Raw genomic sequence first — 455,000 nt, forward strand, 5'->3', positions numbered from 1 at the left:
CCCTTCTGCACGCAGGCTATCGCGCAGCGCAGTCGCGGCTTCGGTCCAGTCGGCTTCCAGCTTGCGGTGATATAGCAGCGAGATCACGATCTGGTTGCTGAGGGTGGAGAGATAATCGATCTGGAACAGTTTAAAACGCAGCGCGCGATTATCGCGGATCGCGGCGATCAACTTTGGCATCAGCGTGTTGATCAACTGGCTGGCCGCCGGAAACTGATCGACGCGGATACGCTGTTTAGTCTCTTGATCGAAGATGATGTGATAAAGATCGTCACCGTCGTGCCAGATGCGGAATTCGGCGCGCATACGATAGTGGCTGACCGGCGAGCGGAACACCTCCACGTCGGGCGCTGCGTAGGGGGCCATCATCGCCTGTAAGCGGCTGACTTTTTCCGCCAGTTGCGCGTCGTATTGTTCAATCGGGAGTTGTTCGGGTGTCATCTTCAATCCTGGTGTTAAGCCTGCCTGCCGGGCGATTGTAGGCATTCACCTGCTGATGTCCAGTCCCGGACAGTGCAGGAAGGCTGGCAGTCTGGATTTCCGGCCTTCTTAAACGTAGACTGCGGCTGCCGGCCTCCTTGAGTTAAAAGGGAATCCAGTGTGAATCTGGAGCTGACGCGCAGCGGTAAAAGAATGTCGTGGTGATCGCAATTGCAGACACTGTCCTCGCGGATGGGAAGTCTTCACCACTTATGATTCCCAGCCCGAAGACCTGCCGGTGTGACGTCGCAACTTCTGAGATCATCGCGTGCTATCGATCCCGGACCTGCGGCATCCTGCTTCGTCTTTTGGATGCTATAACAATGAAAACAACACACGCTTCGCTGTTTGCCTTTAGTGCAACGGCGTTGTCGCTCTGGGCGCAATCTGGCTACGCGCAGCAGAATGATGATACGCAAATCGTTACCGCCAACCGGTTTTTGCAGCCGGTTTCCTCCGTTCTCGCGCCGACGACAGTCGTGACCCGCGACGATATCGATCGCTGGCAGGCGAAAAGCCTGACGGACGTCATGCGTCGCCTGCCTGGCGTGGACATTGCGCAGAACGGTGGCCTCGGCCAGCTGAGCTCGCTGTTTGTGCGCGGCACCAACTCCAGCCACGTACTTATACTCATCGACGGTATCCGGCTAAACCAGGCGGGTGTGTCCGGATCGTCTGATTTAAGCCAGATTCCGCTTTCTCTGGTCCAGCGCATCGAATATGTGCGCGGTGCGCGCTCGGCGGTGTATGGTTCCGATGCGATTGGCGGCGTGGTGAACATCATCACCGGTCGTGATAAGCCGGGCACGACGCTGAGCGCGGGCGTGGGCTCGAAAGGCTATCAAAACTATGAAGGTTCTACCCAGCAGCAGCTGGGGGCAGCCACGACGCTGACCATGGCGGGCAACTACACCTATACGCGCGGCTATGATGTGGTGGCGAACCTGCCGGATGTGTATGGCGATCCGGCGCAGAAAGATCGCGATGGCTTCATGAACAAGACACTGTATGGCGCGCTGGAGCATCAGTTCAGTGACGGGTTGAGCGGCTTTGTCCGCGGCTACGGTTTTGACAACCGTACGGCCTACGACGGCACCTACAGCTACGATAACAGTTTCAACATCAATGGATTAAACGATACCCGTCAGCTCTACAGCCAGACCTGGGACAGCGGCCTGCGTTACAGCAACGACATTTATTCGACGCAGCTGATCGCCAGCTACAGCCGCAGCAAAGACTATAACTATGATCCGCGTACAGGCCGCTACGGCCCGTCGACCACGCTGGATGACAGCAAGCAGTACAATGTGCAGTGGGGCAATACGTTGCAGGTGGCGCAGGGCAGCGTAAGCGCGGGCGTGGACTGGCAGAAACAGACCACGGAACCCGGCACCGCTTACGTGGCTGACAGCACCGAACTGCGTAACACCGGCATTTATGCCACCACCCAGCAGCAGCTGGGCAGCGTAACGCTGGAAGGCGCGGTACGCGGGGACGACAACAGCCAGTTTGGCTGGCACGGCACCTGGCAGGGCGGGGCGTCATGGGCGTTTGTTGATGGCTATAGCGTGTTTGCCAATTACGCGACGGCGTATAAAGCGCCTCGTCTCGGCCAGTTGTATGGTTCTTATGGCAACAGCGACCTGAAGCCGGAAGAGAGTAAACAGTGGGAAGCGGGCTTCTCTGGCCTGACCGGGCCGGTAAACTGGCGCGTATCCGGTTATCGTAACGATATCGATAATCTGATTGATAGCGATCCCACCACGTATATCTATTACAACATCGATAAAGCGCGCATTAAGGGCGTAGAAGCCACGGCGTCGTTCGATACCGGTCCGCTTAGCCATCAGATTTCTTACGACTATGTCGATGCGCGCGATGCTGAAACCGATCAACCGCTGGTGCGCCGTGCGAAGCAGCAGGTGAAATACCAGCTCGACTGGACGATTTATGAGTTTGACTGGTCACTGACCTATCATTATCTCGGCGATCGCTATGATACGGATTACAACCACTCCTTTACCCCGCAGCGCGTCAAACTGGGCGGTGTAAGTTTATGGGATCTGGCAGTTTCGTATCCGGTCACATCACAGCTCACCGTTCGTGGTAGAATTGCCAACCTGTTCGATAAAGACTACGAGACAGTGTATGGCTATCAAACTCCAGGAACGGAGTACTATCTCAGCGCCAGCTACAGCTTCTGATCTGCGCCCCACCGTGCTGGTGTTTGACTCCGGCGTCGGTGGGCTCTCCGTCTATGATGAGGTCCGGCAACTGCTGCCGGGCCTGCACTATCTCTATGCCTTCGATAATGCCGGCTTCCCTTACGGTGAAAAAAGCGAAGAGTTCATTGTTGAGCGGGTCGTGGCGGTGGTGGAGGCTATCGTACAGCGCGTGCCGCTGGCATTAGTGGTCATCGCCTGTAACTCCGCCAGTACCGTCTCCCTGCCAGCGTTGCGTCAGCGTTTTGAATTCCCGGTCGTTGGCGTCGTGCCGGCAATTAAACCGGCGGCCCGTCTGACGCGTAACGGCGTGGTCGGCCTGCTGGCCACGCGCGGCACGGTGAAACGACCTTACACCCATGAGCTGGTGGCGCAGTTTGCGCGCGAATGTAAAATCGAAATGCTGGGGTCGGCGGAACTGGTCGAACTGGCGGAAGCCAAACTGCACGGAGAAACGGTGTCGCTGGACGATGTGCGTCGCGCAGTACAACCGTGGCTGCGTATGAAAGAGCCGCCGGATACCGTGGTGCTGGGTTGTACCCATTTCCCGCTGTTACGTGAAGAGCTGCAGCAGGTGTTGCCTGATGGCACCCGGCTGGTGGATTCGGGCGCAGCCATTGCACGGCGCACCGCCTGGTTGTTAGAGCACGAAGCGCCTCAGGCGCGTTCCAGCGGACAGAATGTGGCATTTTGTACGCGTATGGATGACGAAGTGGTGCAATTATCACCGGTTTTGCAGCGTTATGGCTTCCCGCTGCTGGAAAAACTGGCGATTTGACGGGCTTTCGCCGAAAAAAACAGCACTCGAAAATTAATTTGCATTTAGCCCTTGTCAGCCCGAAAGAACTCCCTATAATGCGCCTCCACTGACACGGCACAACGGCTTACGAAGCGCCCTGTTAGTGAGGTGGCCCTTAACGGCAACCTTCAGAAAAGCAAAAATAAATGCTTGACTGAGAAAGCGGAAAGCGTAATATACGCATCCCGCGCCGCTTGAGAAATCGCGGCACCGCTCTTTAACAATTTATCAGACAATCTGTGTGGGCACTCGCAGGATTGATATCAGCGTCTCCGGACGTAAAAAATATCAAGTCTTTGCTGAGTGAACACGTAATTCATTACGAAGTTTAATTCACAGAGCATCGCTGCACTGGTTGCAGCAAATCAAACTTTAAATTGAAGAGTTTGATCATGGCTCAGATTGAACGCTGGCGGCAGGCCTAACACATGCAAGTCGAACGGCAGCACAGAAGAGCTTGCTCTTTGGGTGGCGAGTGGCGGACGGGTGAGTAATGTCTGGGAAACTGCCCGATGGAGGGGGATAACTACTGGAAACGGTAGCTAATACCGCATAACGTCGCGAGACCAAAGTGGGGGACCTTCGGGCCTCACACCATCGGATGTGCCCAGATGGGATTAGCTAGTAGGTGGGGTAATGGCTCACCTAGGCGACGATCCCTAGCTGGTCTGAGAGGATGACCAGCCACACTGGAACTGAGACACGGTCCAGACTCCTACGGGAGGCAGCAGTGGGGAATATTGCACAATGGGCGCAAGCCTGATGCAGCCATGCCGCGTGTATGAAGAAGGCCTTCGGGTTGTAAAGTACTTTCAGCGGGGAGGAAGGCGGTGAGGTTAATAACCTTGCCGATTGACGTTACCCGCAGAAGAAGCACCGGCTAACTCCGTGCCAGCAGCCGCGGTAATACGGAGGGTGCAAGCGTTAATCGGAATTACTGGGCGTAAAGCGCACGCAGGCGGTCTGTTAAGTCAGATGTGAAATCCCCGGGCTTAACCTGGGAACTGCATTTGAAACTGGCAGGCTTGAGTCTCGTAGAGGGGGGTAGAATTCCAGGTGTAGCGGTGAAATGCGTAGAGATCTGGAGGAATACCGGTGGCGAAGGCGGCCCCCTGGACGAAGACTGACGCTCAGGTGCGAAAGCGTGGGGAGCAAACAGGATTAGATACCCTGGTAGTCCACGCCGTAAACGATGTCGACTTGGAGGTTGTGCCCTTGAGGCGTGGCTTCCGGAGCTAACGCGTTAAGTCGACCGCCTGGGGAGTACGGCCGCAAGGTTAAAACTCAAATGAATTGACGGGGGCCCGCACAAGCGGTGGAGCATGTGGTTTAATTCGATGCAACGCGAAGAACCTTACCTGGCCTTGACATCCAGAGAACTTAGCAGAGATGCTTTGGTGCCTTCGGGAACTCTGAGACAGGTGCTGCATGGCTGTCGTCAGCTCGTGTTGTGAAATGTTGGGTTAAGTCCCGCAACGAGCGCAACCCTTATCCTTTGTTGCCAGCGGCTCGGCCGGGAACTCAAAGGAGACTGCCGGTGATAAACCGGAGGAAGGTGGGGATGACGTCAAGTCATCATGGCCCTTACGGCCAGGGCTACACACGTGCTACAATGGCGCATACAAAGAGAAGCGACCTCGCGAGAGCAAGCGGACCTCATAAAGTGCGTCGTAGTCCGGATTGGAGTCTGCAACTCGACTCCATGAAGTCGGAATCGCTAGTAATCGTAGATCAGAATGCTACGGTGAATACGTTCCCGGGCCTTGTACACACCGCCCGTCACACCATGGGAGTGGGTTGCAAAAGAAGTAGGTAGCTTAACCTTCGGGAGGGCGCTTACCACTTTGTGATTCATGACTGGGGTGAAGTCGTAACAAGGTAACCGTAGGGGAACCTGCGGTTGGATCACCTCCTTACCTGAAGATACTTTCCCGCGAAGTGCTCACACAGATTGTCTGATAGAAAAGTAACGAGCAGAAAAAACCTCTACAGGCTTGTAGCTCAGGTGGTTAGAGCGCACCCCTGATAAGGGTGAGGTCGGTGGTTCAAGTCCACTCAGGCCTACCAGATTTCTTCTCATGCCGCGTTATGTTTCCGGCTCGCATAGTTCACTATGCTTCGCGAAAACATGCCTTGCCTGAGACGAAATCACATTTCCCGTGTGAGAAACGTGACTCCTGGTGAGTGGTAGTAGATGGTCTCTGCAGTGACTGTATGGGGCTATAGCTCAGCTGGGAGAGCGCCTGCCTTGCACGCAGGAGGTCAGCGGTTCGATCCCGCTTAGCTCCACCATTACAGTACTGAAACTTACTTCAGAGTATACCGGCGACGGTGTGCTGCGAAGTATTTGCTCTTTAACAATCCGGAACAAGCTGAAAATTTGAAACGACGCGTCGGTTCATTTCTCCGTAATAAGAAATGAATCACGATGCGTTCGGGTCTCTCAAATGCTTACAACAGACAGCGTTGCAAAACGCCTGTGGGTTGTGAGGTTAAGCGACTAAGCGTACACGGTGGATGCCCTGGCAGTCAGAGGCGATGAAGGACGTGCTAATCTGCGAAAAGCGACGGTAAGGTGATATGAACCGCTACAGCCGTCGATGTCCGAATGGGGAAACCCGGTGCACTCTGTGCATCATCGTTTGATGAATACATAGTCAAACGAGGCGAACCGGGGGAACTGAAACATCTAAGTACCCCGAGGAAAAGAAATCAACCGAGATTCCCCCAGTAGCGGCGAGCGAACGGGGAGCAGCCCAGGACCTGAATCAGCTTGTGCATCAGTGGAAGCGTCTGGAAAGTCGCGCGATACCGGGTGACAGCCCCGTACACGAAGATGCATGAGCTGTGAGTCCGACGAGTAGGGCGGGACACGTGGTATCCTGTCTGAATATGGGGGGACCATCCTCCAAGGCTAAATACTCCTGACTGACCGATAGTGAACCAGTACCGTGAGGGAAAGGCGAAAAGAACCCCGGCGAGGGGAGTGAAACAGAACCTGAAACCGTGTACGTACAAGCAGTGGGAGCACCTTCGGGTGTGACTGCGTACCTTTTGTATAATGGGTCAGCGACTTATATTCTGTAGCAAGGTTAACCGCATAGGGGAGCCGAAGGGAAACCGAGTCTTAACCGGGCGTTAAGTTGCAGGGTATAGACCCGAAACCCGGTGATCTAGCCATGGGCAGGTTGAAGGTTGGGTAACACTAACTGGAGGACCGAACCGACTAATGTTGAAAAATTAGCGGATGACTTGTGGCTGGGGGTGAAAGGCCAATCAAACCGGGAGATAGCTGGTTCTCCCCGAAAGCTATTTAGGTAGCGCCTCGTGAACTCATCTCCGGGGGTAGAGCACTGTTTCGGCTAGGGGGCCATCCCGGCTTACCAACCCGATGCAAACTGCGAATACCGGAGAATGTTATCACGGGAGACACACGGCGGGTGCTAACGTCCGTCGTGAAGAGGGAAACAACCCAGACCGCCAGCTAAGGTCCCAAAGTCATGGTTAAGTGGGAAACGATGTGGGAAGGCACAGACAGCCAGGATGTTGGCTTAGAAGCAGCCATCATTTAAAGAAAGCGTAATAGCTCACTGGTCGAGTCGGCCTGCGCGGAAGATGTAACGGGGCTAAACCATGCACCGAAGCTGCGGCAGCGACACTATGTGTTGTTGGGTAGGGGAGCGTTCTGTAAGCCGCTGAAGGTGTGCTGTGAGGCACGCTGGAGGTATCAGAAGTGCGAATGCTGACATAAGTAACGATAAAGCGGGTGAAAAGCCCGCTCGCCGGAAGACCAAGGGTTCCTGTCCAACGTTAATCGGGGCAGGGTGAGTCGACCCCTAAGGCGAGGCTGAAAAGCGTAGTCGATGGGAAACAGGTTAATATTCCTGTACTTGGTGTTACTGCGAAGGGGGGACGGAGAAGGCTAGGTTATCCGGGCGACGGTTGTCCCGGTTTAAGCGTGCAGGTGTGAAGACCAGGCAAATCCGGTCTTCTTTAACACTGAGGCGTGACGACGAGCCGCCACGGCGGTGAAGTAACTGATGCCCTGCTTCCAGGAAAAGCCTCTAAGCTCCAGGTAACACGAAATCGTACCCCAAACCGACACAGGTGGTCAGGTAGAGAATACCAAGGCGCTTGAGAGAACTCGGGTGAAGGAACTAGGCAAAATGGTGCCGTAACTTCGGGAGAAGGCACGCTGGCGCGTAGGTGAAGGGACTTGCTCCCGGAGCCGAGGCCAGTCGAAGATACCAGCTGGCTGCAACTGTTTATTAAAAACACAGCACTGTGCAAACACGAAAGTGGACGTATACGGTGTGACGCCTGCCCGGTGCCGGAAGGTTAATTGATGGGGTTATCCGCAAGGAGAAGCTCTTGATCGAAGCCCCGGTAAACGGCGGCCGTAACTATAACGGTCCTAAGGTAGCGAAATTCCTTGTCGGGTAAGTTCCGACCTGCACGAATGGCGTAATGATGGCCAGGCTGTCTCCACCCGAGACTCAGTGAAATTGAAATCGCTGTGAAGATGCAGTGTACCCGCGGCAAGACGGAAAGACCCCGTGAACCTTTACTATAGCTTGACACTGAACATTGAGCCTTGATGTGTAGGATAGGTGGGAGGCTTTGAAGCGCGGACGCCAGTCTGCGTGGAGCCAACCTTGAAATACCACCCTTTAATGTTTGATGTTCTAACGTAGGCCCGTTACCCGGGCTGCGGACAGTGTCTGGTGGGTAGTTTGACTGGGGCGGTCTCCTCCCAAAGCGTAACGGAGGAGCACGAAGGTTGGCTAATCCTGGTCGGACATCAGGAGGTTAGTGCAATGGCATAAGCCAGCTTGACTGCGAGAGTGACGGCTCGAGCAGGTGCGAAAGCAGGTCATAGTGATCCGGTGGTTCTGAATGGAAGGGCCATCGCTCAACGGATAAAAGGTACTCCGGGGATAACAGGCTGATACCGCCCAAGAGTTCATATCGACGGCGGTGTTTGGCACCTCGATGTCGGCTCATCACATCCTGGGGCTGAAGTAGGTCCCAAGGGTACGGCTGTTCGCCGTTTAAAGTGGTACGCGAGCTGGGTTTAGAACGTCGTGAGACAGTTCGGTCCCTATCTGCCGTGGGCGCTGGAGAATTGAGGGGGGTTGCTCCTAGTACGAGAGGACCGGAGTGAACGCACCGCTGGTGTTCGGGTTGTCATGCCAATGGCACTGCCCGGTAGCTAAGTGCGGAAGAGATAAGTGCTGAAAGCATCTAAGCACGAAACTTGCCCCGAGATGAGTTCTCCCTGACCCTTTAAGGGTCCTGAAGGGACGTTGAAGACGACGACGTTGATAGGCCGGGTGTGTAAGCGCAGCGATGCGTTGAGCTAACCGGTACTAATGACCCGTGAGGCTTAACCTTACAACGCCAGAGGCGTTTTGGTCTGAGAGACCGGAGAATTTTCAGCTTGTGACGGATAAAGAATCAGCTTTGTTCTGCGGACGCGAGTCCGGAGGATTTTGCGCTGAGGCGAGGCGGCAAGCGAAGGAAAGGAAGGAGCATACACGAGTATGTGACTGACTTTGCGAGGGCGGCCAACGCGGCATCAGCGCGAAAGACGCGGGACAGGGCACAAAGAATTTGCCTGGCGGCAACAGCGCGGTGGTCCCACCTGACCCCATGCCGAACTCAGAAGTGAAACGCCGTAGCGCCGATGGTAGTGTGGGGCCTCCCCATGCGAGAGTAGGGAACTGCCAGGCATCAATTTAAGACCCCTAATCGGGTCGTGACCTTCCCGGTGACGCGGAAAGGGCGAAACACCTGAAATCAGCGACGGTCTGATATCAGTACAGAATCGGTGGAGCGGTAGTTCAGTTGGTTAGAATACCTGCCTGTCACGCAGGGGGTCGCGGGTTCGAGCCCCGTCCGTTCCGCCACCCTAATTAGGGGCGTAGTTCAATTGGTAGAGCACCGGTCTCCAAAACCGGGTGTTGGGGGTTCGAGTCCCTCCGCCCCTGCCAGAAAATAATCCTTTGCTTCGGCAAAGGATTTTTTTTTGCCTGAAATCCGGCACAGGCAAGAGCCTGAGTTTCATTTCTTCCACTCAAACTCCCTCAATTATTGCTTCAGTGAGTCAGGACCGGATATTTAAGCAGCTGACGAATGTGTGCCTGTTGATCGCTATTCTGCAGCCATACCGCATATAACGGTCGCACTGCGACAGGTGTGTCTGGAATAACCATCAAATCACTGTAAATGCCGTGCCAGAAATCAGGTAAAAAAGCGCAGGCTCCCGTGGTATGCAGCAATTCGCGGGTCACATGTGCTGAAGTGGTAGTTAATACCGGTACGTCATCACTGGAAAGATAACTTTCATGCTGATGGAAATCCGCGCCCCACTCGAGTTTGATGTAATCATATTTTTCACGCTTTTCAGTTTTGCGTGCGCGAAAGAGCGCGAGTGAAATATGACCGATCTGCTGACTGGTGAGTTCATCCATTTTTGGCGCTTCGGTGGTGATCAGCAAATCGAGCTGACGCTCATGTAACTGCTTGACCAGCAAATGCCGCTGAGCAATACGTGCTTCCAGATGCAGGCTCTCCCGGTTCTCGTATAGCGTCTGCAGCCAGGGCGTAAGATACGCTTCCCAGAGCGATGCACTGGCACCGATTGATAGCTCATGGTGCTGCTGGGTATGCGAAACCTCCTTCTTTGCCATCAGCCAGGTACTCATCAGGCTCTCAGCGTAGGGCAATAAGCGCTCGCCTGCTGAAGTCAGCCGGATATTATTGCGGTGACGGGTAAAAAGATTAACGCCCAGCTGATTTTCCAGCTGACGGATGCGAAAACTAACGGCAGATTGCGTGAGGTAAAGCGCTTCAGCAGCACGCCCGAAATGACGCGTTCTGCTCACTTCGAGGAAAGTTTTCAGTAATTCCGTATCCACAGCATTCTCCCAAAAAATGTTTGTCGTACTGATTTAAATGTTTTGTTTTACACTCTGTCAAGCCTATCTAATACTCCGCGCCATAAATAGCACGGCCATATGAGAATCAGGAGCGTGTAAGATGGCGGACAGCTTCGCAACAACTAATCGTTTCTTTGATAACAAACATTACCCTCGTGGTTTTTCGCGTCATGGTGACTTCACCATTAAAGAAGCTCAGCTTCTGGAACGCCACGGATACGCTTTCAACGAACTGGATCTCGCTAAGCGCGATCCGGAGACCGAAGAAGAGCGTCTGTTTATTGAAGTCTGTCGTGGTCTGCGTGAGCCGCAGACTGAGGCTGAACGTGTCTGGTCAAAATACACTGCACGTATCAAGCGTCCGAAACGTTTTCATACCTTGTCCGGCGGTAAACCGCAGATGGACACGGTGGAAGACTTCAGCGATAGCGACGATTAACATGACGGGGCTGATTTCAGCCCCGTTGTCATTCCAGGCTTTTATGCAGGTAAATCAGTAAACGATCGATACTGCGATATCCCACCGCCTCCTGCAGATGCTGACGCGTAATCTGCCGTTCATCCGCTAAATCTGCGATGGTTCTCGCCACCTTTAAGATGCGCTGCCATGCACGCACCGATAATCCCAGTGCATTCAGGATCTCCTCCAGCCATTCCGCGTCCTGCTGCTGTAACACACAATCACGGGCGATCTCCGGATTCGACAACTGCGCATTCACTTTGCCCGCGCGTGCCATCTGTATCGCCCGGGCGGCCAGTACGCGGGCGCGCACCTGCGCGCTGGTTTCGCTGTGCTGCTGCTTCTGGCTGAGCGAGCCGCCCGGTAGCAGCGGAATCTCCAGCGACAGATCGAAGCGATCCAGAAACGGGCCAGACAGCCGGCTGAGATAGCGCAGCACCTGCTGCGGCGTGCAGCGATTATGATTCCCCTGATAATGGCCCGTCGGGCTGGGATTCATTGCACCAATCAGCTGAAAGCGTGCAGGGAAAGTGACTTTGGCGCGGGAACGGGAAATGGCGATTTCTCCGGACTCAATCGGCTCGCGTAACGCATCCAGTGCTTTGCGCTCAAACTCGGGCAGTTCATCAAGAAACAGCACCCCGTTGTGCGCCAGCGAAATTTCGCCCGGCCGCGGTAGTGATCCTCCGCCGACCAGCGCATACAACGATGCGCTGTGATGAGGCGCTCTGAACGGCCGTTTACGCCACTGATGATGTAGCGTACCGCTGCTGACCAGGCTGGCAATTGCGGCGCACTCCAGCGCTTCCTGGTCGTCCAGCGGAGGCATAATGCCGGGCAATCGGGTTGCCAGCATGGTCTTACCGGTGCCGGGCGGGCCCAGCAGCAACAGGTTATGGCCACCGGCGGCGGTAATTTCCAGCGCGCGCCGTCCCTGCTGCTGGCCAATAATATCGCTCAGGTCCTGCTGCTCGTGCGGCACCGTTTCAGGCTGGTAGTGGGCGACCGTCAGCGCCGTCTGGTTATGCAGGAAAGCGCAGATCTCCACCAGATGCTTGCCCACCAGCGTTTCACCCTGTTGTATCAGGCCGACATCCTGTTGATTCTGCTCCGCTAAGACCATCTGACGCCCGGCCTGCAGTGCCGCCATGGCAGCAGGAATCGCGGCCTGAACGCCACACAGCGCGCCGTTTAGCGCCAGCTCACCCAGGAACTCATAATGGGCCAGCTTATCGCCTGGCAGCTGCTCTGAGGCCGCGAGAATGGCGATAGCGATCGGCAGGTCGTAGCGCCCACCCTCTTTAGGTAAATCTGCTGGCGCGAGATTAATGGTGACGCGCTTCGCCGGAAAGGTGAAACCGCTATTGATAATGGCGCTGCGCACGCGTTCGCGGGCTTCTTTGACGGTGGTTTCCGGCAGACCTACCAGCGTCAATGCTGGCAGACCATTGCTGATATGCACTTCAATCGTCACCAGTGGAGCCTGCACTCCGAGCGCCGCGCGTGTTAATACTTTCGATAAAGACATAACCGCTCCTTGTTGCCTTTATCCTTGCTGAAAAAAATCTACACGGCGATCGCTGAAACTATCATCCCGAAGCGGTATTCAGGAAAATCGCTGCGCTTTTCATCCTGTTCATTAATTTTCGCAGCCAGATCGCAAAAGCAAAATAACGGTTGCGTCGCGGGCGTAATGAATAATTATCACAAATGCGAATAACCTTTTACTTACAAAGCGATAACGCGCGTCAGCTGCGCGCGTCATAAAATTTTCCGATGAAAATTATTGTAAATCCCCTGCTAACTATGGTAACTCTGTAGGTATTACTTCGAACTAACGAAAAAACAGACGACACATGAAAGCCCTTCTACAAGTGATTAGCCTAGTCGTGATTAGCGTGGTGGTGATTATTAACCCACCGTGCGGGGCTACGCTTGGAGAAAGAAAGGCTTAAAAATCAAGCCTGGAATTCGAAAAACCCCCGCACCGTAAGGTCCGGGGGTTTTTTTTCGACCAGACGAAATATCAGCGAATCAGCGAGGAACAGATTATGAGCAGTAGCATAAAATTCTGTTGTTCCAGCAGGAATACAGGAGAATAACCATGACAGGTGCACAGTGGGTAGTTCAGGCTTTACGCGCGCAGGGTGTCGACACAGTGTTTGGTTATCCTGGCGGAGCAATCATGCCAGTGTACGATGCGCTCTACGATGGCGGCGTGGAACATCTACTGTGTCGTCATGAACAAGGTGCGGTGATGGCAGCGATCGGTTATGCGCGTGCGACCGGCAAAACCGGGGTTTGCATTGCGACTTCCGGACCGGGCGCCACCAACCTGATCACCGGGCTGGCCGATGCGATGATGGATTCCGTTCCGGTCGTCGCCATCACCGGGCAGGTCTCTTCAGCGTTTATCGGTACCGACGCCTTTCAGGAGATCGATGTTCTTGGCCTGTCATTAGCCTGCACTAAACACAGCTTCCTCGTTGAATCGCTGGATGATTTACCTTCGGTGATGGCGGAAGCTTTCGCCATCGCGCAGTCCGGCCGTCCGGGGCCGGTGCTGGTCGACATTCCCAAAGATATTCAGATTGCCAGCGGTGACCTGACGCCGCACCTGCTGCCGGTTGAAGAGGCACTGAGCCACTCACCGCACCACATTGCCGAAGCGCGCGCGCTGATGGCGCAGGCGCAAAAACCGATGCTGTATATCGGCGGCGGTGTCGGCATGGCGCAGGCCGTCCCGGCGCTGCGGGCTATGGCGCAGGAGACCGGCATCCCGATGGTCTCTACGCTGAAAGGGCTGGGCAGCGCCGAAGCCAGCAGCGATCTCTATCTTGGTATGCTCGGCATGCACGGCACCAAAGCGGCCAACCTGGCGGTGCAATCCTGTGATTTGCTGATTGCCGTCGGCGCACGCTTCGACGACCGCGTCACCGGTAAGCTGGATACCTTCGCGCCGCACGCCAGCGTCATTCATATCGATATCGATCCGGCGGAATTAAACAAACTGCGTCGCGCTCACGTTTCACTGCAGGGCGACCTCAACCAGGTGTTGCCGGCGCTGAGCATGCCGCTGCAGATCGACGGCTGGCGTACTGAAGTTAAAGCGATGAACGCGGAGTTCGCGTGGCGTTACGACCATCCCGGCGAGGCGATCTACGCGCCGCTGCTGCTGAAGCAGTTGTCAGATCGTAAACCTGACAGCGCGGTGGTAACCACCGACGTTGGCCAGCACCAGATGTGGGCGGCGCAGCACATGCGCTTCAGCGCGCCGGAAAACTTTATCACCTCCAGCGGTCTGGGCACCATGGGCTTTGGGCTGCCGGCTGCGGTGGGCGCGCAGGTTGCCCGTCCGGATGACACCGTTATCTGCGTGTCCGGTGACGGCTCAATCATGATGAATATTCAGGAGCTGGGCACCATCAAGCGTAAGCAGCTGCCGGTAAAAATCCTGCTGCTGGATAACCAGCGTCTTGGCATGGTTCGCCAGTGGCAGCAGCTGTTCTTTGATGGTCGCTACAGCGAAACCATCCTCACCGATAACCCCGATTTCCTCACGCTGGCCAGCGCCTTTGATATTCCGGGCCAGCGCATTAGCCGTAAAGATCAGGTCGACGCCGCGATTGATGCTCTGCTGAACAGTGAAGGTCCTTACTTCCTGCATGTTGCGATTGATGAGCATGAAAACGTCTGGCCACTGGTACCGCCGGGTGCCAGCAACGCAAACATGATGGAGAAAACCGTATGAACCAGCATCAATTGTCTATCGAAGCCCGCTTTCGCCCTGAAATATTGGAGCGCATTTTGCGCGTCGTGCGTCACCGTGGCTTCCAGGTCTGCGCGATGAATATGGCGTCCGCCGTCAATGCGGAGAACATTAATATCGAAATGACCGTTGCCAGCCAGCGCTCTGTCGATTTACTGTCTTCGCAGTTAAGCAAACTTATGGATGTCGCCTGTGTCGAGATCCAGCAACAGACAACACAACAAATCCGCGCCTAGTCGCCAAAGGAAATAACAATGAGTACGAAGAAAGCAGACTTTATCTGGTTCAATGGAGAGATGGTTAAGTGGGAAGACGCCAAGGTTAGCGTTATGTCTCACGCACTGCATTACGGCACCTCTGTGTTCGAAGGCGTTCGCTGCTACGACTCACACAAAGGTCCGGTGGTGTTCCGTCACCGTGAACACATGCAGCGTCTGCACGACTCCGCCAAAATTTACCGTTTCCCGATCAAAGCCAGCGTGGATGAGTTGATGGAAGCGTGCCGCGAAGTCATCCGCGTCAATAAACTGAAGAGTGCCTACATTCGTCCGCTGGCCTTTGTCGGCGACGTGGGCCTCGGCGTTAACCCGCCAGACGGCTTCACCACCGATGTGATCATCGCTGCGTTCCCGTGGGGGGCTTACCTGGGCGCCGAAGCGCTGGAGCAGGGCATTAACGCCATGGTTTCTTCCTGGAATCGCGTGGCGCCAAATACCCTGCCAACCGCGGCGAAAGCAGGCGGTAACTATCTCTCTTCCCTGCTGGTTGGCAGCGAAGCGCGCCGCCACGGCTATCAGGAAGGTATCGCGCTGGATACCCAGGGTTATATCTCCGAAGGTGCTGGCGAAAACCTGTTTGAAGTGAAAGACGGCATCCTGTTCACCCCGCCGTTCACCTCTTCAGCGCTGCCGGGCATCACCCGTGACGCAATCATCAAGCTGGCGAAGGATCTCGGTATCGAAGTGCGCGAGCAGGTGCTGTCACGCGAATCGCTGTACCTGGCGGATGAAGTGTTCATGTCCGGTACTGCCGCAGAGATCACGCCGGTACGCAGCGTGGACGGCATCCAGGTGGGTGAGGGCAAACGTGGCCCGGTGACCACCAAAATCCAGCAGGCGTTCTTTGGCCTGTTCACCGGCGAAACCGAAGACAAGTACGGCTGGCTGGATCAGGTGAATCCATAACAAGACAGTAACGCGGGTGCAGCAGCGCCCGCGTCATTTTTCAGACTGGAGTAAATAGAGCATGCCTAAGTACCGTTCCGCCACCACCACCCATGGTCGTAACATGGCGGGTGCCCGTGCCCTGTGGCGCGCCACCGGAATGACCGACGACGATTTCGGTAAGCCGATTATCGCCGTGGTTAACTCCTTCACCCAATTCGTACCGGGCCACGTGCACCTGCGCGATCTTGGCAAACTGGTTGCTGAGCAAATCGAAGCCGCGGGTGGTGTAGCCAAAGAGTTCAACACCATCGCGGTGGATGACGGTATCGCCATGGGTCATGGCGGCATGCTGTATTCACTGCCTTCACGCGAGCTGATTGCCGACTCCGTGGAATATATGGTGAACGCCCACTGCGCCGACGCCATGGTGTGTATCTCCAACTGTGACAAAATCACCCCCGGCATGCTGATGGCCTCGCTGCGCCTCAACATTCCGGTGATCTTTGTCTCCGGCGGTCCAATGGAAGCCGGTAAAACCAAGCTGTCAGACAAAATCATCAAGCTGGATCTGGTGGACGCGATGATTCAGGGGGCGAACCCGAACGTCAGCGATGCCGACAGCGAGCAGATTGAGCGTTCCGCCTGCCCGACCTGCGGCTCGTGCTCCGGCATGTTCACCGCCAACTCCATGAACTGTCTGACCGAAGCGCTGGGCCTGTCGCAGCCGGGCAACGGCTCGCTGCTGGCAACCCACGCCGATCGTAAAGACCTGTTCATCAACGCCGGCAAGCGCATCGTTAACCTGACCAAACAGTATTACGAGCAGGATGATGCGCGCGTGCTGCCGCGTAACATCGCCAGCAAAGCTGCGTTCGAAAACGCCATGACGCTGGATATCGCCATGGGCGGTTCCACCAATACCGTGCTGCACCTGCTGGCCGCCGCGCAGGAAGGCGAGATCGATTTCAACATTTCCGACATCGATCGCCTGTCACGTAAAGTGCCGCACCTGTGCAAAGTGGCGCCGAGCACACAGAAATATCATATGGAAGATGTGCACCGCGCGGGCGGGGTAATCGGTATTCTTGGCGAGCTGGATCGTGCCGGCCTGCTGCACACCGACGTGCGCAACGTGCTGGGCCTCAATCTGCGCGAAACCCTCGATCAGTACGACATCATGCTGACCAAAGACGAAGCGGTGAAGAAGATGTTCCGCGCCGGCCCGGCGGGCATCCGTACTACCCAGGCGTTCTCACAGGATTGCCGCTGGGATACGCTGGATGACGATCGTCAGGAAGGCTGTATCCGCACGCGCGAACACGCATTCTCTCAGGATGGCGGTCTGGCAGTGCTGTACGGCAACATGGCGGAAGATGGCTGCATCGTGAAAACCGCCGGCGTCGACAAAGAGATCCTCACCTTTAAAGGTCCGGCAAAAGTGTATGAAAGCCAGGACGATGCGGTGGAAGCGATTCTCGGCGGCAAAGTGGTCGCCGGTGACGTGGTGGTAATCCGCTACGAAGGGCCGAAAGGCGGTCCGGGCATGCAGGAAATGCTCTATCCGACCACTTATCTGAAATCGATGGGCCTTGGCAAAAGCTGTGCGCTGATCACTGACGGACGCTTCTCGGGCGGCACCTCGGGCCTCTCCATTGGCCACGCATCGCCGGAAGCGGCGAACGGCGGCACCATCGCGCTGGTTAAAGATGGCGACATCATTGAAATCGATATCCCGAATCGCGGCATTAAGCTGGCGGTACCGGATAACGAACTGCATGCCCGTCGTGAAGAAGAGGAAGCGCGTGGCGAAGCGGCTTATACGCCGCACGGTCGCGTGCGTCAGGTCTCCTTCGCACTGCGTGCTTATGCATCGCTCGCCACCAGCGCTGACAAGGGCGCGGTGCGCGATAAGTCTAAGCTGGGAGGCTAATCTCTGATGGCTGAGTCTCAACCGCTTTCCGCGTCGCCCAATGGCGCGGAGTATCTGCGCGCGGTGCTGCGTGCGCCTGTGTACGAAATTGCCCAGGTGACGCCGCTGCAAAAAATGGAAAAAATTTCGTCGCGTCTTGGCAACACCATTCTGGTGAAGCGCGAAGATCGCCAGCCGGTGCACAGCTTCAAGCTGCGTGGTGCTTACGCCATGATCGCCGGCCTGACGGAAGAGCAGAAAGCGCGCGGCGTGGTTACTGCTTCGGCGGGCAACCACGCGCAGGGCGTGGCGCTCTCGGCCAGCACGCTCGGCATCAAGTCACTGATTGTGATGCCAGTGGCGACGGCGGACATCAAGGTTGATGCAGTGCGCGCGTTTGGCGGTGAGGCTTACCTGTTTGGCGCCAACTTTGACGAGGCAAAAGCCAAAGCGATTGAGCTGGCGGAGCAGCAGGGTTACACCTTCGTGCCGCCGTTTGATCATCCGGCGGTGATTGCCGGACAGGGCACGCTGGCGATGGAGCTGTTGCAGCAGGATGCGCATCTCGATCGCGTGTTTGTGCCGGTAGGCGGCGGCGGCTTAGCGGCGGGTGTGGCGGTACTGATTAAACAGCTGATGCCGCAAATCAAGGTTATCGCGGTTGAGTCGCAGGATTCTGCCTGCCTGAAGGCGGCGCTTGATGCCGGCGAGCCGGTGGATTTGCCGCGCGTCGGGCTGTTTGCCGAAGGCGTGGCGGTCAAGCGTATCGGCAGCGAAACCTTCCGCCTGTGTAAAGAATACCTCGACGACATCATCACCGTGGACAGCGATGCCATCTGCGCGGCGATGAAGGATCTGTTCGAGGATGTGCGTGCGGTGGCGGAGCCTTCCGGCGCGCTGGCGCTGGCGGGCATGAAGAAGTACATCCAGCAGCACGACATCAAAGGCGAGCGGCTGGCGCACGTGCTGTCGGGCGCCAACGTTAACTTCCACGGTCTGCGCTATGTCTCCGAGCGCTGTGAACTGGGTGAACAGCGTGAAGCGCTGCTGGCGGTGACCATCCCTGAGCAGCAGGGCAGCTTCCTGCGTTTCTGCCAGACGCTGGGCGGCCGCGCGGTAACCGAGTTCAACTACCGTTATGCCGATGCCGACAACGCCTGCATCTTTGTTGGCGTGCGTTTAACGCGCGGCCTTGAGGAGCGCAGCGAGATCATCAGCCAGCTGGCTGAAGGCGGCTATCAGGTGGTGGATTTGTCGGATGATGAGATGGCGAAGCTGCACGTGCGCTACATGGTGGGCGGACGCCCGTCAAAACCGCTGCGTGAACGGCTGTTCAGCTTCGAATTCCCGGAAGCGCCGGGCGCGCTGCTGAAGTTCCTGCAGACGCTGGGCGCGCACTGGAATATTTCGCTGTTCCACTATCGCAGCCACGGCACCGATTTTGGTCGCGTGCTGGCGGCGTTCGAGATCAACGACAAAGAGCCGGATTTCGACACTCACCTCAACGCACTCGGCTATGAGTGGCACGACGAGGCCAGCAATCCGGCATTTCGCTTCTTCCTCGCCGGCTAAACTACAGCAGGTGCCAGAAAGCATTGATCAGCGGCTCTCCGAGCCGCTTTTTTTGTACGCATACGCCGAGCTCCAGCGGCGCCACCGACTCGACATTCTCCAGCGTCAGCACGCGATTGCGCACCGGTTCCGGACTGTTTTCCAGCACCACATCCGGCAGCAGCGCGATGCCGCAGCCGAGCGCCACCATCGACACAATCGCCTCATGGCCAGACACCGTGGCGTAAATCTGCGGGTTGGCAATGCGGTGGCGGCGAAACCATAAATCAATACCGCGCCGCGCCGGCCCCTGATCCGGCAGGATAAAGGGAATCTGCGACCAGTCCGGCTGTTCCTGCGTCGCCTGGCTGCGCACCGGGCAGGGCAGCGCCGGGGCGATCAGCACCAGCGGGATCAAACCCAGTGGTGTAAAATCGATACTGGCGGGCAGCGACTCCGGCCGGCCGGCGATGGCCAGATCTGCTTCGCCAGACTGCACCATTTCAATGGCATCGGCGGCGTCGCCGGTGGTGAGTTTAATTTCCACCTGCGGATGCTCCGCGCGAAAGCGGTCGAGAATCGGCGGCAGATGGCTGTAGGCGGCGGTTACTGAGCAGAACAGGCGCAGCTCGCCGCTCAGCGACGGGCCGTTCAGGTCCATGACATGGCGCAGCTGCTGATACTGCAGCAGGGTCTGCTGGGCGAACTGACGCAGCCGCTCGCCGGCTTCGGTCAGCGTCACGGTGCGGTTGTCGCGCAGGAACAGCGCGTGTCCGACATCCTCTTCCAGCCGCTGGATCTGGCGTGATAATGTCGACGGGCTGACGTGCATGGCGCGCGCGGTGCGGCCAAAGTGGCAGCTTTCCGCCAGGTGAAGAAACAGTTTCAGGTCTCGTAAATCCATGCGCGTTTTGCCCTCAGCGTGATGTTGCAAATTCTGCAATGTGACGTTGTTAATATATCAATTTAAGCAACAGATTTCCTGTCATATGATGGGGTCATTCGCGGCGCTAAATCCGGCGCCGTTACTGAACAAAAGCAAACACAACATCTGAGCGGAGTACCCATGGCTAACTACTTCAACACATTGAATCTGCGCAATCAGTTAGCGCAGTTAGGCAAATGTCGCTTCATGTCGCGCGATGAATTCGCGGATGGCGCTAGCTTCCTGAAAGGTAAGAAAGTGGTCATCGTCGGCTGCGGCGCGCAGGGCCTGAACCAGGGTCTGAACATGCGTGACTCTGGCCTTGATGTGTCTTACGCACTGCGCGCTGAAGCCATCGCTGAGAAGCGTGCGTCGTTCCGTAAAGCCACCGAAAACGGTTTTAAAGTGGGTACTTACGAAGAGCTGATCCCGCAGGCGGATCTGGTAGTTAACCTGACGCCAGACAAGCAGCACTCTGCCGTTGTGCAGGCCGTTCAGCCGCTGATGAAAGACGGTGCCGCGCTGGGTTACTCTCACGGTTTCAACATCGTCGAAGTGGGCGAGACCATCCGTAAAGACATCACCGTGGTGATGGTGGCACCGAAGTGCCCGGGTACCGAAGTGCGTGAAGAGTACAAACGTGGCTTCGGCGTTCCAACGCTGATCGCTGTTCACCCGGAAAACGATCCAAAAGGCGAAGGCATGGCGATTGCCAAAGCCTGGGCTGCAGCCACCGGCGGCGACCGTGCAGGCGTGCTGGAATCGTCCTTCGTGGCAGAAGTCAAATCAGACCTGATGGGCGAGCAGACCATTCTTTGCGGTATGCTGCAGGCCGGTTCACTGTTGTGCTTCGACAAGCTGGTGGCTGAAGGTCACGACGCGGCTTACACCGAAAAACTGATTCAGTTCGGCTGGGAAACCATCACCGAATCGCTGAAGTTTGGCGGCATCACGCTGATGATGGATCGTCTGTCTAATCCGGCAAAAATCCGCGCTTACGCGCTGTCTGAGCAGCTGAAAACCATCATGGCACCGCTGTTCCAGAAGCATATGGATGACATCATCTCGGGTGAATTCTCTTCCGGTATGATGGCTGACTGGGCGAACGACGACAAAAACCTGCTGACCTGGCGTGAAGAGACCGGTAAAACCGCGTTCGAAAACGCCCCGCAGTTCGAAGGCAAAATCGACGAGCAGGAGTACTACGACAAAGGCGTGGTTATGGTCGCGATGGTGAAAGCGGGCGTTGAGCTGGCATTCGAAACCATGGTTGACGCGGGCATCATTGAAGAGTCGGCTTACTATGAATCGCTGCACGAGCTGCCGCTGATTGCCAACACCATCGCCCGTAAGCGTCTGTATGAAATGAACGTGGTAATTTCCGATACCGCAGAATACGGTAACTACCTGTTCTCCTTCGCAGCCGTTCCGCTGCTGAAAGAGTTCATGACCACGCTGCAGCCTGGCGATCTGGGTAAAGCGGTGGAAGGCACGCAGGTGGATAACGCGCAGCTGCGCGACGTGAACGAAGCGATCTGCCAGCATCCAATCGAAGCCGTTGGCCGTAAACTGCGTGGCTATATGACCGACATGAAACGCATCGCCGTCGCCGGCTAAGGCACGCGAGACACAGTTTTCAGCCTAATCAAACCCCGGCTTGCCGGGGTTTTTTTATGTCTTATGTTTGAGTGCAGAAGAGTTTCTCTCACTATTTCCCTCACCCTAGCCCTCTCCCGCTGGCGGGAGAGGGAACCGTTCGGTGCGGGCTGATGTTTCTACACTTATCTATCAACATCGCGCGGACGCTCCCTCTCCCGTTTACGGGAGAGGGCCGGGGTGAGGGCCGGGGTGAAGGCCAGGGTGAGGGACACACCGCACCATCCCCACACCGCCAATAAAAAACCCGGCCGGAGCCGGGTTCTGTCAACACGCAATCAATCACACCGCTTCATACAGCGTCTGATGGCGCGTCTCTTTACAGGCAATCAGCGCGATCAGCGTCAGCACCGCCATGGAGGCCAGATAGAAGCCCACTGCCTGCAAGCCGTAGTTCGCATTCAGCCAGGTCGCAATATAAGGCGCCACCGAGGCGCCAAGAATCGACGACAGGTTGTAAGAGAACGACGCGCCGGTATAGCGTACTTCGGTCGGGAACAGTTCTGGCAGCAGCGCGCCCATCGGGCCGAATGTCAGACCCATAATACTCAGGCCGAGCAGCAGGAAGCCCATCACCAGAATCTGCGAGCCGGAGCCGAGCAGCAGCGGGAACATCAGCGCAAAAGCGATGATCATCAGCGTAATGGTGATCATCGTTTTGCGACGGCCAAAACGGTCCGCCAGCAGGCCGGCAATCGGCACCATCACGCCAAAACCGATGACCGCCACCATCAGCATCCACAGGAAGCTGTTGCGCGAATAACCGAGGCCGACCGGCGCCGGCGCGGTGCCGTAGCTCATCGAATACACCGTCATAATGTAGAACAGCGTATAGGTCGCCAGCATGATAAACGTGCCGAGAATGGTCGCGGTCATATGCTTGCTCAGCAGCGTACCGATAGGGATCCGCACCTGTTTCTTCTCTTTCTGCACTTTGGCAAACACCGGGCTCTCATGCAGCGATACGCGCACATACAGGCCGATAATCACCAGCACCGCAGAGAGCACAAACGGCACGCGCCAGCCCCAGTTCATGAACTGCTCATCGGTCAGCAGCCACGAGAGCAGCAGGAACGTGCCGTTGGCAAAGAAGAAGCCAATCGGTGCGCCCAACTGCGGGAACGAGCCGTACAGCGCACGTTTCTTCGCCGGGGCGTTCTCGGTGGCCAGCAGCGCTGCGCCGCCCCATTCGCCGCCCAGTCCCAGGCCCTGACCAAAACGCGCCAGCGCCAGCAGCAGCGGTGCCGCCACGCCAATGGTCTGATAACCCGGCAGCAGGCCGATCACTACGGTAGAAACGCCCATGGTCAGCAGCGAGGCAACCAGCGTCGCTTTACGGCCCACGCGGTCGCCAAAGTGACCAAACAGCGCGGAGCCAATAGGGCGCGCAACAAAAGCGATAGCGAAGGTCGCCAGCGATTGCAGCGTGGCAACCGTAGCGTCACCCTGCGGGAAGAAGATATGCGGAAAAACAATTACCGCGGCGGTGGCATAGATATAGAAATCGAAGAATTCGATCGCAGTGCCGACCAGCGAGGCAACTACCACTTTACTGCGTGAGTTAACCGGTGTGCCGTCGTGTGGTTGGTCGGGTGTTTCGGAGATGGAGGCTTGCATAACTGTTTCTTAATTGTAAATGTAAACAAAGAATCTTACGCACCTGTTTTGCCGCATTCAATGACGAAAAACCGCGTCACACCGGGCTTTGGCGGCGAAAAAGAGGATAATTTCTGAGTTACGGCAATCGGCGGCGGATGGGAAGGGGAAGTGCGGCTTTTCTGGCGTGATTCTCTGCAAAAGGGCCAAATAAAAGTGACCCTCCAGCGTTTCCTGCTGGTTTTTGCTGCTTTAGTAGCCAGCAGGAAACATTTTTTGCTGTTGCGGCAAATGTAACTGAATTGTCGCGTTACGCCGGGTGATGCGGCTGCGACATCTCGGGATCATCCTTGTATTTTGCGGTGGCGATCCACGCGGCGCAGAACAGCGTCAGACGCGCGAAAAAGTAGAAGAAGGCCATCAGCCCCAGCACCGATCCAAAGGCGGCACCGGAGGGCGACGTCGCCAGCTTCGGCAGCGTCAGCGTCATGACAAACTTGATCACCTCAAACCCAATCGCCGCCAGCAGCGTACCGCGCAGCAGCGCTTTTTTGCGTGGCTTGTGGCGCGGCAGAATCCAGAAAATCCACAGGAACAGCAAATAGTTGGCGAAGATGGAGATCGACAGCGCGATGATGGTCATCGCCGGCCGCAGCCACTCGATATCGCCCAGCCCCAGCGCATTCACGATCGCCGCCTGCGCTGCGCCGGCAATCGAGGTCAGCGACAGCGTAATCACCAGCGCCAGCATCAGACCCAGCAGCGAAACCAGGTCGCGCAGATATTTCTTCCACCACTTTTCCTGGTCATCCGGCGTGCGTTCCCATACGTCACGCGACTGGGCGCGCACCGCTTCGCGCAGGTTACCCATCCAGTTAATGCCGGAGTAGAGCGCCAGCAGCAAACCGGTCAGGCCGACGGTCGCGCGCTGCTGAATCGCGGTATTCACGGTATTTTTCAGCGTGGTGGCCAGCGTCGGGTCGCTGATGCTGTTAACGATTTTGTTGATCAACTCAGAAAGCAGGTCCTGATTGGACGCCAGCACAAAGCCGACCGCCGCAAAGGAGACCATCAAAATCGGTATCAGCGAAAGAAATGAAAAATAGGTGATAGCCGCACCAAACTGGCTGCCGAGGCGATCGTTAAAGCGCTCCAGCGCGCGCAAAAAGTGCGCCACTGCCGGGATCGCCTGAAACCAGGCGGCAAAGCGTGAGACGCGCCTGATCGAGCCATCCACCGTTTTGTTCCCAGTTTTGATATCAATCAGCGGCTTAGCTTCAGCCGCTGAGGCTTTTGTGGTTTTGTCCGTCATAGACCTTCTGCATCCTGTTCACAGCGAAAATAAAATTATAGCCTGCCCGTTCAGGTCACGTATTCCTGCAGCACCTGACTCAGCCACTCCATAAACACCCGCACGCGGCGCGCCACGTTGCGACGGTGAGGATAGAGCAGGGAAATCGGCATCGGTTTGGCCGGGAAGTGGTGCAGCACTTCGACCAGCTGGCCGGATTCCAGCAGCGGCTGCACGCCAATCGCCGGTACCTGAATAATGCCCAGCCCGGCAATACAGGCGGCGCGATAGGTCTCAGTGCTGTTAACCGTCACCACGCCGCCGGTTTGCACGTAATGACACTGTTTGCCATCAAAGTACTCAAAGCCCGGCGAGGGCTGCCCCAGCTGTTGGGTATAGTGCACCATGGCGTGCTGGCCGAGATCGTCCAGCCGTACCGGCATGCCGAAGCGGGAAAGGTAGCCAGGGCTGGCGCAGTTGATCAAGGCGTATGAGCCAATTTTCCGCGCAATCAGGCCGGAATCTTTAAGTTCGCCAACGCGCAACACGCAATCAAAGCCTTCGCGAATCACATCAACCTGGCGATCGCTGCTGCTCAGCTCAATCTCCACGCCCGGATAGTGCTGCAAAAACTCCGGCAGGCGCGGCAGGATAAAGCCGGTCGCCATCGCCACCGACATATCGACGCGCAGCTTACCGCTCAGCGTGGCAGGATCGTGCTGGAACAGGCTGTCCATATCATCCAGCATCGACAGCAAATCCAGGCAGCGATCGTAATACACCAGCCCATCCTGGGTAAGATGCACACGGCGCGTGGTGCGATGCAGCAGGCGTGTGCCCATCTGATTTTCCAGCGCCTGCAGCTGGCGGGAAACGCTGCCCTTGGGTAAACCCAGACTCTCAGCCGCGCGGGTAAAACTGCCCATTTCTGCCACCCGCACAAACACCTGCATAGCGTGAATTTTATCCATGTTGTTCACCGATTGTTGTTGTTAGTGAAACAGTGCTGTGTATTCCCCTGCGTTTATAGATCAATTATTCGCGAATATCCTTAATCCGTGTTCAATTTTCCAACCGGAGCGAAACATGTCTCATAAAATTGCATTGATTACCGGCGGTAACCGCGGTCTGGGCAAGAATGGCGCGCTAAAACTGGCGGCTAAGGGCGTCGATATTCTGTTTACCTGGCGCGGTCATGCTGAAGAAGCGCAGGCGGTCGTGAAGGAGATTGAGGCGCTGGGCGCGCGTGCGGTGGCGCTGCAGCTGGATGTGGGCGACAGTAAACAGTTTGATGACTTTGCGGCGCGGGTTAAAGCAACGCTGAACGAGACCTGGCAGCGCGATAGCTTTGATTATTTAGTGAACAACGCTGGCCACGGTCATTACAAGCTTCTGGCCGAAACCAGTGAAGATGAGTTTGATGCGCTGGTGAATGTACATTTTAAAGGGCCGTATTTCCTGACGCAGAAACTGCTGCCGCTGATCGCCGATGGTGGACGCATCCTGAACATTTCCAGCGGTCTGACGCGCATGACGCTGCCGGGTTCAGGTACTTACGCCGCCATGAAAGGGGCGATGGAAGTGCTGACGCGCTATCAGGCGAAAGAGCTGGGCGAGCGCCGCATTCGCGTCAACATTCTGGCACCGGGGGCGATTGAAACCGACTTTGGCGGCGGTCGCGTGCGCGACACGAAAGATCTGAACGCGCATATCGCTTCAGTGACCGCGCTGGGCCGCGTTGGTCTGCCGGATGACATCGGTGATGCCATTAGCGCGATCCTGAGCGACGAAACCGGCTGGATTACCGCCCAGCGTATCGAGGCCTCCGGCGGTCAGGCACTGTAAAAACATCGCGCTGCGACCGAATCGTGTCAACGAACGGAGCAGCGCCCGTTTTACACCTCAATCGTGCCATCAATCAGGGTGAGGGTTTGCCCGCCGATCCAGATTGTCTCACCGGCAAAACGCACCACAATGCGACCGGCACGCTGGATGGCGCTGCCCTGACGCGCGCAATAATCCTGCCGCTGGCCCTGCGCCGCCAGATAGCGTGCCAGACAGGCGTTGGCGCTGCCGGTGACCGGATCTTCGACCAGGCTACCGTTCTCGACCAGCAGCGCGCGCACCTCGTACTGCGCCTCTGCATCCTGCGGCAGCGGGCCAAACAGGGCGATGCCGTTCACGCCCGCATGCTGCTGCAGCCGCAGTAAATCGTCCGCCTGGGTGACCACCTCCAGCACCGCCTGCGCGCTGCTCATCGGAATCAACAGCCAGCGAATCCCCATATCCGCCACGGCTGGCGTCTGGCTGAGATCGAACGCGTCACTGTGCAGCGCTTTGCTCATCAGCGCATCGCTGAACGGCGTCAGGCTGGCGTCCGGCGCGGCAAAGGCCAGCGTACCGTCAGCGCCAATCTGTACCTCAACCAGGCCCACGCCGCACTCCTGCACAATCTTACCCGCTGTTTTCAGGGGCCAGCCAGCTTCCAGCAAGGCATGCGCGGTGCCAAGCGTGGGATGTCCGGCAAACGGCAGCTCGCCGCCGGGCGTAAAAATGCGCACACGATAGTCGGCTGTGGCATCCTGTGGTGGCAGCACGAAGGTGGTTTCCGACAGATTGGTCCAGCGTGCGATGGCCGCCAGCTGTGCGTCGCTCAGACCCCGGGCATCCATAATCACCGCCAGCGGATTGCCGCTGAACGCGCCTGTGGAGAACACATCCACTTGTTTAAACGCCACCTGCATGTTCGCTCCTTTCCTCATTGAGGTTGTCTGAAATCCGGATTTACATCCTGCTGATTGCTTAAGGCGTCTAACAGGACTATGAATAGATTAACAATTCTGCCAGCGGAGTCCGCTATGTTAAAAATTCTGGGCCGTAACTCGTCAATCAACGTTCGTAAAGTGCTGTGGCTCTGTTCAGAGCTGGATATTGCCTGGGAGCACGAGCCGTGGGGCGAAGACCCGCAGTCGTTGCACTCACCGCAGTTTATGGCGCTCAATCCCAACGCCATGGTGCCGGTGATCATCGAAGATGACTTCGTGATGTGGGAGTCCAACGCGATTCTGCGCTATCTCGCCAACAGCAACGGCGGTGAATGGCTCTACCCGGATAATCCGCGCGCGCGTGCGCCGGTCGATCAGTGGATGGACTGGCAGGCCACCGAGCTCAACACCTCATGGCGCTATGCTTTTATGTCGCTGGTGCGCAATTCGCCAGCCCATCAGGATCCGCGCCTGCTGGCTGCCGCCATCAAGGGCTGGAGCCACACCATGGGTATTCTTAATCAGCAGCTGGAAAAAACCGGGCGCTACGTCGCGGGCCGTAACTTTACCCTGGCCGATATTCCGGTTGGCCTGGCGGTGAACCGCTGGTTTGAAACCCCGCTCGACCATCCGGACTTCCCTGCCGTGCAAACCTATTATGAGCGCCTGACGGAACGCGAGGGTTACACTACCTGGGGCCGCAACGGTAAGCCCTGATCCTGACCCGGCGCGATACCGGTGATTTCACAGGCCAGCGCGCCGGTGCGTTTCAGTGCCCAGGTGTAACGCTCATCAAACGGATAGCAACAGGAGAGACGCAGCGCATGGCGATAGCGATCGCTCAGTGAATAGAGCGCGCCCGGCGTGACGCAAATCTGCTCCTGCAACAGGCGATGGAACATCTCCACCGTGTCAACCTTGCCCGGCAGCTCGACCCAAAATACAAAGCCGCCGCGCGGCAGGGTAGCGCGCGTGCCCTGCGGGAAGTGACGGGCAATGATGCCGCGCGCCGCATCCAGATTGGCGGCATAGCGACGCCGCAGCGAACGCAGATGGTGATCATAACCGCCACTGGCGAGGAATTCGGCCAGCGTTTCGCTCAGCAGTTTCGATTCGGTCATCGACGATACCGCTTTCAGCCGCGCAATCACCGGATGGAAGCGGCCGGCAGCCGTCCAGCCCACGCGAAAATCGGGCGCGACGGTTTTGGTGAAGCTGGTGCAGTAAATCACCCAGCCGTCGCGGTCAAAGGCTTTGACCGGTGGCGACAGCGGCCAGTCAAACTGCAATTCGTCATACAGCCCATCTTCCAGCAGTGGAACGTTGTAAGTATTCACTAACTTCGCGAGACGCTTTTTATTTTCCAGCGGCATCACGTAGCCCAGCGGATTCTGCGCGCCCGGCATGGCGATCAGCGCCTGAATGCGCTGCTCCTGCAGCAGCATCTCCAGCGCGTCCAGCGACAGGCCGTTTTGCGGATCGGTGGGGATTTCCAGCGCCTTCAGCCCGAGTGAGGCCAGCAGCGGGAACAAAAAGAAGTAGGTCGGCGATTCCAGCCCGACGCAGTCGCCCGGCTTCGTCACCGCACGCAGCGCCAGCTGCAGCGCCTCCATGCAGCCGTGGGTCAGGGTGATGTCCGCGACAGTCAGATTCAGGCCGGTGTGCAGGCTACGGCGCGCAATCTCCTCCCGTAAGCGCTCACTACCCGGCGGAAGCGCGTAGCGACCAATGATGTCATTATCGCGGCGAATAAGGGAGGCGGTAATGCGTCCCAGTTTCGCCGCCGGAAACAGTTCGCTATCCTGCGGGCAGGCCAGCGAAATATTGGTGTAGTCGGGGTGATTCTGCGCGGCGAACACCTGCTCGATCAGTTCCAGTTTTTGCGTGCTGGGGTCATTAACGCTGGCGCTCATTGGCCTGAGCGGTCGCGTCACCGCGGGCAGCACGCCACGCACGTAGTAGCCCGACTGCGGACGGGCTTCTATCAGGCCGCGATCTTCAAGGATATGCCAGGCACTTAGCACGGTATTGATGCTGACCTGGTGCGACTGTGCCACGCGCCGGATAGCCGGCAGGCGCTTACCCGGCTTCAGCGTGCCCTGATGGATAGATTCGGCAAAACTGTCCGCCAGCTGCTGGTACAGCGTCTGGCCGGATGAGAGAGGAAGGGACACAAAAGCCTCCACGCGCAATAGGTACAATTTAAAATTGCCTTAACTGTATCCATCACAATAGTGATTTTGTGTCTCTGTTGCCATCGTAATATGCGCATTAGCATGGTGTTTCGTTGATTCTCAGGGAAACGTACCATGCTCGATCCATCCTTCTTTAGCTACGTTACGGTGATGTCGATTACACCGGGTCCGAACAATCTGTTACTGGCCACGTCCGGCGTCAATTTTGGCTTCCGGCGCACGCTGCCGATGCTGTTTGGCATCCTGCTCGGCTGTGCGTTACAGATGCTGCTGGCGAGCGTGGCGCTGGAGCTGCTATTGCACTGGATGGCGTCTGTGCGGTTGCCGCTGACGGTGGTGGGATGCAGCTATTTGCTGTGGCTGTCGTGGAAAATCTTCCGCGCCGGTGCGCCGCAGCTGCGCGAACGTCCGCGTCCGATGACCCTGCTGGGCGGCGTGTGTTTCCAGGCGGTGAATCCCAAAGCCTGGCTGATGGTCACCAACGTGGCGCTGATGTATGCCAACAGCAACGGTGTGCTGGCGGTGCTGCTCGGCTTTGCCGCCCTCAACCTGCCGTGCATTTTAATCTGGGCAGCGCTGGGCGACCGGCTGCGCCATCACCTGCAGATTGCGTGGAAACGTCAGGCGTTCAACACGCTAATGGCGCTGTCGCTGGTGGCAACCACCGGCTGGATGCTGTATGACGCGCTGCTATTGAGCTGATGCTACGGCGTTAGATGGCGCGGTAAGCAGGGGCACCATATGGGGGGCTGGTCAGTTAACGAAGCCGTACGACGCACCCTGATGTAGCGGCGCGATTTATCGCGCAATGTGCAATGTATTGTGCCGCTAACAAACGCGCGCTTCCTGGTGAATAAATCCCAGGCTGAACCGTCAGGGATTGCGTCATCCAAAGGGCGACACCGTAATCAAAAAAAGAGGCCGCGATTGCGGCCTCAGTCAGGTCTGTATTTACCGGTGAAGGGACAGGCGTCGCCGCTTATTTGCCCACCACATGGGCGGTTTCACGACCTTCGTCGTTCGCGGCTTCCGGCGTGATGACCGGTGCGTAATCCAGCTGCAGCACGCGACTGGTTTCGGCCAGCACCTTCTCGGTCAGCGCCACGTCGCCGTTCAGCTTGCGGCCCCACGACGGGATTACCGCGCGGATTTTAGTTTGCCACTCGGGCGAGCGCATCTGCTCCGGGAACACTTTCGCCATCAGCTCCAGCATAATCGGTGCTGCGGTGGAGGCGCCCGGTGACGCGCCCAGCAGCGCAGAGATCGAGCCGTCGGCCGAGGTGACCACTTCGGTACCGAGACGCAGCACGCCGCCCTCTTTCTCATCATTTTTGATGATTTGCACGCGCTGACCGGCCGTGACCAGCTTCCAGTCTTCCTGTTTTGCCTGCGGCACATAAGCGCGCAGCGCTTCCATACGATCGTCATCGCTCTGCAGCACCTGATCGACCAGATATTTCACCAGATCGAAGCTTTTCAGCCCAACCTGCATCATCGGCAGCAGGTTACTGCTGTTCATCGCGCCGAACATATCCAGTAGCGAGCCCTGCTTGAGGAATTTAGTGGAGAAGGTCGCAAACGGGCCAAACAGCAGCACCTGCTTGCCATCCAGTACGCGGGTATCAACGTGCGGGACCGACATCGGCGGTGCGCCCACGCTGGCTTTGCCGTACACCTTCGCCATGTGCTGCGCCACCACGTCCGGGTTTTCCGTGACGAGGAACGAGCCGCCCACCGGGAAACCGGCGTAGCCTTTTACTTCCGGGATGCCGGTTTTTTGCAGCAGCGGCAGCGCCGCACCGCCGGCACCGATAAACAGCTGGCGCGCGGTCAGCACCCGCGACTCACCGCTGGCGAGGTTGTGCAGGCTTACCTGCCAGCGCCCATCGCTCAGGCGCTTGATATCGCGTACTTCCTGACGCAGACGCAGGCGGAAATTCTCTTTCTTCTCCAGCGCGGCAATCAGCTGGCGCGTCACTTCACCGAAGTTAACGTCGGTGCCCATGTCGGTCCAGGTGGCCGCCACTTTCTGCTTGCGGTCACGCCCGTTCATCACCAGCGGAATCCACTCAGCGATCTGGTCACGATCTTCGGAATAGTTCATACCGCGGAACAGGGTGCTTTTATGCAGTGCCTGGAAGCGCTTGCGCAGGAAAGCCACGTTGGCCTCGCCCCAGACAAAACTCATGTGCGGCGTGCTGTGAATAAAGCTTTGTGGATTACTCAGGTTGCCTTTCTGTACGTGATACGCCCAGAACTGGCGGGAAATCTGGAAGGATTCGTTAATAGCCACCGCTTTGGCAATGTCGATGCTGCCATCCGCTCTTTCGGGCGTATAGTTCAGCTCGGCCAGCGCCGCGTGGCCGGTGCCGGCATTGTTCCAGCCGTTAGAGGATTCGACCGCGACATCATCCAGCCGCTCGACCATCTCAATCGACCAGTCTGGCTCGAGATCCTGCAGCCAGGTGCCTAAGGTAGCACTCATCACGCCTGCGCCGATCAGCAGGACATCTACGTCTTTTCGTTCCTGAAGGTGTGTGCTTTCCATGCCAGCGGCGGCTAGCGCCAGATTTACCGCAGTGTTGCTCATGAGGCGACATCTCCTCTCTGTTGCCCTGAAGCTCAACAGGTTCGCAGGCGAAACAGCCACGCTTTTTGCAAGCGCGTTGCGCTATTTCTCAAAGGTTAAGACTCAGGTTTAAGCCATAGGTGTGATAACGGTTAACTGCACGTTATGCATATGCATTCGAATATAACATTCTCGTATCGGAATTAAACGTTTGTTTATTTTTTAAATGCAGAAATGATTCAGCATAAGAATTAATCAGCCCGACGGCGCTGTCATAAGGGATTTTTATCCCCTAATCAGGCGGTTATAGTAACGTAGTTGTTGCGGCAGTGTGAGGGAAATGGAGAGGGTTGATTTCACACGGTGAGCTGGATCACAAATTAACGCATTGAAAAAGATAGGTTTTAGCGAAATTGATTTTTTATGCGGATTTTATGTTGCCTGATGTTTCGCCAGCTCGTGTAAAAATAATGTTACATTTATGTGGCTTTTTATTTGGGCACCGTGTCAGGTGCCCGTCAGAAGAAAAATGCATCACGTACACCGTTCAGCGCAGCTGGAACCAGCGGCGCCAGACGAAGCGGATAATGAAAAACTCAACGGTACCCAGCAGCAAAAACCAGACGCAGAACACCATGGTGTACAGCTGATTCACATCCTGCAGATGCAGAGCCTGCTGCAGCTGTTTTGCCAGCGCCACGCCAAACGAAGGGGCGGGCAGCAGTAGCGCCGAAAGAAAGCCCAGCAGCAGAATGCCGCCCGGGATGATCAGCGTTTCAAATGGGTTTTTCATCGCATCATTCCAAAATCAGTTAGCGCGGGCATTAGCGCATAAAACCGCGGCGCGGTGCAATCCCCGCAGCAGCGTACGCTAAGAAATTTCTTCTATTCCATCTACTTAGCTGCAGAAATAGCGGCAGTTAAGAGTTATAGCCTTTGCTATACTTAAACCCATGATTTTGTTGTCTTTTTTTTGGCGGGTTGGCGTGCTAGACTGCGCGCACTTTTTCATTACTGAACCCGATATGCGGACAAAGTGCAGGCTTAATCGTCTTATTTCACCGCATTGACTGAAAACCATGACATTTATCGCAACCCTGATTCTGGCCTTTGGTATGTCGATGGACGCTTTCGCTGCAGCACTGGGCAAAGGCGCGTCGCTGTATCGTCCGGGTTTCAAAGAAGCATTACGCACAGGGCTGATTTTTGGCGTCATTGAAATGCTGACGCCGCTGGTGGGGTGGGCCATCGGGCTGGCCGCCAGCCACTACATTATGGCGTGGGATCACTGGGTGGCATTTGGTCTGCTGGGCATTCTTGGCGGACGAATGATCATGGAAGGCTTCCGTCAGACGGCCGACGAGCCGTGCGAAGCGCCGCAGCGCCACGGCTTTATGGTACTGGCGCTGACGGCGGTAGCGACCAGCCTCGATGCGCTGGCGGTGGGAGTTGGCCTCGCGTTCCTGCAGGTTAATATTGTGCTCACCGCGCTCACCATCGGTGCGGCTACCACCATCATGGCGACCACCGGTGTGCTGGTCGGCCGCTTTATCGGTCCGGTAATGGGCAAATGGGCGGAAGTGCTGGGCGGCGTGGTACTGATCAGCATTGGCTGCACCATCCTGATTGAGCACTTAGGGCTGTTCCGTTAACGACTTGCACGATGGGGTGGGCGCGTTATTGTGATCTGGTTCAAAAATAATTGCGTGAAAAATGCGCGGGCGTTATAATTTTCGCGTAATTCTTCAACAATTTTTGTATCAGGTGCACCATGAAACGTTTTTTCCGCTCCGTGTTTCGCTCTTATGTTGAGACCTTCAAACACGTACCGCCGGGTGCCTTAAACTAAGCGCTCCGCCAGAAACCCTCGATAATCGCGGTCAGGGATCGACCTGTGGTTATCACCCGGCGCCGTTCCCCTCTGCGCACCTCTGTCACCAAAACTCACAAACATTAATTACTTTACCCTCAGGTCATACCGCTTTTCCGTCTGGCTTTTGATAACCTGCGCGCAAATTCTCTATAACATTGAGGCCATCATGCAGCTGTGCAGTTTTTCTCTTATTGACCAGGCAAGAAAAAGTTATGGCATCGTGCAACCCGACGGCGTGATCGATCTCGGTGCGCGGCTGGGCGACAGCTGTCCGGATTTGAAAACCCTGCTGCAGCGCGGTGGCCTGAGTGACCTGCAGGGGTACCTGAGCGAGCCGGTGGACTATGCCTTCAGCGCGATTCGCTTCCTGCCGGTGGTGGAAAACCCAGGCAAAGTCTTCTGCGTTGGTATGAACTATGCCGACAAGCGCCAGGAGTTTGCCGCCACGCTCGACGCACCGACGCTGTTCGTGCGCTTTGCCGATTCGCTGGCAGCACACGAGCAGCCCCTGCTTAAACCGGCGACCACGGCTGAATTTGATTACGAAGGCGAGCTGGCGGTGATCATCGGCAAGGCGGCTTATCAGGTAAAAGCCGCCGATGCGCTACAGCATGTGGCGGGCTACAGCTGCTTTATGGATGCCACGGTGCGCGACATGCAGTTCACCTGGTTTACCGCAGGCAAAAACTGGCAGCAAACCGGCGGCTTTGGCCCGTGGATGACCACCGCCGACGACATCCCGGACCCGCAGCAGCTGGCGATCAAAACCTGGCTGAATCAGCGCGAAGTGCAGAACGATACCACGGCCAGCATGGTGCATCCGGTGGCGAAGATCATTGAATACATCTCGGCGTTTAGTCCGCTGTCACCGGGCGATGTCATCATCACCGGCTCACCAGGCGGCGTGGGGAAAAAGCGTACGCCACCGCTGTTTATGTTCCCTGGCGATGAGATCGAAGTGGAAATTGAGAAGATTGGTCGTCTGCGCCACCGCATCGTCTGACGCATTATTGCGCGGTGGCGAAATTTGCGCTGCCACCGCGCTACCGTTTAAATAAATATTCAACAATACGAAATGTCCCGAATTTATATTTAAATGGCGCAAATTTAGTTATCAGGTTAAATAATTATTGTTAAGTTAATTTTCCTGCGATGTATTGCGTAAATATTTTTGTGATCGCCAACTAATTCCCTCGTTTTGCTATGGTTAAAATTAAAAGCAGCGGCGTATTATCGTCCACTGCCGATTCCGGCATGGAAATAAGGGATGATAATGAAAACCATCAGTCGCGAGATCATTAACGATCTCATTGACCGCGTGGGCGGTCGGGAAAATATTCTGTCACTTTCGCACTGTATTACCCGCCTGCGCTTTGTGCTGCAGGATGTCGACAAAGCCGATCCGGTGGCCATCCGCGCCACGCCCGGCGTTAAAGGATGCTTTAACTCTGCCGGACAGTTTCAGGTAATTATTGGAACCGAAGTTGACACTTATTATAAAGCGTTAGTAGAGGCACTAAATATTAGTGAGACCTCTAAAGAGCAGATTAAATCTGAGGCGCGCAGCCAGATGAAATGGCACGAGGCATTATTATCCCATTTTGCTGAGATATTTTTCCCGTTATTACCGGCTTTAATTAGCGGCGGTTTAATTCTCGGTTTCCGTAACGTGCTGGGCGATATTGCCGTGGCGGATGATAAAACCCTGGTGCAGCTCTATCCCGGTGTGAAAGGGCTGTACGATTTCCTCTGGCTGATCGGTGAAGCGATCTTCTTCTATTTGCCGGTGGGGATTTGCTGGTCGGTGGTGCGCAAGCTGGGCGGTACGCCAATCCTGGGGATTGTGCTGGGCATTACGCTGGTTTCACCGCAGCTGATGAATGCGTATCTGATTGGCAGCCAGGTGCCGGAAGTGTGGAACTTCGGCTGGTTCAGCATTGATCGGGTCGGCTATCAGGCGCAGGTGATCCCGGCGCTGCTGGCCGGGCTGGCGCTGGCGAAAATCGAACTGGCGTTAAAACGTATCGTGCCCGCCTATCTGACGCTGGTGGTGGTGCCTGTGTGTGCGCTGCTGCTGTCGGTTTTCCTCGCCCACAGCCTGATTGGTCCGTTTGGCCGTCTGATCGGCGACGGCATCGCCTTCGCGGTGCGTCATCTGATGACCGGCAGCTTCGCGCCGATTGGTGCCGCGCTGTTTGGCTTCCTGTATGCGCCGATGGTGATCACCGGCGTGCATCAGACCACGCTGGCGGTTGATCTGCAGATGATTCAGAGCATGGGCGGCACGCCGGTGTGGCCGCTGATTGCGCTGTCCAATATTGCACAGGGTGCTGCGGTGGTCGGCATCATTATCGCTAACAAAGATCGTGCTGAACGCGACCTCACCGTGCCGGCCGCTATTTCGGCGTGGCTCGGCGTAACGGAGCCGGCGATGTACGGCGTCAACCTCAAGTACCGCTACCCCATGCTGTGCGCCATGATTGGCTCTGCGCTGGCGGCGCTGCTGTGCGGCCTCAACGGCGTGATGGCCAACGGCATCGGCGTGGGCGGCTTGCCGGGCATCCTCTCGATTCAGCCACAGTACTGGACGGTTTACTCGCTGGCGATTCTGGTGGCGATTCTGGTTCCGCTGCTGCTGACCATCATCATCACCAAACGAAAAGCGGCAACCGCCATCATCAGCCAGGCCGAGGTGCAACATGAACAGGCACGCTGAATATCCCTGGTGGCGCCAGGCGGTGATCTACCAAATCTATCCTAAAAGTTTTCAGGACAGCGGGGCGCGCGGCACCGGCGATCTCAACGGCGTGATCCAGCGGCTGGATTATCTGCAGCAGCTGGGCGTCGATGCGCTGTGGCTGACGCCGATCTATGTGTCGCCGCAGATCGATAACGGTTACGACGTGGCGGATTACACCGCCATCGATCCCGCCTATGGCACCATGGCCGACTTTGACCACCTGCTGGCGGAGACGCACCGGCGCGGTATGCGCATGGTGCTGGATATGGTGTTCAACCACACCTCGACCGAGCACGCCTGGTTTAAGCGTGCCGAAGCCGGTGAACAGCCGTACGTCGATTTCTATATCTGGCGCGACGGGGTGCCCGGCACGCCACCCAACAACTGGCAGTCTAAGTTTGGCGGCAGCGCCTGGGCGTGGAACGAACGGCGTCAGCAATACTATCTGCATCTGTACGCGCCGGAACAGGCCGATCTCAACTGGGAAAACCCGGCGGTGCGCGAGGCGTTAAAGCAGGTGTGCCACTTCTGGGCGGATCGAGGCGTCGATGGATTGCGGCTTGATGTGATCAACCTGGTGTCGAAGCACCAGGATTTTAGCGACGATCTGCCCGGCCATGACGGGCGGCGGTTCTATACCGATGGCCCGCGCATCCATGACTACCTGCAGGAGTTCAACCGCGATGTGTTCACGCCGCGCGGGCTGATGACGGTGGGAGAAATGTCCTCGACCACGCTGGCCAACTGCCAGCGCTATGCTTCGCTGGCGCAAAACGAGCTGTCGATGACCTTTAACTTCCATCATCTCAAGGTGGATTATCCCCAGGGCGACAAATGGACGCTGGCGGCCCCGGACTTCGTTCAGCTCAAGGCAATTTTTGCGGAGTGGCAGCGCGGGATGCACGACGTGGCGTGGAATGCGCTGTTCTGGTGTAACCACGATCAGCCGCGTATCGTCACGCGCTTTGGTGATGAAGGTGCGCTGCGCATCGCCTCGGCAAAATGCTTTGCGATGCTGCTGCACGGCATGCAGGGCACGCCCTATATCTATCAGGGCGAAGAGCTGGGGATGACCAACCCTCATTTTACCTGCATTGAGCAGTATCAGGACATCGAGAGCCACAACATCCACGCTGCGTGGCTGGCGCAGGGCAAGCCGGAGGCGGCAATCCTGGCGATTCTGGCCAGCAAATCGCGCGATAACAGCCGCTCGCCGATGCTGTGGGACAGCAGCGCCAATGCCGGCTTCACGCGGGGTGAGCCGTGGATAGGCGTGGCGGATAACTCTACACTGATCAACGCGGCTAACGCGCTGCTCGACAGCAACTCGGTGTTCTATGGCTACCAAACGCTGATTCGGCTGCGTAAGCGTTACGCTATCTTCACCGAGGGCGATTATCAGGATCTGGCACCGGAAGCGTCACACATCTGGTGTTATCGTCGCAATTCGCCGCGTGAAAGCCTGCTGGTGGTGGCGAACCTGAGTCACAGCGCGCAGCCACTGCTGCTGCCGGAAGTTGAAGGCAACTGGCAGGTACTGATGAGTAATTACAGTGAGGCATCGCCGCCTGGGGCATTGACGCACCTGCGGCCTTTTGAAGCGGTGTATTACTACCAGTCGTAACGGAGAAAACCGGCGGCGCGTTACAGCCGTAAGCAGAACGCGCCGCCAGCACTCACTTCAGCATGCCACATTCCGCCACGGCGAGATAATCGGTATACAGCTGCGGCGAACCGGAAAAGGACGCCAGCTGCTTCCACTCTTCATACATCTGTTTGGTATCCCGGTGCGTGCGCGCAAAGTCAGCCGCGCTGGCGGTGGCGATATCAGGCTGCGGATAAAACACATTCAGCGCCGCTTCACTCTCAATCTCCATCATCACCACATAGCCGTCCAGCCGGTTGCCGCTGTGGCCTTTCAGCAGATGAAACTTCCAGCCGGGATAATCAACGATACGCGCGGCATTCTGCGCGATGAATTGCTCAAATTCCTGCGGCTGCACGCCCGGTCGCAGCGCCAGATAGTGAGTACCGAGAATGCGCGCGGTGCCGCTGCGGGCATCAAAGCGCGGGCCACCCGGCAGCGTACTGTGAGGATTCTCTGCCAGCAGATCGAAATGGGTGAAAATTGTCGGGCGCCGCGCGAAGGTCGCCAGCTGGCGCCACTCGCTGAGCAGCGCGTCCGCGTCAGGATGCAGATGCCAGAAGTGCTCTGCCTCGGCGGTAAGTTCACCGTCATCCTGCATAAAGCGCGCGCGCTGTGCCGCATCTTTCATTTCAAACAGCATCAGGTATTGATCGACGCGCTCGCCGCGCAGACCGCGAAACAGCGTCCAGCGCCAGCCGGGATAGCAGGGGAGATGCACGCCTTTTTCGCGCACGAAGGTTTCAAACTGTTCAGCGGTGACGCCCGCTTCGGTGTCGATGGCGATATAAAAAAAGCTATAAACAGACTGGGACATAACAGGCTCCAGGCACGCCGTCGCGTGCCGTTGAGAGGTAAGGGCGGTTTAGTCGAACTGGGTATTGATGATGGCTTCTACCAGCACGCGGCCGGCGGGGGTGAGCGTGACGTAGCGGCCATTGCTGTGCACTAACTCGCGCTGCTGCAACTCACGCAGCGCACGGGCGATGGTCGGCTGGGCAAACAGGCTGACGCCAAACTTCTGCTGAAACAGCACATCGTCGAGCGGAATCAGCGTTGACAGCGCCATCTTGCAGCCGTTGATGGCCTGCTGATCCGGCGACATACCGCGCACCGAGGCGATCGGCAGCTCACCGTTATCCAGTGCGCGCTGATAATCGGCGTAGTCGGTCAGGTTAATCAGCTCCGCGCCGGCACATTTGGAGCTGCCGCCAAGGCCAATCGCCACTTCCGGTGCCTGCTGGTCGAGATCGGTAATGATCGCTTTCCACTTCTCCGGCGGTGCGCTGCGATGGTGGAAATACATGGTGGGATGTTCAAGGTAATCGCCATCCAGCCACTGCTCGGCCAGCGCGCGCATCTGATACTGCTGACCCAGGCTGGGCATCGCCGCATTCTTACGCTGCCAGGCATTTTCTCCCTCCGCCGATACGCCGGTGCGGCTCTCGGCGAACGGCTTCATGTGCAGCTTGGTGAACACCAGATGCGACAGGTCAAGCGCGCGCGCCTGCTGCAGATCGTCACGCACGTCGTCCACCGTTTGTCCCAGCAGGCCATACATCAGGTCGACGCTGACCAGGGCGAAGCCCAGCTCGCGCGCATCACGAATCACCTTGTAGCAGGCATCCGCGCTGTGCAGGCGACCACAGCCTTTGATCAGGCGGTCTGAGAATGACTGCGCGCCAAACGACAGTTTGCTGAAGCCCAGTTCGCGCAGCTGCGCGAGGAATTCGCGCGTCAGCGTGCCGGGCTCGCCTTCGAAGCGCAGCGTGGCTTCGCGGAAGTTGAAATGGTTGCGGTAAAAATCCATTAAGCGCCGCAGCTCATCCGGTGGCAGCAGCGAGGGCGTGCCGCCGAACAGGTTGAACTCACCCACCGGCACTTCACCCAGTGTCGGCAACTGCGCCAGCCACAGTTTCGCCTCCTGAATATTGCGATCGACGATATCGCGGAACAGCTCAGGCGCGCGCGGCGACTGCGGATTTACAATCACCGTAGGAAACTGGCAAAAGTGGCACTTGTAGCGGCAGGTAGGGATATACGCCCACAGATGAATTTGCGGCGCATGGCTCAGGCTGTGCTGCATGGCGCGGAAAAAATTCGGCAGCGGGAAATCGTCGATATCACCGGGAAATACATGGCAACCAAAAGGATCATGCACAACGTATTCCAGCAAATCGGCGTTTTCCGGCCGGCTAAGCACCTCGCATATGGCCGGGCGAGGATAGTGACGATCGATATCCTGCAGGGATTGCAGCCAGGCAGCACGCATCAGAACACCCCGCCGTTTGCAAAGTAGTTATGCGCCTCACCGGATTCGCGATCTTCGCAGTAATACCAGACAAAGCGGGCGAAATCATTTTCCGTCACCCGGGCAAAGCAGGCCGGCAGCGGCGGTGGCTCGCCAATCTCTGCGCCGACGGCACGACGCAGCGCGGCAAACAGCTCATGGCGGAATTCAAAATAGAGGCGAAACGCCGGGGTTTTGTAGCTGTGAATCGGCAGGAAATCGGTCACGCTCATCTCCTGCATCATGCTGTGAATGCGGGCGAACAGGCGTTCAGCCACCTCTGGCGTGAAGAAATCAATCACCGCGGCATCGTCGCGCAGCAGCGACGGATTCAGCAACACCGGCAGCACCAGATTTTTTGGCACGTAATCTTTAATCGAGTAGTGCCACGCCTGCTGCGCCTGCTCTGCGCTGACATCGGTGAACGGCGTCAGCGCGGTGAGCGTGGGTCGCACATCCTTCATGATGATGGTGCCGTTATGGCCGTAGGCCACGCCTTCAATCACTTCGTGCAGCAGGTTATCCACCCGGCGGCTGTTGATCTGCACGCGGGAATTGGGCGCATACACCGGTTTGCCGCCAGCGGCGATCACCTTGATGCCAAAATCCCAGTCGTCTGACAGATGTTCAACAAACTCACCGTTTTTCAGCTGGTAAAAAATCTCGATGCCGCCCACTTCGTCGTACAGCTGCTTTTCGACGCCAAAGCCTTTGCCGTCCGGAAAGCCGCCAAACAGGGAGAAGGAAGCGTGGCGGCAGCGCAGCGTTTTATCAATCTCCGCATACAGCCGCGGGCGCTCGTGGAAATCCGCGGTTTCGTAGTAGTAGTTACAGGTGCCCAGATCGCCGTTTTGCGCAATCATGGTGCCGACCAGTTCGTCGATCCACAGTGCATCAACGGTGCAGTCCGCATCGGCCGAAAGGATGTAGTGCTTGCGCTGAAAGCCGCTGGCCTCGTCGCGCAGACCGGCGCGCTGTGAGGCGAAATCCATGCCTTTTTTCCGCGCCGAAGAGACGCCCTGCACCGTCTCCTGCAGCTGATGAATTGTCAGCTGCGGATGCTGCGCGGCAAAGGCTTCAATCAGCGCGACCGAGTTATCTGTGGAATTATTATCCACCATGATCACTTCCAGATTATCAAAATTAAACAATCCGCCGGGTGAACGCTGCTGCAATATTGATTCCAGCACCGCGTTAATACGTGCTGCCTCGTTATAAACCGGCAGCACGACAGAAATAAAACAACGGTTATCCATAGTCACTCCTTAACTACACATTAAATATCTGCCGGAAGATGTGATCCGACAGCAGGGATTTTCCTTTCTGATAATTGCGCGTGGCGATGGCGTCACGGCGCGCGTCATCCCGTAATAAAGCACTGACGCGCTGAATAAAATCGGCATCCGGCAGGCCATCATGGCTGGCGGAAATCGCCATCAGTTCGCCTTCAAAACCGTACTGGCCATACACCTCGTGATAATATTCATAGCGGGTGGCGATATAACAGCGCTGATGGCTGATCGCCTCGCCAATCGGATTACCGTAGCTGTCGTAATCCCATGCGGTTAAAAACGACACCACATCGCAGGCGTGATAAAGATCCTGAATGGTGGTGGCCTGTGGATTACGCTCCATAAAGTCGTGATTTAACGCGCCAAAAAAGATGACGTAACGCTCCAGCTGGAACCGGCTAATTAATTGCTTTAATGCGTGATAATGCACGCTGTCTTCCAGCGGATCGCCGGCGACCATTAAATAAACGCGCTGTGGCTGATGCTGTGCGATAAGTTCACTGTTCAGCGCATGCAACAGGTGAATATCCCGATCGAGTCGCTTAGCCGGAATAATTCGCGTGGTGCGGGCAATCACCTTGTCCTGCGCCAGCAACCCAAACTGGCGGCGTAAATCTTTGCGCGGATGGCTCGGGTCAAAAGGATAGGTATTACGCATCACCTCAATTTCGACCTGATGTTCGCACCAGGCCGCCAGCTGTGAGGCTAGCGCCTGGTTCAGCGTGACGTAGGTAATATGCGGCGAGGGCTGCGGCCTGACGGCATGTGGCCAGGGCGCGCTGCCGTAACGCGATGAAGTGGATTCGCTGTTCCACATCAGGTCATGGTCGCGCCACAACACAAACCGGCCGAGCTGTTTTGCGGCTCCGTATTGCGCTATCGCCAGATAGAGCGCGCGGGTAAAAATAATATTATCCGGCAGCGTCCCGTTCTCAATGATTAAATAATTGATATCCAGCGCCTGCCATTTTGCGCACAGCGCGTTTGCCACCGCCTGTGCCATCTTTTCCGTCTGCTGCACCAGGATTTTCTCTGCGGCGGCATCCAGCGTCTGGCTATGATTAATCAGTACGTCATGAATATATTGCAGAAAGGCCGGGTTATAACCTTCCACCTGACGAATTTCATCGTGCCGGACTAATGTAAAATGATGCTTCAGCGAATTAATCTCATTTTCGGAATAGGGACGTCCGAAGTTTCCCTTATCAATTTTTATGTCGTAGCCGATATCAAGAAAGGAGGTGATTCCCTGCTCGCGTAAACGAACGGCAATTTTAGTGGCTTCTACTGTAATACCCGATAATGCCACGGCATCAAAAGAGATAAAAAGGGCCTTGCGTTGTAAATCCATTTGGTCACCACGCTCATACCTGAACATTAATAGTGACTGAACGGTAAGTTAAATTATCCGGTCAAACTTTGATCCAATCCACAAAAGTTTACTGTGGCTAATTAATTCACCTTCGTTAATGCATTAATGGATAATAATGCACTGAGGATGGTGATACATAATATTCGTCTTTGAGTTTTGTCTTAAAATAATAACTATTACCGACGTGTTTAGCGGTATATTTTCCTTATTTCGGGCTTAATAGTGCTGGATAGTGATTGCCATCATGCAGTTTAATTTATCTGATCAGACCCGGACTCAGGCGATAACGCGGCGGCTGGAATAGGTGTGGCGGGCGGATGAAGCAAGGGTGCGCATAACCTGCGCACCCGGAGAAGAGCATTAAGCAGAAACCCTGGTGTTACACCCCATCGGTGATCGGTTTTCTGACCAGCAGCAGGTAAGCCAGCGCGCCGACCACCGTGACGCCCGCACATATCATCAGCGCGAGGCTGAACGATTTGGTGGTATCCAGCACCCAGCCGGTAATTACTGGCGCAAAAGAGGCGAAAACGAAGCTGGCAAAGTTCTGGATACTGCCCACTGACGCCGTCATGCGCGCCGTGACGTTAGCATGGATCAGGCCCCAGCATGAGGTACCGGCAAAGTGAATGCAGAACAGCGCCATACCAATCAGCGTTACCGCGCTGGTGGTGTCAGTGGCGCGCGTCACAAAGGTGGTAAAGGCCGCAGAGAGCAGCATGCCGCTGACAATCGACACTTTACGTACTTTCACCGCGTCGAAACCGCGACGCACCAGCGCATCCACCACGTAACCGTTGAGCAGCATGCCCGCCGCGCCGAACAGGAAAGGAATGGCGGCCAGCAGGCCGGTGCTTTTCAGGTCCAGATGATAGGTCGACTGCAGATAGCCCGGCAGCCAGGCGATGTACAGCCACGCGGTATAGTTGATGCCGCTGAAGCCAATCATCATGCCCCACATGGTGCGCAGCTTAAACAGCCCACGCCACTCGGCGAAACTCAGCGGCTCTTTGCGTGATGCCACGCTGCCCGCCTGCAGATAGTGAATCTCTTCGCCGCTCAGTTTGTTGTTATCCCGGTCGCGATAGGTGAGATACCAGCCAATGGCGAGAAACATACCCAGCACGCCGATGGTGACAAACATGCCGCGCCAGCCCATCACCAGCATCATCGCCGCCAGAATCGGCGGTGCCACCGAGAGACCAATCATCGACGCCGCGTTAAACATCCCCATCGGCATACCGCGATCTTTGATGTTGAACCAGTCGTTGATTACCTTCACGCCGCACGGGTTCATCGGCGCTTCGCCAATGCCCAGCCCGATGCGCACCAGCACAAATTGCGTGAAGTTATGCACCAGCCCGGCCGCCGCCTGGAACAGTGACCAGAAGAACATACCGATGGCCAGCATAATGCGCGGGCCTTTGCGATCGAGCAGCGCGCCGCACGGCAGCTGGGCTAAACCGTAGGCCAGCGAAAACGCCGACAGCAGCACGCCAATCTCGGTGGCCGATAAGCCCAGCTCCTCGCGGATGGTCATGTTGGCCACCGACAGCGAGCTGCGGTCAAGGTAGTTGATGATGGCGGCGAACAGCAGCAACAGCATGGCGGTGATTTGAATCTTACGGATGCGCGGAGAGCGCACCACATCGGCGCGCGCCGGTACATAATCCTGCCCGGCGTGCTCCGGTGCTGGCGCGGTGGTGCCGCCGCGCGTTGATGTATTTTCCATTGCAACCTCCCAGGTTCGGGTACTTATCGTTATCAGTCTTGGGGTTCCTGCGGCAGCGAAACGGGCTGCCCTAAGGGGCTGCCTTCGAGACTAGAAGTAAACCGCGGGAGATGTTGCAAACATGTTTCTGATTCGTGCGGGCGCTTATGCTTTGTGGTTTTTAATCGGTTTTTAATTGTACTGCCGGATAGAGCGAATCATCGAGTGTTTGGCGGTTCTGAGATGCGCATGCAGCGCGCACAGCGCGTCCACATCCTGGCGGCTGATGAGCGCGGTAAGAATCGCCATATGCTCCTCCAGCGCGACGATATTGCGTTGTTTCAGGTCGCTTTCATCCCACTGATAATGCGAGTGAAAAATCACAGAGATAATTTCCAGTGACTGGTTGAAAAACGGGTTGTTGGCGGCGGAGAGAATCAGCGTATGCATCTCTTTATCCAGCGCGGCAAACTGGCGGTAGTTGCTGGCGATGGTGTCGCGCAGCGCGCGATGACGATCCAGCAGATCGCGCGCCTGCACCCAGCGTTCATCACCGGCGGCGAGGTTAAGAAAGCGGGTCAGCGCGTGCGTCTCCAGCATTTCGCGCAGTTCAAACAGCTTTTCGGCGTACTCCTGATCGAATTTCTTCATTCGCCAGTGGCCGCGTTTAACCGGTTCCAGCAGGTTATAGCGCATAAAGCGCAGCAGGAACTCGCGCACCACCACCGGGCTGACCCGCACCTGCTGCGCCAGCTGCAGCTCGGTGAAACTGTCGCCTGGCATCAGCAAGCGCTGGTTAATCAGGTTAAAAAACGTCTGCTCAAACTGCACCGCCTGTTGGTCGATCGGTGGGCTGAGTACGCTAAACCCATCCTCCTCGCAGGGATCGCGCACGATCACGTAGGTCTCAGCCACTTTTTCCAGCACGCCGCGCTGATGCAGATGCTGCAGCGTGTGGCGCACCGTGGTGCGGCTGATATTAAACATCTCGGCCAGCGCCGCCTGCGGAGGCAACGGCGAGCGCACATGGCGGCGGGCAATGGCTTCCAGCATTTGATTGATGACGTTCTGGCGCAGATTCTGGCTTCGGCTCATACGGCCCTCCGGTTTTTTATGCATTAAAAACCACACAAAGCCCAAAAAAATCGCGCTGACTCACACTTCGCACAGCGCAACCTCCCGCCGCGGTCGATTTTCGCCATAACTGCGTGAACAGCCCAGGAGGAAACGATGACGAACATGAAAACGCTGGTGGTCGCCGAACCGCGCAGCATGGTGTGGCAGCAGCGCAGCGTACCGACGCCTGCCGCGCACGAAGTCCTGATTAAACCGATTGCCGCCGGCATTTGCGGCACCGATATACACGCCTGGGCCGGCAATCAGCCATTTTTCTCCTATCCGCGCGTGCTCGGTCATGAGCTGTGCGGTGAAGTGGTGGCGCTGGGCGCGGCGGCGCAGGGTTTTCAGCCAGGGCAGCGCGTGGCGCTGATTCCTTACGTGGCCTGTCAGCGTTGCGATGCCTGCTTAAGCGGCAAAACCAACTGCTGTGAACAGATTTCAGTAATTGGCGTGCATCAGGACGGGGGTTTTTGCGAGTTTCTCAGCGTGCCGGACACTAATTTGCTGGCGGTTGACGATGTGGCGCCCGAAGCAGCGGCACTGATCGAGCCCTTTGCCATCAGCGCCCATGCGGTGCGACGCGCGGCGCTGGTCGCCGATGAGCAGGTGCTGGTGGTCGGAGCCGGACCGATTGGCCTGGGCGTCGCGGCGATTGCCGCCGCAGCCGGTGCAAAGGTGGTGGTGGCCGATACCAGCGCTCAGCGGCGCGCGCACGTTGCGCAGCAGTTGCAGCTGGCGACGATCGATCCGCTGGCGGAGGATTTTACGGCCGCGCTGCGTGCAGAGTTTGGCGGGCGGCTGGCCGCGAAAGTGATTGACGCCACCGGCAGTCCGGCGGCGATGAACAGCGCCGTGCAGCTGATTCGTCACGGCGGCACCATCGTGTTTGTTGGCCTGCACAAAGGCGATCTGGTGATCCCCGACACCGAGTTTCACAAAAAGGAGACCACGCTGCTGGGCAGCCGCAACGCCACGCGGGAAGACTTCGACAAGGTGCGCGCCCTGATGGCCAGCGGTCAGCTGCGGGCCGATATGATGCTCAACCGCCATTACGACTTCTCGACGCTGGCCGAGACTTTTGAGCCCGGGGTGATCAACAATCCTGAGCTGATCAAAGGCGTCATCCATTTCGCCCGCTAGAGAGCGTGTCAGGCGCGCAGCGTGGCAAAAAAATGTTGCCGTACCGCCTCGGCGTCGACGCCCAGACACAACCGCTGGGCGCGCAGGCCGGCGAACGGATCGTCGCGCGAGGCGAGAGTACTCACGCGCTGCAGCGTCTGGCCGCGGCTGATGCCTTCGGTCACCACGCGCACCGGCGCTGTCGTCACGCTGAACGCCTGCGGCAGCGCCAGCCATGACAGCGTCAGGGTATCGTGCAGCGCCATGCCATCAAATCCTTCTTTTTGCAGGCTGTAAGCCAGATAAGGCCGGCAGATGGCACTCAACACCGGCTGATTCAGCTGGCGCACTTCCTCTCCGCTGATCAGCACCTTGTGCGTCACATCCAGCGGCAGCATCACCACCGGCAGCGCCGAGGCCAGCACCTGATCGGCGGCATGCGGATCTTTCCAGATATTGAACTCGGCGAACGGCGTCACGTTACCGGCGTGGCCGTCGGTGCCAAACGCGCCGCCCATGATCACCAGCTCCTTCACCAGCGGAATGATGTCTGGCGCCTGGTTGATGGCACAGGCGATGTTGGTCAGCGGCCCGATTGCCACCAGGGTAATCGCGTGCGGCTGCGCGCGTACGCTGTCGATGATGAACTGCACCGCGCTGTCGGCGGCATCGCTATAGGGGTTATCGAAGGCATCGCCGAGACCGTCTGCGCCGTGCAGGGTGGCCGGTGCGGAAGGGGCCAGCGCCAGCGGACGCGCACAGCCACGATACACCGGTGCGCTGATGTTCATCTTTGCACAGAACAGCCGGGTATTTTTTACCGCCTGGCCAACCGCGACATTACCAAACACCGTGGTGATGCCCAGCAGCCGCTGCGTGCGCGCCGCATACGCCAGCGCAAAGGCGTCATCCACGCCGATATCAGTATCAAAAATCAGGGTACGCATCGGAATCTCCTTGCTGATGATGTCTGCCACGGTAAAACATAATCGTCCCCGACGATACGCTGACGGCAGGTGAATATTGTCACCTCCGCCGCGCCAGCGTATTATCGTGCCTCTAAGGTGATGGCGTGCCACCTTACCCAACCGCCCTCTGGTTACAGACGGCTGATGACGCCTGACAACTTGCTTATCCCTGCGCGGGAGACGGCGGTGTGTCAGGTGTAGTTTCTGTCCTGCCGCGGCCCTGCGCGTATCTCAATTCAGGAGCTCCAGACTATGCTGAAGTCGCTGTTCGCGGTCATGATCGGTGGTGCCATCGGTTGCACGCTGCGCTGGCTTATCTCTTTGCGTTTCAATACGTTATTCCCCAACCTGCCGCCAGGTACGCTGATCGTTAATCTGGTCGGTGGCTTTATTATTGGCGCGGCGATGGCGTGGTTTGTGCGCAATCCGCACATCGATCCCGTATGGAAACTGCTGATCGTCACCGGCCTGTGCGGCGGGCTGACGACGTTTTCGACCTTTTCGGCCGAGATCGTGGTGTTGCTACAATCAGGAAAATACCTGTGGGCAATGTCGAGCGTGATGGTGCATGTCATCGGTTCATTGCTGATGACCTTTGCCGGTTTCGCCGTGGTGAACCTGCTGGGCTAAACGACACGCTTGAAATCACCCTTAAGAGGGGGATACTGATCAGGATGCTGTGCGGGTGGCGCACAGCCTCTGTCACCGCTTTATCCGGACGATTAAGGAGCTGTTGATGTCTGCAAACCCGAAATTCCTTAACCTGGTGCTGTTAAACGGTGAATCGGCGCATAAGCTGCAGGCGGCGCGTGCCGCCGGGTTCGATCAGGTTGAAATGTGGCGGGAAGAGGTTACTGAGCACACGGCGGCGCTGGCCGCGCAGCTGCACCTGGGCTTTACCAATCTGCAGGTGCTGCGTGACTTTACCGGCGCGCCGGACAGCGAACGGCTGCAAAAGCGCGCCGAACTGCGTGATTTCATTCGCGTCGCGCAATCGCTGGGCTGCGATACCATTCAGGCGCCGGCGACCACGCGCGAAGACTGCGTTGCGGAGCGCATTGATGAGGATCTGCGCTGGCTGGCCTCGGAAGCCGCGCGCTATAACATGCGCATCATGTATGAACCGATGGCGTGGTGCAGCGTCGACAATACGCTGCCGCTGGCGTGGCAGCGTTTGCAGCGGCTGGATCAGCCCAATATCGGGCTGGTGGTTGATCTGTTCCACATCTGCGCACGCGGTGGCGATGCCTCTCAGCTCGACGGCATTCCGGCCGATCGCATTTATGAAGTGCAGCTGTGCGATATGGCGCAGATGCCGCCGCAGGAAAAGCAGGCGCTGAGCGACTATGCGCGCCATCAGCGCTTACTGCCCGGCGACGGCATCATTGAAGTGGAACGCTTTGTCGATAAGCTGAAAAGTGCAGGCTATCGCGGTCCGGTGGGCATCGAAGTGTTTAACGATCGCCTCAAAGCACAGCCGCCGGAAGCGGCCGCGCGTCAGGCGTGGCAGGCGCTGCAGCGCTACTGGCCTTAATCCTGCAGGCACTGGGCGATGTAGGCCGCTGCCTGCATCGCGCCTTGGCTGGAAATGGTGTGACCGGTGGCGGGTTCATACTGTGCGGTGACCGCGACGCCCGCGCTCTGCAGGCGCTGCGCGGCGGAGACGGTTTCGCTGAACGGGATGACCTCATCGGCTTTGCCGTGAATCAGCAGCGCGGAGGCATGCGGCGGCGGCGTGAGCGCCTCGTCAAAGGCCAGGCGACCGGAGAAGGCCACCACACCAGCCAGCGGATAGCGTCCGGAGGCCAGCGCATCCAGCGCCATGATCGAGCCCTGCGAGAATCCCACCAGAATCACCTTTTGCCACGCGCCGGCCATCGCGTGCTGCGCCATCAGCTGCTGCAGCGTGGCGTCAAAGGCGTCGCGCGCAGCCCGTACGCGTGCCGGACGGTTTTCCGGCGTGATGCCGGTCAGGCTGAACCACTGATAGCCCATGGCGTGCTCAAAGGGAAAGGGCGCATCGGGCGCGGCAAATGCCACGTCGGGCAGCAGCGCTGACCAGTGTTGCCCCAGCACCGCCAAATCCGCGCCATTACTGCCGACGCCATGTAAAAACACCACTAACGCTTTTGCCATTGCCCTGCTCCTTAAAAACCGTAGTCCGCCAAATCCGGTCCCGCTGGCACGATGCCGTTGGGATTCAGCGCTTTAATCGAATAATAGCCCTGTTTGATGTGGTCGATGTTCACCGTTTGCCGCACGCCGGAGACCGCCAGCACACTCTTCAGATAACGATCGAGCAGCGGGTAATCGCGCAGGCGGCGCAGGTTGCATTTGAACAGGCCGTGATAGGCGACGTCAAAGCGTATCAGGGTCACGAACAGGCGGATATCGGCTTCGGTCAGTCGTTCACCCAGCAGAAAAGTGCGGCCATCTTTCAGCCGTTGCTCCAGCTCATCCAGCTGCTCAAATACTTCATTAAACGCCTGCTGATAGCTCACCTGGGTGGTGGCGAAACCGGTGCGATAAACGCCGTTATTAAGTCGCGGATAGATCGTTGCGTTCAGTGCGTCGATCTCCTGGCGCAGATCCTCAGGGTAGAGATCGAGCCGGTTGTCTGCCAGATCGCCAAAGCCGCTGTTGAACATGCGCAGAATATCCGCCGACTCATTGTTAACGATGGTCTGTGTTTTTTTATCCCACAGCACCGGCACGGTCGCGCGCCCGGTAAAGTCGGCGTCGGCGCGGGTATACAGCTGGTGGAGATACTCAGCGTTGTTCAGCGGGTCGCGATCGGCACCGGGATAATCGCCGAAGCGCCAGCCCTGCGCGCCAAGCTGCGGCTCAACCACCGACACGCTGACAATCTGCTCCAGCCCTTTCAGGCTGCGCGCAATGAGCGTGCGCGAGGCCCATGGGCAGATCAGCGCGACGTACAGATGATAGCGATCCGGTTCGGCGGCAAATTCGCTGCTGCCATCGGCGCTAATCCAGTGACGAAAGCTGGAAGTCTGGCGTACAAAGCCACCCTGTTTATCGGTGGCCTGAACCGGATGCCACTCTGCGCTCCACTTACCGTTTACCAACATCGCTCTGCTCCTCTGAAGTGATGTCAGCAGCTTACCGTGCTGCCGTTATGCTGATAATCCGGGCAAAATGGCTTTGATTGTTTCCATAATGGAAGGAATCAGCCGGGCGGATGCAGGCGGAAGTGCTCGGCCAGAAAGTCGATCAGCAGGCGGGTTTTCTGCGCCAGGTGGCGCGCGGGCGGATACAGAGCAAACAGGCCCATGGCTGGCGGCGCAAAGTCCTCCAGCAGCGTGACGATTTCGCCCCGCTGCAGCGCCGGTGCAGCGATAAAACCGGGCAGACGTGCAATGCCGAGGCCGGCCAGCGCAGCCTGCAGGCAGGCTTCGGTATTGGAGAAGCACAGGCGGCCGCGAATCGGCATGCTGACGCTGTCGCCGCACGGCGTAACGAACGGCCAGTGCCACGGATCGCGAAAGTTGGTGTCGCTGATGCACTGATGCGTCGCCAGATCGCGCCAGTGCTGCGGCGTGCCGTGCTGCAGCAGATAGCCGGGCGCGGCGGCGAGGCGAATTGGCACCTCGCCCAGACGGCGCGCAATCAGGCTGCTGTCGTCCAGCTTGCCGATGCGGATCGCCATATCGAAGCCTTCATCGACGATATTCACGGCGCGGTCGGAGAAGTTGACGTCCAGCTCAATCAGCGGATAGTGACGCGCGAACGCCACCAGCACGCTGGCCAGCACCGCGGTGCCGAAGGTGCCGGGTGCGCTAATCTTCAGGCGGCCGGTGGGCGAGCGGGCATTTTCCTGCACCGTGGCATCCAGCGCGTCGAACGCCTCCAGCAGGGTTTTCACCCGCTCGTAATAGGCGCGGCCGATCTCGGTGGGCGACAGTGCCCGTGTGCTGCGCTTGAACAGCTGCACGCCAAGTTGCTGCTCCAGACGCGACACCAGCTTTGACGCCTGGCCGCTGCTGGTGCCGAGCCGGGCGGCGGCACCAGCAAAACTGCCGACTTCGAGTACGGCGACAAACATGCGATCACAATCAAGACGATCCATGGCATTTCCTGCAAGGGAAAAGGGTGAGTATACACAGGCGAAGTGAAAAATCGTGGCACGGGCCGCGACAGCAATGTACGCAGCATGGCGCAACGATCCGCTTTACATTCAGTGCGCCGCACCTTTCGCACGGCGGCAAAACCTGCTGAACTAGGCATTCGCCTTAAGCTGGCCGGGAGCCACCAATGCCTTTGCTTCACCTGTCATCGCTGGCGGAGATCACCGCTGCCGAATGGGATGCGCTGTTACCTGACAATCAACCTTTTTTGCGTCACGCCTTCCTGCTCGCGCTGGAAGAGAGTGGCAGCGTGCGCGCGGAAAACGGCTGGCAGCCGGATCATCTGCTGTGGCGCGAAGACGGCAGGCTGCGGGCGGCGCTGCCGGGATACCGTAAACGCAACTCGTGGGGCGAATATGTGTTCGATCACGCGTGGGCCGATGCCTGCCAGCGTGCCGGTATCGCCTATTACCCCAAATGGCTCGGCGCCATTCCGTTCAGCCCGGTGACCGGTGCGCGTCTGCTGGGCGACGAGACGGCGATTATCCCGATGCTGGAGGCGCTACCCGATGCGTTGCAGCGGCACGGCTTAAGCGGGGCGCATATCAACTTCACCACGCCGCACGCCAACGCGCTGCTGGCAACCCAGCCGGACTGGCTGGCGCGCCTCGGCGTGCAGTATCACTGGCACAATCGCGGCTACCGCGATTTTCACGACTTTCTCGACACGCTGATGTCGCGCAAACGCAAGCAGCTACGCAAAGAGCGCGAACAGGTGGCCAGCAGCGGCTTTGCGTTTAACTGGTATCGCGGCGATGAGCTGCGTGAAGCTCAGTGGGATTTTGTGTATACCTGCTACGCCAACACCTACGCGGTGCGCGGCCAGCGTCCCTATCTGACGCGCTCCTTCTTCAGCCTGCTGGCGGAGCGGATGCCGCAGGCGATTCGCGTGGTGATCGCCACGCTACAGCAGCAGCCCGCCGCCATGGCCTTCTGTCTGGTGGATGACGACACGCTGTATGGCCGCTACTGGGGCTGTCTGGCGGAGTTTGACCGGCTGCACTTCGAGACCTGTTTCTACCAGGGCATGGATTTCGCCATCGCCGAAGGGCTGCAGCGCTTTGATGCCGGTGCGCAGGGCGAGCACAAGCTGGTGCGCGGCTTTGAACCGCAACTCACCCATTCCTGGCACTATCTGTGCCATCCGGGGCTGCGTGATGCGGTCGGGGATTTTCTGCAGCAGGAGCGGGCAGGAGTACGCGCCTGGGCACAGGAAGCGCGCGACGCCCTGCCTTACCGGCGCGGCGATTAATCGACGCCGACAAATCCGCCGGTCTGATGCTGCCACAGGCGCGCGTACAGCCCGCCGTGCGCCAGCAGTTCGCGATGGTTACCCATCTCAACAATGCCGCCATTTTCCAGCACCACCAGCCGGTCCATTTTCGCGATGGTCGACAGGCGATGGGCGATGGCGATCACCGTTTTGCCCTGCATCAGCGTCTCCAGGCTCTCCTGAATCGCCGCTTCCACTTCAGAGTCGAGCGCCGACGTGGCTTCATCCATGATCAGAACCGGCGCATCTTTCAGCAGCACGCGGGCGATGGCAATACGCTGGCGCTGGCCGCCAGAGAGTTTGACGCCGCGCTCGCCGACGTGCGCATCCAGCCCGGTACGGCCCTGCGGATCGGAGAGCAGCGGGATAAACTCGTCGGCGCGGGCGCGCACAATCGCCGCCTGCAGCTCGGCTTCGCTGGCATCCGGACGACCGTACAGCAGGTTTTCGCGAATCGAGCGGTGCAGCAGCGACGTATCCTGGGTGATCATGCCAATCTGACTGCGCAGGCTCGCCTGTGTGACCTGCGCGATGTCCTGATCGTCAATCAGGATGCGCCCGCCGTTGATGTCATACAGCCGCAGCAGCAGGTTCACCAGCGTCGATTTACCGGCGCCGGACGGGCCAATCAGACCGATTTTCTCGCCAGGCTTGATGTTGAGATTCAGGCGGTTAATCACCTGGCGGCCGCCGCCGTAGTCAAAACGCACATCCTCAAAGCGGATCTGGCCACGCATCACCTGCATCTTTTTCGCCTGCGGCGCATCCTGCACGCTGAGCGGTTGCGCAATGGTGTTCAGGCCATCCTGCACCATGCCGATGTTTTCGAAGATGCCGTTCACCACCCACATGATCCAGCCGGACATGTTCACCAGGCGAATCACCAGCCCGGTGGCCAGCGCGATGGCGCCTACGCTGATCAGCGACTGGCTCCACAGCCACAGCGCGAGGCCGGAGGTGCTGACAATCAGCAGGCCATTGAGCGTCGACAGCGTGATATCCATGCTGGTCACCATGCGGCTGGCATGCTGGGTTTTGTCGGTCTGTTCCTGAATGGCGTCGCGCGCGTAGCGTTTTTCCAGATCGTTATGGGCAAACAGTTTCAGGGTAGCGATGTTGGTATAACCGTCAACGATGGTGCCCATCAGCTTCGAGCGCGCCTCGGATGACACCACCGAGCGCTGCTTGACGCGCGGCACAAAGAAGCGCAGCGACAAACTGTACGCCACAATCCAGACGATCAGCGGAATCATCAGGCGCCAGTCGGCTTCCGCGAACAGCACCAGTGAGGTCACGGCATAAATCACCACGTGCCAGATGGCATCCACCAGCTGAACCGCCGAGTCACGCAGCGAGTTACCGGTTTGCATGATGCGCTGGGCGATACGGCCGGCAAAATCGTTCTGGAAGAAATTGAGGCTCTGCCGCAGCACATAGTTGTGATGCTGCCAGCGAATCATGCTGGTCATGCTGGGGTTAATGCTTTGATGCACCAGCATATCGTGCAGCGCGATCACCACCGGCCGCAGAATCAGCGCCACCGCCGCCATCCACAGCAGAATCGGCCAGTTATCGCTGAACAGCGTAGCGGGCGTGGTGTGATTGACCAGATCGATAATACGGCTGAGATAGCTGAACAGCGCCACTTCGATCAGCGCCTGCGCCAGTCCGACAATCAGCAGCGCGACAAAACCTGGCCACACCTGACGCAGATAATAGAGGTAAAACGGCCACACTCTGGCGGGTGGGGAATCGGTGGGGGCATCCTGAAAAATATTGATAAAACGTTCAAAACGACGATACAACATAAGGCCACTCTTTCCGATCGGTGAGAGTTAACAGCTTAGTGCAACTGAACAGGGATTATCGACATGGATTTGCAGATTCGCGGACGCGAACCGGGCGATGCCGCCGCCTATCAACGTTTATACAGTCATCCCGAGGTGTATCGCTGGACCACGCAGCTGCCGTTTCCCAGCGTCGCCACCTGGCAGAAAAAATTCGAGCGTATGGACAGCGAAGGCTATATCGGTTTTGTGGCGGAAATCGACGGGCAGATGGTGGGCGAGCTGACGCTGTTTACCGAACAGCGGCCGCGTACGCGTCACAGCATTAGTTTTGGTATTGGCGTCGATCCGGCGTTTAGCGGTCGCGGCATCGGTGAGCGGCTGATCCGCACCGGTATCGACTATGCCTTTAACTGGCTGGGCGTAATACGCGTTGAGCTGGAAGTGTTTCACGACAACCAGCGCGCGCTGCGTCTGTATCAGCGCCTGGGCTTTGAGCAGGAAGGCGTGAAGCGCAAAGCCTGCCTGCGCGAGGGCGAGTACCACGACATTATCGTCATGGCGATACTGCGCGAGTGATGGTTGCGTCGGCCTGGAACCAGGGTGCCCGGTAACCAGGTCGCCATAAATGGCGCCCCTACAGTGTTCACAGAATATCTGTAGGGTGCGCATTCATGCGCACCAGGCAACTCAGCTCGCCACAATCGCGCCCCGGCAGAGTCTGTCGGCTACTGGCTGCGCTCGACATACTTTTGCATATTTTCTTTGGTCACCAGCTCGAACGGGATCCACACGTGTGAAGCCACTTTCTCGCCTTTAATCAGCTTCTGCGCCACGTCTACCGAGGTTTTACCCTGACCGATGGCGTCCTGAAACACTGTCACCTGCATCTTATCCTGCGCCAGAGCCTTCAGGCCGTCCGGCGTGGCGTCGATGCCGCCCACCAGAATCTTTTTATTGCTCTTTGCCAGCGCCATTGCCGCGCCAATCGCCATCTCATCGTTATTGGCCGCGACGATATCGATCGCTTCACCGTTGCCAATCCAGTTGAGCATCAGGTCCATGCCTTCGTTGCGCGCATAGTTTGCTGGCTGCTTCTGTACCACTTTCATGCCCGGGTATTTCGCCACCACCTGCTCGACATCTTTGGTGCGCTGCAGCGCGCCGGCATCGGTCAGGTTGCCGATCATGATCGCCACGTTACCTTTATAATTCGCCAGTTTAGCCAGCGCCTCCATTTGCAGCGTGCCGGATTCGCGTTCGTCCGAACCAACAAACACCACGCCGGGCGGCAGGGTTTTATCGCCTGGCGTGCGGTTGACGTACACCAGCGGAATTTTCGCCTGCTGCGCCAGTCGGGTCAGCTGTGGTGTGCTGGCAGAATCCACCGGATCGACGATGATGGCATCCACGCCTGCGCTGATAAAACTTTGCACCTGGTCGGTCTGGCGGCCGACGTCGCCGCGCGCATCTTCAAACTGGGCATCCAGCCCGCGCGCTTTGGCTTCTTTATCAATGGCATGACGAATAATGGTAAGGAAGTTCTGGTCAAAATAGGCCATCGACACGCCGATCTTCTCCGCCAGCGCGGAAGCAGAACTGGTCAGCAGGCCAAGTAACAGTATCGCCTTGAGGGTTTTCATCGCAGACTCCAGAGTAAGCTGTTTATTAGAATAAATTTTTCATTGGTGTTGAAAATGGCTCAATGAAATCATTTTCAGCCTACGAGCCGGCAGCAGAGCTGGCAATCTGCTGCGTGGTAATTTGCTGTGCAGCGCACAATTTGCCCGACGCGCATGGATGCTTTGCCTGCTCATAGTGATCGCGCAAACTCTTTTCTCAGCGCTGGCGCACATTCCGCGGCGAAAGCCAGCACGGATTAAAGATTTTGTGCGCTATCGCACCCGGCTTTGTGTCAGCGACCAAAACCCGCGCCGTTTCGCCGCGCGGATTCCTTCATTCGCACAATGACCAGAGCAACACTGGCTTCCTATAGTTGCTGAACAGGGAAATCTGCGCGGTATTCCTGAACATCATCGCTTCGGGGCAGGATGCTCCTCCATCAAGGAATTCAGCCTATGTTGCAACGCAAAAACCGCAGCCAGAACAGCCATGTGCGTATCTGGATCCTTTGCCTGATTCTGTTCCTGTCAGTGGTCGCTTATGCCGATCGCTCGATCCTGTCGATCTCCGGCTCAGCGATCAAACAGGAGTTTGGCCTGTCGGCGATCCAGCTCGGCCTGATCCTTTCGGCCTTCAGCTGGGCGTATGTCATCGGCCAGATCCCCGGCGGATTGATTCTCGATCGCTTCGGCACCAAAAAGGTCTACGGCGTGACGCTGGCGCTGTGGTCGGTTTCGACCCTGCTAATGGGGTTTGTCGGTGAGTTTTCCAGTGGCATGACCATGGCGCTGACGCTGATGTTTGCGCTGCGCTTCGCGCTGGGCCTGATTGAGGCGCCGAGCTTTCCCGCCAACGCGCGCGCAGTCATTATGTGGTTCCCGGGCGCAGAGCGCGGACGCGCATCGTCGCTGTTTGCCTCGGCACAATACTTTGCCGTGGCGATATTCTCACCGCTCTCCGGCTGGCTGGTGTCGCGTTATGGCTGGGAATGGCCATTCTTTGTGCTCGGCGGCATCGGCGTGCTGGCGGTGTTTGTCTGGGCGGGCTATATGCGCAGCCCGCGTCAGCATCCGCACGTTTCCGCCAGCGAGTTGCATTACATTGAACAGGGCGGCGCGCTGGTGGATATCGACGCTGCGCAAACGCTGCGCGCACGGCCACCGGTCAGCAAAGCGATGTTCAAAACATTGCTTACCAACCGCATGCTGTGGTGCGCCTACCTCGGCCAGTATTGCACCATCGCGCTTAGCTACTTCTTCATTACCTGGTTCCCGATCTATCTGGTGCAGGCGCGCGGCATGAACATTCTGGATGCCGGTTTCGCCACCATTGCACCGGCGCTGTTTGGCTTTCTGGGCGGCATCAGCGGTGGCTACATCTCAGATAAGCTGCTGGCGCGCGGCTGGAGCCTGTCGTGGGCGCGCAAAACGCCGTACATCGTTGGCATGCTGATGGCCGCCTCGCTGATTCTGGCGGCGGTGATCCCTTCCAACGCCGGCATTATCGCCATCATGTCGTTTGCCTTCTTCGGCAAAGGCGTGGCGGCGGGCGCAGGCACCTGGACCGTGGTTAGCGATACGGCACCCAAAGAGGCGGTTGGCCTCGCCGGCGCGATCTTCAACGGCATCGGTAACATGGCGGGTTTTATCACGCCGCTGTTATTTGGCGTGATCGTTGGCCTGACCGGCAGCTACAGCATTGGCCTGGTGTTCGTCGGCGCGCACTGTGTCGTCGCGGCACTGCTTTTCCTGCTGGTGATGGGCCCGATTGAACGCGTAGGCGATCGGCACAACGCTGCCGCTGCAACCGAAGAGAAAACGGCGCAAAAGGCTGGCATTAAAGTGGCTTAATGCACCGCGCGGTAGCGGCGCAATTTATTGCGCTATGCATAAACGTTCCTGCCTGACCCGACCAGTTACGCCGCCCTGAAGATTTTTTGCTCAGCTGCCGATATCACTTCTTACCATCCACTGATATTAAGGAGCGATATCGTGATAAAGCTGATTACCGTTGACGAGCTGCGGCCAGGCATGTTTATCCACAAGCTTGAGGTCTGGTGGATCAAGGACAAACGCATTCGCAACCAGATGCTGATCACCGATAAGCGTCAGATCGCCCTGATCCGTAACGAGGGGATCCAGCAGGTATGGATCGATCCCGAGCGGTCGGTGCGCGCGCCTGCTACGCCGCAGCCGAAAAAAGACATTCCGCAAACGCCGTTTTTCCGCGAGATGGATCAGGCGCAGTGCATCTTCAATCAGGGCAAGCCGCAGGTGCTGGCGATGTTCAACGAGGCGCGCATGGGGCAGGGCCTCGATCTTGCCTTTACCCTTGAGCTGGTCGATGAAATTGCCGGATCGATTACCCGCGAGCCAACCGCGCTGCTCAGCGTGGCGCGGCTGAAAAATCATGATGATTACACTTACCTGCACTCCATGGCGGTGTGCGGTCTGATGATTTCGCTGGGCAAGAAAATGGGGCTGGATGAGCCGCAGCTGCGTCGCGTGGGCATGGGCGGATTGCTGCATGACGTCGGTAAAGCCGCAGTGCCGCTGACCATCCTCAACAAGCCGGATAAGCTCACCGACGAAGAGTTTACGATTATGCGCCAGCATCCGATCGTCGGTGCGCAAATGCTGATGGAAGCCCATGCGGATGAAGATTTGCTGGATATTGCGCTGCATCACCATGAAAAATTCGATGGCAGCGGCTATCCGCATCGGCTGCAGGGCGAAGAGATCTCGCTCTACGCACGCATGGCGGCGGTGTGTGACGTCTACGACGCGGTGACCTCCGATCGCCCGTATCGCAAAGGCTGGACGCCGGCGGAAGCGATGCACAATATGCTCAGCTGGCGCGGCCACTTTGACAGTGCGCTGCTGCACGCGTTTGTGCGCACCATCGGTATTTATCCGGTGGGCTCGCTGGTACGGCTGGCCTCCGGGCGCGTGGCGCTGGTGGTGCAGGCCGGAGAAAAATCGCTGCTGAAGCCCAAAGTGCATGTGTTCTGGTCGCTGCATTCGCAGCGCGAGGTCAAACCGGAAGCGCTGGACCTCGGCGACAGCTTCTGCACCGATACCATCACCGGCGCTGAGGACAGCGGCTTGTGGCACAACGTTGACCTGAATCGCATCTGGTCGCTGGAAAGCGCCTGATCCGCCCGCGTTTTTATACTTTCTTTACGCCCGCTCTGCGCCTTTTTACCCCTTCTTTATGCCGCGCCGCGCATGCTTGCTGCACTACCAAATCCTCTGGAGGTTGCTGTGAGTGTGGGCGTGATAGCCGGCATCGTGCTGGTATTTTTATTACTGGGCTACCTGATTTATGCCCTGCTTAATGCGGAGGCATTCTGATGGCGGCGAATGCGTTTTTACTGATTGCGTGCTATCTGCTGGTGCTGATGGTGCTGGCGCAGCCGCTGGGCCGCTTGCTGGCGCTGATGGTGGCGGATAAACCCCTGCTGGCGCGCAGCGAACGCGTGCTGTGGCGTCTGGCCGGCGTTGACGGCGCGGCGATGCGCTGGCCGCACTATCTGCTGGCCATCCTGCTGTTTAACGCGCTCGGCTTTGTGCTGCTGCTGGCGATGCTGATGGGGCAGGGCGCGCTGCCGCTCAATCCTCAGCATCTGCCTGGCCTGAGCTGGGATCTGGCGCTCAATACGGCGATCAGTTTTGTCACCAACACCAACTGGCAGGCGTACGCGGGCGAGAGCACGCTGAGTTACTTCAGCCAGATGGCGGGCTTAACGGTGCAAAACTTCCTTTCGGCGGCAACCGGTATTGCGGTGGCGTTTGCGCTGATGCGCGGTTTTGCCAACCGTTCGCTGGAAACGCTCGGCAACGCCTGGCGTGACCTGACGCGCATCACCGTCTACGTGCTGCTGCCGATTAGCCTGCTGATGGCACTGTTTTTTGTCAGCCAGGGCAGTATTCAAAACTTTGAACCCTATCATGCCTTCACCACGCTGGAAGGCGCGCAGCAAACGCTGCCGCTCGGGCCGGTAGCCTCGCAGGAAGCGATCAAAATGCTCGGCACCAACGGCGGCGGTTTCTTCAACGCCAACTCGGCGCATCCGTTCGAAAACCCCACGGCGCTGACCAACTTTGTGCAGATGCTGAGCATCTTCCTGATCCCGGCCGCGCTGTGCTTTGCCTTTGGTCAGCAGCTGGGCGATCGCCGTCAGGGCCATATGCTGCTGTGGGCCATGAGCATCATGTTTGTGCTGGCGGTGGTCGCGGTGATGTGGGCTGAGCTGCGCGGCAATCCGCACTTTCTGGCCCTGGGCGCCGATAGCGCGATCAACATGGAAGGCAAGGAGACACGCTTCGGCATTCTCAACTCCAGCCTGTTTGCGGTGATCACCACTGCGGCGTCGTGCGGTGCGGTAAACGCCATGCATGACTCCTTCACTGCGCTGGGCGGCATGGTGCCGATGTGGCTGATGCAGCTGGGCGAAGTGGTGTTCGGCGGCGTCGGTGCCGGCTTGTACGGCATGCTGCTGTTCGTGCTGCTTGGGGTGTTTATCGCCGGTCTGATGATTGGCCGTACGCCGGAGTACATGGGCAAAAAGATCGATGTGTGGGAGATGAAAATGACCGCGCTGGCGATTCTGGTGACGCCGACGCTGGTGCTGCTGGGTACTGCGCTGGCGATGATGACCGAAGCCGGACGCGCCGGTATGGCCAACCCTGGCATTCACGGCTTCAGTGAGGTGCTGTATGCGGTATCGTCGGCGGCCAACAACAACGGCAGCGCCTTCGCCGGTCTCAGCGCCAACACCCCGTTCTGGAACCTGCTGCTGGGCTTCTGCATGCTGGTCGGCCGCTTCGGCATCATCGTTCCGGTGCTGGCCATTGCCGGTTCGCTGGCGGCGAAGAAAATTCAGCCGGTGGGCAACGGCACGCTGCCGACTCACGGCCCGCTGTTTATCGCACTGCTGGTGGGCACCGTGCTGCTGGTGGGTGCGCTGACCTTCGTTCCCGCGCTGGCGCTTGGCCCGGTGGCGGAACATCTGCAACTTATTCAGGGATAACGGAATCATGAGTCGTCAACAACTGGCGCTGTTTGATGCGGCGCTGACGCGCACCGCGATGCTGGATGCGGTGAAAAAACTCGATCCGCGCGTACAGTTTCGCAACCCGGTGATGTTTCTGGTGTGGATCGGCAGCGTGCTCACCTCGCTGCTGGCCATCGGTATGGCGGCGGGGCAGCTGAACGGCAGCGCCGGCTTTACCGCGGCGGTCGCCATCTGGCTGTGGTTTACCGTGCTGTTCGCTAACTTCGCCGAAGCGCTGGCGGAAGGGCGCAGCAAGGCGCAGGCCAACAGCCTGAAAGGGGTGAACAAGCACAGCGATGCGAAGAAACTGGCGGAACCGTTTCACGGTGCGCAGTGGCGGCCGGTAGCGGCCGATACGCTGCGCAAAGGCGATGTGGTGCTGGTGGAAGCCGGTGACATCATCCCGTGCGACGGTGAAGTGCTGGAGGGCGGCGCGTCAGTGGATGAGAGCGCCATCACCGGCGAATCGGCACCGGTGATTCGTGAATCCGGCGGGGATTTTGCCTCGGTGACCGGCGGGACGCGCATCCTGTCGGACTGGCTGGTGATTCAGTGCAGCGTCAATCCGGGCGAAACCTTCCTCGACCGCATGATCGCCATGGTGGAAGGCGCGAAACGCCGCAAAACGCCCAACGAAATCGCCCTGACCATTCTGCTGGTGTCGCTGACCATTGTGTTCCTGCTGGCGACCGCCACGCTGTGGCCGTTTTCCGCCTGGGGCGGCACGCCGGTTAGCGTGACGGTGCTGGTGGCGCTGCTGGTGTGCCTGATTCCCACCACTATCGGCGGACTGCTGTCGGCGATTGGCGTGGCGGGCATGAGCCGTATGCTGGGGGCCAACGTGATCGCCACCAGCGGGCGCGCCGTGGAGGCCGCCGGTGACGTGGATGTGCTGATGCTGGACAAAACCGGCACCATCACGCTCGGTAACCGCCAGGCGACGCAGTTCCTGCCCGCGCCGGGCGTCAGCGAGCAGCAGCTGGCCGACGCGGCGCAGCTGGCATCGCTGGCCGATGAGACGCCGGAAGGGCGCAGCATCGTGGTGCTGGCGAAGCAGAAATTTAACCTGCGCGAACGCGATCTCAGCAGCATGGGCGCCAGCTTTATCCCGTTCTCCGCACAGACGCGCATGAGCGGCGTCAACGTACAGGATCGCCTGATCCGCAAAGGCGCTGTCGACGCGGTACGCCGTCATATCGAAGCCAGCCACGGCAGCTTCCCGGCTGAGGTTAATGCCCGGGTAGAAGAGGTGGCGCGCGCCGGCGGTACGCCGCTGGTGGTGGCCGAAGGCGCGCAGGTGCTGGGCGTGGTGGCGTTGAAGGACATCGTTAAAGGCGGCATTAAGGAACGTTTCGCCGAGTTGCGCAAGATGGGCATCAAAACGGTGATGATCACCGGTGATAACCCGTTAACCGCCGCGGCGATTGCGGCGGAAGCCGGTGTCGATGACTTCCTGTCGGAAGCGACGCCGGAAGCCAAGCTGGCGCTGATTCGCCAGTATCAGGCGGAAGGGCGCCTGGTGGCGATGACCGGCGACGGCACCAACGATGCGCCCGCGCTGGCGCAGGCCGACGTGGCGGTGGCGATGAACTCCGGTACCCAGGCGGCGAAAGAGGCGGGCAACATGGTCGATCTTGACTCGAACCCGACCAAACTGCTGGAAGTAGTGCACATCGGCAAACAGATGCTGATGACGCGCGGTTCGCTTACCACCTTCAGTATCGCCAACGATGTGGCGAAATACTTCGCCATCATCCCGGCGGCGTTTGCCGTGACCTATCCGCAGCTCAATATGCTGAACGTGATGGCGCTGCATTCACCGGCCTCGGCGATTCTGTCGGCGGTGATCTTCAACGCGCTGGTGATTGTGTTTTTGATTCCGCTGGCGCTGAAAGGCGTGAGCTATCGGCCGATGAGCGCGGCAGCGCTGCTGCGGCGCAATCTGTGGATTTATGGCGCAGGCGGTTTAGTGGTGCCGTTTATTGGCATTAAAGCGATCGACCTGCTGCTGACGCTGTCGGGCCTGGTGTAAGGAGAAGAGAAATGAGTCAGTTACGTCCGGCTATAGTATTGTTAGTGCTGCTTACCCTGCTGACCGGCGCGGTCTATCCGCTGCTGACCACCGGCCTGGCGCAGTGGTGGTTTCCGTCGCAGGCCAACGGTTCGCTGATTGAGCGCGACGGCGCGGTGCGCGGCTCAGAGCAGATCGGTCAGGCGTTCAGCCAGCCGGGGCACTTCTGGGGCCGTCCATCGGCCACCAGCGACGTGCCGTACAACGCGCAGGCGTCAGGCGGCAGCAACCTTGCCGCCAGTAATCCGGCGCTGGATAAAGCGGTGGCGGAGCGGGTCGCTGCGCTGCGCGCTGCCAATCCGCAGGCGCCGGCAGCGGTGCCGGTGGAGCTGGTAACCGCTTCAGGCAGCGGCCTGGATCCGGACATCTCCCCTGAAGCGGCGCTGTGGCAGGCACCGCGCGTTGCGGCAGCGCGCAACATGACGCTGAAAGACGTCGAGGCGCTGATTGCGCGCAACACCGAGCGCCCGCTGCTGCCGTTTATCGGCGAAGAAACGGTGAACGTGCTGCGGCTGAATATGGCGCTGGATGATTTGCAAGGATAGTTTCAAACCGCGCGAAGAATCGCGCCGCTACAAAAATGTGCACATACCGTAGCGGCGCAATTTATTGCGCAATGCCGCATTGGTGCACGCGATAAAAATGGACCTCGCATGAACGACGAATTACCGCGCCCCGATCCCGATGCCCTGCTGCTCAATCACAGCGACAGCCATCGCGGTAAACTGAAAATCTACTTCGGCGCCTGTGCGGGCGTAGGGAAAACCTACGCCATGCTGCAGGAGGCGCAGCGCCTGCGTGCGCAGGGGCTGGACGTGCTGGCTGGCGTGGTCGAAACCCACGGCCGTGAAGAGACCGCCGCGCTGCTGCAGGGACTGGCGGTGCTGGCGCGGCGCGCCACTGGTCGGTCGCGCCATGCGGAATTCGACCTCGACGCCGCGCTGGCGCGCCATCCGGCGGTGATCCTGATGGATGAACTGGCGCACACCAACGTACAGGGCTCGCGCCATCCCAAGCGCTGGCAGGACATTGAAGAGCTGCTGGATGCCGGTATCGACGTGATTACCACCGTCAACGTGCAGCATCTGGAGAGCCTGAATGACGTGGTAGGCGGCGTCACCGGCATTCAGGTGCGCGAAACCGTACCCGATCCCTTTTTCGACAGCGCCGATGAAGTGGTGCTGGTGGATCTGCCGCCGGACGATCTGCGTCAGCGGCTGAAAGAGGGCAAAGTGTACGTCGGCGACCGCGCCGAGCGCGCCATCGAAAATTTCTTCCGCAAAGGCAACCTGTTCGCGCTGCGTGAACTGGCGCTGCGCCGCACGGCCGACCGGGTAGACGATCAGATGCGCGCCTGGCGCGATCAGCAGGGGCGCGACAAAGTGTGGCACACGCGCGACGCGATTCTGCTGTGCATCGGTGACGACACCGGCAGTGAAAAGCTGGTACGCACCGCCGCCCGTCTCGCTGCCCGTCTCGGCAGTGAGTGGCATGCGGTGTATGTGGAAACGCCGCGCCTCAACCGACTGCCGGAAGCGCAGAGGCGCGCCATTCTGCGCACGCTGCAGCTGGCGCAGGAGCTGGGCGCGGAGACCGCCACGCTGTCCGATCCGGACGAGGCGCGTGCGGTGCTGCGCTATGCGCGCGAGCACAATCTCGGCAAAATCGTCACCGGCCGCCAGCCGCAGCGGCGCTGGCGACGCGACAGCTTTGCCCAGCGTCTCGGCGAGCTGGGGCCGGAGCTCGACCTGCTAGTGGTGGCGCTGGATGAGCCGGTGCGCGATGTGCCAGCGGCCCTGAGCGGCCAGCGTGCCAGCGGCGAGAAATGGCGGCTGCACCTGCGTGGGTGTCTGATGGCGATCGCGCTGTGCGTGCTGGTGACGCTGATCGGCCGCTGGTGGCTGGTGGAATTTGATACCGCCAACGCGGTGATGATCTATCTGCTGGCGGTGGTGCTGGTGGCGCTGCGCTTTGGCCGCTGGCCGTCGGTGTTCGCCACGGTAATCAATATTCTGGCCTTCGACCTGGTGTTTGTGGCCCCCACCGGCACGGTGGCGGTATCGGATCTGCAATATCTGGTGACCTTTGCGGTGATGCTGGCGGTCGGGGTGATTGTCGGCAATCTCACCGCCGGCGTGCGCTATCAGGCGCGGGTGGCGCGCTACCGTGAACAGCGCGCGCGTCATCTGTATGAGATGGCGAAGTCGCTCGGCAGCGCGCTGACGCCGCAGGATATCGCTGCTACCAGCCAGCGCGTTATTGAGGTGACGCTGCAGGCGCGCAGCCAGCTGCTGTTGCCCGACGAACAGGGTGAGCTGCAGTCGGCGGGTGAAAGCACCATCGGGACGCCGCCCGACCTCGGCATTGCTAAATGGAGCTACAGCAAAGGGCAACCGGCCGGTGCCGGCACCGATACGTTACCGGCGGTGCCGTACCAGATTCTGCCGCTGAAAAGCGGGGCGCACTGCCGCGGCCTGCTGGTGGTTGAGCCGGACAACCTGCGCCAGCTGATGATTCCCGAACAGCAGCGGCTGGTGGAGACCTTTACGGTGCTGATTGCCAACGCGCTGGAACGCATGGCGCTGTCGCACAGCGAAGCCGCGTCACGGCTGGCCGCCGAGCGCGAGCAGCTGCGTAATGCGCTGCTGTCGGCGCTGTCCCACGATCTGCGCACGCCGCTGACGGTGCTGTTTGGCCAGGCAGAGATGCTGATGCTGGACCTCGCCAGCGAGCAGTCGAAATACGTCGGCCAGGCCAATCAGATCCGCGAACAGACGCTGAGCACCATCCGGCTGGTGAGTAACATGCTGGATATGGCGCGCATTCAGTCCGGCGGGCTCAACCTGCGCGAAGAGTGGGTGGCGCTGGACGAGGTGATTGGCGGCGCGCTAAGCAGCATGGGACCGTCGCTGAAAGGGCACGACTTTACGCTGGATTTACCGCCGGAGCTGGTGCTGATCAAAGGCGACAGCGCGATGCTGGAGCGGGTGTTTACTAACCTGATCGAAAACAGCCTGAAGTATGCCGGCAATGCCGCGCAGCACGGCATTCGCGCCTGGCGCGATAAAGCGCGGCTGGAGATCGCCGTCTGGGATAACGGACCGGGCATTGCGCCAGAGAATCTGACGCGCATTTTTGACAAGTTTGCCCGCGGCGACAAGGAGTCGGCCGTGCCGGGCGTCGGGCTGGGGCTGGCCATCAGCAAAACCATTATTGAGTCGCATCGCGGACGCATCTGGGCGGAAAACCGGCCGCAGGGCGGGGCGGTGTTTCGCCTGTCGCTGCCGCTGCCGGCCGCGCCTGAAATTTCTGAAGAAGCACTGAAATAACTTCACATAAGTTCGGTTATACTCGATGGCTTGTCTGTTGATAAATGGGAACTTATGGAACGTTTTACCGAAAACCTGATGTATGCATCGCGCTGGCTGCTGGCACCGGTTTACATTGGACTTTCGCTGGGGCTGCTGGCGCTGACGGTTAAATTTTTTCAGGAAATTTTTCACCTGCTGCCCAACATTCTCAGCATCGCGGAAAACGATCTGATTCTGCTGCTGCTGTCGCTGGTGGACATGACGCTGGTCGGTGGCCTGCTGGTCATGGTGATGCTGTCCGGCTATGAGAACTTTGTCTCCAAGCTGGATATTGATGAAAGCAAAGAGAAGCTAAGCTGGCTCGGCAAGATGGATTCCGGCTCGCTGAAAAACAAAGTGGCAGCTTCGATTGTGGCGATCTCATCGATTCACCTGCTGCGTATTTTTATGGATGCGCGCAACGTCGCCAACGAAAAGCTGATGTGGTACGTGATCATCCACCTGACCTTCGTGCTGTCGGCCTTTGTGATGGGCTGGCTGGATAATATGTCGAAGATTGAAAAGAAATCGTGACTCTTCACGCACGAGCTAACCCATTGCACCAGGTGCGCATCAATGCGCACCCTGTAAAAAACCCGCAGTGCCCCGTAGGGTCGCCATTCATGGCGACCTGGCCAGTTGTACCAGGTGCGCATGAATGCGCACCCTACAAAAACCGCAGTGTCCCGTAGGGTCGCCATTCATGGCGACCTGGCCAGTTGCAGCAGGTGCGCATGAAGGTACGACCGGGCACATGGGTAACAGATCAGACCGGGCACACAGGTAACACTTTTTGTGGTCAGTCGATCCGGATAATACGCTTTTCTGCCCGGTCATAATACGCAAGGATGAGCCTGTCGAAGAGGATGACGTCAATGCCGTCGTCCACTTCCAGGAACCGCACGTATTCCCCCCGTAACGCCGCGCTCAGGAAGGTTCGCCCGTTCAGCCTCAGGTCGCCTTTTTCACCGACTTTGTACAGCTTCGCCCCCTCCGGATAGCCCACCTCCGGCACTTTTCCGTCCCATCTTCGCGGTGAAGGCGTCCATATTTTCGCGGGCGGCTGCTGCCCGTGCGCCTCATGCGGCTTTTCCTGATTGAACTCGTTCCGCCATCCGCTGCACCACGCCTGCTGCTCCGGCAGCGAGCCAAAGACGTCGTGGTGGCTCATGGCGACCTTCAGCGACCGGTGCATCCGCTCGTGGCGGGCGTTCTGCCCCGGACAGCCCGGCGCGGTTCTTTCCGGCTGTATCCCCAGCTTTATCAGCCACACGCTCAGCTGCGTCAGCGCGAGAATGCCCGGCGCAACGAAGGGCGAGCCGTTGTCGGTGCGGATAACGTCGGGCAGCCCGCCTTCCAGGAAGGCCCTTTCCATGCAGCCGCGCACGAACACCGTGGTCTCCGACGTGCCCGGCTCGCAGGACAGCAGGTAGCGGCTGTGGTTATCGGTAAGCGTGAAGGGGCGGCACCAGCTGCCGTCTTTCAGGCGGAAGCGCCCTTTAAAATCAGCGCTCCAGACGTGGTTATTCCTCACGGGCGTCGTGAGGCTGCGCAGGTTGCCCGGCGTTCGCTTGCGCGGCGTCCGCGGCTGAACCATTCCCGCCGCCTTCAGCAGGTCGCCGATAGTGCTGGCGGCAGGGACGCTGAAGTCAGCGCCGTTGCTGAGGAACCAGTGGCGGATTTTTTTTGGCCCCCAGTCGGGGTGCTGCTGGCGGAACTGAACGAGGCGCGCGGTGATGTCGGGGGCGATTTTATCGGGCTGGAGATGGCGGGCGCGGGAGAGATTTTCAAGCGAGGAGAGCTCGCCGGGGTTAAAGCGGCTGAGCCACTTGTAGCCGGTTTTGCGGCTGATGCCGTGGCGGTGACACAGCTGCGTCATGGATTCCCCGCCTGCCTGGCAGGCGAGGATGAATTCAAGGCGTTGCATGGTAACAGTCTCAGTCCAGGGCATAGTGAGTCTCCTCTGCTATGCCGTTTATAACTGTTACCCATGTGCCCGGTCTAAAGTGTTACCTATGTGGCCGGTTTGTACCTGAATGCGCACCCTACAAAAACCCGAATGGCGACCTGGCCCCTTACCGCACCGGCTGCGTGCCGGTCAGCTGCGGCATCACGTCCCTGATCATCGCGAAAAAATGCTGCAGGCGGGCCGGATAATAACTGGCCCACGGGTAGGTCAGCCACACCGGCAGCGGCGGCGCCTGCCAGTCGGGCACCAGCTGTACCAGCGCGCCACTGGCTAAATCCTCCTGCACCACCCATGACGACACAATCGCGGCGCCCATGCCCGCCAGCGCGGCTTTGCGCACCGCGTACAGGCTATCGCTGGCGAGGCGCGGGGCAATCGCCAGGTTGATCGGCTGGCCGTCGCTGAGACGCTGCAGCGCAATTTCGTTACGATAAAAACTGGTCAGCGCCAGCCACGGCAGCTGCGTCAGCTGGGTAACCTCTTTCACCGGCGCATGAGCCGCCAGCAGCGCCGGTGCCGCAACGACAAAGCGCGGCACTTCCGCCAGCAGCACTGCCACCACCGACGGATCGGTGGGCGCGCCGACCTGAATGGCGCAGTCAACGTTTTCACTGACAAAGTCCGGCGTGCGGTCATTGAGCATCCACTCCACTGCCAGGCGCGGATAGCGCTGCAGATAATCCATCAGCGGCGCAATCAACTGATCCTGACCAAACGCATGCGGCGCACGCACGCGCAGCGTGCCGATCGGGTCGTCATTCGCGCCGGTTAACTCATCTTCCAGCGCGTGCCAGGTGGCCACCAGCTGCCGTGCCTGGGCATAGCAGCGCTCTCCGTCGTCGGTGAGTTTCAGCGCATGGGTGGTGCGTAAAATCAGTTTCAGGCCTAGCCGCTGCTCCAGCGCCTGCAGACGGCGACTCACGGTGGGTTGGGTGGTGCCGAGCTGCGCCGCGGCCGCCGACAGCGAGCCGCTTTCAACAATGCGGATAAACGTCTGCATCAGTTCGATGCGGTCAACGCTGGTGAGTGTGCTCATACGTACCATGCATAACAGTTCTGTGTCATAGCAGTCTACCGCGTATGGCCGCAACGCGCTTTAATAAGCGCATCATCACGGGGGAAAACCACTATGTCTGCCATGTCTCAATCTTCTGCCATGCCTGCTGAAAAGCTGCCGGCACCGCTGGTGTTTACGCTGGCGGCCGGTGCCGGTCTCAGCGTGGCATCGATTTACTACAGCCAGCCGATGCTGGATATCATCAGTAAACAGTTCAATGTGGGCATCGGCAGCGTTGGTATGGTGCCGATGCTAACCCAGGCCGGTTACGCGCTGGGGATTCTGCTGCTGGCCCCGCTCGGTGACCGCCACGATCGCCGCACCATCATTCTGGTAAAAGGCTTGCTGCTGGTCGCCGCGCTGCTGCTGTGCGGCTTTTCCGGCGGCATCAATGCGTTGCTGATTGCCAGCTTTGTTACCGGATTAACCGCTACCGTGGCGCAGGACATAGTGCCGGCGTCGGCGGCGCTGGCACCGGAGCGCAGCCGTGGCAAAACCGTCGGCACGGTGATGACCGGGCTGCTGGTCGGCATTCTGCTGTCGCGCGTGGTGAGCGGCGTGGTGGCGGAGTATCTGGGCTGGCGCACCATGTACATGATGGCGGCGGCGGCGGTGCTGCTGAGCAGTCTGGCGCTGTGGCGCGCGCTGCCACGCTTTACGCCGGGCACCACGGTGAGCTATCCGCGTCTGCTGCTGTCGCTGGCGCATCTGTGGCAGCATCACCAGACGCTGCGCCGCGCGGCGCTGGCGCAGGGCCTGCTGTCGGTAAGTTTTAGCGCCTTCTGGTCTACCCTGGCGCTGATGCTGAGCGATCGCTTCCATCTCGACAGCGCCGTGGCAGGGGCCTTCGGTCTGGCCGGTGCCGCCGGGGCGCTGGCCGCGCCGCTGGCGGGCAGTTTTGCCGACCGCATCGGCCCGGCGCGTGTCACCCAGTATGGCGCCACGCTGGTGATGGTGTCGTTTGCCCTGATGTTCCTGCTGCCGGTGCTGCCGGTGCCGGCGCAGCTTGGCCTGATTATCCTCAGCACCATCGGCTTTGACCTTGGCGTGCAGGCCACGCTGGTAGCGCATCAGACGCTGGTCTACAGCCTGGCGCCGGAAGCGCGCAGCCGCCTCAATGCGCTGATGTTCACCGTGGTGTTTATCGGTATGGCGACCGGCGCGGCGCTCGGCAGCCTGGCGCTGGCCCATTTCGGCTGGAATGGCGTGGTCAGCCTTGCGACGGCTGCCGCTGTGCTTGCGCTGCTGATTCGTCTCGCCAGTCGCCATCTGCAAAACTAATTCACGATCCTGTGCCAGGCTTAAAGGAGAATGTTATTTAAAAACGGAGCGTTATGAACTTCCTGGCCTGGACCGCCCTTACTGGCGGTCTGCTACTTTTGATGTCACTGGCTTCCGGCTGGATTCACCGGGGGCCGGTGACGTCGTTTGGTCTCTACCTGTTCGCGGGCATTCTGTGCGGCCCGTGGATGCTTAATCTGCTGCAAATCGACATTATCGGCCACGCCGAGCTCGCCGCCCATATCACCGAAATCACCATGGCCGCCTCGCTGTTTATCACCGGGCTCAAGCTGCGTCTGCCGATGAGCGCGCACGCGTGGCGCGTCGGGCTGCGGCTGGCTTTTCCGGCGATGCTGCTGACCGTCGGCGGCATGGCCTGCCTGATTCACTGGATTACCGGCTTTGGCTGGCCGCTGTCGCTGGCGTTTGGCGCCATTGTTGCCCCGACCGACCCGGTGCTTGCCAGCCTGATCTCCGTTAACGATGCGCGCGATGACGATGCGCTGCGCGTGGCGCTCTCCAGCGAGGCCGGCATGAACGATGGTTCAGCGCTGCCGCTGCTGATGCTGGCGCTGCTGCTGATGCATCCGGGCGCCTTCAGTCTGGAGCTGCTGGGCGGCTGGGCAGCGCGCGATGTGGTGTGGGCGATTGGCGGCGGGCTGGCGATTGGTTATCTGCTTGGCCGGCTGATCGGCCAGCTGGCGACCCATCTGCGTAGCGCGCATCACGACGTGGCGCCCAATGATTTCCTCGCGCTGGCGCTGATCGCCCTGAGCTACGCGGCGGCGCAGTCGGTGGATGCGTCTGGCTTCCTTGCCACTTTTGCAGCAGGCGTTGGCTTACGCCGCGCCGAGCTGCGCGTGACTAAACGCTTTCCACTGGAAGATTTACCGGAAGAGAAGCGCTACCTGCCGGCAGAGGTGCTGGTCAATCCTAACCAGCGACTGAAGCAGGGGGGCGGCAGCCCGGTGAAATCGGTCGGCCTGGTGGTCGGCGATGCGCTGTCGTTTGGTGATACTATCGAACGCCTGCTGGCGGCAGCGATGATGGTGGTGCTGGGCATTACGCTGGCGCATCACTGGAATCTCACCGGCATCGGCCTGGCGCTGCTGCTGTTTGTGGTGGTGCGACCGCTGGCGGTATGGCTGACCACCTGGCGCTGCGAGATGCCGTTTATGCGGCGGATGCTGATTGGCTGGCTGGGGATTCGCGGCATCGGCAGTATCAATTATATTGCTTATGCCTGGGTGCACGGCCTGCAGGGCCCGCAGGCGGAACAGATGATGGACATGGCGCTGACGCTGGTGGTGTGCAGCATTGTGCTGCACGGCATCACGGTGACGCCGCTACTGAACTGGCGTGCTGCCCGGCAGGCGGCACGCGCGCAGCAAGACGAAACGTGATTTTCTGGAAATAACGGGAGCTTATTATGAAAGCATTGCTTATCGCCCTGGTAGGGCTGTCGCTGTCTGCCAGCGCGCTGGCGGATGATACGGATGCCGACGCGCAGGAGAATATCTACGCCAGCCAGCTGTGCCACATTGTTAGCGGGGAGCAGAAAACCGGTGACATGCAGAGCTACACTGAGAAAATGAAGTCACAGCTGGCGGCCAGCCAGTCACCGTCGGCCATGAACAAACCCTCCTTCAACGAGGAAACCGCGCAGGAAGTGGTTAACGGCTGGCTGGAACTGGGTGAAGAAGAGCGGGCGAAGCTGCGCCACGATCAGCAGCAGTGTGAGCAGACGGTGATGACCCAATTCCAGCAGCAGGATTAATTTTCCCTTCTCTTCATGAATACGCGCCTTTTCTGGCGCGTTTTTTTATGGCTTTTTTGTACGAAATGCGTACATTATCGCCAGATTGAAACAGGACCTGCATCACATAATGAGACGCCGCCTCCGGGCTGGCGCATTTTCCATACCGGCTACTGGGCAAGATGATTACACGGCGTCGTTTTCTGTTGGCTAGCGGAGCAACCGTACTCTCCATGACGGCGGGCAAACTGTTTGCCCGGGATGACATTATTCCGCTCTGGCCGGACGACCCACCGGGTGGCGGCGGTCCGTCTGGCCTGCTGAAAGTCAGCGCTAACGGTTCATGGACCAATATCGTTTCTCCCGCCATTCAGCGCTTTCGTCCGGAGAATCCCAACGGCGAAGCGGTGATCGTTGCGGCTGGTGGCGGCTACCGTTTTATCGGCATGGGGCGCGAAGCCTGGCCGGTCGCGCGCTGGCTTAATGCCAACGGGTATACTGCCTACGTGCTGAGCTACCGACTGCCGGGTGAAAAGTGGCAGGCCGGCAGACTGGCGCCGCTGCAGGATGCGCAGCGCGCGATTCGCATGGTGCGCGCCATGGAAAACAAGGTGCATCTGCTGGGCTTTTCGGCTGGCGGCCATCTGCTCGGCATGGCGGCAGCGCGGCCTGACTTCGTCACCTATTCACCGCAGGATTCGCTGGATGACATCCGGCCAACCGCAGACAGCGTCGGGCTGATTTACCCGGTTATCACCCTTGAAGCGCCGTATCAGCACACCCGTACTCACCAGATGATCGTGGGCAATGACGCCACGCCGACCCAGGAAGCCAACTGGTCAGTACAAAATTACGTCACCCGTGCCTACCCGCCAACCTTCCTGGCGCAGGCGGAGGACGATCATACCTCCAACCCTCATAACACCGAGCTGATGCGCGACGCCTGCCGCCGGATGCGCGTGCCGGTTGAGCTGATTGAACTGAGCAGCGGCGGCCACGGCTTTGGCCTCGGTAAAGCCGGCACCCCCGCCGCGCTGTGGGACCAGGCGTATGTCCGCTGGCTGGATAAGCTGGGTTAACTTCTTTACTGGCGCATCAATCCAGGAGTGCTTGCAACGGCGCTGCAGTAACCCTCCGCACGAACCGTAGCGGCGCAATTTATTGCGCAAAAACAGCGGTGCAGCGGTCGGATTAGCGCGATAAATCGCGCCGCTACAATGTGTGCAGGATGATGGTGCAGAAATAAAATGCCGCACGAATCGTAGCGGCGCAATTTATTGCGCAAAAAACAGCGGCGCAGCGGTCGGATTAGCGCGATAAATCGCGCCGCTACGATGCGGTGCGCTCAGCGACCATGGCGATTGAATCAGCCCGTGCCGTCACGTCAGATTAAAATACCGGTCCGGCTGGCTCGCTGCCGGCAGCGGGAAATCGTTGTTCATCGCTTTCAGATTGCGTTCGATATTCACGCATAGCGCGTCCAGCGGCAGGTGATTGGGCGCGGTGCCGAACGGATCTTCCAGCTCCTCCGCCAGCGACTCCAGCGACAAAAAGGTATACGAAATAAACACCGACACCAGCGGCGTCATCAGGTGCAAATCCGCCACCAGCGCGAACGGCAGCAGGGTGCAGAACAGATACACCGTGCGGTGCAGAATCAGGCTGTAGGCGAAGGGAATCGGTGTGCTGGCCAGCCGGTCGCAGCCACCCAGATACGCCGACAAATGGTTAAGGTTGTCATCAATACTCTGCCAGACGATATCCGTCACTAATCCCTCATCACGCCGCTGCGCCAGCCATTCGCCCATGCATAACATGATTTGCGAGGTCGGCATCGGATGGCCGAGCACCGCGGCGTGCCACACGGGCGGTAGCAACCGCTGCAGATCGGCCTGGGCATCGGTTTTACGCAGCCGGTGTTTCAGGCTCCAGCTAAATGCCAGCTGCAGCCCGATAAACTCCTGCACCTGTTCCGCACGCAGTCCGCGCAGCGTTTTCACCTGGCGCAGCAGCGAGCGCTGAGTGATGTGCATATTGCCCCACAGCGTGCGCGCCTCGATAAAGCGTGCGTAGCTGGCGTTATTGCGAAAGCCAAGAAAGATGGCGATCGACACGCCAATCAGGCTGAACGGTGCGGTGGTCAGGTGAATGCCGAGCGTGGAATACCAGGGATAACCCAGAATGGCGATCACTGACATCAGCAGGTTAAGCGACAGGCGGAACGCAATGCGAGACAGCACTGAGCCGTGCCAGTCAAACAACCGGAGAAACCAGTGTTGATGAGGACGTACGATCATTTTGCGATGGTGTTTTTTATGATTTTGTCGCCACAGATTACGCCCGTCGCAGGCGCAGAATCAACGCCGGTGATCCGCTGTTTTACCAGCAAAAACGCTGCGCTTTGGCTAATTAATCTATTTAAATCAAGCTTCTAAAAACGCTTTGAACAAGTTGTAAAATTCTTTGCGTTATCTCTTTGTCCGCGCTTCCTCTAAAGTTTATTCCAGCAGCACAACACACAAATTTAAAACCACTTTAGAGGAAACTATCATGTCTAAACTCGACCTGCTTGACCCACAGAACTCAACCCTGATCTTCATCGACCACCAGCCACAGATGGCGTTTGGTGTCGCCAATATTGACCGCCAGCAGCTCAAAAATAACACCGTCGCCCTGGCGAAAGCGGGGAAAATTTTCGACGTGCCGGTGATTTACACCTCGGTAGAAACGGAAAGCTTCAGCGGCTACATCTGGCCAGAACTGCTGGCGGTGCACCCGGAATCGAAGCCGATTGAGCGTACCTCCATGAACTCCTGGGAAGACGCGAAATTTGTCGAGGCGGTAGAGAAAACCGGCCGTAAAAAACTGATCATCTCGGCGCTGTGGACCGAAGTGTGCCTGACTTTCCCGGCCCTGATGGCGCTGAAAGCCGGTTATGAAGTGTATGTGGTGACCGATACCTCCGGCGGCACCAGTGTTGATGCGCACGAACGTTCCGTGCAGCGCATGGTGCAGGCGGGTGCGGTGCCGGTGACCTGGCAGCAGGTACTGCTGGAGTACCAGCGCGACTGGTCACGCAAAGAGACCTACGATGCAGTGATGGATCTTGTGCGTGAGCACAGCGGTGCCTACGGCATGGGCGTCGACTACGCCTACACCATGGTGCACAAAGCGCCGCAGCGTCAGGGCTGATTCAGCGGTGATGCGGCAGGCGGATTTTTAATGCGTCGATAAACAGTCGCAGCGCCATCGACTGATGCCGGTTCGGCGGGAACCACAGCGCGATTCCCGCCGACTGAATGCGCCAGTCGGCCAGCAGCTCCACTAATTTCCCCTGCTGCAGTGCCTCGCTAACGTACAGTGAAGGCACGAACGCAATCCCTGAACCGTTGATGGCCGCGCGCGCCATCAGCGCGTTATTGTCTAACGTCAGCGTACCCGGCACGTCAATCTCCAGACTTTCTTCCGCACTCTGATACTCCCAGCGATAGCGTTTGCCCCCGGGCAGGCGATGACGAATACACTGCTGCTGCAGTAAATCCTGCGGCTGACGCACCGGCGCGTGCGCCGCCAGATAGTCGGGCGAGGCCACGGTAACGAAGGTCAGCGGGCCGCCGAGCGCAATAGCCACCATATCCTGCGGCACATCTTCAATCAGACGGATGCCGGCATCAAACCCGGCGGCGGTGATATCTACCAGCGCGCCCTGGGCGGATAAATCAAGCTGAATACCAGGATAGCGCGCGCTGAACTCGGGCACCACCTGATCCAGTAGCAGGCCAATCACCACATCGCTGGCGCTGATGCGCAGCGTACCGTACTGCTGCTGGCGGCTCAGGCTGACGTCGTGCAGCACCTCATCCATCTGATTGAGCAGCGGCGCGAGGCGCTGTAATAGCTGCTCACCGGCGTCGGTCAGCGACACGCTGCGTGTGGTGCGCTGAAACAGCTGCACGCCGAGGTTATGCTCCAGCGTTTTCACCAGGTGGCTGAGCGAAGAGCGCTTCAGGCCAAGCAGCTCGGCGGCGCGCCGAAAGCTGCGCTGCTCGCCCAGCGTTTTGATCGCCTGCAGTTCGTGCCAGGAGGGGCGTTTCATTGGTGGTATTTCCTCACCAGGTCATGTGCGATTGGGGAGATTATGACCACCAGTAAAGCGATCTATCATCAGGTTTTCAACATGAGGAGCGCAAAATGAAAACCTGGTTAATTACCGGTGCCAGCAGCGGACTGGGCCGACTGATGAGTGAACGTTTACTTGAGCGTGGCGATCGCGTGGTGGCAACGGTGCGCCGCGAGCAGGCACTGGCCGATTTGCAGCAGCAATATGGTGATCGGCTGCTGGTGATGCGGCTGGATCTGGCCGAAACGGCCAGTATCACACCGGCCATCGCCACCGCCTTTGCCCGCGTCGGACGTATTGATGTGGTGGTAAGCAACGCCGCTTACGGTCTGTTTGGCGCGGCGGAAGAGCTCAGCGACGCGCAGATTGCACGCCAGATCGCCACCAATCTCACCGGATCGATCCAGCTGATTCGCGCTGTCATCCCGCATTTGCGCCAGCAGGGCGGTGGCCGCATTGCGCAGATCTCGTCCGAGGGCGGTCAGGTGGCGTATCCCAATTTCAGCCTGTATCACGCCAGCAAATGGGGCATTGAAGGTTTTGTCGAAGCGGTGCGCCAGGAAGTCGCCAGCTTTGGCATCGAGCTGCTGCTGGTGGAGCCGGGCCCGACCGTCACCAACTTCGCCAGCGGGCTGGATATCGCCGCGCCGCTCGACGCCTATCGTGACAACGCATCCGGTCAGTTGCGTCGGGCGATTGAAGCGGGTGACTTTGCTATATTGGGTGATGCCGGAAAATGCGTGGCGGCCACGCTGGCGACGCTGGATCAGGAAACGATGCCGCTGCGGCTGGCGCTCGGCAGCACGGCCTATCAGCACATCGAAGCCGCGCTGGAAGCCCGGCTGGCAGAGCTGCGCGCGCAGAAAGCGCTGGCGTTTGGCGCGGATGCGTAAGGCTGTTGCTGCGGCAAAATCCTGACCGGAAAACCGGCATCAGAACAGCAGGCTGTGCGCCGTGGCGCGCAGCGCAATGCCGAGCAAAATGCCGGGCACGGCGAAGCGGAACAGGCGCGGAAAACGGCTGGAGAGCCCGAGGAAAATGCCGATGCCGGGCAGGTCGAAGGTCTGAATCAGCAGGCCTGCCGAGGCGTTGATGTTGTGCGCACTGTACTGCCCCTGTTCGACCAGACCGGCAACCACGCCGTAATAGGCGGTGCCGCCGGCCAGGCATTTGGTCAGCGCGGGCAGCACATACACCTCGGCGATATGCAGTTTGTGTAACAGCGGTGCCAGCAGCTGCGTCAGCAGCTCAATGGCGCCGGCACTTTTCAGGATGCCCACCACCGACAGCGAAAGGATCAGCATCGGCAGCGAACCGAGCGCGAGGCGAATGGCGTCGGCACCCGAGGTGTTGATGATGGCGATCAGCCCCGGCTTCGCGTCGCTGTTCTCCACGCCCTGGTCTTCATCGCGTAGCGCGACATCGGAAAGTTTGCGGGCAAAAAAGTGATAGGTTGAGGCGGCCGCCAGCACGCCGCCGCTGACAGAGAACAGCAGCGCGGCGCTCCAGTTGAGCCCGTCAGGAATCAGCGGATAAAAGGCGTTGGCCTGGCCCATCGCAAACAGCATCGCCAGCGTGGCCGCCATGTGGCGGTCTGACGTGCCGCGCTTCTCCATGATCGCCAGCGCGGCGAGCGGTGCGGCAAAACTGACAAAATTTAACTGGATGAGTGCGAACAGCGCCAGGCCGGTAATCCCCAGCGGCTTCAGTAACGGCGTGGCGTGGCGCACGACAAAATCCAGCACGCCTTTCACTTCGAGGTATTTCATGATGAATAGCATCACCACCATGATGGGAATCAGGGTGTAAAGCGCGACGTCGACCGCGGCTTTGCCCGACTCCATAATTATGCTGATGATATTCACGTGCTGACGTCGTCCCGTTACCGCAAAACGCTGGCCACCGGGCCAGCAAAGCAAAAATCATAGCGGGTATGCGCGCTGTTGAGTAGTCAGCAAACAAAAAAGCCCCCAGGCGGGGGCTGTGATGATGGCGCTGAGGCGGTGTTAGCGCATGGTGACGAACTCTTCCGCCGCCGTCGGGTGAATTGCCACGGTGTTGTCGAAGTCTTTTTTGGTGGCACCCATCTTCAGCGCCACCGCAAAGCCCTGCAGCATCTCATCCATGCCGTTGCCGATACCGTGAATACCCACAATCTTCTCTTCCGGCCCCACGCATACCAGCTTCATGCGGCACGGCTGACGGTGCTGGGTCACGGCGGTATACATGGCGGTGAACGACGATTTGTACACTTTCACCTGGTCGTCGCCATACTGCTCACGCGCCTGCGGCTCAGTCAGACCGACGGTGCCAATCGGCGGATGGCTGAACACCACGGTGGGAACGTTGCTGTAGTCGAGATGCTCGTCCGGCTTGTTATTAAACAGGCGTTCGGACAGGCGACGGCCTGCCGCCACGGCCACCGGCGTCAGCTCGACCGCACCGGTGTTATCACCTACCGCATAGATGCCTTTGACGTTGGTGTTCTGGAACTTGTCGACCTGAATGTAGCCTTTGTCATTCAGCGCCACACCGGTCACTGCCAGGTTGAGGTTATCGGTGGCGGGCTCGCGGCCAATCGCCCACACCAGGCAATCCACCGTCTGCTGCTGGCCGTTTTCCAGCTGCAGCGTCAGGCTGCCGTCAGCATTCCTGATCACCGCTTTCGGGATTGATTCGGTGTGCAGCGTCGGACCTTCCGCCTGCATCACTTCCACCAGCGTCTCAACAATCAGCGGGTCGAAGCTGCGCAGCGGCGCATGCTGACGCACAAACAGGTGAGTTTCTGCGCCCAGCGCATTCACCACGCCGGCCAGCTCTACCGCAATATAGCCTGCGCCTACCACCGCAACGCGTTTTGGCAGCGCCTCCAGTTCAAAGAAGCCGTCGGAATCGATGCCGTACTCTGCGCCCGGCACCTGTGGATGGCTGGGACGACCGCCAGTGGCGATCAGGATATGGTCGGCGGTAATGGTCTCGCCGTTCACTTCCACCGTGTGGGCATCGACAAAGCGCGCGAACCCTTTGATCACTTCTACCTGGTTTTTACCCAGCACATTGTCGTACGAGGTGTGGATACGGTCGATGTAGGCGCTGCGGTTTTTCACCAGCGTTGACCAGTCAAAGCGATTAACGGTGGTATCAAAGCCGTAATCCGGACCGTACAGGTGAATTGCTTCAGCGATTTGCGCCGCATGCCACATCACTTTCTTCGGTACACAGCCGACGTTGACGCAGGTGCCGCCCAGCTCTTTCGCTTCGATCAGCGCGCACTTCTGGCCATACATCGCCGCACGGTTAATGGAGGCGATACCGCCGCTGCCGCCGCCAATGGCGAGGTAATCAAAATGTCTGGTCATCCGTTGTGTCCATCTGTTGGAGGAAAACTGGCATAGAGTGTAACGCCGCTTCAGTTACCGGCGCAAAGTTTGCACCTATGTATGTAATAGGGTTGAATGCCGGCAAGGGGTTGGCTTAAAGGAACTTATCATGCACCTGACATTTCTTGGTACCGGCGCGGGCGCGCCCAGCCTGCAGCGTAACGTCACCGCCATTGCGCTGACGCTGTCGAAACGCGGCGAGACCTGGCTGTTCGACTGTGGCGAAGCGACGCAGCATCAGTTTATGCGATCGGCGCTTAAGCCCGGCAAGCTGGAAAAAATCTTTATTACCCATTTGCATGGCGATCACATCTTTGGCCTGCCAGGGCTGCTCACCAGCCGTTCGATGGCGGGCCTGACCGAGCCGATGACGCTGTACGGTCCGAAAGGATTGCGCCAGTTTGTCGAGACCGCGCTCAGCCTGAGTGGCTCTTATACCGGCTATCCGCTGGAGATTGTCGAGATCGAAGCCGGTCCGGTGCTGGATAACGGTGAGTTTCGCGTCACTGCTTATGCGCTAAACCACGTGGTCGAGTGCTATGGCTACCGCATCGAACAGCATGATAAGCCGGGCTTCCTAGACGCACCGCGCCTGAAGGCGGAAGGCGTGCCGCGCGGCCCGTGGTATCAGGATCTGAAACAGGGCAAACGCATCACGCTGGAAGATGGCCGCGAGATCAACGGCGCCGACTATCTTGGCCCGGCCACCAAAGGCAAAGTGCTGGCGATCTTCGGCGATACCGGCCCTACCGAGGTGGCGTTGCAGCTGGCGGCGAACGCCGATGTGATGGTGCATGAAACCACGCTGGAAGCGGCGATGGCGGAAAAAGCCAACGGGCGCGGCCACTCCACGACAGTGCAGGCGGCCAGCGTGGCACAGCGCGCTGGTGCAAAACGCATGATCGCTACGCACTTTAGCTCGCGCTATTTATCGCAGGATCGGGAAAGGCTGCTGGCTGAGTGCCAGTCGGTGTTTCCGGCCACCGAACTGGCGCATGATTTTGCGATATTTGAGGTGTAGCGCTTATTCCGGCACGATTTGCGTCACGCTGTAGTGACCGGTGCTGGCGGGCACCAGCTTCTGGTGCAGCCACGGCAGCAGCTCTTCCATCTGCGCTTTCAGCTTCCACGGCGGGTTGATGACAATCATCCCGGACGCGGTCATGCCGCGCTGATCGCTGTCCGGACGTACTGCCAGCTCGATCTGCAGAATATTGCGGATGCCGGTGGCTTCCAGATCCTTCAGCATGTGCTTGATCTGCTGGCGCAACACCACCGGATACCACAGCGCATAGACACCGGTGGCGAAACGTTTGTGACCTTCCTGAATGCCTTTCACCACATCCTGATAATCGCTTTTCATTTCGTACGGCGGGTCGATAAGGATCAGGCCGCGACGGGTCGGTGGCGGCAGTTTGGCCTTCAGCTGCTGATAACCATCCGCGCGTTCAACGCGGGCGCGCGCATCTTTACTGAACTCACTGCGCAGCAGCGGGTAATCGGTCGGATGCAGTTCGGTGAGCTGCAGCTTATCCTCGTCGCGCAGCAGATGGCGGGCGATCAGCGGCGAGCCAGGGTAATAGCGCAGCGTGCCGGTTGGGTTAAGGTTGCGAATCGCCGCCAGATAGGGCTTCAGCAGCGCCGGTGCGTCCGGCTGCTGCCAGATACGCGCAATGCCTTCCAGATATTCGCCGGTACGTTCGGCGTGCTCACCGCTCAGCTGGTAACGTCCGGCACCGGCGTGGGTGTCCAGATAGAGGAAAGGTTTCTCCTTCTCCATCAGGGCGGTGAGGATCAGGCTTTCAACGGTGTGTTTCAGCACGTCGGCGTGGTTGCCGGCATGAAAACTGTGGCGATAACTCAGCATAAAAAAGAGGGGTCCGCGGTTGGATCAATGAAGTCGAATAGATCGTGTGTGGCGCGATTATAGCCGCGCCGCATAAAAATTGCTGACGTTTTACCATCCGCTTAAGTTTTCAGCGCCCGGGTCGCTTTAGCGGAATGCGACCGGTCTGGTAGAGAACTAATTTCACTTAGGGATAATTCGACTCTCGAAATTTTACCGCAGATTAAGTAAGTTAGTAGCCGAAAACGAAGCGGTCGCGAGCGAAATGCCAGGAATGCGTCTCTGGCAAGGAAACTTTTCGGCCATGGCCGTATAATTTTTTGCTTCAAGCATCCTTAATAACTCCTGGTGACAATAATGAAAAAAATGACTGGTATCGCGGTGGCAAGCCTGCTGGCACTGGCCGGCTGCGCGAAACAACAGCCTGTTCATAGCCTGGTAACGCCGCCCGCCGCCGACGCTCAGCCGATGGCTGAATCCGCTGCACGGCCTGACGGCCAGCCGTTTGTAACCGAAGCGCCAGCCCAGCCGGCCGCTGCCTCGTTCGCTGACGATCGCGCCAGCAACATTCAGCAGTGCCGTAAAGAGCTGGATGCGATGCGCCTCTACAGCCAGGCGTCTTACGACAGCTACCAGGCGGAATTCCAGAAAATTGGCGCGCAGACCAACAAATATCTGCAGATTAAAGATTCGATTGGCGCGGATATTAACGATTTAGTCATGCCGCGCTATCAGTTCCAGATCCGTGAACTGTGCTTCCGCATTAAAACCCGTCTGTCACAGCTGATTATTCGCCAGGCCGGTTAACAATAACGGCGTAAGCCGACCCCTTTTTTAACAGCGCGACAACCTCGCGCGGTGGATGGCTTCATCTCAATTAACATATTGAGATGAGGCCTTTTGTTTTCTTAGCGGCAAGGAGCCGCGACTGGAGGTTTTGATGACACAGCGTCATCTGCTGGCGGTGCTGATTAGCGCGGCCTTACTGCTACCCGGACAGGCCGCGTCAGCGGCTGATGATGACATGCTGCGCGCGTTCAGCGAAGCCGCGCGCACCCTGCCGCCGGCACCGGCAGCAAAACCACAGCCACCTGCAAAACCGGCCGCTAAACCGGCGACGAAAACCGTCAGCAAGGCAGAGAAAAAAGCCGCAACAGCGTCCGATCACAGTGCGGAACTGACGCGTCTGCGCGCCCGCGTGGCGGAGCTGGAAAAGCTGTCTGCGGCACCTGCGGTGAAAGCGGACGATGCGTTAAAGGCGCAGCTGGCTGCCAGCGACAAAAAGCTGGCAGCGCTCAGCGCGGAGAAGAAGCAGCAGGAGAAAAACATCGCCACGCTGCAGCAGGCGCTGAAAGAGGCACAGCAGCAGCAAAGCGCCGGCAGCGCCCAGCTGACGAAACAGCTCAGCGACGCGCGCGCAGCGGCCACCCAGAGCGTCGACGCGCTTAAAGCGCTGAAAGCCGAAAACGAGAAAGCGCTGGCGGCGTTGCAGGCTGAGAGCAAAAAACAGCTCAGCGCCCAGCAGGCGGCAAGCGACAAAAAGCTGGCAGCGCTCAGCGCGGAGAAGCAGCAGCAGGAGAAAAACATTGCCACGCTGCAGCAGGCGCTGAAAGAGGCTCAGCAGCAGCAAAGCACCGGCAGCGCCCAACTGATGAAGCAGCTCAGTGACGCGCGCGCGGCGGCCACCCAGAGCGTCGACGCGCTTAAAGCGCTGAAAGCCGAAAACGAGAAAGCGCTGGCGGCGTTGCAGGCTGAGAGCAAAAAACAGCTCAGCGCCCAGCAGGCCGCAAGTGACAAAAAGCTGGCGGCCTTACAGGCAGAAAATGACAAGGCGCTGGCGGCGTTGCAGGCTGAGAGCAAAAAGCAGCTCAGCGCCCAGCAGGCGGCAAGTGACAAAAAGCTGGCGGCCTTACAGGCAGAAAACGAGAAGGCGCTGGCGGCGCTGCAGGCTGAGAGTAAAAAGCAGCTCAGCGCACAACAGGCTGAAAGCGCCCAAAAACTGGCCGCGCAGCAGACTGCAAGCGACAAACAGCTGAAAGCGTTACAGTCTCAGCAGACGGAAAGCGAGAAGAAGCTCACCGCCCTGCAGACGCAGCAGGCCGAGCGCGAAAAACAACTCGCCGCGCTGGATAGCGAAAAACAGCAGCAGGCGCACAACCTGGCGCAGCTGACGCGGGAACTGGAGGCGGCGAAGCAGCAACCGGCCGCCGCGCCAAAAATTTCTGCCCCGAAAAGCGATGCCGAACGCGATGGTTACACGCTGGGTCAGTTCATCGCCAGCAATGCGGTGGTGCAGTTGCAGATGGTCAAAGACATCGGCCTCAGCATCAGTATGGATCAGCTGATTGCCGGCTTAACCACCCAGCTGCAAAGCGGTGATTCGCTGCTTGATGGCGAAGAGATGGCGCGCCGTTACGCCACCATGCAGGCCTCCATTGGCAAAGGACTGAACGCACTGATTGAAAAAGGTTACGCGCAGCTGGACAAGAAAGTGGCGAAGCGTAAAGCGCTGAAGAAAGATCTCGGCATGCAGTGGTTTGCGGTGAAAAGCGTGAAAGGCAAACTGCTGCCGGACCAGCAGGCGGCGGTCAGCGTCCGGGTCACCACCCTGAGCGGCAAGGTAATCAATGATTTTTCGCACGATCAGGTGCCGTTCAACGACAGCCTGCCGCCACTGTTGCAGGAAGGCATGTCGCTGACCGGTAAAGGCGGCGCAGTGGAAGGCTGGGCGCTGGCGAAAGATATTTACGAGCGCGAGCCGCTGCCACCGTGGGTCGCGCCGTATGATGTGATCCATTATCAGCTGACCATCAAATAACCTCTGGCCCGCCGTCTGGCGGGCTTTTTTTTCAACATTGCGCGATGAATCGCGCCGCTTCCGATACGTGCACTTATTGTAGCGGCGCGATTCATCGCGCGTTTTTCTGTCTGCCCTTGCGGGTGGCATTGATTTTCCCCTCGTCTGGCCGCATGTTAGTAAAATTGCGTCGCGCCCCTGCGCGCGGCCCCACTCCATGATGAAAGGACTGCGCTTATGACCAATCCGTTACTCACGCCTTTTACGCTACCGCCTTTTTCCGCCATCAAACCTGAGCACGTGGTTCCCGCTGTAACTGAAGCGCTGAACGACTGTCGCGCAGCGGTGGAGCGCGTAGTGGCGCAGGGCGCGCCTTACACCTGGGAAAATTTAGTCCAGCCGCTGGCAGAAGTGGACGATCGCCTGGGCCGCATCTTCTCGCCGGTCAGCCACCTCAACTCGGTAAAAAACAGCCCGGAACTGCGCGAAGCCTATGAGCAGACGCTGCCGCTGCTGTCCGAATACAGCACCTGGGTGGGCCAGCACGAAGGCCTGTATCAGGCGTATCGCAACCTGCGTGAGGGCGAGAGCTACGCACAGCTGGATACCGCGCAGAAGAAAGCGGTGGATAACAGCCTGCGCGACTTTGAGCTGTCCGGTATCGGCCTCGATAAACAGAAACAGAAACGCTATGGCGAGATCGCCGCGCGCCTCTCCGAACTGGGATCGGCTTACAGCAACAACGTGCTGGACGCCACCATGGGCTGGAGCAAACTGATCACCGACGAAGCCGAGCTGGCGGGCATGCCGGAGAGCGCACTGGCCGCAGCCAAAGCGCAGGCGGAAGCCAAACAGCAGGAAGGCTGGCTGCTGACGCTGGATATCCCGAGCTATCTGCCGGTGATGACCTACTGTGACAACGCCGCGCTGCGTGAAGAGATGTATCGCGCCTATTCCACCCGTGCCTCCGATCAGGGCCCGAACGCCGGTAAATGGGACAATGGCCCAATCATGGCGGAAGAGCTGGCACTGCGCCACGAGCTGGCCGAGCTGCTGGGCTTTGACTCGTTCGCCGACAAATCGCTGGCGACCAAAATGGCGGAAAGCCCGTCTCAGGTGATCGACTTCCTGAACGATCTCGCTAAACGCGCGCGTCCGCAGGGTGAAAAAGAGCTGGCGCAGCTGCGTGCCTTTGCCAAAAAAGAGTTTGGCGTGGATGACATGAATCCGTGGGATCTCACCTATTACGGCGAGAAGCAGAAGCAGCATCTGTACACCATCAGCGACGAACAGCTGCGTCCGTACTTCCCGGAATCACGCGCGGTGAACGGTCTGTTTGAAGTGGTGAAGCGTATTTATGGCATCACCGCCAAAGAGCGTACCGATGTGGATGTTTACCATCCGGACGTGCGTTTCTTCGACCTGTTCGACGAAAGCGGCGAGCTGCGTGGCAGCTTCTACCTCGACCTTTACGCGCGCGAGCACAAGCGCGGCGGCGCGTGGATGGATGACTGCGTCGGGCAGATGCGTAAAGCCGACGGCAGCCTGCAGAAGCCGGTGGCGTACCTGACCTGTAACTTCAACCGTCCGGTCCAGGGCAAACCGGCGCTGTTCACTCACGATGAAGTGACCACGCTGTTCCATGAGTTCGGCCACGGTCTGCACCACATGCTGACGCGCATCGAAGCGCCGGGCGTGTCCGGCATCAACGGCGTGCCGTGGGATGCGGTCGAGTTGCCGAGCCAGTTTATGGAAAACTGGTGCTGGGAGCCGGAAGCGCTGGCGTTTATCTCTGGCCATTACGAAACCGGTGAGCCGCTGCCGAAAGCGCTGCTGGATAAAATGCTGGCGGCGAAGAACTATCAGGCGGCGCTGTTCATTCTGCGTCAGCTGGAGTTCGGCCTGTTCGATTTCCGTCTGCATACCGAGTTTGATCCGGCGCAGGGCGCGCAAATCCTCGAAACCCTGCGTGAAGTGAAAAAGCAGGTTGCCGTGGTGCCGAGCCCGGAGTGGGGCCGCTTCCCGCACGCTTTCAGCCACGTGTTTGCCGGTGGCTACGCGGCGGGTTACTACAGCTATCTGTGGGCCGACGTGCTGGCTGCCGATGCGTATTCGCGCTTCGAAGAAGAGGGCATCTTCAACCGTCAGACCGGTCAGTCGTTCCTCGACAACATCCTGACGCGCGGCGGTTCCGAAGAGCCGATGGAGCTGTTCAAACGCTTCCGCGGTCGTGAACCGCAGCTGGATGCGATGCTGGAACACTACGGAATTCAGGGATAAGCCTGCTTGTGAAGATCGGTTTAGTGGATGAAACAGGCGCCGGAGACGGCGCCTTATTACATTTGGCGCAGCGCTGGGGGCTGGAGCAGGATGACAGCGCCACGCTGGCGCTGGTGCTGACAGCGCAGCATCTGGAGCTGCGGAAAGTGGACGAGCCGAAGCTCGGCGGCATCTTTGTCGATTTCGTTTCCGGCGCGATGGCGCACCGGCGCAAATTTGGCGGCGGACGCGGCGAAGCGGTGGCGAAAGCGGTGGGCATCAAAGGGGATTACCTGCCCGACGTGGTGGACGCGACGGCGGGGCTGGGGCGTGATGCCTTTGTGCTGGCCGCGCTGGGCTGTCGCGTGCGCATGCTGGAGCGCCATCCGGTGGTCGCGGCGCTGCTGGAAGATGGTTTGCGGCGTGGCTATGAAGATGCGGAGATCGGCGGCTGGCTGCGCGAGCGCCTTACGCTGCTGCATGTGGTCAGTCAGCAGGCGCTGAGTGATATCACGCCGGCACCGGACGTGGTGTATCTCGATCCGATGTATCCGCACCGGCAGAAAAGCGCGCTGGTGAAGAAGGAAATGCGGGTGTTTCAGTCGCTGGTGGGGCCGGACGAGGATGCCGATGCGTTGCTCGAACCGGCGCGCCGTCTGGCGAAGAAGCGCATCGTGGTGAAGCGCCCGGATTACGCACCGCCGCTGGCCGGCGTCGCCACCCAATCAGCGGTGGTGACCAAAAGCCACCGTTTCGATATTTATCCGCCGTTGGTTCAGGCGGTGCGGCAATAAAACAGGTCGGCATCAATGCCGACCCTACAGCGTTTATGTTCATTGCAGGTTCGCCATTGATGGCGACCGAATCCGGTCCCGGCGACCCCACGCCTCGCGGTTATTCCTCTTCCTCATCGCGCAGCGGCACAATCAGCATATCGATATGCACGGTATTAATCAGCTGGCGCGCTGATGACATCAGCTTGCTCCAGAAATCCTGATGATGGCCGCACACCACCAAATCGACATCGTATTTTTTAATCGCGTCCACCAGCACCTGGCCGAGATCGCCGCTGCCGCTCAGGGTTTCGCTAATCGGATAACCGGCGTTGGTGGAAAGCTCGCGCAGCGCGGTGTGTGTCTCTTCCGAAATACGCTTCTGCATATCGCCGAGGTTGACGTCAATCAGCCCGGTGTAGAGATCTGAATAGTTCACATCAACGTGAATCAGCGAGATTTTTGCATCATAAGGACGGGCCAGTGATACCGCTTTATCAACCAGTAACTGGCTTTCCGGGGAAAGGTCTACTGCAATCAGGATGTGTTTATAAGCCATGATAAAACTCCTTTCTCAAGATTCTGGGGCAACCCGAATTTCTGCCGTTCGGCTGGCGTAATCCTTTGCGCGTAACGGCGATGAAGCGCCACCAACCACAATGTCAGCCACGCAGGCGAATAATTGTTATATCCCGAGTATAGCCAGAGTGGGTAGCAAATGCTGCAAACCGAAGCCCGGCTGTGAGTCAGATCATGGGTTATCGCTTTTTTCGCTCGCGCTGAACGAAAATCATCGCTGGAAAAAATTTAAACAGATCTCCTACACTGAAAATGAGGGCCACTCCCGTCCGGGTAGCGCGCTCAGGTCCGCATAACAACAATGCAATTCGATTCATCTGTGGCTGGCTTATTTCCCGTGGGGCGTCTGCAGCTTTTCCCCGCTGCACGTAACGTCATTGCGGCTCCAGCCGGGAGGGGAACATGATCAGCACTATCGCGCTTTTTTGGGCTCTGTGTGTGGTTTGTCTGGTGAATATGGCACGTTACTTCTCATCGTTGCGCTCACTGCTGGCGGTGCTGCGCGGGTGCGATCCGTTGCTGTATCAGTATGTTGATGGTGCCGGTTTCTTTACGTCCCACGGTCAGCCGAGCAAGCAGGTGCGGCTGGTGCGCTATATCTGGGAGAAACGCTATCGCGATCATCACGACGATGAATTTATTCGTCGCTGCGAGCGGGTACGCGGTCAGTTTGTTCTGACCAGCGGGCTGTGTTTTCTGGTGGTGGTGAGCCTGATCGCCTTAGCGATTTGGCACTGAGAGGGGGAGCGGGTTCTGTCGCGGCGCGCTGTGTTGTATTCGCAACGCACCACGACAGAACCCTGCAACGCTGAAGCGTTAAATCAGCTTCAGCGCAATCCAGTACAGCGAGCCAGACAGCAAAATACACACTGGCAGGGTGAATACCCAGGCCATTGCGATATTTTTGATGGTGCGGCTTTGCAGCCCACCGCCATCCACCAGCATGGTACCGGCAACCGACGATGACAGAATGTGCGTGGTCGAAACCGGCATCCCGGTGTAGCTGGCGATACCAATCGACACCGCCGCCGTTACCTGGGCCGACATGCCCTGCGCATACGTCATGCCTTTTTTACCGATCTTCTCGCCGATGGTGGTCGCCACGCGGCGCCAGCCAATCATGGTACCGATGCCGAGCGCCAGCGCGACCGCCACGATAATCCATACCGGCGCATACTCGATGGTGCCGAGCAGATCGCCTTTCAGCTTATTGAGGAAGCGCTTATCGTCGGCGCTGGTCTCCGGCAGCTTAGCGGCTTTGTCCGCGGTGTCGGAGATGCACAGCAGCAGACGACGCATCTGACCGCGCTGGTCAGGTGTGAGATCGCTGTAGCTCTGCAGATTACCCAGCAGACCCTGCGCACGGTTAATCGCATCGAGCGCACGGGAGCTATCACAATGGAACTCCTGCGGGCCGCCGAGCGACTCTTCCGGCGTCGGCACCGCCGGTGGCGCCATCTGCACGATGTGCGTCAGCGACTGGCCGTGCTGCTGGTAATACTGCTCCAGATGATTCACCGCATCGCGCGTACGGGTGATGTCATAACCGGAGGCATTCATATTCACCACAAAGCCCGCCGGCGCGACGCCAATCAGCACCAGCATGATCAGGCCGATGCCTTTCTGACCGTCGTTGGCACCGTGCGAATAGCTCACGCCAATGGCGGAGACAATCAGCGCGATACGTGTCCAGAACGGCGGCTTTTTCTTGCCGTCGATCTTCTCGCGGTCAGCGGGCGTCATGTGGATGCGAGCCCGTTTTTTGGTGCTGCTCCAGTAGCGACGCAGCAGGAAAATCAGGCCACCCGCAATGATCAGACCAACAATCGGCGACAGAATCAGGGAGAGGAAAATATTGATGACTTTCGGCAGATTCAGCGCATCCACCACCGATGTGCCGGTCATCAGCGCATTGGTGAGACCAATACCGATGATAGCGCCGATCAGCGTGTGTGAACTGGACGCCGGTAAGCCGAGATACCAGGTACCGAGGTTCCAGATAATCGCCGCCAGCAGCATGGAGAACACCATGGCGAGCCCATGCGCCGAACCGACATTCAACAGCAAATCGGTTGGCAGCATATGCACGATGGCATAGGCCACGCTCAAACCGCCGAGCAGCACACCTAAGAAGTTGAACACACCGGCCATCACAACCGCCAGTTGCGCCCGCATCGCACGGGTGTAAATGACTGTAGCGACCGCGTTGGCAGTGTCGTGAAAGCCGTTGATTGCTTCGTAAAACAACACAAACAGCAGAGCAAGAACCAATAACAGGCCGGTGCTTAGGTCAAGACCAGCAAACAGATGTAGCATAAACGTTACGCCATTTTGGAGGACATGAACGCGGCGCATTATCTGCGACAACGTGCGCTATGGGAAAGAAAAATATAGCTCTTTTTTGTCTTAAATTTGTCATCCGGCAGGTAATTAATGGCAAAAAGACCGCAAAATGAGCAAGTTACAATATGACACATTTACGGCAATTTTTTGTCGCTGGCGCGAAAAGCCGCAGATCTCTACAATCAGCGCCTTTCAATCAGGTGGGTTAAGGCAGTGGAAAAGTTTGACGTTATCATTATTGGTGCAGGCGCGGCCGGCATGTTCTGCGCGGCGCAGGCCGGGCAATTAGGCCGTCGCGTGCTGCTGCTGGATAACGGCAAGAAGGCGGGGCGCAAAATTCTGATGTCCGGCGGCGGCCGCTGCAACTTCACTAATCTGTACACCGAACCGGCGGCGTATCTGTCGCATAATCCGCACTTCTGCAAATCGGCGCTGGCGCGCTACACCCAGTGGGATTTCATCGATCTGGTTAATCGTCACGGCATCGCCTGGCACGAGAAAACTCTCGGCCAGCTGTTCTGCGATAATTCGGCGCAGCAGATTGTTGATCTGCTGCTGAAGGAGTGTGAAGCCGGCCAGGTGACGCTGCGACTGCGCAGCGAAGTGCTGAACGTGGCGCGCGACGACGACGGTTACACGCTGCAGCTGAATGGCTCGGCGGTTCGCGCGGATAAGCTGGTGATCGCCAGCGGTGGTCTGTCGATGCCGGGACTGGGGGCAACACCGTTCGGTTATAAAGTGGCGGAGCAGTTTGGCCTGCGCGTCCATCCGACGCGCGCCGCGCTGGTGCCATTTACGCTGCATAAGCCGCTGCTGGAGCAGCTGAACACGCTTTCCGGCGTGGCGCTGCCGACTACCATCACCGCTCAGGACGGCACGCTGTTTAAAGAGGCGATGCTGTTTACCCACCGCGGCCTCTCCGGTCCGGCGGTGCTGCAGATCTCCAGCTACTGGCAGCCGGGCGAGTTTGTCACTGTCAACCTGTCGCCGGAGACCGCGCTGGACGATTTTATCGACGTGCAGCGCGCGGCGCATCCCAACCTCAGCCTGAAAAACAGCCTGGCGAAGATCCTGCCGAAGCGGCTGGTGGAAGTGCTGCAGGAGCTGCAGCAGATTCCCGACGTGACGCTGAAGCAGCTTAACAGCAAGCAGCAGAGCGAGCTGGTGACCACGCTGCACCAGTGGCGCGTGCAGCCAAACGGCACCGAAGGCTATCGCACCGCCGAGGTGACGCTGGGCGGCGTGGATACCACGCAGCTGTCGTCTAAGACCATGGAAGCACGTGATGTGCCGGGGCTCTATTTCATTGGCGAAGTGGTGGACGTGACGGGCTGGCTCGGCGGCTACAATTTCCAGTGGGCGTGGAGCTCGGCGTGGGCGTGCGCGCAGGCGGTTTAATTTTTTAATAGTCGAGTGGTTTTTCCCTCACCCTAACCCTTATGTCTTGATCTTCTCCGCTTCAGTAGAGAAGATCCCCGACTGCTCATCGGGAGGTTACCGGTGAGCATCGCCTGGTCCTGGTGCCCCTGAGCCCGCGGGAGAGGGAACTGGCCGGCGCTGGCTTCATCGCTGCATCGGCTGGGCGGATCGGCGCAGATCATTTATGCCGGCGAGATCGACGATCTGTGCGGGCAGATCGAGCGCGCCTGCCAAAGCGCTGAAGATCAGGAGGTCATCCGCGAAGGGCTTCTCCTGCTGGAAGAGAAACTGGACACGCTGAACCAGTCGGTAGTGCATTATTTGCAGGCGTCGTGATGGCGCGGTGCGGTCATTGAAATTGCGCGATATATCGCGCCGCTACGGTTTGTGTGACGGGATAATGCAGATATCCGTTCCATGTGATGCCGCTGATAACCGCACGGGGGTAGCGGCGAAATTTATTGCGCAATGGCGTTTATCTAATAAAACATTTTCATCTTCACGCCGGTGCGCATGAAGGTACGACCGGGCACATGGGTAACAGATCAGACCGGGCACACAGGTAACACTTTTTGTGGTCAGTCGATCCGGATAATACGCTTTTCTGCCCGGTCATAATACGCAAGGATGAGCCTGTCGAAGAGGATGACGTCAATGCCGTCGTCCACTTCCAGGAACCGCACGTATTCCCCCCGTAACGCCGCGCTCAGGAAGGTTCGCCCGTTCAGCCTCAGGTCGCCTTTTTCACCGACTTTGTACAGCTTCGCCCCCTCCGGATAGCCCACCTCCGGCACTTTTCCGTCCCATCTTCGCGGTGAAGGCGTCCATATTTTCGCGGGCGGCTGCTGCCCGTGCGCCTCATGCGGCTTTTCCTGATTGAACTCGTTCCGCCATCCGCTGCACCACGCCTGCTGCTCCGGCAGCGAGCCAAAGACGTCGTGGTGGCTCATGGCGACCTTCAGCGACCGGTGCATCCGCTCGTGGCGGGCGTTCTGCCCCGGACAGCCCGGCGCGGTTCTTTCCGGCTGTATCCCCAGCTTTATCAGCCACACGCTCAGCTGCGTCAGCGCGAGAATGCCCGGCGCAACGAAGGGCGAGCCGTTGTCGGTGCGGATAACGTCGGGCAGCCCGCCTTCCAGGAAGGCCCTTTCCATGCAGCCGCGCACGAACACCGTGGTCTCCGACGTGCCCGGCTCGCAGGACAGCAGGTAGCGGCTGTGGTTATCGGTAAGCGTGAAGGGGCGGCACCAGCTGCCGTCTTTCAGGCGGAAGCGCCCTTTAAAATCAGCGCTCCAGACGTGGTTATTCCTCACGGGCGTCGTGAGGCTGCGCAGGTTGCCCGGCGTTCGCTTGCGCGGCGTCCGCGGCTGAACCATTCCCGCCGCCTTCAGCAGGTCGCCGATAGTGCTGGCGGCAGGGACGCTGAAGTCAGCGCCGTTGCTGAGGAACCAGTGGCGGATTTTTTTTGGCCCCCAGTCGGGGTGCTGCTGGCGGAACTGAACGAGGCGCGCGGTGATGTCGGGGGCGATTTTATCGGGCTGGAGATGGCGGGCGCGGGAGAGATTTTCAAGCGAGGAGAGCTCGCCGGGGTTAAAGCGGCTGAGCCACTTGTAGCCGGTTTTGCGGCTGATGCCGTGGCGGTGACACAGCTGCGTCATGGATTCCCCGCCTGCCTGGCAGGCGAGGATGAATTCAAGGCGTTGCATGGTAACAGTCTCAGTCCAGGGCATAGTGAGTCTCCTCTGCTATGCCGTTTATAACTGTTACCCATGTGCCCGGTCTAAAGTGTTACCTATGTGGCCGGTTTGTACCTCAATGCGCACCCTACGATGCTGTACAACCTGCTTACAGACGTGCATGAATGTATCCACCGATTCACACCGGTGCGCATGAATGCGCACCCTACGATGCTGTGCAACCTTGCCACAGATGCGCATGAATGCGCCTGACGACAAAACATGTCCCGCATCGTTGTAGGGGCGCCATTTATGGCGACCAAACCATCCATCGCCAGCCATTCACCACCGCTTCCCTTATTATTAATTTAAAACGCCATTTTCACTCCGCTCAGTACATTCCAGTCGCTCACGCCGGGGCGATCCAGCCGCTGCTGCACCTGCAACTGCGTGCCGACCTCCACGTTTTCATGCAGCTGCCAGCGGACGTAACCACCCAGCTGGGCGCTGTGACGGGCGCGCTCAATCGGCAATCCACGCATATCGCCGGCATCCAGCGTATTCTGCCTGCCGCTGTGCCAGACATAACGCGCCTCCAGCCCCAGCTTCACTGACGACAGCGGCTGATAATCATACTTAACCCCGCCAGCCAGGCTGAACTGCGGCGCCAGCTGATAGTTCACCTGTGCCCCCTGTTGCTCGGTGAAATCCGCAACATGCAGCCACTGCACACCGGCTGCGGCCAGCGGCATCAGGCTATGCGCATCCTGCAGCCAGCGCCAGCCCGCTTCTGCGCCGATATTGCCGCTAACGGCACTGATCCGCGCCACTTCACCCTGGGTTTCATGGCGTAAGGTGCCGCGATAATGCGTCAGCCCCAGCGGTATCTCCAGCTGCCAACCCTCAGGCGGCTGAATGCCGATCAGCGCATTAATACCCTGGGTTTGCATACGCAGCTGGCTGCGCCCGGCCGCCGTATTCGACAGCATAGTCGCTACGCCTTTGTGCACGCCCGCACTGAAGGCCAGCGGGCTCTGTTCCGCTTCAGGCGTCCAGCGCGCACCCAGCATCCAGCCCTGATAGCGGCTGGTGGCATCGCTATCGCCCTGCGCACTGCGATAACGCTCGCCGCCGCTATAGCCATACACAAACAGGTTGTGATGATCATCCATGCTCATCTGTTGGGCAGCGAAGTGGAAGCGGGTTTGCATGGCGTCGTTGAGGGCATACAGCATGTTGGGCAGGGCGAGGTAGGTCGGGATTTGTGGCGCAGGTGTGAGCTGTGGCGGTTCCGGCTCAGGCGGCGGTGGCGGCGGCAATATGACAGTTTCGCCTTTACCGGGGTCGGGTATCGGAGCCACGATGCCAGGATTATTAATATTCGGCAATCCTTCATCTTTCTCCCCGGTCAGGACCATGGTCTGTAACCGGTAATACCACAAATGATGGCTGTTATTGCCGGCCAGCACATTGGATCGCACCAGGCCCGAGGTTGCCGGATTGATCTCATCAAACCACGAGCCGCGGGCGATCATTTTCCCAAGCTGTTTAATCCCTTCGCCAGTCTGGCGGCTGACCTGGGCAAGCAGCGGCAGCTCAGGGATTTCCTGGGTTGTCTGGCCAGACGAAGGCTCTGGCAGAAACGGAATATTCGCAGCGTTAACGTTATTTTTTTGTAATGGTGAAAATGCAGGGTAGCGCTCATCAGCGAATGCAGGAAGGCTATAACAGAACGTACTGATCACCAGCGTCAGCGGGGTAAGTTTCATATTCTCTTCCATGGATGAAAATAGCGAGAATCGCAAACCTAAAGCGACCGACTAACGTGGCAATTAAGTTTTGTCTGGTTTTTTTTCAGAAAAGCATAAAAAAGCCCGGTAAGACATGTCCCGGGCTGATGCGTGATGAGAGCCGTGATTAAAAACTGATTTTCACACCGGCCTGCAGATTCCAGTCGCTGATGCCTTCCTGCGTCAGGCGCTGCTGGCCCTGAAGCTGGGTGTTGAGCTCCAGATTATCCAGCACCTGCCAGCCGGCGTAACCGCTGTACTGCAGGCTGTTGCCGCCGCGTCCGGTGGCGAAGTGCGCCGCCTGCAGGCCGTCACCAATCGCTACCCGATCGCGCTGGCTGATGCGCTGCACGTAGCGCGTTTCCGCGCCCAGCTTCAGCTTCTCGTTGAGGCGGAAGTCGTATTTTACGCCGCCGGAGAGCTGCCACTGCAGCGGATTCCGGTAGCTGACCTGTGCGCCATCGCTGTCGGTGAAATCATTGATATCGAGCCACTGCGCATTCACGCCGGCCACCGGCGTTAGCGCATGCGCGCCGGACTGCCAGCGCCAGCCGCTGTCGAGCCCGAGGTTCGCGCCGCGCGCTTTCAGCTGCGTCACGTTACCGCGCAGGTCAGTGCTGACGCTGCCGCGATACTGCATCACGCCTGCTGGCACGGCCAGCTGCAGGCCCTGATCCGGCTGCCAGCTCAGTAGCGCACTGGCGCCCAGCGTATCAATGCGGGCGTGACTGTTGCCGTCGCGCGCTTCCGGCGTGATGCTCAGGTTGCCTTTATTGACGCCGACGCTCAGCGCCAGCGCGGACTGCAGCGGGAAGCGGCTGCCAATCATCCAGCCCTGATAGCGGCTGTGGAAATCGTAGCCGTAATCCATAAAGCCGCCCGCGCTGTGATAGCGGTCGTCACCGGTGTAGCCGGACACAAACAGATCCGGACGCCCCTCTGCGCCCGCCTGCTGCGCGCTGCTGCTGAACAGCGCTTGCAGGTTGTGTGTCACGCTGTGGAAGGCGGCGGGCAGCGAGATGTAGGCCGGCACCTGCGGAATCACCGCCGCGCGCACCTTGCCCGGCTCCGGTTTTGGCTCTGGCTGCGGCACCTGCGGATTTTCCGGTTCCGGCTGTGGTTCTGGATCGGGTTGCGGTTCAGGCTCCGGCTGCGGTTCAGGCTCCGGCTCCGGCAGATAAGGTTCGCGGTTATCCCCTTCCGCCAGCAGAATGTTTTGCAGGCGGTAATCCCAGAACTGATCCCCTTCGCCCGCCACCAGACGCTCATCGCCACTGGCGCGGCCCGGTGCGAAGGCGTACAGACCGTAAGCCCAGGCGCCGCGCGCCACATAGCTGCCAGCCAGCTGGACGCTGTCGGCGTGCGCCTGGCCGCCGACCTGCACCAGCGACACACCTTCATTGTTATCCGCTGCGCCGTTGTGGTTGCGATCGCTATCGATCCAGCTGGCCTGGGGTTTTACCGTCAGCCACAGCGGCGCATCGTCCGGCTGTTGCAGATCGCCATCGATTAGCAGGCGATCGCTGGCGTCCTGGCGGAACGCGGAGTTCAGCACCAGCGCCGTGTCGCGCCCGTGGTGCAGATCGCCAAGGCGCATGGTCGACCAGCTGTCTGGCGCATTGTTCCAGCCCGGTGCCAGCGTGACGTTATCGGCGAGGCTGGCGTGATTGATGACGCCGCCGCCGGAGAGCAGCGTGCCGGCGGCCATGTTCAGCGGCGTATGCAGCCGGCCGCTCACTTCCAGCTCGCCCTGCTGCACCTTAACGCCCTGCTGGTTGCTGACGTCACCGCTCAGCGTCAGCCGCCCGTCACCGCTTTTAATCACGCTGCCCTGGCCACTGATATTGGCGCTGATGGTGGAAGCCAGCTCGCCCAGCGTGCTGACGTACTGCGCGATATCGGCAATCAGGCTGGAAGCGGTGCCGCTCAGGTTGATGTCGCCGGCCAGCGTGGATCGGCCCAGCACGTTAAGCGTGGCCTTGTCGGCCAGCGTGATATCGCCGGTAACGTGAGCGTGCTCAGCGACGGTTAGCGCGGCGTCCTGCGCCACCTGCAGCTGGTTGATGTGATACGTTTTGTCCTGCCAGTCATTGGCAAAGAACACTTTCCCGGCATGCTCAACCTGCTCGCCGCTCAGCGTCAGCACACCGTCGGCCACCGCCAGCTGATTAAGCTGCGCGCCGCCCGCCAGCTGCCAGCGCTGATGGGTGGTCACGTTGAGGTTATCGCGTGAGTCCGCTTCACCCAGCTCGCCGAGGAACAGGCGGTTATCGCCGGTGAGATCGAGATGCGCCAGCGTCTGGCTGCGATTAACGATGCGCGCGCCGCTGTCGTTGTGCAGGATATCGTCGAAGGTCAAATCGTGGCCGTTAACGTCCAGCGTACCGCCGCGATAGCCGAAGCGGATGTTGTCAGTGCTTAACTGATCGGCGCTGTTGAGCACTACGGTCGGGCGGCCGCTGAAAAGGGTGACGGTGGAGAACGCCTGTTTGCGCCCCTGCGCGTCGGCCTGCTGGTCGAGGATGACCGTGCCGTCGCCGACGTTAAGCGCGCCGGGATTGATGCCGCTGGCGTTAACGTGCAGCGTACCGGCGCCGATTTTGTGCAACGCATCGTCCTGCAGGCCGTTAACCTGCCACAGTACGGTTTTGTCTTTGTCGACCTCAACGCCGCCGCCGACCCAACTGAAGTTGCTGTTGCCTGCGGCGCGCAGGGTGTAGTCGTTAGAGAAACGCAGCAAGCCTGCGCCGAGGTTGACCGACTGCGCTAGCTCAATGATGCCGCCGTCGCCGTTAAAGCGCAGATCTTTGGTGGCATCGAGCTGTTCATTGCTGGCGCTGGCGGGTGCGGTTTCTGCCTGAGCCTGATTAAGCCCGTGCCATTGCCAGCTTTTGCCATCCTGCATAATGCTATCACCGCGCCATTCGAGGGTGCCGGCGCCACTGTCTTCAACATCGGCATCCCTGACGGAATCCAGCATCTCCTGAACATATGTTCCATTAATTAATTCACTGGCAAAGTGATAGTTGTAGGTGGTGCCGCCGCCATAGCCGCCAGAGTGAACTGCGAACTGTACCCAGCGTTTCTCGATATTATCCCAGGCGAAGAGCGGACTAGCGCTATCACCTCCACGAGTGCCAATGCTTAACAGAGAGAATGCCGGATGATTAGGAGCAAAAATTCTCCATTTTATGAATTTAGAAAATATATTCGTGATAGCTTCGGGCTTGAATGTCCCACCTGTGTTATAGACATAGGCACCCTCAATGGGTATCAATTTACCGCTTTCGGGATCGTCAATTTGCTGATAACCCGCCCCCACGCGGGCAAATGCAGTATAGCGACTGGGGTTAGCATTAAACTCTTCACCGCCGATGTAAGGCGTAGGCGCGCTTTCGACAATCACCTTGTGCATGCGCGGTAAGTTAAAATCGCGCGAGGGATCATTATTTATGGCAATACTACGGTAAGTTGGCGAAAATTTTGCCTTATTCCCTAAGTTCACCAATCTGTGGGACTGCATATGTTTGACGCCTGTGACAAACGAGGGCGAGATAAATGAGCTGAAACCCTTATCACTGACCATACTGAAGTCCGGCATGGGGACATTCATTAAATAGCCTTCAAAGGTGCCATCTTTGCGGTAGATGGGAATGTCGGTGGCGCCGACAGCATATTTACCCCGGTTCTCGGCAAAATCGCGGTATTCCTGCACGTCAATGTCATAGCGCAGGATCCCGGCATAAGGCGAACTGCTAAGGCACAAGGCACCCATCAGCAGTGCCAGCTGGCTTTTTCTCATGATTTTCTTCCCTGAATAATGAAGCAAATGAAGTGGGCTACTTTATAAGCGCATCGGCGTTATTCACGGTTAAGCCTCGTCTCAATCTGCCGGAGAAAAGCCTGAAAATGGCGTGCGGCATGGCGCGGCGAATCTGTTAAGATCGCGGCGTTTTCTTTTTCAGCTGGTCAATAAACCCATGTTAAAAATCAAATTCCTGCTGCCGCTGTTGCTGGTTGTCAGTGCGCTGGTCTGGTGGCTGATGCCTCATTACAGCGATGAGGATAAGGCTTACTACATCGCGACCTTTTGTACGCTGATCCATGACGGGCGCGATAACAGCGCGCAGGCGATGCAGCAGATTATTGAAGGCGGTAATTCGGATTACGCGCTGCAGAAGATTCATTTCCAGTCCGGGCTGGCGGAGCATCTGCAAACGGTGTGGCAGGATTTGTCGCCGCAACAGCAGCAGCAGGCGCGGCAGGACGCGTTTGTCTGCCGCCAGTTGATGTCAGATAAGCTGCTGCCGGGCCAGCCGGTGCGCTGAGAAATAACAGGGTTTCACCGGCCGGACAGGCACGGTGCGGCGGAACATCAGCGCGATAAATCGCGCCGCTACAATCTGTGCGGTCGACAGGCACCGAAATGATATTTCGCACGTACCGTAGCGGCGCAATTTATTGCGCGATGCCTGAATGGGCACGGTGCAACTCAACATCAGCGCGATAAATCGCGCCGCTACAATCTGTGCGGTCGACAGGCACCGAAATGACATTTCGCACGTACCGTAGCGGCGCAATTTATTGCGCGATGCCTGAATGGACACGGTGCAACTCAACATCAGCGCGATAAATCGCGCCGCTACAATCTGTGCGGTCGACAGGCACCGAAATGATATTTCGCACGTACCGTAGCGGCGCAATTTATTGCGCGATGCCCGGATGGGCACGGTGCACCTGCACATCAGCGCAATAAATCGCGCCGCTTCTACTCACGCGGTTATAAATATTTTCCCGAAATATCAGACGTGATTAACGCACCGCGCAGCTAATACGCGCTGGAAACTTCCCATTATTTTCGCTTACCGGATTAACAACCTGTTTTTCCTGCTCGCTGCGATTAAACCCGACCTTGCGACACAGCGCGCAGGGATCGTCACTGTTACGCAACAGGGCTTCGGCAGCATCGCTCAGCTGGCGTTTGCGGCAGAACAGCGGCGTGCAGCCCATCACCTGTTTAAATGAGCGGGTAAAGGATTGCTGACTTTCGAAATGGTATTTAACCGCCAGACTGATAATCGGTGTGCGGCTGAATTTCAGCTCATTCACGCAACAAATCAGTTTCTTTTTGCGAATATAACGCGCCAGCGTTTCGTTATGGTAACGGGCAAACAGTTTCTGTAAATACCATTTGGAATAGCCAGATTTCAGTGCAATATCATCAATGCTCAAACGTTGATCCAGGTTGGCCATAATCCATTCGGTCACCGAATCAATCACCCCTTGGTTGTATTTTTGCTGCATCATTATGGTCCTCCAATAACTCGACACAGTGTAATTAAATTAAACTTTTTAAGCACTGGCGTAACGTAAAGTTTTATCAGGAAATGGCTTTTTTATTAATTGTCATCAAGACTGGTCTTGTTTATCGTGAAATTAATCACCGACATGTTGTGATGATGTTGAATAGTTGCCGTAATTACGGCCGTTATTATTAACGCAAATGAGTTATCGCTTTGCGCGGCTTAACAGTTAAAGGTGTGCCGGGCGGCGGCACGGCGCATCAATATCCACCGGCGGTTTTCGTGCCAGACTGAGGGTTTTTCCCCTGTACAGAAGAGGTCACATGACGTTTCGTTTTCGATTAAAACCGTTACTGAGCGTAGCGCTGGCGTCAGCGATGCTGTGCGGCACGCTCAGCGCGCAGGCCGCTGAGGCCGTGTATGGCGAGCAGCTGGAGGGATTTCACTATCCGCATCCGCTGCAGCATTTTGCCTTCTCCTCCCAGCAGCAGTCGCTCAGCATGGGCTATATGGACGTGAAGCCAGCGCAGCAGGCCAATGGTCAGACAGTGGTGCTGATGCACGGTAAAAACTTCTGCGCTGCCACCTGGGAAGACACCATCAACGCGCTGAGCCAGCAGGGCTATCGCGTGATTGCGCCGGATCAGATTGGTTTCTGCACCTCCACCAAACCCGCCCGCTATCAGTACAGCTTCCAGCAGCTGGCGCAAAACACCCATCAGCTGTTAGCGCAGCTCGGCGTTGAGAAAGCGGTGATCGTTGGCCACTCGACCGGCGGTATGCTGGCGACGCGTTACGCACTGATGTATCCGCAGCAGACGCAGAAGCTGGTGCTGGTCAATCCGATTGGCCTTGAGGACTGGAAGGCGAAGGGCGCGCCGTGGCGCTCGGTGGATCAATGGTATCAGCGCGAGCTGAAGCTCGACGCGGCGGGCATTAAGAAATATGAGCAGCACACCTATTACAGCGGCCAGTGGAAGCCGGAATATGACAAATGGGTGCAGATGCTGGCCGGGCTGAATAAAGGACCGGGGCATGAGAAAGTGGCGTGGAACTCGGCGCTGATCTACGACATGATTTTCACCCAGCCGGTCTATTACGAGTTTAAAGACCTGAAGGTGCCGACCACGCTGATGATCGGCACGGCCGATACCACAGCGATCGGCAGCGATATCGCTTCACCGGCGGTGAAAGCGCAGCTCGGCCATTACAATGTGCTGGGCAAACAGGTGGCACAGCTGATTCCCGGCGCGCGACTGATTGAGTTCCCCGGCATGGGGCACGCGCCGCAGATGGAAGCGCCAGCGAAGTTTAATCAGACGCTGATTGACGACCTGGCGCATTAAGGAGCGGCTATCTGCGCGGCTGCCTTTTCTGGTACTTGGCGGCGTACATGCGTGCGTCGCTGCTTTCCAGCAGCTGCTCCAGCGATTGCGGCTGCTGCGGATCAAATTCCACGATGCCCGACGAAAACTGCAGCGTGTAGCGCCGCTCCAGATCCTGCATCTGTTTATGCAGATAGTGGGCGAAGCGCGCCAGCGTCGCTTCCGCCTCGTCCTGACGAATGCCGTTCAGCAGCACCACAAACTCATCGCCGCCGAGCCGGGCAAAGATATCGGCATGGCGAAAACTCACCTTCATGGCATCGGCAAAGTCCATCAGCGCGCGGTCGCCCTCGCGGTGACCATGCCGGTCGTTGATGGCCTTGAAGCCGTCGAGATCGAGAAACGTCAGGCTGGCGGGCAGCTGTTTTAGCTGGCACTCATTCAGCGCCATCTGACCCAGCGTCATAAAGCCGCGCCGGTTGGTGATTTGCGTTAGCTCATCGGACGTCGCGGTCTGAAACGCCACCAGCTCGGCTTCGGCCATGGCCGCCAGATCGCGCAGCGCGTGCAGATCCTCCGCGTTGAACTGGCGCGCGTGATTATCGATGATGCACAGCGTACCGACTTTGGCACCGGACGGCGTGCGCAGCGGATAGCCCGCGTAGAAACGCACCGGATTGTCTGCATCGGTAACCAGCGGATTATCGCTGAAGCGCGTGTCGGCCAGCGCGTCCTCGACCACCATCACCTCATCCTGCAGGATGGTATGACCGCAAAAAGAGATGCTACGCGCGGTGGTTGGCCGATCAAAACCGTCACTGGATTTAAACCATTGATAGTCATTCTCCAGCAGACTGACCATCGCGACCGGAACGTCAAACAGACGTCGGGCAAGGCGGGTTAAACGGTCAAAACGCTCTTCTGTGGGTGTATGCAGAATGTTGAGCGCACGTAACTGGGTCAGACGCTGTGATTCGTCCTCAGGCAGTGCAGGTGCTTTCATCGCGTAACTCTTGTTAATGATGGATGTGTTACAGCAAACCGGATGTCGTGCCCGCGCAGGGGCAGAGAGCACTAAACAACCGCGGTAATGCGCGATTGTTTAGCGTAACGAGAGGATCAGAGCACTTTTTGCTCGGCAAGATCAAGGGCGAAATAGCTGAAAATGAGATCGGCACCGGCACGTTTTATGGCACCTAAGCTCTCCAGCACTACGTTGCGTTCATCGATGGCGCCCGCCTGAGCGGCAAATTTGATCATCGCGTACTCACCGCTCACCTGGTAAGCCGCCAGCGGCAGCGTGGTGCGCTCGCGGATATCACGCAGGATATCGAGGTAAGCGCCTGCCGGTTTGACCATCAGCGAATCTGCACCTTCCGCTTCATCAATCAGCGACTCGCGAATCGCTTCACGGCGGTTCATCGGGTTCATCTGATAGGTTTTGCGGTCGCCTTTCAGCGCGGTACCCGCCGCTTCACGGAACGGACCGTAGAACGACGAGGCGAATTTGGTGGAGTAGGACATGATAGCGGTATCGGTAAAACCGGCCGCGTCCAGCGCCTGGCGAATCGCTTTCACCTGGCCATCCATTGCTGCTGACGGCGCGATGAAGTCGGCACCGGCCTGCGCAGCAACCACCGCCTGTTTGCCGAGGTTAATCAGCGTCTGGTCGTTGTCGACGCCGTGATCGCACAGCACGCCGCAGTGGCCGTGACTGGTGTATTCACAGAAGCAGGTATCGGACATGACAATCATTTCCGGCACCGTGTCTTTGCAGATGCGCGACATGCGCGCCACCAGGCCGTTTTCGTTCCACGCATCGCTGCCGGTGGCATCGGTGTGGTGTGAAATACCGAAGGTCATGACCGAACGGATACCGGCTTTGGCGATGCGTTCGATTTCGTACGCCAGACGTTTTTCCGGAATGCGCATCACGCCCGGCATGGCGTTGATTGGCACGTAATCATCCACGCCTTCTTCAACGAAGATCGGCAGGGCCAGATCGTTCAGGCTGAGGTGGGATTCCTGGAACAGTTCGCGCATCGACGCGCTTTTGCGCAGTCTTCTTGGGCGCTGAATGAGATTGAAATCAGACATGCTCGGTTAACTTATGCTGGTGAAAAAAGTGGCGACAGTTTACCCCTTTTCGCCGGGTAGCATGAAGGATTGTGTGCGGTGCGGGCCGGGCGTTGTTGCCGGTCGGCATGAATGCCGACCCTACAGCGCACCCGGCAACCGCCGAATCCCAACCCGCCGTTACCCGTAGGGTGCGCATTTATACGCACCAGGCAGCCGCAGCATCCTAACCCGCAGCACACTCGTAGGGGGCGCATTCATGCGCACCTGGAAGCATCACCGCAGCACACACATTCTCACGCACCCGGCAACCGCAGAAACAAAACTCCCGCCGGGTGGCGGGAGTGAAAGGGCAGATTACTCGTTGATGTCCGGGTGCTGCTGCACCAGGTTTTTCCGCTTCGCCTCAAGGCGGGCGATCTCTTCATCAATATCTTCAATCTTCTGCTCGATGTTGTCGTGATGCTCCTGCAGGATCTCACGCGCTTCTTCGAGGTCCGATGCCGCCGGTGTCGCGCCGCGCAGCGGTTTGTTGGCGGTCTCTTTCATGTACAGACCGGTCACCAGACCGACCACCGCCACCACCATCAGGTAGTAAGCCGGCATATACAGATTGTTGCTGGCTTCCACCGCCCAGGCGGTCACGGTTGGCGTCAGACCGGCAATCAGAATCGAGATGTTGAAGGCGCTGGCCAGCGCACTGTAGCGAATGTGCGTCGGGAACATCGCCGGCAGCGACGAGGCCATCACGCCGGTGAAGGCGTTGAGGATCACCGCCAGCAGCAGCAGACCGGCAAAAATCAGCCCCAGTACGTTACTGTTGATCAGCATAAAGGCCGGAATCGCACAGAAGAACAGGGCGATACTGCCGACGATCACGAACGGACGGCGGCCGAAGCGGTCGCTCAGCATGCCCATCACCGGCTGCACAAACAGCATCCCCATCATGATGGCGATGATAATCAGCACGCCGTGATCTTCCGAGTAGTGCAGGTTATGCGACAGATAGCTCGGCATGTAGGTCAGCAGCATGTAATAGGTCACGTTGGTGGCAAGCACCAGACCGATACAGGCCAGCAGGCTTTTCCAGTGTTTGCTGGCAATCTCTTTAAACGACACTTTCGGGCCGTCGCGCAGACCTTCGCGGTCGCCTTGCTCCAGCTTCTCGACATGCTGCTGGAACGCTGGCGTCTCTTCCAGTGCGTGACGCAGATACAGGCCGATAATGCCCAGCGGCAGCGCGAGGAAGAACGGAATACGCCAGCCCCAGTCGAGGAATTTCTGCTCGCCAATCACCGTTGAGATCAGCACCACTACGCCCGCGCCCAGCACGAAGCCGGCAATCGAACCAAAGTCCAGCCAGCTTCCCATGAAGCCGCGCTTACGGTCCGGCGAATATTCGGCGACGAAGATCGACGCACCGGTATATTCCCCGCCCACCGAGAAGCCCTGCGCCATTTTTGCCAGCAGCAGCAGTATCGGTGCCCAGATGCCAATCGAGGCGTAAGAAGGGATCAGGCCGATACAGAAGGTACTGATCGACATGATGACAATGGTGATCGACAGGATTTTCTGGCGACCGTATTTATCGCCCAGCATGCCGAAGAACAGGCCGCCCAGCGGACGGATCAGGAACGGCACCGAGAAGGTCCCGAGTGCGGCAATCATCTGCACGCCAGGCGAGGCGTCCGGGAAGAACACTTTACCCAGCGCGTAGGCCACAAAGCCATAAACACCGAAATCGAACCATTCCATCGCGTTACCGAGTGACGCGGCGGTAATGGCCTTACGTAAACGAGCGTCATCGATAATCGTGACGTCATCCAGCCCAATAGGTTTTACACGCTTCCTACGTAATTTCATGAGGTTACCCTGTATTGGAATTCAAAAAGTCCTCAACGCTGCGGACTCGGTGGAGCGTTCAGTCCGCGGCGTTGAGAAAATTAAAGCATAGCCGTGAAAGTGGTTTTTTCCCTGGCCTGCCAAAGCAATTATTACTCAGGTAATTATTGCATCCCGCGACAGAGTATACCGTTTAAATGTGATATTTGTCATGTTTCCGCCAATAACTGGCTATTTTTTGGCTAAAACTATGGCCGTTTTGGTCCGCAATCGCGGCAAAAAAATTGTCTGAATCGCGACGCAGGCCGCAGCGCAGATGCGCGGGCGAGCGAAAATATCTATACTTGCGCCAGTTTCTCTGCCGGAGATCGGGCGCCGCATGGCACGCTTTGTTTTATTTGCAAAAAGTCTCTGTTTTGACGTTGACCAGCAGGTCCTCTTTCCGGTGCAGTCGCCCGCGCACCGCGTGGCACTGACGCCGCTGCAAACCGCCATTCTGCGGCGCGTGATTGATGCGAATGGCAAACTGGTGCGCAACCAGACCCTGCATGCGCTGTTCCAGCGCGTCCCCAGCGACACACCATTCGCCGAACGCCTGACGGCCACCATTGCCGCCATCAATCAGCAGGCGCAGCTGGCACACGCGCCGGGGCCGCTGGTGCATCAGGTGCCGCTGATTGGCTGCGTGCTGGCCGATCAGGTCGATGTGGCGCCGCTGAGCGATGAGCCGGTGGCTGCGCCAGCGGCAGCGGTGGTCAGTCCGCAACCTGCGCCCGCGCCGGCCAGCGTCAAGAAAAAGCGGCCTGTGCTGCGCTGGGTAATCGTTGCGCTGCTGCTGGTGAATGTCGCGCTGGCGCTGCTGGCACGCCAGATGTTCGCGCCGGTGCAGCACGATGCGCTGGATTTCCGGCCGCTGCTGCGCATCCAGAACAGCCAGATTTATGTTGCCGCTCACCTGAAAGACGATTCGTGGGTGGTGCAGGACGCGCTGCGGCGCTATCGGCAGTGGCAGCCGCGCCTGCCGGATGGCTCAGCGCCGCCGATGGTGTATATCAACCCGGTGCGCACCCGACTCTTTTCCAGCACCTTCCTGTGCGCCAAACCGATCGCGCAGAAGGACAACGAATGTATTTCATGGATGGTATCAGCGCAGGAGATACCCGATGCGTAAAGCGATAACCACCACGGCAGTGGTGCTGGCCTTTGTGCTGCCGTGGGCGCTGGCGCTGCTGCTGCGGCCGGCAGAACCGGTACCGGAGTGGTGTGAAGTGCCGTATCGTATTGATCATGAAGGCGCGCCGGCTGGTGCGATTGATGCCACCATTCGCACCCGCTTTAAGGCGGACGGCAGCGGCAGCTCAACGCTGACCGGCACCGTCACGGTACGCGATCGCCACTATCGCCTGCATCGCGTATCCGATACCACCTGGCGCCGCCAGGGCGATTTCATGCTCAGCACCACGCGCAACGTACGTATCCTGGCAGACGACACCGTACCGCCCGCGCTGGCGGCACAGATCGTGTTTTCGCCAGCGCGCGAGGGCAATAACGATTATTACCAGATGTACCAGCTGCCCAATGGCGACCAGATGATTAATTATGCCGGGCTGCCGCGCCTGTACTGCCACAGCTAACCCCGGTGCTGTCGACGCGCCGGGGGCTTAAAGCAGCGAGCGCAGCGGCGCGCCGTGCAGCCAGCCAGCAATATCTTCCACCGCCTCGCTGAAGTAGGTGCGGTAATTGGTATCGGCAACATAGCCCAGATGCGGCGTTGCCAGCACGTTCGGCAACTGACGCAGCGGATGATCGGCCGGTAGCGGCTCCTGTTCAAAGACATCCAGCCCGGCGCCCGCCAGCTGACCAGACTGCAGCGCGCTGATCATCGCCTGCTGATCGACAATCCCGGCGCGCGAGGTGTTAATCAGTAGCGCGCCCGGCTTCATGTACGCCAGCGCCGCGCCGTCCAGCAGATGACGGGTGCGCTCACTCAGCACCAGATGAATCGATACCACATCGCTCGCCCTGAGCAGCGCCGGCAGCGAAGCCATCTTCTCTGCGCCGCACGCCGCTGCGCGTGCTTCGCTCAGGTTCTGGCTCCAGGCGCACACGCGCATGCCAAAGGCGCGCGCCACGTTAGCCATCTCACCGCCAATCTTGCCCAGCCCAAGCAGGCCGAGGGTTTTGCCGTGCAGCGCCATGCCCAGCGTATGCTGCCACGCACCGTTGCTGCGCAGCGCCTGGCTCTCCGCCGGGATATGGCGTGCCAGACCGAGCAGCAGCCCCCAGCTCAGCTCCAGCGGCGCCGCGCTGCTACTGGCGGTGCCGCACACCGCAATCAGCCGTTCGGCACAGGCGTGCAGATCAATTGAGGCATTGCGCATGCCGGAGGTGACAATCAGCTTCAGATTGGGCAGGCGGCCTATCAGCCGGGCGCTGAGTGGCGTGCGTTCGCGCATCACCACCAGAATGTCGGCGTGCGCGATGTGAGCGACCAGTTCATCTTCGTCGGCGTAGTGGCGGTGCAGCGCGGTAGTTTGTACCTGCGGTTGCAGCGATGCCCAGTCGGCCAGCGACAGGGCAACATTTTGATAATCATCAAGAATGATGCAGTTCAGGCTCATGGTGGTCCTCAACGGGAAGCGGTTGGCGCCCCTGCTGATTAAGCCAGGCGCGAAGCTGGTTATTGTCCATCGGACGGGCGTAATAATAGCCCTGAATAAATACCACGCCACGCTGCTGCAGATACTGAAATTGCAACGCGGTTTCTACCCCTTCACCCAGTACCTCGAGCTGCAGCTTGTGGCACAGATTGATGATGGCATCCAGCACCGGGGTTTCGATCTCCAGTCCTTCAATGGCGTTGATAAAGCCGCGGTCAATCTTCAGGTAATCGAGCGGGAAGGTCATCAGATAGGAGAGCGCGCAGTGGCCGGTGCCGAAGTCGTCAATCGCCACCTTCATGCCGTGTGACTGCAGATAGCGCAGCTTGCGCGACACCGCGTCGCCGTCCTCGATCAGGCTGCGCTCGGTAAGCTCCAGCGTGATCAGCATCTGTTTGTCACGGATGTTGCGGGCAAAACGCATCATGTCCTGTACAAAATCAGGGTGTTGCAGATGCTCAGCCGCGAGGTTAAAGCCAATATGGAAGCCCGGTTCAACCTGCCAGCTCTGGATATCTTCCGCCATCATCGCCAGCAAATGCTGGGTCAGCGGCACGATCATGCCTTCCGCTTCGGCATGGCTGATGAAGATGTCCGGGCGGATCATTTCGCCGTTGGGCCGCTGCCAGCGCATCAGCGCTTCCGCACCGGTGCAGCGCTGAATCCCGGTGCTGTACACCGGCTGATAGTGCACCGTGAACTCACGGTTGCGTATCGCCCGGCGAATTTCATCCGCCCATGAGAGGCGGCGGCGCAGCCAGTTGGCGGTCAGCACCATCAGCAAAATCGAAAAGATGGCGGCCATTGGCAGGAAAATAAGCAGCGCCTGACGCCAGGCTTTGATCAGCTCGGCGGCGGGTACCGTCACGCTGACGCTGATTGGATAGCGGCTGGACTCCGCCTGATAGTTGGCGCTGCTGAGGTACAGCAGCTCTGGCTGGTCGTCCGGACCGCTGGCGATGGGGCTGCCGCCGTTGAAGCGCAGGCTCATCTGATAACGGTTCGACTCACCGATGGCGCGCATGAAGTCCATCAGATACTGGCCATCAATCACCGCCCAGAAACCGCTGCTGTCCGGCAGGTGACGCACGAAAATCACCGCTGGGCGATCCGGTACGCCGGAGGTGCCGCGAATCGACAGGCTCCACCAGGCTTTGCCGGTCACCGGCGGCGACTGCATCATCATCCCGGCCAGCGTGTCGTGCTGCAGCCCGTAAGCCGACGAGCAGGTGATTTCGCTGCCCTGCAGGGTGCCAATCGAGCGGAAATAGGCGTTAAGGGTGCCGGCGCGCTGCAAATCTTCATCAATATCGTCGCAGCGACGATTCTGGTACTGACGCAGGCGGGTCACCATGTCCCAGGCGCTGTCGCTCATCTTTTCTGCCTGCGTCAGCAGGGCATTGGCGGTGGCAATTTGCTGCTGGCTGACCGTATGGCGCGCCTCAATGGCTGTGCAAAATATGCCCAGCACCAGCGGTAATAACCCGGCACAGACAATCAACAGCCAGCCAAAATCGCGTTGTCGTTTTTGCAGAGGCACCAGACTTTCCTCGGTCGGTTTAAGCAGCATTCAGGAAGCGCGTTACGGCGTCAGCAGCATAACACTTTCCCGCGGCCGTGCATGTTAGCGTTTTGATTTTCCACCAATCTGATACAAGTCAATTATGGTTTGCGCTTTGCGTTTATTGACAATGTTTTGCCGTTACTGGCATTTCCCGGCAGGAAAATACCTGTGGCACGAGATGAGTAAGAGTGTTGCGCCAGACTCATCAGGCATGGCGATGCGCGCTGACGCCATACGGCGGCGACGTCACGGCGCAGGGACGCTGCCAGACGATCGGCAAATACGCATCGTCTGGCATCGTGGCGTGGTAAGACGTTACGGGCGCGGCGCGGGCCGGTTATTTTTGACGCGCAGGCGCGGTTTGGGGCGGCCATTACCCAGCATTATCGCCAGCCGGCTGCCGCCCGGCGTGGTTTCCATCAGGATTTTGGTGACGCTGGTCAGCGGCACCGACAGCAGCATCCCGACCGGACCGAGCAGCCAGCCCCAGAAAATCAGCGACAGAAACACCACCAGCGTTGACAGTCCCAGCCCACGTCCCATCAGGCGCGGTTCCAGCATATTGCCAAACACCATGTGAATGGCACTGAACAGCGCCGCCACCAGCACGGCGTCATACACATCATTCAGCACCAGCGCCTGAATAAACGGCGGCACACCGGCGATAATCGGGCCGATATTGGGGATAAAATTGAGGATAAAGGCGACAACGCCCCAGAACAGCGCAAATTTGACGTCCAGCAGCATCAGCACCAGCCACACCGCCAGTCCGGTAATCAGGCTGACCAGCGTTTTCAGTGCCAGATAGTGCGTGACGCCCTTCAGCGCTTTGTGCAATCCGGCGATGCGGATCTGCGGATTCATCATCGCATTGCGCAGTTTGTACGGCAGATGGTGCACCTCAAACAGCATGAACACCACGGTCAGAATCAACAGCACCACATTGGTCATGGCACCCGAGAACTGCGCCAGCAGCGTGGTGGCCATGTTCATAATCACATTGGGATCGAGCCGTGCCGCCAGTGCGCTGGTGGAGATATTGATATGAAACTGCGCGGCGAAATGCTGCAGCACCGTCAGCTTCTGTTCCAGCAGGCTGCGGATTTGCGGATAGGTATCGCTGAACTCGCTTACCGAACTGGCCAGCACCCCGACCAGCAGCAGCATCACAATGAAGATCACCGTGATCACCAGCGAGATCGCCACGCCGCGCCGCAGACCCCGGCGCATCAGCAGGGTCACCAGCGGATTAAGCACAATCGCCAGGAAGCTGGCGAGTAAGAAGGGCACCAGAATATCCGACGCAGCACGAATGCCCGCCAGAATAATCACTAACATCGCCAGCTTGACCAGGATGTTCTGGCCAATTTTCTCCTGTGGCTTTTCGTTCATTCCCTCTCCTGAATGGTGGTTCGCTGTGGAAAGTGTAGTTGAACGCCAGTAAGTAATTGTTTGTTTAGGAGTAAGCGAAGCGAACCCGATAAGCGCCGCCCGAGATACCGCCGCTAATCGACGGTGCGCACGGCGAGAAAAGGCGTATAGTGTAGCTTCAGCTATAAAAATTCCGTCAAACACGAGCGCAATCACTCATGCCTGACCAGCCCGCCGCGGCCGACTACAGCCGCTTTCGTCTGAATTTACAGATTCTCTCTATCGTGAAGTTCAACTTCGCCACCTATCTGACCATTGGCCTGCCGCTGGCGGTGCTACCGGGCTTTGTCCATGACGGCCTGGGCTACAGCGCTTTCTGGGCCGGCGTGGTGATCAGCCTGCAATATGTCGCCACGCTGCTGAGCCGTCCGCATGCCGGTCGCTATGCCGACAGCTGGGGACCCAAAAAGGTGGTGGTGCTTGGGCTGTTTGGCAGCCTGGTGAGCGGGCTGTGTATTTTGCTGTCGGCGCTGATAGAGGAGCAGGAGGTGCTCAGCCTCGCGCTGCTGTGCCTCGGGCGCGTGCTGCTGGGCGTCGGGCAGAGTTTCTGCGGCACCGGCACCTCGCTGTGGGGCGTGGCGAAAGTCGGCTCGCTGCATATTGGCCGGGTGATCTCCTGGAACGGCATTGTCACCTATGGCGCAATGGCGATTGGCGCACCGCTTGGGGTGATGATCTTTCGCAGCGGCGGCCTGCTGCTGCTCTCCAGCGTGATTATCGCCATCAGCGTGCTGGCGATTGCGCTGGCGCTGCCCCGTGCGCCGGTGAAAGGCAGCAAGGCCAAACCGCTGCCGTTCCGCGCGGTGCTCGGTAAGGTGTACGGTTTTGGCCTGCTGCTGGCGATGGGCTCGGCGGGCTTTGGCGTGATCGCCACCTTTATCACCCTGTTTTATCAGGAGCAGGGCTGGGACGGTGCCGCCTTCGCGCTGACGCTGTTCAGCGCTGCGTTCGTCGGCATGCGCCTGCTGTTTCCCAACGCCATTAATAAGCTCGGCGGACTGCGCGTCGCCAGCCTGTGTTTTGCCGTCGAGGCGATTGGCCTGCTGCTGGTGGCGGGCGCGTTCGATCCGTGGATGGCGAAGTTCGGCGCTTTTCTCACCGGCGCCGGTTTCTCGCTGGTGTTCCCGGCGATTGGCGTGGTCGCAGTCAAAGTGGTGCCGCAGCAGAACCAGGGCAGCGCGCTGGCCACTTACACCGCGTTTATGGATCTGTCGCTCGGCATCACCGGTCCGATCGCGGGTTTTATCATGAGCTTCGCCGGTGTACAGCTGTTCTACCTGCTGACTGCGCTGCTGGTGGGATTTGCGCTGCTTTGTACCCTGCGGATGATCAAGCGTCAGGCTGGATTGCCAGCCGAGGATGCTGCGTCCAGGTCGCCATAAATGGCGCCCCTACAGCATGACAGAGCACGCATTGATGCGCACCGTGTAATCACGCATGGGGTGGGGAAACAGGTGAAAAAAAGGCCTCCGACTGAGGCCAACACTAACAAAAGTGTGTCGCTAAGACACAGATAAGGGTTCGTTTCACATCGTATTGCCTGCAGATACTGCAAAGAAAACATTTATTTCGTTTTGATTGAATTATGAAATAACGGATATTGGATCTGCCTCGCAAAAATTTCATATTTCGTTTCATCCAGCCACGCTGCGGCGCTGACCCTCTCGCTGACTGCTCGTCCTGCTAATCTCCCTGCTGCTGATTACGGGCGCAGGCAGCATAGGCATTGTCATCAGGCCCGCACTTTGCGCCAGTCCGCTAACGCTGGCGGAAAAATGCGATCCAGGCCGCTAAAAGTAAATTTTCCAAAAAGAACTATTTGAAAAATTTATTTCACTGTAATAGCTTCATAGCACGCTTTCCGTATTGCCTGATCGGGCGCGACCCAGACTGACCCGCGGCCTGCAGGGACCTTACACATCAAAGAGGCAACGACATGACTATCGTAGGAAACTTTATCGGCGGCAAAATCACGCACAGCGCCAGCAACGAAACCATTCCGGTCTACGATCCGGCGACCGGCAAAGTGATCCGCGAACTGACGCAAAGCACGGCGGCAGAAGTGGCGCAGGCCATCGAGGTCGCCCATGCGGCGTTTCCGGAATGGTCAAAAACGGCGCCGCTGCGTCGTGCCCGCGTCATGTTCAACTTCAAAGCGCTGATGGAAAAACATCGCGATGAACTGGCGGCACTGATTGTTTCTGAGCACGGTAAAGTCTGGTCCGATGCACTGGGTGAGCTGACGCGCGGCATCGAAGTGATCGAATTTGCCTGCGGCATTCCGCACCTGATCAAAGGGGAAAACTCACCGAACGTCGGTTCCGGCGTTGACAGCTATTCGCTGATGCAGCCGGTGGGTGTGGTTGCGGGCATTACGCCGTTCAACTTCCCGGCGATGGTGCCGCTGTGGATGTTCCCCATCGCGCTGGCGTGCGGTAATACCTTTGTGCTGAAGCCGCCGGCGCTCGATCCTTCTGCCTCGGTACGCATGGCTGAACTGCTGAAAGAAGCGGGGCTGCCGGATGGCGTGTTCAACGTGGTGCACTCCTCAAACGAAGACGCCGAGCAGCTGTATAAAGATCCGCGCATCGCGGCGGTCAGCTTCGTCGGCTCGTCCGGCGTGGCCGAGCACATCTACAAAACCGCCAGCGCGCATGGCAAACGCGTGCAGGCCTTCGGCGCCGCGAAAAACCACGCCATTGTGATGCCGGATGCCGATCTGGATGCCACCGTGAACGCCATCATGGGCGGTGCTTTCGGTTCTGCCGGGGAACGCTGCATGGCGCTGCCGGTGGTGGTGGCGGTTGGCGACGATACAGCCGATAAACTGATTTCGCGCCTGACGCCGCTGATCAAAGCGCTGCGCGTGGGGCCAGGCATGCAGCAGGGTGCCGAAGAGAATGAAATGGGGCCGGTGGTATCCGCTGCGCACCAGAAGAAAGTGCTGGGCTACATCGACAAAGGTGAGCAGGAAGGCGCGACGCTGGTGGTTGACGGACGCGGCGTGAAAGTCGCGGGCCATGAAGAGGGCTACTACGTTGGCGGTACGTTGTTCGATAACGTCACGCCGGAGATGGTGATTTGGCGCGAAGAGATTTTCGGACCGGTGCTGAGCATCATGCGCGCCAGCGACTTCGACAGCGCGCTCCAGCTGGTAAATAGCCACGAATTTGGTAACGGCAGCGCCATCTTCACCAGCAACGGCCACACCGCCCGTGAATTTGTGCACAACGTGGAAGCGGGCATGGTGGGTGTCAATGTGCCGGTACCGGTGCCGATGGCGTTCCACAGCTTTGGCGGCTGGAAGCGTTCAGTGTTTGGTGCGCTCAACGTGCACGGTCCGGACGGGGTGCGTTTCTACACCCGCATGAAAACGGCAACCGTGCGCTGGCCGAGCGGTCAGCAGACCGTTTCTGAATTCAGCATGCCAACGCTGGGTTAATGTCGCGCAACAGGAGAAACAGGATGTCACTGATTTCAAAAGTGCAGCAGCCGGACAGCCACGGGCGTATCCAGCACGTGACGCCCGAGAGCGCCGGCTGGGAATACGTGGGCTTTGACGCTTATCTGCTGAAAAAGGGCCAGACGCTGCGGTTAAGCAGCGGCGAGAGAGAGCTGTGCCTGGTGCTGGTGGCCGGTCTGGCGTCGGTGAAAACCCGCGATGCAGAATTCCCTGGCATCGGTAAGCGCCTGTCGCCGTTTGAGCGCACGCCGCCTTACTCGGTTTACGTGCCGCATCATGATGAGGTTGAAGTCACTGCCGACAGCGATCTGGAACTGGCGGTGTGCAGTGCGCCGGGCAGTGGCAATCTGCCGGCGCGGCTGATTGCACCGCAGGATGTTGGCGTGGAGCACCGTGGCAAAGGGCGCAACCAGCGCCTGGTGCATAACATCCTTCCGGATAATCAACCGGCCGACAGCCTGCTGGTGGTGGAAGTGTATACCGACGAGGGCGCGACCAGTTCGTACCCCAGCCACAAGCACGATGAGAAGGACAGCCCGGACGAAACCTATCTGGAAGAGACCTATTATCACCGTTTCGATCCTGAGCCCGGTTTCGCCATGCAGCGCGTGTACACCGACGACCGTTCGCTCGACGAGTGTATGGCCCCGTATAACCGCGATGTGGTGACGGTGCCGCGCGGGTATCATCCGGTGGCGACGCTGGCCGGTTACGATAACTATTATCTGAACGTGATGGCCGGGCCGGTACGGCTGTGGAAATTTACCTGGGAGAAGGATCACGCCTGGGTGAACAGCGAGCAGTATCCGCGCCGTTAATCAGGTGTCCGCGCGGTCGCCGGAAATGCGCACCAGGTTAAACGGCGCACGCAAGCATATAAACGTGCACAGCCGTAGGGTGCGCATTGATGCGCACCAGGTTAAACGACACACGCATTCACTGATGCGCACAGATAAAAAAAGGCAGCCAGATGGCTGCCTTTTTTCTATTCGGTACCTGAGGTTTATTCGCTGCTGCTGTTATTCAGTGCCAGCGACACCGCCAGGGTTTGCGCCAGGCACAGCGAGGCCACCTGCGAGCGGAAGCCATCCACCTGCGCTTCGCGCACCACAAAACAGACATCGCTGAACGCCGCCAGTGGGCTCACCTGGCTGTCGGTGATGGCGATTTGATGCGCGCCACGTTTAGCGCCCAGCTCCACCAGTTCCACCGCTTCACGCGCATACGGCGAGTAGCTGATGGCGATGACCACGTCTTTCGGATTCACCATGCTGAGCTGTTCAGTGAACATGCCGCCCAGGCCATCAATCAGAAAAGCGCGACGCTCCAGATGGCGCAGCGCATACACCAGATACGAGGCCACGCTGAACGAGCGGCGCAGACCGATGATGTAGATGTTCTCCGCCTCGTTGAGCATTTTCACCGCTTTGTTCAGCTGGTCGGGATTCACCTGCATCGCCAGCTGCTGCAGCGCCTGGCTGTTGACCATGGTAAAGACGTTGAGGATCTCCACCGGGCTCTCCGGTGAGCTGGCGCTGTCGTCGGTGGCCGTCTGGCGGAACAGGCGCGCCCGTTCGGTATAGTTCACGGTCTCTTCCATCAGGTGCTGACGAAAGACCTGTTTCATTTCGTTGAAGCCGCTAAAGCCGAACGCGTTGGCGAAGCGGATCAGCGTGGAGGGCGGAACATCCGCCTGCTGGGCGATAGAGGCGACGGTATCAAACGCGATGCTGTTGCTGTTATCAAGGATATAACGAGCCACCTGCTTCAGGCGTTTACTCAGCGTCTCGTAGCGACGACGGATATCGTCCTGTAACAAGGTTAATTGCGTTGGGTTATTGGTCATTACTTCGGCCCGTCAGAAAAGGAAATATGGCTGGATAATGAGCGCTATAGTACCAGATGGATGGAAAATTTCATTTGTTTGACGCTATCGTGAAGGCTATTTCATCGGTTTATGAATTGCCTCACAAAACTCAGGGGGTTGAGGGCTTTCCCTCACCCTAACCCTCTCCCGCAGGCGGGAGAGGGGACAGTCCGGAGCGGTCTGATCGGTCTGCCAGGCCTGGCACAATGCTTAACGACCTGCCTGAACGGCTCCCTCTCCCGGTGGGAGAGGGCTGGGGTGAGGGCATCCGCGCGCAACTCACTAAAAAGCGGCCCGTCAGGCCGCTTCTCAGTACATCCTCTTCAAATCCGTCAGCCGCGCGCGGCGCGCCAGTAGCCAATCAGGCGCAGATAATTGCCTTTCACGGTCTCAATCAGCGCTTTATCATCCAGCTCACCGTTCAGCCACTGGCGTGACGGCTGGCCAAAAATGGTGCGACCCACGGCAAAACCTTTCACCCACGTCGCCTGCGCGGCGGCGGCGAAGCCGGCTTTCAGCTTCTCTTCCGGCGCATCAAGGCCGAGTAACAGAATGCCGCGACAGTGCGGATCCTGCTGCTCAATCAGCTCGCCGATCGCCTGCCAGCTCTCCGCCGTCAGCGGTGGTAGCTTCCACCAGTCCGGCTGCACGCCCAGGCTATAGAAGTGGCTCAGCATGTCGTAATAGTAGGACTCGTTACGGTCCGGGTTGCTCTCCGGCAGAATCACTTCCAGCAGCAGCTCGTGCCCGCTTTTGTTACAGCTGCGCCACACGTCAAGAACCAGCTCGTCCTGCTCTTTACGCAGTTCAGCACTGTCATGGGGATGATAAAACACCAGGCACTTGACGACGTGTTCGGCCGGCCAGTCCACCAGCTGAGAGCCAATATTGCCGTGCTCAAGACGCAGTGGTCGTGAGCTCGGCAGCTCAATGGGCCGCCCAATCCACCAGTGCTTGCCGGTGATGGCGTTGAGCGCTTTCTGGCCGTATGTGGTATCCGCCAGGATGCCACTCTTCTCATTGAGACCGGCTTCGTTAGCCGCCTCCTGTGCCGCCTGCAGCAGCAGCAGTTTCAGTTGCGGAATGCGCTCCTCGCTGACACCCGCTTCGCGCGCCATATCGGCCAGCTGTTTACGGTGGTCAAAGGCGAACACATTCAGCTCCGGCCACTGCTGCTTACGCGTGGTAACGCGATGCAGATGATTGAGGCGCGCGTCCAGATCCGGGCGTTTCACCGCGTTATCGCGGCTGAGGAAATCGTCCAGCTCTTCTTTCGTTGGCATCGCCGGTGCACAGCCGTGACGGGATACCACCAGTGCGCCACAGGCGTTAGCGTAGCGGCACGCCTGCTCCCAGCTCTCATCGTTGAGCCAGCCGCGCAGCAGGCCCGACATAAACGCATCGCCGGCGCCCAGTACGTTGAGCACCTCAACGCGCACGCCGCTGTGCAGGCGCGTCTGTTCCCAGCTATCAGGAATCTCGCCCTCAAACACCACACAACCCAGCGGCCCGCGTTTGCAGACCAACGTGGCACTGCTGGCCTTACGCACATTTTTCAGCGCGGTCAGCGTATCGGTACTGCCACCGGCGATATGGAACTCTTCTTCCGTTCCGACGATCAGATCGAAATAGTGCACCACTTCCTGTAGCTGCTGCGTCACCTGGCCGGACTCAATGAAACGCGTTTCACCGTCACCCAGTGAGGTCAGACCCCATAGCACCGGGCGATAATCGATATCCAGCGCGGTACGCAGACCGTTGCGCCGGGCGATATCCAGCGCTTTCAGCACCGCCGCCCGCGTGTCCGGATGCGACAGGTGGGTGCCGGTTATCGCCACGGCGCGGGACGAGGTAATGAACTCTTCGCGAATGTCCTCGGGAACCAGCCCCATATCCGCACAGTTGTCGCGATAGAAAATCAGCGGAAAGGTCTCTTCGTCTTTGATGCCGAGAATCACCAGCCCGGTCAGGCGCTGCTTATCGGTGATCAGCCCGTCAGTATTACAGCCCACGCGCTGCAGCTCTTCACGCAGGAAGCGGCCATTGTGTTCGTCACCGACGCGCGCCAGCATCGCCGACTTCAGCCCCTGGATCGCGGTGCCATAGGCTACGTTGCCGGAAGAGCCGCCGAGGTATTTGTTAAAGCTGGTCATATCTTCCAGGCGCGAGCCAATTTGCTGGCCGTAAAGATCGACGGCGATGCGTCCAATACAAATCACATCAAGCCGCTTCTGTTGTGTACTCATACTGATGGTTTCCTTCTGTGATAAGCAGACACGGCGGGCGCTGCCGCCCACTATCAAGCGCAATGCTTCCGGGGTCTCAGGGTGCCTGACTGGCTATGTGGGCAGTATGAGGAATGAAAATTCCAAATACAATATGAAATGAAACATCCATCGCGATTTTGTGAGCCAGGTAAAACTCTGGTGCCGCTACCTTTCCCGCCCTTTACGGCTTGCCCGTTTCGCGGGTGCTCTGCCTTGTGAGCCAGCTCGCAGGAAATGATGACGGATGAGAGGAAGCTGCTGACGTGAAATGAAATTTCGTTATGATGACTGAGGCATAGCAGGCTGTTTCACTTTGCTGTCATCCCGTCCCGTCATCGCTCGCGTTTCAGCGCCGAATTTGATCTTCATCGCAAAATGAAATGTTTCTTCTGTAATCAGGTTTAATGGAAAAAACATTTGTTTATAATCGCCACACGTTTCACTTAGCGTCGGGCGCGTTTTCACCGCCGACCCGAACCGCGTCGTACCCCCTGAGCGGGTACCACATGTAAAGGAAGAAGCATATGGGCACTATCAGACTGACTACCGCACAGGCGCTGGTGAAATTTCTGGATAACCAGTACCTGAACGTTGACGGCGTTGAAACCAAATTCGTGCACGGCATCTTTGCTATTTTCGGCCACGGCAATGTGCTCGGCCTCGGCCAGGCACTGGAGCAGGACAGCGGCGATTTACAGGTGTATCAGGGCCGTAACGAGCAGGGTATGGCGCACGCTGCCATCGGTTTTGCCCGGCAGTCGCTGCGCCGTCAAATCATTGCCTGTACCTCTTCCGTCGGACCGGGTGCCGCCAACATGATTACCGCGGCAGCCACGGCAACAGCCAACCGGATTCCACTGCTGCTGCTGCCGGGCGATGTGTTCGCCACGCGCCAGCCGGACCCGGTGCTGCAGCAAATCGAGCAGAGTCACGATCTCAGCATCAGCACCAACGATGCCTTCCGCGCAGTGAGTAAATACTGGGACCGCGTGAGCCGTCCGGAGCAGCTGATGACCGCCTGTATTAATGCGCTGCGCGTGCTGACCGATCCGGCGGAAACCGGGGCGGTAACGCTGGCGCTGCCGCAGGATGTGCAGGGCGAAGCCTGGGATTTCCCGGAATACTTCTTCCAGAAACGCGTGCATTTGCTTGACCGGCGTCTGCCGACGGCGGCCCAGCTGGACGCGGCGCTGGCATTGATTGCGCGTAAGCACAAGCCGCTGATTGTAGTGGGTGGCGGCGTGAAATACTCCGATGCCGGTCAGGCGCTGCTGAGCTTTGCCGAGCGTTTCAATATTCCGTTTGCCGAAACGCAGGCCGGCAAAGGCACCATCGTTTCCGACCATCCGCTGAACGTGGGCGGCGTGGGTGAAACCGGCTGTCTGGCGGCGAACCTGCTGGCTAAAGAGGCCGATCTGGTGATCGGTATTGGTACGCGCTATACCGATTTCACCACGGCTTCAAAATGGATTTTCCAGCATCCGGAAATCAGCTACCTCAACATTAACGTCAACAACTTCGACAGCTACAAGCTGGATGGCGTGCAGCTGCTGGCGGATGCACGCGAAGGATTAACCGCGCTGGAAGCCGGACTGAACGGCTTTGAGAATCACTGGGGTGGCCAGATTGAACAGGCGCAGAGCAAGCTGCTGAAAGAGACGCAGCGCGTGTACGCCGCCACTTTCAACACCGATGACTTTATTCCGGAAATCGCTGACCACATCGATCGCACCGCGCTGTTCGCCGAGTTTGAGCGTTTGACAAAGTCGGTGCTGACGCAGAGCAGCGTGCTGGGCACCTTAAACGAACAGCTGCCAAAGGATGCGGTGATTGTCGCCGCCGCCGGCAGTCTGCCGGGTGACCTGCAGCGCGTATGGCGCACCAAAGATTACAACGCGTATCACGTTGAGTACGGCTACTCGTGCATGGGTTACGAAGTGAATGCCGCGCTGGGCGTGAAGCTGGCACAGCCGCAGCGCGAAGTCTACGCCATGGTGGGTGACGGCTCATTCATGATGCTGCACTCCGAACTGGTCACCTCGATTCAGGAAGGGGCGAAAATCAACGTCATCCTGCTGGATAACATGACCAATGGCTGCATCAACAACCTGCAGATGGAACACGGCATGGACAGTTTCAACACCGAGTTCCGCTTCCGTAATCCGCAGGGCGGCAAGCTGGATGGCGGCTTAGTGCCGGTTGATTTCGCGGCGATAGCCGCCGGCTACGGCTGTAAAACCTACCGTGTCACCACGCTGGAGCAGCTGAAAGCGGCGCTGGAAGATGCGCAGCAGCAGACGGTTTCGACCCTGATTGACATCAAAGTGCTGCCGAAAACCATGGTGCACAAATACTTCAGCTGGTGGCACGTCGGCGTGGCGCAGGCTTCCACCTCAGAGCGGACGCAGCAGGTGGCCGACAAGCTCAATCAGCATATTCAACAGGCGCGTAAGTACTAACCCTTTTCAGGCCGGCGCTGCCCGGCCCGTTTTACCCTACTTATCCGACTCTACAGGTGTAATTATGACGCTCAAACTCGGTGTAATCGGTACCGGCGCAATTGGTCAGGAACATATTCGTCGCTGCAACAACGTGCTGCAGGGCGCAAAAGTGGTGGCGGTTTCAGACATCAATGTGGAAGGTGCACGCGCGGCGCTGCAGCGGCTGAATATCCAGGCCGAAGTGTATCAGGATGGTCATCAGGTGATTAACTCGCCGGAAGTGGATGCCGTGCTGGTGACCTCGTGGGACCCGACGCATGAAGAGTTCACGCTGGCCGCGATTGCCGCCGGGAAACCGGTGTTCTGCGAGAAGCCGCTGGCGCTGAGCGCGGAGGGCTGCCGTCGCATTGTCGACGCCGAGATCGCGCACGGCAAACGTCTGGTGCAGGTAGGCTTTATGCGCCCGTATGATGCCGGCTATCGCGCGCTGAAAAAGGTGATCACCGACGGTGACATCGGCGAGCCGCTGATGCTGCACTGCGCCCACCGTAATCAGAGCGTCGGCGAGAATTACACCACCGACATGGCCATCACCAACACCCTGATTCACGAGCTGGATGTCCTGCGCTGGTTGACCGAGGACGATTACAAGAGCGTGCAGGTGGTGTTCCCGCGCACGACCTCAAAGTCACACGCGAAGCTGAAAGATCCGCAGATCGTGCTGTTTGAAACGCAGAAGGGCATCCGCATCGATGTGGAGATCTTTGTGAACTGCGCGTACGGCTATGACATTCAGTGTGAAGTGGTGGGCGAAGAGGGCATCGCCAGACTGCCGGAGCCATCGGCCATTCAGATGCGCAAAGATGCCCGCCTTGGCAACGCGCTGCTGACCGACTGGAAAGATCGCTTTATCGACGCCTACGACGTTGAGCTGCAGGCGTTTATCAATGATGTGAAAGCAGGCCAGCTGAGCGGGCCTTCCGCCTGGGATGGCTTTGCCGCCTCGGTGGCTGCCGATGCCTGCCTGAAGGCGCAAACAAGCGGCGCGATTGAGCCCGTTGCCATGCCGCCACGTCCGGCGTTTTACCAGAAATAATCAGGCGCGTGCGCTAAACCTATCCACGGCAGCGGATTACCGCTGCCTCTCTGTATCAGGGAGCTTAAAATGAACCAAGAGAACGTCAAACTGGCGATTGCGCCGATTGGCTGGACCAACGACGACATGCCGGAACTCGGCAGCGAAAATACTTTCCAGCAAACGGTCAGCGAGATGGCGCTGGCGGGTTTCACCGGTAGCGAAGTGGGCAGCAAGTATCCGCGCGATCCGGCGGTGCTGAAGCCGATGCTGGATATCCGCGGTATGCAGATTTGTAACGCCTGGTTTAGTACCTTTTTTGCCAACGGTGACAAAGCGAAAACCATCGATCAGTTCATCAATCACATGAATTTCCTGCACGCCATGGGCGCGCGCGTGATTGGCTGCTCGGAACAGAGCAAAAGCATTCAGGGCACGTCGCTGCCGGTGCTGGAGCAGAAGCCGGTTTTCACGGACGAAGAGTGGCGCCTGACGGCAGAAGGTTACAACGAACTGGCGGCGATCGCAGCGCAGAAAGGGATGCGCGTGACGCTGCATCATCACATGGGCACCGGCATTCAGACGCCAGCCGAGATCGACCGTTTTATGGCAATGACCAACGATAACGTCGGTCTGCTGTACGACACCGGCCACATTTACTACTCCGAAGGATCACAGCAGGTGATGCTGGATGTGCTGACCCAACATCTGCCGCGTATTTTCCACGTGCATCTGAAAGATGTACGTGACAGCGTGGTCGCAGAGGTGCGCGCAAACTCGCTGTCGTTCCTCGACGGAGTGAAGAAAGGCACCTTCACCGTACCAGGCGATGGCGTGATCGATTTCAAACCGGTATTCAAAATCCTTGATGATTACGGCTACAAAGGCTGGATGGTCGTCGAAGCGGAACAGGATCCGGCCATCGCTAACCCATTCGAATATGCAGTGAAAGCCCGTAAATATATTCGTGACAATGCCGGGCTGTAAGTTTGCGTGTTAATTAGCGCAATGAATTGCGCCGCTACGGTAAATTCGGCAGTGACTTTCGTCATTATCGACCGCACACACTGTAGCGGCGCGATTTATCGCGCTATGTATCAATTGCCCTTCTGCAATCGACTCATTTCATTGTCTTTATTCACTGTGTAACTTCCTGAATCCAGTGAGAACATCACGCCACCATCCTGCGTCCGCTGAATTTTCATCAGTAAATTTTTATCCAGACAATTAGCAGGGGGTTGCATTTGCTTAAAGCAAATGCGGTCCTTTTTTTCTAATGGCTGATATCCCTCACCTAATGCATAAAAATAATAGGTAATAGAGCCATTTTCATTAAAGGCTTTAATATTGTATTTTAATGTTATTTGCTGCTGGTGACTCAACCACCACCTTATTTTTTCATCGTCAGAATAAGGCAGGTGATCGACGATAATTGATGCAGAATAGTAATCCTGGTGAACGTCAATGACGTTAACTTCCCTGAAATTCAGGTAGCAATATATGCCACTGGCTAATGCAATAAGCAGAATTAATCCTGCCCATGTCTTCCTGTTCATTAACGGCCGCCTTCAATATCTATCACAGCATCCATGTTCGTCAGAAAAGGACGAAAGCCAAATTTATCATAACGTTGTAAGGTGAACCATATCTTAAAAAACTGAAATTGTCTGAATTTATGCTTGTGAATATCATGCGTATCCAGACCGAAATGATCCTGTCCGCTGAAGCGCATTTTTGCCCTCCAGCGCGCACCATTAACGTCAAGACTCAATATGTCAATTTTGGTAGCATAAACATCATGAACAGTAATGCCTAAACCATTTATTTTATCCATAATTAATGAATCGAACTTTGGCAGGATCGAGTTATTAATGGCAGAATTAATATCACCTATATTTTTCAATGGCAGGCCTTTGATACCATAATCAATATTAACATTGAGCGTATCAATTATGGCTTTGTGTGTACTGTTTATGCTTCTGTCGTTCATAATTTTGTCCCGATATGCCATATCCAGCGACAAATCCCGAAACGGCAGGCCGCTGGAGCGCATAAAATGCTCCAGCATCTTATTTATCAGGAAACGTTGCGGGCCAACAAGCGCGAAAGGTAATGACGTGGTTTGCATCTCAGCAAACAGCAGCCTGGCGCACTCCAGCGGTGAAAGCTTTTCGCCAGGTTTCGCATAAGCACCAGCAAAGCGCGACTGGGGATTATGGAAGGGATGCAGCCGCGTCATACTCCACGGGTCGACCACATTGGAAATGTGGGTGAGGCCGAATTCGTTTTTCATCCGGCGTTCACAGATATCGCCGTAGCGCATATCGTCAGCGCCATAGTCATTAAACATGCGCTGTGTGGTGAAGATATTGAGCGGAAAAGTGGCTAAAGCCATGCGTGATGCTCCCTGTCACTGACGAGTCCGTTAATCCAGTCGCGGATTATTTAGTCAGTAAGCGGAGCGGTGAGAATTGATCTGGTGCAGTGTCTTGTGTGAATAACCTCTCGCCGACACAAAAAGAGAAAAAACAAAAACCCCGCGCGGTGGCGGGGTTGAGGACAATGCTTAAGGCGATTACGAAGCCAGCGACAGCGCCGGTTTCTGGCCGTTTTCTGCCAGCCAGTCGCGGATGCGCGCCTGTTCGGCTTCGCTCAGCCACATACCCTGCTTGGTACGGCGCCAGATGGCGTCGTCCAGCTCGCGCACCCACTCGTGTTTCACCAGGTAACGCAGTTCGGCTTCATAGAATTCGTGGCCAAAGTTTTCACCCAGATCTTCACGGCTCTTCGCGCCTTCCAGCAGCACTTCAGTACGGCTGCCGTAGGTGCGGGCAAAGTGACGCGCCATGCCTTCGCTGATGAACGGATAGTGACGGCGCAGACTGGCAGCGTAATCTTCACGCGTACCGGAGAAATCACCGCCTGGCAGCACGGCGTTTTTGGTCCACGCCGGACCGGCATCAGGGTAGTATTTCGCCAGTTTCTCCAGCGCATGCTCCGCCAGCTTGCGATAGGTGGTCAGCTTGCCGCCGAACACGGAAAGCAGCGGTGCCTGGCCATTGTCGTCGTGCACGTCCAGCGTGTAATCACGGGTGATCGCCTGCGGTGAATCGGATTCATCATCGCACAGCGGACGCACGCCGGAGTAGGTCCAGACGATGTCGTCACTGGTCAGTTGCTTTTTAAAGTGCGCGTTATACACCTTCAGCAGGTAGCTGATTTCATTGTCATCGATTTTGACATTTTTCGGATCGCCTTTGTATTCGACGTCGGTGGTACCGATGATTGAAAACTCATCCATCCACGGAATCACAAACACGATACGGTTATCTTCGTTCTGCAGAATGTAAGCCTGCTTTTCGGTGTGCACGCGCGGCACCACGATATGGCTACCTTTGATCAGGCGAATACCGTACGGCGATTTCAGCTTCAGGCCATCGTCAAAGAACTGCTTCACCCAGGGGCCGGCGGCGTTAACCAGCCCTTTGGCGCGCCAGGTGTAGGTTTTGCCGGTATCGACGTCTTCCGCTTCCACCATCCATAGGCCGGCTTCACGCCAGGCGCGGGTAACGCGGGTGCGGGTGCGTACTTCGCCGCCCTGTTTCACCACTTCCTGCGCGTTAAGCACCACCATGCGCGCATCGTCTACCCAGCAGTCGGAATATTCGAAACCGCGCGTAATTTCAGGCTTCAGGGCCGATTCCGCGCCAAAACGCAGACCTTTACTGCCTGGCAGCGTAGTGCGCTTACCGAGGCGATCGTACATAAACAGGCCCATGCGGATCATCCACGCCGGACGCAGATGCGGGCGGTGTGGCAGACGGAAACGCATCGGGAAGGCGATGTGTGGCGCCATTTTCAGCAGCACTTCACGTTCGGCCAGCGCTTCGCCCACCAGACGGAATTCGTAATGTTCCAGATAGCGCAGGCCACCGTGAATCAGCTTGGAACTGGCAGAGGAGGTTGCACAGGCCAAATCCCGCGCCTCCAGCATCAGCACTGACAGGCCGCGTCCTGCAGCATCCACTGCAATGCCGGCACCGTTGATGCCGCCGCCGATCACGATCAGGTCTTTGGTTTCCACGTCATCTCCTCCGATGTTCGGAATAGTTCTAAAATGTTCGTTTTCGAGCGTAATAATAATCGGAAACCAACATTGACGCCAGCGCTTAACTCAATAAAAACATTCTTGCGTGATATAGCTAACATTTCGGCAGGAAAAAAATCACATATCCACAGGATTTGTCAGGTTATAGCGGCGGCTTATCAGGGTAAACTAACGCCAATTGATGACGAGGTAATGAGAGACCCATGGAAACCTTCGAGTGTATTAACGTCCTGCAGGCTAACGAGCATCTGGCACAGGGAGCGCAACTGGTAGACATCCGCGATCCGCAAAGTTTCGCCATGGGCCACGCCACTGGTGCCCAACATCTGACCAATGACAACCTGGCGACGTTCATTGCCGGCGCCCGGCACGACCAGCCGGTGCTGGTGATGTGCTATCACGGTAACAGCAGTAAAGGCGCGGCGCAGTTCCTGTTAAGCCAGGGCTTTAGCGACGTCTACAGCATCGACGGCGGTTTTGATGCCTGGCGCGCGGCGTTTCCGACGCAGGTCGCCACCGGCAGCCTCTGATTGACCGATTAAAGGAAGGAGAGCACCGCATGATGCGCATCACCCAGTTTAACCAGCCGCGCATGGCGCAGGCGTTTGTGGATTACATGGCGACGCGTGGCGTCACGCTACGCATTGAGCGCGAAAGTCACTGTGTCATTGTGCTGGATGACGACAGCAAGCTGGAGATGGTCGAAAACGAACTCGCGCAGTTCGTGCGCGATCCCAACCATCCACGCTATCAGGCGGCGAGCTGGCACAGCGGTACCACCGACAGCGGTCTGCGTTATGAGCGTGGCAATATCTGGGCAAACATTCGCGAACGCGCGGGCCCGCTCACGCTGACCATCATGATCGCCTGCGTGGCGGTGTTTATCCTGATGCAGATTGTCGGCGACGATGTGGTACTCGGCTGGCTGGCCTGGCCGGCGGATTCCTCCCAGTATTTTCAGGTGTGGCGCTGGTTCAGCCACGCGCTGTTGCACTTCTCGCTGCTGCACATTCTGTTCAACCTGATGTGGTGGTGGTATCTCGGCGGTGCGGTAGAGAAGCGCCTCGGCAGCGGCAAGCTGTTCGTTATCATGCTGATTTCAGCGCTGCTGAGCGGCTGGATGCAGGCGAAATTCAGCGGCGTGCTGTTTGGCGGGCTGTCCGGCGTGGTCTATGCGCTGATGGGCTACTGCTGGCTGCGCGGCGAGCGCGATCCCGAAAGTGGCATTTATCTCGAGCGCGGCCTGATTGGCTTCGCTATTGTATGGCTGGTGATTGGCTGGTACGGCGCCTTTGGCCTGTCGATCGCGAACGCTGCGCACGTCACCGGTTTGCTGGTGGGGCTGGCAATGGCGTTCGTTGATACGCGCAAACGCGCACGTCGCTAGCAGCAGGATAAAAAGAACACGGCCTTGAGCCGAGGAGAGAGATGTGAAGCAGACGCAACGTCATGACGCCATTATCGATCTGGTCCGGCGTCAGGGGTATGTCAGTACGGAAGAGCTGGTGGATCACTTTGAGGTCAGCCCGCAGACTATCCGGCGCGATCTGAACGATCTGGCCGATCAAAACAAAATTCAGCGTCATCACGGCGGCGCAGCGCTGCCTTCCAGCTCGGAAAACACCGCGTGGCAGGATCGCAAAATGATGTGGTCGGCGGAAAAGGCACGCATCGCCGAGCGTGTGGCGAGCCAGATCCCGGACGGTGCCACGCTGTTTATTGATATCGGCACCACGCCGGAAGCGGTGGCGCATGCGCTGCTCAACCACAACAATCTGCGTATTGTCACCAACAACCTCAACGTGGCGATTTTGCTGATGGGCAAGCCGGATTTCCGCGTGATCATCGCCGGCGGCGAAGTGCGCACGCGCGACGGTGGTATCATGGGGGAAGCCACGCTCGATTTTATCTCTCAGTTCCGGCTCGATTACGGCATTCTCGGCATCAGCGGTATTGATATGGACGGTTCGCTGCTGGAGTTCGACTATCACGAAGTGCGCACCAAACGCGCCATTATCGAGAACTCGCGCTGCGTGATGCTGGTGGTAGATCATTCGAAGTTTGGCCGTAACGCCATGGTTAACCTTGGCAACATGAGCCTGATTGATTACCTGTATACCGATCAAACCCCGCCGTTAAGCGTACTGAAGGTGATTGAACAGCACGAAGTCCATCTGGAGCTGTGCTGATTTCCCAGGTGCGCATCAATGCGCACCCTGTGAGGCACCTGGCCATCGTTACCGAACCGCACCCTTAGCGCATTGTGCCGTATTGTAGGGTCGCCATTGATGGCGACCAGGCCGCAGCGGCACGCCTTTTTTCACTGCATCTTCATTTCCCTGTCGCTTTTTTCAGCGTCCCCGGCTTAACTTACTCTTTCAGATTTGCGCTTGCCCGTGTTTACCGTTTCGGATGCAAAGGGATGCACTATGTCGCCGCTAAAATTCAATAAAACCCGCTTTGACGCCGCGCTGACCCGCCAGTGGCAGCAGCTCGGACTGACTTCCGCCCGGCAGATGACGCCGCATCAGTGGTGGCAGGCGCTCAGCCGGGCGCTGATGGAACTGCTCGCCGCACAGCCGCCCGTGCCGCCGAAAAGCGCTCAGCGCCACGTTAATTATCTCTCGATGGAGTTTCTGCCCGGCCGGCTGACCGGCAATAACCTGCTCAATCTCGGCTGGTATAACGAGGTGGCCGCCGCGCTGGCAGAGCACCAGGTTGAGCTGAATGAACTGCTGGAGGAGGAGGTCGATCCGGCGCTGGGCAACGGCGGTCTGGGACGGCTCGCGGCCTGCTACATGGATGCGATGGCGACGGTCGGCCAGCCGGCGATGGGGCACGGCCTCAACTATCAGTACGGCCTGTTTCGTCAGTCGTTCGTGGCCGGACAGCAGCACGAAGCGCCGGATGACTGGCAGCGCGATCGCTATCCGTGGTTCCGCCACAACGCGGCGCTGGATGTGCCGGTGGGGCTGGGCGGTAAGGTCAAAAAGCGCGACGACGGCAGCGTCGAGTGGCGTCCGGCACAGCAGCTAATCGGCCAGGCCTGGGATCTGCCGGTAATCGGCTATCGCAACGGCATCACTCTGCCGCTGCGCCTGTGGCAAGCCACCAGCGCGCAGCCGTTTGACCTGACGCTGTTTAACGCCGGGAAGTTCCTGCAGGCGGAGCAGCCGGGCATTGAAGCCGACAAGCTGACCAAAGTGCTCTATCCCAATGACAACCATGCGGCAGGTAAACGTCTGCGGCTGATGCAGCAGTATTTCCAGTGCGCCTGCGCGGTGAGCGACATACTGCGTCGTCACCGGCTGGCGGGCCGTGCGCTGCATACGCTGCCGGATTTCGAAGTGATTCAGCTCAACGATACCCATCCCACCATCGCTATTCCGGAGCTGCTGCGTCTGCTGCTGGATGAGCATGGCCTGAGCTGGGACGACGCCTGGCACATTACCAGCCGCACCTTTGCCTATACCAACCATACGCTGATGCCGGAGGCGCTGGAGCGCTGGCCGGCGAGCCTGCTGCGCGAACTGCTGCCGCGCCATCTGCAAATCATCAAACAGATCAATCGCCAGCTGAAGCAGCAGGTCAAACAGCGCTGGCCGAACGACAGTGCCCTCTGGCACAAGCTGGCGGTGGTGAGCGACGGTGAAGTGCGCATGGCCAATCTGTGCGTGGTGAGCTGTTTCGCCGTCAACGGTGTGGCAGCGCTGCACTCGCAGCTGGTGGTTAACGATCTGTTCCCGGAATATCACCAGCTGTGGCCACACAAGTTTCATAACGTCACCAACGGCATTACGCCGCGCCGCTGGCTGAAGCAGTGCAACCCCCTGCTGTCCGCACTGATTGACGACAGCCTGCAGGTGGAGTGGGCCAACGATCTCGACGCGCTGGAATGGCTGGCGCCGCTGGCGAAGAAGAAAAGCTTTCGCCAGCAGTTCCGCACCATCAAGCAGCAAAACAAACTGCGGCTGACGGTGTACATCAAACGCGTGACCGGCATCGATATCAATCCGGACGCGCTATTTGATGTGCAGATCAAGCGCCTGCACGAATACAAACGCCAGCATCTCAGTCTGCTGCACATCCTGCACTGCTATCGCCAGCTGCGCGATAACCCGGACAATCCCGACTTCGTGCCGCGCGTCTTTCTGTTTGGCGCCAAGGCGGCGCCCGGCTATTTGCTGGCAAAAAACATTATCTGTGCCATCAATAAAGTCGCGGAGGTGATCAACAACGACCCGCTGGTGGGCGATCGCCTGAAGGTGGTGTTTGTGCCGGATTACCGGATTACTGCCGCCGAATTGATGATTCCGGCAGCCGATCTCTCGGAGCAGATCTCCACGGCCGGTTACGAAGCCTCCGGTACCGGCAACATGAAGCTGGCGCTCAACGGCGCGCTGACCATTGGCACGCTGGACGGGGCTAACGTGGAGATTGCCGAGGCGGTCGGTGAGAAAAATATCTTTATCTTTGGCAACACGGTGGATGAGGTAAAAGCACTGAAGGCCGACGGTTACAGTCCGAAGAAACTGCGTAAGCACGATCGCTATCTCGACGGTTTGCTGAAGGAGCTGGAAAAGGGCAAATTCAGCGACGGCGACCGGCAGGCATTTGCGCCGCTGCTGGAGAGCCTGAGCAAACAGGGCGATCCGTGGCTGGTACTGGCCGATTTCGCCGCTTACATCGCGGCACAGCAGCGCGTCGAAGCGCTGTGGCGCGATCCGGAAGCGTGGACCAAAGCGGCGATTCTCAACACGGCGCATACCGGCCGCTTCAGTGCCGATCGTTCGATTCGCGATTATCAACAGCGTATCTGGCAGGCGGCGCGCTGAGCCGCCGGAAAATGACGCTGCATGCGTAATGTGCGCACGGCAACGAAGGAGACAACATGGCCATGAAGAAACTGGATCAGGCTGCACGGGATGCCGGTATCGCACTGAGTTTTATCAACAATAAAGGTGAGTCACAGACCATCAGCGACGACACCAAACGCGCGCTGCTGGCGCTGATGGACGCCCCGACGGGCAACGCGCCACCGCTGCCGCCGGTGCTGGTGTTCACGCCGCCCGGGCAGCCTGAACTGACGCCGCAGGGCAGCGACGACTACCGCTGGCAGCTGGTGAGCGAGCAGGGGCAGCACTATGACGGCACGCTGAGCGCGGGAGAAAGCCTGGCGCTGCCGGCAGAACTGCCCGAGGGCTACCATCAGCTCACGCTGAGCACTTCACGCCAGCAGTGGCAGACGCGCATTATCATCGCACCGGCGCGCTGTTATCTGCCGCCAGCGCTGGCGCAGGGGGAGAAGCGCTGGGGCGCGCTGGTGCAGCTCTACACGCTGCGCTCGGGGCGTAACTGGGGCATCGGCGACTTTGGCGATCTGATGCAGATGCTGGAGCAGGTCGCCGCTCACGGCGGCGATTTCATCGGTCTCAACCCGCTGCATGCGCTCTATCCGGCGCAGCCGGATCATGTCAGCCCATACAGCCCGAGCTCGCGCCGCTGGCTCAACGTGCTGTACATCGACATCAATCAAATCGACGAATTCACCCACAGTGACGCCGCCCAGCGCTGGTGGCACAGCGCGCCAACGCGCAAAGCGCTAAAACAGGCGCGCAGCGCGGCGTTTGTCGATTACCGCGCGGTGACGGCGCTCAAGCTGACTGCGCTGCGTTTTGCCTGGCAGCACGCACAGCCGCAGCTGACCCGGCAGCCAGCGTTTCAGCAGTTTCTGGCTGAAGGCGGCGATGCGCTGCGCTATCAGGCGGCGTTTGACGCCATCGTGGCGGCGCGCAGCCAGCAGCATCCCGATGAGTGGGGCTGGGAAAAGTGGCCGTCAGGCTGGCAGCAGGCGCAGCAGCCGGAGGTGCAGCAGTGGTGCGCGCAGCATGAGGACGACATTCTGTTCTGGAGCTGGCTGCAGTGGCTGGCGCAGCAGCAGTTCGCCGCCTGCTGGCAGCGTAGCAAGCAACTGGGGATGGCGGTCGGGTTATATCGCGATTTGGCGGTTGGCGTGGCACAGCACAGCGCGGAAACCTGGCAGGATCCGCAGCTGTATAAGCTGGGCGCATCGGTGGGGGCACCGCCGGATCCGCTTGGCCCGCTCGGGCAGAACTGGGCGCTGCCGCCGCTCGATCCACATGTACTGCGCGCGCGGGGCTATCAGCCGTTTATCGATCTGCTGCGCGCCAATATGCGCGATTGCGGGGCGCTGCGTATCGATCACGTTATGGCGCTACTGCGTTTGTGGTGGATTCCCTATGGCGAAGGTGCCGATAAAGGCGCGTATGTCGCCTATCCGGTGCACGACCTGCTGGCGATCCTTGCGCTGGAGAGTCAGCGTCAGCGCTGTATGGTGATCGGTGAAGATCTCGGCACCGTACCGCAGGAGATCGTCAGCCTGCTGCGCGATCGCGGCATTTTTTCGTGGAAGGTGCTGATGTTCGAGTGCGGGGAGGAGGGGCAGTTCCGGCCACCGGCAGCCTATCCGCGCCAGTCGATTGCCAGCGCCAGTACCCATGATTTACCGACGCTGAGCGGATTCTGGCATGCCGCCGATCTGCAATTGCGCAATCAGCTGGGATTGTTCGCCAGACGCAGCATGCTGAACGCGGCCATCGCCGAACGCGATGGGCAGAGAAAAGCGCTGCTGAAGGCGATGAGCGAGGCGCAGGCGATTGACGCACGCAGCAAAAACAGTGCGGGTCAGCGGCTGACGCCCGCGCTGAATCAGGGCGTGCACCGCTTTCTGGCGTTTACCGACAGCGCCCTGCTGGGGCTGCAGCCGGAGGACTGGCTGGGAATGGAGGCGCCGGTCAACGTGCCGGGCACGGTAGCCGAATACCCCAACTGGCGGCGCAAACTGCGCGTACCATTGGAGAAGTTGTTTCGTTACCGGAAAGTGCAGCGGCTGCTGGCGATCGTCAATGAAGGGCGTAAGAAGCAGTAAAACACGCGGCAGCCGGGGTGGCTGCCGCAGCTTCTATCAGTAGTAGGAGTGCTCGCCGCGCTGATGCTCGGTGAGATCGCGCACGCCTTTCAGTTCCGGGAAGGCGGCCAGCAGCTCTTTCTCGATGCCGTCTTTCAGCGTCACGTCAATCATCGAGCAACCGTTACAGCCGCCGCCGAATTGCAGAATGGCATAGCCCTCGTCGGTGATCTCCATCAGCGAGACGCGCCCGCCGTGGCTGGCCAGCTGCGGGTTGATCTGCGCCTGCAGCAGATACTCCACGCGCTCAACCATCGGTGCATCGTCCGACACTTTACGCATCTTGGCGTTCGGCGCTTTCAGCGTCAGCTGTGAACCGAGGTTATCGGTCACGAAGTCGATCTCCGCATCTTCGAGGTACGGCGCGCTCAGCTCATCGACATACGCAGACAGCTTGTCGAACTTCAGTTCGGTATCGGTGGCTTCGACCGCGTCCGGCGGGCAGTAGGAGACGCCGCACTCGGCGGTTGGCGTACCCGGGTTAATAACGAATACGCGAATCTGGGTGCCATCTTCCTGTTTTGACAGCAGTTTTGCGAAGTGCTCTTGCGCAGTATCAGTAATACGGATCATGGCGATTGCTCAATAGTTGACTAAAATACCTGGTTATAATACGCCCAACGCCGACGCTCTACAAGGTACGGCACAGGCATCCTATGTGTACGCTGGCCGCACCCTGCGCCAGTAATAAGCGGCTGATTTCCCCCACCGTGCTGCCGGTGGTCACCACATCATCGATAAGCAGGATGTGGCGTCCGCGCACCGCCATTTCAAGGCGAAACGCGCCACGCAGATTGCTTTTCCGGGCGCGGGCGCTGAGCGCATGCTGCACCGCACCGTGACGCACCCGGCGCAGCCCTTCGCGGTATTCACAGCCGAGCCAGCGCGCCAGCGGTTTAGCCAGCAGCGCGGCCTGGTTATAACCGCGCTGCCAGGCGCGGCGGCGATGCAGCGGCACGCTCAGCACCAGATCGATACGCGGCAACGGCTGCTGGCGGCGCTTTGTTAATAATTTTAACAAAAGCAGCCGCGCCAGCATCACCCTGAGTGCGGTTGCGCGCGAGAATTTGAGCTGCTGCACCCATTCGCTCAGCGGCGGCACATAATCACTCACGCAAGTGAGAGCGTGCCACGGCGGCGGCCGGCGCAGACAGCGTCCGCACGGCTGATCGCCACTGGCCGGCAGTCCGCAGCAGGGACAGAGCGCCGGCAGCGCCGGTAGCTGACGCAGACATACGCTGCACAGGCCGTGCCGGGCGATACGCAGCGGCAGACGGCATAGCCAACACAGGGCCGGGATTGCTAGCATAGCGACCTCCTTTTCACTTTTCGGGAGTGTAACCGATGAGTTCGCTTTACTGGCACACCACAGGCACAGGCGATCGCGATCTTGTGCTGCTGCACGGCTGGGGACTGAACGCCGAAGTGTGGCAACACATTGTTCCGCGACTCAGCCCGCATTTTCGTCTGCACCTGGTGGACCTGCCGGGATTTGGTCGCAGCCAGGGATTTGGGCCGCTGAGCCTGGCGCAGATGGCGCAGCAGCTATTACCGCAGTTGCCAGCGCGCGCCGTGCTGCTCGGCTGGTCGCTGGGCGGTTTAGTGGCCAGCCAGCTGGCGCTGAGCCAGCCCGATCGCGTGGCGGCATTGATTAGCGTGGCGTCGTCGCCATGCTTTACCGCCCGGGATGAATGGCCCGGCATTCAGCCTGAGACGCTGGCGACGTTCCAGCAGCAATTGAGCAGCGATTTCCAGCGCACCGTGGAGCGTTTTCTCGCGCTGCAAACCATGGGGACGGAAAATGCGCGTCAGGATGCGCGCCAGCTGAAAGAGGTAGTGCTGTCGCAGCCGATGCCGTCGGTAGCGGTACTGGAAGGGGGATTGAACATTCTGCGCCACGATGATTTGCGCAGCGCACTGGATGGGCTGACGCTGCCGTTCCTGCGTATCTATGGCGCGCTGGATGGCCTGGTGCCGCGCCGCATTGCGCCGCAGCTGGATGCGCGCTGGCCGCATTCGCAGTCGGTTGTCATCGCGAAGGCCGCGCACGCGCCGTTTATTTCGCACCCGGAGGCGTTCTGCCAGCAGGTGCAGCAGTTCATCCACGCAGCCACATAAACTGCCAGGCGGCCAGCACCAGCGGCTGGCTGCCATCCACGCGCTGCCCGCTGATCACATCCTGAAAAGGGCGCGCCTGCGGCAGCGTGGTGCTGATTTCGCGGCTGCTGAGATTGAACACGCACAGTAACCCTTCGTCGCTGTCCGCCGCGTGACGGCGCAGCAGCAGCACCGCGTTGTCGCTCTCCAGTAGCGTCATCCGATTGTCCGGATGGAACGCCGGCTGCCGGGTGCGCAGCTGAATCAGCGCGCTGAGCCGCTCAAACACCTGCTGACGCAGCGGGTTGCCGCCGCTGATTTGCTGTTCGATATCGCGCAGGCTGTACTTCTCACGGTTGATGGCGCGGTTGTGCCCGGCAGCGCGCACGCCCTCGTTGTCATTGCGCGAGCCGAGAATACTTTGAATATAGATGGCGGGCACGCCGGGAAAGGCCAGCAGAATCGCGTGTGCCAGCAGGAAGCGACGCAGGCGCGTCTCGTCATCGTCGGTCTGGTGATTGAGCGCATCCAGATACGTTACGTTGATTTCATACGGGCTGGTGCTGCCGTCCGGGTTGTTTTTATAGGACACCAGCGCGCCCTCCAGCGCCAGTTCACGCACCAGCGCCACAATCTCCACTTCCGACAAAATGCCGCGTGCCGGATTGAGGCCAATGCCGTCGTGCGAGGCGAGAAAATTAAAGAAGGTGGTGCCGCCATTCCCGGGCTCAAGTGTGCTGGCCCACTGGCGCAGCGCGCGCGCCGAGCCGGAGTGAATGGCGTGCAGCACCAGCGGTGGCAGCGAAAACTGGTAAACCATCTGCGCTTCGTCGTGGCCGTTGCCGAAATAGCTGATGTTATCCTGATGCGGCACGTTGGTTTCGGTCACGATCACCGTACCTGGCGCGACTTCGTTGGCGATGGCGCGAAACAGCTTCACCAGCTGATGGGTTTTGGTCAGATGGATACAGCGTGTGCCCGGCGTTTTCCACATGTAGCCCACCGCGTCCAGCCGCACGTAATCCGCGCCTTTGTTGAGATAATCCAGCAGCACGTCCACCATGCGGATCAGCACCTGCGGATTGGCGAAGTTGAGATCGATTTGGTCGGCGCTGAAGGTGGTCCAGATAAAGCGCGTGTCGCCGTTAGCGAGGGTAAACGGCGTCAGCAGCGGTGAGGTGCGCGGGCGCGTCACGGCGCTGAGATCGGTGGCAGGCGGCATGCTGATAAAGAAGTCGTCCCAGCCGGCATCCTGCGCCAGAAAGTGGCGAAACCACGCGCTGTGCGCCGACATGTGGTTACAGACGAAATCGAACATCAGCCGGGTTTCGCTGTGCAGCGCCGTGATGTGCTGCCAGTCACCGCAAATCGGGTTCACTTTGTGGTAATCGATAACCGAGAAGCCATCGTCGGACGAGTAGGGGAAAAATGGCAGCAGATGCACCAGGCTGAAGGTGGACTGCAGATGCTGCTGATAAAAGCGCGTAAAGCTGGCGAGCGTGGGCTGCTCGGGTTCGCGGAACTGGTCGGCGTAACTGATCAGCACCACGTCTTTTTCATCCCAGTGCGCTTTACGCGGCAGCTTTACCGTGTCGCGCGCCGCGCGGATGTGCGAAAGCAGGCGCTCGCGCGCCGCGACGGGGAAGCTACCTTCATAAATCTCATCGAGCAGGAAGTTGATAATGTCCATCGGATCGCCGGATTACGCGGAAGGCCATTTTTTCACACGGTTTTTTCAGCGTAGTCCGCCAGGACAATTTATCAACCTCCTGTACTCGTGCGCTGCTTAGCGTTTCTTCCCAAACGCGGCCGCCAGCGCATCGCCCATCGCACTGTTACCGACGCTGGCGCTGGCAGGTTTGCCGCGGCCTTTGGCACCGGCGGCTGGCCGCGCGGCCTCTTTGCCTGCGCCACGGTTGCCGCCGCTGCGCGCGTTGCTCTCACCCGGCTGCTCATCCAGACGCATGGTCAGCGCGATACGCTTACGCTGCAGATCGACTTCCATCACCTTCACTTTGACGATATCGCCGGCTTTCACCACCTGATGCGGATCGTCTACGAATTTGTCCGACAGCGAAGAGATGTGCACCAGGCCGTCCTGATGCACGCCGATATCGACAAACGCGCCGAAGTTGGTCACGTTGGTCACCGCACCTTCCAGCACCATGCCCGGCAGCAGGTCGTTGAGCGTCTCCACGCCTTCGGCAAACTGCGCGGTTTTGAACTCCGGACGCGGATCGCGGCCCGGTTTCTCCAGCTCTTTGATGATATCGGTGACGGTCGGCAGCCCGAAACGCTCATCGGTGAAGTCGCGCGCATTCAGGTCGCGCAGGCTGCCCGGATTGCCCATCAGTTCATTCAGCGCCTGTTCCGTAGCGGCGAGAATGCGCTCCACCAGCGGATAGGCTTCCGGATGCACCGTTGAGGCATCCAGCGGATTATCGCCGTGGTTGATGCGCAGGAAGCCGGCGCACTGTTCAAAGGCTTTCGGCCCAAGGCGGCTCACTTTCAGCAGCTGCTGGCGGTTCTGGAAACGGCCGTTTTCGTCACGCCAGCTGACTATGTTCTGCGCCATCATGCGCGTCAGGCCGGCGACGCGCGTCAGCAGCGCCACCGAAGCGGTATTCAGATCGACGCCCACGGCGTTCACACAATCTTCCACCACCGCATCGAGTTTTTTCGCCAGCTGGCTCTGGCTGACATCGTGCTGATACTGGCCGACGCCAATCGATTTCGGGTCAATTTTGACCAGCTCTGCCAGCGGATCCTGCAGACGACGGGCGATAGACACCGCACCGCGCAGCGAAACGTCGAGATCGGGGAACTCCTGCGCCGCCAGTTCGGAAGCGGAATAGACGGATGCTCCGGCCTCACTGACAATCACTTTTTGCGCTTTGATTTGCGGGAACTGCTTCTGTACGTCGAGGAAGAAACGCTCGGTTTCACGTGAAGCGGTGCCGTTGCCGATCGCCACCAGTTCAACCTGATGTTTCGCGCACAGTGCCGCCACCGAGGTCGCGGCTTTGGCCGCCTGGCCGGTATGCGGATAGATGGTATCGGTCGCGACCAGCTTGCCGGTGGCATCGACCACCGCCACTTTGACCCCGGTGCGCAGGCCAGGATCGAGGCCCATGGTGGCGCGCATGCCGGCGGGTGCCGCCATCAGCAGATCGTGCAGATTACGGGCAAACACGTTGATCGCTTCGTCTTCTGCCCGTTCGCGGATGGTGCCCATCAGTTCGGTTTCGAGGTGCAGCAGGACCTTGATGCGCCAGGTCCAGCTGACCACGGCTTTGCGCCAGCTGTCGGCCGGTGCGTTGTTCAGGCGCAGGCCAAGGTGGTCGGCGATCAGCGTTTCACCGTAGCTTTCGCGCGGCGCTTCATCAAACTGCGGATCGGCGTTGAGCGACAGCTGTAAAATGCCTTCGTTACGGCCACGGAACATGGCCAGCGCGCGGTGCGACGGCACGCTGCTCAGCGCTTCGTGATGATCGAAGTAGTCGCGGAATTTAGCGCCTTCTTCCTCTTTGCCTTCCACCACGCGTGCAACCAGATGGGCGTTCTTCCACAGGTAATCACGCACTTTCGCCAGCAGCGTGGCGTCTTCGGCGAAGCGCTCCATCAGGATATAGCGTGCGCCATCCAGCGCGGCACGCACATCGGCAACGCCTTTGTCCGCGTCGACATAACGCGCTGCCAGCTGCTCGGGGTCCTGAGACGCATCGTTCCACAGCGTCTCAGCCAGCGGTTCCAGCCCGGCTTCGATAGCGATCTGCCCGCGCGTGCGGCGCTTCTGCTTATAAGGCAGATAGAGATCTTCCAGCTCGGTTTTGTTCAGCGTGCCGTTGATAGCAGTGGCTAATTCCGGCGTCAGTTTGCCCTGGTCATCAATGGATTTCAGAATCGACTGGCGGCGTTCCTCCAGCTCACGCAGATAGCCGAGACGGCTCTCCAGCGTACGCAGCTGGGTATCATCCAGCCCGCCGGTCACTTCCTTACGGTAACGTGCGATAAACGGCACGGTGTTCCCTTCGTCCAGCAAGCGAATGGCGGCGTCAACCTGGTCGGCGCGTGCCTTCAGCTCACCTGCGATAATCTGGCTCAGCGAATCTTTCATCATCAGTAACGGTCTTGCTTACACAGGGTTAGAAATAGGGGACAGTTATACGGACTGAGGCCGCAAATTGCCAGCCGCTGACCGGTGAATCCGTCTTTTTCTGAATGCAGCGCGCAACTCAGAGAAACTTAGCCACCTATGTGTTAAACCCCAGCGCAATGGCGTGCCGGTTGCAGCCAGGCTCGCCCCGTCTCTGCCCTATAATCCGCGGCAAACCACGGAAGGAGGGTGAAGCAATGATCAAATTACTGCTGCTGCTGGCCGGACGCGAGCTGCTGGTGCGTTATCGTCTGCTGATTTATGGCCTGGCGCTGTGCGGTGTGCTGCTGGCAGGCATGATTGTGGCGGACGTGCTGGTCGATGGGCATATCAATCTGTCGCTACAGGTGCTGGCGCTCTTACTGTCGCTGTCGCTGCTGTTTAACCTGCTGAGCGGCGAGGTGTCGCTGCAGCGATGGCTCAATCTGCTGTTTTCCCTGATTTTTGTCGGCACGCTGCTGGCCGGCGCGCTGTGGCACGGGGACGAAAGGCAGCTGAAGAAACTGCTGCTGACGGTGATGGAAATCTGCCTGTTGTTTAACGGCCTGTTTCGCTGCCTGAGCGCGGCGCTGATTCAGCGTCAGCGCTGGGTGCGACATTTTATGCTGGGCTGCGGCGAGATGGTGCTGAGCGTGGTGCTGTTTTTCAATGACAACCTGCATACCTGCCTGTTGCTGGGCAGCTGGCTGGTACTGTTGCTGCTGTCGTTCAGCCTGACGGTATGGCGCGTCTGGCGCCAGTGGCAGCGCCTGCCGGCGGGTCAGTCCGTTACGCTGCTGCCGTGGTTTTGTCGCGGCCATCGTCATATCGCGCGGCTCCGGCCGTGGCAGCAGGCCCGCTTTCCGCCGGTCGCCGCGGCATTTCCTCTCTGTGTCCACGTCTGGCAGGCGCAGTCAGAAGCCAGTCAACAGCCGAAGCGCTATGTGATTGACCGTTACATCGGCGTGATTAACGGTGAAGGGCACTTTTGTACCGGCCACGCGGCACTGAGCTTTGGCGAGCGCGGCTACATCAGCCTTTATCCGCAGCAGGAGATCGATCCGCAACCGCACGAGCTGCCGCGTCTGCTGCTGGCCGGACAGATTAACGATCGCCCCGGCCGTTTTCTCCCCTCGCTGGCGGCAGAGATTGCCGACTGGCGCAGCCCGGATTTAACCTTCAGTTTTCAGCACTACAACGGGCAGGCGCTCGCCAGCTACTGGCAGGCCAACCGTGGTGACAGCCTGTATAATCTGACGGCAAAAAACTGTTCGACCACCGTGGTGGATGCGCTGGACGTGGCGTTTGAAGGCTATTACGGCCAGCGGCTGCAGCAGGTGTTTGCGCTGCTGCTGCTGCCGGCATTCTGGGGCGCCTGCGTGCTGCGCGAACGGGCAGAAATCATGACCTGGACGCCCGGCCTGGTCGCCGATTATGTGCGCCTGATGAAAAAGACGCTAGGTGCCTGTCCGGGCAGGTAAGGCTTTGTGATAGCCTCTGTGCAGTGAACAGGGCTGTAACCACGAGTGAAGCGATGAAAACCCAACTGATTACCCGCGAAGGCTATAACAAGCTGCGTGCTGAGCACGACCATCTGTGGAATGAGAAGCGGCCGGAAATCACCCGCATTGTCTCCTGGGCCGCCAGCCTGGGCGATCGCTCTGAAAACGCCGATTACACCTATAACAAGCGCCTGCTGCGCCAGATCGATCGGCGCGTGCGCTATCTGCGTAAATGCCTCGCCGAGCTGAAAATTGTTGATTATGCGCCGCAGCAGGAGGGCAAAGTGTTCTTCGGTGCCTGGGTGGAAGTAGAGAATGAGCAGGGCGACGTGAAGCGTTTTCGCATCGTCGGACCGGACGAGATCTATGGCGATACGGTGAAAGAGTACATCTCCATCGACTCGCCGATGGCGCGCGCGCTGATCAAAAAAGAGGTGGATGACGAGGTGACGGTAAACACGCCGGAAGGACAGAAGGTATGGTTTGTGAACCGCATTGAGTACGTGACGGAAAGTGAGGAAAAAAGAGGCGGAGAGTAATGGCCTGGTGAAACAAGCCGGGGCGCAACTTATTCTCCGCTGGCGAAAGGGCTGGCAGTATAAGAGGGGGAAGCGCCGCAGCCTTGCCGCGCCAGATAAGCGTTATTTGCCCGGCGTGGTCGCCGTGGTCGTTGAGGTGCTGCTGCCGCCGTGATCGCCGCCGCCCATGGTGGCCAGCGCGACGCCGAGCAGGGCACCCACCGCACCGATGCCGATAGCATCGGAATTACCTTTGGCCGTGGTCGACGCCTGCGCGCCGGCGGCTTCGCCCGCTGGCGTAGCGGCCTGAACCTGTGTGAGGCTGGTGAGTACCAGAGCGCTCAGCAGAACAACGGTTTTTTTCATCTTTCTTCTCCACATGAACTCAGTAAGCAGGTACCGATGCAGTGTCGGAGATCATTTGCGCAGAGGAAAGGGGAGTTTACTGACTGATTTAAATCACTTTATTTAATAATGGCCTTATTTTGCGCGCGCACTGGCACTGTTCCGAGCGTGGATACGCAGTCAGCGGCGAAAACGCGCTATTTTATGCTGCTGAGCGCGGCCGCTGGCTTATCCTGCAGGCGAAACTTAAGCCAAATGGCGCGCCCCGCCTGACGGCGGAAGCGGGACGGCCCGGCTGGACCACTCGCCGGCAGAAAACGCCGCTGATTTTCAGACAAGCGCTAAACGGCGTCAAAATCAGTCAGAAAAGCGCGAGCGGAGCCGCAGTTCGCGGTTAAAATTAAAGATAAGCTGCTGTTTAATATGCTTTGTAACAATTTCGGCTAGAATATAAACCATTAATGACTGTCACAGACAGGCATCTTTTTTACACAATATCGGCTCAGGCAATGGCGCCATTGGGAGTTGAACATGCAAGAGAACTACAAAATTCTGGTCGTCGATGATGATATGCGTCTGCGCGCACTGCTCGAACGCTATCTCACCGAACAGGGCTTTCAGGTGCGCAGCGTCGCCAACGCCGAGCAGATGGATCGTCTGCTGACCCGCGAATCATTCCATTTAATGGTGCTCGATTTAATGCTGCCGGGCGAAGATGGCCTGTCAATTTGCCGTCGTCTGCGTAGCCAGAGTAACCCGATGCCGATCATTATGGTCACCGCGAAAGGTGAAGAGGTCGATCGTATCGTGGGGCTGGAAATCGGCGCCGATGACTACATTCCAAAACCGTTCAACCCGCGTGAGCTGCTGGCGCGAATTCGTGCTGTGCTGCGTCGTCAGGCCAATGAGCTGCCGGGCGCGCCGTCGCAGGAAGAAGCGGTCATCGCCTTCGGTAAGTTCAAACTGAACCTCGGCACGCGTGAAATGTTCCGTGAAGATGAGCCGATGCCGCTGACCAGCGGAGAGTTCGCCGTGCTGAAAGCGCTGGTGAGCCATCCGCGTGAGCCGCTGTCGCGCGATAAGCTGATGAACCTGGCGCGCGGGCGTGAGTACAGTGCGATGGAGCGTTCTATCGACGTGCAGATCTCTCGTCTGCGCCGCATGGTCGAAGAAGATCCGGCGCATCCGCGCTACATCCAGACCGTCTGGGGCCTTGGCTACGTGTTCGTTCCGGACGGCAGTAAAGCATGAGGCGATTGCGCTTCTCACCCCGCAGTTCGTTTGCCCGCACCCTGTTGTTGATCGTTACCTTGCTGTTCGTCAGCCTGGTAACGACCTACCTGGTGGTGCTCAATTTCGCCATTCTTCCCAGCCTGCAGCAGTTCAACAAAGTCCTCGCCTACGAAGTGCGTATGCTGATGACCGATCGGCTGCAGCTGGAGGATGGTACGCAGCTGGAAGTGCCGCCGGCCTTCCGGCGCGAAATTTATCGTGAGCTGGGCATCTCGTTGTACACCAACGCGGCGGCGGAAGAGAGCGGGCTGCGCTGGGCGCAGCATTATGAATTCCTCAGTGAACAGATGGCGCAGCAGCTGGGCGGGCCGACCGACGTGCGGGTTGAGGTTAACAAAAACTCGCCAGTGGTCTGGCTGAAAACCTGGCTGTCGCCGGATATCTGGGTGCGCGTACCGCTGACCGAAATCCATCAGGGCGACTTCTCGCCGCTGTTCCGCTATACCCTGGCGATAATGCTGCTGGCGATTGGCGGCGCCTGGCTGTTTATCCGTATACAAAACCGACCCTTAGTCGATCTCGAACACGCTGCGTTGCAGGTGGGGAAAGGCATTATTCCGCCACCGCTGCGCGAATACGGTGCTTCGGAAGTGCGTTCGGTGACGCGTGCTTTCAACCAGATGGCGGCGGGCGTGAAGCAGCTGGCCGATGACCGTACGCTGCTGATGGCCGGCGTCAGCCATGATTTACGCACGCCGCTGACGCGCATCCGTCTCGCCACCGAGATGATGGGCGAGGAAGATGGCTACCTGGCCGAGTCGATCAACAAAGATATCGAAGAGTGCAACGCCATCATCGAGCAGTTCATCGATTACCTGCGCACCGGGCAGGAGATGCAAACCGAGCGCGCCGATCTGAATAGCGTGCTGGGCGAAGTGGTGGCGGCGGAGAGCGGCTACGAACGCGAGATTGAGAATGCGGTGATGGACGCGGAGCTGATGCTGGATATTAACCCGCTGTCGATTAAACGCGCGGTGGCGAATCTGGTGGTTAACGCGGCGCGCTACGGGAACGGCTGGATCAAGGTCAGCAGCGGTCAGGAATTGAATCGTGCGTGGTTCCAGGTGGAGGATGATGGTCCGGGCATTAAGCCGGATCAGTTACAGCATCTGTTCCAGCCGTTTGTGCGTGGCGACAGTGCGCGCAGCACCAGCGGCACCGGTCTGGGCCTGGCAATTGTGCAGCGTATTATCGATGCGCATGACGGATCGCTGGAGATTGGCGAGAGTGAACGCGGCGGATTACGTATCCGTGCGTGGTTACCGATTCCGGAAAACAGTGCCACGACGGCAGTAAGCAGTAACGTTAGTTAAATTTCCGCACCAACCGTAGCGGCGCAATCTATTGCGCATCCATCAGCGATATTACCGCTGCAGGCATGCGCGATAAATCGCGCCGCGACGAAATGTGCCATCGCTAAGCCGCCGTTGTGGCGGCTGGGCTACTTCACAGCTGCGGGCCGGCCTGCACCAGCGCCTTACCGGCATCGTTATCGGTGTACTTCTCGAAATTGGTGATAAAGCGCTGCGCCAGTGCTTCGGCAGCCTGCTGCCAGGCGGCGGCGTCAGGCCAGCTGCGGCGCGGATCGAGAATGGCATCGTCCACCTGTGCCAGCGTGGTGGGCACCTGCAGATTGAACACCGGCAGCGTCACGGTCTCCGCTTCATCCAGCTCACCGGCCAGAATCGCGTTGATGATAGCGCGCGTGTCTTTCAGCGAAATGCGCTTGCCGCTGCCGTTCCAGCCGGTATTCACCAGATAGGCCTGCGCGCCGGACGCCTCCATACGTTTCACCAGCACATCCGAGTACTGCGTTGGATGCAGCGTCAGGAACGCCGCGCCAAAACAGGCGGAGAAGGTTGGGGTGGGCTGCGTCACACCGCGCTCGGTGCCGGCCAGCTTGGCGGTAAAGCCGGACAGGAAGTGGTACTGGGTTTGCTCCGGCGTCAGACGCGAAACCGGTGGCAGTACGCCAAACGCATCGGCGGTCAGGAAGATGACCTTCTTCGCGTGGCCCGCTTTCGACACCGGCTGCACGATGTTTTCGATGTGCTCGATTGGGTAAGACACGCGGGTGTTTTCCGTCTTGCTGGCGTCGGCGTAATCGACCGTGCCGTCAGCGCGCACCACCACGTTCTCCAGCAGCGCATCGCGGCGAATCGCGCGGTAAATCTCCGGCTCAGCCTGCTCTGACAGATTGATGGTTTTGGCGTAGCAGCCGCCTTCGAAGTTAAAGACGCCGTCGTCGTCCCAGCCGTGTTCATCGTCGCCGATCAACTGACGATCCGGATCGGTAGAGAGCGTGGTTTTACCAGTACCGGACAGGCCAAAGAACACCGCCACGTCGCCCGCTTTGCCGACGTTGGCCGAGCAGTGCATCGAGGCGATACCCTTCAATGGCAGCAGATAGTTCATGATGGCGAACAGGCCTTTTTTCATCTCGCCGCCGTACCAGGTACCGCCGATCAGCTGCATGCGTTCGGTCAGGTTAAAGGCGACAAAATTCTCGGAATGCAGCCCCTGCGCCTGCCAGTCCGGATTGGTGCACTGCGCTGCGTTCATCACCACGAAATCCGGCGTAAACTCAGCCAGTTCGGCTTCAGTCGGACGGATAAACATGTTTTTGACGAAATGCGCCTGCCACGCCACTTCCATCACGAAACGCACGCTGAGGCGGGTATCCGGGTTGGCGCCGCAGAAGGCGTCAATCACAAACAGGCGCTTGCCGGAAAGCTGTTGCGTGCAGCGATCTTTCAGCGCCTGCCAGGTTTCCTGTGACAGCGGCTGGTTGTCGTTCTTGCCGTTGCCAACATCGTTCCACCACAGCGTGTCACGCGTGGTGTCATCACGCACGATGTATTTATCTTTCGGCGAACGTCCGGTGAAGATGCCGGTATCCACGGCAATGGCACCGCTCTGCGTCAGGGTGCCGCGCGCGTAACCTTCCAGCTCCGGGCGGGTTTCTTCCTGAAATAACGTGGCGTAATCAGGGTTGTACACCACCTCGGTGGTGCCGCTAATTCCGAGCGTTTCGAGGTCTTGCGATGTCAGGCCGTTAACGCGCATGTGACTGCTCCTTAAATCGGTACTTCATGGCATTTTTTATGAGGGTTTCTGCGTCCTGCTGCGCATAGCCGCACAGGGCAGATCGCGCGCAGTGTACACGTCTGAGCGAGGTGGAAAAGTGAAGAGAGTTAAAAATGCGAGCTGGAACGTGACAAGTAGAGAAATCTGCCACTTATGAAACTAAAGTTAGCGTAAATTAGTTAATTTCCGTGAAAAATCATAGCGCTACGCCGGCGGAAAATACGGGCGGCGTCACCGCCCGTTTGCTGATTAATGCAGTTGATCGCTATTGCCGGAGGGAGCGTTACGGATAGCAGCAATATCCACGGCGTCGTACACGTAGTGTGTGCCGCAGTAGTCGCAGTGCATATCGATTTTGCCGTCTTCGGCCAGAATCTCATCCACTTCCTCTGGCGGCAGCGTTTTCAGCACTTCACCGCAGCGTTCGCGCGAGCAGGTGCATTTGAAGCTGACCGGCGCCGGATCGTAAACCGTGGCTTCTTCCTGATGATAGAGACGCCACAGTACGTCAGTCGCGGGCAGCTCAATCAGCTCTTCGGTCTTCACGGTTTCGGTTAACGTGGCCAGATGGTTGAAGTCATCCAGGTTGGGCTCCTGCGCGGGCAGCACCTGCAGCAGAATACCGGCTGCGCCTTTCTCGCTGGTGCGAATGAACAGGCGGGTTGGCAGCTGCTCAGAACGCATGAAGTAATCTTCCAGACAGCCCGCCAGCGTATCGGCTTCCAGGCCAACCACGCCCTGATAGCGCTCGCCTTTCTCAGGCGAAATGGTGATCACCAGATAACCGTTACCCACCATCTGCTTCAGGCTGCTGCCGGCGGCGATCTCCGCATCCTCTTTCAGCCGCGCCACGCCGCGCAGCTCCTGGCGATTATTCCCGTTGATCACCGCCATGCTCAGCGGGCCATCGCCCTGCAGCTGCACGGTGATGTCGCCGTCAAATTTCAGCGTAGCGGTGAGCAGGCTGGTGGCAACCAGCAGTTCGCCCAGCAGCGTTTTGACCGGCTCGGCGTAGTCGTGGTTCTGCACGATGTCGCGCCAGGTTTGAGATGCGTTGACCAGCTCGCCGCGCACGGCGACGTTTTCAAACAGGTAACGATGCAGTTGATCTTGAACAGACATAAGGTTTCTCTCGTGGGGGCGCGAGTTATTCATCGCCCGACAATTTAAATTTCAGCAGATCGCGGCGCTCTTTTTTATCCGGGCGACGATCGGGATGCGGCATGGTCAGGGCATTCATTTTGCGCGCCAGCGCGTTCTTTTCGCGCTTTTCGATGCTGGCGGCCGTCTCCGCGTACATCTGCTGCGCTTCGCTGGCCGGACGCCGCTGGTCGCCGATGGCGGTGATAATCACCGTGCGCTCATCGTTGCCCTGACGCAGCGTCAGCTCGGCCTGCAGTTCGACCACTTTGCCCGGTTTGCTGCGCTGGCCGTTGTAATGCACTTTGCCGCCTTCAATCATGTCGCGAGCCAGCGCGCGGGTTTTATAGAAGCGCGCGGCCCACAGCCATTTATCAAGGCGGACGCCTTCACTGGTTTTCTCTTTCATTGCGGCTCCTGCTGTTACGCTGCGTCGCGCCGTGTGGCGATCGGTCGCACACGGTCGCATGACGCCGGAAAGATGGATCGGGCCGGTGCCGGATACCCAAAGGTATGGGTACAACGTGATAAATCAAGGGCGAGGTGCCGTTGCGGGCTGCCGATCCATCGCCAATCCCTTAAGCGTAATCGGCATTTTGTTTTCCGCCCTGAAAAACAGGGCGACAGGGTAGCACAGAAGGCGGAGGGTCAGAACAGCGAGCGCACGCTCTGCATAGTGCTGAGGTTGTGGTTAAAGCACTTGTCGTAATACTGCTGAATCTGCGCCATACGCAGGCGGTTGCGGTGGATACGGCGCAGCGCCAGCAGGCCGTTGCTGACGGCGCTGACAATCAGCACCAGCATCAGCAGCGCGGTGCCCAGATAGCGCCACTGCGCCATGGCGTCGGGCTCGTTGTGCAGGGCGATGTGGCGCGTGCCATTGGCATCGGTGGTGATGCTGGTAATGATACCGCTGGCGGCAAACGGCGTGTGCAGCAGCATGCCGGACAGGCGCTGCAGTTCGTGCCATTGTGAAGGGGCGTCGAGATCGAACAGCGCCACCGACGGCTGCGGCTGGTTCACCATCTGCCGGCCTTCATCGCTAATGATCAGGAATCCGCCCGGCGGCGGGCTGTTCAGGGTTTCCGCCGCGCGACGCGTCTCCCGCGAGAAGAAGGTTGAGGTGGCGGTATTCACCAGATTCTCCAGCGCTTCGGCGCTTACCGGGCGCAGCAGCACATTCATGCCGTTGAGCTTGCCGGAATCCGCACGGTGAATCAGCGTATCCCAGTCTTTGGCGTTACCGAGGTTGACCAGCGCATTTTTCAGGCGCACGCAGTCCTGCTGCTGGCTGCACAGCTGCTGGGTTTTCAGCACCAGATCGGAGAAATCATCCAGCAGAATCATGCCTGATTTCTGAATCGCCGACGCCAGCTGTGGGTTCAGTTTCGGGTCGGTGTTGGTTTCCGGATGCAGCTGCTGCGTGGTGGTCTCCAGCAGCGCGGCGGCTTTGTCGATGATGTCGGACTGCGGCAGCGGCAGCGGCGCAGCGTTGTTCCAGTAAATCGCCGAGCAGTCGAACGGCATGTAGCCGTAGCTGCGGTTGCTCTGGTAATTGCCCGGAACCGAGCACATGCCGGTGCCGCTCACTTTCAGGCTATCGCCAATGTGCAGCGGCAGGGCAGTGAGTTTATCGACGCTGTTCACTTCCACACTTTCGGTGCCTTTCAGCCAGGCGAGGCTGAGTTTGATCGGCATGCTGAGCGGAATCCAGCTCACCAGCATCACCAGCACCAGCAGCGAACCGCACGCCAGCACCAGGTTTTTACGCCAGCGCTGTACCGGGAAGTTGCGGACTTCATCCTGCAGCGACAGGAAGCGCCCCTGGCGTACCACCTGACGATTCAGGTAGATATCCACATCCGTCACCTGGCCCAGGTCGTGCGCCACATAAGGCTGCCAGTGTGCCGGATAGATTAAGTCGATGATGCCGAGCGAAATGTTGCTCTGCTCCTGATTGGATTCACCAAACAGGCCCCAGCGCTTCGGTGCGCCGCGCAGACAGTGCACATCGCGCAGCCCTTTTTCACCGGGGAATCGGTACATAAACCACAGGCTGACAGCGACGATCGCGCCGGCGGGCAGCGCAATCCACAGCATCAGGCTGCCGGGCAGCACCAGGCTGAGGAAAAACAGCAGGAAGGCGCAGCAAATGGCGCTTGCTTCACGTGTGCCGTCGGCGCGCGAGAGCTGATACTCTTCCGGCGACTCTTTGCGCACCTGCAGCAGCTCGACGTTTTCGCTCTCCTCTTTACGAATCGAAGCGTTGGTCGACATCGGCCGCACCAGCGGCGGCAGCGCCGGTTGTTCCACCGCATAGTTCACCAGCGAGTGGCCGTTGAGCGAGATCACCAGCGGCAGGGTCTGGGTGCGGATCAGCTCGACGTAGTTTTCTTCAGCGATGTACTGCTCCCACAGCGGCGGCAGATGCACCTCGACTTCATCCAGGTAGTAGCGCCATTTGTGGGGATCGTCAGTGGAGAGGCCGTAACGGGTGATGGAGCGGGTAACGGGATAAACATTATTGCTCTGTGCGGTCAGCGCCAGCGCTTCGGGTTCCCGTGACGATCGGGTCGATCGCCCGCTGCTGTGCTGACGCGCTTTACCCAGCGACGCAATATACTTCTCAACGGCAGCGCGTTCTTCATCGGTGAGTTTACGGCAGGGCGGACTGATAAACGGCAGTGGTTTCGCCAACGGCGGACGATGCCGCATAGCGTACCAGTAGCCGATTCCGGCCACTAACGAACAGGCCAGCATGACAGCCAGAATGACGATAAGAGTGCTCATGCTTTGCTCAATCCAGCCAAAAAACTGCCGTCACGTTTACGATGTGCTCCCGGTAAAACCTGCAATACGAGTCAATTTTGGCGAGCAGAAGTCATTCTGACAAGAGGCAAATGAAACAAAATACCGCGCAAAATCATTGTATTATAAATTTGTTAGATTATTCCTTAACGGGATGGTACTCACAAGCCCCTCAATTAAACATCGGTATTATCCGAATTTGCTGCTACCCCGTTGACTTATTGTGAAAATCTTACTGTGCAGATAACAAGAAGTTGTTAGCGGCAGCGGACAAATGTATGTCACCATGATTGACCCGCGCTGCGTGTCGCACAATGCCGCGGGCTTCGGTATGCTGACGTCATCGCGTTTCACAAGGCTGTGCTAAGTTTGAGGCTGATATGACCACTCCCCTGAAAAAACCTGACATCCTCAACGTGGAAGCGGTGGCCCGCTCCCGCCTGTTTACCATCGAAGCGGTTGATCTCGCCTTCAGCAACGGTGCGCGTCGCGTCTATGAGCGCATGAAGCCCTCCGATCGTGAAGCGGTGATGATTGTGCCGATCATTGGCGATGACGTGATCCTGATCCAGGAGTACGCCGTCGGACTGGAAACCTATGAGCTGGGCTTCCCGAAAGGTTTAATCGATCCGGGTGAAAGCGCTTTTGAAGCCGCCAACCGTGAGCTGAAAGAAGAAGTGGGCTTTGGCGCGCATCAGCTGGAAGCGCTGGGCAAACTCACCATGGCGCCGTCCTATTTCTCCAGCAAGATGAATATCGTGGTAGCTGAAGGGTTGTACGAAGAGAAGCTGGAAGGGGATGAGCCGGAGCCGCTGATTGTACGCCGCTGGCCGCTCAGCAATCTGCTGGCGCTGCTGGAAGAGCCGGATTTTCGCGAGGCGCGTAACGTCAGCGCGCTGTTCATGGTGCGTGAGTGGCTGGTGAAGCAGGGGCGGTTGAGTTATTGAGGACACCTGGCGGCGCAATAAAAGGCGCGGAGAGTCGCACGTGGCAAAAACAAAAAGCCGGGGATTTCCCCCGGCTTTTTTGATCAAAACAGTTCGTGGCTTTCACCGTTGTCCATGATGGTGGTGCCCACATCATGCACCGAATACTCGGTCGGCTGGGTGCCGTTAATGAAGTACTCCTGACGGGTGTTGCCGCCACCGTTGGCCAGCTTGCCGGTGCTGCGGTCAATGGTCACCGTCACCACGCCGTCCGGCGGTGTCAGCGGCTGCACCGGCACACCATCCAGTGCCACTTTCATGTAATCATCCCATGCCGGCTGCGCACTCTTCGCGCCGCCTTCGTAGCCGGAGATCTGATCCGGAATCGCACCCGATACCGTGGTGCGTCCCAGCGCGCGCGAATCATCGAAGCCAATCCACACCGACGTCACCACGCCCGGACCATAACCGGAGAACCAGGCATCTTTGGAACTGTTGGTGGTACCGGTTTTGCCGCCGATATCGTTGCGCTTCAGATCGCGACCGGCACGCCAGCCGGTTCCCATCCAGCCCGGTTCACCGAAGATGTTAGAGTTCAGCGCGCTCTTGATCAGGAACGCCAGCGGCGTGTTGATCACGTGCGGCGCATACTGCTGATCGCCGGCCGGCTGCGGCTGCGCCGGTACCTGCTCCAGCTCGGGCTGCGGCACGGTCTGATTCTGCTGCTGATTCGAGGTGGCAACGTTTTCCACGCTCTCTTCATTCAGCGCCACCGACTTTTTGGTGTCGCCATAGATCACCGGCAGATTGCACTGCGGGCAGGCGATCTTCGGCTGCGCCTGGAAAATCACGCCGCCCTGTTCGTTCTCGATCTTCGCGATGAAGTAAGGATCAACCAGGAAGCCGCCGTTGGCCATCACCGCATAGCCGCGCGCCACCTGCATTGGCGTGAAGGATGCGGCGCCCAGAGCCAGCGACTCGGTATGGATAATGTTCTGCGCCGGGAAGCCAAAGCGCTGCAGATACTCAGCGGCGTAATCAACGCCCATGGCACGCATCGCGCGCACCATTACCACGTTTTTCGACTCACCCAGCCCCTGGCGTAAACGAATCGGACCCGCATAAGTCGGCGGCGAGTTTTTTGGTCGCCAGTCTGCGCCGGCACCGGCATCCCAGCGTGAAATCGGCACGTCGTTGAGGATGGAGGCCAGCGTCAGGCCGCGGTCCATGGCGGCGGTATACAGGAACGGCTTGATGTTCGAGCCGACCTGACGCAGCGCCTGGGTGGCGCGGTTGAACATACTCTGGTTGAAGTCAAAACCGCCCACCAGCGCGCGTACCGCACCGTCTTCCGGATTAAGCGACACCAGCGCCGAGTTCACCAGCGGCACCTGTCCCAGCCACCATGCATCCCCGACTTTACGTACCCAAATCTGCTGGCCAGCCTGCAGCACCTGAGTGACGCTGCGCGGCGTCGGGCCCTGCAGGGTGTCGGATTTATACGGACGCGCCCAGCGTACGCCGGCTAAGGTCAGCGAAATGCTGCTGCCATCTTTCAGCATGGCGGTGGCTTCGTCGGCGCTGGCGCTGGTGACCACGGCGGCGTTCAGCGGACCGTAGACCGGCAGATCTTTCAGCGCGTTGACGATGCGGGTGTGATCCCAGCTGGCTTCGCCCACTTTCCACAGCACGTTGGTCGGACCGCGATAGCCGTGACGCATATCGTACGCCATCACGTTGTTGCGCACCGCCTGCTGTGCGGCTTCCTGCAGATGGCGGGTCACGGTGGTATACACCTTGTAGCCATCGTCATAGGCGCTGTCGCCGTAGCGTTTCACCATCTCCTGACGCACGAGCTCAGTGAGATACGGTGCAGAGAAGGCAATTTCCGGGCCGTGATAGCTGGCGGTCAGCGGTGTGTTGCGCGCGTCGTTATACTGCTGCTGCGTGATGTAGTTCTGATCCAGCATGCGAGCCAGCACCACGTTACGACGCGCCAGCGCACGGGCGTGTGAATAGAGCGGGTTAAAGGTCGACGGCGCTTTCGGCAGGCCGGCGATCATCGCCATCTCACTCAGCGACAGCTGATCGACCGGTTTACCGAAGTACACCTGCGCCGCCGCACCGACGCCGTAAGCGCGATAGCCGAGATAGATTTTATTCAGATACAGCTCAAGGATTTCATCCTTACTCAGCAACTGCTCGATGCGAATCGCCAGGAAGGCTTCCTTGATTTTACGCATCAGCGTGCGTTCAGGGCTGAGGAAGAAGTTACGCGCCAGCTGCTGCGTAATGGTACTGGCGCCCTGCGAGGCATGGCCGGAGACCAGCGCGATGCTGGCGGCGCGGAAAATCCCCACCGGGTCGACGCCGTGATGCTCATAAAAGCGGCTGTCTTCGGTGGCGATAAACGCTTTGATTAGCTCAGGCGGCATCTGTTGCAGGGTGAGCGGGATACGGCGCTTTTCACCGTACTGGGCGATCAGCTCGCCATCCGCGCTGTAAACCTGCATCGGGGTTTGCAGGCGCACATCTTTCAATGTGTTCACATCAGGCAGCTGCGGCTCTATGTATTTGTACAAACCATAAACCGTGCCGGCTCCCAGCAAAATGCAACACACTGCAAGGATCAATAAATACTTTACGAACTTCACCTGAGAATTCCCATCTGTTGGCGTTTGGGCAGTTTATAAACAATCGCGCGGTAGTATAAAGGCAAGCCTGACGCTTTGATATACCCGTCATTCTTCATGCAATGCGGGTAATCATCCTTTTTCCTGTAACGATAAGGAGATCGCGCGCATGGCTTTTCAGCGCTGGCAAATTGGACTGGACATCCAGAACGGGCAACTCTGCGCCCTTGGCATTGAACGACGCCGTCACGGATGGCAGCTGCGACACTGGTGGCAGCAGCCGCTGCCGCACGATACGTTACGCAACGGCGTGTTGCAAACCTCGCCAGTGTTACAGGAGATGTTGGTGCGCTGGCAGCGTCATTTACCCAGGCGCTACTCATTGCGCGTTGGCCTGCCGCCGCAACTGGTGCTGCAGCGTACGCTGCCGTTGCCAGAGACCTCGTTACGCGAGCCGGCGCTCAGCCGCTACGTTAACGCGTCCGCATCACGCCTGTTCCCGGTCGAAGCCGCCTCGCTGTCGCTGGATTACCGGCTGGGTGGCAGCGCCAGCCAGCTGCACGTCACCGCCGCGCGCCGCGACGTCATCGCCCAGTGGCTGGCGCCGCTGCAGCAGGCCGGACTGCGCCCCGACGTGTTTGAGCTGAGCAGTCTGGCGCTGACGCAGATCGCCATGCGCGTTCCGCTGCGCCCGCATCAGCTGCTGATCCATCCGCTCAGCGACCACTGGCTGTGGACGCTGGCCGGCGAAAATAGCGCCTGCGGCGCGGCGACCGAACCCCTGACGCTCGCCCATCTGCGTGACACCTTTCCCCAGGCACAAGCGGTGTTTTGCACCTCACCGCAGGCGTTGCCGGAGGCGGAAGTGCAGCGCTGTAAGCCGCTGGCGCTGCTGCATTATCTGCAACCGCCGCTACCGGCAGAGGCGGGCGCGCTGGCGATCGCGCTAGGCCTGGCGCTGCGTCCGGAGGATTACTGATGCTGGCGGTCAATTTGCTCCCGTGGCGGGCACAGCAGTTGCTGCTACGCCGCCAGCACAGTGTGGCGCTGCTGGTTGCCGTGCTGCTGGTAACGCTGTTACTCACGCTGCTGCTGTGGTGGCGCGCTGAACAGCGGCTCCAGCATGCAGCCCGGCAGCACACCGATATGACAATACAGCTCCAGCAGATACAGCAGCGGCTGGCGCAACAGCAAACGCTGATGGCGCAGCGGGATGATCTGTTACGCAGGCAGCAGGCGCAGCAACAGCGGCTGCTGCAGCATCAACGCTGGCAGCAGTTCTGGCAGCAACTGCCCGCGCTGATGCCGGAGACGCTGTGGCTGAGTCGCGTGGAGCGGCGACAGGGGCAACTGGTGCTGGACGGCCTGGCGCAGAGCCTGGCTGATGTCAGCGCGTTCCGCCATCAACTGCAGACGCAGCCGCTGTTTGCGGCGGTGAAGCAGGGCAGCGTACAGCGTCAGGCGCAGGGAGATTACCGCTTCGCGCTGCGTGCCCGGCTGCAGGAGGCGACCGATGAATGAACTCATCCAGCGCTGGCTGCAGCTGGCACTGACGTGGCGAATAGCCAGCCTGCAACTGCTGGCGCTGCTGTTACTCGGGCTGGCGTGGCTACTGCTGCTGCGTCCGCAACAGCAGCAATTCAGCACGCTGCAACAGCAGTTGTCACAACTGGCGCAGCAGCACCAGCAACGTCAGCAGCAGCTGGACGCGCGACCGGCCATCGGACAGCTTCAGGCGGAGATCGCAACGCTGCAGCCAGCGGCAACGGCGGCGTCCGTATCGTTAGAGCAACTGGTGGCAGCGCGCGGCAATCAGCTCGAGGCCTGGCATCCGGACAGCCAGCCACAGCAGCTGGCGCTGCGCCTGAGCTGGCCGCAATTTCTGCCGCTGTTCAGCGGGCTGGCTGCGACGGCGTTAGCGGTGCCACAGCGTTTTCAGCTGCAGGCGGAGCAGGGCGTGTTACACAGCGAGTTCTGGCTGGAGAGTGACGATGCGGAGTAGCGCACTGGTGTTACTGCTGTGCAGCAGCTGGGCGCTGGCGCGCGATCCGTTCCAGCCGCTGGCTGCCAGCCAGTGTCAGGCGCCCGCTGCCGTACCGCAGGGCTGGCGATTACAGGGCATCATTGGTCGCGCGCCGCACTTTGTGGCCTGGCTGGTTTCACCGCAGGGCAAACGTCAGCGGCTGAGCGCACCGGCTGCTTTTCCGCTGGCACCGTGGCAGGTAACGCAGCTCAGTGCACATACGCTGGTACTGAGCGCCACGCAGAGCTGTCCGCCGCAGCACATCACATGGGTAATAAAAGGAGGATTTTATGAAAAGGATGACGCTGCTGCTGTGGCTGGCGCTGAGCAGTCCGCTGCACGCCGCTGATCAGCCCCTGAGCCTGGTATTTGATGATGCGCCGGTCGAGCGCATTTTGCAGGCGCTGGCTGACTATCAGCAAACTAATCTGCTGATCGCGCCGGGCGTGGAGGGGCGGCTGTCGCTGCGACTCGATAACGTCGGCTGGGAGCGTGCGCTGGCGCTGGTCACGCGGCTGGCGAAACTCACCGTGATCCAGGAGGAGGGCGTGCTGCTGGTCTATCCGGAGAGCTGGCAGCAGCGACAGGCACAGCAGGCACAGGCGGAGCGTGAAGAGAAGCAGCTGCAGGCGCCGCTTGAGCAGCGCACCGTCACGCTGCACTACGCCAGTGCCAGCGATGTCTACCGCAGCCTGCAGGCGGAACGCTCGCTGATGACGCCGCGCGGTAGCGTGACGGTGGATAGCCGTACCAACAGCCTGTTGCTGCGGGACAGCGCGCAGGCGCTGCGCGACACCGAGCGCTGGCTGCAGGCGCTGGATCTGCCGCTGGAGCAGGTTGAGCTGTCAGCGCACATTGTCACCATCAATGAAGAGCATCTGCGCGAGCTCGGCGTCAGCTGGAGCACCGCACCCGGCGATGTCGTCACCGGGGCGCTGCGCAATCCGCAGCTGCTGGTGCCGCTGACGGTGAGCAATCCGGCGATACGCGCCGGCGTCACGCTCGGACCGATGAGCGGCGAACTGCTTAACCTAGAGCTGAGCGCGCTGGAGCAGGAGAACCAGATCGAAATCATCGCCAGCCCGCGGCTGTTTACCTCACACCAGCAGACCGCCACCATCAAGCAGGGCACCGAAATTCCCTATGAGGTGAAATCCGGTAACAGTGGCGCGACGGCGATTGAGTTCAAAGAGGCGGTGCTGGGCATGGAGGTGACGCCAGTGGTATTGGGCAACGGGCGTATTCAGCTCACGCTGCGGCTGAGCCAGAATATGCCGGGTCGCAGCCTGACGATGGGGGAAAGTCAGGTGCTGAGCATTGATAAGCAGGAAATTGCCACTCAGGTGACGCTGCGCGACGGTGAAACGCTGGCGCTGGGCGGTATTTTCCAGCAGCAGCGCACCCAGGGCGAAAAGCGCGTGCCGTGGCTGGGCGAGGTGCCGCTGCTCGGCAGTCTGTTTCGTCAGCAGACCGACGAGCGCAAAAAACGTGAGCTGGTGATCTTCATCACGCCGCGACTGGTCAGGGAAGCAGCGCTTACCGCCGGATAAAGCGGAAAATTCGCTCCATATGACCAACTGCGTTGACGCAGGGCAGGAATTAGCATACAAGGTTTAGCGATTTTAAAACGGTGTAACGGAACGCGGCAGGATAACCTTCCGGCGGGTGTCAGTGACAAGCGATACTGACATCGAAAGAAATATGCCCGAATTTTGGGTGGTACAGGACGTCAGCAACGGCACCTATTCCACAGTTTACGCAGGTAAGCTGTCGGGAGCGACAGGCCCAGCCAGCGCACCTGTAGCGCGCACAAGGATGGCAAAAAAGGAAGAGCGTTACCGTCTCGCGAACCACAGACCGGTCCTGTTTGAAGGTCGCCGGGGGCAATTTATTCGGTTGCCAAACGGCCATGAGTGTTGAGATAATTTTCCGTCTGACTCTTGCTAACGCTCATGAGGTCTCAGTTCCTGTCCCGCCAGCAATGTGCTGAACGCGGGGTATCATCAACGAATTCTTAGTAATACCGACAAAATGGCAGAGAAACGCAATATCTTTCTGGTTGGGCCGATGGGTGCCGGCAAAAGCACTATTGGTCGTCAGTTAGCTCAGCAACTCAATATGGAATTTTTCGATTCCGATCAGGAAATTGAGCGACGTACCGGAGCGGATGTAGGCTGGGTATTTGATGTGGAAGGCGAAGCCGGTTTTCGCGATCGTGAAGAGAAAATCATCAACGAGCTGACCGAGAAACAGGGCATTGTCCTGGCGACCGGTGGCGGCTCCGTCAAATCCCGTGAAACCCGTAATCGTCTCTCCGCCCGTGGTGTGGTCGTCTACCTCGAAACCACCATCGAAAAGCAACTTGCCCGCACTCAGCGTGATAAAAAGCGTCCGCTGCTGCAGGTTGACGAACCGCCGCGCGAAGTACTGGAAGCGCTGGCTGGCGAACGTAATCCGCTTTATGAAGAGATCGCTGACGTCACCATTCGCACTGACGATCAAAGTGCAAAAGTTGTCGCCAATCAGATCATCAACATGCTGGAAAAAAATTAATCCAGCACCCTGAGGGCTCAGCAATAGGTATCGGTCATCATGGAGAAGATCACTGTCTCACTGGGGGATCGCAGTTACCCCATCACCATCGCTGCCGGACTGTTTAACGATCCGGCTTCTTTTTGGCCGCTGAAAGCCGGCGACAATGCCATGCTGGTGACGAATCAGACGCTGGCACCGATCTATCTGGACAAACTCGCGACGCTGCTGAGCAACGCCGGGGTGAAAGTGGATCAGGTGATTCTGCCCGACGGTGAGCAGTACAAAACGCTGGCGGTGATGGACGAGGTTTTCACCGCACTACTGCAGAAGCCGCACGGCCGTGACACCACGCTGATTGCGCTGGGCGGTGGCGTGATTGGCGATCTGACCGGTTTTGCGGCCGCCAGCTACCAGCGCGGCGTACGCTTTATTCAGGTGCCGACCACCTTACTGTCGCAGGTTGACTCCTCGGTCGGGGGCAAAACTGCGGTGAACCATCCCCTCGGTAAAAACATGATCGGTGCTTTCTACCAGCCGGCTTCGGTGGTGGTCGATACCGACTGCCTCACCACGCTGCCGCCGCGCGAGCTGGCCTCCGGTCTGGCGGAAGTGATCAAATACGGCATCATTCTCGACGGTGAATTTTTCCAGTGGCTGGAGCAGAATCTTGATGCGCTGCTGGCGCTGGATAACACCGCCATGGCTTACTGCATTCGCCGCTGCTGCGAGCTGAAAGCCGACGTGGTGGCGGCCGACGAGCGGGAAACCGGCCTGCGTGCGCTGCTCAATCTCGGTCATACTTTTGGCCATGCGATTGAAGCGCATATGGGTTACGGCAACTGGTTGCACGGTGAAGCGGTTGCAGCGGGCATGGTAATGGCGGCGCGCACTGCTGAGCGTCTGGGTCAGTTCAGCGCTGCCGACACTGACCGCATTATTGCGCTGCTGCAGCGTGCTGGCCTGCCGGTTAACGGCCCGGCCAGCATGACGGCAGAAGCTTATCTGCCGCACATGATGCGCGATAAAAAAGTGCTCGGCGGCGAGCTGCGTCTGGTGCTGCCTCTCGCTATTGGCCGCTCCGAAGTGCGCGGCGGCGTGGCGCATGATATGGTGCTGGCTGCGATTAACGATTGCAAAGTATCTTGATTATCCCCGGACTACGTCGGGCTGCCGTCCGGCGGGGGAACAGTGAGCAGTGATGCGGCACGTGGGAAGCGTGCCGTTTTACGGAGGAGGCTAAATGGATGAGTTCAAACCGGAAGACGAGTTAAAACCTGACGCCAGTGACCGCCGTCCCACGCGGCCTCGCAAATCGTCTTCTGCGCCGAAAGCGAAAGTACCGGTTTCCCGTCAGCATATGATGATGGGTATCGGCATTCTGGTGCTGCTGATTCTGGTGCTGGGCATTGGCTCCGCGCTGACCGGCCCGGACGAGAAAAAACCGGCCAGCAACAGCGCCAGCACCGGTAGCGCGGCACCGGCTGGCGGCGGCAGTGAAAAGAATATCGACCTGTCAGGTTCAACCGCCATGAGCGGCCAGCAGAATGCCACGCCGTCGGCTGAGGGCAGTGCGCCGCAGAATACCGCCGGTAACGCCGCACCCGCCGGCAGTGACGGTCAGTCAATCTCCATGCCGTCTGTCTCCTCCACGCCGACTCAGGCAGCACCGGTTGACACACCGGCCAACCAGCAGCGCGTAACGCTGCCGGGCGATCTCAATACCGCGCTGAACAATCAGCAGGGTTCCGTTGATGCCGCGGCGCAGGGCGCACAGGGCAACAGTTCGCTGCCTACCGCACCGGCAACGGTCAGCGGCAGCGCCGGCAAAGCGGTCACGCCGCCGGCGGTACGCGCTGAGACGCCACCACGCAGCCTCGGTGCCAGCAGCGGCAGCAGCCACAAAACCCCGGCTGCCAGCAAACCGGCCGCAGTGAAAGAGAACAAAACGCACACCACCACCGCGCACAACAGCGCGCCGGCCAGCAGTGGCGGTGCCAGCAAGTCGCTGCCATCGGGCGGCAACTACACGCTGCAGCTGAGCGGTGCGTCGAAAGAAGCGAGCCTGAACGCCTGGGCGAAGAAACAGAATCTGAGCGGTTATCACGTGTATAAAACCACGCGTAACGGCCAGCCGTGGTACGTGCTGGTGAGCGGCGCTTATGCCACACCGGCCGAAGCCAAACGTGCGGTAGCTTCACTGCCGGCGGAAGTGCGTGCGGCGAACCCGTGGGTTAAACCGCTCAGCCAGGTGAAGAAAGAGAGCCAGTAAGTGATGTGGGGCCGCGCTGCTGCGGCCCCGTTCTAAGCGCAGATCTGCTGTCGGTTTCGCCACAGCCAATAATTAAGATGTAATAGCCACGACAGCATGAAGAAAAATCGCGCTTTCCTGAAATGGGCCGGAGGGAAATACCCGCTGCTTGACGATATCCGTCGTCATCTGCCACAAGGTGATTGTTTAATCGAACCTTTTGTCGGCGCCGGTTCCGTATTCCTCAACACCGATTATGACCGTTATCACCTGGCGGACATCAACGGTGATCTGATCAATCTCTACAATATCGTCAAAACGCGCACCGCCTCGTTTATTGAAGACGCGCGCCAGCTGTTCAGCGCCAGCGGCAATACGGCGGAAACCTATTACGCCCAGCGTACGGCGTTCAACGCCAGCACGGATACCTATCAGCGCGCCGTGCTGTTTCTTTATCTTAACCGCCACGGTTACAACGGCCTGTGCCGTTACAATCTGCGCGGTGAATTTAATGTGCCCTTTGGTCGCTATCGTAAGCCGTACTTCCCGGAAGCCGAACTGTTATGGTTCGCCGAGCGGGCGCAAAAAGCCACCTTTGTCTGTGAATCGTACGATGTTACTCTGGGCAACGCCCCTGCAGGCTCAGTGGTTTATTGCGATCCGCCGTACGCGCCGCTGTCGGCGACGGCTAATTTTACCGCTTACCACACCAACAGCTTTAGCCTGCGCGAGCAGCAGCATCTGGCGGAACTGGCCAGTAAGCTGGCGCAGGAGAGCCGCATCCCGGTACTGATTTCAAACCACGATACCCTGCTGACGCGCGAGTGGTATCAGCATGCGGATTTACACGTAGTTAAAGCCCGGCGTTCCATCAGCCGAAGCATAAGTGGTCGCACTCAGGTTGACGAACTGCTGGCGCTTTTCCGCTAGCCTGTTTCGTCCGCGACCAACGCATCACGCCAGCTCCGGCTGGCGCACAAAATTGGGAGATTCGGATGAAACAATTTTTACTGGCCCCATCAATCCTTGCCGCTGATTTTGCCCGCCTGGGCGAAGATACCGCTAAAGCGCTGGAAGCCGGTGGCGACGTGGTGCATTTCGATGTGATGGATAACCACTATGTTCCCAATCTGACCATGGGGCCAATGGTGCTGAAAGCGCTGCGCGATTACGGCATCACCGCGCCCATCGATGTGCATCTGATGGTCAAACCGGTCGATGCGCTGATCCCGGAATTCGCCAAAGCGGGTGCCAGCTTCATTACTTTCCATCCCGAAGCCAGCGAGCACGTTGACCGTACGCTGCAGCTGATCAAAGAGCACGGCTGTAAGGCCGGTCTGGTGTTCAATCCGGCAACGCCGCTCAGCTATCTCGATTACGTGATGGATAAGCTCGACATCATTCTGCTGATGTCGGTCAACCCAGGCTTCGGCGGCCAGTCCTTTATTCCGGGCACGCTGGATAAACTGCGCGAAGCGCGTCGTCGCATTGACCAGAGCGGTTATCAAATCCGTCTGGAAGTGGATGGCGGCGTGAAGATCGATAACATCGGTCAGATCGCGGCGGCCGGTGCCGATATGTTTGTTGCCGGCTCGGCGATCTTCGGTCATCCGGATTACAAGAAGGTGATCGATGAGATGCGCAGCGAACTGGAGAAAGTTAATGGCTCATTTCACTGATATCCGCGCGCTGGCGTTCGATCTCGATGGCACGCTGGTGCACAGCGCGCCAGGCCTGGCACAGGCGATCGATCTGGCGCTGGCCGATTTGCAGCTGCCGCCCGCAGGCGTTGAGCGCGTCTCAACCTGGATTGGCAACGGTGCGGACATCATGATGGCGCGGGCGCTCAGCTGGGCGCTGGGCCGTGAGCCGCAGGCCGACGAGCAGCGCGACGCGCGTGCGCTGTTCGACAAACATTACGCCGCAACGGTGGAAGCCGGCAGTACGCTGTTTCCACAGGTGCAGGAGACGCTGGCTGCGCTGCATGCCAGCGGTCTGCCGCTGGCCATCGTCACCAACAAACCCACACCGTTTGTTGCTCCGCTGCTGCAGTCGCTCGGCATTGCCAACTACTTTTCTCTGATCATCGGCGGCGACGATGTGGTGGTGAAAAAACCTCATCCGGCGGCGATTTTCCTCGTTCTCGGCCGTTTTGGCGTGCTTCCAGGACAATTGCTGTTTGTCGGTGATTCGCGCAATGATATTCTCGCTGCCCAGGCGGCGGGCGTGCCAAACGTTGCGATGACCTTCGGCTACAACTACGGTGAGCCGATTGCCACCAGCCAGCCCGATTTAACACTCGATACTTTTAGCGAACTTTTGCCCGTTCTCGGGCTGTGATTATCAGGACATAACATGAGCAAACCCATCGTTTTCAGCGGCGCCCAGCCTTCCGGTGAACTGACCATTGGCAACTACATGGGTGCGCTGCGTCAGTGGGTGCAGATGCAGGATGATTTCCACTGCATTTACTGCATCGTCGATCTGCACGCCATCACCGTTCGTCAGGACCCGGCCGCGCTGCGCAAAGCCACGCTGGATACGCTGGCGCTGTACCTTGCCTGCGGTATCGATCCGGAAAAAAGCACCATCTTCGTGCAGTCGCACGTACCGGAGCACGCCCAGCTGAGCTGGGTGCTGAACTGCTACGCCTACTTCGGCGAGCTGAGCCGCATGACGCAGTTCAAGGACAAATCGGCACGTTACGAAGAGAACATCAACGCCGGCCTGTTCGATTATCCGGTGCTGATGGCGGCCGATATTCTGCTGTATCAGACTAACCAGGTGCCGGTCGGCGAAGACCAGAAGCAGCACCTTGAGCTGAGCCGCGATATCGCCGCGCGCTTCAATGCGCTGTATGGCGACGTGTTTAAAATTCCTGAACCGTTTATTCCGAAGTCCGGCGCGCGCGTGATGTCACTGCTGGAGCCGACGAAGAAGATGTCGAAATCCGATGACAACCGCAACAACGTGATTGGTCTGCTGGAAGACACCAAATCGGTGGTGAAGAAGATTAAGCGTGCAGTGACCGACTCGGAAGAGCCGCCGGTGGTGCGTTACGACATCAAAGAGAAAGCGGGCGTGTCTAACCTGCTGGATATCCTGTCAGGCGTGACCGGTAAGTCGATTGCGCAGCTGGAGCAGGAGTTCGAAGGCAAAATGTATGGTCACCTGAAAGGCGCGGTGGCAGATGCTGTGTCTGAGATGCTGACTGAGCTGCAGGAGCGTTATCATCGTTTCCGCAATGACGAAGCGTTCCTCAACCAGGTAATGCGCGATGGCGCAGCGAAAGCCCGTGCGCATGCCCAGGAAACGCTGAAGAAAGTGTATGACGCCGTAGGCTTCGTGGCGCAGCCATAAGCCGGTTTGCCGGGGCGCAGCACAACGCGCCCCGCAGGCTTTACTTCACCCGATGCAGCGTCAGCTCTGCGCCATCCCAGAATAGCCGCGCGTTGCCGTCGGCCAGCACGCTCAGTACCGCGCCCGGTGCCGGTCCCCACGCCTGATTGCCACAGTGCACGTTGAAGCCATAGCGAAAGCTGAAATCACGATCCTGTCCGGCCCCGCTGGCGGCACTCAGGCGCGGTTTGCCCTGGCAATTGTCGGTCGCCGGATTGATGCCGCGTTCGGCAGTACCGCGCGTCCAGCTAATCGCATTGGGTTTAAACGCCACGCGCGCGCCCATAAACTGCGGATCGTTTTTGATGTAAATCTGGCCGTTCTCCTTTTTCGGCGTCACGGCAACCACCTGCCATTCGCCCGTGACCGTTGACCACGTCACCGGGGCGGCACTCACCGCCACGCTCAGCGGCATCAGCAGCGCCGCGGCCAGAGAAATAATGCGCATGGAAACTCCTTGTGATTGATTTGGCTGCTCAGTCTGGCGGCAAAGCGCAGCGCTGTACAGTGTTTTACCGCATCAGAACCAGCGCAGCTGCGTGCGCAGGCTGACCACGCGGCCCACAATGATCAGCGCCGGACTGGCAAACTGCTGTGCCAGCGTTGCCAGCTCCTGCAGCGTGGCGCAGGCGACGCGCTGCTGCGGCGTGGTGCCGTGCTGCACGATAGCCACCGGCATCGCTGCGTCCATCCCGTGCCGTAACAGCTGCTGCTGAATGTCGGCCGCCTGGCTGAGGCCCATATAAAACACCAGCGTCTGCTGCTCCGCCGCCAGTTTGCCCCACTCCATTTCGCCGTGCTGCTGCAGATGGCCGGTGACAAAGCGCACGCTCTGGGCATGGTCGCGGTGGGTGAGGGGAATACCGCTGTAGGCGGCACAGCCGGAGGCGGCGGTGATGCCCGGCACCACGCTGAACGGGATGTTATGCTGCGCCAGCACCTCCAGCTCTTCGCCGCCGCGGCCAAAAATAAAGGGATCGCCGCCTTTGAGGCGCACCACACGCTTGCCGCGCTGCGCCTGCTCCAGCAGCAGCTGGTTGATTTGTTCCTGCGGCACGCAGTGATGGCCCGCCTGTTTACCCACGAAGAGGCGTTCGGCATCGCGCCGCACCAGATTAAGAATCGGCTCCGATACCAGCCGGTCATACACCACCACATCAGCCTGCTGGATAGCCTGCAACCCTTTCAGCGTCAGCAGACCGGCATCACCCGGCCCGGCACCCACCAGCACGACTTCGCCCTGCTGCGTCAGCGGCGCCGCAAACAAGGCATCGACCTGTGCGGCCGCGCGTGCCCGATCGCCGTTGGCCAGCGTTTGGGCCAGCCGATCGCTGGTAAAGAAGCGCTCCCAGAAGGCGCGGCGTGGCGCCATGGCGCTAAAATGCTGCTTCACGCGCTCGCGCAGTGAGCCCGCCAGCGCAGCCAGTTCGCCGAGATGCTGGGGCAGCATCGCCTCCAGCTTCTCGCGCAGCAGACGCGCCAGCACCGGCGCGCGACCACCGGAAGAGACGGCGATCATCAGCGGCGAGCGGTCGACGATCGACGGCATAATGGCGCTGGCCTGCTGCGGCGCATCCACCAGGTTACAGAAGAGGCGGCGCTGTTCGGCGGCGTCAGCCACCTGCTGATTGACGGCATCATCGCTGGTGGCCGCAATCGCCAGCCAGCATTCATTCAGCCAGTCATCGGTGAATGCGCCGTGCAGTAACGTCACTTTTCCCTGTTGAGCCCACAGCTGAAACGCCGGGGAAAAATCCCGCGCGCCGACGTACAGCTCTGCGCCGGCCTCCAGCAGCAAACGCGCTTTACGTTCAGCCACATCGCCTGCGCCAACCAGTAAACAACGCTTGCCTTGCAGCCGACAAAACAGCGGAAAGTAATCCATAGCGAATCCTGAAAAAAAGCCCGCACGGTGCGGGCTGTGGAAGGGATTATACCGATTTCAGCGGCGAAGCCTGGGCTTGCGTCTGCGGGCGCTGCGCCTGCGGCGTGGCATACCAGTAGCCCAGGCCCATCAGCACCATGCCGGAGAACATATTGCCGAGCGTCACCCACAGCAGGTTGTGGCCGATGCCGCTCAGCGTCAGGTCGGCGCTGTGCTGACCAAACCACGACAGCGCAAATACCGTCATGTTGGCGATGGAGTGCTCGTAACCGGAGGCGATAAACGCCAGCAGGCACCACCAGATAGCGATGAACTTCGCGGCACCTTCGCTGCGCACCGCCATCCAGATCGCCAGACACACCAGCCAGTTGCACAGCGCGCCTTTAAAGAACAGCGCCATCGCCGTCTGCGTGGTTTTTGCCAGCGCTACGCTGTGGATCAGCGAGCCGGCGTTCGGCAGCAGCGCACCAGCGGCGTAGTAGTAGAGCAGGGCGACAAACACTGAGCCGATCAGGTTACCCAGCCAGGTTTGCGGCAGCACGCACCACATCTGGCCGTGGCTGATGGTGCCGGCTTTGACGCCCACGGTGAGGAACATGGTATGACCGGTAAACAGCTCGGAACCGGCGATGATCACCAGCGTCAGGGCAATACCGAAGGTGGCGCCCATCAGCAGTGGACGATATGCCGGGTCCGCCAGGTTACCGAGGGTGAAGATCAGGATGATCGCCAGGCCAACGTAAGCGCCGGCCATCGCCGATCCGATCCAGAAGGCCAGCGGGCTGTGCTGCGCGGTGCGTACAATGCGCGCCGCATTGGCGGCGCAGGTGTTCAGGGTGTCAGAAAACATAGTGACGTCTCATAAAGTGTAGGAATTCTGTCAGGCGCAGACTTCGACCTGGCCGTTGCTGACGCGCACCGCATAGCTCGCCACCGAGCGGCTTTCATCTTCCAGACAAACGCCATCGCTCAGGCGAAAACGCTGTTTTTTCAGCGGGCTGGCGACCCACAGCGTGTGCTGGTGTTCGGCGATCAGGCCGCGCGATAACACGCTGGCCTCAGCAAACGGGTCGATGTTGCTCAGGGCGTACAGCTGCGCATCGTCGCGCGGGCGAAAGATGGCGATCTGCTGGCCGTTAACCAGCGCGCACACGCCGGTAGCGGGCAGGATTTGTGTGAGTTCACATACGGTGTACCACTGGCTCATGCGTCAGCCTCCTCGATCAGGGTAATCGCGATGCGCTCCGCCGGACGCGCCGGGCGATGCTGCTCGCGTTCACTGACGTGCTGCACCAGCGGGTCGCGCTGCGGGCTGTTAATAAACGTGGCGAAGTGCGCCTGCTGCTGCGGGTCGTTAACCGTGGCGGTCCATTCACAGCGGACGTCAGCGCGCAGACGCGTCAGCTCCTGCTCCAGCTGCGCGTTAAGGCCGAGCCGGTCGTCGATAATCACGCTGCGCAGATAGTCGATGCCGCCGTCCATGCTCTCCAGCCACAGCGAAGTGCGCTGCAGGCGGTCGCCGGTGCGGATGTAAAACATCATGAAGCGGTCGAGATACTGCAGCAGCGTGTCGCGGTCGAGGTCAGCCGCCAGCAGATCGGCGTGGCGCGGTTTCATGCCGCCGTTGCCGCACACGTACAGGTTCCAGCCTTTTTCGGTGGCGATGACGCCGACATCTTTGCCCTGCGCTTCGGCGCATTCACGGGTACAGCCAGAGACGCCAAACTTCATCTTGTGCGGCGTGCGGATGCCTTTGTAGCGATTTTCCAGCTCAATGCCGAAGCCGAGGCTGTCGCCAACGCCATAGCGGCACCAGCTGCTGCCGACGCAGGTTTTCGCCATGCGCAGCGCTTTGGCATAAGCCTGTCCGGTTTCAAAGCCGGCGGCAATCAGCTGTGACCAGATCGCCGGCAGGTCGTCGCGCTGCGCCCCGAACAGGCCGATGCGCTGTGAGCCGGTGATTTTGGTGTAAAGATTGTATTGCCGCGCCACTTCGCCCAGCGTCATCAGCCCCTGCGGCGTGATTTCACCGCCGGCGGTGCGCGGAATCACCGAGTAGGTGCCATCTTTCTGGATGTTGCCGAGATAGAGATCGTTGCTGTCTTGCAGCGGCGTATGCTGCGGCTTGAGGATGTATTCGTTCCAGCAGGAGGCCAGCAGCAATCCGACGGTCGGTTTACACACTTCACAGCCGTAACCCTGGCCATACTTCGCCAGCAGCGCGTCAAACGACTTGATCTCCTCCACGCGGATCAGGTGATACAGCTCCTGGCGCGAATAGGCGAAATGCTCGCACAGGTGATGATTGACTTCGATGCCCTGACGGCTCAGCTCAGCGTTCAGCACTTGCGTAATCAACGGGATACAGCCGCCGCAGCCGGTACCGGCGCGGGTTTCGGCTTTCAGCGCCGCCACGGTGTGGCAACCCGCCTGCACCGCGTTAACGATATCGCCTTTGCTGACGTCAAAGCAGGAGCAGATCTGCGCGCTGTCCGGCAGCGAATCGACGCCCAGCGCCGGTTTTTCGCCGCTGCCCGCCGGCAGAATCAGCAGCGCCGGGTTTTCCGGTAAGGCGATGTGATTGAGCGCCAGCTGCAGCAGATTGCCGTAGTCGCTGGTGTCGCCCACCAGCACCGCGCCGAGCAGAGTTTTGTTGTCTTCGCTGACGATCAGGCGCTTATACACGTGCTGCTGTTCATCGAGCCAGATGTAACTGCGCGCGCCCGGCGTGCGGCCATGTGCATCGCCAATGCCGCCGACATCCACGCCCAGCAGCTTGAGTTTGGCGCTCATATCGGCTCCGGCAAAGACGCTGTCACGCCCGACCAGCGCATCGCTGGCGACCTGCGCCATTTTGTAGCCCGGCGCCACCAGACCGTAAATCCGATCCTGCCAGGCGGCGCATTCCCCAATCGCGTAGATCGCCGCATCGCTGGTCTGGCAGCGATCGTTGATGGCAACGCCACCGCGCTGGCCGAGCGCCAGGCCGCACTGTTGCGCCAGCTTATCCTGCGGGCGAATGCCGGTGGAGAACACGATAAAGTCGACGTCGAGCGCGCTGCCATCGGCGAACGCCAGCGTTTTACCGCCTTTAGCGTGATGCACAATCTGCCGGGTATTTTTGCCGGTATGGACCTGCACGCCCATCTGTTCGATCTTACGCCGCAGCTGTTCGCCGCCCTGTGTATCCAGCTGTTCCGCCATCAGCACCGGCGCATATTCAATCACGTGCGTTTCAATGCCGAGATTTTTCAGCGCGCCCGCCGCTTCCAGTCCGAGCAGACCGCCGCCAATCACCGCACCGCGTTTGCTGCGGCGCGCGCAGGCTTCAATGGCGTTGAGATCTTCGATAGTGCGATAGACAAAGCAGTCGCTGCCCTCCGCGCCGGCGATCGGCGGGATCCACGGATAAGAACCGGTGGCCAGAATCAGCGTGTCGTAATGCACCGCACGACCGGTGTTGGAGTGAATCAGCTTTTCCTCACGGTTGAGGGTAATGGCGCGCTCGCCGAGCAGCAGATTGACCTGATGCTTTTCGTAGTAGCCTTCGCGCACCAGTGAGAGTTCTTCGGCGGTGTGGTGGGAAAAATAGGCGGAGAGATGGACGCGGTCATAGGCGACGCGGGGCTCTTCACAGAAAACGGTTATCGCGAACTGCTCAGGGGCGGCTTTGTCGATCAGTTCTTCGATAAAGCGGTGGCCAACCATGCCGTTGCCAATAATAACGACACTGTGCTTGCTCATGCTTGCCTCAAAATTTGCGGGATCTGCGCCTACCTTAGCGCGCTGTTTCTGGCGCTTATTGACGTACATCAACTGCGGCTTTATATACCCATTTAGAGGTATGTTGCTGATTTTACGCGTTTTTATCTAAGTCTTTTATTTGGTTGAAAATTACCCAATGGCGGCAGAAAAGTTGCCAGCGGCGCGGCCGTTTTTCGTGCTAGCTTAAGATGTTGCGTTTTCAGCGGAGAAGGATATGACCCAGCAAGCGTTTAAGTGGATAAACAACCTGCGCCTGGCAGGCCAACCGGGTTTATGGCAGATCGAAATTCGCCACGGCAACATCAGCGCCATTATTCCGCAGCCGCCGCACGCGGCCGCCCAGCCGGATGCGCTGGATGCCGCCGGTGGCCTGGCGAGCGCGCCGTTTATCGAGCCGCATATTCATCTCGACACCACGCAAACCGCTGGCGAACCGGCGTGGAATCAGTCCGGCACGCTGTTTGAAGGCATTGAGCGCTGGGCTGAACGCAAGGCACTGCTCAGCCATGAGGATGTGAAGCAGCGCGCGCGGCAGACGCTGAAGTGGCAAATTGCCAACGGCATTCAGCACGTGCGTACCCACGTGGATGTGTCCGATCCCACGCTGACCGCCTTAACCGCGATGCTGGAGGTGAAAGCGGAGATGGCGCCGTGGATCGATATCCAGATCGTGGCCTTTCCGCAGGAGGGCATTCTCTCTTATCCCAACGGCGAAGCGCTGCTGGAAGAGGCGCTGCGCCTCGGTGCTGACGTGGTGGGCGCGATCCCGCATTATGAATTTACCCGCGAATATGGCGTCGAATCGCTGCACAAGGCGTTTGCGCTGGCGCAGCGCTATGACCGGCTGGTGGACGTGCACTGTGACGAGATTGATGATGAGCAGTCACGCTTTGTCGAAACCGTGGCGGCGCTGGCGCACCGCGAGGGCATGGGCGCGCGCGTCACCGCCAGCCACACCACGGCGATGCATTCGTACAATAACGCCTATACCTCGCGGCTGTTCCGCCTGCTGAAGCTGTCGCAGATTAACTTTGTCGCCAATCCGCTGGTGAATATTCATCTGCAGGGACGCTTTGACAGCTACCCGAAACGGCGCGGCGTGACGCGGGTGAAAGAGCTGCTGGAGGCGGGTATCAACGTCTGCTTCGGCCATGATGATGTGTTCGATCCCTGGTATCCGCTCGGCACCGCCAGCATGCTGCAGGTGCTGCACATGGGGCTGCACGTCTGTCAGTTGATGGGCTATGAGCAGATCGACAGCGGTCTGCAACTCATCACGCACAACAGTGCCAAAACCATGCAGCTGGCGGATTATGGCGTGCAGGTGGGCAACGCGGCCAGCCTGATTATTTTGCCTGCTGATAACGGGTTCGATGCGCTGCGCCGTCAGGTGCCGGTGCGCTATTCGCTGCGTAAGGGCGTGCTGGTGGCGGCCACACAGCCGGCAAGCAGTGAAATTTATCTCGGCGCTACCGAAGCGGTGACGTTCCGGCGTTAAGGGAGCGGGAAGGGGAATAGCGGCGCGAGGCTTCGCGCCGCTCGGGGATCAGGCGGTCTGGTGAGCGTGCTGGCGATGTTTGGTGACAAAGCCGAGCAGCACACACATCACGAACACCACCGCGTACAGCGCGTTCGCGGTGGACAGCGCCGCGTGGGCACCGCCTTTCGCCACGATCGGGCCGGTGACCACGAAGGTCAGCATGGTGCCGACGGTGCCGCAGGTGAGGATGAAGTTCACCAGCTTCGGCGATGACGCTTTGGTCTGCAGCGAGCCCAGCGTGATGATGGTGGTGTAAATGGCGCTGGAGAAGAAGCCAAGCGACATAATGATCCAGTGCAGCATGCTGGCATCGGTGGTTTTCACGAACCAGAACATCAGGCCGGTGGCCAGCAGCGCCAGCACCACCAGAATGCGTTGCAGGTCGAAGAAGCGCAGCAGGAAGCTGAACGCCCACATGCCGACCATATAGGCGGTCCAGAAGTTACCGACCAGCTGACCGGCGGCGGCGATATCCATGCCCATTGATTTGGTGGCGTATTCCGGCACCCAGGAGATGAAGCCGAGCTGGCCGAGGATGTAGCACAGTGCCGCGATCGACAGGAACAGCACGCCGATGCCCCACTTCTCTTTTTCGCCGCCCTGCACCGCGGCTTCGCTCTTCAGTACCGGGAACTCGACCATCAGCGTCAGGATGAAGATCGCCACGTAGATCACGCCAATGCAGGCGTAAACCCAGTACCACGGCAGCGCGCGCGCCAGCAGAATGCCCGCGATAATCGGGAAGATGGTGCCCGCCATGCTAAAGAACGAGTCGGTAAATAGCAGACGGGAACCGCGCTGGCGACCATCGTACAGATGGGTAATCAGGAAGGTGCCGATCGACATGGTGATACCGCTGACCACGCCGAGCACGAACATGCACAGCGAGAACACCGTGAGGTTATGGCTGGTCATCAGCCCGGCCACGGCGAGGATCATCAGCACAAAGCCAAAGATCAGCTGGCGCTTGAGTGGCACAATCACCATCAGCCAGGCGTTCAGGAACACCGCCGCCAGAATACCAGCGTTAAGGAAAGTGAAGGTGTTGCTCATCTCGGAGATGGGCAGCTGGAAATACTGGGCAATATTATCCAGCACCATACCGGTAACGATCACCAGTGCGCCGGTGAGCGCATAGGAGAAAAAGCTGATCCAGGTAAGGCCAATACGATTACGGTTTGTCATGTTCTGAACCTGTGATGCGCCGACGTGGCAAAAAGTGTCATGAATTGTAAATGGATCTGTGATCGTAATAAACAAGCAGTGAAACGTGCGAGAAATATTTCATTAATAGTGTGATTTTCGTCACGCAAATGATTGCGCGATGGGAAAAGTATGACGATAGCAACATCAGCGTAAATATAGGTAAAACGCTGGCTCTTGTATTACATGCTCTTTACAATCAATCTCGTTTTTGAGCTTGCTCTCCAAGGTAAGGAATCTTTCATGCTTAAACGTACTTTGACAGCGGCGGTTGCCCTGTTAGCGCTCTCTTCTGTATCTGCTTCGGCTCTGGCGGCGAAAGGGGATACGCACGTGCTGCTCACCACCTCTGCGGGCAATATCGAACTTGAACTGGATAATCAGAAAGCCCCGGTTTCAGTAAAAAACTTTGTGGATTACGTGAATAACGGCTTCTACAACAACACCATTTTCCATCGTGTGATCCCGGGTTTCATGATTCAGGGCGGCGGCTTCACGGCGGATATGCAGCAGAAGCAGACCAACGCGCCGATCAAAAACGAAGCGGATAACGGCCTGCGCAACCTGCGTGGCACCATTTCCATGGCGCGTACCGCTGAGAAAGACAGTGCGACCAGCCAGTTCTTCCTGAACGTGGCGGACAACGCTTTTCTTGACCATGGCCAGCGCGACTTCGGCTATGCGGTGTTTGGTAAAGTGGTGAAAGGCATGGATGTGATCGACAAGATCGCCCAGGTGCCGACCAAAGATGTCGGGCCATACCAGAATGTGCCGTCAAAACCGATTGTTATCACTTCCGCGAAAGTCCTGCCGTAATCCCTCTGCGCGCCACCTCTGGGTGGCGCCGTCTGCCGCGCTCCGGCAAAGCTGAAATTTGCTCTTATACTTAGGGCACATCCTGCTTGCCGGAGGCGCTATGAGCAGCAAACTCACCGAAAAACAGAAAATCACGTTGTGGCAGCAAACCCGTGCGGCCAATTATCAGGCCAGCTGCAAACTGGCCGGTTACACGCTGAATGAACCTGCCGTCGAGAGCGCCCAGGCGGATGATCGTCTGGCATCGCTGAGGAGGCAATATGGCGGATAACAGCCTGGCGGTGCGCGATCCCTATTTGTGGCACAACGATGACGTGCTGAAAAACCTGCTGGAAATTCACGACGTGGCGCAATTGCGTAAAGCCGAGCTGGCATTCAGCGCGGCGCGGCTGGCCACGCTGGCGCTCGGACCGGCCACGCCTGGCCTGCCGCACCTGCGTCATATTCACCGCACGCTGTTTCAGGATATCTACAGCTGGGCCGGTGAACTGCGTACCATCGACATCTGGCGCGACGACACGCCCTATTGCCACTGTGAGTACATCGAGAACGAGGGCAATGCGCTGATGAGCGCACTGGAGGAGGAAGAGGGACTGTGCGACCTCGACCCGCAGACCTTCGTGGCACGCATCGCGCATTACTACTGTGAAATCTACGTCCTGCATCCGTTCCGTGCCGGTAACGGGCGGGCACAGCGCATCTTTTTCGAACAGCTGGCGCTGCACGCGGGCTATCTGCTGAACTGGGATACGCTGGAGCCTGAAAGCTGGCACCAGGCCATCGTCGCCGGCGTCGGCGGCGATCTCGCGCCGCTCAATGCGCAGTTTGCGAAAGTGGTGAGGCCGGCCTCACCGCTAAAGTAATATTTCCAGCCCGTGCTTTTGCACGATGTGGAGCAATTTGAGTGAAATGCCGCCCGGGCGTTTTACTCCGCTCTCCCATTTCTGCACCGTGGAAACGCTGGTGTTGAGGTAGCGGGCAAAAACGGGCTGACTCACGTTAAGGTTTTCGCGCAGCGCTTTGATATCTCCGGCCTCCAGCGCTTTAACCTCTTCCAGACAGCATTGGTCAAAATCCCGCATGCTCTGTTTATTCAGGGCTCCGGCTTCAAACAGGCCTGTTGCTGCACTGTGAATTGCCTCCAGGGCTGGGCTTTTTATTTTTTGCATGTGTATTGTCATCACAGCTCCGTTAGATCTAGCACCTGGTGCGAGAGTAATCAGATTCTTTTTTGACAGCTAGCGGGGATTGAGGTCGAAGGTGGTAACATTGCTTTTTTGCGACCTTTCTTGCTTGTCGCCCACCGACAGCACCCACTCAATTCATCTGTAATGTATGCTGCTGCTAATTGATAACTACGACTCCTTTACCTGGAATATCTACCAGTACTTCTGTGAACTGGGCGCGCAGGTGCGCGTGGTGCGCAACGATGCGATGACGCTGGAAGAGATGACGGCGCTGCCGCTGAGTCATCTGGTGATCTCGCCGGGCCCCTGCACGCCGGATCAGTCCGGCATTTCGCTCGAAGCCATTCGCCACTTTGCCGGACGGTTGCCGGTTCTCGGGGTATGCCTGGGCCATCAGGCCATCGCCCAGGCCTACGGTGCGCAGGTGGTGCGCGCGCGCAAGGTGATGCATGGCAAAACCTCTGCGGTGCAGCACACCGGCCAGGGCGTGTTCCGCAACCTGAATAATCCGCTAACCGTCACGCGCTATCACTCGCTGATTGTGGCGCGCGACACGCTGCCGCCTGAGTTTGAAGTCACCGCCTGGAGCCTGCGCGACGGCGTTGCCGATGAGATCATGGGCTTCCGCCATCGTACGCTGCCGCTCGAGGGCGTGCAGTTCCATCCGGAGAGCATTCTCAGCGAGCAGGGGCATCAGCTGCTGGCGAATTTCCTCAATACGTAACTTCCGTTTGCCATTGCATGATTTTTTATGCATATTTTGTGATTATAATTTCACATCAGCTCAACAAATAACCCGATGAGGTCATCAATGGCAGCGGAAAATCTAGCGGTAAGCCGGGAAACGTTCGATAACGTTATTTTGCCTGTTTATGCACCTGCGCAGTTTGTGCCGGTCAAAGGCAAAGGCAGCCGCGTATGGGATCAGCAGGGCAAAGAGTATATCGACTTCTCCGGTGGTATCGCGGTCACTGCGCTTGGCCATTGTCATCCGGCGCTGGTGGAAACGCTGAAAAGCCAGGGCGAAACCCTGTGGCACACCAGTAACGTGTTCACCAATGAGCCGGCGCTGCGCCTCGCCAGTAAACTGATCGCGGCGACCTTCGCCGAGCGGGTATTCTTCGGTAACTCCGGTGCCGAAGCGAACGAAGCGGCGTTCAAACTGGCGCGCTACTACGCCTGCAAAAAGCACAGCCCGTTCAAAAGCAAAATTATCGCTTTCCACAACGCCTTCCACGGCCGCACGCTGTTCACCGTCTCGGTGGGCGGTCAGCCAAAATACTCCGATGGCTTTGGCCCGAAGCCGGCGGATATCGTCCATGTGCCGTTTAACGATCTGGCCGCGGTGAAGGCGGTAATTGACGACCACACCTGCGCGATTGTGGTGGAGCCGATTCAGGGGGAAGGCGGCGTGATGCCGGCAACGCCGGAATTCATGCAGGGATTGCGTGCGCTGTGCGATCAGCACAACGCGCTGCTGGTGCTGGATGAAGTGCAGAGCGGCATGGGCCGCAGCGGTAAGCTGTTTGCTTACGAACACTATGGTATCAAGCCAGATATCATCACCACCGCTAAAGCGCTGGGCGGCGGTTTCCCGGTGAGCGCGATGCTGACCACTCATGAAATCGCCTCGGTGATGGCGCCGGGCGTGCACGGCACCACCTACGGCGGCAACCCGCTGGCCTGTGCGATTGCCGAAACCGCGCTGGATATCATCAATACGCCCGAGGTACTGAATGGTGTCGACGCGCGTCGTGAGCAGTTTGTCTCGGCGCTGCAGAAGATCAATCAGCAGTTCGATATCTTCAGTGAAATTCGGGGCAAAGGGCTGCTGCTGGGTGCCGTACTCAACGCGCAGCACGCCAGCAAAGCGCGCGATATCCTCAACGCTTCCGCCGCTGAAGGTCTGATGGTACTGACCGCCGGCAGCGATGTGATTCGCTTTGTGCCGTCGCTGGTGATTGAGCCAACCGATATCGCAGAAGGCATGGCGCGCTTCGCCCGGGCGATCGCGAAAGTCCTGAACTAACCTTTCGGCTTCAGCACGCTGAGCCAGCGGCCGTGATGCGGGCGCTGGCTCCACGCCAGTGAAGAAATGGTGTGCATCACATTGAGGTGCTGCAGAATGCGCTTCACATGCTGTTCGACAATCGTCACCGGCCCCTCATTCAGATTCTCCGGCGCTTCCAGAATATTGCTGTCGTTGCCCGGCCCGTCGTAAGCCAGCCGCTGCTGACAGCGCTGCAGCGCGATTTCACAGGACTGCAAATAGCGCTCCGCCAGCTTTGGCGTCAGCATGGTGTGCTCGCGCGCCAGAATGGTCATGGCGTTGATGTGCTCGACGATAAACTGGCTGTGAGTCACCCACAGGCGCATATCTTTCAGATACTGGAAGTTAAAGCCCGGCTCGGTGGACGCCTGGTTGAGCGAGTTAAACAGCGCGTTGTGCGCCTGGTTAACCTTGACGCGCTGATACGCCAGCTTCTCCGGCGCCTGCTCCGGACCGAGCAGCAGGCGCAGCGCCTCCTGATACGCTTCCAGCGCGTCGTGCGCGTTATTGCGCAGCAGCCCGCTCTGCCATTGCGGCCATAGCCAGATCATGCCGGCGAAGGCAATCAGGCAGCCCATCAGCGTATCCATCATGCGCGGCAGCAGAAACTGCGCGCCGTTCAGCGACAGCAGCTGCAGCGAATACACCGCCGTTACGGTAAAGCCAATCATCGACCAGCCATAATATTTACGCGTGATCAGATAGCTGGCGAGCGTGATGACCAGCATGGTCAGCAGGGCAATCGACTCCGGAACAGCAAAGCGCAGCGACGCCGCGGCGATCAGCAAGCCGGCGAAGGTGCCGAGCGCGCGGTGCTGAATGCGCACGCGCGTGGCGCTGTAGCCGTTCTGGCTGACAAACATGATGGTCATCAGAATCCAGTAGGGCTTGGGAATATTGAAGAACAGCGCCAGCGCGCTGCCGAACATCAGCATCACGGCGAAGCGCGCCGCCGTCCGCAGCGCGGCAGATTTTAGCGACAGGTAGCTGCGCAGCGCCGGCAACAGCGGCAGGCGGCGCTGGCGATCGGCCATCAGGTCGCGGGTATACAGCGGCTTCTGCGTGCGCAGCACGCGCGCAATGCGGCTGAAATGGTAGAGGCAGAAATTACCGACCGGATTATCCGGGTGCTGCCGGGCAATTTTCTCCAGCGCGCCGAGCGGCTTCTCCATGTGGAAGCGTTCCGGCAGCTGGTGATAGAGAATGGCATCGGCCAGCACGCGCAGCCGTGCCGAAATGATTTTCGCGTTCCAGCGGATCACCGCCTCGGCGTGGCTCTGCTCCACCAGCTTTTGCACCTCTTCCGGCTGGTGCAGGCTGACCGAGATGTGCTCCTGCAGATCGAGCGCAACCTGAAAGGCGCGCGTCAGGCGTTTATGACTGTTATCACGGCTGGCGGACAGCATATGCATTTGCTGGTAGCAGGTGGTGATCAGATCGACCGCTTTCTGCTGGCGCGCCAGTAGCGGCGGCAGCGCTTTTTCCGGATCGGTCAGCTGCGTCAGCAGGGTGTATTTGGCGTCGCAGTAATCGGCCAGCTCGCGGTACAGCAGGCTAAGGGTCTCGCGCATCGGCTGCTCTTTCCACAGCCAGAACCAGAACCAGTTAAACAGCCCGTACCACAGCGTCCCGCCGATATACAGCAGCGGCGGGACCCACATAGGCATACGGCCGACGAGGCTTAAGGTAAAGATGGCGGCGATCAGCGTGCCGGGCAGCAAACGGCCATGCAGCGGGCTGATTTCACCGGTCACGCCCACCAGCAGCGGTAACACCAGCAGAATCAGCGGCAGCGGCACAGCGTAAGCCGTGAGGTACTGAATCAGAAAACTGCCGCTGGCGAACAGTGCGCCGCCGACAATCAGCCGTTTGAAGAACCGCTTGTGTGGCGTATCCAGACCGGCGATGTTGCAGCAGGCCGGCACCAGGGAGAACAGCAGCCCTTTTTGCAGATCGCCAAACAGCCAGCCGAGCGCCACAGGCAGGCACAGCACCAGCGTTTGCCGCAGCGCATAGTTAACTTCCGGATGATAGATGATTCGACGCCACATCAGCTCATCGTAAACAGAAACGGCGCGATGTTGCCATCACGCCGTGGGTGAGAAGAAATCAGCGGGTGCCGTAAACGACGATGGTTTTGCCGTGTGCGGAGATCAGGTTCTGATCTTCCAGCATTTTCAGGATACGACCCACGGTTTCGCGTGAGCAGCCCACGATCTGACCAATCTCCTGACGGGTGATTTTAATCTGCATACCGTCCGGGTGGGTCATGGCATCAGGCTGTTTCGCCAGGTTGAGCAGCGTTTGCGCGATACGGCCGGTCACATCGAGGAAGGCAAGGTTGCCGACTTTTTCAGATGTTACCTGCAGGCGACGCGCCATCTGCGCCGACAGGCGCATTAAAATATCCGGATTGACCTGAATCAGCTGACGGAATTTTTTGTAGGAAATTTCAGCCACTTCGCAGGCGGTTTTCGCACGTACCCAGGCGCTACGCTCCTGGCCCTCTTCAAACAGGCCGAGCTCACCGATGAAATCCCCCTGATTGAGGTAGGAGAGAATCATCTCTTTGCCTTCTTCATCTTTAATCAGTACCGCGACGGAACCTTTCACGATGTAGTACAGCGTTTCCGCTTTCTCACCCTGATGGATGAGGGTGCTTTTGGATGGATATTTGTGAATATGGCAATGGGACAGGAACCATTCGAGTGTAGGGTCTGTTTGCGGTTTGCCGAGAACCATTCGCTATTATCCTCTGTTGTAATCGTGCCCAAAATACAGGGGGCAGTTTTCCCTGTCAGGCGGTGAAATCGTCCAGCGTTTCCCGTGAGGGACAGTTATTCGGGGGTGGATTCGTAAGCGATGCTTTTGATTCGTCCCGCTTTCGTCTTTCGTGACGAAAATATTTTCAGCACTGTTTGTAGCATAGCTTTTGCAACCTGTCTCCTGTTGTCTCGCTTCAGCAGGTGGGGGATGCGTCTGCATTGCTGTTTGTCAGGTGAAAGCGTACTCTGGCGGCAAAACCGCCGCTTCAGGAGAAAGAATAATGCAGGCACGAGTGAAATGGGTGGAAGGGCTGACCTTTCTCGGAGAATCCTCATCCGGTCATCAGGTATTAATGGACGGCAATTCCGGTGATAAAGCGCCCAGCCCGATGGAGATGGTGTTGATGGCTGCGGGCGGCTGCAGCGCGATTGACGTGGTGTCGATTCTGCAAAAGGGGCGCAACGATGTCGCCGATTGTGAAGTCAAACTGACCTCAGAACGCCGCGAAGAAGCGCCACGCATTTTTACGCATATCAATCTGCATTTTATTGTCAGCGGCAAAGCGCTGAGCGATAAAGCGGTGGCGCGCGCGGTGGATCTGTCCGCGGAGAAGTACTGCTCGGTCGCGATCATGCTGGGCAAGGGCGTCGAGATAACGCACAGCTACGAAGTCGTCGAACTGTAATCCAGCCGGGAGCGCGGCCCTGCGCTCCCGATCTCATTACCTCCCGGCGAAACTGGCGCGTTAGCCTGCGCTATTCAATGCGTTTTCCTTCAATCAACCGCTGCACCAGCGGCGTCATGATTAACTCCATCGCCAGTCCCATCTTGCCGCCCGGCACCACCAGCGTATTCATGTGGGAAATAAACGAGCCCTGGATCATCGCCAGTAAATAAGGAAAAGCGATGCCCTCCAGGCCGCGAAAATGGATCACCACAAAGCTCTCATCCAGCGACGGGATCTCACGCGCGGCAAACGGGTTCGAGGTATCCACGGTCGGCACGCGCTGGAAGTTGAGGTGCGTGCGGGAAAACTGCGGCGTGATGTAGTTGATGTAGTCTTCCATCGAACGCACCACCGAATCCATCACCGCTTCGCGCGAATGGCCGCGCTCGCTGGTGTCGCGCACCAGTTTCTGAATCCACTCCAGATTAACAATCGGTACCACGCCAACCAGCAGATCGACATGTTCCGCCACGTTATGCTGCTGCGTCACCACGCCGCCGTGCAGGCCTTCATAGAACAGCACATCGGTGTTTTCCGGCAGCGGCTGCCACGGTGTAAACGTGCCTGGCACCTGATTCCACGGCACCGCTTCATCGTAGGTGTGCAGATATTTGCGCGACTGGCCGAGTCCGCTCTGACCATAGTCGCGGAAAGTCTGCTCCAGTAGGCCGAAGTCGTTGGCTTCCGGGCCAAAGTAGCTGATGTGACGCCCGAGGTCGCGCGCCTTACGAATCGCCATGTCCATTTCCGGACGGGTATAGCGATGGAAACTGTCGCCTTCTACTTCCGCCGCGTGCAGATCCAGCTGCTGGAAAATTTTACGGAAGGCGAGACTGGTGGTGGTGGTTCCGGCGCCGCTGGAACCGGTAACGGCTATGACTGGATGCCTGGCTGACATAACAGCGCTCCCTGTGAAGTCCGGCGATGAGCATTGTTACCACGAATTGCCGCCTGACGCATTAGCCGCGAAATTCACGCCGCGGCATAATATTGACCGATTCATGCAATTCTGACCACACCAGTACCACCTCGCCCTGCTTGAGCTGGCGGCGCACGTCGGCCACTTTCTGCGTCAGGCTGCGCTCCTGCTCGCCATAATCGGTGCCTTCACGCAGCACAAAACTTTCTATCAGGTTTTCCAGCGTTGTCGGGTCGAGTTCTTGCCAGGGAATAATCACAATTACATATCCAGATAAGTTGAGAGCCAGTCCGGCACGCGCTGCTCCAGCCACATTTTGGGTCGCAGCAGGCTGCCGCTCACGAAGCCGACGTGACCGCCTTGCTGCGTCAGCTGATACTCAATTGTGGCAGACAACTGCTGCGGCTGCGGGATCACCGCATCGGTCATAAAGGGATCATCTTTAGCATGGATGATCAGCAGCGGCTTGCGCACGCCGGTCAGCAATGGCATGGCGCTGGCGCGCTGATAATAGTCGCGCGCATCAATAAAACCGTGGGCGCGGGCGGTAATCGCATCATCAAACTCACGCAGCCGGCGGAAGGCGCGCAGCTGCGTCAGATCGACCGGCAGCGTGCCCGGCCAGGCGCGCAGTTTGCGCGTGGCGTTTTTCTTCAGCTGGGTCAGCAGGTAGTGCTGATAAAAGCGTGAAAAGCCCACGTCCAGCTTCTGGCTGCACGGCTCCAGCGCCAGCGGCGCGGAGATGGCGACCGCGGCATCCAGCGGGGCCGACGTGCCCTGCAGCCCCAGCAGACAGGCCAGCATATTGCCGCCGAGCGAAACGCCGACCGCCGCCGTTGGCACCGTGCCCCATTCGCGCTGCAGCCAGTGCAGAAAATAGGTCGCATCTTCAGTTTCACCGGAGTGATAGATGCGCTGCAGACGGTTAGGCTCGCCGCTGCAGCCGCGGAAGTGCATGATCACCGCCAGCCAGCCGCGCGCCTGACACGCCTGCATCAGCCCATGGGCATACGGGCTGCGGAAACTGCCTTCCAGCCCGTGGAACAGCACCATGCGCGGCTTGTGACGTGCCTGTGCCGGATCTTCGCTCCACGCCAGATCGACGAAGTCGCCGTCCGGCAGATCGAGGCGCTGCCAGTGCGGGCGCAGCGTGACGCGCCGGCGCAGCAGGCGCGGCAGCAGCGTTTGCAGATGCGCATTGCCGAAGCCGCGCAGCGGGGTAAAGCGCTCGCCGCTCGGGCGATCAAAATAGCCTGGGATAGTACTTGTCTGATGCATAACTCGCTGATAGCTTCGATGGGTTGTTCGCTTTTCTGGGTGAGGAGCACCCGAATATACATGGAACTGAGTCTTTTTTTATCAATGCTGGGCTTTCTCTGGGTCGCGGCCATCACGCCAGGGCCCAATAATATGTTACTTACCGCCTCAGGTGCTAATTTTGGCTTCCTGCGCACCTTTCCACTGCTGATTGGTATCATGATTGGCATGCAGGTGATGTTGCTGATGGTGGCGTTTGGCATCGGCAGCCTGATTCTGCTCTATCCCTCACTGCATCTGGTACTGAAAGTGGCCGGTAGCCTCTACCTGCTGTGGCTGGCGTGGAAAATTGCCACCGCCGAATATGAAACGCTGGAAACCGACGATGCCAGCGTGAAGCAGATGCCTTTCTGGCAGGGCGGGTTACTGCAACTGATCAACCCGAAAGCCTGGCTGATGGCGCTGGGTGCGGTCGCCAGCTTTAGCCTTGCCGGCAGCGCCTATCTGCATTCCGTGGTGGCGATCAGCCTCGGTATGGCGCTGGTGAACGTGGTTTCCGGCGTGATCTGGATGGGTTTCGGCTCGCTGATTGGCCGGCTACTGCGCAGCCCGCGCGCGTGGAAAATCTTCAACCTCGCCATGGGTGCGCTGACCGCAGCCTGCGTGCTGTTGATCTGGCACTGAGTCAGCTGGAGGCGCGCTCAATACGCGTCCATGGCAGCACTTCATGCACCACTGCCGCCTGGCGCTGACGGATGCGCGCCAGCAGCAGCTGCACGCTGCGGGCACCCATCTGGTTCATCGGCTGGGCAATGGTGGTCAGCGGCGGGTTGATGCTGCTGGTGAACGGAATGCCGTCAAAACCCACTACCGCCAGATCCTCTGGCACGCGCAGTCCGGCCTCCAGAGCAGCGTGAATCACGCCAACCGCCAGCACGTCTGATACCGCAAACACCGCATCCGGCCGCTCTGGCTGTGTTAGCAGTTCGCGCAGCGCCGCGCTGCCCGCTTCGCAGGAGATGTCGCTGGCGTAAGCGACGCCGTGCCAGTCAAGCCCCAGCTGCGTGATGGCGTCGCGATAGCCGCTTTCGCGCTGGTGCGAATAGAGATAGCGCATATCACAGTTGACCAGCGCAATGCGCTGACGCCCTTTGCCGGCCAGATAATGCACCGTGTCATAGGCCGCCTGACGGTTATCGATGGTGACGCTGGAGGCGTTCACCGAGGGATCGTACTCCGCACACTGCACCCACGGCGCATCACCAATCAACTCTTTCAGTCCCTGCAGGCAGGCCGCGGCGTCCATGGTGATCACCCCATCCACCACTTTGCCGGCCAGCAGTGCCAGATAGGCGGTTTCGCGCCGCAGCTGTGACGCGGAATTACATAACAGGATGTGATAGCCGTGCGCTTCGGCCTCCGCCTCGATGCCCTGCACCACCCGTGAACAGAACGGATTGGTGATATCGGAAATCAGCACCAGCAACATGTTGCTTTGCGCGGTACGCAGCTGGCGCGCCAGCAGGTTGGGCTGGTATTCGCACACATTAATGGCGGCCAGCACCCGTTTACGCGTATCTGGCCGGACGCCAGGATGCTGGTTCAACACCCGTGAAACCGTGGCTTTCGACACGCCCGCGAGGCGCGCAACTTTCTCAATCGACATGGAGGCCAGTACCGCTGTAAAAGGGGGAAAAAATCAAGACGAGATCAATACCACAGTCGGCATGTGAGCGCCTGACATATTTGTTCCGAACCAGCGGTTTTGTATTTGCACTTTTTGCATAGCGTTAACCGATGTTGATCTAAGAACCGATTTTTATTAGGGATAATTTTTAATTCCTTTATGAAATCATTGCTGCTGGCGACACTGCCGTCACGACTCAACATTGGGGTGCATGATGATGGCAGTAACCAAAACAATAAGCGCGGTAGCAGCCGCGTTAGCGCTGATGACCTTTCAGGCGCAGGCGGTCAATGTGACCGTGGCTTATCAGACGTCGGCGGAACCGGCCAAAGTGGCGCAGGCTGACAATACCTTTGCCAAAGAGAGCGGTGCCACGGTTGACTGGCGCAAATTCGACAGCGGCGCCAGCGTCCTGCGTGCGTTAGCCTCGGGCGATGTGCAAATTGGCAACATCGGTTCCAGCCCGCTGGCGGTGGCCGCCACGCAACAGCTGCCGATTGAAGCTTTCCTGCTGGCTTCACAGCTGGGCAATTCTGAAGCGCTGGTGGTGAAAAAAGGCATCAGCTCGCCTAAAGATTTGATCGGCAAACGCATTGCCGTTCCCTTCATCTCCACCACCCATTACAGCCTGCTGGCCGCGCTGAAACACTGGGGCATCAAACCCACCCAGGTGCAACTGGTCAATCTGCAGCCGCCGGCGATCATTGCTGCCTGGCAGCGCGGTGATATCGACGGCGCTTACGTCTGGGCACCCGCCGTCAATGAACTGGAGAAAGACGGCAAGGTGCTGACCGACTCGTCGCAGGTCGGGCAATGGGGCTCACCGACGCTCGACGTCTGGGTGGTGCGCAAGGATTTTGCCCGGCAGCATCCTGAAGTGGTCACCGCTTTCGCCCGTAGCGCGATTGCCGCGCAGCAGGCCTATATCGCCAACCCGGAACAGTGGCTGCAGCAGCCGGATAACCTCAGCAAGCTGTCGCGCCTGAGCGGCGTGCCGGAAAGTGACGTCCCCGGACTGGTGAAAGGCAATACCTACCTGACGGCGCAGCAGCAGGTGGAACAGCTGGGCAAACCAGTCAACAAGGCGATTGTCGATACCGCACAGTTTCTGAAAGAGCAGGGCAAAGTGCCGGATGCCGCCAGTGACTACAGCAGCTTTGTCACCACGCGCTTTGTTGCCCCCTTAGCCAAATAACGGAGGCCTTATGCTCAGCATCACCCATCTCAACGCACGTTACACCGGGCAACCGGCGCTGCAGGATATCAATCTGCAGCTGGCCAGCCGCGAATTGCTGGTGGTGCTGGGGCCGTCCGGCTGTGGCAAAACCACGCTGCTGAACTTGATCGCCGGCTTTCTGCCGCTGGAGTCCGGCAGTATCACGCTGGATGGCAAGCCGGTACGCGGACCGGGCGCAGAGCGCGGCGTGGTCTTTCAGAACGAAGGGCTACTGCCGTGGCGTAACGTCATCGATAACGTGGCGTTTGGCCTGCAGCTGGCGGGCATGGCAAAAGCTGAACGGCACGCTATCGCCCGCCGTCTGATCCGTAAGGTCGGGCTGGAGGGCGCAGAAAAGCGTTTTATCTGGCAGCTCTCTGGGGGTCAGCGTCAGCGCGTGGGGATTGCCCGTGCGCTGGCCGCTGATCCGCAGCTGCTGCTGTTAGATGAGCCGTTCGGTGCGCTGGATGCCTTCACGCGCGAGCAGATGCAGACGCTGCTGCTGACGTTATGGCGCGATACCGGCAAGCAGATTCTGCTGATCACCCATGACATCGAAGAAGCCGTCTTTCTCGCCAGCGAACTGGTGCTGCTGTCGCCGGGGCCGGGTCGCGTAGTGGAGCGGCTGAAGCTCGACTTTGGTCAGCGCTTCGCCGCGGGCGAGCCGTGCCGCAGCATCAAATCCGATCCGGCATTTATCGAACGACGTGAGTATGTCCTGAACCAGGTGTTCGCGCAGCGGGAGGCGTTTGTATGAGTGCCGTTATTGATGACAAGCGCCGGACGTCCCGCGTTCGTCGCCTGCGCTGGCCCTTTTCCCGCCAGCTGTCGCTGAGCCTGCTGAGCGTGGCCGTGCTGCTGCTGCTGTGGTGGGGGGTGACCGCGCTGGGGCTGATTGCGCCCTTGTTTCTGCCGCCGCCGCAGCAGGTGCTGCATAAGCTGCTGGTTATTGCCGGTCCGCAGGGCTTTATGGATGCCACGCTATGGCAGCACCTTGGTGCCAGCCTGACGCGCATGCTGGTGGCGCTGTTCTTTGCCGCGCTGATCGGCATTCCGGTGGGCATTGCCATGGGGCTTAGCCCGGCGGTACGCGGGCTGCTCGATCCGCTGATTGAACTCTATCGACCGGTACCGCCGCTGGCCTATTTACCGCTGATGGTGATTTGGTTTGGCATTGGCGAAACTTCAAAGATTTTACTGATTTATCTGGCAATTTTCGCGCCGGTGACTTTATCCACTCTGGCCGGCGTGAAGAATACGCAGCAGGTGCGGATCCGTGCCGCTCAGGCGCTGGGGGCGACGCGCGGGCAGCTGCTGCGTTTTGTCATTCTGCCCGGAGCGTTGCCGGAGATTCTCACCGGACTGCGCATTGGTCTTGGCGTGGGCTGGTCCACGCTGGTGGCGGCCGAACTGATTGCCGCGACGCGCGGGCTGGGCTTTATGGTGCAGTCGGCCGGCGAGTTTCTCGCCACTGATGTGGTGCTGGCGGGCATCGCGGTGATCGCCCTGATTGCCTTTAGTTTAGAACTGGGTTTACGTGCGCTACAGCGCCGACTGACGCCCTGGAATGGAGAACAGCAATGAACGAACGAGTGAATTTTACCGCGCTGGGTCCGTATATCGGGGCGCAGGTCAGCGATGTCGATCTCAGCCGTCCGCTGAGTGACGCGCAGTTTGAGCAGCTTTACCACGGTCTGCTGCGTCATCAGGTGCTGTTTCTGCGCGTTCAGCGTATTACGCCGGAGCAGCAGCGCGCGCTGGCGATCCGCTTCGGCGATCTGCACATTCATCCGGTTTATCCGCATGCCGAAGGCGTGGAAGAGATTATCGTGCTGGATACGCATCAGGATAATCCGCCGGACAACGATAACTGGCATACCGACGTCACCTTTATTCAGACGCCGCCGGCGATCGCCATTCTGGCCTCAAAGCTGCTGCCGGAGAGCGGTGGCGATACGCTGTGGACCAGCGGGATTGCCGCTTACGAGGCGCTGTCAGAGCCGTTCAAACAGCTGCTGAGTGGCCTGCAGGCGGAGCACGACTTTAAGAAATCGTTCCAGGAGTATAAGTACCGTAAGACGGAAGAGGAGCATCAGCGCTGGCAGCAGGCCGTGGCGAAGCATCCGCCGGTGCAGCATCCGGTGATCCGCACCCATCCGGTGAGCGGACGCAAGGCGCTGTTTGTTAATGAAGGTTTTACCACCAGGCTGCTGGGCGTAAGCGAGAAGGAGAGTGAGGCGCTGCTGGGCTATCTGTTTGCGCACGCCACCAAACCGGAGTTTCAGGTGCGCTGGCGCTGGCAGCCGAACGACGTGGCAATCTGGGATAACCGCGTGACGCAGCATTATGCCAACGCGGATTATTATCCGGCGCGGCGCGTGATGCATCGCGCGACGGTGTTAGGGGATGTGCCGGTGTGATTTCGGAGCGTTGATTGCCCTCACCCCAACCCTCTCCCGCCAGCGGGAGAGGGGGCCGACCGTGCGTAGCAGGTAAGGCGGATTAAGGTTTGTTCCCTCTCCAGTGGGAGGAGGCTGTTCCAGCGCGGGAGTAAGGTTTATTCCCTCTCCCTGTGGGAGAGGGTCAGGGTGAGGGCATCATCGCGCACCCTCTATGACATCATCGCGCACCTTTACCCCGCGAGCATCTGCTCCAGCTGCTCCTGCGCCTCCAGCCACGCCATTTCGACTTCTTCCAGCGCCGATTTGCTCTCCGCCTGGCGCTGCAGGGCGGCGGTTAAATCGGCCTTACGGTTTTGCTCGTAAATGGCGCTGTCGGCCAGCTGTGCTTCGGCTTCGCTGAGCTGCGTCTGCCATTTGGCCATCTGCTTCTCCAGCTTTTCGATCTCTTTGCGCAGCGGCTGCGTCTGCGCGCGCAGCTCGGCGTCGCGGCGCTTCTGATCTTTGCGGGACTGCGCGCTGTTGGCGTTGTCCTGCTTCGGCGCGGCATCCTGCTGCGTTTCCTGCTTCTGCAGGTCGCTCAGCCACTGCTGATAATCGTCCAGATCGCCCTCGAACACATCCACTTTGCGGTCGTGCACCAGGTAAAGATCGTCGGTGGTTGAACGCAGAAGATGACGATCGTGCGACACCACCACCAGTGCGCCTTCAAAGTCGATCAGCGCTTCGGTCAGCGCCTGGCGCATATCCAAATCGAGGTGGTTGGTTGGTTCGTCGAGCAGCAGCAGATTCGGCCGCTGCCAGACGATCAGCGCCAGCACCAGCCGCGCTTTCTCGCCGCCGGAGAAACGCTCGGTGGCTTCGCTGACTTTATCGCCCTGAAAACCAAAGCCGCCCAGGTAGTCACGCAGCTGCTGCTCCAGCGTTTTCGGGGCGATGCGCGCCAGATGCTGCAGCGGCGACTCATCGGCGCGCAGATACTCAAGCTGATGCTGCGCGAAGTAACCCAGCTTGATCCCTTTCGCCAGACCCACCTTGCCCGCCAGCGGCTCCAGCTCGCCCGCCAGCAGTTTGATCAGCGTGGATTTACCGGCACCGTTACGCCCCAGCAGGCCGATGCGCGAACCCGGCACCAGGTTGAGTTTGATGGCATCCAGAATCACCCGCTCACCGTAACCCGCCGAAACCTGCTCCATTTTCAGGATCGGGTTAGGCAGGCTTTCTGGCGCGCGGAAGCTGAAGCTGAACGGGTTATCGACGTGCGCCGGGGCAATCAGCTCCATGCGCTCCAGCATCTTGATGCGGCTCTGCGCCTGTTTGGCTTTGGTGGCCTGCGCGCGGAAGCGATCGATGTACTTTTGCAGGTGGGTGACTTTTTCCTGCTGACTCTGGTACAGCGCCTGTTGCTGCGCCAGTTTGGCTACGCGCTGACGCTCGAACGAGCTGTAGTTGCCGGTGTATTCGAACATCGTCTGCTGTTCGATATGGATGATTTTGTCCACCACCGGGTCGAGGAAGTCGCGGTCGTGCGAGATCAGGATCAGCGTGCCGGTATAGCTCTTCAGCCAGCGCTCCAGCCAGATCACTGCGTCGAGATCAAGGTGGTTGGTCGGTTCATCGAGCAGCAGCAGGTCGGAACGGCATACCAGCGCCTGAGCAAGGTTGAGACGCATACGCCAGCCGCCGGAGAAATCGCTCACCGGCCGCATTAATTGTTCCTGGCTGAAGCCCAATCCGTGCAGCAGACTGGCGGCGCGTGCGTGTATGCTCCACGCCTGGATAGCGTCCAGCTTGCCGTGCAGCAGCGCAATGGCGTTGCCATCGTCGCGCGCATTGGCTGCCGCTAATTCGGATTCGAGCTGACGATATTCGCGGTCGCCGTCGATAACATATTCCAGCGCGGCTTTACTCAGCGCCGGGGTTTCCTGATTCACCCACGCCAGCGCCCAGTTGCCGGGAAAGGTGACGTTGCCGGCATCGCTGCTGATTTCACCCTTCAGCAGTGACAGCAGCGTGGATTTACCGCAGCCGTTTTTACCCACCAGGCCGACTTTTTGCCCCGGGTTAATGGTGGCCGTTGCGTTATCCAGCAGCACATTAGTGCCGCGACGGATTTGTAATGCGGAAAAGACAATCATAGGCGCCGTATCGTCAGAATATGTTAATTTATCGGCAACATAATTCGATAATGTTTGTTGCGTCGAGCATGGTAGCGGAATTCCGCCGCGGTGACGACGCTTTGGAGGGGAACGATGTCGCAGCCGCCCAAAATATTGCTGCTTTACGCCCATCCGGAATCACAGGATTCGATTGCTAATCGGGTTTTGCTGCAGTCGGCTATGGAACTGGACCACGTCACGGTGCACGATTTATACGCCCACTATCCGGATTTCTTTATTGATATTCATTACGAGCAGCAACTGCTGCGCGACCATCAAATCGTGGTGTTTCAGCATCCACTTTATACCTATAGCTGTCCGGCACTGCTGAAAGAGTGGCTGGATCGCGTGCTGTCGCGCGGCTTTGCCAGTGGCCAGGACGGTAATGCGCTGGAAGGCAAATACTGGCGCAGCGTGGTGACCACCGGTGAGCCGGAGACGGCGTATCACCACAGCGGCCTCAATCGCTACCCGATGAGCGACATTATGCGACCGTTTGAGCTGACGGCGCAGATGTGTCGCATGCACTGGCTGACGCCGATGGTGATTTACTGGGCGCGTCGTCAGACACCCGAGGTGCTGCGCAACTTTGCGCGCGCCTATGGCGACTGGCTGGCGTCACCGCTGCCGAACGGAGGAGTGTGATGCAAGGCGAAACGTTACTCACCGCCGGCGTGATTTATCTGGTGGCGGCGGTGCTGGTGGTGCCGATTGCCGCCCGGCTCGGCATTGGTGCGGTGCTGGGCTATCTGCTGGCCGGTATCGCCATTGGCCCGTGGGGGCTGGGCTTCATCAGCGATGTGGACGAGATTCTGCACTTCTCGGAGCTTGGCGTGGTGTTCCTGATGTTCATCATCGGGCTGGAGCTGAACCCGGCCAAGCTGTGGGCGTTGCGGCGCTCTATTTTTGGCGTCGGTGCCGCGCAGGTGCTGGTATCGGCAGCGATTCTCGGCGTGCTGCTGTGGCTGACCGACTTCAGCTGGCAGGCCGCGGTGATTGGCGGTATCGGCCTGGCGATGTCCTCGACCGCCATGGCGCTGCAGCTGATGCGCGACAAAGGCATGAACCGTAGCGAAGCGGGCCAGCTGGGCTTCTCGGTGCTGCTGTTCCAGGACCTGGCGGTGATTCCGGCGCTGGCGCTGGTGCCGCTGCTGGCCGGCAGCGACAGTGGCCACGTCGACTGGCTCAAGGTGGGCATGAAGGTGCTGGCATTCGCCGGCATGCTGGTGGGCGGACGCTATCTGCTGCGGCCGATTTTCCGTTTCATCGCCGCGTCCGGTGTGCGGGAAGTGTTTACCGCCGCCTCGCTGCTGCTGGTGCTCGGTTCGGCGCTGTTTATGGATGCGCTGGGCCTGTCGATGGCGCTGGGCACGTTCATCGCCGGTATTCTGCTGGCAGAGAGTGAGTATCGCCACGAACTGGAAGTCGCTATTGAGCCGTTTAAAGGGCTGCTGCTCGGGCTGTTCTTTATTTCAGTAGGCATGGCGCTCAACCTCGGCGTGCTTTATACCCACATCCTCGAAATTCTGATCGGCGTGGTACTGCTGGTGGCGGTGAAAACGCTGGTGCTCTACGTGCTGGCGCGCATTTATGGCCTGCGCAGTTCGGAGCGTCTGCAGTTTGCCGGCGTGCTGAGTCAGGGCGGTGAATTCGCCTTCGTGCTGTTTTCGGCGGCGTCGTCGGCAAAACTGTTCAGCGGCGATCAGCTGCCGCTGCTGCTGGTCACGGTGACGCTGTCGATGATGACCACGCCGCTGCTGATGCAGGGCGTGGATAAGATTCTGGCGCGCCGCTTCAACGAACCGGAAGAGGACGGCGAAAAGCCGTTTGTCGAGGACGATCAGCCCCAGGTGATTGTGGTGGGCTTTGGCCGTTTTGGTCAGGTGGTCGGGCGTTTGCTGATGGCCAACAACAAGCGCATCACCGTGCTGGAGCGCGATATCTCGGCGGTCAGCCTGATGCGCAAATATGGCTACAAGGTTTACTATGGCGATGCCACCGAGCTCGAGCTGCTGCGTGCCGCCGGGGCGGAGAATGCGCAGTCGATTGTCATCACCTGTAACGATCCGGAAGATTCGATGACCATCGTGCACTTGTGCCAGCAGCACTTCCCGCAGCTGGAGATTCTGGCGCGGGCGCGCGGTCGTGTCGAGGCGCATGAGCTGCTGCAGGCGGGCGTCACGCTGTTCTCGCGTGAAACCTTCTCCAGCGCGCTGGAGTTAGGCCGCAAAGCGCTGATATCGCTGGGCATGCATCCGCATCAGGCGCAGCGCGCGCAGCAGCACTTCCGCCGGCTGGATATGCGCATGCTGCGTGAACTGGTGCCGAGCCACGACGACAGCGTGCAGGTTTCACGCGTGCGTGAGGCGCGACGCGAGCTGGAGGACATTTTCCAGCGTGAAATGCAGCATGAAAAACGGCAGTTTGACGGCTGGGATGATGAGTAAGGCTACACTTAACGTATCCGTTCTGATAACGGGCAGGAAAGACTATGCGTAAACGTTTTATTGCCGGTGCGGTCTGTCCGCACTGTCAGGAGAAAGACACGCTGGCGATGTGGCGTGAAAATAATGTCGATGTGGTGGAGTGCGTGAAGTGCGGCCACCAGATGCGTGAGGCGGACAAGCAGGCGCGCGATCAGGTTCGCAGCACTGAGCAAGTGATTGGCATTTTTCATCCGGAGTAGCGCGATGGCGCAGCTTTTTTTAAGCTTAGCCTTACAGCGGTATTGAATTCCGCTACAATCGGCGCCATTAACGCTGAGCAGTATGGTCCAACAGCACTGTTGGCATCCTCAGTACTGAACCTTTCTGGTTGGTTATTGCACGCGAGAATAGACCAATGAGACGGGATTCTTTGTTCTCAACGGTTAGGAGATATCATGAAAGTAGCAAAAGACCTGGTGGTGAGCCTGGCGTATCAGGTTCGTACCGAAGACGGTGTGTTGGTTGACGAGTCACCGGTGAGTGCGCCGTTGGATTATCTGCACGGTCATGGTTCCCTGATTTCTGGTCTGGAAAAAGCGCTGGAAAATCACGCGGTCGGCGACAAGTTTGACGTGCATATCCCGGCAAACGACGCGTACGGCCAGTACGATGACAACCTGGTGCAGCGTGTACCGAAAGACGTGTTCATGGGCGTTGACGAGCTGCAGGTTGGCATGCGCTTCCTGGCAGAAACCGACCAGGGCCCGGTGCCGGTCGAGATCACCGAAGTGGAAGATGAGCACGTGGTGGTTGACGGTAACCACATGCTGGCGGGTCAGAACCTGAACTTCAATGTAGAAGTGGTTGCTATCCGTGAAGCCACGGAAGAAGAGATCGCTCACGGCCACGTTCATGGCGCTGACGGCCATCATCACGATCATGACCACGACCATGGTCACGATCATGAGCACGGTCACGGCGGCTGCGGCGGCCACGGTGGTTGTGGCTGCAACCACTAAGCGTAAAAAGGCCACCTGCGGGTGGCCTTTTTATTGGGCAGCAAAGCACGCGATGTTAATAGTGCGGCGGCGGGGTCTCTTCCGCTTGCGAAGCGACCATGGACGGGGCGGCGGCCTTCACTTTATCCACCAGCAGACGCACCTGCTCACGCAGTTTACTCATTTCCAGCTCGTGCTGAACCACCGTCTGATTGAGCTGCTCAATGGTATGTTCCTGGAAAGCCAGCTTGCTCTCCAGCGCCTCAAGGCGTTGATCCCATTCTGGTTGTTGCATCATCACTCCTCCTGTCACGGTGCTGCGCGTTGATCTTGTCGGGCGTGATTCTACGGTCTTTCGTGTCAGAATCACCTGATATTTCACCTTCGGTCTGGCGTATGCATTGAATTCCCGCGTTGCGCCTATATCTCTGATGAAACTTCCTGAAGCAAAAAAGGTCGGAGGTTGACCGGGTAATTACACTGTGGGAGTGTTCGCCACTGCCACGTAAAGTTATAGTGTGGGCCACTGTCCGCAATGATTCCCGAGGTTTTGAAGCTTCGGTTTTGGAGAAAGGATGAAATCACTGTTTAAAGTCACATTGTTAGCTACCACCATGGCCGTCGCGCTGAATGCACCGCTGGCAATGGCAGCAGAAACCACTGCGGCACCGGCTGACGCAGCGCAGGCTGCGCCACAGGCGCCGAAAAATGCTGCCTTCAAAAACGAAGACCAGCAGTCAGCCTATGCGCTGGGCGCCTCCCTGGGTCGCTACATGGACAACTCTCTGAAGGAGCAGGAGAAACTGGGTATCAAACTGGACAAAGACCAGCTGATTGCCGGTGTTCAGGATGCGTTTGGCGGCAAGAGCAAGCTGTCTGACGAAGAGATTGAGCAGACGCTGCAGGCGTTTGAAGGCCGCGTGAAAGGGGCCGCTCAGGCGAAGATGGAAAAAGACGCGAAAGAGAATGCCGACAAAGGCACCGCTTACGCGGACAAGTTCGCCAAAGAGAAGGGCGTGAAGAAAACCGAATCTGGCCTGCTGTATCAGGTAGAGAAAGAGGGCAGCGGTGAGACCCCGAAAGACAGCGATACCGTAGTGGTTAACTACAAAGGTACGCTGATTGACGGCACCGAGTTCGACAACTCTTACACGCGCGGCGAGCCGCTGTCGTTCCGTCTGGACGGCGTAATCCCGGGCTGGACCGAAGGTCTGAAGCACGTGAAGAAAGGCGGTAAGATCAAGCTGGTGATCCCACCGAACCTGGCTTACGGCAAAAACGGCGTACCGGGTATTCCGGCCAACTCAACGCTGGTGTTCGATGTTGAGCTGCTCGACATCAAGCCAGCGCCGAAAGCCGATGAGAAAGCGCAGGCTCCGGCCGCTGCTGACAAGAAAGCGCAGTAAGCTGACTTGCACCGCCGCCTTCGGGCGGCGGTTTTGTTTTCGCTCATCCTGAATTTGCGGCGCGATGAGTAAAGCTCTGGCTAAAAACGGCGACATTTGCCAGACTAGCGCCTGCACAATGATCATAAGATGAGTCTGCCCCAATGCTGTCGAGACAGGCTCCAGCCATTTAGGGTAATGTCTTCGATGTCTAATCCATTCAATCCCGGCGAACTGACTGACTTCGATTTACTGGAGCAGCGTCCGTTCGAACAAGCAGACTACGATATTCTTAAATCCTACGAAGCGGTGGTCGACGGTCTGGCGATGCTGATTGGCTCGCACTGCGAAATCGTGCTGCACTCGCTGGAAGATCTTAAATGCTCCGCCGTGCGTATCGCCAACGGCGAACATACCGGCCGCAAAGTGGGTTCCCCGATTACCGATCTGGCGCTGCGCATGCTGCATGATATGCACGGCGCGGAGAGCAATGTGTCGCGCGCCTACTTCACGCGAGCCAAAAGCGGTGTACTGATGAAGTCGGTAACCATTGCGATTCGTAACCGGCAGCAGCGGGTGATTGGCCTGCTGTGCATCAATATGAACCTGGACGTACCGTTTTCGCAGATTATGTCGACTTTCATGCCGCCGGAAACGCAGCAGGTGGATTCCAACGTCAACTTTGCCAGCTCGGTAGAGGATCTGGTCACCCAGACGCTGGAGTTCACTATTGAAGAGGTGAGCGCCGACCGCAACGTGTCGAATAACGCCAAGAATCGCCAGATCGTCCTCAATCTGTACGAGAAGGGCATTTTCGATATTAAGGACGCCATTAATCAGGTGGCCGATCGCCTCAATATTTCTAAGCACACCGTGTATCTGTATATCCGCCAGTTTAAGAGTGGCGATCTGCAGGGGCAGGATCGCTAATGCGCTACACGCTGCTGGTAACCGGGCCGGCTTACGGCACACAGCACGCCAGCAGCGCGCTGCTGTTTGCCCGTGCGCTGCTGGCACAGGGACATCAGCTGGAAAGCGTGTTCTTTTACCGCGAAGGCGTGCTGAATGCTAACCAGCTCAGCGCGCCGGCCAGCGATGAAGTGGACATGGTGCGCGCCTGGCAGCAGCTGCGCGACGACAGTGGCGCGGCACTGAATATCTGTGTGGCAGCCGCGTTGCGGCGCGGCGTGACCGATGCGCAGGAGGCAGCGCGCCTGCAGCTGGCGGGCAGCAATCTGCAGCCCGGATTTACCCTTAGCGGCCTGGGCGCGCTGGCGGAAGCCGCGCTGAGCTGCGATCGCCTGGTGCAGTTCTGATGAACCGCGTGGCGTTTCTTTTTACGCAGGCTCCGCACGGCAGCAGTGCTGGCCGGGAAGGGCTGGATGCCGTGCTGGCGACCGGCGCGCTGAGCGAGGATATCGGCCTGTTCTTTATTGGCGACGGCGTGCTGCAGCTCAACCGCGATCAGCAGCCGGCGCAGATTCTGGCGCGTGACTATATTGCGACCTTTGGCGTGCTGGCGTTATACGACATTGATCGCTGCTATATCTGTCAGGCGTCACTGCTGGCACGTGGCCAGAGTCTCACGGCAGCGCGCGTGCTGGATGCGCAGCTGCTGGAACCTGCCGCGCTGCGCCAGACGCTGGCAACTTATGACCGTATCCTCCGTTTCTGAGAACTGACCATGCTCTACACCCTGCTGCACTCTCCCTGGCAATGCGATTTCGATAGCCTGCTGCTGCTGTTGCAGGAGGGCGATGACGTGCTGCTGTTACAGGATGGTGTGACGGCCGCGCTGGCAGGCAGTCAGAAGCTGCAGCAGCTGCTGGCGTCGCCCGCCACGCTGTGGGTATTAGAAGAAGACGTGATGGCGCGCGGGCTGACTGCGCAAATTTCGACCAATGTGTCGCGTCTGAACTATACTGGTTTCGTTACGCTGACGACGAAGCACCCACAACAAGTGGCCTGGTGAAGGGTAAAACCTGGTTATTTCTTGACACCCTATGGGCACAGCCCTAAAATTCTGCCTCCTCGTAGTAATACGAGGCGATTTATTACGTGTTTACGAAGCAAAAGCTAAATCCAGGAGCTATTTAATGGCAACAGTTAACCAGCTGGTTCGCAAACCACGCGTTCGTCAGGTTGCTAAAAGCAACGTGCCGGCGCTGGAAGCTTGCCCGCAAAAACGTGGTGTTTGTACTCGTGTTTACACCACTACCCCGAAAAAACCAAACTCCGCACTGCGTAAAGTCTGCCGTGTGCGTTTGACTAACGGTTTTGAAGTCACCTCCTACATCGGCGGTGAAGGTCATAACCTGCAGGAGCACTCCGTGATCCTGATCCGTGGCGGTCGTGTAAAAGACCTGCCAGGTGTGCGTTACCACACCGTTCGTGGCGCGCTGGACTGCTCAGGTGTTAAAGACCGTAAGCAGGCTCGCTCCAAGTACGGCGTGAAGAAGCCAAAGGCTTAATGGTTCTCCGTTAAGTAAGGCCAAACGTTTTAACTTTAATGTCAAAATAAACTCGTAGAGTTTTGGACAATCCTGAATTAACAACGGAGTATTTCCATGCCACGTCGTCGCGTCATTGGTCAGCGTAAAATTCTGCCGGATCCTAAGTTCGGATCAGAGCTGCTGGCTAAATTTGTAAATATCCTGATGGTAGATGGTAAAAAATCTACTGCTGAATCAATCGTCTATACCGCACTTGATACCCTGGCTCAACGTGCTGGTAAAGATGGTCTGGAAGCTTTCGAAGTTGCACTCGAAAACGTACGTCCGACTGTCGAAGTTAAGTCACGTCGCGTTGGTGGTTCAACCTACCAGGTTCCAGTTGAAGTCCGTCCGGTTCGTCGTAATGCCCTGGCAATGCGTTGGATCGTAGAAGCTGCTCGTAAACGCGGTGATAAATCGATGGCTCTCCGCCTGGCGAACGAACTTTCTGACGCTGCAGAAAACAAAGGTACTGCAGTGAAGAAACGTGAAGACGTTCACCGTATGGCTGAAGCCAACAAGGCGTTCGCACACTACCGCTGGTAATCGCCACGTAGTTGTTGTTAAACCAGCGGGCGCTCATTCAGCCAACCCGCTGGGGTCGACTTACATTGAACGTCCGAGAATCAGAGGAATCAAATGGCTCGTACAACACCCATTGCGCGCTACCGTAACATCGGTATCAGCGCACACATTGACGCCGGTAAAACCACTACCACCGAGCGTATCCTGTTCTACACCGGTGTTAACCACAAAATCGGTGAAGTGCACGATGGCGCTGCAACCATGGACTGGATGGCGCAGGAGCAGGAGCGTGGTATTACCATCACCTCTGCAGCGACCACTGCGTTCTGGTCAGGTATGGCGAAGCAGTTTGAGCCGCACCGCATCAACATCATCGACACCCCGGGACACGTTGACTTCACCATCGAAGTAGAACGTTCTATGCGTGTGCTCGACGGCGCAGTAATGGTTTACTGTGCAGTAGGTGGCGTGCAGCCGCAGTCTGAAACCGTATGGCGTCAGGCAAACAAATATAAAGTTCCACGTATCGCGTTCGTTAACAAAATGGACCGTATGGGTGCGAACTTCCTGAAAGTTGTTGGTCAGATCGAATCACGTCTGGGCGCAACTCCGGTTCCACTGCAGCTGGCTATCGGCGCAGAAGAGAACTTCACCGGTGTTGTTGACCTGATCAAGATGAAAGAGATCAACTGGAACGACGCCGATCAGGGTACTACCTTCGTTTACGAAGATATCCGTGCTGAGTTGCAGGAACTGGCTGAAGAGTGGCGTGGCAAGCTGATTGAAGCAGCTGCTGAAGCTTCTGAAGAGCTGATGGAGAAATTCTTTAGCGGTGAAGAACTGTCTGAAGAAGAGATCAAATCTGCTCTGCGTAAGCGCGTACTGAACAACGAGATCATCCTCGTGACCTGTGGTTCTGCATTTAAGAACAAAGGTGTTCAGGCGATGCTGGATGCAGTCGTTGAATATCTGCCAGCACCAACTGACGTTCCGGCGATCAACGGTATCCTGGACGACGGTAAAGATACCCCGGCTGAGCGTCATGCAACTGACGACGAGCCGTTCTCTGCGCTGGCGTTCAAAATTGCCAACGACCCGTTCGTAGGTAACCTGACCTTCTTCCGCGTTTACTCGGGTGTGGTTAACTCGGGCGATACCGTACTGAACTCCGTGAAATCTGCACGTGAGCGTTTCGGTCGTATCGTTCAGATGCACGCCAACAAACGTGAAGAGATCAGCGAAGTTCGCGCAGGCGACATCGCTGCAGCAATCGGTCTGAAAGACGTGATCACCGGTGATACCCTGTGTGATCCATCTAACCCGATCATTCTGGAGCGTATGGAATTCCCTGAGCCGGTAATTTCTATCGCCGTTGAGCCGAAAACCAAAGCTGACCAGGAAAAAATGGGTCTTGCTCTGGGTCGTCTGGCGAAAGAAGACCCGTCATTCCGCGTATGGACTGACGAAGAGTCTAACCAGACCATCATCGCTGGTATGGGTGAGCTGCACCTCGACATCATCGTTGACCGCATGAAGCGTGAATTCAACGTTGAAGCGAACGTTGGTAAACCTCAGGTTGCTTACCGCGAAGCGATTCGCTCTAAAGTTACCGATATCGAAGGTAAACACGCCAAGCAGTCTGGTGGTCGTGGTCAGTACGGTCATGTTGTTATCGACATGTACCCACTGGAGCCGGGTTCGAATCCGAAAGGCTACGAATTTGTCAACGATATCAAAGGTGGTGTGATTCCTGGTGAATACATCCCTGCGGTTGATAAAGGTATCCAGGAGCAGCTGAAGTCTGGTCCACTGGCCGGTTACCCGGTAGTTGATCTGGGCGTGCGCCTGCACTTCGGTTCTTACCATGACGTTGACTCCTCTGAGCTGGCGTTTAAACTGGCCGCTTCTATCGCCTTCAAAGATGGCTTTAAGAAAGCACAGCCGGTTCTGCTTGAGCCAATCATGAAGGTTGAAGTAGAAACCCCAGAAGAGAACACCGGTGACGTTATCGGTGACCTGAGCCGCCGTCGTGGTATGCTGAAAGGTCAGGAATCTAACGCGACTGGCGTTCAGATTCACGCTGAAGTTCCGCTGTCTGAAATGTTCGGATACGCGACTCAGTTGCGTTCTCTGACCAAAGGCCGTGCTTCTTACTCCATGGAGTTCCTGAAGTACGATGATGCGCCGAACAACGTCGCTCAGGCCGTTATTGAAGCTCGTAGCAAATAAGGCTACGGTTTAAAAATTGTGAACTGATGCCTTCATCACTGATGAAGGCATAACGTAAGGATTATCGCCATGGCGAAAGAGCAATTTCAACGTAACAAACTGCACGTAAACGTGGGCACCATCGGTCACGTTGACCACGGTAAAACCACTCTGACTGCAGCCATCACCACCGTTCTGGCTAAAACCTACGGCGGCCAGGCGCGTGCATTCGATCAGATCGATAACGCGCCAGAAGAGAAGGCTCGTGGTATCACCATCAACACCTCTCACGTTGAATATGAAACCCCGACCCGTCACTACGCACACGTTGACTGCCCAGGCCACGCCGACTATGTGAAAAACATGATCACCGGTGCTGCGCAGATGGACGGCGCGATCCTGGTTGTTGCTGCGACTGATGGCCCAATGCCACAGACCCGTGAGCACATCCTGCTGGGTCGTCAGGTTGGCGTTCCTTACATCATCGTGTTCCTGAACAAGTGCGACATGGTTGATGACGAAGAGCTGCTGGAACTGGTTGAGATGGAAGTGCGTGACCTGCTGTCTGCTTACGACTTCCCTGGCGACGATACCCCAATCGTACGCGGTTCTGCGCTGAAAGCGCTGGAAGGCGAAGCTGAGTGGGAAGCGAAAATCGTTGAGCTGGCTGAGCACCTGGATAGCTACATCCCCGATCCAGTCCGTGCTATCGACCTGCCGTTCCTGCTGCCAATCGAAGACGTATTCTCAATCTCTGGCCGTGGTACCGTTGTTACCGGTCGTGTTGAGCGCGGCATCGTGAAAGTGGGCGACGAAGTAGAAATCGTTGGTATCAAAGCGACTGCCAAGTCTACCTGTACCGGTGTTGAAATGTTCCGCAAACTGCTGGACCAGGGTCAGGCAGGCGAGAACTGTGGTGTTCTGCTGCGCGGTATCAAGCGTGAAGAGATCCAGCGTGGTCAGGTTCTGGCTAAGCCAGGCACCATCAAGCCACACACCAAGTTCGTATCAGAAGTGTACGTACTGTCTAAAGACGAAGGCGGCCGTCATACTCCGTTCTTCAAAGGCTACCGTCCACAGTTCTACTTCCGTACTACTGATGTGACCGGCAACATCGAACTGCCAGAAGGCGTTGAGATGGTAATGCCAGGCGACAACATCAAAATGACCGTTGAGCTGATCCACCCAATCGCGATGGACCAGGGTCTGCGTTTCGCAATCCGCGAAGGCGGCCGTACCGTTGGCGCGGGCGTTGTTGCTGAAGTTCTCGCTTAATTGCGTTAATAACGGTGGTAACTCCGGTTGCCACCGCAGCATGAAAAAGAGCACTTCGGTGCTCTTTTTTTTGCTTTGCATTGACCGGCACGCCTAATCCCACACAAAAGCTACGTTGAAATAAAAACCATTCTCATTTACACTTTGATCAGAAATTGTACTGGAGTGGGCTGTAAATGTACGTCTGTCTGTGTAATGCCGTAAGCGACCGAACCCTGCGTGAGGTTGTCCGCCGTTATCAACCCAAATCGATTCAGCAACTGCGCCAGCTGGTGCCTATCGGCAAGCAGTGCGGCAAGTGTATTCGCGTGGCGCGCGAGATTATGGATGATGAAATGCAAAACGTGCCGCTTTACAAAGAGATAGCGTAACTGCGCATCCGCTTCGCCTGAATAACCCCAAAAACTGTCGCGTTTTTTTGACTTCTTTTTATCCGCATCTACGCTCTATTTATCTGCAAGCGGAGGAAGCAAAATGAAGGGCGACGGCAAAATCATTACTCACCTCAATAAATTGCTGGGAAATGAACTGGTTGCAATCAACCAGTACTTTCTACATGCGCGCATGTTCAAAAACTGGGGCCTGATACGCCTCAACGATGTCGAATACCATGAATCCATTGATGAAATGAAACATGCGGATAAGTACATCGAACGCATTTTGTTTCTCGAAGGCATTCCTAATCTGCAGGATCTCGGCCGGCTGCGCATTGGTGAAGACGTACCGGAAATGCTGCAATCGGACCTGACGCTCGAACTGGAAGGGGCGAAAGACTTACGCGAGGCGATTGCGTACGCCGATAAAGTTCATGATTACGTCAGCCGCGACATGATGATCGAGATTCTGGCGGATGAAGAGCACCATATCGACTGGCTGGAAACTGAGCTCGACCTGATTCAGAAATTGGGTCTGCAAAACTATCTGCAGGCCCAGCTGAAAGAAGAGGGCGATAAGTAGCGTTTGCTATGCCGTCCCACCTGTTGATTGCAGCCCGCCCCGTGCGGGCTTTTTTACCGGCGCGCGCATTTGCGGTTAAAACGCAGCATGGGTTGCTTCCTGAACAGATTTGCGTATAATGCGCGGGCCTGCCGATATTGGTGTGGCGCGATTCGAGCAGAATCGCAGGCGATAGCGATTAGTGTATCGCCTGACAATACTCCCGATTGGGGAGTTATATGCTGAACGATTACACTCCCCCATCAATCGTAATGGGTGCGGGTAGTAATTTTTTTCGTTTATAAAATGTTTGGAGCCTTGGTCTCATGTCGAACCAAAGAATCCGTATCCGTCTTAAAGCGTTTGATCATCGCCTGATCGATCAATCAACCGCGGAAATCGTCGAGACTGCCAAGCGCACTGGTGCGCAGGTACGTGGTCCGATCCCGCTGCCGACTCGCAAAGAGCGCTTCACCGTTCTGATCTCTCCGCACGTTAACAAAGATGCGCGTGATCAGTACGAAATCCGCACTCACAAGCGTCTGGTAGACATCGTTGAGCCAACTGAAAAAACCGTTGATGCTCTGATGCGTCTGGATCTGGCTGCCGGTGTTGACGTGCAGATCAGCCTGGGTTAATCAGGTCATCGAGCGATTGAGAGGTTGATACAATGATTGGTTTAGTCGGTAAAAAAGTGGGCATGACGCGCATCTTCACTGAAGAAGGCGTTTCAATCCCAGTAACCGTAATCGAAGTTGAAGCAAACCGCGTTACCCAGGTCAAAGGTCTGGAAAACGATGGTTACCAGGCGATCCAGGTTACCACCGGTGCGAAAAAAGCAAACCGTGTTGGTAAGCCGGAAGCAGGTCATTTTGCTAAAGCTGGCGTTGAAGCTGGCCGTGGTCTGTGGGAATTCCGCACCGAAGGTGAAGAATACTCTGTTGGCCAGAGCATCAGTGTTGAAATTTTCGCTGACGTTAAAAAAGTAGACGTTACCGGTACCTCTAAAGGTAAAGGTTTCGCAGGTACCGTTAAGCGCTGGAACTTCCGTACCCAGGACGCTACACACGGTAACTCCTTGTCTCACCGCGTTCCGGGTTCTATCGGTCAGAACCAGACTCCGGGCAAAGTGTTCAAAGGCAAGAAAATGGCTGGTCAGCTGGGTAATGAGCGCGTAACCGTTCAGAGCCTGGAAGTAGTACGTGTTGACGCTGAGCGCAACCTGCTGCTGGTCAAAGGTGCTGTCCCGGGTGCAACCGGCAGCGACCTGATTGTTAAACCAGCTGTGAAGGCGTAAGGGGATAGCAATGGAATTAGTACTGAAAGACGCGCAGAGCGCGCTGACTGTTTCCGAAACTACCTTCGGTCGTGATTTCAACGAAGCGCTGGTTCACCAGGTTGTTGTTGCTTACGCTGCAGGTGCTCGTCAGGGTACTCGCGCGCAGAAAACTCGTGCTGAAGTAACTGGTTCAGGCAAAAAGCCATGGCGTCAGAAAGGCACCGGCCGTGCGCGTTCAGGTTCTATCAAGAGCCCGATCTGGCGTTCAGGTGGCGTGACCTTCGCTGCGCGTCCACAGGACCACAGTCAAAAAGTTAACAAAAAGATGTACCGCGGCGCGCTGAAAAGCATCCTGTCCGAGCTGGTACGTCAGGACCGTCTGATCGTTGTCGAGTCGTTCTCTGTTGAAGCGCCTAAAACTAAGCTGCTGGTACAGAAACTGAAAGACATGGCGCTGGAAGACGTGCTGATCATCACCGGTGAACTGGATGAGAATCTGTTCCTGGCTGCGCGTAACCTGTACAAGGTTGACGTGCGTGATGCAGCGGGTATCGACCCAGTTAGCCTGATCGCCTTCGACAAAGTCGTTATGACTGCAGAAGCAGTTAAGCAAGTTGAGGAGATGCTGGCATGATCCGTGAAGAACGTCTGCTGAAAGTACTGCGCGCGCCGCACGTATCTGAAAAAGCATCAACCGCGATGGAAAAAACCAATACCATCGTTCTCAAAGTTGCCAAAGACGCGACCAAAGCAGAGATCGTTGCTGCTGTTGAGAAACTGTTCGAAGTAGAAGTGAAAGACGTAAACACCCTGGTTGTTAAGGGTAAAGTTAAGCGTCACGGACAGCGTATCGGTCGTCGTAGCGACTGGAAAAAAGCTTACGTCACCCTGAAAGAAGGCCAGAACCTGGACTTCGTCGGCGGCGCTGAGTAAGTCGGAGGAGAAAGACAATGGCAGTTGTTAAATGTAAACCGACATCTCCGGGTCGTCGTCACGTTGTTAAAGTGGTGAACCCTGAGCTGCACAAAGGCAAGCCTTTTGCCGCGCTGGTTGAAAAAAACAGCAAATCCGGTGGTCGTAACAACAATGGTCGTATCACTACCCGTCATATCGGTGGTGGTCACAAGCAGGCTTACCGTATTGTTGACTTCAAACGCAACAAAGATGGTATCCCGGCAGTTGTTGAGCGTCTTGAGTACGATCCGAACCGTTCTGCGAACATCGCACTGGTTCTGTACAAAGATGGCGAGCGCCGTTACATCCTGGCCCCTAAAGGCCTGAAAGCTGGCGACCAGATTCAGTCTGGCGTTGATGCTGCGATCAAAGCAGGTAACACCCTGCCGATGCGTAACATCCCGGTTGGTTCAACCGTGCATAACGTAGAAATGAAACCAGGTAAAGGCGGTCAGATTGCCCGTTCTGCTGGTGCTTACGTGCAGATCGTTGCGCGTGAAGGTTCCTACGTTACCCTGCGTCTGCGTTCAGGCGAAATGCGTAAAGTCGAAGCTGACTGCCGCGCAACCCTGGGCGAAGTCGGTAACGCTGAGCACATGCTGCGCGTTCTGGGTAAAGCCGGTGCAACCCGTTGGCGTGGTGTTCGTCCTACCGTTCGCGGTACTGCGATGAACCCAGTCGATCACCCGCACGGTGGTGGTGAAGGTCGTAACTTTGGTAAGCACCCGGTAACTCCGTGGGGCGTTCAGACCAAAGGTAAGAAGACCCGTAGCAACAAGCGTACTGATAAATTTATCGTACGTCGCCGTAGCAAATAATTTTAGAGGATAAGCCATGCCACGTTCTCTCAAGAAAGGTCCTTTTATTGACCTGCACTTGCTGAAGAAGGTAGAGAAAGCGGTGGAAAGCGGTGACAAGAAGCCCCTGCGCACTTGGTCCCGTCGTTCAACGATCTTCCCTAACATGATCGGTTTGACCATCGCTGTCCATAATGGTCGTCAGCACGTTCCTGTCTTTGTTTCCGACGAAATGGTCGGCCACAAGCTGGGTGAATTTGCACCGACACGTACTTATCGCGGCCACGCTGCTGATAAGAAAGCCAAGAAGAAATAAGTAGGAGGAAGAGATGGAAACTATTGCTCAACATCGCCATGCTCGTTCTTCTGCTCAGAAGGTTCGCCTTGTTGCTGACCTGATTCGCGGTAAGAAAGTGTCGCAGGCTCTGGATATTCTGACTTACACCAACAAGAAAGCGGCTGTACTGGTTAAGAAAGTCCTGGAATCTGCCATTGCTAACGCCGAACACAACGATGGCGCTGATATCGACGATCTGAAAGTTGCGAAAATTTTCGTAGATGAAGGCCCTAGCATGAAGCGCATTATGCCGCGTGCTAAAGGTCGTGCAGATCGCATCCTGAAGCGCACCAGCCACATTACTGTGGTTGTGTCCGATCGCTGAGACTCTGGAGACTAGCAATGGGTCAGAAAGTACATCCTAATGGTATTCGCCTGGGTATTGTAAAACCATGGAACTCTACCTGGTTTGCGAACACCAAAGAATTCGCTGACAACCTGGACAGCGACTTTAAAGTACGTCAGTTCCTGAACAAAGAACTGGCAAAAGCGTCTGTATCTCGCATCGTTATCGAGCGTCCGGCTAAGAGCATCCGTGTGACCATTCACACCGCTCGCCCGGGTATCGTTATCGGTAAAAAAGGTGAAGACGTTGAAAAACTGCGCACGGTCGTAGCGAACATCGCTGGCGTTCCTGCACAGATCAATATCGCCGAAGTCCGTAAACCGGAACTGGACGCAAAACTGGTTGCTGACAGCATCACTTCACAGCTGGAGCGTCGTGTGATGTTCCGTCGTGCGATGAAGCGTGCTGTACAGAACGCAATGCGTCTGGGCGCTAAAGGTATCAAAGTTGAAGTTAGCGGCCGTCTGGGCGGTGCTGAGATCGCACGTACCGAATGGTACCGTGAAGGTCGTGTACCGCTGCACACTCTGCGTGCTGACATTGACTACAACACCTCTGAAGCGCACACCACTTATGGTGTAATCGGCGTTAAGGTATGGATCTTCAAAGGTGAGATCCTGGGTGGTATGGCTGCTGTTGAACAACCGGAACCGGCTGCTCAACCTAAAAAGCAGCAGCGTAAAGGCCGTAAGTAAGGAGAGTCGCTGATGTTACAACCAAAGCGTACGAAATTCCGTAAAGTGCACAAAGGCCGTAACCGCGGTCTGGCGCAGGGTACGGATGTTAGCTTCGGTACTTTCGGTCTGAAAGCTGTTGGCCGTGGTCGTCTGACTGCTCGTCAGATCGAAGCAGCACGTCGTGCTATGACCCGTGCAGTTAAGCGTCAAGGTAAGATTTGGATCCGTGTATTCCCGGACAAACCAATCACCGAGAAGCCGCTGGAAGTGCGTATGGGTAAAGGTAAGGGTAACGTGGAGTATTGGGTTGCCCTGATCCAGCCTGGTAAAGTCCTGTATGAAATGGACGGTGTACCGGAAGAGCTGGCCCGTGAAGCATTCAAGCTGGCAGCAGCAAAACTGCCTATCAAAACCACCTTTGTAACTAAGACGGTGATGTAATGAAAGCAACTGAGCTGCGTGAAAAAAGCGTTGAAGAGCTGAACACTGAGCTGCTTAACCTCCTGCGCGAGCAGTTTAACCTGCGCATGCAGGCAGCATCTGGCCAGCTGCAGCAGACCCATCTGCTGAAGCAAGTTCGCCGTGATGTTGCACGCGTTAAGACTTTACTGACTGAGAAGGCGGCGTAATGACCGATAAAATCCGTACTCTGCAGGGTCGTGTTGTTAGTGACAAAATGCAGAAATCTGCTGTTGTTGCTATCGAGCGTTTCGTGAAGCACCCGATCTACGGTAAATTCATTAAGCGTACGACTAAGCTGCACATCCATGACGAGAACAACGAGTGTGGAATTGGTGACGTGGTTGAAATCCGCGAAACCCGTCCACTGTCCAAGACTAAGTCTTGGACTCTGGTTCGCGTTGTAGAGAAAGCGATTCTGTAATAGAATCCGCTTCCTCTAAAAACAAAATGAACGGCTCTATGGAGCCGTTCATTTTTTCTACCCATCTGCGAGAACCGGTGTTATAATGCCGCGCCCTCAATTATGGGGCTTTTTAACGACCTGAGGTTTGGGTCCCGAAGTAGTAGTTGACATTAGCGGAGCACTAAAATGATCCAAGAACAGACTATGCTGAACGTCGCCGACAACTCCGGTGCACGTCGCGTAATGTGTATCAAGGTTCTGGGTGGCTCGCACCGTCGCTACGCAGGCGTCGGCGATATCATCAAAGTGACCATCAAGGAAGCAATTCCGCGTGGCAAGGTGAAAAAAGGTGATGTCCTGAAAGCGGTAGTGGTGCGCACCAGGAAGGGTGTTCGTCGCCCGGACGGTTCTGTCATTCGCTTCGATGGTAATGCATGCGTTATTCTGAACAATAACAGCGAGCAGCCTATCGGAACGCGTATTTTTGGGCCGGTAACTCGTGAACTTCGTACTGAAAAGTTCATGAAAATTATCTCTCTGGCACCAGAAGTACTCTAAGGAGCGAACAATGGCAGCGAAAATCCGTCGTAACGACGAAGTTATCGTGCTTACCGGTAAAGACAAAGGTAAACGCGGTAAAGTAAAGAATGTCCTGACTTCTGGTAAGGTCATCGTTGAAGGTATCAACCTGGTTAAGAAACACCAGAAGCCGGTTCCGGCTCTGAACCAACCAGGCGGCATCGTTGAAAAAGAAGCTGCTATTCAGGTTTCTAACGTTGCAATCTTCAATGCGGCAACCGGCAAGGCTGACCGTGTAGGCTTTAGATTCGAAGACGGTAAAAAAGTCCGTTTCTTCAAGTCTAACAGCGAAACTATCAAGTAATTTGGAGTAGTACGATGGCGAAACTGCATGATTACTACAAAGACGAAGTAGTCCAGAAACTCATGACAGAGTTTGGCTACAATTCTGTCATGCAAGTCCCTCGGGTCGAGAAGATCACCCTGAACATGGGTGTTGGTGAAGCGATCGCTGACAAGAAACTGCTGGATAACGCAGCAGCTGACCTGGCAGCAATCTCCGGTCAAAAACCGCTGATCACCAAAGCACGCAAATCAGTTGCAGGCTTCAAAATCCGTCAGGGCTATCCGATCGGCTGTAAAGTAACTCTGCGTGGCGAGCGCATGTGGGAGTTCTTTGAGCGTCTGATCACTATTGCTGTACCGCGTATCCGTGACTTCCGTGGTCTGTCCGCGAAGTCTTTCGACGGTCGTGGTAACTACAGCATGGGCGTTCGTGAGCAGATCATCTTCCCAGAAATCGACTACGACAAAGTCGATCGCGTTCGTGGTTTGGATATCACCATTACCACTACTGCGAAATCTGATGATGAAGGCCGTGCTCTGCTGGCTGCCTTTGACTTCCCGTTCCGCAAGTAAGGTAGGGTTACTTAATGGCTAAGCAATCTATGAAAGCACGCGAAGTTAAGCGTGTGAAATTAGCAGACAAGTTCTTCGCAAAACGCGCTGAACTGAAAGCGATCATTTCTGATGTGAACGCATCCGACGAAGACCGTTGGAACGCCGTTCTCAAGCTGCAGAGTCTGCCGCGTGATTCCAGCCCTTCACGTCAGCGTAACCGCTGCCGTCAGACAGGTCGTCCGCACGGTTTCCTGCGGAAGTTTGGGTTGAGCCGTATCAAGGTCCGTGAAGCCGCAATGCGCGGTGAAATCCCGGGTCTGAAAAAGGCTAGCTGGTAATTGTCACCATTTGAATCACGGGAGTAACACAGATGAGCATGCAAGATCCGATCGCGGATATGCTGACCCGTATCCGTAACGGTCAGGCCGCGAACAAAGTTGCGGTCTCTATGCCTTCCTCCAAGCTGAAAGTGGCAATTGCCAACGTGCTGAAGGAAGAAGGCTATATTCAAGATTTTAAAATCGAAGGCGACATCAAGCCGGAACTGGAACTGACTCTTAAGTACTTCCAGGGTAAAGCTGTTGTAGAAAGCATTCAGCGTGTTAGCCGTCCAGGTCTGCGCATCTATAAGAAAAAAGATGAGCTGCCAAAAGTTATGGCCGGTCTGGGCATTGCTGTAATTTCTACCTCTAAAGGTGTCATGACTGATCGTGCAGCGCGCCAGGCTGGTCTTGGTGGCGAAATTATCTGCTACGTAGCGTAATCGGAGGATAAAATGTCTCGTGTTGCAAAAGCACCTGTCGTTGTTCCTGCCGGCGTAGAGGTAAAACTCAACGGTCAGGAAGTTTCGATCAAAGGCAAAAACGGCGAGCTGACTCGTACTATCAACAGTGCTGTAGAAGTTAAGCATGCAGACAACGCCCTGACTTTCGCTCCACGCGAAGGTTATGCGGATGGTTGGGCACAGGCAGGTACTGCCCGTGCGCTGCTGAACGGCATGGTTATCGGTGTTACCGAAGGCTTCACCAAGAAGCTGCAACTGGTTGGTGTTGGTTATCGTGCAGCTGTTAAAGGCAACTCTGTGAGTCTGGCCCTGGGCTTCTCTCACCCGGTTGACCATGCACTGCCGGCCGGCATCACTGCTGAATGTCCAACTCAGACTGAGATCGTGCTGAAAGGCGCTGATAAACAGCTGATTGGTCAGGTTGCAGCTGATCTGCGCGCCTACCGTCGTCCTGAGCCTTACAAAGGCAAGGGTGTTCGTTACGCCGACGAAGTCGTGCGTACCAAAGAGGCTAAGAAGAAGTAAGGTAACACTATGGATAAGAAATCTGCTCGTATCCGTCGTGCGACCCGTGCACGTCGCAAGCTCAAAGAGCTGGGTGCTACTCGCCTGGTGGTACATCGTACCCCGCGTCACATTTACGCACAGGTAATCGCCCCGAACGGTTCCGAAGTTCTGGTTGCTGCTTCTACTGTAGAAAAAGCTATCGCTGAACAACTGAAGTATACCGGTAACAAAGACGCCGCTGCAGCTGTAGGTAAAGCTCTGGCTGAGCGCGCTATCGAAAAAGGCATCAAAGATGTTTCTTTCGACCGTTCCGGTTTCCAATATCATGGTCGCGTCCAGGCACTTGCAGATGCTGCTCGTGAAGCTGGCCTTCAGTTCTAAGGTAGAGGTCTAAGATGGCACACATCGAGAAACAAGCTGGCGACCTGCAGGAAAAACTGATCGCGGTAAACCGTGTCTCTAAAACTGTGAAAGGTGGTCGTATTTTCTCCTTCACCGCTCTGACTGTAGTGGGTGATGGTAACGGCCGCGTTGGTTTTGGTTACGGTAAAGCGCGTGAAGTTCCAGCAGCGATCCAGAAAGCGATGGAAAAAGCTCGTCGCAATATGGTTAATGTCGCGCTGACTCACGGCACCCTGCAGCACCCGGTTAAAGGTGCGCACACGGGTTCTCGTGTGTTCATGCAGCCGGCTTCTGAAGGTACCGGTATCATCGCCGGCGGTGCAATGCGCGCCGTTCTGGAAGTCGCTGGAGTTCATAACGTTCTGGCTAAAGCCTATGGTTCCACCAACCCGATCAACGTGGTTCGTGCAACTATCGACGGCCTGGGCAATATGAAGTCTCCGGATATGGTTGCTGCCAAGCGTGGTAAATCCGTTGAAGAAATTCTGGGGTAATCACGATGGCTAAGACAATCAAAATTACACAAACCCGTAGCTCAATCGGCCGCCTGCCTAAGCACAAAGCCACTCTGGTTGGTCTGGGTCTGCGTCGTATTGGTCACACCGTTGAGCGTGAAGACACGCCAGCTGTACGCGGTATGATCAACGCGATTTCTTACATGCTGAAAGTGGAGGAGTAAGAGATGCGTTTAAACACTCTGTCTCCGGCCGAAGGGTCTAAACACGCTTCCAAGCGTCTGGGCCGTGGTATCGGTTCTGGCCTCGGTAAAACCGGCGGTCGTGGTCACAAAGGTCAGAAGTCTCGTTCTGGCGGTGGCGTACGTCGTGGTTTCGAGGGTGGTCAGATGCCTCTGTACCGTCGTCTGCCGAAGTTCGGCTTCACCTCGCGCAAATCATTCGTGACTGCAGAAGTGCGTCTGTCTGATCTGGCGAAAGTGGAAGGCGGTATCGTCGACCTGAACACGCTGAAAGCAGCTAACATCATCGGTGTACAGATTGAGTTCGCGAAAGTGATCCTGTCTGGTGAAGTATCTGCACCTGTTACGATTCGTGGTCTGCGTGTCACCAAAGGTGCTCGTGCTGCAATCGAAGCTGCTGGCGGTAAAATCGAGGAATAAGTAGCAGATGGCAAAGCAACCGGGATTAGATTTTCAAAGTGCCAAAGGTGGCTTTGGTGAACTGAAGCGCAGACTGTTGTTTGTAATCGGTGCACTGATTGTCTTCCGTATTGGCTCTTTTATTCCAATCCCCGGTATCGATGCCACTGTACTTGCCAAACTGCTTGAGCAACAGCGTGGCACCATCATTGAAATGTTTAACATGTTCTCTGGTGGTGCTCTCAGTCGTGCCTCAATCTTCGCGCTGGGTATTATGCCGTATATTTCGGCCTCTATTATTATCCAGCTGCTGACGGTGGTTCATCCCGCGTTGGCCGAGATTAAGAAAGAGGGTGAAGCTGGTCGTCGTAAGATCAGCCAGTACACTCGCTACGGCACACTGGTTCTGGCTATATTCCAGTCGATCGGTATTGCTACCGGTCTGCCGAATATGCCTGGAATGCAGGGCCTGGTATTAAATCCAGGCTTTGCTTTCTACTTTACCGCTGTTGTAAGTCTGGTCACCGGAACCATGTTCCTGATGTGGCTGGGCGAACAGATTACTGAACGAGGTATCGGTAACGGTATTTCAATCATTATCTTCGCGGGTATTGTTGCGGGTTTACCGCCGGCCATTGGCCATACCATCGAGCAAGCGCGGCAAGGCGACCTGCACTTCCTTCTATTGCTGTTGGTTGCAGTTCTTGTATTTGCAGTGACGTTCTTTGTTATTTTCGTTGAGCGTGGCCAGCGCCGCATTGTGGTCAACTACGCTAAACGTCAGCAAGGTCGTCGTGTATATGCTGCACAGAGCACACATTTACCGTTGAAAGTGAATATGGCGGGCGTAATCCCAGCCATCTTTGCTTCCAGCATTATCCTGTTCCCGGCGACGATAGCATCCTGGTTCGGGGGCGGTACCGGTTGGAACTGGCTGACAACAATTTCGCTGTATTTGCAGCCAGGACAGCCGCTTTATGTGCTACTCTATGCGACTGCAATCATCTTCTTCTGTTTCTTCTACACGGCGTTGGTTTTCAACCCGCGTGAAACAGCAGATAACCTGAAGAAGTCTGGTGCATTCGTACCGGGAATTCGTCCGGGAGAGCAAACGGCGAAGTACATCGATAAAGTAATGACACGTCTGACCTTAATCGGCGCACTGTATATTACTTTTATCTGCCTGATCCCGGAGTTCATGCGTGATGCCATGAAGGTTCCCTTCTACTTTGGCGGCACCTCGCTGCTGATTGTAGTGGTTGTCATCATGGACTTTATGGCTCAAGTGCAAACTCTGATGATGTCCAGTCAGTACGAGTCTGCATTGAAGAAAGCTAACCTGAAAGGCTATGGCCGTTAATTCAGTAGCTTGAGAAGTTACGGAGAGTAAAAATGAAAGTTCGTGCTTCCGTCAAGAAATTATGTCGTAACTGCAAAATCATTCGTCGCGACGGTGTCGTACGTGTGATCTGCAGCTCCGAGCCTAAGCATAAACAGCGCCAGGGCTGATTAAGTCACATATTTTTCTTGCAAAGTCGGGTTGAGCTGGCTAGATTAGCCAGCCAATCTTTTGTATGTCGATGCGTTTCCATTTGAGTATCCTGAAAACGGGCTTTTCAGCATGGTACGCATTTATTTAATTATAGGAGTGCATAGTGGCCCGTATAGCAGGCATTAACATTCCTGATCAAAAACATACCGTTATCGCATTAACTTCGATCTTCGGTATCGGCAAAACCCGTTCTAAAGCCATCTGTGCTGAAACGGGCATCGCTGAAAATGTTAAGATCAGTGAGCTGTCTGAAGAACAAATTGATCAACTGCGTGAAGCAGTTGGTAAATTCGTTGTTGAAGGTGATCTGCGCCGTGAAATCACCCTGAGCATCAAGCGTCTGATGGACCTTGGTTGCTACCGTGGTTTACGCCATCGTCGTGGTCTGCCGGTGCGCGGTCAGCGTACTAAGACCAACGCACGTACCCGTAAGGGTCCGCGTAAACCGATCAAGAAATAATCGGGGTGAGTAAATAATGGCAAAGGCACCAGTTCGTGCACGTAAGCGTGTAAGAAAACAAGTCTCAGATGGCGTGGCTCATGTCCATGCGTCTTTTAACAACACCATCGTTACTATTACTGATCGTCAGGGTAACGCACTGGGTTGGGCAACCGCCGGTGGTTCCGGTTTCCGCGGTTCACGTAAATCTACTCCGTTTGCTGCTCAGGTCGCTGCAGAGCGCTGTGCAGAAGCCGTGAAAGATTACGGTATTAAGAACCTGGAAGTTATGGTTAAGGGTCCGGGTCCAGGCCGCGAATCTACTATTCGTGCTCTGAACGCCGCTGGTTTCCGCATCACTAATATTACTGATGTGACTCCGATCCCTCACAACGGTTGTCGTCCGCCGAAAAAACGTCGCGTTTAACGTTCCGTTTTTTAGGTTAGTTGGAGAAAGAAAATGGCAAGATATTTGGGTCCTAAGCTCAAGCTGAGCCGTCGTGAGGGCACCGACTTATTCCTTAAGTCTGGCGTTCGCGCGATTGATTCCAAGTGCAAAATTGAACAAGCCCCTGGTCAGCATGGTGCGCGTAAACCGCGTCTGTCTGATTACGGCGGCCAGTTACGTGAAAAGCAAAAAGTTCGTCGTATCTACGGCGTGCTGGAGCGTCAGTTCCGTAACTACTATAAAGAAGCAGCGCGTCTGAAAGGCAACACCGGTGAAAACCTGTTAGCTCTGCTGGAAGGTCGTCTGGATAACGTAGTTTACCGTATGGGCTTTGGTGCCACTCGTGCAGAAGCACGTCAGCTGGTTAGCCACAAATCTGTAATGGTAAACGGTCGCGTTGTTAACATCGCTTCTTATCAGGTATCTCCGAATGATGTCGTAAGCATCCGTGAGAAAGCCAAAAAGCAATCTCGCGTGAAGGCCGCTCTGGAGCTGGCTGAGCAGCGTGAAAAGCCAACCTGGCTGGAAGTTGATGCGACTAAGATGGAAGGTGTGTTCAAGCGTATTCCTGAGCGTACCGATCTGTCTGCGGACATTAACGAACACCTGATCGTCGAGCTTTACTCTAAGTAAAGCTTAGTACCAAAGAGAGGACACAATGCAGGGTTCTGTGACAGAGTTTCTAAAACCGCGCCTGGTAGATATCGAGCAAGTGAGTTCGACGCACGCCAAGGTGACCCTTGAGCCGTTAGAGCGTGGCTTCGGCCATACTCTTGGTAACGCACTGCGCCGTATTCTGCTTTCTTCCATGCCGGGTTGCGCGGTGACCGAGGTTGAGATTGATGGCGTGCTGCACGAGTACTCCACCAAAGAGGGCGTACAGGAAGATATCCTGGAAATCCTGCTCAATCTGAAAGGGCTGGCGGTAAGAGTTCAGGGTAAAGATGAAGTCATCCTCACTCTGAATAAATCTGGCATTGGCCCTGTGACTGCAGCCGACATTACCCACGACGGTGATGTCGAAATCGTCAAGCCGCAGCATGTGATCTGCCATCTGACCGATGAGAACGCGTCTATTAGCATGCGTATCAAAGTTCAGCGTGGTCGTGGTTATGTGCCGGCTTCTGCCCGAATTCATTCGGAAGAAGATGAGCGCCCAATCGGCCGTCTGTTGGTTGACGCTTGCTACAGCCCTGTAGACCGTATCGCCTACAATGTTGAAGCAGCGCGTGTAGAACAGCGCACCGACCTGGACAAGCTGGTCATCGAAATGGAAACCAACGGCACAATCGATCCTGAAGAGGCGATTCGTCGTGCGGCTACCATCCTGGCAGAACAACTGGAAGCTTTCGTTGACTTACGTGATGTACGTCAGCCGGAAGTCAAAGAAGAGAAACCAGAATTCGATCCGATCCTGCTGCGCCCTGTTGACGATCTGGAATTGACTGTCCGCTCTGCTAACTGCCTCAAGGCAGAAGCTATCCACTACATCGGTGATCTGGTACAGCGTACCGAGGTTGAGCTGCTTAAAACGCCTAACCTGGGTAAAAAATCTCTTACCGAGATTAAAGACGTGCTCGCATCACGTGGTCTGTCTCTGGGCATGCGCCTGGAAAACTGGCCACCGGCAAGCATTGCTGATGAATAACCGGATCGCAGGTTAAGGTTTCACTGAGAAGGATAAGGTCATGCGCCATCGTAAGAGTGGTCGTCAACTGAACCGCAACAGCAGCCATCGTCAGGCTATGTTCCGCAACATGGCTGGTTCTCTGGTTCGTCATGAGATCATTAAGACGACTCTGCCGAAAGCCAAAGAGCTGCGTCGCGTAGTTGAGCCGCTGATTACTCTTGCCAAGACCGACAGCGTAGCTAATCGTCGTCTGGCATTCGCCCGTACTCGTGATAACGAGATCGTGGCAAAACTGTTTAACGAGCTGGGCCCGCGTTTCGCGAGCCGTGCCGGTGGTTACACTCGCATTCTGAAGTGTGGCTTCCGTGCTGGTGACAACGCTCCGATGGCATACATCGAGCTGGTTGATCGTCCAGAAGCTCAAGCAGAAGCTGCTGCAGAGTAATTTGCAGTAACGTAAAAAACCCGCTTCGGCGGGTTTTTTATTGCCTGTCATTTCTTCCCATTTCCCCTCCATTCGCTATGCTGTTGGCAGACATGCCTGCAGGAGGTTTCTATGTGGCTTATCGATCAGCTGGCTGAGCAACACATCCGCGCCGCTCAGGAAAAGGGCGAGCTGAGCAATCTGCCTGGTGAAGGTGCGCCGCTCACGCTGGACGATGACAGTGGTGTGCCGGCGGAATTGCGCAGTGCCTGGCGACTGCTGAAAAACGCCGGTTATCTCCCACCGGAACTGGAGATGCGCCGCGACGCACTGGCACTGAGCGATCTGCTTCGCGAACTCGATCCTGATGACAGCGAGGCGCGCGAACTGGCCAAACGGCTGACATTGCTGGAGATGAAACTGCAGCAGGCAGGCATGAGCACCGATTTTCTGCGCGGTGAATACCGCCCGGCGATCGGTCAGCGGCTACAGCAGGAGAAATAGTATGTATCGCATTGGCCAGCTGGCAAAACTGGCGGACGTGACGCCGGACACCATTCGCTTTTATGAAAAGCAGCAGATGATGGATCATGAGGTACGCACCGAGGGTGGCTTCCGCCTGTACAGCGATAACGATCTGCAGCGCCTGCGTTTTATCCGTTACGGCCGGCAGCTTGGTTTCAGCCTGGAATCGATCCGCGACCTGCTGTCGATCCGCATCGATCCAGAGCATCACACCTGTGAAGAGTCAAAAGCGATCGTGGCGAAACGGCTGGATGAGGTGAACAGTATGATTGGCGAGCTGCAAACCATTCAGCGATCACTGCAACGGCTGGCGGAAACCTGTTGTGGCGACCGCCATAGTAGCGCCTGTTGTTCAATCCTCGAGGCACTGGAAACCGGTGAAGATCCGCATCCTGAAATTTGTTGTAGCAAGGATTGAATTCTGGCGCGCAGGGACTATAGTTGCGCCATCACTAACCGGAGGACGATATGAGTCACTATCAGCATCGAAAAGGCAAAATTAACGATAACGCCCTGGAAGCCCTGTTACACGATCCGCTGTATCGCCAGCGAGTTGAGCGCAATCAGAAGGGGAAAGGCAGCTACCGGCGTAAAGATAAACACGCGAAGGGAGCGAATCAGGAGGCCAGCGGTAAGCAACAATGTTTACCTCTGGCCTTCTGCTTTAGTGATAAAAAAGCCGCCTGAAACTGGCGGCTTTTATTTATTACACTTTATTATTTTGTTGCTTAAGCAGGTCGCGAATCTCGGTCAGCAGCACTTCTTCATTGGTCGGTTTAGGCGCTGGTTTTTCCACTTCTTTCTTTTTATACAGTTTATTCATCACTTTGATGGCAATGAAGATAGCAAACGCCACGATGATGAAATCAAATACCGTCTGAATAAAGTTACCGTACTCCATCACCACCGCGGGGATATCGCCTTCTGCTGGCTTGAGTACCCATTTAAACTGCTTAAAGTCGACGCCGCCAATCAGTAAACCGAGCGGTGGCATAATGATGTTCGCAACCAGTGACGATACGATCTTACCGAACGCAGCACCGATGATCACACCGACCGCCAGGTCCACCACGTTGCCACGCATCGCAAAATCACGAAACTCTTTGAATAAACTCATTGTTATCTCCTTGCCTTGGACAATGGCTAAAGTCTAACAAACCTTCGTGTAATTGCCATTATAACAATGGATTAAACACCACTCTCACTGCAGCCCAATCACAACGCGTTACAGGAAGAACGGGCTCGGCTGGAACAGACGCTCAACGTCCGGCACAAACTTTTTGTCGGTGAGGAACATGATCACGTGGTCGCCTTGCTCAATACGCACATTATCATTGGCGATGATCACGTCATCACCACGCACCACCGCGCCGATAATGGTGCCCGGCGGCAGTTTAATATCTTCAATCAGGCGGCCGACCACGCGCGAAGTGGTTTCATCACCGTGGGCAATGGCCTCGATGGCTTCTGCAATACCGCGGCGCAGTGAAGAGACGCCGACAATATCGGCTTTGCGCACGTGGCCAAGCAGCGCAGAAATCGTGGCCTGCTGCGGTGAGATCGCAATATCGATCACGCTGCCCTGCACCAGATCGACATAGGCGCGACGCTGGATCAGCACCATTACCTTTTTCGCGCCCATCTTTTTGGCCAGCATCGCTGACATGATATTGGCTTCATCGTCGTTGGTGACGGCGATAAACAGATCGACCTGATCGACATGCTCTTCTGCCAGCAGTTCCTGATCCGAGGCATCGCCATAGAACACGATGGTATCCTGCAGATGTTCAGCCAGTTCAGCTGCGCGCTGCTGATTACGTTCAATCAGCTTAACGCTGTACTGCTTTTCCAGCCGCTGCGCCAGGCCAAAGCCGATATTACCGCCGCCGACCAGCATAATGCGTTTATAGGGCTTTTCGAGCCGCTGCATCTCGCTCATCACCGCACGAATATGCTGGCTGGCGGCAATAAAAAACACTTCATCGCCAGCTTCGACGATCGTCGATCCCTGCGGGCGGATCGGGCGATCCTGACGGAAAATCGCGGCTACGCGGGTATCGATATGCGGCATGTGCTCACGCAGGATCGACAGCGGATTGCCCACCAGTGGTCCGCCGTAATAGGCTTTGACCACCGCCAGGCTGACTTTGCCCTCGGCAAAATTCACCACCTGTAACGCGCCAGGGTACTGAATGAGCCGATAGATGTTGTCGATTACCAGCTGTTCAGGCGAGATCAAATGGTCGATGGGTACCGCTTCCGGCACGAACAGCTTTTCCGCATCGCGCAGATAATCGGCGGCGCGGATACGGGCAATGCGGTTTGGCGTGTTAAACAGCGAGTAAGCAATCTGACAGGCAATCATGTTGGTTTCGTCAGAACTGGTGACCGCCACCAGCATATCCGCATCTTCGGCGCCGGCTTCACGCAACACGCGCGGGTGCGAACCATGGCCCTGCACCACGCGCAGGTCAAACTTATCCTGCAGCACGCGTAAGCGTGAGGGATCGCTATCAACCACGGTGATGTCATTGTTTTCGCCCACCAGGTTTTCAGCAAGCGTGCCGCCCACCTGGCCGGCGCCGAGGATAATAATTTTCATGGATACGTTGCTCTTGTCACTGTGCGCTGCACTATTTTTTCATCAGCTTAGCGTAGAAGAAACCGTCGCCGCCATCGATGGCAGGGAAAACCTGCCAGCCGTTAAGTTGCCCCTGTGGCAGTGCCTGCGGCACCGCATCGTCATGCGTCGCGAGGAAAGCATCGATCTGCTGCTGGTTCTCCTGCGGCAGCACTGAGCAGGTGGCATAAAGCAGCGTACCGCCCGATTTCAGGCGTGGCCAAATGGCCGCCAGAATCTCACGCTGTAGCGCGGCGAGTTCGTCTATATCACAATCGCGGCGTAGCCATTTGATATCCGGATGGCGTCGAATAACGCCGGTGGCCGAGCAGGGCGCATCCAGCAGGATGCGGTCGAATTGCTGCTCGTCGCACCAGGCCGCTGGCGTGCGGCCATCGCCCTGACGCACGTCAGCCTGCATCCCCAGACGCTGCAGGTTTTCCGTCACGCGCGACAGGCGCTGCGCATCGATATCCACCGCCATCACGCGGGCTTGCGGCGCAATTTCGAGAATGTGGGTGGTTTTGCCGCCGGGCGCAGCGCACAGGTCGAGAATGGTTTCGCCGTTTTCCGGTGCCAGCAGCAGGGCACAACGCTGAGCAGAGAGATCCTGCACCGTCACCCAGCCCTGCTCAAAGCCTGGCAGCTGACTGACCGGAGCCGGTGCTTCAAGACGCAGCGCATCCGGCGCGTCAGCACTAAACGCATTTTGATTCTGCTGGGTTAATAACGCCAGCCAGGCGTCGCGGCTGTGATGCTGACGATTCACGCGCAACCACATTGGCGGTCGCTGATTGTTTGCTTCCACAATCTGCTGCCACTGCTCCGGCCACGCGGTCTGCAGCCGTTTCAGCAGCCAGCCCGGATGCCAGTAGCGCTGCGGGCCCTGATTGACCTCCGCCAGCAGTGCGTCCTGCTGACGCTGGAACTGACGCAGCACGCCGTTAAGCAAGCCTTTCAGATTTGCCCGCTTCAGTGCTTCAGCCCCGGCTACGGTTTCGGCCAGCGCGGCATGCGGCGGAACGCGGGTATACAGCAGCTGATACAGGCCCACCATGATCAGATAGTGCAGCACGCGCTGTTTGCCGGTTAACGGCCGCGCCATCAGCTTGTTAATTAACGCTTCCAGCTGCGGCAGCGTGCGCGTCACGCCAAAACACAACTCCTGCAGCAGCGCGCCATCGTTGTTTGCCAGCGTTTTTTGCGCAGCGGGCAGGATCGCGCTCAGCGATTCCCCTTTATCCACCACGCGTTCAATCAGTTGCGCGGCAAGGCTGCGCAGGTTGGTCGCTTTTTTCATATTCATTCATCAAACACAAAGCCCGGCGGAAACCGGGCTGGAGAATCAGGCCAGAACGGTGCCGGGTGTAAACCATTCACGACGCGAATTGAGCAGATCCTGCGCCGCCATGGCTTTTTTGCCGGCAGGCTGCAGTGAGAGCAGATTCAGCACGCCGTCAGCGGTAGCAATCTGGATGCCGTGTTTGTCAGCCTGCAGAATTTCTCCCGGCTGGGCGCTGCGGTGCGGTAATACGCTGGCCTGCCAGACTTTGACCGGCTGATCGTCGATAAGGAAATAACTTACCGGCCACGGATTGAAGGCGCGAATGCACCGTTCCAGCTGAACAGCAGAGAGCGACCAGTCAAGACGTGCCTCTTCTTTGCTGAGCTTTTCCGCGTAAGTTACAAGGGTCTCATCCTGCACTTCGGACTGCGCGTTGCCGGTGGCCAGCAGACTGAGCGTGGTCAGCATCCCCTGCGGGCCCAGTTGCGCCAGCTTGTCGTACAGCGATGCGCTGGTATCGTCGGCATTAATCGGGCAGGTTATTTTGTGCAACATATCGCCGGTATCCAGACCCACGTCCATCTGCATGATGGTCACACCGGTTTCGTTATCGCCGGCCCACAGTGAGCGCTGAATCGGCGCCGCACCGCGCCAGCGCGGCAGCAGCGAGCCGTGTACGTTGATGCAGCCAAGGCGCGGCATCGTCAGCACCGCCTGAGGCAGGATCAGACCATAAGCGACGACCACCATCACATCGGCCTGCAGTCCGGCAACCAGCTGCTGATTCTCTTCCGGCTTCAGGGACTTTGGCTGAAACACGGGAATATCATGCGCCTGAGCCAGCACTTTTACCGGGCCCGGCGTGAGTTTATTGCCACGTCCGGCTGGGCGGTCGGGCTGAGTAAAGACGCCAACTACCTGATGCTCAGAAGCAAGCAGCGCGTCGAGATGACGCGCTGCGAAGTCAGGAGTACCGGCAAAGATGATTTTTAACGGTGCAGACACAGTTCAACCTTCTGTTCGCTCTCAGGATGCGCGCGCATTCTGGCGGGCCAGTTTTTCCAGTTTCTGTTTAATACGCTGACGCTTCAGCGGCGACAAATAATCAATAAACAGTTTACCGTCGAGATGGTCGATCTCATGTTGAATGCAGATCGCCAGCAGACCGTCGGTTTCCAGCTCGAAGCTGTTACCGTCGCGATCCAGCGCGCGCACTTTGACCCGCTCGGCACGCGGCACAAACGCCCGCTGTTCCGGGATCGACAGGCAACCCTCTTCGATACCAGTTTCGCCGCTTTTTTCCAGCAGCTCCGGGTTAATCAGCACCAGGCGCTCTTCGCGGCTTTCAGAAACATCAATCACGATGATGCGCTGGTGAATATCCACCTGCGTCGCCGCCAGACCAATGCCTTCTTCGGCGTACATGGTCTCAAACATATCGTCAACAATACGCTGAACGTCAGCATTCACAGCCGCAACGGGTGCAGCAATTTTGCGAAGGCGATCGTCAGGGAAATGTAATACCTGCAAAACTGACATAAATATCCAGATCTGTATGCGTTAAAGAAAAGATTACTGCCTCATATTGTAGACTTTTTAGGGCCTGATTGACAGCATTGTGCCGCATCGGAGCACGGCTGACAGGGAGCGCAGCATGGAACGCAGTGAAAGGATTATCAGGCTGACTTACGTCTGGGGTTTAAGCGGTGAGCGCGCCCATCAGTTCATCATGGCGCTTCTGGCCGCCAGCCACGTTGACGACGCGTGGCTGCAGCAGCACGGGCTGGACGACACGCAGCGGCAGCAGTTTCTCGCCCTCTGTCCACGCCAGCTGGAAAAAACGCAGCGCTGGCTGCAACAGGCGCAACATCATCTGATTGCCTGCACCGATGCACATTATCCCGCCCGTTTGCGGGAAATCAGCCGCTATCCGGCTGCCCTTTATATAGCGGGTGACCTCTCTGCACTCGCGACACCGCAGCTGGCGGTGGTCGGCAGTCGTCACTGTTCGCCGTATGGCAGAGAATGGGGCAGCTGGTTTACCCAGCAGCTGGCGCTAAGCGGTTTGACCATCACCAGCGGGCTGGCGCGCGGTATTGATGGCGTGGCGCATCGTGCCGCGCTGGAAGTGCAGGGCAAAACCCTGGCCGTGCTGGGCAGCGGGCTGAATCATCTCTATCCGAAAAACCATCAGCCGCTGGCACAGGAGATCATCGCCAGCGGCGGCGCGCTGGTTTCAGAACTGCCGCTGTCGATGGCGCCCTATGCGGTAAATTTTCCGCGGCGTAATCGTATTATCAGCGGCCTGAGTCATGGCGTGCTGGTGGTTGAAGCGTCACTGAAGAGCGGCTCGCTGGTAACGGCGCGGTATGCGCTGGAACAAAACCGTAACGTGTATGCGCTGCCTGGCGCGCTGGGTAATCCTGGTTGTGAAGGCACGCACTGGCTGATTCAGCAGGGGGCGCTGCTGGTGGCGCATCCCAACAATATCCTTGAGGATTTGCGTTCTGCCCTGCAATGGTTGCCGGCCAGCATCTCAGAAACAATATATTCACAACTCAGTGATGATGTGCCATTGCCATTTCCCAGCGTGTTGGCTAACGTAGGTGATGAGGTTACACCTGTTGACGTCGTCGCTGAACGTGCCGGCCAACCTGTGCCAGTTATCGCAGCGCAATTGCTGGAGCTGGAGTTAGCAGGATGGATCGCAGCTGTACCCGGCGGCTATGTCCGATTGAGGAGGGCATGCCATGTTCGACGTACTTATGTACTTGTTTGAGACGTATATCCACAACGAGGCTGAAATGCGCGTTGACCAGGATAAATTGACCGATGACTTAACCGATGCCGGTTTTCATCGCGAAGATATCTACAATGCGTTGAATTGGCTTGAGCGGTTAGCGGATTATCAGGATGGTCTGGTCGCGCCAGTGTTGCTGGCTAACGATCCGCTCTCCATGCGAATCTACACGGAAGAAGAGAGCCAGCGTTTAGATGCCGAGTGTCGTGGTTTTATTCTGTTCCTGGAGCAAATCCAGGTGCTGAATATGGAAACGCGCGAAATGGTCATCGAACGGGTTATGGCGCTTGATACGCTGGAATTCGATCTGGAAGATCTCAAATGGGTGGTGCTGATGGTGCTGTTTAACATCCCCGGCTGTGAAAATGCCTATCAGCAGATGGAAGAACTGTTATTCGACGTCAATGAAGGTATGCTGCATTAATTTGCGATTAATGCATTCGGTAATATGAGTAAACCAGCACTATTTACCGTGCGTAAACACGATCCCTGCCCCGCCTGCGGGGCAGAATTAGTGATACGTGCCGGCAAACACGGGCCTTTTCTCGGCTGTGTGAATTATCCAACCTGCGACTATATTCGCCCGCTGAAAAGCCAGGGTGATGGCCATATTGTCAAAGTGCTGGAAGGCCATGCCTGCCCGCAGTGTGGTGCGGACAAAGTGCTGCGCCAGGGGCGATTCGGCATGTTTGTCGGCTGTAGCCACTATCCGGAGTGTGATTACACGGAAACCATCGATAAGCCGGACGAAACCGCAATTGCCTGCCCGCAGTGCGCCAGCGGCAAGCTGGTGCAGCGCCGTTCACGCTATGGCAAAACCTTCCATGCCTGCGATCGATATCCCGACTGCCAGTTCGCGATCAACGCCACGCCGCTGGAAGGTGTCTGCCCCCATTGCCAGTTCCCGTTATTAATAGAAAAGAAAACCGCACAGGGCATGAAGCGCTTCTGCGCCAGCAAACGCTGCGGCAAGCCCATCGCCCAGGATGAAGAGTGATCATGAACCAGAGCCAGCATGCACCCGGAAGCCTCGACTTCTGCATCGAACAACTTCAGCAACAGCAAGTGATTGCTTACCCTACCGAAGCCGTATTCGGCCTTGGCTGCGATCCGGACAGCGAAAGCGCGGTGATGGCCCTGCTGGAGCTGAAACAGCGCCCGGTAGAAAAGGGGCTGATCCTGATCGCCGCTGATTATGCGCAGCTCGAGCCTTATATTGCCGATCGCGAACTCACCGTGCTGCAGCGCGAACGTATGTTTGCCAGCTGGCCGGGTCCGGTCACCTATGTGGTGCCTGCTTCGCCGCATACGCCGCGCTGGTTAACCGGCCGCTTTGATTCGCTGGCGATTCGCGTCAGCGATCATCCGCAGGTTCAGGCGCTGTGTCGCGGATTTGGCAAGCCGCTGGTCTCAACCAGCGCGAATTTAACCGGTCAGCCGCCGTGCCGCAGCGCCGCCGAAGTGGCAGAGCAGTTTGGCTCGCAGTTCCCGGTGTTGCAGGCGGCCACCGGCGGTCGCCTGAATCCTTCTGAAATCCGCGATGCTATTAGCGGTGAACTCATTCGTCAGGGCTGATTATGGAAAAGTTTGCCGTTTTTGGTCATCCCATCGCCCACAGCAAATCTCCGTTTATTCACGCCGCTTTTGCTGAGCAGACCGGTATTGAACATCCCTACGGACGCATCTGCGCACCGCTGGAAGGGTTCCCGCAGGCGATAGAGGCGTTTTTTGCGGCTGGTGGCAAAGGCGCCAATGTTACGCTGCCGTTTAAACAGCAGGCATGGGAATTCGCGGATGAGCTCAGCGAACGCGCGGCATTATCCGGCGCGGTTAATACCTTAAAGAAGAGAGCCGATGGTTCGATTCTGGGTGATAACACGGACGGCATCGGCCTGCTGAGCGATCTGCAACGGCTGCAGCTGATCCGGCCGGGCGATCGCATTCTGCTGGTGGGCGCGGGCGGTGCGGCGCGTGGGGTGATCCTGCCGCTGCTCTCGACGGGCTGCGCGCTGGTGGTGGTAAACCGCACGGCAGAACGCGCGCAACAGCTGGCTGAGCTTTTCCAGCACAGTGGGGCGATCCAGGCGATGAGTTTTGATCAACTGGCCGGTGAACGTTTTGATCTGATCATCAATGCCACCTCCAGCGGCGTAGCGGGCGACGTGCCGCCGCTGCCGGTTACGCTGATTGATGCGCAGGTGCGCTGTTACGACATGTTTTATCAGCAGGGGCTGACGCCATTTCTGGCGTGGTGCCAGCAGCACGGCACACAGCAGCTGGCGGATGGACTCGGCATGCTGGTGGGCCAGGCGGCGCATGCGTTTCAGCTGTGGCATGGCGTTATGCCGGAGATCGCGCCGGTCATCGATCAACTTAAACAGGCGATGCAGGCATGAATCAGGCTATCCAGTTTCCCGATCGGGAAAGCTGGGACGCAGTCCGGCAGGCGGTGCTGTTCCCGGTATTAGTAAATGGTATGGGACTAACCTGCGCAATATCGCTGCCGGCGCTGCAGCAGCGCTTTGGTGCCGGAGAGGCGATGGCGCTGTTTAGCGCGCATCGCTGGGATCTGGAGGAAGAGGCCGAGCAGCTGCTCCGGGCGGAGCAGGCCGACGATCAGGGCTGGCTGTGGCTGCCCTGAGCCAGGTATTCATCTTTCCAGCCGACATAATTACTGGCCGAATAAAGCAGTCCGGCTATTTCCGCTTCGCTTAGTGGCCTGATCTGCTTCACCGGGCTGCCTAAATAGAGATAGCCGCTTTGCAGGCGTTTACCGGGTGGCACCAGGCTGCCGGCGCCAATCATCACCTCATCTTCGACGATCGCGCCATCCAGCAGGATCGAGCCCATACCCACCAGCACGCGGTTGCCAATGGTGCAGCCGTGCAGCATTGCTTTGTGTCCTACTGTTACGTCTTCACCGATGACCAATGGAAAGCCATCGGGATTACTGCTGGATTTATGCGTAACGTGCAGCACGCTGCCATCCTGGATATTGCTGCGTTTACCAATCACTACTTTATTCACGTCACCGCGGATTGCTACCAGTGGCCAGATGCTGACATCATCAGCCAGCTCGACTTCGCCAACGACCACGCTGCTGCTATCCACCATCACGCGCTCACCGGTATGGGGAATATGTTGCTTATAAGGGCGCAGGGCTACAGACATTCTATTTCTCCTTTTTTAATGTTTCCCGCTAGCCTGCGACTTCCGGTGCGGGTAAACAAGCTGATTTTTGCGCGGATCGCTCGCGATCGCAGCGAAAAGAGTGAAAACTCGCCAGTCGATAAAAAAGATCGAAAAAAGGGGTTGTGCAAAAAATCCGGATCCCTATAATGCGCCACCACTGAGACGGCAAAGCGGCAACGTAGGCGGCTCAGCAGGGCGTGAAGCGATTCACCCCGCCGGAGAAAAACGCTGAAAAAAGTGTTTGACTCTGAAGGAGGAAAGCGTAATATACGCCACCTCGCGACAGCAGGCCGAACGCCGCGTCGCACCGCTCTTTAACAATTTATCAGACAATCTGTGTGGGCACTCGCAGGATTGATATCAGCGTCTCCGGACGTAAAAAATATCAAGTCTTTGCTGAGTGAACACGTAATTCATTACGAAGTTTAATTCACAGAGCATCGCTGCACTGGTTGCAGCAAATCAAACTTTAAATTGAAGAGTTTGATCATGGCTCAGATTGAACGCTGGCGGCAGGCCTAACACATGCAAGTCGAACGGCAGCACAGAAGAGCTTGCTCTTTGGGTGGCGAGTGGCGGACGGGTGAGTAATGTCTGGGAAACTGCCCGATGGAGGGGGATAACTACTGGAAACGGTAGCTAATACCGCATAACGTCGCGAGACCAAAGTGGGGGACCTTCGGGCCTCACACCATCGGATGTGCCCAGATGGGATTAGCTAGTAGGTGGGGTAATGGCTCACCTAGGCGACGATCCCTAGCTGGTCTGAGAGGATGACCAGCCACACTGGAACTGAGACACGGTCCAGACTCCTACGGGAGGCAGCAGTGGGGAATATTGCACAATGGGCGCAAGCCTGATGCAGCCATGCCGCGTGTATGAAGAAGGCCTTCGGGTTGTAAAGTACTTTCAGCGGGGAGGAAGGCGGTGAGGTTAATAACCTTGCCGATTGACGTTACCCGCAGAAGAAGCACCGGCTAACTCCGTGCCAGCAGCCGCGGTAATACGGAGGGTGCAAGCGTTAATCGGAATTACTGGGCGTAAAGCGCACGCAGGCGGTCTGTTAAGTCAGATGTGAAATCCCCGGGCTTAACCTGGGAACTGCATTTGAAACTGGCAGGCTTGAGTCTCGTAGAGGGGGGTAGAATTCCAGGTGTAGCGGTGAAATGCGTAGAGATCTGGAGGAATACCGGTGGCGAAGGCGGCCCCCTGGACGAAGACTGACGCTCAGGTGCGAAAGCGTGGGGAGCAAACAGGATTAGATACCCTGGTAGTCCACGCCGTAAACGATGTCGACTTGGAGGTTGTGCCCTTGAGGCGTGGCTTCCGGAGCTAACGCGTTAAGTCGACCGCCTGGGGAGTACGGCCGCAAGGTTAAAACTCAAATGAATTGACGGGGGCCCGCACAAGCGGTGGAGCATGTGGTTTAATTCGATGCAACGCGAAGAACCTTACCTGGCCTTGACATCCAGAGAACTTAGCAGAGATGCTTTGGTGCCTTCGGGAACTCTGAGACAGGTGCTGCATGGCTGTCGTCAGCTCGTGTTGTGAAATGTTGGGTTAAGTCCCGCAACGAGCGCAACCCTTATCCTTTGTTGCCAGCGGCTCGGCCGGGAACTCAAAGGAGACTGCCGGTGATAAACCGGAGGAAGGTGGGGATGACGTCAAGTCATCATGGCCCTTACGGCCAGGGCTACACACGTGCTACAATGGCGCATACAAAGAGAAGCGACCTCGCGAGAGCAAGCGGACCTCATAAAGTGCGTCGTAGTCCGGATTGGAGTCTGCAACTCGACTCCATGAAGTCGGAATCGCTAGTAATCGTAGATCAGAATGCTACGGTGAATACGTTCCCGGGCCTTGTACACACCGCCCGTCACACCATGGGAGTGGGTTGCAAAAGAAGTAGGTAGCTTAACCTTCGGGAGGGCGCTTACCACTTTGTGATTCATGACTGGGGTGAAGTCGTAACAAGGTAACCGTAGGGGAACCTGCGGTTGGATCACCTCCTTACCTGAAGATACCTTCCCGCGAAGTGCTCACACAGATTGTCTGATGAACTTTAGAGAAGAGCGTAAAACGCCTGCAGGCTTGTAGCTCAGGTGGTTAGAGCGCACCCCTGATAAGGGTGAGGTCGGTGGTTCAAGTCCACTCAGGCCTACCAAATCATTTCTCATGCTGCGTTACAGCGCCGCTCGCATAGAAGACTATGCGTCGCGACACTGCGCCTTGCCTGAAAAATGATTCTCCTTGGTACTCATGCGTTTTACAACACTCATCGGGGCTATAGCTCAGCTGGGAGAGCGCCTGCCTTGCACGCAGGAGGTCAGCGGTTCGATCCCGCTTAGCTCCACCATCAACGAACCCGCGTTGATACAACTTCAGAATGCATTTACTGAATGCATTGCGAAGTTATTGCTCTTTAACAATCCGGAACAAGCTGAAAATTGAAACGACACGTCGTGTTCATTCTCCGTAATAAGAATGAAATTTACGATGTGTTCGGGTCTCTCAAATGCTTGCAGTCTGCAGCGTTGCAAAACGCCTGTGGGTTGTGAGGTTAAGCGACTAAGCGTACACGGTGGATGCCCTGGCAGTCAGAGGCGATGAAGGACGTGCTAATCTGCGAAAAGCGACGGTAAGGTGATATGAACCGCTACAGCCGTCGATGTCCGAATGGGGAAACCCGGTGCACTCTGTGCATCATCGTTAACTGAATACATAGGTTAACGAGGCGAACCGGGGGAACTGAAACATCTAAGTACCCCGAGGAAAAGAAATCAACCGAGATTCCCCCAGTAGCGGCGAGCGAACGGGGAGCAGCCCAGGACCTGAATCAGCTTGTGCATCAGTGGAAGCGTCTGGAAAGTCGCGCGATACCGGGTGACAGCCCCGTACACGAAGATGCATAAGCTGTGAGTCCGACGAGTAGGGCGGGACACGTGGTATCCTGTCTGAATATGGGGGGACCATCCTCCAAGGCTAAATACTCCTGACTGACCGATAGTGAACCAGTACCGTGAGGGAAAGGCGAAAAGAACCCCGGCGAGGGGAGTGAAACAGAACCTGAAACCGTGTACGTACAAGCAGTGGGAGCCTACTTGTTAGGTGACTGCGTACCTTTTGTATAATGGGTCAGCGACTTATATTCTGTAGCAAGGTTAACCGCATAGGGGAGCCGAAGGGAAACCGAGTCTTAATTGGGCGTTAAGTTGCAGGGTATAGACCCGAAACCCGGTGATCTAGCCATGGGCAGGTTGAAGGTTGGGTAACACTAACTGGAGGACCGAACCGACTAATGTTGAAAAATTAGCGGATGACTTGTGGCTGGGGGTGAAAGGCCAATCAAACCGGGAGATAGCTGGTTCTCCCCGAAAGCTATTTAGGTAGCGCCTCGTGAACTCATCTCCGGGGGTAGAGCACTGTTTCGGCTAGGGGGCCATCCCGGCTTACCAACCCGATGCAAACTGCGAATACCGGAGAATGTTATCACGGGAGACACACGGCGGGTGCTAACGTCCGTCGTGAAGAGGGAAACAACCCAGACCGCCAGCTAAGGTCCCAAAGTCATGGTTAAGTGGGAAACGATGTGGGAAGGCACAGACAGCCAGGATGTTGGCTTAGAAGCAGCCATCATTTAAAGAAAGCGTAATAGCTCACTGGTCGAGTCGGCCTGCGCGGAAGATGTAACGGGGCTAAACCATGCACCGAAGCTGCGGCAGCGACACTATGTGTTGTTGGGTAGGGGAGCGTTCTGTAAGCCGCTGAAGGTGTGCTGTGAGGCACGCTGGAGGTATCAGAAGTGCGAATGCTGACATAAGTAACGATAAAGCGGGTGAAAAGCCCGCTCGCCGGAAGACCAAGGGTTCCTGTCCAACGTTAATCGGGGCAGGGTGAGTCGACCCCTAAGGCGAGGCTGAAAAGCGTAGTCGATGGGAAACAGGTTAATATTCCTGTACTTGGTGTTACTGCGAAGGGGGGACGGAGAAGGCTAGGTTATCCGGGCGACGGTTGTCCCGGTTTAAGCGTGCAGGTGTGAAGACCAGGCAAATCCGGTCTTCTTTAACACTGAGGCGTGACGACGAGCCGCCACGGCGGTGAAGTAACTGATGCCCTGCTTCCAGGAAAAGCCTCTAAGCTCCAGGTAACACGAAATCGTACCCCAAACCGACACAGGTGGTCAGGTAGAGAATACCAAGGCGCTTGAGAGAACTCGGGTGAAGGAACTAGGCAAAATGGTGCCGTAACTTCGGGAGAAGGCACGCTGGCGCGTAGGTGAAGGGACTTGCTCCCGGAGCCGAGGCCAGTCGAAGATACCAGCTGGCTGCAACTGTTTATTAAAAACACAGCACTGTGCAAACACGAAAGTGGACGTATACGGTGTGACGCCTGCCCGGTGCCGGAAGGTTAATTGATGGGGTTATCCGCAAGGAGAAGCTCTTGATCGAAGCCCCGGTAAACGGCGGCCGTAACTATAACGGTCCTAAGGTAGCGAAATTCCTTGTCGGGTAAGTTCCGACCTGCACGAATGGCGTAATGATGGCCAGGCTGTCTCCACCCGAGACTCAGTGAAATTGAAATCGCTGTGAAGATGCAGTGTACCCGCGGCAAGACGGAAAGACCCCGTGAACCTTTACTATAGCTTGACACTGAACATTGAGCCTTGATGTGTAGGATAGGTGGGAGGCTTTGAAGCGCGGACGCCAGTCTGCGTGGAGCCAACCTTGAAATACCACCCTTTAATGTTTGATGTTCTAACGTAGGCCCGTTACCCGGGCTGCGGACAGTGTCTGGTGGGTAGTTTGACTGGGGCGGTCTCCTCCCAAAGCGTAACGGAGGAGCACGAAGGTTGGCTAATCCTGGTCGGACATCAGGAGGTTAGTGCAATGGCATAAGCCAGCTTGACTGCGAGAGTGACGGCTCGAGCAGGTGCGAAAGCAGGTCATAGTGATCCGGTGGTTCTGAATGGAAGGGCCATCGCTCAACGGATAAAAGGTACTCCGGGGATAACAGGCTGATACCGCCCAAGAGTTCATATCGACGGCGGTGTTTGGCACCTCGATGTCGGCTCATCACATCCTGGGGCTGAAGTAGGTCCCAAGGGTACGGCTGTTCGCCGTTTAAAGTGGTACGCGAGCTGGGTTTAGAACGTCGTGAGACAGTTCGGTCCCTATCTGCCGTGGGCGCTGGAGAATTGAGGGGGGTTGCTCCTAGTACGAGAGGACCGGAGTGAACGCACCGCTGGTGTTCGGGTTGTCATGCCAATGGCACTGCCCGGTAGCTAAGTGCGGAAGAGATAAGTGCTGAAAGCATCTAAGCACGAAACTTGCCCCGAGATGAGTTCTCCCTGACCCTTTAAGGGTCCTGAAGGGACGTTGAAGACGACGACGTTGATAGGCCGGGTGTGTAAGCGCAGCGATGCGTTGAGCTAACCGGTACTAATGACCCGTGAGGCTTAACCTTACAACGCCAGAGGCGTTTTGGTCTGAGAGACCGAGAGAATTTTCAGCTTGTGACGGAAAAATTAGCGGAAACGAAAGATTTTGCGCTGAGGCAAGGCGGCAGGCCGGAGGAAAGGAAGGAGCATACACGAGTATGTGACTGACTTTACGAGGGCGGCCAACGCGGCATCAGTGAAAAAGATTCGTTTCGCGCACCAGAATTTGCCTGGCGGCAACAGCGCGGTGGTCCCACCTGACCCCATGCCGAACTCAGAAGTGAAACGCCGTAGCGCCGATGGTAGTGTGGGGCCTCCCCATGCGAGAGTAGGGAACTGCCAGGCATCAAATTTAGTGTGCTGATATGGCTCAGTTGGTAGAGCGCACCCTTGGTAAGGGTGAGGTCCCCAGTTCGACTCTGGGTATCAGCACCAGTTATGGCATGAGTTCGGTTTAAAAGAATTTGCCTGGCGGCAACAGCGCGGTGGTCCCACCTGACCCCATGCCGAACTCAGAAGTGAAACGCCGTAGCGCCGATGGTAGTGTGGGGTCTCCCCATGCGAGAGTAGGGAACTGCCAGGCATCAAACACGAAAGCCCTGAACAGATGTTCAGGGCTTTTTTGTTTTCCGCGATGACCTTTATCTCAATAAAAACGCTCAATAAAATCCACAGGCATAAAAAAAGCCCCTGCCATGCTGGCAAGGGCTGAATGATGCGGCTAATCGGGTTCGCTTAGTGGATAACCTGCGACAGAAACGCCCGGGTCCGCTCGGATTTCGGATTCGCAAAGAACTCTTCCGGCGGTGCCATCTCCACGATTTCACCGCGATCCATGAAGATCACCCGATCGGCAACCGTACGCGCAAAGCCCATCTCATGCGTTACACACAGCATCGTCATCCCGTCTTCCGCCAGACCGATCATGGTATCCAGCACCTCTTTAACCATCTCAGGATCGAGCGCGGAGGTGGGTTCATCGAATAGCATAATCTTCGGCTTCATACACAGCGAACGGGCGATGGCCACGCGCTGCTGCTGTCCGCCAGAGAGCTGCCCGGGGAACTTATGGGCATGCTCAGCAATGCGCACGCGCTGCAGATAGTGCATCGCCAGCTCTTCGGCCTCTTTCTTTGGCATCTTGCGTACCCACATCGGTGCCAGCGTGCAGTTCTGCAGGACGGTCAGATGCGGGAAAAGATTGAAGTGCTGAAATACCATGCCGACTTCGGTGCGCACGCGTTCAATATTGCGTACGTCATCATTCAGGTGGATGCCGTCTACGACAATCCGTCCCTGCTGATGCTCTTCCAGGTGGTTGATGCAGCGAATGGTGGTGGATTTACCGGAACCCGAAGGGCCGCACAGCACGATACGCTCGCGCGGTTTCACCTGCAGGTTGATATCTTTCAGCACGTGGAATTGCCCGTACCATTTGTTCACGTTTTCGAGCGTAATCATCATGGCGTTAGCCGCCGTTGTCATTGTTTGTGTCATGTAAAACCTCAGTGCGATTTACGCCCGGTGTGGAAGCGCTTCTCCAGATACTGGCTATAGCGCGACATGCTAAAACAGAAAATCCAGTAAACCAGTGCAGCGAAGACATAGCCTTCGGTCGACATACCCAACCATGTAGGGTCGACGGTTGCCTGCTGCACGCTACTGAATAGATCGAACAGGCCGATGATGATCACCAGGCTGGTATCTTTAAACAGCGCGATGATGGTGTTCACCAGACCGGGAATGGTCAGCTTGAGCGCCTGCGGTAAAATCACCAGCGCCTGGGTTTTCCAGTAGCCGAGCGCCAGCGACTCTGCCGCTTCGTACTGGCCTTTAGGCAGGGCCTGCAGCCCGCCACGTACCACTTCGGCGACATACGCCGACTGGAACAGGATCACGCCAACCAGCGCACGCACCAGTTTGTCTATCGTGGTGCCTTCCGCCATAAACAGCGGCAGCATCACTGAAGACATGAACAGCACGGTAATCAGCGGTACGCCACGCCAGAACTCAATGAAAATCACTGACAGGGTGCGCACCACCGGCATTTTAGAGCGACGGCCCAGCGCCAGCAGAATGCCGAGCGGCAGCGCCCCGGCAATGCCGACAGATGCGATAATCAGCGTCAGCGTCAGACCGCCCCACTGGCGCGTTTCCACGCGGTCCAGCCCGAAATAGCCGCCATACAGCAGCAGCCAGACGACGACCGGATAGATCACCGCCCAGCAGGCGATATAGCGGCCGCGGCGCGGCATGGATTTGATAAACATCGGCACAATCGACAGCAGGCCAATCACCAGCGCCAGATTGATGCGCCAGCGCAGCTCATGCGGATAGAGCCCGTACATGAACTGGCCAAAGCGCGCGTGGATAAAGACCCAGCAGGCGCCCGCTTTCGTACAGTCCGCACGGGTTTCGCCAATCCAGTTAGCCTGGAAGATCAACCAGTTCAGCGCCGGCGGGATAACGCTCCAGATAATCCACAGGCTGAGTAACGTGAGCAGCGTATTCAGCCAGCTGGAGAACAGGTTTTTACGCGCCCAGAGCCAGGCTTTACCCAGTGGATTGCCCGACACCGGCGGCGTTTCGTGTGTGGTCACAGACATAATGGTTCCGTTCTCTTAACGCTCAACCAGCGCAATTTTGCGGTTATAGAGGTTCATCAGCAGCGAAATGAGCAGACTGATAATCAGATAAACCGCCATGGTGATGGCAATGGTTTCAATTGCCTGGCCTGTCTGATTCAGTACGGTGCCGGCAAACAGCGACACCATATCCGGATAGCCGATCGCGGCCGCCAGCGAGGAGTTTTTTACGATGTTAAGGTACTGGCTGGTGAGCGGCGGGATAATCACGCGCATCGCCTGCGGAATGATCACCTGACGCAGCGTAACCGGGTTGGGCAGCCCGAGCGAACGTGCCGCTTCGCTCTGGCCATGCGGTACTGACTGAATCCCGGCGCGAATCACCTCAGCAATAAAGGAAGAGGTGTAGATCGACAGTGCCAGCGTCAGCGCTGCCAGTTCCGGAATCATGGCAAAGCCACCGCGGAAGTTGAAGCCGCGCAGCTCGGGCACATCCCAGTGCGTGGCGGCACCAAACAGCGTATGGGCGATCAGCGGCAGCAGCACAATTAAACCGGCCGCAGCGGGCCAGGTGCGGCGCAGCTGACCGGTTTTCAGCTGATGCTTGCGGTTAAAGCGGAACAGCGCGGCGCTGGCGGCGATGGCAATCGCCAGCGCGATCAGGAATGGCCAGGTGCCGGGTGCATACTCCGGCCACGGTATATACAAACCGCGGTTGCTGACAAAAGCCAGATCGAACGCGTTCAGCGCCTGACGCGGGCCCGGCAGATTGCGCAGCACGGCAAAGTACCAGAAGAAGATTTGCAGCAGCGGCGGGATATTACGGAACGTCTCGATATAAATGGTCGACAGCTTGCGCAGCAGCCAGTTATCCGACAGGCGCGCCAGACCGATGGCGAAGCCGAGGATCGAGGCGAAGACAATACAGAGCGCGGAGACCAGCAGGGTGTTGGTTAACCCGACCATAAACACACGCGCGTAGGTATCGCCTTCGCTGTAATCGATCAGATGCTGGACGATGCCGAAACCGGCGTTGCGCTCAAGAAAGCCAAAGCCGGAGGTAATACCGCGATTGGCAAGGTTGATCACCGTGTTGTGGATCAGATAACCCACCACAGCAAACACCGCCACAATCGCGACAATCTGGTAAAGCCAGGCGCGAACCGTAGGATTACCGAACGAAAAATCCCTTTTCACGGTTGGGCGTTGCGACATGTTAAAACCTCAGTGAAGAATACGCGTGGGCACCGCAGGATGCGGTGCCCGACTGGCAGGAGACAATTAACGCACTGGTGGAGCGTACTGGATGCCGCCCTGGTTCCAGAGCGCATTCTGGCCGCGTGCAATTTTCAGCGCGCTGTCTTTACCAACGTTACGATCGAACACTTCCTGATAGTTGCCAACCTGCTTGATGATGTTGTACGCCCACTTGTTGTCGAGCTTCAGGTCTTTACCGAAATCACCCTCTGCGCCCAGCAGGTGTGCCATATCTGGCGTGGTTGGCTTCGCCGCCATCTCATCAACGTTCTTCGAGCTAATGCCCATCTCTTCCGCATTCAGCATGGCGAACAGCGACCATTTCACGATGGTGAACCAGTCATCATCACCGCGACGCACGACCGGGCCCAGCGGCTCTTTCGAAATCACTTCTGGCAGTACGATAAAGTCATCCGGCTTGCCCAGCTTGATGCGCAGCGCATACAGCTGTGACTGGTCAGAAGAGAGGGTATCGCAGCGGCCGCTATCCAGCGCTTTAGCGGACTCATCAGAGCGGTCGAAGGTGACCGGCGTGTACTGCATTTTGTTGGCTTTAAAGTAGTCGGCCACGTTCAGCTCGGTATCGGTCCCGGCCTGGATACACACGGTGGCACCATCCAGCTCTTTGGCGCTTTTCAGACCGGCTTTCTTATGGGTCAGGAAGCCGATGCCGTCATAGTAGTTTACGCCGGCGAACAGGAAGCCCATGCCGCCATCACGTGATGAGGTCCAGGTGGTGTTACGCGACAGGATATCCACCTCGCCTGACTGCAGCGCGGTGAAGCGCTCTTTGGCGGTCAGCGGGGTGTATTTTACTTTGCTGGCATCGCCAAAGACCGCAGCAGCAGCGGCGCGGCACACGTCAACATCGATACCGGTGAATTTGCCGCTGGCGTCAGCGTAAGAGAACCCTGGCAGACCATCGCTGATACCGCACTGTATAAACCCTTTCTTCTTAATGGCGTCCAGCGTGGTGCCTGCGTGCGCCTGCTGGGTCACGGCGAACAGCGAGGCGGCAGCAATCAGGGTGGAAAGCATCATCTTTTTCATAAAGCATCCTGTGTGGCGAGATCGTGTGTTGTTATGTTTGCGCGCACTTTACTGTGCGCTTATTTCATTCTGTGGCGTTTAGCCATCCACGACACTGCAAAGCTGATGCCAGGTTTGCAGAATCCTGAATTCACTGGAAAGATCTTTTAATAAACGGACGTATCCGGAAAGTTGTCGCTACTATCGCGCACCAAAAGGCAGCATGACGAGTCGCCACGATCACAAATAGTGCAAAAAGTTTCACTATATGGAAGCAGTGTGAGCTAACGCTCATGAACAGGTGTACGGCAAAGTGGAATTACCGCTGAAGCGGTTCAGGATCACAAACAAAGCGGGCTGAGGGGCGATCGGAAGGATTTTTTCTGCGCAAAAACAGGGCAGGGCGGCGGCCCTGAGAGAGATGAGCTATCACGCCGGCGATTGCAACTATCGTTACCATTTTGACGATAATCGTTTCACGCGGTGTTAACAGGCGGGAAATACAAACAAAAACGCCAGCCCAGAGGCTGGCGTTATCGCAGCAAGGAACCAGAACGCTTAGTTCATGCCGTATTTTTTCAGCTTCTTACGCAGCGTACCGCGGTTGATGCCCATCATCAGGGCAGCGCGGGTCTGGTTGCCACGGGTATACTGCATCACCATGTCCAACAGAGGCTGCTCGACTTCAGCCAGTACCAGCTCATACAGGTCACTTACATCCTGACCGTTCAGTTGAGCAAAATAGTTCTTCAGTGCCTGTTTAACCGAATCACGCAGAGGCTTTTGCGTCACCTGATCCTGTGAGTTAACGGTAGAAACGGTCAGTACGTCAGAATTTACGCGTTGTTCGAACATAGTTCTTTCAGCTCTTTATTTCGTTTACGCAAGATTTTCGAAGTATGCCTCCAACGCCTCCAGCTGTTCGCTGGCATCCTCTATGGCGTTGAATGTGCGCCGAAACTGGTCGTCAGGGGCACTTTCCTGCAAATACCAGGAAACGTGTTTTCGGGCAATACGGTATCCCTTGCGCTGACCGTAAAAGTCGTGCAGCTCCCGTATGTGTCCAATCAGCATATGCTTCACTTCAGCCAGCGGCTTCGGTGCCAGCAGCTCCCCTGTGTCCAGATAATGCTGGATTTCCCGGAAGATCCACGGTCTTCCCTGAGCAGCGCGTCCCACCATCAGAGCATCGGCTCCGGTGTAGTCGAGCACTGCCCTGGCTTTGTGCGGGTCAGTAATGTCACCATTCGCGATAATCGGAATAGCGACGCTCTGCTTAACTGTCCGAATGCTGTCGTATTCAGCTTGCCCTTCAAACAAACAGGCGCGCGTGCGGCCATGAATGGTCAGGGCCTGAATACCACAGCGTTCAGCCAATTGGGCAATCTCTACACAATTACGATTTTCTTTGTCCCAGCCGGTGCGAATCTTCAGCGTAACCGGTACATCGACTGCGTTCACCACCGCACGGAGGATTGACTCCACCAGCTGCGGATGCTGCAGCAGCGCTGAACCTGCCATCTTACGATTCACTTTTTTAGCCGGGCAGCCCATGTTGATGTCGATAACCTGTGCACCGGACGCAACATTAATGCGCGCGGCGGCGGCCATCTCATCGGGATCGCAACCCGCAATTTGCACGGCGCGAATACCGGGCTCGTCACTATGCACCATACGCAAACGTGATTTGTCACTGGCCCAGACTTCCGGGTTCGATGACAGCATCTCGGAGACAGTCATACCGGCGCCGTTGTCATAACACAGGGTGCGAAATGGCTTGTCGGATACTCCGGCCATAGGCGCAGCGATGAGTCGATTACGTAGCTGGTGATGTCCAATGCGCATGAAAAAGAAGTGACCCTAACTGTTCGCAAGGCGGCGTATATTACGCATTTTTTCCGGAAGATGAAAGGCCAAACTTTGAACAATTCGCCGTTTAAGATCAGGGAAATGGGGCTTAGCAGCGGGGTATTGATCATTACTTGTTTAAATTCAGTACATTACAAAAATACGCTGAAATTGTGAGCAAAAGTTTTTCCAAAAATATGCGCTGAATCACAACATAAAAACCGCCACTTCCGCGAATCGGCAAGAGAAATGGCGGTGATTTGATTGAAAAGTGAACGCTTTATTTACGTTTGGTGAGTATTTCGTTACTCAACCACCAGCCGGCCATTGAGCGGCTGCACCGGGCGGCTGTTACCGTGTTCACCCAGCACCGCGCTGAAGGCCTGCAGCTGCTGTGCGGAAGCCGTTACCGGTTGCTTCATCACCAGCCAGCGCACGCCTTCACTGCACGGTGGCGTGGTGAGTGAACCGCTGAAGCGGTAGTAACGGCGATCGGCGGGCAGCAGTGGCGTAATATCGACATCCTGCTGCAGCGTAGCTGGCTGATTGACCTGCGCCGGCAGCGTATCCAGCAGCGTCGTCAGTACCGGATTTGCCGCACCGGCTTCGAACATTACCCCGATTACCGCCAGCTGCTGCTGCTCGTCACTGAATACAAAGTGGCCCTCAAGCGGATAGCGTTTGCCGTCGATCAGGTTTTCGCTCGGGGTATGGAAGTGGAACTGCTTCAGCGTGAAGGTCTCGCCGTCCAGCGTCAGCGTATCGCCCTGCTGCAGGTTGATCTGCACGGTGTGGCCGTTGTTAACAATGGCGGCCTGGCGCGCCTGCAGTTCCAGCGTCAGCGCCGGCAGACTGGCATGCAGCGCCTGGCGAATATCAATCGGCGACTGATTCACGCCCTGCTTGCAGACGTGAAAATCAGGGGACAGGTCGCCCCACTGCTGTGGCTGAGCATAATCCCAGGCGGCAGCCTGAACGTGAGCAAAAGGCGCTGCTGCCAGCAGCAGAGCGATCAGTGTGTGTTTGCTTTTCATCATCATTTATTCACTAAGCGATATATCAATGTTATGTGCCGCGCACGGCACGGTTAACAGGGATAGCGCTATCGCCTGGTGCAGCAGTCTACTGATTTCAATGTAAAGAAACGGCAGGAAAACGGGGCTGGCGGGGATTTGAGACAGGTCTCAGGCGGGGGAAATCGGGCCAGCAGTTGCTGGCCCATGCGTCGGTTAGCGGCGCACGCCAGTGATGCGGCACCACTCCTCTTTTTCCGCCACGGCGTCCAGCGCAAAGCGCTCCGCATAGGCTTCACACACGCTTTCCGCCTGGCTGGCCAGCACGCCGGACAGGCCGAGATGGCCGCCGGCTTTCGGCAGCACGCTAATCAGCGGCGCCAGTTCACGCAGCGGACCGGCGAGGATATTGGCGACCACCACATCCGCCTGCAGGTTTTCCGGCTGCTGGTGCGGCAGATACAGCGACAGGCGGTCAGCCACGCCGTTGCGCTCGGAGTTATCGCGGCTGGCCTGGATCGCCTGCGGATCGATATCAATGCCGATCGCCTGGGCTGCACCGAGTTTCAGCGCGGCGATAGCCAGAATGCCGGAGCCACAGCCGAAATCGATCACCGTTTTACCCTGCAGATCGAGACCATCCAGCCAGCTCAGGCACAGCGACGTGGTGGGATGGGTGCCGGTACCAAAGGCCAGACCGGGATCAAGCATCACGTTGACTGCATCCGGATCCGGCACGTCGCGCCAGCTGGGGCAGATCCACAGGCGTTCACCGAAGCGCATCGGATGGAAGTTATCCATCCATTCGCGCTCCCAGTCTTTATCCTCGATCTGTTCGATCTTATGGCGGAAACCCGATCCCAGCAGCGGATGCTGGCTCAGTTCAGCCACTACGTCGTCCATGGCGGTTTCCGCGTCGAACAGGCCAGTCACATCGGTATCGCCCCACAGGCGGGTTTCACCGGGCAGCGGCTCATACACCGGGTTGTCGTGCGTGTCCTGAAAGGTGACTGACACCGCACCGGCATCCATCAGCGCGTCGCTGAGGGTTTCGGCGTGCTCGCCGGTGCTGTTAATTTTGATTTGAATCCATGGCATAGCGTTTCTCTTTTATTCCAGGGCAGCATCGCGAGCGTCAGGCGCGCTGCCGAACAGATTACCCACCAGGCAGGCCAGCAGGCTTAATGTCAACGATGGCACGATAGGGTGAAAGCCCCACAGTTCGATTTTCAGGCTGGCAAGCAGCGTATAGCATCCGGCTCCCACCACCATGCCACTGATGGCGCCCGCCGCATTGGCGCGCTCCCAGTACAGTCCCAGCACCAGCGGCCACAGAAAGACCGCTTCAAGGCCACCGAACGCCAGCAGGTTGAGCCAGATAATCATATCTGGCGGATTCCAGGCCGCCAGCAGCAGCAGCAGGCCCAGCACAAAGGTGATGGTGCCGGAGAGCAGCCGCAGACGCGCCTCGTTCTCGCTGTGCTGCGGCGCGATACGCAGGTAAAGATCTTTGATCAGCGTAGCGGACGATTGCAGCAGCTGCGCGTTAATCGTCGACATGATCGCCGCCATTGGCGCGGCGAGGAACACGCCAGCCGCCATCGGTGGCAGCACGGTGATCATCAGCGTCGGGATCACGCGATCCGGAATCGCCAGATCCGGCAGTACCGCGCGGCCAAGTGCGCCGGCCAGATGCATGCCGAGCATTAGTATCACCACCACGATAGTGCCGAGGATGATACCGCGATGCATCGCTTTGCTGTCTTTGTAGGAGATGCAGCGCACGGCGGTATGCGGCAGCCCAATCACGCCAAAGCACACCAGTACGGCAAACGAACTGAGGAAGGTTGGATTGATGACGTTGCCGACGCCTTCCGGTGACACCAGCTGCGGATCGATGCTACGCAGTTTGGTGACCGCCGTTGCCAGACCGCCCGCCTGGTGGATGACGGCAAACAGCAGCAGGAAGGTGCCAATTAGCATCACCAGCCCTTGCATGGCATCGTTGAGCACGCTGGCGCGAAAGCCGCCGAACGCGGTATACAGCGCGATGGTGCCGCCAAAAATCAGCAGCCCGGTGTCATAAGGAATACCAGCGGCCGTTTCCAGCAGGCGTGCGCCGCCGATGAACTGTACCGTCATGGCACCAATAAACGCCACCAGCAGGCTGATACTGGCCAGCCAGATAAGCAGCGGGCTGCGGTAGCGGCCGTACAGCATGTCATTGAGCGTCACCGCGTTGTAGCGTCGCGCCAGAATCGCGAATTTTTTGCCCAGCACCCCGAGCGACAGCCAGACCGCCGGCACCTGAATCATCGCCAGCAGTACCCAGCCCAGCCCGTATTTATATGCCGCGCCCGGCCCACCAATAAATGAGCTGGCGCTGATGTAAGTGGTGGTGATGGTCATCGCCAGCACAAAACCGCCCATCGAGCGACTGCCGAGGAAATACTCACTCAGGAAGTTGCCGTGGCGCTGTTTGCGCATGGCAAACACCGACAGCCCGGCAATCAGCACCAGATAGGCCAGCAGTGGCAGAATGATTTCAGTTTCCATCGTGGTCCTCCAGAGACATATCGCGGAACACCACGCGCACCATCAGCCAGCACAGGCCAATGAATAGCACGGGCGCGAACACGCAGGAGAACTCAAACCAGCGCGGTAAACCGGTGAAACCGCTTTGTGTGCCGCCGAGCCATGCGGACACGCCCCAGACGGCGAGGTACGCCAGCGTCAGGTACAGCGACCAGCGCGCCTCTTTGTTAGCTTGCAAAAAACGCCCATCCATCATGCAACCTCAAAGGCAACAAAAATGAAAAAGGCCGGTTTAACCGGCCTCTGCATTGCTCTGCGCTGCGCTTACTTCTCGTGCAGGCCGAGTTTTTTCTCCAGATAGTGGATGTTAGTACCACCCTGCTGGAAGTTTTCGTCGGTCATGATGCGCATCTGCAGATCGACGTTAGTCTTGATGCCGTCGATGATCAGTTCTGCCAGCGCATTTTTCATGCGCGCAATAGCCACGTCACGGTTTTCGCCGTAGGTAATCAGCTTACCAATCATTGAGTCGTAATACGGCGGCACGCTGTAGCCGGCATAGATGTGCGATTCCCAGCGCACGCCAAAACCGCCTGGCGCGTGGAAACGAGTAATCTTGCCCGGGCTCGGCAGGAAGGTGTTTGGGTCTTCGGCGTTGATACGGCACTCGACCGCATGGCCGCGCACCACCACATCTTCCTGTTTGATTGACAGCGGCTGACCGGCAGCAATACGCAGCTGCTCTTTGATCAGGTCGACGCCGGTGATCATCTCGGTGACCGGATGTTCCACCTGAATACGGGTGTTCATCTCGATGAAGTAGAACTCACCGTTTTCATACAGGAACTCGAACGTACCGGCACCGCGATAGCCGATCTCCACGCAGGCGTTAGAGCAGCGCTCGCCGATGTAGCGACGCAGTTCCGGCGTGATGCCGGGTGCTGGTGCTTCTTCGACCACTTTCTGGTGGCGGCGCTGCATGGAGCAGTCACGTTCGGCCAGATAGATGGCGTTGCCCTGACCATCGGCCAGAACCTGAATCTCGATGTGGCGTGGATTCTCGAGGAATTTCTCCATGTACACCATGTCGTTGTTGAAAGCCGCTTTGGCTTCCGCTTTCGTCATGTTGATGGACTGCTCAAGATCCTTGTCGCTGCGCACAACGCGCATACCGCGACCGCCGCCGCCGCCAGAGGCTTTGATGATCACCGGATAGCCGATGCGCTTGGCGATGGCACGGTTTTTCTCCATGTCGTCGGTCAGCGAACCGTCAGAGCCTGGTACGGTCGGTACGCCGGCTTTTTTCATCGCGTTGATCGCTGACACTTTGTCGCCCATCAGGCGAATGGTGTCGGCTTTCGGACCGATGAAGATAAAGCCAGAGCGCTCAACCTGCTCGGCGAAATCGGCGTTCTCAGAAAGGAAGCCGTAGCCCGGGTGGATCGCAACCGCGCCGGTGATTTCGGCGGCGGAGATCAGCGCCGGGATATTAAGATAACTTTTGACCGACTGCGCCGGGCCGATGCAGACGGTTTCGTCCGCCAGCAGCACGTGCTTCAGATCGCGGTCTGCCGTGGAGTGCACCGCCACAGTCTTGATGCCCAGTTCTTTACAGGCACGCAGAATGCGCAGCGCAATCTCACCACGGTTAGCAATGACAATTTTATCCAGCATGCTTCGCCTCGTTATTCGATGACGACCAGCGGCTCGTCGAATTCAACCGGCTGGCCGCTTTCCACCAGGATCGCCTTCACAACGCCGGATTTATCGGCTTCGATCTGGTTCATCATTTTCATCGCTTCAACGATGCACAGGGTGTCGCCAGCGTTCACTTTCTGACCCACTTCCACAAACGCTTTGGCGTCCGGGCTTGGGGTGCGATAGAAGGTACCGACCATCGGCGAACGCACGATGTGGCCGCTGACTTCAGGTTTAGCCGCTTCTGCAGCGACAGGCGCAGCAGCAGGTGCAACCGCAGCAGCCAGCGCAGGCTGTGGAGCCGGAACAGCATAAGCCTGCTGCATCATAGGGTAACCGACATTGGCAGGTGAACGGCTGATGCGAACCGACTCTTCGCCTTCAGAGATTTCCAGCTCAGCGATGCCGGACTCTTCAACCAGTTCGATCAGTTTCTTAATTTTACGAATATCCATGAGTGTGGTTCCGTACTCTGTTTAATTGGAATGTGACAGGCGTTTTACGGCCGTTTGTAAAGCCCACGAGTAGCCGTCGGCGCCCAGTCCGCAGATGACGCCGGCAGATACATCGGAAAGATAGGAGTGATGTCGGAACGGTTCGCGTGCATGCACATTTGAGAGATGCACCTCAATAAAAGGAATGCTAACCGCCAACAGCGCATCGCGCAGGGCAACGCTGGTATGCGTAAACGCAGCCGGGTTGATGATGATGTAATCGACGTTGCCGCGGGCTTCGTGAATACGATCAATCAGCTGGTATTCCGCATTTGATTGCAGATGACTCAATTTCACATGGTGCTGGTCGGCCTGTTGCGTCAGATCGCTGACAATCTGCGCCAGCGTCGTGTGACCATACTTGTCAGGCTCGCGCGTTCCCAACAGGTTCAGGTTGGGTCCGTTTAACAGCAGTATGTGAAATTTATGCGCCATCTTGCGGCTATCTCCTGCAATCAGTGAGGCATCGCGTAAAATACCGCGACATCCTTCATTTGTCACTCTTCAGAGTGAAAAAGAAGACTTCGCTTGCAATAAAGCCGGGCATTATATCCGTTTCGAGGCAATTCGCAGCAAAATACTGGTCTTATCTGCGAAGTTGATCCGGCGAGGCCCGAAGGCCACACCTTTTAACAGATCTCGCAGCAGGAAAACAACCTTGCGGGGATTATCGGCGCAGAAGTTTACGCAACTTATTGTAACGCCAGCCTAACAGAGCCAGCGCCAGCAGAGCATAAATCCACGGCTGCGGTGACAGCACTTTCACAGACCAAAGATAGTGGACAGGCGCGAGGATCGCGACCAGATAGATGCCGTTGTGCAGCGTTTGCCAGCGGCGTCCCAGTTTGCGCTGGGCGCGCTGAAAAGAGGTGATGGCGAGAGCAAACAGAATAATCCAGCTGATCATGCCCAGTAACAAATAGGGGCGCGAGACAATCTCACTGCCGAGTAATCGCAGATGATCGTAACCCAGTTCCAGCAGATAGTAGCTGGTGAGATGCAGACAGGCCCAGGCAAAGCACCACAGGCCGAGCAGCCGGCGGGTACGAATCAGCAGCGGCTGCTTCAGATAACGCGTCAGCGGGCTCACCAGCAGCGTCGCCAGCAGCAGCTTCAGTGCCATGCGGCCGGTAAAATGCTGGATATCTTTCGCCGGATCGGCGCTCAGCCAGCCCTGATTTGCCGCCAGAAACAGGTACACCAGCGGCAGAAACGCCGCCAGATGCAGCACCACTTTCAGCAGCGTAACGTGGCGTAATGTCAGGCGCACTCAGTAGTTCTCCCGTAAATCGAGACCGCGATACAGCGAGGCCACCTCTTTAGCATAACCGTTGAACAGCAGTGTCGGCTGGCGTTCCACCTTGAGAATGCCGCCCGCACCGATAAAGCGCTCAGTCGCCTGCGACCAGCGCGGGTGGTTGACGTGCGGATTCACGTTAGCGTAGAAGCCATACTCGTTGGCGGCAATCTGGCTCCAGGTGGTGGGCGGACGATCGTGCGTCAGGGTAATTTTGACGATCGACTTAATCCCTTTAAAGCCATATTTCCACGGCACCGTCAGGCGAATCGGCGCGCCGTTTTGCGGCGGCAGCGCTTTGCCGTAAACGCCGGTGCTGAGCAGCGTCAGCGGATGCATCGCTTCGTCCAGCCGTAAGCCTTCAACATAGGGATAATCCAGCCCACCGCCGATAAAGCGGTCCTTTTGTCCCGGCATCTGATCGGGCGCGTATAGCGTCTGGAAGGCGACATAGCGGGCATTGCTGGTGGGTTCAGCCAGCTTCAGCAGCTTGTTGAGTTCAAAGCCTACCCAGGGAATCACCATCGACCAGGCTTCAACGCAGCGCATGCGATAGATACGCTGCTCCATGGCGAAACGTTTGAAGATGTCGTCCATATCCAGCGTCATCGGCTTCGCCACTTCACCCTCAATGCGCAATTGCCACGGGTCAGTTTTTAGCGTGCCGGCATTGGCGGCGGGATCGGCTTTGTCGAGACCAAATTCGTAGAAGTTGTTGTAGCCAGCGACTTTATCAAACGGCGTCAGCGGCAGGTCCGCCTGCCACTGGGCGGGTTTACTGAACTGCAGATCGTGTCCGGCAGGCGCCGGCGGCCTGTCATTGCCCTTAAACCAGCTCAGCACATCGGCCTGTGCGCCGCCGGGCAGGCTGGCCGCGGCAGCGCCAAGCCCCAGCGCTTTCAGCACCTGGCGGCGGCGCAGATTAAAAATGCTTTCCGGCGTAACATCGGCTTCGGTAAGGATGTGCGTGCGCTTCATGGCGTTCTCCGGCAAATCGATTAACTGCAGCTAGCATGATCAAACGCTGCCCGGCGCGCCACTTTCGCTGGCAAAATGTGAAATTTCCTGGCCGGTGCGTTCTGTTGAGAATAGGACGAAAAAGCCGCCCCGGAAGGCAGCGCTTCACACTTTGACGTTATACTCGCGCCGCAGGGTGGCGAAACCCGGCGCCGGGCGGGCGCTGATTTGGATCGGTAATTGTGATAATTTGCTCAGGTTTGCACCAGCGCTGCTGGCGCGAACCGTTGGCTGGCGTTCATAAACCGCAGTGATACAGGCACAGGGATGCGATTAACAACTAAGTTTTCTGCGTTTATTACCTTATTAAGCTTACTGGCGATGTTACTGATGCTGGTAGGCTGCGCTTTTAGTTTTATCTGGCTGTCGCAGCAGCGCGTAGAGAACCGTGTGCAGACACTGGCGACGGAAGTCGATAAAGCGCTGGCAAACCAGTCACCGCAGGAACTGACGCAGTGGCTGACGCGCCTGATGCCTGTCATCAATGCCGAACAGCTGGAACTGCATCACGATGATACCGTGCTGTTCCGCCTCGCGCGCCATGAAAATCCGATGCTGGAAGACGAGCCCAATCGTTTCATTCAACTGGATGTGCCGCTGGTGCACGCGCCGGGCATGGCGCTGCGCGTGGTGGTGCTCGATCCCGCCAAAACCTGGTTCCGCTCGTTCACCGGTGCCTACACGCTGATTATCCTGCTGACGGTGGTGGCGATCATGTCGGCACTGCTGGTGATGACGCACCGCTGGCTTAACCGCCGCTGGCAGCATATGGAGCGGCTGGAGGCGCGCGCGGAGCGCATTCTGGCTGGCGAGCGCACGCCGCGCAGCGATACCATCGCCGAATGGCCGCCGAAAGCCAGCCGCGCTATCGATCTGCTGCTGGGGGATTTACAGGAAGCCGGTGAGCAGCGTCTGCGTATCGACACCTTAATCCGCACCTTTGCCGCGCAGGATTCGCGCACCGGCCTGAATAATCGCCTGTTTTTCGATAACCAGCTGGCCACGTTGCTGGAAGACCAGGAAGACGTTGGCACACACGGTGTGGTGATGATGGTGCGGCTGCCAGACCTCGACACGCTACATGAAACACTCGGACCGACGCTGGTCGATGAATATCTGTTCGACCTGGTGAACATGCTCTCCACCTTCGTGCTGCGCTATCCGGGGGCGCTGCTGGCGCGCTATTTCCGCAGCGACTTTGCCGTACTGCTGCCGCACCGCACTTTGAAAGAGGCCAACAGCATTGCCGACCAGCTGATCAACGCGGTGGATTCATTGCCGCCGATGCGCATGGTGGATCGCGATGATCTGATCCACATTGGCATCAGCGCCTGGCGCAGCGGCGAGTCGGTGTCGCAGGTGATGGAGAATGTCGAACTGGCCACGCGCCGGGCGGCGCTGCAGGGCGGTAACAACTGGTCGGTGGGCGAGGGCAATACGCTGGAGATGGGGCGCGGCAGCGTGCGCTGGCGCACCCTGCTGGAAAACACCGTGAACCGCGGCGGCCCGCGTCTGTACCAGAAACCGGCGGTGCTGCTGGACGGCAAAGTGCATCACCGTGAAATGCTGGCGCGCGTGTTCGACGGCGATAAAGAGGTGGTGTCGGCAGAGTTCATGCCGCTGGTGCTGCAGCTTGGCATGGCCGACAGCTGGGATCGTCAGCTGGTCATGCGTATTGCGGCGCTGTCGGAGGTCTGGCCGGATGAAACGCTGGCGCTGCCGGTGAATATCGATTCGCTGCTGCAACGGCCGTTCCAGCGCTGGTTGCAAAAATTGCTGCTGCAGTGCAGTAAATCGCAAAGAAAACGATTTTTATTTGAACTTGCTGAGGCGGATGTTTGTCAACACATCAATCGTTTAGTGCCGGTTTTCCGTATGCTGACCGCGTTTGGCTGTCGGATTGCGGTAGATCAGGCCGGATTAACGGTGGTGAGTAGCGCTTACATCAAGCAGTTCCCGATTGAGCTGATCAAGCTCGATCCGGGCCTGATTCGCAACATTGAGCGCCGTACAGAAAATCAGCTGTTCGTGCAAAGTTTGCTGGAAGTGTGTAAATCCACGCCCACCAAAGTCTTTGCCGCCGGTGTACGCACGCGCGCGGAGTGGCAAACGCTGGCCGGGCTGGGCGTCGCGGGCGGCCAGGGCGACTTTTTTGCCCCTTCGCTGCCGGTGAACAGTAACGTGAAGAAACACTCGCAACGTTACCGGATTTAGCGCGTCAGCCACAGATACGGCAGCAGGCGGCTATTTTTCGCCTTTATGCCGTGCGCAGCCGGCGCGATCGGCGGCGGGAAATGTTAGATTTTATGTCGGAATTCACCCGCGACCGGCGGGTGAATTTGCGTTTAGAGCGGCAGCTTAGCGCCGTTTAACGCCGGTGTCGGACGGCAGCACCGCCGCGAAAAATTATTCAGCCTGGTTTTTCACCGAAGCAGAACGTTTTTGCGCCTTGTAGCGGCTTCGCGTGGTTGGTAAAGTAGGCGGATTTTATTTTCCGCCCCCAGCTTGCAGGATTATCCCTTAGTATGTTTAAAAAATTTCGTGGCATGTTTTCCAATGACTTGTCCATTGACCTGGGTACCGCGAATACCCTGATTTACGTAAAAGGACAAGGCATCGTGCTGAACGAGCCTTCTGTGGTTGCCATTCGTCAGGATCGCGCCGGCTCCCCAAAGAGCGTAGCGGCTGTTGGTCATGATGCAAAGCAGATGCTTGGCCGTACGCCGGGTAACATCGCAGCTATCCGTCCGATGAAAGATGGCGTTATCGCCGACTTCTTCGTGACTGAAAAAATGCTCCAGCACTTCATCAAGCAAGTGCACAGCAACAGCTTTATGCGCCCCAGCCCACGCGTGCTGGTGTGCGTGCCGGTCGGCGCGACCCAGGTTGAGCGTCGTGCCATCCGCGAATCGGCGCAGGGCGCCGGTGCCCGTGAAGTGTTCCTGATTGAAGAACCCATGGCTGCGGCAATCGGCGCGGGTCTGCCGGTGTCAGAAGCGACCGGCTCGATGGTGGTGGATATCGGTGGCGGTACGACCGAAGTCGCGGTTATCTCCCTGAACGGCGTGGTTTACTCTTCTTCTGTGCGTATTGGTGGCGATCGCTTCGATGAAGCTATCATTAACTACGTGCGCCGTAATTACGGCTCGCTGATTGGTGAAGCCACCGCTGAGCGTATCAAGCATGAGATCGGTTCGGCTTATCCGGGTGACGAAGTGCGCGAGATCGAAGTGCGCGGCCGTAACCTGGCTGAGGGCGTGCCGCGTGGCTTTACGCTGAACTCGAATGAAATCCTGGAAGCGCTGCAGGAGCCACTGACCGGTATCGTCAGTGCCGTGATGGTCGCGCTGGAGCAGTGCCCGCCGGAGCTGGCGTCTGACATCTCCGAGCGCGGTATGGTGCTGACCGGTGGCGGCGCGCTGCTGCGTAACCTGGATCGTCTGCTGATGGAAGAGACCGGTATTCCGGTGGTAGTCGCAGAAGATCCGCTGACCTGCGTAGCGCGCGGCGGCGGTAAAGCACTGGAAATGATCGACATGCATGGCGGCGATTTGTTCAGCGAGGAGTAATTCCTCTCCGGCTGAGACCGTGGTCAAATTGCGCAGGGAATAGCGACGATACCCAAAATCAGCACAACGGCAGGATGACGGCCATCGCATGCCGCACGGCAGCCTCAGCAGCAGGCACCGGGCAGCAGCGGCACAACGTCGTCACTGCGGTTTGCAGGATGCGGGGTAACTGGCGACGCTGCGCACGACGGCGTATAGCGTCCAGCCCTGGAGGCGTGAGTGCTGACACTCACGCTTCTTCCCTGATGTCGAGGAATTCGCAGAATTTATGAAGCCGATTTTTAGCAGGGGACCTTCCCTGCAGTTGCGCCTGTTTCTGGCCGTGATTGTGGCTATCGCGATTATTGTCGCCGATAGCCGGATCAGCACGTTCTCCCAGATCCGCAACTACCTGGACACGTCGGTCAGTCCATTTTACTTCCTGGCCAACGGGCCACGACAGCTTCTTGACGGCGTTTCCGAAACGCTGGCCTCGCGCCAGCAGCTGGAGCTGGAAAACAAAGCGCTGCGCCGTGAGCTCTTCCTGAAAAACAGTGACCTGCTGATGCTGGGGCAATACAAGCAGGAAAACGCGCGTCTGCGCGAGCTGCTCGGCTCGCCGCTGCGTCAGGATGAGCACAAAATGGTGACCCAGGTGATCTCCACCGGCACCGATCCTTACACCGATCAGGTGATCATCGATAAAGGCAGCGTCAACGGCGTATATGAAGGCCAGCCGGTGATCAGCGATAAAGGCGTGGTCGGCCAGGTGGTGGCGGTAGGGCAGGTGACCAGCCGCGTGCTGCTGATTTGCGATGCCTCGCACGCCCTGCCGATTCAGGTGCTGCGTAACGATATTCGCGTCATCGCCGCCGGTAACGGCTGCAGCGAAGATCTGCAGCTGGAGCATCTGCCGGGCAATACGGATATTCGCGTCGGTGATGTGCTGGTGACGTCAGGCCTGGGCGGACGCTTCCCGGAAGGGTATCCGGTCGGCGTGGTGTCATCAGTGAAAGTGGATACGCAGCGTGCCTATACCGTGATTCAGGCGCGTCCGACCGCCGGTCTGCAGCGTCTGCGCTACCTGCTGCTGCTGTGGGGTGCGGATAAGAACGGCGACATGCCGATGGCACCGGACGAAGTGCATCGCGTGGCCAACGAACGCCTGATGCAGATGATGCCGCAGGTGCTGCCGCCCGCGGGCGAAATGGGGCCGCCGGCACCCGCCATGATGCAGCAAAATCAGCAGATGGGGCCGCCACAGCCCGCCGCCAGCAGCCGTTCGCAGGGTAATCCGGCGAACTCGCGCGGAGGCCAGCCTTGAGTCGATATCGCAGCCAGGGGCGTTGGGTGATCTGGCTGTCCTTCCTTGTTGCGCTTATCCTGCAAATCATGCCGTGGCCGGATCAGATTTACATGTTCCGGCCATCGTGGCTATTGCTGATCCTGATCTACTGGGTGCTGGCGCTGCCGCACCGGGTCAATGTGGGCACCGGCTTTTTCCTTGGCGCCACTATGGATTTGGTCGCCGGCTCAACGCTGGGCGTGCGTGCGCTGGCGTTCAGCATTATCGCCTATCTGGTGGCCTTTAAATTTCAGCTATTCCGCAATCTGGCGTTGTGGCAGCAGGCATTAATGGTTATGGTGCTGTCGCTGGCGGTTGATGTGATTGTTTTCTGGGCAGAATTTCTGGTCATCAACGTCTCCTTCCGCCCGGAAATCTTCTGGAGTAGCGTGGTCGACGGTATCCTGTGGCCCTGGCTATTCTTACTGATGAGAAAGATTCGCCGTCAGTTTGCTGTGCAATAAGGAATACAATGATAACCCTCTACCTGGCTTCCGGCTCACCGCGTCGGCGCGAGCTGTTAACGCAGCTTGGCCTGCAGTTTGAGCGCCTGATTACCGATGTTGAAGAACAGCGTCAGCCGGGCGAAGCGGCGGAGTCTTACGTGCGGCGTCTGGCCAGCGATAAGGCGCGGGCCGGCGTGCGGATAGCACCGCAGGATCTGCCGGTGCTGGGCGCTGATACCATTGTGGTGCTGAATGGCGAAGTGCTGGAGAAACCGCGCGATGCGGCGCATGCCGCGCAGATGCTGGGTAAACTGGCCGGGCAAACCCATCAGGTCATGACGGCCGTGGCGCTGGCCGATGCGCAGGGCGAGCTGGATTGCCTGGTGACCACAGACGTGACATTCCGCACTATCACGGCAGAGGAAATTTCGCACTATATCGCCAGCGGCGAGCCGATGGATAAAGCCGGCGCGTACGGTATTCAGGGCCTGGGCGGCAACTTTGTGCGCCGCATCAATGGAAGTTATCACGCCGTAGTGGGATTGCCACTGGTGGAAACCAGCGAACTGCTGAGCCATTTTCAGTCGCTGCGTGCGTTAAGGGGACAAGATGACGGCTGAACTGCTGGTAAATGTGACACCTTCTGAAACCCGTGTTGCCTATATTGACGGCGGCATTCTGCAGGAAATCCATATTGAGCGCGAAGCGCGGCGCGGTATTGTCGGCAATATCTACAAAGGGCGCGTCAGCCGGGTACTGCCGGGCATGCAGGCGGCGTTTGTCGATATCGGGATGGACAAAGCGGCCTTTCTGCACGCCTCGGACATCATGCCGCACACCGAATGCGTGGCGGGTGATGAGAAGAAGAACTTTATCGTGCGCGATATCGCCGAGCTGGTGCGGCAGGGACAGGATTTAATGGTGCAGGTGGTGAAAGATCCGCTCGGCACCAAAGGCGCCCGCCTCACCACCGATATTACGCTGCCGTCGCGCTACCTGGTCTTTATGCCGGGGGCTTCGCACGTGGGCGTCTCACAGCGCATTGAAAGCGAAGCCGAACGTGAGCGGCTGAAAGCGGTGGTTGCCGCTTACTGTGACGATCTCGGCGGCTTTATTATTCGTACCGCCGCAGAAGGCATTGGCGCAGAAGAGCTGGCGCAGGACGCGGCATTTTTAAAGCGGCTGTGGACCAAAGTCAGCGAGCGTAAGAAGCGCAACCAGACGCGCTGCCTGCTGTACGGCGAGCTGGCGCTGGCGCAGCGCGTGCTGCGCGATTTCGCCGGCGCAGCGCTGGATCGCATCCGCGTCGATTCGCGCCTGACCTGCGATCTGCTGGTGGAATTTACCAGCGAATATATTCCGGAGATGGCCAGCAAGCTGGAGCTGTACAACGGCAAGCAGCCGATTTTCGATCTCTATGACGTGGAGAACGAGATTCAGCGCTCGCTCGAGCGCAAGGTGGAACTGAAATCTGGCGGTTACCTGATTATCGACCAGACCGAAGCCATGACCACGGTGGACATTAACACCGGTGCGTTTGTCGGCCACCGCAACCTCGACGAAACCATTTTTAATACTAATATCGAAGCCACGCAGGCGATTGCGCGCCAGCTGCGGCTGCGTAATCTCGGCGGCATTATCATCATCGATTTTATCGACATGAATAATGACGATCATCGCCGGCGCGTGCTGCACTCGCTGGAGAGCGCGCTGAGCAAAGATCGCGTTAAAACCAGCATCAACGGCTTCTCCGCGCTGGGGCTGGTCGAGATGACGCGCAAACGCACGCGCGAAAGCATTGAGCATGTGCTGTGTGCCGATTGCCCGGTGTGCCAGGGACGCGGTTCGCTGAAGACGGTGGAGACCGTGTGCTATGAAATCATGCGTGAAATCGTCCGCGTCCATCACGCTTACGACTCCGACAGCTTCCTGGTGTACGTGTCACCCGCAGTGGGTGAAGCGCTGAAAAGCGATGAGTCGCACGCGCTGGCCGAAGTGGAAATTTTTGTCGGCAAGCAGGTCAAAGTACAGGTTGAACCGCTCTACACGCAGGAGCAGTTTGACGTCGTCATGATGTAAGTCGTGAGGTTGAACGCCGTAACCCAACGGAAAGCAAGGAGAGGTGTGTGAGGCGGTTGCCGGGGATTTTGTTACTGCTGCTCGCCGCAATCATCGTCATTGTGGCGCTGCTGGTCAGCGGGCTGCGCCTTGTGATGCCGCATCTCAACAGCTATCGCGGCGAGGTGCTGCACACCCTTTCGCGCGTCAGCGGCGTCACCATCGATGCCAGTGAAATTCAGGGAAAATGGGAGAATTTTGGCCCGACCCTGCAGGTGCGCGATCTGCGTATCGACATGGAAAAAGATGGCGAGCTGCAGATTGGCCGCGTTACGCTGGCGCTCAATGTGTGGCAGTCGCTGCTGCACTGGCGCTGGCAGTTTCGCGATCTCACCTTCTGGCAGCTGCGGCTGGCAACCAACCGTCCGTTGCTCACCAGCGACGAGCAAAAAAACAGCTTCAAACCGGCCCAAATCAACGATCTGTTCTTACGCCAGTTTGACCATTTCGATCTGCGCGACAGCAGCATCCGTTTTCTCACGCCATCCGGCCAGCATGCCGAACTGGCGATTCCCCGCCTTACCTGGCTGAACGAGGACAACCGCCACCGCGCCGAAGGCGAAGTGAGCCTGTCCAGCTTCACCGGCCAGCACGGCGTGGTGCAGGTACGGCTCGATCTTAACGATACCAACGGCTTACTCAACGACGGCCGCATCTGGATGCAGGCCGATGATGTGGACGTGCGCCCGTGGATTGGCCGCTGGCTGCGTGATAATACCAGCCTGCAAAGCGCGCGTTTCAGCCTGGCCGCGTGGGTCAACCTGCGCGACGGCGAGGTGTATGCAGGCGATCTGCTGCTGAGCAAAGGCGGCGCACGCTGGCGCGGCGAGCAGGGCGATCATCAGCTGCAGGTGGATGGCCTGACCGCGCATCTGGCGCGCTACCAGAATGGCTGGAGCCTGACGGTGCCGCAAACCCGGCTGATGACTGACGGCGTGGCCTGGGATGCCGGCCATATCGCCCTGCTGTGGAAGCCAGAAGATAAACAGATGATCGGCGCGAACAGTGCAGCGGAAGTGCGGGTGCGCGCCACCCGGCTCGATCTGCAGCGTCTGGCACCGCTGGTGCCGCTGTTTGCGCCGCTCTCGCCCACGCTGCTGGACAACTGGCGGGCGCTGCAGCCGCGCGGCTATATCGACGCGCTGGCGCTGGATATTCCGCTGGCGCAGCCGGAGCAGACGCGTTTGCAGGCGCGCTGGCGCGATCTGGCGTGGCAGCACTGGGAGCTTTTGCCGGGCATCAGCAATCTGAGCGGCAGCGCCAGCGGCAGTCTGAACCACGGCCAGCTGGATGTGCAGATGGGCCAGGCGGAAGTGCCGTACGGCGATATGTTCCAGGCGCCGTTACAGATTCAGCAGGTCACCGGCAGGATTAACTGGCTGCGCGATGCTAACGGCCTGACGCTGGATGGCCAGCAGCTGGACGTGCAGGCACGTTCGCTGTGGGCGCACGGCGATTTCCGCTATCAGCAAAATGTCGGTAAAGCGCCGCGCCTCGACATTCTTGCCGGGATTCGCGTCACCGACGCCGGTGATGCCTGGCGCTACTTCCCCGAGCCGCTGATGGGCCACGATCTGACGCAGTATCTCAGCGAAGCGGTCAAAGGCGGCCAGGTGGAGAATGCCACGCTGCTGTTTGCCGGCGATCCGCGTCTGTTCCCGTTTAAGCACCACGACGGCATGTTTGAAGTGGCCGTGCCGGTGCGCAATGCTACCTTCCAGTTCCAGCCGGGCTGGCCGGCGCTGCAAAACCTCGATATCGACCTCGATTTTATTAACGATGGTCTGTGGATGAAGGCGGCGCAAACCCGGCTGGGCGCGGTGGACGCGCGCAACGTCAGTGCGGTAATCCCGGATTACCTGAAAGAGAAGCTGATCATTGACGGTGATTTGAGCGGCGAAGGTAAAGATATCGCCGACTATTTTGCCCGCACGCCGCTCAAATCCACGCTGGGTGCGGCGCTGGAGCAGCTGCAGATTAGCGGCAACGTGCGTGGTTCGCTCAACCTGGATATTCCGCTGGATGGGGAACTGGTGCACGCCAGCGGTAACGTGGTGCTGAATAACAACAGCCTGCACATTAAGCCGCTTAACACCACGCTGAAAAACCTGACCGGACGTTTCCGCTACAACAACGGAAACCTGGAGAGTGAAGAGCTGCAGGCCAACTGGTTCGGTCAGCCCACCGGCGTGCGTTTCACCACCACGGAAAATCCCGATGATTTTGGCGTTAACGTCAAACTGCTGGGCGACTGGCAGCCGGCAAAACTGGCCATGCTGCCCGCCAGCGTAAGCAGTAAGCTGGGCGGCAGTCTGGCGTGGCAGGGCAATGTCGACATCACGCTGCCGCATCAGGGTGGGGCGCGCTACAAGGTTGATATCAACGGTGACGGCAAGACAGTGAGCAGTCACTTACCTCCACCACTGGATAAAGAGGCCGGTGAGGCACTGCCCATCGCCATTAATGCCAGCGGCGATTTGCACAGTTTTAACCTCAGCGGCAGCGTGCGTGAGCACCATCGCTTTAACAGCCGCTGGCTGCTGGAGCCGCAGCTGCGCGTTGATCGCGGTATCTGGCTGAATGATGCCAAAAGCACGCCGGCGCTACCGGATCGGCGTGGGATGGTGCTTAATCTGCCGGCGCTGGACGGCGAAGCCTGGCTGGGGCTGATGACCGGCGCGACGGGTTCACGCAATGCGCAGGGCGAGACGGACATCGGCGGCGCACTGCTGCCGGGCGATGTGACGCTGCGCACTCCGGCCCTGACGCTCGGCGGCCAGCAGTGGCACGATGTTAATGCCACGGTGACCCAGGGCGCGGGCGGCAGTACGCAGCTGCAGCTGGAGAGCCGCGAAGCGCGCGGCAGCCTGCGAACCGCACAACACGCGCCGTGGCAAATCGACCTGAGCTATCTTTATTACAATCCGCAATGGAGTGACGACGAAGCGGGCAAGGCCTCCTCGCCGTTCAGCGGGGACAGTGGCATTGATTTCCGCAGCTGGCCAGCGCTGCAGCTCAACTGCGCTGAGTGCTGGCTGCGCGGCCAGAAGTTCGGCCACATTCAGGCCAGGCTCCAGCCGCAGGGAGAGACGTTAGCACTCACTAACGGCAGCGTCGATACCGGCAGCTCGAAGCTCAATGTCGCGGGTGAATGGGTGAACAAAGCGGGCGAGCAGCGCACCTCGTTAAAAGGCAGCCTGAGCGGCAAAAATATCAATGATGCCACCAACTGGTTTGGCATGAACACGCCGCTGCGCGATGCGCCGTTTAAAATTGATTATGACCTGCACTGGCGCTCCGCACCGTGGCAGCCTTCAGAAAAGACGCTGAGCGGCACGCTGAAAACCCACTTCGGCAAAGGGCAGATTGCGGATGTGAACACCGGTCGTGCCGGACAGTTGTTGCGGCTGGTGAGCTTCGATGCCCTGCTGCGTAAGCTGCGCTTCGATTTTAGCGATACCTTTAATGAAGGTTTCTGGTTTGATTCGATCAACGGCACGGCGTGGATTGAAAACGGCGTGATGCGCACCGATAACCTGCTGGTGGATGGCCTCGAAGCGGATATCGCCATGCAGGGCAAAGTAGATCTGGTGCAGCGGCAAATCGACATGGAAGCGGTGGTGGCACCGGAGATCGGCGCCTCGGTTGGCGTGGCCACCGCGTTTGTAATTAACCCGGTGGTCGGCGCGGCGGTTTTTGCCGCCAGCAAGGTGCTGGCACCGTTGTGGAATAAGATTTCGCTGCTGCGCTATCACATCAGTGGACCGCTGGATAAGCCGGAAATCAATGAAGTGCTGCGCAAACCGCGCGAAGCCGATAAGAAGTGAATTTGACGCCGTCGGGGAATTGCCGCAGGCTATGACTATCCGAGCACATAATGAGTGAGAAACGATGACTCTGAATCTGGTAAGTGAGCAGTTACTAGCTGCGAACAGCATTAATCAGCAGGACCTTTTTTCCCTGTTAGGGCAGCTTTCAGAACGTCGTCTGGACTATGCCGATCTCTATTTTCAGTCCAGCTTCCATGAATCCTGGGTGCTGGAAGACAAAATCATTAAAGATGGCTCTTATCACATCGACCAGGGCGTGGGCGTCCGCGCGGTAAGCGGGGAGAAAACCGGTTTTGCCTATGCCGATCAAATCAGCCTCAACGCCCTGCGCCAGTCGTCCGAAGCGGCGCGCAGTATCGTGCGCGAGCAGGGCAATGGCAAAGCGCACGCGCTCTCTGCGGTGCTTAACCGTTCGCTGTACGCGCCGGTCAATCCGCTGGACAGCCTGACGCGCGAAGAAAAAATCGCACTGCTGCACCGGGTTGATAAAGTGGCACGCGCTGCCGATCCGCGCGTGCAGGAAGTGAATGCCAGCCTGAGCGGCGTCTACGAGCAGGTACTGGTCGCCGCCACTGACGGTACGCTGGCGGCGGATATTCGTCCGCTGGTGCGCCTGTCCATTAGCGTTCAGGTGGAAGATCAGGGTAAACGCGAGCGCGGCGCCAGCGGCGGCGGTGCGCGTACCGGCTACGAATTTTTCCTCGCCGATGAGAGCGGCGACGTACGGGCCGATGTCTGGGCGCGCGAAGCAGTGCGCATGGCGCTGGTTAACCTGTCCGCCGTCGCGGCGCCAGCCGGTACGCTGCCGGTGGTGCTGGGTGCGGGCTGGCCAGGCGTGCTGCTGCACGAAGCGGTGGGCCACGGTCTGGAAGGGGATTTCAACCGCCGCGAGACCTCCGTCTTCAGCGGTAAGATGGGCCAGCTGGTGGCGTCCGAACTCTGCACCGTGGTTGACGACGGTACCCTGCAGGGGCTGCGTGGTTCGCTGGCGGTGGATGATGAAGGCGTGCCGGGACAGTACAACGTGCTGATCGAAAACGGCGTGCTGAAAGGCTATATGCAGGACAAGCTCAATGCGCGTCTGATGGGCGTGCCGCCTACCGGTAACGGTCGTCGTGAATCCTATGCGCACCTGCCGATGCCGCGCATGACCAACACCTATATGCTGGCGGGCAAATCGACGCCGCAGGAGATCATTGAGAGTGTGGAGTATGGTCTCTATGCCCCTAACTTTGGCGGCGGCCAGGTCGATATCACCTCCGGCAAGTTTGTGTTTTCGACTTCCGAGGCTTATCTGATCGAGAACGGCAAAGTCACCAAACCGGTGAAAGGCGCGACGCTGATCGGCTCCGGCATTGAGGCGATGCAGCAGATTTCCATGGTCGGTAACGATCTGGCGCTGGATAAGGGCGTCGGCGTGTGCGGTAAAGAGGGCCAGAGCGTGCCGGTCGGCGTAGGTCAGCCCACGCTGAAGCTGGATAAAATTACCGTGGGCGGAACGGCTTAAGGTTCATGCTGGTGCGCATCAGTGCACACCCTGTCAAAACCGCGCAATGGGTTTGTACAATGCTTGTCAGTTATGAGTAAACAGCACGCACACTTTGGTAGCGGCGCAATTTATTGCGCAAAGCATGGATGGGAACGGTGCTGCTAGTAGTACGCGCGATTAATCGCGCCGCTACGAAATCTGCGGTAATTGAATTTGGTACTTAACTGATCGGCATTACGCAATTGTTTTGCCAGGTCACCTTTCAGGGGGACCTGGCATGCATAACTGTCCCGCATTTCTCCGTCTGCGTCCTTAAGGCCAGCCACACCCGAGCGCCACCCCGGCTAACTTTTGCGGTGCTGCTGATACTGCCTTGCCACCTGTCTGAAATACTCGGTCAAATAATTGATACACACCTGCACCTTGAGCGGCAGCTTATCCTTCTCGGTATAGACGGCATACACCGGGCGCGGCTCCGAGTGATACTGCGGGAACAAAATATCGATCTCACCGGCGTTAATCTCATCAATCACCCACATCAGCGGCACATAGGCGATACCGCAGCCGGCTTTCAGCCAGCGAATCAGCGTCTGAGAATCATTGGTGACAAAACGTCCCTGCGGCGTCAGGCGCGTCACCAGACCTTCCGGCGCCACCAGCTCGAAGGTGTTATCCGGGCGCACGCTGTACTCCAGCCAGGAAAAGTTGTCGATTTCAGCCGGCTTTTCCGGCGTGCCGTGCTGGGCCAGGTAGCTCTTCGCCGCGCATACCACCATCGGCATGGCGCCCAGCCGGCGCGAGAACAGGTTGGAATCCTGCAGCTCACCGACGCGTATCACCACATCCAGCCCGTTAGCAATCAGGTCCGGCGCCGGTATGCCGGTCATCAGGTTGACGCTCAGTCCCGGGTATTCGTGCAGCATCTCGCTGGTCATGGCGGAGAGGACATTTTGCGCCATGGTGGTTGAGCAGCCGATGCGTAAAATCCCGATCGGCGTATTGTTGAAGGCGTACAGCTGTTCGTGCACCTGCGAAGCCTCTGCCAGCATGCGGCGGCAGCCCTGGTAATAAATCTTACCGGCTTCGGTCAGGCCCAGACTGCGGGTGCTGCGGTTAAGCAGTTTCACCTGCAGCTCATCTTCCAGTCTGGCAACAATCTGGCTGATTGACGAGACGCTGAGCTGCAGCTGGCGTGCGGCGGCGGTAAATGAGCCCAATTCAACCACTTTGGCGAAAATGGACATGCCTTTGAGTCGTTCCATTGTTTACTCTGGCTAAAAAGTGATTTAGCTCACAATATGTAGAAAACGTATAGTCAAGCGCGTTACTATACGCACGCTGGGTCTCTTCACCGCACCTGAACACGGCAGTGTTTACCCGATGATACGCTATGATTAGCTCAACGCGGCCTGAATGTTGTCATCAGATTATCCGTCATCCCACTATCATCAACCCGACGTGCCAGAGGGCATGAGGGCAGGTATCGGTGCAATCCGGCAAGGTCGAACTAAGGAACCGAAATGAGTGTGCTTCCGGTATTTGTCGTATTCGGGCTGTCTTTTCCGCCCATCTTCATTGAACTACTGGTTTCGCTGGCGCTGTTCTGGCTGGTGAAACGCGTGCTGACGCCCAGCGGGATTTACGATCTGGTGTGGCATCCGGCACTTTTTAACACAGCGCTGTATTGCTGTGTGTTTTACCTTGTATCCCGTCTATTCGTCTGAGGTTTTAAGTGAAAGCGCTAATAAGAAAAATCGCGCGTTACGCCATTACGCTCCTGCTGGTTATCATCGCTGTTATTATCATCTTCCGCGCCTGGGTGTTCTATACCGAGTCGCCGTGGACGCGTGACGCCAAATTCTCCGCTGACGTGGTGGCGATCTCCCCGGACGTGACCGGACTGATCACCGACGTCCCGGTACACGACAACCAGCTGGTGAAAAAAGGCGATACGCTGTTTATCGTTGACCGTCCGCGCTACCAGAAAGCGCTGGATGAGGCGCAGGCGGATGTCGAATATTACCAGGCGCTGGTCAGCGAAAAACGCCGTGAAGCGGCGCGCCGTAACCAGCTCGGTACCAGCGCGATGTCGCGTGAAGCCATTGAGCAGTCGAATAGCGACCTGCAGACCAGCGAACATCAGCTGGCCAAAGCGATGGCGACGCGCGATCTGGCGGTGATCGACCTCGATCGCACCACCATCAAAGCGCCGTCCGACGGCTGGGTCACCAACCTCAACGTCTATCAGGGTGAATTCATCACGCGCGGCTCGGTGGCCGTGGCGCTGGTGCAGAAGCACTCGTTCTACGTGCTGGCCTACATGGAAGAGACCAAGCTGGATGGCGTGCGTCCCGGCTTCCGCGCGGAAATCACTCCGCTGGGCAGCAACACGGTGCTGCGCGGCACGGTTGACAGCATCGCGGCTGGCGTGACCAACAGCAGCAGCAGCGTCGACAGCAAAGGCATGGCCACCGTGGACTCCAACCTCGAGTGGGTGCGTCTGGCGCAGCGCGTGCCGGTGCGTATTCGCCTTGACGATCAGCCCGGCAACCGCTTCCCGGCGGGGACCACCGCCACCGTGGTGATCACCGGTGACAAAGACCGCCAGACCAAAGTGTCGCCGATGGCGCAGCTGTTCAACCGCCTGCGTGAGTTTGGTTAAGCGGGGGCGATATGATTGAGTTTTTGCGTTTCCCGGTAAAGCTGACCTTCGCGCTGGTGGCGGCGCTGATGATTGGCTTTCACTTCAATCTGGAAACGCCGCGCTGGGCGGTGATGACCGCCGGTATCGTGGCCGGCGGCACCGCCTTTGCCGCGGGCGGCGATCCCTACTCTGGCGCGCTGCGCTACCGTGGCGTTCTGCGTATTATCGGCACCTTTATCGGCTGTATCGCGGCACTCACCATCATGATTGCGACGGTGCGCGCGCCGGTGGTGATGCTGCTGCTGTGCTGCCTGTGGGCCGGTATGTGCGTCTGGCTCTCATCGCTGATTAAAGTCGAAAACTCCTACGCGCTGGGCCTCGCTGGCTACACCGCGCTGATCATCGTGGTAACCGCGGATGCCAGCGGCGGCCTGACGCTGGCGCCGCAGTTCGCCGTGGAGCGCTGCAGCGAAATTGTGCTCGGTATCCTGTGCGCCATTCTCGCCGACATGCTGTTCTCTCCGCGCTCGATCAAGAAAGTGATTGATGCGGAAGTGGATGCGCTGCTGGTGGCGCACTACCGCCTGCTGCAGCTGTGCGTGGCGCACGAGGATAAAGAGGAAGTCGACAAATCCTGGAGCGCGCTGGTGCGCCGCACGACCGCGCTCAACGGCATGCGTAGCCAGCTGCTGATGGAGTCGTCGCGCTGGAGCAACACCAGCCGCCGTCTGCAAATGCTCAACACGCTATCGCTGACGCTGATTACTCAGGCCGCTGAGACCTTCCTGATTCAGAATTCGCGCCCGGATTACATCCCGCCGCAGTATCGCCTGCTGATTGAAAAAGAGGTAACCAGCGTCAGCGACGTACATAAGCGCATGAAGCTGATGCGCCGCGTTATTGGCGTCAGCAGTAAAAGCGTGCCGTTTACCCTGGCCAGCTGGGTCGGCGCAGCGACCGAATATCTGCTGCTGATCAATGGCGTCAAAAGTAACAGCCGTATCACCACGCTGGAGGAGAGCATTCTGCAGCGTGAGGTGGTGATCCAGGCGCGTTCAGCGGAGACGCATCATGCGATGATCAATGGCGTGCGCACCTTTGTCGCCACCGCGCTGGGTTCGCTGTTCTGGCTGTATACCGGCTGGACTTCCGGCAGCGGCTGCATGGTGATGCTGGCGGTGATTACCGCGCTGGCGATGCGTATGCCGAATCCGCTGATGATGGCGAAAGACTTCTTCTACGGCATGGCCTTTGCGGTGCCGCTGGGCATGCTCTACTTCATCTGGGTATTGCCGGGCACCCAGCAAAGTGCCTTGCTGTTGTGTATCGCGATTGGCGCACTCGGCTTTATCGGCGGCATCTTTGTACAGCGGCGGCAGATTGGTACGCTGGGCGCGCTGATCGGCACCATCAACGTGCTGGTGCTGGATAACCCGATGAAGTTTGAGTTCAACGTGTTTCTCGATAACGCGCTCGGCCAGTGGATTGGCAGCTTTGTGGCGATGATGGTGATTTTGCTGATTCGTGACAAATCCAAAGCCCGTACCGGACGCAAGCTGCTGAATCGCTTTATGTATGCTGCGGTGGCCGCGCTGACCACCAATCAGGCGCGCCGGCGTGAGAACCATTTACCGGCGCTTTATCAGCAGCTGTTCCTGCTGCTTAACCTGTTCCCGGGCGATATCGACAAATACCGGATTGCGCTCACGCTGATTATTGGTCATCAGCGCCTGCGCAACGCGGAGGTACCGGTCAATGCCGATCTGTCGGCGTATCACCGCCAGCTGCGCGCCACCGCCGACCGCATTATTGCGGCCAGCAGCGATGATAAACGGCGCTACTACTTTGAGCGCCTGCTGCAGGAGCTGGACGTTTATCAGCAGAAGCTGCAGCACTATGCCGCCCCGGCCAGCGTGACGGAACCGGTGAAACGGCTGTCGATGATGCTGGATAAGTACCAGAATACCCTCATCCAAATCTGAAACTGGCCGCTGCCTGGCGCAGCGGCTGGCCTGATGCCACGCTGACCCTCATTGCCCGATTATTGCCATCTATACTTTCCTGACAGGATGCTTACTGACAGGAGAATAACGATGTCCACTTCCCTGCAACAACACGAACTGTTCAACACTGGCTACTTTGCTGACGGCCAGTGGCACACCGCCAGCAGCACCTTTGATGTCACCAATCCGGCCACCGGCGAGGTACTGGCGCAGGTGGCGAAAGCCGGCAAGGTTGAAACCGAACAGGCGATAGCCGCCGCACAGCGCGCTTTTCCGGCGTGGCGCGACAAAACCGCCAAACAGCGCAGCGAAATCCTTTATCGCTGGTACCAGCTGATCATTGAGCACAAAAGCTGGCTGGGCCAGCTGATGACCGCCGAGCAGGGCAAACCGCTAAAGGAAGCCGAGGGTGAAGTAGAGTACGCCGCCAGCTTTATTCAATGGTTTGCCGAGCAGGCGAAGCGCGCCAACGGCGAAATTATCCCGCCGGCCAAAGCCGGTTCACGCATTCTGGCGACGCGCGAGCCGATTGGCGTCGTCGCTGCCATCACGCCGTGGAATTTCCCGATGGCGATGCTGACGCGCAAACTCGGCCCGGCGCTGGCGGCCGGCTGCACCGGCATCATCAAGCCGGCCAATAACACCCCGCTCAGCGCCTTTGCGCTGGTGGCGCTGGCACAAAAAGCGGGCGTGCCGGACGGCGTGCTGAACGCGGTAGCCGGCGATACGCACGCCATCAGCGACGCCATCATGGCTTCCCGCGCGGTGCGTAAAATTTCCTTTACCGGTTCCACCGCAGTAGGAAAAACGCTGATGCGGAACGCGGCAGAAACCATGAAAAAAGTGTCGATGGAGCTGGGCGGCAACGCGCCCTATATCGTGTTTGACGATGCCGATATCGACGCGGCGGTGCAGGGGGCTATCGCCAATAAATTCCGCAACGCCGGCCAGGTGTGCGTCAGCGTTAACCGCTTCTATATCCACAACGCAATATACGACTGCTTTGTGCATCAGCTGGCTGAGGCGGTGGGCAAACTAAAAGTGGGCAATGGCGTGGAGCCGGGCGTGGTGGTCGGGCCGCTGATTGAGCCGTCTGCGGTGGAGAAAGTGGCGGAGCATGTCAAAGATGCGCTGAGCAAAGGTGGGAAACTGCTGGTGGGCGGCGAGCGCCATCCGCTGGGCGGCAACTTCTGGCAGCCGACGGTGATTGCCGATGCGCATGAAGAGATGCAACTGGCGCAGGAAGAGACCTTCGGTCCGGTGGCTGCCTGCTTCCGCTTTGACGATGAAGCTGAGGTGATCGCGCGCGCCAACAATACCGAATACGGTCTGGCGGCTTACTTCTATACGCAGAATCTGCAGCGCGTGTTCCGCGTTTCGGCGGCGCTGGAAGCCGGCATGATTGGGATCAACGAGTGCGCGGTCTCGACCGAGCTGGCGCCGTTTGGCGGCGTGAAAGAGTCCGGACTGGGACGCGAAGGATCGGTGCTGGGCATGGAAGAGTATCTGGAAGTCAAAGCGCTGCACCTCGGCGGTCTGGCGTAGCGAGAGGATGTCACCATGAGAACCGAGCGTTTCGACTTCAATGAAATCGTCGATCAGGCTCATTTCTACCGTCAGTTTTGCGAACGTTTCGCGCTGGCGGATCGCACCATTCACGATCTGGACGATCTGTGGGAAATGATCATTGGCGAGCAGATCCCGCTGCCGCTGGAAATTGCGTTCATCAATCTGGGGAAAGGGCAGAAACGCCGCTATGGTGCGCTGATATTGCTATTCGATGAGGCAGAAGAGGAGCTGGAAGGCCAGCTCCGCTTTAATGTTCAGTAGCACAACCAAAAAGGGCCCCGGCAGGCGGGGCCAAAGGGTTCGTCAGAATTGACGAGGAATTATTTGTACAGCTCTGCAGTCAGGTGATAGCTGTCACCGGTGCGCGCTTCAATCACTTTATACGCGCTGGCACCCTGCTCATCGGCTTTCTGAGAAAGCTGAGCGCGGTAATCCATAGGTGAGCCGCCTGTTCCGCTAACGGTAATAGTCTGGCCGGTAGATTGCAGATTCTGCGCGGATTCATCCGTTACCAGTTGGGCAGCCGAAGCGCCAAAAGCGAACAGAGAAAGCAGCGTAGCGGTTGCGATGGTTGTTTTGATTTTCATAATTCGTCTCCTCATTAGAATCAACAACCTGCGGCACGAAGAGGGTAAGCGGGTCGTCGATCTTCTCCCGGCGACTGCATAACGCCGGATCGATAGTTAAAGTTTATTTGTACAGTTCAGCCGTCACGTGGAAGGTGTTGTCCTGATTGTTCTCAATGATGCGGTAATGGCTGGCACCCTGAGCATCGGCTTTCTGGGACAGTTCCTGACGGATATTGGTCTGGTCGCCATCGACGCCGCTCACGCTAATGGTCTGATTCAGTGGCTGCAGATTTTCAGCCTGGGTGTTGGTTACCAGGGTGGCAGCACTGGCGCCAAAAGACAGAACGGAAGCCAGACTCAGTACAGCAATAGATAATTTGGTTTTCATGATTCACTCTCCTGAAATGGGGTGGGCAACCTGAGAGGCAAACGCCTCTCAAACGGGTCGCCGTTCACACTGCATCTTGTTCCGGCAAACTTATTTATAAAGTTCCGCGGTTGCGTGGTAGCTGTTGTCGTTATAAGCCTCAACAACGCGATAGGCTTTAGCACCTTGCGCTTCAGCTTTGGCGTTCAGCTGCTGATGGATATCCATCGGTGAGCCGCCAATGCCGCTGACGCTGATGGTGCCGACCGGCTGCAGGTTCGCTGCCTGTTCGGCGTTGATAGAATCTGCGGCGAAAGCACCAAATGACAGGGCAGATAGAACACTCAGGGTGGCGATAGTAGTTTTAACGTTCATGGTATTTTTCCTCGTCTTCTGTTTTTCTCTTTTTGATTTCGTGTGATTTGCATCACGAAAAGAAGTATAGATCTAATCACCCATGAAATTAATATCCCGCTAATAATGATTGGTTGTAATTCTTTATCCTTATGGCACATTTTTATAACGCAAAGTTATTAAAACCGCCTGGATCTTAACCAGGAGGGTGTATTTCCATTCAAAAACAATGATCTGCATCAAATTATCTTTTTGTGCGAAACAATGTGGTTGATCAAGCTGGCTTCGCGCTAAAAGCAAGAGATAACCGCTAAGCACTAATTGTAAAGCAGCGTAAAATAGCGCAAAGGGTTAAGCAGGCGAAAAGGTCGTACCAATACTTTCGCGTATTGAGAACCCGGCGGAATATGGCTAAGCGATTATTTTGTAAGGTGTTGGCGATAAAACAGCGGGAGAAACGCGGGCGGGCAGGCAAGGTTACCGGCAGGTGAACCGCCGGTAACATACAGGGTTTTATAGTTCCTGTTCGAATAACACCAGCACGGCGTCATACAGCTGCTTAACCGTAAAGGCGCGCGCTGGCGTAATAAAGATGGTGTCGTCACCGGCGATGGTGCCGAGAATGCCTTCGGCTTTGCCGAGGGAGTCGAGCAGGCGGGCGATCAGCTGGGCTGCGCCCGGGCTGGTATGAATCACTACCAGCGCATCGTTATAGTCGATATCCAGCACCAGATTCTTCAGCGGACTGGTGGTGGTAGGCACGCCCAGTTCGGCAGGCAGGCAGTACACCATCTCCATTTTGGCGTTACGCGTGCGCACCGCGCCAAACTTGGTCAGCATACGAGAAACTTTTGACTGGTTGATGTTGCCGAAGCCGTCTTCCTGCAGCGCCTGGACAATTTCGCCCTGAGAGCTGAACTTTTCTTCTTTCAGTAAGGCTTTGAACGCCTTTATCAGATCGTCTTGTTTAGATGGGTTTCGCATAAGCTACCAATAAAAGAGGGTTGCAGCAGGCAACAGGCCCGTCGCAGATAAATTATTATGCATTTAGATGAATTTTTATGCAATAAGCGGATGCGTGAATTCACGGCATGCGCGTGTGGGGCGGACATGATAACAGAGTTTTATCCTGCACCAAAATCGCGCGCTGGCGCGCAAAGCGAAGGTTGCAAAGTTGTTATATTATTGAAGTGGTAACAACAAAACGATGATCATTGCCGTCCATAGTCTTCTGGCTGCGACTGGATCATTCAGGCGACTTCTGAAGTGGAGATGTCTCGGGAGCCGATTGCGGCGTAATGTTATTGCGCGACAGGTGTGTCGCTATCGCCTGAGAAGTTGATTAAACTCGTAACCTGATGGATTTCCGGCATATCTCTGCCCCACCTTAATAAGGAGTTCAGGATGAAAGTTGCCGTTCTCGGTGCAGCTGGTGGTATTGGCCAGGCACTCGCTCTGCTGCTCAAGACCCAATTACCCGCAGGTTCAGCCCTCTCACTGTATGACATTGCCCCGGTGACACCAGGCGTCGCGGTTGATCTCAGTCACATTCCTACCGCCGTGAAAGTCGAAGGGTTCAGTGGCGAAGATGCGACGCCGGCTCTGCACGGCGCCGATGTGGTGCTGATCTCGGCCGGTGTGGCACGCAAACCTGGCATGGACCGCGCCGATCTGTTTAACGTCAACGCCGGTATCGTGCGTAACCTGATTGAACAGGTGGCGACCACCGCGCCAAAAGCGCTGATTGGCGTCATCACTAACCCGGTAAATACCACGGTGGCGATTGCCGCCGAAGTGCTGAAAAAAGCCGGGGTGTACGATAAAAACCGGCTGTTTGGCGTCTCAACGCTGGATGTGATTCGCGCCAACACCTTTGTCGCTGCCCTGAAGGGCAAACAGCCTACGGAGATTGAAGTGCCGGTGGTCGGCGGACATTCAGGCGTGACCATTCTGCCGCTGCTGTCGCAGGTTAAAGGCGTCAGCTTCAGCGAGCAGGAGATCGCCGACCTGACGAAACGTATTCAGAATGCCGGTACCGAAGTGGTGGAAGCCAAAGCCGGTGGCGGCTCGGCGACGCTGTCGATGGGCCAGGCGGCGGCGCGCTTTGGTCTGTCGCTGATTCGTGCACTGCAGGGCGAAGCCAATGTCGTAGAGTGCGCCTATGTGGAAGGCGACGGCGAGTACGCGCGCTTCTTCTCGCAGCCGCTGCTGCTGGGCAAAAACGGTATCGCCGAACGCCGTCCGCTCGGGCCGCTCAGTGATTTCGAACAGCAGGCGCTCAACGGCATGCTGGAGACGCTGAAAAAAGATATCGCGCAGGGCGAAGAGTTTGTGAAGTAACCCGCGCGTAAAGAAAAAACGCCCGGCGCATGCCGGGCGTTTTGTTTTACAGGCCACCGGATTTGAAAGTCCGGCTGGCAGCCGAACCGTTGCTGGCCGGCGTTTTGCGCCCCAGCGTTTCCATCCGTACCTGGAACGGCGGGAACGGCATCTCAATGCCATGCTCTTCAAAGCCGCACAGAATCAGCTGATGCAGCTCATGACGCAGCGGCATACGATGGCCCATCTCCGCCGCGTGCACGCGCAGCTCAAACAGCTGAATGCCCTGCTGCAGGTCCACCAGAAACACATCCGGCGCCGGCATATCCAGTACGTAGGTGCAGCGATCGGCCGCCTGCTTCAGGATGGTCGTCACCTCTTCGCTGTTAACGTGGGCCGGTGCCGGAATGGTCAGCACCACGCGCGTCACCGAATCCGACAGCGACCAGTTGACGAACTGCTCGGTGATAAAGGCCTTGTTCGGCACGATAATCTCTTTGCGGTCCCAGTCGGTAATGGTGGTGGCGCGGGTGTTGATGCGGGTGATGCTGCCGGTCAAATCGCGAATGGTCACGGTATCGCCGATACGAATTGGTTTCTCAAACAGGATGATCAGACCGGAGATAAAGTTGGCAAAGATCTCCTGCATCCCAAAGCCCAGCCCCAGACCCAGCGCCGCTACCAGCCACTGCAGTTTTGACCACTCCACGCCAATAATCGAGAAGCCAATCAGACCGCCGACCAGCATCAGCGCGTATTTGGTCAGGGTGGTAATGGCGTAACCGGTGCCGGGCGACAGGCTGAGGTGCTGCAGCAGCGCCAGCTCCAGCAGCGCCGGCATATTACGCACCAACTGGGTGGTAATGATAAAGATCAGGATGGCGATCAGCACGGCACCCAGCGTAATGGGCTGTACGCTCTCGACACCCTGCACCGTGGTGCTGGCATCCCACAGCGGAATGTTGTCGAGGAAGCTGAACGCGGAGTGGATCTCAGACCACAGCACAATCACTGACACCAGTGCAACCAGCGTCAGAATCGAGCGGACCAGCCGCAGCGACTGCGCGCTAATCGCATCCAGATCGATAATCGGCTCTTCGACTTCCACGGTATCGGTGCTGACGGCAGACTGCTGCTCTTTTTCCTCTTCGCTGCGCGCGCGGTTGGCCAGCATATCGGCACGACGCTGGCGCGCGCGGTCAAAAGCGATGCGGCGGCGCTGAATCAGCATCCAGCGGCGAATGATGTGGTAAATCACCAGCAGGAAGAACCAGATGCCGACCGAGGTTTCCAGACGCGCCAGCAGCGCCTGCGCGGTGGCCAGATAGCCAATGCAGGAGGCCAGCGCCGCCACCAGCGGAATGGCGATCATCAGGTTCCACAGAATCCGGTTAACGAAGTTGTCGCCGTTGCCCTCTTTATCCAAATAGAACGGGATACCGGCGCGTTTCAGACTGACGGTGACAATGCTCAGCGCCCCGCAGATCAGAATAAAGCACAGGCGCCCCAGCGTGGCGGAGAACTGCGGATCGTCGAGATTGGCGAAAGCAATCAGCAGCATAATCAGCGGTACGATCAGGCCGACCGTCAGCGAGTAATAACGCATGGCGCGCGCGACCCGCGCCTGCGGCCAGCGGAAGTGCACGACAAACAGGCCGTCAGGACGGGCAAACGCCGCGCTGATCATGAATGCCCACAGCAGCGGCAGGGTGGCAGTGATGCCATCGCCAATCGCCACGGCAAACGGATAAGGCCAGGCGTGTTGCAGGCCAAAGCCGAGCGCGGCCCACAGCACCGGCAGCGGCACCGCGACCAGAATCGACCAGAAGACGGTGCGCAGCGTCAGGCTGAAGCGGTCCTGCGTCACTTTCCCCACGCGGCTGGCCGCGCGCGCCATAAAGGCGTTGTAGTGACGACGCGTGCTGATGCTAAAGCCCACCAGCAGAATGGCGCCAATAATCGGCAGCACCGTTTCGCGGTTAGTGAACATCATCGCCAGCGCTTTGCCCAACTGGCCCAGCGTGTCCAGCGACAGCAGGCGCGTCAGATCGGTGGCCACGTCCAGCGGATATTTCAGGCCAACCGGGCTGACGTCGGCGGTCCAGAACAGATAGCGGTGCGTCGCCTCTTTGACTTCACTCAGCGCGTCCTGCAGCTGCGTATTGGAAACCTTCAGCTTGGTGATTTCCAGAATCAGCGTGTCGCAGCCGGAAATCAGTGAGTTCAGCAGTTCACGCTGGGTTTTCAGCTGGGCATCCAGAATGCGCGTCTGTTCACTGGTGAACGGCGTGCCGTCTGCCTGTTTCTCTTTGCGCAGCGCCTGCTGGCGCTCCAGCAGGTCTTCATAATGCAGCCGCTGCACGCGCAGCTGGCCCATCTCACTGTCAATCTGCTGGGATTTCGGCATCTCCGGCAGGCGCGCCACCTGCGCGCGCAGCGCTTCACCCAGAAGATTCGACACGCCCAGCCACTGTGACTGCTCGCGCAGCGTGCTCAGCGCCTGGCGCACCTGCAATGTCTGATTGGTGGCGAGACGCTGCTGCGAGGCCACCAGATCCATACGCTGCGCCTGCTGATTCAGATCGGCGGAGAGCTCGCGGTTAACGCGGAACTGATCGCTGATGGAGGCCGGCAGATCGCCGCTGTTTTCCGCCAGCTGTTCGGTGCGCTCCAGCGCCAGTTCGGCTTCGCGCTGACGCTGGTTGTTGAGCTGATTGCGCAGCGCCTGCAGATAGTTATCCAGCTGGGTCGCTTTGCGCTGATGCACTTCCGCGCGCATGCGCGCCAGCTCCTGACGGTTATTGGCCGACAGCTGCGCCAGCTCCAGTTCATCTACCCGCGCTTTACTGGCTGCGCTCTCGGTCTGACGCGCATAAATCTGCGCCTGTGCCAGCGGGGTAGCGGCAGCCGCCACGCCCTGTGCGCGCCGTTCGCTTTCGGTCATGGCGCGCCGCGCGTCGGTCTGCTGCTGCGGCAGCTGCGACAGAGAATCGCTGATTTCGCGGGCGCGATCCTGCTCCTGCTGCGCCTGGCGGCTCTCCTCCAGCAGCTGGCTGCTAACCTGCAGGATCTCCTGATCCAGCTCGGCATTGCTCATGTTGCTGCGCACTGGCTTGCTGCTATCGGTCAGCGTGGCGATTTGCTGACGCAGTTCGCGCGCCAGCCGCGGGAAATCATCGATCACCTGCTGATACTGTTTCGCCCGTTCCAGCGAGTCGTCGCGTTCGGACAGGAAGTTAATTGCTGCTTCCAGCGCCTGCACCTGTTCGGCCTGGCTGGGCGAGCTTTTCGCGGATTTCGCCGTTTCCAGATCCTGTTTCAGCTGGCTGGCGGGTGGAACGGTGGCGGCAAAGACGGTGCTGCTGAGCACCAGGCTCAGCAGCAGAAAAAGAGAGGCGCGCACGGCGGTGTTTCCCGGAATTAGTCGATGAGCGGAGCGCTGTCGCCGGGCTGCGGCAGGGCGATAGCCAGCGGCTGACCCAGGCGGGTTTTGCTTTCGGCTTCAAGGCTTTCAGCCAGCTTAACGCGGTTCGGCGCAAACAGGTTGATCACCGTCGAGCCCAGCTTAAAGCGGCCCATCTCCTGACCTTTCAGCAGCACGACCGCGCCATCATGATCGGCCGATGGGTAGCGCCAGCGTTTGATCACCCCTTCGCGCGGCGGCGTCACGGTGCCGGCCCAGACGGTTTCGATGCTGCCGACGATGGTGGCACCCACGAGGATCTGCACCATCGGGCCGTGATCGGTATCAAATACGCAGATCACGCGTTCGTTACGGGCAAACAGGTTCGGGATGTTGCGCGCGGTCAGCGGGTTAACCGAGTAGAGATCGCCCGGCACGTAGATCATTTCGCGCAGGATGCCGTTACACGGCATGTGCACGCGGTGGTAGTCGCGCGGCGCAAGGTACGTGGTAACGAACTCACCGTCGACAAATTTTTCCGCCAGATCGTCATTGCCGGCCAGCAGCGCCTGCAGCGAGTAGGTGTGGCCTTTGGCCTGGAAGATCTGATCGCCAGCAATACGGCCCAGCTGGCTGATGGCGCCATCGGCTGGCAAGGCCAGCAGCGAAGCGTCCGGATCGATAGGGCGCGCACCCTCTTTTAACGGGCGTACAAAGAAGTCATTAAAGGTGCGGTAGCTGCCGGTGTGCGGCTTGCTGGCTTCCGCCATATCCACTTTGTAGAACCAGACAAAAATGTCGATGACCGCTTTGGTCAGCCAGCCAGCGCGGCGGCTGGCGCCCCAACCGGCGAGTTCGGTCAGCGCTTTTTTAGGCAGAATGTGATTCAGGCCGAGTTTAAAACGATCAAACACCGTTGCCTCCTGGCTTAATAACGTTTGGTTTACACAAAAGGGGGCGGATTGTAGCAGCGCCCCGGTCAGTTGGCGAATGTGCCGTTGTACCCGTTAATCTTCGCTGGCGGAAAAGTTTTTACGCGTTTTTACCTGTGCCATGCTCTCCAGAATACGGTGGTAGTTATCGAAGCGTGAAATGTCGATGATCCCGTTCTCCACCGCTTCGCGGATGGCGCAGCCTGGGTCGTTGTCGTGCTTGCAGTCACGGAACTTGCAACCGCCGAGAAATTCACGAAATTCGACAAATCCCTGGGTAATTTGTTCCGGCTCCAGATGCCACAAACCGAACTCGCGCACGCCAGGCGAATCGATGACATCGCCGCCGTGCGGGAAGTGATACAGCCGTGAGGCGGTGGTGGTGTGCTGGCCGAGGCCGGACACGTCCGACACATCATTGGTCAGGATCTCATCGCCTGCCAGGTCGAGGCCGAGCAGGTTGTTCAGCAGGCTGGATTTACCCACGCCAGACTGGCCGGCAAAAATGCTGACCCGGCCGGTGAGCGCCGCTTCCAGATCCTTCAGTCCATCTTTGGCGCGGCTCGACACCATCAGTACGCGATAGCCAATGTGGCGATAGATATCCATCTGCTCATCGACAAACGCCCGCGCGTCGTCATCCAGCAGATCGGTTTTATTCAGTACCAGCAGCGGCTCCACGCCGAGCGTTTCGCTGGCCACCAGATAGCGATCGATAATGTTCAGCGACAGCTCTGGCAGGATCGCCGACACAATTATGATCTGATCAATGTTGGCGGCGATCGGTTTCACGCCGTCATAGAAGTCCGGGCGCGTCAGCACCGTCTGGCGCGGGTGCACGGCTTCAACAATTCCTTTGCCGCCGTTTTCGCCGGCGGCGCGCCACACCACGCGGTCACCGGTGACCAGCGAGCGAATGGTGCGGCGGATATTACAGCGATGCACCTCGCCGGCGCTGTCTTCCACATCCGCGTGCATGCCAAAGCGGCTGATCACTACGCCCTCAGAGGCTTCACCAAACAGGCTGTCGTCCGGTTCCGGCTTTTCGTTCCGTTGCTGCAGACGACGCTGATGGTTGGCGCTGACGCGACGTTGTTGACCCTTCGACAATTTATTTTTGCTCACGCATCCTCTCACGCTTTCGCCAGGCTTCGCCCCGCTGGGCAAAACGTCTATGATACACCTTAATTCAGGCTAATGACGACTTTGGCAACAGGCGGGAAATGCATGACAGCGGGAAATGAAAACAATCTGATTTGGATCGACCTGGAAATGACCGGACTGGATCCGGAGCGCGATCGCATTATTGAGATCGCCACCATTGTAACGGACGCCAACCTCAACATTCTGGCTGAAGGGCCGGTGCTGGCGGTGCATCAGTCCGATGCGCAGCTGGCGCTGATGGATGACTGGAATGTACGCACTCACACCAATAGCGGGCTGGTTGCGCGCGTGAAGGCCAGCCAGCATGACGATCGTGCGGCGGAGCAGGCGACGATTGCGTTTCTGCAACAGTGGGTTCCGGCCAACACCTCGCCGATTTGCGGCAACAGCATTGGCCAGGATCGCCGCTTCCTGTTTAAGTACATGCCGGAGCTGGAAGCCTATTTCCACTACCGCTATCTGGATGTCAGCACGCTGAAAGAGCTGGCGCGCCGCTGGAAGCCAGAGATTCTGCCAGGCTTTAAAAAGGCCGGTACGCATCAGGCGCTGGACGACATTCGCGAGTCCATTGCCGAGCTGGCCTACTACCGCGAGCACTTCCTGCAGCTGTAAATCAACGCGGGTGCGCAGGAAAGCAGCAGTTTGCCGATTAAAACAGCAAACGCGCGCAAAGCGCAAAATTTTGCTTTGCAACGCTTGCGGCGGGAAGGATTTCTCGTATAATGCGCACCCCGTACCGGTGAAGAATTTACAACAGGTACGGAGCAGTAAAAGTAACAAATGTTCTGAATCAGGTAGTTCAGTTGCGCTAAGGCGGTCAGCGCCGCAGCAGATTGAAAGACAATGATGCGGGAATAGCTCAGTTGGTAGAGCACGACCTTGCCAAGGTCGGGGTCGCGAGTTCGAGTCTCGTTTCCCGCTCCAGAACGTGCAGTAAAAAGTAATGCATCAGAATCAAGGATTTCAACTGCGTCCAGGCCGTTAACGCCGCAGCGCAATGAAAGACGACGATTATGCGGGAATAGCTCAGTTGGTAGAGCACGACCTTGCCAAGGTCGGGGTCGCGAGTTCGAGTCTCGTTTCCCGCTCCAAAATGTGCAGTAGATAGCCATACATCAGAATCAAGGATTTCAGTTTGCAACAAGGCGGCAACTGAGCGAATCCCTGGGAGCTTACACGAGTAAGTGACCTGGGTGAGCGAAAGCAGCCAACGCAGTAGCAAATTGAAAGACGACGATTATGCGGGAATAGCTCAGTTGGTAGAGCACGACCTTGCCAAGGTCGGGGTCGCGAGTTCGAGTCTCGTTTCCCGCTCCAGATTTTCATATTCACTAAAGTTATTTGCCCCCGGGCACAATCAGACATACAACTGCTGCAGTCGTTTTACCTGTGCGGTTCCTTTTGTTATCTGGAAATTTTGCACGCCACGTGAGTGCCCAGGATGTCTGCGTCTGTTGCAGTAATCTTACAGGTTATCCACAATGCGCCCGCAACGTGCTGACGGCGTTTTACCCTATCTGCAAAACCGTTTTGAACAGAGTTATCCACAAGCTCTGGACAAGCCCCTGCGCGCAAAACCCGACGTAAATGTTTACAGTAATTATCTAACTCTATGTTTTTTATTAGGTAAATGATATTTCAGACTGTGAATGCCCCTTTTAGACGAAATAACGATCCACGTCACTATTCGGGGAAATAATTTTATTCACAGCATGTGGAAAAGCATAATATCCTGCGCGATTGCTCAATCATGCATCACGCGGTAACCCTTTCTCGACGGCGCGCACCAGCCGCTGCTGCTGTGCTGATTGCACCTCTACCGCCTGCGCCGCGCGCTTTTGCCGCTGCTGCGCTATCGCCCAGTCAATGTGCTCATCCAGCAGCGGATGTTCACCGCGCCGCTGTTCTAATGCCGTGAGATTCCCGGGTGCCCAGGGCGCATTACCCAGCGCCACCGCTACGTTACGCAGCCAGCGCAGATGGCCGATGCGGCGAATGGCAGAGCCTTCCGTGACGCGCAGAAAACGGGCTTCATCCCAGCCGAACAGTTCGACCAGCTGCGGCGCGTGCAGCACCGCGCGCGGCGAAAAATCCTCTTCGTCGGTCAGCTGACCATAGCGATTCCACGGGCAGATCAGCTGGCAGTCGTCACAGCCGTAAATGCGGTTGCCGATCAGCGGGCGCAGCGCTTCGGGAATGGCGCCTTCCAGTTCAATGGTGAGATAGGAGATGCAGCGGCGCGCATCGACGACATAAGGTTCGACGATGGCGCCGGTCGGGCAGATGGTCATGCAGGCGACGCAGCGGCCGCACTGCTCTTGCTGCGGCTCATCCACCGGCAGCGGTAGATCAATCAGCAGTTCGCCGAGGAAAAACCACGAACCGGCTTCGCGATTCAGCACCAGCGAATGTTTGCCGGTCCAGCCAAGTCCGGCTTTGACGGCAATCGGCCGCTCCAGAATTGGCGCGGAGTCGACAAACGGACGAAAATTGAGTTCGCCGCAGTGGGCCTGGATTTTTTCTCCGAGCTTTTTCAGTCGATTGCGCAATACTTTGTGGTAATCGCGGCCCAGTGCGTAGCGGCTGACATAACCCAGCTGCGGGTTTTTTAGCGTGCTGGCAAACGCGGCTTTGGCCGGAAGATAGTTCATGCGTACGCTGATCACGCGCAGCGTGCCGGGCAGCAGTTCATGCGGACGGGCGCGCATCATGCCGTGACGCGCCATCCAGTCCATCTCGCCGTGATACTGTTTCTCCAGCCACTGCTGCAGTTTCGGCTCTTCGGCGCTCAGGTCGGTATCGCAAATACCGATCTGCTGAAAGCCGAGTTCGCGCCCCCACTGTTTAATCTGTTGAGCGAGCTGTTGAAGATCGAGAGGGTATGACATGAGAGACCAGGCAATTGAAGCAAACGCACGCAGTTTACCACACTCTGTCTGGCCTGCGCAGGCCATGCCGCAACTGGAGTGCGACGCCGCCGATAGCCTGGGCCTGACGCTGTATGAACTGATGCAGCGCGCCGGGCAGGCCAGTTATGAACGGATTCGCCAGCAGTGGCCGCAGGCGCAGCACTGGCTGATTTTATGCGGCCACGGTAATAACGGCGGCGATGGCTACGTGGTGGCGCGGCTGGCGTTGGCCGCCGGGCTAAGCGTGACGCTGCTGGCCTGTGACAGCGAACGTCCGCTGCCGGAAGAAGCACAGCAGGCGCGCGACGGCTGGCTGGCGGCGGGCGGCGTGATTCATGCCGCCGACGCTGCCTGGCCGGAACACATCGACGTGATTGTTGATGCGCTGCTGGGCACCGGGCTGAATCGCGCGCCTGCCGCGCCTTACCAGTCGCTGATCGAACAGGTCAACGCGCACGCCGCGCCGGTGTTTGCCGTCGATATCCCTTCCGGGCTGGTGGCGGCGACCGGCACCACGCCGGGGGCGGCGGTCGTGGCGGACTGTACGTTAAGTATGATTGCGCTGAAGCCCGGTCAGCTCACCGGCAAAGCGCGTGACCACGTCGGCGTGCTGCATTGCGCGACGCTTGGACTGGACGCGTTTCTGGCTGGCGAGCCGGCGCCGATTCATCGCTACGCTGCAGCGGATTTACCGCGCTGGCTGAAGCCGCGCAAAGCCACCTCGCATAAGGGCGATCACGGCCGTTTGCTGGTGGTCGGTGGCGACAGCGGCACGGCCGGCGCGATCCGCATGACCGGCGAAGCGGCGCTGCGCAGCGGTGCCGGGCTTGTGCGGGTGTTAACGCATGAAGATAATATTGGTCCGATTCTCAGCGCACGACCGGAGCTGATGGCGGATGCCCTGAGCGACGCGCGGCTGGACGACGCGCTGGCGTGGGCGGATGTCATCGCCATCGGCCCCGGTCTTGGTCAGCGTGAATGGGCTCAGAAGGCACTGAAAAAGGTGGCACTGAGTGAAAAGCCGATGCTTTGGGATGCTGATGCGCTTAACCTGCTGGCAATCAATGCAGATAACCGTCAGAATCGCATCATTACGCCGCATCCCGGCGAGGCCGCACGCCTGCTCGGGGTGAAAACCGCTGAGATTGAGAGTGACCGCTTACACGCCGCGCAGACCCTGGCAAACCGCTACGGCGGCGTGGTGGTGCTGAAAGGTGCCGGTACGGTAATTGCCAGCGCGACGGGCGACATGGCGATTGCGGATGTCGGCAATGCAGGCATGGCGTCCGGCGGTATGGGCGATGTGCTGAGCGGTATGATCGCCGCCCTGCTGGGCCAGCAGGCCACCCTGTTTGACGCCGCCTGTGCGGGCTGTGTCGCGCACGGTGCCGCGGCGGATGCGGTAGCGCGACAGCGCGGAACGCGCGGCATGTTAGCCACTGATTTGTTCGCACTGCTGTGGCAGTTTGTTAATCCAGAGATGATCCAACAATAAAGCATGAAGACCTGTGTTATTCCTTTGCCCGATGAGGCGGCAACCCTGAATCTGGGTGCGCAACTGGCCCGCGTTTGCAGCAGCGCGGTGGTGATCTATCTGTATGGCGATCTGGGTGCCGGTAAAACCACCTTCAGCCGCGGCTTTTTGCAGGCGCTTGGCCATCAGGGCAACGTTAAAAGTCCAACCTATACGCTGGTTGAGCCCTATCAGCTGGGCGACCGCAGCCTGTACCATTTCGATCTCTATCGCCTCGCCGACCCGGAAGAGCTGGAGTTTATGGGCATCCGTGACTACTTCAGCGGCGACGCGCTGTGCCTGGTTGAGTGGCCGCAGCAGGGCGCGGGTGTCCTGCCAGAGCCAGATCTGGCTCTGACACTAAGCTACGTCGCCAGCGCGCGCGCAGCGGAAATCAGCGCGCATTCGCCGCTCGGCAACACGTTGCTGCAGCAGTTTCAGCAGGGCAGGGAACCGGCATGATGTCACGCGTTACCGGGATGATGCTCGCCCTGCTGTGTCTGTTCTCCTCGTCGGCGCTGGCCGCGACACTATCGGATATCAAAGTCGATAACGGCGACAGCCAGGCGACGGTGACCCTGAGCTTCAACGGCCAGCCGGTGTATGGCTTCTTTCCGCTACACAACCCGAACCGGGTGGTGCTGGATATTCGCCAGAGCGGCAATATTCAGGGGCTGCCGCTCAACTTTAGCGGCGAAAACATCGTTAAACGGATTCGTAATAGCCAGCCGAAGGATAAGCAGAGCATCCGGCTGGTGTTTGAGCTGACTCAGGCGGCAAAAACGCGCGCCAGTACGCAGCGCGACGGCAATCAGTACCGCGTGGTCTTCACCATCAGCGGCACCCAGCCGGCCAGACGCAGCACCGCGGCGGCACCGGTGACGCGTGCGCGCCAGAGCGACAGCGCTACGACCAGCCAGGGTAATCCGTTCAACGCCAATCCGGTGACGGCGGTGACCAGCAGCAACACCACGGTGCGTCCGGGCGGTGCTGTCAGCCGTAATGATGCGGTGATCGTGGCGATTGATGCCGGACACGGCGGTCAGGATCCTGGCGCGTCGGGCCAGCACGGCTTACATGAAAAGAATGTCACCATCGCCATCGCGCGGAAGCTCAAAGCGCTGATGGATCAGGACCCGATGTTTAAACCGGTGCTGACGCGTAACGGCGACTACTTTATTTCGGTGATGGGCCGTTCCGAGGTGGCGCGTAAAGAGAACGCTAACCTGCTGGTATCGATTCACGCCGACGCCGCACCGAATCACTCTGCCACCGGGGCTTCGGTTTGGGTGCTGTCCAACCGTCGCGCCAACAGCGAAATGGCTAACTGGCTGGAGCAGAAAGAGAAACAGTCTGAGCTGCTGGGCGGTGCGGGCGATCTGCTGGCGAACAGCCAGGCCGATCCCTACCTGAGCCAGGCGGTGCTGGATCTGCAGTTTGGCCATTCACAGCGCGTCGGCTATGACGTGGCGGTCAAAGTGCTGCAGCAGCTGCGCGGCGTAACGCCGTTGCACAAGCGTCTGCCGGAACATGCCAGCCTCGGCGTGCTGCGTTCGCCGGACATCCCTTCTTTACTGGTTGAAACCGGCTTTATCAGTAACGCCGGGGAGGAGCGGCTGCTAGGCAGCAGCGCGTATCAGGAAAAGATTGCCCAGTCGATTTACAAAGGACTGCGTAACTATTTCCTCGCGCATCCACTGCAATCGGTCCCAAAGGAGGAAAACCGGCCGCTGGATCGCGCACCAGCGGTTAGCGTCGCCAGCAACCCGGCCACCGGCACCGTGCAATACACCGGTGCTACCCAGCGCCATACCGTGACGCGCGGCGAGACGCTGTCCGGCATTGCCGCGCGATACGGGGTCAGCATGGCGACGCTGCGCGAGCTGAATAACCTGAAGCGCGATGTGGTTTGGGTCGGCCAGCGGCTGAAAGTGCCGGCCGGTTCCGGCGTCAGCAGTGCGGCCAGCCGTCCGGCGCGGCACAAAGTGGTGCGCGGTGATTCGCTGACGGCGATTGCCGCGAAGTACGGCGTCAGCCCGAAAGCCATCATGCAGGCGAATAACATGAAGTCGAGCAACGTGATGCTGGGGCAAAATTTAAAGATTCCACAATCCTGATGAGGGGCTGCGCGCAGCCCATACCTGATAAGGATCACCACCATGCCAATACAGATTTTACCGCCTCAGCTGGCGAACCAGATTGCCGCTGGCGAAGTGGTTGAGCGCCCGGCCTCGGTCGTAAAAGAGCTGGTGGAAAACAGCCTTGATGCCGGAGCGACGCGCATTGAGGTCGATATTGAGAAGGGCGGTGCAAAGCTGATCCGCATCCGCGACAACGGCTGCGGCATTGCCAGAGATGAACTGGCGATGGCGCTGGCCCGCCACGCCACCAGCAAGATCGCCTCGCTGGATGACCTGGAGGCGATTGTCAGCCTCGGTTTTCGCGGCGAAGCGCTGGCAAGTATCAGCTCGGTGTCGCGCCTGACGCTGACGTCGCGCACCGCCGATCAGCAGGAAGCCTGGCAGGCCTATGCCGAAGGGCGCGATATGGCGGTGACGGTCAAACCCGCCGCCCACCCGGTGGGAACCTCGCTGGAAGTGCTCGATCTGTTCTACAACACGCCTGCCCGCCGTAAATTCATGCGCACCGAAAAGACCGAGTTCACCCATATTGATGAGGTGATTCGCCGCATTGCGCTGGCGCGTTTCGACGTTGCCATTTCGCTGACGCACAACGGCAAGCTGGTGCGTCAGTATCGCGGCGTGACGCAGGAGGCGCAGCGCGAGCGGCGTCTGGGCGCCATCTGCGGGACGCCTTTCATGCAGCACGCGCTGCGCATTGACTGGCAGCACGACGATCTGGCGCTGCGCGGCTGGGTGGCCGATCCGGCGGGGTCGCGTCAGGTTACCGACCTGCAATACTGCTACGTTAACGGCCGCATGATGCGCGACAAGCTGATTAATCACGCCATCCGCCAGGCCTATCAAACCCAGCTCGGTGAAGATCAGCAGCCAGCCTACGTGCTGTATCTGGAGATTGACCCGCACCAGGTGGATGTCAACGTGCATCCCGCCAAGCATGAGGTGCGTTTTCATCAGTCGCGTCTGGTGCATGACTTTATCTGGCAGGGCGTGATGAGCGTGCTGCAGGCCAGTCGCAGCGCCGAATTGCCGCTGCCCCATGCCGAAGATCTGCCGCCGCAGTGGCAGCCAGAGAACCGCCAGGCCGCCGGGGCGAATCACTTTGCCCAGCCGGCAACCGGCGCGGGCAGCGGTGGCAGCGCGGCATCCGGCGGCACGGGCGGCCAGTGGCAGCCGAAAGAGCCGGGCTATCGCGCGCGTGAAGGGGCAGTTTATCAGCAGCTGATAAAAACACCGGCGGCGGAGACGCCACGTACACCGGCCGCTGAACCCGCGCCCGCGCCGCGCCCGGCACCCGCGCGTGAAGCGCCGCTGGCCGCCCACACGCAAAGTTTTGGCCGAGTGCTCAGCGTGGTACGCGAGCGCTATGCGCTGCTGGAGCGCGGGGAGATGTTGCAGCTGCTGTCATTAAGCGTGGCGGCGCGCTGGCTCAAACAGGCCCAGCTGCAACCCGGCGATGAGGGGCTCAAACCGCAGCCGCTGCTGATCCCGGTACGGCTGAAAATCGCTCACGAAGAGTTAAGCGTGATTGATGCCCAGGCGGCGCTGTTAAGCCAGATGGGCATTGATTTACAACGGGAAGGACAGCATGTGACGCTGCGCGCTGTCCCTTTACCGTTACGAACACAAAATTTACAAATCTTGATTCCAGACCTGTTAGGCTATCTCGCCCGGCAGCAAGAGGTTTCTGCTTCCGCACTGGCCCAGTGGCTGGCGCGACGCGACGATGCGGCAGAACCTCACTGGAATCACTCGCAGGCGATCACGCTGCTGGCAGAGCTCGAACGGCTCTGTCCGCATCTGCTGAAATCGCCGCCTTCAGGTCTGTTACAGACCCTTGAGATTGAGAGCGCGCTAAACGCGTTGAAGCATGAGTGAACTGAACCAGGCTAGCCGGCCAAAGGCAATTTTTTTGATGGGGCCGACCGCCTCCGGTAAGACGGCATTAGCCATTGCGCTGCGTCAGCAACTTCCGGTGGAACTTATTAGCGTTGACTCTGCCTTAATCTATCGCGGGATGGATATTGGCACGGCGAAACCGTCGGCACAGGAGTTGGCGCAGGCACCCCATCGCTTGCTGGACATTCGCGACCCGGCGGAGAGCTATTCCGCTGCTGAGTTTCGTCGCGATGCGCTGGCAGAAATGGCGGAGATTACCCAAAAAGGTAAGATTCCGCTGCTTGTTGGTGGAACCATGCTTTACTTCAAAGCGTTGCTGGAAGGATTGTCGCCGCTGCCCTCGGCCGATCCGGAAGTGCGTCAGCGAATAGAGCAAATGGCGGCGGAAAAAGGCTGGGAAGCCCTGCACCGCCAGCTGTGTGAAATCGATCCGGTCGCCGGTAGTCGTATTCATCCGAATGATCCGCAGAGACTTTCGCGAGCACTGGAAGTTTTTTTTATTTCGGGTAAAACTTTAACGGAACTGACAAAAACGGCCGGTGAAGCGCTACCCTACGATGTGTACCAGTTTGCTATCGCTCCGGCGAGCCGCGAACTGTTACACCAGCGCATCGCGTTGCGTTACGACCAGATGTTAGCGTCAGGTTTTGAAGCGGAGGCTCGGGCACTGTTTGCACGAGGTGATTTGCATACGGACATGCCTTCCATTCGCTGTGTTGGTTACCGTCAGATGTGGTCTTATCTGTCTGGCGAAATCGATTACGACGAAATGGTTTATCGGGGAATTTGCGCCACCCGGCAGCTCGCTAAACGCCAGATGACCTGGTTACGTGGCTGGCCCGACGTCCACTGGTTAGACAGTGACGCGCCAGAATTAGCGCGTAATGCGGTGCTTCAGGTTGTTAGTGCGTAGCAGGGATGATTGTGTACAATTGGTCCGTTATCGTGCGCAAATTTTTACGCAGTTTTTCTGAACCACGGTTCACAAAGTAACAAACAACAAGCATATAAGGAAAAGATAGAATGGCTAAGGGGCAATCATTACAAGACCCGTTTTTGAACGCATTGCGTCGTGAACGTGTACCGGTTTCGATCTATTTGGTGAATGGTATTAAGCTGCAGGGACAAATTGAATCCTTTGATCAGTTCGTCATTCTGTTGAAAAACACGGTAAGCCAGATGGTGTATAAGCACGCCATCTCTACAGTGGTTCCTTCTCGTCCGGTTTCGCACCATAGCAACAACGCGGGCGGCAGCGGTGGCAGTAACTACCACCATGGCGGAAGCAACCAGGGCGCTCAGTCGCAGCCACAACAAGACGGCGATAACGCAGAGTAATTCTGCACGGCCGTAAAGCCAGGGCTGGGGAGCGAGTGCGTTTTCCCGTCCTGGTTATTTTATTTTAGCGAGGTTATAGCTTGTTTGACCGTTATGATGCCGGTGAGCAGGCCGTACTGGTACACATCTGGTTCTCCCAAGACAAAGAGCTGGAAGATTTGCAGGAGTTTGAAACTCTTGTCTCTTCTGCGGGCGTCGATGCGCTGCAAGTGATTACCGGCAGCCGTAAAGCGCCACATCCCAAATATTTTGTCGGTGAAGGAAAGGCAGTTGAAATTGCCGATGCGGTGAAAGCGAGTGGAGCATCGGTCGTTTTATTCGATCATGCCTTATCCCCTGCTCAGGAACGTAATCTTGAGCGGCTGTGCGAATGTCGCGTAATCGATCGCACCGGCTTAATTCTCGATATTTTTGCCCAGCGCGCCCGCACCCATGAAGGGAAATTGCAGGTCGAGCTGGCACAGTTACGCCATCTTGCCACCCGTCTGGTGCGCGGATGGACTCACCTTGAGCGGCAGAAAGGCGGTATCGGCCTGCGTGGACCGGGTGAAACCCAGCTGGAAACCGACCGTCGCTTACTGCGCGGCCGCATCAGCCAGATTCTGTCCCGCCTTGAACGCGTGGAAAAACAGCGTGAGCAGGGACGTCAGGCGCGTGCGAAAGCCGATGTGCCGACCGTCTCCCTGGTGGGCTACACCAACGCCGGCAAATCCACCCTGTTCAACGCCATCACTTCAGCCAACGTGTATGCTGCCGACCAGCTGTTCGCCACGCTGGACCCGACGCTGCGCCGCCTGAATGTGGCCGATGTCGGCGAAGTGGTGCTGGCGGATACGGTAGGCTTTATCCGTCACCTGCCGCATGACTTAGTGGCGGCGTTTAAAGCCACCCTGCAGGAAACCCGTCAGGCGTCGCTGCTGCTGCACGTGATTGACGCCGCGGATTTGCGCGTCAATGACAACATCGACGCCGTAAATGAAGTGCTGGCAGAGATTGAAGCCGATGAGATTCCGGTGCTGCTGGTGATGAACAAGATCGATATGCTGGATGGCTTTGAGCCGCGTATCGATCGCGACGAAGAGAACCGGCCGACGCGCGTGTGGCTGTCGGCGCAGAGCGGTGCCGGTTTGCCGCTGCTGTGGCAGGCGCTGTCCGAGCGCTTAGCCGGTGAAGTGGCGCAGTATGATTTACGTCTGCCGCCGGAAGCGGGCCGCCTGCGCAGCCGCTTCTATCAGCTGCAGGCGATTGAAAAAGAGTGGAATGAAGAAGATGGCTGCGTAGGTTTGCAGGTGCGAATGCCGATTGTTGACTGGCGCCGCTTGTGCAAGCAGGAACCGCAGCTCGCCAGTTATATTGTTTGACCGTTGCCCAACTCATTTACCCCAAGACGTGCCCGGCACGTGGCAGGGTAAACTTATATACAATAAATGGAGTAGAGACATGGCGTGGAATCAGCCCGGAAATAACGGACAGGACCGCGACCCGTGGGGAAGCAGCAATAACCAAGGCGGCAACTCTGGGGGAAATAAAGGAGGTCGCGATCAGGGACCTCCTGATCTGGATGATATCTTCCGTAAGCTGAGTAAAAAACTCGGCGGACTGGGCGGTGGCAAACAGAGCGATAACGGCCAGCGCAGCGGCGGCAGCGGTGGCAAACTGGTTGGCATTGTCGCCGTGGCGGCAGTGGTCATCTGGGCAGCCAGTGGTTTCTACACCATCAAAGAAGCGGAGCGCGGGGTCGTGACGCGTTTCGGCAAATTCAGCCATCTGGTTGAGCCTGGCCTCAACTGGAAACCGACCTTTATCGATCAGGTGCGGGCCGTCAACGTCGAAGCGGTGCGTGAGCTGGCAGCGTCTGGCGTGATGCTGACTTCGGACGAGAACGTGGTGCGCGTGGAGATGAACGTGCAGTACCGCGTGACCGATCCGGAGCGCTACCTGTATGCGGTCACCAGTGCCGATGACAGCCTGCGTCAGGCCACTGACAGCGCGCTGCGCGGCGTGATTGGCCGCTCGACCATGGACCGTATCCTCACCGAAGGCCGTACCGTCGTGCGTAGCGATACCCAGCGTGAAATCGACGAAACCATTCGTCCTTACAACATGGGTATTACGCTGCTTGACGTCAACTTCCAGGCGGCGCGTCCACCGGAAGAGGTCAAAGCCGCGTTTGACGATGCGATTGCCGCCCGCGAAAACCGCGAGCAGTACGTGCGTGAAGCTGAAGCGTACGCCAACGAAGTGCAGCCGCGTGCTAACGGCCAGGCGCAGCGTATTCTTGAAGAGGCGCGAGCCTACAAAGAGCGTACCGTGCTGGAAGCGCAGGGTGAAGTGGCGCGGTTCGCGCGTCTGCTGCCGGAGTACAAAGCCGCACCGCAGATCACCAAAGAACGTCTCTACATTGAAAGCATGGAGCGCGTGCTCAGCCATACCCGCAAAGTGCTGGTTAACGACCGTGGCAATAGCCTGATGGTGCTGCCGCTGGATCAGCTGATGCGTGGCGGCCAGGCAGGCGGCCAGAGCGGTCAGAACAATGCCAATCTGATGAAGTTACCGTCGTCACCGGGCAGCAATGCCGGCCGCGGCGACACTTCATCCTACAGTCCGGACAGCATCATGGATCAGCGTCGCGCCAATGCGCTGCGTAACGATACCCAGCGCGAAGGGAGGGAGTAATCGATGCGTAAGCCAATCATCGCCGTAATTATTGTTGTTCTGGTGGTGCTGTACGCCTCACTGTTCGTGGTGCAGGAAGGCCAGCGCGGTATCGTGCTGCGCTTTGGTAAAGTGCTGCGTGATGATGAGAACAAGCCGCAGGTGTACGCACCGGGCCTGCACTTCAAGATTCCGTTTATCGAAACCGTGAAGTCGCTGGATGCGCGCATCCAGACCATGGATAACCAGGCCGATCGTTTCGTCACCAAAGAGAAGAAAGACCTGATTGTGGATTCTTACATCAAGTGGCGCATCAGCGATTTCAGCCGTTACTACCTCGCGACCGGCGGTGGCGATGTATCTCAGGCGGAAGTGCTGCTGAAACGTAAGTTCAGCGACCGTCTGCGTTCAGAAATGGGCCGTCTTGATGTGAAAGACATCGTCACCGACTCGCGTGGCCGTCTGACCACCGACGTGCGCGATGCGCTGAACACCGGCAGTGCCGGCAATGACGACGAAGTGCAGACGCCAGCCGCTGACGATGCGATTGCCAGCGCGGCTGCCCGCGTTGAGCGCGAGACCAACAGCAATGAGCCGGCGCCAAACCCGAACAGTATGGCGGCGCTGGGTATTCAGGTGGTCGACGTGCGCATCAAGCAGATCAACCTGCCGACCGAAGTGTCGGACGCGATCTACAACCGTATGCGCGCCGAGCGTGAAGCAGTAGCACGTAGCCAGCGTTCACAGGGTCAGGAAGAGGCAGAAAAACTGCGCGCCCAGGCCGATTATCAGGTAACCCGTACGCTGGCAGAAGCGCAGCGTCAGGCGCTGATCAGCCGCGGTGAAGGGGATGGTGAAGCGGCCAAGCTGTTCGCCGACGCCTTCAGCCAGGATCCTGATTTCTACGCCTTTATCCGCAGCCTGCGTGCCTATGAGAACAGCTTCGCGGACAATCAGGACGTGATGGTGCTGAGCCCGGATAGCGATTTCTTCCGCTATATGAAGGCGCCAACTAACGTCTCGCGTTAATAACTGTTATAACCTTGAGGCCGACACTGATGTCGGCCTTTTTTTTTGGGAAAACAGAATGAACACAACCGTCTGGATGGCGCTGGCTTTGGTGCTGGTGCTGGAGGGATTAGGACCGATGCTGCTGCCGCGCCTGTGGCGTCGCATGATTCTGGCGATGACGCAGTTACCGGACCGTATACTGCACCGTTTTGGCGGCGGGCTGGTGGTGGCGGGCGTGGTGATTTACGCCATGCTGAGCACGCACGCGAATGGCTGAGCAAAAATCTGCGCGCTGCCGCACGGCTAAATTGTGTCTGCTGCAGAGCATTGCCCCCAACATGTTGTAGTGATCAAAACTCAGGCAAAAAACAGCGCAATCGTATGCTAAAAGTGCTGAAAGAGTGAAAATCCGATGGTAGAATCCATTTTTAAGCAATCGGTGATTTTAGAAAATGGGTAAGAACGTCGTCGTACTGGGCACCCAATGGGGTGATGAAGGTAAAGGTAAGATCGTAGACCTTCTGACTGAACGCGCGAAATATGTTGTGCGTTACCAGGGTGGCCACAATGCAGGCCATACACTTGTCATCAACGGTGAGAAAACCGTCCTCCACTTAATTCCCTCTGGCATCCTGCGTGAAAACGTCACCAGCATCATTGGTAATGGTGTTGTGCTGTCACCTGAAGCCCTGATGAAAGAGATGAACGGTCTGGAAGCGCGCGGTGTGCCGGTACGTGAACGTCTGCTGATCTCTGAAGCTTGTCCGCTGATTCTGCAATACCATGTGGCGATGGACCTGGCGCGTGAAAAAGCGCGCGGTGCCAAAGCTATCGGTACCACCGGTCGTGGTATCGGCCCAGCCTATGAAGATAAAGTTGCCCGTCGCGGTCTGCGCGTCAGCGACCTGTTCAACAAAGAAACCTTCGCCGTGAAGCTGAAAGAGATCGTTGATTTCTACAACTTCCAGCTGGTGAACTACTACAAAGAAGATGCAGTAGACTACGATAAAGTGCTGAGCGATGTACTGGCGGTGGCCGACATCCTGACCGGCATGGTCGTCGACGTGTCTGAACTGCTGGACGGCGCGCGTAAGCGTGGCGACCTGATCATGTTCGAAGGCGCACAGGGTACGCTGCTGGATATCGACCACGGTACATATCCGTACGTGACGTCGTCCAACACCACTGCTGGTGGCGTGGCGACCGGTTCAGGTATCGGTCCACGCTACGTGGATTACGTGCTGGGCATCGTCAAAGCTTACTCGACCCGCGTTGGTGCCGGTCCATTCCCGACCGAACTGTTTGATGAAACCGGCGAGTTCCTGTGTGAGAAAGGTAACGAGTTTGGTGCCACCACCGGCCGTCGTCGTCGTACCGGCTGGCTGGATGCGGTTGCAGTGCGCCGTGCGGTGCAGATCAACTCCCTGTCCGGCTTCTGCATGACCAAACTGGACGTGCTGGATGGCCTGAAAGAGGTGAAAATCTGCGTCGGTTACCGTATGCCGGATGGCCGCGAGATGACCACCACGCCGCTGGCCGCTGAAGGCTGGGAAGGCATCGAGCCGATTTATGAAACTCTGCCGGGCTGGAGTGAAAACACCTTTGGTGTTAAAACACTGGAAGGCCTGCCGCAGGCAGCACGTGATTACATCAAACGTGTTGAAGAAGTGACTGGCGTGCCGATTGATATTATTTCAACCGGTCCCGACCGTAGTGAGACCATGATTCTGCGCGATCCGTTCGACGCTTAATCACGTTTTGCAGGCCGGACACTGTCCGGCCTTCGTTTATCTGCTCTTTGACTCCGCTCACTTCATTTTTTCCTGCTGGTTTCGGGAGTTGCAGGAAAAAAGCGCTCCGGGTTTTCCACACTGGTTTATCATCAATGTTAATCGAAGCGCTCACGGGCGTTATAACAACAATATCGATGATTCACTGAGGTACATGTGCAGCTAACAAGTTTTACCGATTTCGGTCTGCGCGCCCTGATTTACATGGCGACATTGCCGCAAGGTCAGCAGACCAACATTACCGAAGTCACCGATACCTACGGGGTATCGCGTAACCATATGGTTAAAATCATCAATCAACTGAGCCGGGCCGGCTTTGTTGCCGCGACACGCGGTAAAAACGGCGGAATTCGTTTAGGCATGGACCCGGAAAAAATCGTCATTGGCGATGTCGTGAGAAAAATGGAGCCTTTGCAGCTGGTAAACTGTAAAGAGTGTGCGATAAATCCCGCCTGTCGCCTGCGTAGCGCGCTGAATAATGCGGTCCAGCTGTTCCTGCAGGAACTGGATAAATATACGCTCGCCGACCTGGTGCAAAACAACGATTCGCTTTACCACATCTTATTGTCCGAACCGCCGGTGGCAATTCCACATAAATGACATCGGAGGAACCGTAATGTCAAAAGATCCCTTTCAGGATAGAGAAGCTGAAAAGTACGAAAATCCTATTCCCAGTCGGGAATTTATCCTCGCGCTATTAGAAAAGCGTGAAAAGCCGGCGAGTCGCGAAGAGATCGCCGAAGAGTTAAACATCACCAGCGAAGATCAGCTTGAAGCGCTGCGTCGCCGCCTGCGCGCCATGGAGCGTGACGGCCAGCTGGTGTTCACCCGTCGCCAGTGCTACGCCCTGCCGGAGCGTCTGGATTTACTGCGCGGCAAAGTGATTGGCCATCGCGATGGCTACGGCTTCCTGCGCGTTGATGGTCAGAAAGATGACTTCTACCTCTCGGCTGAGCAGATGAAGTTCTGCCTGCACGGTGATGTCATCCTCGCCCAGCCGGGCGGCTCCGACCGCAAAGGGCGGCGTGAAGCGCGCGTGGTTCGCGTGCTGGAACCGCGCAACAGCCAGATTGTTGGCCGCTACTTCACCGATGCCGGCACCGGCTTCGTGGTACCGGACGACAGCCGTCTGAGTTTTGACATTCTGATCCCGGCGGAAGAGACGCTAAATGCGCGCATGGGATCGGTGGTTGTGGTGGAGATCGTGCAGCGCGCGACGCGCCGCAGCAAAGCCATTGGCAAAATTACTGAAATTCTCGGCGACAACATGGGCACCGGTCTGGCCGTGGATATGGCGCTGCGCACCCATGAAATTCCCCACTCATGGCCGGAAGAAGTCGAGAAAGAGATTTCCAGACTGAAAGAGCAGGTACCGGAATCGGCGAAAAAAGGCCGCGTCGACCTGCGTGAACTGCCGCTGGTGACCATCGACGGTGAAGACGCGCGTGACTTCGATGACGCCGTTTACTGCGAGAAAAAACGCGGCGGCGGCTGGCGCCTGTGGGTGGCGATTGCCGACGTCAGCTATTACGTGCGTCCCGGCACCGCGCTGGATAACGAAGCGCAGCAGCGCGGCACCTCGGTCTACTTCCCGTCGCAGGTGATACCGATGCTGCCGGAGATCCTCTCGAACGGCCTGTGCTCGCTCAATCCGCAGGTGGATCGCCTGTGCATGGTGTGCGAGATGACCATCTCGGCCAGCGGTAAACTCACCGGCTTCAAACATTACGAAGCGGTGATGAACTCACATGCGCGTCTGACCTACAACAAAGTGTGGAGCATTCTGCAGGGCAACCCGGAGCTGCGTGAACAGTATGCGGCGCAGGTGAAGCACCTCGAAGAGCTGCACCGCATGTATGAGGTGCTGGAAACCGCCCGTGAACAGCGCGGTGGCATCTCGTTTGAAACCGACGAAGCCAAATTCATCTTCAACGCTGAGCGTCGCATTGAGCGCGTGGAGCGCACCGTACGTAACGATGCGCACAAGCTGATTGAAGAGTGCATGATTCTGGCCAACATCGCCTCCGCGCGTTTCGTTGAGAAACATCAGGAGCCGGCGCTGTTCCGCGATCACGATCGCCCGAGCGAAGACAGCATCACCAGCTTCCGTACCGTGCTGGGCGAGCTGGGTCTCAGCCTGCCGGGTGGGTCGAAACCGCAGCCGATCGATTATGCCGATCTGCTGACGCAGATTGCCGACCGTCCGGATGCTGAAATGCTGCAAACCATGCTGCTGCGTTCGATGAAGCAGGCGGTGTACGATCCGGAAAACCGCGGTCACTTTGGCCTGGCGCTGGCGTCGTATGCGCACTTTACCTCGCCGATCCGTCGCTATCCGGATCTGCTGCTGCACCGTGCCATTAAGTATCTGCTGGCCAAAGAGCAGGGCACGGTAAAAGGCAACACCACGCCAACTGGTGGTTATCACTACGATATGCAGCAGATGCTGCAGCTGGGTCAGCACTGTTCGATGACCGAACGCCGTGCCGATGAAGCGACGCGCGATGTGGCCGACTGGCTGAAGTGCGACTTTATGCAGGATCAGGTGGGTAACGTATTCAACGGCGTGATCTCCAGCGTGACCGGCTTTGGCTTCTTTGTTCGCCTCAACGATCTGTTCATTGATGGCCTGGTGCACGTCTCCACGCTGGACAATGATTACTATCGCTTCGATCCGGTGGGTCAGCGTCTGATTGGTGAATCCGGCGGTCGCACTTACCGTCTGGGTGATGCGGTGGAAGTGCGCGTTGACGCGGTGCACATGGATGAGCGCAAGATCGATTTCGCGCTGATCTCCAGCAAACGCGTACCGCGCGGTGAAGGGAAAACCGCGCGCGAGCGTGAGAAGCGTGGCGGCAAGCCACCGGCGAAGCGGCGTCGCGATGCGGGTCGCAAGGGCAACTTTGAGCCGGACGCCGCTTTCCGCGGTGAGAAGCAGCCGGCTGCGGCGAATAAAAGCGAGAAAAAAAGCAAAAAAGTCTCCGAAAAAACCCGTAAAATCGCCGCCGCAACCAAGGCGAAGCGCGCAGTGAAGAAGAAGGCCAGCGAAGCCTGATGGCCTCTTCACCCGCCAGCGGCCAGGTGCGTCAGCGCTGACGCACCTTGCTCAACCCTGTTTCGCAGGCTGCGCCCCAACGCGCAGCCTGATTAATGTACTGTATTCAACGATATACATCCAACCTTGAGCAAAGTAATGAGTGAAATAATTTTTGGCATTCACGCCGTGCAGGCGCTGCTGGAGCGTGATCCCCAGCGTTTTCAGGAAGTCTTTATCCTTAAAGGCCGCGATGACCGCCGCCTGCAGCCGCTGATCGCCGCACTGGAAGCTCAGGGAATTGTGATTCAGCTGGCCAACCGCCAGTGGCTCGACGGCCAGGTCGAAGGCGGCGTGCACCAGGGTATCGTGGCGCGCGTTAAGCCGGGTAAAAACTATCAGGAAGGCGATCTGCCGGATCTGCTGGCTTCACTGGATCAGCCGTTCCTGCTGATTCTGGATGGCGTCACCGATCCGCATAACCTGGGTGCCTGCCTGCGCAGCGCCGATGCGGCCGGTGTGCATGCGGTGATCGTGCCGAAAGACCGTTCGGCACCGCTCAACGCCACGGCGAAAAAAGTCGCCAGCGGGGCGGCGGAAAACGTGCCGCTGATTCGCGTCACCAATCTGGCGCGCACCATGCGTCTGCTGCAGGAGTACAACGTCTGGATCGTCGGCACGGCCGGTGAAGCAGACCACACGCTGTATCAGAGCAAAATGACCGGCGCGATGGCGCTGGTGATGGGTGCGGAAGGAGAAGGCATGCGCCGCCTGACGCGCGAACACTGCGATGAGCTGATCAGCATCCCGATGGCCGGCAGCGTCTCTTCCCTCAACGTTTCGGTGGCCACCGGCGTTTGTCTGTTCGAAGCGGTGCGTCAGCGCCAGGCGTGATCGCCGCCGCAAAACCTCAGCTGTACCAGGCATAACTGCACATCCTCTCCATACTTATAGCCACATCAGTACGGGCAACAGGAGAGGAGAGTGCCATGGCCTGGACCACTCACAGCGTATTCAATCAACCATCTCCGCTCAGCAACAGCAATCTCTTCACCGGCGACAGCGCGCTGTGCGAGGCGGTGGTGCGTGAAGGGGCCGGCTGGGACCGCGAATGGCTGGCGTCCGTTGGCCTGCAGCTCGGCAGCGCGGAGTCACTGGAATTAGGTCGCCTGGCCAATGCACAGCCGCCGGAGCTGCTGCGTTACGACGCGCGCGGTGAGCGGCTCGACGAGGTGCGCTTCCATCCTGCCTGGCATCTGCTGATGCAGGGCGTGTGCGCCAGCCGGTTACATAACCTGAGCTGGCAGCCTGACGTGCAGGGCAGCGCCATGGTGGCACGCGCGGCGCGTTTCATTCTGCATGCGCAGGTGGAAGCCGGTTCACTCTGCCCGGTAACCATGACTCACGCCGCGATCCCGCTGCTGCAAACCCATCTGCCCGCTCCCTACGCCGACTGGCACGATCGGCTGCTGAGCGATCGGTATGATGCGCATCATCTGCCCGGCAGCCAGAAGCGCGGCCTGCTGATTGGCATGGGCATGACGGAGAAGCAGGGCGGCACCGATGTGTTGAGCAACACCACACGCGCCGAACCGCCTGGCACGCGTGCGCCGGGCGAACCCTGGCGCATCACCGGCCACAAGTGGTTCTTCTCGGTGCCGCAAAGCGACGCGCACCTGATCCTGGCGCAGACCGCCGCCGGGCTGAGCTGCTTCTTTCTGCCGCGCCTGCTGCCGGACGGCACGCGCAACGCCATTCGTCTTGAACGCCTGAAAGACAAGCTGGGCAACCGCGCCAATGCCAGCGCCGAAGTAGAGTTTCAGGATGCCTTCGGCTGGTTGCTGGGTGAGGAGGGCGATGGCGTGCGGCTGATCCTGAAAATGGGCGGCATGACGCGCTTTGACTGCGCGCTCGGCAGCCATGGCCAGATGCGACGCGCGCTGGCGATTGCGCTGCATCACGCCGGTCAGCGTCAGGTGATGGGCAAAAGCCTTAGCGATCAGCCGCTGATGCGTGCGGTGCTGGCGCAGCAGGCACTGCAGCTGGAGGGACAAACCGCACTGCTGCTGCGTCTGGCGCGCGCCTGGTCAACGCCGGCCAGCGCGCATGAACGGCTGTATGCACGCCTGTTCACCCCGGCGGCCAAGTTCGTGATCTGCAAAGCCGGTATGCCGTTTGTGGCTGAAGCCATGGAGGTGCTGGGCGGCATTGGCTACTGCGAAGAGAGTGAACTGCCGCGCCTGTATCGCGAGATGCCGGTGAACAGCATCTGGGAGGGCTCGGGTAACGTGATGTGCCTGGATGTGCTGCGTGTACTGGGACGGCATGCAGAAGTGCTTAGCATGCTGCAGGATGAGTTTGATGCGGTGAAGGGCAGCAATCGCCACTTCGATCGCTGCTGGCGTCAGCTGCGGCTGCAGCTCGGCAACCTGCGCGAAGAGCAGGGACGGCAGGTTAGCGACATGCTGATTCGGCTGGCGAGCGCCGCGGTGCTGCTGAAAGCGGCAGAACCGCCGCTGGCGGACAGCTGGTGCGCGCGTTATCTCTCCTCGCGCCCGGCACAGGCGCTGAGTGATGATCTGAGCGCACGCTTACTGCAGCGTGCTACTGCCGCCTGAGGGCGCGCCGTACAGAATGGCGGTGGCATACCAGAAGCCAGGCATGGTGGTCTCATCGACCATCAGGATCTGATAGTAAACCGCACCGCTCTGATTGGCGCGTGCAGCGATTGCACGCTGCACATCATCCGGCGAGCCGCGTGAATGGGCGCTGACGGTGCCAAGCTTCGGCAGGCCATAGCTTTGCGCGCGAGTGATCTCCTGCGCCTGAGTGGTGGGCGCTGGCGGGGGTTGTGGCGTGGTGTGCAGTGCGGCACAGCCGCTCAGCAGCAGGCCCAGCAGCAGAATAAGCGTACGCATGGTGGCTCCGGAAAACAGGCAGATGACTCAAGTGTAAGCCATCTGCCCGTGCTCATCAGTCGTTGAGACGGAAAATACTCACCAGCTGGGTCAGATGGTGGCCTTTCTGACTCAGGTGCTGCGCCGTGTGCTCGGACTGGTTAATCATATCGCTGCTCTGATGGGTCGCATGGCTGATGTGGTTCATCGCCAGATTGACCTGACCAATGCCCGCAGCCTGTTCCTGGGCGGCGATATTGATTTCCCCCATCAGGGTTTTGACCTGTTCGATATGGCTGACAATATGGCTCATGGCGTCACGCGTTTGTTCCGAGAGCGCATGGCCGGCGGCCACTTTGTCGATCGAACTGGCAATCAGCCCGTCAATCTCCTTCGCCGCATTGGCGCTGCGCTGCGCCAGCGCACGCACTTCCGCAGCGACGACCGCGAAGCCTTTGCCGTGCTCACCGGCGCGCGCCGCCTCAACCGCAGCGTTGAGCGCCAGAATATTGGTCTGGAAGGCAATCGACTCGATCACGTGGGTAATGTCGGCGATGCTCTGCGAGGCAATGCGAATCTCCGCCATTGTCTCTACCGAGCGCGCCACGGTGCTGCCACCCTGGCTGACGGTGCTGGCGGCTTCACCGACCAGCGCCATCGCCTGACGCACGTTAGCGGCGGTTTGCGCCACGGTTGCGCCAAACTGCTCCATGCTGGCCGAGGTCTCTTCGACGCTGCTCGCCTGGCGGCCAATCTGCTCGCTGATGCTGGAACTGCTGGCCGCAATGGTGTCGGTGCCGTCGCTGATCTCACGCGCGGCGGCGCGTACCTGGCCTACCACTTTCTCCAGGCCGTCACCAATGCCGTTAATCGCGCTCACCAGCTGGCCGATCTCGTCGCGGCGCGCTGAGTCGAGGTGCGCCTGCAGATTACCCGCCGCATACTGCTCGGCCAGATGGATCACCTGCTGCAGCGGCCGGGTAATGGCGCGCCGGCTATACAGCACAAAGCCAATGGCAAAGGCGAGCACCAGCGCCAGGCCAATCAGCATGAACAGATTGCGGCTGTGGGTGATAGGTGCCAGCAGGCTGGCGCGGCTGACTTCACCGGCGATAATCCAGTTCCAGCCCGGCAGTTGCTGCCATGCCAGCAGGCGGGTTTCGCCCTGATGCGCGATCTCCAGCAGGCCGTGCGGCTGCGTCAGGATCTGCTGCTGTACGCTGCGATCCCAGTCCGGCAGCTTGCCTTCGGACTGACGGGCAAACAGATACTGGCCCTGTGCGCTGCCCGGCGTGCCGTTCAGCACGAAGAAGCTGCCGCTGTCGCCGAGACGTCGCGCCAGCACTTTCTCCCGCATCAGCGCGTACTGTTTATCAATCTGCACGCCAACAAACAGAATGGCGATCACTGCGCCGCTGTCGTCCTGCACCGGCTGGTATTGGGTGATATAGCGATGGCCGAACAGCGTCGCCAGGCCGCGATACACTTCGCCCTTATTCACGCTGCGCCACGCCGCGCTGCTGCGATCAAGCTGGGTGCCCACCGCGCGGCTGCCATCCTCTTTCTTCAGTGAGGTCGCGATGCGAATGTAATCCTCGCCGTCGCGCACAAAAATGGTGGAGACTGCACCGGTACGATCGAGAAAATCGTCCACGGCGATCTGATCGAGGTTGAGGGTTTTCAGCCCGGCACGCAGCGTCGGCGTGCTGAACGATCCCACCTGAATGCGTGAGCTGTCGTCACGGCTGAATCGCTTGGGTAAAAAGCTCTGAAACAGCCGGGTATAGTTCGCCACTTCTTCCGATAAGGTCGCGTTAAACATCGTGGCCATTTCATTAATGCCGAGCACCTGGTTTTGCATATCGTCGACAGCCAGCTGCTCCAGCTGGCGCGCGGCGTTATGGCTGAGCGTTAACGTCAGGGCAAACAGCACGATTGCCACACTGAAAGACGTCAATACAGACAGCTTAATTCCGAGACTCATGGCGCTGAGAGAGAGACGCTTCATAAAGTACCTTTAATAAATAACTGGAGGGGTACAGGATCAACGGCAAAATGCGGCAAATGTTTAGGGCAGAAATTAATCGAAATAAATGTGATGTGGCTCGCGTTTTGGCCGGCAGCACGTACACTGAGACCAGTGATAATCATTCTCAACGGAGACGGTATGATTGAGTTGGCAACGGAGAACCTGGCGGGCATTGAGTGTATTCACGCGGCACCGGCCGGACAGCGGCTGGCGCGCTTACCCACCATCCTGTTTTATCACGGATTTACCTCGTCGAAAGAGGTGTACAGCTACTTTGCCGTGGCGCTGGCGCAGGCCGGTTTCCGCGTGGTGATGCCGGATGCAGAGATGCACGGCGCGCGCTACAACGGTGATACCGACGCGCGCATGACGCACTTCTGGGAGATTTTGCGCCAGAACATCGATGAAGTGCCGCTGCTGGAAGCGGTGCTGCGCGACAACGATTGGGTGGCAGATGAGCGTTTCGCCATTGCCGGCGCCTCAATGGGCGGCATGACCGCGCTGGGCGCGATGGCGCGCTATCCACATCTGCACAGCGTTGCCTGTCTGATGGGCTCCGGCTACTTCATGCAGCTCAGTCAGACGCTGTTCCCGCCGCTGGTGGCGCACACGCCAGAGCAAAAAGCGGCGTTACAGGCGCGGCTGGCCCCGCTGGCGGCCTACGATCCCTGTCAGCAGCTGGCGCAGCTGGCTAACCGACCGCTGCTGTTATGGCACGGTGAAGCGGATGAAGTCGTACCGTTTGCCGAAACGGTACGGCTGGAGAAGGCGTTGCGCGAGGCGCAGCTCGACAGCCGGCTCACCTTTCTGGCGGAAAAGCAGATCGGGCACAAAATCACGCCGCCAGCGCTCACCGCGCTGGTCAGTTTCTTTAAACATCATTTGTAAACGGAACGGGCTGGCGGTGCGGACACGCCAGCCCGGGATAACAGGCCGGACTACAGTTGTGACGACAAGCGGTCGGCGGCGCTGGTGTTCGCGCTGACCGGGTTACCGCCTGGCGCATCCAGCCGGTTAACGTAGACATAGCCTGAAGCCGCTTTGCTGCTGTTACTTCTCATCTGCAGCGCCTGGTCAGCGGAGCTGGCAAGAGCGGGGGTAGACAGGAAGAGACCCAGTAAAGTGGCGATAATGACAGCTTTCATAATCGACTCCTCACTCCAGGGATTTCACTCTCAGGCGCGCTGATTAAGCCAAACCGTTGCGCCTGTAGAGAGTTTAGTTCTTCACCAGTACGACGCCAGATCGTCGTGCTGAACGCCTCGTTCAGGGATTTTGAACAATCTCTGACTAACCTGCTGAATCTCAATCCTTAGCACAAAAGGTGTCCCCGCCTGGCACGACAGCGACAATTTGATGAATTGTGCGCTTGAGTTTCCCCGGCGAGGTCAGTATGATTACGCGTCAATTTTTCAGCTGCATTCAGAGGTGTGTTTCATCTTTTGGGTGATTCGCAACCTATAACGTTCCTTGCTTCCGTGGGCCGCAGCTGACCCTGACAGGAGGCTGAATAATCCGTAAGGAGCTATCGATGCGTCATTACGAAATCGTATTTATGGTCCATCCTGACCAGAGCGAGCAGGTTCCGGGCATGATCGAGCGTTACACTGGTGCTATCACTGGTGCACAGGGCACGATCCACCGTCTGGAAGACTGGGGTCGCCGTCAGCTGGCTTACCCGATCAACAAACTGCACAAAGCACACTACGTTCTGCTGAACGTAGAAGCACCGCAGGAAGTGATCGACGAGCTGGAAACTAACTTCCGCTTCAACGACGCCGTTATCCGCAGCATGGTTATGCGCGTTAAGCACGCGGTAACTGAAGCTTCTCCGATGGTTAAAGCGAAAGACGAGCGTCGTGAGCGCCGCGAAGACTTCGCTAACGAATCGGCAGAAGACTCAGATGCTGGGGATTCTGAAGAGTAATCCACGATGACGGCCAATCGGCTGCGCCTGTCTGGCACCGTGTGCAAGACGCCAGTTCGAAAAGTCAGTCCGTCAGGGATTCCTCACTGCCAGTTCGTGCTTGAGCATCGTTCTGTGCAGGAGGAAGCCGGGTTTCACCGGCAAGCCTGGTGTCAGATGCCGGTGATTATCAGCGGCAGCGCCCATCAGGCGATTACTCAACATATAACGGTCGGCACGCAACTCACACTCGAAGGTTTTATTAGCTGCCATCAGGCACGCAATGGCCAGAGCAAACTTGTGTTACATGCCGAGCAGATTGAATTGATAGATTCTGGAGACTAGCCAAATGGCACGTTATTTCCGTCGTCGCAAGTTCTGCCGTTTCACCGCGGAAGGCGTTCAAGAGATCGATTATAAAGATATCGCAACGCTGAAAAACTACATCACTGAAAGCGGCAAGATTGTTCCAAGCCGTATCACCGGTACTCGTGCAAAATACCAGCGTCAGCTGGCTCGTGCTATCAAGCGCGCGCGTTACCTGTCTCTGCTGCCGTACACTGATCGTCATCAGTAATCGGCAACTGTCCATTAACGACTTTAAGAGGATAAGGTAATGCAAGTTATTCTGCTTGATAAAGTAGCAAACCTGGGCAGCCTGGGTGATCAGGTTAACGTTAAAGCGGGCTACGCTCGTAACTTCCTGGTTCCACAGGGTAAAGCTGTTCCTGCTACAAAGAAAAACGTTGAGTTCTTCGAAGCGCGCCGCGCTGAACTGGAAGCCAAACTGGCTGACGTTCTGGCTGCTGCTAACGCACGTGCAGAGAAAATCAATGCACTGGGCACCGTTACTCTCGCGTCTAAAGCAGGCGACGAAGGTAAACTGTTCGGTTCCATCGGTACCCGCGACATCGCTGATGCAGTTACTGCAGCTGGCGTTGAAGTGGCGAAGAGCGAAGTTCGCCTGCCAAACGGCGTTCTGCGCACCACCGGTGAGCACGAAGTTGACTTCCAGGTTCACAGCGAAGTATTCGCGAAACTGGTTGTGAATGTAGTAGCTGAGTAATTTTTTACTTAGTTTGAAAGCGCCGGCCTTGTGCCGGCGTTTTTGTTTCTGTCGCTTACTGTGCGCGGATAAAACTGCCGTCCGGCTGGCGGGTAAACAGCACCGGTCCGTTACTGCTCTCGACCGTTAAGCCGGTCACCACGCCCTGCGCGTTCTGACGAATCTTCACCTGCTGACCACTCTGCAGCGCGCTCAGCGGCTGCCCATCGCCTTCCACCCGCGCCATGGCAAACACATCATTGACCGGCAGATTGTTGTCACGGAACAGCTGTGCCAGCGTCTGGCCCGAGGCCACGGTATAGCTGTGCCATTCGCCCTGGGCATCACTCTTCGGCGTCGTATTCTGCGGCGGCTGCGCATTGTTATCGTAGATTTCCGCCTGCATCGGCACCTCTTTGCCGCTGCTCTCCGCCGGACGTTCCACCGGATACTGCGGCGTGCTGGCAGGCCAGAGAAACGCCAGCAGCATCACCAGCAGGGCAATAACGATACCGCGTCGGTGCAGCGGCGGCAGCGGATCCATCCAGCGTACGTTATCCAGCAGATGCCAGATGCGCTGCAGCACAGCGGGTATACGCGACGGGGTTTCAGAAGCCATTCTTTCCTCCTCCTCGCTGGCGGTCGTGACGCGCCTGTCAGGCAGCCAGCGTTGCAACCGGGAAAATAAGGTACGCGGTGCGCGCGTCCTGCGACGTCGTGGGGCGATTTGGCCCATGGATGCTCTCTTGTTCTATAGTATGGGCAAAGCGGGCGCGAAGTGCCTGCCAGCATTGAAAAATTTGACCTGCATATTGTTTCTCTTTCCCCGGGAAATGTCATCCGCGGCGCGCGAGATTTTACGCCAGCCGCCTGCGCTGTTATGCTGCCGGTTCTATTTTCTCCGGGATTAAGGAAACAAGATGACGACCCCTTCATTTGACAGCGTCGAATCACAAGCAAGTTACGGTATCGGTTTACAGGTTGGTCAGCAGCTGCAAGAGTCTGGACTGCAGGGTCTGCAGCCAGAAGCGCTGCTTGCGGGCCTGCGCGACGCGCTGGAAGGGAACTCACCGGCAGTTCCGGTTGACGTGGTACACCGTGCGCTGCGTGAAGTCCACGAGCGTGCCGAAGGCGTACGTCGTGAGCGCGTCGAAGCCATGGCGGCCGAAGGTCAGCAGTTCCTTGAGCAGAATGCACAGCGTGAAGGCGTGAGCAGCACCGAATCCGGCCTGCAGTTCAGCGTCATCACCCAGGGCGATGGTCCGATCCCATCACGTCAGGATCGCGTACGCGTGCACTACACCGGTAAGCTGATTGACGGCACCGTGTTTGATAGCTCCGTTGCCCGTGGCGAACCGGCTGAATTCCCGGTCAGCGGCGTGATTGCCGGCTGGATTGAAGCGCTGACCCTGATGCCGGTTGGTTCGAAGTGGGAGCTGGCCATTCCGCACAATCTCGCTTACGGCGAGCGCGGCGCGGGTGCCTCTATCCCACCATTCAGCACCCTGATTTTCGAAGTCGAGCTGCTGGAAATCCTGTAATAAACAGCGGGCGCCGTGTCTGGCGCCCCTGTCACTACTTCTTCTCTGCCTGCTTCTGTAAATCCACCTGCCAGATTGCAAAGCCCGTTTCATCACTGCCGACGGCTTTCATCGGATAATCAGCATACTTCTCAATAAACTGCGTGGCTTTTGCGCCCGGCGCGGTCTCAAAGCGAATATCCAGTGGCGTTGCGCTGGTGATCGGTGCCAGCCGCCAGTTGTGATCGGCCTGTGGCTGCACCGCGCCGTGGGTGCGGGTTTCGCTGCTGATGTAGGCGGCCACCACCGAGCGGTTCTCATCCGGCGAAGCAAACGCGACATACTGCTCGCCGGTACCGGCAAATTTGCCACCCCAGGCACGGTAATTATTGGTGGCAACGAGGAAGGTCGCTTTGGGGTCGATCGGTTTGCCCTGCCAGCGCAGATCCCGAATACGTGATGCCGCCGGGTTAATCAGCTGGCACTCGGCGTCGTAGCGCGCCGGTTGCGTCACATCGATCTGATACTGCACGCCGTCGATCACATCAAAATTGTAGGTGCGGAAATCCCAGTTGATCAGCGACTGCGGCTGACGACGATGCACGTCGATCTGATTAAACTGCGCTGCCGAGCACTCCAGCCACTCTTTCACCTGCGCGCCGCTGACTTTCATCACCACCAGCGTATTCGGGTAGAGATAGAGATCGGCGGCATTACGGAAGGTGAGATCGCCTTTTTCCACTTCAACGTAGCTGGCCGGATCGTTCTTACGGCCGCCGGCTTTAAACGGTGCCGCTGCCGAGAGCACCGGTAAGCGGCCCAGATCGGGATCACCCTGAATGAAGCGTTCGACGTAAGCACGCTGCGCATTATTGACGATCTGCACGGTGGGATCGTCCTGCACCAGCGACAGGTAGCTGTACATCACATCCGCCGACTTGCCGATCGGTTTTGCTACAAATTCACGCGTGGCGCGATGATCGTCGGCCAGCACTTTCACCAGATCGGCATCTTCCGCCGCCAGCGATTTTTTCGCCACCGCATCGTAAACTGGCCGCGCTTCGGCTTTACCCTGGGTCACCTGCCAGTTGCCGCCGTCATTTTTCAGCACCAGGTCAACCACGCCGAGATGATCGCCCCACATGCCGGGCATCACCGCCGGTACGCCGTTAAGCGTGCCCTGAGCGATATCCGCGCCTTTAATCGCCGCAAACTCTTTGCCGGGAAACACCGCGTGCGCATGGCCGAACATAATGGCATTGATACCTGGCACCTGACTGAGGTAATACACCGAGTTTTCCGCCATGGCATGGTACGGCTCACTGCTCAGACCGGAGTGCGGAATAGCGATGATTATTTCAGCACCTTTTGCGCGCATTTCCGGCACATAGCGCTTCGCTGTCTCGGTGATGTCATCAACGCGCACTTTGCCCTGCAGATTGTTGCGATCCCACACCATAATCTGCGGTGGTACGAAGCCGATATAGCCGATTTTCAGCGTATGCGGCTTGCCGTCGCGGTCTTTTACCGTGGTTTCTTTAATTAAATAGGGAGTAAACAGCGCTTTACCACTGGTTTCATCGATAACGTTGGCATTGATGTAGGGAAAACGTGCCCCGGCAATCGCCTGCTGCAGATAGGGCAGGCCGTAGTTAAATTCGTGGTTGCCGAGATTGCCTACCGCGTAATCCAGCGTATTAAGGGCTTTATACACCGGATGGATTTCACCCGGCTGCAGGCCTTTGGCCGCCATGTAATCGCCCAGCGGGCTGCCCTGAATAATGTCGCCGTTATCCACCAGCACGCTGTTTGCTACTTCGCCGCGCGCCTGCTGGATGAGCGTGGCGGTGCGCACCAGACCAAACTTTTCGGTCGGCGTGTCTTTGTAGTAATCGAAATCCATCATGTTGCTGTGCAGATCGGTGGTTTCCAGAATGCGTAAATCCACCGTGGCAGCCTGTACCGTGGCGGCTGCAACGCACAGTGCCAGTAACGACATGCTCGCTTTGAACATGGCTTGCTCCTTGTTCGCTTTAATGGGCCTCTCAAAATAATGTAAAACCATGACGAATTATCATTTCAATTTGTGATGGGGCTCGGGATTTTGCCTGTTTTCTGCGCAAGCTGACGGAGTGCCCGCCATTCAGCATTGCGCCATAGCCGCCACGACCGAACTATGATATTGATAATCAAAGCGAATACGCGTAGCTGCGGCTGTCACAGCGCACCTGCTAAAATATCTGGAGACGGGCTGCCGGGGTTCAGCGGCAGCATCAGCCGAAATGAGGTGAACAATGTTAGATAAAATTTGCCAGCTGGCGCGCAGCGCGGGCGATGCCATTATGCAGGTCTACGATGGCGCACAACCGCTGGACGTGACGCGTAAATCGGATGATTCACCGGTCACGGCGGCCGATCTGGCTGCACATCAGGTTATCGTGCAGGGCTTAGCGGCGCTGACGCCTGACGTGCCGGTGCTGTCGGAAGAGGATCCACCCGGCTGGGATGTGCGTCAGCACTGGCAGCAATACTGGCTGGTCGATCCGCTCGACGGCACCAAAGAGTTCATCAAGCGTAACGGCGAGTTCACGGTCAATATTGCGCTGATTGAGCACGGCAAGCCGGTGCTGGGCGTGGTGTACGCGCCGGCGCTGGGGGTGATGTATTCTGCGGCCGAAGGCAAAGCGTGGAAAGAAGAGGGCGGCCACACCACGCAGATCCACGTACGTGAAGCGCGACCGCTGCTGGTGGTAGTGAGCCGTTCGCACGCCGACAAAGACGAAGAGCTGAAAGAGTATCTGACCCAGCTGGGCGAGCATCAGACCACCGCTATCGGCTCCTCGCTCAAGTTCTGCCTGGTGGCAGAGGGCAAGGCGCAGCTCTATCCGCGCTTCGGGCCAACCAATATCTGGGATACCGGTGCCGGCCATGCGGTGGCCATTGCCGCTGGCGCGCACGTGCATGACTGGCAGGGCAAAACCCTCGACTACGCGCCGCGCGAGTCGTTCCTGAATCCGGGCTTCCGCGTCTCGCTGTTCTGATACGCTGTGCGCGCCACCCGCTGTGGCGCGATCACGCCTGCAGCAGCTGATGGATCAGTTTCATCGCCTGCTGCACTTCATCCTGCGTCAGCGGACCGTCTTTGGCGTAACGCACATGGCCGGTGTTATCCAGAATCACTATTGCCGAACCGCCTTTCTCCAGCTGCCACGCCTTGCGCGCGTTGCCGTTGCTGTCGACAATAAACTGCGACCACGGATACTGCTGTTTATTGCTCTCAATGCTGCTGCGCACAAACATCCCGGTGCCGGGAATGGCATCATCGGTATTCACCACCGTGGTGGTTTGATAGCGGTCGTGCGGCAGCTGGGCGGCTTTGATGGCTTCAATCAGCGCGGCGTTCTGTTCTTTGGCTGACGAGCGTCCGGCAATGTGCAGGATGACCCGCACTTTGCCACTCAGCTGGGCGCTATTCCATGGCTGGTAGCGAAACTTCTCCTGCTGATACAGCAGTTCTCCTTTGTCATTAACGCCGACTGCCGGTACGCGCTCGCCAACCTTAAACGCGTGGGCTGAGGCAAGGCTGGGCAGCAGCAGCGCCAGGGCTATCACGGAATGTGCCAAACGCATGGTAATGCTCCTTAGTGATCCGACCAGTTATTCATGTTTTTGCAATATTAGGCGTGGATGATGCGCCTGTCGCGATGAGATAGCAGCTTTGTAACCCATGCCACAATTCCTTAACCAATGAAGGTTTATACTGGATTTTGTGATCGTTATGACAGAGTTCTCTGTAATGATGTGTCAATTCAGTAAAAAATCCATTTTTTCGGAACATCGGCAAGGAATCATGTTCTATAGTTATGCCTCATTTGCGCTTCAAGGGCTCGTACCGAATTTGGCAACGGCGAAGCGTATTACATCTGTTCAGGAGTTAAACAGCATGAAGATCTTCCAGCGCTATAATCCGCTGCAAATTGCGAAATATGTAAAGACGCTATTTAAAGGAAGGTTGTACATCAAGGATGTTGGCGCGTTTGAGTTCGACAAAGGCAAAGTCATGTTGCCGCGCGTCAAGGATAAACAGCACCTTAGCGTGATGTCAGAAATCAACCGCCAGGTGCTGCGGCTGCAAGCCGAGTACAACTAAGCAAAAGAAAGGGCGCCGCTGGCGCCCTGAATCTTTCTGTAACCGCACAATCACTGCTACGCGGCAGGCCCTTCAGACTCATCCAGCGTACTCTTCGACACATTCAGCACCGGCGGGCGATCGTCAATGCGCGTCACCAGCAGCTGGTCGATGCGGTAGCTGTCGATATCCACCACCTCAAATTTGTAGCCGGAGAATTTGACGAAATCGGTGCGTTTGGGGATCTTACGCAGCATATACATCATAAAGCCGCCGATGGTCTCGTAGTTGCCGGACTGCGGGAACTCGTCGATATCCAGCACGCGCATCACGTCATCAATCGGCGTACCGCCTTCCACCAGCCAGGAATTCTCGTCACGCGCCACAATCTGCTCTTCCAGCCCCTGACCGACCAGATCGCCCATCAGCGTGGTCATCACGTCGTTAAGCGTGATAATCCCGACCACCAGCGCATATTCGTTCATGATCACCGCGAAGTCTTCGCCAGCGGTTTTAAAACTCTCCAGCGCCTCTGACAGCGTCAGCGTATCCGGCACAATCAGCGCCGAACGAATCTGCACGCCGCTGTTGAGCGTCATGCTCTGGTTGCCCAGCACGCGCAGCAGCAGCTCTTTGGAATCAACGTAACCAACGATATGGTCGATATCGCCGTCGCACACCAGAAACTTCGAATGCGGGTGTTGCGCGATTTTGGTTTTCAGGCTGGTTTCGTCTTCGTGCAGATCGAACCACACGATATTTTCACGCGAGGTCATGGACGAAGGCACGGTGCGTGATTCCAGCTCAAACACATTCTCAATCAGCTCGTGCTCCTGCTTGCGCAGCACGCCGGCCAGCGCGCCCGCTTCTACCACCGCGTAAATATCATCCGAGGTGATGTCATCTTTACGCACCATCGGCAGCTTAAAGATGCGAAAGAACACGTTGGCCAGGCCATTGAACAGCCATACCAGCGGGCGGAAAACCAGCAGGCAGAAGCGCATCGGATTGATGATGCGCAGCGCGATGGCTTCCGGCGCGATCATGCCGACGCGTTTTGGCGTCAGGTCGGCAAACAGAATAAACAGGCTGGTGACGATGGTGAAGGAGCAGATAAAGCTGAGCTGATCCGCCAGTTCCGGCTCCATAAAGCGGTTGAACAGGCTGCTGAAGGCGGGCGAAAACGCCGCATCGCCGACGATACCGCCGAGAATCGCGACGGCGTTGAGGCCAATCTGTACCACGGTGAAGAACATGCCCGGCTGTTCCTGCATCTTCAGCACGCGCTGCGCGTTGATGTTGCCTTCATCGGCCAGCAGTTTCAGTTTGATCTTGCGGGCAGCCGCCAGCGAGATCTCCGACAGAGAAAAAAATGAACTGATTACGATCAGTAAAAGAATGACAAGCAGGCTATCAAGCATAAAAGATCCGTTGGGTTAATCACTTGTCATTTTTGGCCTGGGCAGCGCGAAGAGGCGTACATCCGGTACTTACCCGTCAAACAGGGCTATCCGTGCCAAAAATGTCTGCGCCAGTTCGACAAAGTCACGTTAACGTCGGGGCAGAAATGCGTGCAGGCGAGGCCTGCTGGTCGCTGATTATAGCAGCAGCGCTATTGCTGCCGCCAGCGGCGTGATTGGCCGGCTCGGATTAATCCGAGTGGCGGCTGGCGGTGCGCAGAAGCGCGGCTTCGTTGTTGTATCGGTACGCACATTTACCGACAATAGCAGTCGATTTGGCTTAGCGGCCGTTTTTACGCAGCCGCTCGCAAAAAAGAGCGGCTATGCTGATGGGTATGCAAGGTGTGGTGATACCCTTTCCACCAGAGTTAACGCCCCTGCGGAATAGGGGCAGGCATTATTAACAGGAGTACGCGTGCCGCGATTTCATGCTTATTGCTTGGCCAGCCTGCTGCTTGCCGCACCTGCTGTTGAGGCAGCCAAAGTGCGACTGCAGCTGGAAGGCCTGACCGGGGAGTTACAGAAAAACGTCAGGGCGCGCTTGTCCACTATCGGCAGTGACGAGGTGTCGAACGACGGCCGTTTCCAGGCGCGCGTGGCTGCCGCGATCAAAGAAGGCCTGCGCGCGCTGGGCTATTACGAGCCGCAGATCGACTTTGAATCACGCCCGGCACCGCCGCAGGGTGGCCGTCCGGTGCTGATTGCCCGCGTCACCGCCGGTGAGCCGGTGAAGATTGGCGGCAGCACCATCGTGGTGGAAGGCGCCGCAAAAGACGATCCTGATTATCAGGCGTGGGTGAAGCAGGGCAGGCCGAAAGTCGGCAGCCAGCTTAATCACGGCGACTACGATAAATTCAAAAACGGCTTCTCCAGCCTGGCGCTGCGTAATGGTTACTTCGACGGTGACTTTAAGCAGAGCCAGCTTGGTGTCTCGGTCGAACGGCGCTTAGCGTTCTGGGATATCGACTACGACAGCGGCCCGCGCTATCGCTTCGGCGATGTCAGCTTTGAAGGCTCGCAAATCAATGAAGCCTATCTGCGCAACCTGGTGCCGTTCAAAAAGGGCGATCCCTACAGCTCACGCGATCTGGCCGAACTCAATCGTCGCCTCTCCGCCACCGGCTGGTTTAATTCTGTCGTCGTGGCACCGGAGTTCGATAAAGGGCGCCAGACCAAAGTGCTGCCGCTCAGCGCCGCCGTGTCGCCGCGCGTGGAGAACACCATCGAAGCCGGTGTCGGTTACTCGACGGACGTCGGACCGCGGCTGAAAGGCACGTGGAAAAAGCCGTGGATCAACGACAGCGGCCACAGCCTGACCTCCAGCGCCTATATCTCCGCGCCGGAGCAGCAGCTTGATCTCAGCTATAAAGTGCCGCTGCTGAAAAGTCCGCTGGAGCAGTACTACACCTTCTCCGGCGGCCTGAAACGCACCGATCTCAACGACACCAAATCGGACACCACCACGCTGGCGATGTCGCGTAACTGGGACAGCAGCTCCGGCTGGCAGCGCGCGGTTAACCTGCGCTGGAGTCTCGACCACTTTACTCAGGGCAGCGTCACCAACACCACCATGCTGCTCTATCCGGGCGTCAGCCTGAACCGCACCCGTTCGCGCGGCGGCCTGATGCCGACCTGGGGCGATTCACAGCGCTACTCGGTAGACGTGTCGGACACCACCTGGGGCTCGGACGTCGACTTCCTGATCCTGCAGGCGCAGAACGTGTGGATCCGCACGCTGGGCGAGAAGCATCGCTTTGTGGCGCGCGGTAACCTTGGCTGGATTGAAACCAACGACTTTGAAAAAGTGCCGCCCGATCTGCGCTTCTTCGCCGGCGGTGACCGCAGCATTCGCGGTTACAAATACAAAGATATCTCGCCGCGCGACGACGAAGGCAAACTCACCGGTGCCTCAAAGCTGGCCACCGGCTCGCTTGAGTATCAGTACAACGTCTCCGGCAAATGGTGGGGTGCGGTATTCGTCGACTCCGGTGAAGCGGTCAACGACATCAAGCAGAGTAACGTTAAAACCGGTGCAGGCTTCGGCGTGCGCTGGTCTTCTCCGGTAGGGCCGATCAAGTTTGATATCGCGCGCCCGATTGGTGACGACAAGGAGCATGGATTGCAATTTTATGTAGGACTGGGGCCTGAACTATGAAGCTGTGGAAAAAGGTCCTGATCGGTATCGGTATTTTCCTGCTGGTGCTGTTGGCCAGCGTGGCGTTTCTGGTGGGCACTACGCCCGGATTGCATCTGGTGTTTAAAGGTGCCGATCGCTGGGTACCGGGCCTGTCGATTAACAAGGTGGAAGGCGGCTGGCGCGATCTGACGCTGAGCGGCGTGAAATACCAGATGCCGGGCGTCAGCGTGGATGCCGGGCGCTTCCATCTGGCGCTCAACCTCAACTGCCTGCTGCACTCCTCGGTGTGCGTGAACGATATCGCGCTGCAGGATGTCAGCGTGGTGGTCGACAGCAAAAAAATGACTCCCGCCAGTGCGCCGCCGCCGGAAGAGGAGAGCGGCAGCAGCAATCTCAGCACGCCATACCCGATTACCCTGAGCCGGGTCAGCCTGCATAACATCAACGTTAAAGTCGATGACACCGCCATTTCGCTGCTCGATTTCACCAGCGGCCTGCAGTGGCAGGATCGCGCGCTGACGCTCAATCCCACCCATATCCAGAGCCTGCTAATCGCGCTGCCGAAGGCGGCGAAAGTGGCGGACGAACAGGTGGTGCAGCCTAAAGTACAGCAGCCGCAGCCGGATGAAAAACCGCTGGGCGAAACGCTGCAGGCGATGTTTGCCGAGCCGCTGCTGCCGGCACTGCCGGATTTCCAGCTGCCGCTCGATATCAATGTGCAGCAGCTGTTGGGTGAGCAGTTGCGCATCACCGGCGATACGGATGTGGCGATTACGCGTCTGCTGCTGAAGGCCAAAACTACCGACCGGCATGTGCAGCTGGAGACCTTTGACGTCGACTCGCCGCAGGGACAGATCAACGCCAGCGGCGATGCCCGGCTGGCGGATAACTGGCCGGTCAATTTTGTGCTCAACGGCTCGCTGAATCTCGATCCGATTAAAGGCGAGAAGATCAAACTGAACCTCGCCGGGGCAATGCGCGACGAGCTGAAGCTGGGCCTGAATCTCTCGGGGCCGGTGCGTGCCCAGCTGGACGCCGCCGCACAGCCGGCGGTCGCCGGTCTGCCGCTGTCGCTCAAACTCACCAGCCCGCAGCTGCGCTGGCCGCTGACCGGTCCGGTGCAGTATCAGGCGGATAATCTCGACTACCAGTTCAGCGGCAAAGCCACCGACTACGTGATGTCGCTGCGCACTGCGGTGAAGGGCGAAGCGGTGCCGCCGGCCACCATTACGCTGGACGGTAAAGGCAACGTGCAGCAGTTCAGTCTGGATAAACTGCGTGTGGCGGCGCTGCAGGGCAACATTGACCTTAGCGCGCTGGTGGACTGGAGCAAAGCCATCAGCTGGCGCAGCGAACTGACGCTGGCGGGCATCAATACCGCTAAACAGTATCCTGACTGGCCGGCGAAGCTCGACGGTAAAATCACCACGCGAGGTAGCCTGTACGGCGGTAGCTGGCAGCTCAGCGTGCCGCAGCTGGCGCTGAAGGGCAATGTGAAACAGAACGCGGTGAGCGCCGAAGGCTCGCTGACCGGCAACAGTTACAATCAGTGGAAAATCCCCGGCATTGACATCGCGCTGGGGCGCAACCATCTCGACGTGAAGGGCGAACTGGGCGACGCGCTAAATCTGGATGCCAGTGTCGATGCGCCGCATCTGGATAATGCGCTGCCGGGCCTCGGCGGCGTAGCCAAAGGCACCATCAAGGCGCGCGGTACGCTGCAGGCGCCCCAGCTGCTGGCCGATCTTACCGCCAGCGGCCTGCGCTGGCAGCAGTTGCAGATCCGCCGTGTCACGCTGCAGAGCGATGTGAAATCCAGCGACCAGGTCGCCGGTAAACTGCAGTTGCGCGTGGAGCAGCTGCAGCAGGACGCGCTTAAGATCGGCCTGCTGACGCTCAACGCCGACGGTAACGAGAAGCAGCATCAGCTGAAACTCAACGTGCAGGGCGAGCCGGTCTCCGGCCAGCTGGCGCTCAACGGCAGCTTTGACCGCCAGACGCAGCGCTGGCAGGGCAATCTCAACAATACGCGTTTTGACACGCCGGTGGGCGAATGGCGCCTGACGCGCGCGATGACGATTGACTACCTGAACAGCAAACAGAGCGCCACCATCGGGCCGCACTGCTGGCAAAACCCCAACGCGCAGCTGTGCGTGCCGGAGCCGATCGAGGCCGGAGCCAGCGGCCATGCGCACGTGGTGCTGAACCGCTTCGATCTGGCGATGATCAAGCCGTTCCTTACTGATGCCACCCAGCTGAACGGCGTATTCAGCGGTGATGCGCGCGTGAACTGGACCGCCGACGGCGCGCTGCCGACCGGCACGGTGTCGCTTAAAGGAAACGGCGTAAAAGTGGTGCAGGATGTGCAGGGGAATAACCTGCCGATCGCCTTCGATACGCTCAACCTGAATGCGGCGCTGCGTAATGGACGCGCGCAGCTCGACTGGCTGATTCACATCGTGAATAACGGTCAGCTGAGCGGCAACGTGCAAATCGCCGATCCGGAGAATCGCCGCCAGCTGTCAGGCAACATCGGCATCAGCAACATTTCACTGGCGATGCTCAACCCGGCGCTGATGCAGGGCGAGAAGATCAAAGGCAACCTCAACAGCAATCTGCGCCTCGGCGGTACGCTGCAGCAGCCGCAGATCTTTGGTCAGCTGGGGCTGAGCGATGTTGATGTGGATGGCAGCTTTATGCCGGTTGATCTCACCTCGGCCAATCTCAACCTGGTGTTTAACGGCATGAGTTCCACGCTCAACGGCCTGATCCAGACGCAGCAGGGTAATCTCAATCTGGGCGGCAACGCGGACTGGAGCCAGCTGGATAACTGGCGCGCGCGCGTTACTGCGCAGGGCAGCCGTATTCGCGTTACCGTTCCGCCGATGGTGCGGATGGACGTTTCGCCGGACCTGGCGTTTGAAGCCACACCGGCGGCGTTCAACCTTGACGGCAAGGTTGATATTCCGTGGGCGCGCATCACGGTGCAGGAAGTGCCGGAGAGCGCTACCGGCGTGTCGTCGGATGAGGTGATGCTGGATGAGAACCTCAAGCCGATTCAGCCGAAAACCGCCGCAATCCCAATCAACAGCAATCTGGTGATCCATGTCGGCAACGATGTGCGCCTCTCGGCCTTTGGCCTGAAAGCGCGCCTCAACGGCGATCTCAAACTGGTGCAGGATAAAACCGGCCTGGGCTTAAACGGACAAATCAATATTCCTTCCGGCCGTTTCCACGCGTATGGTCAGGATCTGATTGTGCGTAAAGGCGAGCTGCAGTTCGCCGGTCCGCCGGATCAGCCGTACGTCAACCTGGAGGCGATTCGTAACCCGGAAGCCACCGAGGATGATGTGACAGCCGGTCTGCGCGTCACCGGGCTGGCCGACGAGCCGAAGGTGGAGGTCTTCTCCGATCCGGCGATGTCGCAGCAGGAGGCGCTGTCTTACCTGTTACGCGGTCAGGGACTCAGCAGCGATGGCGACAGCAACGCCTTAACCTCGGCGCTGGTTGGACTGGGGGTTGCACAAAGTGGTCAGGTTATGGGTAAAATCGGCGAGACCTTCGGCGTCAGTAACCTTGCGCTTGATACCACCGGTGTCGGCGACAGCCAGCAGGTGCAGGTGAGTGGTTATGTGCTGCCGGGTCTGCAGGTAAAATACGGTGTTGGCATATTTGATTCACTGGCGACGCTCACTTTGCGTTATCGCCTGATGCCCAAACTCTATTTGGAAGCCGTGTCGGGTCTCGATCAGGCACTGGATTTGCTCTATCAGTTTGAGTTTTAGCAATGCGAATAATTGTCTACGGCAGTTTACGGCGCAAACAGGGAAATAGTCATTGGATGACCAATGCGCAATGGCTCGGCGACCATCAGATTGAAGGGTTTGCGCTCTACAATCTCGGTCACTATCCGGGCGTGGTTGAGGGGGACGGCACGGTGTACTGCGAAGTGTATCGCATCGACGCCAGTACCCTCGGCGAGCTGGATGCCTTGCGCAGCAAGAACGGCGAGTATAAGCGCCAGCTGATCCAGACGCCCTACGGCAGCGCCTGGCTGTACGTGTATCAGCGTTCGATTGCCGGTCGCACCCGCATCGCGAGTGGCGACTGGTTACGGCGCGATGACGCCGCAGAAGCGTAAATAAAAACACCGCCCAGTGGGCGGTGTTTTTTTATCTGCCGATCGCCGTATATAGCGATGCGACAGCGCTGACAGAAAACTTACTTCTTCTGTGCGCGCTCGAAAGAGGAGATGATTTCAGCTTTAGCCGCTTCCGCGTTGTCCCAGCCGTCAACCTTCACCCATTTGCCTTTTTCCAGATCTTTGTAGTGCTCGAAGAAGTGGGTGATCTGCGCTTTCAGCAGTTCTGGCAGGTCGTTCACATCTTTAATGTGATCGTACTCTTTGCTCAGCTTGGTGTGCGGAACCGCTACCAGTTTGGCATCTTCACCTGATTCGTCGGTCATCTTCAGCACGCCCACTGGACGGCAGCGGATCACTGAACCTGGCTGCAGCGGATACGGGGTTGGCACCAGTACGTCAACCGGGTCACCATCCAGAGACAGCGTGTGGTTGATGTAACCGTAGTTGCACGGATAGAACATGGCGGTAGACATGAAACGGTCTACAAACAGGGCGCCAGACTCTTTGTCCACTTCATATTTGATCGGATCGGCGTTGGCCGGGATCTCGATGACGACATAGATATCTTCTGGCAGATCTTTACCTGCAGGCACCTGGTTCAAACTCATCTGGCTTTCCTTCATTAGTCGTAAGTTGAGTGACGGCTATTATAGCCAACTGACTCTGAAAGTATGCCCCCTTTTTGGCGTTTCGGAATGGTCCAGCAGGCTACTTCGTGGTGACAAACAGCGACACAATCCCTGCGGCGATTAGCGGCCCGACCGGCACGCCGCGAAAGAACGCCACACCAATCACCGTGCCAATCAGCAACCCGCCAATCACCGACGGCTGCACGCTCATTAAACTGACGCCGCGACCGCCGAGCCAGGCAACAAATACGCCAACGATAATCGCCACAATGGATTGCCAGTTAGCAAAGGATTTCAGCAGCGACGAGGCCGGCAGCGTGCCGCTTGCCAGCGGTGCCATGACGGCCACGGTGAGAATAATGATACCAATCTGGATGCCTTGCTTTTCGACGTAGGGAAAGAACTGTGCCAGCGGCGTGAGCTTAATCACCAGCAGGATGAGAATCGAAATGGTAACGGCGCTGTTGTGGACGAAGTAGCTCAGGATGGCGAGGCAGATAAGAATGAGGGTCGAGGCGTAGGCAGCCATGGTTTCTCCGTGAATAATGGGCGCGCTGACCGTGGCCAGCGCTAAGCGTGTTTAACGCCCCCATTTATCAACAATCATCGGGATTGGCGCAACTGCCTTTGTTGATTGATTGCAGCATCAGCGCCTGGTTGCGCACCAGACTGACGCCCTGCGCGCCCACTGACAGCGCCGCCATGGAGCCCTGACTGCTGAGGAAATAGCTGCGGCTGGCATCGGTCCAGCTATCACGGTAGGCCAGCCAGGCGCGCTGCGCATTGCGCAGTTTGTCTTTGGGCTCACCGGTTAATTTCTTCATCAGCTGACTATATTGCGCATTCATCTCTTTGTCCCACGCCTTATTGGCCGTGCTGTAGCACTGCGACATGCCGGCGGTGCTGGACTCTTTATTCAGGCATTGATTGAGCTGCTGATCGATAGGGTTTTGCTGTGCCATTGCCACGCTGGACGCGAACAGACAGGCGAGCGGAAGCCATTTTTTCATCGTTACATTCCTTGCTTTTAGCGCTACGAACTTCAGGAAATCTGAAGCGTAGATGATCGTAATCAGGTTGACCATCAATGAAGGATAAAGTTTCCCCCGGTCACTGCCGATAATCTCTCCGTTTTAGGGCTACTGGATTCTCCCTTTTTTAAAGCGCACGGGAATTATCATGATCACACAGCTATCTATACGCACGGCTTTACTCTCTCTTTTGGCCTTTATGACGCTGCTGCTGCTGGCAGTGAGCGGTATGGGCATCTACGCCATCAATTCCGGCAACCAGTCACTTGACGCCATCAACCGTATTCAGGGCATTGAACTCAACAGCCTGTATCAGAGCAACGCCGATCTGATGCGTGCCCGCGCCAGCGCCGCGCTGGCGGTGCGCAAAATCGAAATCGGCCTGCTGGACGAGGGCGCGACCGTTACCAAACAGGCGCAGGCGGATGTCGCCAGCTCGCAACGCCATCTCACCGCGTTTATTGATGCCGGTACCGTCACCGCGCAGGGCAAAAGCCTCGCTGATGCGGTCGCGGCCGCGTTCAGCGCGTATCAGAAAGGTGCCATGGCACCCATGATGGATGCGCTGCAAAAGCAGTATACCGATGAGTATTACCAGGTGCTGGAAGGCAACCTGTCGCAGCTGGCGGCTAACTATTCCAAGGCAGTGAACGACTTCAGCTTATATGCCGACGAAGTCTCTGCCGCACGTCTGGCGGCAGCGGCACACAATGAACTGCAGATGAAGATCATGATTGGCGTCGCCGTCGCGCTGACCCTGGTGCTGATTGCGCTGGCCTGGCTGCTGCTGCGCCGCGCGCTGCTGCGTCCGCTGGACGGGGCGATCCAGCATCTGGAGCAGATTGCAGCCGGCGATCTGTCGCAGCCGCTGCCGGCTGCGGCCAATAACGAAATCGGCCGTCTGAACCAGGCGCTGACGGGAATGCAGCTGGCGCTGCGCAACTCGGTCAGCCAGGTGCGTGAAGCCAGCCTGCAGATTGACGTCGGCAGCCGCGAGCTGTCCGCGGGCACGGTGCATCTGTCGCAGCGCACGGAAGAGTCGGCGGCCTCGCTGGAGCAGACTGCCGCCAGCATGGAGCAGCTCACGGCCACCGTCCGGCTTAACGCCAGCAACGCGCAGCAGGCCAACCAGCTGGCCAGTAGCGTGTCCGATACCGCCGACCGCGGCGCGGAAGTGGTGTGCTACGTGATGGAGAAGATGCGTGAGATCACCCACAGTTCCGATCGGATCGCCGATATTCTCAGCGTGATCGACGGCATTGCGTTCCAGACCAACATCCTGGCGCTCAACGCCTCGGTGGAAGCGGCGCGTGCCGGTGAGCAGGGGCGCGGTTTTGCCGTGGTTGCCAACGAAGTGCGCACCCTGGCCGGGCGCAGCGCCAGCGCCGCCAAAGAGATTCGTGAGTTGATCAGCGAATCACAGACGCGGGTCAAAGAGGGCAGCGACATGGCCACGCGCGCCGGCGAAACCATGGATGAGATCTCCAGTGAAGTGATGCGGGTGACCGCGCTAATGAAAGAGATCTCCATCGCCTCGGAAGAGCAGAGCCGCGGCATTGAGCAGGTCAATCAGGCGGTGACGCAGATGGATGAAGCCGCGCAGCAAAACGCCGCGCTGGTGGAGCAGGCCAGTGCCGCTACGCAGTCGCTGGAAGCGCAGTCGCAGCAGTTGCAGGCATCTATGGCACAGTTCCGCGTGCAGGCGGCATAGTTATGATGTGGTCAGGGATGACCGGTAACGTTGCCTGTGTTCGCCCTGATGGATGGCGACGCGGGAGAAGATAACGCGGTAATTTACGCGGTGCGCATAAATGCGCACCCAACATAAACCGTGCCATCAACCTGTAGGGTCGCCATTAATGGCGACCGAAAATCATTGACTGACAGGCTTCACACGCAGGCATTTTAAATGCCCGCTTACTTACGCCTGATGTTCGTCCGGGAACTCACGCATGAAGCGTTCCACGTCGTCGACCATCGCATCATTACCGCAGAAGAACGGGCAGCGCTGGTGCAGCGTTTCCGGCTGAATATCGAGGATACGGTTTTTACCGTCGCTGGCTTTACCGCCGGCCTGTTCGGCGAGGAAGGCCATCGGGTTGCACTCATACAGCAGGCGCAGCTTGCCTTTCGGGTGGCTGGCGGTGCTGGGATAGAGATAAATGCCGCCTTTCAGCAGGTTGCGGTGGAAATCCGCCACCAGTGAACCGATGTAGCGTGAGGTGTAAGGGCGCTTCGTTGAAACATCTTCTTCCTGGCAGAACTTCAGATACTTTTTCACGCCCTGCGGGAAGCGGATGTAGTTCCCTTCGTTGATTGAGTAGGTGTAGCCTTTTTCCGGGAAGGTCATGCGTTCGTGGCTCAGGCAGAACACACCGAGCGACGGATCGTAAGTGAAGGCATGAACGCCCACGCCGGTGGTGTACACCATCATGGTTGAGGAACCGTACACCACGTAACCTGCGGCAACCTGCTTGTGGCCCGGTTGCATGAAATCGGCTTCAGTGATTGGCGTGCCTGGCTCACTAATACGATGATAAATCGAGAAAATGGTGCCGACGGAAACGTTAACGTCGATGTTCGAGGAACCATCCAGCGGGTCCATCAATACTACGTACTTACCGTTCTCCGAACCTTCAAAGATGACAAACTCATCTTCTTCTTCGGAAGCAATCCCCGCGACCACACCGCGCGCCTTCAGTGCCGCTTTCAGCTTTTCGTTAGCGAACAGATCCAGCTTCATCTGCTGCTCACCCTGCACGTTCTCTACGCCGCTGGCACCAAGAATATCCACCAGACCCGCTTTGTTGATGTCGCGGTGGATGATTTTTGCGCCCAGCTTGATGGAGGAAATCAGCGCCGTCAGTTCACCTGTGGCGTGAGGAAAGTCGTGTTGCTTCTCGACGATGAATTCGCCTAACGTTTTCATAACACATTCCCTGAATCTACGATGGAGTGGCAGCAGCTGTAACAAGCTACCAACGTATGCGTACGCAGTTTAGCCGATTGAACTTCAAAAACCATAGTCCTAATCCGTTTCTTCCCTCCGGACTCGGCGTTACACTGTGCGCCGAACTTTTGAGTAATGGATCTTTTTATGCGCATTCACATCCTTGGGATTTGTGGCACTTTTATGGGCGGACTGGCGATGCTGGCCCGCTCGCTCGGACACGAAGTGACCGGTTCAGATGCCAATGTCTATCCGCCGATGAGCACGCTGCTGCAACAGCAAGGCATTGAATTAACTGAAGGTTACGACGCCTCGCAGCTGGAGCCGGCACCGGATCTGGTGATCATCGGCAACGCCATGACGCGCGGCAACCCGTGCGTGGAAGCGGTGCTGGAACGCAACATTCCTTACCTCTCCGGACCGCAATGGCTGCACGATTTCGTGCTGCGCGATCGCTGGGTGCTGGCGGTGGCCGGTACCCATGGCAAAACCACCACAGCCGGCATGGCAGCGTGGATTCTCGAGGCCTGCGGCCTGGAACCGGGCTTTATTATTGGTGGGGTGCCGGGTAACTTCGACGTATCGGCAAAATTAGGAAAAAGTCCATTCTTCGTCATTGAGGCGGATGAGTACGACTGCGCGTTTTTCGACAAGCGTTCCAAGTTTGTACATTACTGCCCGCGCACCCTGATCCTCAACAATCTTGAGTTCGATCATGCCGACATCTTCGACGATCTGCGGGCGATCCAGAAGCAGTTCCACCATCTGGTGCGCATCGTGCCGGGTCAGGGCAAGATCCTGCTGCCGGAACACGATCACAACATTAAGCAGGTGATGGCGATGGGCTGCTGGAGCGAGCAGGAGAGCGTGGGTGATAACGGTCGCTGGCAGGCGAAGAAGCTGGTGCCGGATGCCTCGCGCTGGGAAGCGTGGCTCGACGGTGAGAGAGTGGCGGAAGTGAACTGGGCGCTGGTCGGCGAACACAACATGCACAACGGCCTGATGGCGATTGCCGCCGCACGTCATGTTGGCGTGAAGCCGTGCGATGCCGGTGAGGCGCTGAACAGCTTCATTAACGCGCGTCGTCGCCTTGAGCTACGCGGCGAAGTGAACGCGATTAAGGTGTATGACGATTTTGCCCATCACCCAACGGCGATTCTCGCTACGCTGGCGGCGCTGCGCAGTAAAGTCGGCGGCACCGCACGCATTCTGGCGGTGCTTGAGCCGCGCTCTAATACCATGAAGATGGGCGTGAGCAAGAACGAACTGGCCCCTTCGTTAGGGCGTGCCGATGAGGTATTCCTGTTCCAGCCGCACCACATTCCGTGGCAGGTCGCGGACGTTGCGGAAGCCTGCATTCAGCCGGCACACTGGAGCGCGGACATTGATACGCTGGTGGAGATGGTGGCTAAAGCGGCGCAGCCGGGTGATTCGATTCTGGTGATGAGCAACGGCGGCTTTGGCGGGATTCATCAGAAACTGCTGGAGCGGTTAGGTAAGTAATGCGTGGCCGGTTCAGGGCCGAGAGGCGATCTGCCCTCATCCCAGCCTTCTCCCGCAAGCGGGAGAAGGGGCCGTCCGGGGCGGACGTCACATCCAGCGCTCGCCCTCAGCTACCTCAGCATTCTGCTTCAGCTACCTCAGCACTGTGCTTCAGCTGCTTCAGCACTCTGCTTCTAACCCGGCACTGTACTTTATATCCCCTCTCCCGCTTGCGGGAGAGGGTTAGGGTGAGGGCAGGGCAACCGTCCGCAGCGGACTTACGCTTCAGCCAGCTCGCGCAGGTACTGGAAAATCTGGCGGGCGGCTTTTGGCGGCTTACTGGCGGCTTTCTCTTTCTGCGCGTTGCGGATCATACTGCGCAGCTGCTGACGGTCGGCGTGCGGATAGAGATTCAGCACTTCCGCCACCGCGTCATCACCCTGTTCAATCAGCCGATCGCGCAGCTGCTCCAGCTTGTGGAACAGCGCAACCTGCTGGTTATGGCGGTTCTTCAGCTTATCCAGCGCCAGGCGGATTGGTTCTTCGTCGCGCTGACGCAGCATTTTACCAATCAGCTGCAGCTGGCGGCGGCGGCCTTCCTTCTTAATGCGCTGCGCCAGTTCAATGGCGTCACGCAGCTGTTCATCAAGCGGGATCTTATCCAGGGAGTTCTTCCCTAAATCCACTAACTCGGCGCCCAGGCGTTTCAGCTCCTCGGCGTCGCGTTTAATTTCACTTTTACTGACCCAGATAATCTCTTCGTCTTCTTCTTCCTGATTATCCGGCACATCGTCGAGCCAGTCTTCGGGCTGCTTCGTCATCTGTTGGCTCCCTAAAAAAAGAGGCTAATCCTACCAGTTTATCGGGCGACTGCGAAATTGTTCTCTGAGTCTGATAGACTCAATAAATTCATACTTAAGATTAGACGGCAGGTCGATGAACGTATCTACTCAGGTTGCAGAACAACGTAAAGTGTTGGAACAGGCTGTCGCGCAGGCGCTGGAACTGGCGCAAGCCAGCACCGACGGAGCAGAAGTGGCGGTCACCAAAACCACCGGAATCGGTGTCAGTACCCGCTACGGCGAAGTGGAAAACGTCGAATTCAACAGCGATGGCGCGCTTGGCATCACCGTCTATCACCAAAACCGCAAAGGCAGTGCTTCCTCGACCGATCTCAGCCCGGACGCGATTAAACGCACCGTTCAGGCGGCGATCGATATCGCGCGCTACACCTCGCCCGATCCCTGTGCTGCGCCGGCCGAGCGCGATCTGCTGGCGTTTGAGGCGCCGGATCTCGATCTCTATCACCCGTGGGAGATCGACGCCGATCGCGCCATCGAGCTGGCCGCGCAGGCCGAGCAGGCTGCGCTGCAGGCTGATAAGCGCATCACCAATACCGAAGGTGGCAGCTTTAACAGCCACGTCGGCATCAAAGTCTTTGGTAACAACCACGGCATGCTGCAGAGCTACTGCTCGAGCCGGCATTCGCTGTCGAGCTGCGTCATTGCCGAGCACAACGGTGACATGGAGCGCGACTACGCCTACACCATTGGTCGCGCGATGGGCGATCTGCAAAGCGCCGACTGGGTGGGTGCGGAGTGCGCGCGCCGCGTGCTGGCACGTCTTTCGCCACGTAAGCTGCCGACCATGAAAGCGCCGGTGCTGTTTGCGCCGGAAGTGGCCACCGGCCTGTTCGGCCATCTGGTGGGCATGATCAGCGGCAGCAGCGTTTACCGCAAATCCACCTTCCTGCTCGACGCGCTGGGCCAGCAGATTCTGCCGTCGTGGCTGACGATTGAAGAGAAGCCGCACCTGCTGAAAGGGCTGGCGTCGACGCCGTTCGACAGCGAAGGCGTACGCACCGAAGCGCGCGAAATCGTGAAAGATGGCGTGCTGCAGAACTGGCTGCTGACCAGCTATTCGGCGCGTAAGCTCGGCCTGCAAAGCACCGGCCACGCGGGCGGCATTCATAACTGGCGCATCGCCGGTCAGGGTCATAGCTTTGACGATCTGGTGAAGCAGATGGGACGCGGTTTGATCGTTACCGAGATGATGGGTTCCAGCGTCAGCGCTATGACCGGCGACTACTCGCGCGGTGCGGCTGGCTTCTGGGTTGAAAACGGTGAAATTCAATACCCTGTGAGCGAGATCACAATTGCGGGCAACCTCAAAGATATGTGGCTCAATATGGTAACGGTCGGTAACGACATTGAAACGCGCAGCAATATACAATGCGGATCGGTGCTGCTGCCGGAGATGAAAATCGCCGGACAATAAAGACATCGCTTGATGAAAGCAGCCCACAGCGGCTGCTTTTTTTTCGCCTGATAATAATTAAAGGAAAACGTTATGCGTAAGCATGTGATTGCTATGTTGTCTTTGTCGTTGCTGTTCTCTTCAGCCAGCCTGTTCGCGGCTGACCTGGAGCAGGATATGGATACTCTGAAAGACGGGCTGAGTGTCGTTAAGAAAACCTCTGACGCGCAGGAAATGCACGCTGCACTGGGCAAGATGCGTGCCGCTGCGCAGGATGCAAAAAAATCCACGCCGGAAAAACTGGAAGGCCAGGGTGCTGACAGCGCACAGATCAAGGATTACCACGCCGGTCTGGACTCACTGATTGCCCAGATCGACGTTGTCGACCAGCTGGCGCAGGCTAACAAGCTGGACGAGGCGAAAACCGAAGCGAAGAAACTGGAAGATATCCGTAACGCCAACCATAAGAAATTCCGCTGATAAACCGGGCCAGCCTGCAGGCTGGCCTTATTCCTGCCGCGGCTTCGCGTCACTCCACCGTTTTTATCCCGCTTTTTACCTCATTTCACGCATTTCGTGAGCGATCTCGCATAGTTCGTGCATCGTGCGATCTGGCGCACAGTCGCCCGTGGGATTTCCACTTTGAGGTGGAAATGTTGCGTCTCCACACCGCCAGGCGGACAGCGTAATTTCTTCTCAACGCGAATTATCTGACATTGTCCGCTGTAAACAGGAGTAACAAGGTGAGGAGTGATGCTGTCCCGCTGAAACCGAGCACGCCGGAGGCAATCCAGGCGCTGGCGGATAAGGTGATGAATCAAATCGCGGCGCTGTATGCCGCGCACCACATTGCAGCCAATGCGGTGCAACAGCAAATGCTGGCCTCACATGTCCGCGCCATGGCGGCTCGCTCTCTCACCGGAGAGGCGCTGCCGGACGTCGAAGCCGAACTGTTTGAGGACATCTCGCCTGAGACCATGGCGCTGGCGCAGCAGGTGGTGGATCTGTTTGGCAATTTGCCTGTCGAAGAAGCCTGGCTGCTGTCGGTGCATATCGAAGTGGCGAAATCGAACGAAGCATGAATTGAGAGAGGAACGGAATATGGTAACGGTAGTGATTGGCGATCGTCTGGGTAAAGGGCAGAAAGTGGCAGCTGGCGTGGAAAAAGCCGGCGGCCGGGCAGTAGTAGTGCCGGGCGTGGCGGCGGATATGAAACTGGGCGACGTGATGAAAGCGGAAAACGCTGATTTCGGCATCTCCTTCTGCGGCAGCGGCGGTGCCGGTGCCATCACCGCACAGAACAAGTACGGCTACAAAGCCAAACACGGCATGCGTTCGGTTGACGAAGGGGTAACCGCCATCAACGAAGGCGCCACCGTGCTCGGTTTTGGCTTCATGGATAAAGAAGAGCTGGGTGAGCGTCTGGTTCAGGCCTGGAATAAAAAACACGGCAGCTAAGCATGAAACAACAGTATGAGACGCAGGTCACGGTGCAGGGCAAAGGCGACAGCAAAGCAAAAGCCTTCGCCGATGCGCTCAGCAAGGTGCAGCAGCAGGTGCTGCGCACCAGCCAGAAAATTCTGTTGCGCATTGAACCGCTCGATGTGCGGGTGCTGCGCGCGCAGGAGAGCGTGCGGAAGGAGAAATTTCTGTTCTTCTTCCTCGCGCGTGAACGGCGGAATTACAGCGTGGAGCTGGAAATTACCGTCAGCGTCACTGTGATCGACACCGAGAGCGTGACCTTCACAGCAACGTAAGAATAACGACAACAAGGGTAACAATATGTTTTTAATCATTTTGTTTAAGTCGTTGATCATAGGTGGATTAGTCGGCGTGGGCGTTGGAGCGGGCGCGGCGCGCATGTTCCACGCGCCCGTCACGCAGGGGATGGGTGCCTTCCGTACGCTGGGCGAGCTCAACTCCTGCGAGGGCGATCCGGCTTCGCACTTCTCCTTTGGTCTCGGCTTCTTCTTTAACGCCTGGGCATCCTCCGTTGCCGCGGGCTCCTTCACGCAGGATGTGGATCACCGCATTCTGCCGAACTGGGGCGCGGCCGCACTGATGGTAAAGAACCGCAACGTCGCTGAAACGCTGCATAACCCGAAACGCATGGCGATTGCCTGCGGCATCATCGGCATGATCGTGGTGGCCTTCCTGAACAGTACCGCTTCCGCCGTACCGGCTGCGCTGCAGGTGACCGCAGTAAAAGTGCTGGTGCCGGCGGCGAATCTGCTGGTGAACACGGTGATGCCGGTGATCTTCTGGCTGGCGGCAATTGATGCCGGTAAGAAATCGGGCTTCTGGGCAACCATTTTTGGTGGTCTGGCGCAGTTGATCATGGGTAACGCCGTGCCGGGTCTGGTGCTGGGCATTCTGATCGGTAAAGGCGTGGAAGAGAGCGGCTGGAACAAAGTCACCAAAGTGATGATGGCTGCGATTGTCCTGCTGTTTGTGCTGAGCGGCTTCTTCCGTGGCTTCGATGTGAAACTGCTGCAATCCTTCCAGCTCGGCATCCCTGGCTGGCTCGACATGATCCACAACAGCCTGAGCGGCAAATAAGGAGCCTTCAGCATGAACGAGAACGAAAACAAAGGGTTCTGGTACGCCGACTGGTCTTTCCCGCTGTTTGTCGGCCTGCTCTCCTCCGGCGTATTTGCCGGGACGCACATGTACTACCTGTACGGCATCGGTGCTTTTAACGAAGTGGCATTCGTTTCGATGCTGCGCTCCGGCATGGAAACCGGCGTGTACGGCGCGGTGGCGGCGTTTGGTGCCAGCTTCCTGTTTGCGCGCATTATTGAAGGCTCGCTGGTAGGGATTCTGGATATCGGCGGCGCGATTCAGACCGGCGTCGGCCTCGGTGTGCCAGCGCTGCTGCTGGGAGCCGGTATCGTGTTTCCGGTGGCGAACTTTGCCGCCTCGCTGGCAACCGGGCTGGTGATTGGCGTGGCGATTGGCTACGTGATTATCCTCGCGCGTAAATTCACCATCAACCAGAGCGATTCCACCTACGGCGCGGACGTAATGATGGGGGCCGGTAATGCCTCGGGTCGCTTCCTTGGTCCACTGATTATTCTGTCTGCCATGGCGGCGTCGATTCCGATCGGCCTCGGTTCGCTGGTCGGTGCGCTGCTGTTTTACCTGTGGAACAAGCCGATTACCGGCGGCGCGATTCTCGGTGCCATGGTGCTCGGCGCTATCTTCCCGGTTTCGCTGTAAGCGCTAAATGGCTGCACAATCCCGTAGCGGCGCGATTTATCGCGCAATAAATTGCGCCGCTACGGCATGTGCGCTCTGTAAATGGGGGTTTTATGTTTGATCTGATTCTGCGCCGCGCGCGTCTGTGTGATGAACAGCTGGTGGATATCGCGATTCGCGCCGGCAAAATCGCGGCGGTCGGTAAGGTGGACGGCGCAGCGCAACAGGAGCGCGATCTCGGCGGCCGCTACTACGTCAGCGCGGGCTGGATTGACAGCCACGTACACTGCTATCCCAAATCACCGATTTACCACGACGAAGCCGACGCGATTGGCGTGGCGCAGGGGGTCACCACCGTGGTGGATGCGGGCAGCACCGGTGCCGATCACATCGACGACTTTTATCAGCTGACGCGCAGCGCGAAGACCGAAGTGCGCGCACTGATCAACATCTCGCGCACCGGCATCGTCACGCAGAACGAGCTGGCCGATATGGCGCAGATCGACGGCGAAGCGGTGGTGCAGGCGGTACAGCGTCGCCCGGACTTTATCGTCGGCCTGAAGGCACGCATGAGCAGCAGCGTGGTCGGCGACAACGGCATTCAGCCGCTGGTGCGCGCCAAAGCCATTCAGCAGGCGGCGGGCAATCTGCCGCTGATGGTGCACATCGGTAACAACCCGCCGGTGCTGGAAGAGATCGCCGCGCTGCTCACTTCCGGCGACATTATCACTCACTGCTTCAACGGCAAGCCGAACCGCATTCTGTCACCGCAGGGCGAGCTGAAAGCGGCGGTTAAACAGGCGATCGCGCGCGGCGTGAAGCTGGATATCGGCCACGGCAGCGCCAGCTTCAGTTTTGCGGTGGCGCGCGAGGCGATTGCCCAGGGCATTCTGCCGGACACCATCAGCTCCGATATCTATTGTCGCAACCGCATCAACGGCCCGGTGCACAGCCTGGCGCACGTGATGTCGAAATTTTTCTCCATCGGCATGACGCTGCCGCAGGTGATCGCCTGCGTCACCGTTAATGCCGCAGCGGGTCTGCGTCTGGCCGGTAAAGGTCATCTGACCGCCGGTTATGACGCCGATCTGACCATTTTTACCGTCAAAGAGGAAGCCCGCCCGTTCGTCGATGCTGAAGGCGAACGGGTCACGGGTGAGCAACATTTGCTGCCGCTGGCCGTGGTGATCGCGGGCCAGTGGCATCTGACTGAGGAAGGGAAAGCGCATCATGTCTTCGATTTATGAGAAATATGACCTGAAACAGGTGATCAACGCCTCCGGCCGTATGACCATTCTCGGCGTGTCGACGCCGTCCGCCGACGTGGTGGATACCGTCAGCTACGGCCTCAATCACTACTTTGAGATCAAAGATCTGGTCAACAAAACCGGTGCTTACATCGCGCGCCTGCTGGAAGTCGAAAACGCGGTGGTGGTGTCCTGCGCCTCGGCCGGTATTGCCCAGTGCGTAGCGGCGGTGATCGTCAAAGATAACGACTGGCTGCTGGATAACCTGCACGCCGCGCCGCTCAGCGTGCCGCACGACATCGTGGTGCCGAAAGGCCATAACGTGAACTACGGCGCGCCAGTGGGCAGCATGGTGGCGCTGGGCGGCGGACGCCTGATTGAGGCCGGCTACAGTAATGAGTGCTCGCCAGAACAGCTGGCGGCGGCCATCACGCCGACCACCGCGGCGCTGCTGTACGTCAAGTCGCATCACTGTGTGCAGAAAAGCCATCTCAGCGTCGAACAGGCGGCAGTAGTCGCGCGCAAACACGGTATTCCGCTGATTGTCGATGCGGCGGCCGAAGAGGATTTGCAGTGCTATTACCAGATGGGGGCCGACCTGGTGATCTACAGCGGTGCCAAAGCGATTGAAGGGCCAACCAGCGGCCTGGTGATTGGCCGCAGCCAGTACGTCGAGTGGGTGAAACGCCAGAGCAACGGCATTGGCCGCGCGATGAAAGTCGGCAAAGAGGGCATTCTCGGTCTGACTCAGGCGATTGAAAACTACCTGCTGCAGAGCAAAACCAGCGGTGCCGACATGGTGGCGAAGATGACGCCCTTTATCGATAACCTCAACACGCTGAACGGCGTCAGCGCGCGCGTGGTGTGGGATGCCGCTGGTCGTGATATCGCCCGCGCTGAGATCAAATTTGATGAAGCGGTGACGGGCTGGCCGACCGGCGAGCTGGTGCAGGCGCTGAAAAACGGCGACATCGCCATCTATTTCCGCGGCTATAAAGCCAACGAAGGCATTATCGAAGCGGATGTGCGCAGCGTCAGCGCGGAACAGCTGCACATCATCTTTAGCCGCATCCAGGCGCTGCTCAGCGGAGGAAAACGCGCATGAATCTTAACCCCAATTTCTATCAGGGCCGTCTGTGCCTCAACGTGCTGGCCGGTTCAAAGCAGAATGCGCAGGCGATCTGGCAGGCGGCAGAAGGGCATGTGCTGGTCGGCGTTTTGTCGAAAAACTACGCCTCGAATGAGGCCGCGATTGCCGATATGCGCGAGTACGCAGCGCTGATTGATAATGCGCTGTCGGTCGGGCTGGGTGCGGGCGACCCGAATCAGTCGGCGATGGTCAGTGAAATCTCGGCGGAACTGCAGCCGCAGCACGTTAATCAGGTCTTTACCGGCGTGGCCACCAGCCGCGCGCTGCTCGGACAGCCACACACTATCGTGAACGGTCTGGTTTCACCAACCGGCACGCCGGGCAAGGTGAAAATCTCCACCGGTCCGCGCAGTTCGCAGGCGGCGGACGGCATTGTACCGATCGCCACGGCGATTGCCATGCTGCAGGATATGGGCGGCAGTTCGGTCAAGTATTTCCCGATGGGCGGCCTGAAAGCGGTGGAGGAGTATCGCGCGGTGGCGGACGCCTGTGCGCGCCATGATTTCTGGCTGGAGCCGACCGGCGGTATCGATCTCAGTAATTTCGAAGAGATTGTGCGGATTGCTCTGGAGGCCGGGGTCAGTAAAGTCATCCCGCACGTTTACAGCTCAATTATTGATAGCGCCAGCGGCGACACGCGCATTGACGATGTGCGTCAGCTTCTGGCAACGTGCAAGAAACTGCTGTAACAAATGAGTAACAGGTGAGGCTCCGTGAGATTTCCCAATCAGCGTTTAGCTCAACTCTTTGCGGCGCTGCAAAGCGAAACGCTGCCACAGGATGAGCTGGCGCGGCGTTTTTCCGTTTCAACGCGCACGGTGCGCACCGACATCACCGCGCTCAATGCGCTGCTGGAACAGCACGGCGCTCAGTTCGTGCTGGCGCGCGGCGCGGGCTATCAGCTAAAAATCGACGACGCGGTGCGCTTCGGCCGCCTGCAGCAGGAGAGTGCGGCACCGCTGCGGGTGCCGCGCACCTCGCAGGATCGGGTGCGCTATTTGCTGAGCCGCTTTCTCACCGCTGCGTATTCGCTCAAGCTGGAAGATCTGTCGGAAGAGTGGTTCGTCAGCCGCGCCACGCTGCAGAGTGACATGGCGGAAGTGCGCGAGTGGCTGGGCCGCTATCATCTCAACATCGAAACCAAGCCGCGCTACGGTATGAAACTGTTTGGCAGCGAGGCGGCGATTCGCACCTGCCTGACCGATCTTCTGTGGCAAATTGACCAGCAGACGCCGGACAGCCCACTGCTGACGGTCGAGGCGCTGCACAGCGGCATGCTGGCGCAGCTGCAGCCGCTGCTGGCGCAGTGTTTCACGCAGCATGCCATCCGGCTGAGCGATGAAGGCGAGCGCTATCTGCTGATTTACTGCGCGGTGGCGGTGCGCCGCATCAGCGAAGGCTTCCCGCTCAGCGATCCCGGCGCGGAGGATGTCGGCGAGGAGATACGCGAGGCGGCGCACGATCTGGTTAATCTGATGCGTCCGCTGGTGGGCAAAGGCATCTCGCAGGCGGAAGAGAACTGGCTGCGCGTTAATATTGCGGCGCGGCAGATTCAGGCGCTGGCCCCCAGCACCATCAACGCCGATGACGCGGATGCGCTGGTGGATTACCTGCTTAACTACATCAACACCCATTACAACTACCGGCTGCAGCAGGATGAGCAGCTGCGCGCCGATCTGCTCACGCACATCAAAACCATGATCACTCGCGTGCGCTATCAAATCCACATTCCCAATCCGCTGCTGAGTAACATCAAGCAGCACTATCCGATGGCCTACGATGTAACGCTAGCGGCCGTCACCAGCTGGGGCAAATACACGCCGTATACCATCAGCGAAAACGAGATTGGCTTTCTGGTGCTGCACATCGGCGTCGGGCTGGAGCGACATTACGATGTCGGCTACCAGCGACACCCGCAGGTGTTGCTGGTCTGCGACAGCGGCAACTCCACGCTGCGCATGATCGAGGCGCTGCTGCTGCGCAAATACCCGCAGCTGGTGGTGACGGCGCGGCTGTCGCAGCGTGACTACGAAGTGCGTGCGCACATTGATGAAGATTTTGTTATTTCAACCGCGCGCCTGAGTGAGAAGAACAAGCCGGTAGTGATGATGTCGCCATTCCCTACGGAGTTTCAGCTGGAACAGCTCGGCAAGCTGGTGCTGGTGGACCGCACCCGGCCTTACATGCTGGAGAAGTACTTCGACGCGCAGCATTTCATGGTGCTCGACCGGCCGATGAGCCAGTCGGCGCTGTTCCGCCTGCTGTGCGATCGGCTCGAGACGGAGGGCTATGTCGATGCTGATTTTTATCCTTCGGTTGAAGAGCGTGAAGCGATTGTCAGTACCATGCTGGGCGAAGGGATCGCGCTGCCACACTCGCTGGGATTACTGGCTAAAAAAACCGTGGTTTATACCGTGCTGGCACCGCACGGCGTGAGCTGGGGCGATGAGACGGCTTCGGTAATTTTTCTGCTGGCGATCAGTAAGAGTGAATACGAGGAGGCGATGGCGATTTACGATCTGTTTGTCACCTTCCTGCGCGAAAGGGCGGTGACAAGACTGCGCGACTGCGCTGATTTCGTCAGCTTTAAAGCGGTGGCGATGGATTGTCTGAGCCGGTTGTGAGGGAGATGGGTGCGGTTTGTCCCTCACCCTAACCCTCTCCCGCAAGCGGGCGAGGGGACCGATCCAGCGGTGTGTGAGTTCAGGCGCTGAGCCTCAGCGCCCGGTGAATTGACTGAATTCTGGCCCTCAAACCACGCGCGGACGGCTCCCTCTCCCGCGTGCGGGAGAGGGCTGGGGTGAGGGCTGGGGTGAGGGCGAAGTGCCGCCAGCCCACAAAATCAGCCGCGTTTCGCCAGCAGTTTCGGAATCTCACGCAGGCACCAGGCTTTGGCTTCACCCATGCTATCGCGGCGCCACGCCATAATAATATCCACCTCACGGGTATACTCGGCGCTGACAACGCGCAGGCGGCCTTCGGCGATATCTTTCTCTACCATCGGATAGGGCATGGTCGCTACGCCGAGACCGGCCAGCAGCGCGCGGCGTTTATCATCCATGCTGCTTACCGTCAGGCGCTGCTGTTTGTCCAGCAACTGCACCGTCAATACCGGACGTTCGCGCGCGGTGTCCGCCACAGCGATGCCGCGATACTTAACGCGCGTGACCTCGGACAGCGGCTCGGCTTCCTGATGAATCGGGTGATCCGGACTGGCAACATACACGCTCATAATGCTGTACAGCTTGCGCGTGTTGATTTCGGTGGAGGCGCGAAAATGCAAATCCGGCGCGATCACGATGTCGGCGCGCCCCTGTTCCAGTCGCTCCCACGCGCCCGCCAGCACTTCGGTGACCAGCGAAATCTGCGTATTGGCTTTTTCGGCCAGCTTCTCTACCAGCGGGAACAGCAGCTCGGTCGGGATCAGCGCTTCGGCCACGATGGTTAGATGGGTTTCCCAGCCGCGCGCCAGCGCTTCGGCATCGGTGGTGAGTTTATCGGCGGCTTCCAGCAGCACGCGGCCGCGTTCCAGCAGCATTCGCCCGACGTTGGTGAATTTGGTGCGATGGCCGGAGCGGTCAAACAGCACCACATCCAGCTCCTCTTCCAGCTTCTGCATGGTGTAGCTCAGCGCCGATGGCACGCGTCCCAGCTCGTCGGCCGCCGCGGCGAAGCTGCCGCGACGGTCAATAGCATCCATCACACGTAAAGCTTCCAGGGTTAACGCGCGCTCTTTAGCCATGCCGACTCTCTGTCAGTAAATTTGAATATGCCAGGCAGATTAACTGGCTAACAATCCGGCGTCCAGCCTTTTACCATTGACGTATAAAGCCTGTGGTGGATTCTCACCGCAGTGCGTCGGAGGTAAAGCATGATGACAACCCGCTGCGCGTCCGCATGTGGCCAGGCCGATTTCGGTTGGTTGCAGGCGCGCTATAGCTTCTCATTTGGCCACTATTTTGATCCCCAGCTGATGGGCTACGCCTCGCTGCGCGTGCTGAATCAGGAAGTGCTGGCACCCGGTGCGGCATTTCAGCCGCGCACCTATCCGCAGGTGGATGTGCTCAACCTGGTGCTGCAGGGTGAAGCCGAATACCGCGACAGCGAAGGCAATCACCTGGTGGCGCGCGAGGGCGAAGCGATGCTGCTGTCGGCCCGCCAGGGCGTCAATTACAGCGAACACAATATCAGCAAGGATCGCCCACTGACGCGCATGCAGCTATGGCTGGCCGCCTGTCCGGAACGGGAAAATCCGCTGCTGCAAAAACGCGCGCTGCCGCAGCAAACCCATGTGCTGATTGCGTCACCGGATGGCGCGGACGGCAGTTTGCAGCTGCGCCAGCAGGTGTGGGTACATCAGGTCACGCTGGCACCGGGCGAGCAGTACAGTCTGGCGCTGCACGGACCGCGCGCCTATTTGCAGTCGATTCACGGTGCGCTTGAGGTACGGGCCAGCAGTGCGCATCAGGAGCAGCTGCGCTGTGGCGATGGGGCGTTTGTCAGTGAAGAGGCGCAGATTACGCTGCAGGCGGAAACGCCGCTGCGTGCGCTGGTGATTGATATTCCGGTGTAAAAAAGGCGGCCCTGCTGGCCGCCTGTGGCATTATTTCAGAATGGTAAAGGCGGTGGTGACGTGCTTCACACCGCTGACACGGCTGGCGATATCCGCTGCTGCCTTCGCTTCTTCCTGCGTTACCAGACCCAGCAGGAACACTTCCCCGTTCTCAGTGGTGACTTTAACGTTGGACGATTTCACCTGATCGCTGCCCAGCAGCTGCGAGCGGATTTTGGTGGTGATCCACGTATCCGACGAAGACGTGCCGAGGCTCACTTTCTGCCCGGTGCGAATCTCGTTATACACCTCTGTCGCGCCATCAACGCCCATGGCGATCTGTTTCGCCCGGCTGGCGAGATCGGCTGACGGTGCCTGACCGGTCAGCAGTACTTTGCCCTGATACGCGGTCACGACCACGCGCGCCTGATTTTTGATCTGCTCATCTTTTGCCAGCGCGTTAGTGACGCGCAGCTCCAGCGTGCCGTCATCAACCTGCGTGCCCACGGTACGCGGGTCGGTGGCGGTTTTGGTGGCGACCGCAGCGCCGCCGGCGACAACCGCCACGCAGCCCTGCAGCAGCATGGCGGTTAACAGAATGGCGATAGCGTTCAATGCTTTCATTTGAGCTCCTTCAGTCATTCCTGGTGTGGGAACAAGGTGTTATCAATCAAATCGCACAGGCAGTTCAGCGTCAGCATATGCATCTCCTGAATGCGTGCGCTGCGATGTGACGGAATGCGAATTTCCACATCGTGCGGACCGAGCAGGCCCGCCAGCTCACCGCCGTCATGGCCGGTCAGCGCGACGATAGTCATATCGCGGGTAACCGCAGCTTCCACCGCTTTAACAATATCGCGGGTGTTGCCACGGGTGGAGATGGCCAGCAGAACGTCGCCGGCCTGTCCAAGCGCACGAACCTGCTTGGCATAAATTTCGTCGTGCAGACGGTCGTTACCGATTGCCGTCAGCATCACATTGTCCGCACTCAGCGCCAGCGCCGGCAGGCTGGGACGCTCAGTCTCAAAACGGTTAATCATGCTGGCGGCAAAATGCTGGGCGTTAGCCGCCGAAGCGCCGTTACCGCAGCTGAGGATTTTGTTGCCGTTAAGCAATGACTGCACCAGCGTCATCGCGGCGCGGGAAATCGCATCTGGCAGCGCTTCGGCTGCGGCGATTTGCGTCTGAATACTTTCGGTAAAACACGCTTTAATTCTGTCCTGCACAAGACCACCTGGTTCTATCCATCCGCACGAAAGGCATCGGCCAGCCACACCAGTTCGCGCCCGGTGATGGCGATGATGTCAAAACGGCAATTCACCGTATCAAAACTGCCGCCGCGTGCCAGCAACCACAGCGCAGCGGTACGCAGCAGCTTTTGTTGTTTCTGGCGCGTCACGCTGGCAGCCGCGCCGCCAAAACGTGCATCGCGCCGATAGCGCACTTCAACAAACACCCAGCAATCCGCGTCGCGCATAATCAGGTCGATTTCCCCGCTGCGGCAGCGCACATTGCTGGCTTCCCACTGCAGTCCGGCGCGCTCAAGGTAGCGACGCGCCTGCTGCTCCTGCTCAGCGCCGAGGCGCTGGCGGTTTACTGCACCGGAACGATTTGTCCCTGACGATACTGGTTCCATGCCAACTTCCTGTTGATCACGCAATCCGTGTCGGCGCTCAGCTTGCCGGTGTTGCCATCAATGGCGAAGCCCGGTACCTGACGCATCTGGTTAAACTGGTTCGCCAGCGTCCAGGCATCAATGCCCATCGCGTAGAGGCGTACCAGCGAATAGTCGTTGTTAAAACTGCGCGCCGCCTGCTGCATCAGGCCTGGATTGGCACCGGACAGCAGCGGAATATCGCTGAACTGCAGGCCATCCATCTCCAGCCGGAAGTCCGGACCGGCACCGGCCTGCGCACTGCGCGAGCTGGCATACAGGGCGATGTTATTGCGGCTGCTGGTGCGCATGGCAATCATCGGCTTAATCAGCTGCAGTTCGTCCTGAGTGGCAATAATGTAAACCGCATCAACGCTGCCGCTGCTGCTGGCGCTCTCAGGTGCCGGAGCGCTGGTCTGCGGTGCCGGAATCGTCAGACCGGCGACCGCCACGCCCTGCGGCTGGTCCGGCTGTACCGTCAATGGCGTGCCGCTCAGTGCAATACCTGCGCCGCTGTTGATGCCCTGTTTCAGCTCGCCCACACCGCCGAAACGCTGTTGCAGCACGGTTGCGCCGCCCAGCTTCTGCCACTCCTGCGCAAACGCTTTGCCCACGCGGTCGCCATAGCTGCTGCGCGGCATCAGCAGCAACGGCTGGCGTTTGCCCTGATCCCAGATATGGTGCGCGGCATCACGCGCTTCGTCTTCAGGAGAAAGCGCAAAATAGCAAATATTCGGATGGTTCTGGATCTGCTCTGGCTCGTTGAGCGCCAGCACGTTCAGCGGTGTCTGGCTGTTGGCGACCTGTTCCACGTTATTTTTCAGCAGCGGACCAACCACCAGGGTGGCACCATCCTGCTGCGCCTGCTGCATCACCTGAGCAATCGGCTGGCTGCTGGTGTCATACACTTTCACCTGGGCGCTGCTGGCAGGCTGCGCGACAGCTGGCTGTGCGGCGGGCTGCTGCGGCTGTACGCTGTCTGACGGCGTGATGGCCGCGGTCGCCGGACTGACTACCGCGTTGGCATCGCCATTGGCAGGCGTTGCCGTGCTGGCGGGCTGCTGCGTGGAGGCGCTGGCATCGCTGCTGGCCGGTGCGGCAGGTGCCGCCGGCGCAGTCAGCACACCGTTTTTCGCATCGTTAAAGCCTTTCTGGATGGCACTGGCGAACACCTGCGCCTGACCATTAAGCGGCAGCAGCAGCGCGATTGTGCTGGTCGAGGCTTTAGTGAAGTTCTGCACCTGGCTGAGCTGGGTCGGCAGGGTTTTCGCGCCGGGGTTTTGCGGATAGCGCGTCTGCCAGTCGCTAATGGCGGCTTTCAGCATCTGGGCATCCTGGCTGTTGGCGTGCCAGGTATTCAGCAGGTCGAGCCAGCCCTGCAGCGTATTTTCGTCGGCGTTGATCACCACGCTGTTGAGCTGATCCTGGGTAAGCTGGGTCAGCGCCTGCCAGGTGGCGTCAATATTGTTCTGGTGATCGGCGCCTTTCAGCAGCGGTTCCTGAGCAATATAGGCGCGCAGCAGCGCGAGCGACGGACGATTTTGCGCAGCGGCAATCTGCAGCGCGTAGTAGCGCACCTGCTGATCCTGCGACAGGTCAGCGGCTTTTATCTGTCCCAGCAGCTGCTGAGCACCGTTGAAATCCTGCCGGGCAATTTGCAGCTGGGCGCGCAGCAGCAGCAGTTCCTGCTGTTGTACATCAGAGAGCTGCTGTGGCAGCTGACCGAGCTGATTTTGCGCCTGCGGATACTTTCCTTCCTTCAGCAGGGCACGGATGGCAAGTAATTGCCAGTCGGTCTTGCTATCATCGCTGCTTTGCTGCACCTGCTGCAGATAATAGTCAGAGCGGCCCGTGGCAGGACCCTGCACGTTTACGCTTGAGGTTTGCTGCGGTCCCTGGCCGCTACAGGCGGCCAGAATCAGGCCCGCGAGCAAAACAGGGACCAGGCGTCCTGCTTTATGACGTACGACTTTCGAAGGAAGCATACTGTATCCAGTGATGTTTTTTTCAAGATGCTCAATATTAAATCGGCAATTCGGATGAAACAATGAAACAACTCGATCGGGCAGAGATTTCTGCCAGCACGCTCTATATTGTTCCTACCCCGATCGGTAACCTGGGTGATATCACGCAGCGTGCGCTGACGGTGCTTGCGAGCGTCGATCTGGTCGCTGCGGAAGATACACGTCATACCGGGCTGTTGCTACAACATTTCGCCATCAATGCGCGACTGTTCGCACTTCACGACCATAACGAACAGCAGAAGGCCGACGTGCTGTTAGCGAAGCTGCAGGAGGGCCAGAGCATTGCGCTGGTCTCCGATGCGGGCACGCCATTAATCAACGATCCGGGCTACCATCTGGTGCGTCGTTGCCGCGAAGCCGGGGTGCGTGTGGTGCCGTTGCCCGGTGCCTGCGCGGCGATCACAGCATTGAGCGCGGCGGGATTACCGTCCGATCGTTTCTGTTACGAAGGGTTTCTGCCGGCCAAAAGTAAAGGACGTTGCGATGCGCTGCGTGCACTGAGTGACGAGCCGCGCACGCTGATTTTCTACGAATCGACCCATCGCGTGCTGGATACGCTACAGGATATGGTCAGCGTATGGGGCGCGGCGCGCTACGTGGTGCTGGCACGAGAGCTGACCAAAACCTGGGAGTCATTGTACGGTGCGCCGGTGGGGGAATTGCTGGCGTGGGTGCAGGCGGATGAGAATCGTCGCAAGGGCGAGATGGTGCTGATTGTCGAAGGCCATAAAGCGGATGAAGAGACGCTGCCGGCAGAGGCGCTGCGCACGCTGGCGCTGCTGCAGGCTGAGCTGCCGCTGAAAAAGGCGGCGGCGCTGACGGCGGAAATTCATGGGGTTAAGAAAAACGCCCTGTACAAGTACGCGCTGGAGCAGCAAGAGGCGTGACAAACGCCGGCGGATCGCCTATTATCCCGCGCCGAAGCTGACCAGACAGTCGCCGCTTTGTCGTCGTCCCTTTCGGGGGAGACGGGCAGAGGGGAGGAAAGTCCGGGCTCCATAGGGCAGGGTGCCAGGTAACGCCTGGGGGGCGCAAGCCTACGACCAGTGCAACAGAGAGCAAACCGCCGATGGCCCAGTAATGGGATCAGGTAAGGGTGAAAGGGTGCGGTAAGAGCGCACCGCGCGGCTGGCAACAGTCCGTGGCACGGTAAACTCCACCCGGAGCAAGGCCAAATAGGGGTTCACATGGTACGGCCCGTACTGAACCCGGGTAGGCTGCTTGAGCCAGTGAGCGATTGCTGGCCTAGATGAATGACTGTCCACGACAGAACCCGGCTTATCGGTCAGTTTCGACTTTTTTAATGAGCGCCCGCAGGTGAGAATCTGCGGGCGTTTTGTTTTTGGTGAGGGTGCGTGCAGATGAATGACTGTCCACTCCTTTTTCTATGAAAAGAACGCGGCTTATCGGTCAGTTTCGACTTTATATAAAGACGCCCGCAGGTGAAAATCTGCGGGCGTTTTGTTTTTGGGGGTGTGGTGCGTGCTGTCCCTCATCCTAACCTTCTCCCGCAGGCGGGAGAAGGGACCGATTGTGCGTGTGGCGAGTTGAGTGCTCGCCCTGCAAGACCGCAGCAAACTATTCCCTCTCCCCGTGGGAGAGGGTTAGGGTGAGGGCAGAAAACCGCACGAAGCCAGAAAACCGCACAAAACCCCATTTCCCTGCGTAAAGAAACGCAAATCCGCAAAAATATTCTTTTCCCTGTGCCAGAATAGGCGCGTGTTCAACTACTGAGGACAATTTTTCATCCACACCGGGAAAAGCAACAACGTGGATAAGTTGTAAAATTATGGATAACCATTTCGTTACACTCTACGTATTAACCTCTTCACCCACCTGCGTTTTCTCCTGCTCACTGAGCGATCGGCACTGGCGCTTCGCGCTGTAGTTTTTTCTCTCCTTCTTAGCTTTTTGTCTTTTTCAGCTATCACGCTGCTGTTTGCGCGTGGATGGCGTTTATTTCTCACAGGAGAGAAATCATGCTGTACTGGATTTTATTAGCGTTAGCGATTGCTGCCGAAATTACGGGCACCGTGTCAATGAAATGGGCCAGCGTCAATGGCGGTAGCGCCGGCTATATTTTTATGCTGTTGATGATCGCCCTGTCATACATTTTCCTCACCTTTGCCGTTAAACGTATTGCCCTTGGCGTGGCTTATGCCATGTGGGAAGGCGTCGGTATTCTGTTTATCACCCTGTTTAGCGTGATGCTGTTTGACGAAGCGCTGTCAGTAATGAAGGCGGCGGGTTTGATCACGCTGATCGCGGGTATCGCGCTGATCAAAGCAGGGACATTCAGCCGTAAGGAGCTGCGTCATGACCACGCTTAACGTCGTGCATCTGGCCTGGCTGGCGCTGGCCATCGTGCTGGAAATTGTGGCGAACATCGCGCTGAAATACGCCAACGGCTTCCGTCGTCCGCTATATGGCGTGGTATCGCTGGTGGCTGTCCTGGCGGCATTCAGTGCCCTGTCGCAGGCAGTGAAGGGGATCGATCTCTCGGTGGCCTACGCCTTGTGGGGCGGTTTCGGTCTGGTGGCTACCGTAGCGGCAGGCTGGATCCTGTTCGGACAACGCCTGAACACCCGCGGCTGGCTGGGCGTGGCACTGCTGCTGGCCGGGATGGTGTTGATTAAATTTGCCTGAGGCAGCGCGATACTGCCTGCCTTCCTTTCCCAATGGCGGGAGAGAAGGGCAGGCATGCGTAAGCCAGCCGTTAACCGCGGCCGTGCGGCTCATCCCAGTCAAAAGCCGGTCCCAGCGAAATAACGCCGTTCGGATTGATGGTCTTGTGGCTGCAGTAGTAGTGATGGCGGATGTGCGGCAGGTTCACCGTATCGGCAATGCCCGGCATCTGATAAATATCGCGCAGGAAGCCGTTCAGGTTACGGTAATCGCTGATGCGGTGACGATCGCACTTAAAGTGGGTCACGTAGACCGGGTCAAAGCGCACCAGCGTGGTCCACAGGCGCAGATCGGCTTCGGTGAGGCGATCGCCGGTCAGATAGCGATGCTGACCCAGAATCTGCTCCAGCCGTGCCAGCGAATGGAACAGCGCGGTTACGGCTTCATCATAGGCCGACTGTGACGTGGCAAATCCGCTTTTGTAGACGCCGTTATTGACGGTGTCATAAATCCAGCCGTTGAGTTCGTCGATCTTGTCACGCAGTTCGGGCGGGTAGTAATCGCCGGCGCGAGCGCCCTGCGCGTCGAAGGCGCTGTTAAACATACGGATGATATCGGCGGATTCATTACTGACAATCGTGTGCTGCTTTTTATCCCACAACACCGGCACGGTCACGCGCCCGCTGTACTGCGGATCGGCATGCAGATAGAGCTGATAGAGGAATTCGTTCTGATACAGCGAATCGCCGGTCGCGGCGGGGAAGTCATCGTCAAAGGTCCAGCCGTTCTCCAGCATCAGCGGGTGCACCACTGACACCGAAATCATCTCTTCTAACCCCTTCAGCTGACGCATCAGCAGGGTGCGATGCGCCCACGGGCAGGCCAGCGAAACGTATAAATGGTAACGATCGCGCTCGGCGGCAAAGCCGGCTTTCCCGGTTGGCCCGGCGCTGCCGTCTGCCGTGATCCAGTTACGCCAGACTGCTTCTGTGCGTTTGAAGCGGCCACCGGTTGACTTCGTATCGTACCAGGTGTCATGCCAGACACCGTCAATCAGTTGTCCCATAAGCCCTCCATAAAAAAAAACGGGCGAGGAAAATCCCCGCCCCTGCTATTCAGTATATGTGCTGTTGCACGGCTTGTGTGCTTAGCGTGCGGTTGCTGGCATAAAGCGCTGACGAATCAGACGGTCAATGCTGTAGGCGCCCGGACCTACCAGACCCAGCACCAGGAAACCACCGGCGATGGACAGGTTTTTCATGAACATCAGCTGGTTAACGCCTTCCGCAAAGTTACTGTGGAACAGGAACGCGGTCAGCAGCGTGAAGCCGGCGGTGAACAGCGCGGTGAAGCGCGTCAGGAAACCGAACAGAATCGCCAGGCCGCCGCCCAGTTCCAGCAGAATCACCAGCGGCAGCAGGAAGCCGGGCACGCCCATCGCCTGCATGTACTGTGCGGTGCCTGCATAGGCGGTGATTTTGCCCCAGCCGGCAGTAATAAACAGGATGGTCATTAATACGCGTGCCAGCAGCAGGCCTGAGTCTTCGAATTTTTTCATCATTTACTCCAACAAGGTTTTTGGCGCAGGTTGTTGGCCTGCCGGGTTATTTTCCCGCTAAACCGCGTTAAACAGTTCGTCGGGCTGATGGAGGGAGATGATAGTCGCGCGCAGCAATAGTTGTAAGCGAGATAAACTGTCGATGTTATTCAGGAATTCTGAAAGAGGAAAACCGAACCTTTTCGATCCGGTTTAAGGTGGGGAAGTTAGCGTGGCGGCATCGCCGATTTGATCATGCGCCAGGTGCTCCACAGACCGAGTCCGCGTTTGGCCCAGCGCATGATGCGGTTGGGGCTGCGGATCGACCAGATGGCGAGCGCGCTGCTGCCAATCGCCAGATAGCGGCGCAGGCTGAGAAACGTCAGCCAGCCGCGATCGTACTGCGCGGTGCTTTCCAGCCAGTCGCGGCGGGCAGCGCTGAGATCCAGCCGCTGCTGCTGTACCTGATTAAGCAATTCATGAATGCGTGCTTCACGTTCACGCTGACTCATGAGCGATGCTCCTCGAGTAAGGTGCGATCGGTGTCCAGCTCTTTGCGCGTATGGCGCAACAGCGTGGACTGCCGGGATTTACGCAACGTCCATAAACCAAAAATCAGCGCCAGCGCGAATAGCACGCCGGTGGTGATGGCAATCGCCATCAGCCGGTACTGCGCATCTACCGCCCAGATAATCAGCACCATCAGGCTCATCAATCCGAAAGCGGTAAACAGCATGGTCAGGCCTATCATGATCAACATCTGGATCAGATTGGCTTTTTCCTCTTCCAGCTCGGCAACGGCCAGCCGCACGCGTGTCTCGACCATGCCAACCAGCGTTGTCACCACGCGCTGACCTACATTGAAGACCCCTTTGCCTGGGCCGTGGCTCTGATTCTCGCTCATATCAACGACGTGAAATCAGGATGCCGATCAGCACGCCGACTGCTGCGCCGATACCCACGCCGTGCCACGGATTTTCACGCACGTAGACGTCCGCTTTCTCCGCCGCTTCACGCGTGGTCTGCGCGATGCGTTCGCCGGATTCGCCCAGCCGCTCGCGTGAACTCTCAATGGCACCGCGTGCTTTATGACGCAGTTTATCCAGCTCGCTTTTCGACTTATCAGCCGAGCTGCTCAGCACTTCTTCCAGGGTGTCGGCAAGGTTTTTCAGTTCCGCACGCAGATGTTCAGATGTGGTGTCTTTAGCCATGGTGTTCTCCATTACATCATTTATTTAAGTCCGATTAATAAGGCTCGGCCTGCAGCTTTTTCAGCTCCTGGCGTGCCTCTTCCAGCTTCCGTTCGCGCTTACCAATCTTCTCCTGGTCTTTGCCTTCCTGGCGATCCTGCTGCAGTTCGCGCTCGCGCTCAGCTACTTTATGCTGCTGGGCTTCAATGCGTTCAGCGTGGGCGGATTTCAGTTTCTCGTCAGTGCAGTTAGCGCGGACTTCAGTCAGCGCGCGTTCCAGTCCGGTGACCCGGCGCTGGTTGTCGTGCTGTTTCGCCATCTCAATTTCGCGCTGAATATCCTGCTGTTTTTGCTGACACAGCGATTCCGCTGCCAGCAGTGAACCCGAGAGAGAGAAAAGAATCGCACCCAGCAGTAGTTGTTGTTTCATCAGGTTTTTACCTTCCATTGTTGACGACCTGTCGCAAACCGGACAGGAGGGGCATCCCAGCTTGTCGTCTGCTCGCGCTTACTTAAGAATAGACAGCAGACGAAAAAATTCAAAAAACACGCGGGGATAGCGAGGATTGAGGTGCCGCCGGGCAGTGAACCCGACGGCGGGGATCAGCTATAGGTGGGGCGATTAGCGTCCACCACCTGCTGTGACGCCTGCGGACCCGCCGCCACGACAAAGCCCTGTGGCAGCAGGCGGCGCAGTACTTTCTGCGCGGCCAGGCTCTGCTCTTCATTCTCAAAATGAATAACCAGCGCATCGCCTGCCGAGGTAATACTTTTAATCCGCACGCCCTGCGCCGAAAGCTGCTGATAGAGATAAAAGCCGTCCGGCAGATTGGTGCCGCTGTGTGCCACGCGGATCTTCACCACCGTTTCATGCTGCATCAGTTTCGGCACAATGCCGATAGCCAGCAGCGCCAGCACACCAGCGCACAGCCAGGGGAGTAAACGCCTGGGGAAATTACGCAACCCTGTCATTACTGTGACTTCCCGTTCTGACCCGCCTGACGTTTACGCCACAGCACTACCAGTGAACCCACCAGACCGATGACCAGCAGCACCAGCGGCAGCAGCATCAGGCAGAACATCAGCTCATCTTCATAGCGGCGGAAAATGGGGGTTTTCCCCAGCGCAAAGCCGAGCACGGTAAGAATCAGCACCCACAGGAAGCCGCTCATCCAGTTAAAGAACTGGAAGCGGGCATTGCTCAGGCCAGAGAGGCCGGCAATGGTCGGCAGCAGGGTACGGACAAACGCGATAAAGCGGCCAATCAGCAGCGCAGACAAGCCGTGGCGGTGGAACAGACTGTGGGCGCGCTGATGATACTGCGCGGGCAGATGGGAGAGCCATTTCTGCACCGTCGGCGTATTGCCAAGCCAGCGGCCCTGAATGTAACTGACCCAGCAGCCGAGGCTGGCACCGGTGGTCAGCACCAGCAGGGTCAGCGGGAAGCTCATGGTGCCTTTCGCGATCAGCACGCCGACCAGAATCAGCAGACTATCACCAGGCAGAAACGCGGCGGGCAGCAGGCCATTTTCGAGAAACAGAATCATGAACAACACGCCATAAATCGCCCACACCAGCGTGGGGTCGGAGAGCATTTCGTAATCCTGCTGCCACAGGGCATGCAGCAATGCTTGCAAAATATCCATCAATCATTCCTGAACATCATTGTTAAACGTGCCCGTGAGGGGCTTAGGCGCAGGCGGGTTAAGTTATACATTTTAGGTATGCCACCTGAGCAGGATTTCCGGATCCATCCAGAATTGATTGTTAAATCAGCGACTTTTTATAGCCCTGTCGCAAAGGGTAAGAAAAGGGCGATAACTGTAACAAAAATCGCGGGATTCAGACAGTGTAAAGTCGCGGCCGCACAGGAGTTTTACCTTTTGACGCAGATGGTCAAAAGGAGCTTTACACGAGCTGACACTATTGCAGATTAACTGACTTTTTAGCCTGAAAATGCAGCGTTTCTGCCATCGTGGCTTCAGGGCAGGATCACCGGATTTTCTGCGAACATGTAGCGGTCGACGTTGAATTCAAAGTCATCGGCGGTGGCGTCGAACAGCATCTGTTTAGTATTTTCCAGATGCTGCCACATCGCCAGTTTGCTGGCGGCGGGATCTTTGCGCATCAGCGCTTTTAAGATCTGATCGTGATCGTCGCACCAGCTGGTGATATGGCGTGCGTCAATGTGCTCGTGCAGCTTGAGCCAGTAAGGATTATGCAGCCGGTGCCGCCACATTTTCTCTACGATAGCAGCCAGCGCGCTGTTTTGGGTGGCCTGGGCAATGCGCACGTGAAACTCCATATCCCATGTCGAATCGCGCGCATGATCTTCCTGCCGGGCTTTTTCCTGAATTGCCAGTAGCGCCACGATGTCCTGTGGACGGATCTGCGTGGCGGCAAATTCGGCGACATTGCTCTCAATCAGCTGGCGCGCCTGCAACAGTTCAAAGGGGCCATAGCTGGCAAACTCCAGCTGATCGGCGGCGCTGTCGCGCGGTTGTGGCTGGTCGCTGATCACATGAATGCCCGACCCTTTGCGCACCTCGACGTAGCCTTCCACCTCCAGCATGATGATCGCTTCCCGCACCACGGTGCGGCTCACCTGGTGCGCCTCCGCAATCATCCGCTCTGCCGGTAACTTTGCCCCCACGGCATAACTGCCCGCTTCGATGCGCTGCTTGAGTTCGCTGGCGAGTTGCTGGTAGAGGCGGCGGGATTCGTTCAGGTCCATGATTTTTCGGTTCTGTGAAAGACGGTAAGTTGTTATACCACTTACCCTGCGATGTCGCAAAGCGCTGAAGCTGTTATACCATCTGGCAAGTTAAAAACCTGCGCGCCTGCTCAGGCTTGATGTTTAATTGATATAATATACATATGCTTAAGTAGATGTAAATCAGTTGTACGCCGGCTTTCGCCGTAGGGCAATGATGGATAATGTGACGCAGTTGGCAAACAAATCTCCCTGTCGCTGAAATTGGTATGATAACTTTTGCGCATTAGCTGACCGATTTCATCTTCAAGGAAGCGACATGTTGCGACTCAACCGCCGCGATTTCCCCGGCGCACGCTATAGCGAACGCGTGATCCAGTTCGGCGAAGGCAACTTTTTGCGTGCCTTTATCGACTGGCAGCTCGACTGGCTCAATGAACATCAGGGCACCGATGCCGGCGTGGTGGTGGTGCGACCGCGCAACCGGATGCAGACGGAGACGCTCAATCAGCAGGATGGCCTCTACACCACGCTGCTGCGCGGCCTGAATGAAGCGGGGCAACCGCTCAGTGAAACCCGGCTGATCCGCAGCCTTAATCGTGAAATCCAGCCTTATCAGCAGTTCGATGAATTCCTGGCTCTGGCACGCGCGCCGCAGATGCGTTTTGTGTTCTCCAACACCACCGAGGCCGGCATCGCGTATGCCGAACAGGATCGGCTGGAGGATCAACCCGCGTCGTCGTTTCCCGGCAAACTGACGCAGCTGCTGTGGGCGCGTTATCAGCACTTTGCCGGTGCCGCCGATAAAGGCTGGCTGATCGTGCCGTGTGAGCTGATCGACCATAACGGCGATACGCTGCGCGCGTTAGTGCTGCGTTACTGCCAGCAGTGGCGGCTGCCAGCGGCCTTTATGCAGTGGGTGACGCAGCACTGCGCCTTTTACAACACGCTGGTGGATCGCATTGTCAGCGGCTATCCGCCGGATGGCGCACAGATTGCAGCCCAACTGGGCTATGACGACCGCTATCTGGTGGCCGGGGAGCGCTATTACCAGCTGGTGCTTCAGGGACCGGATGCGCTGATGCATGAGCTGCAGTTGACGGCGCTGGCGCCTGCCGTCAGGCGGGTGGATGACATCACGCCGTACAAAGCGCAGAAGGTGGCGATCCTTAACGGGGCGCACACTGAGCTGGTGCCGGTGGCGTTGCAGGCCGGGCTGGCGAGCGTGGGTGAGGCCATGAACGATGCGCAGCTGGCCGCTTTTGTCGATGCGCTGCTGCGCGAAGAGGTGATTCCGACGCTGGATTTGCCGCGCGCCGAGCTGCACGCCTTTGCCGATGCGGTGCAGCGCCGCTTTCGCAATCCGTTTATTCACCATGCGCTGCTGGCGATTGCGCTCAACGGCATGACCAAATTCCGCACGCGCCTGCTGCCGGCGCTGTTGCAGGCGCAGCAGCAGGGTGGCGACTGGCCGCCGCGCCTCATCTTTGCCTTTGCCGCGCTGCTGGCGTTTTATCGCGGCCAGCAGGATGACCGGCAGTGGCCGCTGCAGGATGACGCGCACTGGCTGCAGCGTTTTGCCCGGCTGTGGCCGGCGGTCCTCACCGATCAACTCACCCCGCAGCAGCTGGTGAGCGACGTACTGAGCGACGCGCAGCACTGGGGCGAAGATTTAACCCAGCGGCCCGGTCTGGTTACGGCGGTCAGCCAGCAGCTGCACAACATTCTCGTCCACGGCATGCGGACGGCCCTTAGCCAACTGAGATAACGCGATGCAACAGGCAATCAAAATACATTCACGCGACAACGTCGCCGTCGCGCTGCAGGATCTGGCGGCCGGCACCCAGCTTATCGTCGCAGAACAGCGGATTACGCTGCAGCAGGATATCGGGCGCGGCCACAAGTTTGCGCTGCAACCGCTCAACAGTGGCGAGCAGGTGATTAAATATGGGTTGCCGATTGCCCATGCCACTCAGCCGATCGCCGTCGGCGAGCTGATTCACTCCAGCAACGCGCGCACCAATCTGAGCGATGTCGACGAGTACGTATACCAGCCGGAACACCTCACGCTGCCACCGCAGGCGGCGGATCGTGAGGTACAGATCTATCGTCGCGCCACGGGTGAGGTTGGCATTCGTAACGAGCTGTGGATTTTGCCGACCGTCGGCTGCGTGAACGGCATCGCCCGGCAGATTGTGTCACGCTTCCTCCGGGAGAGTGACGACGCGGCCGGCATCGACGGCGTGCACCTGTTCAGCCATCCCTTCGGCTGTTCACAGCTGGGGCAGGATCACGAGAATACCCGCACCATGCTGCAAAATATGGTGCGTCATCCCAATGCCGGCGCGGTGCTGGTAATTGGACTCGGCTGCGAAAACAATCAGGTCGATATCTTTCGCGACACGCTGGGCGGCTTTGACAGCGAACGTGTGCAGTTTATGGAGTGTCAGCAGCAGGATGATGAAGTGGAAGCCGGCCTGCAGCGGTTGCATGCGCTGTACAACGTGATGCGTCACGACCGCCGCCAGCCGGGCAAACTGAGCGAGCTGAAGTTTGGTCTCGAATGCGGTGGCTCGGACGGCTTTTCCGGCATCACCGCCAATCCGCTACTCGGCTGTTTCTCTGACCAGATGATCGCCAACGGCGGCACGACGGTGCTGACCGAAGTGCCGGAGATGTTTGGTGCCGAGCGCATCCTGATGAGCCGCTGCCGTGATGCGGCGATTTTCGACAAAACGGTGGCGATGATTAACGACTTCAAGCGCTACTTTATCGATCATCAGCAGCCGATTTATGAAAATCCATCGCCGGGCAACAAGGCGGGCGGCATCACCACGCTGGAGGAGAAGTCGCTGGGCTGTACGCAAAAAGCCGGGCAGAGTCAGGTGGTGGATGTGCTGAAATACGGTGAGCGGCTGCGCACGCCGGGGCTCAATTTGCTCAGCGCGCCCGGTAACGATGCGGTCGCCACCAGCGCGCTGGCCGGAGCCGGCTGCCATATGGTGCTGTTTACCACCGGGCGCGGCACGCCGTACGGCGGCTTCGTGCCCACCGTGAAAATCGCCACCAACACGCCGCTGGCGGAGAAAAAGCCGCACTGGATTGATTTCAATGCCGGACGACTGCTGGAGGGTACCAGCATGGAGACGCTGCTGGCGGAGTTTGTTGAGACTATTGTGGCGATTGCGAACGGCCAGCCGGCGCGCAATGAAGCTAATGATTTCCGCGAGCTGGCAATCTTTAAGAGTGGCGTGACGCTTTAAAGCGGCAGCGGTTAAAGCGCGGCACCGGTGGGTGCCGCGGCACGGGTTAACCGGCGGTACGCGGCTGACGTTCCGCTTCTGCCTGACATACGGCGGCGGTAAACAGAATGTCGGTCGAGGAGTTGAGTGCGGTTTCGGCGGAATCCTGCAGTACGCCGATGATAAAACCGACCGCAACCACCTGCATCGCCAGATCGTTAGGAATGCCAAACATGTTGCAGGCAACCGGAATCAGCAGCAGTGAACCGCCCGCCACGCCGGACGCGCCACAGGCACACAGCGAGGCGACAAGGCTCAGCAGAATAGCGGTGGGCACGTCCACGGCAATACCCAGCGTGTGCACCGCAGCCAGCGTCAGTACGGTAATGGTGATTGACGCGCCCGCCATGCTGATGGTCGCGCCCAGCGGAATCGATACCGAATAGGTGTCTTCATCCAGATTCAGGCGTTTGGCCAGCGCCATGTTGACCGGAATATTCGCGGCCGAGCTGCGGGTAAAGAATGCCGTTACGCCGCTTTCGCGCAGGCAGGTAAACACCAGCGGATAAGGATTGCGGCGGATTTTCTGAAACACCAGCATCGGGTTGACCACCAGCGCCATAATCAGCATGCAGCCAATCAGCAACGTCAGCAGGTGGGCATATTGCCACAGCGCGCCGAAGCCGGTTGAGGCCAGAATCGATGCCACCAAACCAAAAATGCCCAGCGGCGCGCAGCGAATCACACAGCGCACCACCCAGGTCGCGGCATTCGACGCGTCATTCAGGAAGGCTTTGCTGCTCGGGCTGGCATGACGAAACGCCAGGCCAAGACCAATCGCCCACACCAGAATGCCAATGTAGTTGGCGTTCATCAGCGCTTCAATCGGATTAGCGACCATGCTCATCAGCAGGCCGTGCAGTACTTCGGTGATGCCGGACGGCGGGGTAATTTCGGTCGCGCCGACGTCCATCGACAGCGTCTGCGGGAACAGATGGCTGAAAATCACCGCGACCACCGCCGCGAAGAAGGTACTGAGCAGGTACAGCATGATGATCGGGCGAATATTGGTTTTTTGCCCCTGCTGATGGTTGGCAATGGAAGAGATCACCAGCACCAGTACCAGCAGCGGTGCCACGGCTTTCAGCGCGCGCACGAACAGTTCACCCAGCAGGCCCACGGCCAGCGCGGCATCGCGTGAAAGCCACGCCAGCGCCACGCCGGCAATCAGGCCGATCATGATTTGTTTTACCAGGCTTCCTGAGAACAGCGCACCCAGCGGTCGAAGAAGATTATTTAGCATATTACGGTCTTTTTATCGCGGTATGAGTGTTGTGCGCGGTTGCTCCGCGCCAAACGGTTTGCCCGGCGGAGTATAAGGAAAAGAGCCGACGAGAAAAGAGATAATTCTGCCGGTGCGCGCCAGATCGGTTTTTTGATCTGCTGATGACAGGAAGTGTGACAGAGATATGAAACGCGAAGGTTGGCGCTGGCGAAACAAAGCAGGGGCGATTAGCGCCCCTGCAGAAGATTATCGTGAGATGCCTTTCTGGTCGTTTCTGTGGTTTACCCAGGCGTTAATTAGCAGCGTACCGCCGAGAATTACGCCGACCACCGTCAGCGAGATCGCCACCGGAATGTGATAGAACTCGACGATCAGCATCTTGATACCGATAAACACCAGCACGATCGCCAGACCGTACTTCAGCATCGAGAAGCGCTCTGCCACGTTGGCCAGCAGGAAGTACATAGCGCGCAGGCCAAGGATGGCGAACAGGTTAGAGGTCAGCACGATGAACGGGTCGGTAGTGACGGCAAAAATAGCCGGAATACTGTCGACAGCGAAAATAACATCGCTCAGCTCCACCATAATCAGCACCAGCAGCAGCGGTGTGGCAAACAGCACGCCGTTTTTGCGGGTGAAGAAATTTTCGCCATGCAGTTCATCGGTCATGCGCAGATGCTTACGCAGCCAGCGCACCACCGGCTTATCGCCGACGGCAGCGTCATCGCCCTCTTTAGCGAAGGCCATTTTGATGCCGGTAAACAGCAGAAAAGCGCCGAAGATGTAGAGGATCCAGCTGAACTGTGTGACCAGCCAGCTGCCGGCAAAGATCATGATGGTACGCAGCACAATCGCGCCCAGCACGCCGTAAATCAGCACGCGGCGCTGAAGATTAGACGGAATGGCGAAGTAGCTGAACAGCATCAGCCAGACGAAGACGTTATCGACCGCCAGCGCTTTTTCCAGTACGTAACCCGTCAGGAAAGCCAGGGTTTGCGCGGTTGCGACTTCGCGCCCGGCGCTGCCGTCGAGATACCACCAGAACGCGGCGGCAAACAGCAGAGAAACGGAGATCCACACCAGCGACCAGACGGCAGCCTGTTTGAATGACATGGTTTGTGCGCCGCGTCGTCCCTGTAAGAAGAGATCGATCGCCAGCATGATGAGCACGACGACAGCGAAGCTGCCCCAGAGTAACGGTGTGCCTACAGAGTGCATAGTCGTATCCTGTCCTGAAAATGAAAAACGGCTGAGTCAGAAGACGTCAGCCGCTTTATAGAGCTGCAAGCAAACCTCGCCTTCCGGCAAGGTCTCACTTACAACACAGAATCAATTCCGGGTTGCCTGACGACCGGATGCGCTACGCATCGTAATGACGATCGGTCAGCTTACAAGTTACTCCCCTTTGCTGCCGCCAACATACGTGCAAGCGCGAGCAGATTCAATGGGTGAGCTGTAATATTTTGCAATATTTACACTTCTTTCCGATCCGCCGGAAACACCACGCCGGTCTGGCGACGAATCTCTGTCAGCAACCGGGCGGTAATGCGTGACACCTCCAGCGCAGGGTGCTCAACCTGGCGCGTTTCCACCAGCCGGGCAAAGGTCTCTGCTTCATACAGCATAGTATTGATGTGCTGTGGCTGCGTCAGGTTCTGGCTCTCGCCACCGCGCGGAATCAGGCGCAGCTGCTGGCACTCGGAAATTTTCTCTATCACCAGCGAGCCGGCTTCGCCCTGGATTTCGCTGGGAATCAGGGAATCACTGACTTTTGAGTGCAGCAGCGTGACGTCGAAATCGCCGTAGTCCAGCACTACCACGCCGTGCGCATCGACGCCACTTGCCAGCAGCGAGGCCTCAGCTTTCACCTGCTGCGGCGCACCCCACAGGGTAACGGCAGCCGCGAGGCAGTAGTAGCCAATATCCATGATCGAACCGTTGGACCAGCGCGGGTTAAAGGTATTCGGGTTCTCACCGTCGAGATAGCGCTGATAGCGTGACGAGTACTGACAGTAGTTGAACAGCGCTTTGCGCAGCGTGCCCAGCTGCGGCAGCGCCTGTTGCAGGCGCAGGAACGTCGGCAGACTGGCGGTTTTGAACGCCTCAAACAGCACCACCTGATGCTGACGCGCACAGGCAATCATCGCCTCAGCTTCACGCAGGTTAGAGGCCAGCGGTTTTTCGCAGATGACGTGTTTGCCGTGCGACATGAACAGCAGCGCCTGCTCACAGTGCAGCGCATTGGGGCTGGCGATATACACCGCGTCGATTTCCGCACTTGCCGCCAGCGCCTCCAGTGAGGTAAAGGTCAGCGGACAGGGATAATCCGCGACAAAGGCGTCGGCCTGCTGCTGGCTGCGTGAATAGACGGCGCTCAGTTTCATTTTGCCGCTCTCGTGCGCGGCGTCGATAAACTGGCGGGTGATCCAGTTGGTTCCCACAATGGCAAAACGTATCACGGCTGGTTCTCCTGCACTCTGAAAGCGGCAGAGTAGCATGTTCCCTGGCGGCGCAGGCAGGCGAAATTTGATCCTGCGATCCGCATTCCAATATGATGATGCCAAACCCTTTTTTAACCGACATGCGGGGACGCCGGGTGAGCGGAAGCAAACACGCACTGAACTGGACCACACTGCTGATCGCCATTCCGGTGGGCCTGGTGGCCTCACTGGTCACGCTGGCGTTTCGCGGCATCATCGATCTCATCAATCATTTGCTGTTTCACAGCGACAGCGAAATCACGGTCGCGATGCACGTCTGGCCGTGGATCTTCTGGCCGCTGCTGGTGGGGGCGGGCGGGCTGCTGGCCGGCTGGTTCCTGCGCTACGCGGTGGCGATTGAGCAGCAGGAGACGGTGAAAACCGATTACCTTGAAGTGATTAACGCGCGGCTGGATGCGGTGCCCACCAAAACCTCGCTGTTTCGCGCGCTGTCGTCGATTGCCAGTATCGGCAGCGGGGCGTCGATTGGTAAAGAGGGGCCCATGGTGCAGCTGTCGGCGCTGAGCGGCAGCCTGCTGGGGCGCTGGCTGCCAGCGTCCCTCAATATGCGCAACAGTGACATCGTCGCGATGGCGGCCGCCGCCGGTCTGTCGTCGGTGTATCACGCCCCGCTGGCGTCGGCGATTTTTGTCGCGGAAATTGCGTTTGGTATCTCTGCGCTACAGCGGCTGATTCCGCTGATTATCGCCTCGGCTGTGGCGGTAATGACCATGTGGTCACTGGGCTTTCGCAGCGCGCTCTATCCGCTCTCCGACACGCTGTTTCAAATGGATCTCACCAGCCTGCTGATGACGGTAATCATTGGGTTTGCTGCGGGCGTGGCAGGCTGGCTATTGATCAAGCTGATTGCGCGCAGCAAAGCGTTGTTCAGCCACGTGCGCTCGCTGCCGCTCAGGCTGGGCGCAGGCGGCTTTGCGGTTGGCTTACTGGCGCTGATCTCCACCGATATTCTTGGTAACGGCTATGAAGTGATCGTGAAAATCATTGAAGGCAACTATCTGCTGGCGGGTTTGCTCGGCCTGCTGGTGCTGAAAATGCTGGCGACCACGCTCTCGGTCGGCTCCAACGCGGTAGGCGGCCTGTTCACGCCCTCATTATTGATTGGTGCGCTGCTCGGCGTGGCGCTGGCGCAGACTGGCGTGCTGCTGCATCTGCCGGTGGGCAATACGCTGCTGTATGCGGCGGTAGGCATGGCGGCGGTGCTGGCGGCGGTCAGTCAGGCGCCGCTGATGGCGATGCTGATGGTGCTGGAGATGACGCTCAACAGCAGCCTGCTGTTCCCACTGATGATCGCCTCGGTGCTGGCGTCAATGCTGGTCTACCGGCTGCAGTCCGCCAGCACCTATCCGGTGGTAAGCCATCACCTTAATCGTTCAGAAGCGAAATATGATTTTGATAATATGCGGGTTGATCAGCTGATCATCCCCGGCGCGGCGCTGCAGCCGGCGGAATCGGTCGGGCAGGCGCTGGCGGTGAGTTCGCTCAAGCGCGAGCGCTACGTCTACGTCATTAATCAGGCCGGTCAGTTTCTTGGTGTGGTATCAATTCATGACATTTCGCGCAAAGTGCTGGCACAGGAGATCACGCTGGATTCGCCGGTCAGCAGCGTGATGGATGATAATTTCCCCTGCATTTACCAGCACCAGAGCATGCGTGAAGGCTGGGAGGCGTTTGCGCGCGTGACGCTGGAGCGTTTACCGGTGCTGAATAATGCGCAGGAGCGTCGCTTCCTCGGCGCATTGACCAAAACCAGTCTGATTCAGAAAGCGCAGGAGTTTCTTTAGGCCGCGTTGCCGCGCAGCGCCTGTTCGGTCATCCACAGGCGCGCGTCGAACTCCAGCTGGTGGTAGTCCGGCTCCATGTGGCAGCACAGCTGATAAAAGGCTTTGCTGTGATCTTTCTCTTTCAGGTGCGCCAGTTCGTGCACCACGATCATGCGCAGAAAGGGTTCCGGCGCGAGACGGAAAAAGGTCGAGATGCGAATCTCAGCCTTGGCTTTCAGGTTACCGCCCTGTACGCGGGAAATGGCGGTATGCAGGCCAAGTGCATGCTTCATCACTTTGATTTTATTATCCCAGATGACCTTGCTGACCGGCGGCGCGCTGCGCATATAGCGGTTTTTCAGCGCCTGCGTGTAGTCATAAAGCGCGCGGTCGCTGACGACGTCGTGTGTATCGGGATAGCGCTGCTGCAAAAAGGCGGCTAATCGCTGATTATCAATCAGCACTTGCACCTGTTCGAGGATTTTTTCAGGGTAACCCTGCAGATAGATTAATGACATTGGGATTCCCGACGAAAGACAGTATACTGCGCCCCCTTTTCAGGGCGAAAATCGCGCAAAGTGTACCACGCCGGAGATTCCATGAGCCAACTTGAACTGACCGATCGCACGCTGACGCTTCAGCGCCTCCCGCCGATGCGCGAAGAGAGCCCGCTACAGGCGTGGGACGCCGCAGATGAATATTTGCTGCAGCAGGCGCTGCCGGCAGGCCCGGTGCTGGTATTCAATGACAGCTTTGGCGCGCTGACCTGCGGGCTGAACAATCGGGAAATCTGGCACGTCAGCGACTCGTGGCTCAGCCAGCAGGCCGCCCGGCAGAATCTGCGTCTCAACGGTCTGGATGAAGCATCGGTACACTTTCTTGATAGCCTGGCACCGTTGCCGGCTGCCCCGGCGGCGGTACTGATTAAGCTGCCCAAAGCGCTGGCGCTGCTTGAGCACCAGCTGCGCGCGCTGCGGACGGTCGTCACGCCGGATACCCTGATTCTGGCGGCCGGTAAAGCCAAAGATATCCATAATTCCACGCTGCAGCTGTTTGAACGCATTCTCGGTGAGAGCAAAACCTCACTGGCGTGGAAAAAAGCGCGTCTGATTTACAGCCATTTCAGCGCCCCGGCGCTGGCGGACGTGCCGGCGACCACCGTGTGGCCGCTCGACGAGACGCCGTATCACATCCACAACCACGCCAATGTGTTCGCCCGTGCCGCGCTGGATATTGGCGCGCGCTTCTTTCTGCAACACCTGCCGCACAATATTGAAGGCGAAATCGTCGATCTCGGCTGCGGAAACGGCGTGATCGGCCTGCAGGCGCTGGAACAGAATCCGCAGGCCGAGGTGCTGTTCGTCGATGAATCTTACATGGCGGTGGCTTCCAGCCAGCTTAACGTTGAGCTGAACCGGCCACAGGATCTGGCACGCTGCCAGTTTCGGGTTAACAACGTGCTGAGCGGTTTTCCGTCGGACCGATTGCATGCGGTGCTGTGCAATCCGCCGTTCCATCAGCAGCACGCGGTGACCGACCACCTGGCATGGCAGATGCTACGTGACGCCAAACGCTGCCTGCAGTATGGCGGCGAGCTGCGCATCGTCGGCAACCGCCACCTTGGCTATCATCAGAAAATGAAGAAGCTGTTTGGCAACTGCGAGCTGGTGGCCTCTAACGCCAAATTTGTGGTGCTGCGTTCGGTCAAGCTGCGTTAATCACAGGCTGAGCGCCAGCTCAGTGGCCTGAGCAATGGCGCGCCGTGCATCCAGCTCCTGCGCGACGTCGGCGCCGCCGATCAGCCGCACGGCTTTGCCGCGTGCGGTCAGCGCCTGCGCCAGCGTACGCAGCGGTTCCTGACCGGCGCAAACCACGACGTTATCTACCGCCAGCGTCAGCGCTTCCCCCTGATGGCGCAGGTGCAGCCCGTCATCATCAATCTTCAGATATTCGACATCGCCCCACATCTGCACGCCGTGCGCCTGCAGGCTGGCGCGATGGATCCAGCCGGTGGTTTTCGCCAGCCCGGCGCCCGGCTTGCCGGATTTACGCTGCAGCAGCCAGATCTGGCGATCGGCAGGAGTCGGCTGTGGACGCACTAAACCGCCGCGCGCCTGCAGGCTGCGATCGATGCCCCAGCTTTGGTAGAAGTCTTCCTCGCGATCGGCGTGCTGCAGCAGAAACTCCGCGGTGTCGAAACCAATACCGCCGGCACCGATAATCGCCACGCGCTGGCCAACCGGTTTTTTGTCGCGTATCACCTCGAGATAGCTCACTACGCTGGGGTGATCGATGCCCGGAATCGCCAGCTGGCGCGGTGTGATGCCGGTCGCGATGATAACTTCATCCGCCTGTTCCAGTTCGTCGGCGCTGACGCGATGATTCAGGCACAGCTCAACGCCTGCGGCTGCCAGCTGATGGCGGAAATAGCGCAGCGTTTCGCTGAACTCCGCCTTGCCGGGGATCTGGCGGGCAATATTGAACTGGCCGCCTATCTGCGCATCGGCTTCGTACAGGGTGACGCGATGGCCGCGCTGCGCCGCCTGCAGCGCGAACGCCATACCGGCCGGACCGGCACCCACCACCGCCAGCCGTTTTGGCTGCGCGGCGGCGATGACCGGCATCAGCGTTTCATGACAGGCGCGCGGATTGACCAGGCAGGAAGTGACCTTACCGGCAAAGATTTGATCGAGACAGGCCTGATTACAGGCGATGCAGGTATTGATGGCGTCGGGCTGGCCCGCCTGCGCTTTGCTGACAAACGCGGCATCGGCAAGAAATGGCCGCGCCATCGACACCATGTCGGCAATACCGTCGCGCACAATCTCTTCCGCCACCTGAGGATGATTAATACGGTTGGTAGCGATAACCGGTACGCTGACGTGCTGGCGCAGATGCTGCGTGACCCAGGCGAAACCGGCACGCGGTACGCAGGTGGCAATGGTGGGAATGCGGGCTTCATGCCAGCCAATGCCGCTGTTGAACAGCGTCACGCCGCGCTGCTCCAGCGCCGTGGCAAGCTGCAGCGTCTCCTGCAGCGAGCTGCCGTTATTCACCAGGTCGAGCATCGACAGGCGAAAAATAATAATAAAGGCATCACCGACAGCGGCGCGCACCGCCTGCGTCACTTCCAGTGCAAAGCGCTGCCGCCGCGCCACATCACCGCCCCAGCCGTCGTCGCGCTGATTGGTATGGGCGACCAGAAACTGATTAATCAGGTAGCCTTCCGAACCCATGATTTCGACACCGTCGTAACCAGCCTGCTGCGCCAGCCGGGCGCAGCGCGCAAAATCCGCGATGGTTTGTTCAATCTGCGCTTCGCTCAGTGCCTGCGGTGTAAACGGGTTGATGGGCGCCTGTAGCGCCGAGGGCGCCACCAGATCGCGCTGATAACTGTAGCGCCCGGCGTGCAGGATCTGCAGCGCAATTTTGCCCCCCTGAGCATGTACCGCATCGGTTATCTGGCGGTGCCAGCCGCACTGCGTTTCGTCTGTCAGCATGGCGCCGCCCTGCGCCACCACGCCCTGCGCATTCGGCGCGATGCCGCCGGTCACAATCAGCGCAACGCCTTCCCGGGCGCGCTCGGCATAGAAGGCAGCGAGGCGCTGAGCGCCATCGGCATGCTCTTCCAGACCGGTGTGCATTGAGCCCATCAGGAAACGGTTTTTCAGTTGCGTAAAGCCCAGATCCAGCGGGGCAAACAGATGCGGATAACGCTCAGTCATGATCACTTACTCAGTGAGTGGTCGGATGAGTGAACTCTAGCGGGAAAAGTGCGGGCTGGAAATTTGCGGCGCTCAGCCTGTGAGAAACATCAAAAAAAAGCAGGGCGGCAAGTCGCAGACGAAAGTATCGGACCACTTTCGCCAGGCACGGGAAGAAACCTGCGCGCCCTGTAATGGCATGAAGATTGGGCTAATAAATTAGCTCTGTGGTTATAAATTCCTGTATGACTCAATCTCTATAACAATCCCGGGTGAGGACGAGGTGATGATGCCATGCCTCAGTCGAATTAATCCGCAAGACTGGTCTTGATTTTGGCTTCAGCAGGCACCGTTTCGCCGTGCCAGTTCGATAATATCGACCAGATTCTTTGATTCGAGCTTTTGAAAAATTTTAGTTTTATAAGTACTGATGGTTTTGTTATTTAATCCTAATTCACAGGCAATGATTTTATTGGATTTTCCCTGCGCCAGCTGACGTAAAATAAGCGTTTCCCGCTCGGTCAGGCGCGACAGCATATCCTGTTCATTAACATAGCGCTGGCGCCGGTCAAGAATATCGCCGGGCAGATAATTTACATTATTAAATACGCAGCCAATGGCGGCGATCAGCGTCTGAATCGGATCGTATTTCGACACGAAACCGTTAGCGCCCTGACTAAGCGATTGTATAAGCAGGTGATTGTTACTGCTCTGACTGAGCAGAATGACTTTCATCCAGGTTTTAGATTTTACGATATCGCGTAAAAAGGCGATGCCATTTTTTTCTTTGAAATCAGGATCTAAAATCAGGATGTCGATGTGCTGATGAATAACATCGTCAATACCATCATTAATTGTGTTTGCTGTAGTGACACAATTAAAGCCATTCATTAATAATAAAGCCTGCACCCCAGCCGCAACAAGGCGATGCTCATCAACGATGAGAATTTTTGCATTAAACATAGATCTCCCTTTTACGACACCGATATGATGGCGCTGGCGGACATTATGTCTGGCGGCTTATCCCGGCGAACCGAGAAATGTCTTGATAAGATTATGTTTTTATAAAACCTGCTGATTTTTCAGCCGATATTGTTCAAAGATAATTAATGTTTCATTGACGGTGTTTATCTCGCACGCGATGGCGGCAATCAGCTGCGCGACATCGTGTCCTTCCTGCTGGTGTTTCTCCAGCTTGCGCCCCAGCTCCATTAGCGCGCTGGCATTGAGAATGCTGGCACCGCCTTTCAGCTTATGGCCAAGCTGTGACAGCGCGTGAGCATCAGTGGTTTGCTGCAGCGCCGCCAGCAATTCATCGTGGCTGGTGCGAATACTTTCCAGCAGGGTGATGCAGCTGGCGGGATCGCGCTCAGCCAGCTGCATCAGCAGCGGCGCAAAAGTCGGAACCGCCGCAGGTGCCGGCAGCGCGGCAGCGGCGGTGTCAGCAGCAGGTTGCCCGGTCACGGCTGCCTCGCTGTCAGGCGCGTTTGGCGTGCGGCGCGGACAGTGGGTGATTTGTGCCAGCAGCGTATCCAGATTCAGCGGCTTAAACAGACAGTCGTTCATGCCAGCCTGCAGGCAGCGCTGCATGATGTGCTGCTCGGCGGAGGCGGTCAGGCCGTATAGCGTGATCGGCGGCAGATGATGGTGGCGTTCATGCTGGCGCAGCGCCTGGGCAAATTCAAACCCGTTCATGCCGGGCATATTGCAGTCGGTAATGATCAGGTCAAAGCGCAGCGGATCCTGCTGCCACAGCTTCAGCGCTTCGACGGCGCTTTCGCTCACCACCACCTGATGGCCCGCCAGCTCCAGCTGTTTGCCCAGCAGCAGACGATTGGGCGCATGATCATCAATCACCAGCACTGACAGTTTATCGGTGACCAGCGGCTGTGACAGATGCGGTTGGGTTTGATCGCGCGGTTCGCCGGCCGGCGCGCGGAAGTAGAAGGAGAACACCGATCCTTCACCTGGCGTACTCTCCACAATCAGTTCGCCATCCAGCAGCTCTGCCTGATTGCGGCAGATGCTCAGGCCAAGACCGGTGCCAATCTGCTGCTGCTGACGTTCACCGACCTGGACAAACGGCTCAAAGATCGCCTGCTGCTGCTCTTCGGTCATGCCGCAGCCGTCATCACTCACTTCTATGACGAACTCACAACCTTCTTCTTCCTGGCCAATCCCCTGCATCAGCACCACGGTTACGCTGCCGCGATCGGTAAATTTAATGGCGTTACTCAACAGGTTAGACAGGATCTGGTTGATCATCAGCGGATCGGTTTGTACCCAGTAGGCCGCGATGTCCATTTCTACGCGCAGATCGATCCCTTTGCTTTCGGCCTTGTTGCGGAACAGCGTCACCGCCTGATCGATCACATCCGGCAGATAGACGGTTTCCGGCGTGGGTTGATACTGGCCAGATTCGATCTTTGACAGATCGAGGATATCGCCGATCAGCGACAGCAGCGCGCGCGCCGAGCTGTAGGCGACGCGAATATTTTCGGACAGCGTCTCACACGGCTGCGAGCGGGTTTCCAGCTCCAGCAGACCAATGATGGCGTGCAGCGGCGTGCGGATCTCATGACTCATGCTGGCGAGAAACTCACTTTTGGAGCGGTTGGCTTTGTCTGCGGTGTCCTTGGCCAGCTGCAGCTCCTGCAGCAGCGCGTTACGCTCGGTAACATCGACCCAGCCGCCGATCACCCCGGCAACTTCCCCCAGCCGATCGCGAAACGGCAGCGTCCAGTGGTACAGATGGAAGGCCTGCTGGCCAAACATCAGCTGGACGTCGCGCATTACCGCTTCACCATCCAGCAGCGTCTGCTGGTAACCATCTTCGATAGTGTGAATGCTGGCGTTATTGGTGTTGAACACGTCCGACAGTCGTTTGCCAATTACCTCGTCGCGTTTGATGTGCAAAAAGCGCAGATAGGCATTATTACAATCCACCAGCCGCGTTTGCTTATCGCGAATGTACATCGCCACCGGCGAGTCATTAAACAGCGTGTGGGTAAAATTGAGCTGATTTTTCAGCGCATTCTCAGCCTGCATACGCTGCTGAATCACTTTGCGCAGATGGTGGTTCCACAGCAGGATCAGCAGAATCAATCCCAGCGATACCGAAACAATCAGCAGAATCGTTTGCTTATAGTTCTGCCACGAGCCGCTGAGAAACGGCGGTTCCGCCTGACGCCACTGCGCCATCAGCTTAAACAGGGTTTCCGGTGGGATGGCCAGCAGCGCTTTATCGAGAATACTGATCAGCGTCTCATTGCCGGGCTCAACGCGCATCACAAAGCGCGCGGGATCGGCGCCCAGTGTACCCTCGACGATCAGCCCGCTGCCAAAATGGTTGCGCAGATGGTAGTCGGCAAAAATTTTCGGCACGATCACCGCATCGACCTTGCGCGCCAGCAGCTGGCGCAGCGCATCCAGCGGACGATCGGTATCGCTGACCGACAGGTGCGGATAGTGCTCCTGCAGCCAGCTTTTCATTAGCGAATTTTTTAGCATCAGCGCCGAACCAAACGGAAAGGTGTCGCGCGCCATAATGTTTCCCGGCTGCTGATTGCGAATGATCACCCAATGCGATACCAGCCACGGACGCGTAATCAGAGCCGGTTGTGCTTCGAACTGTGGCTCCAGAATTTCCAGCGGAAACAGCTTTGGCAAAGGACGTCCGCCGGGGTGTTCATGACTGGCGTGCGCTACAAAATTCAGGCCGGTCTGGCTGGTGATCAGCTCCAGCACGTCCGGCGCCATACCGCGAAACTGTTCTGCTGGCGTCCGGCTGCTGAGCGGTGCCTGCGCCAGCGGCAAGGTGGTCTCGATGTGAATGTTGTTTTGTAGCCACTGCTCTTCGTCGGCGGTCAGCGCCAGCGGATTACGTTGCAGTACATGATGGGGATCGAGTTGCCAGCGTTTGGCAATCTGCATGCGGATAGACAGCGGAATCTGCGGCAGCGCCTGGTTGATGGCGTCGGCCAGCGCAGGATACAGCGGACTGATGCCGAAACCGACGTTGAGCGGAATCGTATGCTCATCGGCCAGAATAGTGAGCGCGTTGGCAAACAGATAGCGGTTGAGGTGCGTCAGCGTCGCCGCATTTCCCCAGACGCGCGCCGTCTGACCATAAACGGTGGCGGCGACGGCATCATAGTAGCCCGGGAAACGCACCAGCTGCGCGTTTTCGTATGTCTCTTCCAGGTACTGGCGCTGCAGCGGCGTGCCTGACCAGGCGATTTGCTCGGGCATGCCGTTATTGAGAAAAAGGTCGCTGTCGGTCTTTAGTCCCATCTCGCTGTAATCCAGCATCCACGGGGCGCTGGCCAGCAGCGGCTGCGACTGTGACGACGGCTGGGCGACGTAAATCGCCAGCATATGCATTTCGCCTTGCACCACCGCCTGCTGCGCGGCGCTATGACTGGGGAAGTGATAAAGCTCAATGCTGGTCTCCAGCATGCTTTGAATCAGCGACAGGTAGTCGGCGCTCAGGCCTTCGAAGCGGCGCGTATCGGTATCCATATATATTGGTGGCTGTGCTTTACCGGCCACCGCGACTTTAATTACTTTATTTCGAAAGGCAGACGAGATGGGCTCCGCCAGCTGCAGCGCGGGCTGGGCGGTATCGTAACGCGCTAAAAGCTGCAATGGTTTGACCTGCGCCTGCAGCGCGCCGCCAAAAAAAATAAACAGGACCACGCCCGCCAGACGGATGAAATTAACAGGATTAAACACCGTGCGTTCCTGAAGAAAATAAAGTCATTAATGCTGATAAGGGAAAAGGAGTATAAAGAGATTTATCCCGCCTGCCTGATCTAATGACGCATTAAGGATATTTTGCGACCATTCTCGAATGTTTAACTTATTATTAACATTCGTGGTTTTTTTTAGATATTGCTTTTGCTTTGATTTCAAATATTTCAACGGTTTATCCATAAAATGACCTTTCAAGACAATTCTTATGTGGTCCTTTCACAGAGTTACGTCAGAATTTTCGCAGTTTTTCCGGGGCCGCTCACCGCTGCTGTCCATTCATCCGGTAAAACTACCTTTTAATTAGCGGTAATAAGTTAAACGCGTAAGCAAAATTCTAATTTTTGTTAACCTGGTGACGTTTGGTTTAAACCGTTGCAGGCGATTTTCCCGGCAGCGGTCAGCGCATACTTTCAGGTCATTTTCACTGGTGTGGTTATCAGTACTGGACAAAATTGAGACTGTAATAAAGGAATAAAAGAATGGTATATGCACATAATAAACAGGTGCGTGTCGCTGTCCTTGATGATCACCAGATGGTTCGTACCGTTTTCGAGTTATGCCTGAAACACGAACCCGATATTCATCTGGTCGGGACCTGGTCTTCAAGTAATGAACTGTTTAGTCAGCTGCGCAGCACCACGGTGGATGTGCTGGTGCTGGATTTTTTGCTGGGCGAGCGGGAACTGGATGGCCTGGCCCTGGTGAAACAGCTGCGAAATCACTATCCGCAGCAAAAGATATTGATCTCATCGTCCATGGAGAGTCCGGCGATTGTCAAAATGGTGCTGAGCGCCGGCGTTAAGGGCTTTATTGGAAAAAGCCACAATATGCAGGAGATCGTCCAGGCGATTCGCCAGGTGGCGCAGGGGCGGCTATTCCTGTCGCAGGAAGTGGCGTACGAGGTGGAAAACCTCTACGTGATGAATGAAGACGCCATCAACGAAAACCTCGATCTCTCCAGCAAAGGCAATATGTACGAGAAGGTGAAAACCCTCAGTCCGCGCGAAGTAGAAGTGGTGCGCTGTTTTCTGGATGGGCTCAGCGTGTCGCAAATTGCCGTGAAGTTTAAACGCAGCCGCAAAACCGTGAGCGGACAAAAGCAGTCGGCGCTGAAAAAGCTCGGCCTGCGCTCGGATTCGGAATTGTTCAAATACAGCCACGACCTGATGTCGGGCAGCTAATCCTTCTTTAAGGCGGTCAGGAATGGCCGCCGTCTGCTTTTCCGCCTCTCTGCATCACGTTCCCGGTAACAGCCGTTTTGTAACATCGCGTTGAGTGATGTTCGTCACAGTTTCGCCGGCCGTATCCGGCTGTGATAGCCCCCATTGCTACAGCACTGAAGGGGCTACAATGAACATTGAAACGCAATCCTGCGTCATTACCGGTAAAAAACAGGTCAGCGTCGCACAGCAGCAGGTGCAGTGGGACGGCACCGGCACGCTGGTACGCATCACGCGCGGCGGCATCTGCGGGTCCGATCTGCACTACTATCAGGAAGGTAAAGTCGGCAGCTTTGAAGTGAAGATGCCGATGATCCTCGGCCATGAAGTGATCGGCTACGTGGTGGAGAGCGACGATCCGCAGCTCCAGCCCAATCAAAAAGTGGCGGTCAATCCCTCAAAGCCGTGCGGCAGTTGTAAATACTGTCTGCGCGAGCAGCAAAATCATTGCACTTCAATGCGCTTTTTCGGCAGCGCCATGTATCTGCCACACGTGGATGGCGGCTTCACGCAATACAAAGTGGTCGATAGCGCGCAGTGTGTGCCGTTTCCGCAGGAGGCCGATGACAGCGTAATGGTGTTTGCTGAACCGCTGGCCGTGTGCATCCACGCCACGCAGCAGGCGGGCGATCTGAGCGGCAAAACCGTGTTCATTTCCGGCGTCGGGCCGATTGGCTGTCTGATTGCCGCCGCTGCCAAAGCCCGCGGAGCTGCGGAGATTATTTGCAGCGATATCAGCGAACGCTCGCTCAGCCTGGCGCAGCAGATGGGCGCGACCGGCGTGATCCACGCGGCTGACGGTGATTTCACGCCCTACCTTGCAGATAAAGGCTTCTTTGATGTCGCTTTCGAGGCTTCCGGCCATCCGTCTTCGCTGCAGCGCTGTCTCGACGTGGTATGCGCCAAAGGCACGCTGGTACAGGTTGGCATGGGCGGCACCATTCCGGATTTCCCGCTGATGACGCTGATCGCCAAAGAGATCAATCTGGTCGGTTCTTTCCGTTTCACCCACGAATTCAACACGGCGGTTGACTGGCTGGCACGCGGCGTGGTCAATCCGCTGCCGCTGTTCAGCGGGGAGTATGACTTACAGGATATCGACGCGGCGCTGCAGTTTGCCGGTGATAAAACCCGGGCGGCGAAAGTCCAGTTAACGTTTTAAGGAGTCAGTATGAGTCAGCTATTTTCCCTGGCGGGCAAGCGTGTGTTGCTCACCGGTTCGGCGCGCGGCATCGGTTTTCTGCTGGCGCGCGGTCTGGCGGAGGCGGGCGCGGAAGTGATCATCAACGCCACCACCGGGGACGGCGCAGAGCAGGGCGCGGCGAAACTGCGCGAGCTGGGTTATCACGCGCGGGCGAAGGCCTTTGACGTCACGCAGTCGGCGCAGGTTCAGCAGGCGGTCGAGGAGATTGAAAGTCAGTGGGGCGCGATTGATATCCTGGTGAACAATGCCGGCATTCAGCGCCGCCGGCCGTTTCTCGAGTTTCCCGAGCAGGACTGGAACGACGTGATTGCCGTCAACCAGACAGCGGTGTTTCTGGTGTCACAAACCGTGGCGAAAAGAATGGTGCAGCGTCAGCGCGGAAAAATCATCAACATCGGCTCGATGCAGAGCGAACTGGGCCGCGACACCATCACGCCGTATGCCGCCTCCAAGGGCGCCGTCACCATGCTGACGCGCGGCATGTGCGTGGAGCTGGCGCGCCACAATATTCAGGTTAACGCCATTGCACCGGGCTATTTCGTCACTGAGATGACCCAGACGCTGGCTGACGATCCGGCCTTCACCGGCTGGCTGACCAAACGTACGCCGGCCGCACGCTGGGGCAAGCCGGAAGAGCTGATTGGCGCGGCGGTGTTCCTGGCGTCGGGCGCATCTGATTTCGTCAATGGCCATCTGCTGTTTGTTGATGGCGGTATGCGCGTCGCCGTGTAATGCCGTGGCGCGGCTGGCGTAATTGCCGGCGCGCGCCTAAACCTTAAACACCCCTCTGTCTTCCTAAGGATAATAAAAAATGCCAATAACCATAATTGTGCTGGGTGTGATACTGCTGCTGGTTCTGATGATTGTCTTCAAGGTCAATGGCTTCATTGCGTTGGTGTTTGTATCGGCGGTGGTAGGTATCGCCGAAGGCATGACGCCGCTCAATGTGATGGCCTCGATTCAGAAAGGCATTGGTTCCACGCTCGGTGGCCTGGCGATGATCCTCGGCTTTGGTGCCATGCTTGGGCGGCTGGTGTCCGATACCGGCGCTGCCCAGCGGGTGGCCACCACGCTGATTGCCGCGTTCGGTAAACAGCGGCTGCAGTGGGCGCTGGTGGTCACCGGACTGATCGTCGGTCTGGCGATGTTCTACGAAGTCGGCTTCGTACTGTTGCTGCCGCTGGTGTTCACCATCGTTGCGGCGGCCGGACTGCCGCTGCTGTACGTCGGCGTGCCGATGGTGGCAGCGCTGTCGGTGACGCACTGCTTCCTGCCGCCGCATCCCGGCCCAACCGCCATTGCCACTATTTTTGGTGCCAATCTCGGCACCACGCTGTTGTACGGCTTAATCATTACCATCCCGACAGTGATCATTGCCGGCCCGATCTTCTCAAAATTCCTCAAAAGCTTCGAAAAGTCGCCGCCGGAAGGGCTGTATAACCCTAAAATTTTCACCGAAGAGGAGATGCCGGGCTTCTTTATCAGCATCTTTGCTGCAGTGATTCCGGTGGTGCTGATGGCGATTGCGGCAGTCTGCGAACTGACGATGCCGAAAGAGAATGCGCTGCGCCAGTTCTTTGAATTTATCGGCAACCCGGCGGTGGCGCTGTTTATCGCCGTGGTAATTGCGGTGTTCACCCTCGGTCTGCGCAACGGGCGCAAAATGGAGCAGGTGATGGATATGTGTGGCGATTCGATTGCCGCCATCGCCATGATCGTCTTTATCATTGCCGGCGGCGGCGCCTTTAAGCAGGTGCTGGTGGATAGCGGTGTCGGTAATTACATCGCCGATCTGATGAAAGGATCGTCGCTGTCACCGCTGCTGATGTGCTGGACGGTGGCGGCAATGCTGCGCATCGCGCTGGGATCGGCCACGGTCGCGGCGATCACCACCGCCGGCATCGTGACGCCGATCATTGCCGCTACCCATACCGATCCGGCGCTGATGGTGCTGGCGGTCGGTTCAGGCAGCGTGATCGCCTCGCACGTGAACGATCCGGGTTTCTGGCTGTTCAAAGGCTATTTCAACCTGAGCGTGGTTGAAACGCTGAAAACCTGGACGGTAATGGAAACGCTGATCTCCATCCTCGGCCTCGCCGGTGTGCTGGCGCTCAACGCCATCATTCACTAACGCCCGCGCTTCACAGGGAGGTGAAGCGTGCTTACGCGCGGCGGCGAATCCACGAGAAACGTGACTGATAGCCGCTGTCAAAATGGGTGTTATAGCGATAGCTCGAACCCGCCTCTGCCATGCAATAAGTACACACCGCTAGGCGATCAATCTGCGCCGCCGGGATGCCGCGCTGTAACAGCAGGCCCTGCGCCAGCTGAGGCAAATCAAACCATACTCCCTGATGATGCGCCTGTGCCTGAGGTCGGATTGCCTGCGGGTTGTGCGGCTGTTGCTGTGACCAGCGTAGCGCCGGCAGGTCCGGGCGCTGCTGCATCTGTGCGATGCGATCGACGCCCAGCTCATAGCAGCACGGGCCGATCGCCGGACCGATCGCCACCAGCAGGGATGCCGGTGTCGCGCCACCCGCCAGCAGCTGATCGAGGGCACTGCTCAGCACGCCGCCGAGCGTACCCTGCAAGCCGGCATGCACCGCCGCCACCTGATGCGTTTTCACATCGGCAAACAGCACCGGCAGACAGTCAGCGGTGTAAACCGCAACCGGCTGATGATCGTCACTGATCACCCCATCGGATTCACAACTTTTCGGCGGCCGGTTTTGCCCGGCCAGCACCACTTTTGCGCTGTGCCGCTGCTGTCCGTAGGCCGCAGCGGCCGGTGCCGGCTGACCGGCAGGCTGAAAGGCATACTCCAGCCAGCGTTGACTCTCAAGCAGCGCCGAGCGCGGCCCGCGATTATCCATAAGTGTCTCCTGTGACCTGACCCCGGTTTTCCTCTGCCCACAGCTTACGTTAACTGCTACATTTTTAAAGCTTTACAAAAACTGACCATAATCACTTAAGGACGACATGATGAAAAACACCACCTGGCTGGCCGCGGCGGGCCTGATTGCCCTGACGCTCACCGGCTGTGCCCAACCGCAAAAACAGCAGGCTCAGCAGCAACTCGGTCAGCAGTCGGTGCTGGCAGTCAACTGGTTCCAGCAGTCTGGCGAGTATCAGGCGCTGAGCTGGCAGGCGTTCAACACGGCACGCATGGCGTTTGATAACGCTCCTTCGCTTACCGGCAAACCCAAAGCGGTGATTGTTGATCTGGATGAAACCATGATCGATAACAGCGCTTACAGCGCGTGGCAGGCAAAAAACGGCCAGCCGTTCTCCGGTAAAACCTGGTCAGCGTGGACGCAGGCGCGTCAGGCGACCGCGGTGCCCGGTGCCGTCGAATTTGCCAACTACGTGAATAGCCACGGCGGCACCATGTTCTACGTCTCGAACCGCGATCAGAAAGACTACGCGGCTACGGTCGATAATCTCAACAAGCTGGGCTTCAGCGGCGTAAGCGACAAAACCGTGCGTCTCAGCACCGGTAACTCCAATAAACAGGCGCGTTTCGACGCAATTAAAAATGCCGGCTACAACGTGGTGCTGTATATCGGCGATAACCTGAATGACTTCGGCGGCGCCACCTGGCATCAGGGTAACGCGCAGCGCCAGCAGTTTGTCACGCTCAACCATCAGCGTTTTGGCACCCAGTTCATTGTGCTGCCAAATCCACTGTACGGCGACTGGGAGAGCGGGATGGCTGAAAACTACAATAAGTTAACCCCGGAACAGCAGCTGCAGGTGCGTGAATCCCGCATGAAAGCCTGGAACGGTAAATAATTCGTCAAGCGAAATAGCGCCTGCCCTGGCGGGCGCTTATCGCAGGCGGTTAGCGCCAGTGATATTTACGTTTCTTTGTAATTATTATTCTGCTTATCATTTTCCCGATCTCTTACTTAATCCTTCCGCCGCCTTCAGTGAAATATCATCGCGAATAACGTTAAAACCAGCGAATATCACTATTCATAAATTTAGTAATTAGGATTTTTCTCAGCGAGCAGAGTGTAATCCACCATACCAGCGTAAAGGCGCAAAAGTTTTACGTGTATATATTTGTCAGTGCATCCGAAATGCGTTTTAAAAATTAATTTTAATAAGCTGATTATATTGATTTTTAATGGAACCTTCCCTGATTGCGTCACTTGCATTAACTTACTTTGCCATGACATTTTCTGACACTTATTTTACATAAGGTCGCTTCTTCTGCCTGGCTGAAATATTCCTGGTGCAAATCAATTCATAAGCGTCTATAACCAATTTCTGTGAGAAAGCGCCGTATACACCTGCCACAGAACGCTAAAACCGTGCTGCGCCATGCATTTATTTGCCCGGAAGCGCTATTTGCGGATACAGAGAGAAGATAATTGTGACGACCCTTAAACCCTTATTAGCGAAAAATCGCAGTTGGGCACTCCAGCGCCGCGAGCGTAATCCAGATTACTTTGAACAATATCTGCATCAGCAGAAACCCCACTCCCTGTGGATTGGCTGTTCCGACAGTCGCGTACCGGCAGAAGTGCTGACCGGCTCGCATCCGGGCGAGCTATTCGTGCACCGCAATATCGCCAATATGGTACTACCCGATGATGACAACTTTATCAGCGTGCTGCAGTACGCGATTTTTTATCTCGGCGTCGAGCGCATTGTGCTGTGCGGTCACTACGGCTGCGGCGGCGTGCAGGCGGCGCTGGGTCTGCCTGCCAGCCCGTTAGCGCAGGAGGATTCGGCGCTCGCCAGGCGCATTGCCGCGCTGCGGCGCGCATTGCAGCACGGGCTGGTGGCCTATCACGCCAGTCCCGCGCAGGAAGAGGAGAGCAGCAAGCTTAACCGGCTGGTTGAAGCCAATGTCATCGCCCAGTTTAGCCAGCTGGTGCGCTGCGAGCCGGTGCAACAGGCCTGGCAGGCCGGACAGCAGCTGGATGTATTTGGCTGCGTGTATGACCTGCAGTCCGGCCATCTGAAAGAGTTAATCCAGCAATCGTCAGAGGAACCCTCATCATGAATCTGCAAACGCTTCGTCAGGATATTCCTGCTGGTCTGGTGGTGTTTCTGGTGGCGCTGCCACTGTGTCTGGGCATCGCGCAGGCCAGCGGTCTGCCGCCCTTTGCCGGTCTGCTCACCGGGGTGATCGGCGGTCTGCTGGTTACCGCGCTCAGTCCCTCGCGCTTTGCCGTGAGCGGCCCGGCGGCGGGGCTGGTGACCATTGTTGTGGCCTCAATCCAGACGCTGGGCAGCTTTTCCGCGTTTCTCACCGCGCTGATTCTGGCTGGCGTGCTGCAGTGCATGCTCGGCCTGCTGCGCGCCGGTCGTTTTATCTCACTGGTGCCAGGTAGCGTCATCAAAGGGATGCTGGCGGCCATTGGCCTGCTATTGATTATGCAGCAGATTCCGGTGGCGCTGGGCGCAGCGAGCGATGCCGGTCTGCAGTCGCTGGTCAGCGGGGAGTTTTCGTTTTCGCTCAGCGCAATGCTGGTGGCCGGTAGCGGGCTGCTGATTCTGTGGCTGTGGACCACGCCCGCGATCAAAGCGGTTAAAGCGCTGAGCTGGATCCCCGGCCCGCTGGTGGCGGTGCTGTTTGGCTGCCTCGCCACGGTGATGGGCGATCGCCTGTTTCCCAGCTTCGGCGAAGGCCTGCCGCGTATCGTATTGCCGGCGTTTGACAGTATGTCGGCGCTGGTGGCGGAGCTGGAAACCCCAGACTGGCTGGCGTGGCAGAATCCGTCGGTGTGGGTGGTAGCGATTACGCTGGCGCTGGTGGCCAGCCTTGAAACGCTGCTCAGCCAGGAGGCGCTGAAAAAACTGCGTCCGCAGCACCCGGCGCCGTCACCGAATAAAGAGATGTTCGCGCAGGGCATCGGTAACCTGACCGCCGGCTTGCTCGGCGCGATGCCCATTACCGCGGTGATTGTGCGCAGCTCGGTCAACGTCAGCGTGGGTGCCCAAACCAAACTGTCGATTCTGCTGCACGGCGTGCTGCTGCTGATTTGTGGCTTGTGGTTCAGCGCTCTGCTTAACGCAATTCCGCTCGCCAGCCTGGCGGCGGTGCTGCTGTATACCGGCTATAAGCTGGCAACGCCGCGCCTGTTCGTCGAACAGATTCGCATGGGCGCGCAGCAGTACGTGCCATTTCTCGCCACCATCGGCGGCATCATTGTGTTTGGCATGCTGGCCGGGATTGGCATCGGTATCGCGACGCAGATTCTGTGCAGCATCTACCAAAGCCATCGCAACGCGCTGCAGCTTACCCGCTATGACGACCATTACGTGCTGCGCTTTCAGCAAAACCTGACCTTCATGCACAACCCGAAGTTGCAGGGGCTGCTGGCGGAGATCCCGGAAAATAGCGTGGTGATTGTCGATCACGATAACGCCGAGTATATGGATCCGGACGTGAAAGCGGTGCTGCAGGATTTCGGGGATAGCGCCGGTGAGCGCGGCATCCGGCTGAGCCAGTGGCCGGTGGCGGTGAAATAACGTTTCCGCGCACGGTCATGCAGTTTTTTTCGCCAGAATCGGATATCCCGGATATCCGATTTTTTTATTTATACGGCATAATTGCCGCTCACAGCGCCTGCCTGTTTCACTCCCTTTTGGCGGGGCCGGTAGCTCGTCTCTGGCTTTCATGGCAGAGTGAGCGCCGCTCAGTCGCAGAGCAGGGCGACGAACACCGGTTTAATTAGCGAATTATCGCACGGATTTTTCAGGTTAAATGATTGCTGATGCCAGCGACGGATGGCAGCGATTTCAGGTTACAGGGTTCAGACGTATGCGCGTTAAGCTGTTTGAAGAGAATAATGTTAAAAAGAATGCTCTTTCGCTGTGTCTTATTACGCTGTTCTTCTGCTTTGTTGGCAGCCACCTGCGTATTCCCGAAGAGTTTTCCCTGTTCTGGCCGGTGAATGCCCTTATCGCCGGGTTGATGGTGCGCAACCCGTTTTTACACACCACTTCCAGTTATCTGGTGTGTTTTGCCGCCATGATTTTCAACGATACGGTTTTTTCCGGCTGGGCACTGCCAGCGGTGACGATTAATTTTGCCAATATCCTGTTTATACTGGTGTCAGTGAGCATGCTGATTAAGCATCTGCAATCGCCGACCGCAAACAGCCAGGTGTTCAACGCCATGCGCATCTTTCCGGCGTGCCTGCTCGGCGCGGCAGCCTGCGCCACCTGGGGGGCGTGGGCGCAGGATATCGACTTCAACGCGCGCTTTGTGGTGGCGTGGGCCGACTGGTTCAGCGAGCAGTTCTCCACCTCACTGATGCTGCTGCCTGTAATGCTGACGCGTCCGCTGCGCAGTGTGCCGCTGCGGACGCTGGTACACCCGGCCAGGCTGCTGCCGCTGCTCGCCGTGGCGCTGTCGCTCACGGTGGGGGCGCTGATTGGTGGCGCGGGCAGTCTGACTTTCCCGGTGCCGGCGTTGATCTGGTGTGCCATTGTTCTGCCGATTCCGATCACCAGCCTGGTGATTCTGTTCACCGGCATCACCGAGATCGTGCTGGTCTCGCACGGCGTGATGAATATTCAGGGCGATGATTCGCTGCTGCCTATCAGCCATCTCACTTCTGCACGGCTCGGCGTGGCCACCGTAGCGCTCAGCCCGCTGCTGGTGGCGGTGAGCATGGACGCCATTCGCCAGCTTAACCATCGCCTGGCATTGCGCGCCAATTACGATTTCCTCACCCAGCTACTGTCGCGCTCCGGCCTGTATGAAAACCTGCGCCAGCAGCCGTTTTCCCTGCAGCATGAAGCCGGCGTGATTATGCTGGATGTCGACTACTTCAAAGCCATTAATGACAATTTTGGCCACGATGCCGGCGATGGCGTGCTGGAGGAAATTGCGCGTCGTATTCAGCACGTGGTCGGCAGTCGCGGCCTGGTGTGCCGCTTTGGCGGCGAAGAGTTCGTGGTGGTGGTGTTTGATTACACCCACAGCCAGCTGTTTCAGCTGGCCGAAGTGATTCGGCAGGCAATGGTGAAAGAGAAGTTCTGGATTCAGGGCAACACCGTGACCGTGACGGTCAGCCTCGGCCTGGCGCGCGGCGGTGCGGTTAACGAACGTGAATGGCCGGGGGTAATCAACCGGCTGGTGTCGGCGGCTGATAAACACCTTTACGTTGCCAAGCGCAACGGCCGCAATCAGACCTCGCCGGCAATTGCGCCGCGCAGCATGGCGCATGACGTGGCCTGAGCCACGCCATCGCAGGTTACACGCTGCTTTTCAGCTGGCTGGATTGCTGATGCCGCTGCTGCGCCAGCTCAATCAGGCGGGTAATCAGATCGCTGTAGCTCAGGCCGGCCGCCTGCCACAGTTTGGGATACATGCTGATGTTGGTGAAGCCGGGTAAAGTATTCACTTCGTTGACAATAATGTCGCCCGTTTCGGTGAGGAACACATCGACGCGCGCCATGCCAAAGCACTCCAGCGCCTGGAACGCGGTAATCGCTACAGCCCGAATGGCCTCGCTGGCTTCCGCACTGATGTCAGCCGGTACCACCACCTGCGCGCCGCTCTCGCTGATATATTTGGTGTCATACGAGTAGAAGGCGTCGTGCACCACAATTTCACCGCACGGGCTGGCTTCTGGCGCCTCGTTACCCAGCACCGCGCACTCAATCTCACGCCCGCTGATGCCCTGTTCAATCAGGACCTTGCGGTCAAAGCGGAACGCCAGATCCAGCGCCGCGTCGAATTCGTCCGGCTGCGTCACTTTGCTCACCCCAACGGATGATCCCTGATTGGCTGGCTTGATAAACAGCGGCAGGCCAAAGCGTGCGATCACCGCCTGCACATCCAGCGCCGCGCGCTGCGTCTGGGTGACGCTCAGCCACGGCGCCACTTTCAGGCCGGCATCGCGCAGCAGGCGTTTGGTGAAATCTTTGTCCATGCTGACCGCGGAACCCAGTACATCCGACCCGACAAACGGCAGATTGGCCATGCGCAGCAGTCCCTGCAGCGAGCCATCTTCGCCCAGCGTGCCGTGCACAATCGGGAAGATGACATCCAGCTGCGACAGCGGCTGCGCCTGCTGCCGCGTAATCAGCTGTTCCGCGCGGCTGCCGGGCACCAGCGCCACGTTTTCACCGGAGCGGTTCAGGGCAATCAGCGCCGGATTGTCGGCGTTGAGCAGAAAGCCTGAAGCGTCATTGAGATGCCACTCGCCCTGTTTGTCGATCCCCAGCAGGACCACGTCGTATTTGTTTTTATCGATCGCCTCAAGAATATTTTTGGCCGACTGTAACGACACTTCATGTTCGGCCGACTTGCCGCCAAATACGATACCTACCCGCTGTTTTGCCATTGCTCTTTGTCCGGTTGCAGTAAAGCGAGCAGCTAAGATAACACGCCCAGGACAGCGCTCAACAGCGCCGCGATTATTCTGCAATCGATCGGTCGCCAGACCGCATTCAATCGGGCTTTGCCCGCTTTATTCATAAATATTCTCCACCGTTTGAGACAAGTCCTGGACGGCCTGAAAGCTGCCTTCTGTCAGAATTTTCCCAATTCAAAGAAAAGTCTGCGGTGGACGATGCGTCCACCGTTTTTTGTCAGGTTTACAGGAGTCGGGAAATGATGGACCAGAAGCAGAATGCCGTGGAGCAGGATGCGCGTTCTGTTGCTCGTATCGAAACCACCGTGGATGACACGCTGTTAAAAAGCGTGGCGTGGATTTGCAAACACTACAAACGCGAGAAGAGTGAAGAGGCGCTGGTCGCCGGCCTGCCAAAAGCGACGCTGCTGTCGCCGTCGCAGGCGATGACCGCTCTGGAGAACGCTGGCATTACCGGCGGCATGGTTGAACGCCGCCTGCAGGATCTGCCGGAGCAGCTGATGCCGATGATACTGCTGCGGCAGAACGGCGGCGGCTGCATTGTGCTGTCGCGGCGCATTCACACCAATGAGGAGAATCAGCGCGAGCTGCGCTTCCAGCTGATCATGCCGGAGGTGAGTGATAAAGCGGTAGAGATGAGCCTGGCGGAGCTCAACGAGATTTACGCCGGCTTTGCGGTGATGGCGAAACCGGCGGCGGTACTGGATGAGCGCGCCAGCGAAATGCTGCCGGAGGTCAAAGGTCACTGGCTGTTCAGCACCCTGTGGCGCTACCGCCGTTACTACCGCAGCGCCGCCATTGCCGCCGTGCTGATCAACGTACTGGCACTCTCCAGCATCTTCTTCACCATGAACGTCTACGATCGCGTGGTGCCGAACCAGGCGTTTGTTACGCTGTGGTCGCTGGCGATTGGCGTCACCATCGCCATGATCTTCGAAGCCATTACCCGCTTTGTGCGGGCACATCTGCTGGACATGGCAGGCAAAAAGGCCGACCTGGTGCTGGGCAGCATGCTGTTCCGTCAGGCGTTGTCGATCCAGATGGAGCACAAACCGGCCTCATCAGGCACTTTCGCCAACCAGATCCGTGAATACGAATCGGTGCGTGATTTTGTTGCCTCGGCGACGCTGGCGGCGATTTCGGATCTGCCGTTTATCCTGATGTTCGTCGGCGTGATCTTCTTTATCAGCGGTCCGCTGGCGATTATTCCGTTGATGATGATCCCGCTGATCATCATCGTCAGCGCCGCGATCCAGTGGCCGCTGGCGCGCATCATGAAAGAGAACCTGCGCGATGCGTCGCTGAAACAGGGCGTGCTGATCGAGTCGGTTGAAGGCATGGAAACGCTGAAAGCCGTGGGCGGTGAAGCGCATATGCAGCGCCGCTGGGAGAACTTCAGCGCGCTGCAGTCGGCTAACTCAATGAAGTCAAAACGCTATTCGACGCTGGCAACCGGCGTGGTGACCTTTCTGCAGCAGTTTCAGACCGTGATGCTGGTGGTGGCCGGGGTTTATCTGATCAACGCCGGCACCTTCACCATGGGTGCAATGATCGCCACCGTGATGCTGGCCAGCCGCGCCACTGGCCCGCTGGGTCAGGTGATTGGTCTGGCGGTGCGTTATCAGCAGGCCAAAGCGGCGCTGACCTCGCTGAATAAGCTGATGGAGATGCCGGTCGATCGCGACAGCAGCAAAACCTACCTGACCGATCCGCCGCTGACTGGCGAGATCTCCCTCAGCAATGTCAGCTTCTCTTATCCGGCACCGCCGATGAAGCCCAATCCGGAAATCCTCAAAGATATTTCACTGACCATCAAGGCCGGTGAGCGCGTGGCGATTCTTGGCCGCATCGGCAGCGGTAAATCGACGCTGTTACGCGTGATGGCGCGTCTGTATCAGCCGGTGAAAGGCCAGATCTCCGCTGACGGACTCGATGTTAACCAGATCGATCCAGCCGACTGGCGCAAAGCGGTGGGCTTCGTCAGCCAGGATGCGCGCCTGTTCTACGGCACGCTGCGCGAGAACGTGATGATTGGCCGGCCGGATGCCACCGCGAATGAACTGCTGCGCGTGCTGAATCTGACCGGTCTCGATCACGTGGCGGCGCGCCATCCGAGCGGCATCAACCTGTCGGTCGGCGAGGGCGGTGAAGGGCTGTCGGGCGGTCAGCGTCAGCTAGTGTCGCTGGCGAGGACTCTGCTGACGCGGCCCAAAGTGCTGCTGATGGATGAACCGACCAGCGCCATGGACAGCATGACCGAAAGCCAGTTCCTTACGCATCTGCGTCGCGCCAGCGAAGGCCACACGCTGATCGTCGTGACGCATCGTCCGTCAATTCTGGCGCTGGTCGACCGCATCATCGTGGTTGAGGAAGGAAAAATTGTCGCGGATGGCCCGAAAGAGCAGGTGCTGGCCGCGCTGGAAGGTAAAGGTAAAACCCGCCAGCCGCCGCGTCAGGCGGTAGAGCAGGCGGCGCGCGCACCTGCGCCGGCTAACGATGCTTCGGCAACGTCAGAGCCCGCCGTCGCCGCGGCAGAGGAGGCCGCAGTATGATCAAGTTAATGCCATGGCGCAGCCGCAGCAAAAATCTCTCCGCTGCGGATGCCGAATTCATGAATGACGTGCAGGCGTCCCTGCTGTCGCAAACCACGCCGGGATCAAAACTGGTGATGTGGATCATCATCGCGGTAATTGGCATCGGTCTCACATGGGCAAACTATGCGCGGGTGGAGGAGATCACCAAAGGCGACGGAAAAGTGATTTCCCGCAGCCGCGAGCAGGTGATTCAGAGTCTGGAAGGCGGCATTCTCGCCGAAATGAACGTGCGTGAAGGCACGGTGGTCAACCGGGGCGATGTCCTGCTGAAAATCGATCCGACGCGTGCGCAATCAAGCTATCGCGAGGCGCTGAGCAAAGTAATTGGCCTGAAGGGCAGCATTGCGCGTCTGCGTGCCGAAGCCTACGCACAGCCGCTGACGTTTGACGAGCAGGTGCAGAGCGATCCCGCCGTGGTGGCGCAGGAGACCAAAGCCTATGAATCTCGCAAGCGCGCGCTGAACGACAGCATTAACTCACTGCAACGCAGCTATGCCCTGTCGATGCGTGAAATTCGTCTGGCGGAGCCGCTGGCGGCGAAAGGATTGCTGTCTGAGGTCGAGCTGCTGCGTATGCAGCGCCAGGCGAACGACATCCAGGCGCAGATTGTTGAGCGGCGTAACCGTTACCAGTCTGATGCCAACACCGAACTGGCGCGGCTGGAGCTGGAACTCAGCCAGGTAAGCGAAAACCTGATTGGCCGCGCGGACGTGGTCGAGCGCACCACCATTACCGCACCGGTGCGCGGCACGGTGAAAAACGTGCGTGTCAATACCATCGGCGGCGTGATTCAGCCCGGTGAGCACATCCTGGAAATCGTGCCGCTGGAAGAGCAACTGCTGGTGGAGGGCAAAATCCGTCCTTCTGATGTCGCCTTCCTGCGTCCGGGGCTGCCGGCCAAAGTGAAAATCACCGCCTACGACTTCGCCATCTACGGCGGACTGGATGGTCACGTGGAATACATCAGTCCGGATACGCTGAAAGACGATCAGAAAGCCGCTTCCGGCCGCCCGGATGACACCTATTACCGCGTGTTGATCCTCACCGATAAAAGCACGCTGCACGCAGGCAATAAAGATCTGCCGATCATTCCCGGCATGGTGGCCACGGTGGAAATCCGCACCGGCGAGAAAACCATCCTTGATTACCTGCTGAAGCCGGTACTTAAGGCGAAAGAAGCCTTCCGCGAGCGTTAATAACCATGAAAAATAATAATATGCACCGTCGCGCAGCGGCGCGGCGCCTCTCTTTGCTTGCCGGTTGCATTACGGTCATGATAGCTCCGGCCATCAGCGTAATGGCCGATTCGACCAGTGAATTGATGATGTTTGCCGAGATGAGCGGACACCGCCCGGCCGCCCCCGCCGCAGCACCGGTACGCAGCGCGCCGGTACAGCGCGTGCCCGTTGCGCCAGCCCAGCGTTTTGCAACCGCGCCAGCACCGCAACCGATGTTTACGCAACCTCAGGCCGTGCCGGTTGCGCCACCGGTCGCCGCGCCACGCGCTCAGCCGGTACCAGCACCGGCACCTTCACCGGCACCAGCGCCAGCAGCGCCGATTGCCCCGCCGCCGGTGCAGCCGGTGCAGGGTGGCGGTTTTCTGACGGAGGAGCAGCGCCAGCCGGAACCAAAGCAGACGAATCCGCTGCTGAAATCGGTACGCACTTTCAACCCGCAGCAGCCTGCGCCGGTGCCGGTGAATGAAGCAGAAGTAAAAGCACAGAGCGAGTTCAGCTATGTCAGCCCGCCGGTAGCGGAAACCAGAACCACCGCCGCCGATGCCGCCGTGGCGCGTTCACCGGTCAGCCTGAGCGGCGCGGTGGATGAAACCGTGGCTGAATCCGAGCTGCGGCAGAAATTCCTCTCGGCCGCGCGCATCACCTGGCGCATCAGCCCGGCACTGAAATCGTCCGTGGCGCAGACCGATGCCGCCGCTGCCAGCGTGGATGAGGCGAAAGGGCAGCGTTGGCCGCAGCTGGATGTCAGCGCCAGTTCGGCCACCAAAGAGTTTGGTGGCGGGGTAAAAAGCTATGACGGTCAGAGTAACGTGCCGGCGCTCGGCGTATCAATGGCGACCAACCTGATTGATTTCGGTCAGACCAGCCGCACCATCGAGAGCCGCGAAGAGCGCGTGACCTCGGCGCAGCAGGCGGCGCAGGCGCAGCGAGAAGAGCTGGCGATGCAGGTCAGCAACGCGCTGATTGAGTGGAACAAGCAGCAGCGGATCATTGCCATCAGCCAGCAGTACGTGGCGCGCATGACGGAACTGACCACCATGCTGAGCGGCATTGTGCAGTCGGATACCGGCCGCCGCAGCGAACTGACGCAGGCCAAAGGCCGGCTGCTGCAGGCGCAGAGCTATCTGGAGAATGCCGAGTCGCGCGCGCGCGATGTCGAAATCACGCTGAACCGCCTGATGGGCAACAGTCGCGTCACGCTGCCAGCCAGCGATCGCTGGGCGATGAATTTTGGCGATCTCAACCGCCAGCTGGCCAGCCTGGATTATCATCCGCTGATCCAGCGCGCCAGCGCAGAAACGCGAGCGGCGTTTAAAGAAGCGGAAGCGATTAAAGCTTCCGGCCTGCCAAAGCTCAACTGGACGGTAAGCAAAAGCACGCGTGAGGATCAGCTCGGCCGTCAGCAGGCGTGGCAAACCGGCATCAACGTTAGCTGGGGCCTGTTCCGCGGCGGTTCAACCAACGCGCAGGAGATTGCGGCGATTAAACGCGCCGAAGCCAGTCGTCAGCAGGTGCAGGAGCAACGGCGCGATCTGGAAAATCGCGTGCGCGCCGCCAGCCAGGATGCGCACTCCATGGCCGATCGCGCCGCGCTGTATAAAAGTTTAATTGTCGAGTCTGACCGCATCCGCAAAGACTTTTTCGATCAGTGGTATCACCTGGGACGCCGCTCGCTGCTGGATGTCCTGAGCGCCGAGAGCGATCTGTATAACAACCAGGTGAGCGAAGTGAGCAATCGCTTTGACAGCTACGCGGCGATCATTCGCGGCTACTCCAGCGCCGGCATCCTCAGCCGCTGGCTCACCACCGGACGTTAAGCGTCAGCCCGCTGCGGCGGGTTAGCCGGTACCAGAAATAGCAGCGTAACCGGGATGGCAGCGAACAGCAGCAGTGCCGCAGCGGCGCTGCTGCTGTAGATCTGCGCAAAGAGTATCGCCCCGCCAATTTGCCCAATCGCCAGCGTCAGAAACGCCGCCGCCACGCCAGAGGCCGCATTTTGTGGCGTGGCGGCGGCACCCGCAACCAGCAGAATACCCGACAGCGTGACGTATCCCGCGCCGCAGAGTGCCGCCGCCGGTACCAGCCAGTAGCTAAAGTGGGTGAGCGCCGCCAGCAACAGCAGCGGTACGGCCATCGCCAGTTGCGCCAGCCAGTACACCTGACGCATACCGATGCAGCGTGCCAGCGGGCCGGTCAGCGCGCCGAGAATGCCGGCCGCGCCGCTAACCAGCCACAGCATACTGGCCTGGCCTTCGTTCAGGCGGCTATGCTGGCGTAACACATCCGGTCCAAAACACCACCACGCCGCGCTGGCGACACCGCTAAGAAAAGCGATGATGATCACCCGCTGCAGCGCACGATTGTGCAGTCGATCGCGCCAGCCAACCGGCGATCCCGGTGGATCGGCACGACCGGCGGGCAGACAATAGCGTGCCAGCAACAGGCTGATTAGCGCCAGCGCGGCAAAACAGCAGCAGGCCGCGCGCCAGCCGCCGGGCATCAGCATAAAAATGGGCACTGACACAATGATGCCCGCGCCGGTGCCGGCGTTAATGAGCGTGTTAGCGGCGGTTTGCCGCGACGCGTCAATTTTCCGGCTCACGGCACTGGCGAGCGCCGGGGAAGCCAGTCCGGCACCGAGACCAGCGATAAACAGCCCACCGGCAATCAGCCATACGCTGCCGGCAGCGGCCAGCAGCAATAAGCCGAGCATAGCCGTCAGCGCTGCCAGTATGGCGGTGCTGCGCACGCCCCAGCGTGCGAGGAGCAGCGTGGCGCCGGGCGTGGCCAGGCAGTAAGCCAGATAGCTGCAGGCGGCCAGCATGCCCGATGCTCGCGGGCTGAAGCTGATCTGCTGCGCCACCTGCGGCATCATCATTCCCCACGCAAAACGCGCCAGTCCGTAGGTCACGGCGATCAGCATAAAGCCGCTCAGCGTCAGGCGGAGTGAGGCTTTCATGGCGCATTCGCCATCAGTTGCTCAGCCGCCAGACGCGCAGTGACCGCGGCCTGCGGACCGTCAATCAACCCGGCCATAATCGCCCCTTCAAACAGTATCCAGATGGCATCGGCCAGCGCTGACGGCGAATTTTGGTGCGAGTGCGCCAGGCAGGCACGGATGTAGCCGCGCTGCCAGTAGCGATAATCCAGCGCCTGCGCCGCCAGCTCAGCATCCTGTTCCGCATACTCTCCGTACGCTTTGGCAAAAAAGCAGCCGAGCGATCCTTCCGCCCGCATCCACTGTTCCAGTACCGAAAACAGCTGGCTAATGGCTGCCGGATCGTCTGGCTGTGACAACATATCAGCAAAGCGCTGCCGGCGCGCGGTCATCACCGCGGCAGTTAACCGCTCGCGCGACGGAAAGTGCTGATAGAGCGTACGCGTGGAAACCTTCGCCTCACGGCAAATGTAATCGGTGCTGGTGGCATGAAAACCGTTGTTGTAGAACAGCCGCTCGGCAGCGTTCAGGATGTGTTGTTTTTTACGCATATCTTAAAAAGTAAACCGATCGTTTTACTTTTGCAAAGTTGCGAGGGTGAAAATCGGGTGCGAGGCGGTTAATCACCGCCTGTTTCGAGGATGCAACTTTGAAGGAATTATCAATCAGGAAAGGCGCTTAGCCGAGTCGGGCGATGCGCGCTCGGGCCTCATCCAGATGCTGTTGTAACGCGGCGAGGCAGGGCGCAAAACGATCGGAGAAACCATCGCAACTGTTCGTCAGCGACAAAAATTCCTCCGCCAGAGCCAGCGCTTCCCGCCATGTATCGCTGCTGACCACTTCCGGCAGTGACGCTGGCCGCAGCGTATTCACGATGGCGCCGCCCGCTCTGGGCGCAAAGCCCATCGGCAGAATGTCATAAGCTGGCGCGAGGTGATAAGGACGGCCATGGCGACTGATGAATGACAGGTTGCCGGCGTGCATGTCGGTATTGCCGATCAGCATGCCGAATGCCCAAAGCCGGGCCGTGCTGCTGGCGGCCTCCGGCTGAACACACTTTTCCGCCACAAGCTGGTTGACGAGGACCGGCCAGCTTGCACTGGCATTGCCGACGAACTCCGCATCAAGCGCCCGCAGCGAAAACACGCCGATACGGCCCATTTTGCCCACCCGATCAAAGCGGGGGATTTCGAGGAAGCGCTGCCCTGCAACATCAAACACTTCGGACTCAACACCCAGCACTTTCAGGGCCAGATGCTCAGCCATCAGCAGATCGCACCAGCGTTCACTGACTGGGTTGTCATCTGCTGCGGTGAATTTCACCAGCACATGACCGCGTTCGCTATAGGTGCAGAATTTGGGCTGCTCACCCCCCGCAGATGAGCCCGGCACCTCACCAGCGCCTGCGGCCCGTGCCAGTTCGGGATACGCCGTCGCGCGCTCCACAGGAGTCGGTTCGGGCATTTCCAGGAAACGGCTGCGCGCCTGCTCGCCGATCAGCAGGTTGCCGATCGCATCATGACCTTGCGCCAGCAGCGCTCTGACGACATCTGCGTCCGCCCATTGTTCGGGATTCGCCGGCAGACCGAGCCCGCTGGCATAAGTCGAGGCATACGCTCTGCCGAGATAGCCCTGTGGTCGCATGTCAAACAGCCACCACGGCAGCCCGTCACTGTGAAAGCTTTTCTGGTCCGCCTGCACCATCACAAACCCTTCCGGACGAACCGGAATCAGCTCGCCGAGAGGTTTGATTTGCACCTGATCGGTAACGCGGTAAATCGAGGCCGAGCGGAATCCGCGAAACCTATCCCGCAGGACATATTGAATAGATGGACCCGCCCCGATTTTGACGATGTCATCACCCAGTTCTCTAATCGCACGGGAAGAGTAGGCTGGCTTATATCGATTTTTTCAATGAGTTGCCTTGCTGTCATCGGCCCGCTATTGAGAAGCTGACGTAGGGTTTCCGCATGCGTAGACATAATGTTGAATCACTTTATGAATAGATAGGTGAATAGATTTTTGAATAGGTATTTTAGCAGGCAAGCAGTTGGTAGTTACTGGGAGGTGTTGTGACTGGTGTGCAAAATGTGTGGTTCTGTGGTGCATGAAGGCTTGACGAGGTAGATTCTGGGTGTGGTTGTTTGCAAGAGTGGGAAGCAAAGAAATGGCGTAAAGCATGCGTAAGCTGCTCAGCAGGTGTTTCGATACTGGAGCGTTGTATGGCCTTTCTAAAAGGCTGAATTACATATTCAAAGGCCTCATTTTGAAAATATTCAAACAATTAACTTACTCGTTTTTATATTTTTTTAGACCAAGTCGGAATAGAAAACGTTGAATGGCGTTGCGTTCTTCTGCCACTTTTCTGTCAACTGTATTGCTGTTTGAGATCGGGTAAACTTTGCTTTTTGGATCGTACTGCCAGGCATCTAGAGTTTCATATAGCGTGCCTTCATCATCCATAACCTTAGCTTTTAGTTTCTCAGATATCTGGAGCATTTTTCTATACAGAGCGGTACTGGGCCATTTGGTTTCAATGTTTCCGGCAGACCATTCAAGCCAATCGCCTTCTTCTGCCCCTTCGCCGTTCCATACAGCATGAAAATCGCCATGCTTTGTGTAAAGACTAAGTTCGGAATCGTTATTGATGATTTCTAACCATTCATCAGAACTGATTATGTTATCATCGTTTTCAGCCCAATAATCTGCTCGTGTGATATGAAACTCTACGCCCATATTTTTATTCCCCCTTAGCCAATATAGAGAGCCAGTCTTCGTTAATGAGTATTCGGTAGTAAGGTTCGCACCATTGCTGTACATACATGGTTAATTCATCATCACTCATCCCTGAAGCTCGTGAATTGAATATAGGTATGTCCTCATCATAAAGAACCCAATATAAATTGGATAGTAGTCCCGCTATTCTGGCGAAGGCTCTTGGGGAATAATCAATGAAGTAATGAGTAAAAAATGCCAGCCTTTTTTCAATCTCGTTCGATGATGAAGCTATTATTAAATATCCTATCTTTATCCTGAGCCAAACTAATGCACTGTAATTAGGGGCTGGGTTCTGAATGTTGTTCTCATGTTGATAAATGCGTAGGTATTTTTCCACATCATAGCGGTCTGGTATAGGTTCAAGATTCAATGATGCCAGAATAAGAAGCGTGTCTGATTCTTCTCCTGATAAAATCTCTCTTTCTGCCCAATCTGTTATTGCTTTAGTAAAATCATCCAGGCGAATTACTCCAATTGTCTCACTGAACACCTTGAGGCACAGCAGATCTTTTAAGCTCAGCTCATCATTTCGGATGTCCATTTCCATCATAACTCCCTTGTATTAAAAGTGTTTAACAACATCGCTTCAGACAAATTATCTGGTGCAAAATGTGCATGATGCACCGTTAGCTTACTATCTGTTTGCCTCAATATCCGCTGAAGCACAAGAAGATTGCCGCCGCTCTTCATGAAGTAAGACGCGAAGATGTGGCGCAAAACGTGCGTCAGCTGCCCATCAGTATCTTGATACCGGCACGCTGCATGGCCTTTCTGAGGGCTGAATCGTCATGCTTTAAAAAGCGGCTGCGCTTTCCTGCTGGGGGCAGTTCAGCCAGTGATTATTCAGTTATCGGCACCGCCTGGCTGTTCTTTACCTTATTTTTCATGTAGATGAACTGACCGGTGTGGATTCGGTTTCCCTTCAAGCCTTCGGCTTCACTCCATCGTGCGCCAGTTGCTAGCCAGATTTTCACAATGGTTGTAAGTTCTTTGGGGCAGTTGTTCTCACATTCGGTGAGGGGGGTTCTGATGTCCTCAATCGTGAGATACGCCACCTCCAATTAGCTGACTTCAAACTCGCGTACGTTCTCTATAGGGTTTGATGCGGAACTGGCGTCGCTCGTTAAACAGCGACCTGGAATACGCTAGCTCTAAGATGATGGCGCTTACAAAACAGCATCGCTGGCACGAAGCCTGTTATCAGCTATCAGGATAAAGACGATGAACAAGCCGCAGTCCTTGCGAAACAGTCTGAATAGTGCCGTGCCCTATTTGGCACATAATCCGGGTCGTCTGCACCTGTTCGTGGACAATGGAACGGTAGTTGCCTCCACTGTCACGTCGATTTCTTGGCAGTATCGTTATACGTTGAACGTTGTGATCACTTACTTCACCGATGACCAGAGCCTGCTGATGGCGCCAGTTTTATTATATTTCGGGGTCAACTAGTTGGACGCCTTGCAGAACGCCAGCAAGCGTGGGGGGCTTTTCATCATTGAGGCGAACATTCTCGACAATTACCGCTGCGACATCAGTATGAATCTGAATTTGAGGGAGCGTGTGATCATGAACGAGGCGGACGGTGCGATGCAGTTGAGGCGGTACCGGAGCCGAAGTACAGGACGATGCAGAGGAAGGCTGGACGGTGCACTATGGCTAAGTTGCAGGAAGTTAAGGAGTTGCTGGATGCGCTGCTATCGCAGCTTTAACCAGCAGCCAAAACTAAGATGGTGCGCAACGTTAGGCACATTCAGCAGGGCAACATCGCGCTGTAGCGCAGCCCGGACGGCACGGGAACTGCGCAGCGTGATTGTCCGCATTAGGCCGGCTGCATTCGCCGTAAGATGTTTGCAAAGCTTAAAAACGGCGAAATAACTTAAAGCGCAGGTAAACGCAAATATGGCAGAAATTGCGTTTGCATCCGGCATGTAGAAGCTGGTCCGCGTGCATCAACTATGGACTACAGGATCGAATGAACCAGCGTGGCACCTAAGTGAAATACGCAGGGCGTCCGCTGCTAGGGAGCAGCAGCGAAGTGGAAAACTTGATACAGGAAACTCTACTGCGCTGGCTTGAGGGCTAATTGTTGTCATGCACACTTCGTCAACAAATTAAAATCAATCCATTTTGTATCGCGCTACTTTATTGTGAATGTTAATATCAGTTAATAATCCAACAACAACATAAATCATAAATAATACAAATGAAAAGCATATAAATAATGATATTTTCTTGTCAGTTTGTGTAGACTTTATGCTTTTTTCAATTCCATCCTTTTCATCACGCAATCCAATTCTGCTACAAATGGACTGGATTAAATAAGAAGATATTTTTCTTTTTGCTGCAAGGTTTTCGTATAGATCAGAATAACAATCATCAGTTGTTAATTTCCAGTTTTTTTCACCGGGGAAATTGACTGCCTCGTCATAACTTAAGAGGAATTTTTCTTTTGTTTTAATCAGGACTAACGCGGCGTAATTTTTAGGTTGTTTTTTTATAGTATCAGAGCCTAAGTACATACATCCTCCTATCGTAAGCAATGAAAATAAAATAATGATGTGATAGAAGTTTTTGTGTTTTTTATCCAAAGCATTAGTTTTCCAAAAATCGAACCTTGTAAAGCTTAACTTCAACTCATAAGGCTTAACACCTGCCTTAGAAAAATAACCATCGTCATTGTCTGGTTTCTTGTGCAGCCATTTGTAAAATAATGCTATTGCACTCAATACGTATGGAATAAGTGCGGTGAAGAAACTTGTATTTAATACGCTAAGAAAACCAATGCTATTCAAAATGATCTCCATGTCTTTGTGTGAATACTCAAATAATCATATTTTTATAAAAATGTTTTGAATAGATCAAGCTATATCTATGAATGCACAACTCACCGGAATCATACGCTGTATCACTAACCTGATCCGCATCAGCACTGTGTCCGATGTGGACCCGGAAAAATGGCTGTATCGGGGGGAAAACAGGCGACCTTGAAACCAACTGGATTAACTGGCTCCCTCTCCGCGCCGGGAGTACCCGCACGTGGCAGCAACGCTCCATTGGCGAGCAGGTTGTGCTGCTGAGCCTTGGCGGCAATCTCGAAACCGCGTTTGCGCTGCTGGCCAGTTATTCCGACGCCTTCCCGCCGCCCGATTATATAGAGAACAGCACCACCGCCGTGTTCAAGGGCGGCGACCGTGACGTCTATACTAGCGTGATCGCAAGCTGGCTACACACCCGTGGGCTGGATGTGAAGCCTGAAACCACGGTGAAGCGCAAGCGCCGTAAATCCGCTGCGCAGAAGAAGGAGCCGGAGGCAAAGCAGGGCGACTACCTGATCGGCACGGATGATGACGTGCTGGTGATGAGCCGCACCTATGCCAACCGTGCCAACGCCGAGCGCGCTGCCAAAATGCAGTGGGAACGGCTACAGCGCTGGGTGGCGACGTTCTCTATTCAGCTGGCACGTGGCCGGGCTGATCTCTATACGGAAATGCCCGTGAAGGTGAGCGGGTTCAAGCAGATGATTGATGCGGGTGAATGGATTATCACGACGCTGATGCACAGCCTGAGCGCGGAAAACGGTTATACGACAAGTATTGAACTTGAAGTGAAAATAGATTCACTTGCAATGGAATAGTGCTATCTCAAAATGGTTAAATTGAGTAGTATTTATCTCAGTTGGGTTATGGAAATGACATTATGATGAATTGCCATTTGTGCGGGAACGCCGCACATACCCGCAGCAGCTTTCAGGTATCAGCTACAACTAAAGAACGATATAACCAGTGTCAGAACATCAATTGCAGCTGTACGTTTAAATCACATGAGACGATGTCAGAGATCATCATGAAGCTCGGTAGCGTTAAACCTGTGCCACCGCATCCGGGAAGAAATCAGCAGCAACCATTGTGGTTATGATGCTACCATTCATTTAAAAGGCCGTGCTTGGCACGGTCTATATATATAGGATTTTTTAGGGGTTTTTAGACAGCAGTGGTTAATTGATTCCCGATTAAATATTAAATCACCATCGTTCCTAAAACGTTTTCAAATATATTTAAATCATAAATGCGACATTGGAGGTTAATTCAAATGAGTTACATCTGGGTTCATAAGGAAAAAGTACGTAAAAAAACCATAGAAAGCTTTAAAATTCCCTTGGGAAAGTTAACAAAAGAACAATTAGCGCTTATAGCCTTCCGAAAAGATCATGAAAGTGGTAAAGCTACTGAGGTATATCTTTTATGGCACTCAGTAGTTACAGCAATCTCATTTGCATTTTTCATTGGACTATTCAGTTTGGGTAATTCCTATCGAGAGTCTTGCTTGCTATTAATAGCATCAATATTTTTTGCAGTTTCACTAACCATGAATTCATCTTTTTGCATTTTTTATCAATTGAGCAATAGATTGACATCTGGTGATGGAAACCTTTTATTCAAAATTCATTTGGTTAGGAAATTTGAAATTGTCAGAACTACTGCCATAGTATCTCCGCTTATAGGTACTATATTCCTGATCCTGTACTATTCGGTATTGGCCTTAATTATTTGCTTGATTGCCTTTGGTATAACGGCTTTTATTATCAATAAAACATTAAGTACATACGTACTTGAGATAGACAATAAAATTCATGAGGAAAGGTTAGAAGCTATAGAAAAAGACGACTTCGAAAAGCAAGACCTCTTAGATAGGTTATACGGCAAGTAATTAAAGAAAGTATACCATTAAGATAGAGGTAAGATGTTGCCTCTATCTTCCCTTTTTCATCACTACTTACCCATCTGTTGAATAGAAGCTAATCACGTCATCTTCATCAGCCCAGAATCTCTTCCCCAATCTAACCACGCTTTAAAAGAATCGGCATGTCATGCCCAGAGTCAGTTTTGTAGCATGATAATCGCTGGTATTCGAAGAGAGTTCAAAAAACTCTGCTGCCATTTTGCTGCCAATGGTCGATTGTGCAAACATAAAAGCCACCTCAATAGGTGGCTTAACTGCATGTTTTAAATCATTAAATTTGGTGGCCCCTGCTGGGTTTGAACCAGCGACCAAGCGATTATGAGTCGCCTGCTCTAACCACTGAGCTAAGGGGCCAGCGGAGCGGGGATTATAAAGTATCTCGGTGGGGCGATCCAGCGTTGCTCAATCGGTTGGTGAAAATTTCCGCAATCACTGAGTCCTTGATCTGACAGCAAAAAATCCCGAAGCCCTGACAGATGCGCGCAATAAACGCCCACTGCTGTCGCGTTTTTGAGACAAGGCTTGCTGCTGCCTTGTCTCCGGATGCGCAGGTTCAGCGATAGCGCGTGGCGGGCTTATTCAGCGAGATAAACGGCAGGATGGCACCGCGCGCCTGCTCAAAGCTTTGCCACAGACCCATATCTTCCACCGAAGGAATGGTGATCGCTTCGCCGTCATCCAGACCGCGCAGCGCGGCGGCGACTAAGTCGTCGACCTCCATCACCATCTCTGCCGGCAGGTCATCCACCGAGCGTCCGGTGCGCTGAAAGATTTCGGTGCGCGTCAGGCCCGGCAGCAGCGCCTGCACGCGTACGTTGTGGCCCGCCAGCTCACGCTGCATATTCCGCGTCAGCGAGAGCACAAAAGCTTTCGTCGCATTGTAGGCCCCGTTTGCCTGTTCGTTGACCAGCGCCAGTACCGACGCCACGTTCACGATGGTGCCCGCGTTGCGGCTGCGGAAAACCTGCGCGGCCGTGTGAGAAAGCTGCGTCAGCGCCACCACGTTCAGTGTCAGCATGGTTTGTGTCTGGTCGATGCTGGCGTCGATAAACTCGCCTTCCACCGTCATGCCCGCATTGTTGATCAGAGTGGTAATACGCGTATTGTTCCGCAGCTCGCTATCAATACGCGCCAGATCCTCATGGCGCGTCAGATCCGCAGCCAGCACGCTGACTTCCACGCCGTGCGCTTCGTGCAGCGACTGCGCCAGCGCGCTCAGACGTGCAGCATCGCGCGCCACCAGAATCAGGTCGTTGCCGCGTGCGGCCAGCTGTTTAGCGTAAGTTGCGCCGATACCGCTGGAAGCGCCGGTGATTAAAGCCAGTTGGTGTGACATGGAAAAGCCCTCTGTATGATGGTCGTCATATTGGTGTGCTGATAATATGACGACCATCATATCTATCGTCAAGCTGGAATATGACGATCGTAATAATTACACTGATTGCCATTAACGATGAGCAGGGTAACAACCGATGGAAAAGCTAAGCCATAAGGCGCGCACGCGGCAGCGCATTCTGGAGGAAGCGGCGGTGGTGATGCGCGAATGCGGCACCGAAGGTATTGGCGTGGCAGCGCTGATGAAGCGCGTCGGCCTGACGCACGGTGGATTTTATGCGCACTTTGCCTCGCGTGAAGCGCTGGTCGAAGCGGTGATTAATGAGATGTTTGCCGACTCGGCGCAGCGTTTTGCCGCCGTGCTGGCGATTGAGGATCCGGCTGAACGGCTGAACCAGTGGATCGATCGCTATCTGTCGGACCAGCACTGTGGCGCGCCGGGCGAGGGCTGTCCGATACCGGCGCTGGTCAGCGAAGTGGCGCATTTACCGCCGGATGTGCGGGCGCTGTTTTCAGCGAAGCGCGAAGCGGTGCGGCGTCAGCTGGTACAGGCGCTGCAGCAGCTGGGACATGCGCAGGCGGAGAGCATCGCCAGCAGCATGCAGGCCGAAATGGTCGGTGCGCTGGCGCTGGCGCGCGCCTGCATCGATGAAGCGGAAGCGCGCCAGATGCTGGAGGTGACGCGTCAGGCAGTCAAACTGCGCGCCGGGCTGGTGACAGCATGAGCGATCACGACATCCGCGACATCATCGCACCCGATTTGCAGGTGCTGTTCTGCGGCATCAATCCGGGCAAATCCTCGGCGCATACCGGCTTTCACTTTGCGCATCCCGGCAACCGCTTCTGGAAGGTGATTCATCAGGCCGGATTTACCCGCGAACAGCTGCTGCCGGAGCAGGAACAGCGGCTGCTGGAGACCGGCTGCGGCATCACCATGCTGGTAGAGCGCCCCACCATTCTGGCCAGCGAGCTGGAGGGCGCGGAGCTGCGCGACGGCGGTGCGCGTCTGCAGGAAAAGGTGCTGCGCTTTCAGCCGCGCGCGCTGGCCGTGCTGGGTAAGGATGCGTTTCAGAAGGCGTTTCGTCAGCGCAATGTGGCGTGGGGCGAGCAGCCGCAGCTGCTGGGCGAAACCCGTTTATGGGTGCTGCCCAATCCCAGCGGATTAAACCGCGCTTCGCTGGAGGAGATGGTCGCCGCTTATCGCCAGCTTCATGATTGGTTACAGAATAAGGCGTGAGCTGGCTCTGTTTCATCAGGTAATAACGTTGTTCATCGTTTTGTTTCTGGCTAAACCGGATGCTCCACGCAAAAAAAGGAGCAGGGAGATGAAGCAACGCACCATGGTTCTGGCGGCACTGCTGCTGGCGGCGCAACCGGGCGTCCAGGCCGCAACGCTGAAGGTATTCAGTTCCGGTGGTATGTACCCGGTAATTGAAAGCCTGAAGCAGGATTATCAGCAGCAGAGCGGTGACAGCATTGAGCTGGAAGCGGCGCCGTCGATGGGTGACACGCCGCAGGCGATTCCGAATCGCCTCAAACGCCATGAAAGCGCCGACGTGCTGGTGATGGTGGATTACGCCATCAAGCCGCTGGAGCAGGCCAAATGGGTGGATAGCGCCAGCCATCAGGTGCTGGCGCACTCGTACATTGCCATGGCGGTGAAGCAGGGCACCACGCCGCCGGATATCAGTACCGTCGCGAAGTTCAAACAGGTGCTGACCTCCGCCTCAAGTATCGCCGTGTCTGACAGCGCCAGCGGCAAATATATTCAGAGCAAGATGCTGGATAAGCTGCAGCTGGGCCCGAAAACGGCGGCGAAGATTACTGTGATTCCGGCCACGCCGGTGGGTGAGGCGGTCGCGCAGGGCAAAGCCGAGCTGGGCTTCCAGCAGAACAGCGAGCTGAAGGCGGTGAAAGGCATTACTATCGTGGGACTGATTCCGCCGGCGGCACAGCAGGATACGTTGTACGGTGCGGTGATCACGCGCAGCAGCCAGCAGCAGCAGGCCGCGGCGAAGTTCGTGAAATACCTGCAGAGCGACAAGGCGCGCAGCGTGATGCAGGAGAAAGGGCTGACGCCATACTGAAGACAATAAAAAACCCCGGCAAGCCGGGGTTTTTACTGACCAGGACGATTAATCGTCGAGGAAGCTACGCAGCACTTCCGAGCGGCTCGGATGGCGCAGTTTACGCAGCGCTTTGGCTTCAATCTGACGGATACGCTCACGCGTTACGTCAAACTGTTTGCCCACCTCTTCCAGCGTGTGGTCAGTATTCATATCGATACCGAAACGCATACGCAGGACTTTGGCTTCACGCGCGGTCAGGCCAGCCAGCACGTCGTGGGTGGCAGAACGCAGGCTTTCCGAAGTCGCAGAATCCAGCGGCAGCTCCAGCGTGGTGTCTTCGATAAAGTCGCCCAGATGCGAATCTTCATCATCACCAATCGGCGTCTCCATGGAGATCGGCTCTTTAGCGATTTTCAGCACCTTACGGATTTTATCTTCCGGCATCAGCATGCGCTCAGCCAGCTCTTCCGGCGTTGGCTCGCGGCCCATCTCCTGCAGCATCTGGCGCGAAATACGGTTGAGTTTGTTAATGGTCTCAATCATATGCACCGGAATACGGATGGTACGCGCCTGGTCGGCGATGGAACGGGTGATAGCCTGACGGATCCACCAGGTGGCGTAAGTTGAGAACTTATAGCCACGGCGATATTCAAACTTATCCACCGCTTTCATCAAACCGATGTTGCCTTCCTGAATCAGGTCGAGGAACTGCAGGCCACGGTTGGTGTACTTCTTGGCGATGGAGATCACCAGACGCAGGTTAGCCTCAACCATCTCTTTCTTCGCACGACGCGCTTTGGCTTCGCCGATCGACATACGACGGTTGATGTCTTTCACCTGCTCAATGGTCAGGCCGGTCTCTTCTTCAATCTGCAGCAGTTTCTGCAGCGAACGCATGACGTCTTCTTCCACTTCCTGCAGTTTTTCCGACCACGGTTTGTTCATGGCCAGTGCCGCTTTGAACCAGCTCTCACTGGTTTCATTACCGGTAAACAGGGTGATGAAGTTTTTCTTCGGCATTTTGCACAGTTCAACACACAGCTTCATGATCAGGCGCTCTTGCGTGCGCACGCGCTCCATCATTTCACGCATGTTGTTCACCAGGTAGTCGAACTGCTTCGGTACCAGGCGGAACTGTTTAAACACTTCAGAGAGATTATTAATCTCGGCCACGGCGTCCGCATGGCTGCGGCCTTTGGCTTTGATCACGTTGCGCGTGGTTTCGTACTGCGTACGCAGGTCGTTAAACTTCTCGCGTGCCAGTTCCGGATCGATAGAGTTATCGTCGTCGGAGCTGTCGTCGTCGCTCTCTTCGTCTTCCTCTTCGTCGTCGTCGCGGTCTTCTTCTGACAGCTCAGAACCAACGTGGGTCGCGGTTGGCGCCAGATCTTCCTCGGCGTTCGGATCGACGAAACCGGTGATCAGGTCAGACAGGCGTGACTCGCCCGCTTCAACGCGATCGTACTGATCGAGCAGGTAGGTGATTGCTTCCGGGTATTCGGCGACAGAGCATTGCACCTGGTTGATACCGTCTTCGATACGCTTGGCGATGTCGATTTCGCCTTCGCGCGTCAGCAGTTCAACGGTACCCATTTCACGCATGTACATGCGTACCGGGTCGGTGGTACGGCCAATTTCAGATTCAACGCTGGATAATACCTGAGCGGCAGCTTCCGCGGCATCTTCGTCAGTATCGGTGCTGTTTTCATTCAGCATCAGATCATCGGCATCCGGGGCTTCTTCCACCACCTGAATACCCATATCGTTGATCATTTGGATGATGTCTTCGATCTGATCGGAGTCGACGATATCTTCCGGCAGATGGTCATTGACCTCAGCATAGGTCAGATAGCCCTGCTCCTTACCACGGGTGACAAGCAGCTTAAGCTGTGACTGCGGGTTTTGCTCCATAAGACGGTATCCACACTTCTGTTAATTAGATTGGTGTCGGTCGGCAGCGAGCCAACTATAACAGTGAAGGCGTTGTATTTTTGCCGCTGCCTTCAACGCGGCCAGGGCTTTGGCCCATCGTAAATCGGCACTTAAGCCGCTTAATATTCTGTCCGGCGCTAACTTACTTGCCATTTTCAATGCTGGCAGTGCTTCCAATCCTCCCGTACGCCAGTACGCTCGGGTTGCTGCGCGCTGGCAGCCTTGAAACTGACAGCGACGTTAACGCCTCTGGTATGTATGCATTGCTTCCGGCTTCGCTTACAGCGTCCATAAACCAGAAACATCAGGCAAGAACGGCGGCGTTATCAGCCTTCATCATTCTGACCCGGTAAAATCTTATTTTTTGGCTAATGCCTGGCTTAATGCCCAGAATTCACGGCGTTCGGCGGCGCTCAGGCCTTCAGTCCGGTCGCGCGCAATCAGTGCTTCGAGGCGCTGCTCCAGCGCAGCATCATAGATGCTTGCCAGCGAGTCCTGGAACACTTCTTCCGCTTCGTCATCTACGATCATGTGGTTCCAGGTGGCCAGTGTTTCAAGGGGCTGGCTAAATTCTGTCCCGCGATATAACTCTAGTAGCTGTCCGGTGGTCAGGCCAGGATTCTCAGTACAACGGCGGACTAACTCCACAAACAGTGGCAATCCCGCTAATTTAGACTGCTCCAGCCCGTCCAGGGCAGGCACGATGGCGGCAAATTGCGGATTCTGCACCAGCAACGCAATCAGCACGCGCATGGTGGTGCGTTTCATCGGCGGCGCCACCGGCGCGGTACCGCTTTCCGCCTGCTTCGGCATCAGCTTGTCTAACTGGTTATCGTCCAGAATGCCGAGTTTATTACCCAGCGTCTGACGCATATAAATCCGCAGCGTTTCGCCCGGAATCTGGCTAATCAGCGGCAGCGCCAGCGTCGCCAGCTTGGTACGGCCGTCGCGCGTACTCAGATCCACCTGCGGCATCAGGCTGTCGAACAGAAACGTAGAGAGCGGCATAGCCTGCTCCATCCGTGCTTCGAACGCTGCTTTGCCCTCTTTACGCACCAGGGTATCCGGGTCTTCGCCGTCGGGCAAAAACATAAAGCGTAGCTGACGACCGTCATTCATGTAAGGCAATGCGGTTTCCAGCGCACGCCATGCAGCTTCACGACCGGCGCGGTCGCCGTCGTAGCAGCAAATTACGTTATCGGTCGAGCGGAACAAAAGCTGGATATGTTCCGCTGTGGTCGAGGTGCCCAGCGAGGCGACAGCATAATCAATGCCGAACTGCGCCAGCGCAACCACGTCCATATAGCCTTCCACCACCAGCAGACGCGCCGGTTGCGGATGATTTTTTTGCGCTTCATACAGGCCGTACAGCTGGCGGCCTTTATGGAAAATCGGCGTTTCCGGTGAGTTCAGGTACTTGGGCGTATCGTTGCCCAGCACGCGGCCACCAAAACCAATCACGCGTCCGCGCTTGTCGCGAATCGGAAACATCACGCGATCGCGGAAACGATCGTAGGTGCGGCCGCTGTCATTGCTGACCAGCATGCCCGCTTCCATCAGCGATTCACGATCTTCTTTCTGCTGACCGAAACGCTTCAGCACGTTGTCCCAGCCGGCTGGCGCATAGCCAATGGCAAAGTGATCGATCACCTGCTGGCTCAGCCCGCGTGTGGCAAGATACTGTTGTGCTGATTTCGCCTGCGGATTGCGCAGGCTCTGCTGATAAAAGCTGTCTAAACCTTCCAGCAGCTGATACAGGCTCTGGCGCTGGTGGCGCTCCATCGGGCTCGGACCGTTGCCCGCTTCGTACGGCACTTCTAAGCCGTGCTGCGTGGCAAGTTCCTCTACGCTCTCGACGAAATCCAGACGATCGTGATTCATCAGGAAGTCGATGGCGTTGCCTTTGGCACCACAGCCAAAGCAGTAGTAGAACTGCTTCTCACCACTTACGGTGAAAGAGGGGGTTTTTTCGTTATGGAAAGGACAGCACGCGTGATAGTTCTTACCCTGCTTTTTCAGCTTAACGCGGGCATCGATAAGATCCACGATGTCCGTGCGGGCAAGTAAATCATTGATAAATACGCGTGGAATTCGTCCAGCCATAAGCCCCGGTTTTTCAGCTCATAAACGGCAACAAGCCGCGCTTCCTTTCGGAAAGCACGGCCTCTTACTTGACTCTGTCTGCGTTTAACACGCGGCGGAAGCGAACTTCCGAAAAGAAATTAGTACAGACGAGTGCGGCGTGCGTTTTCGCGAGCCAGTTTCTTGGCGTGACGCTTAACAGCAGACGCTTTAGCGCGCTTACGTTCAGTCGTTGGTTTTTCATAGAACTCACGACGACGAACTTCAGCCAGAACGCCTGCTTTCTCGCAGGAACGCTTGAAGCGACGCAGTGCTACGTCGAATGGCTCGTTTTCACGTACTTTAATTACCGGCATGTAACTCTCACCTCGATAAAATTCGGTTTTTGCTGCTGACTGCGGCGCCAGCACTTTTCAAAATGGTGCAGCATTTTACTCCAGGCGCGGCTGGCTTGTAAAGCACCATGGACAATTTAGAACCAACAGGAGCGTTTGCCTGTGCGGCTGCCGGTTTTTTCAGGCCGTGGAGTATAGCGCACTCTTTGCGCGACAGAAAAACACTTTTTCGTGTGCGGAAGGGCGCAGGCGTCAGCCGGCCTGTGCTACACTGCGCGCCGCAAGAAGAGGGTGATAGAGCTATGCGAGTTCTGGGTATTGAAACGTCCTGCGATGAAACCGGCATCGCGATTTATGACGATGCGTCCGGTCTGCTGGCGAATCAATTATATAGCCAGGTGAAATTACATGCCGATTACGGCGGCGTGGTGCCGGAACTGGCCTCGCGCGATCACGTGCGGAAAACCGTGCCGCTGATCCAGGCCGCGCTGAAACAGGCGGGCTTGCAGGCCGGAGAGATTGACGCCGTGGCGTACACCGCCGGTCCCGGCCTGGTCGGTGCGCTGCTGGTTGGCGCCACCATTGGCCGCGCGCTGGCGTTCGCCTGGAACGTGCCGGCAGTGCCGGTGCATCACATGGAAGGCCATCTGCTGGCGCCGATGCTGGAAGACAACCCACCGGCATTCCCGTTCGTGGCACTGCTGGTCTCCGGCGGCCACACGCAGCTGATCAGCGTTACCGGCATTGGTGAATATACGCTGCTGGGCGAATCGATTGATGATGCCGCCGGGGAAGCGTTCGATAAAACCGCCAAGCTGCTGGGACTGGATTATCCGGGCGGCCCGATGCTGTCGCGCATGGCGCAGCAGGGCACGCCGGATCGCTTTAAGTTCCCGCGTCCGATGACCGATCGTCCGGGGCTGGACTTCAGCTTCTCCGGCCTGAAAACCTTTGCGGCGAATACCATTCGCGAACATGACGGTGACGAACAGGCGCGCGCCGATATCGCCCGCGCCTTTGAAGATGCGGTAGTGGATACGCTGATGATCAAATGCAAGCGTGCGCTGGAGCAGACCGGCTTTAAACGACTGGTGATTGCCGGCGGCGTGAGCGCCAACCGCACGCTGCGTGAACGCATGGCAACCATGATGAGCGCGCGCGGCGGCGAGGTATTTTATGCCCGTCCGGAGTTCTGCACCGACAACGGCGCGATGATTGCCTATGCCGGCATGGTGCGGCTGAAAGGCGGCACGCGCGGTGAGCTGGGCGTCAGTGTGCGGCCACGCTGGCCGCTGGCGGAATTACCGGCCATCTGATGATAAAAAACCGGCTGCGCGCCGGTTTTTTTATTTCTTCTTTTTACGCTTCCACACGCGGTTTTCCTGACCGCGCCACAGGCGCTGAATATTGTCGTGATGGCGCAGCAAAATCAGGCATGACAGCATCGACACCGGAAAGGTGAACTGCGGCTTAAACCACCAGACATAAAACGGGGCAATCAACGCGCTGACGATCGCGCCCAGTGATGAGTAACCGCTGAGCAGCACCGTCAGCAGCCAGGTGCCGGTCATCAGGCCGGTCAGGTCCCAGCCAATCGGCGCGATGGCCCCAAACGCGGTGGCCACACCTTTGCCGCCGCGAAAGCGGAAAAACACCGGATAGATATGGCCGAGGCAGGCGGCGATGGCCGTGAGACCAAGATACATCGGCGTGACGTGCAGCCACCAGGCGATCCACACCGGCACCATTCCCTTCGCTACGTCGAAAATCAGTACCGCGGCAGCGGCGGCTTTACCGCCAATACGTAACACGTTGGTGGCGCCTGGATTGCCAGAGCCTGCGCTGCGGGGATCGGGTAAACCAGCGAGTTTACAAACCAGGATCGCACTGGAAATCGAGCCGCAAAGATACGCGAAAATAATCATACCAAGCGCGATAGCACTCATAGCTTCGTACCGTTCCTTTTGGGTCGTTTTGTTCTCGATAAGCGTGGATAATACGCATAATCCGCCGGAAGTGGTATCCGGCTAAGCCAAAAACAGAGAGCGACATCATGGATATCGTATTTATAGAACAACTCACCGTGTTCACCACAATTGGCGTTTACGACTGGGAACAGGGCATGCAGCAGAAGCTGGTGCTCGATGTCGAAATGGCGTGGGACAACCGTCAGGCAGCGGTGAGCGACGATGTGAACCACTGTCTGAGCTACGCCGATGTCACCGAAGCGATCCTCAGTCATCTGCAGGGGCAGCGTTTCGCGCTGGTCGAACGGGTGGCAGAAGAAATCGCCGATCTGTTGATGAATCGTTTCAAAACGCCTGGCGTACGCGTGAAGGTAGGTAAACCGGGGGCTGTCGCCCAGGCGGCGAGCGTGGGCGTGAGAATTGAGCGCGGGACTATTCCTAAATAAATCCTGCGTGATTGCCATCACAATGAAACCAAACCAAATTATGGTGTGTCTCAGTGGAGGCCGCTGCGCTGATGAAGGGGAAGTGACCGAAATCCTTAAGGTTTCCTTCAGCAAGGTGCAGGCATAATTTCAGGCGGTAGCGGTGCGCGACCGCCTTTTTACTGTTTAAAACGGATAGAGGGTAAAATTTGATGGCAGACATTCATCAGCTATGGGTAGCTGCAATCCTGGGGGTTGTGGAAGGCCTTACGGAGTTCCTGCCGGTCTCATCCACAGGCCACATGATTATTGTTGGCCATTTGCTGGGGTTCGAGGGTGAGAAGGCGGAAACCTTTGAAGTGGTGATCCAGCTGGGCTCCATCCTCGCCGTAGTCGTGATGTTCTGGCGCCGGCTGTTTGGCCTGATCGGCATTCACTTCGGCCAGGAGCGCCACGAAGGCGTCGGCAGCGGAAAACTGACGCTGATTCACATTCTGCTGGGTATGGTGCCGGCGGTGGTGATTGGCCTGGTGCTGCATGACCAGATTAAAACCCTGTTTAACCCGATCAACGTGATGTATGCGCTGGTGGTGGGCGGCGTGCTGCTGCTGGCGGCGGAATATCTCAAGCCAAAGCAGCCGAAGGCGGTGGGCATTGATGACATCACCTATCGCCAGGCGTTTATGATTGGCTGCTTCCAGTGTCTGGCGCTGTGGCCGGGCTTCTCGCGTTCCGGCGCCACCATCTCCGGCGGTATGCTGATGGGCGTCAGCCGCTATGCGGCGTCCGAGTTTTCCTTCATCCTCGCGGTACCGATGATGATCGGTGCTACCGGACTCGATCTCTACAAGAGCATGGGCTTCCTGACGATGCAGGATTTCCCGATGTTTGCCGTGGGCTTCGTGACCGCCTTTATTGTCGCGCTGCTGGCGATCAAAGTGTTCCTTGAGCTGATCAAACGTATCTCGTTTGTGTCGTTTGCCATCTACCGCTTTATCGTCGCGGCAGCGGTTTACGCCATCTTTATGTAATGCGCGAGGCGCGGCCGGTTACGCTGGCCGCGCGTCGATTAACCCTTCCTGCAACGCCAGCACGCGCCGACGCGTCAACTCTTCCCGCACCGCCGCGCCTGTGAAACCGGCCTCGACCACCGCTTTGGTGGGCACCGCCTGCGCCAGCGCAAACGCGCGCCGCAGATAATCGCCCTGCGGATAAGCCATGCTCTCCAGCGTCGTACGCCCGCGAGCGTCGGCTTCGCTGGTCAGTGCCATCTTTTCCACGCGATCGGGCTTGCGCCAGGCGTCGATGCGGTCAAACAGCGCCACCAGCGCGTCAGCCGGCTGGCGTTCAATGGTGTGCACCACATCGTGAAACTCCGTCACCACCAGGGCCAAATCGCGCACCTGGTTCGGCACGCGCAGCCGCTGGCACAGCGCTTCAACAATCGGTACACCGGCCGGGCCGTGACCATGATGGCTCGGCCACTTCTCTGGCGGCGTCAGCGCTTTACCCACATCGTGGAACAGCGTGGCGAAGCGCACGTCAAGCTGGTCGGAGAGCGCCGCAGCCATGGTCAGCGTCATCAGCGCGTGGACGCCGGTATCGATCTCCGGATGCCACTTAACGGGGGCCGGAATGCCGTACAGATTGTCGATTTCCGGGAACAGCACCTGCAATGCATCGCAGTCGCGCAGCAGCTGGAAATAGACCTGTGGATTGCGCGTCAGCAGCGCTTTTTCCGTCTCTTTCCACACCCGCTCTGCGGTGAGGTGCGCCAGTTCACCGCTGTGCGCCATCTCGCGCATCAGCGCCTGGGTTTCAGGTGCCACGCGGAAATTGAGATGGGCGAAACGGGCAGCAAAACGCGCCACGCGCAGCACGCGCAGCGGATCTTCATTAAAGGCTGCCGACACGTGACGCAGGGTGCGCTGCTGCAAATCCTGCTGGCCATGATAAGGGTCGATCAGCGTGCCGTCAGCGGCCTGCGCGATGGCATTGATGGTCAGATCTCGACGCTGTAAATCCTGCTCCAGCGTCACGTCCGGCGCGAACTGGGTCACGAAGCCGGTATAACCGTTGCCGCTTTTGCGTTCGGTGCGCGCCAGCGCATACTCTTCGCGGCTTTCAGGATGTAAAAAAACCGGAAAATCCCGGCCCACCTGCTGATAGCCCTGCGCCAGCATGCTGTCGGGCGTTGCGCCCACCACCACCCAATCTCTATCTTTTACCGGCAAACGCAGTAAGGCATCACGCACTGCGCCACCGACCAGAAACGTCTTCACTCAACCACTCCAGAGGCAATCCACTTTTGCGTGCCGCGCACGCTTGTTACGTTATTGTTGCATACTTTGGCGAAAAAGCGGGCATGCCAAAAGGGGCATCTTACGATCCCCTCCAGGCAAACCACAAATGGCGTGGCGGCTTTAATTCATCCAGCGATCGTTTTTCTTGCGGCGCGGCACCATGTGCGGCAGCAGCAGACCGAGCAGCAGACCGACGCCGAGCACGCCGCCGCCATACATAAACCACTGCATGATGATGGTGCGCTGTTTGTCATCCAGCTGAACGTTAGCGGCGCTGACCTTCTTCTGCGCCACAATCAGCTCGTTGCGCAGCTTCTGGTTTTCTTCTTTCAGGCCGTTGATGGTGCCGTCGCTGTTGGCCACCTTGTTCTGCATCTCTGACGTACGCTGATTCCAGCTGTTATCAATGTTCGCCAGTTTGTCGGTCAGCTCTTTAACCTGCTGCTCCAGCTGCGGCACGCGGGTGCGCAGGCTGGGAGAGGCACTGAGCTGCGACAGCGGGATCCAGTTAGTTTTGCCTTCTGCATCGCGGATTTGCGCGTACTGCGAGTCATTATTAGTTTGCAGCAGCGTGACTTCCTCCCCGGCATTCAGCTTGCCAACCAGGCGATACTGATCGCCAGGGCCGCTGCGTACCCAGGTGGATAATTCGTCGGAGATGTAACGTTTTTCATCGGCCGCGTGAGCCGGTGCGATGGCGCTGAAAGCCAGCAAAGAGAGGGCGGCAAGTGTGATTTTTTTCATTCGATATCGTTTTTTCATGATGGACGTAAATTTACCGGCACAGTCTGGAGTCGCTTCGCATAAATCTGAATGAGAACTATCCTGGTCTCAATGCGGTGCGAAAAGGGTCGTAAAAGCACAAGAAAGCAGAGACAGCAGGCTTGCGGTGCATTACTCTTCGCCAGATTAAACTCGTAAGTGCCAGCAGCGTATTGAATAAAAAATTATGACCATCGAAATCGAATTAAAGTTCATTGCCACCCCGCAAGCCGCCGAAAAACTGGCGCAGACGCTTGCCGCCTGGCCACATCAGCACCACGCCGCGCGTGAGCTGACCAACATCTATTACGAAACCGATGACAACCAGCTGCGCCGCTGGGATATGGGCCTGCGGATTCGCGGCGTGGATCAGCGCTATGAAATGACGCTGAAAACCGCTGGCAAAACGCTGGGCGGTCTGCATCAGCGTCCGGAGTACAATGTCAACCTCAGCGAGCCGCAGCTGGACATTGCCCGCCTGCCGGCAGAGATCTGGCCGCAGGGGACCGATATTGCCGCGCTTCAGTCGCGTTTGCAGCCGCTGTTCAGCACCCATTTCCAGCGTGAAACCTGGCTGGTGAGCGTTGGCGACAGCGAAATTGAAGTGGCTTTCGATTGCGGCAGCGTTGCCGCAGGGGAGCTGAGCGAACCGCTGTATGAAGTGGAGCTGGAGCTTAAGCGCGGAGCGCGCAGCGATATGCTGACCTTCGCCAGCGCGCTGATCGCCACGGGCGGCCTGCGCCTCGGCAGCCTGAGCAAAGCGGCACGCGGTTATCAGCTGGCGCAGGGCAACGCGCCGCGACCATTGCGCGCGCTGCCGCTGCAGAAAATTGCCCCTAAAGCCACGGTGGAGCAGGGCATGGTTCACGCCATGAGCGCGGCGCTCGGCCACTGGCAGTACCATGAAGAAGTCTGGCTGCGCGGTAACGAAGACGCCCGGGCACGGGTAATTGAAGCGCTGGAAACGCTGCGTCAGGCGTTTTCCCTGTTTGGCACGCTGGTGCCGCGCAAGGCCAATAGCGAACTGCGTCAGAAGCTGACCCGGCTGGAAGAGCTGCTGGCGGACAGCGAGGCCAGCGCAGAAACCGTCTGCTTCTCACCGACCTCGGTCGAAGCTCAGTTAGCACTTACTCACTGGCTGGTGGAGTCGCAGTGGCAGCCGTGGCTGGACGAGAAGAACAAAAGCAAGCTACAGGGCTCGTTTAAACGCTTCAGCGACATCATGCTGGGGCGCATCGGCGCGGATCTGCGTGAAACCTTCGTCGACGTGCAGCTGTTCAATGAATTTCAGGACAAAGCTACGCGCCTTAACCGCCAGTTGCTGGCGGTGCATCTGCTGGCGGGGGCGTATCCGGCTGAAGAAGTCAGCCAGTGGCTGGCGGGCTGGCAGGAGTTGCAGCACGCCATTCGTGAAAAACAGGAGCGCGGTCTGATTCAGCTGGTCAATCTGGCGATCCGTCAACCGCCGTTCTGGCTGAATAACGGTGCGAAACGCTAAGGCTACGGCACCATCAATCATCAGGGAGGGAAGATGTCGTTACCGTTACCGACGCTGATGCAGGCGCAGCTCGCCAGCGTGGCAGAACGTCTGGGCCTGCCGCTGACGGCGATCACACCGCAGCAGGCTGGCGCGCTGACCTTTAGTGACTTTATCGTGGACAACCTGCAGCAGCATCCGGCGTGGTGGCAACAGCTGCAGCAGCAACCGCCGCAGCCCGAAGAGTGGCAGCACTATGCGGCCTGGCTGGCAGCGGCGCTGCAGCCGGTGGATAACGAAGCCTCCCTGATGCGCGAACTGCGCCTGTTCCGCCGCCATATGCTGGTGCGCATCGCGTGGATGCAGGTGCTGGAGCAGGCCAGCACCGGGCAGAGCCTGACGCAGCTCAGCACGCTGGCGGAAGTGCTTATTACCGCCGCGCGCGACTGGGTGTGGCAGGATTGCTGCCGCGATTTCGGTACGCCGTGCAACGCCGCCGGCGAAGCGCAGCCGATGCTGATTCTGGGTATGGGCAAGCTGGGCGGCGGTGAACTCAACTTCTCTTCCGATATTGACCTGATCTTTGCCTGGCCGGAAAACGGCGTCACCCGCGGCGGCCGGCGCGAGCTCGACAACGCGCAGTTCTTCACCCGCATGGGGCAGCGGCTGATTAAGGTGCTGGATCAACCTACCGTCGATGGCTTTGTTTATCGCGTGGATATGCGCCTGCGCCCGTTTGGCGACAGCGGTCCGCTGGTGCTGAGCTTTGCCGCGCTGGAGGATTACTACCAGGAGCAGGGCCGTGACTGGGAGCGCTACGCGATGGTGAAAGCGCGCCTGATGGGCGATGACGGCGGCCACTGGAGCCAGGAGCTGCAGCAGATGCTGCGCCCGTTCGTCTATCGCCGCTATATCGATTTCAGCGTGATCCAGTCGCTGCGTAACATGAAAGGCATGATTGCCCGCGAAGTACGGCGGCGCGGCCTGAAGGACAACATCAAACTCGGCGCCGGCGGCATTCGTGAAACCGAATTCATCGTCCAGGTGTTTCAGCTGATTCGAGGGGGACGTGAGCGCTCACTTCAGCTGCGTTCGCTGCTGCCGACGCTGCAGGCCATCGGTGAGCTGGCACTGTTAACACCGGAGCAGGTTGATCATCTGCGCGCCGCCTACCTGTTTTTACGCCGGCTGGAGAATCTGCTGCAAAGCATCAACGATGAGCAGACGCAGACGCTGCCGGAAAATCCGCTCGACCGCCAGCGCCTGGCCTGGGCGATGGGCATGGCGGACTGGGCGACGCTGCTGGCACAGCTGGAACAGCACATGGCCGGCGTGCGCCACATTTTCGACGAGCTGATAGGCGATGATGCACCGGATGTCGACGATCAGCCGCAGCTGGCGGAGTTCGCCAGCCTGTGGCAGGACGCGCTGGAAGAGAGCGATTTGCTGCCGGTGGTACCGCAGCTGCAGGCAGAACAGCGCCATGCGCTGTATCGGGCGCTGAATGATTTTCGTCAGGATGTCAGTCGCCGCACCATCGGCCCGCGCGGCCGGCTGGCGCTTGATCAATTAATGCCGCGCCTGCTAAGCGAAGTGTGCGCGCGTGACGACGCCGATGTGGTGCTGGCACGCCTGACGCCGCTGCTGCTTGGCGTATTAACGCGCAGCACCTATCTGGAGTTGCTGACTGAGTACCACGGCGCGCTGCGCCATCTGATTCGCCTGTGTGGCGCTTCGCCGATGATTGCCAGCCAGCTGGCGCGCTATCCGCTGCTGCTGGATGAACTGCTTGATCCGGCCACGCTGTATCAGCCCACCGCCACCGACGCCTATCGTGACGAACTGCGCCAGTATCTGCTGCGCATTCCCACCGATGATGAAGAGCAGCAGCTGGAAGCGCTGCGCCAGTTCAAGCAGGCACAGCATCTGCGTATCGCCGCCGCCGACATCGCCGGAACCCTGCCGGTGATGAAAGTGAGCGATCACTTAACCTGGCTGGCGGAAGCGATCATTGAATCGGTGGTGCAGCAGGCGTGGCAGATGATGGTGCAACGCTATGGTCGCCCTTCGCATCTCACCAGCGACAGCGAGCGCGGCTTTGCCGTGGTCGGCTACGGCAAACTGGGCGGCTGGGAACTGGGTTACAGTTCGGATCTCGATCTGGTGTTTCTGCACGACTGTCCGGACGATGCCGAAACCGACGGTGAACGCGTCATTGACGGGCGCCAGTTTTACCTGCGTCTCGCCCAGCGCGTCATGCATCTGTTCAGTACCCGCACCTCGTCCGGCATTTTGTATGAGGTGGATGCGCGCCTGCGCCCCTCTGGCGTGGCCGGCATGCTGGTCAGCACCTTTGCCGCCTTTGACGACTATCAGCGCCATGAAGCCTGGACGTGGGAACATCAGGCGCTGGTGCGTGCACGCATCGTGTATGGCGAACCGGCGCTGTGTGAGTGCTTCGATGCGATCCGGCGCGGTATTCTGTGCCTGCCGCGTGAAGGCGCGAAGCTGCAAACCGAAGTGCGTGAGATGCGTGAGAAAATGCGTGCGCACCTCAGTAACAAGCACAAAGGCCGCTGGGAGATTAAAACCGATGAGGGCGGTATCACCGATATTGAATTCATTGCGCAGTATCTGGTCTTAGGTTACGCCGCCAGCCAGCCGGCGCTGACGCGCTGGTCGGATAACGTGCGCATTTTCGAACTGATGGCGCGCCACGGCATCATGGCTGATGAAGAAGCGCAGGCGCTGACGCACGCTTACGTCACGCTGCGCGATGCGCTGCACCATCTGGCGCTGCAGGAACTGCCGGGTCATGTCGATCCGGCATCGTTCGCTGACGAACGCGCCGTGGTGCACGCCAGCTGGCAGCGCTGGCTGGCCGCGAGCGACGCGGATGACACGGAGCAGTGAGCCTGGCGGCTTCTATGCTATTATCCGCGCATTATTTTGACTGAACGTTGAAGTCTGGAGTCTCTGCATGAAAGTAACACTGCCCGCGTTTGGCAAGGCCGCTGTGCTGGTTGTCGGCGATGTGATGTTAGACCGCTACTGGTACGGCCCGACCAGCCGGATCTCACCGGAAGCTCCGGTGCCGGTGGTTAAAGTGGATACCATTGAAGAGCGTCCGGGCGGCGCGGCCAACGTGGCGATGAATATCGCCGCACTCGGTGCGGACTCGCGCCTTATCGGCCTGACCGGTGCAGATGACGCTGCGCGCGTGCTGCGCGAAACGCTGGCGCAGGTGAAGGTTGAGTGCGATTTCGTCGCCCTTGATAGTCATCCGACCATCACCAAACTGCGCGTGCTGTCGCGCAACCAGCAGCTGATTCGCCTCGACTTTGAAGAGGGCTTTGAGCAGGTTGATCCGCAGCCGATTCACGATCGCCTGCGTCAGTCGCTGGCACAGGCGGGCGCGCTGGTGCTGTCTGACTATGCCAAAGGCGCGCTGAGCAGCGTGCAGACCATGATTCAGCTGGCGCGTGCGGCGCAGGTGCCGGTACTGATCGACCCGAAAGGCACCGATTTTGAACGCTATCGCGGCGCGACGCTGCTGACGCCCAATCTGTCCGAGTTCGAAGCGGTGGTCGGCAAGTGCAAAAGCGAAGAGGAGATTGTCAGCCGCGGTATGCAGCTGATTGCCGATTACGATCTCTCCGCGCTGCTGGTGACGCGTTCGGAAAACGGAATGACCCTGCTGCAGCCGGGCAAAGCGCCGCTGCATCTGCCCACTCAGGCGCAGGAAGTGTATGACGTCACCGGTGCCGGCGATACGGTGATCGGCGTGCTGGCCGCAGTGCTGGCTGCCGGTGAAAGTCTGGAAGATGCCTGCTTCCTCGCCAATGCTGCGGCTGGCGTGGTGGTCGGCAAGCTCGGGACTTCAACCGTCAGTACCGTGGAGCTGGAGAATGCAATTCACGCGCGACCGGACAGCGGCTTTGGCGTGATGACCGAAGCCGAGCTGAAAGTGGCGGTGGCGCAGGCGCGCCAGCGCGGTGAGAAAGTAGTGATGACCAACGGCGTGTTCGACATTTTACACGCCGGCCATGTCTCTTACCTGGCCAACGCGCGCAAACTGGGCGATCGCCTGATCGTGGCGGTCAACAGCGATGCTTCCACCAAACGTCTTAAGGGCGAAACCCGCCCGGTGAACCCGCAGGAAAACCGCATGATCGTGCTGGGTGCGCTGGAAGCCGTAGACTGGGTGGTGCTGTTTGAAGAGGATACGCCACAGCGGCTGATTGCCGAAGTGCTACCGGATCTGCTGGTGAAAGGCGGAGATTATAAGCCGGAAGATATCGCGGGCAGTAAAGAGGTGTGGGCCAACGGCGGTGACGTGCGCGTGCTCAACTTTGAAGATGGTATCTCCACCACCAACATCATCAAAACCATTCGCAATCAGTAAACACGTAGCCGGCGGGAGCGAACTCCCGCCGCGTAAACCTTACTGAGGCGTATCGATTTTGCCTGCCGGATCTGGCGTGATCACCGCCGGAGCCGGGGCCGCCGGACTTTCACTTTCCAGCTTCGCCAGACGCTGCTCCAGCGCCGCCAGTTTTTCACGCGTGCGCAGCAAAACCTGGGTCTGCACGTCAAACTCTTCACGATTAACCAGATCCATGCGGGTTAACTGCGCCTGCAATACCTGACGAATTTTCTTTTCCACATCGTCGCCAAAGTCGCGAATACCTTTTGGCATCGCTTCGTGCACCTGGCGCGCCAGTTGTTCAATTTTTTTCGTGTCGATCATGGTTGTTTCCTGGTTACGGTGGCTGATAACAGCGCGTGTTCCGACTCATCAAACATTAAGTGTAATGCCAGAAACGAAAAGGTTAAACCCGAAATCCGCAACGCATGAAGTGCAAAAGCATTTGCACTTTTGTTGATTGCCCGACCAGGTGATTGGCGCTATAGTAATTTCGCTTATTCTCAGGGCGGGGCGAAATTCCCCACCGGCGGTAAATCAGCTTCGGCTGAAAGCCCGCGAGCGCTTTCGCTTACAGTGAAAGGTCAGCAGATCCGGTGTAATTCCGGGGCCGACGGTTAAAGTCCGGATGGGAGAGGGTAACGACATCAGCCGGGCTGCGCCCGCGTCACGTTATTGCCATGTGTTTTCTACGCACTCCTAAGCTCGCCCTGGTTCTGGTAACTCATATTTTATTAATAAGGTTTTTTACCATGAATCAGACGCTTCTTTCTGAATTTGGCACGCCGGAACAGCGTGTAGAACGCGCCATCGATGCGCTGCGCAACGGGCGCGGCGTGATGGTGCTGGACGATGAAAATCGCGAAAACGAAGGCGATATGATCTTCGCTGCCGAAACCATGACCGTTGAACAGATGGCGCTGAGCATTCGTCACGGCAGCGGCATTGTCTGCCTGTGCATTAACGAAGCGCGCCGCCAGCAGCTGGATCTGCCAATGATGGTAGAGAACAACACCAGCTCTTACGGCACCGGTTTTACCGTGACCATTGAAGCGGCCAGCGGCGTGACGACCGGCGTATCGGCCTCCGACCGTATTACCACCATCCGCGCGGCGATTGCCGATGACGCTAAACCGTCCGATCTGAATCGTCCCGGCCACGTATTCCCGCTGCGCGCGCGCGACGGCGGCGTACTGGCGCGCGGCGGCCACACCGAAGCGACGCTCGATCTGGTGACGCTGGCGGGCTTCAAACCTGCGGGTGTGCTGTGCGAACTGACCAATGATGACGGCAGCATGGCGCACGCGCCGGAAGTGATTGCGTTTGCGAAGCAGCACGCCATGCCGGTGGTGACCATTGAAGACCTGGTGGCCTGGCGCCGCCAGCATGAAACCCGTCAGGCCAGCTAAGCCGACGTGAATTAAATAAGGCCGGATGTGATGCATCCGGCCTTTTTTTATGATTAACGGCTGGCGTAAAAAACGTGATTGCCTATCACCACGGTACGCTGGAAGGCGTGGCGCCACGCGGGTCTGGCGCTGTGTGCATGAAAGAAGGTCGCGCCCTTTGTCACATCCGCCAGCTTACCCTCGACAATCCGCTGGGCCAGGCGCTGCGCGCGCTGCCAGCTTTTGTCATGCTGCGGCGGATGGCGATGGGGATGTTTGTGCAGAGACGTCCAGGAGAACTGTTTGGGTGCGTACACCACCGGACAGATCTCTTTGACGTCCCAGTTAGCCCGGTTCATGGTGACAGTGCCGACGGCAATCTGTCCCTTTACCGGTTCGCCGCGCGCTTCATGATAGATATTCATCGCCAGGCATAAAATGGCTCCCTGAATTAACATAACACTCCACTGCTTTCTAAGAGTCGCGTGGAGTGTAATGAGCCCGCCGTCGGGTGTTAACAAGACCCGTCTCGACTACGCCTTAACAAGTCTAAGTCGTTGAGAGTTAAGGCCGAAGTGGTGGTGAATGAGACGAATCTCGCGTCAGCCTACCCCGCTGGTTTGCAGCAGCGTCAGGCTCAGGCCCATCACCGTCATGCCGCACAGAACGCCGTAGCTGGGGTTGTTATGCGGATCGATTTCGCGCGCCAGCGGCATCAGTTCATCCACGGACAGCGCCACCATAATGCCCGCCACCGCCGCCATAATCGCCGCAATCATCACCGGTGAGACCGCCGGCCCCAGCAGCAGAAAGGCGATGATGCCACCAAAAATCTCCGCCATGCCGGACAGGCAGGCCCAGAACAGCGCTTTGGCTTTCGAGCCGGTGGCGGCGTACATCGGTCCGGCCACCGCCAGCCCTTCCGGAATATTGTGGATCGCGACGGCCAGCGCGATGCCCAGCCCCAGTTCCATATCGCTGCTGGCGGTGACAAAGGTGGCAATGCCTTCGGGAAAGTTATGCAGGCTGATACCGAGCGTCAGCAGGATCGCGGTACGTTTCAGGTTGGTGGGGCGGCGATTGACCGCCATCAGATCCTGCGGATGCTGGTGCGGCAGCAGGCGATCCATGGCGAAATAACCCAGTAAGCCGAGCATGAACATGCCGTAGCCAAGCACCGGCGACATGCCTTCCGCATGCAGCGCGGCGGGCAGCATTTCCATCAGGGAAATCAGCAGCATGATGCCGGCGGCAAAGCCGAGCGCAAAGGCCAGTACGCGGTTCGACGGCTTCTGACCGAGCACGCCAAAAATCGCGCCGACGAAAGTGGCACCGCCAGCCAGGATGGTTAGCAGCAGAGGTACTGACATGATGGGCTCCTTAATGATAATGATTACCAGTTACAATATAGTTAACCCCATAAAATATCGAGTTATTTAGCGTAAAGTTATGTCGGCAAAATCTTGTTCAAATTTGCTGATAAACATCATCACGCTTATCAGCGTTTTTCCCCTGGCGAAAGCGCGTATCGTGACAGTCATTAACGCGATCCCGACGCCAGAGGATGAATAATGACCCGCATGCCCGCTCTGTTTCTCGGCCACGGCAGCCCGATGAACGTATTAGAAGACAACCGTTATACCCGCGTATGGCAGCAGCTGGGCGAAACCCTGCCGCGTCCGCGCGCTATTCTCGCCATCTCGGCGCACTGGTACACGCGCGGCACGGCGGTGACGGCGATGAGCAATCCGCGCACCATCCATGATTTTGGTGGCTTCCCGCAGGCGCTGTTCGACGTGCGCTATCCGGCGCCGGGTTCGCCTGCGCTGGCACAGCGCGTTATCGATCTGCTGGCGCCGGTAGCAGTGCAGGCCGATCAGCAGTGGGGCTTTGATCACGGCTCGTGGGGCGTGCTGGCGAAGATGTATCCACAGGCGGACATTCCGCTGATTCAGCTCAGTATTGATGGCACCCAGCCGGTGGCGTGGCATTTTGCGCTGGGACGTAAACTGGCGGCGCTGCGTGACGAAGGCGTGATGCTGGTGGCCAGCGGCAACGTGGTGCATAACCTGCGCATGATTCGCTGGCAGGGCGCGGAAAGCGCTTATCCGTGGGCGGAGAGCTTCAACCAGTTTGTGCGCGATAATCTGGGCTACGAGGGTGAGGCGACGCAGCATCCGCTGGTGAATTATCAGCAGCATGAAGGCGCGCAGCTGGCTAATCCGACGCCGGAGCACTATCTGCCGCTGCTGTATATTCTCGGCGCGCGAGCTGAAGGTGAGGCGGTGAGCATCCCGGTGGAAGGCATGGAGATGGGTTCGATCAGTATGCTGTCGGTGCAGGTTGGCTGACACCTGTGCCGCCCGCAGACCGGGCGGCACGTGCGTTACACAATAAAGGTGTGCGGATAGAAACGCGACAGATCCTGCGTGATCAGCGCCCGATCTTCCCGCAGACCGATACCGGCAGGCTGATCGTCAATCAGCCAGCTGCCAATCAGCGTGTAGCTGTCGCCAAATTTCGGCAGCGGCCAGAACTGCTGGACGATCATGCCCTCTTCGCCATAAGGGCCGTCGGCACGCGCGATTTCCTGACCGTTTTCCACGATGGTGATGTTGGCACCTTCGCGGGAAAACAGCGGTTTCACCACATATTTGTCCATCTGCGGCGCGCTGGCATCATCGGCAAACCAGGCGGGCAGCAGGTTAGGATGGTTGGGGAACATCTCCCACAACAGCGGTAACAGCGCTTTGTTGGAGAGAATGCTTTTCCACGCCGGCTCCAGCCAGCGCACGCCGGCATCGGCCAGCTTGGTCGAAAACATCTCGCGCAGCATGAATTCCCACGGATAGAGCTTGAACAGGTTGCTGATCACCTGATCGTGCTGATCGGTAAACTGACCTTTTTCGCCCAGCCCAATCTCATCAATGTAGAGAAATTCACTCGGCAGACCGGCTTCAGTGGCGCAATCCTGCAGATACTGTACCGTGGCGCGATCCTCTTCCGTATCGCGACAGCAGGCAAAGTGCAGCCAGTTAAAACCGTGCTGCTGGTGCAGCGTGGCGAAGCGCGCAATCAGCTGCTCCTGCAGGCTGTTGAATTGATCGCTGCCTTGCGGCAGGTTGCCGGCGTTGAGCTGATCCTCCAGCCAGATCCACTGGAAAAACGCCGCTTCGTACAGCGAGGTTGGCGTATCGGCGTTGTTCTCCAGCAGCTTGATCTCGCCTGTGCCATCCCACGCCAGATCGAGGCGTGAATAGAGCGACGGCTGACGCTGCTGCCAGGATTCGCGCACAAAATCCCAGGTGTGTTTCGGAATGCAGAAACGGGTGAGCAGCGCTTCGCTGTTCACCACTTTTTCTACCGCCTGCAGGCACATCTGGTGCAGTTCCGCGGTGGCCGCTTCCAGCTGTTCAATTTGCGCCAGCGTAAACTGGTAATAAGCGTCTTCGCACCAGTAGGGTTCGCCATACATGGTGTGAAACTGAAAGCCGTACTCGGTCGCCTTTTCGCGCCAGTTCGGACGTTCGCTGATAGCAATACGTTGCATGCGCGGGCTTAGCCTCCCAGCGAGCGGCTGCCGGTGCTGGTGGCACTGCTGCGCTGCATGGTGTTCTGTTTGGCTACCGTCTCACCAAAGCCGCCACGGGTGATGGTGGACGTAGTGGCCGGTTTTGGCGCCAGCGCGGTTTTCGGCACGTTTACCGTCCGGCCCGAGGTGGCCGCACCGTAGTTCTTACCGGAAGCATCAACAAACTGGCCGTTAGCCGGGCTGTTAGGGGTTTTTGGCGAGAACAGCGGCTGCTGCGCAAAGCCAGCGCCGCCGCCCATCAGACGACCCATCATGTAGCCGGCCATCAGAGGCATCCAGAAGCTGCCGCTCTGCTGCGCTTCAGCATTGTTCGCCGTGGTACCGACGCCCGCCTGTGCCGGGGTTTGCTGACACTGGTTTTCGCCGAATTCCGCGACACAATCTTCACGCGTGGCGTATTTTGGCGCGGTGCGCTCAGCCTCTTTCAGCGCGTTGTTGTAAGCGGTGGTGCACTGGGCGCTCTGGCCCGGATTGGCTTTCGCACAATCATCGGCGTTCTGGTACATCGAAACCGTTTCATCGCTCTGTTCGCAGCCTGCCAGCATAAACACGGCGGTGACCGCCAGTGCGACCGGCGTTAAATGGCGTGCCTGCCAGCTTTTACGGAAAGCGGCATGACGAATATTTTTTGTCCGTTTCATTATCTTCATCCTGTGCCCAAAGGTGGGGCTTAGGATAGGTGATGAGTGGTGGAAAATGAAGCGGGAAGCCGGGTGGCAAGGGGATCTTTACGTTGTTATACGTTTGAATGCGAAAGGGGCCGCAAGCGGCCCCTTGAAGGCTTAATTAGCGAAAGGGTTGGCACTGTTACGTGCCGCGGCCGGACGGGCCTGAGCGGCGGCGGAAGCGGAGGTCGCTTTCGGGCCGTTATCCACGCGCGCGGCCTGCTGGCTGTTTTCCGGCGCGACCACTTCTGGCGAGGTCGTCACTTCTTTGCCCAGCGTGCTGTTCAGCTGTTGCAGATCCTGCTCGTTCAGCGTGCCCAGCGCATATTTGATGTTCAGCTGGTTGATCAGGTAGCTGTAACGCGCATTCGACAGCTGCTGTTTAGCGTTAAACAGCGTGGTGGTCGCGTCTAACACATCAACGATGGTACGCGTACCCACCTGATAACCGGCTTCCGAGGCATCTAATGAGCTCTGCGCCGAGATTACCGACTGTTTGTAAGCGTCGATGCTGCTGATCGAAGCGTTCACGTTGTTGAACGAAGAACGGACGGTCTGGATCGCGCTACGGTGCGCGCCTTCAAGCTGCTCGCTGGCGGCGACGAAGTTATACTGCGCCTGTTTCACCTGCGAAGTCACTGAACCGCCGCTGTACAGAGGCAGTGAGAAGCTCAGGCCAACCTGGTTGGAGCCGGTGATCGAGTCAGTGGTACCGGCACTCTGATTAGCGCGGCTGCCGCCGTATTTGCTGTTCGACAGACCGGTAGAAGCGGTCAGATCCAGCGTCGGCATGTGGCCGGACTCGGCGGAGCGAATCTGCTCACGCGCCAGATCCTGGCTCAGACGGGCAGACAGCAGGTTGAGGTTACGGCTCTCAGCCTGTTTCAGCAGACTGGACACCGCTTCCGGACGCGCCGTTTTGAAACGATCGATATTCAGTGACGCCAGCGACAGATAATCCATGCCGGTGATCTGACGCAGCGATTCCACCGCATTATCCAGGTCGTTACGCGCGGTCACTTCGTTGGCCAGCACGCTGTCGTATTGAGCACGGGCGTTCTGCACATCGGTGATGGCCACCAGACCGACGTTAAAACGCTGGGTGGTCTGATCCAGTTCGCGGTAGATCGACTGTTTCTGCGCTTCAGTGTAAGAAAGCGTATCAATGGCCTTCAGCACGTTGAAATAGGCGGTTGCGGTGTTCAGGATCAGATCCTGCTGCGCTACCTGATAAGTAACGTCCTGAATGCCGGCCGTTTTTTCCTGCAGCGTCAGCGCACGCCATTTCGACATGTCGAAAATCGTCTGCGTTAATTGCAGCGAGGCGCTGGTCGTGTTGGAATGGAGACCGCTGTTGTCGCGATAGCCGCTGTTATAGGTATAATCTGCACCCAGACCCAGCTGCGGCAGCAACGGGCTACGCGCTTCGTTAATTTTCTCAAAAGCAGCGTCGCGATCGGCGGCTGAAGCACGCAGATCCGGGTTGCTGAGGCGCGCCTGCTGGTAGACCTGCAACAGGTTTTCTGCCTGGCTGGCAAGGCTGAAACCGCCCAGGCTCAGTCCAATAAAAAGTGGGAGCAGTTTTTTCATTTGCATTCCTTGTGTTGCAGCAAATGCACAGAGAGTGTGCTGCAGGTAAGCCAAAAAATAATCGCCGATTCTACAGAGGCGGCGTCAGAGATAAGTTGGCTGAACGTGCCTTCTCCCCCTAATTTACGTAAATAATTCAGAAAGAACCACTCGGACGGAGCACAAGGGTTGGCTTTTCTTCGCTCCATCCCAATCTGCATAAGGAACCAGATGATGGCGGGTGAAAAAAAATCCCCTGTGACTTTCACAAAAAACGATGTAGAAATTATTGCACGCGATACTCGCTACGATGGTTTTTTTTCCATCGTCAGTTACCGCTTCCGCCACCGCCGTTTCAATGGCGACATGAGCGGTGAAGTGGTGCGCGAAGTTTTTGAGCGCGGACACGCTGCCGTGCTGCTACCCTATGATCCCCTGCGCGACGAAGTAGTGCTGATCGAACAGATCCGCATTCCGGCCTATGATTCCAGCGCCACGCCCTGGCTGCTGGAGATGGTGGCCGGCATTATTGAACCGGGTGAAACACCGGAAGATGTGGTGCGTCGTGAAGCGGTCGAAGAGGCTGGCCTCAAGGTTGGCCGCGTCAAACCGATAGTGAATTACTTAGCCAGCCCCGGCGGAACCTCAGAGCGTTTGTCGGTGCTGGTGGGCGAAGTGGATGCCAGCCAGGCAGAGGGAAATCACGGGCTGGAGGAAGAGAATGAGGATATTCTTGTGCATGTGGTAAGCCGCGAACAGGCTTATCGCTGGGTGGAAGAGGGGATTATTGATAACGCGGCATCTGTCATCGCTCTGCAATGGCTGGCGTTGCACCATGAGAAACTAAGAGAAGAGTGGAAGCCAACATGAAACAGCGCTATACCCCTGATTTCCCCGAAATGATGCGTCTGTGCGAAACCAATTTCGCTCAGCTGCGCCGCCTGCTGCCGCGCAGTGACGAGGCAGGTGCGTCGGTGATGTATCAGGTGAACGGCGCCAGTTATCAGCTGACTATTGAAGAGTCGACGCGCTATACCACGCTGGTGGAGATCCGCCAGGTGGCACCCGCAGTGAGCTACTGGAGCCTGCCGTCCATGTCGGTGCGGCTCTACCATGATGCGATGGTGGCTGAAGTGTGTTCCACTCAGCAGATCTATCGCTTCAAAGCGCGCTATGATTATCCTAATAAAAAATTGCATCAGCGCGATGAAAAACATCAGATTAACCAGTTCCTTGCCGACTGGTTGCGGTACTGCCTGGCGCACGGCGCGATGGCCGTGCCAGTATGCTGATAGCGATACCCTGAATCCGCACGGGTATATAACGCAACGATAGCGTGGAGAGAAAGGAAACGCTTTGGATAGCCTGCTAACTCTTCCTGCGGCAAATGGGTCCGATATCAGAATTTTACAAATTACGGATACCCATCTTTTCGCGGGAAAACATCAATCGCTGCTTGGAGTGAATACCTGGTCGAGTTTTGATGCGGTGCTGGACGCCATCGCGGCGCAACAGCGCGATTACGATCTGATTATCGCCACTGGCGATCTCGCCCAGGATCACACCGTCGAAGCTTATCAGCATTTTGTTGCGGGCATTGCACGTCTGCCGAAGCCGTGCGTCTGGCTGCCGGGCAATCACGATTTTCAGCCGGCGATGGTGGATACGCTGGCGCAGGCCGGCATCGCTGCGGACAAGCATGTGCTGCTCGGCGAGCACTGGCAGCTGGTGCTGCTGGACAGCCAGGTTTTTGGCGTGCCGCACGGCATGCTGAGCGACTATCAGCTGGAGTGGCTGGACCGCACGCTGCGTCAGTACCCCGATCGCTACACGCTGGTGCTGCTGCACCATCATCCGCTGGCCTCTGGCTGTACCTGGCTTGACCAGCACAGCCTGCGCAATCCGCATCAGCTGGATGCGGTGCTGCAAAATTTCCCGCTGGCGCGCCACCTGGTGTGCGGCCACATTCATCAGGAGCTGGATCTCGACTGGCACGGCCGCCGCGTACTGGCGTCGCCTTCGACCTGCGTTCAGTTCAAACCGCACTGCACCAACTTCACTATTGATACCGTGGCACCCGGCTGGCGCTGGCTGACGCTGCAGGCGGACGGCACGCTGCACACCGAAGTGAATCGTCTGCAAAGCGATCTGTTCCGTCCGGATCTGGATTCCGAGGGCTACTAAACCATGGCGGCGCTGATTTATCTGCACGGATTCAACAGCTCACCGCAGTCGGCTAAAGCGACGCAGTTACAGCAGTGGTGTCAGGCGCAGCATCCGCACATTGAGGTGCTGGTGCCGCAGCTGCCGACTTTTCCCGCTGAGGCTGCTGCGCTGCTGGAAGAGTTGGTGATGCAGTATGCCGGGGAACCGCTCGGGCTGGTGGGGTCATCGCTCGGTGGTTATTTTGCCACCTGGCTGTCGCAGTGTTTCATGCTGCCGGCGGTGGTGGTGAATCCGGCGGTGCGGCCGTTTGAACTGCTGGTGGATTATCTGGGTGAAAACCGGAATCCCTACACCGGCCAGCAATATGTGTTAGAGTCTCGCCACATTTACGATCTGAAAGTGATGCAGATTGACCCTCTGGAAGCGCCCGATCTACTCTGGCTGCTGCAACAAACCGGCGATGAAGTGCTCGACTATCGCCAGGCGCTGGATTACTACAGCGCGTGCCGTCAGACGGTAGAAGAGGGCGGCAATCATGCCTATATCGGATTCGAACGCCATTTTGCGCAGATGATTGATTTTCTGGGACTGAATACTCCCTGATGCTGCGGGATGGGCCCATTTTCCTATTGCTAATCAGACTGTTACGATGAGCCAATCTAGCTATAATGCTGACGCCATTGAGGTTTTAACCGGCCTCGAACCGGTACGTCGCCGTCCGGGCATGTACACCGATACCACACGCCCTAACCATCTGGGCCAGGAAGTGATCGATAACAGCGTCGATGAGGCGCTGGCCGGTCACGCCAAACGCGTGGAAGTCATCCTGCACGCCGATCAGTCGCTGGAAGTGATCGATGATGGCCGTGGTATGCCCGTCGATATCCACCCGGAAGAGGGCGTGCCAGCGGTCGAACTGATTCTCTGTCGCCTGCACGCCGGCGGTAAATTCTCCAACAAAAACTACCAGTTCTCCGGCGGCCTGCACGGCGTAGGGATTTCGGTGGTCAACGCCCTGTCGAAGCGTGTGGAAGTCACGGTGCGCCGCAACGGTGAGATTTACCAGATCGCCTTCGAAAACGGCGATAAAGTGCAGGATCTGGCGGTGATTGGTACGGTAGGCAAACGTAACACCGGCACCAGCGTTCACTTCTGGCCAGACGAAAGCTTCTTTGACAGCCCGCGCTTCTCGGTCTCCCGCCTCAAGCATCTGCTGAAAGCCAAAGCGGTGCTGTGCCCGGGCGTTGAAATTGTCTTTAAAGACAAGGTGAACGATACCGAGCAAACCTGGCTGTATCAGGATGGCCTGACGGATTACCTGAGCGAAGCGGTGAACGGCCTGCCAACGCTGCCGGAAAAACCGTTTGTCGGCAGCTTTGCCGGTGATGTGGAGGCAGTCGACTGGGCGCTGCTGTGGCTGCCGGAGGGCGGCGAGCTGCTGACCGAAAGCTACGTCAACCTGATCCCAACCATGCAGGGCGGAACGCACGTTAACGGCCTGCGTCAGGGCTTGCTCGATGCGATGCGCGAATTCTGTGAATACCGCAATATTCTGCCGCGCGGCGTGAAGCTGTCGGCGGAGGATATCTGGGATCGCTGCGCCTATGTGCTGTCGGTCAAAATGCAGGATCCGCAGTTTGCCGGACAGACCAAAGAACGTCTCTCCTCACGCCAGTGCGCGGCGTTTGTCTCAGCGGTAGTGAAAGATGCCTTCAGCCTGTGGCTCAACCAGAACGTGCAGGCCGCCGAAATGCTGGCCGAGCTGGCGATCTCCAGCGCACAGCGTCGTATGCGCGCGGCGAAAAAGGTGGTGCGTAAAAAGCTGACCAGCGGACCGGCGCTGCCGGGCAAGCTGGCCGACTGTACCGCGCAGGACCTGAACAAAACCGAACTGTTCCTGGTGGAAGGGGATTCTGCGGGCGGCTCCGCCAAGCAGGCGCGCGACCGCGAATATCAGGCGATCATGCCGCTGAAAGGCAAGATCCTCAACACCTGGGAAGTGTCGTCGGATGAAGTGCTGGCGTCGCAGGAAGTACACGATATTTCGGTGGCGATCGGTATCGATCCTGACAGTGAAGATCTCAGCCAGCTGCGCTACGGCAAAATCTGTATCCTCGCGGATGCGGACTCCGACGGCCTGCACATTGCCACGCTGCTGTGCGCGCTGTTTGTGAGGCACTTCCGCTCGCTGGTGCAGCAGGGCCACGTCTATGTGGCGATGCCGCCGCTGTACCGCATCGACCTCGGTAAAGAGGTGTATTACGCGCTCGATGAAGACGAAAAAGAGGGCGTGCTGGAGCAGCTGAAACGGAAAAAAGGCAAGCCGAACGTGCAGCGCTTTAAAGGTCTGGGTGAGATGAACCCGCTGCAGCTGCGCGAAACCACGCTCGATCCTAACACCCGTCGTCTGGTGCAACTGACGGTCGACGAAGAAGACGTCGAGCAGACGTTACGGATGATGGACATGCTGCTGGCGAAGAAACGCTCGGAAGACCGCCGCAACTGGCTGCAGGAAAAAGGCGACCTCGCCGACCTCGAAGTGTGATGCAAACGGGACGCTGCGGCGTCCCTTTTTTATGCCGGCAAGGCGTTTCATCGCTGCCCGTCCCGATCTGTCCCATCGCTGCCCGTCCCGATCTGTCCCATCGCTGCATGCCCGTGAATAAAAACCGCCCTGTGCGCGGCACCCATATGCCGCCTGCTGCCCCGGGTCAGCGATAATCCCTGCGTTTTGCTGCATTGTGGTATCCTGCCGCTGCTGAACGTGGAGCAATCTACCTCAGCAGCCGTGAGAACGAGGCTAAGACCGGTCTCGAAGTAGCAATGCGCTGAGGTAGGAAGAGTGAAAATCACACTGGAAGAGTTACGCGCCTGGGTCGCGGTGGTGGACACCGGTTCGATTACCGCCGCAGCGGAACAGCTGGATCAAACCAGCTCCGGCATCAGCCGGGCGCTGAGCCGCCTCGAAAGCAAACTGCAAACCACGCTGCTGCACCGCACCACGCGTCGCCTGGCGCTGACCGAAGAGGGGCTGATTTTTCTCGATCACGCGCGGCAGATCCTTGCGTCGGTGGAGCAGGCCGAAGAGCATATTGCGCAGCGGCGCGACATTCCCTCCGGACGGCTGCGCGTCAACGCCAATACGCCGTTTACCCTGCATGTTATCGTGCCGCTGGTTGCCGAATTTTGCGCGCGCTATCCGCAAATTCAGCTGGAGCTGAACACCGATGACATTGTCATCGACCTGCTTGAGCAGCAAACCGATATCGCTATTCGCATTGGCGAACTGCGCGACTCCACGCTGCGCGCCCGCGTGCTGGGCAGCAGCGCGATTCGCCTGCTGGCCAGTCCGGCCTATCTGGAAAAAGCCGGCGCGCCGCAGAGCGTGGAAGATCTGCTGACGCACCAGCTGCTGGGATTCAGCCAGCTGGACGCGCACAATGTCTGGCCGGTGTGGCAGCGCGAAGGCGAGTTTTTGCGCATCAAACCCACGCTTTGCGCGTCGAGCGGTGAAACCCTGCGCCAGCTGGCGCTGGCCGGCCAGGGCATTGTGCGGCTATCGGATTTTGTCAGCCGCGAGGATCGCGCCAGCGGCCGGCTGGTACAGGTGCTGGAAAATGACACGCGCGAACTGCGCCTGCCGATTCACGCAGTGTACTATCGCAACCAGTCGCTCAGTTCCCGCATCACCTGTTTTCTGGATTTTTTACGGGAAAAAATTCAGGAAAATCATCTGTTATAGTCCGGTTCTGTTTGAATAACCTTTCCTGTTATGTTCTGCCTTCACTGATAAAAACGCTTTAATTCAATCGGTTAATGATTTAGCTATCTTTCGGTCGCCCATTTAAGAATTTTTTCCTAACGGGACATTTCTTATGTCTCGGATTTATCTCTTTCCGGATTATGTCGCAACTTTGAGCCCACCCAAGGGCAGAGCCAGGGAGATTGCGGCGCTTGCCTGCAAACGCGCAGTCAAAATTAATCGACGGAAGGAAGAATCATGAACGTTTCACCCGTAAGTGTGGCGGTTATCGATAAGAAAACCATAACAAAAGCGGAAGTGCTGCGCGCCGGTAAAGATGGCAAAGCAGTGAAGATTCAGGCAATTACCAACGGTAAATACCTGCTGACGCAGAATCAGGACGGCACCGCGCCTGAAAACATCACCGTTAAACGCGTGGGGAAAAACCTGCTGGTGATGCTGGAAGGCTCAGACGCCAGCAAACCGGATCTGATTATCGAAGATTTCTTCGCTAAATCCGGCACCTTAGTGGGTAAAGCGGAAGACGGCGAAATGCACGCTTACGTCGCGACGGACGGCAATGCCGACCACGAAGCGGCCGCGCTGGCCGACGGCGAAACTACCGCGCTGGCGCTGGGTGAAGGCAGCGTTGATGATAATTCCGGTTACGCACTGGCCAGCGGCTTTGAATGGTCGCCGGCGCTGATTGCGCTCGGCGGTCTGGCGGCTATCGCGGCAGCGGCGGGTCTTGGCTATGTCGCGGCGAAACACCATTACGACAATAACGACGGCAGCCACAGCGGCAAAGGTGAAGGCGGCGGTGGCAGCGGCGGCGGCGATATCAGCAAGCCCACCATCAGCGATGTGATTGATGATATCGGCGACGTAACCGGTTCGGTAGCGAACGGCGGCCGCACCGATGACACCATGCCCACCTTCAACGGCACCGGCACGCCGGGCAACACCATTGAAATATGGGATGGTGAGACGCTGCTGGGTGAAGTGCTGGTGGATGACGAGGGTAACTGGACCTTTACGCCGGAAAAACCGCTGGCGGCAGGCAATCACAGCATCGTTACCGCCGAGCGTAACGCCGAAGGCGTGGTAGGTGAAGAGAGCGATCCGTGGGAATTCATCATCGATCTGACGGCGCCAGCCAAAGGCACCATTGGCAGCGTGATGGACGATATGCAGGATCCGCCGGTGCTGATCGAAAAAGGTGGCGTGACGAAAGACAATACGCCGACGCTGACCGGTAAAGCTGAAGCGGGCTCGACGGTAGAAATCTGGAACGATGGCGTGAAGCTGGGCACCGCCAGGGTAGACGCCGAAGGCAACTGGACCTTTACGGCTCCGGCGCTGCAGGATGGGCGACACGAGCTGAGCATCGTGGTGGTCGATCAGGTGGGGAACAAATCACTGCCATCCGATCCGTTCATCGTGGATGTGGACACCGTGGCGCCGGAAAATCCGGGCATCGGCGTGATTAAAGACAGCGAAGGTAATCCGCTGGAAGACGGTTCCACCACAAAAGATCTGCGTCCGACGCTGGAAGGCAGCGGCAACGACGGCGATATCGTGGTGATTATCGACAACGGCAAGCCCATTGGTTCGGTGATTGTGGAAGACGGCAAGTGGACCTTCACGCCAGAAAACAATCTGCAACCGGGTGAGCACGAGCTGGAGATCGTAGTGCGCGATCCGGCCGGCAACGAATCGCCGGCCTCTGACAAGGTCACGATTGGGTTTGAAGGCGACACGCAAGTGCCGGTCGATCCTGAACCTGTCGATGGCCTGCCCGATCCGGACGTTCCGGTTTCCGGCGTGATTGAGCATATCTTTAAAGACAATAACGACGCCGGCGTGCGTACGCCAATCGAAAACGGCGGCGCGATGAACGATCCGAGCATCATTGTGTCCGGTAAAGGCGTGCCAGGCGAGCTGGTTACCATCTACATTGTCGGTCTGGAGAACAGCTACAGCTTCACTACTACAATTGGTGCTGACGGCAAATGGGAGCTGACGACGACGGATCTGGCGGATGATGTTTATCAGCTGCGCGGCGTGTTCTCCAGCGATGGCGAAGTGACCGGCAAAACGGACATTTATGAAGTGGAAGTCGACACCATTCCACCGCCGCCGCCAGAAATTAATGCGCTTGAGCTGGCCGGTCTCGATCTTTCTGCTCTGCTTTCGCTGGACAATCATGAACTGTTCAATGAGGCCGACGAGCAGCAGCAGCCGATTAATGCGGAATTACTGCAGCTTAATAACGATGCGTTTAATGACTGGAATAATCAGGAAAGCCAGAGTGGTGTAATGGCTGAAAATAATTCCCAATCAGATGCGCTGTTCTTACAGAACGAAATCGAACAATTCTAATTTATCTGGAGCATACAGGTGCAATTTATTGCACCTGTGAAACTTAAATGAAAATTGCAAAAAAATTACTTTTAGCTTCACTGGTGTGTGCGCCAGTATTAACGACTTTTTCAACCCAGGCGCAAAATTCATTTGGTGCCGCATGGCGCAGTTTATCGCCAGTATCGGCAGAGCAGGCGCGGGTGGTTTATTATCGTCCGGCTTTATTAACCGGAGAAAAACCGGCGAATATTTATGTCGACGGTGAATTTCAGACGTCATTACTGGCCGGTGGCTATACGGTGTTTTGTGTCGCGCCGGGCACGCATTCGCTGGGCAGTTATGTCAACGATGCGCCAGATTATCAGGGTAAACGCGCGCAATCGTGGAGTGATAAACTGGCTGCCGGTAAAACCTACTACATTCGCGCTAACCTCGATGACAGCGGTCGTCCGCTGGTGGTCAGCCAGCAGCAGGCGCAGCAGGAATTGCTGAGCACCAAACGGCAGGCTCATCTGCTGTCGCGCGCCTCGTCGGTACAGCGCTGTCAGGAAGGAACGACTGAAGCTTATGATAACTATGCATTTTCATCCGACCTGCTGTTCCGCTTTGGCAGCGCCAACAGCAACGACATCTCAGCACAGGGGCGCGAAGCACTCAGCAGTTTTGCCGGCATGCTGAAAAAGGAAAATGCCGCTCAACGCCACATCATCGTCACCGGCTTTACCGATCCTATTGGCAGCGACAGCAGCAATATGGCGCTCGGCCAGCGTCGCGCTGAGGCGGTGAAAGCACTGCTGATCGCCCTGGGGATGAATGCGGCCAATATCACCGCGCAGAGCATGGGTGAATCTCAGGTCAATACCCAGTGTTCAGGCAGTCTGCAGGAGCAGAAAGCATGCTATGCCAGCGAGCGCCGGGTTATTATCAGTATAGAAAATAAGTGATCTGATTTAATTATTTTAGCAGCGCATTCTCACATCTCATATTGATGAGGTGTGAGGCACTGTGCCTCGGTGAAGTTATTAGAGGTTTATATAACTTAATCGATTAAGACGTTTCTCGTATTGTCAGCAGGCATAAAAAGCGAAATTAAACCTGTGTTCGGCTGGAAATCCCGAAACATTATTTAACGTAAAAGGAATACACATCATGGCTAATATTCAAGATAAACTAGAGAACGCCCGCGTTATCTCGACCAAAGATCAGTTTTATAAATGGATTGATAAAAGCGTAGGCGATGCCAACGGCGGCAAGCTGGAGATTACAATCGATGGTGAAATGCACATTGTAGATATCAGCGAGGACGGCAAATGGTCATTCGACCCGAAAACCAGCTGGTTAGACGGCACCCATGTCATTCAGCTGGTATCGATTGATAAAGCGACTAACCCGAGTAATCCGACTATCTTCATTCTTGATATGGATACTACGCCTCCGGCGAAACCGGAAATCTGGCGCGTGATTGATGACGCTGCGGCGGAAGATCGCTACCTGACGCCGGGTGACGCCACCAGCGACAAAACGCCGGCGCTGTCTGGTGTGGCAGAACCTGGCACGATTGTTACCCTGTACGATAACGGTAAAGAGATCGGTTCAGTGGTAGCAGACAAAATGGGCGCATGGAGCATCACGCCGGAACTGGCAGACGGCGAGCACAAGCTGACCGTGATGGCGAAAGATACGGTTGGCCATGAAAGCCCGATTTCTGATGCTTTCAACCTGACAATTGCCGACGGTGTAGTCACTCAGGCAGTGAACGAAGCGGTATCTGAAACGCCGGCAGAAGCAGCCATCGTGGATGCGGCTAATTCTGCGGGTGAACCGGTCAGAACCATCAACACAAAAGTAATTACGATCAGCGGTGGAAACGCGGAACCCAATGCATTAGTACAGATTGTTATTGATGAAACAGTTTATACTACCCGCGCTGATGCCAGTGGCAAATGGCAGTTTGAGTCGCCGGAGCTGAAAGAGGGTTTGCACGTCGCGGGCATTCGTTATCTGGACCGTGCGGGCAACTGGGGATCATCAACTCCGCGTATTTACAATATCGACACTTCTGCACCGGAAGCACCGCAGATTATGCGCGTGATTGATAATGAAGGCAGCGCGGATACCTATCTGACGCCGGGCAACTACACCAATGACAAAACCCCAACCCTGTACGGTGTTGCTCAGCCGGACAGCCTGGTCAAAATCTACGATATTTACTCCAAAGCGATTGGCAGCGTGAAAGCCGGTGCCGATGGTCGCTGGAGCTTCACGCCGGAATTGACTACCGACGGCACCCACGTGTTCAGCGCCAGCTACACCGATCGCTTCGGCGCCGAGAGCCCGCGCTCTGACAACTTCGCGCTGACGCTGGATACCAAAGTGCCGGACGCGCCATCACTGAATGAGGTGTTCGATGACGAAGGCCGCGTTACCGGTCCGCTGAAGTCAGGTGACATTACCGATGACAAAACTCCAACCCTGTCGGGCAGGGGAGATGCGGGCGTGATCGTGCGCGTGTGGGACGGCGATAAACTGATCGGTTCAACCGTGGTGGACTCACGCGGTGAATGGAAACTGGAGGTTGAGCTGGGTGAGGGCGAGCACTCGCTGGTTGTGGATTCTATCAGCAAAGGCGGCACCGTCTCTGAGAAAACCGATCCGTTCAAACTGGTTGTCGACAGCAACATTCTGCCGGCCCCGGTGGTGGATGAGATGGTCGCCAACAACGGTGATGAAGAGCGCGTACTGCAGCCAGGCGATTCCACCAACGACACCACGCCAGTGCTGCGCGGTGAAGGCAACAATGGCGACGTCATTTCCGTGATCGTTGATGGCGAGCCGGTGGCAAGCGCAATTGTTAGAGATGGCAAGTGGGAAATTGAATTGCCAGAACTGGCAGAGGGTTCGCATGATATTGAACTGATCGCCAAAGATCCGTCCACCGGCAAAGAGTCACCGACCTCTGATCCAATCAACGTGATTATCGATATTACGCCACCGGATCAGCCAAAACCACCGACGATCATCGATAACGAAGGTGATAAAAACGGTCCGGTTGAGCCAGGTCAGCCCATTGATGACAACCGTCCTGGCTTCGGCGGCGACGGCGGCAACCCGGGCGACAAAGTGGAAGTCATTATCGAAGACGGTACCGGTAATAAAGTGGTGATCGGCACCGGCATTGTCGGCGAAGACGGCAAGTGGGAAGTGAAACCGGAGAACCCAATCGATGACGGTAACTATCAGGTTATCATCGGGATCACCGATCCGGCTGGCAACGAATCGCAGCCCTCCGATCCTATCGATCTGATCATCGACACCAAAAAGCCAGGCTCGATGGAAGGCTCATACGTACTGGAGGATAACGTCGGTCCTATTCAGGGTAACATCGAAAATGGCATGGTTACCGATGATAAACAGCCAACCCTGAAGGGTACCTCACCAGATCTGTCGCAGGTGATCATTTACATCGACGATCTGGAGCCGATTGTAGTTGACGTTATTGACGGCAAGTGGAGCTATGAGCTGCCAGAACTGGGCGAGGGCAACCATAAAGTTGAAGTACAGCCGGTGAGCCAGTCCGGTGTGAAAGGCGACAAAGAAGCCGCCATCAACTTTGATGTGGATACCACCAAGCCGGAGCCAGTAGAAGGTGGCCCTAAGGCTAACTTCGAAGGCGTGTTTGCGGATAAAACCGGCATTGAAATCCCGGTGCGTCCGGACACCAACGATGACACCCTGATTTTCAAAGGTAAGGGGTCAGAAAACGGTTCTATCGTGATGATTTGGGCCGACGAAGCGCGTGAGAATCTGATCGGCTCTACCGTGGTGCAAAACGGCGTGTGGCGCTATGAGTCTGACAAACTGGCAGAAGGCGATTATGCCTTTAACGTCACGATACGCGATGCGGCCGGTAACGAGCTGGTCATTGACCATACCGTTAAGACCAACGTCGACGTTACCCCGCCGCCGCCGCCAGAAATCAACTCGATCTTCGCTGCGGGTGCCACTGATGTAGAAGGACTGATGAGCATGTCGCTCAACGACATCATGGCGCAGGGCCAGGACTCTCTGTTCATCGACAACGGCAAGTCACAGCTGGTGGTGAATGCCAAACAGGGCGAGGCGCTGACGCTGGAAGACATCCTGCCAGCCGGTGAAGATGCCAGCTCCTGGCAGCAGGCCACCGGTACCGTCACCGTCGGTGGCAACGAGTACAACGTCTACAGCAACGGTGATGCGGAACTGCTGGTGCAGAACCTGCACAACGAACAGCACTGATCATTGATTAGCTGCTAAACAAAAGCCCCGGTCGCAAAACCGGGGCTTTTTTTATGCCTGCAGCGGAAAATCAGGCGGTCGGTTCCAGCACCAGAATTTTCACGTCTACCACGTCATCTTTGATGGTGGCGCGATGCGCATCCATGTGCGGCATCTGCTGATGCTGCTCCAGATGGCGCAGCGATTCCCACTGCTCGAGCATAAAGATCGAGTCTGGCGAGTTCTGCTTCCACGGCACCTGCGCCTGGTGATCGACCAGCGCATCGTACTGATGGCAACCCTCTTCTTCCAGCACGACAGGGATCAGTTTATTAATCGCCTCCAGCACCTCCTGACGGCGGCCCGGCTTAACGCAAATTTCTGCAACCACAGTTAACATAACGCTTCCTTCTGTTTTTTCCCGGTGTGCTTACAGTTAAGCAAAGATCTGGCTGAGATGAGTCCGATAACGTGCGATATCGCGCGGCACGTCCGGCTGTTTAATCACGTCGTTACAGATAAAGGTCGGCAGACTTTCCATACCGAGGAACTGATTGGCTTTATGGAAGTGCAGGTACAGGCCGTCCACGCCGACGCCTTCAAAGAACTGGTCGGGATCGGTAAAGGCTTCCAGCGGGGCGTTCCAGGTCAGCGACAGCATGTATTTTTTGCCCTGAATCAGGCCGCCGGAACCGTACTTTTTGCCGGCATCGCTGCGCGAACGGCCATCGCTGGCGTACAGCGCGCCGTGGCCCAGAGTAAACACCTCATCGATGTACTTTTTCACCGTCCACGGCTCGCCCATCCACCAGCCCGGCATCTGATAAATCACCACGTCGCTGTCGAGGTATTTCTGCACTTCGTCTGCCACGTTGTAGTCGCTATCGGCAACGGTCACCTGAACCTCATGGCCCAGATCGCGCAGCTGGCTGGCCGCCACTTCGGTCAGGGTATGGTTCAGTTCGCCTTTGGAATGGGCAAAGGTCTTGCCGCCGTCGATAATCAAAATCTTGCTCATAGATAATTCGCTCCGTTTCTCATAGATGCCGCCCACTCTACGCGCGCGCGCGGGGCAAAAAAATGCGTGATTGATCACAAGACTTTTGCTCTCAAAGCAATAATGCCGTTACTTATGCAACAATCCGCACGCTAACCAACATCCACTTAAAAAGAACACACCATGAAAACTGTGATACTGAGTGCCTTACTTCTGGTGGCCGGCACGGCTCAGGCGCAATCCCACCTTGATGACATTCGCCAGAGCAAAACCCTGAAGGTCTGCACCACCGGCGATTACAAGCCTTACACCTTTCTGCGCAGCGACGGCCAGTATGAAGGGCTGGACATCAGCATGGCGCAGTCGCTGGCCGCCAGCCTCGGCGCAAAAGTAAAGTGGGTGCCAACCACGTGGAAAACCCTGAGCGAAGATTTCGTGGCGAAACAGTGTGATATCGCGCTGGGCGGTGTCTCCGTGACGCTTAAACGTCAGCAGATCGCCTGGTTCGCACAGCCGCTGGGCGTCGATGGCAAGATTCCGCTGGTGCGCTGCGCGGATAAAGCGAAGTACCAGACGGTTGAGCAGATCAACCAGCCGCAGGTGCGGGTAATCGAGCCGGCTGGCGGCACCAATGAAGCGTTTGTGCACAGTCATCTGCCGCAGGCCAGCCTGCAGCTGGCGGAGAACACCGGCATTTTCCAGCAGCTGGTGGATAACAAAGCCGACGTGATGATTACCGATGCTTCCGAAGCGCTGTTCCAGCAGCAGCACTATCCGTCGCTGTGCGCCATCAATCCGCAGCAGCCGATGCAGTATGGCGAGAAGGCTTACATGATCCCACGTGATGATATGAGCTGGAAGCTGTATGTCGATCAGTGGCTGCACCTCAGCACTGCCACCGGCGAATATGCGCAGATCGCCAGACAGTGGCTGGGCGTGGTGAAGTAATTGTTAGCGATAAATCGTATCGCGACAGGCGTTACCGTCCCGTAGCGGCGCAATTTATTGCGCAATCAGCAGCAGTGCGGCGGGTGAATACGCGCGATAAATCGCGCCGCTACGGCATGGGCAACTGACATCCCGCACTTCCGTAGCGGCCCTATTTATTGTTTTGGAATCAACGATACAACCCGGCTTTACCCAGCCCGCCAAACAGATTCATCTTGTAGCGAATCACCGCTTTCGCGGCGGCGATGGCGTCCGGATAAATCACATTCGGATCCCACCAGCTCTCCCGCGCGAGGATCTCGCGCAGTCTGGCGAAATAGGCGAACTTCATGTCGCTGGAGATATTAATCTTGCCCACGCCCAGCGTCACCGCCTCGGCAATCTCCGCGTCCGGGTTGGCCGAACCGCCGTGCAACACCAGCGGAATATCTACGCGCTGGGAGATTTCCTTCAGAATGTGCATCTGCAGCTCCGGTTTCATATCTTTGGGATAGATACCGTGCGCGGTGCCAATTGCCACCGCCAGCGTATCGACGCCGGTGCGCTGCACAAAATCTTCCGCCTGCGCCGGTTCGGTGTAAATCACCTTGCTCACGCCGCCTTCCACCGTGGTACCGGTATCGCCGATGGTGCCGAGCTCGCCTTCTACCGACACGCCCACCGCGTGCGCCAGCTTCACCACCTCTTTGGTCAGCGCCACATTCTCTTCGTACGGCAGCAACGAGCCGTCAATCATTACCGAGGTAAAGCCGCACTGAATAGCGCGCAGCACCTGCGCAATTGAAGCGCCGTGATCGAGGTGAATAGTAAACGGCACGCGGCTTTTCAGGGTGCGTTCGCGCACGTAGCCAAAAAATTCATCGGTGACAAATTCCAGTTCGCTCGGATGGATAGAAATAATGGCGGGCGTATTGGTGGCTTCGGCTTCTTCCACCACGGCCCGGATAAAGCAGCTGTCAGCGACGTTAAATGCGCCGATGGCGAAGCGATGTTCACGGGTCGGGGCCAGCATCTCTTTCATTGAAATCAACATGTTTATGTTTCCTTAGCGTGAGTTTTACCAGAGCCGGCGCACGCGCCGACCCGATGAGGGATAAAAAGAAACAGTTGGAAATTGCGCCGCGATCGGGGCGTCAGTAGCGGTTTGCCGACCCTGACCAGCTCAGATATTCAATAACCACTTCGCGACAGGCGGACTCCATCAGCGCCAGCACATCGGCCAGCTCGGCCTGCGGATGCTGGCGCAGCGCCTGCTGCACCGCGTGCTTACCGGCGTCGAACACCGCAGCGCCGACGTTGATCTTAGCGACGCCACAGGCGCTGACGCGGCGTATATCCTCCGCCGGGGTGCCCGAGCCGCCGTGCAGTGCCAGCGGCCGCGTCGTCACCGCGTGCAGCTGCTGCAGCCGTTCGAAGTCGATCTTCGGCTTTACGCCTGGCGGATAAAGCCCGTGCGCGGTACCGACCGAAATCGCAAGCAGGTCGATGCCGGTCTGCTCAATAAACGGCAGCACGTCTTCCACCCGCGTCATCTTCACGGCGGCATCGGCCAGTTCATATGTGGGCGCATCGGCGATATGCCCCAGCTCGCCTTCAACGCACACGCCAGCGGTATGCGCCATCTTCACTACCGCTGCGGTCTGACGAATATTGTCCGCCAGCGGCTCGGCCGATGCGTCAATCATCAGACCGGTAAAGCCGGCGCGAAACGCCTGACCAATCAGCGGAAAAGCTTTGCCGTGGTCAAGCGCCAGCGCCACCGGCACCGCGGCCTGAGCCGCCAGCGCCTGTACCAGCGGCGCCGCCACCGCTGGCGGAAAATGCGCGCTGTGCCCCTGATACACATTGAGGATCAGCGGCGCGCGCTGCTGTTCCGCCGCCTGAATCGCCGCGCGGGCGGTTTCGAGGTTGAAGCAGTTGATCGCCAGCACTGCGTACTTGTGCTGGAAGGCGGCCTGAATCAGGTCATTCATCATGGCAAACATGCGGGCTCCTTATTCCAGAGTGAATTTGATCTCTTCATCGCGGACGCCGGGCGCTTCCACGTCATCGAACTCTTCATCCTGCTGCGTGACCGGTTTTTTCATCACCGACAGCATCACGCCGCACACCACGGTGCCGATGCCAAGCGCCAGACAGAACAGCCACGGTTTGGTGAACAGCGGCACCACAAACATGCCACCGTGCGGCACCGGCGCTTCCACGCCCCACACCATAATCAGTCCGCCGGCCAGCGCTGAGGCCACCACGCAGCTGGCCACCACGCGCAGCAGGTCGCGTGCCGCAATCGGAATCACGCCTTCGGTAATCATGCAGATGCCCATCGGGAAGGCGGCTTTCAGCGCCTCTTTCTCTGCTTTGGTGTATTTGTGGCGCGTCAGCAGATACGAGAGAGTGATGCCGAACGGCGGAATGATGGAGCCGACAAACTTCACCGCTTCCGGACCGTAAATGCCGTCGACCAGCATGCCGTCGGCGAACAGCGACATGGTCTTATTGATCGGCCCGCCAAAGTCGAAGGTGGCCATCGCGCCGAGGATGGCGCCCATCACGAACTTTGAGCCGCCCTGCATGGACTCCAGCAGATCAATCAGCGTCTTTTGCAGCCAGACGATCGGCTGGCCGATAAAGGTCATCATCAGCAGCCCGGCGATGATGGTGCTGAGCAGCGGCAGCACCATGATCGGCATCAGCCCCTGCATCGACTGCGGCAGCCTGATCACCCGGCGCAGCAGCAGCACGGTGTAGCCGACGAGGAAACCGCCCAGAATGCCGCCGATAAAGCCGGTGCCGATCTGGCCGCAGATAAAGCCGACGATCAGACCAGGAGCAAAGCCGGGACGATCGGCAATGGAGTAGGCGATGGCGGCGCTGATCAGCGGCACAATCAGCCCCATGCCCCAGCCACCGATCTGGTTCAGCATCCACGCAATGCTGCCGGTCTGCTTGCCGACGTCCGGCCCGCCAATCACCTGGCCGAGCGCGATGCAGATGCCGGCGGCGACGATCAGCGGGATCATCCATGAGATGCCGGTGAGCAGGTGGCCTTTGATCTCCTGGCCGTACTGACGTTTGTGATCGCTCATGATCGATCTCCTCAGGCGCGCGCCAGTGAATCCGCCACTTTTTCGAGGAATTTCACCGGTGACTTGATCACCACTTCGGTTTTCACTCGCACGATGGGTTTGCCCTGGAAGCGCTCTTCGCCGTTGATCTTGACGTCAACCGCGAGGATCACCACGTCAGCGACGTCGATCTGCTCACGTGTCAGCGGCGTTTCAGTGCCGATGGTGCCCTGGGTTTCAACGTGGATGGTGTGGCCCAGCGCGTGAGCCCCCTTAATCAGTTTTTCGCGCGCAATGTAGGTATGCGCGATGCCTGCGGTGCAGGCCGCTACACAGACGATATTCATGTGGCACCTCAAGGTGTTGGGTATTAACAGAGGTCGGTTTCGGCGTACTGACTAAACAGCCGGATGATATTGCCGGGGTCATTCTCCGCCAGCAGTCGGGCTATCACCTCATCATCGGCCAGCGCGCTGGCCACCTGCGACAACAGGCGAATATGGGTAGTGTTCTGATCTTCCAGCCGCACGGCGAACAGGATGATGCAGCGCACCTGGCTGCCATCCAGCGTTTCCCACGGAATATCCTGCTGGGTGCGGCCAATGGCGAGCGTGGTTTGTTTGACCGCCGACGATTTGCCGTGCGGAATCGCGATATGGTTTTCGAAGCCGGTCGAGCCTTCCGCTTCACGCAGCCAGACATCGGCAATAAACGCGGCGCGATCGCTGATGGCGCCGTCGCTCACCAGCAGATCGGTGAGTTCGTTGATCGCCTCTTCTTTACTGGTGGCGCTGAGCGCCAGGTTAACGCGGCGCGGCGTCAGAATGCGGGAAATGTCCATGGTTGCTCCTCATTCAATCAGTGTGCGGCCAACGCGCAGGGCGTGCCGTTGGGCAGCTGGCTGCCAATCATGGCGTCAGTGACCCGCCGGATATCGTCATCATTAAAAAAGGCGCTGACATACACGGCCGGAATGGCACCGGCGTCGAGGTGGATGGTGGTGATCACCAAATCCACCGCGTGGTGCTGACAAAACGCCGCCTGATTGCTGGCTGACACCACGCCGGCAATTTCCCAGTCCGGAAAGGCACGTAAAATGCGGCTCTTGAGCAGGTGTGAGGTGCCCACGCCGCTGGAGCACACCACCAGGATGCGTTTATGAGCAATCTGCCGCTCCAGTGCCGCCTGGAAATGAACGCACAGATAACCAATTTCATCCTCAGCCACCGGCGACAGAGCGTAGGTGCGCGCGGTCAGTTGCATTGCCTGCTGAGTCAGAGAAAATATCTCTTTCATATCCTGTTTAATATCATCCAGCAGCGGATTGCGAATATGAATATGATATTTAAGCCGGTTTAATAATGGCTTTATATGCACCAGTAAACCGTCAAATAATAAACGGTCCTGAGATAAATCCTGCTGAATAAACGCCGAGAAACGATCAATTAATTCGCAGGTTATTTTAACCGACTCGGCAGTGGAAAATTGATTATGCAGCGTCACCTGATCGCCACGCTCTTCCACCACAATGCCGGAGGAGACGATATATTGATAAATAAAACCGACTTCATCGGCCGGCAACGCACAGCCGATGCGCTGCTCAATGCGCACTACCATCTGCCGGGCAATGGTGAGAATCGACTGATCCAGATCGTGCGCGGTGGTGAGAATGTCCAGCGCCAGCGCGTTGCCCTGCGCCATGCGGTGCATCATGATCAGGATGTGCGTGCACAGATTGAGATACCAGGCATCGCCCAGCGGATAACTCAGCTGCTGCTCCATCTGTTGCAGCAGCGTCTGCACAAAAGCCACATCCTCTTCGCCAAAATAGTGCACCAGCGCCTGCTGGCTGCCGGGATCGAGCCGCGGCAGCAGCGGCGTACCGGCGACCTGTTGCTGCATCACATCGTTGATCAGCGACACCATCGCCTGACGCAGCGCCTGCTCATGGCCCTCTATGTGCGTGCCGCCCGGGCCGCGCTGCAGCGTTAACCCCAGCGGCTGCAGCCACTCTTCAATCACTTTCAGGTCGTTCACAATCGAGGCGTGGCTGATAAAGTAGCGCTCGGACAGCTTGCTGATTGACGTGGCGCGCGGCGCATCGCTCAGGAGCTGGGAGGCGATTTTTATCCGCCGGCTGTTATGACTAAGCGCGTCGCCGGCCTCGTCGCCGTTCAGCTGCTGCTCCAGCTGCAAACGCTGCTGCATATCCTCAACCCGCAGCCGCACACCGCGGCCAGGGGTTTTCTCCAGCGTCAGCGCCCAGTTGCTGAGCCAGCTCTCCAGCCACTGCAGGTCGCGCTGAATGGTCTTTCCGGAGACACCGAGCTGTAACGCCAGCTGACCAATCGGCTGCGGCGCCGCCTGTTGCAACAGCAATTTCACTAACCGGTGTTGTCGCGAAGTCAGTATTTGCATTCGGTCACCCTTTATTTTGGTAAAACCTAATGGGATTTTTCCTTGTGGCATTTATTTCATTGCCAGCAAGCCGTCGCGAAAAAGGTGTGTCTTATGGAGTATGAATTTAGGAAAGGATGGCGGCAGCAACAATACTAAATGTTGTCCCGTCAGGCGGACAGTATTAATACACCGCGATGACAGGAAATTAAATGCGAGTTTGCTCACACAATAAAGTGCTAAATAAGTGTGATGATGCTCTCAATCCTTTTTATTTTTTCAACTGGCGTCACGTTATTTAAGGTCGGGAGATTCTTTCTGTCCTCAACGGCTTCCCTGTGACTAAATCCCGCGAATAAGGTACTATCCTCGCCAAATGACCGCCGGATGACCCGCCGTTGCGGGCCACGAAGTGAGGATGCCAGCTTAATGAGTGAAATGACACAGGATGGCGCAGAGCGTCTTGCCCTGCACAAGTTTACTGAAAACGCGTACCTGAACTACTCCATGTACGTGATCATGGACCGTGCGCTGCCGTACATCGGTGACGGTCTCAAGCCGGTGCAGCGCCGCATTGTTTATGCCATGTCCGAGCTGGGGCTTAACGCCAGCGCAAAATTCAAGAAATCGGCGCGTACCGTGGGTGACGTGCTGGGTAAATACCATCCGCACGGCGACAGCGCCTGCTACGAAGCCATGGTGCTGATGGCGCAGCCGTTCTCCTACCGTTATCCGCTGGTGGATGGTCAGGGCAACTGGGGGGCGCCGGACGATCCGAAATCCTTTGCGGCGATGCGTTACACCGAATCGCGCCTGTCGAAATATGCCGAAGTGCTGCTCAGCGAGCTGGGGCAGGGCACGGTGGATTACATCCCGAACTTCGACGGCACGCTGCAGGAGCCGAAAATGCTGCCGGCGCGCCTGCCGAACATCCTGCTCAACGGCACCACCGGCATCGCCGTGGGTATGGCGACCGATATTCCGCCGCACAACCTGCGCGAAGTGGCCGAAGCCGCGGTGCGCCTGATCGACAAGCCCAACACCACGCTGGATGAGCTGCTGGAGATCGTGCAGGGGCCGGACTTCCCGACCGAAGCCGAGATCATCACGCCACGCGACGAGATCCGCAAGATCTACCAGAACGGCCGTGGTTCAATCCGCCAGCGTGCGGTGTGGAAAAAAGAGGATGGCGAGGTGGTGATCACCGCGCTGCCGCATCAGGTGTCGGGTGCGCGCGTGCTGGAGCAGATCGCCAGCCAGATGCGCAATAAAAAGCTGCCGATGGTGGAGGATCTGCGCGATGAATCGGATCACGAAAACCCGACGCGGCTGGTGATTGTGCCGCGCTCCAATCGGGTGGATCTCGATCAGGTAATGAACCACCTGTTTGCCACTACCGATCTGGAGAAGAGCTACCGCGTTAACCTCAACATGATCGGGCTGGATAACCGTCCGGCGGTGAAAAACCTGCTGGAGATCCTTTCGGAATGGCTGGTGTACCGCCGCGATACCGTGACACGCCGTCTCAATCATCGCCTGGAACGCGTGCTGCGTCGTCTGCATATCCTCGAAGGTTTGCTGGTGGCGTTCCTTAATATTGATGAGGTGATTCACATCATCCGCAGCGAGGATGAGCCGAAGCCGGTGCTGATGTCGCGCTTTGACATCAGCGAAACCCAGGCCGAAGCGATTCTGGAACTGAAACTGCGCCATCTCGCCAAACTGGAAGAGATGAAGATTCGCGGTGAACAGGCCGAACTGGAAAAAGAGCGCGATCAGCTGCAGGCGATCCTCGCCTCTGATCGCAAAATGAGTAACCTGCTGAAGAAAGAACTGCTGGCGGATAGCCAGACCTACGGCGACGATCGCCGCTCGCCGCTGCATGAACGTGAAGAAGCGAAAGCGCTGAGCGAGAACGAGCTGGTGAGCGCTGAGCCGGTCACCATTGTGCTGTCGCAGATGGGCTGGGTGCGCAGCGCCAAAGGTCACGATATCGATCCGGCGGGATTAAGCTACAAAGCGGGTGACAGCTACCGTGCCGCCGCGCGCGGCAAGAGCAACCAGCCGGTGGCGTTTATTGATTCCACCGGCCGCAGCTATACGCTGGATCCGACCTCGCTGCCGTCGGCGCGCGGGCAGGGCGAGCCGCTCACCGGCAAGCTGACGCCACCGCCGGGTGCGGTGATTGAGCAGGTGCTGATGGAAGCGGACGATCAGAAGCTGCTGATGGCCTCCGACGCCGGCTACGGCTTCATCTGTACCTTTGCCGATCTGGTGTCGCGCAACCGCGCCGGTAAAGCGCTGCTGACGTTGCCGGAAAACGCCAAAGTGATGACGCCGCTGGCGGTGCACTCTGGCGACGACATGCTGCTGGCCATCACCCAGGCGGGGCGGATGCTGATGTTCCCGGTGGCCGATCTGCCGCAGATGTCGAAAGGCAAGGGCAACAAGATTATCTCGATTCCGTCCGCGGACGCCGCCGCGGGCGTGGACAAGCTGCAGTGGCTGCTGATTCTGCCGCCGGGCAGTTCCATCACTATCTATGTCGGCAAGCGTAAGCTGATCATGCGTGATGAAGATCTGCAGAAAGTGCGTGCTGAGCGCGGCCGTCGCGGTAGCGTATCGCGCGGACTGCAGCGGATCGATAGCGTGGAAGTGAATGCGCCAGCGCGGCCAAAAAGTGACGCGAATAGCGAAGAGTAAGACTGAAAAGGCGAAGGACTGCCACATTTGAGGAAGCTATGTTACTAATTTTACGCACGTTGATCGTTGTGATTTATTCGATTCTGGTTTGTGTGTTTGGCAGCATCTGGTGTCTGTTTTCACCGCGTAATCCGCGCCACGTGGCGACCTTTGGTCACATGTTTGGTCGTCTGTCGACGGTGTTTGGCGTCAAAGTCGAACTGCGTAAACCGGCGGATGCCGAAAGCTACGGCAACGCGATTTACATCGCTAACCATCAGAACAACTACGACATGATCACCGCTGCCAATATCGTGCAGCCGACCACGGTCACGGTGGGCAAGAAAAGCCTGCTGTGGATCCCGTTCTTCGGCCAGCTCTACTGGCTGACCGGTAACCTGCTGATTGACCGCGATAACCGCGCCAAAGCGCACGGCACCATCGGCGAGCTGGTGGCGCAGTTTAAAAAGAAGAAAATTTCCTTCTGGATGTTCCCGGAAGGGACGCGCAGTCGCGGACGCGGTCTGCTGCCGTTCAAGACCGGTGCGTTCCATGCGGCGGTGGCGGCGGGCGTGCCGATCATCCCGGTGGTGGTCTCTAACACCCACGGCAAAATCAAACTGAATCGCTGGAACAATGGCTTAGTGATCGTGGAAATGCTGCCGCCAGTGGATACCACGCAGTTTGAAACCACGTCGGTACGTAAACTGGCGACCCACTGCCGTGAATTAATGTCTGCTAAGCTGGAAGAGTTGAACGCTGAAGTCGCCGAACGCGAAAAAAACGGTAAAATCTAGCCGGCAAAAAATGGCTCACCCGCAGCGCGCAATGGCTCGATCTGTCGGGTGCATTGATGCGCGCCGTGTCCCGCCGTTTGTCGGGTACGCATTGATTTGTTGCGGATCACGCCATTTGTAGGGTGCGCATTCATGCGCACCGGGTCCCGGATGCGCATTGACCTGACCCGGACACACAGCCGCGCCTTTCGGGCGCTTCACAACACGATTAAAAATAACAACATGGACACGGCGTCTTCACGCCACGCTCAAAAGGTCTGAAGTTTTATGTCTTGCAGCAGACGTCAGTTTATTCAGCTTTCTGCCGGTATGGCGCTGGCTTCCAGCGTTATGCCTTACGCCGCCCGCGCCGCCGCGCCATTGGGCGATGTGCCTTTGCCGGTGCCGCCGCTGATCGAATCACGCCGCGGTCAGCCGCTGTTCCTTACGCTGCAGCGCAGCCACTGGTCCTTCAACGGCAACAGCAACAAAGTGCCGGTATGGGGCATTAACGGCCTGTACCTCGGCCCGACGGTGCGCGTTTACAGCGGCGATGATGTCAAACTGATCTACAGCAACCGCCTCAATGAACCGGTGGCGATGACCGTCAGCGGTTTGCAGGTGCCGGGCGCGCTGATGGGCGGTGCGCCGCGCATGATGTCCGCCGGCGTAGACTGGGCGCCGGTGCTGCCGATTCGTCAGGGCGCGGCCACGCTGTGGTATCACGCCAACACGCCAAATCGCATGGCGCCGCACGTCTATAACGGCCTGGCGGGGATGTGGCTGATCGAAGATGACATCAGCAAAGCGCTGCCGCTGCCGAAGCATTACGGCGTCGATGATTTCCCGCTGATTATTCAGGACAAGCGCCTCGATAACTTTGCCACGCCGGTTTATAACCCACCGTCGGACGGCGGGTTTCTCGGCGATACGCTGCTGGTTAACGGCGTGCAAAACCCGTATGTCGAAGTGTCGCGCGGCTGGGTACGTTTGCGCCTGCTGAATGCGGCCAATGCGCGCCGTTTCGATCTCAGCTTTAGCGACAACCGGCCGTTTACGGTGATCGCCAGCGATCAGGGCTTCCTGCCCGCGCCGGTAGCGGTGCAAACGCTGTCGCTCGCGCCGGGTGAACGTCGCGAAGTGCTGGTGGACATGTCGCAGGGCGATGAAGTGTCGATCACTGCAGGCACGGCGGCAGGCATTATGGATCGTCTGCGCGGGCTGTTTGAACCGTCATCGATTCTGACCAACACGCTGGTACTGACGCTGCGTCCAACCGGCCTGCTGCCGCTGGTGACCGACAACCTGCCGATGCGCCTGCTGGCGGATCAGATTCTGGATGGCGTGGCGGTGCGCACGCGCGAATTCCGCCTCGGCGACGGCACGCCGGGCATTAACGGTGTGCTGTGGGACATGAATCGTATCGATACGACAGTGCAGCAGGGCACCTTTGAGCGCTGGATCATTCACGCCGACCGACCGCAGTCGCTGCATATTCAGGGCGTGATGTTCCTGATTAAAAGCGTCAACGGCGCGCAGTCGATGGGAGAAGATCGCGGCTGGAAAGATACGGTCTGGGTGGATGGCGATGTCGAACTGCTGGTGAGTTTCCCGCAGAGTTCGTCAGAGCATTTCCCGTTTGTCTATTACAGCCAGACGCTGGAACTCGCCGATCGCGGTACGGCAGGGCAGATGGTGGTGAATCCGGTCGGGTGAGGTGCGTTTCTTTTCCCTCACCCTAACCCTCTCCCGCTGTACAGTCCGGGGACATGGCAGACAGGTGTTCGGGGACATAGTGAACACTTTTTAACATCCTTTACCCATGGTGATCGACTTTTTCTTCAGGTCGATCACCCCCACTTTTGTGCTGTACCACCACACCTCGTAATAACCGTCTTCCCCCGTCTCCTTCAGCCCGACACGCTCTCCCCTGAACGCCTTGCCCGCCTTCAGGCTGAGCCCTTTTACGCTCAGCCTCCCGCTGATATCCACCTTCCTGACCATCACGCCCTCGTCGTATTCCGGTGGCGCTACGCGGGCGCTGTACTGCCGCGATGAGGGCTGATAGCGCGACGCCGGCACCGCCATCTCCAGCGCCTCATGCGGGCGCTCGAGGTTGTAGACCGTCCGCCAGTGGTCGAAGGCGCGCTGCAGCTCACCGCTGTCCGCGAACCACTTCCCCTGCAGCACTTCCGCCTTCAGGCTGCGGTGAAAGCGCTCCAGCTTCCCCTGCGTCTGCGGATGATACGGCCGCGAGTGCCCCACCCGGATGCCGTGGCGCATCAGCCACAGCTCCACTGCCGTCCAGGTGCCGGTGGTGTCGCCCCACGGCGAGCCGTTGTCCATCGTCATCCGGTCCGGCAGGCCGTAGCGCTCAAAGACGCTGACCAGCTGCTCCTGTACCGTCTCACGCCGTTCGTCAGCGCAGTGCACCAGGCACAGCGAGAACCGGGAGTGGTCGTCCAGCAGGGTGAGCGGGTGGCAGCGGCCGCCGCCAAAGGGAAAGTGGCCCTTGAAATCCATCTGCCAGAGCCGGTTCGGGGCCGCATGCTCAAACCGGCCGGTGGCCGGGACGCCCGGCGCTGCGCCCGGCAGCAGGCCGTGGCGGGCCATCAGGTTGTGGACGGTGCTGAAGGCCGGCATGCCGTGCCCGCGGTCTTCGAGCCAGCGCTTAATCTTGCGGGCCCCCCAGTGCTGATGAAGCTCATGCGCCATACGCAGCAGGTCAGTGATGTCGTCAGATGAGCGGTTGGGTGAGTGACAGGGCGCGCGGGAGCGGTCCTGAAGGCCGGACGGTCCTTCCTCCTCCCAGCGGCGAAGCCACTTGTAGCCGGTGGCGGGAGATATGCCGTAGCGGCGGCACAGCTCGCGGATGTTCGCCCCGTCTTGCGAGGCGAGCAGAACAAACTCAGTACGTAATGACATGGTATCTCTCGCATCCCAGGGCATAAGCGACTCCATAAACGGGTTCTTATGCCTTAGTTGTAAGTGTCTGCCATGTCCCCGAACAAGTGTTCACGATGTCCCCGGACTGTACACCCGCCAGCGGGAGAGGGGACCGTTTTGTGCCGTATTACACACTGGTATACCGCTTCAGAGTCGCGCGGACACCTCCCTCTCCCGCGTGCGGGAGAGGGCCGGGGTGAGGGGGCAAACCGCACCCTTCACCCATGGCATCCTTCAACCACGTTACCCATTAAACTCTTCCGGATCCGGTCCCAGCCGCTTGCCTTTATCCAGCTTCGCGATCTCGCTCACTTCTGACTTATCCAGCCGGAAATCAAACACCTGGAAGTTCTCCTGAATGCGTGCCGGCGTTACCGACTTCGGAATCACCACCAGGCCGCTGTCCAGATGCCAGCGAATCACAATCTGCGCTGGCGTCTTGCTGTACTTCTTCGCCAGCTCGCGAATGATCTCCTGATCAAACACGCCTTCACCGCCCTGCGCCAGCGGGCTCCACGACTCGGTCTGAATCTGATGCAGTGCATTCCACGCATGCAGCGTGCGCTGCTGCAGCATCGGATGCAGTTCAATCTGATTCACCACCGGCGACACGCCGGTTTCATCAATCAGCCGCTTGAGGTGCGCTTCATGGAAGTTGCACACGCCGATGCTTTTCGCCAGGCCCTGCTGCTGCAGTGCCACCATTTTCTTCCACGCATCGACGTAGTGGTCTTTCTGCGGACACGGCCAGTGCATCAGATAGAGATCCACCTGCTCCAGCTGCAGCTTTTTCAGGCTGGTCTCCATCGCCTGTTCAACATTCTGCTGGTCATCATTCCACAGCTTGGTGGTAATAAAGATCTCATCGCGCGCCACGTCGGTTTCCTGCAGCGCCTGGCCAATCGCCTCTTCATTTTTATACGCGGCGGCGGTATCGATGGAGCGATAGCCGACCTTCAGCGCTTCCAGCACGGCGTTGCGCGCTTCATCAATGCTGGCCTGCCAGACGCCAAGGCCGAGTTGCGGCATCATGTTGCCGTCGTGCAGTTTAATCCGGGGTTGCTCTGCCATAGTGACTCCTTATCGGTTGCAGTGACTTACCGTAGAAACGATGTGCTTAAGTCTAGTCAACAAACCTGACCTGAGGATCATTGTGGCAACCGAACGGCACTTTCGCCCGGTGCAATCCTGCAAAAATCTTGCCTGATTCTCCAGCCATCTGGAGCTTTATGCAGCAATGCGGCACACTGCGCTTTTTTGCTGCCCGAGAGAGTGCCATGCCGAACGATGCCCTTTGCCGCCAGCTGGCGCAGCGCGTGATCACGCTGATGCGCGAGCCACAAAAGCCGCTGTGTGCGGTGGAAAACGTACGGTTGATCTACGCGGAGGAACCGCTGCCGCGCACGCCGATGTTGTATCCGGCGGGCATCGTGATCCTGTTTCAGGGACACAAAACCGGCTACCTCGGCAGTACGGTGTTTCGCTACGACGCCACCAAATATCTGATGCTCACCGTCACGCTGCCGGTGGAGTGCGAAACCGACGCCACGCCGCAGCAGCCGCTGGCCGGCATGAGTCTCACCGTGGATCCGGCCAGTTTGCAGGATCTGCTGTTAAGCATTGGCGATGACGAGCAGTTTCAGCCGCAGCCGCAAACCTCCGGCATTCACTCCGCGTTTCTTAGCGAGGAGATGCTGTGCGCCGCGGAACGGCTGCTGGATGTGATGGATAAACCGCGTGATGCCCGCGTGCTCGGCCCGCAGCTGGTGCGTGAAATCATCTATTACGTACTGACCGGACCGATTGGCGGCGCGCTGCTGTCGCTGGTCAATCGCCAGACGCAGTTCAGCCAGGTGGCCCGGGCGCTGCGCCGCATCGAGAACCACTTTGCCGAAAGCCTGAGCGTGGAAATGCTGGCGGCGGAGGTCAATATGAGCGTCTCGGCGTTTCACCATAACTTTAAGGCGGTGACCCAGACGTCGCCGCTGCAGTATCTCAAACGTTACCGGCTGCATCAGGCGCGGTTAATGATGCTGCAGGATGGGCTGAAGGCCAGCGCCGCCGCCGTGCGCGTCGGCTATGAAAGCCCGTCACAGTTTTCGCGGGAGTTTAAACGGTACTTTGGCGTGACGCCGGGAGAAGAGGCGAGCCGCGCGCGCCAGACCGGGGCGCTGCAGCCGTTTGACGCCGCCTGAAACGGCGGCGCTTTACAGAGGCTCAGGCTTTCTGGCGACGCTTTTTCCAGATCACCACAATGCTGCCGCCGAGGCCGAGAAACAGCAGCACAATAGGCAGCACCATCAGGATCGCCATCACCTGATCTTCGTGGCGCTTGATAAACGGCACCTGGCTGATGCCGTAGCCCATCGCCACCACAATCCCGACCCACAGTGCGCCGCTCAGCCAGTTGAAGAACTGAAAACGCCCGTTCTGCAAACCCGAAATGCCCGCCATGGTCGGCAGCAGCGTGCGCACGAAGGCCAGAAAGCGGCCAACCAGCAGTGCCATCAGGCCGTGGCGATTGAACAGGTGCCAGGCGCGCTGATGGTACTGCGCTGGCAAATGCATCAGCCAGCTTTTGACGATTTTAGTATTACCAAGCCAGCGCCCCTGCAGATAGCTCAGCCAGCAGCCGAGGCTGGCGGCGGTGGTGAGAATCACCATGGTCGGCACAAAATCCATCACGCCTTTGGCGATCATCGCCCCTGCCAGCAGTAGCAGGCTGTCGCCGGGCAGGAACGAGGCAGGCAGCAAACCGTTTTCCAGGAACAGCGTCAGAAACATCACGCCGTAGACAATCCACACCACATCCGGATTGGCCAGCGCGGCAAAATCCTGATGCCACAGCGCCTGGACAATCTCATGTAAAACACCCATCAGCTATCCCATCGAGTCACAAGGCTTGTATTTTAACCGTCCGGGACGGCGTAATCGTTGATCTCCGCTACGCCGCACCGGATGGTTTAAGTTTGGTTTATCTTTTTACGCATTCAGGCGGGCAAAGCCGGCTTTCAGGTCATCCAGCAGATCGTCAACGTGCTCGAGACCGATATGCAGACGCACCAGCGTGCCGTCAAAATCCACGCCGCCCGCCGGACGAATTGCCGCCAGCTCTTCCGGCTGGTTCGCCAGAATCAGCGATTCAAAGCCGCCCCACGAGTAGGCCATACTGAAATGGTGGAAGCGATCGAGATAATTTGCCAGCTGCGCCGGGGTGAGTTTTTCATGCAGGATGAATGAGAACAGCCCGCTGCTGCCGCTGAAGTCGCGCCGCCAGAACTCGTGGCCTTTGCACTGCGCCAGCGCCGGATGGTTGACGCGCGCCACTTCCGGCTGCGCCGCCAGCCACTCGGCCACGCGCAGGCCGCTCTCTTCGTGCTGACGCAGACGCGTAGCCAGCGTGCGCAGGCCGCGGCTGGCCATGTACGCGGTGTCTGCATCCACCATCTGGCCCATCAGGTAGGAGTTTTCGCGCAGCTGCGCCCAGCAGCGTTCGTTGGCCACCGCAGTGCCGATCATCGCATCGCTGTGGCCGATGATGTATTTAGTGCCGGCCTGGATAGAAATGTCGATACCATGCTCCAGCGCGTTAAACAGCACGCCCGCCGCCCAGGTATTATCAATCATGATCACCGCGTCTGGTGCTTTGGCGCGCACCGCCGCGACAATCGCCGGAATATCCTGCACTTCCATGGTGATGGAAGCCGGTGATTCGAGGAACACCACGCGGGTATTCGGCTGCACCAGCTCGCCGATTTCACTGCCGATGCAGTGATCGAACCAGGTGGTGGTGACGTCAAGCTTCGCGAGAATTTTGGTGCAGAAATCCTGGGTGGGTTCGTACACCGCGCCGCTGACCAGAATGTGATCGCCGCTGGTGACAAACGCGAGGATGGCATTGGCGACCGCGGCCGCACCGCACGGATAGAGCACGCAGCCGGCGCCGCCTTCCAGTTCGGTCATCGCATCCTGGAAGGAAAAATGGGTGAGGGTGCCGCGCCGGCCATAAAACAGTTCACCGCTGGCGCGTCCGGCGGTGGCGCGTTGTTTGTCCGCGACGGAGTCAAAAACCAGTGAGGATGCGCGCTGAATGACGCTGTTAACCGAGCCCTGAGTGTAACGTTTGCTGCGTCCCGCGGTGACAAGCCGGGTATCAATTTTTTTCGTTGCCATCACTGCCTTTCCTGACACGTCTCACAAAGCATCCAACTTACCACGAATCGCGGCGCGGGGTTGAGCCCGTTTGCCGAATATCAGAGTGACGCCAGCACAATCGCGGAAAGAGGCTGGTTGTGGCTTTTATTACGCGGCGGAAAAGCAAAGCGCAATAAATTGCGCCGCTACGACCCGTGCGGGATGTTCGTCCGCGCCAGTTGCACCATTCCGCAACCCGCACCCAACCGTAGCGGCGCGATTCATCGCGCAACCGTGCATGCTGCTCTATTTCGTAAACCGCACCCAACCGTAGCGGCGTGATTTATCGCGCTAAACATTGCGCCGTATCAATTCAGCGGGTTACAGCTTTGTAAATAGTAATGAGAACCACTATCACTTCGGTCGGTTTTTTTGCTATGATCCGCGCTTCAATCGTGAACGGTGCAACAGAAGTCGGAGACGCAGCGTGGTAGCCAGTGACTTGATGCAAACGGACCTTTCCGTTTGGGGCATGTATCAGCATGCCGATATCGTGGTAAAAATTGTGATGATCGGCCTGTTGCTGGCCTCGGTCGTTACCTGGGCGATTTTCTTTGGCAAATACGCGGAGCTGAGCGGGGCGAAACGTCGCCTGAAGCGTGAACAGCTGGCGCTGGGCGAAGCGCGCTCACTGAATGACGCGTATCGCGCTGCCGAAAACTTCAAAGCCAACAGCCACAGTGCCGTGCTGCTCGCCGACACGCGTAACGAACTGGAACTCTCCGCCGGCAGCGAAGACCTCGACGGCATCAAAGAGCGCACCAGCTTCCGCCTTGAGCGTCGCGTCGCGGGTTTCAGCCGCCACGCCGGTCGCGGTAACGGCTTCCTCGCCACCATCGGTTCCGTCGCGCCGTTTATCGGTCTGTTCGGCACCGTGTGGGGCATCATGAACAGCTTTATCGGTATCGCTAAAACCCAGACCACCAACCTCGCGGTGGTGGCACCGGGCATCGCGGAAGCGCTGCTGGCGACGGCGATTGGCCTGGTGGCGGCAATTCCGGCGGTGGTGATCTATAACGTCTTTGCCCGCATGATTGCCAGCTACAAAGCTTCGCTCGGCGACGTGGCGGCGCAGTTGCTGCTGCTGCAGAGCCGCGATCTGGACCTCGGCAATGTCGATACCGCAAAAGAAGTTAACCGTCCGGCGGCGGCCCAGAAACTGCGCGTAGGGTAAGTATTATGGCGATGCGTTTAAACGATGATGCGGTCGGCGATGGCGAAATGCACGAAATCAACGTGACGCCGTTTATCGACGTCATGCTGGTGCTGCTGATCATCTTCATGGTCGCCGCGCCGCTCGCCACGGTGGATGTGCGCGTCAATCTGCCTGCCTCGACCAGCGCGCCGCAGCCGCGTCCGGAGAAGCCGGTTTATCTGTCGATCAAAGCGGATAAGCAGATTTACATCGGTAACGATGCGGTGACCAAAGAGACGCTGGTGAACGCGCTCACCGCGCAAACCGAAGGCAACAAAGAGACCACCATCTTCTTCCAGGCGGATAAGTCAGTGGATTATGAAACGCTGATGTCGGTGATGGATCAGCTGCGTGAAGCGGGTTATCTGAAGATTGGTTTGATGGGCATGGAGACGGTGAAGAAATAGTTTCACCGGCGTAAACCCAGCCAGCTTATCTGTAAGGTCGTCAATTATGACGACCTTTTTTATTGCGGCGGCCGGAGCAGGCCGCCATGTCAGGATGCGGTGCCGAACCGCGGTTAAACCAGATTCACCGTTACGCCGTCCTGTACCAGCAGTTCCGCGTCGCCGTGGCTGAACACGTGATACTGGTTCCCGGCGATGGTCACGGTGCCGGTTTGCTCGGTCCATCCCTTCTGCTCGCTGCCTTCAGGCAGGATATCTTCCAGACGTACGGTGTAGCCCTGATTGCCGTTGACCATCAGCTGGGTTTTGCCGTCGTCGATGAAGAGATCCTTCTGGCCTTTGGATAGGATATCTTCCAGGGAGAAATCTTTGAGAATGTCTTTAGTATTTAAATCGTACGATGAGGATATGTTGTTATCAATATTATCAACTGTAGCCACTTCACTATTCCATTGGAAATTATCAAACAAATAATTGCTTATTCCGGTCAGCTCGATTACTACCTTGCTTATGAGTTTATCTTCAAATGAAAATTCCTCGTGATATCGTATTCTTTTTTCATTCTTTGAGTATATTGTCTGCAAGTCGATTTGACGGCCTTCCGGATCATAGAAAGAAAGAGTCATGGATTGGCCGGAAAATCCAGCGACATAATCAAAAGAAAATGTTTTTGATGGTGGAATGGTGAATTCGCTCTTACCATTGGACCCTATGGCCAATGAAATGCCGTCTAGAAGTGAATAGCTTTCGAAGTAAGCACCGCCGGTATGTGAAAAGGTAAATCCATTATCGAATTCATAGGTTTTGTTCTTGGTGAAAGATTTACCCGTTGAACCGACTCTGGTGGGAAGATATTCATTCAAGTAAGCTGGGATATATTCAAAGTTACATCCGGAAGTATTATATTCTCTGCTTTCAATATTGATAATGAAATCACCACTCTTTCCACTACCTCCCTGAGTTTTGGATGAAAACTTCCAGGTTCCGATCTCTAGCTGACCTGGCGCATAAGACCAGTTTCCTTTGTAATCGGCCTGGACCGACGCGGTATGCGTCACATTCTTATCCGTAAATTCAATAATAACGATGCTGTTAGCTTCAGCCTTTCCTGACAGGGTGGGGGTGGTATCGTCGGTGAAACCGCCATTTTTAATCACGCCATGATAAAGACCGGCATCGTCCCAGGCTGAATGAATTTCCGGAACGATGCTGCCTGATGCCGCAATGGTCAGTTCAAACGGTTTGCCGCTGCTATCGCGCGTGGCTGAGGAGTCCGCCTGAAATTCATATTTGCCGGAGATGAGACGAGGCGCTTCATATTGCCAGCGGCCATCTGCACCCGCGATAACGCTGCCCAGTAACTGCCAGGTGCCCAGCGTATTACGATTGTGAATGTAAACGACGCTGTTCGACTCCGCGCGGCCATGCAGATCTAACGTCTGGTCATCCGTGATGGCCCCATTGCCAAGCATTCCGGTGAATAAACCAAAATCGTCCCAGGCATGGGTAATTTCTGTCTGCGCTGACGCGGAGAGATTAATATCCAGCGCAAATTCGTCACTCCAGCCGCTGCCCGCGTTGGCGCGGAACTCCCAGTTACCGGCACCCAGCGCCGGATTTGGCGTCCAGCTCCAGTGGGTGCCGTCCATCACTGCGTTGCCGCCGTCGACCCACTCGCCCCGTGCATTGCGGTACTGGATGCGCACCGTACTGCCTTCTGGCGCGCTGCCATGCAGTTCCGGCATAGTATCGTCAGTCAGTCCGCCACTTTTCAGTGAACCGGTCACGCTCCCGACGTTATCCAGTGCATGAGTGATTTCAACCGATTCACCTGGATTGGTGGGTGGCAATTCATCTTTACCAATAGTTATGCTGAACACATCAGACTTTTCACCCTCACGCACCTTATCCGCGAAGGTTTCCGCCGCCACCAGCTTCAGGTTGTGGCGGCCATCCGCCAGATCCACGTTTGGTTCCAGCGTCCACATCCCGGTATTTTCATCCGCCTTCGCGCTGCCGATAACCGTATCGCCTTCCTTCAGATAAACAATCACGCCTTTCTCGGCGATGCCGGTCAGGGTCGGACGGCGGTCGTCGGTCATTCTGCCTGAATCAAAACTGCCGGTGATATCGCCCTGATCGTCATACATGTTCAGCAGCGTCGGCGCTGCCGGTGGTGTGGTATCAACAATCAGCGTACGCAGGCTTGGTGTACTAACGTTGCCAGCCTTATCAACCGACTGGAAAGACATGTTGTAGTAGCCATCATCCAGCGGCGTGGATGGCGTCCAGCTCCAGTAGCCGTCGGCGGGATTGATATCAACCGTAAAGGTCTCTTTGCCGACGGTAATAAGCATGGTACCGCCCTTACCAATTTCAGAAGTTGCATAGCCAAAAAACGTGGGAGTGTTGGTGTCGCGCTCGAGGTATTTCACCTCTTCGTAATTGAACAGTTCCATGGAAAATATTCCTGTGTTGGTCGTCGGTTTATTGCAGCGAGGGCCGCCGCGCCTTGTTATAGAGGGCGCATTTTGTAATAGATGACGTAAAACGCTGTATGAGACCTGTCCCGAAGGGAGAAAAGTCCGAGCAGGTGAAAAACCGGGGAAAGAGGGCAGGATGATGCCGTGCTGCGCGCACGGCATCAGGGGGTTATACCAGTTGCAGTTGCACGCCGTCCTGCACCAACAGTTCGGCGTCGCCGTGGCTCCAGACGTGATATTGCGTACCGGCGATGGTCAGCGTGCCGGTCTGTTGCGTCCAGCCGTCGACCGCTTCACCTGCCGGCAGAATATCCTGCAGCTGCACGCTGTCACCCGGCTTGCCGTTCACCAGCAGCTGGGTGCTGTCATCCTCAATGAACAGGCCCTTGCCGCCTTCGCTCAGCAGCTGGTGCAGCGTCAGCGCATCCGGCTGGGCTTCATCCTGCGCCTGCTGATCGAACGCGGCGTCCGGGCTGACGTCGAGCACGAATTTGCTGCTCCAGTTGCTCTTCATCTCGCCGGTTGAGGCGCGCGCCTGATATTCCCACACGCCAGGCTGATGCAGATACGGCGAGGTAAAGCTCCACTTGCCGTCGGCATCGACCAGCACGCTGCCGGCGTGGCGCAGACCTTCGCCCTGCACGCCATACTCGATCTCAATCACCTGACCCGGCGTGCCGCTGCCGTGCAGCGTTGGCGTGGTGTCATCGGTTGAGTCGTGCTGATAAACCGGCCCCTGCAGCGGGCCCGCGTTGTCCCAGGCGTAGTCGATGGTCGGTTCCAGCGGCGCGCCGGGGATCACCAGCAGCTCGAATTTATCGCTCCACGCGCTGGCTTTGCCATCGACCACGCCGCGCGAGCGGAAACCCCATTCGCCAAAGTAGGTCAGTTCGAAGCCGGCGAACTGCCAATTGCCCTGCGCATCGACTATCACGCTGCCCGCGCTGTGCCAGCCGCTGTTACTCAGGTTGTACTCAATCTCGACGATGCTGCCCGGCGCACCGCGACCTTCCAGCACCGGCGTTTTATCGTCGGTGGTGCCGCGATGGTACACCTGGCCGGTATGGGCACCGGTATCGTCACGCGCACAGTCGATAGCCGGACGCAGATTTTCCAGCGCCGACATATTAAGGCTGAAATCCGGGCGGTAGTCGTCTTTGCTGTTCTCGTAAGAAGCATAGAAGGTGTAGATGCCGTCACCGCTGATCATCGCGCGCGACTGAATCACCCAGTCGCCGTTGGCATCGGTTTTAACGCTGCCTTTATAGCCGATTCCGCCGTGATCGTTCTGTGCGAACAGATAAACGATACTGTTCGGCTCCGCGCGGCCCACGATCAGCGGCGAGAAGTCGTCGGTTGTGGAACCGCTGGCGAGCTGCCCCTGCACGGTGCCGACATCGTCAATGGCGTAGCTGATAGTCGGCGGCACCGGTCCGCTCTCAACCACGGAGACGTCGAAGTGGTCAGAGGGTTCGCTGACGCGACCAAACTCGTCGGTGGCGGTGACGGTTAGCTGATGCCCGCCCGCACCCAGCAGCGGCTCCAGCGACCATTCGCCGCTTTTACTGGCCACGGTGCTGCCAATCAGCCTGCCGTGATCGTACAGCCGCACCATGCTGCCCGGCAGCGCATAGCCCTGCACTTTGGGTGTGGTGTCATCAATGGTGTGTCCGCGCCCGACCGGGCCGGTTTCGCTGCCGACGTCGTCAAACAGCGCGGTGATCGCCGGTTTGTCCGGCACCGAGAGCGCAACATCGACAGAGAACGGATGCGGTTCACCGCTGTTGCCGATGCGCGCCACCATGTCGTGGCTGCCTTCGCTCAGCGAGAACGGCGGCTGAAATGACCAGCTGCCGTCGGCGGCAATCGGCGTGCTGTAGCGGTGATCGTTGATAATGAATTCAATGACTTCACCGGCCTGCGCCGGCAGGCTGCCGCTCAGTAGCGGATAAGGTGTGCCCACTCGCAAGGTATTAATGGATGAAAAGGGGTCAAAGCTGAGAGGTGTTAGCATAAGTATTCTCCACCAAAATCATCAACGGCGTGATTACCGTTGCCTGCCCAGCTTAACGGGGGAGGGGATAGCGCCATGTACCAGAATCGTCTCGTTTCTAAGACTGATCTTAATAAGTTCTGCTAATGAAAAAGGCATTAAAAAGAGCAGGATAAAGCTCATGACATGGCTTGCTTAGGCCTGATGGTGCTGAAGTTATGTCACCGGAAAGGTCGATAGTCTGTCCCGCGCCAGCCAGCGCAAAAGCCCAGAATTATTAACTTTCCTCATAAGCTGATCGGACCGGTCTTGTTAACTCTTTGTTACCTTTGTTTGTACTTTTGTAAAGTGCAATGGTGAACAGGATCACATCTATTCACGCGCTAGCAGGCTAAAACAGGAGAAAAACCAGGAAGGACGATATGAGCTCAAGTCACACTTTACAAAAGTCATCGCAGGGCGGTGCCAAAACCATCTTTAGCGTTACCAGCGGTAACTTTCTTGAGATGTACGATTTTATGGTGTTTGGCTACTACGCCACCGCCATTGCAAAAACCTTTTTCCCGGGCGACGATCCGTTTGCTTCGCTGATGCTGACGCTGATGACCTTTGGCGCCGGCTTCCTGATGCGTCCGCTCGGGGCGATTATACTGGGGGCCTACATTGACCATCACGGCCGGCGCAAAGGGCTGCTGCTGACGCTCGGCCTGATGGCGCTCGGTACGCTGACTATCGCGCTGGTGCCAGGCTACGCCACGCTGGGCGCGGCGGCACCGATTCTGATTCTGCTGGGTCGCCTGCTGCAGGGCTTCTCGGCGGGCGTGGAACTGGGCGGCGTCTCGGTTTATCTGTCTGAGGTGGCACCCAAAGGCCGCAAAGGTTTTTACGTCAGCTGGCAGTCGGGCAGCCAGCAGGTAGCGGTAATCTTTGCCGCGCTGCTGGGGCTGGGGCTTAATCATCTGCTGGCGAAGGACGCGGTGACCGAGTGGGGCTGGCGTATTCCGTTTGTGGTCGGCTGTCTGATTGTGCCGTTCCTGTTCTGGATTCGCCGCATGCTGGAAGAGACCGAAGCCTTCAGTCAGCGCAAATCACACCCGTCGATGGGCCAGATTGTGCGTTCCGTGGGACAAAACTGGGCGCTGGTGCTGGCCGGCATGCTGATGGTGGTCACCACCACGGTGATGTTCTACATGATCACCGCGTTTACCCCGACCTTTGGTAAAACCGTGCTGATGATGAGTGACAAACAGAGCTTCCTCGTGACGCTGTTTGTTGGCATCTCCAACCTGTTCTGGCTGCCGGTGATGGGCGCGCTGTCGGACCGCATCGGGCGGCGGCCGCTGCTGATTACCTTTACCGTGTTGATGATCCTGACGACCTGGCCGGTGCTGCACGGACTGGTGGGATCGCCGACCTTTGCGCACCTGGTGGAAGCGGAGCTGTGGTTATCGTTCCTGTACGCCAGCTATAACGGCGCGATGGTGGTGTATCTGGCGGAGATCATGCCCGCTGAAGTGCGTGCTTCGGGCTTTTCGCTGGCCTACAGCCTGGCGACCGCGCTGTTTGGTGGTTTTACGCCGGCGATTTCGAGCTATCTGATTCATGCTACAGGCGATAAAGCGATGCCGGGCGTCTGGCTGTCGTTTGCCGCGGTGTGCGGTCTGGTGGGCACGCTGCTGATCGGCCGCATGGTTAAACAGTACCAGGCACGGCACAGCGCAACAGTAGTGGGCGCGTCGCTGTAGTTAGAGTGCGCGCGCTGGACTCACCCTGCGTTTCTCTCACTGGCCCTCACCCTAACCCTCTCCCGCACGCGGGAGAGGGAACCGCTCGGTGCTGGTTTGCAGACCTATGCTTCACCTCAACACCCGCGCGATCAGCCCCTTCTCCCGCTGGCGGGAGAAGGCGGGGGATGAGGGTGCCAGCCAGCTCCTGCTCTGCGCGCTGGCCCTCACCCTAACCCTCTCCCGCATGCGGGAGAGGGAACCGTTCAGTGCGGTTTCACCAACCTGCGCTTCACCTCAACACCCGCGCGATCGGCCCCTTCTCCCGCTGGCGGGAGAAGGCGGGGGATGAGGGAATCAGCCACTCCTTACCCGCCCGCTAAAACGCCACATCCACCACCACGCTATCGCTGTAATTGCCCGCTGCGGGCGTATTCTGCGTAGTCAGAATCTGCGCCGTATAGGTAAAGTTGCGCGTCACGGTATCCGCGTTGAGCGATGTCGAGGTCGCGCTGCTCCAGCGGTCGCTGCCGCTCGGGCCCCAGCGATTGGTGGTGGTGGTGCCTTTATAAATATCGTACGCCAGCCGGTTGGTGCCGCTCGCCATCTGGCGCGTGGTGCCGCTGTAATAGCTGCCATTACTCAGTCCTACCGTATACGTGCTGCCCTTTGAACACACCACGTTAATTGTCTGCTGCACGGTAGAAAAACTACCGACCAGCGGGGCACTGCCGAAGCTGACGTTCGGCGCCGTAATGGTGGTGCAGTCGTTGGTGATCACCATATTCACGGTGATCGGCATCGCCGTCCCGCTGCTGCTCTGCACCGTGCCGACGCACGCGCCCGCTACGTTCAACC

The 455,000-nt window shown here is 57.8% G+C and carries 418 protein-coding genes, 11 tRNA genes, 7 rRNA genes, 1 other RNA gene, 3 pseudogenes and 3 riboswitches (2 of these 443 running past the window's edge); of the genes and pseudogenes, 266 read left to right on the forward strand and 174 right to left on the reverse strand.

From position 1 onward, the window contains the following. Nucleotides 1–441, reverse strand: partial view of a tRNA (uridine(54)-C5)-methyltransferase TrmA gene (gene trmA, locus K7H94_RS00530; RefSeq protein WP_058758135.1) — the 5' end (the start) only. The gene continues 663 nt to the left of window position 1, outside the view; the window shows 441 of its 1,104 coding nt (coding positions 1–441); it begins with the start codon at nt 439–441; its stop codon lies off the left edge, out of view. A 112-nt stretch (nt 442–553) separates the two neighbouring features. Next, a riboswitch (cobalamin riboswitch) is annotated at nt 554–735 on the forward strand. Between the two features lie 68 nt (nt 736–803). On the opposite strand from trmA, the gene btuB reads away from it, so the two are divergent. From btuB to K7H94_RS00575, 9 genes are all read left to right on the forward strand, one after another. Then, on the forward strand, nt 804–2,684 hold the full coding sequence (gene btuB / locus K7H94_RS00535) for a TonB-dependent vitamin B12 receptor BtuB (protein WP_150059713.1): 1,881 nt from the start codon (nt 804–806) through the stop codon (nt 2,682–2,684). Then, a complete protein-coding gene (murI, locus tag K7H94_RS00540; protein ID WP_150059714.1) occupies nt 2,629–3,480 on the forward strand; it encodes a glutamate racemase in 852 nt (283 codons plus the stop codon). Before btuB ends, murI begins: the two co-directional genes overlap by 56 nt. Before the next feature lie 395 nt (nt 3,481–3,875). After that, nucleotides 3,876–5,417, forward strand: a 16S ribosomal RNA gene (locus K7H94_RS00545). 74 nt (nt 5,418–5,491) lie between these two features. Next, nucleotides 5,492–5,568: transfer RNA gene (locus K7H94_RS00550), tRNA-Ile, on the forward strand. 149 nt (nt 5,569–5,717) lie between these two features. After that, nucleotides 5,718–5,793, forward strand: a tRNA-Ala gene (locus K7H94_RS00555). Nucleotides 5,794–5,991: 198 nt separating this feature from the next. After that, nucleotides 5,992–8,895: ribosomal RNA gene (locus K7H94_RS00560) — 23S ribosomal RNA — on the forward strand. Nucleotides 8,896–9,117: 222 nt separating this feature from the next. Further along, a 5S ribosomal RNA gene (rrf, locus tag K7H94_RS00565) occupies nt 9,118–9,233 on the forward strand. Together the 16S, 23S and 5S rRNA genes with 4 tRNA genes alongside form the textbook arrangement of a ribosomal RNA operon. A 100-nt stretch (nt 9,234–9,333) precedes the next feature. Then, nucleotides 9,334–9,410: transfer RNA gene (locus tag K7H94_RS00570), tRNA-Asp, on the forward strand. 8 nt (nt 9,411–9,418) lie between these two features. Further along, nucleotides 9,419–9,494: transfer RNA gene (locus K7H94_RS00575), tRNA-Trp, on the forward strand. A gap of 105 nt (nt 9,495–9,599) precedes the next feature. Here K7H94_RS00575 and hdfR read toward each other — a convergent pair. Continuing rightward, the gene (gene hdfR / locus K7H94_RS00580; RefSeq protein WP_031279770.1) at nt 9,600–10,421 is read right to left on the reverse strand and encodes an HTH-type transcriptional regulator HdfR; all 822 of its coding nucleotides are present in this window, start codon (nt 10,419–10,421) and stop codon (nt 9,600–9,602) included. Nucleotides 10,422–10,542: 121 nt separating this feature from the next. Here hdfR and K7H94_RS00585 point away from each other — a divergent pair, with 121 nt between their 5' ends. Beyond that, nucleotides 10,543–10,881 carry a MaoP family protein gene (locus K7H94_RS00585; RefSeq protein ID WP_021507919.1) on the forward strand — a complete coding sequence of 113 codons (339 nt, stop codon included), beginning with the start codon at nt 10,543–10,545 and terminating at the stop codon, nt 10,879–10,881. 28 nt (nt 10,882–10,909) lie between these two features. On the opposite strand, the gene K7H94_RS00590 is transcribed toward K7H94_RS00585, so the two are convergent. Beyond that, entirely contained in the window at nt 10,910–12,430 is a 1,521-nt protein-coding gene (locus tag K7H94_RS00590) for a YifB family Mg chelatase-like AAA ATPase (RefSeq protein WP_215800541.1), read from the reverse strand. Nucleotides 12,431–12,758: 328 nt separating this feature from the next. Between K7H94_RS00590 and ilvL the strand changes: the two genes are divergently transcribed. The 6 genes from ilvL (at nt 12,759) to ilvA (ending at nt 19,318) form a co-directional block, all read left to right on the forward strand. After that, entirely contained in the window at nt 12,759–12,857 is a 99-nt protein-coding gene (gene ilvL / locus K7H94_RS00595) for an ilv operon leader peptide (protein WP_071813600.1), read from the forward strand. A gap of 149 nt (nt 12,858–13,006) precedes the next feature. Next, on the forward strand, nt 13,007–14,653 hold the full coding sequence (ilvG, locus tag K7H94_RS00600) for an acetolactate synthase 2 catalytic subunit (protein ID WP_222951490.1): 1,647 nt from the start codon (nt 13,007–13,009) through the stop codon (nt 14,651–14,653). Then, the gene (ilvM, locus tag K7H94_RS00605) at nt 14,650–14,907 is read left to right on the forward strand and encodes an acetolactate synthase 2 small subunit (RefSeq protein WP_008106624.1); all 258 of its coding nucleotides are present in this window, start codon (nt 14,650–14,652) and stop codon (nt 14,905–14,907) included. Before ilvG ends, ilvM begins: the two co-directional genes overlap by 4 nt. A gap of 18 nt (nt 14,908–14,925) precedes the next feature. Then, nucleotides 14,926–15,855 (forward strand): branched-chain amino acid transaminase, encoded by a 930-nt coding sequence (locus K7H94_RS00610; RefSeq protein ID WP_021507916.1) that lies wholly within the window; start codon nt 14,926–14,928, stop codon nt 15,853–15,855. 61 nt (nt 15,856–15,916) lie between these two features. Further along, nucleotides 15,917–17,767: a dihydroxy-acid dehydratase gene (gene ilvD / locus K7H94_RS00615; protein WP_021507915.1), complete on the forward strand. Its 1,851-nt coding sequence runs from the start codon at nt 15,917–15,919 to the stop codon at nt 17,765–17,767. Between the two features lie 6 nt (nt 17,768–17,773). Continuing rightward, nucleotides 17,774–19,318 (forward strand): threonine ammonia-lyase, biosynthetic, encoded by a 1,545-nt coding sequence (gene ilvA, locus K7H94_RS00620; protein WP_058759907.1) that lies wholly within the window; start codon nt 17,774–17,776, stop codon nt 19,316–19,318. 1 nt (nt 19,319) lies between these two features. Here ilvA and ilvY read toward each other — a convergent pair whose 3' ends face one another. Next, a complete protein-coding gene (gene ilvY / locus K7H94_RS00625; RefSeq protein WP_021507913.1) occupies nt 19,320–20,201 on the reverse strand; it encodes an HTH-type transcriptional activator IlvY in 882 nt (293 codons plus the stop codon). Between the two features lie 162 nt (nt 20,202–20,363). On the opposite strand from ilvY, the gene ilvC reads away from it, so the two are divergent. Further along, complete coding sequence (ilvC, locus tag K7H94_RS00630) at nt 20,364–21,839, forward strand: ketol-acid reductoisomerase (protein ID WP_222951491.1); 1,476 nt, start codon at nt 20,364–20,366, stop codon at nt 21,837–21,839. 321 nt (nt 21,840–22,160) lie between these two features. Here ilvC and K7H94_RS00635 read toward each other — a convergent pair whose 3' ends face one another. The 3 genes from K7H94_RS00635 to K7H94_RS00645 form a co-directional block, all read right to left on the reverse strand. After that, nucleotides 22,161–23,495, reverse strand: coding sequence for an MFS transporter (locus K7H94_RS00635; protein WP_058770903.1), 1,335 nt, complete (start codon nt 23,493–23,495; stop codon nt 22,161–22,163). Nucleotides 23,496–23,784: 289 nt separating this feature from the next. Next, a complete protein-coding gene (yhjD, locus tag K7H94_RS00640; protein ID WP_021507910.1) occupies nt 23,785–24,786 on the reverse strand; it encodes an inner membrane protein YhjD in 1,002 nt (333 codons plus the stop codon). 50 nt (nt 24,787–24,836) lie between these two features. Further along, a complete protein-coding gene (locus tag K7H94_RS00645; protein WP_058775177.1) occupies nt 24,837–25,736 on the reverse strand; it encodes a LysR family transcriptional regulator in 900 nt (299 codons plus the stop codon). Between the two features lie 115 nt (nt 25,737–25,851). Between K7H94_RS00645 and K7H94_RS00650 the strand changes: the two genes are divergently transcribed. Continuing rightward, nucleotides 25,852–26,610 (forward strand): SDR family NAD(P)-dependent oxidoreductase, encoded by a 759-nt coding sequence (locus K7H94_RS00650; RefSeq protein WP_222951492.1) that lies wholly within the window; start codon nt 25,852–25,854, stop codon nt 26,608–26,610. A gap of 50 nt (nt 26,611–26,660) precedes the next feature. Here K7H94_RS00650 and K7H94_RS00655 read toward each other — a convergent pair whose 3' ends face one another. Beyond that, complete coding sequence (locus tag K7H94_RS00655; RefSeq protein WP_222951493.1) at nt 26,661–27,509, reverse strand: PhzF family phenazine biosynthesis protein; 849 nt, start codon at nt 27,507–27,509, stop codon at nt 26,661–26,663. A gap of 114 nt (nt 27,510–27,623) precedes the next feature. On the opposite strand from K7H94_RS00655, the gene K7H94_RS00660 reads away from it, so the two are divergent. After that, on the forward strand, nt 27,624–28,247 hold the full coding sequence (locus K7H94_RS00660; RefSeq protein WP_021507906.1) for a glutathione S-transferase family protein: 624 nt from the start codon (nt 27,624–27,626) through the stop codon (nt 28,245–28,247). On the opposite strand, the gene K7H94_RS00665 is transcribed toward K7H94_RS00660, so the two are convergent. Beyond that, on the reverse strand, nt 28,214–29,704 hold the full coding sequence (locus K7H94_RS00665; RefSeq protein WP_222951494.1) for an aminotransferase-like domain-containing protein: 1,491 nt from the start codon (nt 29,702–29,704) through the stop codon (nt 28,214–28,216). The genes K7H94_RS00660 and K7H94_RS00665 overlap by 34 nt on opposite strands. A 135-nt stretch (nt 29,705–29,839) precedes the next feature. Between K7H94_RS00665 and K7H94_RS00670 the strand changes: the two genes are divergently transcribed. Beyond that, complete coding sequence (locus K7H94_RS00670) at nt 29,840–30,427, forward strand: LysE family translocator (RefSeq protein WP_058759374.1); 588 nt, start codon at nt 29,840–29,842, stop codon at nt 30,425–30,427. Nucleotides 30,428–30,704: 277 nt separating this feature from the next. Here the strand turns inward: K7H94_RS00670 and mqo are convergent, their stop codons facing one another. Together mqo and K7H94_RS00680 are read right to left on the reverse strand one after the other, a co-directional pair. After that, on the reverse strand, nt 30,705–32,315 hold the full coding sequence (gene mqo / locus K7H94_RS00675) for a malate dehydrogenase (quinone) (protein ID WP_222951495.1): 1,611 nt from the start codon (nt 32,313–32,315) through the stop codon (nt 30,705–30,707). 526 nt (nt 32,316–32,841) lie between these two features. Then, nucleotides 32,842–33,087 carry a DUF1158 domain-containing protein gene (locus tag K7H94_RS00680; protein WP_010615729.1) on the reverse strand — a complete coding sequence of 82 codons (246 nt, stop codon included), beginning with the start codon at nt 33,085–33,087 and terminating at the stop codon, nt 32,842–32,844. 286 nt (nt 33,088–33,373) lie between these two features. Here K7H94_RS00680 and mntP point away from each other — a divergent pair, with 286 nt between their 5' ends. The 5 genes from mntP to treC all read left to right on the forward strand — a co-directional run bounded on the left by mntP (nt 33,374) and on the right by treC (nt 38,531). Continuing rightward, on the forward strand, nt 33,374–33,946 hold the full coding sequence (gene mntP, locus K7H94_RS00685; protein WP_021507902.1) for a manganese efflux pump MntP: 573 nt from the start codon (nt 33,374–33,376) through the stop codon (nt 33,944–33,946). 119 nt (nt 33,947–34,065) lie between these two features. Beyond that, nucleotides 34,066–34,143 (forward strand): stress response protein AzuC, encoded by a 78-nt coding sequence (azuC, locus tag K7H94_RS23270; RefSeq protein WP_125310475.1) that lies wholly within the window; start codon nt 34,066–34,068, stop codon nt 34,141–34,143. A gap of 190 nt (nt 34,144–34,333) precedes the next feature. After that, entirely contained in the window at nt 34,334–35,170 is an 837-nt protein-coding gene (locus K7H94_RS00695; RefSeq protein WP_222951496.1) for a fumarylacetoacetate hydrolase family protein, read from the forward strand. A 270-nt stretch (nt 35,171–35,440) separates the two neighbouring features. Further along, complete coding sequence (gene treB, locus K7H94_RS00700; protein WP_222951497.1) at nt 35,441–36,883, forward strand: PTS trehalose transporter subunit IIBC; 1,443 nt, start codon at nt 35,441–35,443, stop codon at nt 36,881–36,883. After that, nucleotides 36,867–38,531, forward strand: a complete 1,665-nt coding sequence (treC, locus tag K7H94_RS00705) for an alpha,alpha-phosphotrehalase (protein ID WP_222951498.1) — start codon at nt 36,867–36,869, stop codon at nt 38,529–38,531. The genes treB and treC overlap by 17 nt, the downstream gene beginning before the upstream one ends. A gap of 52 nt (nt 38,532–38,583) precedes the next feature. Here the strand turns inward: treC and K7H94_RS00710 are convergent, their stop codons facing one another. From K7H94_RS00710 to K7H94_RS00735, 6 genes are all read right to left on the reverse strand, one after another. Further along, nucleotides 38,584–39,369 (reverse strand): hypothetical protein, encoded by a 786-nt coding sequence (locus K7H94_RS00710; protein WP_021507898.1) that lies wholly within the window; start codon nt 39,367–39,369, stop codon nt 38,584–38,586. A 48-nt stretch (nt 39,370–39,417) separates the two neighbouring features. Further along, entirely contained in the window at nt 39,418–40,824 is a 1,407-nt protein-coding gene (locus K7H94_RS00715; RefSeq protein WP_222951499.1) for a radical SAM protein, read from the reverse strand. Beyond that, nucleotides 40,824–42,098 (reverse strand): glycosyltransferase family 2 protein, encoded by a 1,275-nt coding sequence (locus tag K7H94_RS00720; protein ID WP_150361664.1) that lies wholly within the window; start codon nt 42,096–42,098, stop codon nt 40,824–40,826. The genes K7H94_RS00715 and K7H94_RS00720 overlap by 1 nt, the downstream gene beginning before the upstream one ends. Nucleotides 42,099–42,111: 13 nt before the next feature. After that, nucleotides 42,112–43,485, reverse strand: a complete 1,374-nt coding sequence (locus tag K7H94_RS00725) for a glycosyltransferase family protein (protein ID WP_222951500.1) — start codon at nt 43,483–43,485, stop codon at nt 42,112–42,114. 400 nt (nt 43,486–43,885) lie between these two features. Next, nucleotides 43,886–45,238, reverse strand: a complete 1,353-nt coding sequence (locus K7H94_RS00730; RefSeq protein ID WP_222951501.1) for an MFS transporter — start codon at nt 45,236–45,238, stop codon at nt 43,886–43,888. 171 nt (nt 45,239–45,409) lie between these two features. Further along, entirely contained in the window at nt 45,410–46,312 is a 903-nt protein-coding gene (locus tag K7H94_RS00735) for a GntR family transcriptional regulator (RefSeq protein WP_141496779.1), read from the reverse strand. Nucleotides 46,313–46,447: 135 nt separating this feature from the next. On the opposite strand from K7H94_RS00735, the gene K7H94_RS00740 reads away from it, so the two are divergent. Further along, the gene (locus K7H94_RS00740) at nt 46,448–47,476 is read left to right on the forward strand and encodes a zinc-binding alcohol dehydrogenase family protein (RefSeq protein ID WP_222951502.1); all 1,029 of its coding nucleotides are present in this window, start codon (nt 46,448–46,450) and stop codon (nt 47,474–47,476) included. Between the two features lie 8 nt (nt 47,477–47,484). Here the strand turns inward: K7H94_RS00740 and K7H94_RS00745 are convergent, their stop codons facing one another. Further along, a complete protein-coding gene (locus K7H94_RS00745) occupies nt 47,485–48,402 on the reverse strand; it encodes a nucleoside hydrolase (protein WP_222951503.1) in 918 nt (305 codons plus the stop codon). A gap of 107 nt (nt 48,403–48,509) precedes the next feature. Continuing rightward, nucleotides 48,510–48,584, forward strand: a riboswitch (Fluoride riboswitch). A gap of 91 nt (nt 48,585–48,675) precedes the next feature. On the opposite strand from K7H94_RS00745, the gene crcB reads away from it, so the two are divergent. Beyond that, nucleotides 48,676–49,053: a fluoride efflux transporter CrcB gene (crcB, locus tag K7H94_RS00750; RefSeq protein WP_021507890.1), complete on the forward strand. Its 378-nt coding sequence runs from the start codon at nt 48,676–48,678 to the stop codon at nt 49,051–49,053. Between the two features lie 106 nt (nt 49,054–49,159). Next, nucleotides 49,160–49,957: a sugar phosphate isomerase/epimerase family protein gene (locus K7H94_RS00755; RefSeq protein ID WP_132466538.1), complete on the forward strand. Its 798-nt coding sequence runs from the start codon at nt 49,160–49,162 to the stop codon at nt 49,955–49,957. Here K7H94_RS00755 and K7H94_RS00760 read toward each other — a convergent pair. The 3 genes from K7H94_RS00760 to K7H94_RS00770 form a co-directional block, all read right to left on the reverse strand. After that, a complete protein-coding gene (locus K7H94_RS00760) occupies nt 49,954–50,559 on the reverse strand; it encodes an alpha/beta hydrolase (RefSeq protein ID WP_222951504.1) in 606 nt (201 codons plus the stop codon). The genes K7H94_RS00755 and K7H94_RS00760 overlap by 4 nt on opposite strands. Nucleotides 50,560–50,570: 11 nt before the next feature. Beyond that, nucleotides 50,571–51,512: a glutathione S-transferase family protein gene (locus tag K7H94_RS00765; RefSeq protein ID WP_222951505.1), complete on the reverse strand. Its 942-nt coding sequence runs from the start codon at nt 51,510–51,512 to the stop codon at nt 50,571–50,573. A 98-nt stretch (nt 51,513–51,610) separates the two neighbouring features. Next, nucleotides 51,611–52,510, reverse strand: a complete 900-nt coding sequence (locus K7H94_RS00770) for a LysR family transcriptional regulator (protein ID WP_058759361.1) — start codon at nt 52,508–52,510, stop codon at nt 51,611–51,613. A gap of 185 nt (nt 52,511–52,695) precedes the next feature. Here K7H94_RS00770 and K7H94_RS00775 point away from each other — a divergent pair, with 185 nt between their 5' ends. Beyond that, a complete protein-coding gene (locus tag K7H94_RS00775; RefSeq protein WP_222951506.1) occupies nt 52,696–53,820 on the forward strand; it encodes a GNAT family N-acetyltransferase in 1,125 nt (374 codons plus the stop codon). On the opposite strand, the gene K7H94_RS00780 is transcribed toward K7H94_RS00775, so the two are convergent. Further along, nucleotides 53,817–55,649 (reverse strand): ABC transporter ATP-binding protein, encoded by a 1,833-nt coding sequence (locus tag K7H94_RS00780; protein WP_222951507.1) that lies wholly within the window; start codon nt 55,647–55,649, stop codon nt 53,817–53,819. The two genes, K7H94_RS00775 and K7H94_RS00780, sit on opposite strands and share 4 nt — an antisense overlap. Nucleotides 55,650–55,712: 63 nt before the next feature. On the opposite strand from K7H94_RS00780, the gene K7H94_RS00785 reads away from it, so the two are divergent. Further along, nucleotides 55,713–56,207 (forward strand): GNAT family N-acetyltransferase, encoded by a 495-nt coding sequence (locus K7H94_RS00785; RefSeq protein WP_021507883.1) that lies wholly within the window; start codon nt 55,713–55,715, stop codon nt 56,205–56,207. Between the two features lie 149 nt (nt 56,208–56,356). Here K7H94_RS00785 and K7H94_RS00790 read toward each other — a convergent pair whose 3' ends face one another. After that, a complete protein-coding gene (locus K7H94_RS00790) occupies nt 56,357–57,271 on the reverse strand; it encodes a sugar ABC transporter substrate-binding protein (protein ID WP_021507882.1) in 915 nt (304 codons plus the stop codon). 435 nt (nt 57,272–57,706) lie between these two features. Here K7H94_RS00790 and K7H94_RS00795 point away from each other — a divergent pair, with 435 nt between their 5' ends. The 8 genes from K7H94_RS00795 (at nt 57,707) to K7H94_RS00830 (ending at nt 68,262) form a co-directional block, all read left to right on the forward strand. Next, nucleotides 57,707–59,101, forward strand: a complete 1,395-nt coding sequence (locus K7H94_RS00795) for an MFS transporter (protein ID WP_021507881.1) — start codon at nt 57,707–57,709, stop codon at nt 59,099–59,101. 141 nt (nt 59,102–59,242) lie between these two features. Next, on the forward strand, nt 59,243–60,406 hold the full coding sequence (locus tag K7H94_RS00800; RefSeq protein ID WP_222951508.1) for an HD-GYP domain-containing protein: 1,164 nt from the start codon (nt 59,243–59,245) through the stop codon (nt 60,404–60,406). A gap of 108 nt (nt 60,407–60,514) precedes the next feature. Beyond that, entirely contained in the window at nt 60,515–60,604 is a 90-nt protein-coding gene (gene kdpF / locus K7H94_RS00805) for a K(+)-transporting ATPase subunit F (RefSeq protein WP_021507879.1), read from the forward strand. After that, on the forward strand, nt 60,604–62,283 hold the full coding sequence (kdpA, locus tag K7H94_RS00810; RefSeq protein ID WP_222951509.1) for a potassium-transporting ATPase subunit KdpA: 1,680 nt from the start codon (nt 60,604–60,606) through the stop codon (nt 62,281–62,283). Before kdpF ends, kdpA begins: the two co-directional genes overlap by 1 nt. A gap of 7 nt (nt 62,284–62,290) precedes the next feature. Further along, nucleotides 62,291–64,339 carry a potassium-transporting ATPase subunit KdpB gene (gene kdpB / locus K7H94_RS00815; RefSeq protein WP_058759354.1) on the forward strand — a complete coding sequence of 683 codons (2,049 nt, stop codon included), beginning with the start codon at nt 62,291–62,293 and terminating at the stop codon, nt 64,337–64,339. An 11-nt stretch (nt 64,340–64,350) separates the two neighbouring features. After that, nucleotides 64,351–64,923 (forward strand): potassium-transporting ATPase subunit KdpC, encoded by a 573-nt coding sequence (kdpC, locus tag K7H94_RS00820; protein WP_021507876.1) that lies wholly within the window; start codon nt 64,351–64,353, stop codon nt 64,921–64,923. Nucleotides 64,924–65,031: 108 nt separating this feature from the next. Then, complete coding sequence (gene kdpD, locus K7H94_RS00825) at nt 65,032–67,707, forward strand: two-component system sensor histidine kinase KdpD (RefSeq protein WP_058759352.1); 2,676 nt, start codon at nt 65,032–65,034, stop codon at nt 67,705–67,707. 54 nt (nt 67,708–67,761) lie between these two features. After that, nucleotides 67,762–68,262, forward strand: a complete 501-nt coding sequence (locus tag K7H94_RS00830; protein WP_222951510.1) for a TIGR00645 family protein — start codon at nt 67,762–67,764, stop codon at nt 68,260–68,262. A 265-nt stretch (nt 68,263–68,527) separates the two neighbouring features. Here K7H94_RS00830 and K7H94_RS00835 read toward each other — a convergent pair whose 3' ends face one another. Together K7H94_RS00835 and K7H94_RS00840 are read right to left on the reverse strand one after the other, a co-directional pair. After that, on the reverse strand, nt 68,528–69,655 hold the full coding sequence (locus K7H94_RS00835) for a DDE-type integrase/transposase/recombinase (protein ID WP_227746447.1): 1,128 nt from the start codon (nt 69,653–69,655) through the stop codon (nt 68,528–68,530). 148 nt (nt 69,656–69,803) lie between these two features. Continuing rightward, nucleotides 69,804–70,733 carry a LysR family transcriptional regulator gene (locus K7H94_RS00840; protein WP_021507873.1) on the reverse strand — a complete coding sequence of 310 codons (930 nt, stop codon included), beginning with the start codon at nt 70,731–70,733 and terminating at the stop codon, nt 69,804–69,806. A 93-nt stretch (nt 70,734–70,826) separates the two neighbouring features. On the opposite strand from K7H94_RS00840, the gene K7H94_RS00845 reads away from it, so the two are divergent. The 4 genes from K7H94_RS00845 (at nt 70,827) to K7H94_RS00860 (ending at nt 74,870) form a co-directional block, all read left to right on the forward strand. Next, nucleotides 70,827–72,035: an MFS transporter gene (locus tag K7H94_RS00845; RefSeq protein ID WP_031279767.1), complete on the forward strand. Its 1,209-nt coding sequence runs from the start codon at nt 70,827–70,829 to the stop codon at nt 72,033–72,035. Between the two features lie 53 nt (nt 72,036–72,088). Then, entirely contained in the window at nt 72,089–73,438 is a 1,350-nt protein-coding gene (locus K7H94_RS00850) for a cation:proton antiporter (protein WP_215786963.1), read from the forward strand. Nucleotides 73,439–73,464: 26 nt separating this feature from the next. Continuing rightward, entirely contained in the window at nt 73,465–73,812 is a 348-nt protein-coding gene (locus tag K7H94_RS00855; RefSeq protein ID WP_021507870.1) for a hypothetical protein, read from the forward strand. A 161-nt stretch (nt 73,813–73,973) separates the two neighbouring features. Further along, nucleotides 73,974–74,870, forward strand: coding sequence for an alpha/beta hydrolase (locus K7H94_RS00860; protein WP_058759350.1), 897 nt, complete (start codon nt 73,974–73,976; stop codon nt 74,868–74,870). A gap of 300 nt (nt 74,871–75,170) precedes the next feature. On the opposite strand, the gene K7H94_RS00865 is transcribed toward K7H94_RS00860, so the two are convergent. Then, nucleotides 75,171–76,088 carry a bestrophin family protein gene (locus tag K7H94_RS00865; protein ID WP_136548031.1) on the reverse strand — a complete coding sequence of 306 codons (918 nt, stop codon included), beginning with the start codon at nt 76,086–76,088 and terminating at the stop codon, nt 75,171–75,173. 253 nt (nt 76,089–76,341) lie between these two features. Here K7H94_RS00865 and K7H94_RS00870 point away from each other — a divergent pair, with 253 nt between their 5' ends. After that, a complete protein-coding gene (locus K7H94_RS00870) occupies nt 76,342–76,983 on the forward strand; it encodes a hydrolase (protein ID WP_021508093.1) in 642 nt (213 codons plus the stop codon). Between the two features lies 1 nt (nt 76,984). On the opposite strand, the gene K7H94_RS00875 is transcribed toward K7H94_RS00870, so the two are convergent. Then, nucleotides 76,985–77,887 carry a LysR family transcriptional regulator gene (locus K7H94_RS00875; RefSeq protein WP_222951511.1) on the reverse strand — a complete coding sequence of 301 codons (903 nt, stop codon included), beginning with the start codon at nt 77,885–77,887 and terminating at the stop codon, nt 76,985–76,987. A gap of 95 nt (nt 77,888–77,982) precedes the next feature. Here K7H94_RS00875 and K7H94_RS00880 point away from each other — a divergent pair, with 95 nt between their 5' ends. Next, the gene (locus K7H94_RS00880; RefSeq protein ID WP_222951512.1) at nt 77,983–78,804 is read left to right on the forward strand and encodes an SDR family oxidoreductase; all 822 of its coding nucleotides are present in this window, start codon (nt 77,983–77,985) and stop codon (nt 78,802–78,804) included. A gap of 39 nt (nt 78,805–78,843) precedes the next feature. Here K7H94_RS00880 and K7H94_RS00885 read toward each other — a convergent pair whose 3' ends face one another. Together K7H94_RS00885 and gorA are read right to left on the reverse strand one after the other, a co-directional pair. Continuing rightward, on the reverse strand, nt 78,844–79,776 hold the full coding sequence (locus K7H94_RS00885) for a nucleoside recognition domain-containing protein (RefSeq protein WP_222951513.1): 933 nt from the start codon (nt 79,774–79,776) through the stop codon (nt 78,844–78,846). 141 nt (nt 79,777–79,917) lie between these two features. Continuing rightward, nucleotides 79,918–81,270, reverse strand: a complete 1,353-nt coding sequence (gorA, locus tag K7H94_RS00890; protein WP_058770933.1) for a glutathione-disulfide reductase — start codon at nt 81,268–81,270, stop codon at nt 79,918–79,920. A gap of 130 nt (nt 81,271–81,400) precedes the next feature. Here gorA and rnz point away from each other — a divergent pair, with 130 nt between their 5' ends. Continuing rightward, on the forward strand, nt 81,401–82,312 hold the full coding sequence (gene rnz, locus K7H94_RS00895) for a ribonuclease Z (RefSeq protein WP_058759345.1): 912 nt from the start codon (nt 81,401–81,403) through the stop codon (nt 82,310–82,312). A gap of 3 nt (nt 82,313–82,315) precedes the next feature. On the opposite strand, the gene K7H94_RS00900 is transcribed toward rnz, so the two are convergent. Continuing rightward, nucleotides 82,316–83,158, reverse strand: coding sequence for a 23S rRNA (adenine(2030)-N(6))-methyltransferase RlmJ (locus K7H94_RS00900; protein ID WP_222951514.1), 843 nt, complete (start codon nt 83,156–83,158; stop codon nt 82,316–82,318). 336 nt (nt 83,159–83,494) lie between these two features. Here K7H94_RS00900 and K7H94_RS00905 point away from each other — a divergent pair, with 336 nt between their 5' ends. The 4 genes from K7H94_RS00905 (at nt 83,495) to rsmJ (ending at nt 88,987) form a co-directional block, all read left to right on the forward strand. Further along, nucleotides 83,495–83,944 (forward strand): flagellar basal body L-ring protein FlgH, encoded by a 450-nt coding sequence (locus tag K7H94_RS00905; RefSeq protein ID WP_021508101.1) that lies wholly within the window; start codon nt 83,495–83,497, stop codon nt 83,942–83,944. 133 nt (nt 83,945–84,077) lie between these two features. Then, nucleotides 84,078–85,955, forward strand: a complete 1,878-nt coding sequence (locus K7H94_RS00910) for a hypothetical protein (RefSeq protein WP_222951515.1) — start codon at nt 84,078–84,080, stop codon at nt 85,953–85,955. A gap of 216 nt (nt 85,956–86,171) precedes the next feature. Then, nucleotides 86,172–88,214, forward strand: coding sequence for an oligopeptidase A (prlC, locus tag K7H94_RS00915; RefSeq protein ID WP_058759342.1), 2,043 nt, complete (start codon nt 86,172–86,174; stop codon nt 88,212–88,214). 8 nt (nt 88,215–88,222) lie between these two features. Further along, a complete protein-coding gene (gene rsmJ / locus K7H94_RS00920) occupies nt 88,223–88,987 on the forward strand; it encodes a 16S rRNA (guanine(1516)-N(2))-methyltransferase RsmJ (RefSeq protein WP_058770936.1) in 765 nt (254 codons plus the stop codon). Nucleotides 88,988–89,087: 100 nt separating this feature from the next. Here rsmJ and uspA read toward each other — a convergent pair whose 3' ends face one another. Next, nucleotides 89,088–89,525: a universal stress protein UspA gene (gene uspA, locus K7H94_RS00925; protein ID WP_021508107.1), complete on the reverse strand. Its 438-nt coding sequence runs from the start codon at nt 89,523–89,525 to the stop codon at nt 89,088–89,090. A 422-nt stretch (nt 89,526–89,947) separates the two neighbouring features. On the opposite strand from uspA, the gene uspB reads away from it, so the two are divergent. Next, complete coding sequence (uspB, locus tag K7H94_RS00930) at nt 89,948–90,283, forward strand: universal stress protein UspB (RefSeq protein WP_010618665.1); 336 nt, start codon at nt 89,948–89,950, stop codon at nt 90,281–90,283. Between the two features lie 78 nt (nt 90,284–90,361). Here uspB and pitA read toward each other — a convergent pair whose 3' ends face one another. Further along, nucleotides 90,362–91,861 (reverse strand): inorganic phosphate transporter PitA, encoded by a 1,500-nt coding sequence (gene pitA / locus K7H94_RS00935; RefSeq protein ID WP_021508108.1) that lies wholly within the window; start codon nt 91,859–91,861, stop codon nt 90,362–90,364. Between the two features lie 240 nt (nt 91,862–92,101). Here pitA and K7H94_RS00940 point away from each other — a divergent pair, with 240 nt between their 5' ends. Next, nucleotides 92,102–93,286, forward strand: coding sequence for a BaiN/RdsA family NAD(P)/FAD-dependent oxidoreductase (locus K7H94_RS00940; protein WP_222951516.1), 1,185 nt, complete (start codon nt 92,102–92,104; stop codon nt 93,284–93,286). A gap of 201 nt (nt 93,287–93,487) precedes the next feature. Continuing rightward, nucleotides 93,488–93,643, forward strand: coding sequence for a hypothetical protein (locus K7H94_RS23275; protein WP_420874722.1), 156 nt, complete (start codon nt 93,488–93,490; stop codon nt 93,641–93,643). Nucleotides 93,644–93,885: 242 nt separating this feature from the next. Here K7H94_RS23275 and K7H94_RS00950 read toward each other — a convergent pair whose 3' ends face one another. The 4 genes and pseudogenes from K7H94_RS00950 to K7H94_RS23280 form a co-directional block, all read right to left on the reverse strand. Further along, the gene (locus K7H94_RS00950) at nt 93,886–95,013 is read right to left on the reverse strand and encodes a DDE-type integrase/transposase/recombinase (RefSeq protein WP_227746447.1); all 1,128 of its coding nucleotides are present in this window, start codon (nt 95,011–95,013) and stop codon (nt 93,886–93,888) included. Nucleotides 95,014–95,351: 338 nt separating this feature from the next. Continuing rightward, a complete protein-coding gene (locus tag K7H94_RS00955) occupies nt 95,352–96,752 on the reverse strand; it encodes an autotransporter domain-containing protein (RefSeq protein ID WP_222951517.1) in 1,401 nt (466 codons plus the stop codon). Between the two features lie 148 nt (nt 96,753–96,900). Beyond that, entirely contained in the window at nt 96,901–99,753 is a 2,853-nt protein-coding gene (locus K7H94_RS00960; RefSeq protein ID WP_420874723.1) for an autotransporter outer membrane beta-barrel domain-containing protein, read from the reverse strand. 126 nt (nt 99,754–99,879) lie between these two features. After that, nucleotides 99,880–100,575, reverse strand: a pseudogene (locus K7H94_RS23280) (S6 family peptidase); the annotation flags it as partial. 178 nt (nt 100,576–100,753) lie between these two features. Between K7H94_RS23280 and K7H94_RS00965 the strand changes: the two are divergent. Beyond that, on the forward strand, nt 100,754–101,101 hold the full coding sequence (locus tag K7H94_RS00965) for a hypothetical protein (protein WP_222951519.1): 348 nt from the start codon (nt 100,754–100,756) through the stop codon (nt 101,099–101,101). Between the two features lie 484 nt (nt 101,102–101,585). On the opposite strand, the gene K7H94_RS00970 is transcribed toward K7H94_RS00965, so the two are convergent. After that, complete coding sequence (locus K7H94_RS00970) at nt 101,586–102,080, reverse strand: helix-turn-helix domain-containing protein (protein ID WP_104189569.1); 495 nt, start codon at nt 102,078–102,080, stop codon at nt 101,586–101,588. A 373-nt stretch (nt 102,081–102,453) separates the two neighbouring features. Here K7H94_RS00970 and K7H94_RS00975 point away from each other — a divergent pair, with 373 nt between their 5' ends. Next, nucleotides 102,454–103,422, forward strand: coding sequence for an alpha/beta fold hydrolase (locus tag K7H94_RS00975; protein WP_370515581.1), 969 nt, complete (start codon nt 102,454–102,456; stop codon nt 103,420–103,422). Between the two features lie 7 nt (nt 103,423–103,429). Here the strand turns inward: K7H94_RS00975 and K7H94_RS00980 are convergent, their stop codons facing one another. The 3 genes from K7H94_RS00980 to proP all read right to left on the reverse strand — a co-directional run bounded on the left by K7H94_RS00980 (nt 103,430) and on the right by proP (nt 107,340). Beyond that, a complete protein-coding gene (locus K7H94_RS00980) occupies nt 103,430–104,404 on the reverse strand; it encodes a GGDEF domain-containing protein (protein ID WP_058759334.1) in 975 nt (324 codons plus the stop codon). 116 nt (nt 104,405–104,520) lie between these two features. Then, on the reverse strand, nt 104,521–105,498 hold the full coding sequence (gene hemB, locus K7H94_RS00985) for a porphobilinogen synthase (protein ID WP_031279816.1): 978 nt from the start codon (nt 105,496–105,498) through the stop codon (nt 104,521–104,523). A gap of 336 nt (nt 105,499–105,834) precedes the next feature. Then, nucleotides 105,835–107,340, reverse strand: a complete 1,506-nt coding sequence (gene proP / locus K7H94_RS00990) for a glycine betaine/L-proline transporter ProP (protein ID WP_021508120.1) — start codon at nt 107,338–107,340, stop codon at nt 105,835–105,837. A gap of 358 nt (nt 107,341–107,698) precedes the next feature. Between proP and K7H94_RS00995 the strand changes: the two genes are divergently transcribed. Together K7H94_RS00995 and K7H94_RS01000 are read left to right on the forward strand one after the other, a co-directional pair. Next, the gene (locus K7H94_RS00995) at nt 107,699–108,490 is read left to right on the forward strand and encodes a hypothetical protein (protein WP_222951520.1); all 792 of its coding nucleotides are present in this window, start codon (nt 107,699–107,701) and stop codon (nt 108,488–108,490) included. Continuing rightward, nucleotides 108,483–108,953, forward strand: coding sequence for a hypothetical protein (locus K7H94_RS01000; RefSeq protein ID WP_222951521.1), 471 nt, complete (start codon nt 108,483–108,485; stop codon nt 108,951–108,953). The genes K7H94_RS00995 and K7H94_RS01000 overlap by 8 nt, the downstream gene beginning before the upstream one ends. A gap of 27 nt (nt 108,954–108,980) precedes the next feature. On the opposite strand, the gene K7H94_RS01005 is transcribed toward K7H94_RS01000, so the two are convergent. Both K7H94_RS01005 and K7H94_RS01010 read right to left on the reverse strand, forming a co-directional pair. Continuing rightward, the gene (locus K7H94_RS01005; RefSeq protein WP_141496753.1) at nt 108,981–109,940 is read right to left on the reverse strand and encodes a D-2-hydroxyacid dehydrogenase family protein; all 960 of its coding nucleotides are present in this window, start codon (nt 109,938–109,940) and stop codon (nt 108,981–108,983) included. Then, nucleotides 109,915–111,519 carry an EAL domain-containing protein gene (locus K7H94_RS01010; protein ID WP_222951522.1) on the reverse strand — a complete coding sequence of 535 codons (1,605 nt, stop codon included), beginning with the start codon at nt 111,517–111,519 and terminating at the stop codon, nt 109,915–109,917. Before K7H94_RS01010 ends, K7H94_RS01005 begins: the two co-directional genes overlap by 26 nt. Nucleotides 111,520–111,731: 212 nt before the next feature. On the opposite strand from K7H94_RS01010, the gene K7H94_RS23130 reads away from it, so the two are divergent. Beyond that, entirely contained in the window at nt 111,732–111,854 is a 123-nt protein-coding gene (locus K7H94_RS23130) for a hypothetical protein (RefSeq protein WP_276523015.1), read from the forward strand. 4 nt (nt 111,855–111,858) lie between these two features. Here the strand turns inward: K7H94_RS23130 and K7H94_RS01015 are convergent, their stop codons facing one another. After that, on the reverse strand, nt 111,859–112,935 hold the full coding sequence (locus K7H94_RS01015; RefSeq protein WP_150059640.1) for an AI-2E family transporter: 1,077 nt from the start codon (nt 112,933–112,935) through the stop codon (nt 111,859–111,861). Between the two features lie 197 nt (nt 112,936–113,132). Between K7H94_RS01015 and K7H94_RS01020 the strand changes: the two genes are divergently transcribed. The 3 genes from K7H94_RS01020 (at nt 113,133) to iolB (ending at nt 117,255) form a co-directional block, all read left to right on the forward strand. Beyond that, nucleotides 113,133–114,356, forward strand: a complete 1,224-nt coding sequence (locus K7H94_RS01020; RefSeq protein ID WP_222951523.1) for an MFS transporter — start codon at nt 113,133–113,135, stop codon at nt 114,354–114,356. Nucleotides 114,357–114,910: 554 nt separating this feature from the next. Continuing rightward, nucleotides 114,911–116,416: a CoA-acylating methylmalonate-semialdehyde dehydrogenase gene (locus tag K7H94_RS01025; RefSeq protein ID WP_021507389.1), complete on the forward strand. Its 1,506-nt coding sequence runs from the start codon at nt 114,911–114,913 to the stop codon at nt 116,414–116,416. A 23-nt stretch (nt 116,417–116,439) separates the two neighbouring features. After that, nucleotides 116,440–117,255: a 5-deoxy-glucuronate isomerase gene (gene iolB / locus K7H94_RS01030; protein ID WP_058759327.1), complete on the forward strand. Its 816-nt coding sequence runs from the start codon at nt 116,440–116,442 to the stop codon at nt 117,253–117,255. Between the two features lie 185 nt (nt 117,256–117,440). On the opposite strand, the gene K7H94_RS01035 is transcribed toward iolB, so the two are convergent. Beyond that, entirely contained in the window at nt 117,441–118,283 is an 843-nt protein-coding gene (locus K7H94_RS01035; RefSeq protein WP_031279682.1) for a MurR/RpiR family transcriptional regulator, read from the reverse strand. A 353-nt stretch (nt 118,284–118,636) separates the two neighbouring features. Next, the gene (locus K7H94_RS01040) at nt 118,637–120,550 is read right to left on the reverse strand and encodes a bifunctional 5-dehydro-2-deoxygluconokinase/5-dehydro-2-deoxyphosphogluconate aldolase (RefSeq protein ID WP_058759326.1); all 1,914 of its coding nucleotides are present in this window, start codon (nt 120,548–120,550) and stop codon (nt 118,637–118,639) included. Nucleotides 120,551–121,095: 545 nt separating this feature from the next. Here K7H94_RS01040 and iolD point away from each other — a divergent pair. From iolD to iolE, 3 genes are all read left to right on the forward strand, one after another. Beyond that, complete coding sequence (gene iolD, locus K7H94_RS01045) at nt 121,096–123,030, forward strand: 3D-(3,5/4)-trihydroxycyclohexane-1,2-dione acylhydrolase (decyclizing) (RefSeq protein ID WP_222951524.1); 1,935 nt, start codon at nt 121,096–121,098, stop codon at nt 123,028–123,030. Between the two features lie 64 nt (nt 123,031–123,094). After that, entirely contained in the window at nt 123,095–124,108 is a 1,014-nt protein-coding gene (gene iolG / locus K7H94_RS01050; RefSeq protein WP_021507394.1) for a bifunctional inositol 2-dehydrogenase/D-chiro-inositol 1-dehydrogenase, read from the forward strand. A 69-nt stretch (nt 124,109–124,177) separates the two neighbouring features. Continuing rightward, the gene (gene iolE / locus K7H94_RS01055; protein WP_058770955.1) at nt 124,178–125,074 is read left to right on the forward strand and encodes a myo-inosose-2 dehydratase; all 897 of its coding nucleotides are present in this window, start codon (nt 124,178–124,180) and stop codon (nt 125,072–125,074) included. Nucleotides 125,075–125,184: 110 nt separating this feature from the next. Here iolE and K7H94_RS01060 read toward each other — a convergent pair whose 3' ends face one another. The 3 genes from K7H94_RS01060 to glpD form a co-directional block, all read right to left on the reverse strand. Then, on the reverse strand, nt 125,185–125,643 hold the full coding sequence (locus K7H94_RS01060; protein ID WP_222951525.1) for a DUF943 family protein: 459 nt from the start codon (nt 125,641–125,643) through the stop codon (nt 125,185–125,187). Further along, entirely contained in the window at nt 125,643–126,482 is an 840-nt protein-coding gene (locus tag K7H94_RS01065; protein WP_058770957.1) for a DUF3289 family protein, read from the reverse strand. Before K7H94_RS01065 ends, K7H94_RS01060 begins: the two co-directional genes overlap by 1 nt. A 180-nt stretch (nt 126,483–126,662) precedes the next feature. Then, a complete protein-coding gene (gene glpD, locus K7H94_RS01070) occupies nt 126,663–128,171 on the reverse strand; it encodes a glycerol-3-phosphate dehydrogenase (protein WP_222951526.1) in 1,509 nt (502 codons plus the stop codon). Between the two features lie 227 nt (nt 128,172–128,398). On the opposite strand from glpD, the gene glpE reads away from it, so the two are divergent. The 5 genes from glpE to malQ all read left to right on the forward strand — a co-directional run bounded on the left by glpE (nt 128,399) and on the right by malQ (nt 135,144). Further along, nucleotides 128,399–128,725: a thiosulfate sulfurtransferase GlpE gene (gene glpE, locus K7H94_RS01075; RefSeq protein WP_021313438.1), complete on the forward strand. Its 327-nt coding sequence runs from the start codon at nt 128,399–128,401 to the stop codon at nt 128,723–128,725. Nucleotides 128,726–128,757: 32 nt separating this feature from the next. After that, nucleotides 128,758–129,582 carry a rhomboid family intramembrane serine protease GlpG gene (gene glpG, locus K7H94_RS01080; RefSeq protein WP_058759383.1) on the forward strand — a complete coding sequence of 275 codons (825 nt, stop codon included), beginning with the start codon at nt 128,758–128,760 and terminating at the stop codon, nt 129,580–129,582. Nucleotides 129,583–129,625: 43 nt separating this feature from the next. Then, the gene (locus K7H94_RS01085) at nt 129,626–130,384 is read left to right on the forward strand and encodes a DeoR/GlpR family transcriptional regulator (RefSeq protein ID WP_058759319.1); all 759 of its coding nucleotides are present in this window, start codon (nt 129,626–129,628) and stop codon (nt 130,382–130,384) included. Nucleotides 130,385–130,624: 240 nt separating this feature from the next. Further along, the gene (gene malP / locus K7H94_RS01090; RefSeq protein WP_222951527.1) at nt 130,625–133,030 is read left to right on the forward strand and encodes a maltodextrin phosphorylase; all 2,406 of its coding nucleotides are present in this window, start codon (nt 130,625–130,627) and stop codon (nt 133,028–133,030) included. Between the two features lie 56 nt (nt 133,031–133,086). After that, nucleotides 133,087–135,144 carry a 4-alpha-glucanotransferase gene (gene malQ / locus K7H94_RS01095; RefSeq protein ID WP_222951528.1) on the forward strand — a complete coding sequence of 686 codons (2,058 nt, stop codon included), beginning with the start codon at nt 133,087–133,089 and terminating at the stop codon, nt 135,142–135,144. A 36-nt stretch (nt 135,145–135,180) separates the two neighbouring features. On the opposite strand, the gene nfuA is transcribed toward malQ, so the two are convergent. Both nfuA and gntX read right to left on the reverse strand, forming a co-directional pair. Further along, nucleotides 135,181–135,756, reverse strand: a complete 576-nt coding sequence (gene nfuA / locus K7H94_RS01100; RefSeq protein WP_021507402.1) for a Fe-S biogenesis protein NfuA — start codon at nt 135,754–135,756, stop codon at nt 135,181–135,183. Between the two features lie 58 nt (nt 135,757–135,814). Next, nucleotides 135,815–136,492, reverse strand: coding sequence for a DNA utilization protein GntX (gntX, locus tag K7H94_RS01105; RefSeq protein WP_059011196.1), 678 nt, complete (start codon nt 136,490–136,492; stop codon nt 135,815–135,817). A 35-nt stretch (nt 136,493–136,527) separates the two neighbouring features. Between gntX and bioH the strand changes: the two genes are divergently transcribed. Continuing rightward, complete coding sequence (gene bioH, locus K7H94_RS01110; RefSeq protein ID WP_021507404.1) at nt 136,528–137,301, forward strand: pimeloyl-ACP methyl ester esterase BioH; 774 nt, start codon at nt 136,528–136,530, stop codon at nt 137,299–137,301. On the opposite strand, the gene K7H94_RS01115 is transcribed toward bioH, so the two are convergent. Beyond that, a complete protein-coding gene (locus K7H94_RS01115; RefSeq protein WP_222951529.1) occupies nt 137,282–138,970 on the reverse strand; it encodes an alpha-amylase family glycosyl hydrolase in 1,689 nt (562 codons plus the stop codon). The genes bioH and K7H94_RS01115 overlap by 20 nt on opposite strands. Before the next feature lie 96 nt (nt 138,971–139,066). Continuing rightward, nucleotides 139,067–141,397, reverse strand: a complete 2,331-nt coding sequence (locus K7H94_RS01120) for a Tex family protein (RefSeq protein ID WP_125309889.1) — start codon at nt 141,395–141,397, stop codon at nt 139,067–139,069. Between the two features lie 236 nt (nt 141,398–141,633). On the opposite strand from K7H94_RS01120, the gene K7H94_RS01125 reads away from it, so the two are divergent. Continuing rightward, nucleotides 141,634–142,896, forward strand: coding sequence for a hypothetical protein (locus K7H94_RS01125; protein WP_222951530.1), 1,263 nt, complete (start codon nt 141,634–141,636; stop codon nt 142,894–142,896). 53 nt (nt 142,897–142,949) lie between these two features. Then, entirely contained in the window at nt 142,950–143,456 is a 507-nt protein-coding gene (gene greB / locus K7H94_RS01130) for a transcription elongation factor GreB (protein WP_021507408.1), read from the forward strand. Nucleotides 143,457–143,558: 102 nt separating this feature from the next. On the opposite strand, the gene yjbE is transcribed toward greB, so the two are convergent. Next, nucleotides 143,559–143,801 (reverse strand): exopolysaccharide production protein YjbE, encoded by a 243-nt coding sequence (yjbE, locus tag K7H94_RS01135; RefSeq protein WP_021507409.1) that lies wholly within the window; start codon nt 143,799–143,801, stop codon nt 143,559–143,561. A 510-nt stretch (nt 143,802–144,311) separates the two neighbouring features. Between yjbE and ompR the strand changes: the two genes are divergently transcribed. Both ompR and envZ read left to right on the forward strand, forming a co-directional pair. Then, nucleotides 144,312–145,031: an osmolarity response regulator transcription factor OmpR gene (gene ompR / locus K7H94_RS01140; RefSeq protein ID WP_001157751.1), complete on the forward strand. Its 720-nt coding sequence runs from the start codon at nt 144,312–144,314 to the stop codon at nt 145,029–145,031. Next, nucleotides 145,028–146,386 (forward strand): two-component system sensor histidine kinase EnvZ, encoded by a 1,359-nt coding sequence (envZ, locus tag K7H94_RS01145; RefSeq protein WP_222951531.1) that lies wholly within the window; start codon nt 145,028–145,030, stop codon nt 146,384–146,386. The genes ompR and envZ overlap by 4 nt, the downstream gene beginning before the upstream one ends. A 133-nt stretch (nt 146,387–146,519) precedes the next feature. Here envZ and pckA read toward each other — a convergent pair whose 3' ends face one another. The 4 genes from pckA to K7H94_RS01165 all read right to left on the reverse strand — a co-directional run bounded on the left by pckA (nt 146,520) and on the right by K7H94_RS01165 (nt 152,090). Continuing rightward, nucleotides 146,520–148,139: a phosphoenolpyruvate carboxykinase (ATP) gene (gene pckA / locus K7H94_RS01150; RefSeq protein ID WP_159378034.1), complete on the reverse strand. Its 1,620-nt coding sequence runs from the start codon at nt 148,137–148,139 to the stop codon at nt 146,520–146,522. A 270-nt stretch (nt 148,140–148,409) separates the two neighbouring features. Beyond that, complete coding sequence (hslO, locus tag K7H94_RS01155; protein WP_222951532.1) at nt 148,410–149,282, reverse strand: Hsp33 family molecular chaperone HslO; 873 nt, start codon at nt 149,280–149,282, stop codon at nt 148,410–148,412. Between the two features lie 25 nt (nt 149,283–149,307). Further along, the gene (gene hslR / locus K7H94_RS01160; RefSeq protein ID WP_021507413.1) at nt 149,308–149,709 is read right to left on the reverse strand and encodes a ribosome-associated heat shock protein Hsp15; all 402 of its coding nucleotides are present in this window, start codon (nt 149,707–149,709) and stop codon (nt 149,308–149,310) included. Nucleotides 149,710–149,948: 239 nt separating this feature from the next. Beyond that, nucleotides 149,949–152,090: an intracellular growth attenuator family protein gene (locus tag K7H94_RS01165; RefSeq protein WP_021507414.1), complete on the reverse strand. Its 2,142-nt coding sequence runs from the start codon at nt 152,088–152,090 to the stop codon at nt 149,949–149,951. Nucleotides 152,091–152,488: 398 nt separating this feature from the next. On the opposite strand from K7H94_RS01165, the gene nudE reads away from it, so the two are divergent. Next, entirely contained in the window at nt 152,489–153,055 is a 567-nt protein-coding gene (gene nudE / locus K7H94_RS01170; protein WP_021507415.1) for an ADP compounds hydrolase NudE, read from the forward strand. A gap of 83 nt (nt 153,056–153,138) precedes the next feature. Here the strand turns inward: nudE and mrcA are convergent, their stop codons facing one another. Beyond that, complete coding sequence (gene mrcA, locus K7H94_RS01175) at nt 153,139–155,688, reverse strand: peptidoglycan glycosyltransferase/peptidoglycan DD-transpeptidase MrcA (protein ID WP_222951533.1); 2,550 nt, start codon at nt 155,686–155,688, stop codon at nt 153,139–153,141. Nucleotides 155,689–155,836: 148 nt separating this feature from the next. On the opposite strand from mrcA, the gene pilM reads away from it, so the two are divergent. The 12 genes from pilM to trpS all read left to right on the forward strand — a co-directional run bounded on the left by pilM (nt 155,837) and on the right by trpS (nt 165,833). Continuing rightward, nucleotides 155,837–156,646, forward strand: a complete 810-nt coding sequence (gene pilM / locus K7H94_RS01180) for a type IV pilus biogenesis protein PilM (protein ID WP_222951534.1) — start codon at nt 155,837–155,839, stop codon at nt 156,644–156,646. Beyond that, entirely contained in the window at nt 156,646–157,188 is a 543-nt protein-coding gene (locus tag K7H94_RS01185; protein WP_222951535.1) for a PilN domain-containing protein, read from the forward strand. Before pilM ends, K7H94_RS01185 begins: the two co-directional genes overlap by 1 nt. Further along, entirely contained in the window at nt 157,181–157,669 is a 489-nt protein-coding gene (locus K7H94_RS01190) for a HofO family protein (RefSeq protein WP_222951536.1), read from the forward strand. Before K7H94_RS01185 ends, K7H94_RS01190 begins: the two co-directional genes overlap by 8 nt. Then, entirely contained in the window at nt 157,659–158,039 is a 381-nt protein-coding gene (locus K7H94_RS01195; protein WP_222951537.1) for a HofP DNA utilization family protein, read from the forward strand. Before K7H94_RS01190 ends, K7H94_RS01195 begins: the two co-directional genes overlap by 11 nt. Further along, the gene (hofQ, locus tag K7H94_RS01200) at nt 157,981–159,240 is read left to right on the forward strand and encodes a DNA uptake porin HofQ (RefSeq protein ID WP_141496740.1); all 1,260 of its coding nucleotides are present in this window, start codon (nt 157,981–157,983) and stop codon (nt 159,238–159,240) included. Before K7H94_RS01195 ends, hofQ begins: the two co-directional genes overlap by 59 nt. A 481-nt stretch (nt 159,241–159,721) precedes the next feature. Then, a complete protein-coding gene (gene aroK, locus K7H94_RS01205; RefSeq protein WP_010617392.1) occupies nt 159,722–160,243 on the forward strand; it encodes a shikimate kinase AroK in 522 nt (173 codons plus the stop codon). Nucleotides 160,244–160,282: 39 nt separating this feature from the next. Then, a complete protein-coding gene (gene aroB, locus K7H94_RS01210) occupies nt 160,283–161,371 on the forward strand; it encodes a 3-dehydroquinate synthase (RefSeq protein WP_058780177.1) in 1,089 nt (362 codons plus the stop codon). 94 nt (nt 161,372–161,465) lie between these two features. Continuing rightward, nucleotides 161,466–162,494 carry an SPOR domain-containing protein gene (locus K7H94_RS01215; RefSeq protein ID WP_166720021.1) on the forward strand — a complete coding sequence of 343 codons (1,029 nt, stop codon included), beginning with the start codon at nt 161,466–161,468 and terminating at the stop codon, nt 162,492–162,494. 96 nt (nt 162,495–162,590) lie between these two features. Then, nucleotides 162,591–163,403, forward strand: a complete 813-nt coding sequence (gene dam / locus K7H94_RS01220) for an adenine-specific DNA-methyltransferase (protein ID WP_021507424.1) — start codon at nt 162,591–162,593, stop codon at nt 163,401–163,403. A 65-nt stretch (nt 163,404–163,468) separates the two neighbouring features. Further along, entirely contained in the window at nt 163,469–164,152 is a 684-nt protein-coding gene (gene rpe, locus K7H94_RS01225) for a ribulose-phosphate 3-epimerase (RefSeq protein WP_021507425.1), read from the forward strand. Then, on the forward strand, nt 164,136–164,813 hold the full coding sequence (locus K7H94_RS01230) for a phosphoglycolate phosphatase (RefSeq protein ID WP_222951538.1): 678 nt from the start codon (nt 164,136–164,138) through the stop codon (nt 164,811–164,813). The genes rpe and K7H94_RS01230 overlap by 17 nt, the downstream gene beginning before the upstream one ends. A 15-nt stretch (nt 164,814–164,828) precedes the next feature. Beyond that, nucleotides 164,829–165,833, forward strand: a complete 1,005-nt coding sequence (gene trpS / locus K7H94_RS01235; RefSeq protein ID WP_058770971.1) for a tryptophan--tRNA ligase — start codon at nt 164,829–164,831, stop codon at nt 165,831–165,833. 40 nt (nt 165,834–165,873) lie between these two features. On the opposite strand, the gene K7H94_RS01240 is transcribed toward trpS, so the two are convergent. The 5 genes from K7H94_RS01240 to nirB all read right to left on the reverse strand — a co-directional run bounded on the left by K7H94_RS01240 (nt 165,874) and on the right by nirB (nt 171,501). Then, the gene (locus K7H94_RS01240) at nt 165,874–166,320 is read right to left on the reverse strand and encodes a hypothetical protein (RefSeq protein WP_058759299.1); all 447 of its coding nucleotides are present in this window, start codon (nt 166,318–166,320) and stop codon (nt 165,874–165,876) included. A 72-nt stretch (nt 166,321–166,392) separates the two neighbouring features. After that, nucleotides 166,393–167,757 carry a siroheme synthase CysG gene (cysG, locus tag K7H94_RS01245; protein ID WP_222951539.1) on the reverse strand — a complete coding sequence of 455 codons (1,365 nt, stop codon included), beginning with the start codon at nt 167,755–167,757 and terminating at the stop codon, nt 166,393–166,395. Between the two features lie 46 nt (nt 167,758–167,803). Beyond that, on the reverse strand, nt 167,804–168,607 hold the full coding sequence (gene nirC / locus K7H94_RS01250; protein WP_058780172.1) for a nitrite transporter NirC: 804 nt from the start codon (nt 168,605–168,607) through the stop codon (nt 167,804–167,806). 30 nt (nt 168,608–168,637) lie between these two features. Continuing rightward, entirely contained in the window at nt 168,638–168,964 is a 327-nt protein-coding gene (gene nirD / locus K7H94_RS01255) for a nitrite reductase small subunit NirD (protein ID WP_021507431.1), read from the reverse strand. Further along, the gene (nirB, locus tag K7H94_RS01260; protein WP_222951540.1) at nt 168,961–171,501 is read right to left on the reverse strand and encodes a nitrite reductase large subunit NirB; all 2,541 of its coding nucleotides are present in this window, start codon (nt 171,499–171,501) and stop codon (nt 168,961–168,963) included. The genes nirD and nirB overlap by 4 nt, the downstream gene beginning before the upstream one ends. Nucleotides 171,502–171,736: 235 nt before the next feature. On the opposite strand from nirB, the gene K7H94_RS01265 reads away from it, so the two are divergent. Further along, nucleotides 171,737–173,020, forward strand: coding sequence for a cytosine deaminase (locus tag K7H94_RS01265; protein ID WP_058759296.1), 1,284 nt, complete (start codon nt 171,737–171,739; stop codon nt 173,018–173,020). A gap of 48 nt (nt 173,021–173,068) precedes the next feature. On the opposite strand, the gene tsgA is transcribed toward K7H94_RS01265, so the two are convergent. Further along, on the reverse strand, nt 173,069–174,247 hold the full coding sequence (gene tsgA, locus K7H94_RS01270; RefSeq protein ID WP_021507434.1) for an MFS transporter TsgA: 1,179 nt from the start codon (nt 174,245–174,247) through the stop codon (nt 173,069–173,071). 261 nt (nt 174,248–174,508) lie between these two features. Here tsgA and ppiA point away from each other — a divergent pair, with 261 nt between their 5' ends. From ppiA to K7H94_RS01285, 3 genes are all read left to right on the forward strand, one after another. After that, entirely contained in the window at nt 174,509–175,081 is a 573-nt protein-coding gene (ppiA, locus tag K7H94_RS01275; RefSeq protein ID WP_021507435.1) for a peptidylprolyl isomerase A, read from the forward strand. A gap of 100 nt (nt 175,082–175,181) precedes the next feature. Beyond that, nucleotides 175,182–175,352: a YhfG family protein gene (locus tag K7H94_RS01280; RefSeq protein ID WP_021507436.1), complete on the forward strand. Its 171-nt coding sequence runs from the start codon at nt 175,182–175,184 to the stop codon at nt 175,350–175,352. Then, the gene (locus K7H94_RS01285) at nt 175,342–175,944 is read left to right on the forward strand and encodes a putative adenosine monophosphate-protein transferase Fic (protein WP_222951541.1); all 603 of its coding nucleotides are present in this window, start codon (nt 175,342–175,344) and stop codon (nt 175,942–175,944) included. The genes K7H94_RS01280 and K7H94_RS01285 overlap by 11 nt, the downstream gene beginning before the upstream one ends. Here K7H94_RS01285 and K7H94_RS01290 read toward each other — a convergent pair. Then, nucleotides 175,936–176,262, reverse strand: coding sequence for a helix-turn-helix domain-containing protein (locus K7H94_RS01290; protein ID WP_222951542.1), 327 nt, complete (start codon nt 176,260–176,262; stop codon nt 175,936–175,938). The genes K7H94_RS01285 and K7H94_RS01290 overlap by 9 nt on opposite strands. Before the next feature lie 154 nt (nt 176,263–176,416). Between K7H94_RS01290 and K7H94_RS01295 the strand changes: the two genes are divergently transcribed. Further along, entirely contained in the window at nt 176,417–176,992 is a 576-nt protein-coding gene (locus K7H94_RS01295) for an aminodeoxychorismate synthase component II (protein ID WP_222951543.1), read from the forward strand. 87 nt (nt 176,993–177,079) lie between these two features. Continuing rightward, nucleotides 177,080–178,297: a bifunctional acetylornithine/succinyldiaminopimelate transaminase gene (gene argD / locus K7H94_RS01300; RefSeq protein WP_058759292.1), complete on the forward strand. Its 1,218-nt coding sequence runs from the start codon at nt 177,080–177,082 to the stop codon at nt 178,295–178,297. Here argD and K7H94_RS01305 read toward each other — a convergent pair. Beyond that, on the reverse strand, nt 178,294–180,369 hold the full coding sequence (locus K7H94_RS01305) for a YccS/YhfK family putative transporter (protein WP_021507439.1): 2,076 nt from the start codon (nt 180,367–180,369) through the stop codon (nt 178,294–178,296). The genes argD and K7H94_RS01305 overlap by 4 nt on opposite strands. 58 nt (nt 180,370–180,427) lie before the next feature. Continuing rightward, nucleotides 180,428–181,060: a cAMP-activated global transcriptional regulator CRP gene (gene crp, locus K7H94_RS01310; protein WP_000242755.1), complete on the reverse strand. Its 633-nt coding sequence runs from the start codon at nt 181,058–181,060 to the stop codon at nt 180,428–180,430. Between the two features lie 304 nt (nt 181,061–181,364). Here crp and K7H94_RS01315 point away from each other — a divergent pair, with 304 nt between their 5' ends. Beyond that, nucleotides 181,365–181,769, forward strand: a complete 405-nt coding sequence (locus K7H94_RS01315) for an OsmC family protein (RefSeq protein WP_021507440.1) — start codon at nt 181,365–181,367, stop codon at nt 181,767–181,769. A gap of 70 nt (nt 181,770–181,839) precedes the next feature. Here the strand turns inward: K7H94_RS01315 and K7H94_RS01320 are convergent, their stop codons facing one another. The 3 genes from K7H94_RS01320 to K7H94_RS01330 form a co-directional block, all read right to left on the reverse strand. Continuing rightward, nucleotides 181,840–182,709, reverse strand: coding sequence for a phosphoribulokinase (locus tag K7H94_RS01320; protein WP_021507441.1), 870 nt, complete (start codon nt 182,707–182,709; stop codon nt 181,840–181,842). Between the two features lie 61 nt (nt 182,710–182,770). After that, nucleotides 182,771–182,989: a YheU family protein gene (locus K7H94_RS01325; RefSeq protein ID WP_152390382.1), complete on the reverse strand. Its 219-nt coding sequence runs from the start codon at nt 182,987–182,989 to the stop codon at nt 182,771–182,773. A 2-nt stretch (nt 182,990–182,991) separates the two neighbouring features. Then, nucleotides 182,992–184,008, reverse strand: a complete 1,017-nt coding sequence (locus tag K7H94_RS01330; RefSeq protein WP_222951544.1) for a hydrolase — start codon at nt 184,006–184,008, stop codon at nt 182,992–182,994. A 60-nt stretch (nt 184,009–184,068) separates the two neighbouring features. Between K7H94_RS01330 and K7H94_RS01335 the strand changes: the two genes are divergently transcribed. Next, on the forward strand, nt 184,069–184,671 hold the full coding sequence (locus K7H94_RS01335; RefSeq protein WP_088517941.1) for a LysE family translocator: 603 nt from the start codon (nt 184,069–184,071) through the stop codon (nt 184,669–184,671). Nucleotide 184,672: 1 nt separating this feature from the next. Here the strand turns inward: K7H94_RS01335 and K7H94_RS01340 are convergent, their stop codons facing one another. Then, nucleotides 184,673–185,653, reverse strand: coding sequence for a LacI family DNA-binding transcriptional regulator (locus tag K7H94_RS01340; protein ID WP_021507445.1), 981 nt, complete (start codon nt 185,651–185,653; stop codon nt 184,673–184,675). 235 nt (nt 185,654–185,888) lie between these two features. On the opposite strand from K7H94_RS01340, the gene tauA reads away from it, so the two are divergent. The 4 genes from tauA to tauD are packed head-to-tail and all read left to right on the forward strand — an operon-like array spanning nt 185,889 to nt 189,310. Beyond that, the gene (tauA, locus tag K7H94_RS01345) at nt 185,889–186,869 is read left to right on the forward strand and encodes a taurine ABC transporter substrate-binding protein (protein WP_040679688.1); all 981 of its coding nucleotides are present in this window, start codon (nt 185,889–185,891) and stop codon (nt 186,867–186,869) included. A gap of 10 nt (nt 186,870–186,879) precedes the next feature. Next, nucleotides 186,880–187,647: a taurine ABC transporter ATP-binding subunit gene (gene tauB / locus K7H94_RS01350; RefSeq protein ID WP_222951545.1), complete on the forward strand. Its 768-nt coding sequence runs from the start codon at nt 186,880–186,882 to the stop codon at nt 187,645–187,647. Beyond that, nucleotides 187,644–188,474, forward strand: coding sequence for a taurine ABC transporter permease TauC (gene tauC / locus K7H94_RS01355; protein WP_021507448.1), 831 nt, complete (start codon nt 187,644–187,646; stop codon nt 188,472–188,474). The genes tauB and tauC overlap by 4 nt, the downstream gene beginning before the upstream one ends. Next, entirely contained in the window at nt 188,471–189,310 is an 840-nt protein-coding gene (gene tauD, locus K7H94_RS01360) for a taurine dioxygenase (RefSeq protein ID WP_222951546.1), read from the forward strand. Before tauC ends, tauD begins: the two co-directional genes overlap by 4 nt. A 212-nt stretch (nt 189,311–189,522) precedes the next feature. On the opposite strand, the gene K7H94_RS01365 is transcribed toward tauD, so the two are convergent. After that, complete coding sequence (locus K7H94_RS01365) at nt 189,523–191,427, reverse strand: ABC transporter ATP-binding protein (protein ID WP_021507450.1); 1,905 nt, start codon at nt 191,425–191,427, stop codon at nt 189,523–189,525. A gap of 114 nt (nt 191,428–191,541) precedes the next feature. Here K7H94_RS01365 and kefG point away from each other — a divergent pair, with 114 nt between their 5' ends. The 4 genes from kefG (at nt 191,542) to slyD (ending at nt 194,893) form a co-directional block, all read left to right on the forward strand. Further along, the gene (gene kefG, locus K7H94_RS01370; RefSeq protein WP_021507451.1) at nt 191,542–192,093 is read left to right on the forward strand and encodes a glutathione-regulated potassium-efflux system ancillary protein KefG; all 552 of its coding nucleotides are present in this window, start codon (nt 191,542–191,544) and stop codon (nt 192,091–192,093) included. Further along, nucleotides 192,093–193,895, forward strand: a complete 1,803-nt coding sequence (gene kefB, locus K7H94_RS01375; RefSeq protein WP_021507452.1) for a glutathione-regulated potassium-efflux system protein KefB — start codon at nt 192,093–192,095, stop codon at nt 193,893–193,895. Before kefG ends, kefB begins: the two co-directional genes overlap by 1 nt. Nucleotides 193,896–193,939: 44 nt before the next feature. Next, nucleotides 193,940–194,134: a YheV family putative zinc ribbon protein gene (locus tag K7H94_RS01380; protein WP_021507453.1), complete on the forward strand. Its 195-nt coding sequence runs from the start codon at nt 193,940–193,942 to the stop codon at nt 194,132–194,134. Between the two features lie 195 nt (nt 194,135–194,329). Beyond that, nucleotides 194,330–194,893: a peptidylprolyl isomerase gene (slyD, locus tag K7H94_RS01385; protein WP_021507454.1), complete on the forward strand. Its 564-nt coding sequence runs from the start codon at nt 194,330–194,332 to the stop codon at nt 194,891–194,893. A 55-nt stretch (nt 194,894–194,948) separates the two neighbouring features. Here slyD and K7H94_RS01390 read toward each other — a convergent pair whose 3' ends face one another. Next, nucleotides 194,949–195,167 (reverse strand): SlyX family protein, encoded by a 219-nt coding sequence (locus K7H94_RS01390; RefSeq protein ID WP_010616434.1) that lies wholly within the window; start codon nt 195,165–195,167, stop codon nt 194,949–194,951. A gap of 280 nt (nt 195,168–195,447) precedes the next feature. On the opposite strand from K7H94_RS01390, the gene fkpA reads away from it, so the two are divergent. From fkpA to K7H94_RS01600, 42 genes are all read left to right on the forward strand, one after another. Further along, nucleotides 195,448–196,278, forward strand: a complete 831-nt coding sequence (gene fkpA / locus K7H94_RS01395) for an FKBP-type peptidyl-prolyl cis-trans isomerase (protein WP_021507456.1) — start codon at nt 195,448–195,450, stop codon at nt 196,276–196,278. 186 nt (nt 196,279–196,464) lie between these two features. Next, the gene (locus tag K7H94_RS01400; RefSeq protein WP_021507457.1) at nt 196,465–197,187 is read left to right on the forward strand and encodes a helix-turn-helix transcriptional regulator; all 723 of its coding nucleotides are present in this window, start codon (nt 196,465–196,467) and stop codon (nt 197,185–197,187) included. Further along, nucleotides 197,187–197,573, forward strand: coding sequence for a sulfurtransferase complex subunit TusD (gene tusD, locus K7H94_RS01405; protein ID WP_021507458.1), 387 nt, complete (start codon nt 197,187–197,189; stop codon nt 197,571–197,573). Before K7H94_RS01400 ends, tusD begins: the two co-directional genes overlap by 1 nt. Beyond that, nucleotides 197,573–197,932: a sulfurtransferase complex subunit TusC gene (gene tusC / locus K7H94_RS01410; RefSeq protein WP_021507459.1), complete on the forward strand. Its 360-nt coding sequence runs from the start codon at nt 197,573–197,575 to the stop codon at nt 197,930–197,932. The genes tusD and tusC overlap by 1 nt, the downstream gene beginning before the upstream one ends. Before the next feature lie 9 nt (nt 197,933–197,941). Then, entirely contained in the window at nt 197,942–198,229 is a 288-nt protein-coding gene (gene tusB / locus K7H94_RS01415) for a sulfurtransferase complex subunit TusB (RefSeq protein ID WP_021507460.1), read from the forward strand. Between the two features lie 124 nt (nt 198,230–198,353). Next, nucleotides 198,354–198,728, forward strand: coding sequence for a 30S ribosomal protein S12 (gene rpsL / locus K7H94_RS01420; RefSeq protein WP_010616440.1), 375 nt, complete (start codon nt 198,354–198,356; stop codon nt 198,726–198,728). Between the two features lie 96 nt (nt 198,729–198,824). Further along, complete coding sequence (rpsG, locus tag K7H94_RS01425; protein WP_007886246.1) at nt 198,825–199,295, forward strand: 30S ribosomal protein S7; 471 nt, start codon at nt 198,825–198,827, stop codon at nt 199,293–199,295. Nucleotides 199,296–199,388: 93 nt separating this feature from the next. Continuing rightward, the gene (gene fusA, locus K7H94_RS01430) at nt 199,389–201,503 is read left to right on the forward strand and encodes an elongation factor G (RefSeq protein WP_021507461.1); all 2,115 of its coding nucleotides are present in this window, start codon (nt 199,389–199,391) and stop codon (nt 201,501–201,503) included. 69 nt (nt 201,504–201,572) lie between these two features. Beyond that, entirely contained in the window at nt 201,573–202,757 is a 1,185-nt protein-coding gene (gene tuf / locus K7H94_RS01435) for an elongation factor Tu (RefSeq protein WP_222951547.1), read from the forward strand. Between the two features lie 176 nt (nt 202,758–202,933). Next, entirely contained in the window at nt 202,934–203,128 is a 195-nt protein-coding gene (bfd, locus tag K7H94_RS01440) for a bacterioferritin-associated ferredoxin (protein ID WP_021508212.1), read from the forward strand. Nucleotides 203,129–203,231: 103 nt separating this feature from the next. Further along, nucleotides 203,232–203,714 (forward strand): bacterioferritin, encoded by a 483-nt coding sequence (gene bfr / locus K7H94_RS01445; RefSeq protein ID WP_021508213.1) that lies wholly within the window; start codon nt 203,232–203,234, stop codon nt 203,712–203,714. A 305-nt stretch (nt 203,715–204,019) separates the two neighbouring features. Beyond that, nucleotides 204,020–204,331 (forward strand): 30S ribosomal protein S10, encoded by a 312-nt coding sequence (gene rpsJ, locus K7H94_RS01450; RefSeq protein ID WP_006120582.1) that lies wholly within the window; start codon nt 204,020–204,022, stop codon nt 204,329–204,331. A 32-nt stretch (nt 204,332–204,363) separates the two neighbouring features. After that, nucleotides 204,364–204,990 (forward strand): 50S ribosomal protein L3, encoded by a 627-nt coding sequence (gene rplC, locus K7H94_RS01455; RefSeq protein ID WP_021508214.1) that lies wholly within the window; start codon nt 204,364–204,366, stop codon nt 204,988–204,990. A 10-nt stretch (nt 204,991–205,000) separates the two neighbouring features. Beyond that, nucleotides 205,001–205,606 (forward strand): 50S ribosomal protein L4, encoded by a 606-nt coding sequence (rplD, locus tag K7H94_RS01460; RefSeq protein WP_021508215.1) that lies wholly within the window; start codon nt 205,001–205,003, stop codon nt 205,604–205,606. After that, nucleotides 205,603–205,905, forward strand: a complete 303-nt coding sequence (gene rplW / locus K7H94_RS01465; protein ID WP_010618574.1) for a 50S ribosomal protein L23 — start codon at nt 205,603–205,605, stop codon at nt 205,903–205,905. Before rplD ends, rplW begins: the two co-directional genes overlap by 4 nt. A 17-nt stretch (nt 205,906–205,922) precedes the next feature. After that, nucleotides 205,923–206,744 (forward strand): 50S ribosomal protein L2, encoded by an 822-nt coding sequence (gene rplB, locus K7H94_RS01470; protein WP_010618573.1) that lies wholly within the window; start codon nt 205,923–205,925, stop codon nt 206,742–206,744. Between the two features lie 16 nt (nt 206,745–206,760). Continuing rightward, complete coding sequence (gene rpsS / locus K7H94_RS01475) at nt 206,761–207,039, forward strand: 30S ribosomal protein S19 (protein ID WP_001138115.1); 279 nt, start codon at nt 206,761–206,763, stop codon at nt 207,037–207,039. A gap of 13 nt (nt 207,040–207,052) precedes the next feature. Next, entirely contained in the window at nt 207,053–207,385 is a 333-nt protein-coding gene (gene rplV / locus K7H94_RS01480; RefSeq protein ID WP_007891659.1) for a 50S ribosomal protein L22, read from the forward strand. A 17-nt stretch (nt 207,386–207,402) separates the two neighbouring features. Further along, nucleotides 207,403–208,101, forward strand: a complete 699-nt coding sequence (gene rpsC, locus K7H94_RS01485; RefSeq protein ID WP_021508216.1) for a 30S ribosomal protein S3 — start codon at nt 207,403–207,405, stop codon at nt 208,099–208,101. 12 nt (nt 208,102–208,113) lie between these two features. Further along, nucleotides 208,114–208,524: a 50S ribosomal protein L16 gene (gene rplP / locus K7H94_RS01490; protein WP_002438716.1), complete on the forward strand. Its 411-nt coding sequence runs from the start codon at nt 208,114–208,116 to the stop codon at nt 208,522–208,524. After that, nucleotides 208,524–208,712, forward strand: a complete 189-nt coding sequence (rpmC, locus tag K7H94_RS01495) for a 50S ribosomal protein L29 (protein WP_021508217.1) — start codon at nt 208,524–208,526, stop codon at nt 208,710–208,712. Before rplP ends, rpmC begins: the two co-directional genes overlap by 1 nt. After that, nucleotides 208,712–208,966, forward strand: a complete 255-nt coding sequence (rpsQ, locus tag K7H94_RS01500; RefSeq protein WP_010618568.1) for a 30S ribosomal protein S17 — start codon at nt 208,712–208,714, stop codon at nt 208,964–208,966. The genes rpmC and rpsQ overlap by 1 nt, the downstream gene beginning before the upstream one ends. Before the next feature lie 168 nt (nt 208,967–209,134). Next, nucleotides 209,135–209,506: a 50S ribosomal protein L14 gene (gene rplN / locus K7H94_RS01505; protein ID WP_006120590.1), complete on the forward strand. Its 372-nt coding sequence runs from the start codon at nt 209,135–209,137 to the stop codon at nt 209,504–209,506. A 10-nt stretch (nt 209,507–209,516) separates the two neighbouring features. Continuing rightward, entirely contained in the window at nt 209,517–209,831 is a 315-nt protein-coding gene (gene rplX, locus K7H94_RS01510; RefSeq protein WP_021508218.1) for a 50S ribosomal protein L24, read from the forward strand. Nucleotides 209,832–209,845: 14 nt separating this feature from the next. Then, nucleotides 209,846–210,385 carry a 50S ribosomal protein L5 gene (rplE, locus tag K7H94_RS01515; protein WP_013510763.1) on the forward strand — a complete coding sequence of 180 codons (540 nt, stop codon included), beginning with the start codon at nt 209,846–209,848 and terminating at the stop codon, nt 210,383–210,385. 14 nt (nt 210,386–210,399) lie between these two features. Continuing rightward, nucleotides 210,400–210,705, forward strand: a complete 306-nt coding sequence (gene rpsN / locus K7H94_RS01520) for a 30S ribosomal protein S14 (protein ID WP_010618564.1) — start codon at nt 210,400–210,402, stop codon at nt 210,703–210,705. A gap of 32 nt (nt 210,706–210,737) precedes the next feature. Continuing rightward, complete coding sequence (gene rpsH / locus K7H94_RS01525; protein ID WP_021508220.1) at nt 210,738–211,130, forward strand: 30S ribosomal protein S8; 393 nt, start codon at nt 210,738–210,740, stop codon at nt 211,128–211,130. Nucleotides 211,131–211,142: 12 nt separating this feature from the next. After that, a complete protein-coding gene (gene rplF / locus K7H94_RS01530; protein WP_007891676.1) occupies nt 211,143–211,676 on the forward strand; it encodes a 50S ribosomal protein L6 in 534 nt (177 codons plus the stop codon). 9 nt (nt 211,677–211,685) lie between these two features. Next, nucleotides 211,686–212,039 (forward strand): 50S ribosomal protein L18, encoded by a 354-nt coding sequence (rplR, locus tag K7H94_RS01535; RefSeq protein WP_013510760.1) that lies wholly within the window; start codon nt 211,686–211,688, stop codon nt 212,037–212,039. Nucleotides 212,040–212,053: 14 nt separating this feature from the next. After that, complete coding sequence (rpsE, locus tag K7H94_RS01540; protein WP_010618560.1) at nt 212,054–212,554, forward strand: 30S ribosomal protein S5; 501 nt, start codon at nt 212,054–212,056, stop codon at nt 212,552–212,554. Between the two features lie 5 nt (nt 212,555–212,559). Continuing rightward, the gene (gene rpmD, locus K7H94_RS01545; RefSeq protein WP_013510758.1) at nt 212,560–212,739 is read left to right on the forward strand and encodes a 50S ribosomal protein L30; all 180 of its coding nucleotides are present in this window, start codon (nt 212,560–212,562) and stop codon (nt 212,737–212,739) included. A 3-nt stretch (nt 212,740–212,742) separates the two neighbouring features. Then, entirely contained in the window at nt 212,743–213,177 is a 435-nt protein-coding gene (gene rplO, locus K7H94_RS01550; protein ID WP_021508221.1) for a 50S ribosomal protein L15, read from the forward strand. Between the two features lie 7 nt (nt 213,178–213,184). Continuing rightward, nucleotides 213,185–214,516: a preprotein translocase subunit SecY gene (secY, locus tag K7H94_RS01555; RefSeq protein ID WP_021508222.1), complete on the forward strand. Its 1,332-nt coding sequence runs from the start codon at nt 213,185–213,187 to the stop codon at nt 214,514–214,516. Between the two features lie 32 nt (nt 214,517–214,548). Then, on the forward strand, nt 214,549–214,665 hold the full coding sequence (gene rpmJ, locus K7H94_RS01560) for a 50S ribosomal protein L36 (RefSeq protein ID WP_071813610.1): 117 nt from the start codon (nt 214,549–214,551) through the stop codon (nt 214,663–214,665). A gap of 146 nt (nt 214,666–214,811) precedes the next feature. Further along, on the forward strand, nt 214,812–215,168 hold the full coding sequence (gene rpsM / locus K7H94_RS01565; protein WP_021508223.1) for a 30S ribosomal protein S13: 357 nt from the start codon (nt 214,812–214,814) through the stop codon (nt 215,166–215,168). Between the two features lie 16 nt (nt 215,169–215,184). After that, nucleotides 215,185–215,574 (forward strand): 30S ribosomal protein S11, encoded by a 390-nt coding sequence (gene rpsK, locus K7H94_RS01570; protein ID WP_004160563.1) that lies wholly within the window; start codon nt 215,185–215,187, stop codon nt 215,572–215,574. A 33-nt stretch (nt 215,575–215,607) separates the two neighbouring features. After that, entirely contained in the window at nt 215,608–216,228 is a 621-nt protein-coding gene (gene rpsD / locus K7H94_RS01575) for a 30S ribosomal protein S4 (protein ID WP_010618555.1), read from the forward strand. 25 nt (nt 216,229–216,253) lie between these two features. Beyond that, nucleotides 216,254–217,243: a DNA-directed RNA polymerase subunit alpha gene (locus K7H94_RS01580; RefSeq protein WP_007891688.1), complete on the forward strand. Its 990-nt coding sequence runs from the start codon at nt 216,254–216,256 to the stop codon at nt 217,241–217,243. Nucleotides 217,244–217,283: 40 nt separating this feature from the next. Continuing rightward, nucleotides 217,284–217,670 (forward strand): 50S ribosomal protein L17, encoded by a 387-nt coding sequence (gene rplQ, locus K7H94_RS01585; RefSeq protein ID WP_003850180.1) that lies wholly within the window; start codon nt 217,284–217,286, stop codon nt 217,668–217,670. A gap of 111 nt (nt 217,671–217,781) precedes the next feature. Further along, entirely contained in the window at nt 217,782–218,153 is a 372-nt protein-coding gene (locus K7H94_RS01590) for a DnaJ family domain-containing protein (RefSeq protein WP_058776568.1), read from the forward strand. 1 nt (nt 218,154) lies between these two features. After that, nucleotides 218,155–218,592 carry a Zn(2+)-responsive transcriptional regulator gene (gene zntR / locus K7H94_RS01595; protein WP_021508225.1) on the forward strand — a complete coding sequence of 146 codons (438 nt, stop codon included), beginning with the start codon at nt 218,155–218,157 and terminating at the stop codon, nt 218,590–218,592. A 50-nt stretch (nt 218,593–218,642) separates the two neighbouring features. Beyond that, nucleotides 218,643–218,861: an alternative ribosome-rescue factor A gene (locus tag K7H94_RS01600; RefSeq protein ID WP_021508226.1), complete on the forward strand. Its 219-nt coding sequence runs from the start codon at nt 218,643–218,645 to the stop codon at nt 218,859–218,861. A gap of 19 nt (nt 218,862–218,880) precedes the next feature. Here K7H94_RS01600 and mscL read toward each other — a convergent pair whose 3' ends face one another. The 5 genes from mscL to def form a co-directional block, all read right to left on the reverse strand. Beyond that, a complete protein-coding gene (gene mscL, locus K7H94_RS01605; RefSeq protein WP_021508227.1) occupies nt 218,881–219,291 on the reverse strand; it encodes a large-conductance mechanosensitive channel protein MscL in 411 nt (136 codons plus the stop codon). Nucleotides 219,292–219,399: 108 nt separating this feature from the next. Continuing rightward, a complete protein-coding gene (trkA, locus tag K7H94_RS01610) occupies nt 219,400–220,776 on the reverse strand; it encodes a Trk system potassium transporter TrkA (RefSeq protein ID WP_021508228.1) in 1,377 nt (458 codons plus the stop codon). Between the two features lie 31 nt (nt 220,777–220,807). Continuing rightward, nucleotides 220,808–222,094 (reverse strand): 16S rRNA (cytosine(967)-C(5))-methyltransferase RsmB, encoded by a 1,287-nt coding sequence (gene rsmB, locus K7H94_RS01615; RefSeq protein ID WP_104094139.1) that lies wholly within the window; start codon nt 222,092–222,094, stop codon nt 220,808–220,810. A 45-nt stretch (nt 222,095–222,139) separates the two neighbouring features. Then, a complete protein-coding gene (gene fmt, locus K7H94_RS01620; RefSeq protein WP_222951548.1) occupies nt 222,140–223,084 on the reverse strand; it encodes a methionyl-tRNA formyltransferase in 945 nt (314 codons plus the stop codon). Between the two features lie 21 nt (nt 223,085–223,105). Beyond that, a complete protein-coding gene (gene def / locus K7H94_RS01625) occupies nt 223,106–223,618 on the reverse strand; it encodes a peptide deformylase (RefSeq protein ID WP_021508231.1) in 513 nt (170 codons plus the stop codon). 115 nt (nt 223,619–223,733) lie between these two features. On the opposite strand from def, the gene dprA reads away from it, so the two are divergent. The 6 genes from dprA to K7H94_RS01655 are packed head-to-tail and all read left to right on the forward strand — an operon-like array spanning nt 223,734 to nt 227,520. Next, entirely contained in the window at nt 223,734–224,858 is a 1,125-nt protein-coding gene (gene dprA / locus K7H94_RS01630; RefSeq protein ID WP_222951549.1) for a DNA-protecting protein DprA, read from the forward strand. Beyond that, nucleotides 224,830–225,303 carry a DUF494 family protein Smg gene (gene smg / locus K7H94_RS01635; RefSeq protein WP_031279836.1) on the forward strand — a complete coding sequence of 158 codons (474 nt, stop codon included), beginning with the start codon at nt 224,830–224,832 and terminating at the stop codon, nt 225,301–225,303. The genes dprA and smg overlap by 29 nt, the downstream gene beginning before the upstream one ends. Nucleotides 225,304–225,327: 24 nt before the next feature. Continuing rightward, nucleotides 225,328–225,876 carry a DNA topoisomerase family protein gene (locus K7H94_RS01640; protein WP_031279837.1) on the forward strand — a complete coding sequence of 183 codons (549 nt, stop codon included), beginning with the start codon at nt 225,328–225,330 and terminating at the stop codon, nt 225,874–225,876. Between the two features lie 2 nt (nt 225,877–225,878). Then, complete coding sequence (gene tsaC, locus K7H94_RS01645; protein WP_104094137.1) at nt 225,879–226,454, forward strand: L-threonylcarbamoyladenylate synthase type 1 TsaC; 576 nt, start codon at nt 225,879–225,881, stop codon at nt 226,452–226,454. Nucleotides 226,455–226,456: 2 nt separating this feature from the next. After that, a complete protein-coding gene (gene aroE, locus K7H94_RS01650) occupies nt 226,457–227,275 on the forward strand; it encodes a shikimate dehydrogenase (RefSeq protein ID WP_058759901.1) in 819 nt (272 codons plus the stop codon). After that, nucleotides 227,272–227,520, forward strand: a complete 249-nt coding sequence (locus tag K7H94_RS01655) for a DUF1488 family protein (protein ID WP_058759902.1) — start codon at nt 227,272–227,274, stop codon at nt 227,518–227,520. Before aroE ends, K7H94_RS01655 begins: the two co-directional genes overlap by 4 nt. On the opposite strand, the gene K7H94_RS01660 is transcribed toward K7H94_RS01655, so the two are convergent. Continuing rightward, nucleotides 227,496–228,050 carry a gamma carbonic anhydrase family protein gene (locus K7H94_RS01660; protein ID WP_021508238.1) on the reverse strand — a complete coding sequence of 185 codons (555 nt, stop codon included), beginning with the start codon at nt 228,048–228,050 and terminating at the stop codon, nt 227,496–227,498. The two genes, K7H94_RS01655 and K7H94_RS01660, sit on opposite strands and share 25 nt — an antisense overlap. 492 nt (nt 228,051–228,542) lie before the next feature. Between K7H94_RS01660 and K7H94_RS01665 the strand changes: the two genes are divergently transcribed. The 7 genes from K7H94_RS01665 to rrf (K7H94_RS01695) all read left to right on the forward strand — a co-directional run bounded on the left by K7H94_RS01665 (nt 228,543) and on the right by rrf (K7H94_RS01695) (nt 234,091). Then, nucleotides 228,543–230,084 (forward strand): 16S ribosomal RNA (locus K7H94_RS01665). 74 nt (nt 230,085–230,158) lie between these two features. Next, nucleotides 230,159–230,235, forward strand: a tRNA-Ile gene (locus K7H94_RS01670). A gap of 116 nt (nt 230,236–230,351) precedes the next feature. Beyond that, nucleotides 230,352–230,427: transfer RNA gene (locus K7H94_RS01675), tRNA-Ala, on the forward strand. Between the two features lie 202 nt (nt 230,428–230,629). Next, nucleotides 230,630–233,534 (forward strand): 23S ribosomal RNA (locus tag K7H94_RS01680). Nucleotides 233,535–233,737: 203 nt separating this feature from the next. Continuing rightward, a 5S ribosomal RNA gene (gene rrf, locus K7H94_RS01685) occupies nt 233,738–233,853 on the forward strand. Nucleotides 233,854–233,867: 14 nt separating this feature from the next. Next, a tRNA-Thr gene (locus tag K7H94_RS01690) sits at nt 233,868–233,943 on the forward strand. A gap of 32 nt (nt 233,944–233,975) precedes the next feature. Then, a 5S ribosomal RNA gene (gene rrf, locus K7H94_RS01695) occupies nt 233,976–234,091 on the forward strand. 152 nt (nt 234,092–234,243) lie between these two features. Here the strand turns inward: rrf (K7H94_RS01695) and K7H94_RS01700 are convergent. The 15 genes from K7H94_RS01700 to msrP all read right to left on the reverse strand — a co-directional run bounded on the left by K7H94_RS01700 (nt 234,244) and on the right by msrP (nt 248,242). Then, complete coding sequence (locus K7H94_RS01700; protein ID WP_058759889.1) at nt 234,244–235,005, reverse strand: amino acid ABC transporter ATP-binding protein; 762 nt, start codon at nt 235,003–235,005, stop codon at nt 234,244–234,246. 8 nt (nt 235,006–235,013) lie between these two features. Then, a complete protein-coding gene (locus tag K7H94_RS01705; protein ID WP_058759888.1) occupies nt 235,014–236,114 on the reverse strand; it encodes an amino acid ABC transporter permease in 1,101 nt (366 codons plus the stop codon). Nucleotides 236,115–236,129: 15 nt separating this feature from the next. Next, entirely contained in the window at nt 236,130–237,308 is a 1,179-nt protein-coding gene (locus K7H94_RS01710; RefSeq protein ID WP_021508165.1) for an amino acid ABC transporter permease, read from the reverse strand. Nucleotides 237,309–237,374: 66 nt separating this feature from the next. Then, the gene (locus tag K7H94_RS01715) at nt 237,375–238,400 is read right to left on the reverse strand and encodes an amino acid ABC transporter substrate-binding protein (RefSeq protein ID WP_058759887.1); all 1,026 of its coding nucleotides are present in this window, start codon (nt 238,398–238,400) and stop codon (nt 237,375–237,377) included. Nucleotides 238,401–238,937: 537 nt separating this feature from the next. Next, nucleotides 238,938–239,234: a DNA-binding transcriptional regulator Fis gene (fis, locus tag K7H94_RS01720; protein WP_003855228.1), complete on the reverse strand. Its 297-nt coding sequence runs from the start codon at nt 239,232–239,234 to the stop codon at nt 238,938–238,940. Between the two features lie 24 nt (nt 239,235–239,258). After that, complete coding sequence (dusB, locus tag K7H94_RS01725) at nt 239,259–240,224, reverse strand: tRNA dihydrouridine synthase DusB (RefSeq protein WP_040679767.1); 966 nt, start codon at nt 240,222–240,224, stop codon at nt 239,259–239,261. Between the two features lie 308 nt (nt 240,225–240,532). Continuing rightward, nucleotides 240,533–241,261 carry a carbonic anhydrase gene (locus K7H94_RS01730; protein WP_031279827.1) on the reverse strand — a complete coding sequence of 243 codons (729 nt, stop codon included), beginning with the start codon at nt 241,259–241,261 and terminating at the stop codon, nt 240,533–240,535. A 195-nt stretch (nt 241,262–241,456) separates the two neighbouring features. Then, nucleotides 241,457–242,338: a 50S ribosomal protein L11 methyltransferase gene (gene prmA / locus K7H94_RS01735; protein WP_222951550.1), complete on the reverse strand. Its 882-nt coding sequence runs from the start codon at nt 242,336–242,338 to the stop codon at nt 241,457–241,459. Nucleotides 242,339–242,350: 12 nt separating this feature from the next. Next, nucleotides 242,351–243,796 carry a sodium/pantothenate symporter gene (panF, locus tag K7H94_RS01740; protein ID WP_222951551.1) on the reverse strand — a complete coding sequence of 482 codons (1,446 nt, stop codon included), beginning with the start codon at nt 243,794–243,796 and terminating at the stop codon, nt 242,351–242,353. Continuing rightward, nucleotides 243,786–244,028 (reverse strand): YhdT family protein, encoded by a 243-nt coding sequence (locus K7H94_RS01745; RefSeq protein WP_021508159.1) that lies wholly within the window; start codon nt 244,026–244,028, stop codon nt 243,786–243,788. Before K7H94_RS01745 ends, panF begins: the two co-directional genes overlap by 11 nt. Before the next feature lie 71 nt (nt 244,029–244,099). Continuing rightward, nucleotides 244,100–245,449: an acetyl-CoA carboxylase biotin carboxylase subunit gene (gene accC / locus K7H94_RS01750; RefSeq protein ID WP_021508158.1), complete on the reverse strand. Its 1,350-nt coding sequence runs from the start codon at nt 245,447–245,449 to the stop codon at nt 244,100–244,102. Between the two features lie 11 nt (nt 245,450–245,460). Next, nucleotides 245,461–245,928: an acetyl-CoA carboxylase biotin carboxyl carrier protein gene (gene accB, locus K7H94_RS01755; protein ID WP_058759883.1), complete on the reverse strand. Its 468-nt coding sequence runs from the start codon at nt 245,926–245,928 to the stop codon at nt 245,461–245,463. A 21-nt stretch (nt 245,929–245,949) separates the two neighbouring features. Further along, on the reverse strand, nt 245,950–246,402 hold the full coding sequence (aroQ, locus tag K7H94_RS01760) for a type II 3-dehydroquinate dehydratase (RefSeq protein WP_021508156.1): 453 nt from the start codon (nt 246,400–246,402) through the stop codon (nt 245,950–245,952). A gap of 232 nt (nt 246,403–246,634) precedes the next feature. Further along, nucleotides 246,635–247,237 carry a protein-methionine-sulfoxide reductase heme-binding subunit MsrQ gene (gene msrQ, locus K7H94_RS01765; RefSeq protein WP_021508155.1) on the reverse strand — a complete coding sequence of 201 codons (603 nt, stop codon included), beginning with the start codon at nt 247,235–247,237 and terminating at the stop codon, nt 246,635–246,637. After that, nucleotides 247,238–248,242: a protein-methionine-sulfoxide reductase catalytic subunit MsrP gene (gene msrP / locus K7H94_RS01770; RefSeq protein WP_222951552.1), complete on the reverse strand. Its 1,005-nt coding sequence runs from the start codon at nt 248,240–248,242 to the stop codon at nt 247,238–247,240. Between the two features lie 306 nt (nt 248,243–248,548). Here msrP and csrD point away from each other — a divergent pair, with 306 nt between their 5' ends. The 8 genes from csrD to tldD all read left to right on the forward strand — a co-directional run bounded on the left by csrD (nt 248,549) and on the right by tldD (nt 261,075). Further along, nucleotides 248,549–250,495, forward strand: a complete 1,947-nt coding sequence (gene csrD / locus K7H94_RS01775; RefSeq protein WP_058781111.1) for an RNase E specificity factor CsrD — start codon at nt 248,549–248,551, stop codon at nt 250,493–250,495. A 311-nt stretch (nt 250,496–250,806) separates the two neighbouring features. Continuing rightward, nucleotides 250,807–251,850: a rod shape-determining protein MreB gene (gene mreB / locus K7H94_RS01780; protein ID WP_003855260.1), complete on the forward strand. Its 1,044-nt coding sequence runs from the start codon at nt 250,807–250,809 to the stop codon at nt 251,848–251,850. Nucleotides 251,851–252,118: 268 nt separating this feature from the next. Continuing rightward, a complete protein-coding gene (gene mreC, locus K7H94_RS01785; protein WP_222951553.1) occupies nt 252,119–253,153 on the forward strand; it encodes a rod shape-determining protein MreC in 1,035 nt (344 codons plus the stop codon). Next, a complete protein-coding gene (mreD, locus tag K7H94_RS01790; protein ID WP_222951554.1) occupies nt 253,150–253,638 on the forward strand; it encodes a rod shape-determining protein MreD in 489 nt (162 codons plus the stop codon). Before mreC ends, mreD begins: the two co-directional genes overlap by 4 nt. An 8-nt stretch (nt 253,639–253,646) precedes the next feature. Then, on the forward strand, nt 253,647–254,240 hold the full coding sequence (locus K7H94_RS01795; protein ID WP_021508150.1) for a Maf family protein: 594 nt from the start codon (nt 253,647–253,649) through the stop codon (nt 254,238–254,240). After that, entirely contained in the window at nt 254,230–255,699 is a 1,470-nt protein-coding gene (rng, locus tag K7H94_RS01800) for a ribonuclease G (RefSeq protein WP_021508149.1), read from the forward strand. The genes K7H94_RS01795 and rng overlap by 11 nt, the downstream gene beginning before the upstream one ends. A gap of 47 nt (nt 255,700–255,746) precedes the next feature. Next, nucleotides 255,747–259,565, forward strand: a complete 3,819-nt coding sequence (gene yhdP / locus K7H94_RS01805) for an AsmA2 domain-containing protein YhdP (RefSeq protein WP_222951555.1) — start codon at nt 255,747–255,749, stop codon at nt 259,563–259,565. 64 nt (nt 259,566–259,629) lie between these two features. Beyond that, nucleotides 259,630–261,075, forward strand: coding sequence for a metalloprotease TldD (gene tldD, locus K7H94_RS01810; protein WP_222951556.1), 1,446 nt, complete (start codon nt 259,630–259,632; stop codon nt 261,073–261,075). A gap of 326 nt (nt 261,076–261,401) precedes the next feature. On the opposite strand, the gene aaeR is transcribed toward tldD, so the two are convergent. Further along, the gene (gene aaeR / locus K7H94_RS01815) at nt 261,402–262,319 is read right to left on the reverse strand and encodes an HTH-type transcriptional activator AaeR (RefSeq protein ID WP_058771467.1); all 918 of its coding nucleotides are present in this window, start codon (nt 262,317–262,319) and stop codon (nt 261,402–261,404) included. A 258-nt stretch (nt 262,320–262,577) separates the two neighbouring features. Between aaeR and aaeX the strand changes: the two genes are divergently transcribed. The 5 genes from aaeX (at nt 262,578) to K7H94_RS01840 (ending at nt 267,534) form a co-directional block, all read left to right on the forward strand. Beyond that, entirely contained in the window at nt 262,578–262,781 is a 204-nt protein-coding gene (aaeX, locus tag K7H94_RS01820) for a p-hydroxybenzoic acid efflux pump operon protein AaeX (RefSeq protein ID WP_021508145.1), read from the forward strand. Between the two features lie 8 nt (nt 262,782–262,789). Beyond that, entirely contained in the window at nt 262,790–263,719 is a 930-nt protein-coding gene (aaeA, locus tag K7H94_RS01825; protein ID WP_222951557.1) for a p-hydroxybenzoic acid efflux pump subunit AaeA, read from the forward strand. Nucleotides 263,720–263,730: 11 nt separating this feature from the next. Next, nucleotides 263,731–265,683 (forward strand): p-hydroxybenzoic acid efflux pump subunit AaeB, encoded by a 1,953-nt coding sequence (gene aaeB / locus K7H94_RS01830; protein WP_222951558.1) that lies wholly within the window; start codon nt 263,731–263,733, stop codon nt 265,681–265,683. 111 nt (nt 265,684–265,794) lie between these two features. Beyond that, nucleotides 265,795–267,249 carry an NAD-dependent succinate-semialdehyde dehydrogenase gene (locus K7H94_RS01835; protein WP_222951559.1) on the forward strand — a complete coding sequence of 485 codons (1,455 nt, stop codon included), beginning with the start codon at nt 265,795–265,797 and terminating at the stop codon, nt 267,247–267,249. A 15-nt stretch (nt 267,250–267,264) separates the two neighbouring features. Then, entirely contained in the window at nt 267,265–267,534 is a 270-nt protein-coding gene (locus tag K7H94_RS01840) for a barstar family protein (RefSeq protein WP_021508141.1), read from the forward strand. A 59-nt stretch (nt 267,535–267,593) separates the two neighbouring features. Here K7H94_RS01840 and yhcN (K7H94_RS01845) read toward each other — a convergent pair whose 3' ends face one another. From yhcN (K7H94_RS01845) to argR, 4 genes are all read right to left on the reverse strand, one after another. Continuing rightward, nucleotides 267,594–267,860, reverse strand: coding sequence for a peroxide/acid stress response protein YhcN (gene yhcN, locus K7H94_RS01845; RefSeq protein ID WP_021508140.1), 267 nt, complete (start codon nt 267,858–267,860; stop codon nt 267,594–267,596). Nucleotides 267,861–267,963: 103 nt separating this feature from the next. After that, nucleotides 267,964–268,230, reverse strand: coding sequence for a YdgH/BhsA/McbA-like domain containing protein (locus K7H94_RS01850; protein WP_021508139.1), 267 nt, complete (start codon nt 268,228–268,230; stop codon nt 267,964–267,966). Nucleotides 268,231–268,320: 90 nt separating this feature from the next. Then, complete coding sequence (yhcN, locus tag K7H94_RS01855) at nt 268,321–268,584, reverse strand: peroxide/acid stress response protein YhcN (RefSeq protein ID WP_021508138.1); 264 nt, start codon at nt 268,582–268,584, stop codon at nt 268,321–268,323. 492 nt (nt 268,585–269,076) lie between these two features. Beyond that, the gene (argR, locus tag K7H94_RS01860) at nt 269,077–269,547 is read right to left on the reverse strand and encodes a transcriptional regulator ArgR (RefSeq protein ID WP_021508137.1); all 471 of its coding nucleotides are present in this window, start codon (nt 269,545–269,547) and stop codon (nt 269,077–269,079) included. Between the two features lie 420 nt (nt 269,548–269,967). On the opposite strand from argR, the gene mdh reads away from it, so the two are divergent. Next, the gene (gene mdh / locus K7H94_RS01865) at nt 269,968–270,903 is read left to right on the forward strand and encodes a malate dehydrogenase (protein WP_021508136.1); all 936 of its coding nucleotides are present in this window, start codon (nt 269,968–269,970) and stop codon (nt 270,901–270,903) included. A gap of 46 nt (nt 270,904–270,949) precedes the next feature. Here the strand turns inward: mdh and mscM are convergent, their stop codons facing one another. The 3 genes from mscM to rsgA form a co-directional block, all read right to left on the reverse strand. Then, on the reverse strand, nt 270,950–274,285 hold the full coding sequence (mscM, locus tag K7H94_RS01870) for a miniconductance mechanosensitive channel MscM (protein ID WP_222951560.1): 3,336 nt from the start codon (nt 274,283–274,285) through the stop codon (nt 270,950–270,952). Nucleotides 274,286–274,302: 17 nt separating this feature from the next. Next, nucleotides 274,303–275,199, reverse strand: coding sequence for an archaetidylserine decarboxylase (gene asd / locus K7H94_RS01875; RefSeq protein WP_021508134.1), 897 nt, complete (start codon nt 275,197–275,199; stop codon nt 274,303–274,305). A 93-nt stretch (nt 275,200–275,292) separates the two neighbouring features. Beyond that, nucleotides 275,293–276,342, reverse strand: coding sequence for a small ribosomal subunit biogenesis GTPase RsgA (gene rsgA / locus K7H94_RS01880; protein WP_031279822.1), 1,050 nt, complete (start codon nt 276,340–276,342; stop codon nt 275,293–275,295). Nucleotides 276,343–276,444: 102 nt separating this feature from the next. Between rsgA and orn the strand changes: the two genes are divergently transcribed. From orn to K7H94_RS01900, 4 genes are all read left to right on the forward strand, one after another. After that, on the forward strand, nt 276,445–276,993 hold the full coding sequence (orn, locus tag K7H94_RS01885; RefSeq protein ID WP_021508132.1) for an oligoribonuclease: 549 nt from the start codon (nt 276,445–276,447) through the stop codon (nt 276,991–276,993). 236 nt (nt 276,994–277,229) lie between these two features. Then, a tRNA-Gly gene (locus K7H94_RS01890) sits at nt 277,230–277,305 on the forward strand. Nucleotides 277,306–277,396: 91 nt separating this feature from the next. Continuing rightward, a tRNA-Gly gene (locus K7H94_RS01895) sits at nt 277,397–277,472 on the forward strand. A 150-nt stretch (nt 277,473–277,622) separates the two neighbouring features. Further along, nucleotides 277,623–277,698, forward strand: a tRNA-Gly gene (locus tag K7H94_RS01900). 431 nt (nt 277,699–278,129) lie between these two features. On the opposite strand, the gene queG is transcribed toward K7H94_RS01900, so the two are convergent. Further along, the gene (queG, locus tag K7H94_RS01905; protein ID WP_215800598.1) at nt 278,130–279,269 is read right to left on the reverse strand and encodes a tRNA epoxyqueuosine(34) reductase QueG; all 1,140 of its coding nucleotides are present in this window, start codon (nt 279,267–279,269) and stop codon (nt 278,130–278,132) included. Here queG and nnr point away from each other — a divergent pair. The 15 genes from nnr to K7H94_RS01980 all read left to right on the forward strand — a co-directional run bounded on the left by nnr (nt 279,268) and on the right by K7H94_RS01980 (nt 297,289). Beyond that, entirely contained in the window at nt 279,268–280,785 is a 1,518-nt protein-coding gene (nnr, locus tag K7H94_RS01910) for a bifunctional ADP-dependent NAD(P)H-hydrate dehydratase/NAD(P)H-hydrate epimerase (protein WP_222951561.1), read from the forward strand. The genes queG and nnr overlap by 2 nt on opposite strands. A gap of 3 nt (nt 280,786–280,788) precedes the next feature. After that, nucleotides 280,789–281,265 (forward strand): tRNA (adenosine(37)-N6)-threonylcarbamoyltransferase complex ATPase subunit type 1 TsaE, encoded by a 477-nt coding sequence (gene tsaE, locus K7H94_RS01915; protein WP_058771343.1) that lies wholly within the window; start codon nt 280,789–280,791, stop codon nt 281,263–281,265. After that, nucleotides 281,265–282,920: an N-acetylmuramoyl-L-alanine amidase AmiB gene (amiB, locus tag K7H94_RS01920; protein WP_371824683.1), complete on the forward strand. Its 1,656-nt coding sequence runs from the start codon at nt 281,265–281,267 to the stop codon at nt 282,918–282,920. The genes tsaE and amiB overlap by 1 nt, the downstream gene beginning before the upstream one ends. A gap of 42 nt (nt 282,921–282,962) precedes the next feature. After that, nucleotides 282,963–284,822: a DNA mismatch repair endonuclease MutL gene (gene mutL / locus K7H94_RS01925; protein WP_222951562.1), complete on the forward strand. Its 1,860-nt coding sequence runs from the start codon at nt 282,963–282,965 to the stop codon at nt 284,820–284,822. Beyond that, entirely contained in the window at nt 284,815–285,756 is a 942-nt protein-coding gene (miaA, locus tag K7H94_RS01930) for a tRNA (adenosine(37)-N6)-dimethylallyltransferase MiaA (protein ID WP_031280158.1), read from the forward strand. Before mutL ends, miaA begins: the two co-directional genes overlap by 8 nt. A 110-nt stretch (nt 285,757–285,866) precedes the next feature. Continuing rightward, a complete protein-coding gene (gene hfq / locus K7H94_RS01935; protein WP_010618006.1) occupies nt 285,867–286,181 on the forward strand; it encodes an RNA chaperone Hfq in 315 nt (104 codons plus the stop codon). An 80-nt stretch (nt 286,182–286,261) separates the two neighbouring features. After that, nucleotides 286,262–287,542, forward strand: coding sequence for a ribosome rescue GTPase HflX (hflX, locus tag K7H94_RS01940; RefSeq protein ID WP_021509763.1), 1,281 nt, complete (start codon nt 286,262–286,264; stop codon nt 287,540–287,542). 79 nt (nt 287,543–287,621) lie between these two features. Continuing rightward, nucleotides 287,622–288,857, forward strand: coding sequence for an FtsH protease activity modulator HflK (gene hflK / locus K7H94_RS01945; protein ID WP_021509762.1), 1,236 nt, complete (start codon nt 287,622–287,624; stop codon nt 288,855–288,857). Between the two features lie 3 nt (nt 288,858–288,860). Then, nucleotides 288,861–289,865 (forward strand): protease modulator HflC, encoded by a 1,005-nt coding sequence (hflC, locus tag K7H94_RS01950; protein ID WP_021509761.1) that lies wholly within the window; start codon nt 288,861–288,863, stop codon nt 289,863–289,865. Between the two features lie 58 nt (nt 289,866–289,923). After that, nucleotides 289,924–290,124 (forward strand): DUF2065 domain-containing protein, encoded by a 201-nt coding sequence (locus K7H94_RS01955; protein WP_031280157.1) that lies wholly within the window; start codon nt 289,924–289,926, stop codon nt 290,122–290,124. Between the two features lie 175 nt (nt 290,125–290,299). Beyond that, entirely contained in the window at nt 290,300–291,598 is a 1,299-nt protein-coding gene (locus K7H94_RS01960; RefSeq protein WP_058759868.1) for an adenylosuccinate synthase, read from the forward strand. 195 nt (nt 291,599–291,793) lie between these two features. Further along, nucleotides 291,794–292,237 (forward strand): nitric oxide-sensing transcriptional repressor NsrR, encoded by a 444-nt coding sequence (gene nsrR, locus K7H94_RS01965; protein WP_021509758.1) that lies wholly within the window; start codon nt 291,794–291,796, stop codon nt 292,235–292,237. Nucleotides 292,238–292,253: 16 nt separating this feature from the next. Next, a complete protein-coding gene (gene rnr / locus K7H94_RS01970; protein ID WP_021509757.1) occupies nt 292,254–294,692 on the forward strand; it encodes a ribonuclease R in 2,439 nt (812 codons plus the stop codon). Between the two features lie 138 nt (nt 294,693–294,830). Beyond that, complete coding sequence (gene rlmB / locus K7H94_RS01975; RefSeq protein ID WP_021509756.1) at nt 294,831–295,565, forward strand: 23S rRNA (guanosine(2251)-2'-O)-methyltransferase RlmB; 735 nt, start codon at nt 294,831–294,833, stop codon at nt 295,563–295,565. Between the two features lie 95 nt (nt 295,566–295,660). Further along, nucleotides 295,661–297,289: an isovaleryl-CoA dehydrogenase gene (locus tag K7H94_RS01980; RefSeq protein ID WP_088516108.1), complete on the forward strand. Its 1,629-nt coding sequence runs from the start codon at nt 295,661–295,663 to the stop codon at nt 297,287–297,289. Here K7H94_RS01980 and bsmA read toward each other — a convergent pair. After that, a complete protein-coding gene (bsmA, locus tag K7H94_RS01985; protein ID WP_021509754.1) occupies nt 297,263–297,589 on the reverse strand; it encodes a biofilm peroxide resistance protein BsmA in 327 nt (108 codons plus the stop codon). The two genes, K7H94_RS01980 and bsmA, sit on opposite strands and share 27 nt — an antisense overlap. A 55-nt stretch (nt 297,590–297,644) precedes the next feature. Next, the gene (locus K7H94_RS01990) at nt 297,645–299,576 is read right to left on the reverse strand and encodes a methyl-accepting chemotaxis protein (RefSeq protein WP_058759865.1); all 1,932 of its coding nucleotides are present in this window, start codon (nt 299,574–299,576) and stop codon (nt 297,645–297,647) included. A gap of 159 nt (nt 299,577–299,735) precedes the next feature. On the opposite strand from K7H94_RS01990, the gene yjfP reads away from it, so the two are divergent. Then, nucleotides 299,736–300,485, forward strand: a complete 750-nt coding sequence (gene yjfP, locus K7H94_RS01995; RefSeq protein WP_058759864.1) for an esterase — start codon at nt 299,736–299,738, stop codon at nt 300,483–300,485. 50 nt (nt 300,486–300,535) lie between these two features. On the opposite strand, the gene K7H94_RS02000 is transcribed toward yjfP, so the two are convergent. Continuing rightward, the gene (locus K7H94_RS02000) at nt 300,536–300,742 is read right to left on the reverse strand and encodes a hypothetical protein (protein WP_021509751.1); all 207 of its coding nucleotides are present in this window, start codon (nt 300,740–300,742) and stop codon (nt 300,536–300,538) included. A 386-nt stretch (nt 300,743–301,128) separates the two neighbouring features. Between K7H94_RS02000 and rpsF the strand changes: the two genes are divergently transcribed. Genes rpsF through rplI form a run of 4 tightly spaced genes read left to right on the forward strand, consistent with a single transcriptional unit; the run spans nt 301,129 to nt 302,569 of the window. Continuing rightward, nucleotides 301,129–301,524 carry a 30S ribosomal protein S6 gene (gene rpsF / locus K7H94_RS02005; protein ID WP_021509750.1) on the forward strand — a complete coding sequence of 132 codons (396 nt, stop codon included), beginning with the start codon at nt 301,129–301,131 and terminating at the stop codon, nt 301,522–301,524. A gap of 6 nt (nt 301,525–301,530) precedes the next feature. Then, complete coding sequence (gene priB / locus K7H94_RS02010) at nt 301,531–301,848, forward strand: primosomal replication protein N (RefSeq protein WP_031280155.1); 318 nt, start codon at nt 301,531–301,533, stop codon at nt 301,846–301,848. Nucleotides 301,849–301,852: 4 nt separating this feature from the next. After that, complete coding sequence (gene rpsR, locus K7H94_RS02015) at nt 301,853–302,080, forward strand: 30S ribosomal protein S18 (RefSeq protein WP_000135199.1); 228 nt, start codon at nt 301,853–301,855, stop codon at nt 302,078–302,080. Between the two features lie 39 nt (nt 302,081–302,119). Further along, entirely contained in the window at nt 302,120–302,569 is a 450-nt protein-coding gene (rplI, locus tag K7H94_RS02020) for a 50S ribosomal protein L9 (protein ID WP_021509748.1), read from the forward strand. Between the two features lie 55 nt (nt 302,570–302,624). Here rplI and K7H94_RS02025 read toward each other — a convergent pair whose 3' ends face one another. Further along, entirely contained in the window at nt 302,625–303,284 is a 660-nt protein-coding gene (locus K7H94_RS02025) for an OapA family protein (RefSeq protein WP_150360361.1), read from the reverse strand. A gap of 184 nt (nt 303,285–303,468) precedes the next feature. On the opposite strand from K7H94_RS02025, the gene fklB reads away from it, so the two are divergent. After that, on the forward strand, nt 303,469–304,089 hold the full coding sequence (gene fklB, locus K7H94_RS02030) for a BamJ family beta-barrel-assembly machinery protein (protein ID WP_021509746.1): 621 nt from the start codon (nt 303,469–303,471) through the stop codon (nt 304,087–304,089). Between the two features lie 34 nt (nt 304,090–304,123). Here fklB and K7H94_RS02035 read toward each other — a convergent pair whose 3' ends face one another. After that, complete coding sequence (locus K7H94_RS02035; protein WP_222951563.1) at nt 304,124–306,082, reverse strand: bifunctional 2',3'-cyclic-nucleotide 2'-phosphodiesterase/3'-nucleotidase; 1,959 nt, start codon at nt 306,080–306,082, stop codon at nt 304,124–304,126. A 280-nt stretch (nt 306,083–306,362) separates the two neighbouring features. Between K7H94_RS02035 and cysQ the strand changes: the two genes are divergently transcribed. Then, nucleotides 306,363–307,109, forward strand: coding sequence for a 3'(2'),5'-bisphosphate nucleotidase CysQ (cysQ, locus tag K7H94_RS02040; protein ID WP_021509744.1), 747 nt, complete (start codon nt 306,363–306,365; stop codon nt 307,107–307,109). Nucleotides 307,110–307,140: 31 nt separating this feature from the next. On the opposite strand, the gene K7H94_RS02045 is transcribed toward cysQ, so the two are convergent. Continuing rightward, on the reverse strand, nt 307,141–307,698 hold the full coding sequence (locus tag K7H94_RS02045; RefSeq protein ID WP_021509743.1) for a YtfJ family protein: 558 nt from the start codon (nt 307,696–307,698) through the stop codon (nt 307,141–307,143). A 313-nt stretch (nt 307,699–308,011) separates the two neighbouring features. Between K7H94_RS02045 and K7H94_RS02050 the strand changes: the two genes are divergently transcribed. Continuing rightward, nucleotides 308,012–308,218 (forward strand): DUF1107 domain-containing protein, encoded by a 207-nt coding sequence (locus K7H94_RS02050; RefSeq protein ID WP_031280153.1) that lies wholly within the window; start codon nt 308,012–308,014, stop codon nt 308,216–308,218. A 56-nt stretch (nt 308,219–308,274) separates the two neighbouring features. Here K7H94_RS02050 and paeA read toward each other — a convergent pair whose 3' ends face one another. Continuing rightward, nucleotides 308,275–309,618, reverse strand: coding sequence for a polyamine export protein PaeA (gene paeA / locus K7H94_RS02055; RefSeq protein WP_021509741.1), 1,344 nt, complete (start codon nt 309,616–309,618; stop codon nt 308,275–308,277). 454 nt (nt 309,619–310,072) lie between these two features. Here paeA and tamA point away from each other — a divergent pair, with 454 nt between their 5' ends. The 3 genes from tamA to K7H94_RS02070 are packed head-to-tail and all read left to right on the forward strand — an operon-like array spanning nt 310,073 to nt 315,935. Beyond that, complete coding sequence (gene tamA, locus K7H94_RS02060; RefSeq protein WP_031280152.1) at nt 310,073–311,812, forward strand: autotransporter assembly complex protein TamA; 1,740 nt, start codon at nt 310,073–310,075, stop codon at nt 311,810–311,812. Beyond that, the gene (gene tamB, locus K7H94_RS02065; RefSeq protein WP_222951564.1) at nt 311,809–315,579 is read left to right on the forward strand and encodes an autotransporter assembly complex protein TamB; all 3,771 of its coding nucleotides are present in this window, start codon (nt 311,809–311,811) and stop codon (nt 315,577–315,579) included. Before tamA ends, tamB begins: the two co-directional genes overlap by 4 nt. A 2-nt stretch (nt 315,580–315,581) precedes the next feature. After that, complete coding sequence (locus tag K7H94_RS02070; RefSeq protein ID WP_031280151.1) at nt 315,582–315,935, forward strand: gamma-glutamylcyclotransferase family protein; 354 nt, start codon at nt 315,582–315,584, stop codon at nt 315,933–315,935. An 80-nt stretch (nt 315,936–316,015) separates the two neighbouring features. Here K7H94_RS02070 and ppa read toward each other — a convergent pair whose 3' ends face one another. The 3 genes from ppa to K7H94_RS02085 all read right to left on the reverse strand — a co-directional run bounded on the left by ppa (nt 316,016) and on the right by K7H94_RS02085 (nt 317,577). Continuing rightward, entirely contained in the window at nt 316,016–316,546 is a 531-nt protein-coding gene (gene ppa, locus K7H94_RS02075; protein WP_021509737.1) for an inorganic diphosphatase, read from the reverse strand. A gap of 100 nt (nt 316,547–316,646) precedes the next feature. Then, entirely contained in the window at nt 316,647–317,096 is a 450-nt protein-coding gene (locus K7H94_RS02080) for a DUF441 domain-containing protein (protein ID WP_021509736.1), read from the reverse strand. Between the two features lie 67 nt (nt 317,097–317,163). Continuing rightward, on the reverse strand, nt 317,164–317,577 hold the full coding sequence (locus tag K7H94_RS02085) for a lysozyme inhibitor LprI family protein (RefSeq protein WP_021509735.1): 414 nt from the start codon (nt 317,575–317,577) through the stop codon (nt 317,164–317,166). Nucleotides 317,578–317,749: 172 nt separating this feature from the next. Here K7H94_RS02085 and K7H94_RS02090 point away from each other — a divergent pair, with 172 nt between their 5' ends. Further along, entirely contained in the window at nt 317,750–319,309 is a 1,560-nt protein-coding gene (locus K7H94_RS02090; RefSeq protein ID WP_222952007.1) for a methyl-accepting chemotaxis protein, read from the forward strand. Nucleotides 319,310–319,519: 210 nt separating this feature from the next. Here K7H94_RS02090 and fbp read toward each other — a convergent pair whose 3' ends face one another. Further along, the gene (fbp, locus tag K7H94_RS02095) at nt 319,520–320,527 is read right to left on the reverse strand and encodes a class 1 fructose-bisphosphatase (protein ID WP_021509731.1); all 1,008 of its coding nucleotides are present in this window, start codon (nt 320,525–320,527) and stop codon (nt 319,520–319,522) included. A gap of 168 nt (nt 320,528–320,695) precedes the next feature. Between fbp and mpl the strand changes: the two genes are divergently transcribed. Continuing rightward, nucleotides 320,696–322,051, forward strand: a complete 1,356-nt coding sequence (gene mpl, locus K7H94_RS02100; protein WP_222951565.1) for a UDP-N-acetylmuramate:L-alanyl-gamma-D-glutamyl-meso-diaminopimelate ligase — start codon at nt 320,696–320,698, stop codon at nt 322,049–322,051. Between the two features lie 257 nt (nt 322,052–322,308). Here mpl and yjgA read toward each other — a convergent pair whose 3' ends face one another. Further along, the gene (gene yjgA / locus K7H94_RS02105; protein ID WP_058759857.1) at nt 322,309–322,851 is read right to left on the reverse strand and encodes a ribosome biogenesis factor YjgA; all 543 of its coding nucleotides are present in this window, start codon (nt 322,849–322,851) and stop codon (nt 322,309–322,311) included. Nucleotides 322,852–322,966: 115 nt separating this feature from the next. Here yjgA and pmbA point away from each other — a divergent pair, with 115 nt between their 5' ends. The 11 genes from pmbA to K7H94_RS02160 all read left to right on the forward strand — a co-directional run bounded on the left by pmbA (nt 322,967) and on the right by K7H94_RS02160 (nt 332,505). Beyond that, nucleotides 322,967–324,307: a metalloprotease PmbA gene (gene pmbA / locus K7H94_RS02110; protein WP_222951566.1), complete on the forward strand. Its 1,341-nt coding sequence runs from the start codon at nt 322,967–322,969 to the stop codon at nt 324,305–324,307. Nucleotides 324,308–324,379: 72 nt separating this feature from the next. Beyond that, nucleotides 324,380–324,766: a cytochrome b562 gene (cybC, locus tag K7H94_RS02115; protein WP_021509728.1), complete on the forward strand. Its 387-nt coding sequence runs from the start codon at nt 324,380–324,382 to the stop codon at nt 324,764–324,766. Nucleotides 324,767–325,029: 263 nt separating this feature from the next. Further along, nucleotides 325,030–325,368, forward strand: a complete 339-nt coding sequence (locus K7H94_RS02120; protein ID WP_010617110.1) for a glycine dehydrogenase — start codon at nt 325,030–325,032, stop codon at nt 325,366–325,368. A 19-nt stretch (nt 325,369–325,387) separates the two neighbouring features. Then, nucleotides 325,388–325,744 carry an SFCGS family glycine-rich protein gene (locus K7H94_RS02125; RefSeq protein WP_021509727.1) on the forward strand — a complete coding sequence of 119 codons (357 nt, stop codon included), beginning with the start codon at nt 325,388–325,390 and terminating at the stop codon, nt 325,742–325,744. A gap of 2 nt (nt 325,745–325,746) precedes the next feature. Continuing rightward, nucleotides 325,747–326,043 carry a DUF4312 family protein gene (locus K7H94_RS02130; RefSeq protein ID WP_021509726.1) on the forward strand — a complete coding sequence of 99 codons (297 nt, stop codon included), beginning with the start codon at nt 325,747–325,749 and terminating at the stop codon, nt 326,041–326,043. Between the two features lie 25 nt (nt 326,044–326,068). After that, the gene (locus tag K7H94_RS02135; RefSeq protein WP_021509725.1) at nt 326,069–326,845 is read left to right on the forward strand and encodes a DUF4311 domain-containing protein; all 777 of its coding nucleotides are present in this window, start codon (nt 326,069–326,071) and stop codon (nt 326,843–326,845) included. 12 nt (nt 326,846–326,857) lie between these two features. Beyond that, nucleotides 326,858–327,505, forward strand: a complete 648-nt coding sequence (locus K7H94_RS02140) for a DUF4310 family protein (protein ID WP_021509724.1) — start codon at nt 326,858–326,860, stop codon at nt 327,503–327,505. Between the two features lie 92 nt (nt 327,506–327,597). After that, the gene (locus K7H94_RS02145; RefSeq protein WP_021509723.1) at nt 327,598–328,731 is read left to right on the forward strand and encodes an amidohydrolase/deacetylase family metallohydrolase; all 1,134 of its coding nucleotides are present in this window, start codon (nt 327,598–327,600) and stop codon (nt 328,729–328,731) included. Further along, entirely contained in the window at nt 328,715–329,836 is a 1,122-nt protein-coding gene (locus tag K7H94_RS02150) for a DgaE family pyridoxal phosphate-dependent ammonia lyase (RefSeq protein WP_058759854.1), read from the forward strand. The genes K7H94_RS02145 and K7H94_RS02150 overlap by 17 nt, the downstream gene beginning before the upstream one ends. Next, the gene (gene dagF, locus K7H94_RS02155) at nt 329,833–330,570 is read left to right on the forward strand and encodes a 2-dehydro-3-deoxy-phosphogluconate aldolase (RefSeq protein ID WP_059012418.1); all 738 of its coding nucleotides are present in this window, start codon (nt 329,833–329,835) and stop codon (nt 330,568–330,570) included. Before K7H94_RS02150 ends, dagF begins: the two co-directional genes overlap by 4 nt. A 24-nt stretch (nt 330,571–330,594) precedes the next feature. Next, entirely contained in the window at nt 330,595–332,505 is a 1,911-nt protein-coding gene (locus K7H94_RS02160) for a BglG family transcription antiterminator (RefSeq protein WP_058759852.1), read from the forward strand. 218 nt (nt 332,506–332,723) lie between these two features. Here the strand turns inward: K7H94_RS02160 and K7H94_RS02165 are convergent, their stop codons facing one another. Next, complete coding sequence (locus tag K7H94_RS02165; RefSeq protein ID WP_021509719.1) at nt 332,724–333,623, reverse strand: LysR family transcriptional regulator; 900 nt, start codon at nt 333,621–333,623, stop codon at nt 332,724–332,726. Between the two features lie 129 nt (nt 333,624–333,752). Here K7H94_RS02165 and K7H94_RS02170 point away from each other — a divergent pair, with 129 nt between their 5' ends. Then, nucleotides 333,753–334,454: a pirin family protein gene (locus K7H94_RS02170; protein WP_031280148.1), complete on the forward strand. Its 702-nt coding sequence runs from the start codon at nt 333,753–333,755 to the stop codon at nt 334,452–334,454. Between the two features lie 30 nt (nt 334,455–334,484). Here the strand turns inward: K7H94_RS02170 and dolP are convergent, their stop codons facing one another. The 4 genes from dolP to K7H94_RS02190 are packed head-to-tail and all read right to left on the reverse strand — an operon-like array spanning nt 334,485 to nt 338,072. After that, on the reverse strand, nt 334,485–335,057 hold the full coding sequence (gene dolP, locus K7H94_RS02175; protein ID WP_021509717.1) for a division/outer membrane stress-associated lipid-binding lipoprotein: 573 nt from the start codon (nt 335,055–335,057) through the stop codon (nt 334,485–334,487). Between the two features lie 14 nt (nt 335,058–335,071). After that, entirely contained in the window at nt 335,072–335,659 is a 588-nt protein-coding gene (gene diaA / locus K7H94_RS02180) for a DnaA initiator-associating protein DiaA (protein WP_021509716.1), read from the reverse strand. Between the two features lie 14 nt (nt 335,660–335,673). Further along, nucleotides 335,674–336,069, reverse strand: a complete 396-nt coding sequence (locus tag K7H94_RS02185; RefSeq protein ID WP_021509715.1) for a YraN family protein — start codon at nt 336,067–336,069, stop codon at nt 335,674–335,676. Further along, complete coding sequence (locus tag K7H94_RS02190) at nt 336,027–338,072, reverse strand: penicillin-binding protein activator (protein ID WP_150059475.1); 2,046 nt, start codon at nt 338,070–338,072, stop codon at nt 336,027–336,029. The genes K7H94_RS02185 and K7H94_RS02190 overlap by 43 nt, the downstream gene beginning before the upstream one ends. Nucleotides 338,073–338,134: 62 nt before the next feature. Here K7H94_RS02190 and rsmI point away from each other — a divergent pair, with 62 nt between their 5' ends. The 4 genes from rsmI (at nt 338,135) to mdtI (ending at nt 340,757) form a co-directional block, all read left to right on the forward strand. Beyond that, entirely contained in the window at nt 338,135–338,998 is an 864-nt protein-coding gene (gene rsmI, locus K7H94_RS02195) for a 16S rRNA (cytidine(1402)-2'-O)-methyltransferase (protein WP_058759850.1), read from the forward strand. A gap of 33 nt (nt 338,999–339,031) precedes the next feature. Beyond that, nucleotides 339,032–339,408: RNase P RNA component class A (gene rnpB / locus K7H94_RS02200), an RNA gene on the forward strand. A 682-nt stretch (nt 339,409–340,090) separates the two neighbouring features. Further along, nucleotides 340,091–340,441, forward strand: coding sequence for a multidrug/spermidine efflux SMR transporter subunit MdtJ (mdtJ, locus tag K7H94_RS02205; protein ID WP_058759849.1), 351 nt, complete (start codon nt 340,091–340,093; stop codon nt 340,439–340,441). After that, entirely contained in the window at nt 340,428–340,757 is a 330-nt protein-coding gene (gene mdtI, locus K7H94_RS02210) for a multidrug/spermidine efflux SMR transporter subunit MdtI (protein ID WP_021509711.1), read from the forward strand. The genes mdtJ and mdtI overlap by 14 nt, the downstream gene beginning before the upstream one ends. 70 nt (nt 340,758–340,827) lie before the next feature. Here mdtI and K7H94_RS02215 read toward each other — a convergent pair whose 3' ends face one another. The 9 genes from K7H94_RS02215 to exuR form a co-directional block, all read right to left on the reverse strand. Next, a complete protein-coding gene (locus tag K7H94_RS02215; RefSeq protein WP_021509710.1) occupies nt 340,828–341,802 on the reverse strand; it encodes a glutathione S-transferase family protein in 975 nt (324 codons plus the stop codon). Between the two features lie 81 nt (nt 341,803–341,883). After that, complete coding sequence (locus K7H94_RS02220; protein ID WP_010618799.1) at nt 341,884–342,294, reverse strand: DoxX family protein; 411 nt, start codon at nt 342,292–342,294, stop codon at nt 341,884–341,886. A 206-nt stretch (nt 342,295–342,500) separates the two neighbouring features. Beyond that, nucleotides 342,501–342,785 carry a YqjK-like family protein gene (locus tag K7H94_RS02225; protein ID WP_010618800.1) on the reverse strand — a complete coding sequence of 95 codons (285 nt, stop codon included), beginning with the start codon at nt 342,783–342,785 and terminating at the stop codon, nt 342,501–342,503. After that, the gene (locus tag K7H94_RS02230; protein ID WP_021312955.1) at nt 342,782–343,177 is read right to left on the reverse strand and encodes a phage holin family protein; all 396 of its coding nucleotides are present in this window, start codon (nt 343,175–343,177) and stop codon (nt 342,782–342,784) included. The genes K7H94_RS02225 and K7H94_RS02230 overlap by 4 nt, the downstream gene beginning before the upstream one ends. A 1-nt stretch (nt 343,178) precedes the next feature. Beyond that, nucleotides 343,179–343,484 (reverse strand): ElaB/YgaM/YqjD family protein, encoded by a 306-nt coding sequence (locus K7H94_RS02235; protein ID WP_021509708.1) that lies wholly within the window; start codon nt 343,482–343,484, stop codon nt 343,179–343,181. Nucleotides 343,485–343,518: 34 nt separating this feature from the next. Next, complete coding sequence (locus K7H94_RS02240; protein WP_136546454.1) at nt 343,519–343,893, reverse strand: DUF1090 domain-containing protein; 375 nt, start codon at nt 343,891–343,893, stop codon at nt 343,519–343,521. A 173-nt stretch (nt 343,894–344,066) separates the two neighbouring features. Continuing rightward, nucleotides 344,067–344,435: an EnvZ/OmpR regulon moderator MzrA gene (gene mzrA, locus K7H94_RS02245; RefSeq protein WP_031280145.1), complete on the reverse strand. Its 369-nt coding sequence runs from the start codon at nt 344,433–344,435 to the stop codon at nt 344,067–344,069. Further along, entirely contained in the window at nt 344,435–345,109 is a 675-nt protein-coding gene (locus K7H94_RS02250; protein WP_021509705.1) for a DedA family protein, read from the reverse strand. Before K7H94_RS02250 ends, mzrA begins: the two co-directional genes overlap by 1 nt. A 335-nt stretch (nt 345,110–345,444) precedes the next feature. Next, nucleotides 345,445–346,197, reverse strand: coding sequence for a transcriptional regulator ExuR (exuR, locus tag K7H94_RS02255; RefSeq protein WP_058759846.1), 753 nt, complete (start codon nt 346,195–346,197; stop codon nt 345,445–345,447). Between the two features lie 298 nt (nt 346,198–346,495). On the opposite strand from exuR, the gene K7H94_RS02260 reads away from it, so the two are divergent. Together K7H94_RS02260 and K7H94_RS02265 are read left to right on the forward strand one after the other, a co-directional pair. Beyond that, on the forward strand, nt 346,496–347,944 hold the full coding sequence (locus K7H94_RS02260; RefSeq protein ID WP_222951567.1) for a tagaturonate reductase: 1,449 nt from the start codon (nt 346,496–346,498) through the stop codon (nt 347,942–347,944). A 4-nt stretch (nt 347,945–347,948) separates the two neighbouring features. Next, nucleotides 347,949–349,439, forward strand: coding sequence for a UxaA family hydrolase (locus tag K7H94_RS02265; protein WP_211725565.1), 1,491 nt, complete (start codon nt 347,949–347,951; stop codon nt 349,437–349,439). Nucleotides 349,440–349,485: 46 nt separating this feature from the next. Here the strand turns inward: K7H94_RS02265 and sstT are convergent, their stop codons facing one another. From sstT to K7H94_RS02280, 3 genes are all read right to left on the reverse strand, one after another. Beyond that, nucleotides 349,486–350,721: a serine/threonine transporter SstT gene (sstT, locus tag K7H94_RS02270; protein WP_031280144.1), complete on the reverse strand. Its 1,236-nt coding sequence runs from the start codon at nt 350,719–350,721 to the stop codon at nt 349,486–349,488. Nucleotides 350,722–350,949: 228 nt separating this feature from the next. After that, the gene (locus K7H94_RS02275; protein ID WP_058781138.1) at nt 350,950–351,921 is read right to left on the reverse strand and encodes a TerC family protein; all 972 of its coding nucleotides are present in this window, start codon (nt 351,919–351,921) and stop codon (nt 350,950–350,952) included. 254 nt (nt 351,922–352,175) lie between these two features. Then, entirely contained in the window at nt 352,176–353,162 is a 987-nt protein-coding gene (locus K7H94_RS02280; protein WP_058776398.1) for a Gfo/Idh/MocA family protein, read from the reverse strand. Nucleotides 353,163–353,299: 137 nt separating this feature from the next. Between K7H94_RS02280 and K7H94_RS02285 the strand changes: the two genes are divergently transcribed. Continuing rightward, the gene (locus K7H94_RS02285; RefSeq protein WP_215481603.1) at nt 353,300–354,988 is read left to right on the forward strand and encodes a chloride channel protein; all 1,689 of its coding nucleotides are present in this window, start codon (nt 353,300–353,302) and stop codon (nt 354,986–354,988) included. On the opposite strand, the gene K7H94_RS02290 is transcribed toward K7H94_RS02285, so the two are convergent. Next, nucleotides 354,985–355,485, reverse strand: a complete 501-nt coding sequence (locus tag K7H94_RS02290; protein WP_222951568.1) for a M48 family metallopeptidase — start codon at nt 355,483–355,485, stop codon at nt 354,985–354,987. The genes K7H94_RS02285 and K7H94_RS02290 overlap by 4 nt on opposite strands. An 81-nt stretch (nt 355,486–355,566) precedes the next feature. Between K7H94_RS02290 and rlmG the strand changes: the two genes are divergently transcribed. Beyond that, the gene (gene rlmG, locus K7H94_RS02295; protein ID WP_222951569.1) at nt 355,567–356,685 is read left to right on the forward strand and encodes a 23S rRNA (guanine(1835)-N(2))-methyltransferase RlmG; all 1,119 of its coding nucleotides are present in this window, start codon (nt 355,567–355,569) and stop codon (nt 356,683–356,685) included. Here rlmG and K7H94_RS02300 read toward each other — a convergent pair whose 3' ends face one another. The 3 genes from K7H94_RS02300 to K7H94_RS02310 all read right to left on the reverse strand — a co-directional run bounded on the left by K7H94_RS02300 (nt 356,686) and on the right by K7H94_RS02310 (nt 363,405). Continuing rightward, nucleotides 356,686–358,692: an NADPH-dependent 2,4-dienoyl-CoA reductase gene (locus tag K7H94_RS02300; protein ID WP_222951570.1), complete on the reverse strand. Its 2,007-nt coding sequence runs from the start codon at nt 358,690–358,692 to the stop codon at nt 356,686–356,688. Between the two features lie 318 nt (nt 358,693–359,010). Then, nucleotides 359,011–359,634 carry a response regulator transcription factor gene (locus tag K7H94_RS02305; RefSeq protein WP_021509694.1) on the reverse strand — a complete coding sequence of 208 codons (624 nt, stop codon included), beginning with the start codon at nt 359,632–359,634 and terminating at the stop codon, nt 359,011–359,013. Nucleotides 359,635–359,733: 99 nt separating this feature from the next. After that, entirely contained in the window at nt 359,734–363,405 is a 3,672-nt protein-coding gene (locus tag K7H94_RS02310; protein WP_222951571.1) for an ATP-binding protein, read from the reverse strand. 500 nt (nt 363,406–363,905) lie between these two features. Here K7H94_RS02310 and K7H94_RS02315 point away from each other — a divergent pair, with 500 nt between their 5' ends. From K7H94_RS02315 to K7H94_RS02330, 4 genes are all read left to right on the forward strand, one after another. After that, the gene (locus tag K7H94_RS02315; protein WP_222951572.1) at nt 363,906–364,607 is read left to right on the forward strand and encodes a response regulator; all 702 of its coding nucleotides are present in this window, start codon (nt 363,906–363,908) and stop codon (nt 364,605–364,607) included. Nucleotides 364,608–364,776: 169 nt separating this feature from the next. Next, nucleotides 364,777–365,808: an L-idonate 5-dehydrogenase gene (gene idnD / locus K7H94_RS02320; protein ID WP_222951573.1), complete on the forward strand. Its 1,032-nt coding sequence runs from the start codon at nt 364,777–364,779 to the stop codon at nt 365,806–365,808. A 9-nt stretch (nt 365,809–365,817) separates the two neighbouring features. Continuing rightward, on the forward strand, nt 365,818–366,582 hold the full coding sequence (idnO, locus tag K7H94_RS02325) for a gluconate 5-dehydrogenase (RefSeq protein WP_150360382.1): 765 nt from the start codon (nt 365,818–365,820) through the stop codon (nt 366,580–366,582). 79 nt (nt 366,583–366,661) lie between these two features. Further along, entirely contained in the window at nt 366,662–367,981 is a 1,320-nt protein-coding gene (locus tag K7H94_RS02330; RefSeq protein ID WP_058771315.1) for a gluconate:H+ symporter, read from the forward strand. Nucleotides 367,982–368,012: 31 nt separating this feature from the next. Here K7H94_RS02330 and K7H94_RS02335 read toward each other — a convergent pair whose 3' ends face one another. After that, nucleotides 368,013–368,723, reverse strand: coding sequence for a purine nucleoside phosphorylase YfiH/LACC1 family protein (locus K7H94_RS02335; RefSeq protein ID WP_222951574.1), 711 nt, complete (start codon nt 368,721–368,723; stop codon nt 368,013–368,015). A 109-nt stretch (nt 368,724–368,832) separates the two neighbouring features. Here K7H94_RS02335 and K7H94_RS02340 point away from each other — a divergent pair, with 109 nt between their 5' ends. The 4 genes from K7H94_RS02340 (at nt 368,833) to K7H94_RS02355 (ending at nt 374,053) form a co-directional block, all read left to right on the forward strand. Next, complete coding sequence (locus K7H94_RS02340) at nt 368,833–369,642, forward strand: 5'-nucleotidase, lipoprotein e(P4) family (RefSeq protein ID WP_141497049.1); 810 nt, start codon at nt 368,833–368,835, stop codon at nt 369,640–369,642. Between the two features lie 580 nt (nt 369,643–370,222). Beyond that, nucleotides 370,223–370,864 (forward strand): carbonic anhydrase, encoded by a 642-nt coding sequence (locus K7H94_RS02345; protein WP_222952008.1) that lies wholly within the window; start codon nt 370,223–370,225, stop codon nt 370,862–370,864. Further along, nucleotides 370,861–372,336 carry a SulP family inorganic anion transporter gene (locus tag K7H94_RS02350; RefSeq protein WP_222951575.1) on the forward strand — a complete coding sequence of 492 codons (1,476 nt, stop codon included), beginning with the start codon at nt 370,861–370,863 and terminating at the stop codon, nt 372,334–372,336. The genes K7H94_RS02345 and K7H94_RS02350 overlap by 4 nt, the downstream gene beginning before the upstream one ends. Nucleotides 372,337–372,628: 292 nt before the next feature. Continuing rightward, nucleotides 372,629–374,053 carry a GGDEF domain-containing protein gene (locus tag K7H94_RS02355; protein WP_141497017.1) on the forward strand — a complete coding sequence of 475 codons (1,425 nt, stop codon included), beginning with the start codon at nt 372,629–372,631 and terminating at the stop codon, nt 374,051–374,053. A 16-nt stretch (nt 374,054–374,069) separates the two neighbouring features. Here the strand turns inward: K7H94_RS02355 and ddlA are convergent, their stop codons facing one another. Continuing rightward, complete coding sequence (ddlA, locus tag K7H94_RS02360) at nt 374,070–375,164, reverse strand: D-alanine--D-alanine ligase (protein WP_021509683.1); 1,095 nt, start codon at nt 375,162–375,164, stop codon at nt 374,070–374,072. Between the two features lie 269 nt (nt 375,165–375,433). Here ddlA and K7H94_RS02365 point away from each other — a divergent pair, with 269 nt between their 5' ends. The 3 genes from K7H94_RS02365 (at nt 375,434) to K7H94_RS02375 (ending at nt 380,843) form a co-directional block, all read left to right on the forward strand. Further along, nucleotides 375,434–377,746, forward strand: coding sequence for a type I secretion system permease/ATPase (locus K7H94_RS02365; RefSeq protein ID WP_222951576.1), 2,313 nt, complete (start codon nt 375,434–375,436; stop codon nt 377,744–377,746). Beyond that, nucleotides 377,743–378,984: an HlyD family type I secretion periplasmic adaptor subunit gene (locus tag K7H94_RS02370; protein WP_021509681.1), complete on the forward strand. Its 1,242-nt coding sequence runs from the start codon at nt 377,743–377,745 to the stop codon at nt 378,982–378,984. Before K7H94_RS02365 ends, K7H94_RS02370 begins: the two co-directional genes overlap by 4 nt. 101 nt (nt 378,985–379,085) lie before the next feature. After that, the gene (locus K7H94_RS02375) at nt 379,086–380,843 is read left to right on the forward strand and encodes a TolC family protein (RefSeq protein ID WP_245001388.1); all 1,758 of its coding nucleotides are present in this window, start codon (nt 379,086–379,088) and stop codon (nt 380,841–380,843) included. Here K7H94_RS02375 and K7H94_RS02380 read toward each other — a convergent pair. The 6 genes and pseudogenes from K7H94_RS02380 to K7H94_RS23215 all read right to left on the reverse strand — a co-directional run. Next, the gene (locus tag K7H94_RS02380; protein ID WP_222951578.1) at nt 380,840–381,985 is read right to left on the reverse strand and encodes an MFS transporter; all 1,146 of its coding nucleotides are present in this window, start codon (nt 381,983–381,985) and stop codon (nt 380,840–380,842) included. The genes K7H94_RS02375 and K7H94_RS02380 overlap by 4 nt on opposite strands. Next, complete coding sequence (locus K7H94_RS02385; RefSeq protein ID WP_222951579.1) at nt 381,982–382,515, reverse strand: TetR/AcrR family transcriptional regulator; 534 nt, start codon at nt 382,513–382,515, stop codon at nt 381,982–381,984. The genes K7H94_RS02380 and K7H94_RS02385 overlap by 4 nt, the downstream gene beginning before the upstream one ends. A 127-nt stretch (nt 382,516–382,642) precedes the next feature. Further along, nucleotides 382,643–383,839 carry a type II toxin-antitoxin system HipA family toxin YjjJ gene (yjjJ, locus tag K7H94_RS02390; RefSeq protein WP_222952009.1) on the reverse strand — a complete coding sequence of 399 codons (1,197 nt, stop codon included), beginning with the start codon at nt 383,837–383,839 and terminating at the stop codon, nt 382,643–382,645. Between the two features lie 414 nt (nt 383,840–384,253). After that, a complete protein-coding gene (locus K7H94_RS02395) occupies nt 384,254–384,700 on the reverse strand; it encodes a hypothetical protein (protein ID WP_072210010.1) in 447 nt (148 codons plus the stop codon). Nucleotides 384,701–384,704: 4 nt separating this feature from the next. Beyond that, on the reverse strand, nt 384,705–385,292 hold the full coding sequence (locus K7H94_RS02400; RefSeq protein WP_152999361.1) for a hypothetical protein: 588 nt from the start codon (nt 385,290–385,292) through the stop codon (nt 384,705–384,707). Further along, a pseudogene (locus K7H94_RS23215) lies at nt 385,289–385,897 on the reverse strand (tyrosine-type recombinase/integrase); the annotation flags it as partial. The pseudogene K7H94_RS23215 and the gene K7H94_RS02400, both read right to left, overlap by 4 nt. Before the next feature lie 66 nt (nt 385,898–385,963). On the opposite strand from K7H94_RS23215, the pseudogene K7H94_RS02405 reads away from it, so the two are divergent. Beyond that, nucleotides 385,964–386,402: pseudogene (locus tag K7H94_RS02405) on the forward strand (phage tail protein). Between the two features lie 457 nt (nt 386,403–386,859). Here the strand turns inward: K7H94_RS02405 and K7H94_RS02410 are convergent. Continuing rightward, the gene (locus K7H94_RS02410) at nt 386,860–387,534 is read right to left on the reverse strand and encodes a DUF6216 family protein (protein ID WP_222951580.1); all 675 of its coding nucleotides are present in this window, start codon (nt 387,532–387,534) and stop codon (nt 386,860–386,862) included. Between the two features lie 146 nt (nt 387,535–387,680). Between K7H94_RS02410 and K7H94_RS02415 the strand changes: the two genes are divergently transcribed. From K7H94_RS02415 to K7H94_RS02425, 3 genes are all read left to right on the forward strand, one after another. Further along, complete coding sequence (locus K7H94_RS02415; RefSeq protein WP_222951581.1) at nt 387,681–388,376, forward strand: phage baseplate assembly protein V; 696 nt, start codon at nt 387,681–387,683, stop codon at nt 388,374–388,376. A 62-nt stretch (nt 388,377–388,438) separates the two neighbouring features. Then, a complete protein-coding gene (locus K7H94_RS02420; protein WP_222951582.1) occupies nt 388,439–388,657 on the forward strand; it encodes an ogr/Delta-like zinc finger family protein in 219 nt (72 codons plus the stop codon). A 174-nt stretch (nt 388,658–388,831) separates the two neighbouring features. Next, entirely contained in the window at nt 388,832–389,449 is a 618-nt protein-coding gene (locus K7H94_RS02425) for a hypothetical protein (RefSeq protein ID WP_222951583.1), read from the forward strand. A gap of 311 nt (nt 389,450–389,760) precedes the next feature. On the opposite strand, the gene K7H94_RS02430 is transcribed toward K7H94_RS02425, so the two are convergent. Beyond that, nucleotides 389,761–389,836, reverse strand: a tRNA-Ile gene (locus K7H94_RS02430). Between the two features lie 199 nt (nt 389,837–390,035). Further along, complete coding sequence (locus K7H94_RS02435) at nt 390,036–390,818, reverse strand: SDR family NAD(P)-dependent oxidoreductase (protein ID WP_150059431.1); 783 nt, start codon at nt 390,816–390,818, stop codon at nt 390,036–390,038. Between the two features lie 136 nt (nt 390,819–390,954). Here K7H94_RS02435 and K7H94_RS02440 point away from each other — a divergent pair, with 136 nt between their 5' ends. The 3 genes from K7H94_RS02440 (at nt 390,955) to K7H94_RS02450 (ending at nt 392,904) form a co-directional block, all read left to right on the forward strand. After that, complete coding sequence (locus K7H94_RS02440) at nt 390,955–391,542, forward strand: TetR/AcrR family transcriptional regulator (protein ID WP_222951584.1); 588 nt, start codon at nt 390,955–390,957, stop codon at nt 391,540–391,542. After that, nucleotides 391,539–392,054: a G/U mismatch-specific DNA glycosylase gene (gene mug, locus K7H94_RS02445; protein ID WP_222951585.1), complete on the forward strand. Its 516-nt coding sequence runs from the start codon at nt 391,539–391,541 to the stop codon at nt 392,052–392,054. Before K7H94_RS02440 ends, mug begins: the two co-directional genes overlap by 4 nt. Nucleotides 392,055–392,142: 88 nt before the next feature. Then, complete coding sequence (locus K7H94_RS02450) at nt 392,143–392,904, forward strand: substrate-binding domain-containing protein (protein ID WP_058759768.1); 762 nt, start codon at nt 392,143–392,145, stop codon at nt 392,902–392,904. 48 nt (nt 392,905–392,952) lie between these two features. On the opposite strand, the gene rpoD is transcribed toward K7H94_RS02450, so the two are convergent. From rpoD to rpsU, 3 genes are all read right to left on the reverse strand, one after another. Then, a complete protein-coding gene (gene rpoD, locus K7H94_RS02455; protein WP_058759769.1) occupies nt 392,953–394,797 on the reverse strand; it encodes an RNA polymerase sigma factor RpoD in 1,845 nt (614 codons plus the stop codon). A gap of 378 nt (nt 394,798–395,175) precedes the next feature. Next, nucleotides 395,176–396,921, reverse strand: coding sequence for a DNA primase (gene dnaG, locus K7H94_RS02460; protein ID WP_021509629.1), 1,746 nt, complete (start codon nt 396,919–396,921; stop codon nt 395,176–395,178). Between the two features lie 119 nt (nt 396,922–397,040). Next, the gene (rpsU, locus tag K7H94_RS02465; protein WP_001144069.1) at nt 397,041–397,256 is read right to left on the reverse strand and encodes a 30S ribosomal protein S21; all 216 of its coding nucleotides are present in this window, start codon (nt 397,254–397,256) and stop codon (nt 397,041–397,043) included. A 281-nt stretch (nt 397,257–397,537) separates the two neighbouring features. On the opposite strand from rpsU, the gene tsaD reads away from it, so the two are divergent. Next, the gene (tsaD, locus tag K7H94_RS02470) at nt 397,538–398,551 is read left to right on the forward strand and encodes a tRNA (adenosine(37)-N6)-threonylcarbamoyltransferase complex transferase subunit TsaD (protein ID WP_031280133.1); all 1,014 of its coding nucleotides are present in this window, start codon (nt 397,538–397,540) and stop codon (nt 398,549–398,551) included. 30 nt (nt 398,552–398,581) lie between these two features. On the opposite strand, the gene plsY is transcribed toward tsaD, so the two are convergent. Continuing rightward, nucleotides 398,582–399,181, reverse strand: a complete 600-nt coding sequence (gene plsY, locus K7H94_RS02475) for a glycerol-3-phosphate 1-O-acyltransferase PlsY (protein WP_021509626.1) — start codon at nt 399,179–399,181, stop codon at nt 398,582–398,584. Nucleotides 399,182–399,288: 107 nt separating this feature from the next. Between plsY and folB the strand changes: the two genes are divergently transcribed. Together folB and bacA are read left to right on the forward strand one after the other, a co-directional pair. After that, nucleotides 399,289–399,648 (forward strand): bifunctional dihydroneopterin aldolase/7,8-dihydroneopterin epimerase, encoded by a 360-nt coding sequence (folB, locus tag K7H94_RS02480; protein WP_021509625.1) that lies wholly within the window; start codon nt 399,289–399,291, stop codon nt 399,646–399,648. A 191-nt stretch (nt 399,649–399,839) separates the two neighbouring features. Then, the gene (gene bacA / locus K7H94_RS02485) at nt 399,840–400,658 is read left to right on the forward strand and encodes an undecaprenyl-diphosphate phosphatase (RefSeq protein WP_031280132.1); all 819 of its coding nucleotides are present in this window, start codon (nt 399,840–399,842) and stop codon (nt 400,656–400,658) included. Nucleotides 400,659–400,676: 18 nt separating this feature from the next. On the opposite strand, the gene K7H94_RS02490 is transcribed toward bacA, so the two are convergent. Both K7H94_RS02490 and K7H94_RS02495 read right to left on the reverse strand, forming a co-directional pair. Next, nucleotides 400,677–401,909 (reverse strand): multifunctional CCA addition/repair protein, encoded by a 1,233-nt coding sequence (locus tag K7H94_RS02490; protein WP_021509623.1) that lies wholly within the window; start codon nt 401,907–401,909, stop codon nt 400,677–400,679. 141 nt (nt 401,910–402,050) lie between these two features. Then, a complete protein-coding gene (locus K7H94_RS02495) occupies nt 402,051–402,674 on the reverse strand; it encodes a TIGR04211 family SH3 domain-containing protein (protein ID WP_010618709.1) in 624 nt (207 codons plus the stop codon). Between the two features lie 205 nt (nt 402,675–402,879). Here K7H94_RS02495 and K7H94_RS02500 point away from each other — a divergent pair, with 205 nt between their 5' ends. The 3 genes from K7H94_RS02500 to hldE all read left to right on the forward strand — a co-directional run bounded on the left by K7H94_RS02500 (nt 402,880) and on the right by hldE (nt 408,574). Then, on the forward strand, nt 402,880–404,190 hold the full coding sequence (locus K7H94_RS02500) for a CYTH domain-containing protein (protein ID WP_222951586.1): 1,311 nt from the start codon (nt 402,880–402,882) through the stop codon (nt 404,188–404,190). Between the two features lie 33 nt (nt 404,191–404,223). Beyond that, on the forward strand, nt 404,224–407,082 hold the full coding sequence (glnE, locus tag K7H94_RS02505) for a bifunctional [glutamate--ammonia ligase]-adenylyl-L-tyrosine phosphorylase/[glutamate--ammonia-ligase] adenylyltransferase (protein WP_222951587.1): 2,859 nt from the start codon (nt 404,224–404,226) through the stop codon (nt 407,080–407,082). Between the two features lie 67 nt (nt 407,083–407,149). Then, nucleotides 407,150–408,574: a bifunctional D-glycero-beta-D-manno-heptose-7-phosphate kinase/D-glycero-beta-D-manno-heptose 1-phosphate adenylyltransferase HldE gene (gene hldE / locus K7H94_RS02510; protein WP_021509620.1), complete on the forward strand. Its 1,425-nt coding sequence runs from the start codon at nt 407,150–407,152 to the stop codon at nt 408,572–408,574. Nucleotides 408,575–408,613: 39 nt separating this feature from the next. Here the strand turns inward: hldE and ubiK are convergent, their stop codons facing one another. Then, complete coding sequence (gene ubiK, locus K7H94_RS02515) at nt 408,614–408,919, reverse strand: ubiquinone biosynthesis accessory factor UbiK (RefSeq protein WP_010618705.1); 306 nt, start codon at nt 408,917–408,919, stop codon at nt 408,614–408,616. A gap of 171 nt (nt 408,920–409,090) precedes the next feature. Continuing rightward, nucleotides 409,091–409,239, forward strand: a riboswitch (FMN riboswitch). Between the two features lie 108 nt (nt 409,240–409,347). On the opposite strand from ubiK, the gene ribB reads away from it, so the two are divergent. Beyond that, a complete protein-coding gene (gene ribB / locus K7H94_RS02520; protein ID WP_010618704.1) occupies nt 409,348–410,004 on the forward strand; it encodes a 3,4-dihydroxy-2-butanone-4-phosphate synthase in 657 nt (218 codons plus the stop codon). Nucleotides 410,005–410,057: 53 nt separating this feature from the next. Here the strand turns inward: ribB and K7H94_RS02525 are convergent, their stop codons facing one another. Both K7H94_RS02525 and zupT read right to left on the reverse strand, forming a co-directional pair. Continuing rightward, the gene (locus tag K7H94_RS02525; protein ID WP_021509619.1) at nt 410,058–410,441 is read right to left on the reverse strand and encodes a cell wall hydrolase; all 384 of its coding nucleotides are present in this window, start codon (nt 410,439–410,441) and stop codon (nt 410,058–410,060) included. 144 nt (nt 410,442–410,585) lie between these two features. Beyond that, on the reverse strand, nt 410,586–411,353 hold the full coding sequence (gene zupT / locus K7H94_RS02530) for a zinc transporter ZupT (protein WP_222951588.1): 768 nt from the start codon (nt 411,351–411,353) through the stop codon (nt 410,586–410,588). Between the two features lie 210 nt (nt 411,354–411,563). On the opposite strand from zupT, the gene ygiD reads away from it, so the two are divergent. Then, nucleotides 411,564–412,334: a 4,5-DOPA-extradiol-dioxygenase gene (gene ygiD / locus K7H94_RS02535; RefSeq protein WP_371824682.1), complete on the forward strand. Its 771-nt coding sequence runs from the start codon at nt 411,564–411,566 to the stop codon at nt 412,332–412,334. A gap of 35 nt (nt 412,335–412,369) precedes the next feature. On the opposite strand, the gene K7H94_RS02540 is transcribed toward ygiD, so the two are convergent. From K7H94_RS02540 to tolC, 3 genes are all read right to left on the reverse strand, one after another. After that, on the reverse strand, nt 412,370–413,533 hold the full coding sequence (locus K7H94_RS02540) for a glutathionylspermidine synthase family protein (protein WP_222951589.1): 1,164 nt from the start codon (nt 413,531–413,533) through the stop codon (nt 412,370–412,372). Nucleotides 413,534–413,541: 8 nt separating this feature from the next. Beyond that, nucleotides 413,542–414,216 (reverse strand): DUF1190 family protein, encoded by a 675-nt coding sequence (locus tag K7H94_RS02545; RefSeq protein WP_021509614.1) that lies wholly within the window; start codon nt 414,214–414,216, stop codon nt 413,542–413,544. A gap of 141 nt (nt 414,217–414,357) precedes the next feature. After that, nucleotides 414,358–415,830 carry an outer membrane channel protein TolC gene (tolC, locus tag K7H94_RS02550; RefSeq protein ID WP_058776524.1) on the reverse strand — a complete coding sequence of 491 codons (1,473 nt, stop codon included), beginning with the start codon at nt 415,828–415,830 and terminating at the stop codon, nt 414,358–414,360. A 213-nt stretch (nt 415,831–416,043) separates the two neighbouring features. On the opposite strand from tolC, the gene nudF reads away from it, so the two are divergent. The 9 genes from nudF to K7H94_RS02595 all read left to right on the forward strand — a co-directional run bounded on the left by nudF (nt 416,044) and on the right by K7H94_RS02595 (nt 428,356). Continuing rightward, the gene (nudF, locus tag K7H94_RS02555; protein ID WP_021509612.1) at nt 416,044–416,679 is read left to right on the forward strand and encodes an ADP-ribose diphosphatase; all 636 of its coding nucleotides are present in this window, start codon (nt 416,044–416,046) and stop codon (nt 416,677–416,679) included. Next, a complete protein-coding gene (locus K7H94_RS02560; protein WP_021509611.1) occupies nt 416,676–417,101 on the forward strand; it encodes a DUF1249 family protein in 426 nt (141 codons plus the stop codon). The genes nudF and K7H94_RS02560 overlap by 4 nt, the downstream gene beginning before the upstream one ends. Nucleotides 417,102–417,165: 64 nt before the next feature. Continuing rightward, nucleotides 417,166–417,993 carry a 3',5'-cyclic-AMP phosphodiesterase gene (cpdA, locus tag K7H94_RS02565; RefSeq protein ID WP_141496441.1) on the forward strand — a complete coding sequence of 276 codons (828 nt, stop codon included), beginning with the start codon at nt 417,166–417,168 and terminating at the stop codon, nt 417,991–417,993. Between the two features lie 3 nt (nt 417,994–417,996). Further along, nucleotides 417,997–418,578, forward strand: coding sequence for an esterase YqiA (yqiA, locus tag K7H94_RS02570; protein WP_058771368.1), 582 nt, complete (start codon nt 417,997–417,999; stop codon nt 418,576–418,578). Between the two features lie 46 nt (nt 418,579–418,624). Next, nucleotides 418,625–420,520, forward strand: coding sequence for a DNA topoisomerase IV subunit B (gene parE, locus K7H94_RS02575; protein WP_021509608.1), 1,896 nt, complete (start codon nt 418,625–418,627; stop codon nt 420,518–420,520). Nucleotides 420,521–420,817: 297 nt separating this feature from the next. Next, a complete protein-coding gene (locus K7H94_RS02580; RefSeq protein ID WP_058776526.1) occupies nt 420,818–421,717 on the forward strand; it encodes a LysR substrate-binding domain-containing protein in 900 nt (299 codons plus the stop codon). A gap of 258 nt (nt 421,718–421,975) precedes the next feature. Continuing rightward, nucleotides 421,976–424,099 (forward strand): Ig-like domain-containing protein, encoded by a 2,124-nt coding sequence (locus K7H94_RS02585; protein WP_222951590.1) that lies wholly within the window; start codon nt 421,976–421,978, stop codon nt 424,097–424,099. A 182-nt stretch (nt 424,100–424,281) separates the two neighbouring features. Further along, nucleotides 424,282–425,025, forward strand: coding sequence for an OmpA family protein (locus K7H94_RS02590; protein WP_222951591.1), 744 nt, complete (start codon nt 424,282–424,284; stop codon nt 425,023–425,025). A 205-nt stretch (nt 425,026–425,230) separates the two neighbouring features. Continuing rightward, nucleotides 425,231–428,356, forward strand: a complete 3,126-nt coding sequence (locus K7H94_RS02595) for an Ig-like domain-containing protein (protein ID WP_222951592.1) — start codon at nt 425,231–425,233, stop codon at nt 428,354–428,356. 70 nt (nt 428,357–428,426) lie between these two features. Here K7H94_RS02595 and K7H94_RS02600 read toward each other — a convergent pair whose 3' ends face one another. Both K7H94_RS02600 and K7H94_RS02605 read right to left on the reverse strand, forming a co-directional pair. Further along, nucleotides 428,427–428,735, reverse strand: a complete 309-nt coding sequence (locus K7H94_RS02600; protein WP_058759782.1) for a putative quinol monooxygenase — start codon at nt 428,733–428,735, stop codon at nt 428,427–428,429. 36 nt (nt 428,736–428,771) lie between these two features. Next, nucleotides 428,772–429,353: an NAD(P)H-dependent oxidoreductase gene (locus tag K7H94_RS02605; protein ID WP_150059418.1), complete on the reverse strand. Its 582-nt coding sequence runs from the start codon at nt 429,351–429,353 to the stop codon at nt 428,772–428,774. Nucleotides 429,354–429,515: 162 nt separating this feature from the next. Here K7H94_RS02605 and K7H94_RS02610 point away from each other — a divergent pair, with 162 nt between their 5' ends. Then, a complete protein-coding gene (locus K7H94_RS02610) occupies nt 429,516–430,280 on the forward strand; it encodes a transporter substrate-binding domain-containing protein (RefSeq protein ID WP_059009791.1) in 765 nt (254 codons plus the stop codon). A 169-nt stretch (nt 430,281–430,449) separates the two neighbouring features. Here the strand turns inward: K7H94_RS02610 and K7H94_RS02615 are convergent, their stop codons facing one another. The 6 genes from K7H94_RS02615 to K7H94_RS02640 form a co-directional block, all read right to left on the reverse strand. Continuing rightward, on the reverse strand, nt 430,450–431,313 hold the full coding sequence (locus K7H94_RS02615; protein ID WP_058759784.1) for a ketose-bisphosphate aldolase: 864 nt from the start codon (nt 431,311–431,313) through the stop codon (nt 430,450–430,452). Between the two features lie 100 nt (nt 431,314–431,413). After that, nucleotides 431,414–432,265: a class II fructose-bisphosphate aldolase gene (locus tag K7H94_RS02620; protein ID WP_058776532.1), complete on the reverse strand. Its 852-nt coding sequence runs from the start codon at nt 432,263–432,265 to the stop codon at nt 431,414–431,416. A 9-nt stretch (nt 432,266–432,274) separates the two neighbouring features. Continuing rightward, entirely contained in the window at nt 432,275–433,366 is a 1,092-nt protein-coding gene (locus K7H94_RS02625; RefSeq protein ID WP_058776533.1) for a PTS fructose transporter subunit IIC, read from the reverse strand. Between the two features lie 11 nt (nt 433,367–433,377). Next, on the reverse strand, nt 433,378–433,692 hold the full coding sequence (locus K7H94_RS02630) for a PTS fructose transporter subunit IIB (protein ID WP_222951593.1): 315 nt from the start codon (nt 433,690–433,692) through the stop codon (nt 433,378–433,380). A gap of 23 nt (nt 433,693–433,715) precedes the next feature. Next, nucleotides 433,716–434,186, reverse strand: coding sequence for a PTS sugar transporter subunit IIA (locus K7H94_RS02635; RefSeq protein WP_010618474.1), 471 nt, complete (start codon nt 434,184–434,186; stop codon nt 433,716–433,718). 17 nt (nt 434,187–434,203) lie between these two features. Next, complete coding sequence (locus tag K7H94_RS02640; RefSeq protein ID WP_222951594.1) at nt 434,204–435,763, reverse strand: BglG family transcription antiterminator; 1,560 nt, start codon at nt 435,761–435,763, stop codon at nt 434,204–434,206. Nucleotides 435,764–436,171: 408 nt separating this feature from the next. Between K7H94_RS02640 and parC the strand changes: the two genes are divergently transcribed. The 3 genes from parC to ftsP all read left to right on the forward strand — a co-directional run bounded on the left by parC (nt 436,172) and on the right by ftsP (nt 440,916). Beyond that, nucleotides 436,172–438,445, forward strand: coding sequence for a DNA topoisomerase IV subunit A (parC, locus tag K7H94_RS02645; protein WP_021509596.1), 2,274 nt, complete (start codon nt 436,172–436,174; stop codon nt 438,443–438,445). Nucleotides 438,446–438,483: 38 nt separating this feature from the next. Continuing rightward, the gene (locus K7H94_RS02650; protein ID WP_058759788.1) at nt 438,484–439,221 is read left to right on the forward strand and encodes a 1-acylglycerol-3-phosphate O-acyltransferase; all 738 of its coding nucleotides are present in this window, start codon (nt 438,484–438,486) and stop codon (nt 439,219–439,221) included. A gap of 267 nt (nt 439,222–439,488) precedes the next feature. Then, nucleotides 439,489–440,916 carry a cell division protein FtsP gene (gene ftsP, locus K7H94_RS02655; protein ID WP_031280127.1) on the forward strand — a complete coding sequence of 476 codons (1,428 nt, stop codon included), beginning with the start codon at nt 439,489–439,491 and terminating at the stop codon, nt 440,914–440,916. Between the two features lie 90 nt (nt 440,917–441,006). Here ftsP and K7H94_RS02660 read toward each other — a convergent pair whose 3' ends face one another. Further along, nucleotides 441,007–442,149, reverse strand: coding sequence for an IS481 family transposase (locus K7H94_RS02660; RefSeq protein WP_420874718.1), 1,143 nt, complete (start codon nt 442,147–442,149; stop codon nt 441,007–441,009). Nucleotides 442,150–442,389: 240 nt separating this feature from the next. Further along, the gene (gene dkgA, locus K7H94_RS02665) at nt 442,390–443,217 is read right to left on the reverse strand and encodes a 2,5-didehydrogluconate reductase DkgA (RefSeq protein WP_141496431.1); all 828 of its coding nucleotides are present in this window, start codon (nt 443,215–443,217) and stop codon (nt 442,390–442,392) included. Between the two features lie 206 nt (nt 443,218–443,423). Between dkgA and K7H94_RS02670 the strand changes: the two genes are divergently transcribed. Next, nucleotides 443,424–444,341, forward strand: coding sequence for an AraC family transcriptional regulator (locus K7H94_RS02670; protein WP_058771382.1), 918 nt, complete (start codon nt 443,424–443,426; stop codon nt 444,339–444,341). Between the two features lie 22 nt (nt 444,342–444,363). Here K7H94_RS02670 and K7H94_RS02675 read toward each other — a convergent pair whose 3' ends face one another. Beyond that, entirely contained in the window at nt 444,364–445,023 is a 660-nt protein-coding gene (locus tag K7H94_RS02675; protein WP_021509591.1) for a DedA family protein, read from the reverse strand. Between the two features lie 105 nt (nt 445,024–445,128). After that, nucleotides 445,129–446,319, reverse strand: a complete 1,191-nt coding sequence (gene metC, locus K7H94_RS02680; protein WP_222951596.1) for a cystathionine beta-lyase — start codon at nt 446,317–446,319, stop codon at nt 445,129–445,131. A gap of 466 nt (nt 446,320–446,785) precedes the next feature. Here metC and exbB point away from each other — a divergent pair, with 466 nt between their 5' ends. Together exbB and exbD are read left to right on the forward strand one after the other, a co-directional pair. Beyond that, the gene (exbB, locus tag K7H94_RS02685; protein ID WP_222951597.1) at nt 446,786–447,514 is read left to right on the forward strand and encodes a tol-pal system-associated acyl-CoA thioesterase; all 729 of its coding nucleotides are present in this window, start codon (nt 446,786–446,788) and stop codon (nt 447,512–447,514) included. A gap of 5 nt (nt 447,515–447,519) precedes the next feature. After that, a complete protein-coding gene (exbD, locus tag K7H94_RS02690; RefSeq protein ID WP_021509588.1) occupies nt 447,520–447,942 on the forward strand; it encodes a TonB system transport protein ExbD in 423 nt (140 codons plus the stop codon). 113 nt (nt 447,943–448,055) lie between these two features. On the opposite strand, the gene K7H94_RS02695 is transcribed toward exbD, so the two are convergent. Both K7H94_RS02695 and K7H94_RS02700 read right to left on the reverse strand, forming a co-directional pair. Beyond that, nucleotides 448,056–450,401 (reverse strand): Ig-like domain-containing protein, encoded by a 2,346-nt coding sequence (locus tag K7H94_RS02695; RefSeq protein WP_222951598.1) that lies wholly within the window; start codon nt 450,399–450,401, stop codon nt 448,056–448,058. 193 nt (nt 450,402–450,594) lie between these two features. Further along, complete coding sequence (locus K7H94_RS02700) at nt 450,595–452,439, reverse strand: Ig-like domain-containing protein (RefSeq protein WP_245001389.1); 1,845 nt, start codon at nt 452,437–452,439, stop codon at nt 450,595–450,597. Between the two features lie 401 nt (nt 452,440–452,840). On the opposite strand from K7H94_RS02700, the gene tcuC reads away from it, so the two are divergent. Further along, entirely contained in the window at nt 452,841–454,163 is a 1,323-nt protein-coding gene (gene tcuC, locus K7H94_RS02705; protein ID WP_215800631.1) for an MFS transporter, read from the forward strand. A gap of 358 nt (nt 454,164–454,521) precedes the next feature. On the opposite strand, the gene K7H94_RS02710 is transcribed toward tcuC, so the two are convergent. Further along, a protein-coding gene (locus tag K7H94_RS02710; protein ID WP_141496425.1) for a Csu type fimbrial protein crosses the window boundary here: on the reverse strand, nt 454,522–455,000 show its end. 484 nt of this gene lie beyond the right edge of the window; 479 of the gene's 963 nt are visible here — the last part of the coding sequence; its start codon lies off the right edge, out of view — the gene reads right to left on this strand; it ends in the stop codon at nt 454,522–454,524.

Origin of the sequence: Pantoea dispersa (assembly GCF_019890955.1) — a bacterium.
Lineage (GTDB): Bacteria > Pseudomonadota > Gammaproteobacteria > Enterobacterales > Enterobacteriaceae > Pantoea > Pantoea dispersa.

What these genes read in the sequence shown, in the direction of transcription:
- K7H94_RS01700 (WP_058759889.1), bottom strand. Translation starts at nt 235,005, where the DNA reads ATGACACAAACAATGACAACGGCGGCTAACGCCATGATGATTACGCTC.
- mutL (WP_222951562.1), top strand. Translation starts at nt 282,963, where the DNA reads ATGCCAATACAGATTTTACCGCCTCAGCTGGCGAACCAGATTGCCGCT.
- metC (WP_222951596.1), bottom strand. Translation starts at nt 446,319, where the DNA reads ATGGCAACGAAAAAAATTGATACCCGGCTTGTCACCGCGGGACGCAGC.
- glpE (WP_021313438.1), top strand. Translation starts at nt 128,399, where the DNA reads ATGGAAACCTTCGAGTGTATTAACGTCCTGCAGGCTAACGAGCATCTG.
- rpsC (WP_021508216.1), top strand. Translation starts at nt 207,403, where the DNA reads ATGGGTCAGAAAGTACATCCTAATGGTATTCGCCTGGGTATTGTAAAA.
- K7H94_RS02605 (WP_150059418.1), bottom strand. Translation starts at nt 429,353, where the DNA reads ATGAGCAAGATTTTGATTATCGACGGCGGCAAGACCTTTGCCCATTCC.
- K7H94_RS00980 (WP_058759334.1), bottom strand. Translation starts at nt 104,404, where the DNA reads ATGAAAGCACCTGCACTGCCTGAGGACGAATCACAGCGTCTGACCCAG.
- ompR (WP_001157751.1), top strand. Translation starts at nt 144,312, where the DNA reads ATGCAAGAGAACTACAAAATTCTGGTCGTCGATGATGATATGCGTCTG.
- K7H94_RS01280 (WP_021507436.1), top strand. Translation starts at nt 175,182, where the DNA reads ATGAGCAGCAAACTCACCGAAAAACAGAAAATCACGTTGTGGCAGCAA.
- K7H94_RS00970 (WP_104189569.1), bottom strand. Translation starts at nt 102,080, where the DNA reads ATGATGCAGCAAAAATACAACCAAGGGGTGATTGATTCGGTGACCGAA.
- K7H94_RS00650 (WP_222951492.1), top strand. Translation starts at nt 25,852, where the DNA reads ATGTCTCATAAAATTGCATTGATTACCGGCGGTAACCGCGGTCTGGGC.
- rnr (WP_021509757.1), top strand. Translation starts at nt 292,254, where the DNA reads ATGTCAAAAGATCCCTTTCAGGATAGAGAAGCTGAAAAGTACGAAAAT.
- plsY (WP_021509626.1), bottom strand. Translation starts at nt 399,181, where the DNA reads ATGAGTGCTATCGCGCTTGGTATGATTATTTTCGCGTATCTTTGCGGC.
- kdpA (WP_222951509.1), top strand. Translation starts at nt 60,604, where the DNA reads ATGGCGGCGAATGCGTTTTTACTGATTGCGTGCTATCTGCTGGTGCTG.
- K7H94_RS00880 (WP_222951512.1), top strand. Translation starts at nt 77,983, where the DNA reads ATGAAAACCTGGTTAATTACCGGTGCCAGCAGCGGACTGGGCCGACTG.
- K7H94_RS00775 (WP_222951506.1), top strand. Translation starts at nt 52,696, where the DNA reads ATGCCTTTGCTTCACCTGTCATCGCTGGCGGAGATCACCGCTGCCGAA.
- greB (WP_021507408.1), top strand. Translation starts at nt 142,950, where the DNA reads ATGAAAACCCAACTGATTACCCGCGAAGGCTATAACAAGCTGCGTGCT.
- K7H94_RS01365 (WP_021507450.1), bottom strand. Translation starts at nt 191,427, where the DNA reads ATGATTGTCTTTTCCGCATTACAAATCCGTCGCGGCACTAATGTGCTG.
- aroQ (WP_021508156.1), bottom strand. Translation starts at nt 246,402, where the DNA reads ATGGCGCATAAATTTCACATACTGCTGTTAAACGGACCCAACCTGAAC.
- tsgA (WP_021507434.1), bottom strand. Translation starts at nt 174,247, where the DNA reads ATGACAAACCGTAATCGTATTGGCCTTACCTGGATCAGCTTTTTCTCC.
- K7H94_RS00695 (WP_222951496.1), top strand. Translation starts at nt 34,334, where the DNA reads ATGCAGCTGTGCAGTTTTTCTCTTATTGACCAGGCAAGAAAAAGTTAT.
- ribB (WP_010618704.1), top strand. Translation starts at nt 409,348, where the DNA reads ATGAATCAGACGCTTCTTTCTGAATTTGGCACGCCGGAACAGCGTGTA.
- secY (WP_021508222.1), top strand. Translation starts at nt 213,185, where the DNA reads ATGGCAAAGCAACCGGGATTAGATTTTCAAAGTGCCAAAGGTGGCTTT.
- K7H94_RS02315 (WP_222951572.1), top strand. Translation starts at nt 363,906, where the DNA reads ATGGTATATGCACATAATAAACAGGTGCGTGTCGCTGTCCTTGATGAT.
- K7H94_RS02560 (WP_021509611.1), top strand. Translation starts at nt 416,676, where the DNA reads ATGAAACAGCGCTATACCCCTGATTTCCCCGAAATGATGCGTCTGTGC.
- rpsS (WP_001138115.1), top strand. Translation starts at nt 206,761, where the DNA reads ATGCCACGTTCTCTCAAGAAAGGTCCTTTTATTGACCTGCACTTGCTG.
- rpmC (WP_021508217.1), top strand. Translation starts at nt 208,524, where the DNA reads ATGAAAGCAACTGAGCTGCGTGAAAAAAGCGTTGAAGAGCTGAACACT.
- K7H94_RS02130 (WP_021509726.1), top strand. Translation starts at nt 325,747, where the DNA reads ATGAAACAACAGTATGAGACGCAGGTCACGGTGCAGGGCAAAGGCGAC.
- treC (WP_222951498.1), top strand. Translation starts at nt 36,867, where the DNA reads ATGAACAGGCACGCTGAATATCCCTGGTGGCGCCAGGCGGTGATCTAC.
- K7H94_RS00845 (WP_031279767.1), top strand. Translation starts at nt 70,827, where the DNA reads ATGTCTGCCATGTCTCAATCTTCTGCCATGCCTGCTGAAAAGCTGCCG.
- K7H94_RS01165 (WP_021507414.1), bottom strand. Translation starts at nt 152,090, where the DNA reads ATGAGCACTCTTATCGTCATTCTGGCTGTCATGCTGGCCTGTTCGTTA.
- pilM (WP_222951534.1), top strand. Translation starts at nt 155,837, where the DNA reads ATGGCTTTTCAGCGCTGGCAAATTGGACTGGACATCCAGAACGGGCAA.
- K7H94_RS02290 (WP_222951568.1), bottom strand. Translation starts at nt 355,485, where the DNA reads ATGTCATTAATCTATCTGCAGGGTTACCCTGAAAAAATCCTCGAACAG.
- exbB (WP_222951597.1), top strand. Translation starts at nt 446,786, where the DNA reads ATGCAAACGGACCTTTCCGTTTGGGGCATGTATCAGCATGCCGATATC.
- K7H94_RS02375 (WP_245001388.1), top strand. Translation starts at nt 379,086, where the DNA reads ATGGCCGATTCGACCAGTGAATTGATGATGTTTGCCGAGATGAGCGGA.
- K7H94_RS01655 (WP_058759902.1), top strand. Translation starts at nt 227,272, where the DNA reads ATGAATCAGGCTATCCAGTTTCCCGATCGGGAAAGCTGGGACGCAGTC.
- gorA (WP_058770933.1), bottom strand. Translation starts at nt 81,270, where the DNA reads ATGACCAGACATTTTGATTACCTCGCCATTGGCGGCGGCAGCGGCGGT.
- K7H94_RS01715 (WP_058759887.1), bottom strand. Translation starts at nt 238,400, where the DNA reads ATGAAAAAGATGATGCTTTCCACCCTGATTGCTGCCGCCTCGCTGTTC.
- K7H94_RS00900 (WP_222951514.1), bottom strand. Translation starts at nt 83,158, where the DNA reads ATGCTGAGTTATCGCCACAGTTTTCATGCCGGCAACCACGCCGACGTG.
- K7H94_RS02595 (WP_222951592.1), top strand. Translation starts at nt 425,231, where the DNA reads ATGGCTAATATTCAAGATAAACTAGAGAACGCCCGCGTTATCTCGACC.
- K7H94_RS00860 (WP_058759350.1), top strand. Translation starts at nt 73,974, where the DNA reads ATGATTACACGGCGTCGTTTTCTGTTGGCTAGCGGAGCAACCGTACTC.
- rlmG (WP_222951569.1), top strand. Translation starts at nt 355,567, where the DNA reads ATGAGCCAACTTGAACTGACCGATCGCACGCTGACGCTTCAGCGCCTC.
- exuR (WP_058759846.1), bottom strand. Translation starts at nt 346,197, where the DNA reads ATGGACCTGAACGAATCCCGCCGCCTCTACCAGCAACTCGCCAGCGAA.
- mdtJ (WP_058759849.1), top strand. Translation starts at nt 340,091, where the DNA reads ATGCTGTACTGGATTTTATTAGCGTTAGCGATTGCTGCCGAAATTACG.
- K7H94_RS00585 (WP_021507919.1), top strand. Translation starts at nt 10,543, where the DNA reads ATGGCGGACAGCTTCGCAACAACTAATCGTTTCTTTGATAACAAACAT.
- rplI (WP_021509748.1), top strand. Translation starts at nt 302,120, where the DNA reads ATGCAAGTTATTCTGCTTGATAAAGTAGCAAACCTGGGCAGCCTGGGT.
- rpmD (WP_013510758.1), top strand. Translation starts at nt 212,560, where the DNA reads ATGGCTAAGACAATCAAAATTACACAAACCCGTAGCTCAATCGGCCGC.
- K7H94_RS01185 (WP_222951535.1), top strand. Translation starts at nt 156,646, where the DNA reads ATGCTGGCGGTCAATTTGCTCCCGTGGCGGGCACAGCAGTTGCTGCTA.
- iolG (WP_021507394.1), top strand. Translation starts at nt 123,095, where the DNA reads ATGACGCTCAAACTCGGTGTAATCGGTACCGGCGCAATTGGTCAGGAA.
- hfq (WP_010618006.1), top strand. Translation starts at nt 285,867, where the DNA reads ATGGCTAAGGGGCAATCATTACAAGACCCGTTTTTGAACGCATTGCGT.
- yqiA (WP_058771368.1), top strand. Translation starts at nt 417,997, where the DNA reads ATGGCGGCGCTGATTTATCTGCACGGATTCAACAGCTCACCGCAGTCG.
- hslR (WP_021507413.1), bottom strand. Translation starts at nt 149,709, where the DNA reads ATGAAAGAGAAAACCAGTGAAGGCGTCCGCCTTGATAAATGGCTGTGG.
- ilvL (WP_071813600.1), top strand. Translation starts at nt 12,759, where the DNA reads ATGAAAGCCCTTCTACAAGTGATTAGCCTAGTCGTGATTAGCGTGGTG.
- rplQ (WP_003850180.1), top strand. Translation starts at nt 217,284, where the DNA reads ATGCGCCATCGTAAGAGTGGTCGTCAACTGAACCGCAACAGCAGCCAT.
- K7H94_RS02070 (WP_031280151.1), top strand. Translation starts at nt 315,582, where the DNA reads ATGCGAATAATTGTCTACGGCAGTTTACGGCGCAAACAGGGAAATAGT.
- rpsN (WP_010618564.1), top strand. Translation starts at nt 210,400, where the DNA reads ATGGCTAAGCAATCTATGAAAGCACGCGAAGTTAAGCGTGTGAAATTA.
- rpsR (WP_000135199.1), top strand. Translation starts at nt 301,853, where the DNA reads ATGGCACGTTATTTCCGTCGTCGCAAGTTCTGCCGTTTCACCGCGGAA.
- K7H94_RS01960 (WP_058759868.1), top strand. Translation starts at nt 290,300, where the DNA reads ATGGGTAAGAACGTCGTCGTACTGGGCACCCAATGGGGTGATGAAGGT.
- K7H94_RS00995 (WP_222951520.1), top strand. Translation starts at nt 107,699, where the DNA reads ATGGCACGCTTTGTTTTATTTGCAAAAAGTCTCTGTTTTGACGTTGAC.
- idnD (WP_222951573.1), top strand. Translation starts at nt 364,777, where the DNA reads ATGAACATTGAAACGCAATCCTGCGTCATTACCGGTAAAAAACAGGTC.
- K7H94_RS02400 (WP_152999361.1), bottom strand. Translation starts at nt 385,292, where the DNA reads ATGATGGAAATGGACATCCGAAATGATGAGCTGAGCTTAAAAGATCTG.
- K7H94_RS02500 (WP_222951586.1), top strand. Translation starts at nt 402,880, where the DNA reads ATGACCATCGAAATCGAATTAAAGTTCATTGCCACCCCGCAAGCCGCC.
- K7H94_RS00965 (WP_222951519.1), top strand. Translation starts at nt 100,754, where the DNA reads ATGTTAAAAATCAAATTCCTGCTGCCGCTGTTGCTGGTTGTCAGTGCG.
- K7H94_RS00760 (WP_222951504.1), bottom strand. Translation starts at nt 50,559, where the DNA reads ATGGCAAAAGCGTTAGTGGTGTTTTTACATGGCGTCGGCAGTAATGGC.
- smg (WP_031279836.1), top strand. Translation starts at nt 224,830, where the DNA reads ATGTTCGACGTACTTATGTACTTGTTTGAGACGTATATCCACAACGAG.
- aaeX (WP_021508145.1), top strand. Translation starts at nt 262,578, where the DNA reads ATGAGTGTGCTTCCGGTATTTGTCGTATTCGGGCTGTCTTTTCCGCCC.
- K7H94_RS01025 (WP_021507389.1), top strand. Translation starts at nt 114,911, where the DNA reads ATGACTATCGTAGGAAACTTTATCGGCGGCAAAATCACGCACAGCGCC.
- K7H94_RS01580 (WP_007891688.1), top strand. Translation starts at nt 216,254, where the DNA reads ATGCAGGGTTCTGTGACAGAGTTTCTAAAACCGCGCCTGGTAGATATC.
- K7H94_RS02640 (WP_222951594.1), bottom strand. Translation starts at nt 435,763, where the DNA reads ATGCAAATACTGACTTCGCGACAACACCGGTTAGTGAAATTGCTGTTG.
- nirC (WP_058780172.1), bottom strand. Translation starts at nt 168,607, where the DNA reads ATGTTTTCTGACACCCTGAACACCTGCGCCGCCAATGCGGCGCGCATT.
- ubiK (WP_010618705.1), bottom strand. Translation starts at nt 408,919, where the DNA reads ATGATCGACACGAAAAAAATTGAACAACTGGCGCGCCAGGTGCACGAA.
- kdpB (WP_058759354.1), top strand. Translation starts at nt 62,291, where the DNA reads ATGAGTCGTCAACAACTGGCGCTGTTTGATGCGGCGCTGACGCGCACC.
- cysQ (WP_021509744.1), top strand. Translation starts at nt 306,363, where the DNA reads ATGTTAGATAAAATTTGCCAGCTGGCGCGCAGCGCGGGCGATGCCATT.
- tldD (WP_222951556.1), top strand. Translation starts at nt 259,630, where the DNA reads ATGACTCTGAATCTGGTAAGTGAGCAGTTACTAGCTGCGAACAGCATT.
- rpsU (WP_001144069.1), bottom strand. Translation starts at nt 397,256, where the DNA reads ATGCCGGTAATTAAAGTACGTGAAAACGAGCCATTCGACGTAGCACTG.
- ppa (WP_021509737.1), bottom strand. Translation starts at nt 316,546, where the DNA reads ATGAGTTTGAACCAGGTGCCTGCAGGTAAAGATCTGCCAGAAGATATC.
- K7H94_RS02585 (WP_222951590.1), top strand. Translation starts at nt 421,976, where the DNA reads ATGAACGTTTCACCCGTAAGTGTGGCGGTTATCGATAAGAAAACCATA.
- K7H94_RS00745 (WP_222951503.1), bottom strand. Translation starts at nt 48,402, where the DNA reads ATGCGTACCCTGATTTTTGATACTGATATCGGCGTGGATGACGCCTTT.
- K7H94_RS02385 (WP_222951579.1), bottom strand. Translation starts at nt 382,515, where the DNA reads ATGCGTAAAAAACAACACATCCTGAACGCTGCCGAGCGGCTGTTCTAC.
- K7H94_RS00865 (WP_136548031.1), bottom strand. Translation starts at nt 76,088, where the DNA reads ATGATCGTACGTCCTCATCAACACTGGTTTCTCCGGTTGTTTGACTGG.
- K7H94_RS02230 (WP_021312955.1), bottom strand. Translation starts at nt 343,177, where the DNA reads ATGAGCGAGAATCAGAGCCACGGCCCAGGCAAAGGGGTCTTCAATGTA.
- K7H94_RS01020 (WP_222951523.1), top strand. Translation starts at nt 113,133, where the DNA reads ATGCCTGACCAGCCCGCCGCGGCCGACTACAGCCGCTTTCGTCTGAAT.
- K7H94_RS02435 (WP_150059431.1), bottom strand. Translation starts at nt 390,818, where the DNA reads ATGTCACACCAACTGGCTTTAATCACCGGCGCTTCCAGCGGTATCGGC.
- tauC (WP_021507448.1), top strand. Translation starts at nt 187,644, where the DNA reads ATGAGTGCCGTTATTGATGACAAGCGCCGGACGTCCCGCGTTCGTCGC.
- kdpC (WP_021507876.1), top strand. Translation starts at nt 64,351, where the DNA reads ATGAGTCAGTTACGTCCGGCTATAGTATTGTTAGTGCTGCTTACCCTG.
- K7H94_RS02545 (WP_021509614.1), bottom strand. Translation starts at nt 414,216, where the DNA reads ATGAAACGGACAAAAAATATTCGTCATGCCGCTTTCCGTAAAAGCTGG.
- zntR (WP_021508225.1), top strand. Translation starts at nt 218,155, where the DNA reads ATGTATCGCATTGGCCAGCTGGCAAAACTGGCGGACGTGACGCCGGAC.
- K7H94_RS02240 (WP_136546454.1), bottom strand. Translation starts at nt 343,893, where the DNA reads ATGAAACAACAACTACTGCTGGGTGCGATTCTTTTCTCTCTCTCGGGT.
- yjbE (WP_021507409.1), bottom strand. Translation starts at nt 143,801, where the DNA reads ATGAAAAAAACCGTTGTTCTGCTGAGCGCTCTGGTACTCACCAGCCTC.
- tusC (WP_021507459.1), top strand. Translation starts at nt 197,573, where the DNA reads ATGAACCGCGTGGCGTTTCTTTTTACGCAGGCTCCGCACGGCAGCAGT.
- mscL (WP_021508227.1), bottom strand. Translation starts at nt 219,291, where the DNA reads ATGAGTTTATTCAAAGAGTTTCGTGATTTTGCGATGCGTGGCAACGTG.
- nfuA (WP_021507402.1), bottom strand. Translation starts at nt 135,756, where the DNA reads ATGATCCGTATTACTGATACTGCGCAAGAGCACTTCGCAAAACTGCTG.
- tsaD (WP_031280133.1), top strand. Translation starts at nt 397,538, where the DNA reads ATGCGAGTTCTGGGTATTGAAACGTCCTGCGATGAAACCGGCATCGCG.
- K7H94_RS02670 (WP_058771382.1), top strand. Translation starts at nt 443,424, where the DNA reads ATGCCGAACGATGCCCTTTGCCGCCAGCTGGCGCAGCGCGTGATCACG.
- K7H94_RS01190 (WP_222951536.1), top strand. Translation starts at nt 157,181, where the DNA reads ATGAATGAACTCATCCAGCGCTGGCTGCAGCTGGCACTGACGTGGCGA.
- K7H94_RS01795 (WP_021508150.1), top strand. Translation starts at nt 253,647, where the DNA reads ATGATAACCCTCTACCTGGCTTCCGGCTCACCGCGTCGGCGCGAGCTG.
- dam (WP_021507424.1), top strand. Translation starts at nt 162,591, where the DNA reads ATGAAGAAAAATCGCGCTTTCCTGAAATGGGCCGGAGGGAAATACCCG.
- K7H94_RS01380 (WP_021507453.1), top strand. Translation starts at nt 193,940, where the DNA reads ATGCGTAAACGTTTTATTGCCGGTGCGGTCTGTCCGCACTGTCAGGAG.
- K7H94_RS01600 (WP_021508226.1), top strand. Translation starts at nt 218,643, where the DNA reads ATGAGTCACTATCAGCATCGAAAAGGCAAAATTAACGATAACGCCCTG.
- argD (WP_058759292.1), top strand. Translation starts at nt 177,080, where the DNA reads ATGGCAGCGGAAAATCTAGCGGTAAGCCGGGAAACGTTCGATAACGTT.
- mdtI (WP_021509711.1), top strand. Translation starts at nt 340,428, where the DNA reads ATGACCACGCTTAACGTCGTGCATCTGGCCTGGCTGGCGCTGGCCATC.
- K7H94_RS02380 (WP_222951578.1), bottom strand. Translation starts at nt 381,985, where the DNA reads ATGAAAGCCTCACTCCGCCTGACGCTGAGCGGCTTTATGCTGATCGCC.
- aroB (WP_058780177.1), top strand. Translation starts at nt 160,283, where the DNA reads ATGGAGAAGATCACTGTCTCACTGGGGGATCGCAGTTACCCCATCACC.
- sstT (WP_031280144.1), bottom strand. Translation starts at nt 350,721, where the DNA reads ATGCTAAATAATCTTCTTCGACCGCTGGGTGCGCTGTTCTCAGGAAGC.
- K7H94_RS00590 (WP_215800541.1), bottom strand. Translation starts at nt 12,430, where the DNA reads ATGTCTTTATCGAAAGTATTAACACGCGCGGCGCTCGGAGTGCAGGCT.
- envZ (WP_222951531.1), top strand. Translation starts at nt 145,028, where the DNA reads ATGAGGCGATTGCGCTTCTCACCCCGCAGTTCGTTTGCCCGCACCCTG.
- def (WP_021508231.1), bottom strand. Translation starts at nt 223,618, where the DNA reads ATGTCAGTTTTGCAGGTATTACATTTCCCTGACGATCGCCTTCGCAAA.
- K7H94_RS00855 (WP_021507870.1), top strand. Translation starts at nt 73,465, where the DNA reads ATGAAAGCATTGCTTATCGCCCTGGTAGGGCTGTCGCTGTCTGCCAGC.
- uspB (WP_010618665.1), top strand. Translation starts at nt 89,948, where the DNA reads ATGATCAGCACTATCGCGCTTTTTTGGGCTCTGTGTGTGGTTTGTCTG.
- mreB (WP_003855260.1), top strand. Translation starts at nt 250,807, where the DNA reads ATGTTTAAAAAATTTCGTGGCATGTTTTCCAATGACTTGTCCATTGAC.
- K7H94_RS00670 (WP_058759374.1), top strand. Translation starts at nt 29,840, where the DNA reads ATGCTCGATCCATCCTTCTTTAGCTACGTTACGGTGATGTCGATTACA.
- rplB (WP_010618573.1), top strand. Translation starts at nt 205,923, where the DNA reads ATGGCAGTTGTTAAATGTAAACCGACATCTCCGGGTCGTCGTCACGTT.
- rplX (WP_021508218.1), top strand. Translation starts at nt 209,517, where the DNA reads ATGGCAGCGAAAATCCGTCGTAACGACGAAGTTATCGTGCTTACCGGT.
- nudE (WP_021507415.1), top strand. Translation starts at nt 152,489, where the DNA reads ATGACCACTCCCCTGAAAAAACCTGACATCCTCAACGTGGAAGCGGTG.
- K7H94_RS00835 (WP_227746447.1), bottom strand. Translation starts at nt 69,655, where the DNA reads ATGCAACGCCTTGAATTCATCCTCGCCTGCCAGGCAGGCGGGGAATCC.
- hemB (WP_031279816.1), bottom strand. Translation starts at nt 105,498, where the DNA reads ATGTCTGATTTCAATCTCATTCAGCGCCCAAGAAGACTGCGCAAAAGC.
- mntP (WP_021507902.1), top strand. Translation starts at nt 33,374, where the DNA reads ATGACATTTATCGCAACCCTGATTCTGGCCTTTGGTATGTCGATGGAC.
- kefG (WP_021507451.1), top strand. Translation starts at nt 191,542, where the DNA reads ATGTCGCAGCCGCCCAAAATATTGCTGCTTTACGCCCATCCGGAATCA.
- K7H94_RS02215 (WP_021509710.1), bottom strand. Translation starts at nt 341,802, where the DNA reads ATGGGACAACTGATTGACGGTGTCTGGCATGACACCTGGTACGATACG.
- K7H94_RS01125 (WP_222951530.1), top strand. Translation starts at nt 141,634, where the DNA reads ATGATCAAATTACTGCTGCTGCTGGCCGGACGCGAGCTGCTGGTGCGT.
- K7H94_RS01835 (WP_222951559.1), top strand. Translation starts at nt 265,795, where the DNA reads ATGTCCACTTCCCTGCAACAACACGAACTGTTCAACACTGGCTACTTT.
- tamB (WP_222951564.1), top strand. Translation starts at nt 311,809, where the DNA reads ATGAAGCTGTGGAAAAAGGTCCTGATCGGTATCGGTATTTTCCTGCTG.
- rplN (WP_006120590.1), top strand. Translation starts at nt 209,135, where the DNA reads ATGATCCAAGAACAGACTATGCTGAACGTCGCCGACAACTCCGGTGCA.
- ilvC (WP_222951491.1), top strand. Translation starts at nt 20,364, where the DNA reads ATGGCTAACTACTTCAACACATTGAATCTGCGCAATCAGTTAGCGCAG.
- tauD (WP_222951546.1), top strand. Translation starts at nt 188,471, where the DNA reads ATGAACGAACGAGTGAATTTTACCGCGCTGGGTCCGTATATCGGGGCG.
- orn (WP_021508132.1), top strand. Translation starts at nt 276,445, where the DNA reads ATGACAGCGGGAAATGAAAACAATCTGATTTGGATCGACCTGGAAATG.
- rnz (WP_058759345.1), top strand. Translation starts at nt 81,401, where the DNA reads ATGCACCTGACATTTCTTGGTACCGGCGCGGGCGCGCCCAGCCTGCAG.
- K7H94_RS02125 (WP_021509727.1), top strand. Translation starts at nt 325,388, where the DNA reads ATGGTAACGGTAGTGATTGGCGATCGTCTGGGTAAAGGGCAGAAAGTG.
- K7H94_RS01230 (WP_222951538.1), top strand. Translation starts at nt 164,136, where the DNA reads ATGGCTCATTTCACTGATATCCGCGCGCTGGCGTTCGATCTCGATGGC.
- K7H94_RS00725 (WP_222951500.1), bottom strand. Translation starts at nt 43,485, where the DNA reads ATGGATTTACAACGCAAGGCCCTTTTTATCTCTTTTGATGCCGTGGCA.
- crp (WP_000242755.1), bottom strand. Translation starts at nt 181,060, where the DNA reads ATGGTTCTCGGCAAACCGCAAACAGACCCTACACTCGAATGGTTCCTG.
- aroE (WP_058759901.1), top strand. Translation starts at nt 226,457, where the DNA reads ATGGAAAAGTTTGCCGTTTTTGGTCATCCCATCGCCCACAGCAAATCT.
- K7H94_RS02370 (WP_021509681.1), top strand. Translation starts at nt 377,743, where the DNA reads ATGATCAAGTTAATGCCATGGCGCAGCCGCAGCAAAAATCTCTCCGCT.
- mug (WP_222951585.1), top strand. Translation starts at nt 391,539, where the DNA reads ATGAGCGATCACGACATCCGCGACATCATCGCACCCGATTTGCAGGTG.
- dnaG (WP_021509629.1), bottom strand. Translation starts at nt 396,921, where the DNA reads ATGGCTGGACGAATTCCACGCGTATTTATCAATGATTTACTTGCCCGC.
- K7H94_RS01850 (WP_021508139.1), bottom strand. Translation starts at nt 268,230, where the DNA reads ATGAAAACCAAATTATCTATTGCTGTACTGAGTCTGGCTTCCGTTCTG.
- bfr (WP_021508213.1), top strand. Translation starts at nt 203,232, where the DNA reads ATGAAGGGCGACGGCAAAATCATTACTCACCTCAATAAATTGCTGGGA.
- ilvA (WP_058759907.1), top strand. Translation starts at nt 17,774, where the DNA reads ATGGCTGAGTCTCAACCGCTTTCCGCGTCGCCCAATGGCGCGGAGTAT.
- K7H94_RS00790 (WP_021507882.1), bottom strand. Translation starts at nt 57,271, where the DNA reads ATGAAAACCCTCAAGGCGATACTGTTACTTGGCCTGCTGACCAGTTCT.
- tusB (WP_021507460.1), top strand. Translation starts at nt 197,942, where the DNA reads ATGCTCTACACCCTGCTGCACTCTCCCTGGCAATGCGATTTCGATAGC.
- K7H94_RS02300 (WP_222951570.1), bottom strand. Translation starts at nt 358,692, where the DNA reads ATGACTGAGCGTTATCCGCATCTGTTTGCCCCGCTGGATCTGGGCTTT.
- nnr (WP_222951561.1), top strand. Translation starts at nt 279,268, where the DNA reads ATGAGAGACCAGGCAATTGAAGCAAACGCACGCAGTTTACCACACTCT.
- K7H94_RS02525 (WP_021509619.1), bottom strand. Translation starts at nt 410,441, where the DNA reads ATGTTAATTCAGGGAGCCATTTTATGCCTGGCGATGAATATCTATCAT.
- ilvD (WP_021507915.1), top strand. Translation starts at nt 15,917, where the DNA reads ATGCCTAAGTACCGTTCCGCCACCACCACCCATGGTCGTAACATGGCG.
- tauA (WP_040679688.1), top strand. Translation starts at nt 185,889, where the DNA reads ATGATGGCAGTAACCAAAACAATAAGCGCGGTAGCAGCCGCGTTAGCG.
- K7H94_RS02140 (WP_021509724.1), top strand. Translation starts at nt 326,858, where the DNA reads ATGAACGAGAACGAAAACAAAGGGTTCTGGTACGCCGACTGGTCTTTC.
- rplW (WP_010618574.1), top strand. Translation starts at nt 205,603, where the DNA reads ATGATCCGTGAAGAACGTCTGCTGAAAGTACTGCGCGCGCCGCACGTA.
- aroK (WP_010617392.1), top strand. Translation starts at nt 159,722, where the DNA reads ATGGCAGAGAAACGCAATATCTTTCTGGTTGGGCCGATGGGTGCCGGC.
- yjfP (WP_058759864.1), top strand. Translation starts at nt 299,736, where the DNA reads ATGATTGAGTTGGCAACGGAGAACCTGGCGGGCATTGAGTGTATTCAC.
- K7H94_RS02235 (WP_021509708.1), bottom strand. Translation starts at nt 343,484, where the DNA reads ATGGCTAAAGACACCACATCTGAACATCTGCGTGCGGAACTGAAAAAC.
- slyD (WP_021507454.1), top strand. Translation starts at nt 194,330, where the DNA reads ATGAAAGTAGCAAAAGACCTGGTGGTGAGCCTGGCGTATCAGGTTCGT.
- K7H94_RS02650 (WP_058759788.1), top strand. Translation starts at nt 438,484, where the DNA reads ATGTTACTAATTTTACGCACGTTGATCGTTGTGATTTATTCGATTCTG.
- tsaE (WP_058771343.1), top strand. Translation starts at nt 280,789, where the DNA reads ATGAAGACCTGTGTTATTCCTTTGCCCGATGAGGCGGCAACCCTGAAT.
- K7H94_RS02700 (WP_245001389.1), bottom strand. Translation starts at nt 452,439, where the DNA reads ATGCTAACACCTCTCAGCTTTGACCCCTTTTCATCCATTAATACCTTG.
- K7H94_RS00785 (WP_021507883.1), top strand. Translation starts at nt 55,713, where the DNA reads ATGGATTTGCAGATTCGCGGACGCGAACCGGGCGATGCCGCCGCCTAT.
- pitA (WP_021508108.1), bottom strand. Translation starts at nt 91,861, where the DNA reads ATGCTACATCTGTTTGCTGGTCTTGACCTAAGCACCGGCCTGTTATTG.
- K7H94_RS00635 (WP_058770903.1), bottom strand. Translation starts at nt 23,495, where the DNA reads ATGCAAGCCTCCATCTCCGAAACACCCGACCAACCACACGACGGCACA.
- K7H94_RS01285 (WP_222951541.1), top strand. Translation starts at nt 175,342, where the DNA reads ATGGCGGATAACAGCCTGGCGGTGCGCGATCCCTATTTGTGGCACAAC.
- K7H94_RS02675 (WP_021509591.1), bottom strand. Translation starts at nt 445,023, where the DNA reads ATGGGTGTTTTACATGAGATTGTCCAGGCGCTGTGGCATCAGGATTTT.
- K7H94_RS00830 (WP_222951510.1), top strand. Translation starts at nt 67,762, where the DNA reads ATGGAACGTTTTACCGAAAACCTGATGTATGCATCGCGCTGGCTGCTG.
- bsmA (WP_021509754.1), bottom strand. Translation starts at nt 297,589, where the DNA reads ATGCGTACGCTTATTCTGCTGCTGGGCCTGCTGCTGAGCGGCTGTGCC.
- ddlA (WP_021509683.1), bottom strand. Translation starts at nt 375,164, where the DNA reads ATGGCAAAACAGCGGGTAGGTATCGTATTTGGCGGCAAGTCGGCCGAA.
- tauB (WP_222951545.1), top strand. Translation starts at nt 186,880, where the DNA reads ATGCTCAGCATCACCCATCTCAACGCACGTTACACCGGGCAACCGGCG.
- K7H94_RS02045 (WP_021509743.1), bottom strand. Translation starts at nt 307,698, where the DNA reads ATGCGTTTGGCACATTCCGTGATAGCCCTGGCGCTGCTGCTGCCCAGC.
- tuf (WP_222951547.1), top strand. Translation starts at nt 201,573, where the DNA reads ATGGCGAAAGAGCAATTTCAACGTAACAAACTGCACGTAAACGTGGGC.
- pckA (WP_159378034.1), bottom strand. Translation starts at nt 148,139, where the DNA reads ATGCGCGTTAACGGCCTGACATCGCAAGACCTCGAAACGCTCGGAATT.
- K7H94_RS00870 (WP_021508093.1), top strand. Translation starts at nt 76,342, where the DNA reads ATGTCTAAACTCGACCTGCTTGACCCACAGAACTCAACCCTGATCTTC.
- K7H94_RS00840 (WP_021507873.1), bottom strand. Translation starts at nt 70,733, where the DNA reads ATGAGCACACTCACCAGCGTTGACCGCATCGAACTGATGCAGACGTTT.
- folB (WP_021509625.1), top strand. Translation starts at nt 399,289, where the DNA reads ATGGATATCGTATTTATAGAACAACTCACCGTGTTCACCACAATTGGC.
- trkA (WP_021508228.1), bottom strand. Translation starts at nt 220,776, where the DNA reads ATGAAAATTATTATCCTCGGCGCCGGCCAGGTGGGCGGCACGCTTGCT.
- K7H94_RS00910 (WP_222951515.1), top strand. Translation starts at nt 84,078, where the DNA reads ATGACACAGCGTCATCTGCTGGCGGTGCTGATTAGCGCGGCCTTACTG.
- K7H94_RS00850 (WP_215786963.1), top strand. Translation starts at nt 72,089, where the DNA reads ATGAACTTCCTGGCCTGGACCGCCCTTACTGGCGGTCTGCTACTTTTG.
- tcuC (WP_215800631.1), top strand. Translation starts at nt 452,841, where the DNA reads ATGAGCTCAAGTCACACTTTACAAAAGTCATCGCAGGGCGGTGCCAAA.
- K7H94_RS02330 (WP_058771315.1), top strand. Translation starts at nt 366,662, where the DNA reads ATGCCAATAACCATAATTGTGCTGGGTGTGATACTGCTGCTGGTTCTG.
- accC (WP_021508158.1), bottom strand. Translation starts at nt 245,449, where the DNA reads ATGCTGGATAAAATTGTCATTGCTAACCGTGGTGAGATTGCGCTGCGC.
- K7H94_RS02220 (WP_010618799.1), bottom strand. Translation starts at nt 342,294, where the DNA reads ATGAAAAAATTCGAAGACTCAGGCCTGCTGCTGGCACGCGTATTAATG.
- rpsH (WP_021508220.1), top strand. Translation starts at nt 210,738, where the DNA reads ATGAGCATGCAAGATCCGATCGCGGATATGCTGACCCGTATCCGTAAC.
- K7H94_RS02420 (WP_222951582.1), top strand. Translation starts at nt 388,439, where the DNA reads ATGATGAATTGCCATTTGTGCGGGAACGCCGCACATACCCGCAGCAGC.
- K7H94_RS01640 (WP_031279837.1), top strand. Translation starts at nt 225,328, where the DNA reads ATGAGTAAACCAGCACTATTTACCGTGCGTAAACACGATCCCTGCCCC.
- rpsE (WP_010618560.1), top strand. Translation starts at nt 212,054, where the DNA reads ATGGCACACATCGAGAAACAAGCTGGCGACCTGCAGGAAAAACTGATC.
- K7H94_RS01710 (WP_021508165.1), bottom strand. Translation starts at nt 237,308, where the DNA reads ATGTCGCAACGCCCAACCGTGAAAAGGGATTTTTCGTTCGGTAATCCT.
- fusA (WP_021507461.1), top strand. Translation starts at nt 199,389, where the DNA reads ATGGCTCGTACAACACCCATTGCGCGCTACCGTAACATCGGTATCAGC.
- K7H94_RS00740 (WP_222951502.1), top strand. Translation starts at nt 46,448, where the DNA reads ATGACGAACATGAAAACGCTGGTGGTCGCCGAACCGCGCAGCATGGTG.
- iolB (WP_058759327.1), top strand. Translation starts at nt 116,440, where the DNA reads ATGTCACTGATTTCAAAAGTGCAGCAGCCGGACAGCCACGGGCGTATC.
- K7H94_RS02335 (WP_222951574.1), bottom strand. Translation starts at nt 368,723, where the DNA reads ATGGATAATCGCGGGCCGCGCTCGGCGCTGCTTGAGAGTCAACGCTGG.
- K7H94_RS02145 (WP_021509723.1), top strand. Translation starts at nt 327,598, where the DNA reads ATGTTTGATCTGATTCTGCGCCGCGCGCGTCTGTGTGATGAACAGCTG.
- rpoD (WP_058759769.1), bottom strand. Translation starts at nt 394,797, where the DNA reads ATGGAGCAAAACCCGCAGTCACAGCTTAAGCTGCTTGTCACCCGTGGT.
- malP (WP_222951527.1), top strand. Translation starts at nt 130,625, where the DNA reads ATGTCGCCGCTAAAATTCAATAAAACCCGCTTTGACGCCGCGCTGACC.
- K7H94_RS02395 (WP_072210010.1), bottom strand. Translation starts at nt 384,700, where the DNA reads ATGGGCGTAGAGTTTCATATCACACGAGCAGATTATTGGGCTGAAAAC.
- argR (WP_021508137.1), bottom strand. Translation starts at nt 269,547, where the DNA reads ATGCGAAACCCATCTAAACAAGACGATCTGATAAAGGCGTTCAAAGCC.
- azuC (WP_125310475.1), top strand. Translation starts at nt 34,066, where the DNA reads ATGAAACGTTTTTTCCGCTCCGTGTTTCGCTCTTATGTTGAGACCTTC.
- trpS (WP_058770971.1), top strand. Translation starts at nt 164,829, where the DNA reads ATGAGCAAACCCATCGTTTTCAGCGGCGCCCAGCCTTCCGGTGAACTG.
- K7H94_RS02440 (WP_222951584.1), top strand. Translation starts at nt 390,955, where the DNA reads ATGGAAAAGCTAAGCCATAAGGCGCGCACGCGGCAGCGCATTCTGGAG.
- K7H94_RS01290 (WP_222951542.1), bottom strand. Translation starts at nt 176,262, where the DNA reads ATGACAATACACATGCAAAAAATAAAAAGCCCAGCCCTGGAGGCAATT.
- parC (WP_021509596.1), top strand. Translation starts at nt 436,172, where the DNA reads ATGAGTGAAATGACACAGGATGGCGCAGAGCGTCTTGCCCTGCACAAG.
- K7H94_RS02340 (WP_141497049.1), top strand. Translation starts at nt 368,833, where the DNA reads ATGAAAAACACCACCTGGCTGGCCGCGGCGGGCCTGATTGCCCTGACG.
- rlmB (WP_021509756.1), top strand. Translation starts at nt 294,831, where the DNA reads ATGAGTGAAATAATTTTTGGCATTCACGCCGTGCAGGCGCTGCTGGAG.
- rplO (WP_021508221.1), top strand. Translation starts at nt 212,743, where the DNA reads ATGCGTTTAAACACTCTGTCTCCGGCCGAAGGGTCTAAACACGCTTCC.
- ygiD (WP_371824682.1), top strand. Translation starts at nt 411,564, where the DNA reads ATGCCCGCTCTGTTTCTCGGCCACGGCAGCCCGATGAACGTATTAGAA.
- K7H94_RS01730 (WP_031279827.1), bottom strand. Translation starts at nt 241,261, where the DNA reads ATGAAAAGCAAACACACACTGATCGCTCTGCTGCTGGCAGCAGCGCCT.
- proP (WP_021508120.1), bottom strand. Translation starts at nt 107,340, where the DNA reads ATGAAATTACGTAGGAAGCGTGTAAAACCTATTGGGCTGGATGACGTC.
- K7H94_RS02495 (WP_010618709.1), bottom strand. Translation starts at nt 402,674, where the DNA reads ATGAAAAAAATCACACTTGCCGCCCTCTCTTTGCTGGCTTTCAGCGCC.
- fis (WP_003855228.1), bottom strand. Translation starts at nt 239,234, where the DNA reads ATGTTCGAACAACGCGTAAATTCTGACGTACTGACCGTTTCTACCGTT.
- amiB (WP_371824683.1), top strand. Translation starts at nt 281,265, where the DNA reads ATGTCACGCGTTACCGGGATGATGCTCGCCCTGCTGTGTCTGTTCTCC.
- K7H94_RS00755 (WP_132466538.1), top strand. Translation starts at nt 49,160, where the DNA reads ATGTCTGCAAACCCGAAATTCCTTAACCTGGTGCTGTTAAACGGTGAA.
- fkpA (WP_021507456.1), top strand. Translation starts at nt 195,448, where the DNA reads ATGAAATCACTGTTTAAAGTCACATTGTTAGCTACCACCATGGCCGTC.
- K7H94_RS01955 (WP_031280157.1), top strand. Translation starts at nt 289,924, where the DNA reads ATGAACACAACCGTCTGGATGGCGCTGGCTTTGGTGCTGGTGCTGGAG.
- K7H94_RS00975 (WP_370515581.1), top strand. Translation starts at nt 102,454, where the DNA reads ATGCTGTGCGGCACGCTCAGCGCGCAGGCCGCTGAGGCCGTGTATGGC.
- K7H94_RS00645 (WP_058775177.1), bottom strand. Translation starts at nt 25,736, where the DNA reads ATGGATAAAATTCACGCTATGCAGGTGTTTGTGCGGGTGGCAGAAATG.
- rplC (WP_021508214.1), top strand. Translation starts at nt 204,364, where the DNA reads ATGATTGGTTTAGTCGGTAAAAAAGTGGGCATGACGCGCATCTTCACT.
- rpsG (WP_007886246.1), top strand. Translation starts at nt 198,825, where the DNA reads ATGCCACGTCGTCGCGTCATTGGTCAGCGTAAAATTCTGCCGGATCCT.
- hflK (WP_021509762.1), top strand. Translation starts at nt 287,622, where the DNA reads ATGGCGTGGAATCAGCCCGGAAATAACGGACAGGACCGCGACCCGTGG.
- hflC (WP_021509761.1), top strand. Translation starts at nt 288,861, where the DNA reads ATGCGTAAGCCAATCATCGCCGTAATTATTGTTGTTCTGGTGGTGCTG.
- K7H94_RS02635 (WP_010618474.1), bottom strand. Translation starts at nt 434,186, where the DNA reads ATGGACATTTCCCGCATTCTGACGCCGCGCCGCGTTAACCTGGCGCTC.
- K7H94_RS01990 (WP_058759865.1), bottom strand. Translation starts at nt 299,576, where the DNA reads ATGAAGCGTCTCTCTCTCAGCGCCATGAGTCTCGGAATTAAGCTGTCT.
- nirB (WP_222951540.1), bottom strand. Translation starts at nt 171,501, where the DNA reads ATGAGCAAGCACAGTGTCGTTATTATTGGCAACGGCATGGTTGGCCAC.
- K7H94_RS02250 (WP_021509705.1), bottom strand. Translation starts at nt 345,109, where the DNA reads ATGGATATTTTGCAAGCATTGCTGCATGCCCTGTGGCAGCAGGATTAC.
- K7H94_RS02540 (WP_222951589.1), bottom strand. Translation starts at nt 413,533, where the DNA reads ATGCAACGTATTGCTATCAGCGAACGTCCGAACTGGCGCGAAAAGGCG.
- crcB (WP_021507890.1), top strand. Translation starts at nt 48,676, where the DNA reads ATGCTGAAGTCGCTGTTCGCGGTCATGATCGGTGGTGCCATCGGTTGC.
- bioH (WP_021507404.1), top strand. Translation starts at nt 136,528, where the DNA reads ATGAGTTCGCTTTACTGGCACACCACAGGCACAGGCGATCGCGATCTT.
- dolP (WP_021509717.1), bottom strand. Translation starts at nt 335,057, where the DNA reads ATGAAAGCATTGAACGCTATCGCCATTCTGTTAACCGCCATGCTGCTG.
- rpmJ (WP_071813610.1), top strand. Translation starts at nt 214,549, where the DNA reads ATGAAAGTTCGTGCTTCCGTCAAGAAATTATGTCGTAACTGCAAAATC.
- pmbA (WP_222951566.1), top strand. Translation starts at nt 322,967, where the DNA reads ATGAACGTATCTACTCAGGTTGCAGAACAACGTAAAGTGTTGGAACAG.
- malQ (WP_222951528.1), top strand. Translation starts at nt 133,087, where the DNA reads ATGGCCATGAAGAAACTGGATCAGGCTGCACGGGATGCCGGTATCGCA.
- K7H94_RS02265 (WP_211725565.1), top strand. Translation starts at nt 347,949, where the DNA reads ATGCAACAGGCAATCAAAATACATTCACGCGACAACGTCGCCGTCGCG.
- tusD (WP_021507458.1), top strand. Translation starts at nt 197,187, where the DNA reads ATGCGCTACACGCTGCTGGTAACCGGGCCGGCTTACGGCACACAGCAC.
- K7H94_RS00610 (WP_021507916.1), top strand. Translation starts at nt 14,926, where the DNA reads ATGAGTACGAAGAAAGCAGACTTTATCTGGTTCAATGGAGAGATGGTT.
- nirD (WP_021507431.1), bottom strand. Translation starts at nt 168,964, where the DNA reads ATGAGCCAGTGGTACACCGTATGTGAACTCACACAAATCCTGCCCGCT.
- treB (WP_222951497.1), top strand. Translation starts at nt 35,441, where the DNA reads ATGAAAACCATCAGTCGCGAGATCATTAACGATCTCATTGACCGCGTG.
- rplE (WP_013510763.1), top strand. Translation starts at nt 209,846, where the DNA reads ATGGCGAAACTGCATGATTACTACAAAGACGAAGTAGTCCAGAAACTC.
- prmA (WP_222951550.1), bottom strand. Translation starts at nt 242,338, where the DNA reads ATGCCATGGATTCAAATCAAAATTAACAGCACCGGCGAGCACGCCGAA.
- tsaC (WP_104094137.1), top strand. Translation starts at nt 225,879, where the DNA reads ATGAACCAGAGCCAGCATGCACCCGGAAGCCTCGACTTCTGCATCGAA.
- K7H94_RS00765 (WP_222951505.1), bottom strand. Translation starts at nt 51,512, where the DNA reads ATGTTGGTAAACGGTAAGTGGAGCGCAGAGTGGCATCCGGTTCAGGCC.
- rplR (WP_013510760.1), top strand. Translation starts at nt 211,686, where the DNA reads ATGGATAAGAAATCTGCTCGTATCCGTCGTGCGACCCGTGCACGTCGC.
- K7H94_RS00720 (WP_150361664.1), bottom strand. Translation starts at nt 42,098, where the DNA reads ATGGATAACCGTTGTTTTATTTCTGTCGTGCTGCCGGTTTATAACGAG.
- K7H94_RS00960 (WP_420874723.1), bottom strand. Translation starts at nt 99,753, where the DNA reads ATGCTGGATTCCGTCAGGGATGCCGATGTTGAAGACAGTGGCGCCGGC.
- rplF (WP_007891676.1), top strand. Translation starts at nt 211,143, where the DNA reads ATGTCTCGTGTTGCAAAAGCACCTGTCGTTGTTCCTGCCGGCGTAGAG.
- nudF (WP_021509612.1), top strand. Translation starts at nt 416,044, where the DNA reads ATGGCGGGTGAAAAAAAATCCCCTGTGACTTTCACAAAAAACGATGTA.
- zupT (WP_222951588.1), bottom strand. Translation starts at nt 411,353, where the DNA reads ATGTCAGTACCTCTGCTGCTAACCATCCTGGCTGGCGGTGCCACTTTC.
- csrD (WP_058781111.1), top strand. Translation starts at nt 248,549, where the DNA reads ATGCGATTAACAACTAAGTTTTCTGCGTTTATTACCTTATTAAGCTTA.
- yhcN (WP_021508138.1), bottom strand. Translation starts at nt 268,584, where the DNA reads ATGAACGTTAAAACTACTATCGCCACCCTGAGTGTTCTATCTGCCCTG.
- K7H94_RS00795 (WP_021507881.1), top strand. Translation starts at nt 57,707, where the DNA reads ATGTTGCAACGCAAAAACCGCAGCCAGAACAGCCATGTGCGTATCTGG.
- kdpD (WP_058759352.1), top strand. Translation starts at nt 65,032, where the DNA reads ATGAACGACGAATTACCGCGCCCCGATCCCGATGCCCTGCTGCTCAAT.
- K7H94_RS02600 (WP_058759782.1), bottom strand. Translation starts at nt 428,735, where the DNA reads ATGTTAACTGTGGTTGCAGAAATTTGCGTTAAGCCGGGCCGCCGTCAG.
- K7H94_RS01035 (WP_031279682.1), bottom strand. Translation starts at nt 118,283, where the DNA reads ATGACCAATAACCCAACGCAATTAACCTTGTTACAGGACGATATCCGT.
- K7H94_RS01015 (WP_150059640.1), bottom strand. Translation starts at nt 112,935, where the DNA reads ATGAACGAAAAGCCACAGGAGAAAATTGGCCAGAACATCCTGGTCAAG.
- gntX (WP_059011196.1), bottom strand. Translation starts at nt 136,492, where the DNA reads ATGCTAGCAATCCCGGCCCTGTGTTGGCTATGCCGTCTGCCGCTGCGT.
- K7H94_RS01705 (WP_058759888.1), bottom strand. Translation starts at nt 236,114, where the DNA reads ATGTCTGTGACCACACACGAAACGCCGCCGGTGTCGGGCAATCCACTG.
- K7H94_RS02695 (WP_222951598.1), bottom strand. Translation starts at nt 450,401, where the DNA reads ATGGAACTGTTCAATTACGAAGAGGTGAAATACCTCGAGCGCGACACC.
- dagF (WP_059012418.1), top strand. Translation starts at nt 329,833, where the DNA reads ATGAATCTTAACCCCAATTTCTATCAGGGCCGTCTGTGCCTCAACGTG.
- K7H94_RS01295 (WP_222951543.1), top strand. Translation starts at nt 176,417, where the DNA reads ATGCTGCTGCTAATTGATAACTACGACTCCTTTACCTGGAATATCTAC.
- rpsQ (WP_010618568.1), top strand. Translation starts at nt 208,712, where the DNA reads ATGACCGATAAAATCCGTACTCTGCAGGGTCGTGTTGTTAGTGACAAA.
- K7H94_RS02355 (WP_141497017.1), top strand. Translation starts at nt 372,629, where the DNA reads ATGCGCGTTAAGCTGTTTGAAGAGAATAATGTTAAAAAGAATGCTCTT.
- K7H94_RS01320 (WP_021507441.1), bottom strand. Translation starts at nt 182,709, where the DNA reads ATGTCAGCCAGGCATCCAGTCATAGCCGTTACCGGTTCCAGCGGCGCC.
- K7H94_RS01330 (WP_222951544.1), bottom strand. Translation starts at nt 184,008, where the DNA reads ATGCATCAGACAAGTACTATCCCAGGCTATTTTGATCGCCCGAGCGGC.
- cysG (WP_222951539.1), bottom strand. Translation starts at nt 167,757, where the DNA reads ATGGATTACTTTCCGCTGTTTTGTCGGCTGCAAGGCAAGCGTTGTTTA.
- rplP (WP_002438716.1), top strand. Translation starts at nt 208,114, where the DNA reads ATGTTACAACCAAAGCGTACGAAATTCCGTAAAGTGCACAAAGGCCGT.
- rpsF (WP_021509750.1), top strand. Translation starts at nt 301,129, where the DNA reads ATGCGTCATTACGAAATCGTATTTATGGTCCATCCTGACCAGAGCGAG.
- uspA (WP_021508107.1), bottom strand. Translation starts at nt 89,525, where the DNA reads ATGGCTTATAAACACATCCTGATTGCAGTAGACCTTTCCCCGGAAAGC.
- K7H94_RS00875 (WP_222951511.1), bottom strand. Translation starts at nt 77,887, where the DNA reads ATGAAACGCCCCTCCTGGCACGAACTGCAGGCGATCAAAACGCTGGGC.
- glnE (WP_222951587.1), top strand. Translation starts at nt 404,224, where the DNA reads ATGTCGTTACCGTTACCGACGCTGATGCAGGCGCAGCTCGCCAGCGTG.
- K7H94_RS01400 (WP_021507457.1), top strand. Translation starts at nt 196,465, where the DNA reads ATGTCTAATCCATTCAATCCCGGCGAACTGACTGACTTCGATTTACTG.
- yhcN (WP_021508140.1), bottom strand. Translation starts at nt 267,860, where the DNA reads ATGAAAATCAAAACAACCATCGCAACCGCTACGCTGCTTTCTCTGTTC.
- K7H94_RS02025 (WP_150360361.1), bottom strand. Translation starts at nt 303,284, where the DNA reads ATGGGCCAAATCGCCCCACGACGTCGCAGGACGCGCGCACCGCGTACC.
- mpl (WP_222951565.1), top strand. Translation starts at nt 320,696, where the DNA reads ATGCGCATTCACATCCTTGGGATTTGTGGCACTTTTATGGGCGGACTG.
- K7H94_RS02425 (WP_222951583.1), top strand. Translation starts at nt 388,832, where the DNA reads ATGAGTTACATCTGGGTTCATAAGGAAAAAGTACGTAAAAAAACCATA.
- K7H94_RS02170 (WP_031280148.1), top strand. Translation starts at nt 333,753, where the DNA reads ATGATGACAACCCGCTGCGCGTCCGCATGTGGCCAGGCCGATTTCGGT.
- K7H94_RS02305 (WP_021509694.1), bottom strand. Translation starts at nt 359,634, where the DNA reads ATGTTTAATGCAAAAATTCTCATCGTTGATGAGCATCGCCTTGTTGCG.
- rplD (WP_021508215.1), top strand. Translation starts at nt 205,001, where the DNA reads ATGGAATTAGTACTGAAAGACGCGCAGAGCGCGCTGACTGTTTCCGAA.
- K7H94_RS01195 (WP_222951537.1), top strand. Translation starts at nt 157,659, where the DNA reads ATGCGGAGTAGCGCACTGGTGTTACTGCTGTGCAGCAGCTGGGCGCTG.
- mreC (WP_222951553.1), top strand. Translation starts at nt 252,119, where the DNA reads ATGAAGCCGATTTTTAGCAGGGGACCTTCCCTGCAGTTGCGCCTGTTT.
- K7H94_RS02630 (WP_222951593.1), bottom strand. Translation starts at nt 433,692, where the DNA reads ATGAATATCGTCTGTGTAGCGGCCTGCACCGCAGGCATCGCGCATACC.
- K7H94_RS00655 (WP_222951493.1), bottom strand. Translation starts at nt 27,509, where the DNA reads ATGCAGGTGGCGTTTAAACAAGTGGATGTGTTCTCCACAGGCGCGTTC.
- K7H94_RS01000 (WP_222951521.1), top strand. Translation starts at nt 108,483, where the DNA reads ATGCGTAAAGCGATAACCACCACGGCAGTGGTGCTGGCCTTTGTGCTG.
- K7H94_RS01340 (WP_021507445.1), bottom strand. Translation starts at nt 185,653, where the DNA reads ATGTCGATTGAGAAAGTTGCGCGCCTCGCGGGCGTGTCGAAAGCCACG.
- dprA (WP_222951549.1), top strand. Translation starts at nt 223,734, where the DNA reads ATGGAACGCAGTGAAAGGATTATCAGGCTGACTTACGTCTGGGGTTTA.
- K7H94_RS00710 (WP_021507898.1), bottom strand. Translation starts at nt 39,369, where the DNA reads ATGTCCCAGTCTGTTTATAGCTTTTTTTATATCGCCATCGACACCGAA.
- rpsK (WP_004160563.1), top strand. Translation starts at nt 215,185, where the DNA reads ATGGCAAAGGCACCAGTTCGTGCACGTAAGCGTGTAAGAAAACAAGTC.
- hldE (WP_021509620.1), top strand. Translation starts at nt 407,150, where the DNA reads ATGAAAGTAACACTGCCCGCGTTTGGCAAGGCCGCTGTGCTGGTTGTC.
- K7H94_RS01315 (WP_021507440.1), top strand. Translation starts at nt 181,365, where the DNA reads ATGCAGGCACGAGTGAAATGGGTGGAAGGGCTGACCTTTCTCGGAGAA.
- K7H94_RS02350 (WP_222951575.1), top strand. Translation starts at nt 370,861, where the DNA reads ATGAATCTGCAAACGCTTCGTCAGGATATTCCTGCTGGTCTGGTGGTG.
- yjgA (WP_058759857.1), bottom strand. Translation starts at nt 322,851, where the DNA reads ATGACGAAGCAGCCCGAAGACTGGCTCGACGATGTGCCGGATAATCAG.
- K7H94_RS01240 (WP_058759299.1), bottom strand. Translation starts at nt 166,320, where the DNA reads ATGCGCATTATTTCTCTGGCCGCGGCGCTGCTGATGCCGCTGAGCGTG.
- paeA (WP_021509741.1), bottom strand. Translation starts at nt 309,618, where the DNA reads ATGCTTGATAGCCTGCTTGTCATTCTTTTACTGATCGTAATCAGTTCA.
- K7H94_RS00905 (WP_021508101.1), top strand. Translation starts at nt 83,495, where the DNA reads ATGAAAAAAATGACTGGTATCGCGGTGGCAAGCCTGCTGGCACTGGCC.
- K7H94_RS02185 (WP_021509715.1), bottom strand. Translation starts at nt 336,069, where the DNA reads ATGGAACCAGTATCGTCAGGGACAAATCGTTCCGGTGCAGTAAACCGC.
- K7H94_RS02625 (WP_058776533.1), bottom strand. Translation starts at nt 433,366, where the DNA reads ATGAGCGATCACAAACGTCAGTACGGCCAGGAGATCAAAGGCCACCTG.
- K7H94_RS00780 (WP_222951507.1), bottom strand. Translation starts at nt 55,649, where the DNA reads ATGTTGTATCGTCGTTTTGAACGTTTTATCAATATTTTTCAGGATGCC.
- ilvY (WP_021507913.1), bottom strand. Translation starts at nt 20,201, where the DNA reads ATGGATTTACGAGACCTGAAACTGTTTCTTCACCTGGCGGAAAGCTGC.
- glpG (WP_058759383.1), top strand. Translation starts at nt 128,758, where the DNA reads ATGCGCATCACCCAGTTTAACCAGCCGCGCATGGCGCAGGCGTTTGTG.
- bacA (WP_031280132.1), top strand. Translation starts at nt 399,840, where the DNA reads ATGGCAGACATTCATCAGCTATGGGTAGCTGCAATCCTGGGGGTTGTG.
- rsmI (WP_058759850.1), top strand. Translation starts at nt 338,135, where the DNA reads ATGAAACAACTCGATCGGGCAGAGATTTCTGCCAGCACGCTCTATATT.
- btuB (WP_150059713.1), top strand. Translation starts at nt 804, where the DNA reads ATGAAAACAACACACGCTTCGCTGTTTGCCTTTAGTGCAACGGCGTTG.
- accB (WP_058759883.1), bottom strand. Translation starts at nt 245,928, where the DNA reads ATGGATATTCGTAAAATTAAGAAACTGATCGAACTGGTTGAAGAGTCC.
- idnO (WP_150360382.1), top strand. Translation starts at nt 365,818, where the DNA reads ATGAGTCAGCTATTTTCCCTGGCGGGCAAGCGTGTGTTGCTCACCGGT.
- tolC (WP_058776524.1), bottom strand. Translation starts at nt 415,830, where the DNA reads ATGAAAAAACTGCTCCCACTTTTTATTGGACTGAGCCTGGGCGGTTTC.
- K7H94_RS02660 (WP_420874718.1), bottom strand. Translation starts at nt 442,149, where the DNA reads ATGCCCTGGGATGCGAGAGATACCATGTCATTACGTACTGAGTTTGTT.
- iolD (WP_222951524.1), top strand. Translation starts at nt 121,096, where the DNA reads ATGGGCACTATCAGACTGACTACCGCACAGGCGCTGGTGAAATTTCTG.
- fklB (WP_021509746.1), top strand. Translation starts at nt 303,469, where the DNA reads ATGACGACCCCTTCATTTGACAGCGTCGAATCACAAGCAAGTTACGGT.
- K7H94_RS01980 (WP_088516108.1), top strand. Translation starts at nt 295,661, where the DNA reads ATGGCCTGGACCACTCACAGCGTATTCAATCAACCATCTCCGCTCAGC.
- K7H94_RS01060 (WP_222951525.1), bottom strand. Translation starts at nt 125,643, where the DNA reads ATGAACAGGAAGACATGGGCAGGATTAATTCTGCTTATTGCATTAGCC.
- yhjD (WP_021507910.1), bottom strand. Translation starts at nt 24,786, where the DNA reads ATGACGGACAAAACCACAAAAGCCTCAGCGGCTGAAGCTAAGCCGCTG.
- K7H94_RS00955 (WP_222951517.1), bottom strand. Translation starts at nt 96,752, where the DNA reads ATGAAACTTACCCCGCTGACGCTGGTGATCAGTACGTTCTGTTATAGC.
- ilvG (WP_222951490.1), top strand. Translation starts at nt 13,007, where the DNA reads ATGACAGGTGCACAGTGGGTAGTTCAGGCTTTACGCGCGCAGGGTGTC.
- aaeB (WP_222951558.1), top strand. Translation starts at nt 263,731, where the DNA reads ATGATTGAGTTTTTGCGTTTCCCGGTAAAGCTGACCTTCGCGCTGGTG.
- K7H94_RS01065 (WP_058770957.1), bottom strand. Translation starts at nt 126,482, where the DNA reads ATGGCTTTAGCCACTTTTCCGCTCAATATCTTCACCACACAGCGCATG.
- K7H94_RS00715 (WP_222951499.1), bottom strand. Translation starts at nt 40,824, where the DNA reads ATGCGTGCTGCCTGGCTGCAATCCCTGCAGGATATCGATCGTCACTAT.
- K7H94_RS01590 (WP_058776568.1), top strand. Translation starts at nt 217,782, where the DNA reads ATGTGGCTTATCGATCAGCTGGCTGAGCAACACATCCGCGCCGCTCAG.
- K7H94_RS01265 (WP_058759296.1), top strand. Translation starts at nt 171,737, where the DNA reads ATGACCCAGCAAGCGTTTAAGTGGATAAACAACCTGCGCCTGGCAGGC.
- murI (WP_150059714.1), top strand. Translation starts at nt 2,629, where the DNA reads ATGGCTATCAAACTCCAGGAACGGAGTACTATCTCAGCGCCAGCTACA.
- K7H94_RS01660 (WP_021508238.1), bottom strand. Translation starts at nt 228,050, where the DNA reads ATGTCTGTAGCCCTGCGCCCTTATAAGCAACATATTCCCCATACCGGT.
- hslO (WP_222951532.1), bottom strand. Translation starts at nt 149,282, where the DNA reads ATGTCTGTTCAAGATCAACTGCATCGTTACCTGTTTGAAAACGTCGCC.
- K7H94_RS02085 (WP_021509735.1), bottom strand. Translation starts at nt 317,577, where the DNA reads ATGAAAAAATGGCTTCCGCTCGCCTGTCTGTTCGCGTCCAGCGTGGCA.
- priB (WP_031280155.1), top strand. Translation starts at nt 301,531, where the DNA reads ATGACGGCCAATCGGCTGCGCCTGTCTGGCACCGTGTGCAAGACGCCA.
- rpsD (WP_010618555.1), top strand. Translation starts at nt 215,608, where the DNA reads ATGGCAAGATATTTGGGTCCTAAGCTCAAGCTGAGCCGTCGTGAGGGC.
- K7H94_RS02135 (WP_021509725.1), top strand. Translation starts at nt 326,069, where the DNA reads ATGTTTTTAATCATTTTGTTTAAGTCGTTGATCATAGGTGGATTAGTC.
- K7H94_RS01335 (WP_088517941.1), top strand. Translation starts at nt 184,069, where the DNA reads ATGGAACTGAGTCTTTTTTTATCAATGCTGGGCTTTCTCTGGGTCGCG.
- mzrA (WP_031280145.1), bottom strand. Translation starts at nt 344,435, where the DNA reads ATGACAGGGTTGCGTAATTTCCCCAGGCGTTTACTCCCCTGGCTGTGC.
- dkgA (WP_141496431.1), bottom strand. Translation starts at nt 443,217, where the DNA reads ATGGCAGAGCAACCCCGGATTAAACTGCACGACGGCAACATGATGCCG.
- K7H94_RS02615 (WP_058759784.1), bottom strand. Translation starts at nt 431,313, where the DNA reads ATGTTGATTTCAATGAAAGAGATGCTGGCCCCGACCCGTGAACATCGC.
- K7H94_RS02450 (WP_058759768.1), top strand. Translation starts at nt 392,143, where the DNA reads ATGAAGCAACGCACCATGGTTCTGGCGGCACTGCTGCTGGCGGCGCAA.
- K7H94_RS02225 (WP_010618800.1), bottom strand. Translation starts at nt 342,785, where the DNA reads ATGAGTCAGCGTGAACGTGAAGCACGCATTCATGAATTGCTTAATCAG.
- cybC (WP_021509728.1), top strand. Translation starts at nt 324,380, where the DNA reads ATGCGTAAGCATGTGATTGCTATGTTGTCTTTGTCGTTGCTGTTCTCT.
- K7H94_RS02275 (WP_058781138.1), bottom strand. Translation starts at nt 351,921, where the DNA reads ATGCACTCTGTAGGCACACCGTTACTCTGGGGCAGCTTCGCTGTCGTC.
- miaA (WP_031280158.1), top strand. Translation starts at nt 284,815, where the DNA reads ATGAGTGAACTGAACCAGGCTAGCCGGCCAAAGGCAATTTTTTTGATG.
- K7H94_RS01305 (WP_021507439.1), bottom strand. Translation starts at nt 180,369, where the DNA reads ATGTGGCGTCGAATCATCTATCATCCGGAAGTTAACTATGCGCTGCGG.
- ftsP (WP_031280127.1), top strand. Translation starts at nt 439,489, where the DNA reads ATGTCTTGCAGCAGACGTCAGTTTATTCAGCTTTCTGCCGGTATGGCG.
- K7H94_RS01215 (WP_166720021.1), top strand. Translation starts at nt 161,466, where the DNA reads ATGGATGAGTTCAAACCGGAAGACGAGTTAAAACCTGACGCCAGTGAC.
- K7H94_RS02190 (WP_150059475.1), bottom strand. Translation starts at nt 338,072, where the DNA reads ATGCTTCCTTCGAAAGTCGTACGTCATAAAGCAGGACGCCTGGTCCCT.
- K7H94_RS02610 (WP_059009791.1), top strand. Translation starts at nt 429,516, where the DNA reads ATGAAAACTGTGATACTGAGTGCCTTACTTCTGGTGGCCGGCACGGCT.
- K7H94_RS01745 (WP_021508159.1), bottom strand. Translation starts at nt 244,028, where the DNA reads ATGGATGGGCGTTTTTTGCAAGCTAACAAAGAGGCGCGCTGGTCGCTG.
- ppiA (WP_021507435.1), top strand. Translation starts at nt 174,509, where the DNA reads ATGCTTAAACGTACTTTGACAGCGGCGGTTGCCCTGTTAGCGCTCTCT.
- K7H94_RS01840 (WP_021508141.1), top strand. Translation starts at nt 267,265, where the DNA reads ATGAGAACCGAGCGTTTCGACTTCAATGAAATCGTCGATCAGGCTCAT.
- K7H94_RS00680 (WP_010615729.1), bottom strand. Translation starts at nt 33,087, where the DNA reads ATGAAAAACCCATTTGAAACGCTGATCATCCCGGGCGGCATTCTGCTG.
- rpe (WP_021507425.1), top strand. Translation starts at nt 163,469, where the DNA reads ATGAAACAATTTTTACTGGCCCCATCAATCCTTGCCGCTGATTTTGCC.
- K7H94_RS02035 (WP_222951563.1), bottom strand. Translation starts at nt 306,082, where the DNA reads ATGTTCAAAGCGAGCATGTCGTTACTGGCACTGTGCGTTGCAGCCGCC.
- rsmB (WP_104094139.1), bottom strand. Translation starts at nt 222,094, where the DNA reads ATGAAAAAAGCGACCAACCTGCGCAGCCTTGCCGCGCAACTGATTGAA.
- K7H94_RS01040 (WP_058759326.1), bottom strand. Translation starts at nt 120,550, where the DNA reads ATGAGTACACAACAGAAGCGGCTTGATGTGATTTGTATTGGACGCATC.
- bfd (WP_021508212.1), top strand. Translation starts at nt 202,934, where the DNA reads ATGTACGTCTGTCTGTGTAATGCCGTAAGCGACCGAACCCTGCGTGAG.
- aaeR (WP_058771467.1), bottom strand. Translation starts at nt 262,319, where the DNA reads ATGGAACGACTCAAAGGCATGTCCATTTTCGCCAAAGTGGTTGAATTG.
- K7H94_RS02415 (WP_222951581.1), top strand. Translation starts at nt 387,681, where the DNA reads ATGTGGACCCGGAAAAATGGCTGTATCGGGGGGAAAACAGGCGACCTT.
- mdh (WP_021508136.1), top strand. Translation starts at nt 269,968, where the DNA reads ATGAAAGTTGCCGTTCTCGGTGCAGCTGGTGGTATTGGCCAGGCACTC.
- prlC (WP_058759342.1), top strand. Translation starts at nt 86,172, where the DNA reads ATGACCAATCCGTTACTCACGCCTTTTACGCTACCGCCTTTTTCCGCC.
- exbD (WP_021509588.1), top strand. Translation starts at nt 447,520, where the DNA reads ATGGCGATGCGTTTAAACGATGATGCGGTCGGCGATGGCGAAATGCAC.
- K7H94_RS01115 (WP_222951529.1), bottom strand. Translation starts at nt 138,970, where the DNA reads ATGGACATTATCAACTTCCTGCTCGATGAGATTTATGAAGGTAGCTTC.
- K7H94_RS00730 (WP_222951501.1), bottom strand. Translation starts at nt 45,238, where the DNA reads ATGGAAAATACATCAACGCGCGGCGGCACCACCGCGCCAGCACCGGAG.
- fbp (WP_021509731.1), bottom strand. Translation starts at nt 320,527, where the DNA reads ATGAAAACGTTAGGCGAATTCATCGTCGAGAAGCAACACGACTTTCCT.
- K7H94_RS02165 (WP_021509719.1), bottom strand. Translation starts at nt 333,623, where the DNA reads ATGGCTAAAGAGCGCGCGTTAACCCTGGAAGCTTTACGTGTGATGGAT.
- msrP (WP_222951552.1), bottom strand. Translation starts at nt 248,242, where the DNA reads ATGAAGCGCACGCACATCCTTACCGAAGCCGATGTTACGCCGGAAAGC.
- rpsL (WP_010616440.1), top strand. Translation starts at nt 198,354, where the DNA reads ATGGCAACAGTTAACCAGCTGGTTCGCAAACCACGCGTTCGTCAGGTT.
- dusB (WP_040679767.1), bottom strand. Translation starts at nt 240,224, where the DNA reads ATGCGCATTGGACATCACCAGCTACGTAATCGACTCATCGCTGCGCCT.
- K7H94_RS01390 (WP_010616434.1), bottom strand. Translation starts at nt 195,167, where the DNA reads ATGCAACAACCAGAATGGGATCAACGCCTTGAGGCGCTGGAGAGCAAG.
- parE (WP_021509608.1), top strand. Translation starts at nt 418,625, where the DNA reads ATGAGCCAATCTAGCTATAATGCTGACGCCATTGAGGTTTTAACCGGC.
- panF (WP_222951551.1), bottom strand. Translation starts at nt 243,796, where the DNA reads ATGGAAACTGAAATCATTCTGCCACTGCTGGCCTATCTGGTGCTGATT.
- K7H94_RS01005 (WP_141496753.1), bottom strand. Translation starts at nt 109,940, where the DNA reads ATGAGCCTGAACTGCATCATTCTTGATGATTATCAAAATGTTGCCCTG.
- rpsJ (WP_006120582.1), top strand. Translation starts at nt 204,020, where the DNA reads ATGTCGAACCAAAGAATCCGTATCCGTCTTAAAGCGTTTGATCATCGC.
- K7H94_RS00770 (WP_058759361.1), bottom strand. Translation starts at nt 52,510, where the DNA reads ATGGATCGTCTTGATTGTGATCGCATGTTTGTCGCCGTACTCGAAGTC.
- iolE (WP_058770955.1), top strand. Translation starts at nt 124,178, where the DNA reads ATGAACCAAGAGAACGTCAAACTGGCGATTGCGCCGATTGGCTGGACC.
- K7H94_RS02365 (WP_222951576.1), top strand. Translation starts at nt 375,434, where the DNA reads ATGATGGACCAGAAGCAGAATGCCGTGGAGCAGGATGCGCGTTCTGTT.
- K7H94_RS02050 (WP_031280153.1), top strand. Translation starts at nt 308,012, where the DNA reads ATGAAGATCTTCCAGCGCTATAATCCGCTGCAAATTGCGAAATATGTA.
- kefB (WP_021507452.1), top strand. Translation starts at nt 192,093, where the DNA reads ATGCAAGGCGAAACGTTACTCACCGCCGGCGTGATTTATCTGGTGGCG.
- K7H94_RS02150 (WP_058759854.1), top strand. Translation starts at nt 328,715, where the DNA reads ATGTCTTCGATTTATGAGAAATATGACCTGAAACAGGTGATCAACGCC.
- K7H94_RS00735 (WP_141496779.1), bottom strand. Translation starts at nt 46,312, where the DNA reads ATGAGCCGAAGCCAGAATCTGCGCCAGAACGTCATCAATCAAATGCTG.
- rng (WP_021508149.1), top strand. Translation starts at nt 254,230, where the DNA reads ATGACGGCTGAACTGCTGGTAAATGTGACACCTTCTGAAACCCGTGTT.
- K7H94_RS01120 (WP_125309889.1), bottom strand. Translation starts at nt 141,397, where the DNA reads ATGAAAGATTCGCTGAGCCAGATTATCGCAGGTGAGCTGAAGGCACGC.
- rplV (WP_007891659.1), top strand. Translation starts at nt 207,053, where the DNA reads ATGGAAACTATTGCTCAACATCGCCATGCTCGTTCTTCTGCTCAGAAG.
- mqo (WP_222951495.1), bottom strand. Translation starts at nt 32,315, where the DNA reads ATGAGCAACACTGCGGTAAATCTGGCGCTAGCCGCCGCTGGCATGGAA.
- K7H94_RS02000 (WP_021509751.1), bottom strand. Translation starts at nt 300,742, where the DNA reads ATGAAAGCTGTCATTATCGCCACTTTACTGGGTCTCTTCCTGTCTACC.
- ilvM (WP_008106624.1), top strand. Translation starts at nt 14,650, where the DNA reads ATGAACCAGCATCAATTGTCTATCGAAGCCCGCTTTCGCCCTGAAATA.
- K7H94_RS02260 (WP_222951567.1), top strand. Translation starts at nt 346,496, where the DNA reads ATGTTGCGACTCAACCGCCGCGATTTCCCCGGCGCACGCTATAGCGAA.
- K7H94_RS02620 (WP_058776532.1), bottom strand. Translation starts at nt 432,265, where the DNA reads ATGTTTGCCATGATGAATGACCTGATTCAGGCCGCCTTCCAGCACAAG.
- K7H94_RS02080 (WP_021509736.1), bottom strand. Translation starts at nt 317,096, where the DNA reads ATGGCTGCCTACGCCTCGACCCTCATTCTTATCTGCCTCGCCATCCTG.
- hofQ (WP_141496740.1), top strand. Translation starts at nt 157,981, where the DNA reads ATGAAAAGGATGACGCTGCTGCTGTGGCTGGCGCTGAGCAGTCCGCTG.
- queG (WP_215800598.1), bottom strand. Translation starts at nt 279,269, where the DNA reads ATGTCATACCCTCTCGATCTTCAACAGCTCGCTCAACAGATTAAACAG.
- K7H94_RS00660 (WP_021507906.1), top strand. Translation starts at nt 27,624, where the DNA reads ATGTTAAAAATTCTGGGCCGTAACTCGTCAATCAACGTTCGTAAAGTG.
- K7H94_RS00950 (WP_227746447.1), bottom strand. Translation starts at nt 95,013, where the DNA reads ATGCAACGCCTTGAATTCATCCTCGCCTGCCAGGCAGGCGGGGAATCC.